Source organism: Azospirillum brasilense (assembly GCF_022023855.1).
GTDB lineage: Bacteria > Pseudomonadota > Alphaproteobacteria > Azospirillales > Azospirillaceae > Azospirillum > Azospirillum brasilense_F.
The window spans coordinates 111,940-566,482 of the sequence record NZ_CP059449.1 but is presented as its reverse complement, the minus strand read 5'-3'; the positions used below and the strand labels follow the sequence as shown (position 1 = coordinate 566,482).

General features: G+C 67.7%; 406 protein-coding genes, 5 tRNA genes, 1 other RNA gene, 11 pseudogenes and 1 riboswitch (2 of these 424 running past the window's edge). Of the genes and pseudogenes, 205 read left to right on the top strand and 218 right to left on the bottom strand.

Annotated features, from left to right (window positions below; translation table 11 throughout):
* Positions 1–974, bottom strand: partial view of a Y-family DNA polymerase gene (locus H1Q64_RS02660; protein ID WP_237904266.1) — the 5' portion only. 658 nt of this gene lie to the left of the window's left edge; only the first 974 of its 1,632 coding nucleotides appear in the window; its start codon is at positions 972–974; the stop codon falls past the left edge of the window.
* Between the two features lie 166 nt (positions 975–1,140).
* Here H1Q64_RS02660 and H1Q64_RS02655 point away from each other — a divergent pair, with 166 nt between their 5' ends.
* The 3 genes from H1Q64_RS02655 (at position 1,141) to H1Q64_RS02645 (ending at position 3,554) form a co-directional block, all read left to right on the top strand.
* Complete coding sequence (locus H1Q64_RS02655; RefSeq protein WP_237904265.1) at positions 1,141–1,674, top strand: hypothetical protein; 534 nt, start codon at positions 1,141–1,143, stop codon at positions 1,672–1,674.
* 105 nt (positions 1,675–1,779) lie between these two features.
* On the top strand, positions 1,780–2,343 hold the full coding sequence (locus H1Q64_RS02650; protein WP_237904264.1) for a HupE/UreJ family protein: 564 nt from the start codon (positions 1,780–1,782) through the stop codon (positions 2,341–2,343).
* Positions 2,344–2,462: 119 nt separating this feature from the next.
* Positions 2,463–3,554, top strand: a complete 1,092-nt coding sequence (locus H1Q64_RS02645; RefSeq protein WP_237904263.1) for a TAXI family TRAP transporter solute-binding subunit — start codon at positions 2,463–2,465, stop codon at positions 3,552–3,554.
* Between the two features lie 16 nt (positions 3,555–3,570).
* Here the strand turns inward: H1Q64_RS02645 and H1Q64_RS02640 are convergent, their stop codons facing one another.
* Complete coding sequence (locus tag H1Q64_RS02640) at positions 3,571–4,233, bottom strand: glutathione S-transferase family protein (RefSeq protein ID WP_237904262.1); 663 nt, start codon at positions 4,231–4,233, stop codon at positions 3,571–3,573.
* Between the two features lie 149 nt (positions 4,234–4,382).
* Between H1Q64_RS02640 and H1Q64_RS02635 the strand changes: the two genes are divergently transcribed.
* The 3 genes from H1Q64_RS02635 to H1Q64_RS02625 all read left to right on the top strand — a co-directional run bounded on the left by H1Q64_RS02635 (position 4,383) and on the right by H1Q64_RS02625 (position 7,564).
* Positions 4,383–5,771 carry a leucyl aminopeptidase family protein gene (locus H1Q64_RS02635; RefSeq protein WP_237904261.1) on the top strand — a complete coding sequence of 463 codons (1,389 nt, stop codon included), beginning with the start codon at positions 4,383–4,385 and terminating at the stop codon, positions 5,769–5,771.
* A 143-nt stretch (positions 5,772–5,914) separates the two neighbouring features.
* Positions 5,915–6,937, top strand: a complete 1,023-nt coding sequence (gene fliG / locus H1Q64_RS02630) for a flagellar motor switch protein FliG (protein WP_014239388.1) — start codon at positions 5,915–5,917, stop codon at positions 6,935–6,937.
* A gap of 186 nt (positions 6,938–7,123) precedes the next feature.
* Positions 7,124–7,564, top strand: a complete 441-nt coding sequence (locus H1Q64_RS02625; protein WP_237904260.1) for a MarR family transcriptional regulator — start codon at positions 7,124–7,126, stop codon at positions 7,562–7,564.
* A gap of 13 nt (positions 7,565–7,577) precedes the next feature.
* Here H1Q64_RS02625 and H1Q64_RS02620 read toward each other — a convergent pair whose 3' ends face one another.
* A complete protein-coding gene (locus H1Q64_RS02620; protein WP_237904259.1) occupies positions 7,578–8,504 on the bottom strand; it encodes a 2-hydroxyacid dehydrogenase in 927 nt (308 codons plus the stop codon).
* Between the two features lie 55 nt (positions 8,505–8,559).
* Between H1Q64_RS02620 and H1Q64_RS02615 the strand changes: the two genes are divergently transcribed.
* The gene (locus H1Q64_RS02615) at positions 8,560–9,186 is read left to right on the top strand and encodes a pseudouridine synthase (protein WP_237904258.1); all 627 of its coding nucleotides are present in this window, start codon (positions 8,560–8,562) and stop codon (positions 9,184–9,186) included.
* Positions 9,187–9,322: 136 nt separating this feature from the next.
* Here H1Q64_RS02615 and H1Q64_RS02610 read toward each other — a convergent pair.
* The 5 genes and pseudogenes from H1Q64_RS02610 to H1Q64_RS02590 all read right to left on the bottom strand — a co-directional run bounded on the left by H1Q64_RS02610 (position 9,323) and on the right by H1Q64_RS02590 (position 17,191).
* Positions 9,323–10,959 (bottom strand): annotated as a pseudogene (locus H1Q64_RS02610) (ABC transporter ATP-binding protein).
* 49 nt (positions 10,960–11,008) lie between these two features.
* Positions 11,009–12,123 (bottom strand): annotated as a pseudogene (locus H1Q64_RS02605) (ABC transporter permease).
* Between the two features lie 161 nt (positions 12,124–12,284).
* Positions 12,285–13,394, bottom strand: a complete 1,110-nt coding sequence (locus tag H1Q64_RS02600; protein ID WP_038526163.1) for a microcin C ABC transporter permease YejB — start codon at positions 13,392–13,394, stop codon at positions 12,285–12,287.
* Between the two features lie 32 nt (positions 13,395–13,426).
* Entirely contained in the window at positions 13,427–15,298 is a 1,872-nt protein-coding gene (locus H1Q64_RS02595) for an extracellular solute-binding protein (RefSeq protein ID WP_237904257.1), read from the bottom strand.
* A gap of 93 nt (positions 15,299–15,391) precedes the next feature.
* Positions 15,392–17,191: an extracellular solute-binding protein gene (locus H1Q64_RS02590; protein ID WP_237904256.1), complete on the bottom strand. Its 1,800-nt coding sequence runs from the start codon at positions 17,189–17,191 to the stop codon at positions 15,392–15,394.
* 217 nt (positions 17,192–17,408) lie between these two features.
* Here H1Q64_RS02590 and aqpZ point away from each other — a divergent pair, with 217 nt between their 5' ends.
* Positions 17,409–18,149: an aquaporin Z gene (aqpZ, locus tag H1Q64_RS02585; protein WP_119510096.1), complete on the top strand. Its 741-nt coding sequence runs from the start codon at positions 17,409–17,411 to the stop codon at positions 18,147–18,149.
* Between the two features lie 266 nt (positions 18,150–18,415).
* On the opposite strand, the gene H1Q64_RS02580 is transcribed toward aqpZ, so the two are convergent.
* Together H1Q64_RS02580 and hisN are read right to left on the bottom strand one after the other, a co-directional pair.
* Entirely contained in the window at positions 18,416–18,943 is a 528-nt protein-coding gene (locus tag H1Q64_RS02580) for a hypothetical protein (RefSeq protein WP_237904255.1), read from the bottom strand.
* Between the two features lie 18 nt (positions 18,944–18,961).
* Positions 18,962–19,744 (bottom strand): histidinol-phosphatase, encoded by a 783-nt coding sequence (gene hisN, locus H1Q64_RS02575; protein WP_237904254.1) that lies wholly within the window; start codon positions 19,742–19,744, stop codon positions 18,962–18,964.
* A gap of 141 nt (positions 19,745–19,885) precedes the next feature.
* On the opposite strand from hisN, the gene nudC reads away from it, so the two are divergent.
* Complete coding sequence (nudC, locus tag H1Q64_RS02570) at positions 19,886–20,815, top strand: NAD(+) diphosphatase (RefSeq protein WP_237904253.1); 930 nt, start codon at positions 19,886–19,888, stop codon at positions 20,813–20,815.
* Positions 20,816–20,942: 127 nt separating this feature from the next.
* Here nudC and H1Q64_RS02565 read toward each other — a convergent pair whose 3' ends face one another.
* Both H1Q64_RS02565 and H1Q64_RS02560 read right to left on the bottom strand, forming a co-directional pair.
* On the bottom strand, positions 20,943–21,827 hold the full coding sequence (locus H1Q64_RS02565; protein WP_200485050.1) for a prephenate dehydratase: 885 nt from the start codon (positions 21,825–21,827) through the stop codon (positions 20,943–20,945).
* A gap of 14 nt (positions 21,828–21,841) precedes the next feature.
* The gene (locus H1Q64_RS02560; RefSeq protein WP_237904901.1) at positions 21,842–22,630 is read right to left on the bottom strand and encodes a 3-deoxy-manno-octulosonate cytidylyltransferase; all 789 of its coding nucleotides are present in this window, start codon (positions 22,628–22,630) and stop codon (positions 21,842–21,844) included.
* A 257-nt stretch (positions 22,631–22,887) separates the two neighbouring features.
* Here H1Q64_RS02560 and H1Q64_RS02555 point away from each other — a divergent pair, with 257 nt between their 5' ends.
* The 5 genes from H1Q64_RS02555 (at position 22,888) to recR (ending at position 26,584) form a co-directional block, all read left to right on the top strand.
* Positions 22,888–23,421, top strand: a complete 534-nt coding sequence (locus tag H1Q64_RS02555; protein WP_419468817.1) for a c-type cytochrome — start codon at positions 22,888–22,890, stop codon at positions 23,419–23,421.
* A 135-nt stretch (positions 23,422–23,556) separates the two neighbouring features.
* Positions 23,557–23,654: signal recognition particle sRNA small type (gene ffs / locus H1Q64_RS02550), an RNA gene on the top strand.
* Positions 23,655–23,753: 99 nt separating this feature from the next.
* Positions 23,754–25,604 (top strand): DNA polymerase III subunit gamma/tau, encoded by a 1,851-nt coding sequence (locus tag H1Q64_RS02545; RefSeq protein ID WP_237904251.1) that lies wholly within the window; start codon positions 23,754–23,756, stop codon positions 25,602–25,604.
* Between the two features lie 3 nt (positions 25,605–25,607).
* A complete protein-coding gene (locus H1Q64_RS02540) occupies positions 25,608–25,931 on the top strand; it encodes a YbaB/EbfC family nucleoid-associated protein (RefSeq protein WP_014239409.1) in 324 nt (107 codons plus the stop codon).
* A gap of 59 nt (positions 25,932–25,990) precedes the next feature.
* Complete coding sequence (gene recR, locus H1Q64_RS02535) at positions 25,991–26,584, top strand: recombination mediator RecR (protein WP_014239410.1); 594 nt, start codon at positions 25,991–25,993, stop codon at positions 26,582–26,584.
* 162 nt (positions 26,585–26,746) lie between these two features.
* Here recR and H1Q64_RS02530 read toward each other — a convergent pair whose 3' ends face one another.
* A complete protein-coding gene (locus H1Q64_RS02530) occupies positions 26,747–27,943 on the bottom strand; it encodes a phosphoglycerate kinase (protein WP_237904250.1) in 1,197 nt (398 codons plus the stop codon).
* A 150-nt stretch (positions 27,944–28,093) separates the two neighbouring features.
* Between H1Q64_RS02530 and H1Q64_RS02525 the strand changes: the two genes are divergently transcribed.
* The 3 genes from H1Q64_RS02525 (at position 28,094) to H1Q64_RS02515 (ending at position 31,526) form a co-directional block, all read left to right on the top strand.
* Positions 28,094–29,188: a class I SAM-dependent methyltransferase gene (locus tag H1Q64_RS02525; RefSeq protein ID WP_237904249.1), complete on the top strand. Its 1,095-nt coding sequence runs from the start codon at positions 28,094–28,096 to the stop codon at positions 29,186–29,188.
* Between the two features lie 95 nt (positions 29,189–29,283).
* The gene (locus H1Q64_RS02520) at positions 29,284–30,891 is read left to right on the top strand and encodes a CYTH and CHAD domain-containing protein (RefSeq protein WP_237904248.1); all 1,608 of its coding nucleotides are present in this window, start codon (positions 29,284–29,286) and stop codon (positions 30,889–30,891) included.
* A gap of 11 nt (positions 30,892–30,902) precedes the next feature.
* On the top strand, positions 30,903–31,526 hold the full coding sequence (locus tag H1Q64_RS02515) for a ParA family protein (RefSeq protein WP_119509532.1): 624 nt from the start codon (positions 30,903–30,905) through the stop codon (positions 31,524–31,526).
* 1 nt (position 31,527) lies between these two features.
* Here H1Q64_RS02515 and H1Q64_RS02510 read toward each other — a convergent pair whose 3' ends face one another.
* Positions 31,528–32,916, bottom strand: a complete 1,389-nt coding sequence (locus H1Q64_RS02510; protein ID WP_237904247.1) for a sensor histidine kinase — start codon at positions 32,914–32,916, stop codon at positions 31,528–31,530.
* A gap of 189 nt (positions 32,917–33,105) precedes the next feature.
* Between H1Q64_RS02510 and H1Q64_RS02505 the strand changes: the two genes are divergently transcribed.
* A complete protein-coding gene (locus H1Q64_RS02505; protein ID WP_237904246.1) occupies positions 33,106–33,642 on the top strand; it encodes a DUF4405 domain-containing protein in 537 nt (178 codons plus the stop codon).
* Positions 33,643–33,651: 9 nt separating this feature from the next.
* On the opposite strand, the gene H1Q64_RS02500 is transcribed toward H1Q64_RS02505, so the two are convergent.
* The 3 genes from H1Q64_RS02500 to H1Q64_RS02490 form a co-directional block, all read right to left on the bottom strand.
* Positions 33,652–34,416 carry a methyltransferase domain-containing protein gene (locus H1Q64_RS02500; protein WP_237904245.1) on the bottom strand — a complete coding sequence of 255 codons (765 nt, stop codon included), beginning with the start codon at positions 34,414–34,416 and terminating at the stop codon, positions 33,652–33,654.
* A gap of 33 nt (positions 34,417–34,449) precedes the next feature.
* Positions 34,450–34,614 (bottom strand): hypothetical protein, encoded by a 165-nt coding sequence (locus tag H1Q64_RS02495; protein ID WP_160174793.1) that lies wholly within the window; start codon positions 34,612–34,614, stop codon positions 34,450–34,452.
* Positions 34,615–34,764: 150 nt separating this feature from the next.
* Positions 34,765–36,234 carry a sensor histidine kinase gene (locus H1Q64_RS02490; RefSeq protein ID WP_237904244.1) on the bottom strand — a complete coding sequence of 490 codons (1,470 nt, stop codon included), beginning with the start codon at positions 36,232–36,234 and terminating at the stop codon, positions 34,765–34,767.
* Between the two features lie 167 nt (positions 36,235–36,401).
* Between H1Q64_RS02490 and rfaE1 the strand changes: the two genes are divergently transcribed.
* Complete coding sequence (gene rfaE1 / locus H1Q64_RS02485; protein ID WP_237904243.1) at positions 36,402–37,847, top strand: D-glycero-beta-D-manno-heptose-7-phosphate kinase; 1,446 nt, start codon at positions 36,402–36,404, stop codon at positions 37,845–37,847.
* A gap of 69 nt (positions 37,848–37,916) precedes the next feature.
* Here rfaE1 and H1Q64_RS02480 read toward each other — a convergent pair whose 3' ends face one another.
* The gene (locus tag H1Q64_RS02480) at positions 37,917–38,075 is read right to left on the bottom strand and encodes an entericidin A/B family lipoprotein (RefSeq protein WP_038526216.1); all 159 of its coding nucleotides are present in this window, start codon (positions 38,073–38,075) and stop codon (positions 37,917–37,919) included.
* Between the two features lie 125 nt (positions 38,076–38,200).
* On the opposite strand from H1Q64_RS02480, the gene H1Q64_RS02475 reads away from it, so the two are divergent.
* The 3 genes from H1Q64_RS02475 to lpdA all read left to right on the top strand — a co-directional run bounded on the left by H1Q64_RS02475 (position 38,201) and on the right by lpdA (position 41,462).
* Positions 38,201–39,082 (top strand): alpha/beta fold hydrolase, encoded by an 882-nt coding sequence (locus H1Q64_RS02475; protein ID WP_237904242.1) that lies wholly within the window; start codon positions 38,201–38,203, stop codon positions 39,080–39,082.
* A gap of 112 nt (positions 39,083–39,194) precedes the next feature.
* Positions 39,195–39,848: a hypothetical protein gene (locus H1Q64_RS02470; RefSeq protein WP_014239426.1), complete on the top strand. Its 654-nt coding sequence runs from the start codon at positions 39,195–39,197 to the stop codon at positions 39,846–39,848.
* A 213-nt stretch (positions 39,849–40,061) separates the two neighbouring features.
* Positions 40,062–41,462: a dihydrolipoyl dehydrogenase gene (gene lpdA / locus H1Q64_RS02465; RefSeq protein ID WP_237904241.1), complete on the top strand. Its 1,401-nt coding sequence runs from the start codon at positions 40,062–40,064 to the stop codon at positions 41,460–41,462.
* Positions 41,463–41,655: 193 nt separating this feature from the next.
* On the opposite strand, the gene H1Q64_RS02460 is transcribed toward lpdA, so the two are convergent.
* The 3 genes from H1Q64_RS02460 to fsa are packed head-to-tail and all read right to left on the bottom strand — an operon-like array spanning position 41,656 to position 44,009.
* Positions 41,656–42,615, bottom strand: coding sequence for a tyrosine recombinase XerC (locus tag H1Q64_RS02460; protein ID WP_237904240.1), 960 nt, complete (start codon positions 42,613–42,615; stop codon positions 41,656–41,658).
* A 13-nt stretch (positions 42,616–42,628) separates the two neighbouring features.
* Complete coding sequence (locus H1Q64_RS02455; protein WP_237904239.1) at positions 42,629–43,342, bottom strand: DUF484 family protein; 714 nt, start codon at positions 43,340–43,342, stop codon at positions 42,629–42,631.
* Positions 43,343–43,352: 10 nt separating this feature from the next.
* Positions 43,353–44,009: a fructose-6-phosphate aldolase gene (gene fsa, locus H1Q64_RS02450; RefSeq protein ID WP_109070486.1), complete on the bottom strand. Its 657-nt coding sequence runs from the start codon at positions 44,007–44,009 to the stop codon at positions 43,353–43,355.
* Positions 44,010–44,097: 88 nt separating this feature from the next.
* Between fsa and H1Q64_RS02445 the strand changes: the two genes are divergently transcribed.
* Both H1Q64_RS02445 and H1Q64_RS02440 read left to right on the top strand, forming a co-directional pair.
* Entirely contained in the window at positions 44,098–46,356 is a 2,259-nt protein-coding gene (locus H1Q64_RS02445; protein ID WP_237904238.1) for a primosomal protein N', read from the top strand.
* 159 nt (positions 46,357–46,515) lie between these two features.
* Positions 46,516–47,019, top strand: a complete 504-nt coding sequence (locus H1Q64_RS02440; protein WP_237904237.1) for a cache domain-containing protein — start codon at positions 46,516–46,518, stop codon at positions 47,017–47,019.
* Between the two features lie 38 nt (positions 47,020–47,057).
* Here H1Q64_RS02440 and H1Q64_RS02435 read toward each other — a convergent pair whose 3' ends face one another.
* Positions 47,058–47,381, bottom strand: coding sequence for a hypothetical protein (locus H1Q64_RS02435; RefSeq protein WP_237904236.1), 324 nt, complete (start codon positions 47,379–47,381; stop codon positions 47,058–47,060).
* 414 nt (positions 47,382–47,795) lie between these two features.
* On the opposite strand from H1Q64_RS02435, the gene H1Q64_RS02430 reads away from it, so the two are divergent.
* From H1Q64_RS02430 to H1Q64_RS02405, 6 genes are all read left to right on the top strand, one after another.
* Positions 47,796–48,365 (top strand): F0F1 ATP synthase subunit delta, encoded by a 570-nt coding sequence (locus H1Q64_RS02430; RefSeq protein ID WP_014239438.1) that lies wholly within the window; start codon positions 47,796–47,798, stop codon positions 48,363–48,365.
* The gene (gene atpA, locus H1Q64_RS02425; RefSeq protein ID WP_035671446.1) at positions 48,365–49,894 is read left to right on the top strand and encodes a F0F1 ATP synthase subunit alpha; all 1,530 of its coding nucleotides are present in this window, start codon (positions 48,365–48,367) and stop codon (positions 49,892–49,894) included. Before H1Q64_RS02430 ends, atpA begins: the two co-directional genes overlap by 1 nt.
* 72 nt (positions 49,895–49,966) lie before the next feature.
* Positions 49,967–50,857, top strand: a complete 891-nt coding sequence (locus tag H1Q64_RS02420) for a F0F1 ATP synthase subunit gamma (protein WP_014239440.1) — start codon at positions 49,967–49,969, stop codon at positions 50,855–50,857.
* A gap of 69 nt (positions 50,858–50,926) precedes the next feature.
* The gene (gene atpD / locus H1Q64_RS02415) at positions 50,927–52,366 is read left to right on the top strand and encodes a F0F1 ATP synthase subunit beta (RefSeq protein ID WP_014239441.1); all 1,440 of its coding nucleotides are present in this window, start codon (positions 50,927–50,929) and stop codon (positions 52,364–52,366) included.
* A gap of 90 nt (positions 52,367–52,456) precedes the next feature.
* Entirely contained in the window at positions 52,457–52,870 is a 414-nt protein-coding gene (locus H1Q64_RS02410; RefSeq protein ID WP_014239442.1) for a F0F1 ATP synthase subunit epsilon, read from the top strand.
* Positions 52,871–53,070: 200 nt separating this feature from the next.
* Positions 53,071–53,889 (top strand): acyl-ACP desaturase, encoded by an 819-nt coding sequence (locus H1Q64_RS02405; RefSeq protein ID WP_119509524.1) that lies wholly within the window; start codon positions 53,071–53,073, stop codon positions 53,887–53,889.
* A gap of 20 nt (positions 53,890–53,909) precedes the next feature.
* Here the strand turns inward: H1Q64_RS02405 and H1Q64_RS02400 are convergent, their stop codons facing one another.
* The 9 genes from H1Q64_RS02400 to H1Q64_RS02360 all read right to left on the bottom strand — a co-directional run bounded on the left by H1Q64_RS02400 (position 53,910) and on the right by H1Q64_RS02360 (position 63,151).
* A complete protein-coding gene (locus H1Q64_RS02400; protein WP_237904235.1) occupies positions 53,910–54,407 on the bottom strand; it encodes an RNA pyrophosphohydrolase in 498 nt (165 codons plus the stop codon).
* A 5-nt stretch (positions 54,408–54,412) separates the two neighbouring features.
* Positions 54,413–55,657, bottom strand: coding sequence for a divergent polysaccharide deacetylase family protein (locus H1Q64_RS02395; RefSeq protein WP_237904234.1), 1,245 nt, complete (start codon positions 55,655–55,657; stop codon positions 54,413–54,415).
* 16 nt (positions 55,658–55,673) lie between these two features.
* A complete protein-coding gene (locus tag H1Q64_RS02390; protein ID WP_237904233.1) occupies positions 55,674–57,086 on the bottom strand; it encodes a S41 family peptidase in 1,413 nt (470 codons plus the stop codon).
* Positions 57,087–58,496 carry a murein hydrolase activator EnvC family protein gene (locus tag H1Q64_RS02385; RefSeq protein ID WP_237904232.1) on the bottom strand — a complete coding sequence of 470 codons (1,410 nt, stop codon included), beginning with the start codon at positions 58,494–58,496 and terminating at the stop codon, positions 57,087–57,089.
* A gap of 13 nt (positions 58,497–58,509) precedes the next feature.
* Entirely contained in the window at positions 58,510–60,075 is a 1,566-nt protein-coding gene (gpmI, locus tag H1Q64_RS02380) for a 2,3-bisphosphoglycerate-independent phosphoglycerate mutase (protein WP_137139225.1), read from the bottom strand.
* A 137-nt stretch (positions 60,076–60,212) separates the two neighbouring features.
* On the bottom strand, positions 60,213–60,671 hold the full coding sequence (gene rlmH / locus H1Q64_RS02375; RefSeq protein WP_014239449.1) for a 23S rRNA (pseudouridine(1915)-N(3))-methyltransferase RlmH: 459 nt from the start codon (positions 60,669–60,671) through the stop codon (positions 60,213–60,215).
* Positions 60,672–60,712: 41 nt separating this feature from the next.
* Positions 60,713–61,093 carry a ribosome silencing factor gene (rsfS, locus tag H1Q64_RS02370; protein WP_051658054.1) on the bottom strand — a complete coding sequence of 127 codons (381 nt, stop codon included), beginning with the start codon at positions 61,091–61,093 and terminating at the stop codon, positions 60,713–60,715.
* Between the two features lie 56 nt (positions 61,094–61,149).
* The gene (locus tag H1Q64_RS02365) at positions 61,150–61,767 is read right to left on the bottom strand and encodes a nicotinate-nucleotide adenylyltransferase (RefSeq protein ID WP_237904231.1); all 618 of its coding nucleotides are present in this window, start codon (positions 61,765–61,767) and stop codon (positions 61,150–61,152) included.
* 103 nt (positions 61,768–61,870) lie between these two features.
* Complete coding sequence (locus H1Q64_RS02360; protein ID WP_237904230.1) at positions 61,871–63,151, bottom strand: glutamate-5-semialdehyde dehydrogenase; 1,281 nt, start codon at positions 63,149–63,151, stop codon at positions 61,871–61,873.
* Positions 63,152–63,332: 181 nt separating this feature from the next.
* Between H1Q64_RS02360 and H1Q64_RS02355 the strand changes: the two genes are divergently transcribed.
* A complete protein-coding gene (locus tag H1Q64_RS02355) occupies positions 63,333–64,184 on the top strand; it encodes a c-type cytochrome (RefSeq protein WP_237904229.1) in 852 nt (283 codons plus the stop codon).
* Between the two features lie 107 nt (positions 64,185–64,291).
* Positions 64,292–65,035, top strand: a complete 744-nt coding sequence (locus H1Q64_RS02350) for a sulfite exporter TauE/SafE family protein (protein ID WP_237904228.1) — start codon at positions 64,292–64,294, stop codon at positions 65,033–65,035.
* A 136-nt stretch (positions 65,036–65,171) separates the two neighbouring features.
* Here H1Q64_RS02350 and H1Q64_RS02345 read toward each other — a convergent pair whose 3' ends face one another.
* From H1Q64_RS02345 to rplU, 5 genes are all read right to left on the bottom strand, one after another.
* Entirely contained in the window at positions 65,172–65,855 is a 684-nt protein-coding gene (locus H1Q64_RS02345; RefSeq protein WP_237904227.1) for an HAD family hydrolase, read from the bottom strand.
* Positions 65,852–67,048 (bottom strand): glutamate 5-kinase, encoded by a 1,197-nt coding sequence (gene proB / locus H1Q64_RS02340; protein ID WP_237904226.1) that lies wholly within the window; start codon positions 67,046–67,048, stop codon positions 65,852–65,854. Before proB ends, H1Q64_RS02345 begins: the two co-directional genes overlap by 4 nt.
* Complete coding sequence (gene obgE / locus H1Q64_RS02335) at positions 66,993–68,219, bottom strand: GTPase ObgE (protein WP_237904225.1); 1,227 nt, start codon at positions 68,217–68,219, stop codon at positions 66,993–66,995. Before obgE ends, proB begins: the two co-directional genes overlap by 56 nt.
* A gap of 146 nt (positions 68,220–68,365) precedes the next feature.
* Positions 68,366–68,644, bottom strand: coding sequence for a 50S ribosomal protein L27 (gene rpmA / locus H1Q64_RS02330; protein WP_237904224.1), 279 nt, complete (start codon positions 68,642–68,644; stop codon positions 68,366–68,368).
* Positions 68,645–68,677: 33 nt separating this feature from the next.
* Positions 68,678–68,995, bottom strand: a complete 318-nt coding sequence (gene rplU / locus H1Q64_RS02325; protein WP_014239459.1) for a 50S ribosomal protein L21 — start codon at positions 68,993–68,995, stop codon at positions 68,678–68,680.
* Between the two features lie 209 nt (positions 68,996–69,204).
* Here rplU and H1Q64_RS02320 point away from each other — a divergent pair.
* The 4 genes from H1Q64_RS02320 to H1Q64_RS02305 all read left to right on the top strand — a co-directional run bounded on the left by H1Q64_RS02320 (position 69,205) and on the right by H1Q64_RS02305 (position 73,611).
* Positions 69,205–69,294 (top strand) — tRNA-Ser (locus H1Q64_RS02320).
* Positions 69,295–69,679: 385 nt separating this feature from the next.
* The gene (locus H1Q64_RS02315) at positions 69,680–70,975 is read left to right on the top strand and encodes a TniQ family protein (RefSeq protein WP_237904223.1); all 1,296 of its coding nucleotides are present in this window, start codon (positions 69,680–69,682) and stop codon (positions 70,973–70,975) included.
* A gap of 57 nt (positions 70,976–71,032) precedes the next feature.
* Positions 71,033–71,686, top strand: a complete 654-nt coding sequence (locus H1Q64_RS02310) for a TnsA endonuclease N-terminal domain-containing protein (RefSeq protein WP_237904222.1) — start codon at positions 71,033–71,035, stop codon at positions 71,684–71,686.
* Positions 71,683–73,611 carry a S8 family serine peptidase gene (locus tag H1Q64_RS02305; protein WP_237904221.1) on the top strand — a complete coding sequence of 643 codons (1,929 nt, stop codon included), beginning with the start codon at positions 71,683–71,685 and terminating at the stop codon, positions 73,609–73,611. Before H1Q64_RS02310 ends, H1Q64_RS02305 begins: the two co-directional genes overlap by 4 nt.
* 106 nt (positions 73,612–73,717) lie before the next feature.
* Here H1Q64_RS02305 and H1Q64_RS02300 read toward each other — a convergent pair whose 3' ends face one another.
* Complete coding sequence (locus tag H1Q64_RS02300; RefSeq protein ID WP_237904220.1) at positions 73,718–73,858, bottom strand: hypothetical protein; 141 nt, start codon at positions 73,856–73,858, stop codon at positions 73,718–73,720.
* A gap of 430 nt (positions 73,859–74,288) precedes the next feature.
* Between H1Q64_RS02300 and H1Q64_RS02295 the strand changes: the two are divergent.
* From H1Q64_RS02295 to H1Q64_RS02280, 4 genes and pseudogenes are all read left to right on the top strand, one after another.
* Positions 74,289–74,675: pseudogene (locus H1Q64_RS02295) on the top strand (cytochrome P450); the annotation flags it as partial.
* Positions 74,676–74,677: 2 nt separating this feature from the next.
* Positions 74,678–75,502 carry a JAB domain-containing protein gene (locus H1Q64_RS02290; protein ID WP_237904218.1) on the top strand — a complete coding sequence of 275 codons (825 nt, stop codon included), beginning with the start codon at positions 74,678–74,680 and terminating at the stop codon, positions 75,500–75,502.
* Between the two features lie 580 nt (positions 75,503–76,082).
* Entirely contained in the window at positions 76,083–76,211 is a 129-nt protein-coding gene (locus H1Q64_RS34075; protein ID WP_419468816.1) for an integrase core domain-containing protein, read from the top strand.
* A complete protein-coding gene (locus tag H1Q64_RS02280; protein WP_237904217.1) occupies positions 76,172–76,441 on the top strand; it encodes a hypothetical protein in 270 nt (89 codons plus the stop codon). The genes H1Q64_RS34075 and H1Q64_RS02280 overlap by 40 nt, the downstream gene beginning before the upstream one ends.
* An 81-nt stretch (positions 76,442–76,522) precedes the next feature.
* Here the strand turns inward: H1Q64_RS02280 and H1Q64_RS02275 are convergent, their stop codons facing one another.
* Positions 76,523–76,945, bottom strand: a complete 423-nt coding sequence (locus tag H1Q64_RS02275; protein ID WP_237904216.1) for a hypothetical protein — start codon at positions 76,943–76,945, stop codon at positions 76,523–76,525.
* Positions 76,946–77,261: 316 nt separating this feature from the next.
* On the opposite strand from H1Q64_RS02275, the gene H1Q64_RS02270 reads away from it, so the two are divergent.
* The 3 genes from H1Q64_RS02270 to H1Q64_RS02260 all read left to right on the top strand — a co-directional run bounded on the left by H1Q64_RS02270 (position 77,262) and on the right by H1Q64_RS02260 (position 83,008).
* On the top strand, positions 77,262–77,729 hold the full coding sequence (locus H1Q64_RS02270) for a hypothetical protein (RefSeq protein ID WP_237904215.1): 468 nt from the start codon (positions 77,262–77,264) through the stop codon (positions 77,727–77,729).
* Between the two features lie 112 nt (positions 77,730–77,841).
* The gene (locus H1Q64_RS02265) at positions 77,842–80,724 is read left to right on the top strand and encodes a hypothetical protein (protein ID WP_237904214.1); all 2,883 of its coding nucleotides are present in this window, start codon (positions 77,842–77,844) and stop codon (positions 80,722–80,724) included.
* On the top strand, positions 80,693–83,008 hold the full coding sequence (locus tag H1Q64_RS02260) for a hypothetical protein (RefSeq protein ID WP_237904213.1): 2,316 nt from the start codon (positions 80,693–80,695) through the stop codon (positions 83,006–83,008). Before H1Q64_RS02265 ends, H1Q64_RS02260 begins: the two co-directional genes overlap by 32 nt.
* Positions 83,009–83,743: 735 nt before the next feature.
* Here H1Q64_RS02260 and H1Q64_RS02255 read toward each other — a convergent pair.
* The 6 genes from H1Q64_RS02255 to H1Q64_RS02230 all read right to left on the bottom strand — a co-directional run bounded on the left by H1Q64_RS02255 (position 83,744) and on the right by H1Q64_RS02230 (position 90,139).
* Entirely contained in the window at positions 83,744–84,586 is an 843-nt protein-coding gene (locus tag H1Q64_RS02255; protein WP_237904212.1) for an alpha/beta hydrolase, read from the bottom strand.
* Positions 84,576–85,277: an ABC transporter ATP-binding protein gene (locus H1Q64_RS02250; RefSeq protein ID WP_237904211.1), complete on the bottom strand. Its 702-nt coding sequence runs from the start codon at positions 85,275–85,277 to the stop codon at positions 84,576–84,578. Before H1Q64_RS02250 ends, H1Q64_RS02255 begins: the two co-directional genes overlap by 11 nt.
* Entirely contained in the window at positions 85,277–86,050 is a 774-nt protein-coding gene (locus tag H1Q64_RS02245; RefSeq protein WP_237904210.1) for an ABC transporter ATP-binding protein, read from the bottom strand. The genes H1Q64_RS02250 and H1Q64_RS02245 overlap by 1 nt, the downstream gene beginning before the upstream one ends.
* Positions 86,047–87,066, bottom strand: a complete 1,020-nt coding sequence (locus tag H1Q64_RS02240) for a branched-chain amino acid ABC transporter permease (RefSeq protein ID WP_237904209.1) — start codon at positions 87,064–87,066, stop codon at positions 86,047–86,049. Before H1Q64_RS02240 ends, H1Q64_RS02245 begins: the two co-directional genes overlap by 4 nt.
* Positions 87,067–87,187: 121 nt before the next feature.
* Entirely contained in the window at positions 87,188–88,561 is a 1,374-nt protein-coding gene (locus H1Q64_RS02235; RefSeq protein ID WP_237904208.1) for a hypothetical protein, read from the bottom strand.
* Between the two features lie 201 nt (positions 88,562–88,762).
* Positions 88,763–90,139, bottom strand: coding sequence for a hypothetical protein (locus H1Q64_RS02230; protein WP_237904207.1), 1,377 nt, complete (start codon positions 90,137–90,139; stop codon positions 88,763–88,765).
* A gap of 253 nt (positions 90,140–90,392) precedes the next feature.
* Between H1Q64_RS02230 and queC the strand changes: the two genes are divergently transcribed.
* A complete protein-coding gene (queC, locus tag H1Q64_RS02225; protein WP_237904206.1) occupies positions 90,393–91,088 on the top strand; it encodes a 7-cyano-7-deazaguanine synthase QueC in 696 nt (231 codons plus the stop codon).
* 162 nt (positions 91,089–91,250) lie between these two features.
* Here queC and H1Q64_RS02220 read toward each other — a convergent pair whose 3' ends face one another.
* From H1Q64_RS02220 to H1Q64_RS02205, 4 genes are all read right to left on the bottom strand, one after another.
* Positions 91,251–92,165 carry a branched-chain amino acid ABC transporter permease gene (locus H1Q64_RS02220; RefSeq protein WP_145625052.1) on the bottom strand — a complete coding sequence of 305 codons (915 nt, stop codon included), beginning with the start codon at positions 92,163–92,165 and terminating at the stop codon, positions 91,251–91,253.
* 22 nt (positions 92,166–92,187) lie between these two features.
* Positions 92,188–93,354: an ABC transporter substrate-binding protein gene (locus H1Q64_RS02215; protein ID WP_237904205.1), complete on the bottom strand. Its 1,167-nt coding sequence runs from the start codon at positions 93,352–93,354 to the stop codon at positions 92,188–92,190.
* Between the two features lie 51 nt (positions 93,355–93,405).
* Positions 93,406–94,044: a hypothetical protein gene (locus tag H1Q64_RS02210; protein WP_237904204.1), complete on the bottom strand. Its 639-nt coding sequence runs from the start codon at positions 94,042–94,044 to the stop codon at positions 93,406–93,408.
* Between the two features lie 116 nt (positions 94,045–94,160).
* Positions 94,161–96,170, bottom strand: coding sequence for a HAMP domain-containing methyl-accepting chemotaxis protein (locus H1Q64_RS02205; RefSeq protein ID WP_237904203.1), 2,010 nt, complete (start codon positions 96,168–96,170; stop codon positions 94,161–94,163).
* A 403-nt stretch (positions 96,171–96,573) separates the two neighbouring features.
* Between H1Q64_RS02205 and H1Q64_RS02200 the strand changes: the two genes are divergently transcribed.
* From H1Q64_RS02200 to H1Q64_RS02190, 3 genes are all read left to right on the top strand, one after another.
* The gene (locus tag H1Q64_RS02200; protein WP_237904202.1) at positions 96,574–97,722 is read left to right on the top strand and encodes a glycosyltransferase family 2 protein; all 1,149 of its coding nucleotides are present in this window, start codon (positions 96,574–96,576) and stop codon (positions 97,720–97,722) included.
* Positions 97,719–99,410 (top strand): glycosyltransferase family 39 protein, encoded by a 1,692-nt coding sequence (locus H1Q64_RS33760; protein WP_269145351.1) that lies wholly within the window; start codon positions 97,719–97,721, stop codon positions 99,408–99,410. Before H1Q64_RS02200 ends, H1Q64_RS33760 begins: the two co-directional genes overlap by 4 nt.
* Positions 99,411–99,575: 165 nt before the next feature.
* Entirely contained in the window at positions 99,576–100,730 is a 1,155-nt protein-coding gene (locus H1Q64_RS02190; protein WP_237904201.1) for a serine hydrolase domain-containing protein, read from the top strand.
* A 26-nt stretch (positions 100,731–100,756) separates the two neighbouring features.
* Here the strand turns inward: H1Q64_RS02190 and H1Q64_RS02185 are convergent, their stop codons facing one another.
* The 3 genes from H1Q64_RS02185 to H1Q64_RS02175 form a co-directional block, all read right to left on the bottom strand.
* Complete coding sequence (locus H1Q64_RS02185; protein WP_237904200.1) at positions 100,757–101,191, bottom strand: nuclear transport factor 2 family protein; 435 nt, start codon at positions 101,189–101,191, stop codon at positions 100,757–100,759.
* 134 nt (positions 101,192–101,325) lie between these two features.
* On the bottom strand, positions 101,326–102,309 hold the full coding sequence (locus H1Q64_RS02180; protein ID WP_237904199.1) for a hypothetical protein: 984 nt from the start codon (positions 102,307–102,309) through the stop codon (positions 101,326–101,328).
* Between the two features lie 127 nt (positions 102,310–102,436).
* On the bottom strand, positions 102,437–104,005 hold the full coding sequence (locus H1Q64_RS02175) for an FAD-dependent oxidoreductase (RefSeq protein ID WP_237904198.1): 1,569 nt from the start codon (positions 104,003–104,005) through the stop codon (positions 102,437–102,439).
* A 144-nt stretch (positions 104,006–104,149) separates the two neighbouring features.
* On the opposite strand from H1Q64_RS02175, the gene H1Q64_RS02170 reads away from it, so the two are divergent.
* Positions 104,150–105,814, top strand: a complete 1,665-nt coding sequence (locus H1Q64_RS02170; RefSeq protein WP_237904197.1) for an NAD+ synthase — start codon at positions 104,150–104,152, stop codon at positions 105,812–105,814.
* A gap of 109 nt (positions 105,815–105,923) precedes the next feature.
* Here the strand turns inward: H1Q64_RS02170 and H1Q64_RS02165 are convergent, their stop codons facing one another.
* The 3 genes from H1Q64_RS02165 to ipdC form a co-directional block, all read right to left on the bottom strand.
* Complete coding sequence (locus H1Q64_RS02165; RefSeq protein WP_237904196.1) at positions 105,924–106,163, bottom strand: hypothetical protein; 240 nt, start codon at positions 106,161–106,163, stop codon at positions 105,924–105,926.
* Between the two features lie 157 nt (positions 106,164–106,320).
* Complete coding sequence (locus H1Q64_RS02160) at positions 106,321–106,890, bottom strand: hypothetical protein (protein ID WP_014239485.1); 570 nt, start codon at positions 106,888–106,890, stop codon at positions 106,321–106,323.
* 202 nt (positions 106,891–107,092) lie between these two features.
* Positions 107,093–108,730 (bottom strand): indolepyruvate/phenylpyruvate decarboxylase, encoded by a 1,638-nt coding sequence (gene ipdC / locus H1Q64_RS02155; protein WP_237904195.1) that lies wholly within the window; start codon positions 108,728–108,730, stop codon positions 107,093–107,095.
* A 275-nt stretch (positions 108,731–109,005) separates the two neighbouring features.
* Here ipdC and gltX point away from each other — a divergent pair, with 275 nt between their 5' ends.
* A complete protein-coding gene (gene gltX / locus H1Q64_RS02150; RefSeq protein ID WP_237904194.1) occupies positions 109,006–110,349 on the top strand; it encodes a glutamate--tRNA ligase in 1,344 nt (447 codons plus the stop codon).
* 34 nt (positions 110,350–110,383) lie between these two features.
* Positions 110,384–111,757: a cysteine--tRNA ligase gene (cysS, locus tag H1Q64_RS02145; protein WP_237904193.1), complete on the top strand. Its 1,374-nt coding sequence runs from the start codon at positions 110,384–110,386 to the stop codon at positions 111,755–111,757.
* A 4-nt stretch (positions 111,758–111,761) separates the two neighbouring features.
* On the opposite strand, the gene H1Q64_RS02140 is transcribed toward cysS, so the two are convergent.
* Positions 111,762–112,958: an acyltransferase family protein gene (locus H1Q64_RS02140; RefSeq protein WP_237904192.1), complete on the bottom strand. Its 1,197-nt coding sequence runs from the start codon at positions 112,956–112,958 to the stop codon at positions 111,762–111,764.
* Positions 112,959–113,271: 313 nt separating this feature from the next.
* Between H1Q64_RS02140 and H1Q64_RS02135 the strand changes: the two genes are divergently transcribed.
* Positions 113,272–113,736, top strand: coding sequence for a preQ0 transporter (locus tag H1Q64_RS02135; protein WP_137102420.1), 465 nt, complete (start codon positions 113,272–113,274; stop codon positions 113,734–113,736).
* Positions 113,737–113,849: 113 nt separating this feature from the next.
* Here the strand turns inward: H1Q64_RS02135 and H1Q64_RS02130 are convergent, their stop codons facing one another.
* Both H1Q64_RS02130 and H1Q64_RS02125 read right to left on the bottom strand, forming a co-directional pair.
* Complete coding sequence (locus H1Q64_RS02130) at positions 113,850–115,706, bottom strand: CHASE domain-containing protein (protein WP_237904191.1); 1,857 nt, start codon at positions 115,704–115,706, stop codon at positions 113,850–113,852.
* 14 nt (positions 115,707–115,720) lie between these two features.
* Positions 115,721–116,134, bottom strand: coding sequence for a response regulator (locus H1Q64_RS02125; RefSeq protein WP_237904190.1), 414 nt, complete (start codon positions 116,132–116,134; stop codon positions 115,721–115,723).
* Positions 116,135–116,461: 327 nt separating this feature from the next.
* On the opposite strand from H1Q64_RS02125, the gene cimA reads away from it, so the two are divergent.
* The 8 genes from cimA (at position 116,462) to H1Q64_RS02085 (ending at position 121,880) form a co-directional block, all read left to right on the top strand.
* Positions 116,462–118,066, top strand: a complete 1,605-nt coding sequence (gene cimA / locus H1Q64_RS02120; RefSeq protein ID WP_237904189.1) for a citramalate synthase — start codon at positions 116,462–116,464, stop codon at positions 118,064–118,066.
* Between the two features lie 16 nt (positions 118,067–118,082).
* A complete protein-coding gene (locus H1Q64_RS02115) occupies positions 118,083–118,853 on the top strand; it encodes an RNA methyltransferase (RefSeq protein WP_237904188.1) in 771 nt (256 codons plus the stop codon).
* Positions 118,854–118,915: 62 nt separating this feature from the next.
* Positions 118,916–119,608: a PAS domain-containing transcriptional regulator gene (locus tag H1Q64_RS02110; RefSeq protein WP_237904900.1), complete on the top strand. Its 693-nt coding sequence runs from the start codon at positions 118,916–118,918 to the stop codon at positions 119,606–119,608.
* A gap of 156 nt (positions 119,609–119,764) precedes the next feature.
* A complete protein-coding gene (locus tag H1Q64_RS02105) occupies positions 119,765–119,977 on the top strand; it encodes a hypothetical protein (protein ID WP_145625007.1) in 213 nt (70 codons plus the stop codon).
* Between the two features lie 154 nt (positions 119,978–120,131).
* A complete protein-coding gene (gene cowN, locus H1Q64_RS02100; RefSeq protein WP_014239500.1) occupies positions 120,132–120,428 on the top strand; it encodes a N(2)-fixation sustaining protein CowN in 297 nt (98 codons plus the stop codon).
* A 169-nt stretch (positions 120,429–120,597) separates the two neighbouring features.
* On the top strand, positions 120,598–121,212 hold the full coding sequence (gene rpsD / locus H1Q64_RS02095) for a 30S ribosomal protein S4 (RefSeq protein WP_014239501.1): 615 nt from the start codon (positions 120,598–120,600) through the stop codon (positions 121,210–121,212).
* A gap of 119 nt (positions 121,213–121,331) precedes the next feature.
* The gene (locus H1Q64_RS02090) at positions 121,332–121,556 is read left to right on the top strand and encodes an AbrB/MazE/SpoVT family DNA-binding domain-containing protein (protein WP_237904187.1); all 225 of its coding nucleotides are present in this window, start codon (positions 121,332–121,334) and stop codon (positions 121,554–121,556) included.
* 120 nt (positions 121,557–121,676) lie between these two features.
* Positions 121,677–121,880, top strand: a complete 204-nt coding sequence (locus tag H1Q64_RS02085; protein ID WP_237904186.1) for a hypothetical protein — start codon at positions 121,677–121,679, stop codon at positions 121,878–121,880.
* Positions 121,881–121,972: 92 nt separating this feature from the next.
* Here H1Q64_RS02085 and H1Q64_RS02080 read toward each other — a convergent pair whose 3' ends face one another.
* Positions 121,973–123,076 carry an alkene reductase gene (locus H1Q64_RS02080; protein ID WP_237904185.1) on the bottom strand — a complete coding sequence of 368 codons (1,104 nt, stop codon included), beginning with the start codon at positions 123,074–123,076 and terminating at the stop codon, positions 121,973–121,975.
* A gap of 206 nt (positions 123,077–123,282) precedes the next feature.
* On the opposite strand from H1Q64_RS02080, the gene H1Q64_RS02075 reads away from it, so the two are divergent.
* Positions 123,283–123,954 (top strand): TetR/AcrR family transcriptional regulator, encoded by a 672-nt coding sequence (locus H1Q64_RS02075; RefSeq protein ID WP_237904184.1) that lies wholly within the window; start codon positions 123,283–123,285, stop codon positions 123,952–123,954.
* Between the two features lie 6 nt (positions 123,955–123,960).
* On the opposite strand, the gene rarD is transcribed toward H1Q64_RS02075, so the two are convergent.
* The 7 genes from rarD to H1Q64_RS02040 all read right to left on the bottom strand — a co-directional run bounded on the left by rarD (position 123,961) and on the right by H1Q64_RS02040 (position 130,524).
* Entirely contained in the window at positions 123,961–124,965 is a 1,005-nt protein-coding gene (gene rarD / locus H1Q64_RS02070) for an EamA family transporter RarD (protein ID WP_237904183.1), read from the bottom strand.
* Positions 124,966–125,065: 100 nt separating this feature from the next.
* Positions 125,066–125,500, bottom strand: coding sequence for a hypothetical protein (locus H1Q64_RS02065; RefSeq protein WP_237904182.1), 435 nt, complete (start codon positions 125,498–125,500; stop codon positions 125,066–125,068).
* A 151-nt stretch (positions 125,501–125,651) separates the two neighbouring features.
* Positions 125,652–125,993, bottom strand: a complete 342-nt coding sequence (gene grxD / locus H1Q64_RS02060) for a Grx4 family monothiol glutaredoxin (protein ID WP_014239508.1) — start codon at positions 125,991–125,993, stop codon at positions 125,652–125,654.
* A gap of 60 nt (positions 125,994–126,053) precedes the next feature.
* Positions 126,054–126,293: a BolA family protein gene (locus H1Q64_RS02055; RefSeq protein WP_035671673.1), complete on the bottom strand. Its 240-nt coding sequence runs from the start codon at positions 126,291–126,293 to the stop codon at positions 126,054–126,056.
* A 317-nt stretch (positions 126,294–126,610) separates the two neighbouring features.
* Complete coding sequence (gene purL / locus H1Q64_RS02050; protein WP_237904899.1) at positions 126,611–128,791, bottom strand: phosphoribosylformylglycinamidine synthase subunit PurL; 2,181 nt, start codon at positions 128,789–128,791, stop codon at positions 126,611–126,613.
* A gap of 32 nt (positions 128,792–128,823) precedes the next feature.
* Positions 128,824–129,528, bottom strand: coding sequence for a phosphoribosylformylglycinamidine synthase subunit PurQ (gene purQ, locus H1Q64_RS02045; RefSeq protein WP_014239512.1), 705 nt, complete (start codon positions 129,526–129,528; stop codon positions 128,824–128,826).
* Between the two features lie 99 nt (positions 129,529–129,627).
* On the bottom strand, positions 129,628–130,524 hold the full coding sequence (locus H1Q64_RS02040; RefSeq protein ID WP_237904181.1) for a LysR substrate-binding domain-containing protein: 897 nt from the start codon (positions 130,522–130,524) through the stop codon (positions 129,628–129,630).
* 116 nt (positions 130,525–130,640) lie between these two features.
* Between H1Q64_RS02040 and H1Q64_RS02035 the strand changes: the two genes are divergently transcribed.
* Positions 130,641–131,816, top strand: coding sequence for an MFS transporter (locus H1Q64_RS02035; protein ID WP_237904180.1), 1,176 nt, complete (start codon positions 130,641–130,643; stop codon positions 131,814–131,816).
* 4 nt (positions 131,817–131,820) lie between these two features.
* On the opposite strand, the gene H1Q64_RS02030 is transcribed toward H1Q64_RS02035, so the two are convergent.
* The 5 genes from H1Q64_RS02030 to H1Q64_RS02010 all read right to left on the bottom strand — a co-directional run bounded on the left by H1Q64_RS02030 (position 131,821) and on the right by H1Q64_RS02010 (position 135,233).
* A complete protein-coding gene (locus H1Q64_RS02030; protein WP_237904179.1) occupies positions 131,821–132,510 on the bottom strand; it encodes an MOSC domain-containing protein in 690 nt (229 codons plus the stop codon).
* On the bottom strand, positions 132,507–133,175 hold the full coding sequence (locus H1Q64_RS02025; protein WP_237904178.1) for a DNA-3-methyladenine glycosylase family protein: 669 nt from the start codon (positions 133,173–133,175) through the stop codon (positions 132,507–132,509). The genes H1Q64_RS02030 and H1Q64_RS02025 overlap by 4 nt, the downstream gene beginning before the upstream one ends.
* Before the next feature lie 92 nt (positions 133,176–133,267).
* Complete coding sequence (gene purS, locus H1Q64_RS02020) at positions 133,268–133,510, bottom strand: phosphoribosylformylglycinamidine synthase subunit PurS (RefSeq protein WP_038529315.1); 243 nt, start codon at positions 133,508–133,510, stop codon at positions 133,268–133,270.
* Between the two features lie 47 nt (positions 133,511–133,557).
* Entirely contained in the window at positions 133,558–134,322 is a 765-nt protein-coding gene (gene purC, locus H1Q64_RS02015) for a phosphoribosylaminoimidazolesuccinocarboxamide synthase (protein ID WP_014239519.1), read from the bottom strand.
* 116 nt (positions 134,323–134,438) lie between these two features.
* Entirely contained in the window at positions 134,439–135,233 is a 795-nt protein-coding gene (locus tag H1Q64_RS02010; protein WP_237904177.1) for an NRDE family protein, read from the bottom strand.
* A 152-nt stretch (positions 135,234–135,385) separates the two neighbouring features.
* Between H1Q64_RS02010 and H1Q64_RS02005 the strand changes: the two genes are divergently transcribed.
* Positions 135,386–135,706 (top strand): DUF1476 domain-containing protein, encoded by a 321-nt coding sequence (locus tag H1Q64_RS02005; RefSeq protein ID WP_014239520.1) that lies wholly within the window; start codon positions 135,386–135,388, stop codon positions 135,704–135,706.
* A 142-nt stretch (positions 135,707–135,848) separates the two neighbouring features.
* Here H1Q64_RS02005 and purB read toward each other — a convergent pair whose 3' ends face one another.
* Entirely contained in the window at positions 135,849–137,144 is a 1,296-nt protein-coding gene (gene purB / locus H1Q64_RS02000) for an adenylosuccinate lyase (RefSeq protein ID WP_035671612.1), read from the bottom strand.
* A gap of 337 nt (positions 137,145–137,481) precedes the next feature.
* Between purB and H1Q64_RS01995 the strand changes: the two genes are divergently transcribed.
* The gene (locus H1Q64_RS01995; RefSeq protein WP_237904176.1) at positions 137,482–140,724 is read left to right on the top strand and encodes a cache domain-containing protein; all 3,243 of its coding nucleotides are present in this window, start codon (positions 137,482–137,484) and stop codon (positions 140,722–140,724) included.
* A 25-nt stretch (positions 140,725–140,749) separates the two neighbouring features.
* Here the strand turns inward: H1Q64_RS01995 and H1Q64_RS01990 are convergent, their stop codons facing one another.
* The 4 genes from H1Q64_RS01990 to sfsA all read right to left on the bottom strand — a co-directional run bounded on the left by H1Q64_RS01990 (position 140,750) and on the right by sfsA (position 143,772).
* The gene (locus H1Q64_RS01990; RefSeq protein WP_237904175.1) at positions 140,750–141,175 is read right to left on the bottom strand and encodes a TerB family tellurite resistance protein; all 426 of its coding nucleotides are present in this window, start codon (positions 141,173–141,175) and stop codon (positions 140,750–140,752) included.
* 84 nt (positions 141,176–141,259) lie between these two features.
* Positions 141,260–142,051: a RadC family protein gene (radC, locus tag H1Q64_RS01985; RefSeq protein WP_237904174.1), complete on the bottom strand. Its 792-nt coding sequence runs from the start codon at positions 142,049–142,051 to the stop codon at positions 141,260–141,262.
* A 72-nt stretch (positions 142,052–142,123) separates the two neighbouring features.
* Complete coding sequence (map, locus tag H1Q64_RS01980) at positions 142,124–142,894, bottom strand: type I methionyl aminopeptidase (protein ID WP_419468828.1); 771 nt, start codon at positions 142,892–142,894, stop codon at positions 142,124–142,126.
* Positions 142,895–143,028: 134 nt separating this feature from the next.
* Positions 143,029–143,772, bottom strand: a complete 744-nt coding sequence (sfsA, locus tag H1Q64_RS01975; RefSeq protein ID WP_237904172.1) for a DNA/RNA nuclease SfsA — start codon at positions 143,770–143,772, stop codon at positions 143,029–143,031.
* Positions 143,773–143,863: 91 nt separating this feature from the next.
* On the opposite strand from sfsA, the gene H1Q64_RS01970 reads away from it, so the two are divergent.
* Positions 143,864–144,640 (top strand): competence/damage-inducible protein A, encoded by a 777-nt coding sequence (locus H1Q64_RS01970; RefSeq protein WP_237904171.1) that lies wholly within the window; start codon positions 143,864–143,866, stop codon positions 144,638–144,640.
* A gap of 100 nt (positions 144,641–144,740) precedes the next feature.
* The gene (locus tag H1Q64_RS01965) at positions 144,741–144,986 is read left to right on the top strand and encodes a hypothetical protein (protein ID WP_145625590.1); all 246 of its coding nucleotides are present in this window, start codon (positions 144,741–144,743) and stop codon (positions 144,984–144,986) included.
* A gap of 37 nt (positions 144,987–145,023) precedes the next feature.
* Here H1Q64_RS01965 and H1Q64_RS01960 read toward each other — a convergent pair whose 3' ends face one another.
* Entirely contained in the window at positions 145,024–145,197 is a 174-nt protein-coding gene (locus tag H1Q64_RS01960; RefSeq protein ID WP_237904170.1) for a hypothetical protein, read from the bottom strand.
* A 181-nt stretch (positions 145,198–145,378) separates the two neighbouring features.
* Here H1Q64_RS01960 and H1Q64_RS01955 point away from each other — a divergent pair.
* The 3 genes from H1Q64_RS01955 to H1Q64_RS01945 all read left to right on the top strand — a co-directional run bounded on the left by H1Q64_RS01955 (position 145,379) and on the right by H1Q64_RS01945 (position 146,760).
* Positions 145,379–145,462: transfer RNA gene (locus tag H1Q64_RS01955), tRNA-Leu, on the top strand.
* Positions 145,463–145,871: 409 nt separating this feature from the next.
* The gene (bfr, locus tag H1Q64_RS01950) at positions 145,872–146,348 is read left to right on the top strand and encodes a bacterioferritin (RefSeq protein WP_035671636.1); all 477 of its coding nucleotides are present in this window, start codon (positions 145,872–145,874) and stop codon (positions 146,346–146,348) included.
* Positions 146,349–146,502: 154 nt separating this feature from the next.
* On the top strand, positions 146,503–146,760 hold the full coding sequence (locus H1Q64_RS01945; protein ID WP_237904169.1) for a hypothetical protein: 258 nt from the start codon (positions 146,503–146,505) through the stop codon (positions 146,758–146,760).
* 99 nt (positions 146,761–146,859) lie between these two features.
* Here the strand turns inward: H1Q64_RS01945 and H1Q64_RS01940 are convergent, their stop codons facing one another.
* From H1Q64_RS01940 to hisS, 3 genes are all read right to left on the bottom strand, one after another.
* The gene (locus H1Q64_RS01940) at positions 146,860–149,886 is read right to left on the bottom strand and encodes a transglycosylase domain-containing protein (RefSeq protein ID WP_237904168.1); all 3,027 of its coding nucleotides are present in this window, start codon (positions 149,884–149,886) and stop codon (positions 146,860–146,862) included.
* Positions 149,887–150,103: 217 nt separating this feature from the next.
* On the bottom strand, positions 150,104–152,032 hold the full coding sequence (locus H1Q64_RS01935) for a tetratricopeptide repeat protein (RefSeq protein ID WP_237904167.1): 1,929 nt from the start codon (positions 152,030–152,032) through the stop codon (positions 150,104–150,106).
* A gap of 25 nt (positions 152,033–152,057) precedes the next feature.
* On the bottom strand, positions 152,058–153,407 hold the full coding sequence (gene hisS, locus H1Q64_RS01930) for a histidine--tRNA ligase (RefSeq protein WP_237904166.1): 1,350 nt from the start codon (positions 153,405–153,407) through the stop codon (positions 152,058–152,060).
* Positions 153,408–153,587: 180 nt separating this feature from the next.
* Between hisS and pyrC the strand changes: the two genes are divergently transcribed.
* Positions 153,588–154,643 (top strand): dihydroorotase, encoded by a 1,056-nt coding sequence (gene pyrC / locus H1Q64_RS01925; protein ID WP_237904165.1) that lies wholly within the window; start codon positions 153,588–153,590, stop codon positions 154,641–154,643.
* Positions 154,644–154,790: 147 nt separating this feature from the next.
* Here pyrC and xseA read toward each other — a convergent pair whose 3' ends face one another.
* The gene (gene xseA / locus H1Q64_RS01920; protein ID WP_237904164.1) at positions 154,791–156,401 is read right to left on the bottom strand and encodes an exodeoxyribonuclease VII large subunit; all 1,611 of its coding nucleotides are present in this window, start codon (positions 156,399–156,401) and stop codon (positions 154,791–154,793) included.
* Between the two features lie 75 nt (positions 156,402–156,476).
* Here xseA and purD point away from each other — a divergent pair, with 75 nt between their 5' ends.
* The 4 genes from purD to H1Q64_RS01900 all read left to right on the top strand — a co-directional run bounded on the left by purD (position 156,477) and on the right by H1Q64_RS01900 (position 161,514).
* Positions 156,477–157,766, top strand: a complete 1,290-nt coding sequence (gene purD, locus H1Q64_RS01915) for a phosphoribosylamine--glycine ligase (protein WP_237904163.1) — start codon at positions 156,477–156,479, stop codon at positions 157,764–157,766.
* A 290-nt stretch (positions 157,767–158,056) separates the two neighbouring features.
* Positions 158,057–159,562, top strand: a complete 1,506-nt coding sequence (locus tag H1Q64_RS01910; protein WP_237904162.1) for a CHASE2 domain-containing protein — start codon at positions 158,057–158,059, stop codon at positions 159,560–159,562.
* Positions 159,563–159,574: 12 nt separating this feature from the next.
* Positions 159,575–159,940: a hypothetical protein gene (locus H1Q64_RS01905; RefSeq protein ID WP_237904161.1), complete on the top strand. Its 366-nt coding sequence runs from the start codon at positions 159,575–159,577 to the stop codon at positions 159,938–159,940.
* Positions 159,931–161,514 carry a M48 family metalloprotease gene (locus H1Q64_RS01900; RefSeq protein WP_237904160.1) on the top strand — a complete coding sequence of 528 codons (1,584 nt, stop codon included), beginning with the start codon at positions 159,931–159,933 and terminating at the stop codon, positions 161,512–161,514. The genes H1Q64_RS01905 and H1Q64_RS01900 overlap by 10 nt, the downstream gene beginning before the upstream one ends.
* 19 nt (positions 161,515–161,533) lie before the next feature.
* Here the strand turns inward: H1Q64_RS01900 and H1Q64_RS01895 are convergent, their stop codons facing one another.
* Entirely contained in the window at positions 161,534–161,974 is a 441-nt protein-coding gene (locus H1Q64_RS01895) for a nucleoside deaminase (protein ID WP_237904898.1), read from the bottom strand.
* Positions 161,975–162,087: 113 nt separating this feature from the next.
* Between H1Q64_RS01895 and H1Q64_RS01890 the strand changes: the two genes are divergently transcribed.
* The 3 genes from H1Q64_RS01890 to rsmD are packed head-to-tail and all read left to right on the top strand — an operon-like array spanning position 162,088 to position 164,128.
* On the top strand, positions 162,088–162,297 hold the full coding sequence (locus H1Q64_RS01890) for a dodecin (protein WP_014239544.1): 210 nt from the start codon (positions 162,088–162,090) through the stop codon (positions 162,295–162,297).
* 60 nt (positions 162,298–162,357) lie between these two features.
* Positions 162,358–163,569 carry a pseudouridine synthase gene (locus H1Q64_RS33955; RefSeq protein ID WP_330874503.1) on the top strand — a complete coding sequence of 404 codons (1,212 nt, stop codon included), beginning with the start codon at positions 162,358–162,360 and terminating at the stop codon, positions 163,567–163,569.
* Positions 163,550–164,128: a 16S rRNA (guanine(966)-N(2))-methyltransferase RsmD gene (gene rsmD, locus H1Q64_RS01880; protein ID WP_237904159.1), complete on the top strand. Its 579-nt coding sequence runs from the start codon at positions 163,550–163,552 to the stop codon at positions 164,126–164,128. Before H1Q64_RS33955 ends, rsmD begins: the two co-directional genes overlap by 20 nt.
* On the opposite strand, the gene H1Q64_RS01875 is transcribed toward rsmD, so the two are convergent.
* A complete protein-coding gene (locus H1Q64_RS01875; RefSeq protein WP_237904158.1) occupies positions 164,119–165,324 on the bottom strand; it encodes a calcium-binding protein in 1,206 nt (401 codons plus the stop codon). The genes rsmD and H1Q64_RS01875 overlap by 10 nt on opposite strands.
* A 214-nt stretch (positions 165,325–165,538) precedes the next feature.
* Here H1Q64_RS01875 and H1Q64_RS01870 point away from each other — a divergent pair, with 214 nt between their 5' ends.
* From H1Q64_RS01870 to H1Q64_RS01860, 3 genes are all read left to right on the top strand, one after another.
* Positions 165,539–167,227, top strand: coding sequence for an alpha-amylase family protein (locus H1Q64_RS01870; RefSeq protein WP_237904157.1), 1,689 nt, complete (start codon positions 165,539–165,541; stop codon positions 167,225–167,227).
* Between the two features lie 63 nt (positions 167,228–167,290).
* Positions 167,291–167,443: riboswitch (FMN riboswitch) on the top strand.
* Positions 167,444–167,681: 238 nt separating this feature from the next.
* Positions 167,682–168,281: a 3,4-dihydroxy-2-butanone-4-phosphate synthase gene (gene ribB, locus H1Q64_RS01865; RefSeq protein ID WP_419468827.1), complete on the top strand. Its 600-nt coding sequence runs from the start codon at positions 167,682–167,684 to the stop codon at positions 168,279–168,281.
* 199 nt (positions 168,282–168,480) lie between these two features.
* Positions 168,481–169,242, top strand: a complete 762-nt coding sequence (locus H1Q64_RS01860; RefSeq protein ID WP_237904155.1) for a substrate-binding periplasmic protein — start codon at positions 168,481–168,483, stop codon at positions 169,240–169,242.
* Between the two features lie 142 nt (positions 169,243–169,384).
* On the opposite strand, the gene H1Q64_RS01855 is transcribed toward H1Q64_RS01860, so the two are convergent.
* Complete coding sequence (locus H1Q64_RS01855; protein ID WP_237904154.1) at positions 169,385–169,792, bottom strand: hypothetical protein; 408 nt, start codon at positions 169,790–169,792, stop codon at positions 169,385–169,387.
* Positions 169,793–169,922: 130 nt separating this feature from the next.
* Positions 169,923–171,815 carry a tetratricopeptide repeat protein gene (locus tag H1Q64_RS01850; RefSeq protein ID WP_237904153.1) on the bottom strand — a complete coding sequence of 631 codons (1,893 nt, stop codon included), beginning with the start codon at positions 171,813–171,815 and terminating at the stop codon, positions 169,923–169,925.
* A 518-nt stretch (positions 171,816–172,333) separates the two neighbouring features.
* Here H1Q64_RS01850 and H1Q64_RS01845 point away from each other — a divergent pair.
* Complete coding sequence (locus H1Q64_RS01845) at positions 172,334–172,585, top strand: hypothetical protein (protein WP_014239554.1); 252 nt, start codon at positions 172,334–172,336, stop codon at positions 172,583–172,585.
* A gap of 116 nt (positions 172,586–172,701) precedes the next feature.
* The gene (ppk2, locus tag H1Q64_RS01840) at positions 172,702–173,532 is read left to right on the top strand and encodes a polyphosphate kinase 2 (RefSeq protein ID WP_237904152.1); all 831 of its coding nucleotides are present in this window, start codon (positions 172,702–172,704) and stop codon (positions 173,530–173,532) included.
* Between the two features lie 33 nt (positions 173,533–173,565).
* Here ppk2 and H1Q64_RS01835 read toward each other — a convergent pair whose 3' ends face one another.
* The 3 genes from H1Q64_RS01835 to H1Q64_RS01825 all read right to left on the bottom strand — a co-directional run bounded on the left by H1Q64_RS01835 (position 173,566) and on the right by H1Q64_RS01825 (position 177,675).
* Positions 173,566–175,002: a hypothetical protein gene (locus tag H1Q64_RS01835; protein ID WP_237904151.1), complete on the bottom strand. Its 1,437-nt coding sequence runs from the start codon at positions 175,000–175,002 to the stop codon at positions 173,566–173,568.
* A 14-nt stretch (positions 175,003–175,016) separates the two neighbouring features.
* Complete coding sequence (locus H1Q64_RS01830) at positions 175,017–176,930, bottom strand: esterase/lipase family protein (RefSeq protein ID WP_237904150.1); 1,914 nt, start codon at positions 176,928–176,930, stop codon at positions 175,017–175,019.
* Between the two features lie 121 nt (positions 176,931–177,051).
* Positions 177,052–177,675: a hypothetical protein gene (locus H1Q64_RS01825; protein WP_237904149.1), complete on the bottom strand. Its 624-nt coding sequence runs from the start codon at positions 177,673–177,675 to the stop codon at positions 177,052–177,054.
* 492 nt (positions 177,676–178,167) lie between these two features.
* Here H1Q64_RS01825 and H1Q64_RS01820 point away from each other — a divergent pair, with 492 nt between their 5' ends.
* Together H1Q64_RS01820 and H1Q64_RS01815 are read left to right on the top strand one after the other, a co-directional pair.
* Positions 178,168–179,031 carry a DUF2092 domain-containing protein gene (locus H1Q64_RS01820; RefSeq protein WP_237904148.1) on the top strand — a complete coding sequence of 288 codons (864 nt, stop codon included), beginning with the start codon at positions 178,168–178,170 and terminating at the stop codon, positions 179,029–179,031.
* Positions 179,032–179,282: 251 nt separating this feature from the next.
* Positions 179,283–179,783 (top strand): hypothetical protein, encoded by a 501-nt coding sequence (locus tag H1Q64_RS01815; protein WP_237904147.1) that lies wholly within the window; start codon positions 179,283–179,285, stop codon positions 179,781–179,783.
* A 59-nt stretch (positions 179,784–179,842) separates the two neighbouring features.
* On the opposite strand, the gene H1Q64_RS01810 is transcribed toward H1Q64_RS01815, so the two are convergent.
* From H1Q64_RS01810 to H1Q64_RS01800, 3 genes are all read right to left on the bottom strand, one after another.
* Complete coding sequence (locus H1Q64_RS01810; protein WP_237904146.1) at positions 179,843–180,718, bottom strand: aminoglycoside adenylyltransferase family protein; 876 nt, start codon at positions 180,716–180,718, stop codon at positions 179,843–179,845.
* Between the two features lie 133 nt (positions 180,719–180,851).
* Entirely contained in the window at positions 180,852–181,136 is a 285-nt protein-coding gene (locus H1Q64_RS01805; RefSeq protein ID WP_237904145.1) for a glycine zipper family protein, read from the bottom strand.
* 86 nt (positions 181,137–181,222) lie between these two features.
* Positions 181,223–181,624 carry a Rap1a/Tai family immunity protein gene (locus H1Q64_RS01800; protein ID WP_237904144.1) on the bottom strand — a complete coding sequence of 134 codons (402 nt, stop codon included), beginning with the start codon at positions 181,622–181,624 and terminating at the stop codon, positions 181,223–181,225.
* A 997-nt stretch (positions 181,625–182,621) separates the two neighbouring features.
* Between H1Q64_RS01800 and H1Q64_RS01795 the strand changes: the two genes are divergently transcribed.
* From H1Q64_RS01795 to H1Q64_RS01760, 8 genes and pseudogenes are all read left to right on the top strand, one after another.
* Positions 182,622–184,844, top strand: coding sequence for a DUF3141 domain-containing protein (locus H1Q64_RS01795; protein WP_237904143.1), 2,223 nt, complete (start codon positions 182,622–182,624; stop codon positions 184,842–184,844).
* Positions 184,845–184,915: 71 nt separating this feature from the next.
* Positions 184,916–185,392 (top strand): hypothetical protein, encoded by a 477-nt coding sequence (locus tag H1Q64_RS01790; RefSeq protein ID WP_237904142.1) that lies wholly within the window; start codon positions 184,916–184,918, stop codon positions 185,390–185,392.
* Between the two features lie 42 nt (positions 185,393–185,434).
* A pseudogene (locus H1Q64_RS01785) lies at positions 185,435–186,364 on the top strand (bifunctional enoyl-CoA hydratase/phosphate acetyltransferase); the annotation flags it as partial.
* Positions 186,365–186,371: 7 nt separating this feature from the next.
* Positions 186,372–187,586, top strand: coding sequence for an acetate/propionate family kinase (locus tag H1Q64_RS01780; RefSeq protein WP_419468815.1), 1,215 nt, complete (start codon positions 186,372–186,374; stop codon positions 187,584–187,586).
* A gap of 27 nt (positions 187,587–187,613) precedes the next feature.
* Positions 187,614–188,711 carry an efflux RND transporter periplasmic adaptor subunit gene (locus H1Q64_RS01775; protein ID WP_237904141.1) on the top strand — a complete coding sequence of 366 codons (1,098 nt, stop codon included), beginning with the start codon at positions 187,614–187,616 and terminating at the stop codon, positions 188,709–188,711.
* A gap of 35 nt (positions 188,712–188,746) precedes the next feature.
* Positions 188,747–189,868, top strand: coding sequence for an efflux RND transporter periplasmic adaptor subunit (locus H1Q64_RS01770; RefSeq protein ID WP_237904140.1), 1,122 nt, complete (start codon positions 188,747–188,749; stop codon positions 189,866–189,868).
* Positions 189,865–192,990, top strand: a complete 3,126-nt coding sequence (locus H1Q64_RS01765; protein ID WP_237904139.1) for an efflux RND transporter permease subunit — start codon at positions 189,865–189,867, stop codon at positions 192,988–192,990. The genes H1Q64_RS01770 and H1Q64_RS01765 overlap by 4 nt, the downstream gene beginning before the upstream one ends.
* A 127-nt stretch (positions 192,991–193,117) precedes the next feature.
* Positions 193,118–194,245: an AI-2E family transporter gene (locus tag H1Q64_RS01760; protein WP_237904138.1), complete on the top strand. Its 1,128-nt coding sequence runs from the start codon at positions 193,118–193,120 to the stop codon at positions 194,243–194,245.
* A gap of 92 nt (positions 194,246–194,337) precedes the next feature.
* Here the strand turns inward: H1Q64_RS01760 and H1Q64_RS01755 are convergent, their stop codons facing one another.
* The 5 genes from H1Q64_RS01755 to H1Q64_RS01735 all read right to left on the bottom strand — a co-directional run bounded on the left by H1Q64_RS01755 (position 194,338) and on the right by H1Q64_RS01735 (position 199,083).
* The gene (locus H1Q64_RS01755) at positions 194,338–195,423 is read right to left on the bottom strand and encodes an Ldh family oxidoreductase (protein ID WP_237904137.1); all 1,086 of its coding nucleotides are present in this window, start codon (positions 195,421–195,423) and stop codon (positions 194,338–194,340) included.
* Positions 195,420–196,163, bottom strand: a complete 744-nt coding sequence (locus tag H1Q64_RS01750; protein WP_237904136.1) for an SDR family oxidoreductase — start codon at positions 196,161–196,163, stop codon at positions 195,420–195,422. The genes H1Q64_RS01755 and H1Q64_RS01750 overlap by 4 nt, the downstream gene beginning before the upstream one ends.
* 115 nt (positions 196,164–196,278) lie before the next feature.
* Positions 196,279–197,559 carry a TRAP transporter large permease gene (locus tag H1Q64_RS01745; protein ID WP_237904135.1) on the bottom strand — a complete coding sequence of 427 codons (1,281 nt, stop codon included), beginning with the start codon at positions 197,557–197,559 and terminating at the stop codon, positions 196,279–196,281.
* Positions 197,560–197,561: 2 nt separating this feature from the next.
* Positions 197,562–198,065, bottom strand: coding sequence for a TRAP transporter small permease (locus H1Q64_RS01740; RefSeq protein WP_237904134.1), 504 nt, complete (start codon positions 198,063–198,065; stop codon positions 197,562–197,564).
* A 28-nt stretch (positions 198,066–198,093) separates the two neighbouring features.
* Entirely contained in the window at positions 198,094–199,083 is a 990-nt protein-coding gene (locus H1Q64_RS01735) for a C4-dicarboxylate TRAP transporter substrate-binding protein (RefSeq protein ID WP_237904133.1), read from the bottom strand.
* Between the two features lie 481 nt (positions 199,084–199,564).
* Here H1Q64_RS01735 and H1Q64_RS01730 point away from each other — a divergent pair, with 481 nt between their 5' ends.
* The 3 genes from H1Q64_RS01730 to mepA (H1Q64_RS01720) all read left to right on the top strand — a co-directional run bounded on the left by H1Q64_RS01730 (position 199,565) and on the right by mepA (H1Q64_RS01720) (position 202,335).
* Complete coding sequence (locus H1Q64_RS01730) at positions 199,565–200,260, top strand: GntR family transcriptional regulator (protein WP_237904132.1); 696 nt, start codon at positions 199,565–199,567, stop codon at positions 200,258–200,260.
* A gap of 174 nt (positions 200,261–200,434) precedes the next feature.
* Positions 200,435–201,283: a sugar phosphate isomerase/epimerase family protein gene (locus tag H1Q64_RS01725; protein WP_237904131.1), complete on the top strand. Its 849-nt coding sequence runs from the start codon at positions 200,435–200,437 to the stop codon at positions 201,281–201,283.
* A gap of 296 nt (positions 201,284–201,579) precedes the next feature.
* Positions 201,580–202,335 carry a penicillin-insensitive murein endopeptidase gene (mepA, locus tag H1Q64_RS01720; protein WP_237904130.1) on the top strand — a complete coding sequence of 252 codons (756 nt, stop codon included), beginning with the start codon at positions 201,580–201,582 and terminating at the stop codon, positions 202,333–202,335.
* A gap of 137 nt (positions 202,336–202,472) precedes the next feature.
* On the opposite strand, the gene H1Q64_RS01715 is transcribed toward mepA (H1Q64_RS01720), so the two are convergent.
* Positions 202,473–204,728: a hybrid sensor histidine kinase/response regulator gene (locus H1Q64_RS01715; RefSeq protein ID WP_237904129.1), complete on the bottom strand. Its 2,256-nt coding sequence runs from the start codon at positions 204,726–204,728 to the stop codon at positions 202,473–202,475.
* Between the two features lie 513 nt (positions 204,729–205,241).
* On the opposite strand from H1Q64_RS01715, the gene H1Q64_RS01710 reads away from it, so the two are divergent.
* From H1Q64_RS01710 to lipA, 7 genes are all read left to right on the top strand, one after another.
* Positions 205,242–207,176 (top strand): sigma-54-dependent Fis family transcriptional regulator, encoded by a 1,935-nt coding sequence (locus tag H1Q64_RS01710; RefSeq protein ID WP_237904128.1) that lies wholly within the window; start codon positions 205,242–205,244, stop codon positions 207,174–207,176.
* A gap of 175 nt (positions 207,177–207,351) precedes the next feature.
* Positions 207,352–208,395 (top strand): ATP-NAD kinase family protein, encoded by a 1,044-nt coding sequence (locus tag H1Q64_RS01705; protein WP_237904127.1) that lies wholly within the window; start codon positions 207,352–207,354, stop codon positions 208,393–208,395.
* Between the two features lie 40 nt (positions 208,396–208,435).
* Complete coding sequence (locus H1Q64_RS01700) at positions 208,436–209,419, top strand: thiamine pyrophosphate-dependent dehydrogenase E1 component subunit alpha (protein WP_330874502.1); 984 nt, start codon at positions 208,436–208,438, stop codon at positions 209,417–209,419.
* A 41-nt stretch (positions 209,420–209,460) separates the two neighbouring features.
* The gene (locus H1Q64_RS01695) at positions 209,461–210,492 is read left to right on the top strand and encodes an alpha-ketoacid dehydrogenase subunit beta (protein WP_174450190.1); all 1,032 of its coding nucleotides are present in this window, start codon (positions 209,461–209,463) and stop codon (positions 210,490–210,492) included.
* 18 nt (positions 210,493–210,510) lie between these two features.
* Complete coding sequence (locus tag H1Q64_RS01690) at positions 210,511–211,644, top strand: acetoin dehydrogenase dihydrolipoyllysine-residue acetyltransferase subunit (RefSeq protein WP_237904126.1); 1,134 nt, start codon at positions 210,511–210,513, stop codon at positions 211,642–211,644.
* Positions 211,645–211,704: 60 nt separating this feature from the next.
* Entirely contained in the window at positions 211,705–212,490 is a 786-nt protein-coding gene (locus tag H1Q64_RS01685; protein ID WP_237904125.1) for an SDR family NAD(P)-dependent oxidoreductase, read from the top strand.
* A gap of 181 nt (positions 212,491–212,671) precedes the next feature.
* Complete coding sequence (gene lipA / locus H1Q64_RS01680) at positions 212,672–213,589, top strand: lipoyl synthase (protein WP_237904124.1); 918 nt, start codon at positions 212,672–212,674, stop codon at positions 213,587–213,589.
* A 175-nt stretch (positions 213,590–213,764) separates the two neighbouring features.
* Here lipA and H1Q64_RS01675 read toward each other — a convergent pair whose 3' ends face one another.
* Positions 213,765–214,526: an SDR family oxidoreductase gene (locus tag H1Q64_RS01675; protein WP_237904123.1), complete on the bottom strand. Its 762-nt coding sequence runs from the start codon at positions 214,524–214,526 to the stop codon at positions 213,765–213,767.
* A 91-nt stretch (positions 214,527–214,617) separates the two neighbouring features.
* Positions 214,618–215,820, bottom strand: coding sequence for an MFS transporter (locus H1Q64_RS01670; RefSeq protein WP_237904122.1), 1,203 nt, complete (start codon positions 215,818–215,820; stop codon positions 214,618–214,620).
* 135 nt (positions 215,821–215,955) lie between these two features.
* Here H1Q64_RS01670 and H1Q64_RS01665 point away from each other — a divergent pair, with 135 nt between their 5' ends.
* Complete coding sequence (locus tag H1Q64_RS01665) at positions 215,956–216,852, top strand: LysR substrate-binding domain-containing protein (RefSeq protein ID WP_237904121.1); 897 nt, start codon at positions 215,956–215,958, stop codon at positions 216,850–216,852.
* A gap of 286 nt (positions 216,853–217,138) precedes the next feature.
* On the opposite strand, the pseudogene H1Q64_RS01660 reads toward H1Q64_RS01665, so the two are convergent.
* Positions 217,139–218,108: pseudogene (locus tag H1Q64_RS01660) on the bottom strand (IS5 family transposase).
* A gap of 242 nt (positions 218,109–218,350) precedes the next feature.
* A complete protein-coding gene (locus tag H1Q64_RS01655) occupies positions 218,351–219,529 on the bottom strand; it encodes a helix-turn-helix transcriptional regulator (RefSeq protein WP_237904120.1) in 1,179 nt (392 codons plus the stop codon).
* Between the two features lie 253 nt (positions 219,530–219,782).
* Here H1Q64_RS01655 and H1Q64_RS01650 point away from each other — a divergent pair, with 253 nt between their 5' ends.
* From H1Q64_RS01650 to H1Q64_RS01620, 7 genes are all read left to right on the top strand, one after another.
* Positions 219,783–221,393, top strand: coding sequence for a peroxidase family protein (locus tag H1Q64_RS01650; protein ID WP_237904119.1), 1,611 nt, complete (start codon positions 219,783–219,785; stop codon positions 221,391–221,393).
* 160 nt (positions 221,394–221,553) lie between these two features.
* Positions 221,554–222,891 (top strand): hypothetical protein, encoded by a 1,338-nt coding sequence (locus tag H1Q64_RS01645; protein WP_237904118.1) that lies wholly within the window; start codon positions 221,554–221,556, stop codon positions 222,889–222,891.
* 995 nt (positions 222,892–223,886) lie between these two features.
* Positions 223,887–225,314, top strand: coding sequence for a hypothetical protein (locus H1Q64_RS01640; protein ID WP_237904117.1), 1,428 nt, complete (start codon positions 223,887–223,889; stop codon positions 225,312–225,314).
* Between the two features lie 250 nt (positions 225,315–225,564).
* Complete coding sequence (locus H1Q64_RS01635; protein ID WP_237904116.1) at positions 225,565–227,235, top strand: hypothetical protein; 1,671 nt, start codon at positions 225,565–225,567, stop codon at positions 227,233–227,235.
* Positions 227,217–228,761 carry a Dyp-type peroxidase gene (locus H1Q64_RS01630; RefSeq protein ID WP_237904115.1) on the top strand — a complete coding sequence of 515 codons (1,545 nt, stop codon included), beginning with the start codon at positions 227,217–227,219 and terminating at the stop codon, positions 228,759–228,761. The genes H1Q64_RS01635 and H1Q64_RS01630 overlap by 19 nt, the downstream gene beginning before the upstream one ends.
* Positions 228,762–228,763: 2 nt before the next feature.
* Positions 228,764–230,002 (top strand): cytochrome P450, encoded by a 1,239-nt coding sequence (locus H1Q64_RS01625; RefSeq protein ID WP_237904114.1) that lies wholly within the window; start codon positions 228,764–228,766, stop codon positions 230,000–230,002.
* A 156-nt stretch (positions 230,003–230,158) separates the two neighbouring features.
* Positions 230,159–230,915 (top strand): IS5 family transposase gene (locus tag H1Q64_RS01620; RefSeq protein ID WP_237904113.1). Its coding sequence is split into 2 segments (ribosomal slippage): positions 230,159–230,659 and positions 230,661–230,915, totalling 756 coding nucleotides; the frame shifts between segments, so codons are not numbered across the junction.
* Between the two features lie 620 nt (positions 230,916–231,535).
* On the opposite strand, the pseudogene mutL reads toward H1Q64_RS01620, so the two are convergent.
* Together mutL and H1Q64_RS01610 are read right to left on the bottom strand one after the other, a co-directional pair.
* A pseudogene (gene mutL, locus H1Q64_RS01615) lies at positions 231,536–233,440 on the bottom strand (DNA mismatch repair endonuclease MutL).
* A gap of 76 nt (positions 233,441–233,516) precedes the next feature.
* Positions 233,517–234,359 carry a hypothetical protein gene (locus tag H1Q64_RS01610; RefSeq protein WP_237904112.1) on the bottom strand — a complete coding sequence of 281 codons (843 nt, stop codon included), beginning with the start codon at positions 234,357–234,359 and terminating at the stop codon, positions 233,517–233,519.
* A gap of 336 nt (positions 234,360–234,695) precedes the next feature.
* On the opposite strand from H1Q64_RS01610, the gene H1Q64_RS01605 reads away from it, so the two are divergent.
* Positions 234,696–235,901 (top strand): hypothetical protein, encoded by a 1,206-nt coding sequence (locus H1Q64_RS01605; RefSeq protein WP_237904111.1) that lies wholly within the window; start codon positions 234,696–234,698, stop codon positions 235,899–235,901.
* A 611-nt stretch (positions 235,902–236,512) separates the two neighbouring features.
* On the opposite strand, the gene H1Q64_RS01600 is transcribed toward H1Q64_RS01605, so the two are convergent.
* Both H1Q64_RS01600 and pgi read right to left on the bottom strand, forming a co-directional pair.
* Entirely contained in the window at positions 236,513–237,316 is an 804-nt protein-coding gene (locus tag H1Q64_RS01600) for a hypothetical protein (RefSeq protein WP_237904110.1), read from the bottom strand.
* 94 nt (positions 237,317–237,410) lie between these two features.
* The gene (gene pgi, locus H1Q64_RS01595) at positions 237,411–239,054 is read right to left on the bottom strand and encodes a glucose-6-phosphate isomerase (RefSeq protein WP_237904109.1); all 1,644 of its coding nucleotides are present in this window, start codon (positions 239,052–239,054) and stop codon (positions 237,411–237,413) included.
* Positions 239,055–239,229: 175 nt separating this feature from the next.
* On the opposite strand from pgi, the gene H1Q64_RS01590 reads away from it, so the two are divergent.
* Positions 239,230–239,397, top strand: coding sequence for a hypothetical protein (locus tag H1Q64_RS01590; protein WP_237904108.1), 168 nt, complete (start codon positions 239,230–239,232; stop codon positions 239,395–239,397).
* Between the two features lie 39 nt (positions 239,398–239,436).
* Here H1Q64_RS01590 and H1Q64_RS01585 read toward each other — a convergent pair whose 3' ends face one another.
* The 9 genes from H1Q64_RS01585 to H1Q64_RS01545 form a co-directional block, all read right to left on the bottom strand.
* On the bottom strand, positions 239,437–240,801 hold the full coding sequence (locus H1Q64_RS01585; RefSeq protein ID WP_237904107.1) for a M16 family metallopeptidase: 1,365 nt from the start codon (positions 240,799–240,801) through the stop codon (positions 239,437–239,439).
* 1 nt (position 240,802) lies between these two features.
* Positions 240,803–242,209, bottom strand: coding sequence for a M16 family metallopeptidase (locus H1Q64_RS01580; protein WP_237904106.1), 1,407 nt, complete (start codon positions 242,207–242,209; stop codon positions 240,803–240,805).
* Between the two features lie 140 nt (positions 242,210–242,349).
* A complete protein-coding gene (locus tag H1Q64_RS01575) occupies positions 242,350–242,961 on the bottom strand; it encodes a DUF3035 domain-containing protein (protein WP_237904895.1) in 612 nt (203 codons plus the stop codon).
* 84 nt (positions 242,962–243,045) lie between these two features.
* A complete protein-coding gene (gene lspA, locus H1Q64_RS01570; RefSeq protein ID WP_145626733.1) occupies positions 243,046–243,549 on the bottom strand; it encodes a signal peptidase II in 504 nt (167 codons plus the stop codon).
* 130 nt (positions 243,550–243,679) lie between these two features.
* A complete protein-coding gene (gene ileS / locus H1Q64_RS01565; protein WP_237904105.1) occupies positions 243,680–246,535 on the bottom strand; it encodes an isoleucine--tRNA ligase in 2,856 nt (951 codons plus the stop codon).
* A 208-nt stretch (positions 246,536–246,743) separates the two neighbouring features.
* A complete protein-coding gene (locus H1Q64_RS01560; RefSeq protein ID WP_137140081.1) occupies positions 246,744–247,439 on the bottom strand; it encodes an orotate phosphoribosyltransferase in 696 nt (231 codons plus the stop codon).
* A gap of 88 nt (positions 247,440–247,527) precedes the next feature.
* On the bottom strand, positions 247,528–247,704 hold the full coding sequence (locus tag H1Q64_RS01555; RefSeq protein ID WP_014239676.1) for a hypothetical protein: 177 nt from the start codon (positions 247,702–247,704) through the stop codon (positions 247,528–247,530).
* Between the two features lie 6 nt (positions 247,705–247,710).
* Entirely contained in the window at positions 247,711–248,673 is a 963-nt protein-coding gene (locus H1Q64_RS01550; RefSeq protein ID WP_237904104.1) for a bifunctional riboflavin kinase/FAD synthetase, read from the bottom strand.
* 179 nt (positions 248,674–248,852) lie between these two features.
* On the bottom strand, positions 248,853–249,302 hold the full coding sequence (locus H1Q64_RS01545; RefSeq protein WP_014239679.1) for a MaoC family dehydratase: 450 nt from the start codon (positions 249,300–249,302) through the stop codon (positions 248,853–248,855).
* Between the two features lie 353 nt (positions 249,303–249,655).
* Here H1Q64_RS01545 and H1Q64_RS01540 point away from each other — a divergent pair, with 353 nt between their 5' ends.
* Entirely contained in the window at positions 249,656–250,477 is an 822-nt protein-coding gene (locus H1Q64_RS01540) for an SDR family NAD(P)-dependent oxidoreductase (RefSeq protein WP_237904103.1), read from the top strand.
* On the opposite strand, the gene H1Q64_RS01535 is transcribed toward H1Q64_RS01540, so the two are convergent.
* The gene (locus H1Q64_RS01535) at positions 250,474–251,094 is read right to left on the bottom strand and encodes a septal ring lytic transglycosylase RlpA family protein (protein ID WP_237904102.1); all 621 of its coding nucleotides are present in this window, start codon (positions 251,092–251,094) and stop codon (positions 250,474–250,476) included. The genes H1Q64_RS01540 and H1Q64_RS01535 overlap by 4 nt on opposite strands.
* Before the next feature lie 141 nt (positions 251,095–251,235).
* On the opposite strand from H1Q64_RS01535, the gene H1Q64_RS01530 reads away from it, so the two are divergent.
* The 3 genes from H1Q64_RS01530 to H1Q64_RS01520 all read left to right on the top strand — a co-directional run bounded on the left by H1Q64_RS01530 (position 251,236) and on the right by H1Q64_RS01520 (position 253,860).
* Entirely contained in the window at positions 251,236–252,177 is a 942-nt protein-coding gene (locus H1Q64_RS01530) for an alpha/beta fold hydrolase (RefSeq protein WP_237904101.1), read from the top strand.
* A gap of 106 nt (positions 252,178–252,283) precedes the next feature.
* Positions 252,284–253,297: a DUF6352 family protein gene (locus H1Q64_RS01525; protein ID WP_237904100.1), complete on the top strand. Its 1,014-nt coding sequence runs from the start codon at positions 252,284–252,286 to the stop codon at positions 253,295–253,297.
* Positions 253,298–253,395: 98 nt separating this feature from the next.
* Entirely contained in the window at positions 253,396–253,860 is a 465-nt protein-coding gene (locus H1Q64_RS01520; RefSeq protein ID WP_237904099.1) for a bacteriohemerythrin, read from the top strand.
* 47 nt (positions 253,861–253,907) lie between these two features.
* Here the strand turns inward: H1Q64_RS01520 and H1Q64_RS01515 are convergent, their stop codons facing one another.
* On the bottom strand, positions 253,908–254,393 hold the full coding sequence (locus tag H1Q64_RS01515; RefSeq protein WP_237904098.1) for a PRC-barrel domain-containing protein: 486 nt from the start codon (positions 254,391–254,393) through the stop codon (positions 253,908–253,910).
* 529 nt (positions 254,394–254,922) lie between these two features.
* Here H1Q64_RS01515 and H1Q64_RS01510 point away from each other — a divergent pair.
* Complete coding sequence (locus H1Q64_RS01510) at positions 254,923–258,642, top strand: vitamin B12-dependent ribonucleotide reductase (protein WP_237904097.1); 3,720 nt, start codon at positions 254,923–254,925, stop codon at positions 258,640–258,642.
* A 112-nt stretch (positions 258,643–258,754) separates the two neighbouring features.
* Here H1Q64_RS01510 and H1Q64_RS01505 read toward each other — a convergent pair whose 3' ends face one another.
* Positions 258,755–259,237, bottom strand: a complete 483-nt coding sequence (locus tag H1Q64_RS01505; RefSeq protein WP_237904096.1) for a bacteriohemerythrin — start codon at positions 259,235–259,237, stop codon at positions 258,755–258,757.
* Between the two features lie 199 nt (positions 259,238–259,436).
* Here H1Q64_RS01505 and H1Q64_RS01500 point away from each other — a divergent pair, with 199 nt between their 5' ends.
* Complete coding sequence (locus H1Q64_RS01500; RefSeq protein WP_237904095.1) at positions 259,437–261,071, top strand: S10 family peptidase; 1,635 nt, start codon at positions 259,437–259,439, stop codon at positions 261,069–261,071.
* An 89-nt stretch (positions 261,072–261,160) separates the two neighbouring features.
* On the opposite strand, the gene H1Q64_RS01495 is transcribed toward H1Q64_RS01500, so the two are convergent.
* Positions 261,161–263,026, bottom strand: coding sequence for a flagellin (locus tag H1Q64_RS01495; protein WP_237904094.1), 1,866 nt, complete (start codon positions 263,024–263,026; stop codon positions 261,161–261,163).
* A 409-nt stretch (positions 263,027–263,435) separates the two neighbouring features.
* On the opposite strand from H1Q64_RS01495, the gene H1Q64_RS01490 reads away from it, so the two are divergent.
* Positions 263,436–263,903 (top strand): RidA family protein, encoded by a 468-nt coding sequence (locus tag H1Q64_RS01490; protein ID WP_237904093.1) that lies wholly within the window; start codon positions 263,436–263,438, stop codon positions 263,901–263,903.
* A gap of 89 nt (positions 263,904–263,992) precedes the next feature.
* Positions 263,993–265,195: a GNAT family N-acetyltransferase gene (locus H1Q64_RS01485; RefSeq protein WP_237904092.1), complete on the top strand. Its 1,203-nt coding sequence runs from the start codon at positions 263,993–263,995 to the stop codon at positions 265,193–265,195.
* 7 nt (positions 265,196–265,202) lie between these two features.
* On the opposite strand, the gene H1Q64_RS01480 is transcribed toward H1Q64_RS01485, so the two are convergent.
* On the bottom strand, positions 265,203–265,679 hold the full coding sequence (locus H1Q64_RS01480; RefSeq protein ID WP_237904091.1) for a nucleoside deaminase: 477 nt from the start codon (positions 265,677–265,679) through the stop codon (positions 265,203–265,205).
* Between the two features lie 180 nt (positions 265,680–265,859).
* Between H1Q64_RS01480 and H1Q64_RS01475 the strand changes: the two genes are divergently transcribed.
* Positions 265,860–267,170 carry a pentapeptide repeat-containing protein gene (locus H1Q64_RS01475; RefSeq protein WP_237904090.1) on the top strand — a complete coding sequence of 437 codons (1,311 nt, stop codon included), beginning with the start codon at positions 265,860–265,862 and terminating at the stop codon, positions 267,168–267,170.
* 3 nt (positions 267,171–267,173) lie between these two features.
* On the opposite strand, the gene H1Q64_RS01470 is transcribed toward H1Q64_RS01475, so the two are convergent.
* Entirely contained in the window at positions 267,174–268,286 is a 1,113-nt protein-coding gene (locus H1Q64_RS01470; RefSeq protein WP_237904089.1) for a CaiB/BaiF CoA transferase family protein, read from the bottom strand.
* 154 nt (positions 268,287–268,440) lie between these two features.
* Between H1Q64_RS01470 and H1Q64_RS01465 the strand changes: the two genes are divergently transcribed.
* Entirely contained in the window at positions 268,441–268,632 is a 192-nt protein-coding gene (locus tag H1Q64_RS01465) for a YegP family protein (protein WP_237904088.1), read from the top strand.
* A gap of 78 nt (positions 268,633–268,710) precedes the next feature.
* Here H1Q64_RS01465 and clpA read toward each other — a convergent pair whose 3' ends face one another.
* The 4 genes from clpA to H1Q64_RS01445 all read right to left on the bottom strand — a co-directional run bounded on the left by clpA (position 268,711) and on the right by H1Q64_RS01445 (position 273,118).
* Positions 268,711–271,026 (bottom strand): ATP-dependent Clp protease ATP-binding subunit ClpA, encoded by a 2,316-nt coding sequence (gene clpA / locus H1Q64_RS01460; protein ID WP_035672029.1) that lies wholly within the window; start codon positions 271,024–271,026, stop codon positions 268,711–268,713.
* 8 nt (positions 271,027–271,034) lie between these two features.
* Positions 271,035–271,361: an ATP-dependent Clp protease adapter ClpS gene (gene clpS / locus H1Q64_RS01455; RefSeq protein ID WP_035672033.1), complete on the bottom strand. Its 327-nt coding sequence runs from the start codon at positions 271,359–271,361 to the stop codon at positions 271,035–271,037.
* A gap of 466 nt (positions 271,362–271,827) precedes the next feature.
* A complete protein-coding gene (locus H1Q64_RS01450; RefSeq protein ID WP_237904087.1) occupies positions 271,828–272,313 on the bottom strand; it encodes a phasin family protein in 486 nt (161 codons plus the stop codon).
* Between the two features lie 268 nt (positions 272,314–272,581).
* Positions 272,582–273,118, bottom strand: coding sequence for a phasin family protein (locus H1Q64_RS01445; protein ID WP_094305950.1), 537 nt, complete (start codon positions 273,116–273,118; stop codon positions 272,582–272,584).
* A 420-nt stretch (positions 273,119–273,538) separates the two neighbouring features.
* Between H1Q64_RS01445 and H1Q64_RS01440 the strand changes: the two genes are divergently transcribed.
* On the top strand, positions 273,539–274,300 hold the full coding sequence (locus tag H1Q64_RS01440) for a peptidase (protein WP_237904086.1): 762 nt from the start codon (positions 273,539–273,541) through the stop codon (positions 274,298–274,300).
* Positions 274,301–274,409: 109 nt separating this feature from the next.
* On the opposite strand, the gene H1Q64_RS01435 is transcribed toward H1Q64_RS01440, so the two are convergent.
* Entirely contained in the window at positions 274,410–275,123 is a 714-nt protein-coding gene (locus H1Q64_RS01435) for a hypothetical protein (protein WP_237904085.1), read from the bottom strand.
* 505 nt (positions 275,124–275,628) lie between these two features.
* Between H1Q64_RS01435 and H1Q64_RS01430 the strand changes: the two genes are divergently transcribed.
* A complete protein-coding gene (locus H1Q64_RS01430) occupies positions 275,629–276,840 on the top strand; it encodes a D-alanyl-D-alanine carboxypeptidase (protein ID WP_237904084.1) in 1,212 nt (403 codons plus the stop codon).
* Between the two features lie 91 nt (positions 276,841–276,931).
* Here the strand turns inward: H1Q64_RS01430 and H1Q64_RS01425 are convergent, their stop codons facing one another.
* Positions 276,932–277,768: a substrate-binding domain-containing protein gene (locus H1Q64_RS01425; RefSeq protein WP_237904083.1), complete on the bottom strand. Its 837-nt coding sequence runs from the start codon at positions 277,766–277,768 to the stop codon at positions 276,932–276,934.
* Between the two features lie 112 nt (positions 277,769–277,880).
* Entirely contained in the window at positions 277,881–278,576 is a 696-nt protein-coding gene (locus H1Q64_RS01420) for an ABC transporter permease (RefSeq protein WP_237904082.1), read from the bottom strand.
* 119 nt (positions 278,577–278,695) lie between these two features.
* Here H1Q64_RS01420 and fdhD point away from each other — a divergent pair, with 119 nt between their 5' ends.
* The 13 genes from fdhD to H1Q64_RS01355 all read left to right on the top strand — a co-directional run bounded on the left by fdhD (position 278,696) and on the right by H1Q64_RS01355 (position 289,758).
* Positions 278,696–279,577, top strand: a complete 882-nt coding sequence (gene fdhD / locus H1Q64_RS01415; protein WP_038529108.1) for a formate dehydrogenase accessory sulfurtransferase FdhD — start codon at positions 278,696–278,698, stop codon at positions 279,575–279,577.
* Positions 279,567–280,193: a molybdenum cofactor guanylyltransferase MobA gene (gene mobA, locus H1Q64_RS01410; RefSeq protein ID WP_237904081.1), complete on the top strand. Its 627-nt coding sequence runs from the start codon at positions 279,567–279,569 to the stop codon at positions 280,191–280,193. The genes fdhD and mobA overlap by 11 nt, the downstream gene beginning before the upstream one ends.
* Positions 280,190–280,684 (top strand): DUF3305 domain-containing protein, encoded by a 495-nt coding sequence (locus H1Q64_RS01405; RefSeq protein ID WP_237904080.1) that lies wholly within the window; start codon positions 280,190–280,192, stop codon positions 280,682–280,684. The genes mobA and H1Q64_RS01405 overlap by 4 nt, the downstream gene beginning before the upstream one ends.
* Positions 280,685–280,825: 141 nt before the next feature.
* Positions 280,826–281,407 (top strand): DUF3306 domain-containing protein, encoded by a 582-nt coding sequence (locus H1Q64_RS01400; protein WP_237904079.1) that lies wholly within the window; start codon positions 280,826–280,828, stop codon positions 281,405–281,407.
* Positions 281,408–281,697: 290 nt separating this feature from the next.
* Positions 281,698–282,309 carry a TorD/DmsD family molecular chaperone gene (locus tag H1Q64_RS01395; protein WP_237904078.1) on the top strand — a complete coding sequence of 204 codons (612 nt, stop codon included), beginning with the start codon at positions 281,698–281,700 and terminating at the stop codon, positions 282,307–282,309.
* A gap of 161 nt (positions 282,310–282,470) precedes the next feature.
* Positions 282,471–282,671 carry a formate dehydrogenase gene (locus H1Q64_RS01390; protein ID WP_094305940.1) on the top strand — a complete coding sequence of 67 codons (201 nt, stop codon included), beginning with the start codon at positions 282,471–282,473 and terminating at the stop codon, positions 282,669–282,671.
* 15 nt (positions 282,672–282,686) lie between these two features.
* Positions 282,687–285,575 carry a formate dehydrogenase subunit alpha gene (locus tag H1Q64_RS01385; protein ID WP_237904077.1) on the top strand — a complete coding sequence of 963 codons (2,889 nt, stop codon included), beginning with the start codon at positions 282,687–282,689 and terminating at the stop codon, positions 285,573–285,575.
* Positions 285,576–285,595: 20 nt separating this feature from the next.
* Positions 285,596–286,192 carry a formate dehydrogenase FDH3 subunit beta gene (fdh3B, locus tag H1Q64_RS01380; RefSeq protein WP_038529096.1) on the top strand — a complete coding sequence of 199 codons (597 nt, stop codon included), beginning with the start codon at positions 285,596–285,598 and terminating at the stop codon, positions 286,190–286,192.
* Complete coding sequence (locus tag H1Q64_RS01375) at positions 286,189–286,383, top strand: hypothetical protein (protein WP_109068631.1); 195 nt, start codon at positions 286,189–286,191, stop codon at positions 286,381–286,383. The genes fdh3B and H1Q64_RS01375 overlap by 4 nt, the downstream gene beginning before the upstream one ends.
* A 46-nt stretch (positions 286,384–286,429) precedes the next feature.
* On the top strand, positions 286,430–287,503 hold the full coding sequence (locus H1Q64_RS01370) for a formate dehydrogenase subunit gamma (RefSeq protein WP_237904076.1): 1,074 nt from the start codon (positions 286,430–286,432) through the stop codon (positions 287,501–287,503).
* An 11-nt stretch (positions 287,504–287,514) separates the two neighbouring features.
* A complete protein-coding gene (locus H1Q64_RS01365) occupies positions 287,515–287,892 on the top strand; it encodes a hypothetical protein (protein WP_237904075.1) in 378 nt (125 codons plus the stop codon).
* Between the two features lie 180 nt (positions 287,893–288,072).
* Positions 288,073–288,981: a WD40 repeat domain-containing protein gene (locus H1Q64_RS01360; RefSeq protein WP_237904074.1), complete on the top strand. Its 909-nt coding sequence runs from the start codon at positions 288,073–288,075 to the stop codon at positions 288,979–288,981.
* 78 nt (positions 288,982–289,059) lie between these two features.
* On the top strand, positions 289,060–289,758 hold the full coding sequence (locus H1Q64_RS01355; protein WP_237904073.1) for a class II aldolase/adducin family protein: 699 nt from the start codon (positions 289,060–289,062) through the stop codon (positions 289,756–289,758).
* A gap of 19 nt (positions 289,759–289,777) precedes the next feature.
* On the opposite strand, the gene H1Q64_RS01350 is transcribed toward H1Q64_RS01355, so the two are convergent.
* The 11 genes from H1Q64_RS01350 to H1Q64_RS01300 form a co-directional block, all read right to left on the bottom strand.
* Entirely contained in the window at positions 289,778–291,850 is a 2,073-nt protein-coding gene (locus H1Q64_RS01350; RefSeq protein WP_237904072.1) for a sensor histidine kinase, read from the bottom strand.
* A 192-nt stretch (positions 291,851–292,042) separates the two neighbouring features.
* Entirely contained in the window at positions 292,043–292,843 is an 801-nt protein-coding gene (locus H1Q64_RS01345) for a DODA-type extradiol aromatic ring-opening family dioxygenase (protein WP_237904071.1), read from the bottom strand.
* Between the two features lie 97 nt (positions 292,844–292,940).
* Positions 292,941–293,420: an ATP synthase subunit B gene (locus H1Q64_RS01340; protein WP_041810942.1), complete on the bottom strand. Its 480-nt coding sequence runs from the start codon at positions 293,418–293,420 to the stop codon at positions 292,941–292,943.
* A complete protein-coding gene (locus H1Q64_RS01335) occupies positions 293,417–294,067 on the bottom strand; it encodes an ATPase (RefSeq protein ID WP_237904070.1) in 651 nt (216 codons plus the stop codon). The genes H1Q64_RS01340 and H1Q64_RS01335 overlap by 4 nt, the downstream gene beginning before the upstream one ends.
* Positions 294,068–294,154: 87 nt before the next feature.
* Positions 294,155–294,379 (bottom strand): ATP synthase subunit C family protein, encoded by a 225-nt coding sequence (locus H1Q64_RS01330; protein ID WP_014239727.1) that lies wholly within the window; start codon positions 294,377–294,379, stop codon positions 294,155–294,157.
* 73 nt (positions 294,380–294,452) lie between these two features.
* On the bottom strand, positions 294,453–295,196 hold the full coding sequence (locus H1Q64_RS01325) for a F0F1 ATP synthase subunit A (protein WP_035672105.1): 744 nt from the start codon (positions 295,194–295,196) through the stop codon (positions 294,453–294,455).
* Positions 295,197–295,208: 12 nt separating this feature from the next.
* A complete protein-coding gene (locus tag H1Q64_RS01320; protein ID WP_014239729.1) occupies positions 295,209–295,571 on the bottom strand; it encodes an AtpZ/AtpI family protein in 363 nt (120 codons plus the stop codon).
* A gap of 176 nt (positions 295,572–295,747) precedes the next feature.
* Positions 295,748–296,350, bottom strand: coding sequence for an SCO family protein (locus H1Q64_RS01315; protein ID WP_119507426.1), 603 nt, complete (start codon positions 296,348–296,350; stop codon positions 295,748–295,750).
* A gap of 72 nt (positions 296,351–296,422) precedes the next feature.
* Positions 296,423–296,683 carry a hypothetical protein gene (locus H1Q64_RS01310; protein ID WP_237904069.1) on the bottom strand — a complete coding sequence of 87 codons (261 nt, stop codon included), beginning with the start codon at positions 296,681–296,683 and terminating at the stop codon, positions 296,423–296,425.
* A 12-nt stretch (positions 296,684–296,695) separates the two neighbouring features.
* Entirely contained in the window at positions 296,696–298,876 is a 2,181-nt protein-coding gene (locus H1Q64_RS01305) for a bacteriohemerythrin (protein WP_237904068.1), read from the bottom strand.
* 252 nt (positions 298,877–299,128) lie between these two features.
* Positions 299,129–299,866: a PhoH family protein gene (locus tag H1Q64_RS01300; RefSeq protein WP_237904067.1), complete on the bottom strand. Its 738-nt coding sequence runs from the start codon at positions 299,864–299,866 to the stop codon at positions 299,129–299,131.
* A gap of 742 nt (positions 299,867–300,608) precedes the next feature.
* Between H1Q64_RS01300 and minC the strand changes: the two genes are divergently transcribed.
* From minC to H1Q64_RS01250, 10 genes and pseudogenes are all read left to right on the top strand, one after another.
* Complete coding sequence (gene minC, locus H1Q64_RS01295) at positions 300,609–301,370, top strand: septum site-determining protein MinC (protein WP_211111781.1); 762 nt, start codon at positions 300,609–300,611, stop codon at positions 301,368–301,370.
* Between the two features lie 141 nt (positions 301,371–301,511).
* On the top strand, positions 301,512–302,327 hold the full coding sequence (minD, locus tag H1Q64_RS01290; protein WP_014239738.1) for a septum site-determining protein MinD: 816 nt from the start codon (positions 301,512–301,514) through the stop codon (positions 302,325–302,327).
* Positions 302,324–302,572, top strand: a pseudogene (gene minE, locus H1Q64_RS33950) (cell division topological specificity factor MinE); the annotation flags it as partial. The gene minD and the pseudogene minE, both read left to right, overlap by 4 nt.
* A gap of 391 nt (positions 302,573–302,963) precedes the next feature.
* On the top strand, positions 302,964–304,355 hold the full coding sequence (locus tag H1Q64_RS01280) for a CRTAC1 family protein (protein ID WP_237904065.1): 1,392 nt from the start codon (positions 302,964–302,966) through the stop codon (positions 304,353–304,355).
* Between the two features lie 234 nt (positions 304,356–304,589).
* Entirely contained in the window at positions 304,590–305,138 is a 549-nt protein-coding gene (locus H1Q64_RS01275) for a PAS domain-containing protein (protein WP_137140121.1), read from the top strand.
* Positions 305,113–306,423, top strand: a complete 1,311-nt coding sequence (locus tag H1Q64_RS01270; RefSeq protein WP_237904064.1) for a methyl-accepting chemotaxis protein — start codon at positions 305,113–305,115, stop codon at positions 306,421–306,423. Before H1Q64_RS01275 ends, H1Q64_RS01270 begins: the two co-directional genes overlap by 26 nt.
* A 431-nt stretch (positions 306,424–306,854) precedes the next feature.
* The gene (locus H1Q64_RS01265) at positions 306,855–307,961 is read left to right on the top strand and encodes a methyl-accepting chemotaxis protein (RefSeq protein WP_237904063.1); all 1,107 of its coding nucleotides are present in this window, start codon (positions 306,855–306,857) and stop codon (positions 307,959–307,961) included.
* Positions 307,962–308,040: 79 nt separating this feature from the next.
* Entirely contained in the window at positions 308,041–309,039 is a 999-nt protein-coding gene (gene dgcA / locus H1Q64_RS01260; RefSeq protein WP_237904062.1) for an N-acetyl-D-Glu racemase DgcA, read from the top strand.
* Positions 309,036–309,416, top strand: a complete 381-nt coding sequence (locus H1Q64_RS01255) for a cupin domain-containing protein (protein WP_237904061.1) — start codon at positions 309,036–309,038, stop codon at positions 309,414–309,416. The genes dgcA and H1Q64_RS01255 overlap by 4 nt, the downstream gene beginning before the upstream one ends.
* A complete protein-coding gene (locus tag H1Q64_RS01250; RefSeq protein WP_237904060.1) occupies positions 309,413–310,615 on the top strand; it encodes an aminotransferase class V-fold PLP-dependent enzyme in 1,203 nt (400 codons plus the stop codon). The genes H1Q64_RS01255 and H1Q64_RS01250 overlap by 4 nt, the downstream gene beginning before the upstream one ends.
* A 3-nt stretch (positions 310,616–310,618) precedes the next feature.
* Here the strand turns inward: H1Q64_RS01250 and H1Q64_RS01245 are convergent, their stop codons facing one another.
* A complete protein-coding gene (locus tag H1Q64_RS01245; RefSeq protein WP_237904059.1) occupies positions 310,619–311,803 on the bottom strand; it encodes a glycosyltransferase in 1,185 nt (394 codons plus the stop codon).
* A gap of 165 nt (positions 311,804–311,968) precedes the next feature.
* On the bottom strand, positions 311,969–312,370 hold the full coding sequence (locus tag H1Q64_RS01240; RefSeq protein ID WP_237904058.1) for a 4a-hydroxytetrahydrobiopterin dehydratase: 402 nt from the start codon (positions 312,368–312,370) through the stop codon (positions 311,969–311,971).
* A gap of 101 nt (positions 312,371–312,471) precedes the next feature.
* Between H1Q64_RS01240 and H1Q64_RS01235 the strand changes: the two genes are divergently transcribed.
* On the top strand, positions 312,472–313,065 hold the full coding sequence (locus tag H1Q64_RS01235) for a uracil-DNA glycosylase (RefSeq protein WP_237904057.1): 594 nt from the start codon (positions 312,472–312,474) through the stop codon (positions 313,063–313,065).
* Between the two features lie 6 nt (positions 313,066–313,071).
* Here the strand turns inward: H1Q64_RS01235 and glk are convergent, their stop codons facing one another.
* The 3 genes from glk to H1Q64_RS01220 form a co-directional block, all read right to left on the bottom strand.
* Positions 313,072–314,076, bottom strand: coding sequence for a glucokinase (gene glk / locus H1Q64_RS01230; protein ID WP_237904056.1), 1,005 nt, complete (start codon positions 314,074–314,076; stop codon positions 313,072–313,074).
* A 10-nt stretch (positions 314,077–314,086) separates the two neighbouring features.
* Entirely contained in the window at positions 314,087–315,484 is a 1,398-nt protein-coding gene (gene otsA, locus H1Q64_RS01225; protein ID WP_237904055.1) for an alpha,alpha-trehalose-phosphate synthase (UDP-forming), read from the bottom strand.
* A gap of 461 nt (positions 315,485–315,945) precedes the next feature.
* The gene (locus H1Q64_RS01220; RefSeq protein ID WP_237904054.1) at positions 315,946–316,824 is read right to left on the bottom strand and encodes an N-formylglutamate amidohydrolase; all 879 of its coding nucleotides are present in this window, start codon (positions 316,822–316,824) and stop codon (positions 315,946–315,948) included.
* A gap of 234 nt (positions 316,825–317,058) precedes the next feature.
* On the opposite strand from H1Q64_RS01220, the gene H1Q64_RS01215 reads away from it, so the two are divergent.
* Positions 317,059–317,133: transfer RNA gene (locus H1Q64_RS01215), tRNA-Val, on the top strand.
* Positions 317,134–317,245: 112 nt separating this feature from the next.
* On the opposite strand, the gene H1Q64_RS01210 is transcribed toward H1Q64_RS01215, so the two are convergent.
* Both H1Q64_RS01210 and H1Q64_RS01205 read right to left on the bottom strand, forming a co-directional pair.
* Entirely contained in the window at positions 317,246–319,153 is a 1,908-nt protein-coding gene (locus tag H1Q64_RS01210; protein WP_237904053.1) for a methyl-accepting chemotaxis protein, read from the bottom strand.
* Between the two features lie 552 nt (positions 319,154–319,705).
* Complete coding sequence (locus H1Q64_RS01205) at positions 319,706–321,877, bottom strand: malate synthase G (protein WP_237904894.1); 2,172 nt, start codon at positions 321,875–321,877, stop codon at positions 319,706–319,708.
* Between the two features lie 240 nt (positions 321,878–322,117).
* Between H1Q64_RS01205 and H1Q64_RS01200 the strand changes: the two genes are divergently transcribed.
* The 8 genes from H1Q64_RS01200 (at position 322,118) to H1Q64_RS01160 (ending at position 332,643) form a co-directional block, all read left to right on the top strand.
* Positions 322,118–324,313: an ATP-dependent RecD-like DNA helicase gene (locus H1Q64_RS01200; RefSeq protein ID WP_237904052.1), complete on the top strand. Its 2,196-nt coding sequence runs from the start codon at positions 322,118–322,120 to the stop codon at positions 324,311–324,313.
* 349 nt (positions 324,314–324,662) lie between these two features.
* Positions 324,663–325,271, top strand: a complete 609-nt coding sequence (locus H1Q64_RS33755; protein ID WP_269145348.1) for a cold-shock protein — start codon at positions 324,663–324,665, stop codon at positions 325,269–325,271.
* Positions 325,272–325,575: 304 nt separating this feature from the next.
* On the top strand, positions 325,576–326,298 hold the full coding sequence (locus H1Q64_RS01185) for a Crp/Fnr family transcriptional regulator (protein ID WP_237904051.1): 723 nt from the start codon (positions 325,576–325,578) through the stop codon (positions 326,296–326,298).
* Positions 326,299–326,469: 171 nt separating this feature from the next.
* Entirely contained in the window at positions 326,470–327,564 is a 1,095-nt protein-coding gene (locus tag H1Q64_RS01180) for a DUF3369 domain-containing protein (RefSeq protein WP_237904050.1), read from the top strand.
* A 223-nt stretch (positions 327,565–327,787) separates the two neighbouring features.
* The gene (locus H1Q64_RS01175; protein ID WP_237904049.1) at positions 327,788–329,080 is read left to right on the top strand and encodes a TniQ family protein; all 1,293 of its coding nucleotides are present in this window, start codon (positions 327,788–327,790) and stop codon (positions 329,078–329,080) included.
* A 61-nt stretch (positions 329,081–329,141) separates the two neighbouring features.
* Entirely contained in the window at positions 329,142–329,783 is a 642-nt protein-coding gene (locus H1Q64_RS01170; RefSeq protein ID WP_237904048.1) for a TnsA endonuclease N-terminal domain-containing protein, read from the top strand.
* 11 nt (positions 329,784–329,794) lie between these two features.
* Positions 329,795–331,735, top strand: coding sequence for a Mu transposase C-terminal domain-containing protein (locus H1Q64_RS01165; RefSeq protein ID WP_237904047.1), 1,941 nt, complete (start codon positions 329,795–329,797; stop codon positions 331,733–331,735).
* Positions 331,729–332,643, top strand: a complete 915-nt coding sequence (locus H1Q64_RS01160; protein WP_237904046.1) for a TniB family NTP-binding protein — start codon at positions 331,729–331,731, stop codon at positions 332,641–332,643. Before H1Q64_RS01165 ends, H1Q64_RS01160 begins: the two co-directional genes overlap by 7 nt.
* Positions 332,644–332,724: 81 nt before the next feature.
* Here the strand turns inward: H1Q64_RS01160 and H1Q64_RS34070 are convergent, their stop codons facing one another.
* On the bottom strand, positions 332,725–332,994 hold the full coding sequence (locus H1Q64_RS34070; RefSeq protein ID WP_269145393.1) for an HNH endonuclease: 270 nt from the start codon (positions 332,992–332,994) through the stop codon (positions 332,725–332,727).
* 387 nt (positions 332,995–333,381) lie between these two features.
* Between H1Q64_RS34070 and H1Q64_RS01155 the strand changes: the two genes are divergently transcribed.
* Together H1Q64_RS01155 and H1Q64_RS01150 are read left to right on the top strand one after the other, a co-directional pair.
* Positions 333,382–335,418, top strand: coding sequence for a hypothetical protein (locus tag H1Q64_RS01155; RefSeq protein ID WP_237904045.1), 2,037 nt, complete (start codon positions 333,382–333,384; stop codon positions 335,416–335,418).
* A complete protein-coding gene (locus H1Q64_RS01150; RefSeq protein WP_237904044.1) occupies positions 335,415–336,116 on the top strand; it encodes a hypothetical protein in 702 nt (233 codons plus the stop codon). The genes H1Q64_RS01155 and H1Q64_RS01150 overlap by 4 nt, the downstream gene beginning before the upstream one ends.
* Positions 336,117–337,164: 1,048 nt before the next feature.
* Here the strand turns inward: H1Q64_RS01150 and H1Q64_RS01145 are convergent.
* From H1Q64_RS01145 to H1Q64_RS01135, 3 genes are read right to left on the bottom strand one after another with little or no spacing between them, the layout of a single operon-like run.
* Complete coding sequence (locus H1Q64_RS01145; protein WP_237904043.1) at positions 337,165–338,721, bottom strand: KAP family P-loop NTPase fold protein; 1,557 nt, start codon at positions 338,719–338,721, stop codon at positions 337,165–337,167.
* 11 nt (positions 338,722–338,732) lie between these two features.
* Positions 338,733–339,473, bottom strand: a complete 741-nt coding sequence (locus H1Q64_RS01140; RefSeq protein WP_237904042.1) for a hypothetical protein — start codon at positions 339,471–339,473, stop codon at positions 338,733–338,735.
* Complete coding sequence (locus H1Q64_RS01135) at positions 339,449–340,051, bottom strand: hypothetical protein (RefSeq protein ID WP_237904041.1); 603 nt, start codon at positions 340,049–340,051, stop codon at positions 339,449–339,451. Before H1Q64_RS01135 ends, H1Q64_RS01140 begins: the two co-directional genes overlap by 25 nt.
* A gap of 36 nt (positions 340,052–340,087) precedes the next feature.
* On the opposite strand from H1Q64_RS01135, the gene H1Q64_RS01130 reads away from it, so the two are divergent.
* Positions 340,088–340,474 (top strand): hypothetical protein, encoded by a 387-nt coding sequence (locus H1Q64_RS01130; protein ID WP_237904040.1) that lies wholly within the window; start codon positions 340,088–340,090, stop codon positions 340,472–340,474.
* A gap of 103 nt (positions 340,475–340,577) precedes the next feature.
* Here H1Q64_RS01130 and H1Q64_RS01125 read toward each other — a convergent pair.
* Positions 340,578–340,721 (bottom strand): annotated as a pseudogene (locus H1Q64_RS01125) (IS110 family transposase); the annotation flags it as partial.
* A gap of 296 nt (positions 340,722–341,017) precedes the next feature.
* Here H1Q64_RS01125 and H1Q64_RS01120 point away from each other — a divergent pair.
* The gene (locus H1Q64_RS01120; RefSeq protein WP_237904039.1) at positions 341,018–343,000 is read left to right on the top strand and encodes a hybrid sensor histidine kinase/response regulator; all 1,983 of its coding nucleotides are present in this window, start codon (positions 341,018–341,020) and stop codon (positions 342,998–343,000) included.
* 200 nt (positions 343,001–343,200) lie between these two features.
* Here H1Q64_RS01120 and H1Q64_RS01115 read toward each other — a convergent pair whose 3' ends face one another.
* The 12 genes from H1Q64_RS01115 to H1Q64_RS01060 all read right to left on the bottom strand — a co-directional run bounded on the left by H1Q64_RS01115 (position 343,201) and on the right by H1Q64_RS01060 (position 355,105).
* Complete coding sequence (locus tag H1Q64_RS01115; protein ID WP_237904038.1) at positions 343,201–345,192, bottom strand: methyl-accepting chemotaxis protein; 1,992 nt, start codon at positions 345,190–345,192, stop codon at positions 343,201–343,203.
* A gap of 230 nt (positions 345,193–345,422) precedes the next feature.
* A complete protein-coding gene (locus H1Q64_RS01110; protein WP_014239762.1) occupies positions 345,423–345,722 on the bottom strand; it encodes a hypothetical protein in 300 nt (99 codons plus the stop codon).
* 210 nt (positions 345,723–345,932) lie between these two features.
* Positions 345,933–346,226, bottom strand: a complete 294-nt coding sequence (locus H1Q64_RS01105; protein WP_094305907.1) for a ferredoxin family protein — start codon at positions 346,224–346,226, stop codon at positions 345,933–345,935.
* Entirely contained in the window at positions 346,223–347,524 is a 1,302-nt protein-coding gene (locus tag H1Q64_RS01100) for an FAD-dependent oxidoreductase (RefSeq protein ID WP_103040309.1), read from the bottom strand. Before H1Q64_RS01100 ends, H1Q64_RS01105 begins: the two co-directional genes overlap by 4 nt.
* A gap of 30 nt (positions 347,525–347,554) precedes the next feature.
* A complete protein-coding gene (locus tag H1Q64_RS01095; protein ID WP_114859154.1) occupies positions 347,555–348,634 on the bottom strand; it encodes an electron transfer flavoprotein subunit alpha/FixB family protein in 1,080 nt (359 codons plus the stop codon).
* A gap of 39 nt (positions 348,635–348,673) precedes the next feature.
* Entirely contained in the window at positions 348,674–349,540 is an 867-nt protein-coding gene (locus H1Q64_RS01090) for an electron transfer flavoprotein subunit beta/FixA family protein (RefSeq protein WP_237904037.1), read from the bottom strand.
* Positions 349,541–349,887: 347 nt separating this feature from the next.
* A complete protein-coding gene (gene nifW / locus H1Q64_RS01085; protein ID WP_035672214.1) occupies positions 349,888–350,211 on the bottom strand; it encodes a nitrogenase-stabilizing/protective protein NifW in 324 nt (107 codons plus the stop codon).
* Between the two features lie 17 nt (positions 350,212–350,228).
* Entirely contained in the window at positions 350,229–351,074 is an 846-nt protein-coding gene (gene cysE, locus H1Q64_RS01080; protein WP_419468826.1) for a serine O-acetyltransferase, read from the bottom strand.
* Positions 351,075–351,135: 61 nt separating this feature from the next.
* Positions 351,136–352,281 (bottom strand): homocitrate synthase, encoded by a 1,146-nt coding sequence (nifV, locus tag H1Q64_RS01075; RefSeq protein WP_237904035.1) that lies wholly within the window; start codon positions 352,279–352,281, stop codon positions 351,136–351,138.
* Between the two features lie 267 nt (positions 352,282–352,548).
* A complete protein-coding gene (gene nifS / locus H1Q64_RS01070; protein ID WP_237904034.1) occupies positions 352,549–353,754 on the bottom strand; it encodes a cysteine desulfurase NifS in 1,206 nt (401 codons plus the stop codon).
* Positions 353,755–353,757: 3 nt separating this feature from the next.
* Positions 353,758–354,675, bottom strand: coding sequence for a Fe-S cluster assembly protein NifU (gene nifU / locus H1Q64_RS01065; RefSeq protein WP_237904033.1), 918 nt, complete (start codon positions 354,673–354,675; stop codon positions 353,758–353,760).
* Between the two features lie 49 nt (positions 354,676–354,724).
* Positions 354,725–355,105: a HesB/IscA family protein gene (locus H1Q64_RS01060; protein WP_237904032.1), complete on the bottom strand. Its 381-nt coding sequence runs from the start codon at positions 355,103–355,105 to the stop codon at positions 354,725–354,727.
* A gap of 281 nt (positions 355,106–355,386) precedes the next feature.
* Between H1Q64_RS01060 and H1Q64_RS01055 the strand changes: the two genes are divergently transcribed.
* Entirely contained in the window at positions 355,387–355,884 is a 498-nt protein-coding gene (locus H1Q64_RS01055; RefSeq protein ID WP_237904031.1) for a hypothetical protein, read from the top strand.
* 34 nt (positions 355,885–355,918) lie between these two features.
* Here the strand turns inward: H1Q64_RS01055 and H1Q64_RS01050 are convergent, their stop codons facing one another.
* The 14 genes from H1Q64_RS01050 to H1Q64_RS00985 all read right to left on the bottom strand — a co-directional run bounded on the left by H1Q64_RS01050 (position 355,919) and on the right by H1Q64_RS00985 (position 370,839).
* Positions 355,919–356,509: a nitrogen fixation protein NifQ gene (locus tag H1Q64_RS01050; protein ID WP_237904030.1), complete on the bottom strand. Its 591-nt coding sequence runs from the start codon at positions 356,507–356,509 to the stop codon at positions 355,919–355,921.
* A gap of 58 nt (positions 356,510–356,567) precedes the next feature.
* Complete coding sequence (gene fdxB, locus H1Q64_RS01045) at positions 356,568–356,861, bottom strand: ferredoxin III, nif-specific (protein ID WP_094305894.1); 294 nt, start codon at positions 356,859–356,861, stop codon at positions 356,568–356,570.
* A gap of 174 nt (positions 356,862–357,035) precedes the next feature.
* Positions 357,036–357,242: a CCE_0567 family metalloprotein gene (locus H1Q64_RS01040; RefSeq protein WP_094305893.1), complete on the bottom strand. Its 207-nt coding sequence runs from the start codon at positions 357,240–357,242 to the stop codon at positions 357,036–357,038.
* 10 nt (positions 357,243–357,252) lie between these two features.
* Complete coding sequence (locus tag H1Q64_RS01035; protein WP_114860858.1) at positions 357,253–357,717, bottom strand: NifX-associated nitrogen fixation protein; 465 nt, start codon at positions 357,715–357,717, stop codon at positions 357,253–357,255.
* Between the two features lie 4 nt (positions 357,718–357,721).
* Complete coding sequence (gene nifX / locus H1Q64_RS01030) at positions 357,722–358,123, bottom strand: nitrogen fixation protein NifX (protein ID WP_035672311.1); 402 nt, start codon at positions 358,121–358,123, stop codon at positions 357,722–357,724.
* Positions 358,124–358,170: 47 nt separating this feature from the next.
* On the bottom strand, positions 358,171–359,571 hold the full coding sequence (nifN, locus tag H1Q64_RS01025; protein WP_237904029.1) for a nitrogenase iron-molybdenum cofactor biosynthesis protein NifN: 1,401 nt from the start codon (positions 359,569–359,571) through the stop codon (positions 358,171–358,173).
* A gap of 5 nt (positions 359,572–359,576) precedes the next feature.
* The gene (gene nifE, locus H1Q64_RS01020) at positions 359,577–360,980 is read right to left on the bottom strand and encodes a nitrogenase iron-molybdenum cofactor biosynthesis protein NifE (protein WP_237904028.1); all 1,404 of its coding nucleotides are present in this window, start codon (positions 360,978–360,980) and stop codon (positions 359,577–359,579) included.
* 189 nt (positions 360,981–361,169) lie between these two features.
* Positions 361,170–362,657 (bottom strand): methyl-accepting chemotaxis protein, encoded by a 1,488-nt coding sequence (locus H1Q64_RS01015; protein ID WP_237904027.1) that lies wholly within the window; start codon positions 362,655–362,657, stop codon positions 361,170–361,172.
* Positions 362,658–362,767: 110 nt separating this feature from the next.
* Complete coding sequence (locus H1Q64_RS01010) at positions 362,768–364,306, bottom strand: NAD(P)/FAD-dependent oxidoreductase (protein WP_237904026.1); 1,539 nt, start codon at positions 364,304–364,306, stop codon at positions 362,768–362,770.
* 138 nt (positions 364,307–364,444) lie between these two features.
* The gene (locus H1Q64_RS01005) at positions 364,445–364,966 is read right to left on the bottom strand and encodes an RrF2 family transcriptional regulator (RefSeq protein ID WP_237904025.1); all 522 of its coding nucleotides are present in this window, start codon (positions 364,964–364,966) and stop codon (positions 364,445–364,447) included.
* Positions 364,967–365,178: 212 nt separating this feature from the next.
* Positions 365,179–366,738 (bottom strand): nitrogenase molybdenum-iron protein subunit beta, encoded by a 1,560-nt coding sequence (nifK, locus tag H1Q64_RS01000; protein WP_014239784.1) that lies wholly within the window; start codon positions 366,736–366,738, stop codon positions 365,179–365,181.
* A 30-nt stretch (positions 366,739–366,768) separates the two neighbouring features.
* A complete protein-coding gene (gene nifD, locus H1Q64_RS00995; RefSeq protein WP_014239785.1) occupies positions 366,769–368,208 on the bottom strand; it encodes a nitrogenase molybdenum-iron protein alpha chain in 1,440 nt (479 codons plus the stop codon).
* A 141-nt stretch (positions 368,209–368,349) separates the two neighbouring features.
* Complete coding sequence (gene nifH / locus H1Q64_RS00990) at positions 368,350–369,231, bottom strand: nitrogenase iron protein (protein WP_014239786.1); 882 nt, start codon at positions 369,229–369,231, stop codon at positions 368,350–368,352.
* 270 nt (positions 369,232–369,501) lie between these two features.
* The gene (locus H1Q64_RS00985) at positions 369,502–370,839 is read right to left on the bottom strand and encodes a hypothetical protein (protein ID WP_237904024.1); all 1,338 of its coding nucleotides are present in this window, start codon (positions 370,837–370,839) and stop codon (positions 369,502–369,504) included.
* Between the two features lie 256 nt (positions 370,840–371,095).
* On the opposite strand from H1Q64_RS00985, the gene H1Q64_RS00980 reads away from it, so the two are divergent.
* The 5 genes from H1Q64_RS00980 (at position 371,096) to H1Q64_RS00960 (ending at position 374,960) form a co-directional block, all read left to right on the top strand.
* Positions 371,096–371,983 (top strand): NAD(+)--dinitrogen-reductase ADP-D-ribosyltransferase, encoded by an 888-nt coding sequence (locus tag H1Q64_RS00980; RefSeq protein WP_114860853.1) that lies wholly within the window; start codon positions 371,096–371,098, stop codon positions 371,981–371,983.
* Between the two features lie 27 nt (positions 371,984–372,010).
* A complete protein-coding gene (gene draG / locus H1Q64_RS00975) occupies positions 372,011–372,904 on the top strand; it encodes an ADP-ribosyl-[dinitrogen reductase] hydrolase (RefSeq protein WP_237904023.1) in 894 nt (297 codons plus the stop codon).
* Positions 372,905–372,912: 8 nt separating this feature from the next.
* Positions 372,913–373,341, top strand: coding sequence for an ArsC/Spx/MgsR family protein (locus H1Q64_RS00970; RefSeq protein ID WP_237904022.1), 429 nt, complete (start codon positions 372,913–372,915; stop codon positions 373,339–373,341).
* A gap of 75 nt (positions 373,342–373,416) precedes the next feature.
* Positions 373,417–374,184 (top strand): class II glutamine amidotransferase, encoded by a 768-nt coding sequence (locus tag H1Q64_RS00965; RefSeq protein ID WP_237904021.1) that lies wholly within the window; start codon positions 373,417–373,419, stop codon positions 374,182–374,184.
* Between the two features lie 149 nt (positions 374,185–374,333).
* Positions 374,334–374,960, top strand: a complete 627-nt coding sequence (locus tag H1Q64_RS00960) for an FMN-dependent NADH-azoreductase (RefSeq protein WP_237904020.1) — start codon at positions 374,334–374,336, stop codon at positions 374,958–374,960.
* A 52-nt stretch (positions 374,961–375,012) separates the two neighbouring features.
* Here the strand turns inward: H1Q64_RS00960 and H1Q64_RS00955 are convergent, their stop codons facing one another.
* The 13 genes from H1Q64_RS00955 to nifA form a co-directional block, all read right to left on the bottom strand.
* Positions 375,013–375,894, bottom strand: coding sequence for an SIR2 family protein (locus H1Q64_RS00955; RefSeq protein ID WP_237904019.1), 882 nt, complete (start codon positions 375,892–375,894; stop codon positions 375,013–375,015).
* Between the two features lie 89 nt (positions 375,895–375,983).
* Positions 375,984–377,174, bottom strand: a complete 1,191-nt coding sequence (locus H1Q64_RS00950; protein WP_237904018.1) for a DegT/DnrJ/EryC1/StrS family aminotransferase — start codon at positions 377,172–377,174, stop codon at positions 375,984–375,986.
* Between the two features lie 14 nt (positions 377,175–377,188).
* Positions 377,189–377,473: a hypothetical protein gene (locus tag H1Q64_RS00945; protein ID WP_237904017.1), complete on the bottom strand. Its 285-nt coding sequence runs from the start codon at positions 377,471–377,473 to the stop codon at positions 377,189–377,191.
* Between the two features lie 5 nt (positions 377,474–377,478).
* The gene (nifT, locus tag H1Q64_RS00940) at positions 377,479–377,688 is read right to left on the bottom strand and encodes a putative nitrogen fixation protein NifT (RefSeq protein WP_035672252.1); all 210 of its coding nucleotides are present in this window, start codon (positions 377,686–377,688) and stop codon (positions 377,479–377,481) included.
* A gap of 38 nt (positions 377,689–377,726) precedes the next feature.
* Positions 377,727–378,878, bottom strand: coding sequence for a cysteine desulfurase family protein (locus H1Q64_RS00935; RefSeq protein WP_237904016.1), 1,152 nt, complete (start codon positions 378,876–378,878; stop codon positions 377,727–377,729).
* 34 nt (positions 378,879–378,912) lie between these two features.
* Positions 378,913–379,224: a nitrogen fixation protein NifZ gene (locus H1Q64_RS00930; RefSeq protein ID WP_237904015.1), complete on the bottom strand. Its 312-nt coding sequence runs from the start codon at positions 379,222–379,224 to the stop codon at positions 378,913–378,915.
* A gap of 23 nt (positions 379,225–379,247) precedes the next feature.
* Positions 379,248–379,544, bottom strand: a complete 297-nt coding sequence (locus H1Q64_RS00925) for a nitrogen fixation protein NifZ (protein WP_237904014.1) — start codon at positions 379,542–379,544, stop codon at positions 379,248–379,250.
* 24 nt (positions 379,545–379,568) lie between these two features.
* Positions 379,569–380,342 (bottom strand): 4Fe4S-binding leucine-rich repeat protein, encoded by a 774-nt coding sequence (locus tag H1Q64_RS00920; protein ID WP_237904013.1) that lies wholly within the window; start codon positions 380,340–380,342, stop codon positions 379,569–379,571.
* A complete protein-coding gene (locus H1Q64_RS00915; protein WP_237904012.1) occupies positions 380,339–380,887 on the bottom strand; it encodes a hypothetical protein in 549 nt (182 codons plus the stop codon). Before H1Q64_RS00915 ends, H1Q64_RS00920 begins: the two co-directional genes overlap by 4 nt.
* A gap of 44 nt (positions 380,888–380,931) precedes the next feature.
* Positions 380,932–381,123, bottom strand: a complete 192-nt coding sequence (locus H1Q64_RS00910; RefSeq protein ID WP_014239802.1) for a 4Fe-4S binding protein — start codon at positions 381,121–381,123, stop codon at positions 380,932–380,934.
* 77 nt (positions 381,124–381,200) lie between these two features.
* Positions 381,201–382,757, bottom strand: coding sequence for a nitrogenase cofactor biosynthesis protein NifB (gene nifB, locus H1Q64_RS00905; RefSeq protein ID WP_237904011.1), 1,557 nt, complete (start codon positions 382,755–382,757; stop codon positions 381,201–381,203).
* A 209-nt stretch (positions 382,758–382,966) separates the two neighbouring features.
* A complete protein-coding gene (locus H1Q64_RS00900; protein ID WP_237904010.1) occupies positions 382,967–383,857 on the bottom strand; it encodes an adenylate/guanylate cyclase domain-containing protein in 891 nt (296 codons plus the stop codon).
* A 122-nt stretch (positions 383,858–383,979) separates the two neighbouring features.
* On the bottom strand, positions 383,980–385,863 hold the full coding sequence (gene nifA / locus H1Q64_RS00895) for a nif-specific transcriptional activator NifA (RefSeq protein WP_237904009.1): 1,884 nt from the start codon (positions 385,861–385,863) through the stop codon (positions 383,980–383,982).
* A 367-nt stretch (positions 385,864–386,230) separates the two neighbouring features.
* On the opposite strand from nifA, the gene H1Q64_RS00890 reads away from it, so the two are divergent.
* From H1Q64_RS00890 to H1Q64_RS00880, 3 genes are read left to right on the top strand one after another with little or no spacing between them, the layout of a single operon-like run.
* On the top strand, positions 386,231–386,881 hold the full coding sequence (locus H1Q64_RS00890; protein ID WP_237904008.1) for a TetR/AcrR family transcriptional regulator: 651 nt from the start codon (positions 386,231–386,233) through the stop codon (positions 386,879–386,881).
* Positions 386,878–387,825 carry an HlyD family secretion protein gene (locus tag H1Q64_RS00885; protein ID WP_237904007.1) on the top strand — a complete coding sequence of 316 codons (948 nt, stop codon included), beginning with the start codon at positions 386,878–386,880 and terminating at the stop codon, positions 387,823–387,825. Before H1Q64_RS00890 ends, H1Q64_RS00885 begins: the two co-directional genes overlap by 4 nt.
* Positions 387,822–388,763 (top strand): ABC transporter ATP-binding protein, encoded by a 942-nt coding sequence (locus tag H1Q64_RS00880; protein WP_237904006.1) that lies wholly within the window; start codon positions 387,822–387,824, stop codon positions 388,761–388,763. The genes H1Q64_RS00885 and H1Q64_RS00880 overlap by 4 nt, the downstream gene beginning before the upstream one ends.
* A 71-nt stretch (positions 388,764–388,834) precedes the next feature.
* Here H1Q64_RS00880 and H1Q64_RS00875 read toward each other — a convergent pair whose 3' ends face one another.
* Complete coding sequence (locus tag H1Q64_RS00875) at positions 388,835–389,203, bottom strand: hypothetical protein (RefSeq protein WP_237904005.1); 369 nt, start codon at positions 389,201–389,203, stop codon at positions 388,835–388,837.
* A 143-nt stretch (positions 389,204–389,346) separates the two neighbouring features.
* On the opposite strand from H1Q64_RS00875, the gene H1Q64_RS00870 reads away from it, so the two are divergent.
* The 8 genes from H1Q64_RS00870 (at position 389,347) to pcsA (ending at position 398,157) form a co-directional block, all read left to right on the top strand.
* The gene (locus tag H1Q64_RS00870; RefSeq protein ID WP_237904004.1) at positions 389,347–390,480 is read left to right on the top strand and encodes an ABC transporter permease; all 1,134 of its coding nucleotides are present in this window, start codon (positions 389,347–389,349) and stop codon (positions 390,478–390,480) included.
* A gap of 198 nt (positions 390,481–390,678) precedes the next feature.
* Complete coding sequence (gene mepA / locus H1Q64_RS00865; RefSeq protein WP_237904003.1) at positions 390,679–391,590, top strand: penicillin-insensitive murein endopeptidase; 912 nt, start codon at positions 390,679–390,681, stop codon at positions 391,588–391,590.
* Between the two features lie 149 nt (positions 391,591–391,739).
* Positions 391,740–392,705 carry an SAM-dependent methyltransferase gene (locus H1Q64_RS00860; RefSeq protein WP_237904002.1) on the top strand — a complete coding sequence of 322 codons (966 nt, stop codon included), beginning with the start codon at positions 391,740–391,742 and terminating at the stop codon, positions 392,703–392,705.
* A 120-nt stretch (positions 392,706–392,825) separates the two neighbouring features.
* A complete protein-coding gene (ykgO, locus tag H1Q64_RS00855; protein ID WP_012973122.1) occupies positions 392,826–392,951 on the top strand; it encodes a type B 50S ribosomal protein L36 in 126 nt (41 codons plus the stop codon).
* Positions 392,952–393,176: 225 nt separating this feature from the next.
* Positions 393,177–394,664: an FAD-linked oxidase C-terminal domain-containing protein gene (locus H1Q64_RS00850; protein ID WP_237904001.1), complete on the top strand. Its 1,488-nt coding sequence runs from the start codon at positions 393,177–393,179 to the stop codon at positions 394,662–394,664.
* Positions 394,665–394,674: 10 nt separating this feature from the next.
* A complete protein-coding gene (glcE, locus tag H1Q64_RS00845) occupies positions 394,675–395,928 on the top strand; it encodes a glycolate oxidase subunit GlcE (RefSeq protein ID WP_237904000.1) in 1,254 nt (417 codons plus the stop codon).
* 7 nt (positions 395,929–395,935) lie between these two features.
* Positions 395,936–397,282: a glycolate oxidase subunit GlcF gene (glcF, locus tag H1Q64_RS00840; RefSeq protein WP_237903999.1), complete on the top strand. Its 1,347-nt coding sequence runs from the start codon at positions 395,936–395,938 to the stop codon at positions 397,280–397,282.
* Between the two features lie 137 nt (positions 397,283–397,419).
* Positions 397,420–398,157: a phosphatidylcholine synthase gene (gene pcsA / locus H1Q64_RS00835; protein WP_237903998.1), complete on the top strand. Its 738-nt coding sequence runs from the start codon at positions 397,420–397,422 to the stop codon at positions 398,155–398,157.
* 6 nt (positions 398,158–398,163) lie between these two features.
* On the opposite strand, the gene H1Q64_RS00830 is transcribed toward pcsA, so the two are convergent.
* The 3 genes from H1Q64_RS00830 to H1Q64_RS00820 form a co-directional block, all read right to left on the bottom strand.
* The gene (locus H1Q64_RS00830; protein WP_237903997.1) at positions 398,164–398,439 is read right to left on the bottom strand and encodes a hypothetical protein; all 276 of its coding nucleotides are present in this window, start codon (positions 398,437–398,439) and stop codon (positions 398,164–398,166) included.
* 86 nt (positions 398,440–398,525) lie between these two features.
* The gene (locus H1Q64_RS00825; protein WP_237903996.1) at positions 398,526–399,203 is read right to left on the bottom strand and encodes a hypothetical protein; all 678 of its coding nucleotides are present in this window, start codon (positions 399,201–399,203) and stop codon (positions 398,526–398,528) included.
* Positions 399,204–399,338: 135 nt separating this feature from the next.
* Complete coding sequence (locus H1Q64_RS00820; RefSeq protein WP_237903995.1) at positions 399,339–401,138, bottom strand: acyl-CoA dehydrogenase; 1,800 nt, start codon at positions 401,136–401,138, stop codon at positions 399,339–399,341.
* Positions 401,139–401,392: 254 nt separating this feature from the next.
* Between H1Q64_RS00820 and H1Q64_RS00815 the strand changes: the two genes are divergently transcribed.
* A complete protein-coding gene (locus H1Q64_RS00815; protein WP_237903994.1) occupies positions 401,393–402,433 on the top strand; it encodes a hypothetical protein in 1,041 nt (346 codons plus the stop codon).
* A 16-nt stretch (positions 402,434–402,449) separates the two neighbouring features.
* Here H1Q64_RS00815 and H1Q64_RS00810 read toward each other — a convergent pair whose 3' ends face one another.
* The 3 genes from H1Q64_RS00810 to H1Q64_RS00800 all read right to left on the bottom strand — a co-directional run bounded on the left by H1Q64_RS00810 (position 402,450) and on the right by H1Q64_RS00800 (position 405,805).
* Positions 402,450–403,115 (bottom strand): hypothetical protein, encoded by a 666-nt coding sequence (locus tag H1Q64_RS00810; RefSeq protein WP_237903993.1) that lies wholly within the window; start codon positions 403,113–403,115, stop codon positions 402,450–402,452.
* Between the two features lie 101 nt (positions 403,116–403,216).
* Positions 403,217–404,656, bottom strand: a complete 1,440-nt coding sequence (locus H1Q64_RS00805) for an FAD-binding oxidoreductase (RefSeq protein WP_237903992.1) — start codon at positions 404,654–404,656, stop codon at positions 403,217–403,219.
* Between the two features lie 177 nt (positions 404,657–404,833).
* Positions 404,834–405,805, bottom strand: coding sequence for an L-threonylcarbamoyladenylate synthase (locus H1Q64_RS00800; protein ID WP_237903991.1), 972 nt, complete (start codon positions 405,803–405,805; stop codon positions 404,834–404,836).
* 111 nt (positions 405,806–405,916) lie between these two features.
* Between H1Q64_RS00800 and parA the strand changes: the two genes are divergently transcribed.
* A complete protein-coding gene (parA, locus tag H1Q64_RS00795; RefSeq protein ID WP_237903990.1) occupies positions 405,917–406,564 on the top strand; it encodes a ParA family partition ATPase in 648 nt (215 codons plus the stop codon).
* Positions 406,565–406,592: 28 nt separating this feature from the next.
* On the top strand, positions 406,593–407,588 hold the full coding sequence (locus H1Q64_RS00790) for a glycosyltransferase family 61 protein (protein ID WP_237903989.1): 996 nt from the start codon (positions 406,593–406,595) through the stop codon (positions 407,586–407,588).
* A 42-nt stretch (positions 407,589–407,630) separates the two neighbouring features.
* Here the strand turns inward: H1Q64_RS00790 and bcp are convergent, their stop codons facing one another.
* Positions 407,631–408,116: a thioredoxin-dependent thiol peroxidase gene (gene bcp, locus H1Q64_RS00785; protein ID WP_237903988.1), complete on the bottom strand. Its 486-nt coding sequence runs from the start codon at positions 408,114–408,116 to the stop codon at positions 407,631–407,633.
* Positions 408,113–411,109, bottom strand: a complete 2,997-nt coding sequence (locus tag H1Q64_RS00780) for a bifunctional [glutamine synthetase] adenylyltransferase/[glutamine synthetase]-adenylyl-L-tyrosine phosphorylase (protein ID WP_237903987.1) — start codon at positions 411,107–411,109, stop codon at positions 408,113–408,115. The genes bcp and H1Q64_RS00780 overlap by 4 nt, the downstream gene beginning before the upstream one ends.
* 117 nt (positions 411,110–411,226) lie before the next feature.
* Here H1Q64_RS00780 and H1Q64_RS00775 point away from each other — a divergent pair, with 117 nt between their 5' ends.
* Positions 411,227–414,859 (top strand): AsmA-like C-terminal domain-containing protein, encoded by a 3,633-nt coding sequence (locus tag H1Q64_RS00775; RefSeq protein WP_237903986.1) that lies wholly within the window; start codon positions 411,227–411,229, stop codon positions 414,857–414,859.
* Positions 414,860–414,907: 48 nt separating this feature from the next.
* Here the strand turns inward: H1Q64_RS00775 and tyrS are convergent, their stop codons facing one another.
* Positions 414,908–416,161 (bottom strand): tyrosine--tRNA ligase, encoded by a 1,254-nt coding sequence (gene tyrS, locus H1Q64_RS00770; protein ID WP_237903985.1) that lies wholly within the window; start codon positions 416,159–416,161, stop codon positions 414,908–414,910.
* Between the two features lie 106 nt (positions 416,162–416,267).
* On the opposite strand from tyrS, the gene H1Q64_RS00765 reads away from it, so the two are divergent.
* Positions 416,268–417,332: an anhydro-N-acetylmuramic acid kinase gene (locus tag H1Q64_RS00765; RefSeq protein ID WP_237903984.1), complete on the top strand. Its 1,065-nt coding sequence runs from the start codon at positions 416,268–416,270 to the stop codon at positions 417,330–417,332.
* Positions 417,333–417,341: 9 nt separating this feature from the next.
* Here H1Q64_RS00765 and H1Q64_RS00760 read toward each other — a convergent pair whose 3' ends face one another.
* Entirely contained in the window at positions 417,342–417,485 is a 144-nt protein-coding gene (locus tag H1Q64_RS00760) for a hypothetical protein (protein ID WP_237903983.1), read from the bottom strand.
* A 5-nt stretch (positions 417,486–417,490) separates the two neighbouring features.
* Positions 417,491–418,153 (bottom strand): alpha/beta hydrolase, encoded by a 663-nt coding sequence (locus tag H1Q64_RS00755; protein ID WP_014239834.1) that lies wholly within the window; start codon positions 418,151–418,153, stop codon positions 417,491–417,493.
* A 265-nt stretch (positions 418,154–418,418) separates the two neighbouring features.
* Between H1Q64_RS00755 and cysE (H1Q64_RS00750) the strand changes: the two genes are divergently transcribed.
* The 7 genes and pseudogenes from cysE (H1Q64_RS00750) (at position 418,419) to H1Q64_RS00720 (ending at position 423,558) form a co-directional block, all read left to right on the top strand.
* Positions 418,419–419,192, top strand: a complete 774-nt coding sequence (cysE, locus tag H1Q64_RS00750) for a serine O-acetyltransferase (protein ID WP_237903982.1) — start codon at positions 418,419–418,421, stop codon at positions 419,190–419,192.
* 77 nt (positions 419,193–419,269) lie between these two features.
* Positions 419,270–419,752, top strand: a complete 483-nt coding sequence (locus H1Q64_RS00745) for an Rrf2 family transcriptional regulator (RefSeq protein ID WP_014239836.1) — start codon at positions 419,270–419,272, stop codon at positions 419,750–419,752.
* A gap of 27 nt (positions 419,753–419,779) precedes the next feature.
* Positions 419,780–420,892 (top strand): cysteine desulfurase family protein, encoded by a 1,113-nt coding sequence (locus tag H1Q64_RS00740; protein ID WP_237903981.1) that lies wholly within the window; start codon positions 419,780–419,782, stop codon positions 420,890–420,892.
* A 144-nt stretch (positions 420,893–421,036) separates the two neighbouring features.
* Positions 421,037–421,702: a molecular chaperone DnaJ gene (locus H1Q64_RS00735; protein ID WP_237903980.1), complete on the top strand. Its 666-nt coding sequence runs from the start codon at positions 421,037–421,039 to the stop codon at positions 421,700–421,702.
* A 45-nt stretch (positions 421,703–421,747) separates the two neighbouring features.
* Positions 421,748–422,078, top strand: a pseudogene (locus H1Q64_RS00730) (ferredoxin family 2Fe-2S iron-sulfur cluster binding protein).
* Between the two features lie 205 nt (positions 422,079–422,283).
* Positions 422,284–423,352: pseudogene (gene mnmA, locus H1Q64_RS00725) on the top strand (tRNA 2-thiouridine(34) synthase MnmA).
* A gap of 131 nt (positions 423,353–423,483) precedes the next feature.
* Positions 423,484–423,558, top strand: a tRNA-Met gene (locus H1Q64_RS00720).
* 72 nt (positions 423,559–423,630) lie between these two features.
* Here H1Q64_RS00720 and H1Q64_RS00715 read toward each other — a convergent pair.
* The 6 genes from H1Q64_RS00715 to H1Q64_RS00690 form a co-directional block, all read right to left on the bottom strand.
* On the bottom strand, positions 423,631–424,968 hold the full coding sequence (locus tag H1Q64_RS00715) for an HlyD family type I secretion periplasmic adaptor subunit (RefSeq protein WP_237903979.1): 1,338 nt from the start codon (positions 424,966–424,968) through the stop codon (positions 423,631–423,633).
* A 14-nt stretch (positions 424,969–424,982) separates the two neighbouring features.
* Positions 424,983–426,728 (bottom strand): type I secretion system permease/ATPase, encoded by a 1,746-nt coding sequence (locus H1Q64_RS00710; protein ID WP_237903978.1) that lies wholly within the window; start codon positions 426,726–426,728, stop codon positions 424,983–424,985.
* Between the two features lie 81 nt (positions 426,729–426,809).
* Positions 426,810–427,439 (bottom strand): calcium-binding protein, encoded by a 630-nt coding sequence (locus H1Q64_RS00705; protein WP_145622308.1) that lies wholly within the window; start codon positions 427,437–427,439, stop codon positions 426,810–426,812.
* Between the two features lie 177 nt (positions 427,440–427,616).
* Positions 427,617–427,973 (bottom strand): Atu4866 domain-containing protein, encoded by a 357-nt coding sequence (locus tag H1Q64_RS00700; RefSeq protein ID WP_237903977.1) that lies wholly within the window; start codon positions 427,971–427,973, stop codon positions 427,617–427,619.
* A complete protein-coding gene (locus H1Q64_RS00695) occupies positions 427,970–428,479 on the bottom strand; it encodes a carboxymuconolactone decarboxylase family protein (protein WP_237903976.1) in 510 nt (169 codons plus the stop codon). Before H1Q64_RS00695 ends, H1Q64_RS00700 begins: the two co-directional genes overlap by 4 nt.
* Before the next feature lie 25 nt (positions 428,480–428,504).
* Entirely contained in the window at positions 428,505–429,236 is a 732-nt protein-coding gene (locus H1Q64_RS00690; RefSeq protein ID WP_237903975.1) for an SDR family oxidoreductase, read from the bottom strand.
* 107 nt (positions 429,237–429,343) lie between these two features.
* Between H1Q64_RS00690 and H1Q64_RS00685 the strand changes: the two genes are divergently transcribed.
* Positions 429,344–430,264 (top strand): LysR family transcriptional regulator, encoded by a 921-nt coding sequence (locus H1Q64_RS00685; RefSeq protein WP_237903974.1) that lies wholly within the window; start codon positions 429,344–429,346, stop codon positions 430,262–430,264.
* Here the strand turns inward: H1Q64_RS00685 and H1Q64_RS00680 are convergent.
* Both H1Q64_RS00680 and H1Q64_RS00675 read right to left on the bottom strand, forming a co-directional pair.
* The gene (locus tag H1Q64_RS00680; protein ID WP_237903973.1) at positions 430,250–431,020 is read right to left on the bottom strand and encodes an SAM-dependent methyltransferase; all 771 of its coding nucleotides are present in this window, start codon (positions 431,018–431,020) and stop codon (positions 430,250–430,252) included. The genes H1Q64_RS00685 and H1Q64_RS00680 overlap by 15 nt on opposite strands.
* Positions 431,021–431,786: 766 nt before the next feature.
* Positions 431,787–433,223: a hybrid sensor histidine kinase/response regulator gene (locus H1Q64_RS00675; protein WP_237903972.1), complete on the bottom strand. Its 1,437-nt coding sequence runs from the start codon at positions 433,221–433,223 to the stop codon at positions 431,787–431,789.
* A 542-nt stretch (positions 433,224–433,765) separates the two neighbouring features.
* Here H1Q64_RS00675 and H1Q64_RS00670 point away from each other — a divergent pair.
* From H1Q64_RS00670 to H1Q64_RS00660, 3 genes are all read left to right on the top strand, one after another.
* Positions 433,766–434,146, top strand: coding sequence for a hypothetical protein (locus tag H1Q64_RS00670; RefSeq protein WP_237903971.1), 381 nt, complete (start codon positions 433,766–433,768; stop codon positions 434,144–434,146).
* Positions 434,147–434,405: 259 nt separating this feature from the next.
* Positions 434,406–434,810, top strand: a complete 405-nt coding sequence (locus H1Q64_RS00665) for a response regulator (protein ID WP_014239878.1) — start codon at positions 434,406–434,408, stop codon at positions 434,808–434,810.
* An 8-nt stretch (positions 434,811–434,818) separates the two neighbouring features.
* A complete protein-coding gene (locus tag H1Q64_RS00660) occupies positions 434,819–435,181 on the top strand; it encodes a hypothetical protein (RefSeq protein WP_237903970.1) in 363 nt (120 codons plus the stop codon).
* A gap of 87 nt (positions 435,182–435,268) precedes the next feature.
* On the opposite strand, the gene H1Q64_RS00655 is transcribed toward H1Q64_RS00660, so the two are convergent.
* From H1Q64_RS00655 to H1Q64_RS00645, 3 genes are all read right to left on the bottom strand, one after another.
* A tRNA-Tyr gene (locus H1Q64_RS00655) sits at positions 435,269–435,354 on the bottom strand.
* 149 nt (positions 435,355–435,503) lie between these two features.
* Positions 435,504–436,148, bottom strand: a complete 645-nt coding sequence (locus tag H1Q64_RS00650) for a nitrogen fixation protein NifQ (protein ID WP_237903969.1) — start codon at positions 436,146–436,148, stop codon at positions 435,504–435,506.
* 119 nt (positions 436,149–436,267) lie between these two features.
* Positions 436,268–436,711, bottom strand: a complete 444-nt coding sequence (locus tag H1Q64_RS00645; protein WP_014239881.1) for a CoxG family protein — start codon at positions 436,709–436,711, stop codon at positions 436,268–436,270.
* 92 nt (positions 436,712–436,803) lie between these two features.
* On the opposite strand from H1Q64_RS00645, the gene H1Q64_RS00640 reads away from it, so the two are divergent.
* Entirely contained in the window at positions 436,804–437,223 is a 420-nt protein-coding gene (locus H1Q64_RS00640; RefSeq protein ID WP_237903968.1) for a secondary thiamine-phosphate synthase enzyme YjbQ, read from the top strand.
* A gap of 19 nt (positions 437,224–437,242) precedes the next feature.
* Here the strand turns inward: H1Q64_RS00640 and H1Q64_RS00635 are convergent.
* Together H1Q64_RS00635 and H1Q64_RS00630 are read right to left on the bottom strand one after the other, a co-directional pair.
* Positions 437,243–437,626, bottom strand: a pseudogene (locus H1Q64_RS00635) (YkvA family protein); the annotation flags it as partial.
* 15 nt (positions 437,627–437,641) lie between these two features.
* On the bottom strand, positions 437,642–438,952 hold the full coding sequence (locus H1Q64_RS00630; RefSeq protein WP_237903967.1) for a lytic murein transglycosylase: 1,311 nt from the start codon (positions 438,950–438,952) through the stop codon (positions 437,642–437,644).
* A 230-nt stretch (positions 438,953–439,182) separates the two neighbouring features.
* Between H1Q64_RS00630 and H1Q64_RS00625 the strand changes: the two genes are divergently transcribed.
* From H1Q64_RS00625 to H1Q64_RS00610, 4 genes are all read left to right on the top strand, one after another.
* Positions 439,183–439,533, top strand: coding sequence for a hypothetical protein (locus tag H1Q64_RS00625; protein ID WP_237903966.1), 351 nt, complete (start codon positions 439,183–439,185; stop codon positions 439,531–439,533).
* A 34-nt stretch (positions 439,534–439,567) separates the two neighbouring features.
* On the top strand, positions 439,568–440,338 hold the full coding sequence (locus tag H1Q64_RS00620) for a DUF72 domain-containing protein (RefSeq protein WP_237903965.1): 771 nt from the start codon (positions 439,568–439,570) through the stop codon (positions 440,336–440,338).
* Positions 440,339–440,382: 44 nt separating this feature from the next.
* Positions 440,383–443,040 carry a DUF2339 domain-containing protein gene (locus H1Q64_RS00615; RefSeq protein ID WP_237903964.1) on the top strand — a complete coding sequence of 886 codons (2,658 nt, stop codon included), beginning with the start codon at positions 440,383–440,385 and terminating at the stop codon, positions 443,038–443,040.
* An 82-nt stretch (positions 443,041–443,122) separates the two neighbouring features.
* Entirely contained in the window at positions 443,123–444,430 is a 1,308-nt protein-coding gene (locus tag H1Q64_RS00610; protein ID WP_237903963.1) for a hydroxyacid-oxoacid transhydrogenase, read from the top strand.
* 52 nt (positions 444,431–444,482) lie between these two features.
* Here H1Q64_RS00610 and H1Q64_RS33750 read toward each other — a convergent pair whose 3' ends face one another.
* Together H1Q64_RS33750 and H1Q64_RS33745 are read right to left on the bottom strand one after the other, a co-directional pair.
* The gene (locus H1Q64_RS33750; RefSeq protein ID WP_269145346.1) at positions 444,483–445,250 is read right to left on the bottom strand and encodes a phage tail protein; all 768 of its coding nucleotides are present in this window, start codon (positions 445,248–445,250) and stop codon (positions 444,483–444,485) included.
* Positions 445,251–445,298: 48 nt separating this feature from the next.
* Positions 445,299–446,066 carry a phage tail protein gene (locus H1Q64_RS33745; RefSeq protein WP_269145345.1) on the bottom strand — a complete coding sequence of 256 codons (768 nt, stop codon included), beginning with the start codon at positions 446,064–446,066 and terminating at the stop codon, positions 445,299–445,301.
* A 336-nt stretch (positions 446,067–446,402) separates the two neighbouring features.
* On the opposite strand from H1Q64_RS33745, the gene H1Q64_RS00580 reads away from it, so the two are divergent.
* Together H1Q64_RS00580 and H1Q64_RS00575 are read left to right on the top strand one after the other, a co-directional pair.
* On the top strand, positions 446,403–447,479 hold the full coding sequence (locus H1Q64_RS00580; RefSeq protein ID WP_237903961.1) for a CgeB family protein: 1,077 nt from the start codon (positions 446,403–446,405) through the stop codon (positions 447,477–447,479).
* Positions 447,480–447,880: 401 nt separating this feature from the next.
* Positions 447,881–448,963 carry a glycosyltransferase gene (locus H1Q64_RS00575; protein WP_237903960.1) on the top strand — a complete coding sequence of 361 codons (1,083 nt, stop codon included), beginning with the start codon at positions 447,881–447,883 and terminating at the stop codon, positions 448,961–448,963.
* A gap of 11 nt (positions 448,964–448,974) precedes the next feature.
* On the opposite strand, the gene H1Q64_RS00570 is transcribed toward H1Q64_RS00575, so the two are convergent.
* Entirely contained in the window at positions 448,975–450,087 is a 1,113-nt protein-coding gene (locus H1Q64_RS00570) for a GNAT family N-acetyltransferase (RefSeq protein ID WP_237903959.1), read from the bottom strand.
* Positions 450,088–450,185: 98 nt separating this feature from the next.
* On the opposite strand from H1Q64_RS00570, the gene H1Q64_RS00565 reads away from it, so the two are divergent.
* Positions 450,186–450,677, top strand: coding sequence for a GNAT family N-acetyltransferase (locus H1Q64_RS00565; protein ID WP_237903958.1), 492 nt, complete (start codon positions 450,186–450,188; stop codon positions 450,675–450,677).
* A 108-nt stretch (positions 450,678–450,785) separates the two neighbouring features.
* On the opposite strand, the gene H1Q64_RS00560 is transcribed toward H1Q64_RS00565, so the two are convergent.
* Positions 450,786–451,001, bottom strand: coding sequence for a hypothetical protein (locus H1Q64_RS00560; protein ID WP_149167433.1), 216 nt, complete (start codon positions 450,999–451,001; stop codon positions 450,786–450,788).
* A gap of 368 nt (positions 451,002–451,369) precedes the next feature.
* Entirely contained in the window at positions 451,370–451,624 is a 255-nt protein-coding gene (locus tag H1Q64_RS00555) for a hypothetical protein (RefSeq protein ID WP_237903957.1), read from the bottom strand.
* A 209-nt stretch (positions 451,625–451,833) separates the two neighbouring features.
* Between H1Q64_RS00555 and fumC the strand changes: the two genes are divergently transcribed.
* The 4 genes from fumC to H1Q64_RS00535 all read left to right on the top strand — a co-directional run.
* Entirely contained in the window at positions 451,834–453,234 is a 1,401-nt protein-coding gene (gene fumC, locus H1Q64_RS00550; RefSeq protein ID WP_237903956.1) for a class II fumarate hydratase, read from the top strand.
* 19 nt (positions 453,235–453,253) lie between these two features.
* Positions 453,254–453,457: a ribbon-helix-helix domain-containing protein gene (locus H1Q64_RS00545; protein WP_014239903.1), complete on the top strand. Its 204-nt coding sequence runs from the start codon at positions 453,254–453,256 to the stop codon at positions 453,455–453,457.
* Positions 453,458–453,559: 102 nt separating this feature from the next.
* Entirely contained in the window at positions 453,560–454,273 is a 714-nt protein-coding gene (locus H1Q64_RS00540; protein WP_237903955.1) for a DUF599 domain-containing protein, read from the top strand.
* 142 nt (positions 454,274–454,415) lie between these two features.
* A protein-coding gene (locus H1Q64_RS00535) for a hypothetical protein (protein ID WP_170295983.1) crosses the window boundary here: on the top strand, positions 454,416–454,543 show its 5' portion. 49 nt of this gene lie beyond the right edge of the window; the window shows 128 of its 177 coding nt (coding positions 1–128); its start codon is at positions 454,416–454,418; its stop codon lies beyond the right edge, outside the window.

The window sequence follows — 454,543 nt, the reverse complement described above, 5'->3', positions numbered from 1 at the left end:
AGCTCCAGCCGCAACCGGCGGGCGCCCTCGCCGGTGTTCTCCAGTCCGGCGCAGAGGGAGGCCAGCAGGCGGCGCAGCGCCTCGGCGATGGCCTCGGCCGTGGTGATCGGCTCGGGCAGGGCGAGGCGGACGCTGTGCGGCGGCACCGGCAGGCGAGGGGACAGCGGCTCGTCCAGCCGTCCATAGGCTTGGTCGAGCCGTCGCAGCAGTTCCGGCCCGAAGCGGCCAGCCAGCGTGGCGCGGGGGAGGGCGTGCAGATCCCCGATCCGCCGCAGCCCCACCGCGGCCAGCCCGTCCACCGTGGCGGCGGGCAGACGCAGCGCGGCGACGGGGAGGGGGGAGAGGAGGGTGTTGGCCCGGTTGCCCCCACCCTCCCGCTTTGCGGGTCCCTCCCTCCCCCGCTGCGCAGGGGAGGGCCTTGAGGCTTGCAGCGGAGTTCCCTCCCCTGCGCAGCGGGGGAGGGTTAGGGTGGGGGCCTCCCTCCCGAACCGCGCCAGCGCCCAGGCCGCCGCGGGCGTGTCCGCCACCGCCAGCCGCGACTCGAAGCCCGCCGCATTCAGCCGAGCGGTCAGGTCGGCGGCCATGACCGCTTCCCCTCCGAACAGATGGGCGCAGCCGGTGATGTCCAGCGCCACGCCGTCGGGACCGTCCGGGGTGGTCCAGGGGGTGTAGCGCGTGCACCAGCCGGCGATCCGCTCCAGCAGGCGGGCGTCCGACTCGGGCTCGGCGTCGAAGACGGCCAGGGCGGGTTCGATGGCGCGGGCGTCGGCCAGACTCATGCCGGGCCACACCCCGGCCGCCGCCGCGGCGCGGTTGACGGCGGCCACGCCCAGCCGCCCGCGCTCGGCCAGGATGGCGGCCAGGGGATGGTCGCGCCGCTCCGGATGGCGGCGGCTGTGGGCGTCGGTGGGCAGCCGCGGCAGCCACAGGGACAGGATGCGCTGCGCCGTCCGTTCGGTCTCCCGTTCCATCATGCCCCCTCCCTTCACCGCTCGTCGCGCCAATCGCTCTATCTCGAACAAAACAAGAACATTCTAGCGGCAAAAGCCGGCGGTTGGGAGTCCCCTTACGGCCTCACCAAGAAGGGGGAGATCGCCGGGAGGGCCTTGTCCCGTCTCCGCGGGACACGACATGGATGGTATGACACCGATCCGTCCCACCGCCGTGTTCCTGCCTGTCGCCGTCGCGCTCGCCGCTCTTGCGCTGGGGGCCTGTGCGACGGAGGTGCACGACGAGATGCCGGGACGGGCCCAGGCGGCCCCGCCGGTGTCCGCGCAGAGCGGTGGGCTGAAGACGCTGCGCCAGATCCAGGCGGAGGAGAACGCCCGCCTGACTCCCGCACCGCGGCCGGAGCCTGCACCCGCCCCGCCGCAAAAGCTCTCCGACGCCTCGCAGGCGCCCGGCCAACCTCCCGACCAGCCGCCGCCGGTGCGCCGCCGCGGCAGCTCGTCCCCGCCGCCGCCGCCCATCGACCAGCCGGCCACCCCCGCCCTGCCGGCGCCGGGCTCCACCCAGGGGCTGACCGACCGCGCCAAGCGCGACCTGATGAGCCCGGAGGTCGACCGGCTGCGCACCGAGGACGCCATGGGCCGGCTCGACCCGCTGCAGCAGCGCGACCTGCTCCGCAAGCAGCAGGACCTCCGCCAGTATGGCCCCGGCCCACTGGGCTACTGACGCCAAACGTCCACAAGCTCCCCGCCCTGGTCACTTGACCCCACCCCGCGCAACGGCCATACCGGCCCGGTGCTGCGCAGAGACGTTGGGGAAAAGGGGTAGGGGATGGTGGCGATCCGGTCGGTTCTTCTGGCGCTCGCATTGATCGGCGCCGGTGCCGCGCCCGCGCTGGCGCGGATGACGGTGACCGGGCCGTTCGGCACCGGCCTGACCGAACCGGTGTGGGTGCTGCAGCATCTGCTGGGCTTCCTCGCCATCGGGCTGTGGAGCGGGCAGAACGGCGGCCCTTCGGTCTGGCAGCTTCCGGTGGCGGCGCTGACCGCGGTGCTGGCCGCCGGGCTGGCCGCGCAGATCGGCATCCGTTTGCCCTACGCCGCGGAAGGGCTGTCGGCGTCGCTGATCCTGATGGGCGGACTGGTCGCCCTCGGGCTGAAGGCTCCGTTGGCCCTGGGTGTGCTGACGGTCGCTGCGGCGGGGGCCTTCCACGGCTATGTGCATATGGGCGGGCCGCTGTTCTGGGCTGGGCTGTCGTCCGGAGTGCTGCTGGTCATCGGCGCCGGGCTGGGCCTGTCGGTGGCGGTGGGGCAGGCGGCGTCGGGCCGAGTCGTGCAAATGTGTGGCGGCGCGGTAGCACTCGCCGGGGTTCTTGATCTGGCGGGCGTCTTTTAAGCCCCCGACGCCTTGAAAAAGCCCGGCTGCGGGTATTCTTGTAAGAGCGTGTCCAACACACGCCGCCGATGGCCCAATGCCGCCGGGACGGCTGGCCAGCAGGAAAGGTGGACCCGCCGGTGCCGCGCGCAGGAGCCAACCCCCGCCTTTCCTCCCAAGGTCTTCCCAGCCGCCGCCATCTCCTGGCCGGTGTCGCGGGGGCCGCTCTGCTCGGCCTGCTGCCGCGGGGTGCCGAGGCGCAGGACATCCGCTATTTCCGGATCGGCACGGGCACCACGTCGGGCACCTATTTCCCGATCGGCGGGCTGATCGCCAACGCCATCTCCAACCCGCCCGGCTCGCGCCCCTGCGACCGCGGGGGAAGCTGCGGCGTGCCGGGTCTGATCGCGGTGGCGCAGGCGACGCTCGGCTCGGTGGAGAACATCGAGCTGCTGCGCTCCGGCGCGGTCGAGGCCGGGATGTCCCAGGCCGACATCGCCTATTGGGCCTACACCGGCTCCGGCATCTTCCACGGCAAGGCGCCCTTCGAGGGGCTGCGCTCCATCGGCATGCTCTACGCGGAAGCGATCCAGCTCGTCGTGCGCGCCGACAGCGACCTGCACGGCGTGGCCGACCTCAAGGGCAAGGCCGTTTCGCTGGGGGAGGAGGGCTCCGGCGTGCTGGTGGAGGCGCGGGCGATCCTCGACGCCTTCGGCGTGAAGGAGGCGGAGCTGCGGCCCCCGGCCTACCTGAAGCCCGGCACGGCGGCGGACCGGCTGGCCAAGAAGGAGCTGGACGCCTTCTTCATGGTCGGCGGCTTCCCGGTGGCGGCGGTCACCGACGTGGCGAATCGCGAGCCGATCCGCCTGATCCCGATCGACGGCGAGATCGCCGACGGGCTGCGCATCCGCCAGCGCTTCTACATGGACCAGACCATTCCCGCCGACACCTACCCCGGCGTGCCGGAGATCCACACGCTGGGGGTAGGGGCGGAGCTGCTGGTCCGCGCCGACCGCGACCCCGCCCTGATCCACGGCGTCACCAAGGCGCTGTGGCACGAGAACACCCGCCGCCTGCTGATCGAGGGCCATCCCAAGGGGCGCAGCTTCGACGCCACCAAAGCGGTCGCCAACGTCTCGGTCCCGCTGCATCCGGGCGCCGAGCGCTACTACCGCGAGGTCGGGCTGATCGGCAACGCCGCCAACGAACCGACCGGCGGGGCGACGCCCTAACGCCCTATTCCGGGTCCTATTGCGGGTCGCGCTCGTCCGCGTAGAGGTCCCAGGGCTCCGCCTTGGCGGCGGCCACCCATTCCGCCATGGCCGGCAGCTCCATCACCGCCCGCGCGTAGTCGCCGCACAGCCCGTCCATCTCCACCCCGTAGGTGAGGAGGCGCGTCACCACCGGCGCGTACATGGCATCGGCAATGGAGAAATCGCCGAACAGGAAGGGGCCGCCCGCCCCGAAGCGGGACCGCGCGTCGCGCCACAGGGCGAAGACGCGGGCGATGTCGGCCTCGCTCTCGGCGTTGCGGCCCACGCCGGGGCGGAAGGCCTTGAGGTCCATGGACATGTGGGTGCGCAGGGCGACAAAGCCCGAATGCATCTCCGTCGCGACCGACCGCGCCACCGCGCGGGCGTGGGCGTCCGCCGGCCAGAGGGTAGCCTCGGGAAAGGTCTCCGCCAGATACTCGCAGATCGCCAGCGAGTCCCAGATCACCCGGTCGCCGTGCCGCAGACAGGGCACCCGGCCGGAGGGCGAATGCTCGGCGATGCGGGCGGCGGTGTCGGGCTGGCGCAACGGGATGACGATCTCCCGGAAGGGCCGGCCGGTCCGCTTCAGCGCCAGCCAGGGCCGCAGGGACCAGGAGGAGAAGGCCTTGTTGCCGATGACCAGGGTCAGGTCGTCCATGGGTGCGCCTCGGTCGCGAAAGGAGGGGGGCGGAGCATGCCTGTCCCGCGACCTTGCGGCAAGCCGGCACGCAATCCCCCTTTTCAGGGGCGCCCCGGCGCGCCATGCTTTCCATCACTGTTTCCGTTTCCTGACGAAGGACGCCCGCCTTGCTCGCTACCCTGCTCGCCACGGCCGGCCCCGGCACCGTGACCATCACCCCGCTGAACAAGGCCGGCCTCGCCACATGGCTGGAAGGCCAGCCGCCCGCCACCGCGGCCTGGGTGAAGGCCGTGAACTTCACGGCGGAAGCCGGTTCCACCGCGTTCCTGCCAGGGGAGGGCGGGGCGGTCGCCCGCGTGCTGGCCGGCGTGTCGGCGCTGGATGACCTGTGGGGCCTCGCCGGGCTGCCCGCTGGCCTGCCGCCGGGGAACTACCAGCTGGACGAGGCGGTGGACGCCGCGCTCGACCGCCGCGCCGCCACCCGTCTGGCGCTGGGCTGGGCGCTCGGCAGCTACCGCTTCGGGCGTTACAAGGCATCGGAGAAGTCCTTCGCCAACCTCGTCTGGCCGAAGCACGCCGACCAGGGCGAGGTGCAGCGCACCGCCACCGCGACCTATTTGCTGCGCGACCTCGTGAACACGCCGGCCAACGACCTCGGCCCGGCGGAGTTGGCCGCTGCCGCCGCCGCGCTGGCGTCGGAGTTCGAGGCGGGGCTGGACGTCATCGTCGGCGACGGGCTGCTCGACCGCGACTATCCGGCCATCCACGCGGTGGGTCGGGCCAGCCCGCGCGCGCCGCGGCTGATCGACCTGCGCTGGGGCAACCCGACGCACCCGAAAGTGACCATCGTCGGCAAGGGCGTCTGCTTCGACAGCGGCGGCCTGGACATCAAACCGTCGTCGGGCATGCTGCTGATGAAGAAGGACATGGGCGGGGCGGCGCACGCGCTGGCGCTGGGCCGCATGGTGATGATGGCGGGGTTGCCGGTGCGGCTGCGCGTTCTGATCCCGGCGGTGGAGAACGTGATCTCCGGCAACGCCTTCAAGCCGATGGACGTGCTGAAGACGCGCAAGGGCTTGAGCGTGGAGGTCGGCAACACCGACGCCGAGGGCCGGCTGATCCTGTGCGACGCGCTGGCCGAGGCGGATTCGGAGAAGCCCGCCCTGCTGATCGACTTCGCCACCCTGACCGGGGCCGCCCGCGTCGCGCTGGGGCCGGACCTGCCGGCGCTGTTCGCCAACGACGACGCCCTCGCCAACGACCTGCTGGCCGCCGGCGAGGAGCAGAGCGACCCGCTGTGGCGCCTGCCGCTGTGGGCGCCCTACCGCAAGGGGCTGGACAGCAAGGTGGCCGACCTCAACAACGTGACCAGCAACGGCATGGCCGGGGCGATCACCGCCGGGCTGTTCCTTCAGGAGTTCGTGTCGAAGGACACGCCCTGGGCGCATCTCGACACCTTCGCCTGGAACAGCGGCGCCCGCCCCGGACGCCCGGAAGGCGGCGAGGCGCTGGGCCTGCGCGCGGCCTATGCCGTCATCGCCAAGCGGTTCGGGTGACAGAGCGGTTCAACAAGCGGCATATGGTTAAAATTGTCACCCCCGCGGGCGTCGCGGGGGTGGCGTGCCGATTCGGAAAGGACTAAAACCTTCGGGTAGGACCGGTGGACTCGGGTGCCGGCCGGGTTTTTGGAGGCGGATACATGGCGCTGAAGGTTCGTGAGGATTATCGCACCCTCACCGGTCCGGAGAAGGCGGCCATCCTGATGCTGGCGCTGGGCGAGGAGCATTCGTCCAAGCTGTTCGCGATGATGGACGACGAGGAGATCAAGGAGCTGTCGCAGGTGATGGCGAACCTTGGCACCGTCTCCGCCAACCTGATCGAGCGCCTGTTCGTCGAATTCGCGGAGCAGATGTCGGCCACCGGCTCGCTGGTCGGCTCCTTCGACTCCACCGAACGCCTGCTGCTGAAGACGCTGCCCAAGGACAAGGTCGACTCCATCATGGAGGAGATCCGCGGTCCCGCCGGCCGCACCATGTGGGACAAGCTGGCCAACGTCAACGAATCGGTCCTGTCCAACTACCTGAAGAACGAATACCCGCAGACCGTGGCGGTGGTTCTGTCGAAGATCCGCCCGGAACACGCCGGCCGCGTGCTGACCCAGTTGCCGGAGAGCTTCGCGATGGAGGTCATCATGCGCATGCTGCGCATGGAGGCCGTGCAGAAGGAGGTTCTGGACGACGTGGAGCGCACGCTGCGCACCGAGTTCATGACCAACCTCGCCCGCACCAGCCGCCGCGACAGCCACGAGATGCTGGCGGAAATCTTCAACGGCCTGGACCGCACGACCGAGCACCGCTTCATGGCCGCCCTGGAGGAACGCAACCGCGACAGCGCCGAGCGCATCAAGTCGCTGATGTTCACCTTCGAGGACCTGTCCAAGCTCGACCCCTCCGGCGTCCAGGCCCTGCTGCGCAGCGTCGACAAGCAGAAGCTCGCCACCGCCCTGAAGGGCGCGTCGGAGACGCTGAAGGACCTGTTCTTCTCCAACATGTCCGAACGCGCGGCGAAGATCCTGCGCGAGGACATGGCCGCCATGGGGCCGGTCCGCGTCCGCGAGGTGGACGAATCCCAGATGTACATGGTCCAGCTCGCCAAGGATCTGGCCGCCCGCGGCGAAATCGTCATCTCCGAAGGCAGCGGCGAGAACGAGTTGATCTACTGAGCGGGCTACCGACGAGGAACCCCCACCCTCCCGCTTCGCGGACTTGCCCGCTCCCGCGACACCCTGACCGATCGATCCGGTTGCGAAACGCTTGCCTGTCCGGGCCGGGTTGGGGGACACTCCTTCGCCGCGCGTTCCGAATGCGGGGGCCTTCGGGGCAAGGGACGCGGCACGCGGGGGGAAAACATGGCACGGAACCTGAAAGCGCTCGGCCTGTGGCGGACGGCTCTGATCGCCAGCGTCCGGCAGGACGGGCCGGACCTGTCGGCGCGGCAGATGGCCATCATGCTCCAGGTTTATCTGACCGATCCGCCGCACACCGTGCGCGGGCTGGCGGCGGCGCTGAACATCTCCAAGCCCGCGGTGACCCGCGCGCTCGACCGGCTGTCGCTGCTCGGCTTCATCAAGCGCAAGCGCGACGTCGAGGACAAGCGCAGCGTGCTCGTCCAGCGCACCGTGAAGGGCAGCGTCTTCCTGTCCGACTTCGCCGAGCTGGTCGTCGCGGCGGGGGCCGTGGCACCGGAGGACATGGCGGTCATCCGTGCCGAGGAGGAGGTGGCCGCCTCCGCCAAAGCGCGGCTGGAGGCGCAGTTGAGCGCCTCTAATCCTGTGGCGGTGCCCGCCTGACCGGCTGCCGTTTTCAGTAGCCCTGGCTGCGGTCCACGAGGTTCGGCAGAGGGCGCCCCTCACGGAAGGCGGTGATCGCCTCGGCCACCACCGCGGCGGAGCGCGACGGGTGAGTGACGGCGGCGACGTGCGGCGTCACATGCACCTTCGGGTGCGTCCAGAAGGGATGGCCGGCGGGCAGCGGCTCCTCCGCGAACACGTCCAGGCTGGCCCCGGCGATGTGCCCGCTCTCCAGCGCCGCCAGCAGATCGTCCTCCACCAGATGGCCGCCGCGCGCGGCGTTGACAACCACCGCCCCCTTGGGCAGGGCGGCGAACAGCTTGCGGTTCAGCAGGCCGCGCGTTTCCGCCGTCAGCGGCAGCAGGCAGACCAGCAGGTTGCACTGCCCGAGCATCGCCGCCAGCCCGTCGGGTCCGGAAAAGCTCTCCACCCCCGGCAGCGTCTTCGGCGTCCGGCTCCAGCCCAGCACGCGGTAGTCCATGCTCAGCAGCGTCTTGGCCGAGGCCATGCCCAGCTCGCCCAGGCCCAGGATGCCGACGTTCACCTCCGACGCCGGGCAGGGGTCCAGCGGCTCCCACCGCCCGGCTTGCTGGAGCGCCTTGTACTCGTCGAGAAGCCGGTGCCAGCGCAGCACCTGGAGCGCCACATAGGCGGCCATGTCCACCGTCAGCCCCTCCGACACCATGCGGACCAGCGGCACCTCGGGCAGGGTCGGATCCAGCAGCAGCGATTCCACCCCGGCGCCCAGCGACACGATCAGCTTCAGGTTCGGCAGGGTGGCGAGCAGCCCGTGCGGCGGCTTCCACACCAGCGCCATCTCGATGTCTGCCGGGTCCCCCATCTCGGGCCACACCCGCACCTCCAGCCCGGGCAGGCGGGCGTCCAGCTCGCTCAGCCAGCGGTCGGAGCGGTCGGTGGTGGAGCAGAAAAGCAGCGTCACGGTGCAAACCCCTGTAATGTTGTCGTTCTTCGTCTCAAACCCGTTCGAGCCAACCGTGCCCCGTCTGATCCTGCTGAACAAGCCCTATGGCGTGCTGCCCCAGTTTACCGATGAGCAGGGGCGTCCGACGCTGGCCGACCATGTGCCGGTGAAGGGAGTCTACGCCGCCGGGCGGCTGGACCGCGACAGCGAGGGGCTGCTGGCGCTGAGCGACGACGGCGCGCTGATCGCCCGCATCGCCTCGCCCAAGCACAAGCTGCCGAAGACCTACTGGGTACAGGTGGAGGGTGTCCCGACCGAGGAGGCGTTGCAGCGCCTGTGCGACGGGGTGACGCTCAACGACGGGCCGACCCTGCCCGCCGAGGCCCGCCGGATGGAGGAGCCGGACGGCCTGTGGCCGCGCGACCCGCCCGTGCGCTTCCGCGCCGCCATCCCGACGAGTTGGATCGCCCTGACCCTGCGGGAGGGGCGGAACCGGCAGGTGCGCCGCATGACCGCCGCGGTCGGCTTCCCGACCCTGCGGCTGATCCGCTGGTCCATCGGCGACTGGACGCTGGACGGTCTGGCGCCCGGCCAATGGCGCGAGGTGACGGTGCCGGGACGGGAACAGCCGAAGGCATCGCCCGGCAACACGAAGGCGAAGCGCCCGCGGAGCCAAGGCAATCGCATTCGACCCTTATAGCCCTCTCCCCTCTGGGGAGAGGGTGGCCCGTAGGGCCGGTGAGGGGGATGGGCGTGGCGGTGCGTCCGGCAAAAGCGCAACCCCCTCACCCTAACCCTCTCCCCAGAGGGGAGAGGGGACATCGAAAGCGATTGCGCTACATCCGCACGGCGTCGGACTTGACGGCTTCCAGGTTCAGCGCGGCGGCGAGCAGAGCGCGGGTGTACTCCTCCCGCGGCTCCTCGAAGATGCGGCGGGTGGGTCCCTGCTCCACCACCTTGCCGTCCTTCATGACGATGACGTGGCTGCTGAGCGCCCGCACCACCCGCAGGTCGTGGCTGATGAAGAGGTAGGCGAGGTTGTTGCGCGCCTGGATATCGCGCAGCAGGTCGACGATCTGCGCCTGCACCGACATGTCGAGCGCGCTGGTCGGCTCGTCCAGGACGACGAATTTCGGCTTCAGCACCAGGGCGCGGGCGATGGCGATGCGCTGGCGTTGGCCGCCGGAGAACTCGTGCGGGTAGCGGTGGCGGCTGGACGGGTCGAGCCCCACCTCCTCCAGCGCCTTCGCCACCATGGCGTCGCGTTCGGCGCCGGAACCGATGCCGTGGATTGTCAGCCCCTCGCCGATGATCTGGCCGACGGACAGGCGGGGTGACAGGCTGCCGTAGGGGTCCTGGAAGACCACCTGCATCTCCCGCCGCAGCCCGCGCAGCTTCTTCGCCTGCCAGCCCTGGATGTCCTTGCCGTCGAAGCGGATCGCCCCCTCGCTGGCGTGCAGGCGCAGCAGGGCGAGGCCGAGCGTCGTCTTGCCGGACCCGGACTCGCCGACCACCCCGACCGTGTGCCCCTGCCGCACGTTGACCGACACGCCATCGACGGCGCGGACGTGGTCGACGGTGCGGCGCAGCAGGCCCTTCTTGATGGGGAACCAGACCTTGAGGTTGTCGGCGGCCATGATCTCCGGCGCGTCGGCGGGCGGGGTCAGCGGGTCGCCCTTCGGCTCCGCGGCCAGGAGCTTGCGCGTGTAAGGGGTGTTGCGGGCGGGCGAAGATGTCGGCCACCTCGGCCTGCTCGACGATCTCGCCCTGGTTCATCACGCAGACCCGGTCGGCCATCTTGCGCACCACGCCCAGATCGTGGGTGATGCAGCAGCGCCATGCCGAAGCGGCGCTGGAGGTCCTTGAGCAGCTCCAGGATCTGCGCCTGGATGGTGACGTCCAGCGCGGTGGTCGGCTCGTCGGCGATCAGCAGGTCGGGCTCGTTGGCGAGCGCCATGGCGATCATCACGCGCTGGCGCTGGCCGCCCGACAGCTCGTGCGGGTAGGCGTTCAGGCGCTTTTCCGGGTTGGGCAGCCCGACCAGCCGCAGCAGCTCCAGCGTGCGCTTGCGCGCGGCGGCGCGGGACAGGCCCTTGTGCAGGAACAGCGTCTCGTTGATCTGCCGCTCGATGCTGTGGAGCGGATTCAGCGAGGTCATCGGCTCCTGGAAGATCATGGCGATGCGGTCGCCGCGCACGTTGCGCAGCACCTTCTCCTCCGCCCCCACCAGCTCAGTACCGCGGAAGCGGATGGAGCCATGCGGGTGGCGGGCCATGGGGTAGGGGAGCAGTTGCAGGATCGACAGGGCGGTGACCGACTTGCCCGACCCGGACTCGCCGACCAGCGCCAGGGTCTCCCCCTTGGCGATGTCGAACGACACGCCCTTCACCGCGTGCATCGCCCCGCCGCCCGAGCGGAACTCGACATGGAGGTTGCGGACCTGGAGGAGATCGTCGGTCCCATTGGTCGTCATGTCGGTCATGGGCGGTTCCGCCTTCTTGGGATGGTGGTCGTGGGGGGCATCATTCCGCAGCCTTCTGCGCCACCGCGCCCGCCTCGTTGGCGGTTCCGGTGGCGGTGGAGAGCTGGCCGATGGTCTTGCGCGGATCGAAGGCGTCGCGCACCGCCTCGCCGATGAAGATCAGCAGGCTCAGCATGATCGCCAGCACGAAGAAGGCGGTCAGCCCCAGCCAGGGCGCCTGGAGGTTTGCCTTGCCCTGGGCCAGCAGTTCGCCCAGCGAGGGGGAGCCGGGGGGCAGGCCGAAGCCCAGGAAGTCGAGCGCCGTCAGGGTGGTGATCGAGCCGTTCAGGATGAAGGGCAGGAAGGTCAGCGTCGCCACCATCGCGTTGGGCAGCACGTGGCGCACCATGATCGTCGCGTCGGTGGCGCCCAACGCGCGGGCGGCGCGCACATAGTCGAAGTTGCGCGCCCGCAGGAACTCCGCCCGCACCACATGGACCAGCGAGGTCCAGGAGAACAGCAGCAGCAGCCCGAGAAGCCACCAGAAGTTCGGCGTCACCACGCTGGACAGGATGATGAGCAGGAACAGGGTGGGCAGGCCCTGCCAGATCTCGATGAAGCGCTGGAACAGCAGGTCGGTGATGCCGCCGAAATAGCCCTGGACCGCCCCCGCCATGATGCCGACGACCGAGGAGAAGGCGGTCAGTACCAGCCCGAACAACACGGAGATGCGGAAGCCGTAGATCAGCCGCGCCGTCACGTCGCGCCCCTGGTCGTCGGTGCCCAGCCAGTTGTCGGCGGACGGCGGGGCCGGGGCGGGGACCGGCAGATTGTAGTTGATGGTGCGGTAGCCGTAGGGGATCAACGGCCAGACGATCCAGCCCTTCTCCTCGATCAGCTGGCGGACATAGGGGTCGCGGTAGTCGGTCTCCGTCTCGAACTCGCCGCCGAAGGTGGTCTCCGGATAGGCGGTGAAGACGGGCCAATAGAGCGCGTTGTCGTATTTGATGAGCAACGGGCGGTCGTTGGCGATGAACTCCGCGCCCAGCGACAGGGTGAACAGCACCAGGAAGATCCAGAAGGACCAGAAGCCCCCCGCCGGTTCGCCCGGAAATTCGCCAGCCGCCGCCGGGTGAGGGGCGTGACGCGGAAGCCGAGGAAACGGTCGCCGGTCATGGGCGGTCCCCCCGACGGGCATTTGCCCTCTCCCCTCTGGGGAGAGGGGAGGGTGAGGGGGTTGCGCGTGGCGGTGCGTACGGCAAATGCGCACCCCCCCTCACCCCAACCCTCTCCCCAGAGGGGAGAGGGAGCATGCGTCGAAAGCGCAAAGCTTCCCATCACACCCTCCGCGCTTCGAAGTCGATGCGGGGATCGACGGCGACATAGGTCACGTCGCCGACGAGGTTCATGATGAGCCCCAGCAGCGTGAAGAAATAGAGCGTGCCGAACATCACCGGATAGTCGCGGTTGATCGCCGCCTCGAAGCCCAGCAGCCCCAGCCCGTCCAGCGAGAAGATCACCTCGATCAGCAACGCGCCGGTGAACAGGATGCCGATGAAGGCGCCGGGGAAGCCGGCGATGACGATCAGCATGGCGTTGCGGAAGATGTGGCCGTAGAGCACCCGCCGCTCCGCCAGCCCCTTGGCGCGGGCGGTGACGACATACTGCTTGTTGATCTCCTCCAGGAAGGAGTTCTTGGTCAGCATGGTCAGCCCGGCGAAGCCGCCGATCACCATCGACAGCACCGGCAGAACCATGTGCCACATGTAGTCGAGGATCTGTTGCCACCAGGGCAGGCTCGCCCAATTGTCCGATACCAGCCCCCTCAGCGGGAACAGGTCGAAATAGCGCCCGCCGGCGAAGACGACGATCAGCAGCACGGCGAACAGGAAGCTGGGGATGGCGTAGCCGACGATGACCACGCCGGAGGTCCAGACGTCGAAGGGCTGGCCGTCGCGCACCGCCTTGGCGATGCCCAGCGGGATCGACACCAGATAGACGATCAGCGTCGTCCAGATGCCCAGCGAGATCGACACCGGCATCTTCTCGATCACCAGATCGACGACGCTGCGGTCGCGGAAGTAGCTCTTGCCGAAGTCGAACATCAGGTAATTCGACATCATGTGGATGAAGCGCTCGTGCAGCGGCTTGTCGAAGCCGAACTCCTTCTCGAGCTGCTTGATGAATTCCGGGTCCAGCCCCTGGGCGCCGCGGTAGCGGCTGCCGGTGTCGCCGCCCTGGGCCTGCTGCGCCGCCGGGCCGCCGGTCTCGCCGCCGCCGGTGCCGCCGATGCGGGCGGTCGCCTCCACCGCGGTGCCCTGGACGCGGGCGATCATTTGCTCGATGGGACCGCCGGGGGCGATCTGCACGATCAGGAAGTTGATGACCATGATCCCGAACAGGGTCGGGATGATCAGCAGCAGACGGCGGATGATGTAGGCCAGCATCGCGCGGGTTCGCCTTTCCTAGTCCAACCGTCTCAGGGAGCCGCGCGGCGGGCCGTATTGGCGAGCTTCGCGTTCTTGTCGGGATCGACCCACCAGGTGTCGGTGAAGGCCAAGCCGTATTTGGGCGCAACCGCCGGATGGGAGAAACGGTTCCAATAGGCGACGCGCCGCACGTCGTCGTGCCATTGCGGGATGACGTACCAGCCCCACAGCAGCACGCGGTCGAGCGCGCGGGTCGCCGTGATCAGGCTCTCGCGGTCGGGGGCCTGGATCACCCGGTCGATCAGCGCGTCCACCACCGGGTCCTTGATGCCGGCCAGATTGCGGCTGCCCGGCTGGTCGGCGCGGGCCGCCTGCCAGTAGTCGCGCTGCTCGTTGCCAGGCGAGGTCGATTGCAGGATGCGCTGGATGACCATGTCGAAATCGTAGCGGTCGATCCGGTTCTGGTACTGGGCGGTGTCCACCACGCGGATGGCCGCCTCGATCCCGGCGCGCTCCAGGTTGCGGACGAAGGGCTGGACGATGCGGTCCATGTCCGGCTGCACCAGCAGGATCTCGAAGCGCATCGGCTTGCCGGTCTTCGCGTTGAGCAGCTTGTTGCCCTTCAACTCCCACCCGGCCTCCTTGAGCAAGGACAGCGCCGTGCGCAGGTTCGGGCGGATGTTGCCGGACCCGTCGGTCTGTGGCGGCTCGAAGGGCTTGGTGAAGACCTCCTCCGGCACCTTGCCGCGGAAGGGCTCCAGCAGTTTCAACTCCTCCGGCGAGGGCAGGCCGGTGGAGGCCAGTTCGGAGTTGGAGAAGAAGCTCTTGGTGCGCTGGAACAACCCGTAGGACAGGTTCGCCCGCGTCCATTCGTAGTCGAACAGGTAATTCAGCGCCTCGCGCACCTTGCGGTCGGCGAAGACCGGGCGGCGGCTGTTGAAGACGAAGGCCTGCATGCCCTGCGGGTCCTGGTGCCTGATCTCCTCGCGGACGATGTGGCCGTCGCGGACCGCGGGCACGTCGTACCCGGTCACCCAGTTCTTCGACGAATGCTCCACCCGGAAATCGATGGCCCCGGCTTTGAAGGCTTCGAACACCACGTCGAGGTCGCGGTAATAGTCGAAGCGGATGCGGTCGAAGTTGTAGCGCCCGCGGTTGACCGGCAGGTCCTTGGCCCACCAGTCCGTCACCCGCTCGAAGACGAGGGAGCGGCCGGGCTGCACCTCGACGATCCGGTAGGGGCCGCTGCCGACGATGGGGTCCAGCGTGGTGCTGGCGAAGTCGCGCACCCCGGAGCCGTTTCCTTCGAACACATGCTTCGGCAGCACCGGCAACTGGCCCATGATGACCGGCAGCTCGGGGTTGCCGCCGTCCCGGAAGGTGAAGGTGACCGCGCGCTCGCCCGTCTTCTCGGCCTTCACCACGTCGGCGTAGTAGGTGCGGTAGAGCGGGTGGCCCTTGTCGCGCAGCGTCTCGAAGCTCCACACCACGTCCTCGGCGGTCACCGGGGCGCCGTCGTGGAAGCGCGCCTGCGGGCGCAGCGTGAAGCGCACCCAGCTCCGGTCCTCGGCGACGGTGATGGTCTCGGCGAGCAGCCCGTAGCGGGTCAGCACCTCGTCCCCGCTCTCCACCGTCAGCGTGTCGAAGGGCAGGCTGGCCCCGGCGGCGGTCGACCCGCGCAAGATGAAGGGGTTCAGGCTGTCGAAGCTGCCGTAAGTCGCCAGCTTGATTTCGCCGCCTTTGGGGGCGTCGGGGTTGACATAGTCGAAGTGCTGGAAATCCGGCCCGTATTTGGGCGTCCCATGGGCCGTGACGGCGTGCCCCGCGGTTTCCGGGCTGGTCTGCGCGCAGGCCGTGGCGAAGGGTTCCGCCAGATACAGGCACATGACCGCGGCCAGGATCGCTTTACCGGTCTTCCTCATGCCCCTCTCGGTCCTTTTTGTTTCCGGTAAGGTAGGGTCTCCCTTGTGGCACAATCAAGGCGGAGCCTCGGCTTTAAGGGGCTAAACAGGCGATCAGGGCTTCACCCACCACGCCTCGGGGAAGCCGCTGTTGCGGAAGCCCAGATCGTATTTCGGCGTCTTCTCCGGGAAGCCGAGCGTCGTCCGGTGGGCGATCCAGTTGTCCGGGTTGTACCAGTGCGGCACCATGTAGAAGCCCCACAGCAGCACACGGTCGAGCGCGCGGGTCGCCGCCTGGACCGACGCCAGATCCTTCGCCGCCAGCGCCTTTTCGATCATCGCGTCGGCCGCCGGTTCCTTGATGCCGGCGTAGTTGGCCGATCCCCGGACGTCCGCGGCGGCGGAGCCGAAATAGCTGCGCAGTTCGGTTCCCGGCGGGGTGAAGAAGTTGAAGTTCGCCACCACCACGTCGAAGTCGAACTCGTCGGTGCGCGCCTGGAACTGGGCGGTATCGACCACCCGCAGGACCGCGTCGATGCCCGCCTTGCGCAGCGCCTCCACATAGGGCTGGATCACGCGGGTCAGCGCGCCGGTGCCGTCGAGGAACTCGATGCTCAGCACCTCGCCGGTCCTGGCGCTGGTCATCCGGCCGTTCTTCAGCTCCCACCCGGCCTCGCGGAACAGGCGCATGGCCTCGCGCAGGTTGTTGCGGTTGTTGCCGCTGCCGTCGGTCTTCGGCGGCTCGAAGGGGGTGGTGAAGACCCGCTCTGGCAATTGGGCGCGGAATGGCTCCAGCAGGGCCAGCTCCTCCGGCGTCGGCGGCCCCTTGGCGCCGAAGTCGGAGTTGGGGAAGTTGGAGGTGGTGCGGAGATACTGACCGTACAGGATGTTCTTCTGAATCCATTCGAAGTCGAACAGATAGCCCAGCGCCTCGCGCACCCGCGGGTCGGCGAACTTGGCGCGGCGGGTGTTCAAGCGGAAGCCCTGGGCGCCCAGCGGCAGGTCGCTCTTCACCTCCACGCGGTTCACCCGGCCGTCCTTTGCCGCGGGGAAGTCGTAGCCGGTGGTCCAGCGCTGCGCCCGATGCTCGGTGCGGAAGTCGTAGGCGCCGGCCTTGAAGGCCTCGAACATCACGTCGTCGTCGCGGTAGTAATCGACCTTGACCGTGTCGAAGTTGTAGAAGCCGCGCGCCGTCGGCAGGTCGCGGCCCCACCAGTCAGCCACCCGCTCGTAGGTGATGGAGCGGCCCGGATCGACGGCCTTGATGCGGTAGGGGCCGCTGCCCAGCACCGGCTCCAACGTCGTCTTGGAGATGTCACGTCCGTTGGCGGTCCACCAGTGCTCGGGCTGGGGGGCGATGCTGGTGGCGAAGTCGATGATCGGCTTCATCTCCCCGGTGGTCTTCAGGGTGATCTTCAGCCGGTGCTCGTCCAGCGCCTCCACCGCGGCGACGCGGTCGAGGAAGGATTTCAGGAAGGGGTTGCCGTGCGCCTGGATGGAGTCCCAGGCGAAGACCACGTCGCCGGCGGTGACCGGCACGCCGTCGTGCCAGCGCGCCTCCCGGCGCAGGTGGAAGACGGCCCAGCCCTTGTCGTCGGGCAATTCCACCGACCCCGCCAGCGACCCGTAGGCCGCGTCCATCTCCCAGCCGGAGCCGACCATCAGCGAATCGGCGATCAGCCCCAGCGTGCGCGGGGTGACGCCGCGCAGGATGATCGGGTTCAGGCTGTCGAAGCTGCCCTGCGCAGCCAGGGTGATCTGTCCGCCCTTGGGGGCCTCCGGGTTGGCGTGCGGGAAATGGGCGAAGCCCGGCTTGAACTCCGGCTCGCCGAACTGCTTCAGGGCGGAGACGGTGACTGTCTGCGCCTGGGTCCCGTTCGCCTGGATTGGCGCCGTCAGCGCAAGGAGAGCCAAGAAAGCGGTCGTCCGGGCGGCAGCGAGAGCTCGGCGCATCGTCGGTCCTGATGTGGTTGGGCCTGAGATGATAAGGCGGATCAGCCCTAGCATGTACGCGCCTTGCGGCGCGTCAAGTCCGCGTACGCAACGGTATCTTACGCCCGTCCGCTGGCGCAGGCCCGTCCGGGGGCGCAAAAAAAAGGCGGAAATGCGGCAAGCCCGACGAGGTGGTGACATGTCGATGTTCCGGCGCACGAGCGCGGAGTTTCTCGGCACCTTCTGGCTGGTTTTCGGTGGCTGCGGCAGCGCCGTGCTGTCCGCCGCCTTCCCGGAGGTCGGGATCGGGCTGACCGGCGTGTCCCTGGCCTTCGGGCTGACGGTGCTGACCATGGCCTATTCGGTCGGCCACATCTCCGGCTGCCACCTGAACCCGGCGGTCACGGTGGGGCTGTGGGCGGGCGGGCGCTTTCCGGCCAAGGACATCCTGCCCTACGTCATCGCGCAGGTGGTCGGCGCCTTCCTGGCGGCGCTGGTGCTGTACGTCATCGCCACCGGCAAGGCCGACTGGTCGCTGGCCGCCAAGGGGCTGGCCGCCAACGGGTACGGGGAGCATTCTCCGGGCGCGTACAACCTCACCTCCGGCCTGTTGATCGAGGTGGTGCTGACCTTCATGTTCCTGATCGTGATCCTGGGCTCCACCGACCGGCGGGCGCCCGCGGGCTTCGCGCCGCTGGCCATCGGTCTGGCGCTGACGCTGATCCATCTCATCAGCATCCCGGTCACCAACACCTCGGTGAACCCGGCGCGCAGCACGGGGCCGGCTCTGGTCGTCGGCGGCTGGGCGCTGCAGCAGCTGTGGGCCTTCTGGGTGGCGCCACTGGTCGGCGGATTGCTCGGCGGGCTGGCCTACCGCGCGCTGGCCGAGGAGATGCCGCCAAAACCGGCCATCACCGGCGAGGCCCGGCCATCTACCTAAGTCCTTTCTGACCCTTTCCCTTCGGGTCCCTCCCGACTCAGCGGACCGTGCCCCTCCGGCGCGGTCCGTTTTTTATGGGAATGTTCGCCCCCACCCGGCCCCATCCGGTGGAAGTCACGGCCTTGTCGCGGGAACTTCGCGGGCGTCAACGGTTATTCTGAGCACCCGTTGACGCACAGGGAGTATATCATGCGGCAGTTCGACCCCGATTCCAACCCGATGACCGACGAGGATTACGGCATCGTCCTTGGCCTGTTCATCGGCATCTACCTGGGGCTGCTGGCCGTCTCGCTGCTGCCCTGACCGGCGCGGGCCTTCTTCCAGTGGTCGGCCATGCGCTCCATGAGCTGACGGTAGCGGCGGTCGGACCGCATCATCCGGCGCACCGCCTTGCCGTTGCGCGGGTCGGCCAGCATCCATTCCTCCGCGGCCATCTGGTGCTCCGGGTGGATGGACAGCATGTAGATCGCCGCCTGCTCCGGCTGCGTCACAGCCTCCTCCTTCAGCCCCTCCAGGATCGCGCCGACATAGAGCGGCAGGACGTTGCGGAAGTCCTCCGGTCCGGTGCCGTCCTGGCTGGAGACGTCGTCTCCAGCGCCCATCAGGGCGCGGCGCTCCTCCGCCGGCAGGGCGAAGAAGGCGTCCAGCCCCAGCAGCAGGTCGCAGACCGTCTTCTTGCGGACCATCCAGTTCGCCCCGCCCGACACCCGGCCGGCCAGCGAGTGCAGGAAGGGGCGCAGCTTCTCCGGCGAGGTCTCGAAGACGGAGCGGGCGGGGGTGGCTATGGTGGCCATGGGCGTGGTCCTCCTGTCTCAGCCGGCCAGGGCGGCCAGCGTCTCGCGGTGGGTGCGGGCGTCGCCCGCGGCGACCACGCGCCCGCTGGAGGTGGCGTCGAGCGGCCGGCCGTCCCAATCGGTCATCAGCCCGCCGGCCCCGGTTACCACCGGCACCAGCGCCGCGAAGTCGTACAGTTTCAGCCCCGATTCGACGACGAGGTCGTAATAGCCCGCCGCCAGCAGGCCGTAGCTGTAGCAGTCGCCGCCATAGACGGACACCTTGGCCGCTTCCGCCACCCGGCGGAAGGCGTCCTGGTCCGCTCCGGGGAACAGGTCGGGCGAGGTGGTCCCCAGGGTCGCCGCGGCCAGCCCCCCGGCGCAGGCGCGCACGTGGGCCGGCTGGCCGTTGAACAGGGTCGGGCGCCCCTCGACGCCCAGCCAGCGGTCCCGGACGATGGGCTGGTCGATGACCCCCAGGACCGGGCGGCCGCGGTGCAGCAGGGCGATCAACGTGCCGAAGATCGGGCGGCCGGTGATGAAGGACTTGGTGCCGTCGATGGGGTCGATCACCCACACCCATTCGGCGTCCAGGTTCTTGGTCCCGAACTCCTCGCCATAGATGCCGTCGTCGGGGCGTTCGGCCTCGATGATGGCGCGGATGGTCCGCTCCGCCTCGCGGTCGGCGATGGTGACGGGGGAGGCGTCGGCCTTGTCGTCGACCGCCACCGGCGTGCGGAAATACTGGCGGATGACCGGGCCGGAGGCGTCGGCCAGACGCTCCGCCAGGGTCACCAGGGGGGTGGGGCAGGGTTCGGTCATGGTCGCTCCGCCGGATCGCGCGTGGTGGGAAGAGGGCGGCATCCTAATCGGGCGTTCCGTCGGCGCAAACCATCAATGAAGGAGGAGGGTTGCGCGGGACGCCGCTTCCCCGTTCCGCGGGCTTGTGGCAGCCTCTTCGCCATGCACGACCGCTCCTCCCCACCCGACCGCCCGAACGCCTACGCTGGCATCCCGCTTGACCGAGCCGCGGTGCGCCGCAAGGACAAGGACTGGCTGAGAGACGCCTGGGCCTCGCCGAACGCGCGCCTGCTGCCCGTGGCGAAATCGCGCAACTTCGTGACCGGCGACGCCGACTCGGCTCGCGCGGTCGCGGTCGCTTGCGGTGGTGACTGGGGGGTGGAGCCGGTGTTCCTCGGCCTGCTCGATGGCGTGCCGCACTTCACCGTGGACCTGACCGGTCTGGAAGCGCCGGAGGAGCATCCGGCCCTGGCCGGGCTCGGCCGCTTCGAGGACCTGCGCGCCGTGGGGCCGGTGATGGAGGCGACGGAGGCCGGGATGTGCGCCTACGCCCGCGGCATCACCTGGTGGAACGCCCGGCACCGCTTCTGCGGAGTCTGCGGCTCCGTCGCGGCGGGTGCCGAGGGCGGGCATGTGCGCGTCTGCACCAACCCGGACTGCGCCACCCACCATTTCCCACGCACCGACCCGGCGGTGATCATGCTGGTCCATGACGGAGCCGGGCGGATGGTGCTGGGCCGCAACTCCCGCTTCCCGCCGGGCATGCATTCGGTGCTTGCCGGCTTCGTCGAGCCGGGCGAAAGCCTGGAGGACAGCGTGAGGCGCGAGGTGCTGGAGGAGGTGGGGCTGGAGGTCACCGACATCCGCTACCACTCGTCCCAGCCCTGGCCCTTCCCGTCCTCGCTGATGCTGGGCTTCAGCGCGCGGGCGGTGACGCTGGACATCCAGACGGACCTGGAGGAGCTGGAGACGGCCCATTGGTTCGACCGCGAGTTTCTGCGGACCTTCACCCCCAGCGAGGAATTCCGTCTCGCCCGCCCCGACAGCATCGCCCGCCGCCTGATCGACGAGTGGATCGCCGAGGGGGAGTGAGGGCGTCGCATCGCGTGCCCCCTCGGTCATTGCCCCCTCCCTAACCCTCCCCCGCTGCGCAGGGGAGGGAAGGGGCCCGCGGCGAAGCCGTAGGAAGGGTGGGAGCAAGCGCCGCTCGCCCCTTTCCTCAATCCTCGCCGATGCGCTGGCTTTCCTGATAGCGGAAGGGGTTGGCGGGGTAGACGCCCAGGATCTTCACCTCGCCGGCGCGGGCGAAGAAGGCCAGCTCCTCCAGCGCCAGACGCAGGGAGCGCTCTTCCGGATGGCCCTCCACGTCGGCGTAGAACTGGGTCTGGGTGAAATGCCCGCCGACCATGTAGCTTTCCAGCTTCGTCATGTTGATGCCGTTGGTGGCGAAGCCGCCCAGCGCCTTGTAGAGGGCCGCCGGCACGCTGCGCACGCGGAAGACGAAGGTGGTGATGATCTTGGCCCCGGTCCCTTCGGTGGGCAGCGGCGGGGTCTTCGGCTCGCGGGACAGGATCAGGAAGCGGGTGGTGTTGTGTTCCGCGTCCTCGATGCCGCCCTTCAGGATGTCCAGGCCGTAGATCTCCGCCGCCAGCGAGGAGGCGATGGCGGCGTGCTGCGGGTCGCCCAGCTTGGCGATCTCGGCGGCGGCGCCCGCGGTGTCGGCGTGGGAGATCGCCGTCAGCCCCAGCTCCCGCGTCATGTTGCGGCACTGGGACAGCGCCTGGATGTGGCTGCGCACCGTCTTCAGCCCGGCCAGCGTCGCGCCCTTCGGGGCGAGGAGCTGGTGGTTCACCCGCTGGAAATGCTCGCCGATGATGTGCAGGCCGCCTTCGGGCAGCAGATGGTGGTTGTCGGCCACGCGCCCGGCGATGGAGTTCTCCACCGGGATCATGGCGAGCGCCGCGCGCCCCTCGCGCACCGCGGCGAAGGCGTCCTCGAACGTGGCGCAGGGCAGCGTCGTCATGTCCGGAAAGACCGTCCGGCAGGACAGGTCCGAATAGGCGCCGGGCAGGCCCTGGAAGGCGATCACGTTCGAGGTCGTCATCGGGAGGTCTTCTTTTAAAGGGAAGTGCGCTTGGCGAGGATCGCGCGGGCGCGCTCCAGGTCGGCGGGAGTATCGACGCCGAGCGGAACCGCGTCAACGACGGCGGCGTCGATGCGCATCCCGAAGGCCAGCGCGCGGAGCTGCTCCAGCCGCTCACGCTGCTCCAGCGCCGAGGGCGGCAGGCGGACGTAGCGCTCCAGCGCGGCGCGGCGGTAGGCGTACAGCCCGATGTGGTGGAACAGCGGCCCGTCGCCCCAGGGCGCGGTGGCGCGGCTGAAATAGAGGGCGCGGCCCCGCCGGGCGCCGGGCGGCAGCTCCAGGATGGCCTTGACCACGTTGGGGTCGGTGCGCTCCTCCTCCCGCGTGATCTCGACCACCAGCGTGGCGATGTCGACCTGCGGGTCGGACAGCGGAGCGAAGGCGGCGCGCACCACGGCGGGCTCGATGGTCGGCAGGTCGCCCTGCACGTTCACCACCGCGTCGTACTTCCCCTCCGGGTCGAGCAGGCTGACCGCCTCGAAGATGCGGTCGGAGCCCGAGGGATGGTCGGGCCGGGTCAGCACGGCGGTGCCGCCCGCCGCCTCCACCGCCGCGGCGATCTCCGGCTCGGCGCAGGCGACCACCACCGGGCCGATCTCCGCCTCCATGGCGCGGCGCCACACTTGCACGATCATCGGCGCGCCGCCGATTTCGGCCAGCGGCTTCCCCGGCAGGCGGGTGGAGGCCATGCGGGCGGGAATCACGACGATTGGATTTGAGGGCGGCGGGTTCGCTGTGCCCTGGATGTCTGCGCCGGCGTTCATGTCGGCGTTCATGATGGAACGGCCCCCTGTCGCTTCGGAAAGGTGGCGCGGGTGAACCATGGATCGCCCTTTGCGTCAAGCGGCGTCACTCCAATATTCAGGTGGCCAACAGTCGGAGAACCGATATTCCTGTGGCAAGGGAGGGGGCCGAAGCGGTGACAAGCCGCCGCGGTCACGCTATCGTGCGGCGGAGAACCAGCCAGCCCTTGGCGACGGACCCGCGGCACGACAAAAAAGGGGACAAAGACGTTATGAGCATGGAGTGGAACAAGATTTTCGGCGCCGTGCTGCTGGCGGGTCTGATCGCCATGCTGGCCGGCTTCGCCGCGGAAGTTCTGGTGCACCCGAAGACGCCTGAGAAACCCGCCTATGTGGTGGCCATGCCGGAGGGCGCCGCTCCGGCCCCCAGCGGTGGCGCCGCCCCGTCCGGCCCGGCCGAGATCGCCCCGCTGCTCGCCAAGGCCGATGCCGCCGCTGGCCAATCCGCGGCCAAGGCCTGCGCCGCCTGCCACAGCTTCGACAAGGGGGGGGCGAACAAGGTCGGCCCGAACCTCTACGGCATCGTCGGCGCCCCGCACGGCCATCTGGACGGCTTCGCCTATTCCGACGCGATCAAGGGCAAGGCCGGCCCCTGGAACTACGACGAGTTGAACCACTTCCTCTACGACCCGAAGGCCTACGCGCCGGGCACCAAGATGACCTTCGCCGGCGTGAAGAAGGACCAGGAGCGGGCGAACATCATCGCCTATCTGCGATCCCTGTCCGACAGCCCGGCGCCGCTGCCGCAGTAACCTGCGGCGGTCCCATCCGGGAAACAGGCAAAAGCCCCGCGTTCCATCGGACGCGGGGCTTTTTCGTTCTCCCTCAAACGGAACGCCGGCAGATTGGCCTTGCATATGATGGTCCTATCGCCGATATAAGGCGCGGGAGGCTGGCGGCGGACGAGTCCCTCGCCAACCCGGTCAGGTCCGGAAGGAAGCAGCCGTAACGAGTTTCGGCTCGGGTCGTTCGTCCAGTCTCCCACCCTTCCCCATAAATTCCTGCAGCGAATTGAAACGGCGACAGCCCCGTGCCGTGACGCTATTCTGCGCTCCGTCGTGAAGCCGATTACCGGGCCAGCCGCGTGACCGATACCACCGTTGCCGATATGTCCTCTTCCGTTTCCGGGACGTCCGGGGGCCTTGCCTACCGGGTGCTGGCGCGGAAATACCGTCCGAAGAGCTTTGCCGAGCTGATCGGGCAGGACGCGCTCGTCCGCACCCTGACCAACGCCATCCATTCGGGCCGCATCGCCCAGGCATTCATGCTGACCGGCGTGCGCGGGGTGGGCAAGACGACCACCGCCCGCATCATCGCCCGCGCGCTGAACTGCACCGGGCCGGACGGCACCGGCGGGCCGACGGTGACGCCCTGCGGCGTCTGCGACAACTGCCGCGCCATCGCCGAGGACCGCCACGTCGACGTGATGGAGATGGACGCCGCCAGCCACACCGGCGTGGACGACATCCGCGAGATCATCGACGGCGTGCGCTACGCCCCCGTCTCGGCGCGCTACAAGCTCTACATCATCGACGAAGTCCACATGCTCTCCAAGAGCGCGTTCAACGCGCTTTTGAAGACGCTGGAGGAACCGCCGGCCCATGTGAAGTTCGTCTTCGCCACCACCGAAATCCGCAAGGTGCCGGTGACGGTGCTCTCGCGCTGCCAGCGCTTCGACCTGCGGCGCGTCGACGCCCAGGTGCTGAAGGAGCATTTCACCCGCATCACAGGGCTGGAAGGGGCGGGAATCGAGCCGGACGCCGCCGCGCTGATCGCGCGCGCCGCCGACGGGTCGGTGCGCGACGGATTGTCGCTGCTCGACCAGGCCATCGCGCTGGCCGTCGGCACGGTGACCGCGCAGCAGGTGCGCGACATGCTGGGGCTGGCCGACCGCAGCAAGGTGATCGACCTGTTCGAGGCCGCCGTCTCGGCCAAGCCGGCGGAGGCGATGGACCTGCTGTCCGACCTGCACCGCGTCGGCGCCGATCCGGTGGTGATCCTCCAGGACCTTCTCGACCTCGTGCACAATCTGACGCGGCTGAAGGTCGTGCCGGACAGCGCCAACGATCCCGGCCTGCCGGAGGCGGAGCGCACCCGCGGCGCCGCCCTGTCGGCAAAGCTCGGCATGCCGGCGCTGACCCGCGCGTGGCAGCTCCTGCTGAAGGGGCTGGGCGAGGTGCAGGCGGCCCCGGTGCCGCAGCAGGCCCTGGAGATGGTCATCGTGCGGCTGTCCTACGCCGCCGATATGCCGACTCCGGGCGATCTGATCCGCCAGTTCCAGAATTTGCAAAATGGCGGCGGGCAGGGTGGCCAGGGTGGCGGTGGCGCCCCGCGTGGCCCCGGTGGCGGGCCGGTGGCGGTTGGCGGCTCCGCCGTGCGCGCCGTTGCCCAGGCCCAGCCGAGCCCGCAGCCGTCTCCCCGGCCCGTGCAGACCGTCGCCGTGGCGGACGAGGAGCGCGTGGCGATGCCCCGCGACTTCCGCACGCTGGTCCAGGTCTTCGCGGAGAAGCGCGAGGGCGCGCTCTACGGCCATCTGACCGGCAGCGTCCATCTGGTGCGCCTGGAGCCGGGGCGGCTGGAGCTGCGCCTGACGACCCTGGCCCCGTCGACCCTGCCAAATCGCGTCGGCCAGCTGTTGACGGAATGGACCGGCCAGCGCTGGGTCGTCATCGTCTCGGACGCGCCGGGCGAGCCGACGCTGATCCAGCAGGAGCAGGCCGCCCAGAGACGCGCGTTGGAGGAGGCGGAGGCGCATCCGGTGGTGCGCGCCGTTCTGGACGCCTTCCCCGGCGCGAAGATCACCGATGTCCGCGACCTCAAGGCGGCGGTCGAGGCCGAGCCCCAGGTTGCGGATGACGGGGAGAATCCCGACCTTATGGTCATGCAGCAGGACGACGGGGTTTATTACCCGCTCGACGATGAAGGAGATTTCTGACCCATGAAGAACCTCGGCCAGATGATGAAGCAGGCCCAGCAGATGCAGGCCAAGATGCAGGAGATGCAGGCCCGCCTGGGCGAGGTCGAGATGACCGGCCAGTCGGGCGCCGGCATGGTCAACGTGACGGTGAACGGCAAGGGCGAGATGAAGAAGATCAAGCTCGACAAGTCGATTGTCGATCCGGAGGACATCGAGGTCCTGGAGGACCTGATCATCGCCGCCTTCAACGACGCCAAGGCCAAGGTGGAGCAGCACGTCGCCAACGAGACCCAGAACCTGATGGGCGGGATGAAGCTGCCGCCGGGCATGAAGCTGCCGTTCTAAGCGTTGAAAGGCCGGGCCGCAGGGTCGGCCCGACCACCCATTGACGAACGAAGCCGTGAATGATCGGACCTGAAATCGAGCGCCTGATCCAGCTCCTGTCCAAGCTGCCGGGGCTGGGGCCGCGGTCGGCGCGGCGGGCGGCGCTGCACCTGATGAAGCGCCGCGACAGCCTGCTGGTGCCGCTGTCCGAATCCATGGCGCTTGCGGCGGAGGCCATCCGCAACTGCTCGGTCTGCGGCAACCTCGACAGTCGCGACCCCTGCTCCGTCTGTTCCGACCACAGCCGCGACCGCTCGACCATCTGCGTGGTGGAGGATGCCGGCGACCTCTGGGCGCTGGAGCGCACGCGCGCCTTCCACGGCACCTACCATGTGCTGGGCGGCACGCTGTCGGCCTTGCAGGGGGTGGGGCCGGACGATTTGAACATCCCGTCCCTGGTGGAGCGCGCGAAGGACCCGGCGGTGACCGAGGTCATCCTGGCGCTTAACGCCACGGTGGATGGGCAGACCACCGCCCATGTGGTGACCGACCGCCTGTCCGGCAGCGGGGTTTCCGTGTCCCGTCTGGCCCACGGCGTGCCGGTGGGCGGGGAACTGGATTACTTGGACGACGGGACGCTGACCGCGGCGTTGAAGGCGCGGCGGCCTTTGTAGGAACGTGTTTGTGAGGGGAGGTCTTGCCCCCTCCCTGCCCCTCCCCCGCTTCGCAGGGGAGGGGATAAAGCTCCCTCCCCTGCGAAGCGGGGGAGGGAAGGGGCCCGCGCAGCGGGAAGGGTGGGGGCCCGCCTCAACCACCCACCCAATTCCCCCAAACTCTTACTTCTTCTTCAGCGCGGCGACGCCCGGCAGCTCCTTGCCTTCCAGCCACTCCAGGAAGGCGCCGCCGGCGGCGGAGATGTAGGTGAACTTCTCGTCCACGCCGGCGTGGGCCAGCGCCGACACGGTGTCGCCGCCGCCCGCCACCGACAGCAGGCCGCCTTCCGACGTGCGCTCGGCGACGAGGCCGGCGACGGCGTTGGTGCCGCCGTCGAAGGGCTGGATCTCGAAGGCGCCCAGCGGGCCGTTCCACACCACCGTCTTCGCACCCTGGAGCTTCAGGCCGAGGAACTCGACCGTCTTCGGGCCGACGTCGAGCGCCATCTCGTCGGCGCCGATGCCGTCCGCCGGGACGGCGCGGTTGGCCGCACCGGCCTTGAACTCCTTGGCGACGATAAAGTCCTTCGGCAGCAGAAGCTCGCAATTGGCGGCCTTGGCGGTCTCCATGATGGCGCGGGCCTGATCGGCCATGTCCTTCTCGCAGAGCGAGGCGCCGACATCCACGCCCTGGGCATAGAGGAAGGTGTTCGCCATGCCGCCGCCCAGCGCCAGCATGTCGACCTTCTTCACGAGGTTGCCGAGCAGGTCCAGCTTGGTGGAGATCTTGGCGCCGCCGACGACGGCGGCCACCGGACGCTCCGGCTTCTCCAGCGCCTTGGTCAGCGCCTCAAGCTCGGCCTGCATCAGGCGGCCCGCGGCGGCCGGCAGATGCTGGGCGACGCCTTCGGTTGAGGCGTGGGCGCGGTGCGCGGCGGAGAAGGCGTCGTTGACGTAGAGGTCGCCGAGTTCGGCGATCCGCTTGGCGAAGGCCGGATCGTTCTTTTCCTCTTCCGCGTGGAAGCGGGTGTTCTCCAGCAGCACGATGGCGCCCGGCTGGACGCCGTCGATGGCGGCCTTGGCCTTCTCGCCGACGCAATCCTCGCCGAAGGCGACGGTCTGGCCGACGGCGGCGCTCAGCGCGTCCAGCACGTTGCGCAGCGAGTTCTTGGCGTCCGGGCCGTTCTTCGGGCGGCCGAAGTGCGACAGAACCACGACCTTCGCACCCTTCTTCGCCAGCTCGGTCAGAGTCGGCGCCAGACGGTCGATGCGGGTCGTGTCGGAGACCTTGCCGTCCTGCATCGGGACGTTGAGGTCGGCACGCACCAGCACCGTCTTGCCGTTCACGTCGAGGTCGTCGATGGTGTTGAACTCGGTCATGGCTGCTGTTTCCCACGGGTTGAACTTTTGCCGGGCAATCCAGCACAGGGGCGCCCGCTTTGCAACGGCCCGCGTGGGCGACCGGTTGCCCCATGCGGCGAATGGACCGGGCTCTGGGCGGGCGGGACCGCCGATCCCATTTCTATCCCCATGAACAGGATCATCCCGCCGTCCTCCGCCCGGCCGGTCCCCCGGCTGGCCCCCCGGCTGGCTTACGCGGCCAGCCAGTCCGCCCGCGTCGCCTGGTTCCTCGGCCAGTACATGATGGCCGCGCGGATCGGCCGGCGGATCACCGGACCGCCGCGGACCACCCCTCCCGGCGGGCGTCCGGTGCCCGGCACCCGCGCGATCCTGGAGGAGCTGCGCGCCCTGCTGGCCCGCGACCTCGCCAACATCGAGGCGGGCTACTACCGCCTGCCGCACGACCTGATGCCCGACCCGCGCCGGCTGCTGGCCGACGCCGCGGCCTTCTTCCGCGACGTGCCGGAGGTGTCGCGCCGCCGCCGCGACCACGCGGCGGTCGAGGTGCGCGCCGACCCGCCGCCCGGCAGCGGGGGGCTGCCCGCCTACTACCGCCAGAACTTCCATTACCAGACCGGCGGCTACCTGACGGAGGACAGCGCCCGCCTCTACGACCATCAGGTGGAGGTGCTGTTCGGCGGCGGCGCCGACGCCATGCGCCGTCAGGTCCTGGTGCCGATCTTCGAGCATTTGAAAACGCGCCGCAGCGCGGATTGCCGCTTGCTCGACGTGGCCGCCGGGACGGGGCGCTTCCTGACCTTCGTGAAGGACAACCACCCGCGCCTGCCGGTGACCGCGCTCGACCTCTCCCCGGCCTATCTGCGCGAGGCGCGGCGCAACCTCGCCCCCTGGGCGCGCAGCAGCGCGTTGGTCCAAGCGGCGGCCGAGGCGGTCCCTCTCGCCACCGGGTCGCAGGACATCGTGACCTGCATCTACCTGTTCCACGAACTGCCGCCGAAGATCCGCGCCCAGGCCGCCGCCGAGATGGCCCGCGTGCTGAAGCCCGGCGGCATCCTTGTCTTCATGGACAGCGTGCAGTACGGCGACAACCCGATGATGGACGGGCTGATCGACCGCTTTCCGCAGTCCTTCCACGAGCCCTTCTACGCCCATTACGCCCGCGACGACCTGCCCTCCCTGTTCGCCGCTGCCGGGCTGCGCCTGCGCGAGACGTCGCTCGCCTACATGTCCAAGCTCCTGGTGTTGGAAAAGACGGACCCCTGATTGCGGGGACTGCAACAAAAGCGTCATGGTTCTGTAACTTGACCGTGGCTGGGGCCTGTGCAAAACGGGGACCCACCGGAAACGACGGGGCACGAATGGTGGTCGAAGCGGAGTCCAACCGGGAAACCGAGCTGAAGCTGGCCGTCAGGGCCGAAGACATGGCGAAGCTCCGGTCCTGCCCGACGGTCGCATCCCGCGCCAAGGGAAAAGCCGGCACCAAGACCCTGGAAAGCACCTATTACGACACCGCCGACCGGCGTCTGGCCGGGCGTCTGGTGACGTTGCGCGTGCGCAAGGTCGGCAACCAGTTCCTCCAGACCGTCAAGGGCGCGCCGGAGCGCGGCGAGCTTGGCCGGGCGGAGTGGGAGCATCCGGTCGCCGGACCGGCCCCCGACCTGTCGGCCATCGAATCGCCGGAGGCGCTGGACCTGCTGGGCTCCATCAGCGCGGCGGAGCTGCAGCCGCTCTTCACCACGTTCGTCCAGCGCACCGTGCGCGTGGTGACGACGGGCGAGGGCGAGACCGCCAGCCGCATCGAGGTCGCCTTCGACAACGGCGAGATCCGCAGCCCCGACGGCGCCTCCATCCCCGTGTCGGAGGTGGAGCTGGAGCTTCTGGAAGGCTCCGCCGCCGCCCTCTACGATCTGGCGCTGGAGCTGGCCCAGGCCGCCCCGCTGCGGCTCGACCCGCGGACCAAGGCGGAGCGCGGCTACGCTCTGGCCGACGGGACGGTGGACAAGGTGGTCAAGGCGGGCAAGCTGGAGCTTGACGCCGACACCACGGTGGAAGGCGCGCTGGCCCGCATCCTGCGCTCCTGCATCGGCCACATGCTGGCGAACGAGGCCGTCACCCTGATCGGCGAGGACGCGGAGGGCGTCCATCAGATGCGCGTGGCGCTGCGCCGCCTGCGCTCGGCGCTCGCCCTGTTCAAGCACTTCATCCCCGCCGGGTCCTACGCCTGGCTGGTCGGCGAGGTGAAGTGGCTGGGTGGCAGCCTCGGCCCGGCGCGCGACTGGGACGTCTTCCTGGCCGAGCTGCTGGAGCCGGTGAAGGAGTCCTTCCACCGCGCCGATGGCCACGGCAAGCCGCTCCAGGAAGACATCGACGCGCTCGCCGCCGCGGCGCGCGCCCGCCGCGACCGCGCCTATGAGGGGGTGCGCGAGGCCATCCGGTCCGAGCGCTACACCACCTTCCTGCTGAAGTTCGGCGCCTGGGTCGAATCGCGCGGCTGGCGCGACCAGCCGGTCAGCGAGCATTCCGCCCGGCTGTTCGACCCGGTGGAGGATCTGGCCGACCATCTGCTGTCGCGCCGTGCCAAGAAGGCCCGCCGCGCCGGCCACGGCTTCGCGAGCCTGTCGGTGACCGAGCGGCACGAGCTGCGCATCGCCCTGAAGAAGCTGCGCTACGCGGCGGAGTTCTTCCGCAGCCTTTACGACGACAAGCCGGCCCGCCGCTACATCCAGGACCTGTCCGCCTTCCAGGACGCGCTGGGCCACCTGAACGACGTGGCGACGGCGACCCGCCTGCTGCACGAGCTGCACGACGACGGCAGCCGCCCCGAGCCGGGCGAGCCGCGCGCCGCCGGCATCGTCATCGGCTGGCACGCCCGCGGCGTGGCGGAGTCCGAACCGGCGCTCCGCGACCTGTGGAAGGAGTTCGCCGACGCGAAAGCCTTCTGGTCAAAGCCCGACCGGGAGGGGTAATCTTCCCGCCCATGCGGACCATCCTCGTCGCCAACATCAAGGGCGGTTGTGGCAAGACCACGATCGCCACCCACCTCGCCGCGGCCTGCGCCGCCGCGGGTCACAGCACGGCGCTGGCCGACGTGGACCGCCAGCGCTCCTCGCTCGGCTGGCTGGCCCGCCGCCCGGCCACGGCCTCCGCCCTGGTGGGGCTGGACTGGGCGAAGGACCTGTCCGACGCGCCGAAGGGCATCCAGCGCCTCGTCATCGACGCGCCGGCCGCTCTGAAGACCAAGCAGATCGAGGATCTGGTGCGGATGGCCGACGTCGTCGTGCTGCCGGTGCTGCCCAGCGCCTTCGACGAGCAGGCGACTCAGCGTTTCCTCGGCAAGCTGGAGGAACTGAAGTCGATCGCCAAGAACCGCAAGTCGGTGGCGGTGGTCGGCAACCGCCTGCGCCCCCGCACCAAGGCGGCGGACCGGCTGGACCAGTTTCTCGGCGGGGTCGGGCACAGCGTGGTGACCCGCCTGCGCGACAGCCAGATCTACGCCGACGCCGCGGCCTCCGGCCTCAGCCTGTTCGACCTGACCGGCAAGCGCGCCGCCGAGCACCGCGCCGACTGGGAACCGCTGCTGGCCTACATCGAGAAGGCGTGAGTCACCCCCGCCCGACCGGAATGGCGACGGCGAAGCGGGTTCCCGGATCGAGGCGTTCGGCGTCCACCGTGGCGTTGATCTGCCGGACGGTGTTGACCAGCAACCGCATGCCGAGGCTCTTCGTCGGCGCCGACAGGTCGAAGCCGGCGGGAAGCCCGACGCCCTGGTCCATCACCTCCAGGATCATTGCATCCTCGCCGTCCCGGCGCAGGGTCACGCGGATCGGCCCTCCGCGGTCGCCGGGATAGGCGTATTTCAGGGCGTTGGTGACCAGTTCGTTGACCACCAGCCCGATGGGGACGGCCTGATCGGTGGGCACGATCACCCGGTCGCCGGTGAAGCTCAGGTCATGGCCCGGCGCGGTTTCCTGTAGCTTCCGGCAGAGGCCGTGCAGGAAGCCGGACAGGTCGATGAAGCTCGCATCATACTGCCGCCACAGATGGTCGTGCACCCCGGCGATGGTCAGGACACGGCTGTAGGCGTCCATCAGGACGTTGCGGGCGTCGTCATTGTCCGACGCGCGGGCCTGCAGCGAGAGCTGCGCCGCCACCAGCGCCAGGCTGTTCTTCACCCGGTGGCTGACCTCCTGGGTCAGCAGCCGCTGGCGCTCCTGCGCCTCGCGCTGCTCGTTGATGTCGGTGCTGGTGCCGAACCAGCGGATGATGGTGCCGGCGGTCTCGTCGCGGATGGGCACGGCGCGGAACAGGTGCCAGCGGTACACGCCGTCGCGGCGGCGCAGCGGCGCGGTGTACTCCCAGGACCGGCCCTCCGCCCGCGCGGCGGTGACGGCCTCCAGCATCAGGTCGGCGTGGTCGGGATGGATGACCGTCCACCAGCCGTCGTTCTGCATCTGCTCCATCGAGGTGCCGGTGAAGTCGAACCAGCGCTGGTTGTACCAGATGCTGTAATCGGCGGGGTCGCGCATCCAGGCGAGCTGCGGGATGGCGTTGGCCATGGTGCGGAAGTTGGTTTCGCTCTCGCGCAGGGCGGCCTCGGCGCGGACGCGGTTGTCGATGTCCGTCGCGGCGCCGATCCAGGCGATCAGACGGCCGTGCAGATGGACGGGGGAAACCCGCCCGATGTGCCAGCGGTGCATCCCGTCGCTCCGCCGCCGCAGCCGGACCTGAACGTCATAGGGCTGGCCCAGGGGAACCGCCCGGCCGCGCACCTCGTCCAGGCGCGGGCGGTCGGCGGGGTGGACGGCCTCCCGCCAGTTCAGCATGCCCTCGGCGCTGCCCTGTCCGGTGTAGTCGCGCCATTCGCGGTTGAAGAACTCGACCGTCCCGTCGGTGCGGGCGATCCACATCTTGCGCGGCGCGCTTTCGATGAAGGCGCGCAGGCGCTCCTCGTTCTCGTCGCGCCACCCTTCCGACTCTTCCTGCGTGCCCATGAACCGGAAGCCCCGATGGTTGCATCGTGATCACGCAGTCATCTGGACCGTGGGGCGGGGCGGTCAAGCGCACGGGCGGCGATGGGCGCCGTTACACTCTGTAACGTTCGGCGGCGGCGCGGGACATCAAGCGGTTACAATCCGGCCTCACTTTGGCCGCATTCCGTTCAACCTGCGAGCCGTCTCCCAATGCCCTCCATGTCCTCCACCATCACCCGCCAGATCGTCACGCCGGTGACCATCGTCCTGTTCGTCGTCTCCACGGTGACGGGAATCATGCTTCTGCTGCACTGGAACGGCAACCTGGTGCGCTTCTCCCACGAATGGCTCAGCGTCGGCTTCTCGGCCATCGGCCTGTGGCATCTGGCGCGCAACTGGACGGCCTTCCTCCAGTACTTCAAACGCAACGTGGCCCTGTCGGCCTTCGTGGTCAGCGTCGCCGGATCGCTGGTCTTCACGGCGATGACCGGAACGCCGGCCTCCACCGGCGGCCCCGGCGCGATGATGCGGGCGGTGGCGAACGCCCCGCTGGCGACGGTGGCGCCGGTCTTCGGTTTGGACCCCGACAAGGCCATCCAGGCGCTCAAGGCCGCCAACATCGAGGCGCAGCCCGGCGAGTCGCTGTCGGCCATCGGCACCCGTGCCGGGATGAACGCGGTGGGCGTGGCGAACATCCTCACCGCCGCCAAGCAGCCCAGGCCAGCTTCAAATGGGCCGGCGTCGTAAGATTTCGCCTCAAACCCGCGCCACGAGGAACAGCCGCTTGAAGGGAAACAGCGTGCGGCCGTCGGGGCGCCGGGGATAAGCGGCGTCGAGCCGGGCGCGGTAGGCCGCCAGGAAGGCGTCCAGCTCCGCGCCCGTCAGCGTGTCCAGGACGGGCAGCAGCGTCGTGCCGCGCGTCCATTGCAGGACCGGATCGTCACCCTCCAGAACCTGGAGATACTCGGTCTCCCAGAGATCCAGGCGCCGGGTGAGCGGGGCGAGCCAGCCGTAATAGATCTCGGGCGCGGGCACCGGGGCGGTGCGCAGGACCGGCGCCAGCCGCTCGGCCCAGGGGCCGTCCGCCGCCGTCTCGTAGAGCAGGCGGTGCGAGGGCGCTTCGAAGTTCCGGGGCATCTGCACGGCCAGCACCCCACCGGGGGCCAGCGCCCGCAGCAGGTCCGGGAACAGCCACTCGTGCCCGTCCAGCCAGTGCAGGGCGGCGTTGGAGATCAGCAGATCGACCGGCCGATCGGGGCGCCAGACCCTCAGGTCGGCCTGGAGCCAGCGCACGCGGGACGGCGTGGTCCGCGCGCGCTCCAGCATGGCGGGGGAATTGTCCACCCCCAGCACCTCGGCCTCCGGCCAGCGTTCGGCCAGCAGGCAGGCGAGCTGCCCGGCCCCGCAGCCGAGATCGACCACCGTCCGCGGTGTCAGGGAGGGCAGGGCCGCCACGAGGTCGTGGGCCGGGCGGCGGCGCCAGGACTCGAACCGTGCGTATTGTTCGGGGTCCCACGGCATGCCCGGCCTCCACCGGTTGAAGGGGGTTGGGGGTTATTCCTGCTCGCGCTGGCGGGCGATCTGCTCGTCCATGTGGTTGTAGTGCTTCGTGACCATCATGAAGATCGTCCCGATGCAGCCGATGGCCAGCAGCCAGCCGCCATAGTAGAACGCCGTGTCCGCCGCGCGCGACGCCGCCAGCAGGCCGATGAACGCCATGAAGCCCAGGATCCCTCCGGTGATCCACTTGCCCGTGCCTTCCAAAGTCCCGTTCCCTTCCTTCGCTGCCGGTCCCGCGCGGGGCGTGCGCCCGGCGGGATGCCGACGGGTTGACCGTGCCGCGAATTCTGGTGGAGCGGGCGCCGGAAATCAATCCGGGATGGGCGAATCCGATGTGGGCATTTCGCCCAACCGGCCGGCACCCTCTAGGACGATCCCCGGGGGAAGCTCCAGCGCGAAGACGGTGCCCGCCGCGGTGCTCTCCACCAGCCGCAGGTCGCCGCCATGGGCGCGCAGCACCTCCCGCGCGATGGCGAGGCCCAGCCCGACGCCACCCGCCCTTGCCGAGCCGGCGAAGGGCTGGAACAGGTTGTCCCGCGCCCGCGGCGGCAGGCCCGGCCCGTCATCGGCCACCAGCAGGAGCAGCCCGCCGCCGGGCCGGGTCTCCACCATCACCGTAACCGCTCCAGCCCCCGCCTGCGCGGCGTTGCGCCCCAGGTTGACCAGCGCGCGGGAGAGCTGGGCGGCGTCCGCGCGGACGGTCAGCCCCTCCGGCACCCGGTTGTTCCAGCGCAGTTCCGCCCGCTCCCCATCCGGGCGCACGACGTCCGGGCGCAGGGCGGCCAGCGCCGCGGCCCCCGCCTCCTCGACCAGCGGGCGCAGCGGCACCTCGGCCCGCGCCAGGGGCAGCAGGCCGTCGCGGGTGTAGGTCATCGTCTGGCCGCACAGCTCCACCGCCCGGTCGATGGAGGCCATCAGCCGCGGCGTGACCCGCCGTACCTCCGGGTCGGCGCTCTCGGCCAGCCGCTCCGACAGCAGGGCGGCGGTGGACAGGATGGCGCGCAGGTCGTGGTTGATCTTGGCGACCGCGGTGCCCAGCGCGGCCAGCCGCTCACGCTGGCGCAGCGCGCTGCGGATGGTGGCCTGCATGTCGGCCAGCTCGCGCTCCGCCACGCCGATCTCGTCGGTGCGGGCGCTGGGCTGGAAGGGCGGCGTGCCGTCGGGGTCGCGGCGGATGGCGACCAGCCCCTCGGTCAGGCGGCGCATCGGCCGCACCAGAAGCCGGGTCAGCGAGACGAAGACCAGAACCGCCGCGATCAGCGAGATCGCCACCGACAGCGCCAGGATGCGGCCCGAGAAGTCGATCATCGCCTGGATCATCGGCCGCTCGTCCATCACCATGTCGACCTGGAAGGCGGGGTCCTTGGGCGACGGCCCGATCACCCGGATCACCCGGTCCCGCCGCTGGGCCAGCGCCATGAAGGCGTCGGCGGTCAGCCGCGGCGCCATGGCGCCGCGCAGGTCGAATACGGCGTCCACCGTCGGCGGCATGGAGCGGGACAGCATGTAGACTCGGCTGTCCGGCCGGATCAGTTCCACCGCGTGGGCGCCGACATGGGCCAGCAGCTCGTTCTGAAGCTCCATCGCCACCATCATGTCCGGCGTCGCCTCCACCGACAGGGCGGCGAGATGGGCGGCCGCCAGCCGCTCCTCCAGATAGGTCAGGCGGTAGCGGGCGATGGACGGCGTGTAGATCAGCACCTCCGCCAGCAGGACGAACAGCACGGTCAGCACCAGCAGCTTGGCCGACAGGCTTCTCGTGACGGGCGGCAGGGGCATGGGCGGCGTCCGGGGGCAACGTCTTGGGGCATGGGATGCCGGAGGATAGGGCAGGATGCCGCCGCAGGCCAGTTGCCGGACCTTATTATCCCCTCTCCCGCTTCGGGAGAGGGGATACGAGCGCTCCGCTCTGGCGCGCCACTCCCAAGATTGGTAGTAGAACCGGCATGAGCGACCTTGCCCGTCACATCGACTCCCTGTCCCGCGCCAGCGTGCTGTGCGTCGGCGACGTCATGCTCGACCGATTCATCTACGGGTCGGTCGACCGCGTGTCCCCCGAAGCGCCGATCCCCGTGCTGCGGATCGAGCGCGAGACGGCCATGCTCGGCGGCGCCGGCAACGTGGCTGCCAACGTCATGGCGCTGGGCGCCGGCTGCCGCTTCGTGTCGGTGGTGGGCGAGGACGCGGCGGGGCTGGAGCTGGTCCGCCTCGTGGCGAAGGAGACGGGCGACGGTGGCGGTCTGGTCGCCGAGCCGGGGCGCCAGACCACGGTCAAGACGCGCTTCATCGGCGGGCGCCAGCAGCTTCTGCGCGCCGACGCCGAGACCATCGCCGCCATTGGGTCGGAGGAGGAGGTGATGGTCGCCGCCCGCACCGGCCTGCTGACGGTGGGCGCGGTGATCCTGTCCGACTACGGCAAGGGCGTGCTGACCGACGCCTTGGTCGCGCAGCTCATCCAGGCGGCGCGGGAAGCCGGGCTGCCGGTCGTGGTCGATCCCAAGGGCGACGATTTCGGGCGCTACCGCGGGGCCAGCGTGATCACGCCCAACCGCAAGGAGCTGATCCAGGCCACCGGCATGCCCGCCGACAGCGACGCCGAGGTCGAGGCCGCCTGCCGCTTCCTGCTGGAGACCTGCGGCATCGACGCGGTGGTCGCCACGCGCAGCGAGCGCGGCATGTCCGTGGTGACGCGCGACGGCGCCACCCATCTGCCGGCCAACGCCCGCGAGGTCTTCGACGTGTCGGGCGCCGGCGACACGGTGGTGGCGACGCTGACCTCCGCCCTGTCGGTGGGGGTGGAGCTGACCGACGCGGCGCGGCTGGCCAATCTGGCCGCCGGGATAGTGGTGGGGAAGGTCGGCACCGCGGTGGTCCGCGCGCCGGAGCTGCTGTCCGCCCTGCACGAGCAGGAATGGCGCAGCGGCGAGGAGAAGGTCGACACGCTGGAGCAGGCCGTAGAGCGCGCGGCGCGCTGGCGCGCCCGCGGCAAGCGGGTGGGCTTCACCAACGGCTGCTTCGACCTGCTGCACCCCGGCCACATCGCGTTGCTGAACCAGGCCAAGGCCGCCTGCGATGTGCTGGTGGTGGGGCTGAACAGCGACGCCTCGGTGAAACGGCTGAAGGGCGAGACGCGCCCGGTGCAGACCGAGACGGCGCGGGCGACGGTGCTCGCCTCGCTGGCCTGCGTCGATCTGGTGGTGGTCTTCGGCGAGGACACGCCGGAAGAGCTGATCCGCGCCCTGCGGCCCGACGTGCTGGTGAAGGGGGCGGACTACACGGTCGCCACGGTGGTCGGCGCCGGATTCGTGCAGAGCTACGGCGGTAAGGTCGTGCTGGCCGACCTCGTGGACGGCCAAAGCACGACCAACACCATCAAGCGCATGCAGCGCTGAATTCGGGACGTTGAAAATCGGGGCGCTGAAACCCCGGAGCCGAAGCTCCGGGGCGTCCGCGTTGCGCGATCACATCTTCTTCTGGACGCTGTCCGACGAGCGCTCCACCGCGCGGCCGCCCGCCTGCACGTCCTGACCCATGCCTTCGACGGTGTTGCAGGCGGCGAGGCTGGTGGTCAGGGCCGCGCCCAGGGCGGCGAAAAGGACGAGCTTCTTCAGGCTACGCATGGCATTTTCCTCTTGAGGTCGAAAACAATCGGCTGAAAAACGCGAGAAACCCGCCAAAGGTTTCCGAAGCCTCGCCGTGCGGAAGGACAGTTCTCCACACTCAAACGGATAGGGGGAGGGCACGCATGTTCGAAGGGTTCACCCGCCACCGCATCGCCACCGATGGCGCCGAGATCCACACGCTGGTCGGGGGCGAGGGGCCGCCGCTCCTTCTGCTTCATGGCTTTCCGCAGTGCCACGCTCTGTGGAACCGGGTCGCGCCACGGCTGGCTGAGCGCTTCACCGTGGTGCTGACCGACCTGCGGGGGTACGGCCAATCGTCGAAGCCGCCGGGCGATTCCGCGCACGAGACCTACTGCAAACGCACCAACGCGCGCGATCAGGTGGCGGTGATGGCCGCGCTCGGTTTCGACCGCTTCCGGCTGGCCGGGCACGACCGCGGCGCGCGGGTGGCCCACCGGCTGGTCCTTGACCATCCCGGCCGGGTCGAACGCGCGGCCTTCCTGGACGTGGTGCCGACGCTGGAGGTCTTCGCCCGCATCGACCAGCGCATGGCGACCGCCTATTACCACTGGTTCTTCCTGATCCAGCCCAACAATCTGGCGGAACGGCTGATCGGGTCGGATCCGGATTTCTACCTGGGGCAGGTGCTCGGCTCCATCGGCAGCAGCGCCGACATCTTCGAGCCGGAGGCGATGGAGGCCTACCGCACCGCCTTCCGCGATCCCGCCACCGTCCACGCCATGTGCGAGGATTACCGCGCCGCCGCGGGCATCGACCTGGAGCACGACCGCGAGGATCGGGCGGCGGGCCGCAAGGTGACGTGCCCGGCTTTGTTCCTGTGGGGCCGCAACAGCGCGGTCGGGCGCCTCTACGACGACCCGCTGGGTATCTGGCGCGGCTACGCCCCGGCCATTGAGGGGCATGTGATGCCCGCCGGCCATTTCATCCCCGAGGAGGCGCCAGAGGAAACGGCGCGGGCATTGCTCGATTTCTTCACGGACTGACCGGGAACCTGGGCGAGCGTGGATTTCCGGTCACGCGAGGCCCTGCGAAACCGTCCCCTTGCAGAAGCCTGGAGCGCAGCTCCGGCGTCCAGTCGCAGCAAGGGACATCGCCATGCGTTGCCAGCAACTCCTGAACACCATCCAAGCCGAATTCAACAACGGGAACATCAATCTTCAACGGGCCGACGTCTTCGCCCAGAATGCCAACATCCGCGGTGGCTGGGAGGTCTGGCTCCAGCTGGAAATCGCGCACGGGTTTCTGAACATTCCCGGCAACTGGACCTGCGAACGGGAGCAGCCCTACCCCTCCACCAACGGCGGAAACCCCTTTCTGTCCTACACCGCGGTTGGCCCGGCCTGGGGGGTGTCGGCCAACCGCCGCGCCGCCGCGCGCGCCGATTTCTACCTGTGCCGCAACGCCGGGATCGCAGATGACGTTTACATCGAGCTGAAATGCATCAACCAGACCCACGCCAATCCGATCAATGACGCCTGGGGCCGTTTCGAGGCCGACATCATCAAGCAGCAGACCCTGCGCCTCGGCAACGCCGGCCTGAACTACGTCTCCATGCTGGCGACCTTCGGCATCTTCCAGCAGGCCGACGTTGGAGGCGGCAACCCGACGCTCGGCTGGTTCTGGGCGGGCGGACGCACCGCCTATGTGTACGACGTGTTCAACAATCAGGTGAACAACCAAGTCACCACCCTGGCGAACGTGGCTCAGGGCGGCGCCCCGCGCCTGTTCCTGGTCGCCGTTTCGGTGTGATGCGGCCCGGACCGGGGAGCGGCCCCCGGTCCCGTTCATCTCGGCATGGGTTCCGGCTGTTCCCATGCCGGTCTTTCAACCCGGCATCCCTCCCCCCGGACGAACTGTCCCGTTGCCAGTTGGCGTGAGCGGCGGCATAAATCGGCGCGCGGCCCTCCCCGCTGGACGGGACGGCTTTTGGCAAACACAAAAATGGCGGAAGGAAAGCCCCCAATGGCTGAAAGCACTTTCGACGTCGTCGTGGTCGGCGGCGGTCCCGGCGGGTATGTCTGCGCAATCCGTGCGGCGCAGCTCGGTTTCAAGGTTGCCTGCGTCGAGAAGCGCAGCGCGCTGGGCGGTACCTGCCTGAACGTCGGCTGCATCCCGTCCAAGGCGCTGCTCGCCGCGTCGGAGAAGTACGAGGAGGCCAAGCACGGCCTCGCCAAGTTCGGCATCAAGGTCGGCGGCGTCGAGTTGGACCTGCCGGGCATGCTGTCCCACAAGGACAAGGTCGTCAAAGAGAACACCGGCGGCATCGAGTTCCTGTTCAAGAAGAACAAGATCGCCTGGCTGAAGGGTGCGGGCCGCATCACCGCTCCGAACACCGTCGAGGTCGAGGGCATCGGCACCGTCACGGCGTCCAAGGCTATCGTCATCGCCACCGGCTCGGAAGTCACCCCGCTGCCGGGCATCGAGATCGACGAGCAGAAGATCGTCTCCTCCACCGGCGCCCTGGAGCTGCCGGAGGTGCCGAAGCGCCTCGTCGTCATCGGCGGCGGCGTGATCGGTCTTGAACTGGGCTCGGTCTGGGGCCGCCTCGGCGCGCAGGTCACCGTGGTCGAGTTCCTGGACCGCATCCTGCCAACCATGGACGGCGAAGTGTCCAAGCAGATGCAGCGCATCCTCGGCAAGCAGGGCATGACCTTCAAGCTCGGCTCCAAGGTCACCGGCGCCAAGGTCACCAACACCGGCGTCACCCTGTCGGTCGAGCCCGCCGCCGGCGGCACCGCCGAGGAGGTCGAGGCCGACGTCGTGCTGGTCGCCATCGGGCGCCGGGCCTTCACCAACGGGCTGGGACTCGACGCCGTGGGCGTGGAGATGGACAACCGCGGCCGCGTGAAGATCGGCAAGCACTTCGAAACCAACGTGCCGGGCATCTACGCCATCGGCGACGTGGTCGAAGGCCCGATGCTGGCCCACAAGGCCGAGGAGGAGGGCGTCGCGCTCGCCGAGCTGCTGGCCGGTCAGGCGGGCCACGTCAACCACGACCTCGTCCCCGGCGTCGTCTACACCTGGCCGGAAGTGGCCGCGGTCGGCAAGACCGAGGAGGAGCTGAAGGCCGCCGGCGTCGCCTTCAAGGCGGGCAAGTTCCCCTTCACCGCCAACGGCCGCGCCCGCGCCAGCGGCACGACCGACGGCTTCGTGAAGATCCTGGCCGACGCGCGCACCGACAAGGTGCTGGGCGTCCACATGGTCGGCCCGAACGTGTCGGAGATGGTGGCCGAGCTGGCCTTGGCCATGGAGTTCAGCGCGTCCGCCGAGGACATCGCCCGCACCTGCCACGCCCACCCGACCCTGTCGGAAGTGACCAAGGAAGCCGCCCTCGCCGTGGACGGCCGCGCCCTGCACATCTAAGGGGCGTTTTCTCTCGTAACCCTCTCCCCTCTGGGGAGAGGGTGGCCCGGAGGGCCGGTGAGGGGGTTGCGCTTATGGGAAGTCCGGCACAAGCGCAACCCCCTCACCCTAACCCTCTCCCCGGAGGGGAGAGGGGACTTCAAGTGCGGTCGCTCTGGCCGGGGAGGGGGCAAAGCACTTCCCTTTTCTGAATCTACGGCGTCCTCTTCGCCCGCGGGTGCGCCGAGCGGTACACCTGCATCAGTTGCTCGCTCTCCACATCCGTGTAGCGCTGCGTCGTCGACAGCGAGGCGTGGCCCAGCAGATCCTGGATCGCCCGCAGGTCTCCGCCGTCCGCCAACAGATGCGTGGCGAAGCTGTGCCGCAGCGCGTGCGGCGTCGCGGTCTCCGGCAACCCCATCAGGCGGCGCAGGTCGCGCATCCGCCGTTGCGCGATGGCCGGGGCGAGCTGCCCGCCGCGCACCCCGACGAACAGCGGCGCGTCCGGCCCTTGGCGGTAGGGGCAGGCGTCCATGTAGGCGCGCACCGCCTCCGTCACCGCCGGCAGCACCGGGACGATCCGTTCCTTGTTGCCCTTGCCTGTGACCCGCAGCGTCTCGCCCAGCGGCGCCTCGCGGCGCGTCAGGTTCAGCGCCTCCGAAATGCGCAGGCCGCAGCCGTAGAGCAGCGTGAACAGCGCCCGGTCGCGCTTGCCGACCCAGGGCTCGTCCGGTTCCTTCTCCGATTCCTCCAGCAGCCGGTCGGCGTCCAGCACGGTCAGCGGCTTCGGCGCCGGGCGCTTGATACGCGGGCCGGAGAAGGTGTTGATCGCCGGGTTGTGCAGGCGGCCGTCGCGGTCCATCCAGCGGAAGAGGTTGCGCACCGACGACAGGGCGCGCGACCGGCTGTTGGAGCCGATCCCCTTCATGGCGAGGTGGGACAGCCAGGAGCGGAAATCGGTGACGGTCAGCGCGGCGAGGTCGTTCATCGACGGCGGCTTGGCCTGATAGCTGGTGATGAACTCCAGGAAGGTCGCGACGTCGCCGATGTAGGCGGTCAGGGTGTGGGGCGAGACGTTGCGCTCGCTCTCCATCCAGCGCCGCCAATGCGCCAGCGTGTCCTGGACGTCGGGCTGGGCGGCGAAACCGAGGACGGGATTCTGTTTTCCGGTCATGCGTTCCGTGGGGTCAGGCCGGCAGTTCGAGCCAGCCGCGGATCACCCGCTCGACCACGCGGGCGAGGAAACCGACCAGTTCGGTGCCCTGGCCGCCGTGGAAGCTGTCCGGCTCGCGGCTGCCGAAGGCCAGCATGCCGTCCGGCGTCTCGCTGGACACCTGGAGGCGGATCAGCACCTCCGACCGGACCAGCCCGGCGCCGGGGCCGTACAGCTCCGGGTCGCCCTGGATGTCGGCGTTCAGCGCCACGTCGGCCTTGCCCAGCCAGCGGTCGACGGTCCCCGGCTCGACCACCCGCACGCCGGAGGTCTGGACGTGCGGGGTGTCCTGGCCGTTCGACTCGACGATCAGGCAGGCGACGTCCAGATCCAGGAGCACCGCCAGATCGGTGGTGATGGTCTGGATGAGCTGCTCGAAGCTTTGGGCGTCGAGGAGGAACAGCACCGCCGCGTGGATGCGGTTCTGGCTGTTCATGTTGGCGCGCGAGGTGCCGATCAGCTCGCGCTGCTGGTCCTTCAGCAGGCGGACCTCGCCGCGCAGGCGCTCGACCATGTAGGCCTGCAGGTCCACCACCCCGCGCCCACGGTCCTGCGACGGCGGGGTCAGGTGGTGGACCAGATCGCCGTGATGGACCAGGAAGTCGGGATGGTCCCGCAGGTAGGCGTGCACCTCCTCGGCGGTCGGCGCGTCCTTCCTCTGGGGGGTGTGTCCCGGCTCCCGGCCCATGCTGCCGTCCTCAGAGGATGGACTGGCCGGTCTTCTGCCAATCGGCGACGAACTGGGCGAGGCCCTTGTCGGTCAGCGGATGGTTGAAGAGCTGCTTCAGCACCGACGGCGGGGCGGTGACGACATGGGCGCCCAGGCGGGCGGAGTCGACGATGTGGATCGGGTTGCGGATCGAGGCGACCAGCACCTCGGTCTTGAAGTAATCGTAATTGCTGTAAATCTCCACGATGTCGGCGATCAGGCCCATGCCGTCCTGCCCGATGTCGTCCAGGCGGCCGACGAAGGGCGACACGAAGCTGGCGCCGGCCTTGGCGGCCAGGATCGCCTGCGCCGGGGAGAAGCACAGCGTGACGTTGACCATCGTCCCTTCGGAGGACAGCGCCTTGCAGACCTTCAGGCCGGCCTGGGTGAGCGGAACCTTGACCGCGACGTTGTCGGCGATCTTGGCAAGCTTCTTTCCTTCCGCCAGCATGGTCTCGAAGTCGGTGGACGCCACCTCGGCGCTGACCGGGCCGCTCACCACATCACAAATTTCGGCCACGAGGTCGAGGAAGCTGCGACCGGACTTGGCGACGAGGGAGGGGTTGGTGGTAACACCGTCCAGCAGGCCGGTGTCGGCCAGATCGCGGATCTCGGCGATGTCGGCGGTGTCAACGAAGAACTTCATGACCTGGAATCCATACTTGCTGAGGAAGACCGTGCCCTGTTTCCCGGGATTCGCTGCCCGGCGTCGCGGCCAGGGGGCACTCTAGCCGATGCGTGAAAATTCCGCCAGATCCGGGGCCAAATCCGGTTCCGGAGATTCAGCGCAGGCCCTTCTGCCGGGCACGGTGCCGGTGGACGCGGACCCGCGCGTCCGCGTGCTGCTGCCGCTGCCGCTGCGCGAGGCCTACGATTACCGTGTGCCCGCCGGGATGACCCTCGTCCCCGGCGATTACGTGGAGGTTCCGCTCGGGCCGCGCCGCGTGCTGGGGGTGGTGTGGGGCGACGGCGCCGGAGTGGTGGCGGCCGCCCGGCTGAAGCCGGTGGTCCGCCGCTTCGACATGCCTCCGATGCCGGAGGTCGAGCGCAAGTTCGTGGAGTGGGTCGCCGCCTACACCATGACGCCGCCGGGCCATGTGCTGCGCATGGCGATCAGCGTGCCGTCGGCGCTGGAGCCGGCGAAGGCCATGCTCGCCTACCTCCGCAAGCCCGATGCGGAGCCGCCGCCCGGCTTCAAGATGACCGACCCGCGGCGCCGCGTCCTGGCCCTGCTGGACGACGGCCCGCCGCGCACCCCGGCGGAACTGGCGGAGGAGGCCGGCTGCGGCGTCACCGTGGTGCGCGGGCTGGCCGAGGCCGGGCTGCTGGAGCCGGTACTGCTGCAGCCGACCAAGCTCGGGCGGCCCGACTGCCACCGTCCCGGCCCCACCCTGTCCGCCGATCAGGAGGCCGCGGCGGCGGACCTGCGCGCCCGCGTGGAGTCCGGCGCCTATTCCACCGTGCTGCTCGACGGGGTGACCGGTTCCGGCAAGACGGAGGTCTATTACGAGGCCATCGCCGCCGCCCTGAAGGCGGGCAAGCAGGCGCTGGTTCTGCTTCCGGAAATCGCCCTGTCGGCGCAGTGGCTGGAGCGCTTTGCCCGCCGCTTCGGCGCGCCGCCGGCGGAATGGCATTCCGAACTGACCGGGGCGCAGCGCCGCGACACCTGGAGGGCTGTGGCCAACGGCGAGGTGCCGGTGGTGGTCGGCGCCCGCTCCGCCCTGTTCCTGCCCTACAAGAACCTCGGCGTCATCATCATCGACGAGGAGCACGACTCCGCCTACAAGCAGGAGGAGGGGTCGATCTACCACGCCCGCGACATGGCCGTCGCGCGGGCACATCTCGGCGGCATCCCCACCGTGCTGGTCTCCGCCACGCCGTCGCTGGAGACCAAGGTCAACGCCGACAGCAACCGCTACGCCCGCATCGAGCTGCCGGGCCGCCACGGCGGCGCCGTGCTGCCCGACGTCGAGCTGGTGGACCTCCGCAAGGACCGCCCTCCCGCCCGCCACTGGCTGGCCCCGTCGCTGAAGAAGGCCATCGAGCAGACGCTGGCGGAGAAGGAGCAGGTGATGCTGTTCCTCAACCGCCGCGGCTACGCCCCGCTGACCCTGTGCCGGGCCTGCGGGCACCGGCTGCAATGCCCCAACTGCACGGCGTGGCTGGTCGAGCACCGGCTGGCCCGCAAGCTCCAGTGCCACCATTGCGGCCTGTCGCAGCCGCTGTCCCCGACCTGCCCGGAATGCGGCGAGGAGGGCACGCTGGCCGCCTGCGGTCCGGGCGTGGAGCGCATCGCTGAGGAGGTGGCGGAGCTGTTCCCCGACGCCCGCGCCGCCATCATGGCGTCCGACACGCTGTTCGGCCCCCGCGCCATCCAGGAGATGGTCCGCCGCATCGCTGACCATGAGCTGGACATCCTGATCGGCACCCAGGTCATGGCGAAGGGCCACCATTTCCCCATGCTGACCCTGGTCGGGGTGGTGGACGCCGATCTGGGGCTGGCCGGTGGCGATTTGCGGGCGGGAGAGCGGACCTACCAGCTCCTTCATCAGGTGGCCGGGCGCGCCGGGCGCGGCGAGCGGCCGGGGCGGGTGATGCTGCAGACCTACATGCCCGAGCATCCGGTGATGCAGGCCCTGGCCGCCGGGGACCGCGACGGCTTCTACCAGCTTGAGGCGGAGATGCGGCTGGAGGCCGGGATGCCGCCCTTCGGACGGCTGGCCGCCCTGATCGTGTCGGGGGAGGACGCGGCGGCGGTGGAGAAGCTGTCCATCGCCCTGGGGCGCGCGGCGCCGCGCAGCGACACCGTCGCCGTGCTGGGTCCGGCCCCGGCGCCGCTCGCCCTGCTGCGCGGGCGTCACCGGCGGCGCCTGCTGCTGAAGGCGCCGCGCACCGTCCAGGTGCAACCCCTGATCGCCCAGTGGTTGGAGCAGGTGGACATTCCACCCAACGTGCGCGTGCAAGTGGACGTGGACCCTTACAGCTTCCTGTAAAGCTGCGGTGCCCGCTAAGAAACGTCGGACTCCTGTAAAGGGGGGCTGCGACCGATTGTCCCTGCGCGCTCCGCAAGGCACCTGTGACGTTTGGTCCGTTGCGGCCGGCGGGTCATGGTATTACCAGAGTATGGAAGTCATCTTTCGCCGAGCGATCTCATGTCCAGGCTGCGCGGTCGTTTCCACCTCCCTACCTTGCTGACGGTTCTCCCGGTTCTCGCCCTGCTGGCGATCATCGCGTTGGCGGCGGGCGTGCCCGCCCAGACACGGGGGACGGAATCGGATGCCAAGGCGCTGCTCGACAAGACCAGCGGCTATCTACGCCAGCACGGCGCGGAGGGCGCGCCGGATGCCTTCGCCCAGCGGGACGGCGCTCTGATCGACCGTGACCTCTACCCGATGCTGATCGACCGCGACGGCGTGATGGTGGCCCATGGCTGGACGCCGTCGCTGAACGGCGCGAACCTCAAGGACCTGAAGGACGTCGACGGAAAGCCCTTCATCCAGGAGGCGCTGGACATCGTGGCGGAGCGGGACTCGGGCGCCGTCAGCTACAAATGGACGGACCCGCTGTCCGGCCAGATCGCGCCGAAGACGATGATCGTGCGCCGCATCGTCCTGGGCGGCGAGCCCTATCTGCTGTCGGTCGGCGTCTATCGCTGACGGCCGAATCGGACTTTTCCGAAGGGTGAAAAAGGCGCTCAGAGCACCGAGACGGAGCGGTCGGTGCGCGGGCGCGGGCGCCAGATCGACAGGCATTCGGAGGCGCTGCCTCCCGACCCGATGCCGTACCAGCCGGAGCGGTCGTTGAAGGACAGGCTGTAGCGTCCGCGCCCGTCGCGCTCGAACCGGAAGACAGGACGGTCCACGCCGGGCAGGAGGACAAGGAGCCGGTCGTGCTCCCGGCCCGTTTCGCGGATGACCCCGGCCCAATGGCCAAGGCGCAGCTTCGGCTCGGCCACCGCCTCGAATTCGTTGAGGTCGGCGGGCGTGAAGCGGGCGCAGGAAAAAGCGACGACGGTCATGATTGGCCTGGGTTTGTCCTGTCAGACGGGCTATGGGGCGACCGTGCGCGTGAATGGTTAAACGGGTGTTAAGTGGCGCGTTAGGTCACAGTCTGGTCCCTGGACCGTCGCGGAACGGGACCCGGAAAAACGGAACGCGAAGGGGGCAGGGCCTGCGGGCGCCGAGGTGATCCGTTGCGGTTGTGAAGTGGTATGCCCATTTCCAGCCGCCGCCGCCAAGAACGGACCCCACGCCGCAGGGGCGCAAAACGCCGCACGCAAGCCGCGTGCAAATTGTCCAGACCCCGTTGCGCAGGGCCTAATCCTGTGATATTGGACCGCTCGCTTTCGCGGGCTGGGCCGCCGCGATATGGGTTTTGCCCTATTTAAGGCCCTGAAAATTCACCGTCTACCGAACTCAATTCGAGGGATCAGGTGGCAATCGAAGGTACAGGCGTTTCCGAACTCGCTACGCGCTACTCCATCGCGCTGTTCGAGCTTGCGGACGAGAACAAAGCGTTGGATCAGGTCGCGAGCGATCTGGTTGCGCTGAAGCAAATCCTGGCTGAGAGCGCCGACCTTCGCCGCCTCGTCCGCAGTCCCGTGATCAGCCGCGCCGACCAAGGCCGGGCGATGGCCGCGGTTCTGGACCGCGCCGAAGTGTCCGATCTGACCAAGCGCTTCATCGGGCTGGTGGCCAAGAACCGCCGCCTGTTCGCGCTGGAAGGCATGATCGAAGGCTATCTCGCCGAACTGGCCCGCCGTCGCGGCGAAGTGACCGCCCAGGTCACCTCCGCCCAGCCGCTGAGCGACGCTCAGCTGGCCGCGGTCACCGACACGCTGAAGGCGTCGATCGGCTCCAAGGTGTTGGTCAACACCTCGGTCGATCCCGCGCTGATCGGGGGCATGATCGTTAAGTTCGGCTCGCGCATGGTCGACACCTCGGTGCGCACGAAGCTGAACAAATTGCAACTCGCCATGAAGGCCTCAGGGGGATCAGTCTGATGGATATCCGCGCCGCAGAAATCTCTGCGATCCTCAAGCAGCAGATCGCGAATTTCGGGACCGAGGCGGACGTCGCCGAGGTCGGTCAGGTCCTCTCCGTGGGTGACGGCGTCGCCCGCGTGCACGGCCTGGACAACGTGCGCGCCGGCGAGATGGTCGAGTTCCCCGGTGGCATCAAGGGCATGGCGCTGAACCTCGAGACCGACAACGTCGGCGTCGTGATCTTCGGCACCGACAGCGAGATCAAGGAAGGCGACACCGTCAAGCGCACGGGCACCATCGTGGACGTGCCGGTCGGCAAGGGTCTGCTGGGCCGCGTCGTGGACGGCCTGGGCAACCCGATCGACGGCAAGGGCCCGCTGGTGGACGTCACCCGCACCCGCGTCGAGGTCAAGGCCCCCGGCATCATCCCGCGCAAGTCGGTGCACGAGCCGATGCAGACCGGCCTGAAGGCCGTCGACAGCCTGGTTCCGATCGGCCGCGGCCAGCGCGAGCTGATCATCGGTGACCGCCAGACCGGCAAGACCGCCGTCGTCATCGACACCTTCCTGAACCAGAAGCCGATCAACCAGGGCGACGACGAGAGCAAGAAGCTCTACTGCATCTACGTCGCCGTCGGTCAGAAGCGCTCCACCGTCGCCCAGATCGTCAAGACGCTGGAAGACGCCGGCGCCCTGGAATACTCCATCGTCGTCGCGGCCACCGCGTCGGAGCCGGCCCCGCTGCAGTTCCTGGCGCCCTACACCGGCTGCACGATGGGCGAGTACTTCCGCGACAACGGCATGCACGCCCTGATCGTGTACGATGACCTGTCCAAGCAGGCCGTCGCCTACCGTCAGATGTCGCTGCTGCTCCGCCGTCCGCCGGGCCGCGAAGCCTACCCGGGCGACGTGTTCTACCTCCACAGCCGCCTGCTCGAGCGCGCCGCCAAGATGGGCGACGCCCACGGCAACGGCTCGCTGACCGCCCTGCCGGTCATCGAGACGCAGGCCGGCGACGTGTCGGCCTACATCCCGACGAACGTGATCTCGATCACCGACGGCCAGATCTTCCTCGAGACGGGCCTGTTCTATAAGGGCATCCGTCCGGCCATCAACGTCGGCCTGTCGGTGTCGCGCGTCGGCTCCGCCGCCCAGATCAAGGCGATGAAGCAGGTCGCGGGCACCATCAAGATGGAGCTGGCCCAGTACCGCGAGATGGCTGCCTTCGCGCAGTTCGCCTCGGATCTCGACGCCGCCACCCAGCGCCTGCTGGCCCGCGGTGCCCGTCTGACCGAGCTGCTGAAGCAGCCGCAGTTCCAGCCGCTGCCGGTCGAAGAGCAGGTCGTGTCGATCTTCTCGGGCGTGAAGGGCTATCTCGACAAGATCAAGGTCGAGGACGTCAACCGCTTCGAGCAGAAGTTCCTCGCCGAGGTCCGCTCCAAGGGGGCCGACATCCTGGCGACGATCCGCAACGAGAAGCAGATCACCTCTGCGACCGAGGAGCGCCTGAAGGCCTTCCTCGACAACTTCTCCAAGGTGTTCGTCTGATCGACGGCGGGGGCGCAGTCCCTGCGCCCCGTCCGTCAACCCGAACGACCCCGAGCGGAATGAAGGGCCGGCATGCCTAACCTCAAGGACCTAAAGAACCGGATCGCCAGCGTCCAATCGACGCGGAAGATCACCTCGGCGATGAAGATGGTCGCCGCCTCCAAGCTCCGCCGTGCGCAGGAGCAGGCGGAAGCCGGTCGTCCCTACGCCGAGCGCATGGGCCGCATGCTGGCCTCTCTCGCGGCCAACGTGCAGGACTCGGGCAACGGCCCGAAGCTGATGACCGGCACCGGTTCCGATCAGGTGCATCTCCTCGTCATCATCAGCTCCGACCGTGGCCTGTGCGGCGCCTTCAACGGCGCCATCGTCCGTGAATCCCGCCGCCAGATCCAGCGCCTCCAGTCGGAAGGCAAGACGGTCAAGCTGCTCACCGTCGGCCGCAAGGCCCGCGACCAGCTGCGTCGCGAGTTCGGCTCGCTGATCGTCGAGACCTACGAGGATGTGGGCCGCCGCAAGCTGTCCTTCGCCGACGCCGATGTCGTCGCGCAGAAGGTTCTGGCGATGTACGACGCGGGCGAGTTCGACGTCTGCTCGGTGATCTTCAACAAGTTCAAGTCGGCGATCTCCCAGATCGTGACCGTCCAGCAGCTCGTTCCCTTCGCCGTCGAGGCGCAGGCGGACGAGGAAGCCGCGGGCGCCGAGGTCAAGGCGATCTACGAGTTCGAGCCCGACGAGGAGCAGATCCTCGCCGAGCTGCTGCCGCGCAACCTGTCGATCCAGGTCTATCGCGCCCTTCTGGAAAGCGCCGCGTCCGAACAGGGCGCCCGCATGACCGCGATGGACAATGCGACGCGCAACGCCGGCGACATGATCAACAAGCTGACGATCACCTACAACCGCACGCGCCAGGCCTACATCACCAAGGAGCTGATCGAAATCATCTCCGGCGCCGAGGCGGTTTAACGGCGCAGCGTTCGCGGTCGATACGACGGCACATCCGACAATTATCGAGTTCCGAGGGAGCTTTACTCCATGGCCACCACCACCCAGGCGACGAACGCCGTCGGCAAGATCACGCAGGTCACGGGCGCCGTTGTCGACGTCCAGTTCGACGGCGAGCTGCCGGCCATTCTGAACGCTCTGCACACCCAGAACGACGGCAAGGTCCTCGTGCTCGAGGTTGCCCAGCACCTCGGCGAGAGCACCGTCCGCGCCATCGCCATGGACAGCACCGACGGCTTGGTCCGCGGCGCCGAAGTGACGGACACCGGTGCCCCGATCGCCGTGCCGGTCGGCCCGGCCACCCTCGGCCGCATCATCAACGTGATCGGCGAGCCGATCGACGAGCGTGGCGACGTCGGCGCCGAGCGCACCCTGCCGATCCACCGTGCGGCCCCGGACTTCGTCGAGCAGTCGACGGACGCCGAAGTGCTGATCACCGGCATCAAGGTCATCGACCTGCTGGCTCCCTACGCCAAGGGCGGCAAGATCGGCCTGTTCGGCGGCGCCGGCGTGGGCAAGACCGTGACCATCATGGAGCTGATCAACAACGTCGCGAAGGCGCACGGCGGCGTGTCCGTGTTCGCGGGCGTGGGCGAGCGCACCCGTGAGGGCAACGACCTCTACCACGAGATGATCGAGTCGGGCGTCATCAAGCTCGACGGCCCGGGCTCCAAGGTGGCCCTGGTGTACGGCCAGATGAACGAGCCGCCGGGTGCCCGCGCCCGCGTCGCCCTGTCCGGTCTGACCCTCGCGGAGTACTTCCGCGACGAGGAAGGCCAGGACGTGCTGTTCTTCGTGGACAACATTTTCCGCTTCACGCAGGCCGGTTCGGAAGTGTCGGCTCTGCTGGGCCGCATCCCGTCGGCGGTGGGTTACCAGCCGACGCTGGCCACCGACATGGGCGCCCTGCAGGAGCGCATCACCTCCACGAAGAAGGGGTCGATCACCTCGGTGCAGGCCATTTACGTGCCCGCCGACGATCTGACCGACCCGGCCCCGGCCACCTCCTTCGCCCACCTGGACGCCACCACGGTGCTGTCGCGTTCGATCGCCGAAATGGCGATCTTCCCGGCGGTAGACCCGCTGGACTCGACCAGCCGCATCCTGGACCCGCGCGTCGTCGGTGAGGAGCACTACACCGTCGCCCGTTCGGTGCAGCGCGTTCTGCAGACCTACAAGTCGCTGCAGGACATCATCGCGATCCTGGGCATGGACGAGCTGTCGGAAGAGGACAAGCTGGTCGTGGCCCGCGCCCGCAAGATCCAGCGCTTCCTGTCGCAGCCGTTCCACGTCGCCGAGGTGTTCACCGGCACCCCGGGCGTGCTCGTCAGCCTCGAAGACACCATCAAGGGCTTCAAGGGCATCGTGAACGGCGACTACGACCACCTGCCGGAAGCGGCCTTCTACATGGTCGGCACCATCGACGAAGCCATCGCCAAGGCGAAGAAGCTGGCCGCCGAAGCCGCCTGATCAGGGTCGGCTGACGTTCGGTAACGAGGCTAACCCTCTCCTCCGCCCGCGCGGGGGAGGGGGTTCTTATGAAGAGGCACCAGGAAACCCATGGCCGATAAAGTCGAATTCGAGCTGGTCTCTCCGGAGAAGCTGCTGACCTCGCAGCCCGTCGACATGGTCGTGGTGCCGGGTTCGGAAGGTGACTTCGGCGTCCTCGCCGGCCACTCGCCGATGATTTCGACCGTCCGTCCGGGCGTGATCGACGTCTACGAGGCCGACCGCGTGGTCGACCGGGTGTTCGTCGCCGGCGGCTTTGCCGAGGTGACCGAGACCCGCTGCACCGTCCTGGCCGAGGAGGCCATCGCGGTCGCCGAGATCGACCGCGCCAAGGTCGAGCAGCAGATCCGCGACCTGGGCGAGGATCTGGAAGACGCCAAGTCCGACGACGAGAAGGCCCGCGTGGAGGCGAAGATCGCCATCGCCCGCGCCAAGCTCGACGCGACCGGCGCGACCACGCACTGACACCGGGCACGGCCCGGCGGCGGCGAACGCCGGCTGGGCCGTTTCCGTTGCATTGCGCCTTCGCAGCCATACATAGTATCCCGCAAGGGATCGAACGCCTCCCGGCCCGTCCGTCGAGGCGTTTTTGTTTTTATGGTCCTGTTCTCCGTCAGAGCGTGGAACAACCGGCCCGGAACGGCGGCCAGCAGCGGGAGTGGAGTGTGGCGTTGCACTGGAAATACGAAGAGCTTCCCTGGGATCAATTGGACCACAGCAAGGTCGATCCCGATCTCGTCCCGCTCATCAAGGCGGCGGCCCTGGTGGAGTTCAACGCCGACGACTACACGGCCTATCTCTGCAATGTCTTCCACGACGATCCCGAGTTCCAGGAGGTCGCCCACGGCTGGGCGGTCGAGGAGGTCCAGCACGGCCGCGCGCTCGGCAAGTGGGCGGAGCTGGTCGATCCGACCTTCAACTTCGACCGGGCCGTCGAGCGCTTCCGCGCCGGCTACAAGGTGCCGATCGACCTCGACGCCTCGGTCCGCGGCTCGCGTACCGGCGAGATGATCGCCCGCTGCATGGTCGAGACCGGCACCAGCAGCTACTACGCGGCCATCGGCGACTCGACGGACGAACCGGTCCTCAAGCTGATCTGCAAGAACATCGCCGCCGACGAGTTGCGCCACTTCAAGCTCTTCTACACCTACACGAAGAAGTATCTGGAGTTGGAGCAGCTCAACAAGTTCCAGCGGCTGAAGGTGGCGCTGTCGCGCATCGGCGAGTCGGAGGACGACGAGCTGGCCTACGCCTACTACGCGGCCAACGCGCCGGAAGGCGAGCCCTACGCGCACAAGACCTACAATCAGGCCTACATGCGTCGCGCCTACGGCCGCTACCGGCCCAAGCACGTCGACCGCGCGGTGGCGATGGTCTTCAAGGCCTGCGGGCTGAAGCCGCACACCCGCTTCTACAGCGTCGCCGCCCGCGGCGCCTGGTGGCTGATCGAAAGCCGTGCCAAGCGGCTGGCCAAGGTCGCCTGAACAGGCCGGACGCGGCGGGGTCAGCCCCGCCGCAGAGCCGCGATCACCGGGGCGAATTCCGCCAGCACCGACTCGTAGACCGGGCGCTTGAAGGGCACGATCAGGCCGGGCAGATCGTCGGCATCGACCCATTTCCAAGCGTCGAACTCCGGGTGCTCGGTGGCGAGGTCAATGTCGGCGTCCACGCCGGTGAAGCGGGCGGCCAGCCAGACCTGCTCCTGCCCGCGCCAGCGGCCCTTCCAGACCTTTCCCAGCAGATGATCGGGCAGGTCGTAGCGCAGCTTCTCCGCCGTCTCCCCGAGAATTTCGGCCTTGTCCGTGCCGATCTCCTCCTTCAGCTCGCGCAGGGCGGCCTCATGCACGCCCTCGCCCTCGTCGATGCCGCCCTGGGGCATCTGCCAAGCGTCCTTGCTGTCGCAGCGCCGGGCCACGAAGACTTGCCCGCGGTCGTTCAGCAGCATCACCCCGACGCAGGGGCGGTAGGGGAGGGACTCGCGGTCGATGGCCTTCTTCGTCATGCGCCTTATTGCTTCTGCATGTTGGCCACGGCGGAGACCGGCACGATGGCGATGCCACGGTCGGCCAGCCCGGTAAGCCACAGGTTGATCCGTTCGATGGTGCTGGGGTAGGGCGCGCCGATGCCCACCGCGGCCCCATTGGCCTTGGCGATGGCCTCCAGCTCGGCGAGCTGGTCGTCGATGGCACCGCGCGACAGGTCGCGGTCGATCACCCGGTCGGCGAAGGCCCGCGGCACGCCCGCCTGACCCGCCAGGGTTCCGGCGACGCTGCGCGGGGTGGCGCGAGCGTCGAGCACCATCAGGCCGCGCGCCTTCATCGCCGCGACGACCGGGTTCACCGCGTCGGGGTTGGCGGTGAATTTGCTGCCCGTGGTGCTGGTGATGCCGACATAGCCGACCGCCTTGCCCAGCGACCATTCCAGCCTCTCCAGGTTGCGCTCGGGCGGCAGCATGCTCAGCAGAGCGTTGGGGCCGGGGTCGTTGCGTGGGTAGTCCTGCGGCTCCATGGGGACGGAGAGCATCACCTCGTGCCCCTTGCCGCGGGCGCGCTCGACCCAGTTGTCCAGCCGCTCGGCGTAGGGGACGAAGGCCAGCGTGATGGTCGGCGGCAGCTTCTGCAGGGCGTTGCCGGTGGTCACGCCGGAAATGCCCATCTCGGCCAGAACGATGGCGATGCGCGGGCGGCGGTCGGCGGCGGGGAAGGGCCGGGCGTAGACCTGCCAGGGCTTGCGCCCGTCCTCGGCGATGCGCGGCAGCGGCCCGTTGCGCGAATCCTCGACCAGGCCGGGGACGGGGGCCGGCGTCAGGGTGACCGGTTCGTTCACGACTACGGCGAGCGGCGGGGGAGCCGCGACGACGGGTGGCGGGGGAGCCGCCGGAGGCGAGGCCGCAGGCGGAGCCGGTTGGACGGGAACCGTCGCCGCGGCGGGCGGTGCTGTCGGCGGCGTCGGGGGCTGTGCGCCCTTCACCGCCACCTCGACGCTGGGAATGGCAGCCTGCCACGCCTCGGTGGTGTGCTCTCCGTTCATCGCCAGCCAGCCGGCCAGCCCGCCCAGCCCGAGGGCCAGCACGGCGTAGGCGCCGAACAGCCTCTTGGCGAGGGGCGACAGCGGACGGCGCTCCTTGCGTGCGCGCGGCGCGTCGTCCGAATCACCGCCGGCCTTCCGGCGCCGGAGGCGGGCCAGCAGGCCGGGTCCGGAACGTTCCCGTTTCGCGGGCTTCAGGCGGCCCAGCAGGGCGGCAGCGTTCACGGACCCGTCACTCCCCTCAGTGCGCGCGGGCCTGGAACAGGGCGACGCCCCGCAGCAGGTCGAGCGCGCGGGCCAGCTGGTAGTCGAAGGGCGGCTGGTTGGGCGCGCCCTCCCCATTCTCCGCGGACGGCGCCGCCGGGGCGTTGCCGTTGGCGGGAGCCGGGGTTGCACCGGGGGCCGCGCCCGGCGCCGCCCCGGGAGCCGGAGCGTTGCTGGCGCCAGGCGCCGGGGCCGGCTGGGTGGTGGCCGGTCGGGGGGCGTCCGGGTTGCGCAGCGCGCCGCGCAGGTCGCTCTCGCGGCGGCGGATCAGACCCTGGTCCGTCTCCTCGACGCGGGCCGGGTGCACCTCGATGTCCGGGGTGATGCCCAACGCCTGGATCGACTTGCCCGACGGCGTGTAGTAGCGCGCCGTGGTCAGGCGCATGGCGCCGTGGCCGGGCAGCGGGATGATCGTCTGGACCGAGCCCTTGCCGAAGGACTGAGTGCCAAGGACGAGCGCCCGCTTGTGGTCCTGCAGCGCGCCGGCGACGATCTCCGACGCGGAAGCCGAACCGCCGTTGATCAGCACCACGACCGGCAGTCCCTTGGCGAGATCGCCGGGCTTGGCGTTGTAGCGCGTGCCTTCCTCCGCCTTGCGGCCGCGGGTGGAGACGATCTCCCCCTTCTCCAAGAAGGTATCGGAGACGGAGACCGCCTGGTCGAGCAGGCCGCCGGGGTTGTTGCGCAGGTCGAGGACGTAGCCCTTCAGCTTGTCACCCAACTGCTGCTGGATCGAGGCGATGGCCTTCTCCAGCCCCTGCTGCGTCTGCTCGTTGAAGCTGGTGACACGGACGTAGCCGATGTCGCCCTCGGTGCGGTAGCGGACCGACTGCACCTTGATGACGGCGCGGGTCAGCGTGACCTCGAACGGCTCGCCGGCCTCGCCGCGGCGCACGGTGACCTTGATGTCGCTGCCAACCGGGCCGCGCATCTTCTCCACCGCCTCGTTCAGCGAGAGGCCCATGACGGCCTCGCCGTTGAGCTGGATGATCAGGTCGCCCGGCTGCAGCCCGGCGCGGAAGGCCGGAGTCTCGTCGATAGGCGACACGACCTTGATCAGGCCGTTCTCCATCGTCACCTCGATGCCCAGCCCGCCGAACTCGCCACGGGTCTGAACCTGCATGTCCTGAAAGCTCTTGCGGTTCAGATAGCTGGAATGCGGGTCGAGCGAGGTGAGCATTCCGTTGATGGCGGATTCGATGAGCTGCTCGTCCGTCGTCGACTCGACATACTCGGCGCGCACGCGCTCGAACACGTCGCCGAACAGGTTGAGCTGGCGGTAGGTCTCGGAACTGTTGCCGGTGCTGTTCACCTGCGCGGTGACGGTGGCGACGCCGGCCCCCAGAAACACCAGGGCCGCGGCGGTGGCGGCACGCTTGACTATCCTCATCTACCCTTGTCCTTTCCCCTCCGGGGCGCCGAAACCGCGCTGTGGATTGATCGGCTGTCCGTGACGTCGAAGCTCGAAGTAAAGATCGGGTGACCCGTCGGCGGGCATCAGGCCGATGGGTTCCCCCGTGGCCACGCGCCGTCCGACGGCCGTGTCGATGCGGCCAAATCCAGCGATGAGACTATGATATCCGTGGCTGTGTTCCACGATCAAGATTTGGCCATAGCCGCGGAACGGCCCGGCGAAGACGATCGTTCCGGCCTGCGGTGACACCACCGTCGAGCCGGCGCGGGCCTGGATGGTGACGCCGCGGCTGGTGGCGCCGTAGCGGTCGGCCTCGCCGTAGCGGACGGTCACCCGGCCGCCCACCGGCAGGCGTTCCCCAGCGGGCGCGCCGGGCGCGGCGCGGGCGGCTTCCGCCTCGGCCCTGGCGCGCTGCTCGCTCGACCGTTGTTCGGCGAGTTTCTGGTCGGCGGCGCGCTGCTCCGCCGCCTTCTGTTCGGCGGCCTTCTGTTCCGCGGCCCGTTGCTCGGCGAGCCGGCGTTCGGCTTCGCGGCGCTCCGCCTCCAGCCGCTCGGCCTCGCGCTTGGCCGCCGCCGCGGCTGCGGCGCGGCGTTCGGCTTCGATGCGGTCCATCAACTGGCGCAGGTCGGCGGCCTGACCCGTCAGCCGGGCGGTGCGCTGGGCGACCTGCTGCCGCTCCTCCTCGGTCTGGCGCGACAGCTCCTCGCGCCGGGCGACGAGCTGGCCGATCTCCTTCTGGCGGTCGATCAGGGTGAGGCGGGCGGCGTAGGTGCGGCTGCGCTGGGCCTGAAGCGCCTCGCGCGTCTCGGCCAGCCGGGTCAGCGCCTGGGCCAGCGCGTCGGCGCGGGCGCGCAGGGCCGGCACCGTGTCGCGCAGCAGCAGGGCGGAGCGCAGCGTGTCCACCGGCCCGTCCGGGCGGGCCAGCGCCGCTTCCGGGGGGATGCGGGCGACGCGCTGCAGGGCGGCGAGCAGGGCGGCGATCTGCTGCCGCTCGCCCTCCAGCTTTTCGGCCTGGTTGCGCTCCTGCGTTTCCAGCGCGGTCAGGGACTCTTCGAGATGAGCGAGTTCGTCCTCCTGCGCCCGTTCCTGGTCGGCCAGACCGACCAGCCGGTCGCGCAGCTCGTCCAGCTCCTTCTGGAGCGTCTGGGACTGGCGGTCGAGCTGCTTTTGCAGGGCCTTGTCGGCCTGGATGTCCTGCTCCACCCGTTTCAGCGTCTGACCGGGAGACTCGGTCTGCGCCGTGGCGGCGGTGGAGACGACGAGAAGGGTGGCGGTCAGCAGGGCCGGCCGCCAGGGAAACGCCCGTCTCCGCCCGGCAGCTTGCGGAACGGAGACGGGGAGGGGGAGCAGAGCAACACCCGCCGGATGATCGCGCCCTGCGCCCATGCCCGGTTCTGCCTTATTCCGCGGCGGCCCGCGCGCTGGCGCGGTCGATCAGGCTCTTGCCGGTCATCTCCGCCGGCTGCGGCAGCTTCATCAGGTCGAGCAGCGTCGGGGCGATGTCGGCCAAACGCCCGCTGCGGATCGCCGACACCCCGGCGGGGCCGTTCACCAGCACCAGCGGAACTTTGTCCAGCGTGTGGGCGGTGTGCGGGCCGTTGGTCTCCGGGTCCTTCATCAGTTCGCAGTTGCCGTGGTCGGCGGTGACCAGCATCACGCCGCCCTGGGCGCGCACCGCGGCCTCCAGCCGGCCCAGGCTGACGTCCACCGCCTCCACCGCCTTGATGGCGGCGGACAGGATGCCGCTGTGGCCGACCATGTCGGGGTTGGCGTAGTTGATGACCACCAGATCGTACTTCCCGCTGTCCACGGCGGCGACGACCTTGTCGGTCACCTCGGCGGCGGACATCTCCGGCTGGAGGTCATAGGTCGCGACCTTCGGCGACGGCACCAGGATGCGGTCCTCGCCCGGATACACGCGCTCCTCGCCTCCGTTGAAGAAGAAGGTGACGTGCGGGTACTTTTCCGTCTCGGCGATGCGCAACTGGGTCAATCCGGCCTCGCTGACCACTTCGCCCAGCACCTTGGTCAAGGATTTCGGCGGAAAGATGGTCGTCATCAGCTTGGCGAGCGTCGACGAGTATTCGACCATGCCGACGGCGGCGGCCAGCTTCGGGACCGAGGCGCGCTCGAACCCGTCGAAGGCCGGGTCGACGAAGGCGGCCAGGATCTCGCGGGCGCGGTCGGCGCGGAAGTTGGCCATCAGGATGGCGTCGCCGTCCTTCATGCCGGTGTAGCCGTCGATGACGGTCGGCAGGATGAACTCGTCGTGGGTGCCGGCGGCGTAGCTCTGCTCGATCGCCTGGATCGGGTCGGCGGCCTTTTCGCCCTGGGCGCTCACCAGCGTGGCGTAGGCCTTGGCGACGCGGTCCCAGCGCTTGTCGCGGTCCATGGCGTAGTAGCGCCCGCTGACCGTGGCGACATTGACGCCGGGCAGGGCGTGGACGTCGGCCATGAACTCGGCCATCTGGTCCTTGGCACTCTGCGGCGGCACGTCGCGGCCATCGGTGAAGGCGTGGATCTCGACCGGGACGCCCTCATGGGCCAGCACGCCGGCCAGCGCCGCGATGTGGTCCTGGTGCGAATGCACGCCGCCCGGCGACAGCAGGCCCAGGATGTGGCAGCGCCCGCCCGACGCCAGCAGCGTCTTGGCGAGGCCGGTCAGCGCGGCGTTGCGCTCCAGCTCGCCCTCGACGATGGCGTGGTCGATCATCACCAGATCCTGGCGGACGACTCGCCCGGCGCCCAGATTCATGTGACCGACCTCGGAGTTGCCCATCTGGCCCTTGGGCAGCCCGACCTCCTCCTCGCTGGCCTCCAGGAAGGCGCGCGGCTCCGACGACCACAGCCGGTCCCAGTTGGGCGTGTTGCCCTGCGCGATGGCGTTGTCCTCGCGCTCCTCGCGGTAGCCCCAGCCATCCAGGATGCACAGCACTACGGGTCGGGGACGATTGGTCTCGGTCATCACGGTCCTCATACGCCTGTCACGGTCGGGTTGCGGGTCTCGGTCGAACGGTCTGACGCCAGTCTTCTTGTGGCCGGGTTCTTATTGCCTTGGGCCGGATCAGAAAATGGCATGCCTGCGCACGCGCACAATGGGAGTCATGCACGGTGATAGGGGTGTCCGGCCAGAATTTGCTGGGCACGGTAGATTTGCTCCGCCAACATGCCTCGCACCAGCATATGCGGCCATGTCATGGCGCCCAAGGCCAAAAGAAAATCGGCGCGCGCCCGCACGGCGTCGCCGTGGCCGTCCGCCCCGCCGATGAGAAAGGCGATGTCGCCCGCGCCCTGGTCCCGCCAGCCGCCGATCTTGGCGGCGAAGGCTTCGCTGGTTATCGTCTTGCCGCGCTCGTCCAGGGCAACGACAATGGCCCCGGCGGGGATCGCGGCCAAAAGCAGCTCCGCCTCCTGCCGCTTCAACTCGTCGGAGGCGAGGCGCTTCTTCACCTCGACCTCGCGCAGAGTCAGCGGCCAGGACAGGCGGCCGGCATACTCGTCATACAGGTCGCGCGCCGGACCGGTCCGTGACCGCCCAACCGCGGCAAGCCACAGACGCATCGGTCCGACTCCCGTTCGTCACCCGTCCTGACTGTCGTCCGTCAGGCGCTCATGCGCTCGGCGGAGGGCCGCGGCGTCTCCAGACCCCACATCTTCTCGATGTTGTAGAAGGTCCGGACTTCCGGGCGGAACAGGTGGATGATGACGTCCCCGGCGTCGACCAGAACCCAGTCGCACTGGTTCAGGCCCTCGACCTCGACGCCGCGCAGGCCGGCCTGCTTCATGCGGTCGGCCAGCTTCATGGCCATTGCGGCGATGTGCCGGGTGTTGCGGCCCGACGCCACGATCATGTAGTCGGCGATGCTGGTCTTGCCGGCAAGGTCAATGACGACGACGTCTTCGGCCTGATCGTCGTCCAGGGACTTCTCGACGAGCGCCTTCAGTTCGTCCGGCTGGGGAACGGGAACGGGCGCGGGCCGCACAACGGGCGCGGCCGGTTCGATGAACGTGTTGATGGTACCTACCTCGCGATACAGGGTCACGACCCGCTGGCGCGTGCCCGGCGGATCGCCGTCGCCGAAGCCGGATGCAGCGGGTTGCGGAGGAAAATCCAGGCCGGTGTTTTCGAACCGGCCAACCCCTTGGCCTTGTGCATGCTCACCCGGCGACGGGCATAGCGCTGAGCGGCTATGCCACCAAGCGCCCCCATAGAATAAGTTGGACGGGCGAGAACTGCAACCGGCACCAGCCGGAAGATTCGCGTCCACTGCCGCCAGCGGGGGATTTGCCGAAGATTGTCCGCCCCCATCAGCCAGACGAAGCGCGTTTTGGGGAAGCGGAGCGTCAGCTTGGCCAGCGTATCGGCGGTGTAGCGGGTGCCAAGCTCCCGCTCGATGGCGGTGACCCGGATGGCCGGATGGCGGGCGGTGCGCCGGGCCTCCTCCAGCCGCTCGGCGAGCGGCGCCATGTCCCGCACCGGCTTCAGCGGGTTCTGCGGGCTGACCAGCCACCACACCTGATCGAGCCCCAGCGCCTTCAGCGCGTACAGGCTGATGTGCCGGTGCCCGGCGTGGGCCGGGTTGAAGGAGCCGCCGAGCAGCCCGATGCGCAGGCCGGCGTGGAGCGGGCCGGCGTAGCGGTGGGGGGACGCCGCCATGCTTGTCCCCTCCCTAACCCTCCCCCGCTTCGCAGGGGAGGGGATTGGCTCCTCCCCCTGCGCAGCGGGGGGAGGCTGGGAGGGGGGCTCGTGGATGGACGTGTTACGGCCGCGTCTGGCCATCGCCGCGCACGACGTACTTGTAGCTGGTCAGCTGCTCCGCACCGACCGGGCCGCGGGCGTGGAACTTGTCGGTGGAGATGCCGATCTCAGCACCCATGCCGAATTCGCCGCCGTCGGCGAACTGGGTGCTGGCGTTCCACAGCACGATGCCGCTGTCGATGCGCTGCAGGAAGCGCTCCGCCGCCGCCGGGTCCTCGGTCACGATGGCGTCGGTGTGGTGGGAGCCGTGGCGGTTGATGTGGTCAATGGCCCCGTCCACACCGTCCACCACGCCGCAGGCGATGATGGCGTCGAGATACTCGGTGTCCCAGTCTTCCGCCGTCACCGCGGTCACGCGCGGGTCGGCGGCCTGGGCGGCGGCGTCGCCGCGGACGGCGCAGCCGGCGTCCAGCAGGTCCTTCACCAGAACCGGCAGCACGGCGTCGGCGATCCTGCGGTCGACCAGCAGGGTTTCGGCGGCGCCGCAGATCGAGGTGCGGCGCATCTTGGCGTTCATCACCACCTTGCGCGCCTTCTCCGGGTCGGCCTCGGCATCGACATAGACGGTGTTGTTGCCGTCGAGATGCTTGATGACCGGGATGCGGCTCTCCTCGGCGATGCGCTGGATCAGCGACTTGCCGCCGCGCGGGACGATCACGTCGATATAGTCGCGCATGGTCAGCATGTGGCCGACCGCCGCCCGGTCCGTGGTCGGGACGAGCTGGATCGCCGCTTCCGGCAGCCCGGCGGCGCGCAGCCCGTCGGCCAGACAGGCGGCAATGGCGCCGGACGAGCGGATGCTCTCCGACCCGCCGCGCAGGATCGCCGCGTTGCCCGACTTCAGGCAGAGGCCGCCGGCATCGGCAGTGACGTTGGGGCGGCTCTCGTAGATGATGCCGATCACCCCCAGCGGCACGCGCACGCGCTGGATGGCCAGCCCGTTGGGGCGGGTCCATTCGGCGATGACGCCGCCGATGGGATCGGGAAAGTCGGCGATGTCCTCCAGCCCCTTGGCCATCGCCTCGATGCGGGCGTCGTTGAGGGCCAAGCGCTCGATCATGGGACCGGCGAGGCCGCGCTCCTTGGCGGCGGCGACATCCGCGTCGTTGGCCGCCTGGATCTCCGCCTTGCGGGCGCGGATCGCGGCGGCCGCCGCCCGCAAGGCCTGATCCTTCGACGGGCTTGGCACGGTCGCCAGCTCCGCCGCGGCGGCGCGGGCGGCGCGGCCGAGGGCGAGCATCTGATCGTGCAAGGCGTCGGTGGTCTCAAGCAGGGCGGACATCGGTCTCACTCCAGTGGCGTTCGCCAATTGAAAAGGGCCGGAACCATAGCCGATCCTGCGTTTCCGCGAAAGCCATGCCGGTTAAGCCGAAAAGCTGAGTGGAATACTCAACATTCAGCCTGGGCCGCGGATTGTTGCGTGGTTAGCGTTCCCTCATGCAACATTGGCGAGGGAGCCTTTCATGAACCGGCTGGTCCGCCGCGGCGTCGCCGTGGCCGTTGGGGTGGTGTGCCTGGGGGGATCGGCCTGGGCGGAAACACCGCTGGAGCGGGGGCGCGCCCTGGTCAACGGCATCGTCGCCTGCGGCAACTGCCACACGCCGCAGGGGCCGAACGGTCCGGTCGCGGGACAGGAACTGGCCGGTGGGACGCCCTTCGTCGAGGAGCCCTTCACCGCCTACGCCTCCAACATCACGCCGGACCCGGAGACGGGGATCGGGCGCTGGACCGACGAACAGCTGATCACGGCGATCCGCGAGGGCAAGCGCCCCGACGGCAGCCTGATCGGCCCGCCGATGCCCTTCGGCTTCTACCGCGGCCTGTCGGACGGCGACCTGCGCGCCATCGTCGCCTATCTGCGCAGTGTGCCGCCGGTGCGGCATTCTGTCCCGAAGTCCGAGTACCGCATGGCGCTGCCCGCCGCCTACGGACCGCCGGTCGGGTCGGTGGCGGAGGTGCCGCGTACGGACCCGGTGACGTACGGCGCGTACATGGCCGGCCCGCTCGGCCACTGCATGGAATGCCACACGCCGATGCTGCCGGACGGGCGGCTCGACACGACCCGCACCGGGGCCGGCGGGCGGAATTTCACCGGGCCGTGGGGCAACGCCGTGTCCCGAAACATCACGCAGGACAAGGAGCATGGGCTGGGCGGCTGGACCGATGCGGAGATCGGCAAGGCCATAACGGAGGGTGTACGTCCCGACGGCAGCCGGCTGAGCCCTCCCATGGGCTATCATTATTACAAGTCCATGAGCGACGGTGAGTTGGGCGCCCTGGTCGCCTATCTCCGTACGCTTCCTCCGACCCGCTAGACCCCACCGGGCGAGTATGAAATACCGCACCGCCGAAAACGCAGTACCGTAAGCTTTGCCGAGAGGGCATAGTCCGCGGGCTTTTCCACCCGCCGGACCGTGTCCCCATGCTGACCCTGCTGCTGATCGTCTCCGCCTTCTTCGCGGGCGTGCTCAACGCCGTGGCCGGTGGCGGCAGCTTCCTGACCTTTCCGGCGCTGATCATGGCCGGCGTGCCACCGCTGAACGCCAACGCGACCAGCACGGTGGCGGTGTCGCCGGGCGCTCTGGCCAGCGCCTACGGCTACCGGCGGGAGTTGGGGCGGATCAAGGAGGTCAGCCTGCCGGCCTTCCTGGGCGTCAGCCTGATCGGCGGGCTGCTGGGCGCGCTGCTCCTGCTGTGGACGCCGCAGCGCGTGTTCGAGGAGATCATCCCCTGGCTGCTGCTGTTCGCGACGGTGCTGTTCGCCTTCGGCCCGAAGGTGTCGGCCTACATCCGCCGCAACTTCAAGGTCGGCCACGGCACGGTGCTGATCGTGCAGTTCTTCATCGCCATCTACGGCGGCTATTTCGGCGGGGGGATCGGCATCCTGATCCTGGCGACGCTGGGCGTCTTCGGCCTGACCGACCTGCACGCGATGAACGGGCTGAAGGCGCTGGTGTCCGGCTGCCTGAACGCGGTCGCGGTGGTGGCCTTCGTCTTCGGCGGTGCCGTCTATTGGAACGAGGCGCTCATTATGATGGTGGCTGCCGTGGCCGGCGGCTACGCCGGGGCCGCCATCGCCCGCCACATCCCGCCGCCGATCCTGCGCAAGTTCGTGATCGTTGTGGGCGTGGCGATGACCGTCTATTTCTTCGTCGTGAAGGGCTGAGGCGCCCTAAAGCGGAACGCATTCCGCTTTGGACCGCGACGGCGGTCCCGGCCGCACATGCGGCCGAAGCCCGGCCGGCAAATGAGGCCATGTGAATCTAAAGCGAATGAAAATTCGCTTTAGGGAGCGGCAGCGGTCAGTCCGCCGCCATGCGCTCCGCAAGGCCGCACAGGCTATCCCAATCCAGCGCCGCCGGGTCCGACACCACATGGTCGGCGGCCTCGAACAGCAGGTCGGCGTGCTGCGGCCAGGCGATGGTCAGCATGCCGGCGGCCTTGGCGGCGCGGGCGCCGGTCGGGCTGTCCTCGATCACCGCGCAGGCCGCGGGCGGCACGCCGAGGCGGGCGGCGGCAGTCAGGTAGGGCTCGGGGTCCGGCTTGCCCTTGCCAACGTCGTCGCGGCTGAGGCCGAACAGGAAATGCGGGCTGCCCATGTGGCGCAGGTTGGCCTCGACCACCCGGCGCCCGCTGTTCGACACGCAGGCCTGCAGCAGCCCCCGCTCAGCGAAGGCGTCGACCAGAGCCAGGGCGCCGACCCGCGCCTCCACCTCGGCGATGCGCTCCAGATAGAGGTCGGTGATGGCGTCCGCCCATTCCCGGAAGGTCAGGGCCATGGGCCGGGCGGCGTGCAGCCGGGCGTACAGCTCGGGGAAGGCGACGCCCAGCGTGGCCGCGTAGTCCGTGTCGGACAGGGCATGGCCGTGCAGCCGGCAAACCGCGATGGTGGCGCGCTGGTGCCAGGGCTCGCTGTCGAGCAGCGTGCCGTCGATGTCCCACAGGATCGCCTGGAGGGGCGGGCGGCCCACGATCGGAACGCTCACCGCACCACCAGATCGTCGCGGTGGATCATCTCGTCGCGGCCCCGGTAGCCGAGGATTTCCTCGATCTCGTGGCTCTTGCGGCCGGCGATGCGGCGGGCATCCTCGGCGGCGTAGGCGGTCAGGCCGCGCGCCACCTCGCGCCCGTCCGGCGCCTTCACCACCACCACGTCGCCGCGCTCGAAGTCGCCCTCGACGGCGCGCACTCCGGCGGGCAGCAGGCTGGCCCCACGGGCGAGCGCCGACAGGGCGCCGGCGTCCACGGTCAGCGCGCCGTGGGCGTTCAGGTTGCCGCCGATCCACGCCTTGCGGGCGGAGGAGGGGGAGGCGGCGGGCAGGAACCACGTGCACAGCGCGCCGCCCTGCTCGGGCCGCTGCTCCAGAGCGGCCAGCGGGTTCATGCGCTTGCCCTTGGCGATGACCATGCGGCAGCCGGCGGCCAGCGCCACGCGCGCCGCGACGATCTTGGTCACCATGCCGCCGGAGCTGTAGCCGGGTGGCGGCTCACCCGCCATGTTCTCGATGTCGGAGGTCAGTTCCTGGACGACCGGGATGTGCCGGGCGTCAGGGTCCTTGCGCGGGTCGGCGGTGTAGAGGCCGTCGATGTCCGACAGCAGGACCAGCGTGTCGGCGCTGATCATCTGGGCGACGCGGGCGGCCAGACGGTCGTTGTCGCCGAAGCGGATCTCGGCGGTGGCGACCGTGTCGTTCTCGTTGATGACGGGGACGGCACCGAGCTTCAGCAGCGTGTCGATGGTGGCGCGGCCGTTGAGGTGGCGGCGGCGCTCCTCGGTGTCTTCCAGCGTCACCAGCACCTGGGCAACGGTCAGGCCGTGGCGGGCCAGCGTCTCCTGATAGGCGGCGGCGAGCCGGATCTGGCCGGTGGCGGCGGCGGCCTGCTTCTCCTCCAGCCGCAGGGCGCGCCCGACGAGGCCGAGATGCTCGCGCCCGCAGGCGACGGCGCCGGAGGTGACGATCACCACCTCCTGGCCGCGCTTGCGGCAGGCGGCCACGTCGTCGGCCAGTGCGTCCAGCCACTCGCGGCGCATCCGGCCGGTGGCGCTGTCGACGAGCAGGGCGGAGCCGATCTTGACGACCAGCCGCCGCGCGTCGAGCAGGGTGGGGAGCAGGGAGGAGGTATCAGCCTTTGGCGTTGTCGTCGCCGTTGCCGCTGTGCTCGGTGTCGTCACCGTCATCGTCGCCTTCATCGTCCCAGTCGTCCCCGGCCGCGCCCTCATCCGGGTCGTCTTCGGGGAGATCGTCGTACTCGCCCGTCTCCTCGTTCCAGCCCGCATACTCGTCGTCCATCTTCTGGCCGACCGGGGGCCGGGGGATGGAGCGCGTGACCGGAGCCTGGATGACGTCGGGCTCCTCTTCCTTGGACTGTTTGATGAGCGTGAGCAAGCGGTAAAGCACCGCCTGGACGCCCTGGCCGGTGGCGCCGGACAGAACCATCACCTCCGCACCCGACGCCGCCTCCAGCGCGGCCTTCTTCTCCGCGACCTCCTCGTCGAGCAGGGCGTCAGCCTTGTTCAGGCCGATGATCTCCAGCTTGTCGGCGAGGTTGCCGCCATAGGCGACCAGCTCGTTGCGGATGGTGGTGTAGGACTGGACCACGTCCTCCGCCGTGCCGTCGATCAGGTGCAGCAGCACGCGGGTGCGCTCCACATGGCCGAGGAAGCGGTCGCCCAGCCCGTGCCCCTCGTGCGCGCCCTCGATCAGGCCGGGGATGTCGGCGATGACGAATTCCTCGTCACCCGCGCGGACGACGCCCAGGTTGGGGGCCAGCGTGGTAAAGGGGTAGTCGGCGATCTTCGGGCGCGCCGCCGTTGTCGCGGCCAGGAAGGTGGACTTGCCGGCGTTGGGCAGGCCGAGCAGGCCGGTGTCGGCGATCAGCTTCAGCCGCAGCCAGACCCAGCGCTCCTCGCCCGGCCAGCCGGGGTGGGACTTGCGCGGGGCGCGGTTGGTCGGGGTCTTGTAATGGGCGTTGCCGAAGCCGCCGTCGCCGCCCTTTAGGATGACGACGCGCTGCCCGGGCTCCGTCAGGTCGAGCAGCACGGTCTCCTGATCCTCGTCCAGGATCTGGGTGCCGACCGGCACGCGCAGGACCACGTCCTCGCCCCTGGCGCCGTTGCGGTTGGCGCCCATGCCGTGGTTGCCGCGCTGCGCCTTGAAATGCTGCTTGTAACGGTAGTCGATCAGCGTGTTGAGGCCGTTCACGACCTCGATCACGACATCGCCGCCACGGCCGCCGTTGCCGCCGTCCGGTCCGCCATACTCGATGAACTTCTCGCGGCGGAAGGCGATGGCGCCGGGGCCGCCGTCGCCGCTTTTCAGATACACCTTGGCTTGATCGAGGAACTTCATCGGGGACCGTGCCGGCCAATCTACCGTTTGCGCACCGTCCTCCAACCGTGGGAAGGGGGCGGTGACCACACCATCAACAAAAGAAAATCGGGGGCCGGTTGCCCGAACCCCCGATTATCCCAATACACCGTACGGGCCGGACGAGATTACTCGGCCGCGACCGCCGGGACCTCCGCCGCCAGGATGGCGACGTAGGTGCGCCCCTGGGCGCTGCGCTTGAAGGCCACGGTGCCGTCCGCCTTGGCGAACAGGGTGTGGTCCTTGCCGATGCCGACGTTCTCACCGGGGTGGAACTTCGTGCCGCGCTGACGGACGATGATGTTGCCGGCGACGACGTTCTCGCCACCGAAACGCTTCACGCCGAGGCGGCGGCCAGCGGAATCGCGGCCGTTGCGCGAGGAGCCGCCTGCTTTTTTATGGGCCATGGGGAGTTACTCCTGTGACTGGTCGGCGGCCGTTCAGGCGGCGCCGTTGATCCCGGTGATGCGCAGGACGGTCAGGTCCTGGCGGTGGCCGTTCTTACGGCGGTAGTTCTGGCGGCGCTTCTTCTTGAAGACGATGATCTTCGGACCGCGATCCTGGGCGACGATCTCGGCGGTCACAGCAGCGCCGGCAACCGTCGGGGTGCCAAGGGTGGTGCTGCCGCCGTCGCTGACCATCAGCACGTCGTTGAGCGTGATGGAAGCGCCGGCCTCGGCCTCGAGCTTCTCAACGCGGATCACGTCGCCATTGGCGACCTTGTACTGCTTGCCGCCGGTGCGGATCACTGCAAACATCGTCGTCACTGCCTATCTCAAAACAAACGGAAGGGCCGCTCGCCCACCGTTTGAGGTGCAAGCCCGTTCGTGAGAGCGGGGATTTAACTGATGGGCCACCGGGAGTCAACAGGCATGGTGGCATTTTCCCGTTCATTTTCCTGCAAACAAGGGCTTGCATCCCCAAAAGCTTTTGGGTAGGTTCCGCGCCACCCCGGAAACGGGGCAGCGGATGGGTGGCAGAGCGGTTGAATGCACCGCACTCGAAATGCGGCATACCCGCGAGGGTATCGGGAGTTCGAATCTCCCCCCATCCGCCACTCTCATTCGAGCGAACGCTCAAACGAATGTCGCTTTCCCCTTTAAGTGACACTTGCCGCTTATACGTGAGAATGCATCACGCATAAGCGAGGCGGTTCCGAACCGTCGATCTCCCCAAAACACAAGCAGTTCCAACGGGTTGACGCGCCTGCTGCGCGCTCAGACAGCATTGCGCGTCCTCCAAAGGCCGGCGTGCGCCCGCGCATGCGGTTTTCGGATCCCTCTCGCCTAAAGGGATCGCCGTCAGAGTGGAGTCCTTAGAGACCTAATCATACGGCGGTGTGCGGCGGGAGGCATGTGGCGATTGCCCGGACGCCTCCAAGACACGCGAGCCGCCGTTCCCGATCATGAGGCCATAAGGCTCAACGGTTCGGGAGGTTTCGGATGCCGCCGATCGCCAAAGACCTCTGGCCGGGACGCCCCGCACTCCTGCAAGGTGAGTCCTTCTCGTCCTGGTTCGCCCGTGTTGCGGCTGGCAATGGGCTCCGGCCGGCGGACCTGTACCGAATTCTCCAACCCGGCGGCGACCGCAATCCGCGCGACCTGGACTGTTACGCCGACTTCCACCTGCTGAGCATGATGGCCGACAAGACCGGGGCCTCGGTGGCGGCGCTGGAGCAATCCACCTTCCGCCGGTGGGCCGGGATAGCGTTCGAGCGGGACGACGGTCTCGGTAGGTTGGACTGGCTCCCGCCGGCCGGGCGGGAAAAGGCGAAGCGATGCTTCGGCCAACAGGTTTGCCCGCTGTGCCTCGCCGAGGACGCCGTGCCGTTTCTGCGCCTCGAATGGCGCCTCGCCTTCCTCACGGTCTGCCCGACGCACAACCGCCTGCTGCTCGACCGCTGTCCCGCGTGCAACGAACCGTTCAGCGTTCTCCGGCAGGACCGGCACGACGGGGTCTGCTGCTGGTCCTGCGGCGCCGACGTCCGGCACTTCGCCAGTGACCCGCCGCCTCTCGATCCCACTCCGGAGCGGGAGGACCTGCTGGAGACTCTTGCCCAGGGCTGGCGGCAGCTGGGTGACTATGGGCCGGTCTACTCCTTTACAATATTGCGCATCCTCGCGTTGGTCGCGCGCCTGATCGCCGGTGGTCAACACGCCTACGCTCTCCGAGCCTGGGTCGGAGCCCGTGAGCCGCGCTTGGCGGTGCCGCCAGAGACGCTGCCGCGTGCTCGCGACGGTGCCTTGCTGACGCCGCGGGCCCGGTGCGTGATCGTCGCGATGGCGCATCACCTGATGGGCGACTGGCCGCACCGTTTCGTCGAGGCCGCACGCGGTGTCGGCATGACGCGCAACCATATCCGGACGAATTTTGCGGAGGCTCTGCCGTTCGCCTTCGTCCATGCCGTTGACTGGCACCTCAAGGAAGCGCTTGCTCCGGCCTCCCGACAAGAACTCTCGTCGGCCAAAGCCGTCCTCGAACGGCGCGGCGTGAAGCCGACCTATCGCAACCTGGTCGATCTTGCCGGCACCAGGCGGAAACCCTTGAACGTCATGGCCGAACCCGCGGCGGAAACCGCGCCGTGGGGAAAGGGGCGCTATTGGAAGCTGGACGGCGTTTCGGCCGAGGTGAAGGAGGCGGCGCGTCTGGCCGCGCACCGCTCGGGAGAAGGTGTCGCAGTCTGGCTGGACCGGCTGGTGCGCAAGGAATTGAATATGCCAGCTATGCGTGTATGCTGATGCAGCGAGAGAAAGTGTCGTTGCGAGTCCTCTAGGGTTGAATCCGGGAGGTGGCGCATGCCGGTCCGCAAGATCGGTCTCTGTTACCGCAGTGTCTCAGGTCGGGTTCCAATGGGATCCGGCCGGGCATCGGTCGCGGTCGAATCTACGTTGGAGCGGGACTTCGCCCTGCTGCAGCGATTTGATCGCGACGTCGTCGGTGTCGAAGAGCAGCCGGTGCGCATCGAATACCGCATCGGCCGGGGAACGAAGCGCCGCTATGTCCCGGATTTCCTGGTCACCTACCGTGGCGCCGGTCGACCGCCGCTGCTCGTGGAGGTGAAATACTCCACCGATCCGCACCTGCTGGCGGGCACCTTGGAAGAGCGCTTCGCCGCAGCCCGCCGATTCGCCGCGGAGCGTGGATGGGTCTTCACGCTGGCGACTGAAAAGGAGATCCGCACTCCACGGCTGGAGAACGCCACGTTTCTGCTGCCCTTTCGCGACCGTCCGGCGGACCCGGCGTTCCGCGACAGGCTGCTCAAGGTGGCAGCGGAGGCGCCGATCACCGTGCAGGAACTGGCCGACTGCGTCGCCGGTAACGCGGCAGATCGCGCGCGGGTGCTGCCCAGCCTGTGGACCCTGATCGCGCACTTTGAACTCGTGGTCGACCTCGACCGGCCGATCACCATGCGAACCATGCTCCGGCATCCCCAGGGAGGAGACGCATGACGGCGCGGTTCAGCTTCAGCTCTGGGGCGGCGGTCAAGCTGCGGGGGCGGTCCTGCACCATCCTGGAAGCGGTCACCGCCTCGTCGGTTCTGATCGAGGACGCCGAGACGAAGGAAACGCAGGTGGTGCCCGTCTCCAAGCTGTCCCATCCGGACGGCGACGCGAAGCCGGAACCGACGCGGGCCTTGGACAGCCTTCCCGAGGACGACCTGGCTGAGGCTAAGCGCCGTTTCGCGATCATCAAGCCGCTGGTCCGATGCGAGCGCCGCAGCCAGGAGGACGTCAAACGGGTGGCTGAGCAGCACGGTGTCGGCCTCTCGACCCTCTACCGCTGGATCAAGACCTACGAAGGCCGGCGGTTGATGTCCGACCTCGCCCCGCGGCGCAAGGGCCGGTCCATGCCCAAGCGGCTCGATACCGCCGTCGAGTCCGTGATCGACAGCGTCATCAAGGACCTCTACCTGTCCAAGCAGAAGGTCACCGGCGAGGAGGTGATCCTGGAGGTGCACCGCCGGTGCCGGGCCGCCAAGCTGGCCAAGCCGGCCGGCAGCACGATCCGCAAGCGCCTGCGGGCCATCAATCCCCGGGAGAAGGTGCTGAAGCGGGAGGGCCGCAAGGCGGCACACGACAAGTTCGGGCGGGTCAAGGGCGAGTTCCCCGGCGCCGACTCGCCGCTCGCCGTCGTGCAGATCGACCACACGTTGCTGGACATCATTGTGCTGGACGAGGAGATGCGCCTGCCGATCGGCCGCCCCTGGCTGACGCTGGCCATCGACGTCTTCAGCCGCATGGTGGTCGGCTATCACCTGTCGCTGGACCATCCCAGCGCCTTCGCGGTGGGGCTGTGCCTCTGCCACGGCATGCTGGACAAGGCGGCGGAGTTGGAACGACTCGGCATCAAGGGCGAGTGGCCGGTGTGGGGCAAGCCGCGCATGATCCACTCCGACATTTCACCCGACGGGCACGATGCAACGGAGCAACTTGCCGAGCTTTTAGTTCTTACAACAAACAATGATAGTAAATTTCGCTTTGCGACACTGGGTGAAACGAGTGCTGCGACAGCAGCTATATCAGGCATAGCCGGCCGTATTATGGCGCGGTATCCAGTCTATTGGCCAGAAACTGTCCGTGGATTGATTGTTCATTCAGCCAATTGGACGTCAGCCATGCGGGCGCGTGTTGCCCATTTGGCAGCTTCCGCACGAGCGGAGTGGCTGCTGGGAATGTATGGTTGGGGTGTGCCTAGTGAGGATGTTGCACATAAAAGTGCGACAGATAGGCTAACCATGGTTGTCCAAGATGAATTGGTGCCATTTAAATTCCAGGATGGCCGAGTTTCGATCAGCGAGCTTAAATACTATGAGCTTCCATGGCCGGTTGATGCTTTGAAGAGTATGGGGGGAACCCAAGTAGAACTTCGAGTAACACTATCTTATTTTGTTGAGCCAGACGTAAGAGCGGCCTCAACAGGAGACCCGAGTCGATATTGCAGTCACCGCTTAGCGTTTGACCTCAAAGGGCCAGATGACGACGACATTGACGTAGTGAGACGTAAGAACAAGGTGCTTGCCGATCTCCGTAAGAGCAAGCCGCCTGGGCGGACCGAGGATGGCTGGGATCTCAAGTCTCATCTTCGGGAAAGGGGCACTATTCATCATGACCGTTGGCGGGGGCGTGCAGAAGATCTAGCACGCCAGGGAGGAATAAAGATCTACCCAAAGTCGGGTTGGTGGGCGGATTATCCTAACGGAGAATATACCGGCATTCCTGTCCGTTACTCTCTGATTATCAGCATTGTTGCTCCCGAGGCGCGTCAGGATATTTATCAGGCAGCTCAAATCCATATGGCCAGTCTAGCTAAGGCCCGGAACAAAGCGCTGGTTGCACTGGCCGGCATGCCGATTAAGGTTGATGTCCGCACATGAGTTGCAATGAGACGCGCGCTTATAGCTTCCTGTATTGAAAATCGGAGAGGAGCCAGACGCTCTCGATTCGGGTGTGTCAGTCGATGCACCATCAGGCGATTTGCGTTCAAGGGAACGTGCTGTCATTTACCAGCTGGCTGAGCTGATGTGGTGGATGGCCCTTCCACCACATCAGCTCAGCCTTCGGCGCGATGCTCTCCGGCTCCAGGTCCGGCATGTAGAGCCGCAGCACGGCGTCCACATGCACCCCGCCGCTCCATGTCCTCGATCACCCCGGAAATCTCGGCCCGCTTGTCGCGCAAGGCGCTTACGACGTGTGGTTCGGCCATTTCGGTACCCTTTCTGCCCAGTCAACCGGCGGAAGGGTACGGGCGGGCGCGTCAGGACGGGAGGTTTAGCGGGTGGCGGTTGCTACATAAGGCCCCAAAAGCTTGGGTTACTTGTCGCGTAAGGCGCTGATAGCGTGTGGGTCAGCCCAATTTGGTACTACCTCTATTCCAATCAACCAAGCGATAGGGTACCGGAAAATACGGTAAATCGGTAAGCATCCGCTGAGTGCCGCAGTCAGGCAGCTTATGTCTGCTCGCGGATTGCCTTCCATTCCCGGGGCAGGAGTTCGCGCAGGCGGGTTTGGGGCATGTCGTTGATGCGCGCCAGCACGTCGTCCTGCCGTCTGGACCATTTCCCGCCAGGCGGTGGCCGACGACGTCGTGCAGGGCATTCCGATCCGCGCGGGCACGGTGGTGATGATGCCGCCGTACGTCGTGCATCGCAGCGCGGCCCACTGGCCCAACCCCGAAGGCTTCGATCCCGAGCGCTTCCGCAATGGTGAGCCGCGGGGCACGTCCAAATTCACCTACTTCCCCTTCGGCGGCGGGCCGCGCCGCTGCCTCGGGGCGCACTTCTCCATGATGGAGATGCAGATCGTCCTGGCCACTTTGCTGCAGCGTTTCCGCTTTTCGCTGATCCCGGGCTCACTGCCGGAAGCCATGGTGACGCTTACCATCCGGCCGCGCGACGGACTATGGATGATCCCTGAGATTGTCCAGCCCCGGCCGGCGTGACGATGCTGGAGGGAACCGATGTGGAGATGGGTGGCGCAGCCACCCATCGTCCCCAGCCCCCGGCGGACGCCCGAGACTCGGTGCCGGGTGTCCAGGGAGGCGATCCCGCCCGGGGTGGCCGAAGTGGCCCCGCGAAGAGCAGCACCCGGTGTCGCCCGTCGACGGCGGAGCAGCCTCAAAGGGTTGGCCTGCAGGCACGCGGCTTCGAGGCGATTCCCGATGGCCAGCTCCTGGCTCATCTGCTGGCCTTGACGACGGAGGGGAAAGAGGCCGACGCAGACCGTCTCGCTGATCGGCTGCTGCATCATTTCGGGAGCTTGACCGATGTGATGGCCGCGTCGACACCGCGCCTGCGGCAGATCGCGCGCCTCGACGAGCGTGGGCTTCTCTCCATGCGACTGGTCTGGGAAGTGGCGGCCCGGCTGGCGTGGCAGGAGACGGTGCATCAGCCGCTGCTCGCCACGACCCCGGCTCTCCTGACTTATTGCCAGATGAGGCTGGCGCGGGAACGGGTCGATCAGGTCCGCGCCTTCTATCTGGACGCGCAGCACCACCTTATCACAGATGAGCGACATCAGGTCGGCACCGCCGGCACGGTCGAAATCTACCCGCGTGAGATCCTCCGTCGGGCACTCGAGCTGGATGCGGCGGCCTTGATCGTCGCGCGTGGGCAGGTTCGGGGAAGCGCGCGCCTATCCGTGGATGATCGGTCTTCGGCCAAGGCGCTTGAGGCTGGGGGACATGCGTTGGGCATCCGTCTTGCTGACTATGTCGTCATTGCGCGCGACGGCCACTGCAGCTACCGCGGCGGACACCAGAGCCGATAACCAGAGCGGTGCAATGGGAAAGCGCTTGGGATATGTGTCGCTTTCGCCTTTAGTTGTTTGATGGCGGAACGTTGTTGTGACCCAGTCTGTTGGGCCATTCAGGACTATAGCTGCTGGATCAAAGGGCGCCTAGCCGCAATACCGTTCAGGTGGATTTGATCTGGATGTAGTCTGGATAATGGCAGGATTTCCGGGCGATGGGCCGGGGTCCTGCCCGGCACCGGGTTGGAAAGTTGCTCATTTTACGTTTGACGGCGCGTGGGGCTCGCCGGTCCCGGCTTTGGTCGGCGGGATGGGCGATGATCTCGTCGAGGACGGAGCGATGCCGGCGCTCCTGGTCTTCAGGGGGAAAGCGCGGCGTCGAACGGGATGTTGCGCCGGATGACACGCACGGCGTCGAGAAAGGACAGAGTGTCCGGGTCGCGGCCGTCCCGGCAACTCGCCTCGTGCATCAGCTTGCGGATGGCGAATCCTCAAAGAGGCCGTCGCCGCCTTTCCCTTCCAGGTCACCTACGTCCTGACCGACCGCGACAGCTGCTTCACCGCCGACGGCTTCGAGGCCGCCTGCCGCGCCCTGAGCGTGCAGCACCGCACGACCAAGCCCTACACGCCGCAAACCAACGGCATGGTCGAACGCTTCAACGGCCGCATCGGACGGGAGGTGCTGGTATGTGCATCGGCACTCACGAAGCCCTGGAGCGCCTGCTGAACGGCTACCGGCTCGCCTACAACGCCCGCCGACAGCGCGTCCTCACCGGCCGCTCCCCCAACGACGTCGTCCGTGAGCGCGTCGCCGACAAACCCGACCTGGCCAACCCGGCCTATCGGCCGCCCAGTCCGTGCGACCTCACGAAAACCAAGCTGGCCGCCCAGCTCACGGTGTATGCCGCCAAGGACGTGTCACCACCGGACACCAATCGAGTTGCGGAATGTGGATGAGGTCTTGCAGGACGACCGGAAGGACTAAGCTGTTCAACAGCGATCAGCTCACCTGCTCACGTGGAGACTGCCAAAGTAGTGTTAGAACGGCAGCATCGGTTCGCTGCCGCCCTGAATGCGGCCATCCAGACGCGCGATGATTGGGCCCATGGCCAGGAACACTGTGGCGGGGTCGTCGACGGCAAATTGCACCCGCCCAGATGACGCCGTCTTCAACGCGGCACCGGCCCCACTGAGCACGAGCACTTGGCTCTTTAGATCCGCGGGCGGTTTTGTTTCCATTTCCAGGGCGATCCGCTCGATTTGAGATCGTATGGGACTTATGGATAAGCCCAACTGCGTAAGTTCCTTCACGACACTCAAGAGGATCAAATGGGAATATCGTAGCTTGGGCCGCTTTCCTACAAGCGCCGGCACGCCCGACAGCACCTTGCGCCAGTGCTTGAACTCCTCCTCCGTGACCTCGGTGAGCTCCCGGGCCTGCTTTCCTGAAAAGGCGGACATGATTTGACACCACAAGGAATGGGGGCTAGGGCTCGCATCTCAGGCGAGGCAGACACAAAGTCTGGTGGATTACCCACTTGCAATCGGGGGCAAACCCCTGCACAATGGATAAATCGTAGCAAGTGAAGCGTGGACATGCAACCAAATGCCTCAAATTGCTGCGGGTTTCCCTGCAAAGCGGCCTTGCGTTACAGCCGGCCAATCGCTAGCTTCCTCGCTTCCTCGGGAGTTTGGGTCCATGATGGCATGCGCTGAGGCTAGGAACCGACAGTCGGGTTCTGTTGTTCTGTCAGGAACTCGAGAGGGATAGGACGCCATGATCCCCCAGCTTCGCAGCCAGCACGCCGTGGACAGCACCCATCCAAAGGTTCTGGTCATTAGCGAGGACCCTTTCAGTTTGGCCGCACTGAGCGACAAGCTGTCCCATAGCCGCAGACAGCCCGTCGACGTCGTACGCCTGAGCGCCCCCGAATATGCCGTGGAGGCCGTTGACCGTCACAAGCCGGACGTGATCGTCACCGACTCCTGGTACGGCCGCCTGGGCCAGGAATGCTGGCGGGTCCTAGACTCGCTGATGCGCCGCCGCCCCAACCTTCAAGTGGTCGTAATAGACGACTTCAACGAAGTGTCTCCCAGCCGCGCACCCACCAACCGCGGCCAGACCAGGATTGCCCGGGATGCGGCACGGCAGGACAACATACTCTTGGATGTCGTCTATGACGTCGCCCGGAGGTCGTCACCTGCCCGGCCACGCCGCCGCTGGATGGCCCAGATTGCCCGCTGACGCGAGTTAGGCTGACACCCAACCGCCCAACTCCTTTTTGGACTTGGCGTGTTGATATTGAACCCGTTCCGCGGGTATTCTCTCGCCGCATCAAAAGCGAGAGGGGCACCGCATGCCTTCGGCCGACAAAAAATGGATCGAACGGCTCAGTGAGCTGTCGAAGGCAGCGCTGCCGCAACAGGAACTTGCGGACCTTTATCCCGAACAGCAGCAGGCTGTGGAACGCGTTGTGCTGGGAGTCCAGGCGCAGGCGGTCCGGCATCACCGTCAGGCTGGGAAGGAAGAAACGAAATTCTACAAGGACGCGAATGGGGACCGCATCAGCCCACGATGGCGTCGGCGCAACGGGCGCCATCAACAGCCCCACAACGTGTTGGTGATTGACGGTGAACGCGGCAGTGGCAAGACGACCACGCTTCTGAAGATCAAGGAAATTCTCAACGCATTGACGCTCCGCGGCTTGCCGAATCAGACGGACCGGGATCCGGGAGTGGTGAAGCTCGGGTTCGAAACGCTTGAGATCGAGACCACCCGCCGCACCGCTCTCGTGCAACCCATCATCATCCCCAGCAGCATGCTCGAGCATGAGATGCCGATGGAGGCCGTTCTGGCCGAAATCGAGGATGAACTCCTGCGCCGACTCGACGCGGAGCATGGCGACAGCCGACGGCAAAAGGAGTTGCAGGCGACCCTGAACGAGCTCAGGGACGAGGTCCATGTCGGCTGGACGTTCGCTCACAGCCAGGGGCAGACGGCTCTCGTCAACGACGCTCTGGACTTCAAGGACTACGCCCGCAACCGGGCTACCTACAACATCTACGCCTACCAGCGCATTGAGGCGTGGCACGGTTTCGTCGACGCTCTGCTCGAAGTGGTCAATTGCGAGTTGCTCGTCCTGGTATTCGACGATACGGACTTGGCTCCGTATGGTGGAGACAGAATTCTCAACGATGTCCGGCAGTACCTTGCGCACCCGCGGGTCGTCACCATTATAGCCGCGGATGTCGGGCGCCTATCCCGTGAGATAGCCCGGCAGCGATTCAGCAAGAACCCAGACCTCATCAAAGCCCTCCGCGTCCTCGATCAGGCCGAGCCCATCGACGCTCGGGCGGGACGCTTATTCAGTCTGTGGAGTGACACAACCGATGTTGTGCTGGCGGAAATCGACAAAACGCTCCCGCCGAGCCGCCGGCACCGCTTGTCGATACCGGACCGCTCCCACCTCGAATCCCTTCCCAAGGAGCGAACCCTAACGGAAATCTTTGTCAGCCAGTTCGTTGCCCATGCGCTGGCTGCCAAGACTCATACCGAGCCGGAGAGGGCTGCCGAAAGCCTACGATTGGCCCTGGAATGGTGGTTTGCCACGTCGGAGCACAGCGCGCTATTCGTGGACTCGGTTCGAGGTTTGGTCAGCTTCCTCGATGGAGTCTTCTACGACCAATACCGCCGCACCGGCGATCTGTTTCCGCGCGCTGACCACAAACCCTTACCAACGCTTCTGCTCGGTTATCACAAGGCACGCGACTTGCGCGCCGCCATGAAGGAAACTGACCACATCGGCGAAGCCATTCTGGCCGAACAAATGGTAAGCGGCTGGCTCGCCGACGATACGAAACAATACATGCCGGGAGGGACGTACTCCCAAAGCGTCTGTGACTATTGGCTCGATGTCCATATTGGCGGCAACCAGTTGGATGCCAGGGGTGTAGAAGCCCTTTCACATTGGATCCCAGCCCATTTTGCCAGGATACTGCCACCGGAGAGGCGGAACGACCTCCCTGAAGCACGATACGGAATCGCTGGATACTACCAGCGGTCATTTCTCCCCTGGTCCTGCCTCTACGTGTTTCAGCTCCGTTACCTCGACAGCCTGATGCTGGAGGTGTCCTCGGAGAGCAAGTACATCTACCACCCAGATCTTAGTAAGCCGTTTGAGGAAATAAACCGCACCGATGTTTTGGCATTCTCAAGGTGGAACACGGTCGAGAAGGCCATTGCACGAGGGAAAGCGCGCGAAACGGTACCTTTCGAATTATTACAAGACGGAATCCGCTACCGGGACGTCACAACGACATTCATGCAGCATGCATGGGTCTTCTCACATGTGAAAGGAGATGGGATATCCACCTGGGACGCGCTGTGCGTCAAGATTGACAGCCAACTTTCTCGCGGCCACGCGGACATTGGCGACATTTGGCGCGATCTCGCTGCCCTCGGTGATATTGCTCTAAGCTTTTCTCAGTTCGCCCGGGACCTGATACGGAACGCAGCGGAAGCTGAAAGGCAGAGGCACTTCCTCGTCGTTATGTGGGTTCTCTCGGCCCACTTGGCCCGTCTAGGAAACGACTTCAAAGCAATTCACTACCCACAAACAACATTGCCGATCGGCATTTCACTGAGCCCCTCTCCCGGCAATCGCTCCCAATGCCGGCTTAAGATGCTGGTTAATCTGGCAGAATCAGTGCAGGATCGCAGTCCCCGCACGTTCATTCTGCACGTCTGGAGCCTAGTCCCAATCGCGCGCGGGTTGTTCTGGATCGGCGACGGGCCGCTCGATGACGACACCGCCGTCTCGGTGTGGACATCCGTTCGTAAGCTGATGATTGCGGCCGCAGACAAGCTGACGCAGTTGCGCGCACCCAGCGAAAAGCCGCCACTTGTTCAGACCATGGCGAACATCAAGGTCCGCGCGTGGGGCAGACCCGAAGGCAAGGATGTTTACCCCACCCAGCCGGAGGATATGCTGCAACCGGAAGACCTGCTGACCTGGAACTTTCCGGACGCAACCTTCCACCTGGACGCCATTGCCGCTGACCTAACCGACACGGCGGAATGGCTCAAAGACCAACTCGCCGAGTTCGAGAGGCTGAAAACCACGATCGCCGCGGATGCGTCGCTCACGGAAAAAGTCGATCTGATTGCCCGTTTCCTCGACATCGGCCGCGTCCCGGCAGGAAAGATCCATGAGCAGCTTGTTGGGGATAAGCCGGCTTGATCTCGCGATCGAGTTGATCCGATGGCGCGCACGGCTCTCGTGGGGAACCGTCGAGCTTCCCGGGCCGTTGGAGATGGCCAGGCACTTCGCCAACCATCTCCTGCACCGCAACCCGGAGCGTCATCAGGAGGTAATCGAGGTTGCTGTCGAGGACTTCTTCGCCAAGCACCGGCGGTTGACCGACTGGTGGAGCGCAGTGCTGACCAGCGGCGACATCGACGTCAAGGTCTATTCCTGCGAGCCGCGGATCGCACGCCCGTCGCTGGCGAACTGGCGGTCGGCAATGGCGCGGTTGGACCATGACGCCTTGGTGACGCTGAACCTGTTGGGGCAGTCTCCCGCCCCCTGCAACATTGACAAGTCCCTGCAGGCGCTTTCCAAGTGGCGAGTGTTTCCCGGCATCTGGGACCCCGACTTGAGCACGATCTGCGCCCGCGGGCTGGCCGACACCCACGTGCACTTCGAGGCGAGCGATCCCGTTCCGGTGCTGTGGGCGAGGCTCATGGCTGAGGACGTCCGACTCGAAGCGGTTCCGCGCTACAATGACGCCAAATTGGAGGAGATCCGGAGCAACGGCGAGCGCCTGTCGAACCGGCTGTGGGAACGGGATCTCATCCAGGATGCCATGACGTTCCGGCGGCGCACACTTCGGCACTGGCGGGAAAGCCTCGACGTTCCCAAGGCATCCCGAACCGCCAGTTCGGCCGAGCATCTGTATCAGGAACGCTGGTTTCTCATGCATTCCTGGCAGCGCCTACTCGCAGGATACAATCGTCTCCACGGGGACGAAAACCAGGATTTCGAGAAGGGCTTCGATCAATACCTCGTCGCGAAGAGCATCTTCCTGTCCGAGCAGCAGCAGTTTCCAGGCTCCGGTGCCGGATTGTCGCGCTTCCGCGAATACCTCGACCGCGCTGAACCCCTGAGCGAGAAACGCGCCGTCAAGGCGCCGCGGGCTCTCCGCCAGAGAATGCGCCGACTGGCCGATCTCGCCCTGGAATGCCCCTCGACCAGACGCCTCGAGTTGAGGATCGCTCCCAAGGATAAAGCCGTCAAATGGTTCCAGTACATGCGGAACTGGAAGCAGGTACGGAACGGTTTGGATGGGCCGTACGACATCGGCTTCGTCGTCCACTTCATCCGCAATCCCAAGGCTCGATCTACTAATCTTGGCCATTTTGGCAGTCTGCGGGCCGACCTGGACCGCAAGACTGCCATCCTCCACCTCTTTCGTCACAAGCACCCAGCTTTGGCGTCCTCGATCGTCGGCTTGGATGTCGCGAACCTCGAACGGGGCTGCGCCCCAGACATCTTCATTCCGTTCCTGCGGCTGCTGCGCGGCGACGTCGGACCGCTTGCGACTCCAGACAGCGCAGAAAGAATCGTTCCGGAGCACTGGAGCCGGCTATCGGACCGTGGCCTGCACGTCCACTCCTTCACGTTGCCCCGCCTCGGTCAGACCTACCATGCCGGAGAGGATTTTTTCCACGTCGTCACAGGCCTCCGACACATTGACCTGCTGGTTACCCATCTGCTGGAGCAGCGTGACCGCATCGGACATGGGCTGGCGCTGGGCCTCGACACGCCGATGTGGCTGGCAAGAAACCACTCGCGCATTCAGATGCCCCAAGGTGTGCTGCTCGACGATCTGGTTTGGCTGCGCAAGACGCTGCTGGTTGCGGGCGCGCTACCTCCCGCGGATCTCGCCGACATCGATCGAGAGATCTGCAAGCTGAGCCAGGCAATCTATGGAAAGGTGATCCCGGTCAGCGTGCTGGAACTCCTTGCCGACGAACGCACGCACTTGCCGCCGCGTCCTACACCCGAGGGGCAGGGAAGCATGGACGACCCGGTCCACCTCTTCGCCCACGAAACGTGGAACCGGGAGGTTCAGAGAAAGCGAGACAGTATAGCCGGCAGCAAATCCATTGCCGTCCTGAACGCACAAGCGCCTCGGATCGCTCATGCCCAAAAGGTGGTCTGTGAGAAAATGTATGAACGGGGAATTTGCCTGGAAATCAACCCAACCAGCAACATGACCACCGGCGCGGTGAAAAACATGCAGGAGCATCCTGCCTTCAACATCCTGAAGATGACCGAAGGACGCGCTCGTATATCCGTAAATACCGATGACCCAGGTGTGTTTGCCACGAGACTGGATCAGGAATTCGCCATCCTGCTCGATACAATCGTAAAGCAGAAAGAAAAGACATTGCCAGAGGCGCTTCTCTTGATCGAGAAGCTACGAGAGTGTGGATACGAAAGCACATTCCTCACCATCTGACTGCACTGCAGCGCGATGGAGATTTCTAGCTACGCTCTCCGCATGAGCGCAATTTACTCGCACAAGTATAATATACTTACATGGGAAAACTTGTTTGCATACGACAATCTAAACTCGGAGTCAAGCACAACATGCGCAAACTTTTCCGCTGAGCCGAATCGCAATTACGATAAATATCAATCGGTTACATACTATTTACGTGCAGACATTTTTGTCGGCCCATACGAGTAGCGCGATGAAGTCGCTTGAGTGTTTGGTGGCGCTGGTATGCACCAACCTCTGCCGGCTTACCGCGTTCCAGGCCCCGAGCAGCCCGGCGGCGCGCCAACCCGGGTGCCGGGATGCGCAGGTCGCCGCCCCGCGGCGCCCAGCAGCGGGCCAGATAGGGACTGTGAGGAATTCCGTGTACGGGCCATAACCGAGGGACCGAAGGAGGCCCTGTATGGCACGACGCAAACAGCCCAGCATCCCGGACCAGCTGCTCGATCAACTGCTCGCCGGGGTCGATCCGAAGAGCGCCTTTGCCAAGCCGCCCTCGGTGGAAGATACAACGAACTCCTCTCACACATAGGCTGATTTCACGGATCGTTCCCACATAATGCCGGCCCGTGCTCCCAAATATAGGTGCCAAATCGAGCCCGTCCCTCTGCCTCACTCCCATCCAAGCCTGAAACCGACAACGAAGAAGCCTTCCCAACCGGGAAGGCTTTTTTCGTTTCAGGCCTGGGGCGTCTCTCAGCTGTCCTTGAGCATCGCCAGCGCCGCCTCGAACAGCAGGCTGCCCGGTTCGGCGAAGCGGTCGACCACGCTGAAATGGTCGGCGCCCGGCTCCACGATCTCCCGCACCGCGTTGCCCTGCGCGGCCCAGGCCAGGGCGTAGTCGGCCTGCTGGCGGTGCATGGCGTCGGTCTCAAGGCCGCCCAGCGCCGGCATCAGCAGCGGGGCCGGGGCGGGAACGGCGTGGATCGGGCTCAGCCGTCGCGCCGAGTCGGGATTGAGCCGCAGCTGCTCGTTCACCTCGAAGCCGAGCATCGGTTCCAGGTCGTAAAGGCCGCTGATCGGGATGCCGCCGGCCACGCGGTCGCGATTCTCCGAGACGAGCTTGGCCGTCAGGTGGCCGCCTGCCGAATGGCCGGACACCACTACCCGCCGGGGAACGCCGCCGAAGCTGGCCGCGTTGGCGATCACCCAGTCCAGCCCGGCCTGGGCGTGGCCGCACAACTCGTCCATCGTCACGTCCGGGCACAGGCCGTAGCCGAGCAGGACGACCGCCACCCCGCGCTCCACATAGGGCGCGGCGATGAAGGAATGCAGGTCCTTCGACAGGGCCCGCCAGTAGCCGCCATGGATGAAGACCAGCACCGGCGCGCCCTCTCCGGCCGGGAAGACGTCGGCGCGCTGGCGCGGGTGCGGGCCGGTGGGAATGTCATAGCGCCCGCCGAGCCGGGCGCGCACCGCCTCGCTCTCCGCCTGCCAGCGGGCGAAATAGGCCGGGTGCTCCGGCACCAGCTTGCGGAAATTGTACTGGCGGTCGATCTCGGCGGCGGTCATGCCGGAAAACAGGGGGTCAGACGCCAAGATAGCGCTCCTTCAACGTGGGGTCGGCGAGCAGGGCGGCGGAACTGCCGGACCACACCAGCCGCCCCTTCTCGATGACGTGATGGCGGTCGGCCAGGGCGGCGAGGGCGTGCACGTTCTTGTCCACCACCAAGATTGCCTGCCCCTCATCCTTCAGGCGGGCGAGGCAGTCCCAGATCTCCTGGCGGACCAGCGGGGCCAGCCCCTCCGTCGCCTCGTCGAGGATCAGCAGCTTGGGGTTGGTCATCAGGGCGCGCCCGACGGCGAGCATCTGCTGCTCCCCGCCCGACAGGTTGCGGGCGAGGTTGCCGGCGCGCTCGGCCAGCCGGGGGAACAGGGCGTGCACGCGCTCCACCGTCCAGGGATCGGACCGCCCGAAGCGGTTGGCGGCGGTGGCGATCAGGTTCTCGCGCACGGTCAGGGTGGGGAAGACCTGCCGCCCCTCCGGCACCAGAGCGATGCCGGCCCGCGCGATGCGGTGCGGCGGGCGGCCGGCGATCTCCGTGCCCTCGAAGGCGATGGAGCCGCCGGTCGGCGCCACGAGGCCCATGATGGCCTTGATGGTCGTCGTCTTGCCCATGCCGTTGCGGCCCATCAGGGTCACCGCCTCGCCGGCGTCGACGGACAGCTCCATGCCGAACAGCGCCTGGCTGGAGCCGTAGGCGGCGGTCAGGTTGGCGACGCGCAGCATCAGGCCACCTCCAGCTCGTCGCCGAGATAGGCCTCGCGCACCGCCGGGTCGTTGCGGATCTGCTCCGGGGTACCGCTAGCGAGGTCCTTGCCGCGCACCAGAACGGTGATGCGGTCGGCCAGCGCGAAGACGGCGTCCATGTCGTGCTCCACCAGCAGGATCGTCACGCCGCCCTTCAGCTCCCGCAGCAGTTCGACCATGCGGGCCGAGTCCTCCGGCCCCATGCCGGCCATCGGCTCGTCGAGCAGCAGCAGCCGCGGCCCGGTCGCCAGAGCCATCGCCAGCTCAAGCTGCCGCTTCTCGCCATGGGCCAGCGCGTCGGCGCGGGTGTCGGCCCGGTCGCCCAGCCCGACCCGTTCCAGCACGGAGCGGGCGGGGTCGGCCAGCCGCCGGTCGCACCCGGCGTCGCGCCAGAAGCGGAAGCTGTGCCCGGCGTGGGCCTGCACCGCCAGCGCCACGTTGTCGAGCGCGGTGAAGCTGGGGAAGATCGAGGTGATCTGGAAGCTGCGCGCCAGCCCGCGCTGCGCCCGCTTGTGCACGGGCAGGCGGGTCACGTCGCGCCCGTCGAACAGGATGGTTCCAGAATCGGGGGTCAGTTCCCCCGACAGCTGGCCGATCAGGGTGGTCTTGCCCGCTCCGTTCGGGCCGATCAGGGCGTGCAGCTCCCCCTCCGCGACGGACAGCGAGAGGCCGTCGGTGGCGGCCAGCCCGCCGAAGCGCTTGACCAGCGAATCGGTGCTCAGAAGGGGGGGGCTCGATAGCGGGCGGCTCATGGGCGCCTCCCCGCGACGACGCCCCACAATCCTTTGCGGGCATACAGCACCAGAAGGATCAGCACCGGCCCCAGCACGATCTTCCAATGCTCGCCCAGCCCGGCGTGGGCAAGGTCCATCAGCTCCGGCACGAACTCCTCCAGCAGCAGGAGGGCGGCGGCACCCAGCACCGGGCCGATCAGCGTGCCGATGCCGCCCAGCACGACCATCACGATCAGGTCGCCCGAGCGGCTCCAATGCAGATACTGCGGCCCGACGAACATGGTGGCGTTGGCGAGCAGCGCCCCGGCCAGCCCGGCCAGCGCCCCGGCGATGACGAAGGCGACGAGCTTGTAGCGGGTGACCGGGTAGCCGAGGGCGGCCATCCGCCGCTCGTTGTCCTTGGCGCCGCGGATCACCCGCCCGAAGCGGGAGTTGACCAGCCGCCAGCCCAGCGCCAAGGCCGCCACCAGAAGCCCGAGCACCACGTAATAGAAGGTGGTGTGGTCGGTGATGTTCAGCGGGGCGGGCAGGGTGGAGCGGCTCCACAGCGCGATGCCGTCGTCCCCGCCATAGGCCTTCAAACCGGTCATCAGATAGAAGAGCATCTGGGCGAAGGCCAGCGTGATCATGATGAAGGGCACGCCGGTGGTACGCAGCGAGATCGCCCCCACCGGCAGCGCCGCCAGCGCCCCGGCCAGCATGGCCAGCGGCCAGACGATCAGCCCGTTCACCGTGCCGGGAAAGCCGAACAGCGTCGATCCGTCCGACTGGTGGGCGAACAGGATGCCCACGGCATAACCGCCGATCCCGACGAAGGCGGCGTGGCCGAAGCTGACCATCCCGCCGAAGCCCAGGATCAGGTCGAGGCTGACCGCCGCCAGGGCGAAGACCAGGATGCGCGTCGCCAGCCGCACGTAGAAGGGCTCCCCCATCCAGTCGGCGACAGTCGGAAGCGCCAGCGCGATGGCCAGCAGGATCAGCAGGGCGATGCGGGGGCGGGAGAGCAGGGCGGTTCGGGGTGCGGTCGGGGGCATGGAGGGCCGGAAAAGAGGGGCGGTCAACCAATCGGTAGGCCCGTCTTTTCGCACAGATGGGCGGGCTTGAACACAAAAGGTCGCGCCGACGGCGGGTGCCCGCCCGCTTAGCCCCGCCTGCTCACCCCCAGGGCGTGTCGTGGTGGCGCCGCCGCCGCGACCGCTGGAGGAGCTGGCGTTCGGTGCAGCGCTTCATGTGCTCCGGCACCTCCGAGTCCTCGCCGATGATGGGGCCGCTCAGATAGGCGGCGCCCGCGGCCTCCGCCGCTTCCAGCTCCACCGGGTTTCGGATGCCGTCCACGTAGGCGAACATGCCGAACTTGCGCGGTCCGGGGCAGAAGGTCTGCACCCGCTCCAGGATGTGCGGCTCGTCCTCCCGCCCGTCCAGCCGCAGTCCGACCCCCTTGACGCCGGCGGTGGCGTAGACCGACAGGTCGCCCGCGTCGTCGTGCAGGATGACCATGGCGGCGCGGGCGAAGGGGCGCAGCATCGCCACGATCTCCGCCAGCCGCCCATAGGGAACGCCGGCCGGCAGCCCGTCCAGCTCGAAGGCCAGGAAGGGCATCAGCACGCGCGGGATCATCCGGCAGGCCTGGATGTATTCACGCCGCCGCCGGCTGGAGGCGAGCGTGCCGAAATGGACGGGGATGGTCTGGGCGTAGCGGAATTTGTTGGCGTACAGCTCGTTGTAGGTGCTGACCGCGAGGCTCAGCGTCTCCATGTCGAGGTCGAAGACGGTCTCCTCGCGCTCCGGGTCGAAGGAGTCCATCAGGTTCAGATAGCGGGCCGTGTCCGCATCGGTGCGGCAGCAGTAGGTCGACACCACCTTGTGCTTCACGTCGAAGACCGGACGGAACAGCACCTTGGGCCGGCTCTGCGGCGTGATGGTGTCCGTCGGCATCTCGGTCCAGTGCGGGTGCCGCGCCTCCGCCGCCGGAATGGCGCCGTCCGCCGCCGCGGGAGAAGCCGGCGCGGCGCCTTCCGGCTTGTGGACGGCGTCCTTGAGCAGGTCGGCCAGCCGCGCGGTGTCCAGGGCGACCCCGCCGCCGACATCGACCACCGCGGTCTTGACGGTGATGCGCCGCGTGTCGGCGTGGCCCAGCAGCGCTTGGTGCAGGCTTTCCATCACCTTGCTGCAGGTCAGTTGCGCCGCCTTCCGGTCGGCCTGGGCGAAGACGATGATGTAGTGGTTCTCGCCATAGCGGAACCAGACGTCGCGCGGCGACAGCACCTTCTTGAGCATGCGCTCGGTGTAGACGTGCACCCGCTCGTTTACGCTTCCCCAGCGGTCGCCCAGCTCATTCCGGATCTCATCGAGGCCGATCAGGTGGACGGACCCCGCGGTGACCGTCTGGCTGTGCGTCAGAATCTGCCGGGCGCGTTCCTTGAAGGACTCGTCGATCGATTGGGTGGAGGACGGAGCCAAGGACGGGATGAGGCCGTCGTCGTGTTTCGGTGGGGCGTTGTCCGGACCGGAGGGATGGTGTGTGACCATGGCCGAGCTTCCCTTTCCGGTTGTGGGGAGCGCGAACCCAAAGGCAGGGCAGCCCTGGAATGGGTGCGAACTTGAATGGATCGACTGCACAAACAGCATGATCCTTTCGCACTTGCTAATGCGTTAACGAAAGCGTGGGGCCGGCCTTTGCAGACGGTCTATGCGAAAAGAAGCGTCCTTTTCCGAACGTGCCTATGCCGGCTAGCGCCGTGCCTTGACTCTGGCCCTCATCAGCATCTGCTTTTCGGTGCAGCGCCGCATGTGTTCGGGAACGTCGGAATCCTTGCCGACCACGGGCCCGCTGACATAGGCCGCCCCGGCTTCGATCGCCGCCTGAAACTGTTCGATGTTGCGGATGCCGTCCAGATAGGCGAACAGACCGTGTTTGCGTGGGATGGGGCAGAAGGCGTTGATCTTGTCGATGCAGCGCTGATCGCCGTCCCGGAAATCCATGGCCAGCCCGACGCCCTTGACGCCGGCGTTGGCGTAAACCGCGATGTCGGGGGTTTCCTCCCTCAGGATAATGATGGTGGCGCGGCCGAAGGGGCGCAGCATGGTGACCATCTCGGCCAGCCGGCCGTTTGGAATGCCTTGCGGCAATCCTTCCAGCTCGAAGGCCAGGAAGGGGATCAGGCAATTGGGGATCATCCGGCAGGACTGGAGATACTCCCGCCGCCGCCGCACCGAGGCGAGGGTCTCGAAATGGACGGGGATGGTCTGGGCGTAACGGAATTTGTTCTTGTACAGCTCATTGTAGGTGCGGACGGCATGGCACAGGGTCTCCATGTCGTAATCGAAGATGGCCTCCTCCTGCAGGACGTCATCCGCGGTGATCTGGTTGATGTGCCGGCAGGTGTGGAGATCCGGCCGGCAGGTGTAGGTGGAGATCACCTTGTTTCGCACATCGTAGACCGGGCGGAACAGCACCTTGGGCCGCGGCGGCGGCTCACCGTTCCCGAGCGCGAAATCCGTCAGAGACAGGCGCTGCCTCTCCTCGAACCGCTTCCCGGGCTGCGGCTTGGCGGACGGTCGTTCCGAAGGGTAGGCCGCGTGGAGCAGCAAGTCGTCCAACCGTGCGCTGCCGACCGCGACGCTGCCGTCGATTTCCACCAGCGCGGTCTTGACGATGATCTGGCTGGTGTCGCTGTGTCCCAGCAAGGCCTGATGAAGGTCTTCGACGATCTTCCCGCAGATCAGCTGGGCCGCCTGTATGTCCGCGTGGGCGAACACGATGATGAATTGGGCCTCGCCGTGCCGGAACCACACGTCGTGAGGAGAGAGCATCTTTTCGAGCAGGCGGGTGGTGTAGATCTGGACCCGCTCCTTTACCCGCTCCCAGCGGTCGCCGAGCTGGGCCCGGATGTCCTCCAGACCGATCAGATGCACCGCTCCGGCAGTGATGACCCGTCCGCTGAACAGGATTTCCTTCGCGCGGTCCCGGAAGGCCGCGTCGTTCAGATGGCAGGAGGATTGGCAATCCGCCGCCTTGGCGGCGCCGGTGCAGTCACAGGTGGGGCCAGTGCAGGGCGATTCCGCGTGTTCGTCCTGGGCGCTGGGCGGCGGTTGGACTGCATTCACGGCGATGTCTCCCCTGCAACCGGCGGAGGTCGCGGTGCCGGTTCTATGCCTGCTTTCTGAAAGTTCGTCGTGTCAACAACAATGCCCTAACGGGAATTTCCGAAGCGTTAACAGCCTGAGGTTTTTTCGATCCGGCCACGGGGATGTTGCGCGGCGTCTGCCGTCGGCGTTGACCCATGGACAAGGATGGGATTATGCCGGGCCGGCCGTGTGGCCATGGGAAAGGCCAGTAGCCATGGAAAAGGATTGAGACATGAACGCGAAGAATGCGGTGGTGCTGGTCAGCGGCGGTCTGGATTCGACGACGGTGCTGGCCATCGCGCGCGAGCAGGGGTACCGGCTGAACGCGCTCAGCTTCCGCTATGGGCAGCGCCACGCGGTGGAGCTGGAAGCGGCCAAGCGCGTCGCCGCGGCCATGGCGGTGGACCGCCACGTCATCGCCGACATCGACTTGCGGGCCTTCGGCGGCTCCGCGCTGACCGACGCCATTGACGTGCCCAAGCACGCCAGCGCGGCCGACCTGGGGACGGGCATCCCGGTGACCTACGTCCCGGCGCGCAACACGGTGTTCCTGTCCTTCGCGCTGGCCTGGGCGGAGACGCTGAATGCGTCGGACATCTTCATCGGCGTGAACGCGCTGGATTATTCCGGCTATCCGGACTGCCGCCCCGAATACATCGCCGCCTTCGAGACCATGGCGAACCTCGCCACCAAGGCGGGGGTGGAGGGGACCAGCCGGTTCAAGATCCACGCCCCGCTGATGACCCTCGACAAGGCGGGCATCATCCGCCGTGGGTTGGAGCTGGGGGTGGATTACGGCCTGACCCACTCCTGCTACGACCCGGCGCCCGACGGCACCGCCTGCGGCTCCTGCGACAGCTGCCTGCTGCGGCTGAAAGGCTTCCAGGAGGCCGGGCTGGTCGATCCGGTGGCCTACGGGCCGCGGTGAGGGTTCGGATTCTCGGCGGGCAACAGGGACTTCACGGATTTCGCGGATTTAGGCATGGATTTCTTTTTGCCTGTGCCCAGCGCGCGCTCGCCGAAACGTCTCGCGCTGCGCACGGATCAGAAAAATCCGTGAAGCCCTTGTTGCCCCCAAGAATCCCGAACCTCAGTGTGCCGGGAACAGACCCTTGGGCTTGATCGCCAGGACCACCGCCATCAGCACGTAGATCGCCATGGAGGCGAGCGCGGCCCCGGCGGCGCTGGCGTTGGCGGCGTCCATCACCAGACGGAAGGCGGCGGGCAGCAGGGCGCGGCCCAGCGTGTCCACCATGCCGACCAGCAGGGCGCCGGCCAGCGCCCCGCGGATCGAGCCGATGCCGCCGATCACGATGACCACGAAGGTCAGGATCAGGATCTGCTCGCCCATGCCGACCTGAACGGCCAGCACCGGCCCGGCCATGGCGCCGGCCAGCCCGGCCAGTCCGCAGCCCAGCGCGAAGACCAGCCCGAACAGCCGCCGGACGTCCACCCCCAGCGCCATCACCATCTCGCGGTTGGTGGCACCGGCGCGGATCAGCATGCCGACCCGCGTGCGGGCGATCAGCAGCCACAGGAACACCGCCACGGCGATGCCCACCGCGAGGATCGCCAGCCGGAAGGCCGGGTATTTCAGCCCGAACAGGTCCACCGTTCCGGCCAGCGCCGCCGGCGGGTTCAGGAAGATGGGGACCGGGCCGAAGACGATCTTCACCAGCTCGTTGAAGAACAGGATCAGCCCGAAGGTCGCCAGCACCTGATCCAGGTGGTCGCGGCGGTAGAGCGTGCGCAGCGCCACCGCCTCCACCACCAGCCCGAGCAGCGCCGTCAGCAGCACCGCCGCCGCCAGCGCCAGCGGGAAGCTGTCCAGCACCGGGACCAGCGCCGCCGTCAGGTAGGCGCCGACCATGTAGAAGGTGCCGTGGGCGAGGTTGATGAGGTCCATGATGCCGAAGACGAGCGTCAGCCCGGCGGCCATCAGGAACAGCATCACGCCGAGCTGAAGCCCGTTCAGCCCCTGTTCGACGAGGAGGAGCGCGTCCATTCTCCGGCGTCCTGCCTGCGCCTCACTTCATCGGGCAGTCTTTGACGTAGGCGTCGGCGTGGTTGGTGAAGACCGTGGCGACGGTCTTGTTGGTCACCGCACCGTCGGCACCCTTGACCACCTCGCGCAGGTAGATGTTGTGGATCGGGTAGTGGTTGGTGTTGAAGGCCACCTCGCCGCGCAGGCTCTGGAGCTTGGCCGAGGCCAGGGCGGCGCGCAGCTTGTCCTTGTCCTTCAGGTTGCCGCCGACCGCCTTCACGGCCGTGTCGATCAGCAGCGCCGTGTCGTAGCCCTGGGCGGCGTACATGGACGGGATGCGCCCGTACTTGGCCTTGAAGTCGGCGACGAACTTCTTGTTGGCGGCGTTGTCGAGGTCGGGGCTCCACTGCGCGGAGTTCTTCACGCCGAGCGCGGACTCGCCGACCGCCGCCAGGATGTCCTGGTCGAAGGAGAAGCCGGGGCCGAACAGCGGCACGGCGCCCTTCAGCCCGGCCTGCTCGTACTGCTTGATGAAGTTGATGCCCATGCCGCCGGGGTAGAAGACGTAGACGGCGGCCGGCGCCGCGGCCTTGAGCTGCGCCAGCTCCGCCGCGTAGTCGAGCTGCCCGACCTGGGTGTAGACCTCGCCCGCGACCTCGCCCTTGTAGTAGCGCTTGAAGCCGGCCAGACCGTCTTTGCCCGCTGGGTAGTTGGGGGCCATCAGATAGACCTTCTTGAAGCCCTCGTCCTGGACGTGCTTGCCCACGGCCTCGTGAATCTGGTCGTTCTGGTAGGCGGCGTTGAAGAAATACGGGTTGCACTGCGCGCCCGCCAGCTGCGACGGGCCGGCGTTCGGGCTGATGAAGAAGGTCTGCCCACCGGCCAGCGTCGGCAGCATGGCCAGTGCGAGGTTCGACCAGACCACGCCGGTCACCACCTGCACGCGGTCGCGCTCGACCATGCGGTTGGCGAGGCCGACGGCGACGTCGGGCTTCTGCTGGTCGTCCGCCTCGATGACCTGGGTGTCCTGCCCGCCCAGCTTGCCGCCCGCATGCTCCACCGCCAGCGCGAAGCCGTCGCGGATGTCGATGCCCAGGCCCGCACCGGGGCCGGACAGGGTGGTGATCATGCCGATCTTCAGCGTGTCCGCCGCCGCCGGGGTGGCGAGCAGGGCCAGCGCGGAGGCCAGCGTAAGCAGGTTGCGGGTCATGACGGTCCAGCCTCCAGGGGATTTATGATTGATTTATGGGCAGTGCAGATTTTAGGCAGCCCGCAGCCGTCCGTCCGCCCAGGCGCGCGCCGTGGACGGGCGGCCTTCGGCGTCGATCAGGCCGCGGGTGAAGAGTTCCTCGACGTGGCGGATGAAGAAGGCGGCGGTGCTCTCCCGCTCCCAGCGCTCCATCCAGTTCTGCTCCAGGAAGGCGAGGATCGCCGGCTGGCCCAGCTCGGCCTCCCACAGCACGCCGAGCAGGGAGGTCTGCTGCTCCTCGTGCATGCATTCCTCGAAGGTCAGCTTCTGCTGGCTGCGCGCCTCCTTGCGCAGCGTCGTCTCCGGCCCCGGCCCCAGGCCGAAGTCGTAGAGCGGACGGCGCTCGGGCGCGGCGACCAGCCAATGGGCGACCTCATGAACGATGACCGTCGATTCCACGTCGGTGCGGATGACTTCGCCGTCCCACATGAAGGAGGCGTTCGGCGGCTCGTCCAGCGTGCCGATGCCGTGGGCGTGAGCCAGCCGCACCGCTTCGGCGCGCTGCTCCGGCGTGTCGACGCCGCCGGGCACCGGCCACGTCGCGGCGATGCGCCGGAAGGCGGCGAGGGGCAGGGGCTTGCCGGCCAGCAGGCGCTCGAAGGTCGCCAGGGCCTCCGGCATCGTCTCGGCCGGGATCGGGGTCAGGATCATGATGGGAAAAGCATTCCGGGGTGCGCAATGACCCTATTTGCCCAACAGGGCCGGCGCGGCGCAAGAAAAACCCCTCCTCCATCGCAATCGGATGGAGGGGGGTGAAGACGAGACCATCAGGCCGCCCGCATGTCGGTCAGGAAGCGGGAGACGAAACCGCGCAGCCCCTCGGCCTCGCCGCTCAGCCCGTCGGCGGCGTCGAGCACCTGGCGGGAGGCGTCGCCGGTGGCTTCCGCCGCCTGGGTCACCCCGGCGATGTTGCCCGAAACTTCCTGCGTGCCGCGGGCGGCCTGCTGGACGTTGCGGCTGATCTCCTGGGTGGCCGCACCCTGCTCTTCGACCGCTGCGGCGATGGTGGTGGAGATGTGGCTGATTTCGCCGATCACGCGGCCGATCTCGGCGATTGCCCCGGCGGCCTCGCGGCTGACCTGCTGGATGCCGGCGATCTGGCCGGAGATGTCCTCCGTCGCCTTGGCGGTCTGGTTGGCGAGGCTCTTGACCTCCGACGCGACGACGGCAAAACCCTTGCCGGCCTCGCCCGCGCGGGCGGCCTCGATGGTGGCGTTCAGCGCCAGCAGGTTGGTCTGGCTGGCGATGTCGTTGATGAGCTGCACCACCTCGCCGATGCGCTGGGCAGCGTCGACCAGCCCGCGCACGGTGGTGTCGGTCCGTTCGGCGGTGCTGACCGCCTGCCCGGCGATGCTGTTGCTTTGGGCGACTTGCCGGCTGATCTCCTGGATCGAACTGGTCAGCTCCTCCGCGGCGGCGGCGACGGTCTCCACGTTGGCGGTGGCCTGGGTCGATGCGGCGGCGACGGCGCTGGCCTGCCGGGTGGTCTGCTCGGCGGTGACCGACATGCCCTGGGCCGTGCTGTTGAGCTGGGTGGCGGCGGAGGAGACGCGGGACAGCACCTCCATCACCATGCGGTCGAACTCGCGGGTCAGGGAGTCGATGCGCTCCGACCGCTCCCGGCGGGTCGCATGCTCGGCGGCCTGCTCGGCGGCCATGCGGTCGGCGTCGATCAGGCTGTGCTTGAAGACCTCGACGGCCTTGGCCATGCCGCCGATCTCATCGCCGCGGCCCAGGCCGGGCACGTCCACCCGGCGGTCGCCGCCGGCCAGACGGGTCATGGTGTCGGTCATCGACACGATGGGCCGCGACAGGCCGCGCCCGATCATCAGGGCGGAGATCAGCCCGAGCAGGACGGCGACCGCGGCGGCGGCGGTGGTCATCGTCCGGGCGCGGTCGATGTTCTCCGTGGCGGTGGTGCCGAGCGCCGCCTGCTGGCGGGCGCTGGCGTCGCGCAGCTGTTCGACCCGCGCGTTGACGGTCGGGCCGAGCGTCTCCAGCACCTGCGAGACCAGCTCGTCCCGCTTGGTGGTGGCGACGACGACCTTCTCGAACTGGGTGGCGAAGACGCGCTGGTAGGCCAGGAAGGACGAGGCGCCGCGACGGCGCTCCAGCTCGGTCAGCTTGGCGAGCATCGCGTTGCCGCGTTCGCGGGCGCTCTGAAGCTCCTTGCGGAAGCTGTCGGCGCTCTCCGTCGAACCGTCGGTCAGGAAGCGGTTGACGGCGTTGCGGGCGGACAGGAAATGGCGGGACGCCATGCCCGCCTGATAGGCGGCCTCGGTGTCGCCGTCCTCGTAGGCGCTGTCCATGACGCCGCTGAGCGCCTTCTCCATCTTGATCCCGAGGTCCAGAAGCTCCGCCGACGCCTCGTTGCGGGTCGCCTGGAACTCCATGATGCGGGTGAAGGCCTCGCGGTATTGGCCCAGTTCGTTGTCCATCTGGGTCACCGTGCGGTTCAGCGTCGGCTCGGTGAACAGGGTCTTGGCCTCGTCGATCCGCCCGTCGAGATCGGCGGCCAGTGAGTCCACCGTGTGGGCGGTCTCCTCGCTGCCGGTCAGCAGGAAGGTCTTGGCCTGGAGCTGGACCTCCAGCATCGTCGCCTGGATGCGTCCAACCTCCGTGGTCTGCCGGGCCAGCGTCTGATAGGTCGCGAAGCCGTCCTTCGCGTCGGTCAGCGCGTAGACTCCGACGCCGCCGATGGCGACCAGGAAGAGGAGAACCCCGGCGTTCGCCGCCGTGATCTTGGTGCCGACCCGCAGATGGTTGAACAGGCTCATGGTCGGGAAAACTCCGGATGAGGCTGAATGGTTTAGATGCAAAACATGGCAGTGTCGGCTTACCAATTCATTAAGTGTGCCAACCGGTTTCCGGTCCCCAAAGACGGGCGGGCGGAGCCGTTCGCGCACCCATGGGGATGTCCTTATCCTTCCGGGTTCTGGCGGTTTCGCAGGGCCTTGGAATATTTGTCGGGACCGTGGCGTTAGCCCACCAGCGACGGACCGTTCCGGCGCCGGTTCCAGCGGCGTGCTGGTCACGGCTTAGGCCGTGGATGGTCACAATAGAGGCGTTTTGCTCATCCACATGTATCGTGCTATATGCCAAAGGGCGAAGCGCCCCGCCGGGGACGCCTGCCTGGACCCCTCCGACCCGGCTCGTGATCATTTGACCCAACGGCCGGCCATGTCCCTGACCGACGCGCCCACGACTGACGCGCCCACTCTGGCGGCTTCCGCCAACCCCGCCCCCAACCCCACCACCGGTGACGTCGCTTCCGCCCCGAAGCCGTCGCGCTCCGCCCGCACGAAGCGGGGGCGCCTGTCGGTGGTGATCCCCTTCTACAACGAAGGTCCCAACATCGCGGCGCTGTTCGAGCGGCTGGTGCCCGTGCTCGACCGGCTGGACGCCGAATGGGAGGTGGTCTGCGTCAACGACGGCAGCCGCGACGACACGCTCGACCGCCTATTCGACGTCCATGACGACGACCCGCGGGTCAAAGTGGTCGACCTGTCGCGCAACTTCGGCAAGGAGCTGGCCCTGTCGGCCGGTCTGCGCCACACCACCGGCGACGCCGTGGTGCCGATGGACGCCGACCTCCAGCACCCGCCGGAGCTGCTGCCGCAGTTCCTCGCCAAATGGCGCGAGGGCTACGACGTCGTCGTCGCCGTGCGCCACGCGCGGGTGGGGCAGAGCCTGAAGCACCGGGTGTTCGCCCGCGCCTTCTACTGGATCTTCGACAACCTGTCGGAGGTCAAGCTGCCGCGCGAGGTCGGCGACTTCCGGCTGATGGACCGCCGGGTGGTCGACGTCATCAACCGCATGCCGGAACGCACGCGCTTCATGAAGGGCATCTTCGCCTGGGTCGGCTTCCGTCAGGCCAGCATCCCCTACCAGCAGGGGGAGCGCGCCGGCGGCGACACCAAATGGGGCTTCCTGAAGCTGCTCAGCCTGTCCTTCGACGGTCTGACCGCCTTCTCCACCTTTCCGCTGCGGGTGTGGAGTCTGGTGGGCATGGCGATCTCCGGCTTCGCCTTCGTCTACATCCTGCTGCGCCTGCTGCGCACCCTGATCTACGGCATCGATGTGCCCGGCTATGAATCGCTGCTGGCCGCGGTGCTGTTCATGGGCGGCATCCAGCTCGTCACGCTGGGGGTCATCGGCGACTATCTGGGCCGCGTGTTCAACGAGGTGAAGGGGCGCCCCCTCTACATCGTCCGTTCCGCGCACGGTTTCGAGGATGAGGCCGCGGTTCCGGCACCCAATCCAGCGGCCAATCCGGGGGCCAATGCAGGCGCTTGGCGCCGGCCCGGAAGCGAGGACCGCCCTTCATGAGCCTGATGCCGCCGCTCGGCTTGAATCCCCTCGGGGCGACGTCCCCGGCGGGCGCCCTGTCGCAACGCCGTGCCGGCGCCCTGTGGGACGACATGGCACGCGCGCTTCTGCTGTGCCTGATCATCCTCGCCGCGCTGACCTTCCAGAATTACGGAATCAGCACCGACGAGGAGGTGCAGCACATCTACGGCAAGAAGCTGCTGTCCTTCTACCTGTCCGGTTTCACCGACCGGTCGGCCTTCCATTTCAAGGACCTGTACCTGTATGGCGGGCTGTTTGATCTGGTGACCGCCCTGGTGGTTCCGATCTCGCCGTTCGAAGAGTACGAGACGCGCCATCTGCTCTGCGCGCTGGTCGGGGTGTTGGGCATCGCCGGCTGCTGGCGCTATGCCCGGCTGCTGGCCGGGCCGCGGGCGGGGTTCCTGGCGGCGGCGCTGCTGGCGCTGTCCGGCGTCTATTACGGCGCCATGTTCAACAACACCAAGGACGTGCCCTTCGCCGCGGGCATGGTGTGGACGCTCTATTTTGCCACCCGCATCATCGGCCAGATGCCGGCGCCGCGCCGCAGCGCCGTGCTGAAGTTCGGGCTGGCATTGGGCCTGACCCTGTCGATCCGGGTGGGCGGGGTGCTGGCCGGCTTCTACCTCGCGGTGGCGCTGGCGCTCTATGTGGTGCTGGTGGCGTGGCAGGGCGGGCTGCGGCCGGCGCTGGGCGTCGTCCGGCGCTCCGTGCCGCCCCTGCTGCCGGCCATTCCGCTGGCCTACGCGGTGATGGCGCTGTTCTGGCCCTGGGCGGTGCAGAAGCCGCTGAATCCGCTGGAGGCGCTGCGCGTCGTCTCGCACTTCCCCATCGACATCCAGACGCTGTTCATGGGGCAGATGGTCAGTTCCGCCGCCCCGCCGGCGCTCTACCTGCCGGTCTATTTGGGGGTGAAGCTGCCGGAGGCGGTTCTGCTGGGCACCCTGGCTGCGGTGGTGCTGGCCACCCTCTGGGTGGTGCGCGGCGGCTGGCGGAGCGTGGAGGGCGCCTTCGGCGCGGTGCGCTGGGTACCGCTGGCGCTGGCGGCCTTCCTGCCGGTGATCCTGTTCATGCTGATGCGCCCGTCCGTCTACAACGGCATCCGCCATTTCCTGTTCGTGGCGCCGCCGATGGCGGTGCTGGCCGGCATCGCCTTCGACCGGCTGTGGAGCGGGGCCGAGGAGTTGGGCAGGCGTACGGGACAGGCGTACGGGGCGGCGGCCATCGCGGTGGCCGTGCTGTACGCGTGGCAGCTCGGCGCCATGCACCCGAACCAGTACGTCTACTACAACCAGTTCACTGGGGGGGTGAAGGGCGCCGAGGGCCGGTTCGAGCTGGATTACTGGGGCAACTCCCAGCACGAGGCTCTGGCCGAGTTGGTCGCGCTGGTGGAGCGCGAGAATGGCGGCAAGGCGCCGCCGCGCCAGTACACCCTCTCGGTCTGCGGCAACACGCTGGCCGTGCGCTTCGAGCTGCCGCCCTGGCTGAAGCTGGTCAACGGCACCGGTCTGGACTGGCGCAAGGCCGATTTCTTCATGGCCTTCACCCAGGTCAAGCAGTGCCCAAGTCTGCTGGGCGGCCAGCCGATCATCGAGGTCGCCGCCGACGACGTGCCGCTGACCATCGTCAAGGACCGCCGCCCGCCGCTGGCGGAAATACCGACCGAGTAGACCGCTTCTTACCGGCCTAACCCGCCCGGCGCGGCCTGCTCCGTTGGCGTGATGTCCGTCCGCGGGCGTACCGCCGGGCGGGACCGCTTCCCACTCTTCCCTCAGCGCGCCCATTCCGCGCGCCGATGACGGAGGGTGGGGATGCGGGGGCCGGTGCTCGGTGTCGTGTCGTTTCTTACGCTCACCGTCTGGGCGACGGCCCCGGCCCCGGCGGATGGAGTGGCCCCGGACCGTCTGCGGGAGGCGGTGACCGCGCTGGCCGACCGGCGGCTTGCCGAGGCGGGGGCGGGCAGCATCGTCGTTGGGGTGATTCGCGACGGGCGCAGCCTCGTCGTCGGGCGCGGCGACAGCGGGCGGCCCGACGGCGGCCCGCCGGACGGGCGCACCCTGTTCCAGATCGCCTCGCTGACCAAGCCCTTCACCGGCACCATCCTGGCCGAGCTGATCCGCGCCGGGCGCGTCGCCCCGACCGACCCGCTGGCCCGCCATCTGCCCAAGCCGGTCCACGCCCCGGACTTCGACGGCACGCCGATCCGCCTGCTCGACCTCGCCACCCACACGGCCGGGCTGCCCAACGTGCCGGAGACACCGCGCTTCTCGTGGAGCCGGCTGGAGGACCCGCGCAACCCCTACAAGCCGCTGACGCGGGAAGAGGTGGGGGCGTGGCTGTCCGGCTTCAGCCTGACGGTGCCTCCGGGCACGCGCTTCCGCTACTCCAACGTCGGCATGGCGGTGCTGGGCGAGGCGCTGTCCACCGCCTCCGGCATTCCCTACGAGACCCTATTGAAACGGGTGGTCACCGACCGTTTCGGCATGACCGACACCACCCTGACGCCCACGGCCGGGCAGCGCGCCCGCAAGGCGGTGGGCCACGCCCGCGGGCAGGTGGTCCCCGATTGGGAGGCGCCGGCCATGCAGCCCTCCTTCGGCCTCTACTCCACCGCCGACGACCTGCTGCGCTGGCTGCGCGCCAACATGGGCGACTGCACCGGCCTGGGAAAGGCCGCCTGCGACGAGGAGACCGCGGGGACGCTGGCGCTCGCCCAGTCGGTGCAGGTGGACGGGCGGGCGCTGCGCGACCCGGGGGCGCTGGGGCAGGGGGCGATGGCGCTGGGCTGGTTCGTCGCCTGGGCGGCGGATGGCACGCCGATCCTCTGGCATTCCGGTTCCACCGGCGGCTTCAACGCCTACATCGCCTTCTCACGCGCCCATCGCTGGGCCGCGGTGGCACTGACCAACAGCGACCCCGAGCGGATCACCGCCGACCGGGTGGTGGGCGATCTGATCTGGCAGTTGGAGAGGGCGGCGGAGCGACGCTGAGCGCGCGAGGGGGAAGAGGGCCGCCGTCAGTGCAGCAGGCCGCCGGGCGGCAGGCGGTCGGGAGGCGTCAGGATTTGCGAGGCGGGTTCGGCGATCGGTCCGGCCTGATGGTGGGCCAGCCGCCACTCGCCGTCCTCGCGCGCGAACAGGTTGGTCGCCGCCAGCACCGCGTCTCCCACGATCTCCTCGCAGAGGACGACGGCGGTGTCGCCGTACAGGCTGACGCGTTCGTTGCGTGCCTGCACCGCTGGGCCGCGGGGGGAACGCAGAACGTCCTGCCAACTCGACACCACCGCCTCCCGGCCGAACAGGATGGTCCAGCCGGGATGGATGCAGGACACGGGCAGGCGGGAGGCCCACAGCCGGTCCATGGCGGGGAAGTCACGCCCGGTGAAGGCTTGGTAGAAAGCCCGGTTCGCGGCCAGAACGGCGTTGCGGTCGGTCGTGGGGCGGTCGGTCATGGGGAAGCGAATCTCCGAAACAGCGAAAGCCGCTTCTATACAGGGAGCCGGCTCGACGGCAAGCGCCGGCCCCCGTTATCACAGATCGCACCCCTTTTGCGGGCGTCCCTTCCGGGAAAACAGCCCGCCCCTCCTCACGCCTTGATGTCCACCTTCTGGGACGCTTCCGCTGCGGCGGCGCCCTTGGCGGCGCTGCTGCCGTCGGTCAGGCCGGGGATGGGCTGCGACAGGTCGAGGTTCAGGTGCATCACGCCATCGGCGCTCTTGGTCGGGGTCAGGGCGCCGAGGCCGTTCATCCCGCCCTTCGCGGCCATGCCGTTCAGTTTTTCCAGGACGCCCTTGATCTCGTCATCGCTGAAGCCGTTGGCTCGGACGATCATGCCGGTGGCTTTGCCGGACACCTTGGTCGTGGCGGCGGAGAACATGGCGCTGCCCGAGCCGTCCGCGTTCAGCGTGGCCGCCAGCCCGCGGTCCTCGCGGGTGAAGTCCAGGGTGGACTTGGCGAAGGAGATGCGGACCGACTTGTCGCCATCCTGGATGGTCAGCTCCATGCCGCGGGACTCGATGGACCACTGCGACCGGGCCTCCTCCATGCTCATGCCCATCTGGCTGAAATCCATGGACTTCAGCTTGTCCTTCATGGCGCTGCCGAAATCGCCGACGGCGCCCTTCACGTCGTCGTCCGACATGCCCAGCCCGCCGAGCAGGCTGCCGAGATCGCCGGCCATGTTGTCGATGGCCTTCTCGAACAGGCCGGAGAGGCCCTTGGACTGCTCCAGCGCCTTCTGCATGATCTGCTCGGCCTGCTTGGCCCGGTCGGCCATCGCCTGGGAGCCGGTCTTGCCGCCGGCGGCCGCGTCGCCCGCCGCTCCGGCGTCGGCACCCGCCGCGGCAGGCTTCTTGCCCGACAGGTTGTCGAGCAGGTTTTCCATCGACTGACTGATCGTGTAGGCCGGGCTGGCGCTTTTCGCGGGAGTCGCGGCGTCGGCGGTGGTGGTCGCGGCGGCGGCCTTGGCGCCGTCCGCGGCCTTGCTCTCGGTTGCCTTCTTGGCGTTGTTCGCCTGTTGCAGGACCGTGCTGGTCGTCCCTGTCGGTCCGGACATTTCCGAGTAATACATCGCCGCCTCCCGCGCGTGATCGTTTCGCCGTAAGGGTATGATCGTACCGGAGTCCTTTACCACAGGTTAATTCGTCGCAGGGCTCCTGCAACGCCCGGTCGAAACTCTTCGATTTCGAAGGGTTTTATCAGTTTTTGCTTGCGGAGTCCTCCACGGGCGCGAGGGGCTGGGTGGCCGGACCGTTCAGAACCGTCCCGTCCACGGCGAAGCGGGAGCCGTGGCAGGGGCAGTCCCAGCTCCGCTCGCCGGGGTTCCAGCGCACCACGCATTTCAGATGGGGGCAGATGGCGGAGCGGCGGTGCAGCGTCCCCGATTCGTCGCGGAAAACAGCGACGGGCCAGACCCCCGATTTCAGGACCGCGCCCTGGCCGGGCTCGATGCGGTCCTCCCCCTCCAACTCCGGCCCCTGGACGTAGGGCAGGAAGTGGCGGGCCACGTCCAGGTTCTCCCGCAGATAGGTGCCGAGCTTGTTGGTCATCTTGCGGCCGGGATCGTACAGCGCGGCCCACGGGCTGCCGCTGCCGTGGATCAGCTCGCACAGGACCAGCCCGGCGATGGTGCCGTGGGTCATGCCCATGCCGCTGTCGCCGGTCGCGACGAAGACCCGCCCGCCATAGGCCGGGTCGGGGCCGATGAAGGCCAGCCCGTCGAAGGGCTCCATCACCTGCCCGGACCAGCGGTGCTCGACCGCCCCGGCCTGGGGGAAATGCGCGCGCGTCCAGGCCTCCAGCGCGGCCCAGCGCTCGGCCATGTCGCGGGCCTCGCCGGTCTTGTGGTCCTCGCCGCCGACGATCAGCCGGTCGTGGTCCGCCTCCGGCTGGAGCCGCACATAATGATAGGTGTCGAGCGTGTCCCAATAGAGGGCGTCGGGCACGCTGCCCTTCGGCACCCGGACGGAGATCGCGTAGGTGCGGTAGGGCGCCTGCTTGGAATGGATGGCGAAGCGGTCGCTGATCGGGGAGTTGGTGGCGACGACCACCGCGGCGGCCTCGACCATCGCGTGGTCCGGCCCGGCCTCGACGCGCACGCGCTCCCCGTCCTGCCGGATCGTGGAGACATGCGCCCCGCTGGCCAGCGCGCCGCCGCGCGCCAGAAAGGCGCGGGTCAGCCCGGCCAGATAATCCAGCGCGTGGATGCGTGCCTGCCGGGGGAAGTGCAGGCAGGGGCCGGGATGTTGGATCGGCGGGGCGTCCAGCCGCTCGACATCGTCCAGCCCGGCGCGGCGGGCGGCGTCGCGCTCGCGGTCCAGCCCGGCGGGATCCTGCCCCGGCGCCAGCATCAGATAGCCGTCGATCCGGGCGAAGCCGCAGTCGATGCCCTCCTCGCGGGCGATCCGCTCGATGGTGTCGATGGCGGCGCCGTGGCTGTCCGCGGCCATGCGCGCGCCGGACTCGCTGTGCAACCGTTCGATCTCGGTGAAGCGGTCGTCGATGACGTTGGAGAGATGCGCCGTGGTGCGCCCGGTCTCGCCGCCGCCCGGCGGTCCATCGTCCAGCAGCAGAACCGACTTGCCGGAGCGCTGGAGCAGATAGGCGGTGGTCACCCCGGCGATGCCTGCCCCGACGACGATCACATCAGGGCGCAGGGCGCCCAGCGCCGCGGCGGTCGGAGCGACCGTCCCGGCGGGCATCGCCGCCCCGCCGCGGTCCTTCCAGACGGAGGTCGTGGCACCGGAGCCCTGCCCGGACTTTTGCATGACCGGTCATCCTTCTGTTGGAATCCTGTTCTTGGCAACACAGCGTGCGATGGGGCGGTTCCGCTGCGGCCGTGCGCCGCTTCCGCCCCCGGCCTCCGGCTGTTACGGTGTCGCCGATCCGCCGCTTCACCGGACGACGCCGCCATGACCGACCACTTCTCCATCGCGCTGGCCCAGATCAACCCGACCGTCGGCGCCATCGCCGCCAACATCGATCGCATCCGCGACGCGCGGGCGGAGGCCGCCGCGCGCGGCGCCGACCTTGTGGTCTGCCCGGAGCTGGCGGTGACCGGCTACCCGCCGGAGGATCTGGTGCTGAAGCCCTTCTTCCTGGACGTGGTGGAGCAGGCGGTGCGTGAACTCGCCGCCGAGACGGCGGATGGTGGCCCGGCCCTGCTGGTCGGCGCGCCCTGGCGCGACGGCGACAAACGCCACAACGCCGCCCTGTTGCTCGACGGCGGAACGGTCGCGGCGACCCGCTTCAAGGTGGACCTGCCAAACTATGGCGTCTTCGACGAGAAGCGCGTCTTCGTCCCCGGTCCGCTGCCCGGCCCGATCAACGTCCGCGGCGTGCGGCTGGGTGTTCCGATCTGCGAGGACATGTGGTCCACCGACGTGATCGAGACGCTGGCGGAAAGCGGGGCGGAGATCCTGGTGGTCCCCAACGGCAGCCCGTTCGAGCTGGACAAGCACGACCAGCGCGTGCAGCTTGCCGTGCGGCGGGTCACCGAGTCGGGCCTGCCGCTGCTCTACGTGAATCAGGTGGGCGGACAGGACGAGCTGGTCTTCGACGGTGCCAGCTTCGCGCTGGGCGCCGATTGCCGGCTGGTCGCGCAGGCCCCCGCTTTCACCGAGCATCTGCTGATCACCCGTTGGGAGCGCGGCGAGGACGATGTCTGGAGTTGCGCCGACACGGAGTGCGTCGCCCCGCCGGAGGGTCTGGAGTCGATCTACGCGGCGCTGGTGCTGGCCTTGCGCGACTATGTGACCAAGAACCGCTTTCCCGGCGTCGTCCTGGGCCTGTCGGGCGGCATCGATTCGGCGCTGTCGGCGGCCATCGCGGTGGACGCCCTGGGCGCCGAGCGGGTGCACGGCGTGATGATGCCGTCGCCCCACACCGCGCAGGACAGCCTGGACGACGCCGCGGAAACGGCGGAGTTGCTGGGCTGCAAGCTGGACACCGTTCCCATCGTCCCGGCGATGGATGCGTTCGAGCGGATGCTCCTGCCGGCCTTCGCGGGGCGCGATCCGGACGCCACGGAGGAGAACATCCAGGCGCGCTCCCGCGGCGTCACGCTGATGGCGCTGTCCAACAAGTTCGGCCCCATGGTGCTGTCCACCGGCAACAAGTCGGAGATGTCGGTCGGCTACGCCACGCTCTACGGCGACATGTGCGGCGGCTACGCCGTGCTGAAGGACGTCTACAAGACGACGGTCTACGCGCTGGCGCGCTGGCGCAACGCGCATCAGACGGAGGGCGCGCTCGGCCCAGCGGGGCGCGTCGTTCCGGAGCGGGTGCTGATCAAGGCCCCGACCGCGGAGCTGAAGCCCGGCCAGACTGACCAGGACACGCTGCCGCCCTACGATGCGCTGGACGACATTCTGCGCTGTCTGGTGGAGAAGGATCTGGGCGTGGCGGAGATCGTCGCCCGCGGGCACGCGCCGGAGGTGGTGGACATGGTCTGGCGCATGCTGCATCTGGCCGAATACAAGCGCCGCCAAGCGCCTCCCGGCCCGAAGATCACACCGCGGCTGTTCAACCGCGAGCGGCGCTATCCGATCACCAACGGGTTCGGGAGCATTGCGTGAGGTGTTGAGGGAGTAAAGCGCATTGCCCCCTCCCTAACCCTCCCCCGCTTCGCAGGGGAGGGAAGGGGCCCATGCGCAGCATGGGAAGGGTGGGGGCAAGACCCGCAGTTCACCCGCGCGTCAGGCGGATGATCGTCACCATCATGCCGACCGCGTACAGTTCGGCCAGCGGAACGATCCAGGACGGGTGGAAAATGATCGACAGTGGCATGATCAGCAGAAGGATCAGCGCTGGAAACACGAAGTAAGGCGAATTGCAGTAAGCCGGCAGGCCATGCACCAAGCCCGAGACATCACGCGAATCTTCGCCAATCAAACGATCCGCATCACCAACAGTTTGGTCCACCATTCTCTAGCACCCACTGTATTTATGGTCTTTTTGTTCTCCATCTCTTTGGGACGGAGCGGCGTCCCTATAACACAGTTTGCCGCGGTGCGGGCACGACTTCGCGCCGTCTTGCCGGATGGCGAAAACGGCGCGGGAAGTCCTTAATTTTGTTGTGGCTTTATGCGGCTTCGGTCAACGCTAGATGCGGGCGGCGGACCATCGACTGGATGGTGAAGGGCGCGCGCACGCCGCCGCTGAACAGCTCGGCGCATTCCAGGGCCTTCAGCACCCGCTCCTCCGCCGGCAGGCCGACCGTGGAGGCGAGCGAGCCCAGCGCGTAGTCAGATCCGCAGCCGATGGCGTGATAGCCGCGCACCGCCTCGCCCACCTGATAGTCGGACTGGATGGAGAAGAGGCGTCCTTCGTACCCGACCATGAAGGTGCCGCCGGTCTCCACGTCGTTGGAGCGGTGGGCGTAGCCGCCGTCCTTCAGGCAGCCGCGCACGGCGTCCACGAAATCGACGACCATGTAGCGGAAGACGTCGGCCTCGGGGTCGCGGTGCGGCGGCTCCAGCCGGTAATGCAGAAGCTGGCCCATGCGGAAGCTGCTGGTGAAGCCGATCAGCAGGTCGGCGTTGCGGAACACCTTGGTGTCCGCGCGCACGGTGATGTCCAGGCCGTTCACGCCCGCGCTGTCACCGCCCATCCACACACGATCGCCGTCCACCAAGCCAACAATGCAGGTCATCGCCGTCCTCGTCCCTGAATCAATTCCGCCCGAAAGCAGGGACAGGGTGGGCTTTTATGGTTAACGAATTGTTGCGCCGCGGCGGTGCCGAAGGGGGTATTTCGCTTCGGCACCTCGCTCCAGCGCAAGCGCGACAACGGCTTAGCGGGCCAGCCCGATCGTTGGGTGGCTGGCCGCCAGCCTGCGGACGCGGCGCCCGCGCCTACTCCCTGGGCGCGGCGTGCAGTCGCTTCTGCCCCTGGACGAATCGGGCCAGCGTGTCGGACAGCACGCCGCGGGGGATCATCGCCTCGATCAGCTGGAAGCGCCCGCGCGTGGCGAAGGCCTTGTCCAGCGCCGCCTTCAGTTCCGCCCGCGTGCGCACGCGGACGCCGTCGCCGCCCATGCCCGCCGCCATGTCGGCGAACCGCCAGTCGTCCAGGTCATTGAAGGCGGATTCGGGCTGGAAGGTGCGCAGCATCTCCCAACTGGCGTTGTTGAACAGGATCACGATGGGGTCGATGCCAAGCCGTCGGCAGTTGCCAAGCTCCCACCCGGTCATCTGGAAGGCGCCGTCGCCGACCACGGTCAGGATGCGCTTGCCGCCCGACACGCACTGCGCCCCGATGCCCGCCGGCACGCCGAAGCCCATGCCCGCGTAGTAGCCAGGCGCCATCAGCCCGGCGTCGATCATGTCCATGGCGGTGAACAGGCAGTCGCCCATGTCCGCGGCGATCAGCAGCGGCTCCTGCCCGGCGCGGACGCGGTCGTTGACAGCGCGGGCGATGTCCATCGGGGCGATCGGCTCGCCGTCCGCCTGAAGACCGGTCGGGTAGGCGTGGGGTTCCTTGCCACGGGTCGTGCGGTCGGACGGCGGCAGCCGCTCCAGCAGCGCGTCCACCAGCCCGCCCAGCGGGATGTCGGCGTAGGTGTGATAGCCCAGCGTCACCGCCCGGTCGAAGGCGTGGATGGTCTTGCGCAGGTCGATCTTGCGCTGGGACACCGCGAAGTTGGTGTCGCTGAGGATGGCGCCGAGCAGGAACAGACCGTCCGACTCCTCGACCAGCCGGGTGATCTCCGCGTCGCCGGCGACGCCGATGTAGGTGCCGAGCGGCGGGGTTGGTGCGTCGGCCAGCAGGCCGCGTCCCATGAAGGTGGTCACCACCGGCACGCCCAGCCGCTGCGCCAGTTCCGCCACCTTGGCCTCCAGCCCGTAGCGGCGGACCTCGACGCAGACCATCAGCACCGGCGACGTGGCCGCGCGCATGGCCGCCAGCACCTCGTCCGCGCAGGCGGCGAGCGCGTCGCGGTCCACCGGCCAGGCGGGGTCGTCGCCCACCGGCTCGACCTCGGCGTTGACCATGTTGCGGGGGATTTCCAGATAGACCGGGCGCGACAGGGCGCGGGCGGCTCCCAGCACGCGGGCGATCTCCGCCGGGGCCTTGGCCGGGTCGTCCAGCCGGGCCTGGGCGACGGTGATCTCCTTGAACACCTGGAACTGCGTGTCCAGCGTGCGGCCCTGGTGGTGCAGCAGCAGGCCGGCGTTGCCCTCCGTCGTGCCCGGCGCGCCGGAGATGACGACGACCGGCGACTTCTCGGCGTAGGCGCCGGCCACCGCGTTCACCATGTTGAAGGCGCCCGCCCCGTAGGTGACCGCCGCCACCCCCAGCGTCGCGCTGTAGCGCGCCGCCGCGTCCGCCGCGAAGCCGACCGCTGGCTCGTGGCTCAGCGTGTGGAGCGGCAGGATCTGCGTTTCCTCCGCCACCTTGAAGAAGGGCAGGGCGAAATCGCCCGGAATCCCGAACATGGCCTGTGCGCCGCGATCCTTCAGCGCGCGCAGCAGGGCTTCGGCCAGCTTCATGGCCGCTCTCCCGTTCCAATTGGTTTTGCGGGTCGAAAACCCGCACAGGGGGACAGCATCGCCTCCGCCACCGCTCCGCGCAAGAATTGTTTCATTCGAAACAATCCGTTTGCGCCGGAAATTGTGGAGGAGTGGGACAAGGATTTGTCGCCAAAGGCGATAGGCCCTGGGGCGTCCCCCTTGGCGCCTCCCTTGGCGTCCGATGGGCGTCTTTCGGACCGGCGCGCGGCGTGCTACGACTGCCGCCCTGTTCCCGACTTTCGAATGATGCCCGCATGTCCGTCGCCGTCCGCTTCGCCCCCAGCCCGACCGGTCTCCTCCATGTCGGCAATGTGCGCCTCGCGCTGGTCAACTGGCTGTTCGCGCGCAAGGCGGGCGGCAATTTCCTGCTGCGCCTCGACGACACCGACGAGGAGCGCTCCAAGCCGGAATATGCGGAGGGGATCGAGCGGGACCTGACCTGGCTCGGTCTGACCTGGGACCGTTTCGCGCGGGAAAGCGACCGCTATGGCCGCTATGACGAGGTGGCCGCGGCGCTGAAGGCCAGCGGGCGGCTCTACCCCTGCTACGAGACGCCGGAGGAACTGAACCTCAAGCGCGCCAGCCTCGTGTCGCAAGGCCGTCCGCCGATCTACGACCGCGCGGCGCTCCGCCTGGGCGACGCCGACCGCGCCCGCCTCGAATCGGAGGGGCGCAAGCCGCACTGGCGCTTCAAGCTGGAGCACACGCCGGTCGAATGGACCGACCTCGTGCGCGGGCCGGTGCATTTCGAGGGGACCGCTCTCAGCGATCCCGTGCTGATCCGCGAGGACGGGCGCCCGCTCTACACGCTGACCAGCGTGGTGGACGACGCCGACCTCGCCATCACCCACGTCATCCGGGGCGAGGATCACGTCGCCAACACGGCGGTGCAGATCCAGATCTTCGAAGCGGTTGGTGGAGCGGTCCCGGTCTTCGCCCATCTGCCGCTGCTGACCGACGCGGCGGGACAGGGCCTGTCCAAACGGCTGGGCAGCTTGTCGGTGGCCAGCTTGCGCGAGGAGGAGGGGATCGAGCCGATGGCGCTGGCCAGCCTGCTCGCCAAGCTCGGCACCTCCGACGCCATCGAGCCGCGGCTGACGCTGGACGAGCTGGTGGCCGAGTTCGACATCGCCAAGGTGTCCCGCGCCACCCCGAAGTTCGACCCGGAGGAGCTGCTGCGGCTGAACGCCCGCATCCTCCACCTGCTGCCCTTCGAGCGGGTGTCCGGGGAACTGGCCGCGCTCGGCCTGGCGGAGGCCGACGCCGCCTTCTGGGAGGCGGTGCGCCCCAACCTGTCGCGCGTCGCCGAGGCCCGCGACTGGTGGGCGGTGACTTACGCGCCGGTCGCCCCGGTGGCGGACGATCCCGCCTTCCTGGCCGAGGCGGCGGCCCTGCTGCCGGAGGAGCCGTGGGACCTCTCCACCTGGGGCACCTGGACGGGTGCGGTGAAGGCGAAGACGGGCCGGAAGGGCAAGGATTTGTTCCTCCCCCTGCGCCGCGCCCTCACCGGGCGGGACCATGGACCGGAATTGAAGAACCTGCTACCCCTGATCGGCCGAACCCGCGCGCAAAAACGCCTCGCGGGAGAGACCGCGTAAGATCTCGAAGACCCCATACAGGAGACATGGCGCCGTGCCGCTGGACCTCTACAACACGCTGACCCGCCGCAAGGAACGCTTCGAGCCGATGAGTCCGGACCGGGTGGGCATGTATGTGTGTGGACCCACGGTCTACGACACCGCGCACATCGGCAACGCCCGCCCGGTGGTGGTGTTCGACCTGCTGTTCCGGCTGTTGCAACGGCTGTACCCGGCGGTGACCTACGTCCGCAACATCACCGACGTGGACGACAAAATCATCGACCGCTCGCGCGACAGCGGGGAGCCGATCGAGGCGCTGACCAAGCGCACCGCGGACCTCTACCACGCCGACATGGACGCGCTGAACGCGCTGCGCCCGACCATCGAGCCGCGCGCCACGCACCACATCTCGCACATGGTCGCGCTGATCGGGCTGCTGATCGAGCGGGGCCACGCCTACGCCGCGGAAGGGCACGTGCTGTTCTCCGTGCCGTCGATGGCGGAATACGGGCAGCTCTCCCGCCGCTCGCTGGACGAGATGATCGCCGGCGCCCGCGTCGAGGTCGCCCCCTACAAGCGCGACTCCTCCGACTTCGTGCTGTGGAAGCCGAGCGCCGCCGACCAGCCCGGTTGGGACAGCCCGTGGGGCCGCGGCCGGCCCGGCTGGCACATCGAATGCTCGGCCATGGCCAAGGAGCATCTAGGCGTCACCTTCGACATCCACGGCGGCGGGCTGGACCTGATCTTCCCGCACCATGAGAACGAGATCGCCCAGAGTCGCTGCGCCCACGGCGGCGAGCCGCTGGCCCGTTACTGGGTCCACAACGGCTTCGTGACCGTCGAGGGCGAGAAGATGTCCAAGTCGCTGGGCAACTTCTTCACCGTGCACGATCTGCTGGACGAATTCCCCGGCGAGGCCATCCGCCTGACGCTGCTGAGCGCGCACTACCGCCAGCCGCTGGACTTCACCCGCGAGGGGCTGAAGCAGTCCAAGGCGACGCTCGACCGCTGGTATCAGGCGCTGCGCGGCGAGCCCGCCCCGGCGGACGCCGAACTGCCGTTCGACGTGTTGGCCGCGCTGGAGGACGATCTCAACAGCCCGCTCGCCATCTCCCACCTGCATGAGCTTGCTTCGGCGGTGAACAAGGCGACGGGAGAGGCGGGAAAGGCCGCCGCCAAGGGCGCGCTGCGCGCCGCCGGGGAGGCGCTGGGCCTGCTCCAGCAGGATCCGGAGGCATGGTTCCGCTGGGCGCCGAAGGGGGCCGCTGCCCTCTCGGACGCCGACATCCAGCAGCGCATCGACGACCGACTGGCCGCCCGCAAGGCCAAGAACTACGCGGAGGCCGACCGCATCCGCAAGGAGCTGGCCGACCTCGGCATCGTCCTGGAGGACGGCCCGCAAGGCACGACCTGGAAGCGGGCGTAACGCTCTAACCGGTCCGGCGCGCCATCGCCTCGCGGCTGCGCGCCGGACCGCTTTGCTTTTTCGCTTCCCCCAGCGGGACGCCGTTCATCAGGAAGCGTAGCGCCGGCGAGCGGCGCACCAGCCCGTGATGGACCGCCAGCGGCACGAACAGGCCGACCGTGGTGATCGCGGCGAACTCCAGCAGCGGCGGCGCGGTGACGGCCAGCAGGGCGAAGCCGGCGGCCATGACCACCAGATGGTGCAGCAGGTAGATCGTGTAGGAGGCCTGCGACAGCGCACGCACCCGGCGGCTCTCCGCCGAGAAGAAGGACTGCGTCAGGCCGAGGACGAAGCGGAAGGCCGACCAGGCGGCGACGGCGCGCAACGCCTCGTCGAGAAAGCGCACCGGCATGGGCTTTTCCACGCCGACCATGCCGATGTGGATGGTGAAGCAGACCAGATAGGTCAGCGCCACCCCCCAACTCGCCTTGGCGTAGCGCGCGGCGCCGCCCGGCCAATGGGCGATCAGCACCCCGACCGCGAAGAAGCCCGCCGAGGTGACGATGCTCACCGCCGTGGAGTTGGTCGGCACCAGCGGCATCACCAGCCGGTCGGAGATGTTGTCGAAGCCCAGCACCCCCATCATGACGAGGCTGAGCAGGAGCGGTGGCAGCCAGTCCGGCGGATCGGCCAGCCAGCGGGCCAGCCCCGGCGCGCGCTCCGCCATCCGCCGGTGCAGCGCAACCAGCAGCGGGTAGGTGAGGCAGAGCGCCAGCACGCTGATGAACAGCTCGACCAGGAACCACAGGTGATAGACGAGCCCGCCGCTCCAGAAGGCCGCGGGGATGGTCTGGGTGAGGAACTCCCCCGCGGCCAGGCCGGGGTCGACCGCGCGGCTTTCCATCCACAACTGCGCGACGTTCAACGTCGCCGCCATGGCGACGAGCGGCACCAGCAGCCGCGAGGCGCGCGAGGTCAGCACCGCCCGCGGTCCGTGCCGGCGCAGGCTGTGGGTGATCAGCAGGCCGGAGATCAGGAAGAAGGCGGGCATGCGGAAGCTGTGGATGAAATCCGCGAACAGCCCGATCCAGGCGATGCCGTCGGGCGAGTTCATCACCCAGTCGTAGCCCGGCGTGTAGATCAGCGCCGCGTGGTAGGGCACGCCGAGGATCATCAGCAGGCTGCGCGCCGCGTCCAGCGCGTGATCCCGTGTGCCGCCCATTCCAATTGATACGCCCGCCGCCGTCATCGCCCTCACCTTTCGGGGTCTCTTTCGTCTCGCCTCTCCGAACGAACGCGCCGGGGCATCGTCCGGACGCGCTAGGAACGGCGGCGCATTCGGGGAACCAAGGTGGGGGTAAGCCGTTCTTGGCGGTTGCGCTCCGTCCGCACCGGCGCGCCGCGGGTTCACGACGCAAGGGTTCACGGCGATGGCCTGAACCTGTTACAAGACCGCTGCGGAGCGCTCGCATTCACGCGGGTGGCGCCGTCGTTCGCGCCCGTATTTCCGCGGGTGGCTTTTGGAGGATTCCGTCATGCTCTGGCTCGCCGCCTACATTGGCAGCGTACTCGCCATCAACTACGCCTTCAGCCTGGCGCCGCATCTGGATCTGGTGTGGTCCTGCTGGGCCGGGTTGATCTTCATCCTGCGCGACATGGTCCAGGTCCGTTACGGCCACTGGTCGCTGGCCGCCATGCTGGCCGCCACGCTGCTGTCCTTCCTGCTGGCCGACCCCTTCGTCGCGACGGCCAGCGTCACCGCCTTCGCGGTGTCGGAGCTGATCGATTGGGGCGTCTTCACCGTCACCCGCCGCCCGCTGCGCGACCGGCTGTGGATCAGCGCCGCCCTGTCGGTGCCGGTGGACACGGCGCTGTTCTTCGGCATGCTCGGCATCTGGGATCCGACGGTCTGGGCGGCCAGCCTGGCGTCCAAGCTGGCCGGCGTGTCGGCGGTGTGGATGCTGATGCGCGCCCGGTCGGCCCGGCCGGCGACGGCGTGATCCGGTCCCGGATTTGGCAATCGCCGACTCGGTGATCACCGGTTCCGGCGCGGCTGTTCCCAACCGTGCCGGGACTACGTGGCGTCGGTGATTGCCAAAAGGACCGGAGGCTGTCAGGCCACGGACGTCAAGGTCTCGGTGGTCTGGTGGGGGCCGGGCGCCTCGTCGGGAATCTCGACCAGGAAGATGGCGCCGCGTCCCGGGCGCGACAGCACCCGCACCCGGTAGCCGAGCAGCCGGCTGAGCCGCGCCACGGTGGCGAGGCCGAGGCCGAGGCCCTTGCGCCGGTCGCGCTCCGGATTGCCGATCTGGTAGAAGTCCTCGAAAATCAGATGCAACCGGTCCTGCGGGATGCCGGGGCCGGTGTCCTGCACCTTGATGGCGGTGAATCCGCGCGCCTGTCGGCAGGTTACCCGGATGGTGCCGCTGGGCGTGTATTTCAGCGCGTTGCTCAGCAGGTTGCGGACGATCCGCTCCAGCATCGCCGGGTCGGTCGTCACGCGGGCGCCGCCGCAGGTGACGCGGAAGCCCAACCCCTTGCCGGCGGCCTCCAGCCGGCCTTCCTCGCAGATGCGCTCCAAGAAGACGGGCAGGTCCAGCTCGGACAGCTGAGGGCTGATCACGCCGGTTTCCAGCGTGGCGATGTCCATCAGCGAGTTCAGCAGGCGCTGCGTCGCCTCGAACCCGTCGCGGGCGGCGTCCACCAGCTTGCGCAGCCGGGGGCTGTCCGCCTGTTCGCCGATCATGTGCAGATAAATGCCCAGCGTCTGGAGCGGCTGGCGCAGGTCGTGGCTGGCGGCGGCGAGGAAGCGCGACTTGGCGGCGTTGGCCTGCTCCGCCTCGGCCCGCGCCAGCGCCAGCGCGTCGTAGCTGCGGCGCAGCTCTGCCATGCGGTCGCGGTCCTGGAGCACGGAGTTGACGGTGGCGACCAGAAGCAGGGTGATGATCAGGCCGGCGAACAGAACCGCCCGCGGCGTGGCGCTGGCGACGCTTTCCTCGAAGGCGTGGGTGCCGGACAGGACGAGCGTCCAGGGACGGCCGAACACCTCGACGTAGAGAACCTCCTGAAAAGCGGCGTCCTGGGCGATCGCGGAATCGAACATCAGGGAGTCCGACGTGGCCTCCGTCCCGTCATGGACACGGATGTCCAGCAGTTGGGACGCGCCCTGGCCCATGATGCTGCGCATCAGGTCGTGCGCGCGGAAGGGGCTGTAGACGAAGCCCAGCAGCGCCTCGCGCCGGTCGTTGGCGGTGGTCAGCGGCAGGGCCTGGTCGTAGACGGGCACATAGATGAGGAAGCCGGGCTGCACGTCCTCCTCGGTTTCCTGGACCAGCCGCAGCCGGGCGGTTGCCGCGGCGGTGCCGGTGCTCCGGGCGCGCTCCATGGCGGCTTGGCGGGTTGGCTCGGCGTGCATGTCGAAGCCGAAGGCCCGCAGGTTGCGGCTGGCGAAGGGCTCGATGTAGATGATGGGGAAATATTCGGGCCGCTCCCCCTCCGGCGTCACGCGGTAGCTGTAGAAGCCGGCGGCGTGCAGCGACGCCTCGTGCTGCTCCCGGTCGAGAGCCTTCACGCGCTTGGCGTAGCCGATGCCTTGGATGCCGGGATAGCGGTCCTCCACATGCAGGCCGGTGACGTAGGCCCGCCATTCCGTGCGGCTGACCTGCCCGCCGCCGGCGTCCACCATCGCTACGGCGCCCTGGAGCATCTGTTCATAGGTGTCGAGCCGCGCCGTGACGTCGCCCGCCAGGTCGCGGGCGAGCGCGCGGAAACGCGCCTCGGCCAGCCGGTGGTTCTGCTCGGCCAGCAGCCACCAAGCGAGGCCGGTCAGCAGCAGCCCCAGCCCGAAGACCACCCAGCTTTCCCAGGAACGGAAGAGCCGTCCGTCGGGAACGGCGGTGCGCTTGCGCTTCGGCTCGTTGTGCCTTGGCTTGGATGGCGCGGCGGGCGCCGGTGGTAACGGAAGGTCCATGCCGGTCCGGCCCGTCATGCCGTGCCGGCGGGCTGCTCCCGCAGCACCTTGGTCAGAACCGCCTGGAGATGGGGTGGCAGCACCGGTTTCTGCAGGACGGTCAACCCGCGGGCGCGGGCGTCGCGCAGCCCTTCGGTGGAGGTGTCGCCGGTGATGATGACGCCGGGCACCTCGGCCCCGGCCTCCGCCCGGATGCGGTCGATGGCCTGGACGCCGGTGCGCCCTTCGCGCAGGCGGTAGTCGGCCAGGATAGCGTGCGGCGTTTCCCCGGCGAGGGACAGGCGGTCGACGGCTTCGCCCTCGCTTTCGGCGGTGACGACCCGGTACCCCCACATCTCCAGCAGGAGGTTGAGGGCCTGCAGAACCGTCCGCTCGTCGTCGATCACCATGACGAGCTTGTCCTGGTCGTCGTCACCCGCGGGAGTCACTGTGTCCAATCCATCCGTTCACAAGGGCCGGTGATCATACAGACCAACAGGCGTCCGGCCAGAAAAGAGTACCGCACCCGTGAGATGGGCGCCATGCAGAGGGGCGGCTGTGTAGCACAGACGATGGTTTGTTCGGTCAGTACATTTGTCCTATTACCTCCATTGCGCGCCTATGTCCGGCGCGGCAAAGCCCCGCATTCCTGGCAGGTTCGATCAAAAGCATTGAGCTGGCGAAGCGCATCGTCCATTCTTCCGGCCCTCCGGACAGTCCCCTCCGGACAGTCCTATGACCTTCCTTCGGGCGACCAATATCTTCGGGCGGCGGCAATGACGGGCGAACGCATCCATCTGTACGACACGACGCTGCGCGACGGGGCGCAGACCCAGGACGTGGATTTCTCCGTCGCCGACAAGATCGCCATCGCCCGCGACCTCGACCGGCTGGGAATCGACTATGTGGAAGGCGGCTGGCCCGGCGCCAACCCGACCGACGACCAGTTCTTCGCCGAGGCGCCGGACCTCGCCCGCTCGACCTTCACCGCCTTCGGCATGACCCGCCGTCCCGGCCGCAGCACCGCGAACGACCCGCAGCTCGCCGCCCTGATCCAGTCGAAGGCGCGCGCCGTCTGCATCGTCGGCAAGACCTGGGATTTCCACGTCGACGTGGCGCTGGCCATCCCGCGCGATGAGAACATCGCGCTGATCGCCGACAGCATCGCCGCGCTGAACGCCGCCAAGGGGGAGGCGCTGTTCGACGCCGAGCATTTCTTCGACGGCTACAAGCGCAACCCGGCCTACGCCGCGTCCTGCATCAAGGCCGCCTACGAGGCCGGGGCGCGCTGGGTCGTGCTGTGCGACACCAACGGCGGCACGCTGCCCCATGAGATCGACGAGATCGTCCGCCAAGTGATCCAGGAGCACGGCATCCCCGGCGACCGGCTGGGCATCCACTGCCACAACGACACCGAGAACGCCGTCGCCAACTCGTTGGCCGCGGTGCGGGCCGGGGTGCGGATGGTGCAGGGGACGATCAACGGGCTGGGCGAGCGCTGCGGCAACGCCAACCTCGTGTCGCTGATCCCGTCGCTGATGCTGAAGATGGGCTACGACGTCGGCATCCGGCCCGCCGACCTGCCGCTGCTGACCGAGATCAGCCGCAAGTTCGACGAGCGGCTGAACCGCGCGCCGAACCGCCACGCCCCCTACGTCGGCGCCAGCGCCTTCGCCCACAAGGGCGGGCTGCACGTCTCCGCCGTGGAGAAGGACCCGTCCTCCTACGAGCATGTCGAGCCGGAGGCGGTCGGCAACCGCCGTCAGATCGTCATGTCGGACCAGGCGGGCCGCGCCAACGTCATCGCGCGGCTGCGCGAGATGGGCATGGCCGTGGACCCGAAGGACGAGCGGCTGAACCGCCTGCTCGACCTCGTGAAGCAGCGCGACACCGAGGGCTACGCCTACGACACCGCCGAGGCCAGCTTCGAGCTGCTGGTCCGCCGCGAGCTGGGCGAGGTGCCGGACTATTTCACCCTGAAGCGCTTCCACGTCACCGACGAGCGCCGCTACAACGCCAAGGGCGAGCTGGTGGTCGAGTCCGAAGCCGTCGTCCGCGTGAAGATCGGCGGCAAGGAGTATCACGAGGTGGCGTCGGGCAACGGCCCGGTGAACGCGCTGGACACCGCGATGCGCAAGGCGCTGGAGCCTCTGTACCCGCTGCTCGGCGGGGTGAAGCTGTCCGACTACCGCGTGCGCATCCTGGCGGCCAAGGACGGCACCGGCGCCATGCCGCGCGTGCTGATCCGCTCGCGCAACGGCGACGGGCAGGAATGGTCGACGCTGGGCGTCTCCACCAACATCATCGAGGCGTCGATGGAGGCGCTGGTGGACAGTTACACATTCAAGCTGTTTAAAGGCGGCGCAACACCGCGAAGCTGAGACCAAAGTTCAGATCATGACCTCCGGCAAAGACCCCAACCGGCCCTCCGTCCTGGGCGGCCCGACCATCATCCTCGTGCAGCCCCAGCTCGGCGAGAACATCGGCGCCTGCGCGCGGGCCATGCTCAATTGCGGCCTGACCGAGCTGCGTCTGGTGAAGCCGCGCGACGGCTGGCCGAACGAGAAGGCGGTGGCTGCGGCGTCGGGCGCCGATCCGGTGCTGGACGGGGCGAAACTCTACGACACGACGGCGGAGGCCGTGGCCGACCTGAACGTGGTCTTCGCCACCACCGTCCGCACCCGCGGGATGATCCAGGAGTTCGTCACCCCGCGCGTCGCGGCGACGGAGCTGCGCGCCCATGTCGACTCCGGGCACAAGACCGGCGTGCTGTTCGGGCCGGAGCGCACCGGTCTGGTCAACGACGACCTGACGCTGGCTTCAACGCTGATCACCGTTCCGCTGAACCCCGCCTTCTCCTCGCTCAATCTGGCGCAGGCGGTCCTGCTGATCGGCTACGAATGGTTCCAGACCGGCGAGACCCCGCCGGACCGCGTGCTGCACACCGGCCAGACCCGCCCGGCGACCAAGGCGGAGCTGCTGAACTTCTTCGAGCATCTGGAAGGCGACCTCGACCGCACCGGCTTCTTCACCTCGCCGGAGAAGCGCCCCTCCATGGTCCGCACGCTGCGCAACGCCCTGGAGCGGATGCAGATGACCGAGCAGGAGGTCCGCACCTTCCACGGCGTCGTCGCGGCGCTGACCGGACGGCGCAAGGGCGAACCGTAACCCTCTTCCCTTCCGGGGCTAATCGCTGCCTATACTGCCCCATGGAATACACCTTGCAGCATATGGACGTTGGCCTCGTCCTGCTCGACGGCGACCGGCGCGTGGTGTCGGTCAACGCCTCCGTGGCGCGGATGCTGGGGCGCGACCGTCCGCTGCTGGGAGCCAGCCTGCACGACCTGCACCCGCCGGGCAGCCGCGCCAAGGTGGAACTGCTGCTGGCCGCGGCGCACGACCCGGACTCCCCGGCGGCGGCCAGCTCCATGATGGTTGCCTTGCCGGGGCGGACCATCGTGGTGAAGGCGACAGCCCTGCCGCCGGGCGGCGGGGCCGCGCTGGCCCTGATGCTGTTCGAGGTGAACGGGAAGGCGCTTCCCGAGCCGGCTCCGCCGCCGCCCGTGGACGCGGCGCCCGAACCGGTCACGCCGCTGGTGAAGCTGCCGATCACGACGCGCCAGGGCGTGGTTCTGATCGATCCCGCCGACGCGGTCTATGTGCAGGCCGACGGCCATTACACGCGGGTCCACACGGCGGACGGCGCCTTCTTCTGTTCGCTCTCGCTGTCGGAGCTGGAGGCGCGGCTCGACGGGCGGCAGTTCGTGCGGGCGCACCGCCGCTATCTGGTCAACCTGCGCCACGCCCAGGCCATCGACCGCAGCGACGGGCGGGCCGCCTTCGTCATGGCCGCCCCCGGCTCCCCCCGCGTGCCGGTCAGCCGCGGCCGGATCGAGCAGTTGAAGAAACTGTTGGCTCTCTAGCCTTTCCCCTTACGCGCATCAGGGTTGTTTACGCCTGCCTGTGACTTCCGGTGGCGGTTGATCCGCCTCAATCGTCCGGTGCCGCCGCAGGCGTAGAACAAAGCCATGGCCGGCGCCCGCATCGGGTGGGCGCCAGGATGACGAGGAGATACGGCCATGGCTTTCCTGGACGACGACCACGCCTATGTGGACCAGCTCGTGGTGGAGTATTACGGCGACCGCCTGACCGGGCTCGCGCCGGAGCGTCTCGCCGCTCTGCACGCCCTGTTCGGCGAGGTGATGTGGCACGAGGGGATCGAGGCGCTGACCCCGCAGCGGCTGAACACGCTGCTGGATTTCACCGAGGAAGAGCTGTCGCACGCGGCCTGAATGGGCAGCCTGAATGGTAAGAGCGCGAACCGTTCGCGCAGGACACCCGCCGTTCACGCTGTCCGCCCGCCATTCGTGCAGCGGGTCTTGTTCCCAGACCCGCCATCCGCGATGAGAGAGGTCAATACAAGCCTCTTCCGCAGGAAACACGACCGTGGACGCAACCGACACTCCCGACCGCTACGTCTCCTTCAAGGGCATCGACTGCGAGGGCAACTCCCGCCGCATCATCGAGCGCCTGTACATGCACATCGATGATCCGGCCAAGACCAACGCCTTCTGGGAACGCTTCCGGGCGAAGCTGGCCGTGGCCGACGATCCGTTGAAGCGTCAGGCGGACGGGTTGTGCCTGCTCTGCGCCAACGTCTATTACATCTCCGACCTGTTCGAAGAGTATGAGGACGAGGAGGGTCTGGCCATGCTGCGCCAGCTCGAGGACGAGTGCTGCTGACGCTTCGTGGTTCGACACGACTCATGGTTTGACAAGGCGCGCGCCGAATCCGTATAGTGCGCGCCTTCACTCCTGGGAAAGCGGGCGTGCCTCTTGTTTGCGCCCCGTCCGCGGCCTGTTCCGTGGAACTACCGGGACAAAACCAACTCGTGTTCCATCGAGGACCAAAATGGCTAAGCGTCAACAGTCCAAGTACAAGATCGACCGCCGCCTCGGCGTAAACCTCTGGGGCCGTGGCAAGTCGCCGATCAACAAGCGTGAGTATGGCCCCGGCCAGCACGGCCAGCGCCGCAAGAAGCCGTCCGACTACGGCCTGCAGCTCATGGCGAAGCAGAAGCTGAAGGGCTACTACGGCAACATCGGCGAGAAGCAGTTCCGCCGCATCTACGCCGAGGCCGTGCGCCGCAAGGGCGACACCGGCGAGAACCTGGTGGGCCTGCTGGAGCGCCGCCTGGACGCGGTGGTCTACCGCATGAAGTTCGCGCCGACCCCGTTCGCCGCGCGCCAGATCATCAACCACGGCCACATCCTGGTCAACGGCCGCCGCCTGAACATCCCGTCGGCCCAGATCAAGGAAGGCGACACCATCGAGGTGCGCGCCAAGTCCAAGCAGATGGCCCTCATCCTCGAGGCCACCGCCTCGGGTGAGCGCGATACCCCGGACTACCTGGAAGTCGACACGGGCGCCCTGAAGGGCCGCTTCGTCCGCGTCCCGCTGCTGGCCGACATTCCGTACCCGGTCCAGATGGAACCGAACCTGGTCGTCGAGTTCTACTCGCGCTGACCGTTCGGCCCAGCCGACATGCGAAAGGCCGCGCCTCCGGGCGCGGCCTTTTTCGTTTGGGATGGGCGGTTGTGGCCGCCGGTGCTACTGTCGTGAAGCACTGGGCGATGGAGACGGCAATGCACATCTCGCGGCTGGCCGCCGACAACAGGGCGTTCATTTCCCAGGACGTCCGCGACGCCTTGGGCTTGAAGGAAGGCGACCCGATCCTGTTTTCCGTGAAGGACGGGCAGGCGGTGATCCGCAAGGCGCCCATCGTGGATACCGCTTATCTGAAAGGGCTGGAAGGCGGTCTGTCGGAATGGGCCTTGCCCGAGGACGACGAGGCGTTTGATGATCTTTGACCGCTGGTCCGTGGTGGTCCTTCCCTTTCCCTTCACGGACCTCGGTACAGCCAAGCGGCGGCCCGCGCTGGTTCTCTCATCGGCGGACTTTCAGCAGGCTCATGGCACATCCCGTGCGGCATGGTCACGAGCGCTGCGCACAGCGCGTGGCCTTCGGATGTTGAACTGACCGCTTATGCCGAGGCTGGTCTGAAGAAATCCTGCAAGTTCCGCTGCAAGCTTTTTACGCTTCAGGATGATCTGGTGTTCTATGGACTCGGCATGCTGGCTGAGGCCGATCGGCTGGCCGTGACCGCGGTGACCTCTGGACTTCTGCCGCGATAGAGCTGCCGGCTTTCATAGAAAAAAGCCGGAACCCTTGCGGGTCCCGGCCTTGAGGTGCGGGGATCGGGGGCAATCCCCGCGGGGGAGAGGGATCAGGCGTCGGCCGTTTCCAGCGCCGGATAGTCGGTGTAGCCGCGGGCGTCGCCGCCGTAGTAGCTGGCCTTGTCCGGCGCGTTCAGGGCCGCGTTGCGGCGGAAGCGCTCCGGCAGGTCCGGGTTGGCGATGAAGGGCTCGCCGAAGCTCACCGCGTCCGCCGCGCCGGCGGCGATGGCCGCCTCGGCCTGCTCCTTGCTGTAGCCGCCGTTGATGATGAAGGGACCCTTGAAGATCCGGCGCAGCTCCGCCGCGAGGTGCGGGGCGCCTCCCGGCGGGGCCATGTGGTGGCCCGGCTGGCCTTCGATGACGTGCAGGAAGGCGAGGCCGAAGGGGTTCAGCGCCTCGGTGACGTGGGTATAGAGCGCCCGCGGGTCGCTGTCCGCCATGTCGTTGAAGGTGCCGGTCGGCGACAGCCGGACGCCGACCCGGCCGGGGCCGACGGCGGTGGTCACCGCGTCCACGATCTCCAGCAGGAAGCGCGCCCGGTTCTCCACGCCGCCGCCGTAGCGGTCGGTGCGCTTGTTGCTGCGGTCGCGCAGGAACTGGTCGATCAGATAACCGTTGGCGCCGTGGATCTCCACCCCGTCCAGACCGGCGTCGAACACCGCGCGCTTGGCGGCGTCGGCGAAGGCCTTGACCAAACCGGGAATCTCGTCGGTCTCCAGGGCGCGCGGGGTGGGGAAGGGCAGCAGACCCTTGCTGGTGTAGGACTCGCCGGCGGCGGCGATCGCCGAAGGGGCGACCGGCAGGGCGCCGTTCGGCTGGAACTCCGTGTGGGAGATGCGGCCGACGTGCCAGAGCTGCGCGGCGATCAGCCCGCCCTTGGCGTGGACCTCCTCCGCGATGCGGCGCCAGGCGAGCGTCTGCGCGTCGGTGTGGAGGCCCGGCGTGCTGGGATAGCCCTGGGCGGTGGCCGAAACCTGCGTCGCCTCGGTGATGATGAGGCCGGCGGAGGCGCGCTGGCCGTAATACTCGACCATCAGCGGTGTGGGGACGTTGCCCTCGCCCGCGCGGCTGCGGGTCATCGGCGCCATGATGACGCGGTTCGGCAGCTCCATGGAGCCAAGACGCAGCGGCGTGAACAGATCGGCGGTGGTCATGATGCGGTTGCCCTCTCGATTCAAAAATCGGGTCCCACGTTGGGGCGTCCCAAAGTGGGGTCCGGGGTTCCGCGGGTTGGGCGGCGCCCGGTATGTATGTGGGTACATACTTGCCAGCGCCATCCGGGCTTGTCAAGTATGTGCGTGCATACCTATTATCATTTCAGCCGCCGCACGGATCGGTGGCCAGTGAGAGGGCCTGTATCGTGGACAAGACCGACACCCCGGCCACCGCCCCGGCTGTTGACGACGGCTGTTGCGCCGCCGGGGCCGACGCGCCCGCGCGCAAGCGCGACCGCGAGGCGACCAAGGGCGTCCTGCTGGACGCGGCCAAGATGGTGTTCGCCGAGCGCGGCTTCGACGCCGCGACCACGCGCGACATCGCTGGCCGTGCTGGCGTGAACGAGCAGCTGATCCAGCGCTATTTCTCGGGCAAGGCCGGCCTGCTGCTGGCCGTCGTGGAACGCTACGGGCGCGAGGAGGGGAGCGGCTGCGCCATGCCGCCGCCCGGCGACGATCTGGAGGAGGATCTGGCGGCGTTTCTGCTGCACCAGCTCCGCCACGCCTGGAAGTGCCGCGACTTCACGCGGGTGATGCTGGCGCGCGCGCTGGTCGATCCGGACATCGCGAACGAGATGGCGCGCACCCTGTCGGAAAGCCGCATCCCCTGCCTGCTCAGCCGGCTGGAGATCTTCCGCGAGCGCGGGGCGATCGCGGCGGACGCCGACCTCGCCCACGTCGCGGCGGGCATCGCCACACTCAGCTTCGGGCTGGGCTTCCTCGATCAGGTGGTGTTCGGGCGCTGCCCGGACCGTGTCAACGAGGTGGTGCGGACGCTCGCCCACACCATGGCCCACGGCCTCGCGCCGCGGGCCTGAGTCACCTCAATCGGCGCGGCAGGCGGCGGCGCGGGCCTGCTCCGCCCGGTTTTGCTCGGCCCGGTTCTGTTCAGCGCGGGCCTCGGCGCGGGCGGCCCGGTGGGTGAACAGCGCGTCCGCCGAATAGAGCGCCAGGGCCACCCAGATGCAGCCGAAGGCCAGCAGGTGCGAGGAGGTGAAGGCCTCCCCATAGACCGCGACACCCAGCAGAAGCTGCCCGGTCGGGCTGATGTATTGCAGGATGCCGATGGTCGAGAGCTTCAGCCGGGCGGCGCCGACCATGAACAGCACCAGCGGGATGGCGGTCACCGGGCCGGTCAGGATGATCAGCAGGTCGGTGCCCAGCCCGTGCGCGCCGAAACTCCCCAGGCCCTGGGCGTTCAGCCACAGCAGATAGGCAATGGCCGGCGGAACCAGCAGCACCGTTTCCACCAGCAGCCCGATCAGCGGGTCGATGGCCGCCTTCTTGCGCACCAGCGCGTAAACGCCGAAGGTCAAGGCCAGCGACAGCGCCACCCAGGGAACCTCCCCGTAGGACAGGACGAGGCTCAGGACGCCCGCCGCCGCGATCAGCACGGCGACGCCCTGCCGCTTCGACAGCCGCTCCTGAAGGAAGGCGATGCCCAGCAGGACGTTGATGATCGGGTTGATGTAATAGCCGAGACTCGATTGGACCATATGGCCGTTGTTCACGGCCCAGATAAAGATGGTCCAGTTGCTGCCGATCAGCGCGGTCGTCACCAGGAAGATGCCCAGGCGCCGCCAGCTCCCCACCCCGCGCAGGATGCCGGACAGGCCGCGCATCGGTACCAGCCACAGCCCGACCAGCACCACCGTCCACAGCACCCGGTGCGCGACGACCTCCACCGCTCCGACGTTGCCGAGCTGCTTGAAGAAGACCGGCGCCAGCCCACCCCAGATCAGGAAGGCGGTCAGGGCGGCGGCGAAGCCCAGGGTAGCGGGGTTGCGCCCGTCGGCCTGCGGCGAGGAGGGGGAGGGAGTCTGGGCCATGGCTCCCCTTTACCATGGCCAAGAAATGGGCGATAGGAACGCCCCCTCATGCCCGCACTGCGCGCCGGGAATGCCGCATTTCCCGCAGGGGTTTTCCCGCTCAGCCCCCTCCGCCGCCTGTGGTGCCGCCTCCGCTTCCGCTGCCGGTGGGCGCTCCGTTCCGGGGCATCGCGCCGGACGACCCCGACGAGCCCCGGCCGATCGGGACGTTGGTGCCGACGCCCTCATTGCGGACCAGCGCGCGGGCCTCGCGCAGCCGGTCCACGCAGCCGTCCGGATCGCCCTTGCCGGCGGCGGACCGCGCCTCGCCCAGCAGGCCGCGCAGCCGGTCCTTCTGCTCACCGGTCAGGGCGGTGTGGTTGCGCCCGCCGGCCACCACCTTGTCGCCCAGAAACAGGTCGGAGAAGCGGGACACCTCGTCCCGGCAGGCGGTCAGCCGCTCCTGCTTGGGCACCGTTCCTTCCTGGCCCTGCGCCAGAGCGGGAAGAGCCATCAGAGCCAGCAGCGCCGCTGCTGGAAACACGTGCCTGTCCATGACCGGGCCTCCTTATCCGTGTCTTCTCCGTGCCGACACCTCCGCGGAATCGTCGATGGGAAAACAGAGGTGGGCGGGGGCCTGTTCCGTCAAAGGAAAAGGGCCCCGCGGTGGCGGAGCCCTTTGTCACACGCCTGCGGCGGATGGCCGATCAGGCGTTGGCGCCCGTCGCGACGCCCTTGTCGGCCAGCAGCGACTGCAACTCGCCCGACTCGTACATCTCGCGCACGATGTCGCAGCCGCCGACCAGCTCGCCCTTGACGTAGAGCTGCGGGAAGGTCGGCCAGTTCGAGTAGTCCTTCAGCCCCTGGCGCAGGCCCGGGTCCTCCAGGATGTTGATGCCCTTGAACTTCACGCCGACGGTGCTGAGCACCTGGACGACGGCGGCGGAGAAGCCGCACTGCGGGAAGACGGGCGTGCCCTTCATGTACAGCACGACATCGTTGCCCTTGATGTCCTGCTCGATGCGATCCTTGACGTTCTGGTCAACCATGTCTCTCGGCCTTCTTACGATGTCATCGTGACTTGCGGGGTGTCTTGCGGGGATGCCGTCCTACACGCCTTCCGGCACGGCGGTGGTCAGGGCCAGGGCGTGCAGCTCCCCGCCCATCCTGCCCTGGAGGGCGGCGTAGACCATCTGGTGCTGCTGCACGCGCGACTTGCCCTTGAAGGCGGCGGAGGTGACCAGCGCGGCGTAATGGTCGCCGTCGCCGCGCAGGTCGGCGATCTCCACCGTCGCGTCCGGGATGCCTTCCCTGATGAGCTTCTCGATCACCGCGGCTTCCATCGCCATGGCCGTCATCCTGTTCCGTCAAACCCTGCCCATGCGGGCGCTGCCCGTATAATTAGGCGGACCGGCCGGGTTTGTCACCGGAGAAGCGACGACATTCCGCGGTGCGAAGGGTTTGGTGGTGTTGAAGCTCTTGCCCCCACCCTAACCCTCCCCCGCTTCGCAGGGGAGGGGACTGAAACTCCCTCTCCTGCGAAGCGGGGGAGGGAAGGGGCCCGCGGCGAAGCCGTGGGAAGGGTGGGGGCAACACCGACACCCCAAAACGAAAAGGCCGGGCATCAGCCCGGCCTTCCGTTCTTCGAACCCTCAACCGCGTCCGATCACTCGGCGGCGGCCATGTAGCCGGGCAGCCAGGCCTCATTGGCCTTCTTCAGGCGGGCGATGGTGATCGCCTCGCCGCCGCGGCCGGTCAGGGCCGTGCCGTTGGTCTTGCCGAGCACGCTCACCGGCACGCCGGCCGCCTTGGCCTTCTCCTGCACCGCGGCGGCCTTGTCGGCGCGGACGGCCAGGACGTAGCGGCCCTGGTCCTCGCCGAACAGGGTGCCGGCGTCGGCGCCGTCGAGGCCCGACAGGTTGGCGCCGATGCCGCCGGCCATGGCCATCTCGGCCACGGTGACCAGCAGGCCGCCGTCCTGGATGTCGTGGCTCGACACCACCAGACCCTCGGCGATCAGGCCGCGGACGAACTCGCCGTTGCGGCGCTCCACCGCCAGATCGACCGGCGGCGGCGGGCCCTCCTCGCGGCCCAGGATCTCCCGCAGATAGAGCGATTGGCCGAGATGGCCGGTGCCCTCGCCGACGAGCAGGATGGTGTCGCCCTCGTTCCAGAAGGCGATGCCGACGGCGATCATGGCGTCCGGCAGCAGGCCGACGGCGCCGATGGCCGGGGTCGGCAGGATCGCCTCGCCGTTGGTCTCGTTGTAGAGCGACACGTTACCCGACACGACTGGGAAATCCAGCGCGCGGCAGGCGTCGGCCATACCCTGGATGGCGCCGACGAACTGGCCCATGATCCGCGGCTTCTCGGGGTTGCCGAAGTTCATGTTGTCGGTGACGGCCAGAGGCAGGGCGCCGACGGCGGACAGGTTGCGGTAGGCCTCGGCCACCGCCTGGGCGCCGCCGCGCACCGGGTCGGCGAGGCAGTAGCGCGGGGTGCAGTCGGTGGTGACCGCGATGCCCTTGCTCTGGCCGGGCAGCCGCACCACGCCCGCGTCGGCCTGACCGGACATGAAGCGGGTGTCGCCGTTCACGAGGCTGTCATACTGCTCCCAGATCCAGCGCTTGGACGCCTGATCGGGGCAGGACATGATCTTTTCCAGGATGTCGCCCAGCGACTTGTCCGCCGGCAGGGCGCGCACGGCGTCCTCCAGCTCCGCGGCGGCCGGGGTCGGCTCCCACGGGCGGTCGTAGAGCGGCGAGGCGTTGGACACCGGGGCGATCGGCATGTCGCACCAGGTCTGGCCGTGCATCTTGATGACCAGCTTGCCGTTGTCGGTCAGCGTGCCGATCACGGCGAAGTCCAGCTCCCACTTGTCGAAGATCGCCTTGGCGACCTCCTCGCGGCCGGGCTTCAGGATGATCAGCATGCGCTCCTGGCTTTCGGAGAGCATGATCTCGTAGGGGGTCATCCCTTCCTCGCGCATCGGCACGTCGTCGAGCACCAGCTCGATGCCGAGTCCGCCCTTGCCGGCCATCTCGACCGAAGAGGAGGTGAGACCGGCCGCACCCATGTCCTGGATGGCGACGATGGCGTCCGTCTCCATCAGTTCCAGGCAGGCCTCGATCAGCAGCTTTTCGGTGAAGGGGTCGCCGACCTGCACGGTCGGACGCTTCTCCTCCGAATCCTCGCTGAACTCGGCCGACGCCATGGTGGCGCCGTGGATGCCGTCGCGGCCCGTCTTGGAGCCGACATAGACTACCGGGTTGCCGACGCCCGCGGCGGCCGAATAGAAGATCCGGTCGGCCTTGGCCACGCCCACGGTCATCGCGTTGACCAGGATGTTGCCGTTGTAGGCCGGGTGGAAGTTGGTTTCGCCGCCGACCGTCGGCACGCCGACGCAGTTGCCGTAATGGGCGATGCCGGCCACCACGCCCGACACCAGATGGCGGGTCTTGGGATGCTCGGGCGCGCCGAAGCGCAGCGCGTTCATGTTCGCGATGGGCCGGGCGCCCATGGTGAACACGTCGCGCAGGATGCCGCCCACGCCCGTCGCCGCGCCCTGGAAGGGCTCGATGTAGGACGGGTGGTTGTGGCTCTCCATCTTGAAGATGATGGCGTCGCCGTCGCCGGCATCGACCACGCCGGCGTTCTCGCCGGGGCCGCAGATGACCTGCGGGCCGGTGGTCGGCAGCGTCATCAGCCACTTCTTCGACGACTTGTAGGAGCAATGCTCCGACCACATCACCGAGATGATGCCCAACTCCGTGTAGGTCGGCTGGCGTCCCAGGATCTCCAGGGCGTTGTTGTATTCCCCTTCGGACAGGCCGAACTCGCGGGCCATCTCCAGGGAGACTGCGGGCTGCTGCGCGGTGGTCACGACAGGGCCTCCACCAGACCATCGAACATGGGCTTGCCGTCGGTGTTGCCATGGAAGGCGGACACCGCGTCCTCGGGGTGCGGCATCAGGCCGAGCACGGTGCGCTTGGCGTTGAAGATGCCGGCGATGTTGTCCAGCGAACCGTTCGGGTTCCAGTCGTTCCGGTTCCAGCGCGGAGCGGCGTCGCCCTCGTCACTGACGTAGCGGAAGGCCACCTGGCCCTCGCCGTCCAGCCGCTTCACCGTCTCGGCGTCGGTCCAGTAGTTGCCGTCGCCGTGCGCCACCGGGTAGCGGACGATCTGGCCCTTGCGGTACTTGGCCGTGAAGGGGCTGTCCGTATTCTCCACCCGCAGATGCACCGTGCGGCAGATGAACTTCAGCTTGGCGTTGCGCATCAGCGCGCCGGGCAGCAGTCCCGCCTCGGTGATGATCTGGAAGCCGTTGCAGATGCCGAGCACCCGCACGCCCTGATCGGCCCGCGCCTTGACCTCGCGCATGATCGGCGAGTGCGCCGCCATGGCGCCGGAGCGCAGATAGTCGCCATAGGAGAAGCCGCCCGGCACGAGGATGAGATCGACCTTGGGCAGTTCGGTGTCGCGGTGCCAGACCAGATGCGGCTTGGTTCCGCTGGCGGCCTCCAGCGCGGCGACGGCGTCGCGTTCGCGGTTGGAGCCGGGGAAAACGATGACGGCGGCCTTCATGGGGCTTGGAAAATCCGGCGTCGTGGGGGGAACGGTTCGAGGCCGGACACTAAAGGCCCCGCCCCGCCAAAGCAAGGGCAAGGACCCCGCCATTCTCCCTTATCGGCCCTGCGTTGACGCGGCGGCGGCCTGTTCGCGCAGCCAATCGGGGAAGGCCGGCGCCTCGGTGTGGCCGCGCTGGCGGCTTTCCAGCAGGTAATAATGGCCGGACACCACACCCTCGGCCCCCAGCGGGGCGGTCAGCCGCCCGGTCTCCAGCGGGCGCTCCACGAACAGCCGCGGCACGATGGCGACGCCCAGCCCGTCCTCCGCCGCCTGGATGGCGAAGTAGGTGTGGTCGACCTCCATCCGGCTGCGGAAGGCGTCCAGCTCCAGCCCGTGGGCCGTGCTCCAGGCTGGCAGCAGGTCGGCGCGGGCGCGGATGGTGATGACCGTCCGGCGGGTCAGGTCGGCGGGGCTGCGCAGCGTTTCCAGCCCCGGCAGGGACGGGCTGCACACCGGCACGCATCGCTCGCGCATCAGGGGCAGCGGCTTCAGCCCGGCGAAATGGGCGGGGTCGCGGCGGATGGCGTAGTCGAAGGGACGGCCGATGTCGATCGGGCCGGGGGCGGTGGACAGCGACACCGCCAGTTCGGGGAAACGCTGCTGGAACAGGGGCAGGCGCGGCAGCAGCCAGTGCATGGCGAAGGTCGGGATGCAGTCCACCCGCAGCGTCCGCCGCCCGTCGCCGTCGAGCAGCGTGTCGGTCGCCTGCTGGATCTCGGTGAACAGGTCGGCGATGCGGGTGAAGTAGCGCGCCCCGGCCTCGGTCAGCCGGACCTGCCGCTGGCTGCGGTCGAACAGCGGGACGCCGAGGAAGAGCTCCAGGCTGCGGATCTGGCGGCTGACCGCGCCGGGGGTGACGTTCAGCTCCTCCGCGGCGAGGCGGAAGCTGGAATGGCGGGCGGCGGCGACGAAGGCGCGCAGGGCGTTCAGCGGCGGGAAGCGGGAGGACATCCGTTGAGTTTTTCTCACCGGTCGGCGGAAGACAAGTCGTTTGTCGGTGCCCGGGCGGCTGGCTAGGGTGCCTGCCGCTTTCCGTCCTCCCCTGGCCCGTCGTCCCCTGGTCCGTCATGTCGCACATCACCCGCCGGCTGGTCTGGTTCCTCGGCGTCTCGCAGCTGCTGTGCTGGGGGATTTCCTATTACCTGATCGCCATCTTCGGGAATCCCATGGCCGCCGACCTGGGCCTGAGCCTGCCGGTGGCCTTCGGCGGCTTCACGGCGGCTCTGCTGGTCATGGGGATGGTGTCGGGCAGCGTCGGGCGGGCCATCGACCGCTGGGGCGGGCGCCCGGTGATGGTCGTCGGCTCGCTGCTAACGGCGGCGGGGTGCCTGGGGCTGGCATCCTCGACGGGGTTGGTGAGCTACTACGCCTCCTGGCTGGTGCTGGGGCTGGCGATGCGGGCGAGCCTGTACGAGGCAGCCTTTGCCGCCCTGGCCCGGCTGGGCGGCCCGCTGGCGCGGGTGCCGATCTCACAGATCACGCTGCTGGGCGGGCTGGCCTCCACCGTGCTGTGGCCGGTGGGGCAGGCGATGGCCGACGCCTGGGGCTGGCGCGGCGCGCTGGTCGCCTACGCCGTCATTGCGCTTCTGACCATCCCGCTGCACGCGGCCATTCCGTCCGACCGCTATGTGCGCCCGCCGGTGCCGGCCGGGACGGAGCCTGCCGGACCCGCGGACCCGCGGCGGCGGCGCTGGGTGGCACCTGTGTTCTACATGGTCATGACCACCGCGGTCGGCGTGCTGACCTCGGCGATGTCGGCGCACATGATCGGCATCCTGGTCGGGCTGGGGGCGGCGCCCGCGGCGGCGGTGTGGATTTCCACGGTGCGCGGCGTCGGCCAGTCCTCGGCCCGGCTGTGCGAGGTGCTGTCGGGGTCCCGCCTGCATCCCACCGCCCTGGCGCTGCTCGCCTGCGGCCTGCTGCTGCCCGGCTTCCTGATCGGTTTGTGGAGCGGCGCGGTGCTGGCCGCCGGCGTCGCCTTCTCCCTGCTTTTCGGGGCGGGAGCCGGGCTGGCGACGATCGTGCGCGGCACGCTGCCGCTGGTGCTGTTCGACCCGCAGAGCTACGGCCGGACGGTCGGGCGGCTGCTGGTGCCGAGCTTCTACGCCGCCGCGCTGGCGCCGATGGGCTACGCGGTCATCATCGAGCGGGCCGGGGAAACGGCGGCGCTTCTGCTCTCCGCCGTCCTGGCGCTGGTGGCGGTGGGCGCGGCGGGGGTGCTGTGGGCGACCGCCCGCCGCTGAGGGATCAGTCGCCGCCGTTCAGGCGCTTGCTCCAGTCCTCGACGCCCTGCGTCAGCCGGCGTTCGGCCAGCGTCCGCCACGTCTGGGCCAGCACGGGCAGGGCGGCCATCTCGGCCAGGGCGTCACGATTCTGCGTGTCCACATAGAGAACGTGGAGCAGCCGGGCGAGCGTCCATTGCGGGTAGGGCCGCTCGACCAGCGTCAGCCGGTCGCCGGGGCCGATCTGGCCGGGTTCCGGCACGCGATAGTACCAGCCGGTGCGCCCGGTGGTCTGGACGCGCTTGGCCATGTCGGGCACGGCGAAGCGGTGGTTCAGCTTCCAGCAGGGTTGGCGGGCCTGGGCGACCTCAAGCAGGGCGGTGCCGGCGCGGAAGCGGTCGCCGACGCAGACGTCGGCCTCGGTCAGGCCCAGCGTGGCAATGTTCTCGCCGAAGGCACCGGGCTGGCCGAGCAGCGGCACTTCTGCGCCCAGCTCGTCCCGCCACGCCGGGTGGTGGTCCAGCGGGTAATGGTGGATAGCCTTGTCCGTTCCGCCATGGACGCGGCGGTCGGCCTGCTCATCGTCCAGGAAGCCTTCGGGGCCGACCGCGCGCGGGCCGTCCACCGGGGACTTGGCGATGGCGCTGCTCCGCCCCGGCGGGCCGAAGGGGGCGGCCTTGCCGACGAGGACGGCGGTGATGGTGGTCTCGGTCACGGTGTCGTCTTTCCTTTAGGCGTCTTCTTGTCTTTGGCCGATTTCGGTTTGGCCGGCTTGAGGGCTCTGGCCTGCTCCTGCAGGGCCACGTAATGGTGCCAGACGAGCTGCGCGGCGAGGCTGCGGTGCGGGCGCCAGGGCTCGGCGACGGCGATCAGCTGCGCCTGGGTTGGCTTCTCCGTCCAGCCCTTCAGCCGTTGCACCCCCAGCTGGATGGCCAGATCGCCGACCGGCCAGATGTCCGGCCGCCCGAGCGCCATCATCAGGTAGATCTCGGCGGTCCAGCGCCCGATGCCCTTCAGCGCGATCAGGGCGGCGATGGCCTCCTCGTCGTCCATCCGGTGAATGGCGTCGAAGTCGAGCCGTCCGTCCGCAACGGTCTGAGCCAACCCGCGGGCGTAGCCGATCTTCTGGCGCGACAGGCCGCAGGCCCGCAGATCCTCGTCCGGCAGGGCCAGGATGGCGTCGGGCGTCACCACCCCGACCATGGCCTGGAGTTTGGCCCACAGCGCTGCGGCGACCGTGGTGGACAGCTGCTGCTCGATGATCAGGCAGAGCAGGCCGGAAAAGCCGTCCGGGCGGCGGAAGTCGCGCACCGTCGGGCCGCCGACGCGCAGGGACTCGGCGAAGATGGGATCGAGCGCGGAGAGATGGTCGATGGACATGGTCGAACGAAAATGGGGGATGCGCAGCGGTTGCGCATCCCCCATTTTCCGACAGGCAGGATTGAGCGGGGACGGCCTCAGGCCATCAACTCTCAGGCCACCAGCTCGATCGCGTAGTCTTCGATCACCGTGTTGGCCAGCAGCTTGGTGCACATGGCCTCGACCTCCTTGCGGGCGGCGGCCTCGTCGGTGCTCTTGAGCTGAAGCTCGATGACCTTGCCGGCGCGGACGTCCTCGACGCCGTCGAAGCCCAGCGTGTGCAGCGCGTGCGCGATGGCCTTGCCCTGGGGGTCGAGAACGCCGCGCTTGAGGGTGACGTGAACCTTCGCCTTCATCGGATGTCCGCTCGCTTGATGATGCTGATGGGTAAGGGGAAAACTGATTACTGAACGGTCTTGGGGCCCTTGACGTCCACCGGGCCGCCTTCGGGCAGGATGCCGAGGCGCCGGGCGACCTCCTGGTAGGCCTCCTCGACCTGACCGAGGTCCTGGCGGAAGCGGTCCTTGTCAAGCTTCTCGTTGGTCTTGATGTCCCACAGGCGGCAGTTGTCGGGGCTGATCTCGTCGGCCAGGACGATGCGCATCTCCTCGTTCTCCCACAGACGGCCGAACTCCAGCTTGAAGTCCACCAGCCGCAGGCCGATGCCGAGGAAGAGACCCGACAGGTAGTCGTTCACGCGGAGCGACAGCGCCACCATGTCGTCGAGGTCCTGCGGAGCCGCCCAGCCGAAGGCCGTGATGTGCTCCTCGGTGACCATGGGATTGTTCAGCTCGTCGGACTTGTAATAATATTCGATGATCGAGCGCGGCAGCGGGGTCCCCTCGGGGATGCCGAAGCGCTTGGACAGCGAGCCGGCGGCGGTGTTGCGCACGACCAGCTCGATGGGGATGATCTCGACCTCGCGAACCAGCTGCTCGCGCATGTTCAGGCGGCGCACGAAGTGCGTCGGCACGCCGATTTCCGACAAACGGCTCATCAGGTATTCGGAGATGCGGTTGTTCAGCACCCCCTTGCCGGTGATGATGCCCTTCTTCTGGTTGTTGAAGGCGGTCGCGTCGTCCTTGAAGTACTGCACCAGCGTGCCCGGCTCCGGACCTTCGAACAGGACCTTCGCCTTGCCTTCGTAGATGCGCCGACGTCGTGTCATGAGAGATCGTCCAAAAACGTGTAGCCTGGACCGGCGGGTGACCGGTCCAGGGGATATGCACGAGTGATATAGCAAGCTGGCCCAGGGAACACAATGCGCGGGGTCCGCGGCGGCTCCTACCCCAACGGGACGGGCCCCAACGAGACAGGCTGCCACGGCGCCTCGTGAGGGCGGCCGGCAGCGAAGTGCCAGACCGGGTCGAGGTCCGGGCGCTCCACGGCGGGCAGGGCGATCAGCGCGCTCGACACCGTGCCGAATCCGCTGGGCAGCAGGAAGTTCATCGCTCCGCGCTCGCCCCGCCCGCCGTCGTCCCAGATGCGGCTCGCCAGCAGCTCCGGCCAGCCGCCCCACCGGTCGCCGGCTTCGCCCCGCTCCGGGTCGGGCGGTGCCGCGTGCTGGAAGAGGGGGAGATACTGGGCCTGCCGCGGGTCCTCCGCCACGTCATCCAGGTCGCTGGCGGTGACCATGTGCACGCCCTCGGGGATCTCGACCACCTCCGGGCGGTTGCGCGGGGAGGGGCCGCGGTGGACGAGCAGCCGGGCGTCGCGGTTGTCGGCGATCAGCAGGTTGAAGGGGCGATAGGCCCGCGTGTCGAGCTGCGCCATGGCCTCCGCCGCCTCCGCCGCGTCGGCGAAATCCAGCGCGTCCAGCACCAGCTCCCCGCGCGAGCGCTTGCCGGCCTCCGGCCCCAGCGTGCCCATGCGGTTCAGCACGGCGGCCACGACGCCCTCGTCGTTCATGCCCAGCCAGGAGCCGCCGGCCAGCTCGTCCAGCCCGGCGACGACGTTGGGGCGGTCGGGCCAATGGCGCGCCGGGGCCTTCCAGGGCCGTCCGGCCATCTCGTCGCGGTTGGCGCCCAGGATCAGGGGCCATGTTGCGTCCGGTCGTCGCAGGAGGATCACGCTGCACATGGGGAATCTTGCCTTCCGCTTCCCTCTTGGGTATGTCGCCGCACGCCGGATTCGCCGATTGGCCGGTGGGTGGGGGCGATGACGACGCCCGATCCACCGGCTATATAGTCTTGTATCTGGGAGCGCAAAACCAATCCAAGGAGCCGGGTCCCATGACGACCTTCGACGAGCGCGAGAGAGCCTTCGAGAACAAGTTCCAGCACGACCAGGATCTGCTCTTCAGGATTCGCGCGCGCCGCGACCGGCTGGCGGGACTCTGGGCCGCGAGCCTGCTGGGCCTGACCGGGGGCGAGGCCGACGCCTATGTCCGCCAGATCATCGACGCCGACATCGCGGCCACCGGTCCGCACGACGTGCGTGACCGTCTGGCCGCCGACCTGCACGCCAGGGGCGTTGATATCTCCGACCACCGCGTGGAGAAGGAGCTGGCTCGTCTGCTGGACGTCGCGCGCGTGCAGGTGCACGCGGAGTAAGGGTCTTGCCCCCTCCCTGACCCTCCCCCGCTCTCGCAGGGGAGGGGATAAAAACTCCCTCGCTTGCCGAAGGCGGGGGAGGGAAGGGGCCCGCGAAGCGGGAGGGATGGGGGCTCCGAGGATCAGCGAAGCCCCCAACCGATCACTCTCCGAACACGCGCTTGAACACCATGTCGACGTTCTTCGTGTGGTAGGTCATGTCGAACATCGGGGCCAGCGTCTCGCGGGAGATGTGCTTCGCGACGTCGGCGTCCGACGACAGCAGGTCGAGGAAGTTGCCGCCCTTCTCCCACACCTGCATGGCGTTGCGCTGCACCGCCTTGTAGCTGTCCTCGCGGCTCATCCCGGCCTGGGTCAGGGCCAGCAGGACGCGCTGCGAGAAGACCAGGCCGCCCAGGTCGTCCAGGTTCTTCTGCATGCGCTCCGGATAGACCACCAGCTTGTCCATCATGCCGGTCAGGCGGGCCAGAGCGAAGTCCAGCGTCACCGTGGCGTCGGGGCCGAACATGCGCTCGACCGAGCTGTGGGAGATGTCGCGCTCGTGCCACAGGGCGACGTTCTCCAGCGCCGGGACGACGGCGGCGCGGACGATGCGCGCCAGACCGGTCAGGTTCTCCGACAGCACCGGGTTGCGCTTGTGCGGCATCGCCGAGGAGCCCTTCTGGCCCGGATGGAAATACTCCTCCGCCTCGCGCACCTCGGTGCGCTGCAGGTGGCGGATCTCCACGGCCAGATTCTCGATCGACGAGGCGATGACGCCCAGAACCGAGAAGTAGAAGGCGTGACGGTCGCGCGGGATGACCTGGGTGGACACCGGCTCCGGCGTCAGCCCCATCTTGGCGGCGACGTGCTGCTCCACCCGCGGGTCGATGTTGGCGAAGGTGCCGACGGCGCCGGAGATGGCGCAGGTGGCGATGTCGGCGCGCGCCTGGACCAGACGCTCCCGCCCGCGGGCGAAGGCGGCGTAATGGCCGGCCAGCTTCAGGCCGAAGGTCGTCGGCTCGGCATGGATGCCGTGGCTGCGCCCGATGGTGACGGTGTCCTTGTGCTCATAGGCACGGCGCTTCAGAACGGCCAGCAGTTTGTCCATGTCGTCGAGTAGCAGGTCGGCGGCCTGGGTCATCTGCACGGCGAGGCAGGTGTCCAGCACGTCCGACGAGGTCATGCCCTGGTGGACGAAGCGCGCCTCCGGCCCGACATGTTCGGCGAGGTTGGTCAGGAAGGCGATGACGTCGTGGCGGGTCTCCCGCTCGATCTCGTCGATGCGGTCGATCTCCCACTTGCCGCGCTCCCACACGGCGGCGGCGGCCTCCTTCGGGATGACCCCCAGCTCCGCCTGCGCGTCGCAGGCGTGCGCCTCGATCTCGAACCAGATGCGGAACCGGTTCTCCGGCTCCCAGATGCGGGCCATTTCGGGGCGGGTGTAGCGGGGGATCATCGGACTCTCCGGGGGTGGCGGACCTGAACGCTTCGGCGGCGGGCGGGGGGTGCATTGGGCCATTGCAATGGCGGAAACCGCCCCCTATTGCCCGCGCGCGGGACCATAACCGCGCTGGACGGCGCTGCAAAGCCCCTTCGCAGCCCGTTCGGACGCGGGGTGCGCGTCATAAGGTTTCCAAGGACAGAGCCGTCTTCCCGGAAAAATCGCAAAGACTGGCAATTGGTCGCGCCGGTTTCTTCACCTTGAACTTGCCGAGTCCCGGCCACGCGCACTAATGATGTGTCATATGCGCCGTGGACGGGCAACGCCGGGCGTGGTTCCAGGAGGGCTTTCGTTGTCCGATCCGATCGCCGAGTTGATGCGCGAGCCGTCCCGGACTTCGGACGAAAGGCGCCTTTACCGTCTGCAGTTCCTGGCGTCCCTGTTTCTGGTCGCGGCGGTGGTGGTGGGCTTGGGCGCCTACTTCATCTGGCAGCACCGGCTGGATTTCGAAGCCGACCTGAAGCAGACCGAAGCCCGCTACCTGGAAGTGCAGCGCCAGACCCTGCAGGAGGAGCTGGAGAACGCGCGGTCCTACCTCGCCTACATGCGGTCGCGCACCGAACCGCTGCTGCGCGCCGAACTGCGCGCCAAGGTGGACGAAGCCTACGGCATCGCCTGGACCATCTACGAGCGCGAGAAGGAGTATCTGCCCGAGGAGTCGATCCGGCAGTCGATCAAGGAGACGCTGCGGCCGCTGCGCTTCTTTGGCGGGCGCGGCTACTACTTCATCGACGATATGCAGGGCACCTGCGTGCTGCTGCCCACCGACCCGCAGCGGGAGGGCAGCTCGCTGATCGACAACCGCGACGACCAGGGGCGCCCAATCATGCGCAACCTGATCCGCGCCGTGGACGATCCGGAGATGCAGGGCTTCACCCGCTACCGCTGGTACGCGCCGGGCAACCCGCACAGCATGTCCGACAAGTTCGCCTACGTCCGCCGGTTCGAGCCGTTCAACTGGCTGATCGGCACCGGCGACTATGTCGGAGCGGTGGAGGAGAAGCTTCAGCGCGAGACGCTGGAGCGGCTGCGCGCCCGGCGCTTCGGGGATTCGGGCTTCATCGCGGTGCTGAGCGAGGATGGCGAGGTGCTGCTCTCCCCGACCTCCCCGGCGGCGGAGGGCAAGAACGCCCGCGACCTGCCCTGGGAGACCGAGCGGGATCTGGTCACCCGCCTGCTGGAGGCCGGCCGGCAGGGCGGCGGGGAGCTGCGCTTCGACTGGGTGCATCCGGTCACCGGGCGCCCGGCGCCGAAACTGTCCTACGCCACGGCGCCGGACGTCTGGGGGTGGGTGCTGGTTGCCGGCTTCTACACCGATGACATCGACTCCGTGCTGGCGCAGCGGCGGGCGGAGATCAGCGCGGGCATGAAGAAGCGCATCCTGACCACGCTGGCGGTGCTGGCGCTGGCGCTGGGCGCCTCGGCCTGGGTGTCCTGGCTGGTCACCGGCTGGGTCCGCCGCATCGTCCGCGGCTACCAGTCCAACATGCGGGAGAGCGACAGCATGCTGCGCGAGCGGGCGCGGCAGCTCTACCTCGCCAACTTCTTCGTGGACCATGTGTCCGAGATCGTCGTGCTGGCGGATGCGGAGCTGCGCATCGCCTACGTCAACCCCTTCGGCTGCGCCGCGCTGGGCGCCCCGCTCGCCGGGCTGGCCGGTGGCCACGCCGACCTGCTGGAGCGTTTCCGCGACGGGGCGTCCGAGGCGTCGGCCCATTACGAGACGCTCTACCGCACCCGCGACGGGCGCGCGCTGGAGCTGGAGGTGACGGCCAGCCGCGTCACCTACGACGGCGACGCCTACTACTGCGCCATCGCCCGCGACATCTCGGAGCGCAAGCGCGCGGAGTGGGAGCTGCGGCTGTCCGCCAAGGTGTTCGACAACGCCGCCGAAGGCATGGTCGTCACCAACGAGAAGAACCGCATCGTCGCGGTCAACGACGCCTTCTGCCGCATCACCGGCTACAGCCGCGAGGAAGTGATCGGCGGCGATCCGGCCATGCTCGCCTCGGGCCGTCAGGACGGCGCCTTCTACGCCGAGATGTGGGTGAAGCTGAAGGAGGAGGGCCACTGGTCCGGCGAGATCTGGAACAAGCGCAAGTCCGGCGAGGTCTATCCGGAGTGGCTCAGCATCCAGATGGTGCGCAACGAGGCGGGGGAGGCCGTCAACTACATCGCCGCCTTCTCCGACATCACCGAGAAGCGCGCCCAGGAGGAGCGCATCCGGCATCTGGCGCAGTACGACTTCCTGACCGACCTGCCCAACCGCTTCCTGCTGCGCGACCGGCTGGAACGCGCCATGCTCGCCGCCGACCGGCACGGCACGAAGGTGGGGCTGCTGTTCGTCGATCTCGACCGCTTCAAGACCATCAACGACAGCCTGGGGCACGGCGTCGGCGACCGGCTGCTGCGCGCGGTGGGGGCGCGGCTGCTGGAGACGGTGCGGGCCAGCGACACCGTCAGCCGCCAGGGCGGCGACGAGTTCGTCATCCTCGTCAATGACCTGGACGGTCCCGACGCGGCCTGCTCGGTGGCCCGCAAGGTGCTGCGGGCGATGACCGAATCCTTCCCGGTGGACGGGCACGAGTTGCAGATCTCCCCGTCCATCGGCATCGCGCTCTACCCCGACGACGCGACGACCATCGACGCGCTTCTGAAATGCGCGGACATGGCGATGTACGCCGCCAAGGAGGCGGGGCGCGCCAACCACCAGTTCTTCACGCCGGAGCTGAACAAGCGGGCGTCGGAGCGGATGTGGTTGGAAAGCAACCTGCGTCACGCCCTGGCCGACAACGAGCTGGAGCTGCATTTCCAGCCGCAGTTCGCGGTGGACGGCCGCCGCCTCGTCGGGGCGGAGGGGCTGCTGCGCTGGCGCCGCCGCGACGGCACGATGATCCCGCCCGGCCAGTTCATTCCGGTGGCCGAGGATACCGGCCTGATCCAGCCGATCGGCGACTGGGTGCTGGGCGAGGCCTGCCGCCGCGCCGCCGACCTGCTCGCCCGCGGCCATCCGCTTCTCATCGCCATCAATCTATCGGCGGTACAGCTTCGCCGTCCCGGTCTGGCCGACCGCGTGGCCTTCTGGCTGGACGCCTACAAGGTGCCGGCCCGCTGCCTGGAGCTGGAGGTGACGGAAAGCGTCCTGATGGACGAGTCCGACATGGTGACAGGCACCTTCGCCCGGCTGCGCGAGATGGGGGTGGCGTTGGCCATCGACGATTTCGGCACCGGCTATTCCAGCCTCAGCTACCTGAAGCGCTTCCGCGTCGACAAGCTGAAGATCGACCGCTCGTTCGTGACCAGCCTGACCGATGGCTCCGACGGTGGGGCCATCGCCGAGGCGATCATCGGCATGGCGCGCTCGCTGCGCATGCAGACCTTGGCCGAGGGGGTGGAGACGGAGGAGCAGTTCGGCGGCCTCGCCCGGCTGGGCTGCGACCAGATCCAGGGCTATCTGCTGGGCCGCCCCATGCCCTACGACGATTTCGTGGCCTTCATCGCCCGTCACGCCGCCACTCCAGAGGCGGTCGGCTGACGGGCGATGCGCCGCGAAGGCGGTCCTACGCCCCCAGCACGCTGCGGTCGTTCTTGGCGACCAGCGCCTGGAAGTAGGGGCCGAGCTTGGCATCGTCGAGACCGAAGGCCTGCTGGAAGCGCGCGATCAGGTCACGCTCGCCCTGTTCGGCCTCGCCGTCGGCCATGGCGCTGTCGAGCATGTTCAGCAGGATGCACAGCCGCTGCTGCTCGTTCAGGTTCGGCGTGGCGGCGGCCAGGAAGGCGTCGGGCGGGGTGCTGCGCGCGTATTTGAAGCAGCGGTCCAGCTCCTCCCGCGTGGCGCTGCGGCCCATCACGGACAGCAGGTGACCGACCTCCTCCGGGTCCATTTCCCCGTCCGAACCCATGCAGTAGATCAGCGAGACGACCAACGCCCGGCGAGGGGTGAGATCCAGCGGCGCCGATCCCTTGAACATGTCGAAAAGGCCCATGGTGCTACCTCTATGGTGACGAACGCCGCACATATGGGGGCGCCGATCCAGGCGACAAGATGGGACTGCGGGACAGGGTTGCGGCTACATCAACCCTTGGGCTTTGAAGCTGACATGTTTGCCCTTGCCGACGATGATGTGGTCGTGGACCGCGATGCCCAGACTGTGGGCGGCGCGCAGGATCTCCTTCGTCATCTCGATGTCGGCGCGGCTGGGGGTGGGGTCGCCGGAGGGGTGGTTGTGCACCAGGATGATGGCGCTGGCCGACAGCTCCAGCGCGCGCCGCACCACCTCGCGCGGGTAGACCGGGGTGTGGTCGACCGTGCCGGTCTGCTGCACCTCGTCGGCGATCAGCTTGTTCTTGCGGTCGAGGAAGAGCAGGCGGAACTGCTCCATCGGCTGGTGGGCCATGGCGGCGGTGCAGTAGTCCAGCAGCGACTGCCAGTTGGCCAGCACGGGCCGGTCCATCACCCGCTGCCGCATTCCGCGCAGCGCCGCCGCCCCGACCGCCCGCAGCGTCGCGACGGCCTTGTCGGAGGCCAGCGAGACCTCCCCCACGCAGTAGCCGCGCAGGCGGGGCGGTGGGGCGTTGACGACGCTCCAGATGTCGCCGAAATCGCGGATCAGCGCCTTGGCCAGAGGCTTCACGTCGCGGCGCGGGTTCACCGCGAACAGAATCATCTCCAGCAGCTCGTAATCCTGGAGCGCGTCCGGCCCGCCGTCGAGGAAGCGGGTGTAGAGACGCTGGCGGTGGCCCTTGTGATGGGCCTCGTGATGGGCCTCCTCCACGGAGACGTGAGGGGGCGGCTCCAGCCCGGGAAGCCCTTGGGCCTCCTCCGCATCCCCCGACCGCTTCGCGCTCTTCCGTCCCGCCATCCCGACGCCACCATACGAATGTGTGCGTCGGGACTATACCTCTTCCGCGCGAAAATCACAGCCGCGGGAATGTCATACGGCGGCGGTCGCTTCCTCGGCCGGGACGGCGTAGGGGGGCTTGTGGAAGCCGGCGGGGGACAGGGTGAAGATCTCGCAGCCGTCCTTGGTCACGCCGATGGAATGCTCGAACTGGGCGGACAGCGACTTGTCCTTGGTCACCGCGGTCCAGCCGTCGCCGAGGATCTTCACGTCGTAGCGGCCGGCGTTGATCATCGGCTCGATGGTGAAGATCATGCCCTCGCGCAGGACGGCGCCGGTGCCGGGGTTGCCGAAATGCAGGACCGACGGCGGCTCGTGGAAGACGCGGCCCAGCCCGTGGCCGCAGAAGTCGCGGACCACCGAATAGCGGTGGCCCTCCGCGAAGGTCTGGATGGCGTGGCCGACGTCGCCCAGCGTGGCGCCCGGCTTCACCTGGGCAATGCCGATCATCAGCGCGTCGTAGGTGACGTCCACCAGCTTCTTCGCCTTCACGCCGACGTCGCCGCACAGATACATGCGGCTGCTGTCGCCGTACCAGCCGTCCAGGATCGGGGTGACATCGATGTTCAGGATGTCGCCGTTCTGCAGCCGCTTGTCGCCGGGAATGCCGTGGCAGACGACATGGTTGACGGAGATGCAGTTGGCCTTCGGAAAGCCGCGGTAGCCGAGCGGGGCCGGGACGCCGCCATGGTCGCGGATGTGCTGTTCCAGCAGCCGGTCCAGCTCGCCGGTGGTGACGCCCGGCTGGACGTAGGGCGTGATGAAATCGAGCGTGGCCGCGGCCAGCCGTCCGGCCTTGCGCATGCCCTCGAAATCCTCCGGCCCATGAATCCGGATGCGATGGGAATCGAGGTCGTCGTGGTCCAAGAGAATCGTCCCCTACAGATCAGGTCCCAAGAAAACGCGCCGGCAGTCCCGGCGGTGAACAGAAAGCGCGGTCAATCCGTGCGGATCGGCCCAAGCAGGATCGGCAAAGGCCGCTCCAGCGTGATCGACTCCGGGGTGATCCTACAGGACCAGCACACGGCTTCCACCCCCGATTCGAGCGCGAGGCGCAATCCGGCGGCGTAGGCGGGGTCGATGTCGGCGGCGACTCGGAAGTAAGCGCAGTCGGCGCGCTGCACAAGGTAGACCATGACCGCCCGCGCGCCCTGGCGGACCATCTCGGCCATCTCCACCAGATGCTTGGCCCCGCGGGCGGTCACGCAGTCCGGGAACTCCGCGGCCTGCCCGTCGCCCCGCGTGGGGCGGCGCAGATGCACATTCTTGACCTCGACATAGGCGGGCGGGCGGACCTCGTCCTCCAGCAGGATGTCGATGCGGGAATTGCGCCCGTACTTCACCTCGCGGCGCAGCCGGGCGTAGCCGGCCAGCTCCGGGATGGTGCCGGCGGCGATGGCGGCGGCGACCAGCCCGTTGGGATGCGACGTGTTGACGCCGACGAGGCAGGGGGCGTCCGGATCGTCCAGCGCCTCGACCAGCTCCAGCGTATGGGCGAGCTTGCGCTTGGGGTTGTCCGAGCGTGACAGCCAGACGGCGGAGCCGGGGGCGTCCACTCCGATCATGCTGCCCGAGTTCGGAACATGGGCGGTGACCAGGGCGCCGTCGAGCTCCACGTCGGCGAGAAACCGCTTGTAGCGGCGGACGAGGCGGCCTTGCAGGAGGGGGGTGGGGAAGCGCATCTTGGGCCCCAGGTTAAAGCGCACCCCCGCCATCCGGCAAGCCCGCCGGTCCCGCCATCCCCGCCTCAACCGAGAACGGAGCCGACTCCGCATGTCCACGTCCCCTGCCTCGCCGAACCCGACCGCCGCCGTCCTCGTCATCGGCAACGAGATCCTGTCGGGCCGCACCAAGGACGCCAACCTGCCGCACATCGCGGAAAAGCTGGCCGGCATCGGCGTCCGTCTGCGCGAGGCGCGCGTCGTCCCTGACGTGGAGGAGGAGATCATCGCGGCTCTGGACGCCCTGCGCGGCCGCTACGGCTACGTCTTCACCACGGGCGGCATCGGGCCGACCCACGACGACATCACCTCGGCCTGCGTCGCCAAGGCCTTCGGCGTGCCATTGGAGCGCAACGCCGAGGCCGTGGTCCGGCTGGAGCGCCATTACGGCGACCCGTCGAAGCTGAACGAGGCGCGGCTGCGCATGGCCAACATCCCGGCGGGGGCGTCGTTGATCGACAACCCGATCAGCGCCGCGCCGGGCTTCCGCATCGGCAACGTTTTCGTCATGGCCGGCGTGCCCAACATCATGCAGGCGATGCTCGACGGCGTGCTGCCGCAGCTGGAGGGCGGGCCGGACCTGCACGCCCGCACGGTGGCCTGCGAACTGGCCGAGGGGCAGATCGCCGCGGACCTCGGCGGCCTGCAGGATCGCTACGCCGACCTGGAGATCGGCAGCTATCCCTATTTCCGCAACGGCTTCTTCGGCGTCAGCCTCGTGCTGCGCGGCACCGACGAGACCCGCGTGGTGGCGGCCACGGAGGAGTTGGCGGGCATCGTCCTGCGCTTGGGCGGTACGCCGAACGTCACAGTGGGGACCAAAGGCTAGAGAGACCCCTACGACGCCAAGCCGTCCTTGGTCATATTGTCGCCGCTGTGGGTAATTCTATGTTGAGGGTTATGAAGTGACGGTCATGAAAAGTCGTGCCATGAAACCCTTCGAAAAAGCGGCGATCCTGTTCTTGCTGAAACATCTGGCATCCGGCGTGGCCGGGGCTGTTGTTCTGGCAACGGGGCTTTTGGTTCTTGACGTCGCCAATCTGGCGACTCTGATGGGAAACAGCGATCATGGCATTATTGCCGCGATCATGCTGTATGCCAGCCTCATCCTCACCTTCGGCAGCGTGGCGATGGGCATCGGTATCATGACCCTGAACGAGGACACGCGGCCCTGACCGGCGCTGGGCGACGGCGGCCCGGACCCGGAGCCGATCAGAACGGCCCGAAGCTGTCGTATGCCCAGACCAGCACCACGATGGCGGCGACCCAGATCGCTGCGTAGGGCAGCCAAGTGTTGCGGTTGCGCCGCAGGGCCGCCGGGACGACCAGCACGGCGACCATCAGCACGCTCACCACAGCCAACCAGTTGATCGATTCCAAACTCATCTCCCTTGAACGCCAGGGTTGCGGGGATTTTTGCGTGTCCGACGCTTTAAACGCGCTCAATCCTTGACCAAACGCCCGCGGATTGTCTAAGTCAATCCAGCGGAACGGTGGGCTGCATACAATGATATGCAACTCCGGCGGGCGGGGGCAACCCGTTCTCCGAGCCGGTCCGCGACGGTGCGCGGGCGTGGCGGAATCGGTAGACGCAAAGGACTTAAAATCCTTCGCCAACGGCATGCGGGTTCGAGTCCCGCCGCCCGCACCACAAATCCAACGATGACGATGTTCGGGATCTCGCGCCCAAGGGCGCGGGTCCAACCGGTGGCAGACTGGTGGCTGGCCCGCGTCAGGTTCCCGTGAGCCTTGCTGTTCTTCATGGGCATTGTAGAGGCGGCATTCGGAACTTAAAAATTACAAGAAAATGTGAATCGTGGTTGCGGAAAGGCGAAATATAACGGTCAGCAGGCTTCATCAGTTTTTGTGACTTCAAGTGCATCGCCCTGCCTCTCTGAAGTCATTTTTGATATTCACTCGCAATTGCGATGGCTGGTTTGTTGCGGTGCGGAGAATTTATTTGGTCGACTGCCGTCCAGCCGGTTGCCAAGGCTCCACAAATGGGGCATGGTCATTCCAGAAACGTCGCTAATCGACAAACGAACCGCAGGAGGCAGGACGTGAAGGGCGATCCGCAGGTCATCACCCATTTGAACAAGATCCTGACCAACGAGTTGACGGCGATCAACCAGTACTTCCTGCATGCCCGCATGCTGAAGAACTGGGGCCTGAAGCGCATTGCGCACAAGATCTACGAAGAATCCATCGACGAGATGAAGCACGCCGACAAGATGATCGAGCGCATCCTGTTCCTGGAAGGTCTCCCCAACCTTCAGGATCTGGGCAAGCTGATGATCGGTGAGGACGTGCCGGAAATGCTCGGCAACGATCTGAAGGTGGAACACAAAGCCCGCACCGATCTGATCGACGCCATCACCCTGTGCGAGCAGGTTCGTGACTATGAGACCCGCGCGCAGCTCACCGAACTGCTCGATGATACCGAAGAACACATCGACTGGATCGAGACGCAGCTCGATCTGATCCAGCGCGTGGGCATCGTCGCCTACCAGCAGGAGCAGATTTACGGCGAGAGCTGATCAGCTCGAAGCCGCTCGGGACCGGTCGGAGGGGGCGTGGCTGCAGGCTGCGCCCCCTTTTGCGCAGGGCCGTGGCGCCGGTCCGGCAACGCCTTGTTAACCATGTTCTCGTAGCTTGCTGGTTTCCGCTTCTGTTTGTACGGGAACCGCCATCATGCTCCCAAACACGTCCTTGCAGGTTGATGATCTGACACCGGAGGAGACCGCCACCGTCGCGCACGCCTATCTGGCGGCGCTGGATGAGAGCGATCTGGATCAGGGCGATCATGAAAGCGCCTTCGACCGGGCGCTGGAGACGCTGCGCGGTTGCCGTCCCAGCCTGCCGCTGAACGTCGCCGCGGCGGAGCTGGAATTGCTGCTGGCCTCCCTCCCGGCTGCCGTTTCCACCGCGCAGGAGCACGCCCTGGCGTAAGGCGCGCCCGGCCGTCTGCTCCCCGGTTCATCAAAAAGGCCCGCTCCGGCTTCCCGGGGCGGGCCTTTTCAGTTCCGGGTGTGGGCCTAGGCCCGCCGGTCACAGCCCCGTCTGCGGCTTGCCGGTGTCGGCCGTCTTGGTCACGCCGGGGTCGATGAGGGGCTGCAGCGCCGGGGCGATGCTCTTCAGCAGTTGGGCGGGCAGGGCGCTGGTGAAGCGGTAGTTGTCGGCCTCCGGCCCGTGGACGAAGGCGGTCATGGTGCCGAAGAAGCGGTCGCCGATGTAGAAGGCGAAGGTCGCCGTCCGGTTCACCGCCCGCGACTCGATCAGGTGTCCGCCGGGGCCGTAGCGGTCCAACCGGTGATCGCCCGTGCCGGTCTTGCCGCCGATCGGGATGACCGCCCCCGCCGAGTCCTTGAAGGAGCCCCAGACGCGCTTGGCCGTGCCGTTCTGCGCCACGTCCATTAGCGCCTTGCGCAGGGTGGCCGCGACCTCCGCCTTCATCACGCGCTGGCCGCGCAACTCGCCCAGGCCGACGACGGCCTCGTAGGGCGTGCCGGCGGCGAAATGCAGCTTGCGCACGCGCACGGTCGGTTGGCGCACCCCGTCGTTCTGGATGATGCCGACCAGCTCGGCCAGGGCCGCCGGGCGGTCGGCGGAGCTGCCGATGGCGGTGGCGAAGGACGGGACGAGCGTTTCGAAGGGGTAGCCCAGCTTGCGCCACTGCTCGGTGATGCGCTGGAACGCCTCCTCCTCCAGCCCGATGCGGATGCGGGTGTTCTGGGCCGACTGGCCCTTCTTGAACAGCCAGCGGTAGCTTTCCTGGCGCTCCTGCACGCTGGCCTCCAGCACCTCCTGCCGCTTGGCGTCGGGGCGCTTCTGCAGGTAGGAGACCAGCCACAGCTCCAGCGGATGGACGCGCGCCAGATAGCCGAGGTCGTTCAGCGGGAACTTGTCCGGCCCGTACTTGCCGTAGAGCGACGCGATGTCCCCGTCGTCCAGCTTGGCGTCGGGCAGGCGGGCGCGCAGGAAGGCGCCGAACTCCTTCACTCCGGCCTGCGGGCGCACGGTGCGGAAGATCACCGACAGGCGGTGCGGCATCGGCCGCGACCGGGCGGCTAGCATGTTCAGCATCGCGTCCGGCGTGTGCTTCCGGTAGCTGTTGTAGAAGCGGTTCAGGAAGTCGCTGCCTTCCTTGTCGGCGAAGCGGGCGAGATAGGCTTGGCGGGCGGGGTGGTCGGGGTTGTGCAGGATGTCGGCGCTGTCGTCGCCGCCTTCGGACAGATAGAACTGCACGACGTCGCGCATCATGCGGATGAAGGGCAGGTTGACCGAATTGCGCAGCGACTCGGTCACGCTCAGGATGCTGCCATTATCCCGCGGGTTGAAGTTCACGAAGCTGTGCAGCCCGCCGCCGGTGAAGAAGGCCTCGCCGGGGTTCGCCGAATAGCGGCGCTCCATGGCGGCGTCGAGCATGGCGCTCAATCCGCGGTTGCCGGAGGTCGACAGCCAGTTGGCGGCCCAGCGCGTCAGGTTGTCGGACGCCTCCTCCTCCACGTCGGCGAGGAAGTCCTTGGGCAGATGGGCGTAGCGGGTGTGCAGCTCCGCCACGATCTCCAGATAGGTTGCCAGCGTGCGCAGCTTCGCCGTGGAGCCGAGGTCGAGCTTGGCGCCCTCGTTGATGTCCAGCGGCTGGTCGAGGTTGTCGGCCTGGACGCGCAGGTAGTTGGCGTCCGGCCCGCGCTCGTACAGCGTGACCGAGTAGATGATCTTGGACAGGTCGCTGCCCTTGGTGTCGAGCAGCCGTTCGCCGGTCAGCCCCATCTGCGCGGCGAAGGCCGGGTCGCCCAGCTTCGCCAGCACCTCGACCACCCGCTGCTGCGCCGGGGCGTCGAGCGTCGATTCGGCGGTCAGGTCGATTCGGTCGAGCTGGTAGAGGCTGGACACGCCGAGCATGGAGAGAAGCCGGGCGCGGATGGCGTTGGGGGCCTTCTGCTCCACGAAATTGGCGGTCTGGGCCTGCGGCGGGTCCTCGCGGAACTTCAGCGTCAGGCCGAGGGCGGCGTCGCGCAGCGTGGTGTCGATCACGCCCGCGCCGTGCAGAACGCGCAGATGGCTGTCGGCCAGCCGCTCCAGCGCCGGACGGTCCTGGATCAGGTAATAGGAGGGGCGGCGCTGGGCGAGCAGAAGGCTCAGCACCTGCTTGTAGGCCAGCGCCTTCAGCTGCAGGGCGCGGGCGTCGGCGGGCTCCTCCGACAGCACCTTCTCGGCGATGGCGAGGTCGGTGCCGAACCAAGCCCACAGCCCGTCGCCCAGCCCGTTCACCTCGCCGAAGCCGGGACGCCCGGTCAGCGGTGTGGAGTTCAGATAGTCGATCAGGATGCGGCGGCGGTGGGCGCCGGTGTCCTCGCCGTCCAGATAGGCGCGGGTGCTGGCCGAGATCATCTGGCGCAGCTTCTCCGTGGCACCGTTGGTCTGGCCATCGGGAGAGTGACGGTACTTCTCGATCTGCGTCGCCAGGGTCGAGCCGCCGGGAGAGCGCTGGCCGGGCTTGACCCACTGCACCGGCAGCATCGCCACGGCGCCGGCGAAGCGGTCCCACTCCACGGCGGGGTTGCGGCGCGGCTCGTCGGTGTTCAGCAGCTCGCGGTTCTCGATGAACAGAAGCGTGGCGGCGACCAGCGGCGGCACGTCCTCGAACTTGGCGAAGACCCGCTCCGGGTAGCGGGCGGAGAACAGCGCGGTGCCGTTGCGGTCCAGCAGGGTCAGGCCGGCGCGCGTCTTCTCGTGGTAGATCGGGAAGCCGCCGGCGGCCATGAACTGGTCGAGCGTCGGCGACAGATGCGCCTGCATCTCCACCGCGTACATATCCGAGGTCAGCGAGCGCAGATAGCCGGGCAGCCCGACATAGCCCATCCGCTCGTTGTAGGGACCCTGGGTGGGGTGGCGCGCGGCGGGGTTAGGCCCCTCGCTCAGCGTGTAGGTCATGTCCTTGGCGTAGCCGGCGAGCAGGCGGGCCTGCAACCGCGACGTGCGCATTTCCTCCTGCGCCAGAAGGGCGCCGCCGCCCAGCGTCGCCGCCAGCGTCACACCCCAGATCGCGCGTCGCACCCACAACCGTGTCATGTCCGGCTCCAGCCATGACCGCGGGGGACGCCCGCGAATTGGTTAAAATGCTCGGCAAACTGGCCGAACGATATGGCCGGAATGTAGAGGCGCCTTGGTTAACAACCGGTGTAATCCCTCGCCCTTCGAGTGTGCGAGTCCGCCCCGAAATCGGTGTAACTCAAAATCGTAGCGGACCGTTGCTTCGGTGCCACGAATGCACGCAACCGTTGTGTGGTTAAGTGGCGCGACCGTGCGCCGCCACGAAATCCGTTAACGCCGCGCGCAGGCGGGCGACCACGCCGGACCAGTCGCCGGAACGGTCCTGGCCGAACACGCGCATGGTCGGGTACCAGGGGTTGGCCTCCCGGTTGCCCAGCCAGCGCCAGCAGGCATCGGCGCGCGACAGCGTCCAGGTCGGCCGTCCCAGCCCGCCCGCGAGGTGGCAGACGGAGGTGTCCACCGTGATGACGAGGTCCAGCGTCTTGGCCAGCGCCGCCGTGTCGGCGAAGTCGCGGACGCCGCCCATGGGGTCCTCGATGTCCATGCTCGCCGGAGCCTCGGCCAGCTGCGCCGCGCCCGGCCCCATCTGCAGGCTGACGAAGCGCACCCCCGGCACATCGGCCAGGGGGGCCAGGGCGGCGAGCGGCAGGCTGCGCCGCCGGTCGATCGGGCTCGCCACCCCGCGCACCGTGCGCGGCGACCCCGCCCAGACCAGCCCGACGCGCGGACGCCCATTCTCCACCGGAAGGCGCTCGCGCCACACGGCGACGTCGGCGGGATCGGCGCGCAGATAGGGTACCGCGGCCGGGATGCTGTCCAGATCGGTCCCGAAGGCGCGGGGCAGGCTCATCATCGGGATGTGCAGGTCGAAGGCGGGAAGCTCCCCGCCCCAGGCGATGGCGGCGGACACGCCGTCCACCCGCTCCATCAGCCGGACCAAGGCGGGGGAGCAGCCAACGACCACCCGCGCGCCCCGCCCGGCCAGCAGCGGCGCGTAACGGATGAACTGCAAGGTGTCACCGAGTCCCTGTTCGGCGTAGAGCAGGATGGTCCGACCCGCCACATCCTCTGCTCCCGTCCATTGCGGCTGGGGGAAGCTGCGGTGCACGGGGTCGAGTTGCCGGGTTTCCCACCGCCACTCGAACTCCTCCCACCCCTCGCGCATTTGCCCGGAGGCGAGCAGGGCGACGGCGAGCGCCAGATGGGCCTCGGCGTCGGCGGGAGCGAGCCGGATGGCCTCCCGCCCGGCGGCGACGGCCTCGTCGCGGCGGCCCTCGTGCAGCAGCAGGGACAGGCGGTTGCGGTGGAAGGACGCGCGGTCCGGGGCGATGCGCGCCGCGCGCCCGCACTGGCGCAGCGCCTCCGCGACACGGACGGTCTGCTCCAGCAGCGGCACCATGTTGCCGTAGGCGTCGGCGTTGCCGGGGTCCAGGACCACCGCCCGGCGCCCGGCCCGTTCCGCCTCGTCGAAACGACCCAGCGTGACCAGGAGATGGACGAGGTTGGTCTGCGCCTCGGCCAGGGTAGGGTCGAGCCGCAGCGCCGCGTCCAGCGCCTCCACGGCGCCCTCCGGGTCGCCCGTCTGGGCCAGCGCGGCGCCAAGCATGCGGTGCGCCTCGGCGCGCTGCGAGGCGAGGTTACGCGCCTTGCGGAAGGCGTCGGTGGCGCTTGCCCAGTCGGCGACGGCGTAGAGCAGCAGGCCGGCCCGCTCGAACGCCTCGGCCAGCGGCTCGCTGTCGGTGGCGGCGCTGGCCGTCAGGGCGCGGGTCAGGGCGCGGTGGGCGGCGGCACCGTCGCCGGACTCGATCAGGGCGCCGCCCAGGGCGAACCAGTCACCGGCGCCGTCGGGTTGCAGGGCAAGGACGCTGCGGAAGACGGCGGCGGCCTGCGCCGCTCCGTCCGGCGTGCCCAGCGCCATCAGCGCCTTGCCGAGATTGCCGTGAATGTCGGCGGCGAGCGGCAGGAGGGTCGCCGCCTTGCCGATCATCGCCACCCCGTCCGCCACCGCGCCGGTCTGGGCCGCCAGAAGCCCGGCGAAATGCAGGGCGTGGGGGTTGTCCGGGTCCACCTCCAGAATGCGGCCGTAGAGCAGCCGCGCCTCCTCCAGCCGCCCGGACAGATGATGGTCGAGCGCGAGGTTCAGGGCTTCGGCGACGCTGGCCATGGGCGGGGCCTTCTGTGGTGGGGAGCTATGCCCCCAGCAGTTCCTTCGCCTTGGCGGCGAGATCGGCCAGCGGGACTTCGACCTGCTCGCCCTTCACCAGATGCTTCAGCGTCGCCGTGCCGCGGGCCTTCTCGTCGGAGCCCATCAGGACGACCAGCGGAATGCCCGCCTTGTCGGCGTATTTCATCTGCTTGGCGAGCTTGCCGCCGTCGAGCTGGATTTCCGTGTTGATGCCCGCCGCCCGCAACGCCGTCGCCAGACCGTAATAGTCGGCGGACAGGGACGGATCCATCTGCGTCACCAGGACCTGGGCGGTCGCGCCGCCGTCCTTGATGATGCCGGCTTCCATCAGCTGGTAGAACAGCCGCGTCGCGCCGATCGAGATGCCCACACCCGGCAGCTTCGACTTGGTGTAGTGGCTGGCGAGGTTGTCGTAGCGCCCGCCGGAGCACACGCTGCCGATGCCCGGATGATCGTTCAGGAAGGTCTCGTAGACCGTGCCGGTGTAGTAATCCAGCCCGCGCGCGATGGCGAGGTTGATGCGCACCACGCCGTCCGGCACCTGGAGGGCCTTCAGCCCCTCGATGACGGTGGTCAGCTCCGAGACACCCTGGCGGAAGGTCTCGTTGTCGATGCCCAGCGCGCCCAGCGCGGCGAGCGTCTCTTCGTTCGTGCCCTTGGCGTCGATCAGGGACAGGATCTTTTCCGCGGCGTCGGCGGTCATGCCGAGGCCGGTCAGGCTGTCGCGCACCTTGTCGCGGCCGATCTTGTCCAGCTTGTCGATCTCGCGCAGGACCAAGACGCGCTTCTCCGCGTCGTCCACGCCCAGCCCGTCGAGGAGGCCGAGCAGGACCTTGCGGTTGTTCACGTTGATGGTGAAGCCGCCGAAGTCCAGTTCCTTGAAGACGTGGTAGATGACCGCCGGGATCTCCGCGTCGTAATGGGCGGACAGGCTGTCCTTGCCGATCACGTCGATGTCGCACTGGTAGAATTCGCGGAAGCGCCCGCGCTGCGCCCGTTCCCCGCGGTAGACGCGCTGGATCTGGTAGCGGCGGAAGGGGAAGGCGAGGTCGCGCTCATGCTCCGCCACATAGCGGGCGAGCGGCACCGTCAGGTCGAAGCGCAGCGCGATGTCCGGCTTGTTCCCCTGCTGAATGGCGCCGGTGGACTGCACGAAATAGACCTGCTTCTCGGTCTCGCCGCCGGACTTGGTCAGCAGGGTGTCCACCGTCTCGAACACCGGGGTTTCCACCGGCACGAAGCCGAACCGCTCGTAGCCGCGGCGGATGGTGTCGAGCAGACGTTGGAAGGCCACCTGCTGGCGCGGCAGCAGCTCCATCGTTCCGGGCGGGGTGCGGGGGGTAATGAGGCTCATCGGCGCGGGTCCGGCTTCGAATGTCCCTAGGGATTCGGCTAGGGTTCTAGCGGCTTTCGCCGGTCCCGTCACCAGCGCAGTGGCCGGATAGCGCCCCGATACCGCCCCGATACCGTTGAGCGGGGGGCCGTAAGGGTCTAGAACTCCGGCCAGTCCCCTTCTCCCGCGCCCGGAGCCGCCATGCCCACCGACCGTCTCGTCCTCCGCCGTCCCGACGACTGGCATGTGCACCTGCGCGACGGCGCCATGCTGAAGGCGGTGCTGCCCTTCACCGCCCACCAGTTCGGCCGCGCCATCATCATGCCGAACCTGAAGCCGCCGGTGACCCGCACGGCCGACGCCGTGGCCTACCGGGAGCGCATCCTGGCGGCTCTGCCGGCGGGCCACGCCTTCACGCCGCTGATGACGGCCTATCTGACCGACGGCACCGACGCCGACGATCTGGCCCAGGGCTTCGAGGACGGGGTGTTCGCCGCCGCCAAGCTCTACCCGGCCAACGCCACCACCAACAGCGCCCACGGCGTGACCGACCTCGGCAAGATCGCCCCGGTGCTGGAGCGCATGGCGGAGATCGGCATGCCGCTGCTGATCCATGGCGAGGTGACCGACTCCCATGTCGACATCTTCGACCGCGAGGCGGTGTTCCTGGAGCGCGTCCTCGGCCCGCTGCTGGAGCGCTACGCGGCGCTGCGCGTGGTGCTGGAGCACGCGACCACCGCGGAGGCCGTGGCCTTCGTGCGCGAGCACGCCGCCTCGGGCCGGGTGGGGGCGACGATCACGGCGCACCACCTGCTGATCAACCGCAGCCACCTGTTCGCCGGCGGCATCCGCCCGCACCTCTACTGCCTGCCCATCGCCAAGCGCGAGACGCACCGGGTGGCGCTGGTCGAGGCCGCGACCTCGGGCGAGGGGCCGTTCTTCCTGGGCACCGACACCGCCCCGCACACGGTGACCGCGAAGGAGAGCGCCTGCGGCTGCGCCGGCTGCTTCACCGCCGCCAACGCCATGGAACTCTACGCCGAAGCCTTCGAGGAGGCGGGCGCTCTGGACAAGCTGGAGGCCTTCGCCAGCCTGAACGGCCCGCGCTTCTACGGCCTGCCGGCCAACGAGGACAAGGTGGTGCTGGAGCGCACGCCGTCCACGGCGCCGGACATCGTGCTGACCGCCGACGGCGAGGCCGTGCTGCCCTTCCGCAGCGGCGAGACGACGCGCTGGACCTTGGCCGGCGCGGCTTGAGGGGCTGCGGCGCGGGCGTTGCTGCTGCGGTTGCCCCCACCCCGGCCCTCCCCCGCTGCGCAGGGGAGGGTGCCTTCTGCGAAGCGGCGGCAGTCCCCTCCCCTGCGATAGCGGGGGAGGGTTAGGGTGGGGGCAGGGTCACCCTCCTCAGAAAAGACTCCCCTGAACCGGTGGGCGCTGCGGCTTCTTTGGCTCGGGCTTGGCCTTGGCGGCCTTGGGCTTCGGCTCCGGCGCGGTGGGCGGTGCATCCACCCGCGGCCCGCCGTCCACCGTCGCGGCGGCTTGGCCATCGGCGAAGACCAGCGACACCGCCAGACCCGGCGTGGCCTGGGCGGCCCTGGTCAGCGGCTTGCCGTCGCCGGACTGCACCAGGGCGAAGCCGCGCTCCAGGACGCCCTTGTAGGAATAGCTTTCCAGAAGCTGCCCCACCGCCGCCAGCTTGGCCGCGCGTTCCTCCACCGCCTTGCCGTAGCTGCGGTCCAGACGCGGCGTCAGGTCGGACAGCCGCCGGCTGCCGTCGCCGAACTTCACGCGGATCGGGCCGAGCGTCAGTCGCCCGGCCACCCGTTCATACTGGCCGCGCGCGGCGACAACGGCGTGGCGCAGCGCGCCGTCGAGCGCGCGGGACTCCGACGCCAGCCGCTGCCCGGCCTCGGCCAGCTTCTCGCGCGGGTGGCGCAACGCGGCGCCCAGCTCGTTCAGCCGGGTGCGGCGGCGGTCGAGCAGGGCGGCGGCGGCCAGCGCCAGCCGCTCCGCCCGGTCGTCCAGCCGCTGGGCGTGGCTTTCCAGCAGGGCGCGCGGGTCGCCGAGCCCACGGGCCAGCCCCTCCACCCGTGTCCGCCGTTCGGCCAGCAGGCGGGTGGCGGCGCCGACCATGCGCCGCTCGTCGTCCAGCACCTGGGCGAGCAGCTCCGCCCGCACCGGCACCGCCATCTCCGCCGCCGCCGTGGGGGTGGGGGCGCGGCGGTCGGACGCGAAGTCGATCAGGGTGGTGTCGGTCTCGTGCCCCACCGCCGAGATCAGCGGGATGCGGCTGGCCGCCGCCGCGCGGACGACGTTCTCCTCGTTGAAGGCCATCAGGTCCTCCAGCGAGCCGCCGCCGCGCGCCACGATCAGCAGATCCGGGCGCGGCACCGGGCCGCCGGGCGGGATGCGGTTGAAGCCCTCGATCGCCGCGGTGACCTCCGCCGCCGCCCGCTCCCCCTGCACGGCGACCGGCCAGAGCAGGACCCGGCGCGGGAAGCGGTCGTGCAGCCGGTGCAGGATGTCGCGGATGACCGCCCCGGTGGGCGAGGTGACGACGCCGATCACGTCGGGCAGGAAGGGAATGGGCTTCTTGCGCCCGGCGTCGAACAGCCCCTCCGCCGCGAGGCGCTTCTTGCGCTCCTCCAGCATCTTCAGCAGGGCGCCCTCGCCGGCCAGCTCCATCGACTCGATGATGAGCTGGTATTGCGAGCGGCCGGGGTAGGTCGTCATGCGCCCGGTGACGATGACCTCCAGCCCCTCCGCCGGCTGGACGGCCAGCTTCGACGCGGTGCCGCGCCAGCACACCGCCTCGATCACCGCCGTGTCGTCCTTCAGGCGGAGGTAGCAGTGGCCGGAACTGTGGCGCTTGGGCTGGGAGATCTCGCCGCGTACGCGGACGAAGCCGAACTCCTCCTCGATGCTGCGCTTCAGGCGCCGGGCGAGGTCGCCCACCGAGAATTCCGGCAGGTTCGAGCCGGGGCGCGGCTCGGGGGCGATCAGCGGAGAGGTCATATCAAGGTCTTGAGTCATGGCGGCACCATGATACAAGGCGCGGTGTCGGCAACAAGCGTGGAAGGACGAGGTGCCATGAAAGTCCTGGTGGTCGGGTCGGGTGGGCGCGAGCATGCGCTGTGCTGGGCCATTCAGAACTCGCCGCTGTGCGACACGCTCTACTGCGCGCCGGGCAACGCTGGCATCGCGGACGTGGCCGAATGCGTCGCCATCGGCGCGGAGGATGTGGACGCCCTGGTCCGCTTCGCCCAGGAAAAGGCCATCGACTTCGTGGTCGTCGGCCCGGAGGGGCCGCTGGTGCTCGGCCTCGTCGACAAGCTGACCGCCCTCGGCATCAAGGCTTTCGGCCCCAGCGCCGCGGCGGCGGAGCTTGAGGGATCCAAGGGCTTCATGAAGGACATTTTGGCCAAGTACGGCGTGCCGACCGCCGCCTATGGCCGCTTCAGGGACGTCGAGGCCGCCAAGGACTTCGTCCGCAAGAACGGCGCCCCCATCGTGGTCAAGGCCGACGGGCTGGCCGCCGGCAAGGGCGTGACCGTCGCCCGCACCCAGGAGGAGGCCTTCGCCGCCATCGACGAGGCTCTGGTCGAGGGCCGCTTCGGCGCCGCCGGGGCTGAGGTGGTGGTCGAGGAGTTCCTGGACGGCGAGGAGGTCAGCTTCTTCGCGCTGTGCGACGGCGAATCGGCGCTGCCGCTGGCCTCGGCCCAGGACCACAAGGCGGTGGGCGACGGCGACACCGGCCCGAACACCGGCGGCATGGGCGCCTATTCCCCGGCCCCGGCACTGACTCCGGACCTCCAAGCCCGCGTGATGCGCGAGATCGTCGAGCCGACCGTCAAGGGCATGGCGGCGGAGGGACGTCCCTTCAAGGGCGTGCTGTTCGCCGGCCTGATGATCGGCAAGGACGCCGCCGGCAACCCGGTGCCGAAGACGCTGGAGTTCAACGTCCGCTTCGGCGACCCGGAATGTCAGACACTGATGATGCGCCTGAAGTCCGACGCGCTGGCCGCCTTGATCGCGGCGGCGGACGGCCAGTTGAAGAACATCGACCTGCGCTGGCACGACGAGACGGCGCTGTGCGTCGTCATGGCGGCGAACGGCTATCCCGGCGACTACGTGAAGAACACGGAGATCAAGGGTTTCGCCGCCGCCAACGCGGTGGAGGGCGTGACCGTCTTCCACGCCGGCACGAAGCTGGCGGACGGTGGGCGGGTGCTGTCCACCGGCGGGCGCGTTCTGGGCGTGACCGCCAAGGCGCCGACCGTGGCCGAGGCGCAGAAGCGCGCGTATCAGGGTGTCGACGCTCTGGATTGGCCGGACGGCTTCTGCCGCCGCGACATCGGCTGGCGGGCGGTGGCGCGCTGACCGCGCAAATCTGACGAAGTCCGAGCGCGGAGGGGCGGCGACGCTCCTCCGTCTTTGCGCGTGCGCTCGTTCCGCCTCCCCGTCGCGGTTGGGAGCGGGCGGTGAGCAGCCTATGCCTCGCGCGTGTCCGCTGGTGGATTGCATTCCAAGATATGCATGACGAGCAAAAACTAATTCAAAATTAATATTGTTCTTCGCCGTCATCTCGATAAAATTGCAAAGACTCCAGCTTTGCTTCCCTTGCGGATGAGGCTGGCCGGCCATTTTGTTGAGGACTCAGAGTCGCTGTCATGCCGGCTCCTGATGCGAAGAATCGTTTGCCGGCCGTGGCCGATATTTGGCAACGCCTCGTCGCTCGCCTGCCCACGCACTGCGCCGGGTGGCGACGGCTGGGCGATCGATTGCTCAAGCTCTCGCTCGTACCGCTTCTGGTCGTTCTGGCGGCCGTCCTCAACCCGTTGGATATCAACGGTTCCAGCGGTCGGACATCGCTGGATGCCTATCGGCGGCTTGCCGCCAGCTTCTATCCCGACAAGGGTCAGAAAAAAATCGCCGTCGTCCAGATCGACGACCAAACGCTTGCCGCCAGCGGCGAGTCTTATCCGCCGTCGTTCGATTTCTACGCGCGCCTGATCGAAGAGATCAAGAAAGCCGGCGCCGAAAGCATCCTTCTGGATCTGATGATCATCGACAGGAACAGGGTTGGAGATCCGGATGGCCTGGGCCGTCTTGTCAAGGAGATGGATGATTTTCCCGTCTTCATGACGGTGGCGCGAAGCAGCCAGCAGGATGAGTCGGGATGCGCCACGGCCGGACGGCAGAACCTCCAGGAACTGCGCGATGCGGTGAGGCTGGAGGTCCATCCTCTTATCCGCGACGGCGCGTCCCATGTCGACTTGTTTGCTGAAAATTACTGCGGTTCGCCGCGACTGTCGGCGGCGCTGGCGGCCTACATTGAGCATTGCGGGCAAGACGCCGCGTGCAAAGGCGGCAAGAACGACCCCATGGCCAACCAGGACGCCTTCAGGAACATAGCCCTGACCATCGAATGGGGGCGCGTCCGGCCGGCCGGGGCGGAGGCCATGCACCCCGACCATCGGCAGCTTGCGGCGGGCTGTCCCGACGGGTCTGTTGCGGATGTGCTCGGCAATGTGATCCGAACCCTGACGCCGTTCGAGAGCGGTGCGCTGTCCACCGCGCCGGCGGGGTGCGCCTACCATCCGGTGATCCGGGCGGAGTGGCTGACGGCGCCGGAATCGGCGAAGGACGTCAACCTTGAGGCCGTGTCGGCCATACTGGCCGGCCGGATCGTCGTGGTGGGGGCCATGTTCTCCGGAGTCCAGGATGTCGGCCCCTCCCCGGTGTACGGCATCGTTCCGGGGATGTTTCTGCACGCCATGGCGATCGACAACCTGATCGTTCGCGGCGCCGGATTCATGAAGGAGTGGAGCAAGCTCGGGCTTGGCGATCTTGACCTGTCGGTGCTGGTGGAACTGATCGCCATGGCGGCCTTCGCTTTCGCGGCCCGTAGGATCGGCAATCTGATCGCCCCTCGGACGTTGCTGTCCGCCGTGCTGTGGACCCTGCTGCTCATGGGGGCCGGTTCGCTTCTCGGCCTCGTTCTCTCGGCCTGCCTTGTGTGGTTGCACGACTTGGAGCCGGCCAACTGGATTGGCGTTGCCGTCGCGGGCGCTGCGATCGCCGGCCCGGCCCGCATTGTGCTTGCCAAGCGATTCCAAGAGCTTCGCCTGCTGGAAGCGCAGGAAAAATCCCAAAATGGCAAAACCCCGAATTGAAGGAGGAATGGCGTGATCAGGATCTCCGCTGTGGCCTTGCTTGCTCTGTGCTCATTCGCGGCGTCAGCGATGGCGCAAGATAAGGTGAAGATTGAAAAGATCATGTCCGGACCGGGGGGCAAGGTCGCCGTCTTCGATGAAAAGGGCGGCAAGAGGGGGGAGTTGCCCAAGGAAGCCTTCCCATCGGTTCCCTTCGATGCGGCCGATTACAACCGCAACACCCGCTACGTGAAGGTGAACGCGGGCGGACAGGAGGTGTGGCTCAGCCCGTTCCAGGTGCAGGTGTCGGCCAAGGCCCAGGTGCTCACCGAATGCCAGACGGCCCAGCGGGTCAGTGGAACGACCTATTCGTCGCGAGGCGCCTCCGAATGCAAGTGAACACCGCCTTGCGCCGCCCGCTCGTTCCCGTTCTGCTCGGCCTGACCTTGCTCGCCGGTGGATGCAAGTCGCTCGACACGCTGACCACGGAACTCAGCGGCAAGCGAACCTATGAATCCGTTCCCGCGCGGTTCGTCGAGGTCGCGGAGCAGCGGCGTCTTCCGGACGCCGGGGGCGGCTCCATGGCGGCTCTCGCCGCATCGCTGCAGAAGCCGTCGGGAGCGTCGGCGCGGTCGCTCGACGGCCGTGACCCGCTTCCGCCGGGCACGCGTGAGCTGGCGGGAGCGGAACCGCTGCAGCGTTACGCGAACCAGGTCCTGGCACGTCTCCTCAAGGCGTGGCCCCACGCCAAGCCGTCCGTCACCATCGTCGTGACCAACAACCCCGCCTATGTGGCGGAGGCCGTTCCGGCGAACACCATCCTGATCTCGCAGGGGGTGTTCGTGAACTCCGAGAATGAGGACGAACTCGCCTTCATCCTGGCTCACGAGGTGTCACACCTTCTGCTCAATCACATGGACGCCGACCGCGAGCACGCTGCTCAGAAAACGGTCGAGGACACGGGGATGGGGGCGCTGCTGTCCGCGGCTCCCCGCTCCAATCCGGAGATGGCCAGGAACGCGACGCTGATCTACACATCCTATCGCGCCTTCCAGGACATCGTGGCGCACCCGTCCTGGGCTCGCCAGCAGGAAGACGAGGCCGATCTCCTTGGTTTCGATCTTCTGGAGAAGGCCGGTTACAACACCAACGTCTTCCAGGTCGTGATGGAGCGTTTCGCCGACGATGCGCGCAAGCAGAGCGCCAAGGCCGAGGAGGAGCGCAAGAATCTTGAGGACCAGATCAATGCCCTGATGGCGTCGGGGCAGTACAGCGCGGGCATCAACGCCGCCTTCAAGGAGCTGTCGGCCGGCCCGGCCAAGATCCTGGGGGAGATCGGCAAGCAACTGCGGGTGGGTCACAATTCCGCGGAACAGCGGTTTGCGGATCTGAGCGATTATGCGGTCCGCGAGCAACTGTTCGAGAGCGCGGCCCGCGACAAGAACACGGTGGGTTACGAGAAAGCCGTGTTCCAGGGTTCGGCTCTGAAGGCGCTGTCGCGCAGCGTCCTGGTGCAGCGTGCGGACAGCCTGATCGCGAAGGAGCGTCTCACCGAGGCGGAGGCCGCCTTGAAGGAGGTCGCCAAGGGAGGCTTCGAGTCCGATCCCTATCTGCGGATGACCTACTATCGGCTCCATACGAAGCAGAACCGTCCGGATCTCGCGGTGAAGGACCTCGAAATCGCCGTCAAAAGCGCGTCTGCCCCGCTGGAGGCGTTCGACCTGCTGATCGCCGAGCACCGGGCCGCCGGCCGTGCGTCCCAGGCGCTGGCCGCCCTCGACGCCAAGGAACGGCGTTTCGGCGGGGGCGAGCGGGGCTATCCGCTCCGCATCCGGCTGCTGGTCGAGGCCGGACGTATGCCGGAGGCCGGGGCGGTGGTGGAGCGCTGCCGCGCGATGCGGGGCCCGCTGGTCCGCGAGTGCGAGGACGCATGGAGTCAGGCGGCGGTGGCCAGCCTGTCCCGGCCGGAGTGACGAAACGCCGCCCCGGTACTCAACCGGGGCGGCGATCTCTGAAGAACGCCCGCAGCATCGCCCCCGCCCGCGTCTCGTCGATGCCGCCGTAGACGTCCGGGGCGTGGTGGCAGGTCGGCTGGTGGTAGAAACGGGGGCCGTGCTCCACCCCGCCGCCCTTGGGGTCGTAGGCGCCGAAGTAGATCCGGCGCAGCCGGGCGAAGCTGATTGCAGCGGCGCACAGCGCGCAGGGTTCCAGCGTCACATACAGGTCCAGCCCCGGCAGGCGCGGCTCGCCCAGAGCGGCGCAGGCGGCGCGGATCGCCAGCACCTCGGCGTGGGCGGTGGGGTCGTTCAGCTCCTCGGTCCGGTTGCCGGCGCGAGCCAGCACGGCGCCGGTCGCCGGATCGACCACGACCGCACCCACCGGCACCTCCCCGCGGGATGCGGCGGCTTCGGCCTCGTCGAAGGCGATGTCCATGGGGGAGGGGGGGCGGCTCATGCGGGGCACCCTGCCCGGCGCTCCCTGTTTTCGTCAAGCCGCGGAACGCCCTCCGGCGTTGTTAAGCATCGGACGGAACAGGGAGGACATCCATGAGCAACCATGTCTACAAGAAGGTGGAAATCGTCGGCACCGCCGAGACCACCATCGACGACGCCATCCGCAACGGCATCGAGCGGGCGTCCAAGACGCTGAAGAACGTCGACTGGTTCGAGGTGGGCGAGATCCGCGGCCACGTCAGCGGTGGAAAGGTCGCCCACTTCCAGGTGGTGATGAAGGTCGGCTTCCGCCTCGAAGAATAACGCCGGGGACCCCGTGCCGTGGGTTGCGGGCGGGGCTTGCAAGCCCTATGGTCCGTGCCCATGGACACCCCCGATTTCGAACATTCCAAAGCCATGCCCGGCGCCGCCGATGCGGACGCGGGCGAGCCCGATGCCGGCGAGCGCATCGCCAAGCGGCTGGCGCGCGCGGGCCTGTGCTCGCGCCGCGACGCCGAGCGCTGGATCACCGACGGCCGCGTGGCCGTCAACGGCACGACCCTGGATAGCCCGGCCTGCGTCGTGCGGTCCGGCGACGTCGTGCAGGTGGACGGCAAGGTCATCCCCGAGCCGGAGCCGGCGCGGCTGTGGCGCTATTACAAGCCGTCCGGGCTGGTCACCACCGCCCGCGACGAGAAGGGACGCACCACCGTCTTCGAACGGCTGCCGTCGGACATGCCGCGCGTCATCTCGGTCGGTCGGCTCGACCTGACGACCGAAGGGCTGCTGCTGCTGACCAACGACGGCGAGCTGGCCCGCTTCCTGGAACTGCCGGCCACCGGCTGGACCCGCCGCTACCGCGTGCGCGTCTTCGGCGAGGTGAACGAGGTGAAGCTGGCCGAGCTGGCGAAGGGACCGACCATCGAGGGGGTGAAGTACGGTCCCATCGAAGCCGTTCTGGACCGCATCCAGGGCCGCAACGCCTGGCTGACCGTCAGCCTGAAGGAAGGCAAGAACCGCGAGATCCGCAAGGTGATGGAGGCGCTGGACCTCCAGGTGAACCGGCTGATCCGCGTCGCCTACGGCCCCTTCCAGCTCGGCAAGCTGGAGGAGAGCGCCGTCGAGGAGGTGCCGAAGCGCGTCGTGCGCGAGCAGGTGTCCCGATTCTTCACCGGCGCCGATCCGGCGGAGGATGGCAAGGCCAAGGGTGCCGGTAAGTCCTCTGCCGCCAAGACTGCCAAGACTGAGAGTGCCGGCGTCGAAGGCGCCAAGGGCCGTTCCGCCGCTCCGGCGAAGGCATCCAAGCCGCGCGACGCCAAGGCCGGCTGGGCCAAGGCGGAGCCGAAGGCCGCGTCCGACCGGCGGGGCCCGGCCAAGCCGGCCTCGGGCGGCTACGCGTCCGCCAAGCCCGCCTCCGCCAAGCCCGCTTCCAACAAACCGGACGGCAAGCCGGCGGGCAAGCCCGGCACGCTGACGCTGAAGGGCGGAAAGCCCGGCGGCGGGAAGCCGGGGCCGAAGCCGCGCGGCGGCGGTGGCGCGTCTTCCGAGGGCGGTGGCCGGGGGCCGGAGCGGACCCGTGCGGATCGTCGGCGGTAAGCACCGCGGGCGGCGGCTGGCCGCCCCGGGGGGGAGCGACACGCGGCCGACCACCGACCGCACCCGTGAATCCCTGTTCAACATCCTGTCCCACGCCGACTGGGGGCCGGACGGCGCCGACCTGCTGGAGGGCGCCGTCGTCGTGGACGCCTTCTGCGGAACCGGCGCCCTGGGGCTGGAGTCGCTGTCCCGCGGGGCCGCCCACGCCAGCTTCCTCGACCTGGGCCGCGCCGCCTTGGAGGCCGTGCGGGCCAACGTCGCGGCGTTGGGGGAGGGGGCGAACGCCGCGGTCCTGCGCGCCGACGCCACCCGCCCGCCGCCTCCGCCAAGCCGCTCCTGCACGCTGGGCTTCCTCGACCCGCCCTACGGCCAGGATCTGGCGCCGCGGGCGCTGGCCGGGCTGGCGAAGGCCGGCTGGCTGGCCCCCGGTGCCATCCTGGTGGTCGAGGTCGCCGGGCGCGATCCGCTGCCCCTGCCGCCCGGCTTCGCGGAGCTGGACGAGCGCCGTTACGGCGACACCCGTGTCCAGTTCCTGCGTTACGGGCTGCCTCAGCCGTAGGTGAAGAAGGCCGAGGTGAGCTGGTTCGGAGCGATGCCGGCCAGGGTCAACCGGTCGCCGCCGCCGAAGTCGAGCAGGGCGCTGCCGCTGCCGTCCGATCCCAGCCGGTAGGTCATGTTGGAGGCGATCTGGATGCGGTCGTTCTGCGTGCGGCTGAAATCGGCGATGCGGTCCTGACCGCCGCCGCGCGTGAAGACGAACAGGTCCGCCCCCGAGCCGCCCCACAGCGTGTCGTTGCCGGCATCGCCCCACAGCGTGTCGTTCCCCTCGTCCCCCATCAGCAGGTCGGCGCCCGAGCCGCCATGGAGCGCGTCGTTGCCGGCCTGTCCGCGCAGCGTGTCGTTTCCGGCGTCGCCCCACAGAAGGTCGTTGCCGGCACCTCCGAACAGCTGGTCGTTGCCGCTGAGCCCGCTCAGCGTGTCGTTGCCCGCTCCGCCATAGAGGCTGTCGGCCCATGTGTTGCCGGTCAGCGTCAGGTTCTTCGGGATCTCGACGATCTGGAAAGTCTTGCCGGTGAACTGCTCGGCGTAATAGTCGATGGAGTTCATGTAATTGGGACGCAGCGTCGGGGTCAGGTCCGACATGATGGTGCCGGTGGCGGCGAAGTTGCCGTAGGTGGCTCCGCCCGCATACTCGTCGAAGGCGCCGATCATGTGCCCGAACTCATGGGCCGCCAGCTCGTCCTGGTAATCGGGACCCCAGTCGGTCTGGGTGCACCAGTTCAGCATGTCGCAGCGCCCGTAGCTGTTGCTGACGTTCACGTTGTAATGCTGGTTCCCGGCCGACACGAACTGCACGTCGAAGCGGATGGCATAGCTGCTGGTGCCGTCCGACAGGCTGTACTTGTCGCCCCAGATCCCTTCGATCCCCTGCTCCCAGACCTGCTTCAGCGCGCCGGCGTCGTCGCCGGTCAGATGGATGCGGGTTTGCACGGTGAAGGCCGTGCCATCGAAGGCGAGGTCGTACTTCACGTCCCAGCCGAAGCCGCCGTCCGCCCGCGTTTCCGCGTAGTTGATGGTCACCGGGGCGAAGCTGGTGGGAACCGGCGCCGCGGGAGCCGCCGCCAGGGCACCGGCGTTGTTCCCGTAGGCGTAGCTGACGGCCTGCGTCGTGGTGGTCTGGCCGGTGCCGCCCTGATTGGCGATGTTCTGGGCGGTGCCGTTCTGGGCGGCGGTCTGGCGCATGGCACGCTTCATGGCACGATTCCCCTGGTTCTGTGCGTCTTGGGGGACATCATGCGGGCAAGATAGAAGGCTTTCTTGTGACCTTAACTATACATTAACCTTTTTCCTAAGGGCGTAGGACACCCCCTTACGGTTGGCGCGGCGGGGTGGCGGGACCTCGGCCGGTCGGCCCTGTTAGGGCCTAGGACGAGCGGCGGCGGGCGCCGCGTCCAAGGCGGGGCGGGCCATGATCAAGGATCTCTGGTACAAGAACGCGGTCATCTACAACCTGTCGGTCGGCAGCTTCATGGACGCCAACGGCGACGGCGTCGGCGATTTCCAGGGCTTGCAGCGCCGGCTGGACTATCTGCAGGGGCTGGGCGTGACCTGCGTCTGGCTGGGGCCGTTCCAGCCGTCGCCGATGCGGGACCACGGCTATGACGTTTCCGATTACTACAACGTCGATCCGCGCTACGGCACGCTGGGCGACTTCGTGGAGTTCAGCCACGCCTGCAAACAGCGCGGCATCCGCGTCATCATCGATCTCGTGGTCAATCACACCTCGGACCAGCATCCCTGGTTCCAGGCGGCGCGCAAGGACCCGGAGTCCCCCTACCGGGACTGGTACGTGTGGTCGGACAAGAAGCCGGCCGACGCCGACCAGGGCGTCGTCTTTCCCGGCGTGCAGAAGACGACCTGGAGCTGGGACAAGGAGGCCCGCGCCTACTACTTCCACCGCTTCTACGAGTTCCAGCCGGACCTGAACACCACCAACCCGGAGGTGCAGGCCGAACTGCTGAAGGTGATGGGCTTCTGGATCGAGCTGGGCGTGTCGGGCTTCCGCATGGACGCCGTGCCCTTCGTCATCGCGACCAAGGGGCCGGAGGTGAAGAAGCCCAAGCAGCAGTTCGACATGCTCCGCACCTTCCGGGAGTTCGTGCAGTGGCGGTGCGGCGACGCCGTGCTGCTCGCGGAGGCCAACGTGCTGCCGGACATCGACCAGGAGTATTTCGGCGACGACGGCGACCGCATGCACATGGTCTTCAATTTCCAGGTCAACCAGACCCTGTTCTACGCGCTGGCGACGGCGGACACGCGGCCGCTGGCCAAGGCCCTGGACGTCACCCGGGTGCCGCGCCCCAGCACCAACCAGTGGGGCCTGTTCCTGCGCAACCACGACGAGTTGGACCTCGGTCGCCTGACCGAGGCGCAGCGCAAGCGCGTCTTCGACGCGTTCGGGCCGGACAAGGACATGCAACTCTACGACCGCGGCATCCGGCGCCGGCTGGCCCCGATGCTGCGCGGCGACCGGCGCTGGCTGGAGCTGGCCTACAGCCTGCTGTTCACGCTGCCCGGCACGCCTGTGCTGCGCTACGGCGACGAGATCGGCATGGGCGACGACCTGTCCCTGCCGGAGCGCGAGTGCGCCCGCACCCCCATGCAGTGGTCGGACGAGCCGCAAGGCGGCTTCACCAAGGCGGACGACCCCGTCCACCCGGTCATCAGCGGTGGCGCCTACGGCTATGAGCGGATCAACGCCGCCCACCAACGCCGCGAGCCGTCGGCCCTGCTGAACTGGACCGAGCGCATCATCCGCATGCGCAAGGAATGCCCGGAAATCGGCTGGGGCGACTATCAGGTGCTGCCCTCCGGGTCGAACGCGGTGCTGGCGATCCGCTACGACTGGCGCAACAACTCCGTGCTCGTCGTCCACAACCTCGACGACCGTCCCCACGAGGTCGCGTTGGCCGTCGATGGCACGGGGGAATCGCCGCGGCTGGTCAATCTGCTGGCCGAGGACCACAACGACCCCGAGGAGGACGGGCGGCATCGCCTGGTGCTGGAGCCCTACGGCTACCGCTGGTACCGGCTGGGCGGGCTGGACTACCTGCTGCGCCGGACCGAGGGGCCGGTCGGCGGGGCGAAGCGGTCTTGACTTTGCCCGGCCCGCTGGGGGACGCTGGCGGGGCCGTCCCCATCCAGGGGCGGCGCAACAGACGCTTGTTCTCAGGGCAGGGTGAAAATCCCGACCGGCGGTAGCCCCTCGCAAGAGGGGGAGCCCGCGAGCGCTCCCGGCCGTCAGGCCGGGAGGTCAGCAGATCCGGTTCAAGGCCGGAGCCGACGGTGACAGTCCGGATGGAAGAGGACGAGCCGGTCATCGACCGTGGTCCGCCCGCTGCGCATGGCGTGGGGCGCGGCCCGCGTGCGCTGGCCTGCGACGGCGGTCCGCGCGGGGCATCCCGTGCGCCGCCGGATGTCTCTTTGCGCCCTGATTCAGGCTCGCCCCAACCGGAGTGAGAACCATGAATCAGACCTTTGTCGGCAAACCGCTTTCCACCGCGTCCGCCACCGGCTTTCTCGACCGCTTCGGCACCGCCGAGGAGCGGGTGATGCGCGCCGTGGAGGCCATCCGCAAGGGCGGCGGGGTCGTCGTCGTGGATGACGAGGACCGCGAGAACGAAGGCGACGTGATCTACGCCGCCGAAACCATCACCGCCGAACAGATGGCCCTGCTGATCCGCGAAGGGTCGGGGATCGTCTGCCTGATCCTGACCGACGCCGACGCGCGCCGCCTCGACCTGCCACCCATGGTCGGCAGCAACACCGCGCGCTTCGGCACCGCCTTCACCGTCTCCATCGAGGCGCGGGAAGGCGTGTCCACGGGCGTGTCGGCGGCCGACCGGGTGACCACCATCCGCACCGCCATCGCCGACGGCTGCCGGCCGGAGGACCTCGCCCGGCCGGGCCACGTCTTCCCGATCCGCGCGCACGCCGACGGGCTGGTGGCGCGGCGCGGCCATACCGAGGCGACCATCGAGCTGACCACCCTAGCCGGGCGCCGTCCAGCGGGGGTGCTGTGCGAGGTGATGAACCCCGACGGCACCATGGCCCGCCTGCCCGAACTGGTGGCTTTCGCCGAGCGCCACGGCATGCCGGTGGTGAGCATCGAGGATCTGGTCGGGGCGATGCGCTTGCGCGCCGCCGCCTGACCGGCCTCGGTTGAGTGAGTGGGACCGGTTCCCCCGTTTGCGGACGGAGCCGGTCCCCTCCGCACCCGGCAGGAAGCCTTGAGCGCCGTCTCCGATGCGATATCACACCCGCCCGCTCTTTTCCCGTTGAGGACGACCGGATTGCCCTGTACGCGGTGCCCGGCGACAGGCGATGTCCGGATGTGAGCGGAGAGGGTTGATGAGGACGACGGTGCGCGTGTGTTTGGCGACTGTGGCGCGATTGCTCGTCGCCGCCTTGGTTCTGGCCCTGCTTATGGCCGTGGTTCCGGCGCGCGCGGAGAACTGGACGGTTGCCTCCGAGGACTATTTCCCGCCGTACAATTTCACCGAGCGCGGCAAGCGCACGGGAATGGACACGGAGATCGTCGATGCCATGCTGAAGGACATCGGCGTCTACCCGGTTCACCGCCCCATGGCTTGGCCGGAGGTGGTGCGTGCGCACGATGAGAACGAGGTGGACGTCGCCTTCCAGTTCTTCACGTCACCGCGCCGTCTGGAGCGTGGTCATCTGGTCGGACCCTATCGCGTCGGTGCGACCGTGCTCATGGTCCGCAGCAATTCGGAGATCACCTACACGCGGATCGACGACCTGCAGGGGTTGCGGATCGGCGTCGTCGAGGGCTTCGAGTACACCCCCGAGTTCGACAGATCGTCCCTGTTCGAAAAGGTCCGCAGCAGCAGCAACGTCGTGTCCTTCCGGCGCCTGCTTCTCGGCCGCGTCGATGCCATCGCAGGCGATTTGCAGGTGCTCAAGTACCTTGCCGAGAGCGAGGGCCGGGCAAGTGCGGTCAAGATCCTGCCCAAACCTTTGGCCATGGTGCCGCGTTACATATCCGTCCCCAAACTGCGGGCGGAGAAGGCCGAGCGGTTGCAGGCGGCCTACGAGAAGCTCAAGCGGAACGGCACCATCGACGCCATCGTCCGCGCCTGGGAGCGGTAGGACGTGACCGGCGCCGCTCGATACCGGCAATCCCAGTTCGGCAACTGACGACGGCGCGGCTGATGACGGCGCAACCGGCCTCCATGGCGCTCAATGCCTGGAATTCCCGCCGGCTGTTTCCACTCACGGACAGTCTCGTCACTCATTGGCTCCGGACACGACTCAGCAGCGCGGCGAATTCCTGCCGGTCCAGCAGTTCGTCGTGATTGGTGTCCGCCTGTTTGAAAGCCGCATCGACGATGTCAAGAAACTCAAGGGTGTCTATCTTGCCGTCGGCTCCGGCGATGCTCGTGAAGACATCGGCGGGTAGAAATGTTTCGTCGGTGGTCAGAACGAGATCCTTGTTGCGGTCAAGAATATAGAACACCAACATTTGGTTGTTCTTGAATTCCATCATGGAGACACGGCCGTCCTCATCGTCGTCGAGAAGTTCGAAGATCCGGGCGTCGCGTGCATGTTCCATGGACGCCGTCGCCGCGGTTGCCGCAATGTGCGGGGGGACCGCCAGCGCCATTATCAATGTGAATGCCATTCGAACCTTCACGGCCATGGCCGCCCCCCCCTTCAGACCGGGATGCTCTGCTTCGTCCTGGTATGGGACCGCAAGCCGGCGCCGTTTCAGAGGCAGCGTACGGTCGCTTTCAGGAATGCTACGGTAACACCGCGTCGCATTACGGCACTCAAAGCCTCTCGCCGTCGGCCATCTGCGGCGGTGGAATGGCAAGTCCGGCCTTGCGCAAGCCGTCGACGATCCGGGCGATGATGTCCGGGTGGATGTTGCGGCGTTCGAATTCGGAAATCGCCTTGATCGGGAAGTTCGGGTCGAGCCGCAGGATCTCGGAGACCGCCTTCGTCGCCTCGGCCCGGTTTCCGGTCTGGCCGTGTATCATCGCCAGCGCGACGTGACCGAGAATGACCTCGCGCCCCAGATTGGCCCGCCGCATCTCGTCGAGCGCATCGTCGTAGCGACCATTCACATAATGATAGGTGGCGATCACGATGCGGTACCAGCTCGGCTGCGCCGGGTTGCGCGTGAAGGCCTCGCGGATCAGCGGAATTCCGCGCTCCCACTCGCCGGTCAAGCTGTAGCAGCGCCCAAGGTCGGCGAGGATCGCGCTGTCGTTCGGGTTGAGCGCGAGCGCCTGCTCGTACGCGGCGATGCTTCGCTGCGGCTCGCGGCGCAGCCACCAGGCAAGCCCGAGCGCCTGATGGGACAACGCGCTGTCCGGAGCCAGCGCCACCGCGCGCTCGGCCAACCGCAGCCCGTCATCGATCGGGTTGGGCCGGGCCGGACTGGGGTTGAAGCCGAGCCGGGCTTCGTCGATGGTGATCATGGCGAGCGCCGCCCAGGCCTCCGGATAGCCGGGGTCGCTCCTGGTCGTCCGTTCGAGGCAATCCCGCACCTCGGCATGGAGGGCGACGCTGAGCTGGCGCCAATACTGGCGGGTGCGCAGAAGGCAGGCGTAGGACGACAGATCCTGCGGCGCGTGCTGTTCGTTCAACCGCGCCTCCGCGCGCTCGATCACGCCGTCCGATTGCGCCAGGGTGCGGGTGACCTGAACGGCGATGTCATGGCGCAGGTCCAGCAGCCTGGTCGGCGTGACCGCGCGACGGAAGCTGTCCGACCACAGGTAGCGATGGTCCTTGGCCGCGATCAGCGTGGCCGTCACTTGGATGTAGTCACCGGTTTGAGCGACGCTGCCCTTCAGCAGATAGTCGACACGGGTGGTCGGCACGGCCTCGCGCAGCGCCGGCGCCGAAGGGTAGCGGAAGCTGGTGTCGGCGCCGAAGACCAGAAAATCGTCGAAGCGGACAAGCGCCGCGACGAGGTCCTCGGTGATGCCGTCGGCGACGAGGTCGAGTGTCGGATCGCCGGAGCCGTTGGTGAACGGCAGGACCAGCAGGGCCGGACCGCGCGCCGCGCGTTGTGGCGCGGCCGGCGCCGTTGCGCGCTCCAGGGCGCTCCTCGACGGGTCGGGAGCAACGCCGCGCCACCCGGCGAAGAGTTCCAGACCGGCCAGGGCCAGAAGCAAGAGGGCCAGACTCATGACTGTGGCCGCGGCGGCCAGCCAGCGGAACGGACGGTCGATGCGGCGTCCGAGGATCAGCGACGCGCGGGGCAGGGTCAGCCTCGCACGGGTTGGCACGGATGCCGGACCGGAGGCTTCGTCCGGAAGGTCGGCCCCGGCCGTGACCGGCACCAGGGAGAACTGGGGGACGTAGCCGCCCTTGGGAATGGCGATGCGCAGGGGGTCGGTGGCGCCTTCGGTCAGATAATAATGCTCCAGGGCGCGCCGAAGGCGGCCGGCCTGGATGCGGACCACCGGGTCGAGCAGCGGGTCGAAGCTGGCGTCGCGGTCGAACACGTCCATGGCGATGGTGTAGGCCTTGATGCGGTTGGCGCGCCCGGCCAGAGCCTCCTGCACGATGAATTGCAGAAAGCGGCGGCCACGGGCGGACCCGCGCAGGCTGCGGCTGGCCAGCACGCGCGCCAACGCCGCATCGATGAGCGGTGCCGTGATGGCGGAGGCTGGTAAATCAGTGGCCTGCGGTTCGTCGGAGGCGTGAAGCACGAGCGCCCTCCTTCCGTTAAGTCCATCCGGCAGCCGTGCCCTTAGGACAAGGGGTTGCTACACCATGCGGTCCATGCCGGGACGGTCCACATTAGCCAAGCGCTGGGGCCGGGCACTGGAAGCTGTAGACGTCATGATCACGAGACGCACGACACAACATCGAGAAAATTCGTTCGAATGCACAGCAAGTTTCCACGCATGAGCGGCGGGTACGATCATTGCAGAAACCCATGCCGGACAAGGGCAGTGCGCAGTTTATTCCTAAGAAATGGAGACTGGAACACTCACTGACGGTATAGCCGCTTCACGCCCACGCCCTGGCTTCATTACTTCCTTCGGAATGGTAGTCCTTACCTTTTTCGTGACGCGCACAAAGCCGCTCTTTTTGCCTGTTACGGTATCAAAGCCAACCGTTTCACCCTTCAAGGCGGCGGACGATCCGGTGCAGGTTGGTCAAGAGCAAAGTCCGGAACAAGGCAGGCACCCCGGCGCTCTTCCAGAACCGGGGAGACTCGCCCATGTCGGACAAGCTGCGGCACGTCGTGGAGCGGTTCCCGGATTTGGAGGAGATGATCAAACAACACAGCGCTGACAACCGGTTCTTTCGCAGTCTCTGCGAAGACTACGGAGAGGCCGTCGAGATTTTGCGGGGTTGGGAGGCGTCGAACAGCGGGCGACGCTCGAAACGCACCGCCGCGTGCCGCGCTCTTATCGCGGATCTTGAGCAGGAAATTCTGCTCGAACTCCAGAGCCGGATCGATGGTGTATGACCATCGGCCTGGCTGCCGCCAAGTCTGTTCGACGTTTTCTGTTCGCCGTTTTTGCCAATGAACCGCCAGTCCCGTCACGGATCACACCCAACACCCGTCCGCGAGGATGATGAAGCATGGCAAAGAAACTGAAGACCGCCCATCGCGTGGAGTGCGCGCAACCAAAGCTCAAGCGGCGGGATTATGAAAGCGCGCTTGCGGAACTTCATGTCGAACTGGTGAAGCTGCAACAATGGGTTGTTCACAAAGGTATGAAGGTCTGCATCGTCTTCGAGGGGCGTGACACCGCCGGCAAGGGCGGAACCATCAAGGCCATCACCGAGCGTGTGAGCCCACGCGTGTTCCGCGTTGTCGCCTTGCCCACGCCGACCGAACGTGAAAAGTCGCAAATGTACATTCAGCGCTACATCCCGCACCTGCCCGCCGCCGGGGAAGTCATCATCTTCGACCGGAGCTGGTACAACCGCGCCGGAGTCGAGCGGGTGATGGGCTTCTGCACCGAGGAGCAGGCGAAGCGGTTTCTCGACGCCGTCCCGAGCGTGGAGAAGGCCATCATCGAGTCCGGGGTGGTTCTGCTGAAATACTGGCTCGAAGTCAGCCCGAAAGAGCAGACGCGCCGCCTTGAAGCACGGATCAACGATGGGCGGAAGGTCTGGAAGCTGTCGCCAATGGATTTGAAATCCTACGGCCACTGGTACGACTATTCGCGTGCCCGCGACGACATGTTCGCGGAGACCGACACCTCCTGGGCGCCGTGGTTCGTCGCGCGGTCGGACGACAAGAGGCGCGCGCGCCTGAACATCATCCGCCACATGCTCGACCACATCCCCTACGAAGAGCTGCCCAGGGAAACCGTGAAGCTGCCCAAGCGCCAGGACCCGGACGGCTACGAGAACCCCAACTACCCCTTGAAGGTCATTCCGGAGCTGCAGTGGCCCACGGAGTGAGGCCGAACGGTCACTTTTGGTCAGCGCCTTGGGTCAGCGCCGCCGCCGAACGAGCCACAGGCGAACCGACCACAGGCCGGCGGCGAGAAGTCCGGCCACTACGGCAAGAAGGGCGACGTCGCCGACACCCGGCCGTGAGAGGCGACCACTCTCCCACGCCGTGCGGACCTTCTCCAAATCCTCCCTCAGCGAGGGGAGGGGGAGCGCGGCGAGGTCGTCCACGGGGAGGGAGCCCAGAATGCGTCGCGGGTCCGCCACCCCCCGCCACCGGCTGTCCAACGGCAGGCTCTCGGCAAGCCGGCCGATCTCACCCTCGTCCGTGAAGAATTGCGGATCGAGCGTCAGCGGGAATAGGGTCGTCTCGCCCCGCATGCGCAGCTCGATCATCGCGTTCACGTCGTTGCAGACGCCCAGCGCGTAGTAGCCGCCGAACGGCAACTCCGGATGGCGCCGCTTGATCGTGTCGTAGGCGCGCACAATGACGCCGGCGAGGCGGATCACCTCCATCGCCTCCTCCCCACGGTAGTGGTGCGCCACCCTGCCCATGACCCAGGCCTGATCGCGAGTCACGCTCGGGCGGAACACGGCCTGGCCGTCGATTCCGAAATAGAAGGACAGATCCGCGTTGACCACCGGGCCGCGGACGACGAGTTCGTGCTGGGAATGGCTGACCGGAACCAGAAGGTTGCGGTCCGTCCCGGGGACCGGCAGTCGGGTGTCGATCCAGAACGGCGTCAGGACGTCGCGGCCCTGATAGATCAGGTCGCCGAAATTGGCGAAATACCGTGAATCGCGAACCTCCACGTCATGGCCGCTCCGCGCCAACGCTTCCACCAAGGCGCGGGGCGTGTCCAGCGATTGGCCGTCAAGGACGGCCCGGTGGCGTCGCCCGCCATCCGGCGCGTTCAGGGAAAGGCGGTTGAGCAGTTCGGCCAGACGCAGGCCATCGGCGTAGCGTTCGGCCAGCGCGGGATCGACGCGATCGCCGGCTTCGAGCCCAAAACCCAGAGGGCGCAGATAGGCATCCAGCGCCGGAGGGGTGCCCGCGGCGGGAATGCCCAGCCCCTCGTCGATCGTCGCCTCGGCCGCCGTCTCAACCGCCTTCTCGGCCGGCGCGGGCTCCGGTGGGAGGTCATCGTCGCTGGGACGGTCCAGCATCGCCCCAGCAAGTCGCACGGACCGGCCCATTCCCTGTACGGTCAGCCCGGGAAACCGGTCCAGCCCCTCGAAATCCTTGCCGAGAATCATCTCGCGCAGCCGCTTGATCTCATCCGGCCCCAGAATGCCGCCCGCCTTCGGATTGCGCCCCAGGCGCCGGTACAGGGCTTCCACGAAATCCGGATTCCGGGCCAGCTCGGACATGACTTGCGAGACGGGCAGCCATGGCGCCTCGTCCGCCCGCAGAGACGCGGAGCACAGCAGGATACCGGACAGAATGAGAGCGGAAACGGCGCTCGCCAGACCCGCCATAATGGGAGCCGCCATCATCGGGTCCGGCTCGCGACGCGTGGGGCGCTGGCGCCCGGCGGCCCGCACGCGTTGCGTTTCGTGCAGGACTCATCCCAATGGAGGAGAAGGATGCGGCGCACCTCCTCGATGGTGCGCGGATCGGACTGCGTCGAGTGCCCGGAACGCACGACATACTCGGATTCGACCCCGGCGATATGGGCGCTTTTGTATTCCACGACGCCATCGTCGCCGGTTTCGACGGGTCCGTCGCCGCGCACCGCGATGATCGAGTGCGCCTTGACCCCCTCGGCGATGGGTATGTGCGCCAGGGTCTGGACCAGCAGGCTGCCGGGGGTCATGGCGTGGACGCTGCCAAACCCTGTTTGCCCGGCAAGCGTGGTGCTGGCGCTGTCCAACTGGCCGATCTCCGAGGTCACTCTCAGGATGCGCCCCGGCAATCGCACCAGGCTCGCGACGAATTGGCTGATCCGGTTGCCGGCGACATAGCTGCCGCCGTGCGGCGTGGCGATGAAGACAAGGCGCTTGACCGACGGAACGGGCTTCACGAACAGAGCGCGTGTCAGCAGATCGCGCGTTTCCCGGTCGAGCGGAAGCTGGTCGGGCGGCTTGCGGAATGCCGCGTTCCATAGCTGTGCGCCGGTGTTCACCGCCGCCATCTTGGTCAGCAGCCCCCCCTGGCTGTGTCCGATGACGACCATCTCGTGCAGTGCCGGTTCCCGCCCGGACGGGTCCAGGGTGGACACCGCCTCCTGCAGCGCGTCACGCAGCAACAGGGCGGAATAGGGAACGGGATTGCCGGTCTCGTAGCTGAAGAACCAGAACTGGAAGTGGTCGCGGATGCGCGGGTCGCTCTTCAGATCGTTCAGCATCTCGGCCCAGCGCACCGGGCTCGATGCCGTCCCGTGGACGAAGACGACGGGTATGCGGCCGGACCGGTATGGTTCCAGCGCGACGAGGCGGGACGGCATCTTGTCCAGCAGGCCGCCGCGCAGGAAGCCGCCGAACTCGAATTCCCAGACCGGCATGCCGTCCAGCATGTAGGCCAGCGTGGCGGTGTGCTCGACCTCCAGCGGCACCGGTTGGCGGTCGATCAGCACCGCTTCGGTTTCCGACGCGGGATAGAGTTCGAGTTGCGCGCGCACCTGCCCGCCCATGATCTGGCGCCGGGGATCGGGGATGCGCAGCAGCGCGGTCACGGGCGTCTTGACGCGCGGGGCGACCTGGAAGCCCTTCGCCAGGGTGCCCTGCGTGGTCCCCGCCGCCAAGGGAGCGCCGATGCCGGGTTGGCGATAACGGGCGTCGAGGCCGTGAACCTGCAGCTCGGCGACCGGAAAGAAGCCGGTCAGCTGGCGCCCGCCCCACGCCAGTTCCCGAGGATCGAAGGCCACGTCCAACTCACCGAACGGCAGCGGGTGGTGGGCCTCCCGAATGGCGATGCCGGTTCGGTCCTCCGTCGCCAGCCCGGAGGTCAGGCCACGGTTGTACAGGTCGGTGGCCAGCCGGAAACGGGGATCGTAGGGGCTGGGCGGCTGGTCCAGTCCTCCCGGAAAGAGAAACGCGTAGGCGTAGAGGGCGGACGCCAGATAATAGGGCGGCCCTCCCCGCTCCTCGGCGTGCAGGAACGACATCTCGGCCAAGGTGAAGATCTCGTCGGCGCCGCCATGCCCCTGAGTGACCAGCGCGCGGAGATCGGCCATGGCCTTCTCCGGCTGCGTCAGAAAGCGGTCCGTCAGGGACCACCGGCGCAGCACATTGTGGCTCGGATCGCTGAGCGCGTGCGCCGACAGGACGTTGTGCGTGAGTTGCTGATGGACGGTGCCGTGGTCCACGCGCTCGACGCTGACCGCCGTCGCGCAGCCCCCGGCAAGAAGCGTCCAGGCCAACAGGAGCACGGCGACCAAGCCCCCCGGAAGGGGCGGGCGCCTCATCCCGCGGGCTTCTGCGCCGCCCGTCGCCACCGGCCGGGCATCCTGGCTTGCGTGCACTCCCATGCCCTCCGCCCGTGCTCTTGGCTCCCGGCCCTTCGACTGCGTTCGCGAGGATCGCCGTTCAGAACCAACTCTTGCGCGCCGGCTCGATCGACACCGCGAGGGCTTCGCTGACGACGGCGGTGATCGTGTCGCCGACCTTCAGCGAGGGAAGCTTCGCCTGACGGGCGGGGTCCGTCACGTTGACGGTGTAGACCTCGCCGCCGTTGGGATTGACGAGATCGATGCTGTTCGCGCCAAGGTCGATGCCGACGACCAGCCCGCTGAGCCGTGTCACCTGCACCCCGATGCCGCCCGGCGCCTCGACCGAGCGCGCGACCGTCTGCTGGATCTCGTCCTCGGGCACGGGCGCACCGGGTTGGGACACCATGAAGGCCACGGAGCGGTAGAACTGCGCGTCGACGGTGTCTCCCACCTTCAGCATCTCCAATCGCACCGCCGGCCCGGCCATGACGGTGACCGGCGTGCCCGACCGTCCGGCCAGCGTGACCTTCCGCTTGGACGCATCGATGGCCGTGATTTTCGCGTGGAGCGTGACGGCGGCACTTTCCGGAATGACGTTCGTCAGAACGGGCCTGTCCTGCGCCGACGCCGGGTGCGGAACGGTGCCCGGCACCAAGAGTACGCCGCAGAGGATGCCCACTGCGGTGGCGGTGACCGTTGGCAAGGTTGCACGACGCTTCATGCTGTCCTCCTGTTTTGCCCGGCATGCTCCGGCGCCGTCTTCTGAGCGCGAAGTTGAAGGGCGGATCTGGGGCTGTCCGGTGTGGTGCGTTGTTGTCCACAGCCAAGTCCTGTAGCCCGAGACGCCGGCTCTGACGAGTATTCTACAGTAGCCTGGACTTCGCTGATCCCTGCCGTCGGCCCGACTGTTCAGGACACGCCCAGCCCGTTGACGAGCGTAAGCATCGGACGGCTTCCGCGGTCTCGGTTACCGTAATGGATGTTACGGTAGCGTACTTGGCGCAATCACCGTGTTCCGCCCAACAGGGCCTCGACCGGCTCCGGGCGCACCGGCAACCTACCGGCAATTTGGGGCAGCGTTACCGTAGCGGCCCGCATCGACCGTGGTTGCTACTTTCAATGGCTCCGCTCCACGCGGCTCAATGACTCCAGGCCTTTCATCAATGCCGCCGGCGCGGCGTCCGGGGCAGGAGGCGGGGCAGGAGGGATATCGATGAACGGACCCAGGTGGCTGATACGGTCGGCGCTGTGCCCGGTGCTCTGCGTTTTCGCCCTGGTCGGTTTCGCCCTGGTCGGGCCGGCCTTCGGGGCCGAGGCGCCACCGTCCGACAGTCCGCCGCAAGCGGTCGAGCAGGACGAGCCGGAAGATTCGGCAATCGACGACGAGGCGATGACCGTCCTGACGCGCATGGCCGACACGCTCGCCCAGACCCAGCGCTTCACCGTGACCATCCGGGCCAGCTACGACGTGGTTCAGGACACGGGGGAGAAGATCACGTTCAGCGAGAGGCGCGCCCTCACCCTGAACCGTCCCGACGGGCTGCGGGTCGAAGCGCAGGAAAGCGATGGGAAGCGGTCGCTGGTGACGTTCGACGGCAAGGCGATCTCCGTGTTCAACGCGGACGAGAACGTCTATGCCCAGATCGAACGGGCCGGCACAATCGACGACGCCGTACGCTATCTGGTTCAGGATCTTCGGGTGCGGCTGCCGCTGGCGCTGCTGCTGGTCAGCACGCTGCCGGACGAGCTGGAGCAACGCCTTCAGACGCTCGACTATGTGGAGCGGGACATGCTCACGGCGGTGCCGACCGATCACCTGGCGGGGCGCACCGAGGATGTCGACTTCCAGATATGGATCGCCACCGAAGGCCCGCCTCTGCCGGAGCGCGTGACCATCACCTACAAGGGTGACGAGGGCGAACCGCAATATCGGGCCGAATTCTCCGACTGGAACCTCAACCCGGACCTCCAGCCGGCGCAACTCGCCTTCCATCCTCCGGACGGCGCGGAACGCATTCCGGTCATGATCCGTGTCCGCCGCAACGCGGCCGGCAGTTCGGAAGGAGCGCCGAAATGAACACGCCAACTTCACGAATTGCCATTTCCATCGCCGCATCCCTGCTGCTGGTGGCCGGATCGGTCGCGGATGCCTATGCCCGCGGCGGCGGAGGAGGTCGCGGCGGCGGTGGCCGAGCGGGCGGAGGGGGGTATTCCCGGTCTGGTCCGGCGGCGGGTGGCGGCTTTTCCGCTCAACGTTCCTCGGCGGGACGATCCACGGCGGGAGTGGGGGCTCGTCAGGCCGGCGCCACCCAGCGGTCGAGCGACCGGATGGCCTCCGCACAGACGGCGTCCCGGCAGTCCGGCGCTACGGAGCGTTCCGCGCAGCGCGCCGAGACGAAGCAGACGCGCACGGAAGCCCGGGCCGACACGCGCACTTCGGGCCAGCAGGAGCGGACCGAGCGGCAGGGCCAGCGCCAGCAGGGCCAGACCGAACGCACGGAAGCCCGCCAGCAAGGCCAGACCGAACGCACGGAATCGCGGGCCTACGCGGCGCAGAACATCGCCAACGACTGGGATGGTCATCATTATGACGACGATGATGACGATTGGGGCTGGGCCCTTGCGGGTGCTGCGGTGGGAGCGACCGCCGGCTACATCGCCGGTGCCGCCACGGCGGCTCCCAACTACGTGACGGTGCTTCCCTGCACGCCCACCGTCGTGCCGTACGGCGGCGTCAGCTATTATGGCTGCGGTGGAACCTGGTACAACCGCAGCTATGTGGACGGAAGCGTCACCTACGTCACCGTCACTGCGCCGCCCGGTTACTGACCGCTGTGAGGGTTGTCATGGCGCGTCCGCTTCCGCCCTGCCAGCCCGCCGATCCGTCGTCACCCCGGTGGTGTGCCAGCCGTCAGGGTCCGGATGCGTGCGATGACGTGGTCGACATGCGGTCGCACCCCCGGCGCGAGATCGCTCCAATCCTCCCGCTCCCCGCCGAGATAGGCCGCCCGGGCGTGCGCCAGAACGCGCCGGTGCTCCTCGGGCAGACGCGCGAGCGCCCAATCGGCGGCCTGATCCTTCGGGAGGATTTCGCCGGTCGTGAGCGTCGTCCAAATTCGCGCCAGGGTCAGCAGCCCGTTTCGTCTGTCGTCCCCCTCTTCGATGCCCGGAATCAGGATCGGCACCATGTCCATCATGGCCCGGACGAGATCCGCGCGCGGCACCGGGTCGAGGACAGAGTCGACGGGCGGGCCGAAGAGCGGCAGGGCTCCGCGGCGGGCCGTCTCGATCAGGACGGCGACGTCGGGATCCCGGCACGGCCATTCGGGCATGCCGCCCCGCTCGAACTCGGCGCGCATCCATTCGCCATACTGAAGCTCAAGACAGCCGGGGTGGCGCCATGGGATCAGGGCCGGGCGGGCGAGGATGGTGAGTTCGATGGGGCGGCCCGGCCCGCCGACGGCGGTGCTTCCCGAGATCGGCAGAAGCTGACGGATGATCGCGACGCGCTCATTGTTTGACAGCGATCGCTCAGTGACGACGAGGATGTCGAGATCGCTGTTCGGGCGCAGGCCGCCCGCGACCGCCGATCCGTAGAGATACGCGGCTGAGGCGGCGCCGCCGAGAACGTCGCGAACAACCGCCGCAGCGGCAATGGTCTGCTCGCAGGATCGTGGTTCATGCGCCAGGAACGGTATCATCGCCATCAGAATGCCAGCCACGTCGCAGCATGACAATGTCACGGCATGACAGAGGCTGGCCAAGCTTCGCGATTGTCCTTTACGCGGTCGTTGGCGATGCCCGTGACGAGGACGCGCCTGCCATCCAGTGGGATCGGCGGCATGGCGAGAACGTCCCCGTCAGCGCATGACCACCTCAGCGCATGACCGCCGCGGGTCACTGGGTGCCGCTTTGCTGGGTGGACCCCTGCTGGACGCCGCGCTGGTAGGCCGAGGCCTCGGTCCGCTTGTGATAGTCGTAGAGCAGACCGCCGGCCAGACCGGCACCGGCGCCGATGGCCGCACCCATGCCGGCGTTGCCGGCGATGGCGCCGATCAGCGCTCCGCCGGCAGCACCTCCGGTCGTGCCGGTGAGCGCGCGCTGCTGGGTCGGTGACATGTCGGCGCACGCTGCAAGGGGAAGCGCGACGACGGCGACGCGGAGGATTTGTGTGGGTTTCATGGTCTTTCCCATCCTGGTTGGCCCATCCTGGTTGGCCTTTGATCGAAGGCCGTGGACCGCGGCGGAGGAAGCGGATACCGGCGTGATCAGGCGCGGCAGGGGTAGCGCTGTGACAGGAAGCGGAACAGCCCATCCACCGGCGGCGTGTCCATCAGCTTGGGATTCTGTTTTGCCCAGGTGACGAAAGCGGAAACGGCGTCGTTGCGCGATGGCGGTGGCGTCGGCGCGCACACCAGCTGGCGCTTGCCTTCGGCGGCCGTTGCAACCTGATGGTATTGATAGGCGCCGACGGCGAAACCGTGGCAGAAATGGAGCGCCGCGATGCCGGTCGGGTCGTTTGGCGTGGCTTCGCACAGCCGCACAAGGTCGCCCGTGGTGCGGACCTGAAAATTGGTTTCCGTGGGGGCCGGCCCCATCTGCGCGTTCGCGGCGGTGATCACCGTCGCCGTCAGGGCAACGGCCAGAGCGACCTTGGTTCGGTGTTTCATGGTTTGCTCCCAGCGCTTTTTGTGGGCGGCTTTTTGTAAGCGGATTTTCAGGGACAGGAGACGCTTCCCCGACGAACCGGCCGGCCCGATGCGAAATCGATGGACTGCCGATCGGATGGACGGGGTGCACAGGTCGGGGGCGAGAATTTAACTCGCAAGACACTGTGCTTTGGAAGGTAGCATTCCTCCAAGCCAAAGCGCAGTCATGCTACGGTAACGCCCACCGTATCGGTCATGTGAAGAGGGTCATCCTCTGTTCATTATGCCAATGAACGAGCAGAATTTACCCCCTTGCAGGGAGCCTTCTTTCTTAATAAAAGAAAAATTCTATAAAACTGTTAAACAAAAATGCACAAAGACCCACTGGGTTGGGTTTGCCAAAATCCGAATCTCATTCATGAAAAATTCAAAGCCCGAATCCCTGCCGGAAGACGGTGCCGCCGCACTGTGTCGGGAATGAACCACCAAGGGAAAGCAGCCTGATACGGTAACAGCGCCAACAGTTGCATGCTTCAACGCGGCGGATGATGCGGTGCAGTATTTCCCGTGTCTTAAAGCCAGCGTCGAAGCCAGCGCCTTGGCCCCTCACGTTCTCATCACGGGTCGGTATCCGCAGCGCCGGCGTCGCAACGCCTTCGCGGATGCGAAGAAGCCGGTCGGCACAGCGAACGCACAGCCGGCGCAGGCCGGCGCAGGAGCGTACAGCCAAAGAGGACATGTGATGAAAAATCGGCGGGTGCGTCCCCTGACGGAACAGCAGCCTCTGGCGAGCTGGTTTTCCGCCTGGACCGCGGCATTTCCCTTTCTCGGCCCCTTCGTCGAACCCGCAGAAAACGGGACCGCAGCAAAATCAACAGGGGCGAAACAGGCTGGGGCAAAGCCGGTCGAAGAGACGGCGGCCGGGAAAGGCGCGGATGGTTGGCAGACGTCCGCTTTCCCCAACCCCTTCAATCTTCCCAACCCGTTTCAGGACGCTTTCGACTATGGCGTCGATGCCATGCAGCGCTGGGTCCTGTTCCTGGATGTCCTGCGGCGCCGCGGCGACCAGTTCATGGACCACGCCGAGAAAGGAAAGCCGCCCGTCCTGTCCTTCCCGTACGAGATCGTGATGGAAGGGCGGAAGCTGAAGCGGCCGTGCAATTACATGCTGCTTCGCATTCTGCCGGACCCCGCCGTCGGCACGGACCCGGCCAAGCGCCCGTTCGTGATCGTCGATCCGCGCGCCGGTCATGGGCCCGGGATCGGCGGCTTCAAGCCGGACAGCCAGATCGGCACCGCTCTGCGCGCCGGCCACCCCTGCTACTTCATCGGTTTCCATCCTGAACCAGAGCCGGGCCAGACCCTCGCCGACGTGGGTGAAGCCGAGGCCTTCTTCATCGAGCATGTCGGAAAACTGCACGACAATGCGGGCGGCAAGCCGTGCGTCATCGGCAATTGCCAAGCCGGCTGGGCGGTGATGGCGCTGAGCGCGGTCCGGCCCGACCTGATGGGACCGATCATCATCGCGGGCTCCCCGCTGTCCTATTGGGCCGGCGTGAAGGGGCGGAACCCGATGCGCTACCTCGGCGGGCTCTATGGCGGCGCCTGGCTCGCCGCCCTGGCCAGCGATCTCGGCAACGGCCGCTTCGACGGGGCGCATCTGGTCGGCAACTTCGAGAAGCTGGACCCGGCCAACACCTATTGGAAGAAGGCGTACAACCTGTACGCCCATATCGACACGGAAGCGGACCGGTACCTTGAATTCGAAAAGTGGTGGAGCGGCTTCTTCCTGATGAACGGGGAGGAGATCGAGGCCATCACCGACGAGCTGTTCGTCGGCAACAAGATGACCAGCGGCGGCATCGTCCGGAACGGGCGCCGGCTGGATTTGCGCAACATCCGCTCGCCCATCCTGGTCTTCGCGTCCTTCGGCGACAACATCACGCCGCCGCAACAAGCGCTGGGCTGGGTCCTCGACCTCTACAGCGACGTCGAAGACATCCGGGCCCACGAGCAGACCATCGTCTACAACCTCCATCACGACATCGGGCACCTGGGCATCTTCGTGTCCGGCCGCGTCGCCCGCAAGGAAACGTCGGAGTTCGTCGAGAACATCGACTTCATTGACCTGCTGCCACCCGGTCTCTACGAGATGATCCTCCAGCCGAAGGACCCGAACGTCCCCGGCGCCGATCTGGTCGCGGGCGATTACGTGACGCGGTTCGAGCCGCGCACGCTCGACGACATCCGCGGGCTTGGCGGCAACACGCCGGAGGACGACCGGCGCTTCGCCGCGGTGGCTCGCATCTCGGACATCAACAAGGGCCTGTACGCCACCTTCGCCCGGCCCTCCATCCAGGCGACCGTCAACGAGCCCTTCGCCGAATGGCTGCGGATGATGAACCCGGCGCGCAGCCAGTATTACCTGTTCTCGCACCTCAACCCCTTCATGGCGCCGGTCGGCCCCATGGCCGACTGGGTGCGCGAGCACCGCCGCCCGGTGAGCCCGGACAACCCGTACCTGAGCGCGCAGAACCGCGTCTCGGACGAGATCGTGCAGGGGCTTGACCGCTGGCGGGACGCGCGCGACGGCGCCGTCGAGCGCCTGTTCATGGGCCTCTACAACGCACCGCTCCTTCAGGCTCTGGTCGGGCTGGCCGCGCCGGGCGAGGACGCGCGGCCGCCGCACGTCCGCGACGAGGCGTTCGAAGCACTGGTCGAGAAGCGGATGGCCGAGATCATGGCCCGCGTCGAGGAAGGCGGTGTGCGGGAGGCGCTGTTCCGCGTCCTGATCCACGCGCGGCGCGGCGAAGGCGCCCTCGACGAGCGCGCCTTCCAGATGCTGCGGAAAATCCGCGAGGAGCATCCCGGCACCCAGCACCTGACCGTTGACGCCGTTCGCGCGGTCTTCCGCGAACAGGTCTTCCTGATGCTGATGGACGAAGCCGCGGCGATGAGCGCGCTGCCCAAGCTTCTGTCCGGCGAGAAGGAGCGCAAGGAGGTGATGGCGCTGGCGGAGCGTGTTCTGGAGGCATCCGGACCGCTGACCCCAGACCAGCGCGCCCGCCTGCGGCAGGTGGACGCCCTTCTGCACAACAAGGAGGAGCGCATCGAGGCCGGGCGCGAACCACCCCTGCGCGTGCTGCCCGGGGCCGGCGGAGCATCGCTGGCCAAGGCCGCCTCCGACATCAGCCGGGCGGACGCGCAACGCGGGGTGATGGGCACCGCGAAGGCCAAGTGAACCCGGTGCCGCCACACGACGCCGCATGAGGCTGACAAAAGACAACTCACAAGAAACAAGGGGAACGCGTCATGAGCAACATGGACCAGACCAGAGCGACCGCGGCCGTCCCCGACATCGGTGACGACCTGATCTCGCCCGACGAACTCCGGAAGCTCGGCGAGGAGCACGAGATGGCGCTGCTCCAGGAAGCCCTGGAGCGGGAAAAGAAGCACATGAAGGAACAGGACACCGTCCGCGAAGCCTTCATGAACCAGCATGTCCGCCCCGACGCCAAGGAGCGGTTCACGCGCGCGGTGCGCGATGCCGCGTCGCGCGGCGTGAAGGAAATCCAGGTGGCGCGCTTCCCGAGCAGCTACTGCACCGACGGCGGCCGGGCGATCAACAATTTCGAGCCGGACTGGCCGGATTCCCTGACCGGCTATGCCCGCGAAGCCTACGAGGTCTTCGACAAGAATCTGAGGGCCAAGGGCTACAAGCTGCGGGCGCAGATCCTGGACTATCCCGGCGGCATGCCGGGGGACGTCGGGCTGTACCTGCGCTGGTGAGGAGGGCGCGTCATGGCCGGCAGCCAGTCACCGCCCGCACATCGGCACGAAAAGTACGAACGGCTGGTCGCCGCCTGCCGCGAGATTCCCCCCGTTCCTACGGCGGTGGCGCACCCCTGCGACGCCTCATCCCTGGGCGGTGCCGTCGATGCGGCCCGCCAGGGCTTCATCACTCCGATCCTGATCGGTCCGGCCGCGCGCATCCGGGCCGTGGCGGACGAGTCCGGGCTCGACATCGCCCCGTACGAGATCGTGGACGTGCCGCACAGCCACGCCGCCGCCGCCATGGCGGTGGAGCTGGTGCGCCAGGGGCGCGCGCAGCTCCTCATGAAGGGAAGCCTGCACACGGACGAGTTGCTGCGCGAGGTCGCCAGGAAGGACAGCGGGCTGCGGACGGAGCGGCGCATCAGCCACGTTTTCATCATGGACGTGCCGACCTACGCCAAGCCGCTGTTCATCACCGATGCCGCGGTGAACATCGCGCCGACCCTTGAGGACAAGCGCGACATCATCCAGAACGCCATCGATCTGGCGCGGGCTCTGGGGAATTCCCAGCCGAAGGTGGCGATCCTGTCGGCGGTCGAGACCATCAACCCGAAGATCCCCTCCACCGTCGAGGCCGGCGCTTTGTGCAAGATGGCCGACCGGGGGCAGATCACCGGCGGTCTGCTGGACGGGCCGCTGGCGCTCGACAACGCGATCAGTCCGGAAGCGGTGAGGATCAAGGGCATCGCCTCCCCGGTCGCCGGGCAGGCCGACATTCTCGTGGTGCCGGATCTGGAGGCGGGCAACATGCTTGCCAAGAACCTGACCTTCCTGGCGAACGCTGATGCCGCCGGCATCGTGCTGGGCGCGCGGGTGCCCATCGTGCTGACCAGCCGGGCCGACAGCGTCATGACGCGTATGGCCTCCTGCGCCGTGGCGGCGCTGTACGCGCACCGGCAGCGGGTCGAGCAGCCGGTGAAGGGGTGAGGTCGCCATGACCGAAACGACCATGACCGAGACGGGCATGACCGAAACGATCCTGGTCATCAACGCCGGTTCCTCCAGCATCAAGTTCCAGCTGTTCGATGCGGCGGACGGGACGCTGCCGGTGAGCCTGCGCGGCCAGATCGAGGGGATCGGCACGACGCCCCGGCTGGTCCTCCAGGAAAGCAGCCAGGACGGAAGTGTTCCCTTGCCGGCGGAGTCCGGTGGCGGGGTTCCCGGCGCGCTGGCCTTTCTCGGCGCGTGGCTGCGGGAGCGGCTGGGCGGCGCCATGCCGGTGGCGGTCGGGCATCGGGTGGTTCACGGTGGACCGGCCTACGACACCCATGTGGCGGTGGACGACGCAGTGATCGGGACGCTGGAACGCTACATCCCGCTCGCCCCGCTCCACCAGCCGAACAATCTGGCGCCGATCCGGGCGATCCGGAAGCTCTTGCCGGACGTGCTTCAGGTGGCCTGCTTCGACACGGCCTTTCACCGGCACCATTCCGAACCGGCCGACCGCTACGCCATTCCGGACGCCCTCTACCGGGAAGGTCTGCGGCGCTACGGCTTCCATGGCCTGAGCTACGAATACATCGCCGGGCGCCTGCCGGACCTCGCCCCCCAGATCGCCGGCGGGCGCGTCGTCGTCGCGCATCTTGGCAGCGGGGCCAGCATGTGCGCCATCCGGGACGGGCGCAGCGTGGACAGCACCATGGGCTTCACCGCGCTGGACGGGCTGCCGATGGGCACGCGGCCGGGGCAACTCGACCCCGGCGTGGTCCTGTACCTGATGGACAAGGGCATGGACGCCCGCGCCATCGAACGGCTGCTGTACCACGACTGCGGCCTGAAGGGGCTGTCCGGCATCAGCAACGACGTCCGCGACCTGCTGGCCAGCACCGACCCGCGTGCCAGACTCGCGCTGGACTGCTTCGTCTACCGGGCGAGCCTCGCCATCGGGGCGCTGGCCGCCGCCATGGGGGGCATCGACGGGCTGGTGTTCACGGCCGGCATCGGCGAACGGGCGCCAGCCATCCGCAAGGCCATCGCGGAGCGGGCACGCTGGCTCGGCTTCGACCTCGACGAGGCGGCCAACGCCGCGAACGCGCTGTGCATCACGACGCCGGACAGCCGGGTCAAGGGCTGGGTCATCCCGACCGACGAGGAACGGATGATCGCGCTCCACACCCGCGACATCCTCCGCCGCCACCGCTCCGCGTAACACGGCCCCGAGAAGGAGAGAGGCACCATGTCCTGGTTATCCGGCTTTGGGTCATCCAGATCGGCGATCGTCGCCGGCCTCCTGCTTCTCGGCTGCGAGCAGCCGGCACCGCCACCGGCCGAGGCGACGCTGATCCGCGCGTTGCCGGTGCAGGTGAGCCAGTTCGACCGCACCGCCGCGCTGACCGGTGAGATCCAAGCCCGCCACGAGAGCAACCTCGGCTTCCGCGTCGGCGGCAAGGTGGTCGAGCGGCTGGTGGATGTGGGGCAGACGGTCACGTCCGGCCAACTGCTGGCACGGCTGGACAACCAGGACCAGACCAACGCCGTGAGGTCAGCCGAATCCGACGTGGCGGCGGCGCAGGCCGCGGTCGAGCAGAGCCGGACGCAGGAGGAGCGCCAGCGCTCCCTGCTCGCCAACGGCTTCACCACCCGGGTCCAGTACGACAACGCCCAGAAGCGCTACCAGCAGGCGCAGGCCGAACTGAACTCCGCCGAGGCACAGTTGGGTTCGGCCCGCGACACGCTGTCCTACACCGAACTGCGGGCCGACCGCGACGGGGTCATCACGGCGAAGATGGCGGAGCCCGGCCAGGTGGTCGCCGTCGGCCAAACGGTGTTGCGGCTGGCCGATCCGGGAGAACGGGAAGCGGTCTTCCAGGTGCCGGGCGCCAGCATCCGGCTGGAAGGACGGGAGGGCCTGCCGACGGTCGAGGTGCGGCTCGTCAACGATGCGAAGACGGTCACCGAGGGAACGATCCGCGAGGTGTCTCCGGGGGTCGACCCGGTGACCCGGACCTACACCGTGAAGGTTTCCCTGCCCAACGCCCCCGACGCCTTCCTGCTCGGCTCCTCCGTCGTCGGGCGGGCCAAGCTGCCGGCGCGGCCGGTGGTCAATCTGCCGTCCTCGGCCCTGTTCCAGACGGAGAATGGGGAACCGGCGGTCTGGGTCGTGGCGCGGCCGGCCGACACGGTGAGCCTGCGCCCCGTCGCCGTCCTGCAATACGACACGGGCACGGTCACCGTCTCCAGCGGCCTCAGCGATGGCGATCTGGTGGTGGTCGGCGGCGTCCAGAAGCTGCGGCCGGACCAGAAGGTCACCATCAAGCAGGGGAGCGGCGCATGACCCGCATCGCGCGACCAACCATGCGGCCCCCAAGCATGCGGCAGCCAACCACGAACCCGCTTCTCATCGCGCTGCTGGCCCTGGCCCTGGTCCCGGTGCTGGCGGCCTGTCAGCCGCAGGGCGGCCATCACGCCGACGCGGCGCCGGTGATCCGCCCGGTGCGGACCATCACGGTGGAGCTGGTGACCTTCCGGATGGGCGGCTCCGCCACCGGAACCATCGAGGCGCGGGCCGACGCCGACCTTGGCTTCCGCATCGCCGGAAAGCTGGTCGAGCGCAAGGCCGATGTCGGCAGTCTGGTCAAGGCCGGCGACGTGCTGGCGCGGCTGGACGACCAGGACCAGCGCAACGCGCTTCGGACCGCCGAGGCGAACCTCGCCTCCGCGCAGGCCGATCAGGTGCAGGCGCGCAACGAGGAGTCCCGCAAGCGGGAACTGCTGGCCAACGGCAACGCCCCCCAGGCGCAGTACGACGCGGCGCTGCTGGCGATGCGCACCGCCGACGCCAAGGTCGTCGCCACGCAGGCGGCGCTGCAATCGGCCCGCGACCGGGTCGGCTACACGGAGCTGCGGGCGGACCGGGACGGCGTGGTGACCACCATCGGGGCCGAGCCCGGACAGGTGGTCGAAGCCGGCCAGATGGTGGTGCGCGTCGCCCAGCCGGAGGAACGCGAAGCCGTCTTCAACGTCGCCGAGACCGGCATCCGGGCGGCGCCGAAGGACCCGGTGATCGAGGTCTCGCTGGCCGGCGCACCGGACATCGCGGCGGTGGGCCGCGTCCGCGAGATCTCGCCCCAGGCCGATCCCGTCACTCGGACCCACACCGTCCGGATCGCGCTGGACAATCCGCCCGACGCCCTGCGCCTCGGCGCGACCGTCGTCGGCCGCCTGAAGCAGCCGCCCGCCCCGGTGGTCGAGTTGCCGGGAACGGCGCTGTTTGAGGAGGCGGGGCGGAACTTTGTCTGGCTCGTCGACCCGAAGGCCCAGACCGTCCGGCGCCAGCCGGTCGCGATCCGGCCCAGGGATGGTGATGGCCCGGTCATCGTCACCGAGGGACTGACCCGCGGCGACGTCGTGGTCACCGCCGGCGTGCACAGCCTGAGCGAAGGCCAGAGAGTCCGGTTCAACCAGAAAATCGAAACGGCGGCGGCACCATGACCGGCTTCAATCTCTCCGAGTGGGCTCTGCGCCACCGCTCCTTCGTCTGGTACCTGATCATCTCGCTGACGCTGGCCGGCGGCATGGCCTACATGCGCCTCGGTCGCGAGGAGGACCCGGCCTTCACGATCAAGACCATGGTGGTCCAGGCCAACTGGCCCGGCGCCACCATCGAGGACACCATGAAGCTGGTGACCGACCCGATCGAGAAGAAGCTGGAGGAGATCCCCTATCTCGACTACGTCAAGAGCTACACCAAGCCCGGCATCTCGGTCGTCTACGTCAATTTGAAGGACTACACGCCGGCCGAGGCGGTGCCCGACCTGTGGTATCAGGTCCGCAAGAAGATCGCCGACATGAAAGCCACCCTGCCGCAGGGCGTGCAGGGGCCGGCCTTCAACGACGAGTTCGGCGACACCTTCGGCACGGTCTTCGCCTTCACCGCCGACGGCTTCAGCTACCGCGAGTTGAAGGACTACGCGGAGACCGCGCGGGCCGATCTGATGCGCGTGCCGGACGTCGGCAAGATCCAGTTCGTCGGCGTCCAGAACGAGCGGATCTACCTCGACTTCTCGACGCGCAAGCTGGCCGCGATGGGGATCGACCGCGAGGAGGTCATCGCCGAGCTTCAGGCGCAGAACGCCGTGGCCCCGGCCGGCGTGGTGCAGGCGGGCGACGAGAAGATCTCGGTGCGGGTCAGCGGCGCCTTCACGTCGGAGGACAGCCTGCGCGCCATCAGCCTGCGGGCCAACGACAAGTTCTACCGGCTGGCCGATCTGGCGGACATCCGGCGCGGCTACGCCGACCCGCCGTCGCCGCTGTTCCGCTACAACGGAGAGCCGGCCATCGGGATGATCATCTCCATGGCGGCCGGCGGCAACGTGCTGACGTTCGGCGAGGGCATCCGCGAGCGGATGCGGCAGGTCGAGGCGAACCTGCCGGTGGGCATCGGCGTCCACCTCGTCGCCAACCAGTCGGTGGTGGTGGAGGAATCGGTCGCCGGCTTCACCAAGGCGCTGAAGGAGGCCGTCGTCATCGTCCTGGTGGTCAGCTTCATCAGCCTGGGCCTGCGCGCCGGGCTGGTGGTGGCGACCTCCATCCCGCTGGTGCTGGGCATGACCTTCATCGGCATGGAGTTCTTCGACATCACGCTCCAGCGCATCTCGCTGGGCGCGCTGATCATCGCGCTCGGCCTGCTGGTGGACGACGCCATGATCACCGTGGAGATGATGATCACCAAGCTGGAGGAGGGCTTCAGCCTGGATAAGGCGGCGACCTTCGCCTACACCTCCACGGCCTTTCCCATGCTGACCGGCACGCTGATCACCGTGGCCGGCTTCATCCCCATCGGCTTCGCCCAGGGCGGTGCGGCGGAATACTGCTTCACGCTGTTCGCCGTGGTGGCGATGGCGCTGCTGTTCTCCTGGATCGTGGCGGTCCTGTTCGCGCCCCTCATCGGGGTGAACGTGCTGCCCAAGACCATGAAATCGAAGCATGGCGGCGAACCGGGACGCCTGATGCGGATGTTCCGGGGCAGCCTGCGCCTGGCCATGCGGGCGCGCTATCTGGTGATCGTCGCCACGCTGCTGCTGTTCGGCCTGTCGGTCTTCGGCCTGCGCTTCGTCCAGCAGCAGTTCTTCCCCGCCTCCGACCGCCCGGAACTCCTGGTCAATCTGACCCTGCCGCAGACGGCCTCGATCCGGGCGACCGAGGAGGTGGTGGACCGCTTCGAGAAGGTGCTGGCGGCCGACCCCGACGTCGAGCGGTGGAGCTTCTACATCGGCCAGGGCGCCGTGCGCTTCTACCTGCCGCTCGACGTGCAGCTGGCCAACGATTACTTCGCGCAGGCCGTGGTGGTGACCAAGGGCTACAAGGTCCGCGAGGCCGTCCGCGCCCGGCTGGAGAAGGTGCTGAACGAGAACTTCTCCGATCTGAACACACGGGTCAGCCCGCTGGAGATGGGGCCGCCGGTTGGCTGGCCGATCCAGTACCGCGTCTCTGGACCCGACGTGGGCGAGGTGCGGGCCATCGCCGCCCGGATGGCCGACACCATCGGCACCAATCCCTACACGCTGCTGGTCAACTACGACTGGAACGAGCCGTCGAAGGTGGTGCGGGTCGATGTGGACCAGGACAAGGCCCGCCTGCTGGGGATCAGCTCCAAGTCGCTCAACCAGGCGCTGAACGCCACGGTGTCGGGTGCCGCCTTCACGCAGGTGCGCGACGACATCTACCTGATCGACGTGGTTGCCCAGGCGACCAACGCGGAGCGCAGCTCCATCGAGACGCTGCGCAACCTCCAGATCGCCATTCCGGACGGACGCACCGTGCCGCTGGGCGAGGTCGCGACCATGCGCTACGACCTGGAGCAGCCGGTGGTCTGGCGGCGGACGCGCCTGCCGACCATCACCGTCCAGGCCGATCTGGTCCCCCCGCTGCAGGCCGCGACGGTGGTGCAGCAACTGGCCCCGGCGGTGGACGAGCTGCGGCGCAGCCTGCCGCCCGGCTACACCATCGAAGCGGGCGGCACGGTGGAGAACAGCGCCAAGGGCATGGCCTCGATCACCGCCGTCTTCCCGATCATGGTCTTCGTCATGCTGACCATCCTCATGATCCAGCTGCAAAGCTTCCAGAAGCTGTTCCTGGTCATCAGCGTGGCGCCGCTCGGCCTGATCGGCGTCGTCGCGGCGCTGCTGCCGACCGGCACGCCGCTGGGCTTCGTCGCCATTCTGGGCGTGGTCGCGCTGATCGGCATGATCGTCCGCAACTCGGTCATCATGATTGCCCAGATCGACGAGCATCTGGAGGCCGGGGAGCATCCCTGGGACGCCGTCATCAACGCCACCATGCACCGGGTGCGGCCGATCCTGCTGACGGCGGCGGCGGCCAGCCTGGGCATGATCCCCATCGCGCCGGAGGTGTTCTGGGGTCCCATGGCCTACGCGATCATCGGCGGCCTGATCGTGGCGACCCTGCTGACGCTGCTCTTCCTGCCGGCACTCTACGTCGCCTGGTTCCGGATCCGGGAACCGGCGGCGGAGGAGCGCGCCAAGCCGAGGTACGACGGCGCCATGCACCCGCCGGGTGCGGCGCCCACCAAGGGGGTGACGAGCGGCGTGTGACCACCCGCCGATCCTGCCGCCATGTCCGGCTCGATATCATGCGTGTGCGGCAGTCGAATTCCCACCCGATGAATTTCCGCAAGACTGGCGTTGCTCGGACCATTGCGCGCTGAAAGGGACAGAAGCCATGGCGGACTTCATTCACGACCGGTTCATGCCGCACGCCGACGCCTCGGAGGTCCCGGAGCGGCACGAGATGAGCTACGTCCGCAAGGCGCTCGTCCTGTCCATGATGCTGGTCCTGCTGATCGGCTGCTTCGTCGTGTTGCGCCCCTTCATCGCGGCGATCCTGTGGGCCGTCATCCTGTCCTTCAGCACCTGGCCGCTGCATCGGCGCATCGAGCGCGCGCTCGGCGGCCGCACGACGCTGGCGGCGGCGATCATGACGCTGACGATCATGGCGGTTCTCGTCGTGCCTCTCGTCGCGCTTGGAATGAAGCTGTCGGAGAGTGTTTTCCAGGTCTTCGAGACGCTTCACGCGGCCATGGACCGGGGGGTTCCACCCTTGCCGGACTGGCTGGTCGGCATTCCGATCTTCGGGGACCAGCTGCGGGAGGCCTGGAGTGTGCTGGCGAGCGGCGAGTCCAATCTGCGCACGACGCTCCAACCCTATCTCGGCCAGATCCGCGACGGGGTGCTGGCGAGCGGCGGGCATCTTCTCTCAGGGACGTCACTGATCGCGCTGAGCGTTCTGATCGCCTTCTTCCTCTATCGGGACGGTCGCACCGCCGTGCGCCGGCTGCGCAGCATCGTGGGGCGGATCGCCGGCGACCGCGCGCGGCAATCCCTCGACGTCGCCGCCGAGACGATCAACGGGGTTGTCCATGGCGTGCTCGGCACCGCGCTGGTTCAGGCCATCGCCGCCACCGTGGGCTATTGGATCGTGGGGCTCCCCGGCGCCCTGCTCCTCGGCTTCGTCACCTTCTTCCTGACGCTGGTGCCGATGGGGCCGGCGCTGATCTGGTTGCCCGCCGCGATCTGGCTGGCCAGCCAGGGCAGCACCGGCATGGCGATCTTCCTGGTGGCCTGGGTCGGCCTGCTGGTCGGCAGCCTCGACAACATCCTGCGCCCGATCCTGATCGGTCGAAGCAGCGATCTTCCCTTCATCATCATTTTCCTGGGCATCGTCGGCGGTCTCATCGCTTTCGGCCTGATCGGCATCTTTCTCGGCCCGACGCTGCTCGCCGTGGCGTATGGCCTCATTCGGGAATGGAGCGGAGGAAACGAGCCGGGCGACGCTTCCTCCGTGCCTTGATCGGGGTCCGGTGGACGCTGTGCCCGGCGACCAACCACGACACCGTCAGCCCCGGATCGCCTCCGGCGCCACCTTCTCCATTCCACCCGGCCTTATGCGGGTGAGGCCGCCGGGGCCGGAGCGGGAATGCCATAGGCATGGGCGAGTTGGTTGAAGCTATCGACGGTCGTCTGGTCGATGGGAATGCCAAGCGTCCTGCGACGCTCCGCCTCGGCCCATTCGCGGTCGCCGGGCGCCATGACCATTCGGCCCGGTACGGCCTGGGACCCGCGCAGGGCGGCCAGATAGCGCGCCATGTTGTCCTGGAAGCTCTCCTGCGGCAGGAAGGCCTCCGGACGGATCGCCATCACGAAGGCGCCCATGCCGCGCGGCGTGCTCAGGTCCGGTCCGGGCATCGGCAGGATCTCGAAGCTCAGCCTCATGCCGGTCAGGACGGCGCTCAGGATTTCCACGAATCCCGCCAACCCGGCCCCCTTGAAGCCGAACTCGCCGCCCAGCGGCGCCAGCATCTCGGCCCGTTCGGGGTCGGTGGTGTTGCGCCCCTCGGGGTCCGACGCGGTGGCTTCGGGAAGCGCGAGCCCGAGGCTGCGGTAGAGCTGGACGCGGTTGTAGGGGATGGCGCTGGTGGCCATGTCGAACAGCCACGGATCGCCGTCCTTCACCGGAACGGCGATGGCGATCGGGTTGGTGCCGTGGAAGCGTTCGGCGCCGTCGTGCAGCCGCATGAAGCTGTCGGAGTTGCAGACGGCCATGCCGATGCAGCCCGCTTCCGCCGCGGCGAGCGCGAAGGCGCCGGCCGGACCGAAATGGGAGTTGTTGCGTATGGCGACCGCCCCGATGCCGAACCGGCCGGCCAGCTCGACCGCCTTCTCCTGCGCGCGGTAGGCACCAAGCGCGCCGTGGGCGTTGCCGGCGTCCAGCGTGGCGACGGCGCCGAATTCCGACAGGATGCGCGGGGCGGGGCGCGGGTTCACCCGTCCCTGGGTCATGGTGGCCACATAGTGCCCGAGCAGCCGCACACCGTGGCTGTCGACCCCCAGCCGGGAGCCGTGCATCATCGCGCGGGTGGCCGCGTCCGCCGTCGCCTCGTCCGCTCCCGCGGCCAGGAACACCGCGCGGCAGAAGGAGTCCAGGGCATCCGCGCCATAGCGGGCGGTCGGGTGAGCCGGTCCGGTCACAGCGTCTGCCCCCCGTCGGCGACGAGCAGGCTGCCCGTCATGAAGCCGGACTCGTCACTGGCCAGATACACCGCGGCGGCGGCCATCTCCTCGACGGTGCCCAGGCGGCCCATCGGCTGGCGCGCGATGAACTGCGCCCGCATGCCCTCCGGGTCGGCGCTCGACTGGATGCGTTCCTCCAGCGACGGCGAGTGGGTGGTGCCGGGGCACAGCGCGTTGCAGCGGACGCCGGCGCCGATGAAGTCGCGGGCCACGGCCTTGGTCAGGCCGATCACCGCCGCCTTGCTGGTCCCGTAGGCGGTGCGGTTGGCGACGCCGGTCAGGCTCGACGCCACCGAGGCGACGTTCACGATGGAGCCCCGGCGCCGTTCGATCATGCCGGGAAGCGCCGCCCGGATGGTGTGGAACATCGAGGTGACGTTCTGGTCCAGGCTGCGCGCCCAATCCTCGTCGCTGCAGTCCAGGATGGTGCCGTTGTGCACCCAGCCAGCGTTGTTGACGAGGATGTCGAGCGGCCCGGCCTCGGTGACGACGCGCCGCACCGCCGCTGGATCGGTCACGTTGAGAGCGACCGGGGTGATTTTGGAATCGATGCGGGGCAGATCCTCCATCTTGGCCAGCGTGCGGCTGGCCGCGACGACGCTGGCCCCCTCCCGGGTGAAGGCGAGCGCGATGGCCCGTCCCATGCCCTGTCCCGCGCCGGTCACCAGCGCCCGTTTTCCGTCTAGTCTGCCGGTCATCGTGTTTGGAACTCCACCAGTCGGCGCCGCAGCGGGCGCCGGGTTGGACGCAGGGATTCGATGTGCCCAGGGGCCGGGAGCGCGTCGTCTCCGCCGCCCTCCCGGCGTGCCGCCATCATCCGAAGAGCAGGTTCGGGATCAGGAGGATGACCTCGGGCACGAAGATCAGAAGCAGGGTCGTCAGCCCGATGGCGATCATCAGGGGCAGGGACTCCCGCACATAGGCGCCCACCGACACCCTCAGGATCGAGCAGACGGTGAACATTGCCGCCCCGACCGGAGGCGTGAAGTTGCCGATGGTCGCCGCAACGATGAAGACGATGCCGAAATGCACCGGATCGCCGCCCATCGCCCGCACCGCGGGCAGGAAGATCGGGGTCATCATGATGATGATCACCGTCGCGTCGATGAACAGGCCCGCCACCAGGACCAGGAGGACGATCAGCACCATCACCAGTTGGACGTTGTCGGTGAGGCTGGTCAGGGACGAGGCGATGACTTCCGGGATGCGCTCGAAGACGATGCCGTAGCTGAAGATCGCCGACAGGCTGATCAGGAACATCGCGGAGCCGACGTCGGCGAGACTGACCTCCAGCGCCTCGACGAAACTCTTCGCCTTGAGCCGGCGGTAGATGGCGAAGCCGATGAACAGCGCGTACAGCACCGCGAAGGCGCCGATCTCCGAGGGCGTGAAGATGCCCATGCGCAATCCGACGAGCAGGATGACCGGGAACAGCAGAGCCCAGACACCGCCCCTCACGGCGCTGCCGACCTCCGACAGGGACGCCCGTTTCGCCCGCTCGGGAGGGTATCCGCGCTTGTTGGAGGTGTACCAGACGGCGATGCTCATGGCGATGCCGAGCAGAAGCGCCGGGGCGAAGCCCGCCGCGAACATCCGCCCGATCGACACCTGGCCGATGGTCCCGTACAGGATCATGCCGATGCCCGGCGGGATCAGCGGGGTGAGAAGCGAGGTGAAGGAGATCACGCCGGCGGTGAAGCCGCGCGACATGCCCCTTTTCGTCATCTCCTCGCCGAGGATGCGCGACTGCATCGCCGCGTCCGCGATGGCCGATCCCGACACGCCGCCCATCAGCGCCGACAGGACGATCGAAATCTGGGCGAGGCCGCCCTTGAAGTGTCCGGTGGCCACCGACGCCAGATTCAGCAGGCTTTCGGTGATGCCCGACCGGTTCATGTAGTTGCCCGCCATGATGAACAGGGGAACGGCGAGCAGGGCGAAATTCTGGGTCTGGGACACCGTCACCTGGAGCGGGATGGTGAAGGGCAGCTCCGGGTGCTGCAGGAAGAACAGCACCCCCGAGATGCCGATCGCGAAGGCGACCGGCATGCCGATGAGAAGGAAGACCGCGAAGGCCAGAACGACGAGCAGCATGGTCAGGCGGTCTCCCCGCTGGCGGCAGCGGCGCACGGAACGCCGTCGGACCGCATCAGGGCCCGTATCTTGAGAATCGTGGTGATGAGCATGAGGGCCGCCCCGACGGCGATGCTGGAGGTGACCCAGGAATAGCTGACGCCGGGAATGCCGTTGAAGGTCCGGGACCGGCTGGTCCAGGCGAGCAGGATGCCGCCGTAGACGGCGTAGCAGAGGAACAGCGCGATCGCCGCGTAGTTCACGAACAGCAGGGTCCGCTGGTACCGCTCGGACAGCTTCGCGGTCACCAGATCGAGGGACATCAGCATGTCCTTGCGCCAGGCGATGTCGGCGCACAGGAACACCGCCCAGGCGAAGAAGCAGGTCGCCAGATCGATGGTCCAGTTGAGCGGGTGCTGCATCATCCGCGCCACGCCGCCCAGCAGAAGCAACCCCACCATCAGCATCAGGAACAAGCCGGCGAGGATCGCCTCCAGCTTCAGGACATAGTCGTAGAGAGTCTTCATAAGACAGGCCTCGCCGGCTTCGGATGACTTAGCGCCCAAGTTCCTTGTAGACGGCCGCACGCACCTCGGTGAGGCCGAGCTTCTGGTACGCGGCGTCACCGGCCTTGCGGAAGGCCTCCAGATCGACGTTGTCGGTCACCTTCATGCCGCCCTTGACCAGCGCGGCCTTCTCACCTTCGGCGGCGTCGGCGAGCACCTTCGACACCTTCTGGCCGGCGGCGCTGCATTCCTCGACCAGCGCGGTCTGGTAGTCGGCGGGCAGCTTCTTGAACCAGGCGGCGCTTACGACCTCGAAGTTGATCAGCAGGATGTGACCGGTCTCGCTGACGTTCCGGACGACCTCCTGGAGATTGCCCGGACGGATGTTGGCGTAGGTCAGTTCCGCACCGTCGACGGCCCGCTGCTGAAGGCCGGGGTAGATGTCGCCGAAGCTCATCGCCGTCGGGGCCGCGCCGATGGCGCGCACCGATTCCTGCCAGATCGGGGCGGGCGGGGTGCGGATTCGCAGCCCGGACAAGTCGCCCGGATTGCGCACCGGCTTGTTGGCGAAGACATGGCGCTTGCCCTGCACGAAGTCGAAGCAGACGACCTGGAGGCCGTGCTTGTCCGCCAGCTCCGTCTTCCACTTCTTGACGATGTCGAGCTTCGACAGCGCAAAGGCCTCGTCGAGCGTCTCGACGAAGTACGGGCCGTTCAGGACCGCGATCTCGCGGACGTAGTTGCCGAGGCGCGCCGCGTCGGTGTTCTGGCCGATGTTGGCGCCCTGGCGGATCTGCTCGATGATGTCCTCTTCGTTGCCGAGCTGGGCGCTGTGGAAGACCTCGATCTTCAGGCCGCCGTTGGTCCGCTCCTCGACGCGCTTGGCCCATTCCTGGAACGCCGAATGATAGGCTTCGACCGGGCTGTGGACATGGTTCATGCGCAGGATGTGCTTCTGCGTCTGGGCCTGGGCCAATCCCATGCCCGCGATCAGCGTCAGTGCGGTGGCTCCGAGAAGAGCGCCAAGGCGCTTGGACATGTTGGTCACTTCCTACTCCCTAGAATTTCTTATGAGTTCGGATAAAAAGAGCGCTCGTTGCTTTGAACGTGGAGCCTCGAACTGCCCTTGTTTCGTTCGTTTACTGACCGCCCACGGGAAACGGAGAGGCCATGCATGGACGGCGAACGGCTCGGCCAGTGCAACGTTCGGTTATCTTGCACACTTGTATCCAAGGATGCAAGGTGCTACGGATCATCCATAAGGCGTTTTGATTGGTGTCCAATCGAACGCGCGGACGGGTGGGATTCCGCCGGGCAAGGGCGGCGTAGCGGATGGGAGGTGCAACCAGTAATGTCAAAGTGTTCGCCCGGCTGTATCAGTCATCGGTCCGGTTCCACCCGCGTTCCGGACTGTGTTCAGCAGCGCTGCGACCTTGCGTGGGTTCGTCCGCTCCGGCGATAATCGCGATTGTGGGCTCGGAAAGGGCGATGTCCGCTTGCACGGCGGCTGGGGGAACACGGTGAAGAACGAACGGCTGGTGTTGGAGCGCAACACGCTGGACAGCGTGATCTACAGGGAACTGCGGAAGAGGATCATTTCGCTGTCGTTCCAGCCCGGCTCGATGATCTACGAAAATGCCGTCGCCGACGAATACGGCGTCAGCCGGACACCGGTGCGTCAGGCCTTTTCCCGGCTGGCGAACGAAGGGCTGCTGAGCATCCTGCCGCAGCGCGGGGCGCAGGTGTCCCACCTGTCCGTGGCCAAGGTGAAGGAGGCCCAGTTCATCCGGGAGGCGCTGGAGGTGTCGGCATTCGGGGAGGTGGCGCGCATCTGGAACAAGACCGCCGATCACAGCGTGGCGCAAAGCAAGGCGCTGTCGCTGATCGAGCAGCAGAGACAGGTCGTGCGGGAGAAGGACTATGTCGGTTTCACCGAACTGGACGTGGCCTTCCACGACACCGTCATCGGGGTTTTGGGAAACGCCATGCTGCTGGAGATGCTGAGCGACGTGAGGACGCATCTGACACGGGTGCGCTTCCTTGAGCTTCAGGAGGCCCATCATGAGGACGATGCGATCGCCGACCACGTCAAGCTGATGCGCTCGATCATGGCGAACGACGTCGCGGGAACCCAGTCGCTCCTGCTGGCCCATTTGAAGATGATCGAGGCGATGCGCGACGACATCCTCAAGCGTCACGACATTCTCTTCGAATAGACCCCGTCCGGGACCCCACCGAGGGGCCTCACCGCCGGACGGTTGATCCGGGCATCGCTGACGGACACAGACCCAGGCCGGTTGGACCGCCGGCGGGGAAGGGGGCCGCTTGCCCTTTGCGAACCGTCGGCAAGACAACGACCCCGCACGCGGGCGCAATCAGGAGGAAACGAGATGAACAGACGGTCGATCCACAGCTACACCTGGATCCCGAAATGGTCCACCAAGGACGGCGCCTACGCGGCCGAGCGCGCCGCGGCCTTCGGCTATGGCCAGCTCGTCGTGCCGATCCGCGACCATGACAGCATCGAACCGGCGGCCATCGCCGCGCTCTGCGAGCGGGCGGGGGTGCGCCCCGTGGCGACCTCGCCGCTTCAGGTCGACAACGACATTTCGAGCACCGACCCGGAGGTGCACCGCCGCGGGGTCGAGCGGCATTGCGCGGCGCTCGCCCTGGCGCGCGACATGGGCGCGGATCGCATGGGCGGCATCCTCTACAGCGCCTTCGGGAAGGCGTCGAGGGTGCCGAGCGACGCCAACTTCCAGGCGGCGGCGGACGGGTTGCGGATCGTCGCCGAACGGGCCGCGTCCTACGGGATGCTGCTGGCGCTCGAAGTGGTCAACCGGTACGAGAGCAACCTGATCAACACGGCGGAGCAGGCTGTCCGGATGGTCAAGCTGATCGGCGCCGACAACGTCCGCATCCATCTCGATACCTTCCACATGAACATTGAGGAGAACGACCTGCTGGGCGCGCTTGAGCTGGCGATGCCCCATCTCGGCTATTTCGAGATCGACCAGAACCATCGTGGCCGCCTGACGGAGGGGTCCATCGACTTCGCCCCGATGCTGCGCCGCTTGAAGGCGGCCAACTATCAGGGACTGATCGGCGTCGAAGCCTTCTCCTCCGCCGTGTCGCACCCGGACATCACCGCGGGCGTCGCGTCCTGGCGCAACCTGTTCGACCATGGCGACGACGTGGCGCGCGACGGGCAACTGCTGCTCGATCAACACGGCCTCTGACGACACCCGCCGCTGCCGGCGCACCCCCCGTCCAACGGTTCGCGGGTGTGCGCCGGGCGGCTTTGGTGATGAGACCCCGACCTCCCACGCAATGCACGCCCAGACCACAAGCCCCATGCTAATGTCGGGTCGGCTCAAAGATGAGAGGTTTCAGGCCGGTCATGGTTCGACGATGGTCTTTCGCTGCGCTGACTATCCTTTGCGGGGTTTGGTTCACCGGTGACGCGACGGCGGCCGATGCGGCCCCCCGATCGTCGTCCCCGGTTTCCGGCGCCGTGCCGATGGACCTAAGCACGGTGGCCTTGCAGCCGCCGATGCCGTCCCTCTCGGCACAGCCGATCGGCAGCTACGCCAACGGCTGCATTCGCGGCGCGCAGACGCTGCCTCCCGAGGGCCTCGGCTATCAGGCGGTCAACCTGTCGCGGAACCGGAATCACGGCCACCCCGATACCATCGCGTTCGTTCAGGACCTTGCCCGCCAGGCGCAGGCCGAGCGGCTCGGGCGGCTGGCCATCGGCGACATCTCCAAGCTTTATGGCGGCCGCATGGAAAGCGGACACGCCAGTCACCAGATCGGTCTCGACGTCGACGTGTGGTTCGATCTCGACCAGCCGCCGCTCGCGCGTGACGCGCGGGAGCGGAAGGACTTCCCGACCATGGTGAACCGGCAGACGCAGCGCGTTCTGCCGGAGCGCTTCGGTCCGCGTCAGGCCCGCCTTCTGCAACTGGCGGCGACGAGCCCGAAGGTCGCGCGGGTGTTTGTGAACCCGGCGATCAAGCTGGCGCTGTGCCAGAGCGAGCAGGGCAACCGCTCCTGGCTGAACGCCGTGCGCCCGTGGGGTGGGCACGACTCGCACTTCCACGTGCGGATGAACTGCCCGGCCGGATCGACGGCCTGCGTCCCGCAAGCCCCCATTCCGCCGGGCGACGGCTGCGGCCAGGAGCTTCTGAGTTGGTTCGAGCCGCCGAAGGAAGCGCCGGTGCCCCGGCCACCCAAAGCCATCCCCGAGCCACCGGCTGCCTGTCTGGAGGTGCTGGCGGGGGGGTATTGAGCCTCTGCCGACAACCGGCTATTCCGCCAACATGTCAGCAACACCCTGGAGCGCTGGTTCAAAAGGCATATCGCGTCCGGGAAGGCATCCTGTGCACACCTCCCGCGCCCGCTTGTTTCACGTTCGAGCGGCTCTGGCTACCCCGCCAGCAGCTTGGCCACCGCCATGGCGAGCTGCTGTTGCGTGTACGGCTTGGCGAGCCGCGGCACATCGATGATGGCCCCGTCGGGAAGATCCGCGTAGCCGGTCACCAGCAGCACCGGCAGATCGGGGCGGATCCTGTGCGCCTCGCACGCGAGTTCAGCTCCCGTCATATCGGGCATCGCGTAGTCGGTCACGAGCAAGTCGATGTCCTGGTTCCCTCTCAGCACATCGAGCGCCAGCGGGCCGGCGTTCGCCTCAAGGACGGTGTGGCCGAGATCGGTGAGCATGTCGACGGTGCTCATGGCGATCAACGCGTCGTCATCGACAACGAGGATCGTGGCCGGGGCTGCTTCCACGACCGGTTCCACAGCAGGGTCCACAGCGGGGTCCACAGCGGGGTCCATGGTCGGCTCCGCGGCTTCGGCCGGCGTGGCGGCCACCGGCAGCCACAGCTCCGCGAGGGTCCCCCGACCGGGCGCGCTGGACAGCCGAAACGCCCCGCCGGACTGCACCGCCAACCCGTGCACCATCGAAAGACCGAGCCCCGTGCCCTTGCCCACGCCCTTGGTCGAGAAGAACGGCTCGACGGCCCGCGCGAGCGTGTCCGCGTCCATGCCCATGCCGGTGTCCTGAACGCTCAGGCGCAGAAAGGGGCCGGATGCGCGCCCGCCCGCTGCGGTTCCGGCTGCTTCGGTGACGTCGAAGGTGAGCGTGCCGCCCTCCGGCATGGCATCGCGGGCGTTGACCGCCAGATTGAGGATCGCCAGTTCGAGTTGGTTGGGATCGACCAGGGCCGGCGGCAGTGCGGCGGGCACCTTCAGGCGAACCACGATGCGCGGGCCTACCGAGCGTTCCAGCAAATTCCTCATGTCGTCCAGAAGGGCACCCAAGGCAACCGGCTGCGTCTGCAGATCCTGGCGTCGGGCGAAGGCGAGAAGCCGCTGGGTCAGCGTCGCCCCGCGCTGCGCGCCCTGCATGGCGCCGCTGATCAGCCGTTTGGCCTTGGGGTCGGTGGCCAAGTGCTTGCGCAGCAGATCGAGGTTGCCGAGCACCGCCATCAGCAGGTTGTTGAAGTCGTGGGCGACACCGCCGGTCAACTGGCCCACCGCCTCCATCTTCTGCGCCTGATGAAGCTGCTCCTCGGCGTTGTGAAGCGCCGCCCTGGCCGCCTCCTCGGCGGTGATGTCGCGGCCGACGCCGTGCAGGTGGCAACCGTCCGGATCGGGCGAGAGGACCCAGGCGATCCAGCGCCAGGAGCCGTCCGCCGCCAGGATCCGGCACTTGAGCCGCATGGGGCGGCGGCGGTCGCGAAGCTCGTCCAGCGCCGCCCGCACCAGCCCAATGTCTTCCGGGTGAATGATCTCGCTGTAAGGACGCGCGAGCAACGCCGCATGCTCATGGCCCAGCAGGCGCGACCAGGACGGGCTGATCCGCAGCAGGCGGCCGTCGTAATCGGCATAGACGAGGAGGTCCTCGCTGAGCTCCCACAGGTGGTCACGCTCGCGGGTGCGCTCGGCGATCCGCTCTTCCAGGGTGGCATTGAACCGCTTCAGCGCGTCTTCGATCCGCTTGCGCTCGGTGACGTCCTTGAACACGATGGCGACACGCCGGTCGTCGGCATCGCCCACCTTGAAGACGCAAAAGTCGAACCAGGCGCGCAACGGCTTCGCGCACAACTCCGCACGGGTGGCCTTGCCGGCGCGCGCGGCGCGGCCGAAGACCTCGTACCAGTGGGGCTCGAAGGACGGATCGATCTCCCGAAGCCGCCGCCCGACGACATCCTGCCTCATCAAGCGGGTCGCGGAGGGATTCGCCTCAAGAAACCGGATGTCGACCGGCCGGTCGGCTTCGTCAAAGAGGACATCGCCGAGCAGAAAGCCCTCGTCCATCGCCTCGAACAGCAGGCGGTATTTGGTCTCGCTCGCGCGGATGGCCGCGGTCCTCTCGACGATCTTCTTCTCAAGCTCTTCGTTGGCTTGGGCAAGGGCGGCGTTGGTGACCTCCAACTCCTCCAAGGCGACCTGCAACTCCTCGGCTGTGCTGGCGTCCCGGAAATGCCGGTCGCGCACCGTCGTCTCGACCTGACTCAACAGCATCCGGGAGATCGCCTCGCGTTGCTCGGCTTCCGCCCGCAAACGGGCCACCTCGCGATCGCGGTCGATCAGAAGCGCCTGGAGACGGTCGCTCTCCCGGGCCATGCGCATGGCCTCATCGCGGGCATCCTCGGCCGCGGTGAGCGCCTGTTCCAACTCGTCATCATACCGGGCGGGCGGCCGGGTGGACGCCCGTGTGCTCCCCTGTGCGCTTCCCCCGACGTGCGGATCTCGACTCATGTTCCTGGCCCCCGATCCGAACGCTTAGGCTGCCTTATGGCCGATGAGTCCCAAGAATGAAGGGTCCGAAGGCAGGCCGGTGCGTCGGCACGTTGTTGTCCCGCATGGTTCCTGGCTTCAACAGTCGATCGCTGCGGCTTTCACCATGGCTTTTGGTCAGCGGGACGCCGCCGGAGCGTTGCGGCGCGCAACCAAGTCGCCGTCACTGGTCGAAGAGCGGTGCGGCGCCGCATCCTTCACCTCCAAAACGGAGGCTTGCACGAAAGCTGCCGGAACCTGAACAGGACCAGCCGAGGGGCTCACTTCCGGGCCGCGGCACAAGTGCCTGCAATACTATTGCACAAATTGCCTGTGTGACGACGCGCTTGATATATTGCTCCGATCTGGCTGACCAGATCAGAGCGATTGCGCTCCAGGGAGGATACGCTGATGGAGAACGCCAAAGCGGCGCACATCAACGAATTGGTCCGCGTCTCGGAAGGGATCGCGTCGAAGCGCGACGCCATCATCACCGCATCCTGGCGCCGGTGCGTGGCCGACCACAAGCTGGATCCGACCGTCCGGCGCGAGGCCTACATTCTGCCGCACGAGCGCCTGTGCCTGCACCGCGACGCGATGGACGAGTTCCTGCGCATGGCCCGCTTCGGGCTGGAGGCGCTGTATCATCAGGTGGCCGGCATGGGCTACGCCCTGCTGCTGACCGACAGCAACGGCGTCACCGTCGATTTCATCGGAGACCGGGCGTCGGACAACGACCTGCGCCGGACCGGCCTCTATCTCGGCGCGGACTGGAACGAGGGCCGGGCCGGTACCTGCGCGGTCGGCACCTGCATCGCCACGGGCGAGGCGTTGACCGTCCACCAGACGGACCATTTCGACGCGACCCACATTCCCCTCACCTGCACGGCGGCTCCGGTGTTCCACAGCGGCGGCGGGCTTGCGGCGGTGCTGGACATCTCCGCGCTCCGTTCGCCGGAGCCCAAGATCAGCCAGTATCTGGCCCTCCAACTGGTCAAGGCTTACACGCACAAGATCGAAAACGCCAACCTCTACAACAATTTCCGCCGGGAGTGGGTGGTCAAGCTCTCCGCCTCCCAGGAGTTCGCGGAGGTCGATCCGGACTTCGTGATCGCGCTGGATGGCGCCGGGCGGATCATCGGCTTCAATCACCGTGCGTGTCGACTGCTGGCCGGCGAAGGGGAGGACCGGGAGCATCTCATCGGGCGGTCCTTCTCCGACCTGTTCGACTGCCAGGTGGACGATCTGGTGCGGTTCGTGCGCTCTTTGCCCACCGACCAGCGCACCCTCCGCCTGCGGCGCAGTGGGACACCCCTGTTCGCGCAGGCGATGCCGCCACCGGCCATCGCTGTCCCGCGCCCACGCAAAGAAGACGAGGGAAGCCTGCCCAAGCCGCTCCAGGCGATGTGCGGCGGCGATCCGGCGCTGAAAGCGGTGCTGACGCGCGCGGCGAAGCTGGTGAACACGCGGATGAGCCTGCTGATCCATGGCGAGACCGGCACCGGCAAGGAACACCTCGCCAAGGCCCTGCACCGGTCGAGCGTGCGCGCGGCCAAGCCCTTCATCGCCGTGAACTGCGCCGCGCTGCCGGAGGCGCTGATCGAAAGCGAGTTGTTCGGCCATGAGCCCGGCTCCTTCACCGGGGCCACGTCGCGGGGCAGGAAGGGGCTGATCCTGGAGGCGGACGGCGGCACGCTGTTCCTGGACGAGATCGGCGACATGCCGCTGTCGTCGCAGACACGCCTGCTGCGCGTCCTGGCGGAGCGGGAGGTCACCCCCATCGGCCGCACCAAGGCGGTGTCGGTGGACGTGCGCGTCATTGCCGCCACCCACCGCGATCTTGTCGAACTGATCAAGGCCGGGACGTTCCGCGACGACCTGTATTTCCGTCTCAACGGCGCGGTGTTCACCGTGCCGCCGCTGCGCCAGCGCGGCGACCTCGACTGGCTGATCGACCGGCTGCTGGCCGAGCGGACGGAACGGGACGGCATCGGCTACACCATCGCCGCTCCGGCGCTGGCGGCCCTGCGCGCCCACGGCTGGCCCGGCAACGTGCGCGAGCTGGTGAACGCGCTCGACTACGCCTGCGCCGTCTGCACCGACGGGCTGATCGAACTGATGGACATTCCCGACCCCGTGCAGCGCAGCGGCGTGTTCGAGGCGTGGCCGGCCAGCGCTCCGACGCCCGCCCCGGACAGCGACGACCCCGCCGTCCGCCTGCGCGAGGTGTTGCGCCGCCTGCACTGGAACGTGTCGGCGGCGGCGCGGGACATGGGCGTGGACCGCTCGACCATCCACCGCCAGATGCGCCGTTTCGGCATCGTCCCGCCGCACCGGCTGGATTGAGGCATGCCACACCTGTTGCAACGCCCCTGCAACAGGTCATGCAACAGGTGAGGCGATCGCAACACCGCCACTCGTCGCGCAAACCGTTGCGGAACCACGATAGTCAGCTATACGCACATTTGGCACGGCTCTTGCCCCAGACCCCTTCAAAACATCGAAGCGAAGGGGAGGACGCGTGGCACCGGTCATCGGCATCATTGCCAATCCAGTATCCGCACGCGACATCCGCCGGGTCGTCGCGAACGCGGCGAACCTCCAGATCACGGATCGCGCCAACATCGTCCTGCGGGTGCTGGCCGCGCTGCGCGCCTGCGGGGTCACCGATGTCCTGATGATGCCGGAGCATGGCGGCATCGGGCGCCATGTGGCGCGCGGGCTGTCACGGGCGGCGGCGCACGGCGAGGCCCCCTATCCCACCATTCACCCGCTGCCCATGCCGGTCACCGGCACCGTCGCCGACACCCATCGGGCGGCGGACGCGATGCGCCGGGCGGGAGTCGCCGCCATCGTCGTGCTGGGCGGCGACGGCACGCACCGCGCCGTGGTGGCGCACTGCGGGGCAGTGCCCGTGGCCGGCATCTCCACCGGCACCAACAACGCCTTTCCCGAACACCGCGAACCGACCATCACCGGGCTGGCGACCGGCCTGGCCGTGACCGGGCAGGTGCCCGCGGAGATCGCCTTCGCGGCGAACAAGCGCATCGACGTGTCGCTCAACGGCCGGGTGGAGGAGATCGCGCTGGTCGATGTCGCTCTGGTGACCGAGCGCTACGTCGGGGCCCGCGCCCTGTGGAAGCCGGAAAGCTTCCGCGAGCTGTTCGTCACCTTCGCCGACCCGGAGGTCATCGGCATGTCGGCCATCGCCGGCCTGCTGGAGCCCGTGACGCGGGAGGAGAGCGGCGGGCTGATGGTGCGTCTCGGCACACCGGCGTCCGGCGTAACGGTGCTGCGCGCACCCATCGCGCCTGGGCTGATGGCCTCGGTCGGCGTCGCTGATTGGCGCCGCATGCCGGCCGGCGTGCCCTTCGTGCCGGAGGTGAAGGCCGGCTCCATCGCGCTCGACGGCGAGCGGGAAATCGCATTCTCGGCGCAAGACCGCGTGTCCCTGACGCTTCGGGACGACGCCTTCCGCACCGTGAACGTGGGCGGCTGCATGCAGCACGCCGCCCAACACAGGCTGCTGACCGGTGCCCCGGCGCCGGTCACGGCCGAGCCTTGAAAAACCTGCCTTCGAAAAACCTGACAGGGGAGAAACGTCAGTGACCAACAATCCTTATCCACTCGACAAAGCGGACCTGCTGCAAGCCTACCGGACCATGCGGACCATCCGCGAGTTCGAGGAGCGTCTGCACATCGACTTCGCCAAGGGCGACATTCCGGGCTTCGTGCACCTCTACGCCGGTGAGGAGGCCTGCGCCACCGGCATCATGATGCACCTGAACGACATCGACCGCATCGCCTCGACCCATCGCGGCCACGGTCATTGCATCGCCAAGGGAGTCGATGTCCATGAGATGATGGCGGAGATCTACGGCCGTTCCACCGGCGCCTGCCGGGGCAAGGGCGGGTCGATGCACATCGCCGACCTGTCGAAGGGCATGATGGGCGCCAACGGCATCCTGGGCGCCGGCGCGCCGCTGATCTGCGGGGCGGCGCTGGCCGCCAAGTTCCGGGGCGACGGCGGGGTCGGCATCACCTTCGTCGGCGACGGCGCGTCGAACCAGGGCACCTTCCTGGAGAGCATGAACCTCGCGGCGGTGTGGAACCTGCCGGTCATCTTCGTGGTGGAGAACAACGGCTACGCCGAATCCACTGCCATGGAATGGGCGGTCTCATGCGACAGCTACATCGACCGCGCCACCGGCTTCGGCCTGCCCGGCGTGACGGTGGACGGCACCGATTTCTTCGCGGTGCACGAGGCGGCCGGCGAAATCATCCGGCGCGCCCGCGAAGGCGGCGGCCCGGCGCTGCTGGAGTGCAACATGGTCCGCTTCTACGGCCATTTCGAAGGCGACGCCCAGACTTACCGCGCCAAGGGCGAGGTGGAGAGCCTGCGCGCCAACCGCGATTGCATCAAGCTGCTCGCCCAGCGCCTGACCGAGACCGGCACCGTCGCCCCCGCCGAGCTGGAAGCCATCGACCGCGAGGTGAACGCGCTGATCGAGGACGCCGTGCGCTGCGCCAAGGCGGCCCCGCTGCCCGTCGCCGCCGACCTGCTGAAAGACGTCTACGTCGCCTACTGAGCGGCCCACGCCAAAAAACGGCATTCACCGGAGGAAACACCATGTCCCGCAAAATCAGCATGAAGACGGCGATCAACGAGGCGTTGGACCTCGAAATGCGCCGCGACCCGACCGTCATCCTCATGGGCGAGGACATCGTCGGGGGCACCGGCGCGCCCGGCGAGGACGACGCCTGGGGCGGCGTGCTGGGCGTCACCAAGGGCCTGTTCGCCAAGCACGGCGACCGCCTGCTGGACACGCCCCTGTCGGAGTCCGCCTACATCGGTGCGGCCATCGGCGCCGCCGCCTGCGGCATGCGCCCGGTCGCGGAATTGATGTTCATGGACTTTATGGGCGTCTGCTTCGACCAGATCTTCAACCAGGCGGCCAAGTTCCGCTACATGTTCGGGGGCAAGGCGGAAACGCCGGTGGTGATCCGCGGCATGGTCGGCGCGGGCTTCCGCGCGGCGGCCCAGCATTCGCAGATGCTCACCCCGCTGTTCACCCACATTCCCGGGCTGAAGGTCGTCTGCCCGTCGAACGCCTATGACGCCAAGGGCCTGCTGATCCAGTCGATCCGCGACAACGACCCGGTCATCTTCTGCGAGCACAAGAACCTCTACGGTCATGAGACCGAGGTGCCGGCGGAGTCCTACGCCATCCCCTTCGGCGAGGCGAACGTGCTCCGCGACGGCGATCACGTCACCATCGTCAGCTACGGCCTGACCGTCCACCGCGCCATGGAGGCGGCGGACACGCTCGCCAGGGACAAGGTGGAGGCGGAGGTCATCGACCTGCGCACCCTGTCGCCCATCGACTGGGACACCATCATCGACAGCGTGGAGCGCACCGGCCGGCTGGTCGTGGTGGACGAGGCGCACCCGCGCTGCAACCTCGCCACCGACATTTCGGCCTTCGTGGCGCAGAACGCCTTCGGCGCGCTGAAGTCCGGCATCCAGATGGTGACGCCGCCGCACACGCCGGTGCCCTTCTCGCCCTCGCTGGAGGACCTCTACATCCCCAGCGCCGAGGCCGTCGCCGCCGCCGTCCGCCGCACGATGGCCCCCTCGCCCCGCAGCACCCTCGCCGCCTGATCCCGGAGCCGCTTTTTCATGACCACTCTCAACGAGCGCATCAAGCCCATCGTCATGCCCAAGTGGGGCCTGTCCATGTCGGAGGGCAAGGTCACCGGCTGGCTGAAGCAGCCGGGGGCCACCGTCAACCTGGGTGACGACCTTCTGGAGGTCGAGACCGACAAGATCACCAACGTGGTCGAGGCCGGCGAGACCGGCGTCCTGCGCCGGGTGCTGGGCGAGCCCGGCACCGTCTACCCGGTGAAGGCGCTGATCGCCGTGCTGGCCGAACCCGACGTGCCGGACAGCGACATCGATGCCTTCATCGCCGGCTACGCCGTCCCCGCCGCCGACGGCGAGGAGGACGGGGCGGATGCCGGTCCGCGCTACGAGTTCGCCGAGACGGCGGCGGGCACCATCCGCTACGCCAAGCGCGGTGACGGCCCGACGACCGTGCTGCTGGTCCATGGCTTCGGCGGCGACCTCGACAACTGGCTGTTCACCATCGACGCCCTGGCGGAGGGCGCCACGGTCTACGCGCTGGATCTGCCGGGGCACGGCCAGTCCGCCAAGACGCTGCCCGACCCGACGCTGTCCGGCCTGTCGAAGGCGGTGCGGGACTTCATGGACGCGGTGGGCATCGGGGCCGCGCATCTGGTCGGCCATTCCATGGGCGGTGCGGTGTCCATGCGCACGGTGCTCGACGCGCCGGAGCGGGTGGCGTCGCTGTCGCTGATCTGCTCGGCCGGCCTGGGGCGGGAGATCAACCAGGACTACATCACGGGCTTCATCGGCGCGACCTCGCGCCGCGACCTGAAGCCGGTGCTGGAGACCCTGTTCGCCGACACCGGACTCGTCAGCCGCCAGATGACCGACGACCTGCTGAAGTACAAGCGGCTGGACGGCGTGGACGGTGCGCTTCGGGCCATCGCGTCCTCGATGTTCGGGAACGGCGAGCAGACGGCCGTTCTCGGTGCGGAGGTCGGGGCCGCGAAGGTGCCGACGCTGGTCGTGTGGGGCGCGGAGGATCGCGTCATCCCCGCCGGCCACGCCACGGCGCTGGGCTCCGCCGCGCGGGTCGAGGTGGTCCCGAACGCCGGTCACATGGTGCAGATGGAGGCGGCCGGGAAGGTGAACACCCTCATCAAGGACCATGTCACGAAAAACGCCTGACCTTTCCACCCATCCGGCCGGCTTGCGGTTCTCCCCCAGGCCGGCCCTTGGAGACGCACCATGCCCAACCTCAAGGACAAGAGCATCATCGTCACCGGTGCCGGCCGCGGGATCGGCGCCACCATGGCCCGCGCGCTCGCGGCCGACGGCGCGCGGCTGATCGTCGCCGATCGCACGGAGGAGGATGCGCGGACGGTGGCGGAGTCCATCCGCGCGAAGGGTGGCGACGCCGTCGCGGTTACGGTCGACGTCCGCGACCGCGCCGCGGTCCGCCGCATGATCGACACGGCCGTCGCCTCCTTCGGACGCCTCGACGTCATCTTCAATAACGCGGGCGTCGCTCAGACCAAGCCCTTCCTCGACATCACGGAGGAGGACTGGCGTTTCGTCACCGACGTCAACGCGTTGGGTGTGCTGATCGGCATGCAGGAGGCGATCAAGACCTTCCGCGCGCAAGGCGGGGGTGGGAAGATCATCAACACCGCCTCCATCGCCGGCAAGCAAGGGTACGAACCGCTCGCCCATTACTCGGCCAGTAAGTTCGCGGTGGTTGCCTTGACCCAGGCGGCCGCGCGGGCCTTCGGCAAGGAGAAGATCACCGCCAACGCGATCTGCCCCGGCGTCGTCGCGACGGAGATGTGGAAGATCATCGACAAGGGCTTCCGCGACACCGGCCTGACGACGGCCGAGGACGAGGCGTTCAACCATTTCGCGGCCGGTGCCGTGCTGGGCCGTCCTTCGACGGCGGAGGATCTGGTGGGGGTGGCCCGCTTCCTCGCCTCGTCCGATTCCGACTTCATGACCGGCCAATCCCTGCTGGTCGACGGCGGAATGGTCTTCACCTGACCGCAACCCGGCGATTTCGAGCCGACGCGCACCGTTCAACGGCAAAATTGGCAACGACATAATTGGAGGAAACGAACATGATCGTCTCGCGCGGGTTCGAAGAACTGGTCCACAGCAAGGACCGGAATGAGGAGATCATCGTGCAGCCGGCGGCCCCGGCCGTCGCGGCGGAGTAACGGCCATGCCCGCGTCACCCACTGCGTTTGTTCATCAGGCCGAGAAGCCGGCTTGGCTTCGAGCCCGCGCGCCGTCGACCGGTGCCAATGAGGACACCCGTGCCCTCGTCCGCCGACATGCCCTGCACACGGTCTGCGAGGAGGCCGCCTGTCCCAACATCGGCGAATGCTGGAGCAAGCGGCACGCGACGGTGATGATCCTGGGCAGCGTGTGCACGCGGGCCTGCGCCTTCTGCAACGTGGCGACCGGACGGCCCGACGCGCTCGATCCGCGAGAACCGGACCGCTTGGCCGAGGCGGTTCTGGAACTCGGCCTGCGCCATGTGGTCATCACCTCGGTGGACCGCGACGACCTGCCGGACGGCGGTGCCCGGCAGTTCGTGCGATGCATCGAACGGGTCCGCGCCGTCTCGCCCACGACGACGATCGAGATCCTGACCCCCGACTTCCGCAACAAGACGGGAGCCATAGAGACCGTCGCCGATGCCCGGCCGGACGTCTTCAACCACAACCTGGAAACCGTGCCGCGCCTGTACGCGACGGTGCGGCCGGGGGCGCGCTACTATCACTCGTTGCGCCTTCTCGATCAGGCAAAGAACCGGCACCCGGAGATCTTCACCAAATCCGGCATCATGCTGGGCCTCGGCGAGGAGCGCGCCGAGGTGCTTCAGGTCATGGACGACCTGCGGGTGGCGGGCGTCGATTTCCTGACCATCGGCCAGTATCTGCGGCCTACGCCGCGCCACCACCCGGTGGCGCGCTACGCCCCGCCGGAGGAATTCGCCGAATACGAACGGGTGGCGCGGGCCAAGGGTTTCCGGATGGTTTCGGCAAGCCCGCTGACCCGCTCCTCCTACCACGCCGAACAGGACTTCGCGGCGTTGGTGCGAAGCGCAGGGCAGCCGATCCCAACAGGGCGGTGATGAACACGGGATCGCTGCGCAGGGTATCGCTGTCGTCGGCATCGGCGTACCCGGCAGCGATCAGCAGGGCGCGGGTCCTCTTGCAACGCGCCGGACGCTCGCACACGCCAAGACGCTGATATGATCCGGGTTGGCACGGTTCGTCGAGGGGAGGATCCGACGCCGATCCCGTTGCTCACTTGCCGCCGGTGACATCGAGGAACGTGCCGGTGATGAAGGAAGCCTCGGCGCTTGCCAGCCATAGGATCGCCCGCGCGACCTCCTCAGGCTGACCGCCTCGTCCCATGGGGATCGAGTCCTTGACTCGATCCACCCGTCCCGGCTCTCCGCCGCTCGCATGCATGTCCGTGTAGATGTGGCCGGGGCGGATGCAATTCACACGGATGCCGTCCCGCGCGACCTCCTTGGCGAAGCCGGTCGTGAAGGTTTCGAGAGCCCCCTTCGAGGCGGCGTAGTCGACATATTCGTTTGGACTGCCGAGCCGGGCCGATGCCGATGAGATGTTGATCACAACGCCGCCCCGCCCGTTGTGTCGATACGACATGCGCTTTGCTGCCTGCTGTGCGCAGAGGATCGGGCCAATCGCATTCACCGTGAAGATGCGCTGCATCCGCTCGAAGTCGAGATCCTCGGTCCGGGAGTGCCGCGCAAGCACCGCGGCGTTGTTGACCAGGACGTCGATCCGGCCGAACTCCCGGTCGATCGCGGCGAACAGCTGGGCGACCTGCGCCGGGTCCGCACTGTCGGCGCGCACGGGCAAAGCCCGGCGCCCCAGAGCTTCCACATCCGCCACCACCGCACGAGCGGCGGACTCGTTGGCGACGAAGCTGATCGCGACATCGTAGCCCTGGGCGGCGGCAAGCCGTGCGGTCGCCGCACCCATGCCACGCCCTCCACCCGTTATCAGAATCAGCGGCGCCTGGGGGATGGTGTTCATTGGAAGAACCTTCATGCGGTGGCGTGAAATTCATGCGGATCCGGGAGCGGCGGAATACAGATGGCTCATTGCCGGCCTTGGCCAATCCACCTCAACTCCGGTGCCGGGAAAAGCCGGCCTGCCCGTACGGTCCCGCGGTGGAACTGCTCAGATGGGGCCTCAGCGTCAGGACAAGCGGAACGATCAGGGCGGCGGTCGCCGCCGAGGCCATCACGCCAATCGTCTGGGTGCTGTGATCGGCAATCGCGCCGTAGAGGATCGGTGCAACGCCTCCGGAACCGATCACACTCGTGTAAAAAACCGCGAAGGCCCGGCCCGTGTCGCCGTCGGAAAGCTCTGGCACGGTGCCGTAGAGCACCGAAGAGGTGCCGTTGAGCACGATGCCGAGCAGCGGCAGCAGGATGAGCGTTGGCGTCAACGGCGTGAACAGCGTCGCCGTGATCAGCAAGGCTGTTGCGGCTTCGGTCACCATGACGCTGCCGACGACACCCAGCCGCTCCCCAAGCCGGCTGCACGTCGCCTTTCCGAACGCTCCGCCGATGAACAGCAGGGCGAGTGCGATTCCGACCGTCGCCGAATCCCCGCCCTGTCCATGGATGAGGAAGGGCAAAAACAGCAGATAGCCCATGCGGGTCGCCGTATCGAGCGCGCCGATCGCCGTCAGAATGCCGAAGCCGCCGCGGCCTTGACCGGAAGCCGCCCCTGTCTTGGCGGTCCTGGGGAGGGGGGACGCCGGCGTCAGCGGCACCAGGGCAACCGACAGGACGATTCCAAGCACCGCCATCAGCCCCAGCACCGACTGCCAAGCGAAGATTGGCAACAGCACCGCGCCGAGCGCCGGCAACGCGGCTTTTCCGAGATCGCCCGAAAAGTTGTAGATGCCGAGTGGATGTCGCGATGCCGAGCCATAACTGGCGGTGATGAGCATCGAGCCACATGGATGCTGAATGCTCGATCCGATGCCGGCTACCACGAGGCCGACGCAAAGACCCACAAAGCCGAACGGCAATGCCATGATCAGCAAGCCCGTCGATGCGAGGATGGTCGACAGGATCAATGCCGCTCGCGGTGACAAGCTGCGGAGAACTCGGTCGGCCGGGATTTGCAGGCCTCCCATCGTTCCGGAATAGAGCGCGCGGACGACGGCAAGCGCTGCATAGGAAAGGCTGAACTGCGCCTGCCATACCGGCAGGAAAACATAGAGAGCGTCGGTATATCCGTCGTGCAGCGCGTGGGCGAGGCACGCCCCCACCAGACTTCTCTTTCGTTGATTCCCGCAATGTCTCGATTTCATCGTTGATGGATTTCTCGCAGACACAACAGGCATTGCTCGGCGGGCCTCATCTCAACAGCATGGTATACGTGTGAGGTTTCATCGACTAGCATGCATTGTGTCACGGATACCGTTCATTTTTCTCACGGATCGCACATGCGCCGCCTTCCCCCCTTGAATGCCTTGCGCATTTTCGAGGTCGCGGCTCGGACCGGCAGCTATGCCGAAGCCGGAGCCGAACTCGGCCTCACCCATGGCGCGGTAAGCCGCCAGATCGCTGCGCTTGAAAGCTGGCTCGGGCAGAGGCTTTTCATGAAGGATGGGCGCCGCATGGTCGCGACGCCGATGGCGAGAATCTTCGCCGCCGAGGTCGGCCTTTCCTTCGATCGCCTGGCCGTCGCGGCGGAAGCGTGCGGCCGGCCCAACGCGCGCCGCATCTTGCGTGTCAGCGCCCCGACCAGCTTCGCGATGCGCTGGCTGATCCCGCGCCTCAACCGGTACCACGCCGACCATCCGCAGGTCGAAGTCGCGGTTACGACGGTTTCGACCGTGCTTGAGGAATTGCGCGGTGGGGTCGACGTGGCGATCCGGCGCGGCGTTGCTCGGGACGATGCGTGGCCTCACCATCGCGTCGTCCCGGTGCTGGATGATGTGGATACGCTGATCATGAGCCCGGTGCTGTTCGCGCAACGGCCGATCCTGAAGCCCGCCGACATTGAGGAGCATACGCTGCTTGCAAGCGAAACCCGTGCCGGCGATTGGGCGAACTGGCTCGAGGCGGCAGGGCTCGAACACCTTGCCGGGCACCCCCGCCAGATATTTGATCACTTTTTCGTGACCCGACAGGCGGTAGAAGATGGGCTTGGCATTGGGATCGGTCCGTTGCCAATGCTCGAGATCGACGTTGCCAACGGAAGGCTGATGACGCCGCTGCCGGAGATCCGGGTTCCGAGGACGGGGTATGTCGCGCTTATTCCACGTCAGGCCGCTGCCGGAAAGCTGGTTGCCGGCTTCGTCGACTGGCTTGCCGGAGAAGCGCGAGGATCACAGTGACGAACCGGGCAGAACCTCAGTCCTCTCGGCCATGGTGGGCGTAGGTGGTGTCCGACAAATCTATGTCAGGCCACAGATAGACTGACCCGATTAACCTGCTGAAAAGGCTGAGTTCACCTGAATTGTCATGCCCCGGTTTCCACAGGTGGACTGACCTGATTCCGGCACTTCCACAACAAGACCGACCCGACTCAGATCCTCGCTTTATGCGCCAACGCCTTAGGGTCCGGACGACTTTGGTGCAGAACTTAGCCTGCGGACGGATTTCGCCTAGAGGCGATGGAGATCAGGCGACCCTCCGGGAGGTTGGCATGCCGAGGTTGGTCATGCGATTGATGACGGCGCAGGCAGCCTTGGCTTCGGCTTTTTGTGCGGACAGAGTGCGGGCGCGCAGGCTGCGTCCGATCAAAACCTTGTACCGAAGCATCGCCACCTCGACAAACGATCTCCTGCCGTATTGGACGGCTCGCTGCCAGCCCAGCCGACCACGCTCCTTGATTGTCTGGATGTGGCGGTCGCGCCGGGTGGGCGCGCTCTTGGCGGTGTCGCTCACCTCGGCGGTCGCGCGCGGCGGGATGATCACCTCGGCGTCCGGCGCACGCTCGGCGACAGCACGATAGACGGGCTCGCCGTCGTAGGCGCCGTCCGCCAGGACCGCGCTGATCGGGCCCGTGACTTGGTCGAGCAATGGACCGACCAGCGAGGCGTCTCCCTCCTCGTTGCCCGTCAACGCCGAGGCGAGGATCTCGCCGGTGGCGGGATCGACGGCCAGGTGCAGCTTGCGCCAGCATCGGCGCGCTGTGCCGCCGTGCTTTTTCAGGTGCCACTCGCCCCGGCCGAACACCTTCAGCCCGGTGGAATCGATGACCACGGTGACCGGCCCGTTCGTCCTGGCCAGCGCCGACGCGACGGCCAGATCGGTGCTGCGCCGGGAAAACGTCGTATGATCGGGAACCGGCAGGTTCAGGCCGAGCAGGCGCATGAGCGAGCCCAGCATACCCTCGGTCTGGCGCCACGGCCGATCGAACGCCAGCCGCAGCATCAGCCCGGCCTCGATCGCCAAGTCCGAGTATCGGGGAGGCCAGCCCCCCCCGCCCCGTGACGGGCGTCGTCCACGCGGCGATCACCTCTGGCGTCACCCAGATCGTCAGGTCTTCCCGCCGGCGCAGTGCCGCATCGTAGGCTGCCCGGTTCTCCACACGGTACCGGGCCTTCGGGATCTTGTGGCGGCTCGGCTCGTTGGCCTTGTGGGGCATCGGGGTCTCGGATTCAGCCGGCCGCTTCTATACCCGCTCGCCCTCCCGAACGCCACAAGCTCGGCCTTTTTGCACCAACGTCGCTTCCCAGGAGAAATTATCTGCGACGATCTGAATGAACCGAGGGTGGTGGGCATGGAAGGCCGCATCACGCGGGTTGCGTTGCAACGTTCGACAGTGAGCGTGGAGAGGCGGCCGTAGCATCGTCATGCCACGGATCGGCGCAGGTTCGGCGGCAAAGCCTACCCGGTATGAGCATCGGCCTCGTCGCCATGCAGCGCGGGCCTGCCGCGGATCTCCCCCTCGCCGATCCTGGTTACGAGCGTTGCCAGTTCGCTTTGTCTGTTGATGCCGAGCTTGCAGAAAATCTTCTTCAGGGCGGTGCGCACGTTTCCCTCGGAGATACGCAACTCCTCGGCCGCGGCGACCGGCGAACACCCCGAGCCGACGATCGCAGCTAGGCGCGCCTCGGCGGCGGACAGGCCGAGCCCCCGCAGGATGGGGACGGACGTGCGCCGACTTCCGGGCTTCAAGACGACGAGCGTGGCGATGACGCAGTCTTCCCCCTCCATCCGCTTCAGAAGCCCTCCCTGAACAAAGAGAGCGCCGCCCCCGGAACGCCGTCGCAGCAGCACTTGGCTGGTCTCGTGGGCTTGGGCCGTCCGCGCTGTGCTCAGGAGGGTTGCGGCCATGGCCGCCATTCGCTCGCCATCACCCGGCCAATCGCAGAGGACCCTGCCGTCCCGACCGAGATGCAGGCCATCCCTCTCCGCGAGGATGTCGGAAGCCATGCCGTTGCACAGCAGGAGGTGCATCCGGCGGTCGATCGCGATGCAAGCGGTGCCGCACGCCGCGAGCGTGCCTTCCAGTAGCGTCCTTCTCCGGCGCTCTAGCAGCCGGTCCGTCTTCATGCGGAAAGCCCTCTGGATGTGCGGCAGCAGCAGCAGGATGTTCGCTCGATCCTCCTCGTTGAATGAATCGCACTCAGCGCTTCTGTAAAAATTCAGGAACGCCGGGCCGCTTCCGGACCAACCCTCTTCCAGGTTCACGCCGAGGAGGCGGCACTGCCGCGAGGGCTTCAGGAAATCGTTGAACCATTCCGACCTCCTGAATTCCGGCTCGTCCACCAGTTCCTCCCCAACCACGACCGTGCCCGGCCGGTCGAGGTTTCGGGCCTTCGAGCCGCGGTACCAGAGATCATGGTCCTTGTAGTGGTCGCGGTACGCCTTGAGCGACCACTCATCCATGCCGATCCGGACATCCATTGCGGTCGCGTCGTCGGTACCCTTTGGTGTGAACAACAGAGCGCTGTCAGCACGCAGCAGCCGTTGCAGTTGCCTGACGAACTCATCCCAAGAAACGACGTCATCCACGGTAGAGTAAGCCAAGTCAATGGCATGGGATAGAAGGCCGCTGTCCATGCATACCCCCGTATTCAGCGTGAGTTATGCGAAGTGATAATAACTGTGATGAAAAACAATCTACCGGCCTGACAAATATTTGTCCATATCCTCCCATTTGGGAGGCGCAAGGAACAGAATCTGAGGATAACGTCTGAGTAACTCGCCAATGGCAAGATCTTAGGCTGTTTTGCTTATGGCGATCAGACGAGCATCGCGCCTCGACGAATGGCGATGCCCTTTCACTTTGGGACATCTACGAAAGGGTTGCGGCATGGGCAAGAGCGACGAGGGATTTCATGGCCACGCGGTTCGGGAAAGGAACGTACCCCCGACCGGCGTGACCTTCCGGGCCGGACGCTTCGGCCGGATGTTTCCGGAACTGGCGGTGCCGCTTGCGCCGCCGGACGAGCAACTGGTTGAACTCGGCCTGTCCATGGTCGACGGCGGCACCGCTCCGGGAGCCGGGGACAACGCGCACATCCCCGCGGGCTTCACCTACCTCGGACAGTTCATTGACCACGACGTCACGCTGGACACCACGACCTTGATGGAGACGGTCCAGGACCCCTCCTCGGTCGAGAACTTCCGTACGCCGCGGCTCGACCTCGACAGCGTCTACGGACTGGGTCCGCGCGTTCATCCATCGCTCTACGACCGCCACAGCCCCGGGTCCGCGAAGCTGCTGGTCGGTCTGACGGACGTGGGCGGCGGCGACCCCAAAGTCAGATCCGGTCTCCAGCACGACCTGCCGCGCAACGCCCAGGGGCTCGCGATCATCGGCGACGAGCGGAACGACGAAAACTTGCTCGTCGCGCAGACCCATGTTGCCTTCCTCCGCTTCCACAACGCCATGGTGGATCGCCTCGAGGGGACCGTCGGGAAGGACGATCTCTTCGCCGCCGCCCGGCGCGCTGTCGTCGAACTGTACCAAGCAATGGTCATCCGCGACTTCCTGGCAAGAATCTGCGACGTGAACGACCTCGCGGCGGCGATCGAGCGGAGGAGGTTTTTCCGGTTCGAGACCTTCGGAAGGTTCGCCCAGCCGTACATTCCCGTCGAGTTCTCCGTGGCCGCCTATCGCTTTGGACACACCATGGTGCGCCAGGACTACAGCCACAATCGGGTTTTCCGTCCCGAGACCTTCGGGTCCTCGCTGGACGTCTTCTTCCGCTTCACCGGAAAGTCGGGCGTGATCGGCATGCCGGGCGAGGCGGTCGCGCTGCCGAGCGACTGGGTGATCGACTGGCGGCGGTACGTCGATTTCCGAACCACCGACAAGAGTGACGGCTTCAGGCTCAATTTGACGCGGACAATCGACCCTTACCTGTCGCCGGCGCTGCACCGGCTCAAAGGGAAACCGGGCGAGGTCGGGCAAGGCGACGCGAGCGCCGACCGGAGCCTTGCCGTGATGAACCTGCGGCGTGGAGTCAAGATGATGCTGCCTGCGGCGCAGGACGTCGTCCGCTTCACGGGGGTGGAACCGCTCGCGGCCGACGAGATTGCATCGTCCGGCGACGATGGCGCCGTCGCCGCCAAGCTCGGCCTGCACCTGCGGACGCCGCTCTGGTACTACGTCCTGAAGGAGGCTCAGATCCGGCAGGGAGGGCGGCGTCTTGGGCCGCTCGGCAGCCTGATCGTCGCCGAGACCTTCATAGGCATGATGCAGGGTGATCCGCAGAGCATCCTGAGCCGCGATCCAACGTGGCGCTTCGGCGAGCCGATCACGGGACTTGCCCTCGAGGGCGCCGACCGGAGGTTCGGCTTCGCCGACTTGATCCGGATCGCGAGCGGTGTTCCCGACGGAACCGACGAGGAGACCATGAAGCCACTGCTCAGCCCCGTCGACGACCCGGCCAACCTGTCGCAGGCGCCAACTGTGTGAGAGGTCGCTGCCGGGCAGGCGTGACCGACGCTTGCCCCGGTCGCGCGCCGGCTTCTCCGCGCATCCACCGCTCAGGCCGCTGCCCATCCCGGCACGGTCTGGCGGACCATCCGCGGGGACGACACGAGTGGGATGGCCGAATGAGATGGAGCCATCCGGAATGGGCGAGGTGGCCATGGACGGTTCAGAAATGCCTCCGCAGGACCGCGGCGGACCCGACAATGCATCGATGTTGGCCGAGGAGGATGTCCTCCTGGAGGAAATCGAGAAGGCCCGGCTGGACGCCGTGCTGCTCCTCAACTTCGTTTCCGAGCGCAAGGAACCAAGCTATCAGGAGGGACCAGGCGCGCGAAACGGATGCGCGAGTTGGACGACCGAAGAACTCCTGGCGATCCTGCGGAGGACACCCGCGGAGATCCACGCGAGGCCCAAGGACTGGGCCGTCCTCCTTGCGGCCATCGACCAGCTTGCCGACATCGCCCGTCCTGCCACGGTGGAATCGATCCGGTTCACCCGTGCCTATGTCGATGGGGGCGGAGACGTCCGCGACGACGCTCCCGGCAGACTCTCCCGGACAAGGCGCGCCAAGTGGCTGAAACGGATGTACATCGTCTTGTGCGCCCTTGGGCTGCTTGCGGTGTTCGGCGCGATGCTCCTGCTGCACCACGTCTTCACGGGTCGGCTGATCCTTCAGCGGCTGACCGAACTCGCCTCGGCACAGACCACCATACACTTGCTCACCGCCCAGGCATTCCCGGAAGTCGGTTCCAAGCCTCCGGAAGGCAACAGTGAGAGGCCGTCATGCGGCAGCAAGTCTCCAGGCCTGTCCGCGATGCAGAATGGCGTATGCGACCGCGCGACCGACCTCGCGCGGAAAAGGCAACTTACGTACTTGCAGCTTGAGGTCTGGAACCGGACCGCGGATCGGTTCTTTCTCATCCCAAATCTCGTTTTCAGGCCGTCGATCGACCGGATCATGAGCGACGAGGCCGCGCTGCTGTACCGAAACCTCGATCCGAGCCCGCCCGGCGGCGACGCAACGCAGGAGCTGCAAAAGCTCGTGAGGCGGTTGACGTCGGATTGGGATCGGACGGAACTCCGAACCGAGGCGATGCTCGCGGGCATGTCGAACTACGGCATACCGACGTTGCTTGGTTTTATCGGCGCGGTGATCTTTGTCTTCCGCCGCTTGGCGACCCACCTGGAAGAGTGGACCCTCGACAGCCGGGAGAGAATCCTCGTCTGGCTGCGACCGATGCTCGGCCTCATCTTCGGCGGCTTGGCGAGCCTCATTTTCGAGCCCGGGAGCAGCGATATCGGCGATCTCAAGCTCTCCCTGGGTCTCCTGGCCTTCGTTGGGGGGTATTCGGTCCAATACATCTTCGACCTGCTCGATGGGTTTGTCATGCGAGCCACGAAGGCGGATGCTGGCAGGGCCGCGCCGTCCCTGATCGCTCCCTCGCAACCGTCCGGGAGGAGCGAGCCCGACACGCATTAACCGTCCGGATGAGACACGTCCTCGGTGGCATACGCCGTAGGGATTTGAGGGTTTCACTGAATTTGTCCGTGGCGGGGCCATCCCAGCCGGCGCCGCGCGGGATGCGCTTTCAAGCTGCGGCGGGGGCTGCGCCGGATGGCCGTTCAGGTAACGACGTCCAGGTAATGGCTGAGCATCGTCAACAGCCGTCGGGCCAGCCGGGTAGGGGGGCACCGTCCATTCTGCGGGCGTCAGCACCGGGAAGAGTCTTTTTTAAACCTGGTTGGCACGCTGCCGATCATCGCCTGAGAGATTGCTTCGGAGTTCGAAATAAGGCCAATGCTCAGGTCATGCCGTCGATCATTGGGTAATTGAAAAGAAGCCTCGCATGGGTTCAGTCATTTTTGAGCTTGGAGCCTTTTTGCAATTGGCATACGGTAGTATGCAGGTTCGGAATTTCTTTAGGATATACTCCGTTAAGCGAATTGCTGGCGATATATTATCAAATGCAAGATTGGCTTACGGAACAATTGGCGGCTGGTATATTATTTTTATTCCAATTCAGCAAGTGTGGACTTAGTAGAATCTGCAAAACTTCGGCAATTCCTGCGGCATTCTCATTTAAAAGGCTGAAGATAGAACTTGATTTATGCGTATATATTTTTATCAATCAGGTTTGTCTTGATTGTTAAAGATAAAAGCTGCTTCTATTCTTGAATAGATCATCAAAATGAATTGCCGTGCATAGGACAATCCGCTCTGGCGCTTGGCGGGTTGGAAAGAAATCCCGCTGTTCTGCCTCTCTAGGCGCGCTTGCTCCGCGCAGCATAAGAGGCTGCTCCAGAGCTTCGTACAAAAACCTGGAAACCTTCAAAGTGACGTGTGGGGGAGGGGGCATGAAAGGCAGAAGAATGCTTTCGAACGTCTCTACTATAGGTCTGTGCGTTGGAGGACTTATAGGCTGCGGCACGCCAACGCTGCCCGAGTTGGACATTGAGGAGCAATGGACCAATGCAATGGCGCGCCAGTCCATGTTCGCGTTCTTTCCGCTCGACGAGGACGTCATGGTCGGAGACGTTTTCCTGAACACACGGGGAGCGCCGACGTCGCGCGATGACGGCAACTTCGATCTCGTACGGATTGCCCGGACTCCCAAGATCGAGGTGGCGCGGGGACTCTGCGACAGCCAGAAGGAAAGGCTATTCATAGCCTTCGCCGAACCGCGCAGCGTGGCGACGGAGAACCGGGAGGCCAAGGCCACCGTTTCCGAGAAGACGGTTGATGCCAAGAAGACGACGGTCATTGCATCACCGGCGTCCAGCCCCTGCACGATGATCATGGCGGCTTGGCAAGACAATCGACCGTTCCCTTCATCGATCCGTCTCGCCGACGCCACGGACAGCACCAGCGATTTTCGTCTGGGTCATGCAAGCATTCCGAAACTCACCGCGGCCCGGCTTACAGAGGCGCAGGTCGGCGCATCCGGCCTGCTTGGCAACTTCGGCGCAAATCTGGGATTCGCCAGCGGCAGCAACGTGGCGCTGACGATCGAGCTGAAGGATCTCCAGCAACTTCAACTTGAGCTCCCTATCGCGATGGACATGCTGCGTCGGTTGGTCGTTGCCGATACGGCCGTGCGTCCCGGTGCGGTCGTGCGCATCATGGCGCGACGCTGGCCCGAGGGGACGAAGCACCTGTGCCGGGGAGATTTCGCGAAGATCCGCGACGGAATGTCGGTCGCGATCGCCACACGCGTTCTCTACGCCGGCAAAGTCGAGTACCAATTCTCCCGAAGCGCCGAGATGGCGCTCCGTCTCGCGATCCATGCGACAAGCGTCTTGGAAGGCCAGCCGCAGGCTCCCACTGTGCCGAGCCTGCCGACCGGCAAAACCGAAGCACTGGCTGCGGCGGAAACCAGCGAAGCAGCCCGTGTCCGCGCCTCGGTCAATGCCTTGCTCGCGAGCGTGACGGGCGGGGAAACCGGCAAGGCGGCGGGCGGCCACACGACGCTCGCCATCGGTTCACTGGGTGGAACCTCCCTGTCGTCCCAGTTCCCGCGGCCCCTGGCTGTCGGAGCCGGTACGAGCCTCGTTTTTCCGGCCGAGAACGCGTTGCTGCCGCAGGACGCCAGGGATGTCGCGGATGTCATGGACTTCTGCAACGACCTTCTCGAACTGTCGGCACCTCGGGAACTCGCACAGAATGTCGCTGAGACGTTGTCCGATGCGAAAAGGTGCTTAGAAAAGCAGGCGCAGATTGGTGCTGGGGACCCGCGAAAGGGTCTGCGCCAGCGCATGTGCGATTTCCTGGTCGTACGGGAAGCGGCCGTGCAGGAGCAGAACCAGAAAGCGGCCAGCGGATCGCGCAAGGCTGTGCCCGCGCCCCCAATTCCCGGATTTGTGCCGATCGATCGTGTGCTGACCGGCCGCGCCGGGCAGAGCTGATGCGACATCGGCAACCCGAGGGCAAGACGGGAGGATGGCCAGCGATGCAGACAGCGCCATGCGTTCGGATCAAGCTGTGCCGCGGTGCGCATCGGCGGCCGTGGGGAGCCGGGTCAAGGACGCAATCCCGCTGCCACGCCAGGACCTCCATCTCCGGGAGCCGCTCCCCAACCCGGTGCCGGGGCACGGTTCGCCACGCGGCGAAATGGTAAGGGCTTCGCGGCACCACCGACATTCGAGGCGCAGACACATGCAGTCAGTGCTTTCCACCGTCTTCGAGGTCCAGCCCGACAGCAAGGACATGCTCGTCGCCCGCATCGTCCAACTGCGGCAGGACGAAGAGAGCCTTGTCGGGCCGCAGGGAGAGAAATACGGGCGGCTGAAGGTCCGGGTCCCCTTGCTGCACTTCATGGCGCTCAGCGTGTTCGAAGACGATCGTTACGATCCGATCCTCGTCATCGAAACGAACTTCGATGGACCGCCCGGCCCGTTCTGGGCTCAGCTCGAGGCGGCCGTCGGCGAGGATCTCCGCGCGATCCTGCGCTTCTGCGAAAGGCCCTCCGGCCCGACCGGGGCGTTGTTCGACCGCGTCGTCGCGGCGGACTCGCGCCAGCCGATCGCGCCGCTGCTGGAGGGCCACAGCTTCCAGCCCCTGATCGTCCACCTCGGAAACCGTGGCCTCGACCGTGACCGCATCCTGCGGGAGGCCGATCTCTTCCATGCCGCGCGGACGATCCTGGCGGACGCCGACAGAACCGCCCCCAATCCGTACCGCTCCGCAACCAGCGCAACGGCGATCCACGCCGACCTTCGTGGCGCGCTCCTGGCGTCGTTCCCCTGGCTCGACGAGCCGGCGCCCGCCCGCATTCCGGCCCACGAGAACCGGAGCGACTGGCTGCGGCTCGGCGGCTTCCTCGCCCTCCTGCTTCTCGCCCTGTCGCTTCCCGGGGTGCTGCTCGGCCTCATGCTCCGCCCGTGGTGGGTGGCGGTTCTCCTGTCCCTCGTCGCGGCTGCGGCGTTCGCGGCGTCGATCCGGGATCTCGGCGACCTGCTCCGCTTTTTCGGCACGTCGGACGGCGCGGCGCCGGCCGATGCGCGCCCACGCCCGACGGCTGGCTCGCGCCTCGTCACCGCTCTCAAGGGCTCGGCCGGTGTCGTGGCCGTGATCGGGGTCTATCTCGCCATTCCGTCAGCCGCCGCCGCAGCGGTGGTGGCGCCGCTGACCGGCGCCGGATTCGGCGACATCTTCCGCGCGTCGGCCCAGGTCCTCGGCGCCGGTTTGGCGAGCGTGCCCGCCAGTGCGCTCGCGATCCTGTGGTGGCTGCGCCGGTTGGAAGCGCGCGACGCGTCGCATGACCATCCCCGCCTCGACGAGGGGAAACTGCGGGCGATGATGGAGCGCGAGGATCACATCGCCCAGAACCACATGGGGAGCCTTGTCCTCGTCAAGCCCGGGGTGCTGCGTGCGGTGCTGCTGCGCGTCGGCCTGCGCGGACTTGGGCTCGTGCTGCGCGTGACCGAGTGGGCGCGGCGTGGGTATCTGGGCAGCATGCGGACCATTCATTTCGCGCACTGGGCGCTCATCGACAACGGCGGTCGGCTGATGTTCTTCAGCAACTTCGACGGCAGTTGGGAGAGCTATCTCGACGATTTCATCGAGAAGGCGCATTCCGGTCTCACACTGGCGTGGGGCAACGCCACGGGTTTCCCGCCCGCGCGCTTCCTGCTGCTGGATGGGGCGACCCAAGGCCGGAAGTTCAAGGCCTGGGCCCGCCATTCCATGACGGTGAGCCTGTTCTGGTACAGCGCCTACAAGGACTACACCGTGGACCAGATCGAACGCCACGCGCGCGTTGCCGACGGGTTGCGCCGGCGTTCCCTGACCAAAGAGGAGGGCACCCTATGGGCTCGGGACCTGTAGCGCCGGCCGCCGGGGTGGCGGCGGGCCGGGAGTGCGACGTCGACCGCGATGCCATTTCCACGCACGGCTGGGGGCTTGCAACGGACGCGTGGGCCGAGGTCCAGGGTCTGGTCTACAGCGGATACGGTACCTTGCCCTGGGCTCGGGCCCTGTTCCTGGACCTGACGCACGCGCAGTCCGGCTGGCTCACGTCGCTGCGCGCCGTGGCACCGATCACCGACGGGCGTCCGATCGTCGAGCCGAAGGTCTGTGTCGACAAGGCGGCGGCCATCGCCTTTACCAGCACCGGCCTGGCGGCGATGGGCCTCGGCGAGGATGCGCTCAGGACCTTTTCGCTGCCCTTCCGGGAAGGCATGCACCAGCAGAACCGCCGCCGCCGATTGGGCGACGACGGGCCGACCGTCGTCGACGGCGGGCCGCAGTGGAGCGGAAACACCCCCACGTCGCTGGAGACGCCGGCCACCGTCCATGCCCTGCTCCTCGTCTACCACCGCAGCGAAGCGGACCTCGACCGATACGCGGAGGAGGCCCGCGGAACGCTTCTGGCCCAAAAGGTCGCGATCGTCCGCGAGATCAAACTGGACATAAAACCCGACCAGTGCGGGAAGGTGCGCGAGCATTTCGGCTTCGCCGACGGCGTCTCCCAGCCGCTGCCATACCTCGACAACGGGCGCGACGGGCCGCCCGGCCACGATCCCTGGAACGAGATCCCCCTCGGGGAGATCCTGATCGGCTACAGGAACGCCCATGCGGAGATCGCGCCGGGTCCACAGGTTCCGGCAACGGACAGCGCGGCCCGCTGGGAACTCCTGGATCCCGGAAACGCACCCGAGGGATTCCGCGATCTCGGCCTGAACGGCACCTATATGGTCGTGCGCGAACTCCGGCAGGATGTCGGCCGCTTCTGGACCTCGCTGGACAATCAGGCCGCCATCCTGCGACGGCAGGGCGGCGACGCTGGTCAGGTCACGGCGGAGTGGCTGGCGGAGCGCATCGTCGGGCGGGACCGGGACGGCCGCCTCCTGTGCCCCGTTGGAACCTCGGTGGCGGAGGGCGACAACCGCTTCGGGTTCCGTTCCCGGGACCCGCACGGGTTCGGGTGCCCCCTCGGCTCCCACGTCCGGCGCGCCAATCCGCGGGACGGGCTGGCCCCGGACGAAGACTCCGCTGAGACGCTTCGGGCGGCGGCGAACAACCACCGCATCATGCGCCGCGGCCGCAAGTTCGGCAGGGTGATCGCGGACCCGCGCCACGACGATGGGGAGGAACGCGGCCTCCTCTTCATCTGCCTCAACACGGACATCGCCCGGCAGTTCGAGTTCGTTCAGCAGACGTGGCTCCTCAACCCGAATTTTGCCACGCTCTATCAGGAAAGGGACCCGCTGGTCGGTCCCAACGGCCCGCTGACGATCCCCCAGGACCCGTTGCGGAGGATCGTGGACGTGGAAACCTACATCGAGCTGGTGGGCGGGGAGTATTTCTTCCTTCCCGGCATCCGGGCACTGGCCTATCTGGAAAGCCTGTGATCATGCGGGTCGAAGGCGTCGGACCCAGGGGGCGGCCCGGCGGGCTGAAAGGCGCGCTCGCCGGTTGGATGATGCGAAGCCTTCCGGCGGTGTTCCGGGTCCTGCGCGCCGTATCGCCGGTTCTGCGCATTGGCGATACGGTCGTGGTGACCCGCTACGATGACGTGCGCGAGGTGTTCCTGAACGACGACGCCTTCGCGGTTCCCTACGCGAGGAAGCTCGACGTCATCATGGGCGGGCAGCCGTTCTTTCTGGGGATGCGCGACACGTCCGACTACCGCCGCGACACGGCGGCGATGAGGACGGTTGTCCGCTCCGACGACCTTCCCGCGCTCGCTGCGGAGGCTGGGCGTCTCGCCGCCGAGGCGGTGCGGGCGGGCGGCGGCCGCATTGAAGTGGTGAACGACCTCGTCCGCGAAGTCACCTTCGCCGTCCTGGGCCGGTACTTCGGTGTGTCCGACCCGCCGGACGGCGATCTGAGGATCTGGGCGTCCCGGCTCTTCGAATTCCAGTTTGCCGACCCCGGCGACGACCCGGATCTGCGCGCCGAGGTCGACGCGATCGCACCGGCCCTGCGCGCCCACATCCAAGGGCTGATCGAAGCCCGCCGCGCCTCCGGCGCGTTCGGGGACGACGTTCTCGGGCGCTGCCTGGACCGCCAGAGCCGCGGCGATCCGGGCTTCTCCGACGGCCAGATCCGTGCCGCCCTGACCGGCTTCGTGGTGGGTGGACCGCCGCAGCCACCGATGGTCGTGCCCCAAGCCCTCGAGCAGTTGCTGCGCCGGCCAGCCGAGTTGGAGGGCGCACGGAAGGCAGCGCTGGCTGGTGACGACGCGCTGCTTCTCGGATACGTACTGGAGGCCATGCGCTTTGACCCGCTCGCCCCGACACTGCCGCGGGTTGCGGTGAGGGACGAGCTCATCGCGGCCGGCAGCCGCCGGGCCACCAACGTGCGCGAAGGGGCGACTCTGCTCGTTGCCTTCAGCTCGGCGATGATGGACGAACGGCGCGTGCCCGATCCCAGGCGGTTCAACCCACGTCGCTTGGCCCATGAGTACATGCATTTCGGGCATGGTCTCCACACCTGCTTCGGCTTGCAGATCAACCACGCGATCCTGCCCATGATGCTCAAGCCACTTCTGGAGCGGCGCGGGCTGCGGCGAGCCCCCGGACCGGACGGCCATCTGCGCAAGCGCGGCGCCTTCGCCGAGCGTCTGGAGGTGGTGTACGACCCGGAGTAGGTGTCAGGCCGACTCGAACAGCGTGAGGAAGGAACACCGAACGCAACGCCCAAAAAAGCGCTACGGATTTCCAGCCTATATTTTCTATTTACCTAGCACTACTTTGGCAGCTCTAGGGCGCTGTTAGCGCTTGATGTCTGTGCCCATCTGTTCGGGATGGGAGTTGAGTACGGAAACGAGGTTCTGAGGGACGCGGAATGGGCGATTCTGCATCCGCTGATCGAAGCCTGCCGCCCGCGCGGCAAGACACCACCCCAGCATCTGCGCCGCACCGTTACGGCGATCCTCTGGCGGCATACGAACGGAGCCAAGTGGCGCGCCATCCCGTCGGAGTTGGGGCCGTGGTGGATGGCGGCGCAGACCTTCATCCGCTGGGCGCGGCTGGGCGTGTGGGAGCGCTTGCTCGATCTGGCCCAGCAGCGCGGCGTCGCGCTCGGCATGACCGTCCTGGACGGCACGAATATCCGAGCGCACGCGAAGGCGGCGGGCGCGTCGAAAAAAGGGGATCTGGAGCACAGCGGGGGCACAAAAGCCTGCGTGATCGTGGATGGCGGTGGGCCGGCGCTCGGCTTCGCCCTGGCGCCTGGCCAAGCCCGTGAACTGCCGCTCGCCCCCGTTCTGCTGGCGATCCTGCCGGAGGTTCCCGGCTGGGTGGTGGGGGGGCCGTGGCTACGCTTCGGACGCCTTCCGTCAGCGGATCTGGGAGCCCGGCGCACGACCGGCGATCCCGCACAAAAAGACCGATGCGCCGGTCGCCTGTCCGGCGTGGATCTACAACAACCGCAACCTCGTCGAGCGCTTTTGGGCCAGGATCAAGGAGTGGCGGGCAATTGCCACCCGCTACGAGAAAACTGCCAACTTCTTCACGGGCGTCCTTTGCCTCGCCGCCGCCCTCGATTGGATCAAGCGCTAACAGGCCCTAGATCCGTTGAATATTCAGGATTTTCCCCACGGTAATGGGTCGGCCTCGCCAACAATTTCTTCCAAAGACTCAATTGAATATTATTAACTCAAAATGATCAACTGTTGTTGATGGTGTTGGCAAATAATTTCTAATCAAAGCGTTGAGTTGCTTTCTCATTCATTGGTCCATTGACAGCGCTGAAGCACGAAGAATTTTGCTTTAGAGTTAACTCGAGATTGGCGAGCGGATTCGTGTGTGAATCTTGCTTCTGCACTGGGCAGTGCGGTTGCTCACAGGGAGGGGCTCAATCACGCATGACGGTCTGTTGCCGCCGCTCGATTTGGTTGGCGCTTCCCCGTCATCCCAGCCAGCAAGCTGACCGTTGCAGATAAATTCCTTTGCCTATCGGCCCGTTGGCGGGGCACTCGCCGATCATTCTCATGACGGCTTGCTCCCTTCGTCGCGCCGCCCGTTTCATAGCGCGATCTGCGGCGAGAGGAGGCCGGTCAGCGCCCATCCAATGAGTGCTGGCGCGACGCCGAAGCGAGCCGTCTCCGGGTCAGTCTTATTGTGGTTTCAGAGTCAATTCGTGTGTGGTTCAGGGTCAGTCTATCTGTGGTCCGACAAATCTAGCGGCGCCCGAACAGCCGCTCAATGTCGGACAGCTTCAGCTCCACATAGGTCGGGCGGCCGTGGTTGCATTGGCCGCTGTGGGGGGTGGCCTCCATCTGGCGGAGCAGGGCGTTCATCTCCTCGACGCTGAGCGACCGTCCGGCGCGGACGGAGCCGTGACAGGCCATGGTGCCGCACACATGCTCCAGCCGTTCCTTCAACGACAGCGCATCGCCCAGCTCCGCCAACTCTTCGGCGAGGTCGCGGACGAGGCTCTTCACGTCGCTCTGGCCCAGCAGCGCGGGCACTTCGCGCACCAGGACGCAGCCGGGGCCGAAACCCTCAACCGCAAGGCCCAGCTCGGCCAGTTCCGCGGCGCGGCCCAGCAGGCGGTTGGCGGATGGTTCGTCCAACTCCACCAGTTCTGGGATCAGAAGGGCCTGCCGCTTCACGCCGCCCTCCAAGAGGGCGGTTTTCATCCTTTCATAGACCAGCCGCTCATGGGCGGCGTGCTGGTCGACGATGACGATGCCCTCGCTGGTCTGGGCGACGATGTAGGTGTTGTGGACCTGGGCGCGGGCCGCGCCCAGCGGGTGGCTGTCCAGCGGCGGAGCAGCGGCGGCGGCCTGCGCCGAGTAGTCCGGCGGGCGCGCGGCGGGCGCGGCTTGCCAGCCGGCGAGGCGGCCCTGCAAGGGAGGGAGCGGCGCCTGATGGGGCGCCTGGAAGGCGGTCGCCCGGTCGGCCAGCCCGCGCGGAACGACGGAGCCGTAGCTGCCGCCCCAGGACTGCGCCGGCTGGTGCCCCGGGCTGCGGTAGGGCAGGGGGGAAGGCAATGGAATGGCTCCGTCCGCGTCCATCTCGCTGCTCTCCGGGCGCAGCGCACCCAGAGTCGCCAACCCCACGGTGGTCGAGGCGCGATGCCCGGCCTCGGCCAGCGCGTGTTTGAGCGCGCCGACGATCAGCCCGCGCACCAGGCCCTGGTCGCGGAACCGCACCTCCGCCTTGGCGGGATGGACGTTCACATCCACCTCCTGCGGGTCGAGGTCAAGGAACAACGCCAGCATGGGGTGGCGGTCGCGCGGCAGGAAATCGGCGTAGGCCGCCCGCACCGCGCCGACCATCAGCTTGTCCCGCACCGGGCGGCCGTTGACGAACAGATGCTGGTGGCGGGCGGTGGGGCGGTGCAGGGTGGGCAGGCCGATCCAGCCGGCGAGCGTCACCCCCTCGCGCGCCGCCTGCACGGGCACGGCGTTGTCCTGGAAATCGCGGCCCATCAGGGCGCCCAACCGGGTCAGCCGGGCGTCGAGCAGGTCGCCCTGCGCCGGCCGACAGGCGCAGCGTCGAGCGGTTGTCGCCGTCCAGCGTGAAGGCCACGCCGGGATGGGCCATCGCCAGCCGTTCGATGCAGTCGCCGATGTGGTCGAACTCGGTCCGGGCGGCCTTCAGGAACTTCAGCCGGGCGGGCACGGCGGCGAACAGGTCGCGCACCTCGACGCGGGTGCCCTGGGCCAGCGCGGCGGGGGCTGCGGCGCGCCCTTCAGGCCGGCGTCCACGGTCAACGCCCAGGCGCTGTCGGCGCCGCGCGGGCGGCTGGTCAGGGTCAGGCGGCTGACCGCACCGATGGAGGGCAGCGCCTCCCCGCGGAAGCCCAAGGAGCGGATGTCGAGCAGGTCGTCGGACGGCAGCTTGGAGGTGGCGTGCCGCTCCACGGCGAGCGCCAGATCGTCCGGCCCCATGCCGCAGCCGTCGTCAGTGATGGTGATAAGCGACTTGCCGCCATCACGCACCACCACGTCGATGCGGGTGGCCCCGGCGTCGATGGCGTTCTCCACCAGTTCCTTGACGGCGGCGGCGGGCCGCTCGATCACCTCGCCGGCGGCGATGCGGTTGACGAGCGTGTCGGGCAACATGCGGATCGGCATCCGCCAAATATAGTAGGCTCACGCCAGGAATGCCACCATGAGCGGGGGCGTGCGCGGCGAACCGGCGCGGCGGCCCTCAGTCCCCGGCGAACAGCCCCTTCAACCCTTTCAGCAGGTTCGTGGCCATGTCGGTGGCGACGTCGTCCATGCCGACCGAGCGGACGGAGGCGAGGACCCGGGCGTTCGATTCCCCATCTCGGTCGGTCACCGCCCACAGGCTGGCGCCCTGGTCCGGCCGGGTGTCGGTGAGGCGTCCCAGCGTTCCCTCCTTGATGGCGCCGAGCAGCGGGCCGCTGTGGTCGCTCCCGTCCTTCAGCGCGATCATGCGCAGCGGATCGTCCGTCTTGGCGGACCAGCCGGCGAGGCCGAGCCGGTCGAAGACGACCTGCATCTCCTTGCCGCTGTTGGGCATGCCGACGCCGATCACGCCGGACTCGGCGTCGGCGTCCTCTGCGAACGGGTCCTTTACCCCGGCGGCGCGCAGCGCGTCCGGCATCTCGGGTTTGCTGAGGCCGTTCTTCGCCGCCAGCTTGTCCAGCAGGCCATGCGCAGCGCCACCCAGGAAAATGGGCTGGTCCTCGGGCAGGTTGAGCGTCTGGCGCAGCATGCCCATCGCCTCTCGCATGTAGTCGGCCTGCTTGAGGTCGTAGTCGCGGCGGGCGAGCATGGTTTCCATGCGCGCCGCCACCGGGTCCTTCACCGCCGCCTCGTCGGCCTTTGGCACCGTGAAGGAGATGGCCCCGGCCTTCATGGCCCGGACCGCGTCGGGAGACAGGCTGACCATGTCCACCGTGCCGTTGCGGCCGATCGTGGGCGCGGCGGTTCCCGACGTGGCGGCATCGGGTCCCTTTGCCGGAGCCGGCTTGGCGTTGGCGCCGAAAGCGGCGGGCGTGCTGCTGGTGACGTCGGTGATGGACATGCGCGCTTCCCCCGCTTTTCGATGGTGCGGCCTTCGGGATGCATCCCGAGGTGGTGAGCGATGATGCCGGGGGCGGGGTCGGTTGTCCATGCGGCGGAAGCGTCCGGTCGGATGGCGCGTGTCGGCGCCCGCTTCTTTTCTTGGGGGCAATAAACTGAAGGACGAATCGTCATCGTGGTCCGTGAAAATATAAGCCATCAAGCATTCTTGGTCTCATCCTCCTTTTTTCCTAGGAAGATATAATAATACAAATGCGTGCGTATTGACGAGATGTTTGAATATTCATTTGATCTGAGGAAATGTGCTGCTCCATCCGATTTCTTGTGGGAGCAGCACATGTCCGATACCCCTATCACCTACGCCGCGCCAGTCGATATTCCGGTGGTCCGCCAGCCCTTCAACCTGCCGGGCTACAGCAACTCTCTCAACGTCACCATCGGCACGCCGAGTGGCCTGCTGCACGAGGTGCAGGTCGACACCGGTTCGACCGGCATCGTCATCCCCGCAACTTTGCTGATGGTCGACGGCGACACGTCGAAGGGGCTGGCCGCGGGCGTTGTGTCGCTCGGGCCGGCGCAGATCACCTATCACCCGTCGGGCAACACGCTGGCCGGTTGCCTCTATCTCGTGCCCAGCCTGGCGCTCGGCGCGTCGCTGAACGACTCGAAGCAGGTCGTTTCCGTCTGCGAGGCCGGGCCGCTGGTGGTCTTCGGCGCGCAATATGCCGGCAACACCGGCACGCCCGGCGTCCAGAACCCGGTCGATCCGGGCATGGGCATGATGGGCGTCGGCTTCGGCCGCCCGGCGCTGAGCTACACCGCGAACGCCGGTCAATCTGATCCGGTGGTCTACACGCTGAGCAACCCGTTCCTCTCGGCGTCGGTGGACGGCCAGCCGCTCTACCCGTCCTATCTGCTGTCCTCGGCGGGGAGCGGGGCGAGCGGCTACATAGCGCTGGGCGTCACGACCGCCGAGTTCACGGCCGCCCCCTTCAACGGCCAGACCGTTGCGCTGACCTCGGCCAAGCCGCCGGTCACGCCGAACGTCACCAACGACTGCAACTGCGCCCCGGCGTCGGGAACCTCCTGGCCGGCGGCGCCGGCCCAGCCCTATTGGCTGACCGGCCCGGCGATCATCACCGTCAGCACGATCAACGACGCGCTGCCGCTGAGCGCCACGCTGCTGCTCGACAGCGGGGTCACCGGGGCGATGATGAGCGTTCCGCAGGTGAAGAACTGGGCAGCCAATCTCGGCGGAGCGGAAATCACCATCGCCGTGCCGAACGGGTCCAGCCCCGACGCGGAGCCGGTGATGACCTACAGCTTCTCCATGTCCAGCGCGGCCCCGGTCAAGGGCATCTTCGCCATAAACACCGCGCTGTCCACAGCGGCGGCTCCGGCGTCGCTGGAACCGGTCGTGCCGGACGCCGACATCGCCTTCGTCAACACGGGCATCAACCTGCTGCTGGCCCACAATTACTTCTTCGACGCGCAACTCGGCCAGTTCGGCTTCGCCACCGCCGCGCCGGTCACGCTGCCGTAAGCGGCGGCCGTTCTTGCGTAGGGACCGCCCCGCCGTCCCGTACCGCCATGGCGGGGCGGGAAGGGCGGGGTGGTTCCAGGCACGGGGCGGTCACGCCGGGCCGGTCTTGTCGGCGGGGTGGCCGTCCTCCTGCGTTTCCGGTTTGCTGGGGGTGGCGGGGCAACTGGCGCGGGACGGGCCGGTGACGACGTCGAAATCGAAATCGGACATGATGTGACCTCCGGTTGGTAAGGGAGGCCGCCGTGACCGTCAGGAGGATTTTGCGTGCACCGCGTGCTGAAAACACAAAAGCCGCCTCGGGTCGGGCGGCTTTGGGTGCATCGTGGGTGTGCGATACCTAGGCCGCCGGTGTGTACCAGCGGTACCAAAATCGCCCCAGAAGGGCGGGAGAGGTGAGGCGCACGGGGTTCATGGCTCGCACCCTACGCCGGATCGCCGCGCTGCACAAGGGCTTCCTGCGGGGGCGTCGGCCGGCTTCCCGGTCATGGCCACGTCAGACAACCGCCTCGGCGATAAGCGATTGCACTAAATTGGCGGACCGGATGGAGCGGCGCCCGGATGGACGCCGCATTGTCCATCCAACCTGATCTCATCCGCCCGGCTGCGCCGACTCAGCCGCCGTTCCTCCGCATGATCTCCGCCCTATGCGACGCCTGTTCCTGTGCCATGTCAGCCACATCGTCTTCGCCCATGCCGCGGGCGGCGTCTGTGAGGCTGGACAGGGAGACGCCGGCGTCCTTCAGCTTGTTGCTTGCCGCTTCCTCTTCGCCGCTGCGGATGAAAAAAGGGTCACCCAACTTCATGTAATAGGGCGAGATGAGCCGGGTCTGGCGTAAATGGGCGGTCGCCCGGCTGTTGCCATGGGGTTCCGCGTTGGGTAGCCCGGTGCCCGCGCCGGGCTCCACTGCGGAAAGGGCGCGCAGGATCTCGCCATAGTCGTCGGAGCCGCCTTGGCCGTTCTTGTCCAATTCTCCCAGCCGCGCGACCAGTTCCTTGCGCCGGGCCAGCGTGTCGTCGGTTGCCTTCAGCATCTCATCCGCCGTGACGGTGTTGGCGCGGGCGAAGAGGCCGCGATTCTGGGATTCGAACATCCGGCCTCCGTTCATGAAGGCCGTGGACCGAGCCATTTTCAGGCTGCCCATCAGCGCGTTGTTCACGTCGTCGCCGGTGACCTTGCCGCTGTCCACGAGGCCGCTGAGCAGGGTGCGCTCGTTCTGCTTCAGCTTGTTGAACAGATCCAGCGAAGGCCCCTTCAGGCTCGCCGCCAGGGGGCTCAGGGACAGCGTGTCCTTGGCGCCTGTGGTGGTGGCGGTCGTTGCCGCCCCAGGAGAGCTGATTGCGGCGCCTTGGGCCGCCGACATGGTCTTCGTCGTGGCGACGGCCGGGGCGCCAGCCAAAGGGGATAAAGCGTCCATCAGAGCATCCCTCACGGTCGAGCAATCCCGTGACGATGATTTTACGGTTGTTTTTCCCCTTCGGCAATAAAACCGCAAGGCGACCCTTCGCCGCTCAGCGGTGCTTGCGGTACCAGCCGATCAGCCCGTTGGTCGAGCTGTCGTGCCCCAACGCGGCGGTCGGGCCGTTCTGGAGTTCGGGCAGGATCTTGCCGGCCAGTTGCTTGCCCAGTTCCACGCCCCACTGGTCGAAGCTGTTGATGGCCCACACGATGCCCTGGACGAACACCTTGTGTTCGTACAGCGCGATCAGGGCGCCCAGCGTGTGCGGGTCCAGCTTCTTGAACAGAATGCTGTTGGACGGCTTGTTGCCCTCGAACACGCGGTGGGGGACCAGCGGCTCGATGGCGTCGGCCGGCTTGCCGGACTTGGTCATCTCGGCGCGCACCTCGTCGGCGGTCTTGCCGCGCATCAGGGCTTCCGGCTGGGCGAAGAAGTTCGACAGCAGGATGCGGTGATGGTCGCCGATGGGGTTGTGGGTTTCCGCCGGGGCGAGGAAGTCGGCGGGCACCAGCTCCGTCCCCTGGTGGATGAGTTGGTAGAAGGCGTGCTGGCCGTTGGTGCCCGGCTCGCCGAAGACCACCGGGCCGGTGGCGTAATCCACCCGTGCGCCCTGCCGGTCCACCGTCTTGCCGTTGCTCTCCATGTCCAACTGCTGGAGATAGGCCGGGAAGCGGTGAAGATACTGGTCGTAGGGCAGCACGGCGTGGGACTTGGCGCCCCAGAAATTGACGTACCAGACGCCGAGCATCGCCATCAGCACCGGCATGTTGCGCTCCAGCGGCGCGGTACGGAAATGCTCGTCCATATCGTGGGCGCCGGCCAGCAGCTCGGTGAAGCGGTCCATGCCGATGCCGAGCGCGATGGACAGCCCGATCGCCGACCACAGCGAATAGCGCCCGCCGACCCAATCCCAGAAGCCGAACATGTTGGCCGGGTCGATGCCGAACTTGCGCACCTCCGCCTCGTTGGTGGAGACGGCGACGAAATGCTTGGCGACATGGGCGGGGTCGCCGGCGCTCTCCAGGAACCAGCGCCGCGCGGTGTGGGCGTTGGTCAGCGTCTCCTGGGTGGTGAAGGTCTTGGACGCGATGACGAACAGCGTCGTCTCCGGGTCCAGCCATTCCAGCGTCTCGCTGATGTGGGTGCCATCCACGTTGGAGACGAAATGCACGCCGATCTGCGGGTGCAGGTAGGGGGTCAGCGCCTCCGTCACCATCACCGGGCCGAGGTCGGACCCGCCGATGCCGATGTTGACGATGTCGGTGATCGGGTGGCCGGTGTAGCCGGTCCAGGCGCCGTCGCGGACCTGCCGGACGAAGCGCTCCATGCGGTGCAGGACGGCGTTCACCTCCGGCATCACGTCCTGGCCGTCCACCACGACCGGGCGGTTGGAGCGGTTGCGCAGCGCGGTATGCAGGACGGCGCGGTCCTCGGTGATGTTGATCCGCTCCCCGGCGAACATGCGGTCGCGCCAGCCTTCCACGTCCTGCTGGCGGGCGAGGTCGAGCAGAAGGGTGCGAGTCTCCTCGGTGATGCGATTCTTCGAATAATCGAACAGCAGGCCGCAGGCTTCCAGGGAGAAGCGGTTGAAGCGGTCGGCGTCGGCGGCGAACAGGTCGCGCATATGGAGGGTCGAAACGTCCTGGCGATGACGGGCCAGGGCTTCCCAGGCGGGCGAACGGGTGAGCGCTGACATCGGGATTTTGCCTCCTTCTCGCGTGCGCGGAGCCTAGCACCGATCGGTGCGCGCCGGGTACGCGCCAAAGCGGCGCATCCAACGTGCACAAAGGTCTAGGGTGAGCGGACTATGCGGGGCGGACGATGAAACCGGCAACCGCCGCCTTGTGTTCTTTTCGGGACAGGAGGTGACCATGAGCGATCCGAACAAGCCCGAGCAAAATCCGCCGGTTCCGGCCGAGGAGGAGCGCCGCGAGGACGAGCGGCCCGATCAGGTGGGGATCATCCCTGGCAAGGTGCCGGGCCGCCCCATCGATCCCGGCGATCCGCGCTTTCCAGGAAGCCAGCCGGATCTGGCGTAAGAAGGGGCGCCGCGGTGGGGGGCCACCGCGGCGACTTTCTCAGCTCCCCCCGTCGATGGTCCGCGTCGCCGTCACGCCCTCCGGACGGCCGACCAGCACGGTCAGCAGCCGGTTGGGGTCGAGCAGCCGCTTCGCCACGCGCTGCACGTCGGCCTGGGTGACGCCATTGATGAAGGCGTCGCGGCGGTCGAGATAGTCGATGCCCAACTGGTCGCGCTTGACCTGGAGCAGGATGCCTGCGATCGCCTGCGTGCTGCCGAGCTGCAGCGGGAAGCTGCCGGTGAGGTAGGTCTTGGCGTCGGCCAGTTCCTCCTCCGTCACGCCCTCGTCGGCCATGCGCTTCCACTCCTGGCGCATGATGTCCAACGCCTGCCCGGCCTTGGCGTTCACCGTGTTGCCGCCGGCCATGACCAGCGCGGAATGGTCCATCGGGATCAGGTAGCTGTAGACGCCGTAGCTGAGGCCGCGCTTCTCCCGAACCTCCTCCATCAGGCGGGAGCCGAAGCCGCCGCCGCCCAGGACGTAGTTCATCACGGTCGCCGCGTACCAGTCGGGATCGGCGCGCTTGAGCCCGGTCTGGCCCATCAGCATGACGGTCTGCGCGGTCGGCCGGGTGGCGACCAGCGTCTCGCCCAGCCCCTTCGGCTCGACGTCGGGGATGGCGGCGTTCGCGGAGGTGGCGGGTAGGCCGCCGAACACATGGTCGAGCGCGCGGCCCAGATCCTCCGGGCTGATGTCGCCCGCCGCGGCGACGACCAGCCGGTCGCGCCCGAAGCCGTTCTTCACGAAGCCGCGCAGATCGTCCGGGGTGATCGTCGGCAGCGACTCCAGCGTGCCGCGGATCTCGTCGCCGTAGGGGTGGCCGGGGTAGGCGGTGGAATAGAACAGCCGCCGTCCGACGTAGTTGGGATCGGCCTGATCGCGGCGCAGGCTGGACAGCACGGCGGCGCGCATGCGCTCCACCGCCTCCGCGTCGAAGCGCGGCTCGGCCAGCGACAGGCGGGTCAGCTCGAACGCCTCGTCGCGGCGGTCGCTCAGCGTGCGCAGGCTGCCGCCGAAGCCGTCGCGCCCGGCGTCGTAGCCCAGCGCGATGGCGTTGTCCTGAAGCCGCGCGGCGAAGGACTGGCTGTCATAGGGACCGGCGCCCTCGTCCAGCGTGCGGGCGGCGAGGTTGGCGAGGCCCTCCTTGCCCTTGGGGTCGGACGCGCCGGCCCCTTCGAAGGCCCATTCCAGGGCGATGATGGGGACCTTGTGGTCCTCGACCAGCCACGCCTCGATCCCGCCGGGGCTGACCACCCGCTTGATCTCGATGGCGGCTGCCGGAGTGGTGATGACAAAGGCGAAAAGGAAAAGACAGGCGCCGAAGATGCGCTTGGACACGAGGCGCTTGGATAGGACGATCATCTCAGCTTCCCTTGTCCTGGAGCGGCAGCAGAAGGCCGGTGACGTGGTTGGTCTGGCCCAGAACGGCGCGGGCGGCGGCGTTGACCTGATCGGCGGTCACCGCGTCGATGCGCACCGGCCAGTTCTCCACGTCGTCGATGCTCTGGCCGGTGGCGATGGCGGCGCCCAGCGTCTGGGCCGGGCCGGTCAGGCTGTCGCGGGCGTAGGCGGCCTCGGCCAGCATGCGCTTCTTGGCGGTGGCCACCTCCTCCTCCGTCACGCCCTTTTCGACGAGCGTCCGGATGTCGGCTTCCAGCGCCGCTTCCAGCTTCTCCATGGTGACGCCGGAAGCCGGCGAGGCGCCCGCCGCCAGCGAGGTCATGTCCCAGGACGACGGGCTGTAGCCCAGCCAGGCCGAGGTGGCGATGCGCTGCTCGACGACGAGGCTGCGGTAGAGGCGGGAGGTCGGGCCGCCACTCATGATCTCCGACAGCACCTGGAGCGGGTAGGCGTAACCCTCCTTGTCGGTGCGGTAGGAGGGGGCGAGCCAGTTGCGGCGGATTGAGGGCTGGCGCACCTCGTCGTCACGCAGGATCACCCGGCGGGCGGCGCTGATCGGCGGCTCCTGCACGCGGACGCGCTCGGGCACCGGGCGGGCGGCGACGCTGCCGTAGTATTTTTCGGCAAGCGGCTTCAACTCTTCCGCCGTCACGTCGCCGGACACCACCAGCACGGCGTTGTTGGGCGCGTACCAGCTCTTGTAAAAGGACTCCGCCTCCTCCCGCGTCAGTGTGGCCATTTCCTGCGGCCAGCCGATGATCGGGGTGCCGTAGGGGTGGTGGACGTAGAGGGTGGCGTTGATCTGCTCGCCGATGCGGTCGGCGGGCTCGTTCTCGATGCGCTGGCGGCGCTCCTCGATGATGACGTCCCGCTCCGGGTAGACCAGCTGATCGGTGAGGCGGAGGTTCGACATGCGGTCGGCCTCCATCTTCATCACCAGCTCCAGCCGGTCGCGCGCCACGTTCTGGAAATAAGCCGTGTAGTCCCAGGAGGTGAAGGCATTGTCGCGCCCGCCGTTCTTGGCGACGATGCGGGAGAAGGCGCCGGGCGGAACCTCCTCCGTCCCCTTGAACATCAGATGTTCCAGGAAATGGGCGATGCCCGACACGCCGCGCGGCTCGTCCGCCGCGCCCACCTTGTACCAGACCATGTGTGTGACCACCGGCACGCGCTGGTTGGTCACCAGCACGACCTGCATGCCGTTGGACAGGGTGAAGGTCTCCGGGAAGAAGACGCCCTTCTCGGCGGCGAAGGCGGGGGTGGCGGCGGGGGTGGCGCCGGCCAGGGCGAACGCCAGGACGCCCGCGGCGGCAAGCCGACGCCAGGGCCGTTTCCAGGGTGGCGGGGCGGTGGGGCCGTTGGGGAGCATGGGCCTCTCGTTGGGAGCGAAGGGACGGGAATGCAAAAGGGGGCGTCCCCGTCTGGGAACGCCCCCCTAGATACTGGTGCGGCGAAGCGCCCGGAACAATGCCCCGAGTTGGCGCCCTGAATTGGGACCCTGAAAGCGGCTTAGAACAGCCCTTCCAACGGCGCCCGGCGCTTGCGTTCGATGGTCGGGACGGTGCCGTCGTTCAGCGCCTTGCCGGTGGCCTGGGCCTCGCGCAGGCGCTGGTTTTCCTTCTTCGGATCGACGACCTCGTAGGGCTGCTCCTGCGTCTGCCAGAACAGCAGGGAGTCGATCCAGCTCTTGTCGGCGACGACGAGCTGGGTCGTCTCCTGGTCGACCTTGTTGCGGATCCCCGGCTCGATGCCGCTCTTGGCGCCGGCCTGGGCGATCAGGGCCGACTCGCCGGCGGTACCGGCAGCCGTCCGGCCGCCCGCGGCGGTGGCGCGCGAGGAGCCGCCGAAGACTGAGGCGGCGGCCACCGCGGCCGACGTGGCGTCCTGCGGGCGCGCCGCGCCGGGGCGCGGCTCCGGCAGGCGGGCGAGGCTCGGCGGCATGGTCAGCGGCGCGCGGGACACGACCGTGAACTCGTCCGGGCTCGTGCGGTCGAGGCCGATGGAGCGGCGGACGTCGGTGCATCCGGTGAGCGCCAGCGCGACGAGCGCCAAGCCCAGCAGCGGACCCCGCCCCAGGGAACGGGTGGAGCGCCGCGCGATGGAGGAGGCGAAGGAAAGCATGGTCACGTTCGAGTCCCGTCGTCTAGTCGTCAGGCCGCTTGTCGTCGGGCCGCGTCCCTTATAGCGGCTCCGTCGCGTGAACTATTACGACTTTTCGCGGCCCGCGAACAGCCCATCCAGCACGAGAAGCGCCACGCCGACGCTGATTCCGCTGTCTGCCACGTTGAAGGCCCAGAAATGCCACCCCCCGATGTGGAAATCGAGGAAATCGGCGACGGCCCCGTAGAGGAAGCGGTCGATCACGTTGCCGATGGCCCCGCCGATGACCATCCCCAGCGCCAGCGCGAGGTAGCGCCGGTCGGCCTGGCGCAGCCAGAGCAGCAGCGCCACGACGATGGCGAAGGCCACCGCGGCCAGCACGTAGGGCATCCAGGCGTGGGAGCTGCCGAAGGTGCCGAAGCTGACCCCGGTGTTCCAGGCCAGCACGAGATTGAAGAAAGGCGTGACCTCGACGACCCGTGGATAGGGCTGCATGACCACGTCGAGGATCCACCATTTGGTGAGCTGGTCGAGGACCACCACCAGCGCGGCGACGGACAGGCCGAAGACCGTGTAGCTGCGGCTGCCGGACGTGGAGAGGCTGCTCATTCTGGACTCCGGAGAGTTGTCGTGCGGTGCCCCCACCCCGGCCCTCCCCCGCTGGGCGGGGGAGGGAGAATGGGGCGTCCCTTGTCCCCTCCCCCGCCCAGCGGGGGAGGGTTAGGGTGGGGGCACCCGGTTAGAACGCCGGGTCCGCGTCCACGGCTTCGGCGCAACGGAGGCACAGCGTCGGGTGTGCGGCGTTCGTGCCGACCTCCGGAAGGATCTTCCAGCAGCGCTCGCACTTGCCCCCTTCGGCGAGTCCGGGCACCACCGCGATGCCGGCCACGTCGGGCAGGACGAACGCGCCCTCAGGCGCCGTGCCCTCCGCCACGGTGATCTGCGAGGTGATGCAGATCTCGGCGAAGTCCACGCCGTCGAGCAATGCCTTGGTCGCCGCGTCCACGAAGACGGTCGGGTTGGCCTGCAGGGACGAGCCGATCTTCTTGTTGGCCCGCTCCAGCTCCAGCGCCCCGGTGACGGTGCGGCGGACGGTGCGGATGGACTCCCACTTGGCGGCGAGATCGTCGTTGCGCCACTCCGCCGGGATGGCCGGGAAGACACGCAGATGGACGCTCTCCTCGCTCCAGCCCTCGGTGCCGGTCAGTCCCTCGGGCCGGGCCAGCCACGCCTCCTCCGCGGTGAAGCAGAGGATCGGGGCCAGCCACGCGGTCAGGGTGGAGAGCAGATGCTCCATCACCGTGCGGACCGCACGGCGGCGCACCGAGCCCGGCGCGTCGCAGTAGAGGCTGTCCTTGCGGACGTCGAAGTAGAAGGCCGACAGCTCCACAGCGCAGAAATTGTGGATCGCCACCGACAGGTCGTGGAAGTCGTAGGCCTCGATCTTGGCGCGGATCAGCGCGTCCAACTCCGACAGGCGGTGCAGGACCCAGCGCTCCAGCTCCGGCATCTCCGCGACGGCGATGCGCTCGGCCGGGGTGTAGTCGGCCAGCGCGCCGAGGATGTAGCGCAGCGTGTTGCGCAGGCGGCGGTAGTGGTCGGCCTGATACTTGATGATCTCCGGCCCGATGCGCTGGTCCTCGGTGTAGTCGGTGCTGACCACCCAGAGGCGCAGGATGTCGGCGCCGTACTTGTCGCAGACCTCCTGCGGGGCGACCACGTTGCCCAGCGACTTGGACATCTTGCGGCCCTGCTCGTCGAGCGTGAAGCCGTGCGTCAGCACCGCGTCATAGGGCGCCCGGCCGCGCGTGCCGCAGCTTTCCAGCAGGGAGGAGTGGAACCAGCCGCGGTGCTGGTCGGAGCCCTCAAGATAGAGGGAGGCCGGCCACTTCAGCTCCGGCCGCTGCTCCAGCACGAAGGCGTGGGTCGAGCCGGACTCGAACCACACGTCGACGATGTCCTTGACCTGCTCGTAATCGTCGGCGCGGTAGGCGTTGCCGAGGAAGTCCTGCGCCGGGCGGGCGAACCACGCGTCGCTGCCTTCCTTCTCGAAGATGTCGGCGATGCGGTTGAACACCTCGGCGTCGCGCAGGATCGCGCCGTTGTCCTTGCGGACGAACAGGGCGATCGGCACGCCCCAGGCGCGCTGGCGGCTGATGCACCAGTCCGGGCGCTGTTCGATCATCGCGCGGATGCGGTTCTCACCCTGAGCCGGGAACCACGTCGTGTCGGAGATCGCCTGCAGCGCGGTCTTGCGCAGGTCGTTCGTCTCCATGGAGATGAACCACTGCGGCGTGGTGCGGAAGATCAGCGGGGCCTTCGAGCGCCAGCTGTGCGGGTAGCTGTGCTTGACGCGGCCCTTGGCGAGCAGCGCCCCGACCTCCTGGAAGGCCTTCAGAACGGCGCCGTTGGCCTCGCCCGGCTTGCCTTCGGCGGTGTAGACGCGCAGTCCGGCGAACAGCGGGACGTGGTCGTAGTAGCGGCCGTCCTCGCCGACCGTCTGCGGCACCTCGATGCCGTTGGCCTGACCGAGATGGAAGTCGTCTTCGCCGTGACCCGGCGCGATGTGGACGAAGCCGGTGCCGGCGTCGGTCGTCACGAAGTCGCCGGCCAGCAGCGGCACCTTGAAGTCGTAGCCGCTGCGGGTCAGCGGGTGGTGGCAGTAGCCGCCGGCCAGACGCGAGCCGGGGAAGCGGTGCAGCAGCCGCGCGTCCTTGATCTTGGTTTCCTTGAAGACGCTCTCGGCCAGCGCGGTGGCGACGACCAGCCGCTCACCGACCTCGGCGAGGCTGCCCTCCTCGACCGCCAGCACCTTGTAGGTCGCGTATTCGATCTCGTCGCCGAAGGCGATGGCGCGGTTGCCCGGCAGGGTCCAGGGCGTGGTCGTCCAGATGACGATGTTGGCGTCGTCGACCTCCGGCGCCGGCGAGCCCCAGATGGCGAAGCGCGCGAAGACGGTGGTCGAGGTGTGGTCGTGGTACTCGATCTCCGCCTCAGCCAGCGCGGTCTTCTCCACCACCGACCACATGACCGGCTTGGCGCCCTTGTAGAGGCCGCCGTTCATGGCGAACTTGTGGATCTCGCGGACGATCTGCGCCTCGGCGGGCAGAGTCATGGTCAGGTACGGGTCGGCCCAGTTGCCCTCGACGCCCAGGCGGCGGAACTCGCCGGCCTGGATGTCCACCCACTTCTGGGCGAACTGGCGGCACTCGGCGCGGAACTGGTTGAGCGGAACCTCGTCCTTGTCCTTGCCCTCGGCGCGGTACTTCTCCTCGATCTTCCACTCGATGGGCAGGCCGTGGCAGTCCCAGCCGGGGACGTAGTTGGAGTCGAAGCCCTGCATCTGGCGCGAGCGGACGATGACGTCCTTCAGCACCTTGTTGACGGCGTGGCCGATGTGGATGTTGCCGTTGGCGTAGGGCGGGCCGTCGTGCAGGACGAACTTCTCGCGGCCCTTGGCCGTCTCGCGCAGCCGCTGGAAGAGGCCCATGTCCTCCCAGCGCTTCAGCAGCTCCGGCTCCTTGGTGGGCAGGCCGCCGCGCATGGGGAAGTCGGTGCGGGGCAGGAAGACGGTGGACTTGTAGTCGCGGGTCATGTCGGGGATATCCTGAACCTGAAGCAGAACCGTCGGGCGGCAGCGGTCAGGCCCCCGACGCACGCACAAACGAGGCGGTCCCGGCCCCCCTCAGGAGGCCGGGTTGGTAATTCGCGCCATACGCGCCATGACCCACGCCGGATGCAGCATCGCGCGGGATATTAGCGGTGTGGGCGGTGCGGTCAAGGCGCGGCGCCTCCGGGCGGCGTCAGTCGAAGCTGGCTTTGCCGCCGTGGGCGGCGGACCAGGTGACCGGGTCGTTCAGGAACTTCTCGACTTCCGACAGGGTGTTCTCGTCGAAGTACCGGTTCTCGCGGGCGACCTTCAACACGTCCCACCAGGTGCACAGCTCGTGCAGGCGGACGCCGATGCGGTCCATGTTGGTCTTGGACTGCGGGAAGATGCCGTAATGGAAGATCACGAAGCTGTCGGTCACGGTGGCGCCGCCGTTGCGCAGCGCCGTGACGAAGTTCTCCTTGCTCTTGCCGTCGGTCGCGAGGTCCTCGACCAGGATGACCCGCTGCCCCTCGGTCAGCACGCCCTCGATCTGGGCGTTTCGCCCGAAGCCCTTCGGCTTCTTGCGGACATACTGCATGGGCAGTTCCAGCCGCTCGGCGATCCAGGCGGCGAAGGGGATGCCCGCCGTCTCGCCGCCGGCCACCGCGTCGATGCTCTCATAGCCGATCTCGCGCTCGATGGTCTGGACGGCGAAGTCCATCAGAGCCTTGCGGGCGCGCGGGAAGGACACGATGCGCCGGCAGTCGGTGTAGACCGGGCTCGCCCAGCCGGAGGTGAAGATGAAGGGCGTCTCGGCGTTGAAATGCAGCGCCTTGATTTCCAGCAGGATCTTCGCGGCGGTGGCGGCAATTGTGGCCCGGTCGGGCAGGGCGGCGGCGGTGGTCATGGCCTAACGGCTCCCAGGGAGGCTCAAACTGCCCCGTGTGTAGCCCCCCGGCGTGCGAATCGCAATGGGGCGGGCTGGCCCTGCGCCGTCACTTCCCCGGCAGGGCCAGCGCGATGCAGCGGGTCAGCACCGGGTTGCCGGTCATCTCGCGGTAGGCCTGGACGATGGCGGGCTCGGCGGCCTTGCACTGCTCCATCGTCTGGAACTCGATGGTGGTCGGGCCGCCCTGGTTCAGGATGAACAGCAGCAGGATCACGCGGTCCATCGTCGCTCAGCCCTCCGCTCCGCCGGCCGGCTCCTTGGCCAGCACGGCGCGGGCGGCGGCGGCGTCCTGGACGATCTGGTCCTTCAACTCGTTGAAGCTGCCGAACTTGCGCTCCGGCCGCAGGAACTCAATGAGCTGCACGCGCAGATGCTGGCCGTAGAGGTCGCCGTCGAAGTCGAGGATGTGGGTCTCCAGCCGCTCCACCGTTCCGCCCACGGTCGGGCGGCGGCCCAGGTTGGCGACGCCGTTGCGCCAGACCGTGCCCGCCCCCTGGTCCACGCCGGTGCGCACCGCGTAGACGCCGAAGGCGGGGCGCAGATAGTCGGCAAGCTCCACATTAGCGGTGGGGAAGCCGATGGTGCGGCCCTTGTGGTCGCCATGCTCCACGCGCCCCTCGATCTCCCAGGGGGAGCCGAGCAGCCGGGCCGCCTCGCGCGGGTTGCCGGCGACCAGCGCGTCGCGCACGCGGGTGGAGGAATAGACGCCGTCCGCGTCGTCGGCCACCGGCCCGACCTCGGTCATGCCGAAGCCGTGGGCCGCGCCGGCCTGCCGCAGCAGGGCGGGGTCGCCGCCGCGGCCATGGCCGAACAGGAAGTCGTAGCCGCAGACGACGTGCCGCACGCCCAGCCCGGCCACCAGATCCTCCTGGATGAAGGCGTCGGCGGTCTTGTGCAGGAAGCTCTCGTCGAAATGGCAGACGAACAGCAGGTCCACCCCCAGAGCCTCGATGTGGCGGGCCTTGACGCGGAAGGGCGACAGGCGGAAGGGGGCGTCGTCCGGACGGAAGACCGAGCGGGGGTGCGGCTCGAAGGTCATCACCGCCGAGGGCGCGCCGAGATCGCGGGCGATCCGCTGGGCGGTGGCGATCACCGCCTGATGGCCGCGGTGCACCCCGTCGAAGTTGCCCAGGGCGACGACGGCCCCGCGGGCGTCCTCCGGCAGGTCGGCGGTGTGTCGGAACAATCGCATGCGTCACGCCCTGATGGTCTGTGGGCCGCGGACGGCCCCCGGAAACGATGGCGGCCCGCCGGGGCGGGCCATGCCATGGGCGTCTTATATAGACCGGAGCCGGCGCGTGGTCTACGCACCGGCGACCGGCAAGTTATTTCGCTTGTTGAAGGCTTGCCCGCCCTAAGGGCTTGACGGGATCACCCGCGCGACGGGACCATCAGCAGGGCTTCGCCCTCGATCACCACCGTCTCGCCGACGGTGCAGACCGTGCGGACGACGGCGCGGCGCTTCTCCGGGATGATCTCGGTGACGGTGGCGCGGGCGGTCACCGTGTCGCCGGCGCGGACCGGCGCCTTGAAGCGCACGGTCTGGCTCATGTAGATGGCGCCCGGACCGGGCAGCTTGGTGCCGAGAACGGCGGAAATGAAGCTGACGCTCAGCATGCCGTGGGCGATGCGGCCCTGGAACATGGTCCCGCTGGCGTATTCCTGGTTCAGGTGGACCGGGTTGGTGTCGCCGGAGATGCCGGCGAACAACACGATGTCCGCCTCGGTAACCGTCTTCGCGAAGGACGCCGTCATTCCGACGGTCAAATCCTCGATGCAGTGGCCCTCGTTGTCCTTCAGGACTTGGCGAACATCATCCATACCGCGGTTCCTTTTCATCAAGCACCGGCAGAGCGGTGCGACAACACGTATGGTGCAATGCGATATATGCACTGCAACCACGTGATGGCAACACGACTCGCCTGAAAAAGTGAAAAAACCGCTAACCTCTTTCGAAAGAGGAGGCAGTCGAGGCGTCCTGCCTATTTCCTTTGGTCCGGCGATTTCAGTCCCGTGACAGTAAAAGTCCGGAGCGGCTCCAGTTAATATGTACACTGACAATTCGGCCTGCTGCACCGCAGAATGCGGGGCGACTCGGGGGGCGATGGCTTGACTTCGCGCCGCCGCGGCCAACCGTCACCTCTCATCCCCCGAACCGCGATGGAATCCGACCCATGCCCCACCGCTTCGCGCTGGTCACCGGCGGCACCTCCGGCATCGGCGCCGGCTTCGCCCGTGCCCTGTCCCCCGACACCGGCCTGCTGCTGGCCGCCCGCAACGCCGAGGCCCTGACCACCGCAAAGACGGAGCTGGAGGCCACCGGACGCCGGGTGGAGGTGCTGGCCTCCGACCTGACCACCGACGAGGGACGGAACGCCCTGATCCAGAAGGCGGAGACGCTGGAGATCGACCTGCTCATCAACAACGCCGGGTCCGGCGCCTTCGGGCCGGTGCTCGACAACGCGCCGGAGGCGGAGCGGACGACGGTGGAGCTGAACGTGGTGGCGACCACGGTGCTGACCCGCGCACTGCTGCCCGGCATGATCGAGCGGGCGGCCCGCGACGGGCGGCGGGCGGGGCTGATCCTGCTGTCGAGCACGGCGGCCTTCCAGCCGATCCCGTTCCTCGGGACCTACTGCGCCAGCAAGAGCTTCATCCTGGCCTATGGCGAGGCGCTGGCGACGGAGCTGAAGCGCAAGCCGGTGGATGTGCTGGTCCTGTGCCCCGGCGCCACCCGCACCGCCTTCGGCAAGCGCGCCGGCTTCGCCCTGAACGCCCTGCCGGGGGCCGCCGATCCGCTGGACGTGGCGCGGGAGGGGTTGCAGGCGCTGGGGCGCCGCACGGTGCATGTGCACGGCTTCGGCACCCGCAACATGCTGCGCCCCTTCCTGTGGTCACGCCACGCGGCGTCGGACGGGCTGGGGGCGCTGCTGGCCGCCTTCGACCGCAGCCAGCGCTCGCGCAGGACCGCCCGTCCGCCGCGAGAGATAGATTAGCGGTCGGACCCCGACCCGCTTTGCTGATCGGCGCGCGACGAACCGGACCGGGCGGCGCCGGTCCCCTTCTTCTCGGACGAAGGCTGTTCGGCGACCTGAGTCTTGTCGGCCTTCTCGGCCTTGGCCTCGACCTTCTCCTTCACGGACTCGGTCGGCTGTTCGGACGGCTTGGCCTCGACGCGCACCGGGGCCACGCCGTCCTCGATCATGTCGAGCTGTTTGGCGGCCTTTTTCGACAGGTCGATGACCCGTCCGTCCACATAGGGGCCGCGGTCGTTGACGATGACGTTGACGCTCTTGCCGTTGTCCTGGTTGGTCACGGTGACCTTGCTGCCCAGCGGCAGCTCGCGCGAGGCGGCGGTCGGCTTGTTCTGGTCGAAGCGCTCGCCGCTGGCCGTCTTCTTGCCGTGGAACGAGCCGCCATAGAAAGACGCCTCGCCCTCATGGACGATCACCGGTTCGCCCTCGTCCGTGCGTTCCACGGCGATCGGGGGCACCGACGCGTCCTTGGGGCTTTGTGATTTGGATGAGGGCTGGGCCTGGGCGGCCATGGGGGACAGAGGCAAGGACAGGGACAAGGCGCAGAGCGCCATGGACAGTGTACGCGCCATGTGCATTCGAATGTACCTCCCATTGGACCTGGACAACATCCGTGGGAGGTCGGGGGTTCCACTGGACCACCTGCACCGCCGCCGTGGGCTGGACCCGCCCGGTCCGATGATGGTTCAATCATCCCCTCAAAGATGGAGAGCGCAGGAATGGCCGTGAGCGTGGCGGATCTGGGTGTGGAGCCACGGTTCGGCTGGGTGACGATGGGGGATGGGACGCGGCTGCGCACCGCCCATTGGACGGCCACCAAAGTCCCGCCGCGCGGCACCGCGCTGCTGCTGACCGGCCGGGCGGAGTTCATCGAGAAATACGCCGAGACGGTGGGGGAGCTGCTTGCCCGCGGCTTCGAGGTCTTCGCCTTCGACTGGCGCAACCAGGGCCTGTCCGACCGACCCCTGCCCAACCCTCAGATCCATCACCTGGACAGCTTCGACACGCTGGCCGGCGATCTTGACGAGGTGGTGGAGCAGCTGGTGAGGCCGCGGCAGCGCGGGCCGCTGCTGCTGGTCGCCCACAGCATGGGCGGGCTGGTCGCCCTGATGGCCCTGCTCCGCAACCCGGCCCTGTGCGACGCGGCGGTGCTGACGGCGCCGATGTTCGACATCTTCACCGGCCCGGTGCCGCGCCGCATGGCGGTCTGGCTGGCCGAACGCCTGTGCGCCCGCGGACGGGGCGCCGAATACGCCTTCGGCCAGCACGACTACGACCCGGTGGAGGGGCTGTTCACCCCGGTCAACCCGATCACCTCCGACCCCCGCCGCTACGCCACCTACCACGACGCCTTCCGCGACCGGCCCGAACTGCGGGTGGGCGGGGTCAGCTTCGGCTGGGTGCGGGCGGCCCTCCGCGCAGCCGACCACATCCGCTTCACCGCGCCGCTGGAGCGGGTGACGACCCCCATCCTGCTGCTGAGCGCCCCGGCCGACGCCATCGTCCGCTCGGAGTCGCACCGGCTGGCCGCCGCCCGGCTGGGCAACGCCGTTCTGAAGGAGCATCCCGACGCCAAGCACGAGCTGCTGATGGAGCGCGACGACATCCGCGACCGGGTGTGGGCCGACATCGACGAGTTCCTGGCCGCCACACTTCTGTAAACTGGGCATCTGTGGGCCGGGCTGTGCTAGGTCCTTGGCGACGGCGGCCACGCGCCCACATGAGGGACGCTTTGCGACCGCTTCTCTGCTCAAGGGTCTGCCTTCCATGTCCGATTTCTGGAAAGAGTCCGGTTTCCATCTGCTGACGCGCGACGCCGACGGCTGGCTGGCGGTCACGCCGGACTTCCTGCGCGCCTATCTGATGCGGCCGGAGATGCGCCCGCCCGAGGACGCCTGCGAGACCGAGCACACGCTGTTCGCCGGCCTGCTCGACGATCCCGCCCGCCCCGTGCCGCCGGGCATGGTGGAGGCGTTGGCCGACGCGGACGCGCGGGAGAACTGGGCGGTCTGGCTGGGCTTCCGCGACCGGCTGCTGGCCGCCGGCACGGTGGAGGGCTGCTACCTCCGCCTGTTCCGCGAGGGCGCGCGGGGCGTGCCGGGGCTGTTCATCGACCAGATGGCCCATGTGATCCTGCGCAACCTCCTGGACGGCACGCCGTCGGGCCTGCGGGCGCGGGCGGGCGAGCTGTTCTTCCGGCCCCAGACCGTGTCGGTGGACGACGGGCGCGTCCGACTGGCCGACAGCGAGACGGTGGAGATGCTGGCCGCGACCGGCGGCTTCGGCAGCCTGGGCCGGCTGGTGGTGGAGGCCGGGACCGCCCCGCGCTCCGTCGATCTCGACATCCTCGACGAGACCAACCACCCCCGCTATTGGGAGCGCGATTCGCGGCACGACACCGTGCTGGACGTGACCTTCGCCGCGGCCGGTCTGGACGCGCTGTGCCGCGTCCTGGAGGGCTGGGTGGCCCATTTCCTGGGGGTGGCGGTGTCGATCCAGCCGGTGCAGCGGATCAGCGACGAGCGCTGGGTCTGGCATGTCGGGCTGGACGGCGAGGCCACGGCGATCCTCAACGACCTCTACAACGGGGCCGAGGTGGGGGAGGACCGGCTGGCCCGCATCCTGTCGCTGTTCCGGCTGGAGTTCGCCGATCCGGCGGCCATGCGCGCCGACATCGCCGGGCGGCCCGTCTATCTCGCCCTGGCGATGACCGCCGACCGCAAGCTGCGCCTCAAGCCGCAGAATCTGCTGGTCAACCTGCCCCTGGCGCAGATGAACTGACCGGCAATCCTATAACCATACTGTAAGTGTGACTATCTGTCGCCCCGGCTGCGGGTGGGCGGCGGCTTATAAGGATGTTTCCTGAAGGGGGAAACGTCATGCAATTAAACACAACGCAGCCGAAGACGATGAAGCCGAACCTTGCCGACCCGCGCTGGCAGACGATGGCGTGGCAGGACGGCTTCGGCGTCGGGAACGCGGTGATCGACGCCGACCACAAGCGCCTGTTCGAGCTGTTCAACGAGTTCGTCACCGCGGTGAACGAGTTTCGCGCCGACAGCGAGATCCAGGATGTGCTGAGGGACCTGCTCGACTACACCGACACGCATTTCGATCGGGAAGAGACGCTGATGCGCGAGCACGGCTATCCTGACTACACCGCCCACAAGGCGCTGCACGACAGCTTCGTCCGCCAGCTGCACGACGTGAACAGCGCGCTGGACGCGGGTGGGGAGAAGGGCGCCTTCGTGCTGGGCTTCCTCGCCAAATGGCTGTCCGGCCACATCCTGGGCGTGGACACCAAGCTGGGCGCCTACCTGCGCGAGCGCGGGGTGGAGGCGTAAAGGGCAAAACCCCTCTCCCAGGGCGGGAGAGGGGCGTTCCCTGATCCTTACTGCTTGTTCGACTCGCCGCTGCCTTTCGGGCCGCGGTTCAGCGAGGTCATGCTGTCGCTGTACTGGAACTCCGGCATGTCGCGCACGCTCGCCTGGGTGACGTCGCGCAGCGTGATCGGGCCGTTGCCCGGAAGCACGTCGGCCAGCGCGATGTCCGCGGCGATCTCCTTGCCGCCGATGCCCAGGAAGCCGCCGCTCTGGATCACCAGGAGCTGCGCGTTGCCGTCCGGGCCGAGGATCACGTCGGACACCTTGCCGACCTTTTCGCCGTCCGCTCCGATCACCGTGCGGCTCATCAGATGCTCGACGCTGGCGCTGCCCGAGGGGCCGGCCGGCCGTGCGCTCTGCCCCTGGTCCATGATGACCGAATTCGGGGCCTGGGAACTCGGGGCCTGGGTGGAGCCGCCGGTGCCGGTCTGGGCCGCGGCGGCGCCGGTCATCAGCGCCAGGGCGGACAGGGTCGCGATCACCGTCTTGTGCATGGAAGGTCTCCTCGTTGCACGAAACCGACCCTTCCAACACCGGGAGAGCGGGAAAGGTCACGGGGGACCGCCTGTGACATCCTGTGGCGACTCGGGATGCCGTCCTGGGACCTCGCCACGGGACCGGTCCAGCGGGCAAAAGTGGGTTGGCGGGTATGGGGGGCGGAGAAGGGCGTACCGCCGATTCGTCCCCCGGGAATCCTGCGGTCGGAGGGGGCCGGCGACCCCGCGAAAGTGACGGATTCCTTACAGGAATCGGGTGCCGGAGGCTTTCGGCGCGGGACTAGATGTGGGGGTGGGTCGATTTTTCTCGGGAACCCGCGGCGGCTTGGCCCGTTGACCGGAAGCGCCATATCTAGGAGGTAGCCCCGCGTCAAGCACACAATATCTTGGGCCGGGTCTTGCTTGGCCCAAAGCTTGAGGCTAGGATGCGCACCAACATACAGGGTGTTGCGTTCGTCAGCCAGCGCGAGCTGCGCCGCACGGAGCGCGACACCTTTGTTCGCCAGCCAGAGGGAGCACGAGTCACATGCGGGTCCAGCGTCGTTTCACGAAAGAGGGTCAGGATGCTTACGCCGCTCTCGGCTTCCGCCGCACGACGAGCGAGATCCGCAACCCTGACGGCTCTGTGGTCTTCCAGCAGACGGACATCGAGGTTCCCGAGAATTACAGCCAAGTCGCCAGCGACATCCTGGCCCAGAAGTACTTCCGCAAGGCCGGCGTTCCGGTCGCCCTGAAGGCGGTCGAGGAGAACACCGTCCCGTCCTGGCTGTGGCGCAAGACCGCCGACGAGGCGGCGCTGGCCGCCCTGCCGAAGGAGAAGCGCTATTCCGGCGAGAAGTCGGCCAAGCAGGTCTTCGACCGTCTGGCCGGCACCTGGACCTACTGGGGCTGGAAGGGCGGCTATTTCGACACCGAGGCCGACGCGCGCGCCTTCTTCGACGAGATGCGCTTCATGCTGGCCGCCCAGATGGCGGCCCCGAACAGCCCGCAGTGGTTCAACACCGGCCTGCACTGGGCCTACGGCATCGACGGCCCGAGCCAGGGCCACTTCTACGTCGATTTCAAGACCGGCCTGCTGACCTCGTCCGCCTCGGCCTACGAGCACCCGCAGCCGCACGCCTGCTTCATCCAGTCCGTGGCCGACGATCTGGTGAACGAGGGCGGCATCATGGACCTGTGGGTCCGCGAGGCGCGCCTGTTCAAGTACGGCTCCGGCACCGGTTCCAACTTCTCCCGCCTGCGCGGCGAGGGTGAGAAGCTGGCCGGCGGCGGCAAGTCGTCGGGCCTGATGAGCTTCCTGAAGATCGGCGACCGCGCGGCGGGCGCCATCAAGTCGGGCGGCACCACCCGCCGTGCGGCCAAGATGGTCACGGTGGACATGGACCACCCGGACATCGAGGCCTACATCGACTGGAAGGTGACCGAGGAGCAGAAGGTCGCCGCTCTCGTCACCGGCTCCAAGATCTGCCGCGAGCACCTGACCGCCATCATGGCCGCCGCCCAGGATGGCCAGGACCCGAAGGTCAACAAGGAGCTGAAGAAGGCCATCGTCGCCGCCCGCAAGGCGCAGGTGCCGGAGAACTACGTCCAGCGCGTGATCCAGTTCGCCGGCCAGGGCTTCACCAGCATCGAGTTCAAGACCTACAACACCGATTGGGACTCGGACGCCTACCTGACGGTGGCCGGCCAGAACTCCAACAACTCGGTGCGCATCTCCGACGACTTCATCCAGGCCGTCCTGAACGACGACGAGTGGAAGCTGATCCGCCGCACCGACGGCACGGTCCACCGCACGCTGCGCGCCCGCGACCTGTGGGACAAGGTCGGCTACGCCGCCTGGGCCTGCGCCGATCCGGGCGTGCAGTTCGACACCACGATCAACGACTGGCACACCTGCCCGGCCTCGGGGCGCATCAACGCCTCGAACCCGTGCTCGGAGTACATGTTCCTCGACGACACGGCCTGCAACCTCGCCTCGCTGAACCTGATGTCGTTCCGTCTGAAGGACGGTTCCTTCGACGTCGAGGCGTTCGAGCACGCCTGCCGCCTGTGGACCATGGTGCTGGAAGTCTCCGTGCTGATGGCGCAGTTCCCGTCCAAGGAGATCGCCCAGCTTTCCTACGAGTTCCGCACGCTGGGCCTGGGCTTCGCCAACCTCGGCGGCCTGCTGATGTCCTCCGGCCTGCCCTACGACTCGGCGGAAGGCCGCGCCTACTGCGCCGCCATCTCGGCGGTGATGACCGGCGTCGCCTACGCCACCTCCGCCGAGATGGCGCAGGAGCTGGGTGCCTTCCCGGCCTATGAGCAGAACCGCGACCACATGCTGCGGGTCATCCGCAACCACCGCCGCGCCGCCTGCGGCGAGATGGAGGGCTACGAGGGCCTGTCGGTCAAGCCGGTGCCCTTCGTCGCCGACGAGTGCCCGGAGCAGGAACTGGCGATGGCCGCCGTCCGCGCCTGGGACATGGCGCTGGAGCTGGGTGAGCAGCACGGCTTCCGCAACGCCCAGGCCACGGTGGTCGCCCCGACCGGCACCATCGGTCTGGTCATGGATTGCGACACCACGGGCATCGAGCCGGACTTCGCGCTGGTGAAGTTCAAGAAGCTGGCCGGCGGCGGCTACTTCAAGATCGTTAACCGTCTGGTGCCGGAGGCCCTGCGCACGCTGGGCTACACCGCCGACGAGATCGCCGCGATCGAGCGCTACGCGGTCGGCCACGGCACGCTGAAGGGCGCGCCGGGCGTCAACCACGAGACTCTGGCGGCCAAGGGCTTCCCGGCCGAGGTGCTGGAGAAGCTGGAGGGCAACCTCGCCACCGCCTTTGACATCAAGTTCGCTTTCAACCGCTGGACGGTTGGCGCCGACGTCATCGTCGACACGCTGGGCATCCCCGCCGAGCAGATGGACGCGCCGGGCTTCGACCTGCTGACCGCTCTCGGCTTCACCAAGGCCGAGCTCGAGGCGGCGAACACCTTCTGCTGCGGTGCCATGACGCTGGAAGGCGCGCCCTTCCTGAAGGACGAGCATCTGCCGGTGTTCGACTGCGCCAACCCCTGCGGCCGCATCGGCAAGCGCTTCCTGTCCTGGGAATCGCACATCACCATGATGGCCGCCTCGCAGCCCTTCATCTCCGGCGCCATCTCCAAGACCATCAACATGCCGAACACGGCGACGGTCGAGGAGTGCAAGGACGCCTACCTGCTGTCCTGGCGCCTGGGCATCAAGGCCAACGCGCTGTACCGCGACGGCTCCAAGCTGAGCCAGCCGCTCTCCGCCGCCCTGCTGGACGACGAGGAGGACGCGGTCGAGGAGATCGTCGAGGCGGCCAACGCGGCCCGCACCCAGATGGTGTCCGAGCGCATCGTCGAGAAGGTCGTCGAGCGCATCATCGAGCGCAAGCGCACCGAGCGCGAGCGCCTGCCGCACCGCCGCAAGGGCTACACCCAGAAGGCGACCGTCGGCGGTCACAAGATCTACCTGCGCACCGGCGAGTATGAGGACGGCCGCATCGGCGAGATCTTCATCGACATGCACAAGGAGGGCGCCGCCTTCCGCTCGCTGATGAACAACTTCGCCATCGCGGTGTCGATCGGCCTGCAGTACGGCGTACCGCTGGAAGAGTTCGTGGAGGCCTTCACCTTCACCCGCTTCGAGCCGTCGGGCATGGTGACCGGCAACGACACCATCAAGATGGCGACCTCGGTCATCGACTACATCTTCCGCGAGATCGCCATCTCCTACCTGGGCCGCACCGATCTGGCGCACGCCACGCCGGAGGATCTGGTGCCCTTCACGGTCGGCAGCGGCGACAAGCAGGGCGACCTGCCGGAGACCGGCGCGGTCCAGCCGTCGGACATCGTCCGCAAGGTCGCGTCGACCGGCTACGTCCGCAACAACCTGCGCGTCCTGAACGGCGGGCAGACCCAGCGGGTCTCTGCGGCGGCGGCCCTGGCCGCCACCGGCACCGCGGTCCAGGCCACGGCCTCCGCCGCCCACGCGGCGGTGGCCTCCAGCCCGGCGGTCGGTGCCGCGGTGGTCCATGCCGGCGGCACGGCCCCGGTCGGCGGCACCACCGGGACGGCCTACGGCGGCAGCAACAGCGACCAGCGCTACGACCGCATCCGCGAGGCTCGCGCCCGCGGCTACGAGGGGGATCAGTGCGGGGAGTGCGGCAACATGACGCTTGTCCGCAACGGCACCTGCCTGAAGTGCGACACCTGCGGCTCCACCACGGGCTGCAGCTGAGGCCAGCCGGTTCCATCCCCGGCATGGCGTGGAAAAGGGGAGGTCCTCGGACCTCCCCTTTTTTCATGAGGCCTTTTTATGCGGGCTCCGGTGAGGGCGCGCTCCGGCGGGTTCAGACCGGGATGTTGGGGAAGACGCGTCCGGACAGCTGGGCGTCGGCCAACTCCGCCGGGACGGCGTCGCGCTCCTTCAGCCAGCGGGCGAACTGACGGTCGGCTGAGTTGATGTGCAGCATCAGCCATTGCGGCAGGAAGGTCGCCAGATACTCGGCGATGTTCTCCTCCGGCACGTTGCCGGTGGTGAAGGCGTGCAACTGCTCCCAGGCCAGGGAATGCTGGACCAGATGGTCGGCCAGGAAAGGATAGCCGGCCTCCTCCATCACCTTCTGCTCGCTCGCGAAGTGAATCTCCGTATAGACCACCGCATCGGCCAGCGTCCGGTAGACCTCCTCGCGGGAGCGGCCTTCGGCGACGGCGACATGGAACGCCTGGACCAGTTCGATCCAATGCTTGTGCTGCTCGTCGATATGCTCGACGCCCAACGCAAGATCGTCGCTCCAGACGAGATCCTGAAAATTCTCGGCGGGCATGTCCATGATCGCGATGACTCGGCTTAAGGTGGTGGAAGCCTGGGCATCATAAACACGGTCGTATGTGCATCAATGGTTTGAATTGAGATAAATTGTCGCGGTTTCGATGGTGATCCGGGACGCGCGACGAAGGTCCGTGTCCTTGCCGGACACCGGGTAAGGGTCAATATGCGGGGCTGTGACGACACAGCCGACGGGATGCGCCATGCGACGTGCCATGAACCGCCGCCTCCGCCTTCTGCCATTGCTCGCCGCGCTGGCGCTGCCGCCGCTCCATGTCGCGGGTGCTCAGGACGCGGCGCCCCAGAACACTCCGGCCCAGAACACTCCGGCCCAGAACACTCCGGCCCGGAACGAACAGAACCAGGGCGCCCCGAAGCCGGCGGACCGCGCCGGCGGGTTCGACGCCCAGCGCAGCGAGACCAGGCACCAGTTGCCCTTGCCATCCGGACCGCTCGCCTACACGGCGGTGGCGGAGTTCCTTCCCCTGCGCGACGGTCCGCGCGAGGAGGCGGCGGCCCGTGTCTTCACCGTCACCTATACGCTGGATGGGGGCACGCTGGACGGGACGCCGCGCGGCCAGCGGCCGGTCGCCTTCGTGTTCAACGGCGGGCCGGGGGCGTCCTCGGCCTATCTGCATCTGGGGGCTTTGGGGCCGAAAGTGGTCGGCTTCAACGACGACGGGTCGCTGACCCGGCCACCGGCCCCGTTGCTGAACAATCCGGACAGCTGGCTGGCCTTCACCGATCTGGTCTTCGTCGATCCGGTCGGCACCGGCTACAGCCGCGGCATCCGGCGTGACGGTGGAAAGGAGGAGGGCGCGCGGCGGGACGAGGACCCCGGCAAGCGCTTCTGGTCGGTCGATGCCGACAGCCGGGCCATGGCCGAGATCGTCCGGCTCTGGCTGACCCGCAACGGCCGCTGGGAGTCGCCGAAATTCCTGGTGGGGGAAAGCTACGGCGGCTTCCGCATCGCCAAGATGGCCAACCGGCTGATCGACGATACCGGCATCGCGGTCAACGGGCTGATCATGGTGTCGCCGGTCGTGGATTTCGCCACCATCCGCGGCGGCGGCGGGCTTCTGGTGCCGGCGCTGCGGCTGCCCGCCTACGCCGCTTCGGCCGCCGCCAACGGTCTGGTTGCCGGCACCCCGGAGCAGGCGGCGGCGGCGGCCGAGCGCTACGCCTTCACCGGATACCTCACCGGGCTGGCCGGGCTGGACTACCGCCGGCCCGGCGCGGCACGGGACTTCTTCGCCGAGGTGGCGCGGACCACCGGCCTGCCGGAGGAACTGGTGACCCGCTTCCGCGGCGAGATCCCCACCGATGTCTTTGCCCGCGAGCTGCTGCGCGGGCGCGGGCGGGTTGCCAGCGTCTATGACGGCACCTTCACCGCCGCGGATCCCGACCCGTCGGCGGCGCGGCTTTCCTTCGATCCCTTCCTGAAGGGCACGGTACCGACCTACACCACCGCCTTCGCCGCCTACGCCCACGAATGGCTGGGCGTGCGGACGGAGGTGCCGTTCGAGCTGCTCAGCGACCGGGTGAACCGGGGCTGGGAATGGCCGCGCTCCGGCCAGCCCAGCGCGGTGGACGACCTCCAGGCCGCCCTGACCCTGCAACCCGCGCTGCGGGTGCTGATCGCCCATGGGAGGACGGACCTCATCACCCCCTACATGGCGTCACGCTGGGTGGCGTCGCGCCTGGAACTGCCGGACGGGCAGGCCGACCGGGTCGCCGTGACGGTCTATGAGGGGGGGCACATGATGTACACCCGCGCGCCGGAGCGGGCGAAGCTGGCCGCCGACGCGCGGGCCCTGATCGAGGCCGCCCTGCGGTAAGGCGGCCAAAAGGAAACAGGCGCCCCGGTTGGGGCGCCTGCTGCGCAATGCCTTGCCTCGGCCTGTGGTCGCCGGCTGGACCTTGCCGGTTAGAACAAGCGCAGGATCGACTGCTGCGACTGGTTGGCCAGCGAGAGGGCGATGGTGCCGAGCTGCTGACGGGTCTGCAGCATCAGCAGGCTGGCGCCTTCCTCGTTCTGGTCGGCCAGCGTCAGCTTGTTGGCGCCTTCGACCAGCACGTCGCTGAACTCCTTGGTGAAGGTTTCGCGGGTCGTGATGATGTTCAGGTTGGTCGACAGCGTCTGCGAGGCCGACCGCAGGTTCTGCTTCGCGTAGTCGATGCTGGCGACCGCCTTGTCGATGTCGGCGCGGTCGGTCCAGTCGTTCTGCGCGTAGTCGATGCGCAGGCCCTGGCCGCTGGTGCTCAGGTTCTGCGATTTCACCGTGATCGCGTTGGTGTTGCGCTCGTTGAGCTGCACCGTCAGATCGTTGGAGGTGTTGGCGTCGGTTACCTGCACCGAGACCAGGTTGGCCGCGGAGTTGGCCGCCGCCGCCTGCTTGATGCTCTTCTGATCGACGTTGAAGCGCACCGTGCCGGTGTCGAACGCGAAGGCGTTCTCGCCGTCCGACAGCTTGCCTTCGCCGCGCTTGGACATGCCGTCGCGGGTCACCGTGGCACCGCTCAGGTTGCTGACCTGGATCTGGATGTCGACCTTCTTCTCGATCGTCGAGATGCCGTTGCCGGCGTTGGCGGCCTGCTCCAGCAGCTTGCGGTCGACCGTGAAGGACACGATGGTGCCCGACGCGAAGCTCTCGGAGATGCGCTTGGTCAGGGCGTTCTCGGCGGTGGCCTTGACCGTCATCTCGCGGGCGGCGTTGGTCGTCGTCGCGCCGGACAGCGTGATCGTGCCCGTCGTGCCGACCGTGACGGTCTGGACGTCCTTGCCGCTGAGACGGCCGTTGGCGCCCAGCGCACTGTTGATCGACGCCTTGAGCTGGTTGGCGATGTTGTTGCGCGCGGTCTGACCGATCGCCACGTCGCCGGCGGTGGCGGTGTAGGTGAAGGTCTGGTCTTCGACGGTGATGGTGAAGCTGTCGCCGGCTTCGATCGTGCCGCCCAGCGTCACATTGGTAACCTGCGCGGTACCCGTCGACGCCGTCCTCGTCGTGTTGGCAGCCATCGTCTGGCTGTTGTCGAAGTAGGTGATCGTGCGCGACTCGTTGCCGTCCGTGATGATGAACGACCGCTCGCGGCCCGAGGCGCCGCGGACCTCGATCTGCACGTCGGAGAAGCTGCCGAGCGAGGTGGTCATCGTGCCGGACAGCTTCAGGCCGACCAGGCCGTGGGCCATTTCGGCGCTGTTGATCTCGCCGGCCGCGCCCTCGATGGAGCCGTCGCCCTTGACGCGCACCGTGTAGGTGTCGGTCGACACCACGTTGGTGACGCGGGCGTTCTCGATGCCCTGGATGGTGTTGACGGCACGGCGCGACTCGCTGGTGGAGTCCAGCCGCAGGCCATTGCCGGCCAGCAGGTTCTTGCCGGCATAGCCGCTGTCGCCGGCCAGCTTGTCGATCTGCTCCTTCAGCGCGTTGAACTGGGCGGACAGTGTCTTGCGGGTGGCGACGGAGCCGGCGTCGGTGCCGAGCGCGGAATAGGCGGCGGTGGTCAGGCCGCGCGCCTGCTCGATCATGCTTTCGATCGCGGTCACGCCCTTGTCGGCGGCCTTGATGGTGCTGATCGACTGACCCATGGCGTCCTTCAACGACGACAGGTCACCGGCGCGCTGGGTCAGGCTCTTCGCTGCGAAGAACGAAGTCGGGCCGTCGAGCGCCGAATTGATCTTGTTGCCGGTCGAGAGGATGTTCTGCTTGACACCGATCTTTTCGTTCACGCCCTGCAGTTGCAGCAGATTCGTGCGCATTGACGCGGTGAGAGTGACGTCGTTGATGGCCATGGTTCCAAGTCTCCTTCTGAGGCTCGCCCCGCGGCTGGTGCTTGAAACCGAAGCGAGGCAACGTGCATTTGCGCGGTCCTCCCCTATCAAGACCCGTGCCAGTTCCCAAAAATCCCGATAACTTGCTGTCCTGAAAAGACATTTATGGAGCGTGCGCGACGATCCGGTTTTGGTTGGCCGGACGGCCCTTCCTAGGGCGGCGGAAAGTTTTGCCGGGCAGAAAGGGATTTGCGCCTTGGGCCCCGGGACAAAACTTCCCAGTTGGGGGTCGGTCGGACCGTGTGCGAAGGGTTGCCGGTAAGCCCTTGGTGACGGCGGCGGAGGGGGCTATCGTCGGGCTGTCGCGCCCATCGGGGCGCCACCCATCGCGGCGTTCTCGGCGCCCGCAACGAAGACGGAGGGATGAAGCATGGCCGGACGCATCGAGGCGCGGCTGAAGGAGTTGGGGATCGAGCTGCCGCAGGCGGCGGCCCCGGTGGCGGCCTATGTGCCCTACACCCAGTCGGGCAACACGCTCTACGTGTCGGGGCAGGTCACCGTATGGAACGGCGAACGCCGCTTCATCGGCAAGCTGGGCCAGGACTTCACGGTGGAGCAGGGCCAGCAGGCGGCGCGCCTGTGCGCCCTGAACATCATCGCCCAGGCGAAGGCGGCCTGCGGCGGCGATCTCGACCGGGTGGTGCGTGTGCTGCGTCTGGGCGGCTTCGTCAACGGCACCCCGGATTTCCACGACCAGCCGCTGGTCATCAACGGCGCGTCGGAGCTGATGATGCAGGTGTTCGGCGACGCCGGGAAGCACGCCCGCGCCGCGGTCGGCGCCCCGTCGCTGCCCGGCAACGTGGCGGTCGAGGTGGACGCCGTCCTCGAACTGACCTGATCCAGGGGGCCGACCGGGGGAGGGGCCAGCCTCTTGCCGCGGCGCGGAAAAGCGCCCACCTCCCTCGGCGTACCCGTGAAGGAGAGAGCATGCCCGACGGCAAGGACACCGGCCCCGGCGCCGGGGAGGCCATCACCGTCAAGGTTCTGACCGGCATCGGTCTGGCCGATCCCCAGGAATGGGACGCCTGCGCCGGGCCGGACAACCCGTTTCTCAGCCACGCCTTCCTGCTGGCGCTGGAGGAATCGGGGTCGGTCATCGGCCGCACCGGCTGGCAGCCCAGCCACCTCGCCGCCCTCGACGGGGCGGGGCGGATCATGGGGGCAGTGCCGCTCTATCTGAAGAACCATTCCTACGGCGAGTATGTCTTCGACCATGCCTGGGCGCACGCCTATGAGCGGGCCGGCGGGCAATATTACCCGAAGCTGCAGTGCGCCGTGCCCTTCACCCCGGTGCCGGGGCCGCGCCTGCTCGTCCGGCCCGGCGCCTCGACCCAGGGGATGGACGCCGTCGCCGGCGCCCTGATCCAGGGGATGGAGGAGGTGGCGCGGCGCTACGGCGTCTCCTCCGTCCACGTCACCTTTCCGGAGGAGGGCGACTGGCGCCGCCTCGGCGAGGCCGGCTGGCTGCTCCGCGAAGGCGTGCAGTATCATTGGGAAAACCGTGGCTACGCCAGCTTCGACGATTTCCTGGGAACCTTGAACAGCCGCAAGCGCAAGGCCATCCGCAAGGAGCGGCGCGAGGTGGCGGAGAGCAGCGTCCGGCTGCACAGCCTGACCGGCGCCGACCTGAAGCCGGAGCATTGGGACGCCTTCCACCGCTTCTATCTGGAGACCGCCGACCGCAAATGGGGCGGCGGCTATCTGAACCGCGCCTTCTTCCGGTTGCTGGGCGAGACCATGGCCGACCGGGTCATGCTGGTGATGTGCGAGGACAACGGGGAGTGGGTGGCCGGCGCCCTGAATCTGATCGGGGCCGACGCCCTCTATGGCCGCAACTGGGGCTCCGACGGCAGCTACCGCTTCCTGCATTTCGAGGCGTGCTATTACCGTGCGCTGGACTTCGCCATCGAGCGCGGCCTCGGCCGGGTCGAGGCGGGCGCCCAGGGGGAGCACAAGATCCAGCGCGGCTATCTGCCGGTGCCGACCTACAGCGCCCACTGGGTGGCCGACCCCGGCTTCCACCGCGCCATCGCCGATTACCTGCGCCGAGAGCGGCCCGGCGTGGCGGCGGAGCGCGAGGCGCTGATGGAACTGTCACCCTACCGCCAGGATGACGTGTCGGAGCAATAGGACCGGATCAGTAGGGAACGCGATCGGGCCGGGCGGCCCATTCGTCGAAGACGGCGCGCGCCTCGTCGGCCAGCAAACGCTGCATGGGGATCGCCCGCTGTTCCAGCGGCAGGGCGATTTCCGTGTAGAGGAAGGCGTCGTCGAAACCGATGGACGCCGCGTCGTCGCGCGCGTTGGCGTAGACGATGCGTTCGATCCGCGCCCAGTAGATCGCCGACAGGCACATCGGGCAGGGCTCGCAGCTCGTGTAGACGGTCGCCCCGGCGAGACTGAAGCTGCCGATGTCGCGGCAGGCGTTGCGGATCGCGACGACCTCGGCGTGCGCCGTCGGGTCGTTGCTGGAGGTCACGCAGTTCCACCCCTCGCCGATGATCCGGCCGTCCCGCGCGATAACCGCGCCGAAGGGGCCGCCGGCGTTGCCCTGCATGTGTGTGCGGCTGAGCGCGATGGCGCGGCGCAGGCACTCCGTGTCGAAACTCGTCATGCTTCCTCTCTCCCAAACCCTAACCGCGTTTTCGTTCAATGGTTTAGAGACTGTCCTATGACCCCGGCCCGGCATGCGCCCCCGGCATTGCAGGGGTGGCGGACGATTGGGGATTTCCCCTTTACTGCCCATGCGCAAAGCGTAGTGTGGGCGGGACCAGCCGACCGACGGACCCGCCCGATGACCGACCGCACCATGGAATTCCTGAAGCAGGTGCGGGACCATCTATTCTATCTCAAACTGAAGCCGGGCGGTGTGCGCCTTCAGGCGAAGGGCGTCGATCTGTCGAGGCTCCGGCTGAAGGGCTTCAACCTGCAAACGGCCATCCTCACCCAGGGCAACTTCTCCGATGCCCAGCTTGAGGAGGTCAGCTTCGCCATGTCCGACCTGTTCGGGGCAAATTTCAGCCGGGCGAAGCTGGTGGGCTCCTCCTTCGCGCGGGCGGACCTGCGTGGGACGAACTTCCTGAAGGCCGACCTGACCCGCACCGACTTCGAGGGAGCCGATCTGCGCCCCGGCCAGATCATGGTCCACCGCGCCGGGCGCGAGGATGAGGAGGAGCGGCGGCCCGCCAACCTGACGGACGCGCGGATGGACGGCGTCAATTTCAAGGGCGCCGACCTCAGCCACGCCGAACTGGCCAACGCCTCGACGGCGGGCGGCGACTTCAGCAACGCCAACCTGTTCGCCGCCAATCTGGCCGGGGCCGACCTGACCGAGGCGAACTTCAGCGGGGCCAAGATGAAGCGCGCCGTGCTGAACGGCGCCAACCTGACCCGCGCCATCCTGCGCAACGCCGACCTGCGCGAGGCGACCCTGCGCAACGTCGACCTCACCGTGGCGGACACGCAAGGCGCCAACCTCAGCGGTGCCGTCTACATGAGGAACGCCGACGCTCTGCCGATGCCGGTGCGCAGCGTGCTGGACGCCCACATCCTGTGGATCAACAGCGGCGGCGGGGCCGGGCTGCGGGCGGACTTCACCGGGATGGACCTGCGCGGGTTGGACCTCACCGCCTGCGACCTGTCGGGCGGGGTGTTCCGCGACGCCAACCTGGACGAGGCCCGGCTGTCCAACGCCTCGCTCTCGCTGGCCGATTTCGGCGGGGCCAGCCTGCGCCGGGCGCGGCTGGACCAAGCGGTGCTGACCGGGGCGAACCTGAGCGGGGCCGATCTGACCGGGGTGGATCTCCACGGCGCCGATCTCGGCATGGTGGACCTGCGCAACCCGGACGGCACCCCGACCGGGCGGAACTGGCCCGCCAACCTGACGAACGCCACGCTGGCCGCTGCCGACCTGCGCGGCGCCCGGCTTACGGGGGCGAAGCTGGCCGGTGCCAGTTTCGAGATGGCCAACCTCGCCTCCGCCGACCTGCGCGGTTGCGACGACGCGGCGGCGAACCTGTCGAAGGCCAGCCTGATGGGTGCCCGCCGCGGCCCGCTGGACGCGCGGCCGCTGCGCGACGGCGGCGGGCCCCTCATCGCACTGTAGGCTTTACGTCCAGGCAGCGAGCACCGCGGCGGCGGTGGACTCGCGCAAAGGGGTACGCTCGGGCGGAGCGCCGCCATCGACGCGCAGGCCCATCAGGGTCTCCACCAGCGGCTCCGGCCCCGGTGTGACGCGGACTTGGCCGCGGGCGGCGATGTGCGGGTGCTCCGGCATCTCCGCCAGCGTTGGCAGTGCCTCGAAGCAGCAGTCCACGGGGTCGAGCAGCGCCTTCCAGTCGGCGAGGCTGCGGCTGGCGAACAGGGCGTCCACCTCCGCGATCAGGGCGGTCTGGGGCAACGGGTCGCCTTGCCGGGCGATCCAGTCGGGGCGTCCCACCGCCTCGCAGAAGCCTTGCCAGAACTTGGCCTCCAGCGCCGACAGGGTGGCAAAGCGGCCGTCGGCGGTGCGATAGATGCGGTAGCAGGCGGCTCCGCCCGACAGCAGCGCCTCGCCGCGGGCCGGGACCTCGCCGCGGGCGTCGGCGGTCAGGTTGAAGCCCTGCCAGCCCAGCACCGTCTCCATGATCGACAGGTCGAGGAAGCAACCCTCGCCGCTGCGCTGGCGCCCGAACAGGGCGGCGACCACCGCCAGCGCGGCCTGCTGGGCCGACGCGAAGTCGGCGACCGGCGGGTGGCTGATCGAGGGGCGGTCCGGCGTGCCCGAGGAATCCAGGCCGCCGCCGACCGCCATGTAATTCAGGTCATGGCCGGCCCGCCGGGCGTAGGGGCCGCTGCTGCCCCAGCCGGACAGGCTGGCGTGGACCAACCGCGGGTTCAGCGCGCGCAGCCGGGCGTGGCCGACCCCAAGCTTGTCCAGCACGCCGGGGCGGTAGCTTTCCACCAGGGCATCGGCCCCGGCGATCAGCGTCTCGAAGGCGGTGCGGTCGCCCTCGTCCTTCAGGTTCAGGCGGATGATGGTCTTGCCGGCGTTCAGCAGCTTGTAGGCGGCGGTCGTGCCGTCGGCGTCGGTGGGACCCATCTGGCGCAGCGGGTCGCCGTTCGGCGCCTCCACCTTCACCACCTCGGCGCCGAGGTCGGCCAGCATCTGGGCGGCGTAGGGCCCCGGCAGATACTGGCCGAGATCGATGACGCGCAGTCCGCTCAGGAAGGGCAGGGGCATGGTGCGTTTCCTCATTCTTCGTTTCGGCGTGCTTTGTTTTGGGGGTGCCGCCTGGGAGGAGTGTCCGTGATGCGGCATCGGGAATGCAACCATCTGCCCTTCACATTTGTGCCGCCTCCACCGTCCGTATCAGACCAACGGCGAGGAGGAAAACATGTCCACGGGCAAGGCTCCCAAGTACAGGGTCTACAAGGATCACCGCAACGAATGGCGCTGGACCTTCCACGCTGCCAACGGCGAGACCATCGCCGTCAGCAGCGAGGGCTACACGGCCGAGCGCGACTGCCTGCACGGCATTGCCCTGATGAAGAGTTCCAACGACGCGGTCGTTCTGGTCGAGGAGTGATCGCTCGGCGATCCAGAAGCCGGGCAAAAAGAAAGGGGGCCTTGCGGCCCCCTTTTTCGCGTCCCGTGCGAACCGGCGTCATTCCGCCAGTTCGTGCACGACCTCGTCCTCGTCCTCGTCGCCGGAGCGCCGCTTGCGCGACCCCTCGGTGTAGTCGAAGGCGGGCTTGTCGTCCTTCACGGTGACCTTGACCAAGCCGCCCTTGGCGAGCTTGCCGAACAGCAGCTCCTCCGCCAGCGGCTTCTTCAAGTGCTCCTGGATCACGCGGCCCAGCGGACGCGCGCCGTAGAGCGGGTCGTAGCCCTTCTTGCCCAGCCACTCGCGGGCCTGATCGTCGAGCTCGATCGTGACGCCGCGGTCCTCGAGCTGCGCTTCCATCTGCATGATGAACTTGTCCACCACGCGGTTGATGACCTCCTGGGTCAGCGGCGCGAAGGGGATGATCGCATCCAGACGGTTGCGGAACTCCGGCGTGAACAGCTTCTCCACCGCTTCCATGTCCTCGCCGACCCGACGCTCGCGCTCGAAGCCGATGGCCGGCTTGGCCATGTCCGAGGCGCCCGCGTTGGAGGTCATGATGAGGATGACGTTGCGGAAGTCCACCGTCTTGCCGTTGTGGTCGGTCAGCTTGCCATGATCCATGATCTGCAACAGGATGTTGAACAGATCCGGATGCGCCTTCTCGATTTCATCGAGCAGCAGCACGCAATGCGGATGCTGGTCGATGGCGTCGGTCAGCAGGCCGCCCTGGTCGAACCCGACATAGCCCGGAGGGGCGCCGATCAGGCGGGAGACGGTGTGCCGCTCCATGTACTCCGACATGTCGAAGCGGGTCAGCTCGATACCCAGCGTGAGGGAGAGCTGGCGGGCCACCTCGGTCTTGCCGACACCGGTCGGGCCGGTGAACAGGTAGTTGCCGATCGGCTTCTCCGGTTCGCGCAGGCCGGCACGGGCCAGCTTGATGGCGGAGACCAGCGCGTCGATGGCCTTGTTCTGGCCGAAGACCATGGTCTTCAGGTCGCGCTCCAGGTTGAGGAGCGTCTCCTTGTCGTCGCGGCTGACCGACTTCGGCGGGATGCGGGCGATCTTGGCGACCACCGCCTCCACGTCCTTGACGGAGATCTTCTTCTTCCGCTTGTTCTCCGGCAGCAGCATCTGCGCGGCGCCGACCTCGTCGATGATGTCGATGGCCTTGTCCGGCAGCTTGCGGTCGCCGATGTACTTCGCGGACAGCTCCACCGCCGAGCGGATCGCGTCGTTGGTGTAGCTCACCCGGTGATGCTTTTCGTAATAGGTCTTGATCCCCTGGAGGATCTTGATCGCATCCTCGACCGTCGGCTCGTTGACGTCGATCTTCTGGAAGCGCCGGACGAGCGCCCGGTCCTTCTCGAAATAGTTCCGGTATTCCTTGTAGGTCGTCGAACCGATGCAACGCAGCGAGCCGGAGGCGAGGGCCGGCTTCAGCAGGTTCGAGGCGTCCATCGCACCGCCCGAGGTCGCACCGGCGCCGATGACCGTGTGGATCTCGTCGATGAAGAGGACGGCACCTTCCGTGGCCTCCAGTTCGGAGACGACGGCCTTGAGGCGCTCTTCGAAGTCGCCGCGGTACCGCGTACCGGCGAGCAGGGAGCCCATGTCGAGCGCGAAGATGGTGGCGCCCTTCAGCACCTCCGGAACCTCGCCATGGACGATGCGGCGGGCCAGCCCCTCGGCGATGGCGGTCTTGCCGACACCGGGGTCACCGACATACAGCGGGTTGTTCTTCGACCGCCGGCACAGGATCTGGATGGTCCGTTCGACCTCCTGCTCCCGTCCGATCAGCGGATCGATCTTCCCGCTGGCCGCCTTCTTGTTCAGGTTGACGCAATAAGCCTCTAGGGCTTCGCTGCCTTTCTTCACGACCTTCTCCGCCGCCGCGTCCTCGTCGGCTCCGGTAACGCGCTTCGCTTCCGAGCGGCCCGGGGCCTTCGCGATTCCGTGAGAGATGTAGTTCACCGCGTCGAAACGGGTCATCTCCTGCTCCTGCAGGAAATAGACCGCGTGGCTTTCGCGTTCAGAGAACAGGGCGACGAGCACATTTGCTCCCGTCACCTCTTCACGTCCCGACGACTGGACGTGGATGGCCGCGCGTTGCAGCACCCGCTGGAAGCCAGCCGTCGGCTTCGCATCATCGGGCCTGTTCGTGATCAGGTTCGCAAGCTCGTTGTCGAGGTAATCCGAGAGTTCGGCGCGCAGGCGGTCCAGATCGACCCCACAAGCGCGCAAGACGGCCATTGCATCGGCATCCTCGGTCAATGCGAGCAGCAAGTGTTCGAGCGTCGCGTATTCGTGCCTGCGCTCGTTCGCATGGGCCAGGGCTCGGTGCAGCGTCTGTTCCAAGTTACGCGACAGCATCTGTGGCCTTAATCCTTTTCTAGCGTACATTGCAGCGGGTGCTGGTTCTGGCGCGCAAAGTCCATCACCTGCGTGACTTTCGTCTCCGCCACTTCGTAGGTGAACACGCCGCACAAGCCCACACCCCGCCGGTGCACATGCAGCATGATCCGTGTCGCCTCCTCGCGCGACTTCGCAAAGAAGCGCTCCAAGACATGAACGACGAATTCCATAGGTGTGTAGTCGTCGTTCAACATCAAGACCTTATACATCGAGGGCTTTTTAGTCTTAGGCTTGGTTTTGATGACCACGCCCGTAGTGGTGCCCTCGTCGCCGTGTTTGTCGTTTTCGGCCATGGTCTCAACAGGTCAGCATCGCGATGTACGTCGCATGAATGATATGAGAACTCCGGGCGCGGTGGGAAGGGGCCGTTTTCGGTGAGTCCCCATTTGGGAGAGGCCCATTCGGAACGAAACCTGCCCGGCTACCCCGGAATTGGTGGAAAGCATCCGCTTTGCGGCAGAACTGCCGCACCGGCGTGCCAAAAATAGCACGGCCGGCGCCCGATGCCGGCATCCTGTAGATGCCCATCGCCCGAAAACAAACAAGCCCGGCGGTCTGCACCGCCGGGCTTTCCCGGAACTTCACAATGCCGTGAGGCGGCAGGATTTAAAGCGGTACCGCCTTGCGCCGTCCACGCCCCCGGACGGTTGCGTCCCGGGGGCGATGGAGGGGGGAGCCGCCCCGGCCTCGCGACCGGGTCTGTGGAATTGCTGACTCCGGGTCATTTTGTCTCAGGCTGACGTCTGGGGCCGGCCTGAATCAGGCGGCCTTCGCCGCGACCGGCTTGGACAGCGTCTCGACCGTGACCTGGAGGCGGTCGTTGATCGGCGCGAAGGCGTCCTTGGCGGTCTTCAGCGACAGCTCCTGCAGCTTGGCGCTCTCCTTGACGAAGGTCTCGAAGCTCGCCTTGGCGAAGCTGCTCTGCAGCTCGACCAGCTCCTGGATGGTCTTGACGGCCAGCAGGGCTTTGCCGGTGGCGGCGCTCTTCTCCAGCGAGGACTGGGTGAAGGAGGCGACCTGCTTGCCGGCTTCCTCGGCGCCCTTGGCGACGATGGTGCCCGACTTCACGACGGCGTCGACGTTGCCCTTGGTCAGAGCGGTCAGCTCGTCGAAGCCCTTCAGGATCTGCGCCGAGGCCTTCTCGAACTGCTCCTGCTGGGACTTGACCAGGCCGTCCACGTTCAGCTTGGCGGCGGACACGGCGTCTTCGAAGGTCTTGGTGGCGGCGGCGAACTTGTCGGTCATGGAACGGCTCCTCGAATTTCATCGGGTTGACCCGCGCCGGACCCACCTATTGGCGACCGCGCGGATGATCCGACCAACGACCCCGTGGCTTCGGGCGTCGGGTCGATGCTGCAATGCAGCATGACTAAACTTAAGGCAGGGAAAAGCGCCTGTCAACGGGATTTTGTGCGGTGCACAAAAACTTTGGCGCGTCCCGGCCAGCTCCTTCACGCGCGAAGCCCGGTCGTCGGAGAACGGCCGGGCTTCGTGGTTCTGGCGTGTCGCCGCGTCAGGCGGCGATCGGCTTGGACAGGGTGCTGACGGTGACCGAGACGCGGTCCTTCAGCGGGGTCAGGGCCGCGGTGGCGACGCGGGTGCCGATGCCCTGGAGGCGGGAGGATTCCGCGACGAAGGCGTCGAAGCTGGCCTTCACATACTCGCTCTGGAGATCGACGACCTCCTTCAGAGACTTGGCGGTCAGCAGGGCCTTGCCGGTGGTGACCGACTTGTCGAAGGAGGCCTGGGCGTAGGCGGTCACCTCGCGGGTCAGCTCCTCGGCGCCCTGGGTGGCGATGCTGCCGCTCTGGATCAGCGCTTCCACGTTGGCCTTGTTCAAGGCCTGAAGCTCGGCGGAGATCTTCAGGAGCTGGGCGGACAGCTTCTCGACCTGCTCCTTGGTGGCGGAAGCGGTCTGCTCGAACGTCTTCGCGGCCTGCTCCTGGCCAGCCTTGACGAAGCCCTCGACCTGCTCCTTGGCCTGGGCGGCGGCGCTCTCGAACGCCTGGGTGGGGGCGGGGGCCGGCTTGGCCTTCGTCACGGTCGTCATGCCTTGCGTTCCTTCCTTCGTCGAAGCCCGGCGCGCATCAACCCGGGCCGGCGGACTGTCCGCCTGCGGGGCGCAGACCGGCTGCGTTGGGGAGACCCGGACGGCTCCGGGCCCGAAAATGCTGCAGTGCAGCAATGGCTAAACTATGGGCAGATGTCCGTGGAGTCAACAAAGAATCTTGTGCGTCGCACAATATATCAGTTGAGCCCGATCCCTTTGCTTGATCGGTACGGCGAATGCTCCACCGTTCCGCCTCATGGGAAAACCGATCCACTTCGGCTCGACTGGGCGGAGCCTTTACGAAAGCTTTACCGCCGATCCTGCCCAATCCTACCCTGCCCGCCGAAGGGATGCGCTTCGGCCAAAGGTCAGACCAACCGCGGCGGAACGTCGCAGCTATCAGTTCGGGAACGTTCTTTCATGACCTATTGCCTCGGCATCAAGACCCGCGACGGCCTGATCGGCCTGTCCGACGGGCGCATCACCAGCGGCTCGCAGCTGTCGTCCGCGCGCAAGGTGACCATGGTGGGCAGCGGCGGCGACCGCTTCTTCATCCTGAATTCCGGCCTGCGCAGCGTGCGTGACAAGACGCTGGCCTACCTGCGCCGCGACATGTCCCGGCGCCGCGGCGAGACCTACCCGACCATGCTGGACGCGCTGTCGGCCTTCACGGCCTGCCTGCGCCAAGTGGCGGCGGAGGACAAGGAGTCGCTGGAGGCGTCCAAGCTGGCCTTCAACCTGCACGCCATCATCGGCGGCCAGCTCGCCGAGGACCGCGAGCCCTACATGTTCCTGGTCTATCCAGAGGGCAACTGGATCGAGGTGGACGAGCGCACGCCCTACCTGTCGATCGGCGCCACGGCCTACGGCAAGCCGATCCTGGACCGCGCGCTGTCCTACAGCACGGACATGCAGACGGCGCTGAAGATCGCCTACCTGTCTTTCGACAGCACGCGCTTCTCGTCGAACGACGTCGGCTTCCCCATCGACATGGTGACCTTTAACGCCCAGGAGCGGCTGTGGCGCCAGTCGAACTTCGACTACGACGATCTGGTCGAGCAGCGCCTGTGGTGGAACCGGAACATCACCGAGTTGGCCCGGCGCATGCCGGATGGACCGTGGGTGGACACGCTGCTGTCCGCCGGCGCGCGGGCGGATGTCGCTGAAGAGGAAGTGGTCTGAACCTTTGCCCCCACCCTCCCCCTCCCCCGCTTCACAGGGGAGGGGACTGATCTCCCTCTCCCGCGAGTGCGGGGGAGGGCCGGGGAGGGAGCAATGTCCGCCCCGCCCGCTACTTCCCGGCGAACAGCCACGTTCCGAAGGGCGCGGTTGGGCCGACCAGTCCGTCGCGGCCCACCTGGACCTCGAACACCACGCCCGCGCTGTCCACCTGCCCGCCGGTCGGCAGGGTGCGCGGCGCGTCCTGCGGGCGCGGCAGGGCGGGGTAGGGCACGCCGGTGCCCTGCGCACTGCCGTCCAGATCCTTCAATGGCCCGTCGAAACGGATGTCGGAGAAGCGGTCGGACGGGTAGGGGTAGGCGTTGAAGAACCAGCTTCCCCGCCGGCAGCCGTTGATCAGCCAATAGACTCCGTTCGACGGCAGGCGCACCCCGCTCGGCGCCGGTTCGAAGGCGCCGCTCTCGTAGAGGCGCAGGACAAACAGGGCGAACTGGCGCGGTGACAGCTGGGCCTTGGCGACCGGGCCGCGGGCCACCGCCGCCGGGTCGTCCAGATCGATGCGGGCGAGGTCGGTGGCCTCCAGCACGCGCGCTTCGACCATCGCGCCGCCGGTGCCGCGGTCGCCGACGATGTCGTAGGTCCGCACATGCTTCTGGTAGTCGGCGTTGAAGACCAGCCGGTAGCGGTCGGTCTCCCCCTTGGTGCAGGCGGCGCGCAGATCGTCGCCGTTGAGGTAGCTGACCCAGGTGAGCTTGCGCGCCACCGGGTTATCGGTCGGCCCGACCGAGGCGCAGCCGGCGAGCAGTCCAGCCACAGCCACCGTCATTCCCGTTACCCTGGCAAATCTCCCTCTTCGTCCGTCCCGTGGGGCAGCGCGCGGAGTCGTCGGGCGTCGCACGGGCGGGCGGGTCATGAGGTGCCTCGCGTCCAGTCGGGAAGGGAAATGGTCCTGCGCTTCCGGGAAGATGGATCGGCGGTCGCGCTCCTTCAACGCGGTTCGCCCCGTACGGGTCCGCGCCTCATCCAATTTCGTCACAGCGCCGCCGAAGAAATCGAAGCGGCAAATTAACGAATTGTCGCTAGACACTGTTTTGCATGGAATTTACCATTGCGCCAAACAGCAAGTATTAGCCTTTGGCGGGGGCATCATGAACGTAACGGGCCAGACCGTTCGAAGCCTGCTTTTGGCGTTCGCTTGGCGCGGGCGCGAAACGGAGGGGGAACAGGCCGCAGAACGTTTGGCGAATGGACGTTCGACTCTGAGAAGTGCCTTCGGCATTACCCCTTTCGTTCGAGGGCTGTGCGGCCGGGGGCTGTGCGGCGCCCTGGCGGTGCTGGCGGTGACCATCCTGGCGCCGCTGCCGGCGCTGGCCGCGAAATACGCGGCGATCGTCGTCGACGCGCGCACGGGTGAGGTGCTCCACGAGGAGAACGCCGACACGCTGACCTACCCGGCGTCGCTGACCAAGATGATGACGCTCTACCTCACTTTCGACGCGCTGGATTCTGGGCGGCTGCGGCTGGACCAGGCGCTGCCGGTGTCGGCCTGGGCGGAGGCGCAGTCCCCGACCAAGCTGGGGCTGCGCGCCGGCAAGACGCTGCGGGTGGAGCAGGCGATCCTCGGGCTGGTCACCAAGTCGGCCAACGACGCCTCGGTCGTGCTGGCGGAGGCGCTGGGCGGCAGCGAGGCCAAGTTCGCCGAGATGATGACCCGCAAGGCCCGCGAGTTGGGCATGCGCAACACCGTCTTCCGCAACTCCAACGGCCTGCCGAACATGGAGCAGCTGACCACGGCGCGCGACTTCTCCATCCTGTCGCGGGCGATGCTGTCGGACCACTCCCGCTACTACCCCTATTTCAGCCGCCGCGCCTTCGTCTATGGCGGGCGTAGCCTGAACAACCACAACCGGCTGATGTCGCGCTACGAGGGCATGGACGGCATCAAGACCGGCTACACGGTGGCCAGCGGCTTCAACCTCGCGGCGTCGGCGGTGCGCGACGGGCGCCGGCTGGTCGCCGTAGTGCTGGGCGGCAAGTCCGCGGCCTCGCGCGACGCCCGCATGGAGGCGATCCTCGATAAGGCGTTCGACAAGCCGAGTCGCGGGTCGGAGGCGCCGGTCGTCGCCCGCGCCGGCGACGAGGACGCGCCGCGCGTCACCGCCAAGGGCAAGCCGCTGGCCAAGCCGGAGACCATCGCGCAGCTCGCCTCCACCGTCTCCACCCCCGCGGCGGTCCGCCCGCCGGCCCGCGCCCGTGACGAGGACGCCGACACGGCGAAGGCGGACGGGTCGAAGTGGGGCGTGCAGATCGGTGCCTTCTCCACGCGGGAGGCAAGCAACCGGGCGCTGACCCAGGCGACCAAGCAGGCGCCCTTCCTGCTGCGCGCCGCCAAGCCGGCCGTGACGCCGGTGAAGGCGAACGGCTCCACCGTCTACCGCGCCCGCATGGTCGGGCTGGACGAGCGAACCGCCCGCAAGGTCTGCTCGGAGCTGACCCGCAGCGGCCACCGCTGCGTCCCGGTGTCGCCGAACGAGAAGCTGTAGGCCGGCTCTTTCCGCCCGCCCTTTTTTGCCAAACGAAAAAGGCGCAGCCGCGGGGCTGCGCCTTTTTTCGTGCCCGCGGAGCGGGGGCCGGTCAGACGCCCGGCTCGTTGGCGTTCGGGAAGAACAGCGAATTGCCGTTGATCTTGTAATCCGCGATGGCCTGCTGGCCCTCGGCGGAGACCAGCCAGTTCACGAAGGCCTGCCCGTCGGCGGCCTTGACGTGGCTGAACTTGGCCGGGTTCACCAGCATGACGCCATATTGGTTGAACAGGCGCTTGTCGCCCTCCACCAGGATGTCGAGGTCGCCGCGGTTCTTGAAGCTGAGCCAAGTGGCGCGGTCGGTCATGGCGTAGCCGCTCACCGCGGCGGCGGTGTTCAGCGTGGCGCCCATGCCCTGGCCGATGGCGCGGTACCAGCCGTCACCCGTCGTGGGATCAACGCCGGCGGTCTTCCACAGCGCCTGCTCCGACTTATGGGTGCCGCTGTCATCGCCGCGCGACACGAAGGGGGCCTTGGCCGCGGCGATGCTCTTCAGCGCGGCGGACACGTCCTTGCTGCCGCCGACCTTGGCCGGGTCGGCCTTCGGCCCGACGATCACGAAGTCGTTGTACATGACCGGCTTGCGCTCGGTGCTGAAGCCCTCGGCGACGAACTTGTCCTCCGACGGCTTGTGGTGGACGAACAGCACGTCGGCGTCGCCGCGCTTGGCGATGTCGATGGCTTGGCCGGTGCCCTTGGCGACCACGCGGACCTCGATCCCGGTCTTCTCGGTGAATTTCGGCAGGATCGACTTGAACAGCCCAGAATCCTCAGTCGAGGTGGTGGAGGCCACGGTGATGAAGCGGTCGGCGGCGGTGGACGGCTGAACGGAGCCGAGCAGCAGAGCCGCCGCGGCGACGCATCCCAGCACGAAAGAACGGCGCAGCATCGGACTATCCCTCTCCAGGTTCTTGCCCGCCTTGGTTGCGGGCTGTGGCGGCGACTATGGGAAAGTTCGAATGGCTTTGCAAATTTTCCAGAACCGGTGTGCGGACGGCCGCTCAGGCCCGCCGCGTCTCCCGCACCATGGCGGCGGCGAGGTTCACCGACAGCGACAGGATCATCAGGATGACGCCGAGGCCGAGGGCCAGCGGCAGGTCGCCCTTGCTGGTCTCCAGCGCGATGGAGGTGGTCATGACGCGGGTCACCCGGTCGATGTTGCCGCCGACGATCATCACCGCCCCGACCTCCGCCGAGGCCCGCCCAAAGCCGGCCAGCACGATGGTCAGCAGGCTCCAGCGTGCCTCCGACAGCAGGGTGCACAGGGTGGTCAGCGGCCCGGTCCCCATCACCCGCAGCAGGTCGCCATACTCCATCAGCAGATCCTCGACGATCTGGCGGGTCAGGGCGGCGACGATGGGCACGATCAGCACGGTCTGGGCCACGATCATCGCGGTCGGGGTGAACAGCAGCCCCAGCACCCCCAGCGGGCCGGAGCGCGACAGGATCAGGTAGACGATCAGCCCGACCACCACCGGGGGCAGCCCCATCGCCGTGTTCAGGAACAGCGTCACCGCGCGCCGTCCCGGAAAGCGGAAGGCGGCCACGGCGGCGCCCAGCGGCAGGCCGATCAGGGCCGACATCAGGACGGCGGTCAGGCTGACGCGCAGCGACAGGGCCACGATCCCCACCAGGGCGGGGTCGAAATCGGCGATCAGGTGGAAGGCGGTGACGAAGGCCAGACCGAATTCATGCATAGGGGTACTCGTGCATACCAAGCGCTCGCGCGTCAAACCGGGGCCGTATCGCTTCCGTCTTGCGGGAGCCGATCATCCGCCGCTTGCCCCGGCGCGCAATCTTCCCCACTCTTCCGGTCATGGACCTCTCGGAATTCACCATAAGGCCGGACCCGGCGAATCCCAAGCTGACGGAGCGCGTTTCCGGGCTGGATCAGGACGGGCGCCCGGTGGAGGCGTCGGTCACCGTGGAACGGCCGCTGACGCTGTACCTGAACGGGCAGGAGATCGTCACCATGATGACGATCGCCGACTACCCCGATTATCTGGCGGTGGGCTACCTGCTCAACCAGAACATGCTGAAGCGCGACGACCGGATCACCGGCATCGACTACGACGAGGAGATCGATACCGTCGTCGTCCGCACCGAGCGCGCCACGAATTACGAGCAGAAGCTCAAGAAGAAGACGCTGACCTCCGGTTGCGCCCAGGGCACCGCCTTCGGCGACGTGATGGAGACCTTCGAGTCGGTGCGGCTGAACCCCGACGCGCGGCTGAAGACCTCATGGATCTACGCCCTGTCAAAGAAGATCAACCTGACCCCCAGCCTGTATCTGGAGGCCGGCGCCATCCACGGCTGCGTGCTCTGCCAGGACGACCGTCCCCTCGTCTACATGGAGGACGTCGGGCGGCACAACGCGGTGGACAAGGTGGCGGGTTACATGCACCTGCACGGCGTGCCGGCTCATGACAAGATTTTCTACACGACCGGGCGCCTGACCTCGGAGATGGTCATCAAGACGGTGCAGATGGGCATCCCGATCCTGATCTCCCGCTCCGGCTTCACCGCCTGGGGAGTGGAGCTGGGACGGCAGGCCAACCTGACCATGGTCGGGCGGGCCAAGGGCAAGCGCTTCCTCGCCCTGGCCGGTACCGACCGGCTGGACTTCGACGCCGACCCGGCCGCGGTCGGGGACGAGGGCGGGCGCCACCAGCGCAAGGGGAGCCGCGATGACGACTGAGGGCATTGCCGGCGTGCTGCTGGCCGGCGGCCTGTCGCGGCGCATGGGCGGCGGTGACAAGAGCCTGCGCACGCTCGGCGGGCGCAGCATTCTGGAGCGCATCGTCGCTACCGTGCGCCCGCAGGTCGGGCCGCTGGTGCTCAACGCCAACGGCGACCCGGCGCGCTTCGCCGCCTTTGGCCTGCCGGTGGCCGCGGACGTGGTGGAGGGCTTCGCCGGGCCGCTGGCCGGGGTGCTGACCGGGATGGAATGGGCGCGGGACAACGCGCCGGACTGCCGATGGCTGGCCAGCTTCGCCACCGACGCGCCCTTCATCCCCGGCGATCTGGTCACCCGTCTGGTGGCGGCGGTGGAGCGCGAGGGCGCCGACCTCGCCTGCGCCCGCTCCGACGGGCAGGAGCATCCGGTCTTCGGGCTGTGGCGGGTGGACCTCGCCGACGACCTCCGCCGCGCCATGGTGGAGGAGGACATGCGCAAGGTGGACGCCTGGACCGCCCGCCACCGCTTGGCCATTGCCGACTTCGCCACCGATCCGGTAGACCCCTTCTTCAACACCAACCGTCCCGACGATCTCGCGGAGGCGGAACGGCTGATGGCGGCGGGACTGGTCCGATGAGTGAAGCGCTAAACAGAACCGAGACGATGGCCCTGGGCATCGTCCTGGAGCGCCGCAAGGGTGCCAGCCTCTGGGCGGACTGGGCGTGGCGTCCGGTCTCGGTGATCCCCGGCGCTCCGCCGGTCGACGGTCCCTGGCGGCTGCTGCGCGAGGGGGAGGGCTGGGCGCATTACCACGCCGCGACCCTGCCGCTGGAACTGTTCCGCAGCGACACCGAAGGCTACAAGCTCAACCTGTCGCAGGAGCCGCCGCGCCTCTGGGTCGTGCTGCGCCCGGACGAGACGGGCGAGCCGGGGGGCGTCGTGCCTTTCGTCGTCACCGCCTCCGCTCACGAATGCGAAGCCTATCAGGTCAGCGGAGTGGAGATGGTGGAGACGGTGCCGATGCCGCCGGAGGTCACGGCGCTGGTCCGCGACTTCACCGAGCAGCACCATGTGGATGTCCCCTTCGTGAAGCGCGAGCGCAAGCGGCACTTCCCGAAGCAGGCGTGATGAATTCTTGATGGGGCGCCGGTCCCACGCCCCCTTCCCGGCCTCCCCCCGGCGACGCAGGGGGAGGAGCTGATGCCCTCCCCTGCGGAGCGGGGGAGGGTTAGGGTGGGGCAAGGTCTGGCAATCCCCGAGACGCACAGCATGACCGACGAATCGTTCCTCTCCCGCTGGTCCCGCCTGAAGCGGCAGCCCGTCGCCCCAGCCCCGGAGCCGGTGGAACCGCCGCCCGCCGAGGAACCGCCCGCACAACTCCCGGTGGATGCGGCGCCCGACCCGACCGAGACCGCGCCACCCGCCGCGCCGGACGCCGATGACCCGCTGAAGGACCTTCCTCCCGTGGAGGAACTGACGCTGGAGTCCGACTTCACCCCCTTCCTGCGGGCGGAAGTCCCGGACGACCTGCACCGGCAGGCGCTGCGCAAGTTGTGGACCTCCGATCCGGTCTTTGCCAACGACGACGGGTTGAAGGACTACGCCGACGACTACGCTAGCCTGTTCACCGGCTCCTCGCCGGTGAAGACGCTCTACCGCGTCGGCAAGGGCTTCCTCGACGCCGCGGAGGAGGCGGCCGAGAAGGCGGAGCAAGGAGCCGGCGGGACGGCCGCGGACGGCGACACCGATGAAGACGGGAAAGAAACAGTGGCGCTTCCCGAAGGTTCGGAGCCCGAGCAGGTCCCCTCTGCTTCGCAAGAACCCGACATCGATATGACAAAAAGAGCATAGCGACAGTCCAGCCCAAGTCGCGGTAAGCACACTTCTGAGTCAACCTTTGTTGACAAACACCGCGAATCTGCCCTTTAATAGCCTCATCCTGAACGTTAAGCCCCTGATATGGCGAGGCTTTTCGCAGGTGCAATATGAGGTTGTCGGTCCAGGGCGTCTCGGGCGCCGGCCCTTGACGCCGTGAGCCTGCAACGGGCGAGCCAATGCGCCGCCGTTGTCGCGACGGGTGGGGCCGGGTGCCGGAGTTTTGCCGATCTGGTCCTTTTGTCGTGTCGGGAGGGATGAACGCCGTGTCCGTGACCGGTGAACACGATCCGTCGGCCCTGCCGCCGGAGGAGATGCAGCGGGCGCAGCTCTACGCCCTGCTGGCGCATCTGCTTGCCCGCCCGCCCGGCGGGGAGTTCCTGGCCGCTCTGTCGGCGCTGGATGGCGACGCGAGCCCGCTGGGGCAGGCGCTGAGCGGTCTGGCCGAGGCAGCCCGCGGCACGGACGCCGCCGCGGTGGAGGAGGAATTCAACACCCTCTTCATCGGCGTCGGCGGCGGCATCCTGTCCCCATACGGGTCCTACTATCTCACGGGCTTCCTTCACGAAAAGCCGCTGGCCGAGCTGCGCGGCGACATGGCGCTGCTGGGCATCGCCCGTGCCGACGAGGTGAAGGAACCCGAAGATCACATTGCCGCCCTGGCCGAGATGATGGCGGGTCTGATCACTGGGGCCTTCGACGCCCCGGCCGATCTGGAGGCGCAGCGCCGCTTCTTCGACCGTCACATCGGCTCCTGGGCCGGCAGGTTCTTCACCGATCTGGAATCCACGCCGTCCGCCGCCTTCTACCGCGCGGTGGGCACGCTGGGGCACCGGTATCTGGAGGTCGAGGGGAAAGCCTTCGACATGGCGGCGTGACGGGGCGGTATGACCGCACACCGGCACCGTCGCCGAACAGAAAAAGACAACGAGACCGGTCCACGACAAGGCCGGTCCGGAAACGCTGAAAACAAGGCTCGGAAACCGGGCGGCACATCGGTCTTCAGTCTCGGGGAAGCCGCGAAGAATAGGGTGAAGCTATGACGGACAAGAAGGAAAAGACCACGCTGGCGCGGCGCGACCTGTTCCGCGCGGCTGGATTGGGCGTCGGCGCGCTGGGCGCCGCCGCCGTGGGCGCCGTGACGGGTGCGGAGCCGGTGCAGGCCGCCGAGCCTGCCCCCGCCCAGGGCTACCGCGAGACCGACCATGTTCGGACGGTCTACGAACTGAGCCGCTTCTAAGAAGGACCGCCGCACATGCTGACAAAGAAGAAGGCGGCTGCTTCCGGCGGCCGTTCGCTGGCGAAGATGGTTTCCGGCCTGACCGGTAACACCGTCGACCGTCGTTCGTTCCTCCGCACCTCGGGCATCGCCGCCGGTGGCGCCGCCATCGCCGCCACGATGCCCTTCGGCATGGTGAAGAAGGCCGAGGCGGTGACCGCCACCCCCGCCGCGGGCGCGCCGGTCAAGCTGGTCAAGAACGTCTGCACCCACTGTTCGGTCGGCTGCACGGTCACCGCCGAGGTGCAGAACGGCGTGTGGATCGGCCAGGAGCCGAGCTTCGACAGCCCGATCAACCTGGGCGCCCATTGCGCCAAGGGTGCGGCGGTGCGCGAGCACGCTCACGGCGACCGCCGCCTGCGCTACCCGATGAAGATGGTGGACGGCAAGTGGACCCGGATCTCCTGGGACCAGGCCATCCAGGAGGTCGGCGACAAGCTGCTGGCGATCCGCGAGAAGTCCGGCCCGGATTCGGTCTTCTGGCTCGGCTCGGCCAAGCACAGCAACGAGCAGGCCTATCTGATCCGCAAGTTCGCCGCCTTCTGGGGAACGAACAACGTCGACCATCAGGCCCGCATCTGTCATTCCACCACCGTCGCCGGCGTGGCGAACGTGTGGGGTTACGGCGCCATGACGAACTCGTACAACGACATCCAGAAGTCGCGCGCGATGTTCTTCATCGGCTCCAACGCCGCGGAGGCCCACCCGGTCTCCATGCTCCACATCCTGAAGGGCAAGGAGCAGAACAACGCGCCGCTGATCGTCGCCGATCCGCGCTTCACCCGCACCGCGGCCAAGGCCGACGAGTACATCCGCTTCCGCCCCGGCACCGACGTCGGCCTGATCTGGGGCATCCTCTGGCACATCTTCGAGAATGGCTGGGAGGACAAGGAGTACATCGCCAAGCGCGTCTACGGCATGGACGAGATCCGCGCCGAGGTCGCCAAGTGGACTCCGGAAGAGGTCGAGAAGGTCACCGGCGTTCCGGGCTCGCAGCTGAAGCGCGTCGCCCGCACGCTGGCCTCCAACCGTCCGGGCACGCTCGTCTGGTGCATGGGCGGCACGCAGCACCACATCGGCAACAACAACACCCGCGCCTACTGCGTGCTCCAGCTCGCCCTGGGCAACGTCGGCGTGACGGGCGGCGGCACCAACATCTTCCGCGGCCACGACAACGTGCAGGGCGCCACCGACTTCGGCGTCACCTCGGACTCGCTGCCTGGCTACTACGGTCTGGCGGAGGGCGCGTGGCGCCACTGGGCGCGCGTCTGGGACGTCTCCTATGACGAGGTCCTGGCCCGCTTCAAGGACAAGAAGCTGATGGAGGCCACCGGCATCCCGGTGTCCCGCTGGTTCGACGGCGTCCTGGAAGCCAAGGAGAACATGGACCAGCCCGAGAGCATCAAGGGCATGGTCTTCTGGGGTCACGCGCCGAACAGCCAGGTCCGCCTTCCGGACATGAAGAAGGCGATGGAGAAGCTGGAGCTGCTGGTCGTCGTCGATCCGTTCCCGACGATGACCGCCGTCCTGTCCGACCGCAAGGACAACTTCTACCTGCTGCCCGCCGCCACCCAGTTCGAGACCGTCGGGTCGCGCACCGCGTCCAACCGCTCGGTCCAGTGGTGCGACAAGATCATGGAGCCGCTCTTCGAGGCGAAGACGGACCATGAGATCATGTACCTGTTCGCCAAGAAGTTCGGCTTCGCCGAGCCGATGTTCAAGAACATCAAGCTCCACGGCAACGAGCCGGACATCGAGGACACGACGCGGGAATGGAACCGCGGCATGTGGTCGGTCGGCTACACCGGCCAGTCGCCGGAGCGGCTGAAGCTGCACATGCAGCATCAGGCGACCTTCGACAAGACCACGCTGCGCGCCAACGGCGGCCCGTGCGACGGCGACTATTACGGCCTGCCGTGGCCCTGCTGGGGCACGCCGGAGATGAAGCATCCGGGCACCGCCAACCTCTACGACACCTCCCTGCCGGTCGCCGAGGGCGGCGGCGCCTTCCGCGCGCGCTTCGGCGTCGAGCGCAACGGCGTGACGCTGCTCGCCGAGGGCTCCTACCCGGTCGGGTCGGAGATCAAGGACGGCTACCCGGAAGTCACCTACGCCATGCTGGACAAGCTGGGCTGGACCGGGGAGCTGACCGAGGCCGAGATGGCCGTCATCAAGAAGATCGGCGGCGAGAAGATCGGTGCCGTGTCCTGGACCACCGACCTGTCGGGCGGCATCCAGCGCGTGGCGATCAAGCACGGCCTGAACCCGCCGGGCAACGCCAAGGCCCGCTGCGTCGCCTGGAACTTCCCGGACCCGGTGCCCGTGCACCGCGAGCCGCTCTACACGCCGCGCCGCGATCTGGTCGCCGAGTACCCGACCTACAAGGACACCAAGTCCTGGCGCCTGCCGACGCTCTACAAGTCCATCCAGGACCGCGACGTGTCGAAGGAGTACCCGATCATCCTCACCTCCGGCCGTCTGGTCGAGTATGAGGGCGGCGGCGACGAGACCCGGTCGAACCCCTGGCTGGCCGAGCTGCAGCAGGACATGTTCGTCGAGATCAACCCGTTCGATGCCAACAACGCCGGCATCAAGGACGGCCAGATGGTCTGGGTCGAGGGTGCGGAAAAGGGCAAGGTGAAGGTCAAGGCCATGCTGACCGAGCGTGTCGGCCGTGGCGTCGCCTTCATGCCCTTCCACTTCGGCGGCCATTACCAGGGCCAGGATCTGCGCTCCAAGTACCCGCAGGGCGCCGACCCGGTCGTGCTGGGCGAGGCGGCGAACACCGCCACGACCTACGGCTACGACTCGGTCACGCAGATGCAGGAAACCAAGACCACCCTCTGCCGTATCTCGGCGGCCTGAGACGCTAGGAGTTCATCACCATGGCCCGCATGAAATTCCTCTGCGACGCGGACCGCTGCATCGAATGCAACGCCTGCGTCACCGCTTGCAAGAACGAGCACGAGGTGCCCTGGGGCATCAACCGCCGCCGCGTCGTCACCATCAACGACGGCAAGCCGGGTGAGCGGTCGATCTCGGTCGCCTGCATGCATTGCTCCGACGCGCCCTGCAAGGCCGTCTGCCCGGTCGACTGCTTCTACCAGACCGAGCAGGGCGTGGTTCTGCACAACAAGGACCTGTGCATCGGCTGCGGCTACTGCTTCTACGCCTGCCCGTTCGGCGCCCCGCAGTACCCGCAGGCCGGCAACTTCGGCACCCGCGGCAAGATGGACAAGTGCACCTTCTGCGCCGGCGGCCCGGAGGCCGACAACACGGACGCGGAGTACAGGAAGTACGGCCGCAACCGTCTGGCCGAAGGCAAGCTGCCGCTCTGTGCCGAGATGTGCTCGACCAAGGCCCTCCTGGCCGGCGACGGCGACAAGGTGTCGGACATCTACCGCGAGCGCGTGGTCGCCCGCGGCTTCGGGTCCGGCGCCTGGGGCTGGGGCACCGCCTATCAGATGAAGGCGGGGTCGTGACCGTGATCCGCCGCACCGTCTGTGCGATGGCGCTCCTTCTCGTCACCCCGCTTCTGGCGGGGTGCAACGAGGAGGAGCAGGCGCGCCCGATCCATCTGGAGAAGGGCGTCTACCGCGGCGCCGCGGACAGTCCTTTGTCCGCGGATCAGGTCCAGGCGCTCCAGCAGCGCTCGGCCGGCCAGCGTTTCTGAGAGGGCGTTTCCGATGGACGCTGTTCTCAAGGGAAGGGCTGACGCAATGACGTCGAATCATTCCAAGGTCGTGCTGGCCAAGGGCTGGCTCCAGTCGCCGTTCCAGATCGTGCTTCTGGGCGTCGCCATGCTGGCGCTGACCCTGGTCATGGCCAACGTCTCCTCTGCTTCGGCGGCGGAAGCGTTCCCGCCGGTCGCCAGCCAGCCGGCGGACGGCAACTCCAAGACCGACATGTGGCGCGGCATCCGCTCCGGCGAGCAGGGCTATGTCTCCATCCCCAACAAGAGCGCCGGCGTGCTGGTGCAGTCGGAAGGCGAGGCGTGGCGCTCGGTCCGCAACGGTCCGCTGTCCACCTACGGCGGCTGGGTGCTGGGAGGCATGATCGGGCTGCTCGTCCTGTTCTTCCTGGTGCGCGGGCGCATCCGGATCGACGGCAAGAAGACCGGCCGGACCATCCAGCGCTTCAACGCCTTCGAGCGGGGCGTGCACTGGCTGACCGCCGGCAGCTTCGTCATCCTGGCCTTCACCGGGTTGAACGTGCTGTACGGGCGCTACACCGTCCTGCCGCTGCTGGGTCCGGAGGTGTTCGCCACGATGACCCAGTACGGCAAGTTCGCCCACAACTACCTGGGCTTCGCCTTCATGCTGGGCATCCTCCTCATCTTCGTGATGTGGGTGAAGCACAACATCCCGGAGCGCAACGACATCACCTGGGCGCTGAAGGCCGGCGGCCTGTTCAGCAAGGGCGTGCATCCGGCGGCGAAGAAGTTCAACGCCGGCCAGAAGGTGATCTTCTGGGCGACGGTGCTGGGCGGTGCGGCGCTGGGCTTCACGGGCGTGCAACTGCTGTGGCCCTTCTCCTTCGCCTCGCTGGCCGACCTGCAGCTTTACCAGCTGATCCACGCGGCGGTGGCGGTGGTGCTGACCGCGGTCATCATCGCCCACATCTACATCGGCTCGGTCGGTATGGAAGGCGCCTTCGACGCGATGGGCTCCGGCGACGTCGAACTCCAGTGGGCGCGCGAGCACCATTCGCTGTGGGTTCAGGAGGTCACCGGCGAGACCCCCGGCCGTCACGGGGGCCATCACCAGGGCCGCCACCGCGCGCCCGCCGAGTGAGGATCCTATCCATGCGTTCCTTCCTGATCGGCCTGCTGCTGGCCGGGGCGCTCGCCGCTCCGGCCGCCGCCCAGACCTCTCCGGCGGCCAAGCCGGCGGAGGAGGTGAAGCGGATCGTCGAGCAGACCTACAATGTGCAGGTCCTGCGCGTGACCGAGGCGGCGCTGGAGGACGGCACCGCCGTCTACAAGGTCGCCGCCATGATGCCGGGCACCGCCGGCAACGCCGCCTTCATGGTCAACACCCTGACCGTCGATGCGGCGACCGGTCTCGCGCTTCCGCCCTTCCGCCACCACGCGGCGGGCTACAGCCTGCCCCAGGGCGGCAGCTACGAGCCGAACCGGACCTCCAACAACCCCGCGGTCGCCCGCGGGCACACTTGGCGCTGAAGACAACCGGCGCTGATACCTGTTACCCCCTGACCGGTGGCTGCAAGGCTGCCGGTCTTTTCCTTTTCGGGAGGCGGTTCGGGCATGGGCAGAGGGTGTCATCCGGGGAACCCGCCGAGCCACACCCGCCGCCGGCTTCTCGCGCTGGCTGCGACCGCGCCTGTCCTGACCGCACCCCTGTTGTCCCGTGCCGCGGACCTGATCGGCCATGGCGCCATGGTCAACGCCGTCGCCATGTCGCCCGACGGCACCCGCGTCCTGACGGGAAGCTGGGACTATTCGGCCATCCTCTGGGACCTCGCCTCCGGCTCCCAAATCGCCTCCTTTCACGAGCACGCCGCCGGCGTCACCGCCGTGGCCTTCCTGCCGGACGGCAAGCAGGCCCTGACCGGCAGCCGCGACGCCGCCATCATCCTCTGGGACCTGGAAAAGGGACGGTCGCTGCGCCGTTTCGAGGGGCACACCGGCACCGTCGCCGGTCTGGCGGTGACGCCGGATGGCCGCAGTTTCGCCTCCGCGGGCTGGGACTTCGTCATCCGCGTCTGGGATCCGGGAAGCGGCGCCGCGCTGCGGGTGCTGGAGGGGCATGGCGCCAACGTGAACGCCGTGGCTTACACCCCCGACGGCGGGCGGTTGGTCTCCGCCGGCTACGACTTCCAGATCCGCGTCTGGGACGCCGCGACCGGTCGGGAGAAGGCGGTGCTGGAAGGGCATGAGGGCAGCGTCAACGGTCTGGCCCTGTCTCCCGACGGGCGGCTGGCCGCCACGGCGTCCAGTGACGAGACGGTGCGGCTGTGGGACCTGGAGGCCGGCACGCTCCTGCGCACGCTTTACGGGCACACCGGCTTCATCACCTCGGTCGCCGTCTCGCCCGATGGCAAGACCCTGCTGTCCGGCGGGGGCGGCGACCGGCGCGTCCGGCTGTGGGAGATCGCCACCGGGCGGCAACTCGCCTCCTTCCGTGGCCATGAGAAGCCGGTCCTGGCGGTCGCCTTCACCCCGGACGGGCAGGGCGCCCTGTCCGCCGGCTACGACGCGGTGGTCCGCCATTGGGACCTGATGAGCAAGGCGGACGCCGACCGTCCCTGACCCCGACCGTCCTTGACAGGATGGGCGCGCCCATGGCCCGTTCGCCTACCGTCCGTTCCACAAGCGAGACCGCCGCCCATGACCAGCCTGTCCCACCCGGCGCAGCGCCGCGCCATCATCGACTCCTGCCTCGCCATGAACGGGGCGGGCATCAACCAGGGCTCGTCGGGCAACCTGTCGGTGCGGGTGGAGGGCGGCTTCCTGATCACGCCGAGCAGCCTGCCTTATGACGAGACGGCGCCCGAGGACATTGTCGAGATGGGCTTCGACGGGACCTATGTGGGCCGGCGGCGGCCATCGTCGGAATGGCGCTTCCATCGCGACATCCTGAAGGCGCGGCCCGACGTGGATGTGGTGCTGCACGCCCATTCGACCTTCGCGACGGCGCTGGCCGTCCATGGCCGGGGCATTCCCAGCTTCCATTACATGGTGGCTCTGGCCGGCGGCGATTCGATCCGCTGCGCGCCCTACGCCACCTTCGGCACGCAGGAACTGTCCAACCACGCGGTGGCGGCGCTGGAGGGGCGGCTGGCCTGCCTTCTGGCAAACCACGGCATGATCGTGCTGGGCAAGACGCTGAAAGGCGCTCTCGCCCTGGCGGTGGAGGTGGAGACGCTGGCCCGCCAGTATCTCCACGCCCATCTGCTGGGCGAGCCGGTCATCCTGCCGCCCGAAGAGATCGCGCGCGTCGCCGAGAAGATGCGTCGCATGAAGTACGGCCTGCCGCCCGACGAGGGGGCCGCGCCGGAGGACACCGCCCGCCCGCGCGAGGCCTGACGGCCAACGGCTCCCGGCTTCAGGAGGCCAGCTGGGCGACGGGGCGCAGGGGGGCGACGGTGACCAGAGGGCGCTTGGCAGCCCCGGCGGTGCCGACCTGGAGCGGGCGTTCCTCCGCCGGGGGCTGGTAGTAGGCGGGCAGGGCCACCGTGACGCGGGTGCCATGCCCGGGCTCGCTCGCCACCTCGATGTCGCCGCCGAGCATGGCGGCGTAATGGCCGACCAGGGTCAGGCCGAGCCCGGCGCCGCGTCGTCTGGTGCCGCTGCCGCCTTGGACGAAGGGCTGGAACAGCCGGGCGGTCTGGCTGGTGGCGAAGCCGCTGCCGCTGTCGGTCACGGTGAAGCGCAGCCAGGGTTCGCCGTCTCGCTCGATCCGTTCGGCGGCCAGCAGGACGGCGCCGCCCTGGGTGAACTTGCAGGCGTTGTCCAGCAGGTTGAGAAGCGCCTGCCGGACCTTGCCGAAATCCGAATACATCTGGCCGAGCGCTGCGGCTTCCGCCTGGAGCGTCACCTCGTTGCCGTTGAGGTCGGCGGCGGGCAGCGTGCGCTCCCGCGCCTCGATCAGCAGGCGGTGCACGTCGAAATCCTGAAGCACGACGTCCATGTTGCCGGCCTCGATCCGGGCATAGTCGAGGATCGCATCGACCAGGGTCAGCATCTGCTCGCCGGTCCACTGGATCTGCTCGATGTCGGTTGCCAGTTCCCCGGCGCCCAGGCGGTGCAGCTCGCCCATCAGCGACTGGCTGGAGGCGACGATCTCGTTGAGCGGGGCGTGAAGCTCCTGCCCGATGTTGACCAGGAAATGGGTCTTCGCCTCGTTGGCAGCGTCGGCGCGCTCCTTGTCGCGCAGCAGCTGGCCGTGCCGGTCGGCGGCCTCCTGGCGCTGGCGCTCCATCTCCGCGGTGTTGTCGCGCAGGACGCGGACGGCGCGGGCCATGGCGGACACCTCGTCCGCCCCCTCATCCGGCGGCAGGGCGATGTCGGTCCGCCCGGCGGCAAGGGAGGTCACGGCGGCGGCCATGCCGGACACCGGGCGGGCGACCCGGCGGTTGACGAACCAGACCATCGCCAGCCCGGCCAGCGTCACCGCCAGCGCCGCCCACAGGGCGATGCGCACCGTGCGCCAGGACTGGTCGGCCAGACCGCCACGCAGCTCCGCCGCCACGGCGTCGTTGCGCTGGCGGATTTCCGCCGCCTGGGCGGCGACGGCGGCGGCATTGGGCGTCAGCCGCTCGGCGCGCAGCCCATCCTCGTCGGCCAGGGAGGCCTCGATGCTGTCCAGCACGCCGTCGATGCCGGCCAGCGCCGCCTCAACCTCGTCAATGGTCTGGCGGGTGCCGGGGACCCAGAGATAGCGGTTCATCTCCGCCAGCTTGGCGCGGGCGTTGCCCAGCTCGGCGCGCATGCGCAGCGAGTCGCGGTCGTCGCGCCGCGCCACGTAACGGCCGAGATGGTCCTGCATCATCAGGATGGCGACGGTCGCGTCGCCGGCCAGCGCCGCCGAATCGACGCCGCCCGCGTCCTTCAATCGGCCCAGCCCGGCGCGGATCTGGGAAATCTGCGGCTCCAGCACCGACTCGGTCAGCCGGGCGCGCTCGCCGCGCAAGGCGACCAGCGCCTCGAAGCCGCTCCAATAGGCGTCCAGCGCCGTGCGCGCGCCCTCCACCGAGCGGCGGTCGGCCTCGCCGTCCACCATGCCGGCCAGGGCGATCAGCCGCTCCAGCAGGCCGTCGCGGCGCAGCCCGGCGTCGAGCAGGCTTTGCTGGTCGCCCTCGGCCAGATGGTCGCGGACGGACACCTCCAGGTCGCGCAGCCCGATGTCCAGGTCGGCGGCCGTCTGGGAGGCGTCGGCGTAGCCGGAGAAGGTGCCGACCTCGCGGCTGACCCCGTAGAGCGAGGCCATGCCGATCAGCGCCAGCAGAAGAACCAGAGCCAGGACCACGCCGAAGCCCAGCCCGACGCGCGCGGCGAGCGTCAGCTCGTCCAGGCGGCGCAGGAAACCGAGCCCCGGAAGGGAGCGCGCGAGGCGGGCCGGGGCACCGGGGGGGGAGGGGGCGTCGCCGGACCGGGGCAGGGTTCCGTTCCGCGTCACGCCACGTCCCGTACGCGCTGTCGTTGGTAAGCCACGAGATCCGGCCGAAGGTTGCGGGCGGGAAAAGCCCGACGTTGTCAGAAACCCCTCCGTGTGCACGGACGGGTGGCGCGGATTGTAGCTTGGCGCGGCAACGGCGCAAACAGACAAGTGCGTCGGGTTCAGCCCCCTTTAAACATCCCCGGTACTGCCTCAGATCGTGCCATGGAAGGCGTAGGCTTGCATGCCGATGCTGCCATGCTCGAACCCGGCGTGAAGCCGCTCCGTCCGCACCGCGCTGCCGGCGGCGCCGAAGGCCACGGGCAGGGGCAGGAAATGCTCGTCGGTGGGATGCGCCGCCTTGGCCTGCGGGCAGAGCGTCTTCCAGCCGGCCAGCGACGCCTCGTCGCCCGCCGCCAGCACCCCGTCGAGCCAGCCGGCGAAGTCCTCCGCCCAGTCGGCCACGTCGCTTTGGCCGAAGCGGAAATCGCCGAGATTGTGGACGGCGCCGCCGCTGCCGAGGATCAGCACGCCCTCTTTCCGCAGGGGCGCCAGGGCGCGGCCCAGCGCGATGTGGTCGGCGGCGGTGGCGCCGGGCTGCACGGAGAGCTGGGCGACCGGGATGTCGGCCTCCGGGTACATCAGCATCAGCGGCACCCAGGCACCGTGGTCGAGCCCCTGGCCGGGGTCCACCGCGGCGCCGGTCAGCGCCCGCACGCGGTCGGCCAGCGCCGGGGCGCCGGGGGCGGCGTAGCGCATCGCGTAGAGGGCGCGGGGGAAGCCGTAAAAATCATGGATGGTGTCCGGCTGCGTGGCGCCGCTGATCGCCGGGCTGCTGGTCGTCCAGTGCGCCGACACCGCGATCACCGCGCTCGGGCGGCCCAGCCGCTTACCCAGGCCAGCCAGGAAATGGCGGCCCGGCGAATCCTCGATGATCAGGGTGGGAGCGCCGTGGGAAACGAAGACGCTGGGGAAGGGGGAGGGCAGGGCGGTGGCCGGCTGGGTCGTGGTCATGGAATGGGCTCCGGGTTGCCGGACCATTCGACCAAAGAAAAACCCCGGCGCCTAGGCCGGGGTTTTTCGAAAGACCGTTGCCGGTGGAGCAACGATCTCAGTGCAGGTGCTTCGGCAGCTCGGCGATCGACTGGTCGATCAGCTTGTCCGCCTGGGCCGGCTGGATGCCGGTTTCCAGGATGCGGCGGCTGGCGTCCATGGCGATGTCGACGGTCAGGTTGCGGACCTCGGCCAGCGCCCCGGCTTCCGCCTGGGCGATGCGGTCCATGGCCTGGGCCTCGCGGCGCTTCAGCGACGCTTCGAGGTCGGCACCGGCCTGCGAGCGGAGGCGGTCGGCCTCCTCGCGGGCGTGGGCGATGATGGCCTCGGCCTCCTTCAGCGCGTCGCGCTGACGGCGCTGGTAGTTGGCGAGCAGCGCCTGGGCGTCTTCACGCAGGCGCTGGGCCTCGTCCAGCTCCGCCCGGATCTTCTCGGCGCGGGCGTCGAGAAGGCCGGTGATCGCGCCGGCCGCCTTCTTCCACACCAGGGCGGCGAAGATGATGAAGGCGATGGCGACCCACATTTCGGGCGTGTTCATGACCGGCGCTCCTCGATCACGGCGGCGACCGCCGCATCGGCCTGGGCCGCGTCGACGTTCAGCCCGGCCAGACGGCCGGCGACGTCACGGGCGATGTCGGCGGAGATGGAGCGGACGTTGGCGATCGCCTGCTCCTTGGCCGCGGCGATGTTCGCCTCGGCGCTGCGCAGACGCTCGGCGTTCTCGGCGTTCAACTGGGCCTGGCGGGCGTGGTTGTTCGCGTCGATCTCGGCGGCCACCTGGGCGATCAGGGCCTGGGCTTCGGAACGGGCCCCGGCGAGGGACTGATCGACCTGGGCCATGGCGGCCTCGGCCTCTTCCTTGAGCGAAGCGGCCTTGCTCAGGTCGCGCGAAATGCGCTCCTGGCGCTCCTCCAGAACCTCGGCCACGCGCGGCAGCGCTTTCTTGGACAGGAGGTAGTAGAGGGTGATGAAGGTCAGCGCCAGCCAGAAGATCTGGGTGGGGAAGGTGGCGGGATTGAGCTGCGGCAGGCCGCCGGCGGCGTGCTCGCCGCCATGGGCGGCTTCCGGCGCGTGCTCCGCCGCCGCCGCCAGGACGTTACCGGCAAGCACGGTCAGAGTGGCGAGCGAGGCGCCCGCAGCACCCGACCAGCGGACCAGCCGTCGCTTGGCCAACAGGTTCGGCATGGATCGGTCCCCCTAGGCAAGAATGCGGCGCCGAAACTTCGAGAGCCCGGCGCCGCGTCAGAGCGAAATTGAAAGTTCGCTCTGGCCTTAGGCGAACAGGATCAGGAAGGCGATCAGCAGGGCGAACAGCGCGACGGCTTCCGTCAGCGCGAAGCCCAGAATGCCGATCGGGAAGACCTTCGGCTGGACGGCCGGGTTGCGGGCGATCGAACCGATCAGGGTCGAGAAGATGTTGCCGATACCCAGGCCGACGCCGGCGAGGGCGATAACGGCCAGACCGGCACCGACGTACTTGGCGGCTTCAGCTTCCATGGTACTCATTCCTCTAGGTAAGGGTGAACTGTGGTGGAAAAGGTAACGAGGTGATCCGGGTCGGCGCTGGTGCTCAGTGCAGTTCCAGCGCGTCGCGGATGTAGAGGCAGGTCAGGATCGAGAAGACGTAGGCTTGCAGGAACGCGACCAGGAACTCGAAGCCGGTCAGCGCGATGTTGATGGCCAGCGGGACGAGGCCGGCGAGGAAGCCGACGGCGCCCAGGCCGCTGATCATCATAACCGTGAAACCCGCGAACACCTTCAGCATGGTGTGACCGGCCATCATGTTGGCGAACAGTCGGATCGACAGGCTGACGGGGCGCATCAGGTAGGAGATCACCTCGATCGGGATGAGGATCGGGGCGAGCGCCAGCGGCGCGCCGTGCGGCATGAAGAAGCTGAAGAAATGCAGGCCGTGCTTCATCAGGGCCAGGACGGTCACGAACACGAACACCGTCGCCGCCAGCGTGAAGGTCACGATGATGTGGCTGGTGAAGGTGAAGGTGAACGGGATCATGCCGACGAGGTTACCGAACAGCACGAACATGAAGATCGCGAAGACGAACGGGAAGTATGGGCGGGCGTCGTGCCCGGCGTTGTCCCGAACCATGTTCGCGACGAATTCGTAGAAGATCTCGGCCAGGGACTGCAGGCGGCCCGGAACCAGGGCGCGGCCAGACATGCCGAAGACGAGCAGCGCGTAAATCAGCGCGACCGCCACGACCATGAAGAAGGCCGAGTTCGTGAAGGACACGTCATACCCGGCGATCACGATCTGGAGGATCGGGTTGATCTGGAACTGGTGCAGCGGATCCAAGGTCGTCCTCGCTCAGTGTGCGTCGCCGTTGGGGCGCTCGTTGTCATCCTCACGGGCCCGGCGGTAGCCGGGGGCTAATCCGAGCCCGGTGATGGCCCGGTAGACATTCAGAATTCCGGCCGCCGCGCCGAGGAAGAACATGACGATCAATCCCCAGGGCGCCGTTCCGAGCCAGCGGTCGAGCAGAAGCCCGCCACCGACGCCAACGATCATGGCAGCGACCAGCTCGGTCCCGATTCGAAAGGCGATGCCGAGAGGACTCTGCGGCAGCCGGTGATATTTCCCCGGACCGCTCTGCGATTCCTTCCCTTCACGCGCCTTCTTCAGTCGGGCGTCAAGCTCTGCCAGAGACGGCGGGGGCTTTTCGTCGCTCATGTCGCTTCGTTGTCCCCGTTGTCTCGCAGCCACGCGAAAGCGGCGAGACCATACGGACAGGGCACAACCCTGTCAAGTCGCAAAACCCTTAATACAAGTGCTTGAAAACCCAACAAAACCGCGCCGAAACCTTGGTATTACCGGGTCAAGGGGCGCGGCTCCGCTCATGTTTTCCGTCAGCCGGCAATGCGGGTGCCCAGATCCTGGGCCACGCGGTCGGCGGTGGTGCCCGCCGGATAGACCCCGAGGAAGCGCCCGTCGGGGCCCATCAGGTAAAGAAAACTGGAGTGATCCATCAAATAATCCTCCGGTTTTCCGCCCTCCTGCGGCGCCTTGGCGTAATAGACCCGGTAGGCCTTGGCCGCCGCCTTGACCTGCTCCGGCGTGCCGGTCAGCCCGACCAGATTGGGGTGGAACAGCCCGACATAGTCCTTCAGATGCGCCACCGTGTCGCGCTCCGGGTCGACCGAGATGAACATCGGCTGCACCTTGTCCGCCTGCACGCCCAGCAGATCCATGGCGCGGGCCATCGTGCCCAGCTCCGTCGGGCAGACGTCGGGGCAATAGGTGTAGCCGAAGTAGATCAGCAGGTACTTGCCGCGATAGTCAGCGTCGGTAACCGTCTTCCCGTCCTGGTCGGTCAGGGTGAAGGGGCCGCCGATGGGCACGCTGCTCTGCACCGTGCTGGAGGCGTTGTCGACCTGCCACCAAGCGATGCCGGCAGCGATCACGAGCCCCACGACGGAGGCGGCGGCGATGCGGATGAGTCGGGCTTTCATGACCGACTGGAATGGGGCGGCGCACGGTCCAGGTCAAGAGGACAATCTGCCCAAGGCGGGAGCTTCGCGCGCTCACCAGAGGCGCCGCGCGGCCCAGCGTAGCGCCAGCGCCGCCGGCGCGATGGTCAGGACGATCAGGGCGAGCGCGGTGCCGCTCACCGTGCCGGTCGTGGCGTAGACCGCGACGGTGGCGATGCCGCCCGGCAGCAGGGCGAGGAGCAGCCAGGTCAGGCGGGGCTTCCAGACGACGAAGCTGATGAGAGCCCAGGCCAGCAGCGCGGCGGTCAGCTTTGGAAGGGCGACGATGAACAGGTCGCTCAGAAACTCCGCCATGCCGGACGCTCCTCACGCGGCCTTGCGCGCGGGTGCGTCCGGCCGGGCCAGATGGTTGCCGATGCGCTTGTCGAAGCGTTGGATGTGGCCGGTCAGCCAGTCGCGGAACAGCGCCAGCAGATCGTCGCCGACCCGCGCCTCCCCGGCCGCGAAGCGCTGCTTCAGTTCGGCCACGCGCTTGCGCAGGGCGTCGTGTTGCGCCTTGTGCTGCACGAAGTCGGGATAGCCCGAGCTCTGCATCACCCGCTCCTCCTCCTCGAAATGCAGGACCGTATAGGCGACGAGCTGGTCGATGGCCGCCCCGATGGCCTGCGGCACTTCGCCGCCCCGGATGCGCCGCGCCGCCCGGTTGATCAGCGCGACCAGGATCATGTGGTCGTTGTCGATGTCCTCCTGGCCGACGGCCAGCGTGTCGTTCCAGGGCATGAAGACCTCCTCGCCGGCGGGGGCGAAGAGGGTGGCCAACTCCGCGCTGTTGATCGCCTCCACATTGACCAGGAAGGCGTCGACCAGAGCGCGCAGGGACCCGGCCTGCTGCGCCAGGCTCTCCGCGGCGTCGAGCAGGCTGTTGGCGGCCTTCTCCGTCTCCAGAGCGGAGGCCGAAACCTCGTCGATGCTGGTGGAAACCTGCCGCGTGCCCTGGGCCGCCTCCCCGGCGCTGCGGGCGATCTCGCCGGTCGCCGCACCCTGCTGCTGGACCGCGGCGGCGATGGAGGTGCCGATCTCGTCGCTGCGGGCGATGATCCCGGCGATCTCGCGGATGGCGGTGACGGCACCGTGGGACGCCTGCTGCACCTCGCTGATCTGGGCGGCGATCTCCTCCGTCGCCTTGGCGGTCTGGCCGGCGAGGTTCTTCACTTCGCCCGCCACCACGGCGAAACCCTTGCCCATCTCGCCGGCCCGCGCCGCCTCGATGGTGGCGTTGAGCGCCAGCAGGTTGGTCTGGCTGGCGATGCTGGTGATGAGGTCGGCGACCTCGTTGATCTTCTGCGCGGCGTGGCCCAGCCCGTCGATGCGGTCGCTGGCTTGGCGGGAGGCGGTCACCGCCTCCATCGAGATGTGCGAGGAGGTGGCGACTTGGGTGCCGATCTCCGCGATGGCGCTGCTCAGCTCCTCGGCGGCGGCGGCGACGGTCTGCACGTTCACCGACGCCTGCTGCGACGCCCCGGCGACCGACGCCGCCTCGCGCATGTTGCGGTCGGCGGTGTCGGACAGGGAGCGCGCCGTGTTCTCCAGCGCCTGCACCGCCTGCCCGACCGTACCGACCATGGCGCTGACCGTGGCGTCGAACCGCTCGGTCAGCCGTTCCAGGGCGCGGGCGCGCTGCCCGGTCACGCGGTGCTCCACCTGCTGGCGCTCCCAGTGGCGCTGCAGGTCGATCTGGTTGCTGCGGAAGATGTCCAGGGTGCGGGCCATGACGCCGATCTCGTCGCCGCGCTGCGTACCGGACACCGTCACCGCCGTGTCGCCGCCGGCCAGCGTCTGCATCACTCCGGTCATGGCGTGCAGCGGGCGGACGATGGCCCGGCTGACCAGCAGGGCGATGCCCGTCGCCGCGAGGGCGATCAGCAGCCCCAGCCCGCCGAGGAACAGGGCGGCCTCGCGGAAGGCGGCGGCCACGTCGTCCACATAGATGCCCGAACCGATCAGCCAGCCCCAGGGTTCGAACCCGCGCACATAGGAGATCTTCGGCACCGGCTCCGCCTGGCCCGGCTTCGGCCACAGGTAATCGACGAAGCCGCCCTCCGCCGCGACGCCGACGCGGGTCATCTCGACGAACAGCAGCTTGCCGTTCGGATCGGCGGTGCGCGACTGGTCCTGCCCGTCCATCTCCGGGCGGATGGGGTGCATGATCATGCGCTGTGCGCGGTCGATGACGAAGAAATACTCCGAACCGGCGTAGCGCAGCCGGCGCAGCGCGTCCTTGGCCGCCGCCTGGGCGGCGTCGCGGGTCAGCGTGCCCTTGCGCTCCATCGCCTCGTAATGGGCGACGAGGCTGTGCGCGACCTCCACCACGCTGCGGGTCTTGTCCTGGCGGTCCTTCATCATCTCGGCGCGCAGGCCGAACAGGCTGACGGCGGCGATCAGCGCGAGGCCGACGGCCGCGACGCCCAGGATGACGGAGATCTTACCCTTGATGCTGATGCGCTCGAACACCTGACGTTCCTCCGGAATCTTCCTTATGTCCGGCATATCGGCGCCGGTCCCGGACGGAGCGGTGACCATCCGGAAATTCTGCTAAATTTTTTGTTACTTTTGCTCCGGGGGCCTGATCGTCGTCAAGGCGGATCAACCCAGGGTGAGAAAACGTCGCGGGCCGCTGTCCAGAAGTTTGGAAGAGAAAGTTTGCGGTGCCGTGAAAAAGAAAGGGGAGGCCCGAAGGCCTCCCGCAGTTGCGTACCGGAAGGGTGGTTGCGCGTCGACGCCGTTCGTTTGCCGACGGCTTCAGAGCACGGTCAGCATGCTGGCGACCAGAGGGTGGCGGACGATGTCGGTGTCGCTCAGCCGGACGACGGCGATGCCCTCCACCGCCTCCAGCCGGCGCGCGATGTCGGCCAGACCTGACAGGTTGTCGAGCAGGTCCGTCTGGTCGGGGTCGCCGGTCAGGATCATGGTGGAATGCCAACCCAGTCGGGTCAGCAGCATCTTGACCTGGGCGTAGGTGCAGTTCTGCGCCTCGTCGATCACCACGAAGGCGTTGTTCAGGGTGCGACCGCGCATGAAGCCGACCGGCGCGATCTCGATGGTGCCGTCGGCCATCAGGGCGCGCAGGCGCTTGGCGCCCAACCGCTCGCTCAGCGCGTCGTAGAGCGGGCGCAGGAAGGGGGCCATCTTCTCGTGCATGTCGCCCGGCAGATAGCCGATGCTCTCACCCGCCTCGATGGCCGGGCGGGACAGCACGATGCGGTCGACCTTGCCTTCCTCCAGCGCCTCCACCGCGGAGGAGATCGCCAGATAGGTTTTGCCGGTGCCGGCGGGGCCGAGCGCCACAACGAGGTTATGGTCCTTGATTGCCTCCATCAGCCTCTTCTGGTTGGGGCTCTGGGGCTTGACCTTGCGGAGATAGCTCTGGTCGCGGCGGTCGGCGCCGCCCACGGGGTCCCAGCCGGCGGCGGGGAACAGCGGGTGGACCGTCGACTCGGACGCTGAAACGGCACTGCCTTTGGTCTGGCGTCTGGCCATATCGCTCTCCTAACGTCACGTTGGTGGGCGGCGGCTCCGGGCACAAAAAAACCTCCCGCAAGGGGGAGGTCGTCGATGTTGCTGTGCAACAGGGTGGCCGGAGTCTGGCTTGCCGGTGCGAGGCGTGCGTCCCGTCGGCTGCGCCCGTCATGGGGTGCCGGCGACATTCGGACGCTCGGGAACGAAGCAGGATGCAAGCGGAACCTCTTCGTCAGAATAGGAACCTCACATCACAAACATAGGGCGCGCGGTGGGGAACGTCAGGCGAAATTGCGGGCATCGCAAAAGATTCACACAAGATGTTGTGGGTGAGCCGCAGGTGGAGGCGCGGCGGCGACGGACTACCGCCAGAGGCGGAGGGAACCCGCCATCGCCGCGACCAGGATGGTGTATTGAAGTCTCACAAACCATCTTTGCGGGCGCTGTGGCGAGGGAAAGATGCCGCAGCGCGAAAAGGGCATATCCCTGCAAAACCCTTTGCCCGGCGAATCCAGTTCCATTACCATACTTTGTAGTGAGACCTTCCGCTGACGCAACACATGGACCTCCAGCCCGGACGGGGACCCCCTGTTCCGGCCCATGGCGCGTGTGTCCGGTGGTTGTCACTCCATCGGCGCCGGGAAAGGCTTGAACGGATGGGGTCCGCGCCGCTAGAACCCGGGTGGTTGACCCTTCCGCCCTGGTGCCTGGCCGATGGCCCCAGACATGCGGACGACACGGATTCGGCAGGAACACAAGCAGGATGGCAGCGGTGAGCAGCGCCAGGCAGGGTGCCGATCGGGACGGTCCGTTCCAGTTGCGGGGCAATTCCTTCACCATGATGGTGCTGAAGGTGAATGATCCGGCGTCGCCGGACTTCTTCACCCAACTCGCCGTTAAGGTGCGGCAGGCGCCCAACTTTTTCCGGAACGCCCCTGTCGTTCTCGACTTCGAGGAGTTGACGGAGGACACCCCGCGTTTCGACATCGCCGCCCTGGTGACCAACCTGCGCGCGCTGTACCTGCTGCCGGTCGGCTTCCGGGGCGGTCCGCGCCCCGTCCATGAGGGGGCGCTCGCCGCCGGGCTGACCCCGATGCCCGCCGGGCGCGCCGCCAAGCTGGAGTCCGCGGCGCCCCCCGCCGCCGACCCGCAGGCCGGCGCCGCCCCGATCCCGGCTCCGCCGCCCGAGCCGATCTACCGTCCCGCGCTGCTGGTGACCGAGCCGGTGCGCTCCGGCCAGCAGATCTACGCCGAGAAGACGGATCTGGTCATCACCGCCCCGGTGTCCCCCGGCGCGGAGGTGGTGGCCGACGGCAACATCCACGTCTACGGCGCGCTGCGCGGCCGGGCGTTGGCCGGCGTGTCCGGCGACACCAACGCGCGAATCTTCTGTCACAGCCTGGAGGCCGAGGTCGTCTCGGTGGCCGGACTGTACCGCGTCAGCGAGGATTTCGGGAACGACGTGCTGAAGAAGCCGGTGCAGATCTTCCTGCGCGACGGCTACCTTCACATGGAGCCCCAGTGATGACGCTTTTGAGCGCTTTCTGTCGAACGGCCCTCTGTGCGAGGACGGTGTCACGCAAAGCGTGCCCGGCACAGGCCCCGATCTGCGTAACCCGGTAACCGGACCTTGGCGGCAACATTTAGGAACGTGGGAGAAGCTCCGTTGGGCAAGATCATCGTCATGACTTCCGGCAAGGGCGGCGTCGGCAAGACGACCTCCTCCGCCGCTTTCGCGACCGGACTCGCCTTGCGCGGCTTCAAGACGGTCGTCATCGATTTCGACGTCGGGCTGCGCAACCTCGACCTCATCATGGGCTGCGAGCGGCGCGTGGTGTTCGACTTCATCAACGTCATCAACGGTGAAGCGAAGCTGAGCCAGGCGCTGATCAAGGACAAGCGCATCGACAACCTGTCGATCCTGCCGACCTCGCAGACCCGCGACAAGGACGCCCTGACCCGCGAAGGTGTGGAGAAGGTTCTGAACGAACTCTCCAAGGACTTCGACTACATCGTCTGCGACAGCCCGGCGGGCATCGAGCGGGGCGCGCTGATGGCGCTGTACTTCGCCGACCACGCGGTGATCGTGACCAACCCGGAAGTCTCCTCGGTGCGCGACAGCGACCGCATCCTCGGCGTGCTGGCCTCCCGCTCGCGCCGGGCGGAGCAGGGGCTGGAGCCGGTGACCCAGCAGCTTCTCCTCACCCGCTACGACCCGGAGCGGGTGGAGCGCGGCGAGATGCTGAAGGTCGACGACGTGCTGGAAATCCTGGCGATCCCGCTGCTCGGCGTGATCCCGGAGAGCCAAGCCGTGCTGCGCGCCTCCAACGTCGGCATGCCGGTCATCCTCGACGAGGCGTCCAACGCCGGCCAAGCCTATCTGGACTCGGTCTCCCGCTTCCTGGGCGAGGACGTCGAGCACCGCTTCGTCACGCCCCAGAAGAAGGGCCTGTTCAGCCGCCTCCTCCGGAGGTCCGCATGAGCATCTTCAGCTTTTTCCGCTCCGCCCCGCGCGCGTCGGCGGTCCAGGCCAAGGAGCGGCTCCAGATCGTCATGGCGCATGAGCGCGCCGGGCGGACCGGGCCGGACTATCTGCCGATGCTCCAGCAGGAGCTTCTGGCGGTCATCGCCAAGTACATCGACATCGACCAGAACAAGGTCGAGGTGAAGCTGGACCGCGGCGGCGACTGCTCGACGCTGGAGCTGAACATCGAGCTGCCGGCCCGCGAGGCGGCCGCCAAGGCGCTGAAGGAAAGCGCCAAGCTGGCGGTGGCCGGGAATCGTCCGGTCGCGTCCAAGGACGGCGACGAGTCCGATGCGGTCAAGCTGGCCGCCGGCGGCTCCCTGACCAACGGCGGCGTCAAGAAGCGCCGCTGAGCGTCCCGTGCGCCCGGTGAACCGATCCCGCCGCAGCCGGCCCGCTGCGGCGGGATTTTTCATGCCCTTCGGGAGGCCTGCCACGCGGTCATAGGCCGCAGTTCCCTTGCGGGCTGGACTTCCGTGCGGGTTTACCTCCGCCGTTCGAAGAGGTATCAACGGATTAGAGCCCGTCAGGGACCGGCCCTCGCGGGCCAAACCCTCCCCGGGCCGTGTCGCGGCAGTGAGGGAGTGGCGGCCGATGTTCTTCGAATGCTCGCGGCTGATCGACGGCAACCAGCCGCGCCTGTCCAACGGCATCACCGTGACCGACGTCGACGGTGACGGGGCATTCGAACTGGTGGTCACGGGCTACGCCACCAACAACCTCATCCTCAAATGGGACGGCTCCCGGCTGGTTGACATCGCCGGGCCGCTGCTGGCCGACGCCTCGGGCTGCGCGGTCGCCATCGCCGCCGCCGACGTGGACGGCGACGGGCGGGAGGAGCTGTATGTCCTGAACTCCGACCGGGCGAGCGGGCCGAAGGAGATGGGCGACCGCCTGTTCGCCTGCTTCGGCAAGCACTGGCTCGACCTGCTGGCCCAGCCGGAGAACGCCGGCATGGCCAACCGTGTCGCCGGGCGATCGGTGATCGCCATGGACCGGCATGGCCATGGCCGCTACGGCTTCGTCGTGGCGGCGGACGGCGGCCCCTTCCGCCTGTTCGAGCTGAGCCGGCGCGGGCGGCTGGAGGACGCGGCGGAGGACGCGGGCATCGACCTGATCGGCGCCGGGCGCGGGCTGCTCGCCCTGCCGTTCCTGTCCGACCGCGTCGATTTGTTCGCCTGCAACGAGGGCGGGCCGAACTTCCTGTTCCGTAACCTGGGCGACGGCACCTACGAGGAGATCGCCGAGGAGCGGGGGGTCGCCGATTCGCGCTTTGCGGGGCGGGCGGTGGCCGCGGTGGACGGGCCGGGCTACGGCGGGTTCGGCCTGCTGGTCGGCGCCTGGGAGGGACCGCAGCGCCTGTTCGTCCAGCGCTCCGGCGGCGGCTTCGTGGACGAGGCCGATCCCGAAATGTCCTTTCCGGGCCGGGTGTCCAGCGTGATCGCCGCTGATTTCGACAACGACGGCTATGAGGAGCTGTTCTTCAACCTGCACGGCGAGCCCAACCGCCTGTTCGGCTGGCGCGATGAGCGCTGGCAGGCCATCGAAATCGGCGACGCGCTGGAGCCCAAGGGTTTGGGGACCGGGGCCGCTGTGGCCGACATCGACGGCGACGGACGGCTGGAACTGCTGGTCGCTCATGGGAATGGGGTTGGCGGCGGGCATGGCGGCGGATCGCCGCAGCCCCTGTCGCTGTACCGCACGGCGGCGAACCACAACGGGTGGCTGCGCGTGCTGCCGCTGACACCCTACGGCGCGCCGGCCCGCGGCGCCGTGGTCACCTGCATGGCCAACGGGCGGCGGCAGCGGCGCTCCGTCTGCGCGGGCTCGGGCTATCTCTGCCAGATGGAGCCGGTGGCCCATTTCGGGCTGGGCAGCGCCCGAGCGGTGGAGCGGCTGGAGGTGCACTGGCCGGACGGCATGACGGCCATCGTCGAGAACCCGCCGATCGGCCGGCTGCTGACCGTTCCCTATCCGCCGGAGTGAGCCGACGGCACATTGTTGCGTCCGGTCAACGGTTGAGCGATGTCGAGCGGACGGTTGAGCTGAATCATATTTCCGTCCGGCAACAAATTTAATCTTTTGTATAACCTGCATGGTCTTTATTTTGCGGCGTCCGCCAGTGCCCGATGGGAACGCGCGGATGGGGAGATGTACGCCCTGTAACCGACCGCGAACCAATAAGGGGGCGCCGGGCTCTCGGCCCGCGACCGCAGGCACATGGCACACAGCGCTGTTCTCAGTCCCGGCCCCCGCGACCGGACGCTGACCGGGGTCGAGCGGTTCTTCGACGCCGATGAGGTCATCGTTTCCAAGACCGACCTGAAGGGCCGGATCACCTACGCCAACCGGGTGTTCCAGCGTGTGGCCGGCTACAGCGAGGCGGAGCTGATGGGTGCGCCGCACTCCATCGTCCGCCATCCGGACATGCCGCGTTGCGTGTTCAAGCTGCTGTGGGACACGCTGGAGGCGGGGCAGGAAATCTTCGCCTACGTCGTGAACCGGGCGCGCAACGGCGACCATTACTGGGTCTTCGCCCACGTCACCCCCAGCTACGACGTCAATGGCCGGCTCGTCGGCTACCACTCGTCGCGCCGTGTGCCGGACCGCGGCGCGATCGACAAGGTCGTGCCGCTCTACCGCACGCTTCTGGACATCGAAAACCGCCACGAAGACCGCAAGCAGGGCATGAACGAGGCCTTTGCCACCGTTGTCGGGCTGCTGACGGAGAAGGGGATCGGGTATGACGAATTCGTCTTCTCTCTCTAAGGCGTTCGGGCTCGGGGCGGTCGCCGCGTTGCTCGTCGCAGCGCTGTTGGTGACCGACTCGCTGGACGTCGGCGGCGCGCCGCTGCGCATCGGGATCGGGGCTGCGGCGCTGGCCGCGCTGGTCGGTGTCATGCTGTGCATGGTGCGCGCCCGCGTCGCGGTGGGGCAGGCGGTGGCCGTCTGTCAGGCGGTGTCGCGCGGCGATTTCGAGGCGCGGGTCGTCAATGTGCGGGAGAAGGGCGACCTCGGCGAGCTGATGCACGCCCTGAACGACTCGATCGACCGCACCGACGCCTTCATCCGCGAGGCCACCGCCTCGATGAGCTACGTGTCGGCCAACAAGTATTTCCGGCGGATCGTGCTGAAGGGCATGCAGGGCAACTTCCTGCACGCGTCGCGCACCATCAACACCGCCACCGACGCCATCGCCGTCAAGGTGAAGGGCTTCGCCGGGGTGACCGACCGCTTCGAAACGCAGATCCGCGCGGTCTGCGAACAGGTGTCCGGCACCGCCCATCAGCTGGAGATGTCGGCCCGCACCATGGAGACCGACGCCCAGACCGCCACCGGCAAGGCATCCTCGGTCGCCGCCGCCGCGTCGCAGACCGGCTCGTCGGTCGGCAGCGTCGCCGTGGCGACGGAGGAGCTGTCGGCGTCGATCCGGGAGATCGCCCGACAGGTGGAGGAGGTCGCCAAGGTCGCCGCCAACGCGGCGGGCGAGGCCGAGCGCTCCAACGCGCTGATCGCCGAGCTGTCGGGGGCCGCCAAGACGGTGGGCGAGGTGGTCACTCTGATCAACGACATCGCCAGCCAGACCAATCTGCTGGCGCTCAACGCCACCATCGAGGCCGCCCGTGCGGGTGAGGCGGGCAAGGGCTTCGCCGTGGTGGCGCAGGAGGTCAAGCGGCTGGCCGACCAGACAGCCAAGGCCACCGGCGACATCGCCGGGCAGATCGCCGGCATCCAGTCCTCCACGGACGTGGCGGTCGCCTCCATCGTCGGCATCGGCCACACCATCCAGGACATCAACCAGATCGCCGGCGGCATCGCCGCGGGCATCGGGCAGCAGGGCTCGGCGATCCGCTCGATCGTCAGCAACATGGATCAGGCCGCCGCCGGCACCCGCGCCGTCACCGAGGACATCCAGGACGTCACCACCGCCGCCGAGCGCACCAGCGGCACCGCCCACGAGGTCTTCGCCGCGTCGGAGCGGATGAGCGTCCAGGCCGACCGGCTGACCCGCGAAGTGCAGCTTTTCTTGGACGAGATGCACAAGGTCGCCTGACGCGATTTTGTGCAATCCTGGCTGTTTTGCCTAAAAAATTGCGCTTGCTCAAAAGTCGGGCATTGATTAGCAGGCCGTCATTTGCTTGCATGCTAAGCAGCGTCGGAGCGGCGGGCAGGGGGTGTGCGACCTTTTGCCTCATTTTTTAGGAGAAACCGTTTCTTTTGTTGCGGCGCACGCGATGCGTCGGGTGTGGCGCAGCGAAGACGGTGCCGCGTGTGATTGTTCGGACTCCAATATGATGCCGAATTCATCACAATTTCGAAACTGACATCTCAAGAACGTTGAAGCCGAACCCGGAGCGCCGCCCGCAAACACAGGCGTTCCGCGGCTTTGCGCGTCCCGATGGTTCCGAAAGGGCATTTGGCACAGCGTTTGATGGTTGGACGTCTAAAAAAGATATCCCACCCAAACTCACAGAGGTGTTCGGGATGAGTGTGGCCGGAAACGAACTGTTCGAGCTTTCCCGAGGCGTCCTGGACGTCGCCTCGCGGAAGGTGTCTTTGATCGAAGACATCACCCGCCGCACCAAGATGCTGGCGATGAACGCCCTGATCGAGGCGTCGCGGGCCGGCGACGCCGGGCGCGGGTTCGCGGTTGTCGCGAACGAGGTTTCCGAGATTTCCAAGCAGGTGAACACCATCACCAAGGAGCTGCGGTCGGAGATCGTCTCGCGCGTCGATCACCTGACCACCACAGGCAGCGCCATGGTGCAGGAGATGCACGGGCGGCGTCTGGCCGACCTGTCGCTGAACATGATCGAGATCATCGACCGGAACCTGTACGAGCGGTCCTGCGACGTGCGCTGGTGGGCGACCGACAGCGCGGTGGTGGACTGCGCCGCCGACCCGACCGAGGTGAACCGCCAGCACGCCTCCCACCGGCTGGGGGTGATCCTGGAATCCTACACCGTCTATCTCGACCTGTGGATCGCCGACCTGAAGGGGGAGGTGATCGCCACCGGCCGTCCCGGCCGCTACCCCGGCGCCCAGGGCGCCCGCGTGGGGGACGAGGGGTGGTTCCGCCAAGCGCTGGCCACGCGCAACGGCGGCGAGTTCACGGTGGGCGACGTGGCGCGCAACGGCCGTCTGGAGGACCGGGTGGTCGCCACCTACGCCACCGCGATCCGGCGCGGCGGCGAGGCGGACGGCGACCCGATCGGTGTGCTGGGCATCTTCTTCGATTGGGAACCGCAGGCCGCCGCCGTCGTCCAGGGCGTCCGGCTTGAGGACGAGGAACGCTCGCGCTCGCGCTGCCTTCTGCTGGACGCACGGCACCGGGTGATCGCCTCGTCCGACGGGCGCGGTATCCTCAGCGAGACCGTCCAACTCCGCCGCAGCGGTGAGAGCATGGGCCATTACGCCGACGGGGCCGGACGCACCTACGGCTACGCGCTGACGCCGGGCTACGAGACCTACAAGGGGCTGGGCTGGTACGGAGTGATCGTGCAGGACCCCGATCCACGCCAGCAACAGGCGCCTGCAACCTCTGGTGTGCACGGGCGTGCGGGAATGAACGGGGCCGGGCTTCACGGGTAAGGCTGGCATTCCCACCCTGCTCTGGTCATCGCGGCGGGTTTGCTTACACTTCGAGTCCGCCGCGTTGCTGGAGAGTTTCATGTCGTCCACTGCCCGCCGTCTTTACGTCCGCCGCGATACCTTCCCCATCGCGGGGACCTTCCGCATATCGCGCGGCGCCAAGACCGAGGCCGAGGTCGTGGTCGCCGAGGTGGTCGAATCCTGCAAGCGGGGGCGTGGGGAGTGCGTGCCCTACGCCCGCTACGGGGAGTCGCTGGACGAGACGGTCAAGACGCTGGAGTCCCTGGCCGGGGCGGTGGCGGACGGGCTGGACCGCGAGCGGCTGCGCACCCTCCTGCCGCCGGGGGCGGCGCGCAACGCGCTGGACTGCGCGCTGTGGGACCTGGAGGCCAAACAGGCGGGTAAACCGGCCTGGCGGCTCGCCGGCTTGCCCGACGCGCCGAAGAAGCTGACCACCTGCTACACGCTGAGCGTGGATGAGCCCGCCGTGATGGCCGCCTCCGCCAAGGCGCGGGCGGCGGACCATCCGCTGCTGAAGATGAAGCTGACCGGGGAGGGCGATCTCGACCGCGTGCGCGCGGTGCGCGAGGCCGCCCTGACCACCCGCCTGATCGTCGACGCCAACGAGGCATGGACGCTGGAGATGCTCCGCCGCTTCGCCCCGGTGCTTGCCGATCTCGGGGTGGAGTTGATCGAGCAGCCGCTTCCCGCCGGCGAGGACGAGGCGTTGCGCGGCATCGACTGCCCGGTGCCGCTGGGCGCCGACGAATCCTGCCACGGGCTGGACTCGCTCGACCGGCTGAAGGGCATCTACCGGGTGGTGAACATCAAGCTGGACAAGACCGGTGGCCTGACCGAGGCACTGCTGCTGAAGCAGGCGGCGCAGGAGGCCGGCTTCGACATCATGGTCGGCTGCATGGTCGCCACCTCGCTCGCCATGGCGCCGGCCGTCCTGCTGGCCCAAGGCGCGCGCTACGTCGATCTCGACGGGCCGCTGCTGCTGGCCGAGGACCGAACGCCGGCCCTGCATTACGACGGCGGCACGCTGTGCCCGCCCGCCCCCGAACTGTGGGGATGAACGTCCCGGCTGGCAATCTGCTGGCGGCCCTGCCGTCCGGTTCCTTACCGGATGAGCTTTTCACGACATTGACGGAAACGGCATCGTCCGGGACGGTGCGCATCGAGCGCATCCTGTCTACGGGTCAGGCATCGCCGGACGGCTTCTGGTACGATCAGGGCTGGGACGAGTTCGTGCTCGTCGTCCAGGGCGGCGCCCGCTTGCAGATCGAGGGTGAGGCGGAACGCGCGCTCGGCCCCGGCGACTGGGTGATGATTCCTGCCCGGCGGCGGCATCGCGTAGCCTGGACCGATCCGGCTGCCCCCACCGTCTGGCTGGCGGTGCACATCGGCGAGAAGCAGCCACCGGAAACACCGGGGCAGGGGGAGGACCAATGACCATCGACATCGCGCGCGCCCGCGCGGAGACGCCGGGAACTCGGCACGTCGTCCACTTCAACAACGCCGGGGCCGCCCTGCCGCCGCAGCCGGTATTGGACGCCGTGACCGCGCATCTGGCGCTGGAGGCCACCATCGGCGGCTACGAGGCGGCCGAGCACGCCAACGGCCGGCTGGAGGGCGTCTACGACTCCGTGGCCCGCCTGCTCGTCTGCTCGCGGGAGGAGGTGGCCCTGGCGGAGAACGCGACGGCGGCCTGGGGCATGGCCTTCAACGCGCTGGCCGCCCTGCCGGGGGAGGGCTTCCGGCCCGGCGACCGCATCCTGACGGCGCGCGCCGAATACGCCGCCAACCTGATCCCCTTCCTGCAAGCCTCCCGGCGCACCGGCGTCGTGGTCGAGGTGGTCCCGAGCGACGAGACCGGACAGACCTCCGTCGCGGCGCTGGAGGCGATGATCGGGGAGCCGGGAAAGGGGCCGGTTCGGCTGATCGCCATCACCCACATCCCGACCAACGGCGGCTTGGTCAACCCGGCGGCCGCCATCGGGCGCGTCGCCCGGCGGCATGGCATTCCCTATCTGCTCGACGCCTGCCAGACGGTCGGCCAGATGCCGGTGGACGTCGAAGACCTGGGCTGCGACTTCCTGTCGGCGACCGGGCGCAAGTTCCTGCGCGCGCCGCGGGGCACCGGCTTCCTCTATGTCCGCAAGGACTGGCTCGATCGCATCGAGCCGTACACGCTCGACCACAGCGGCGGCGCGCTGGCCGGGCCGGACCGCTACACCATGCGCCCCGACGCCCGCCGTTTCGAGCTGTGGGAGAGCAACATCGCCGCCCGGCTCGGGCTGGGGGTGGCGGTCGACTACGCGCTGTCCTGGGGGCTGGAGGCGATCCGCGACCGCGCTTTCGCGTTGGCGGATAGGCTGCGGCACGGTCTGGACGCGCTTCCCGGAGTGACGGTGCGCGATCTCGGGGCGGAGCGCTGCGCCATCGTCACCTTCACGGTGGACAGCCGTGAACCGCGGGCCACCAAGGCGGCTCTGCGCGGGCAGGGGATCAACCTGTCGGTGTCCTCCGCACCCTCGACCCCCTTCGACATGGAGGCCCGCGGGCTGACCGAGGTCGTCCGCGCCTCTCCCCATTATTACAACGACGAGGCGGAGGTGGAGCGGCTTCTGGCGGCGGTGAAGGCGCTGTAGGCGCTACAGCACCGACTCCACGACCTCCGCCACCCCGTCCGCGTAGCGGTCCCAGGTCAGCCCGGCCAGGAAGGCGGCGCCCGCCCGCCCGATGGCCGCGGCGCGGGCGCGGTCGGCCCACAACCCTTCCAGCGCCGCGACGATCTCGTCCACGTCGCTCTCGCCCCACCCCTCGGTGCCGAAGGAAGCCTGGACGGTGCCCTGCCAGATCAGCGGGACGCAGCGGTCCGCCCCGATCAGGTCGAGATGCCCGGTGTTGGCCGACAGGATGGCAGGGATGCCGCAGGCCATGCATTCCATGGCGACGAGGTTGGTCCCGCCCTCGCCGCGGTTAGGAAACAGGCCGACGTCGACCTCGCGCAGGATGCGGGCCATGTCGGCGTTGGGCACCGGGCCGAGGTCCATCACCTGATCGGCGCGCAACCCGTTGGCGACCGCCCAGCCCGCCCCGTCGAACTGCCCGTCCTCGTGGAAGCACACCGGCGCCACGGCGGGGTTGGCCTCCAGCGAGCGGGCGCTTTTCGGCCAAGGGTTGTGCCAGGCGGTCAGCAGCAGCGCCTCCGGATGGCGCTCGGCGAAGGCGCGGAAGCCGAGCAGGGCGAGGTCCTGCCCCTTGCGGAACTCCGGCTTGCCGCCGGAGAAGACCACGAAGCGGTCCTTGAACCAGCCGATCTTGGGCGCCGGGTGGAAGTGCGTGGGATCGACGCCTTGCAGCACCGTCCGCACCGGCCCGATGCCGGCGCCGGTCAGCACCCGCTCGACGAAGCTCGACCCGGCGACGATGGCCGCGCATTGCTCCGCCCGCGCCCGGCCCTCCGCGTCGATGGCGCTGTCTTCCAGATAGCAGACACCGACGGTGGGCTGGCCTTGCAGGGTCACGCCCTCCACCGACCGGCTGCCGACGAGGTTGTTGCCGAGCCCGCGCAGCACCGGCACCGACACCTTGACCTCCTGCCCCGCATGGGGCGCGATCTGGTGGCAGAGCGCCTCGGACTCGCGGACGAAGCCGCTCATGCGCCGCCATTCCAGCGGGGACAGCGCGATGTCCTCCAGCCGCAGCGGCAGCGAGCAGACCGGCACCAGCCGTCCGCTGCGCGTCCAGCTTAGCGCCAGTTGCAGCCCGTTGACGCCCCAGCCGCTGTAGCTGGACAGTCCCCATTGGATGACGGCGGGATGGGCGGTCGGCATGGGGCGTGCTCCGGGTTGGCTTTCCCTCGCCCCTCCGGGGAGAGGGTGGCCCGGAGGGCCGGGTGAGGCGGATGCGCTTTGCGGGAAGTCCGGCACAGGCGCAACCCCCTCACCCTAACCCTCTCCCCGGAGGGGAGAGGGGAAAAAGTTGAGGAAAGGGCAAAATCACCCGCGGCGCGCGGTTGGGGAGACGTCGCCCATGGACTCCGACACCGGGGCGTAAGGTTCGTCCATCAACCCTTCGACCTTGGCGGCCATGATGAAGTCGTTCTCATGCAGGCCCTTGATCTTGTGCGTCCAGAAGGTGACCATGCAATGGCCCCAGCCATAGAGGATCTCGGCGTGGTGGCCTTCCACTTCGCACAGATCGCCGACGCGCATCGCGAAGTGCTGCGCCTCGCGGAAGTTGGAGAATCGGTAGTCGCGCTCCAGCCGGTCGGGGTCCGGCCTGATCGACCAGCCGGGCACCTGCACCAGATAATTTTCCGCCATCGCGCGATCCATCGGGGGGATGCCGCCGCGGCAGGGTTCGCAGCTCTTTCCCGCCAGCTCCTGTTGTGTCGCCATCTCGTGCCCTCCAGTGTTGTTGGTTCGGACTCCTCGTTTCGAACAATGCTGGGGCCGAAGCCTCGCGGCGGCAAGCCTCACGATCAGCAATGGACGCGCGCATGACGGACCTGCCCTTCGCCGACTACCAGCAGCCCACCAAGACCGCCGCCGGGCCGCGCCTCGCCATCGTGGGGGAAGCGCCGGGGGCGGAGGAGGCCCGGCGGGGCGTTCCCTTCGTCGGGCGCAGCGGGCAGCTCCTCGACGAGACGCTGAAGGCGGCCGGGTTGGAGCGGGCGGAATGCCTCGTCGCCAACGTCTTCCGCTACCAGCCGCCGGGCAACAAGGTGGGACATTTCTTCGCCTCCCGCACCCGCGCGAAGAAGGAGGGGCGGGCGCTGGATGAGCGCTGGGGGCCGTTCGGCACCTCCGACTGGGTGCTGGCGGACTTCTCCGGCGAGATCGAGCATCTGCAGCGGACGCTGGAGGGCTTCGTCCCCCGCGTCATTGTCGCGCTGGGCCGCACGCCGCTGTGGGCGCTGACCGGGCTGAACGGGATCATGCAGCTGCGCGGCACGGTCCAGCCCTGCCGCCTCGTGCCGGGGGCGGAGGTGGTGGCGACCTTCCACCCCAGCTACATCCTGCGCGGCCAGCTCGCCGAACAACCGACCTTCCTGGCCGACATCACGCTGGCCGCCTCGCGCTTGGCCGAATAAGGGGCGTCAGGCCCGCTCGGCGGCCTCCGCCAGACCGAGGAAGGCGGGAAGCTCATGGGTGATGACGTAGGTCGGGATGGGGGCCAGGAAGTCGCGCATCCGGCCCTTCTCCATGAAGCGCTTGCGGAAGCGGGAGTGGGTGAACAGGGTGCCCAGCTTCGGCACGATGCCGCCCGCGATGTAGATGCCGCCCCGTGCCCCCAGCGTCAGCGCGAGGTTGCCCGCCACGGTGCCGAGCATCGCGCAGAACATCTCCACCGCCTCCACGCAATGCGGGTTGGTGTTGGCCGTCGCCGCATCCGACACCTGGGCCGGGGTGAAGGGTTCCGGCTCCTGGTGGTCGAGGACGCACAGCGCCTGATAGAGGTTGACCAGCCCCGGCCCGGACAGCACCCGCTCCGCCGACACATGGTCGAAGCTCTTGCGGAGCTGGGCCAAAACGGCGCTCTCGCGATCGCTGACCGGCGCCATGGTGACGTGGCCGCCCTCCGCGGCCAGCGCGGTCCATCCCTCGGCACCGGGCACCAGCCCCGACACGCCCAGCCCGCTGCCCGGCCCGATCACCCCGACGACGCGGCCCGGTACCGGCGCTCCCTCGCCCACCTGACGGACGTCGGCGGCGGTGAGGCGGGGCACCGACAGGGCGACGGCGGTGAAGTCGTTGATGACGGCCAGCCGCTCCAGCCCCAGCTTGCCGCGCACCTCGGCCGTGGAGAAGGACCAACCGCGGTTGGTCATCAGCACCGCGTCGCCGGTCACCGGTCCGGCGATGGCGAAGGCGCCGCGGCTGGGCCGGGCGTCGTGCGCCACGCCGCCCAGATAGGCGAGAGCCGCCGCCTCCAGCGACGGGAAGTCGGCGCAGCGCAGCACGCGCGACCCGTGGATGCCCGTGCCGTCGATCAGGCCGAAGCGGGCGTTGGTGGCGCCGATGTCGGCGACCAGGGTGACGGGGCCGGAAACGGCGTTGCGGCCTGTGGTGCTTTGGCCTGGGGTGGTGTGGTCTGTGGTCATGCGATCAGTTTCACCCGTACGGCGCGCGCGTCAAGGCATCGACGTAGCTTTCCCGCCACCAGCCGATGTCGTGGCTGCGCAGGGTGCGCATCATCGCCGCGTGGCGTTCCTTGCGCTCGGGCAGGGACATGGTCAGGGCGCGCTGAAGGGCGTCGGCCACCGCCTCGATGTCGAAAGGGTTGACGATCAGCGCCGAATCGAGTTCCCGCGCCGCGCCGGCGAAAGTGGACAGCACCAGGACGCCGGGGTCGTCGGCGTCCTGGCAGGCGACATACTCCTTGGCGACGAGATTCATGCCGTCGCGCAGCGGAGTCACCAGCCCGACATGGGCGGTGCGGTAGAAGCCGGCCAGCACGCGCCGCCCGAAGCTCTTGTTCAGGTAACGGATCGGCACCCAGTCGAACTCGGCAAAGCGTCCGTTGATGCGGCCCGACAGCTCCGACAGCTCGCGCTTGATGGCGATGTACTCGGGCACATCCTCCCGGCTCGGCGGCGCCACCTGGAGGAAGGAGACGCGGTTGCAATGCTCCGGATAGGCCGCCAGGAGCTGTTCGAAGGCCTGGAAGCGTTGCGGCAAGCCCTTCGAATAGTCCAACCGGTCCACCCCGATGATCAGCCGCCGCCCGACGAGGCTCTCCTTCAGCCGCTGGGTGTGTCGGGAGCGGGCGGCGGTCTCGGCGATGCCCACCAGATTTTCGGTGTCGATGCTGATGGGGAAGGCGCGGGCCAGCAGCGTGCGGCCGAAGGCGTGGATCAGCATGCCGCCCTCGGGGCCGCGGTCCTCCACCTCGCCGTCCAGCTCCTGCCGGATGTAGTCGGCGAAGCTGCGCAGGTCGACCTGGGTGTGGAAGCCGACGAGGTCGTAGGCGCACAGCTCCCGGATCAGCTCCCGGTGGTTGGGTAAGGCCACCAGGATCTCCGGGGCCGGGAAGGGCGTGTGCAGGAAGAAGCCCATGCGCTGGGTGCAGCCGCGCTGGCGCAATTCCTCGCCGAAAGGGATCAGGTGGTAGTCATGGACCCACACCATGTCGTCGGGGCGCAGCAGCGGGACGAGCTTCTCCGCGAAATAGCCGTTGACCCGCTTGTAGCCTTCGCGCGTGCGGCGGCTGACCTCGATCAGGCCGACGCGGTAGTGGAACAGCGGCCACAGGGTCTGGTTGGCGAAGCCGTTGTAGTATTCCTCGAAGTCGCGGCGGCTGAGGTCCAGCGTCGCGTAGGTCAGGCGCCCGACGTCGGTGCGCCGGGGTTCGCTCTGCGATTCCTCCTCGACCACCGTGCCGCTCCAGCCGAACCAGATGCCTCCGGTCTTCTTCAGCGCGGCCAGCACGGCCACGGCGAGGCCCCCGGCGGCCTGCTTGCCTTCGTCGATGGGGGCAACGCGGTTGGATACGACGACCAGTCTGCTCACGTGGGTGGTTCTCCGGTGCCGGACGGCTGCTTGAAAAGGCGGCCGAATCGCGTGTGGCGGGGCAGACCCCGGGACGCGCAGGGACAAAACGACCGTGTGGGGGGTTGGTTCCCTATCGGTCGAATGGGTTATGCCGAAGGACCGGGGTGGGTTGGCGGGCGCGCCGCCAGCCCCAAATTGTGCGGGAGCAGGGCCGGGATTCTGTGTGCAATGCAGCATAAGCGGCTGTTTGCACCGCGCCTCAACTGTGTCTTAACCTTGGTTAAGTCATTGAATGACATGAAAAAAGATTTTCCCTCTTGATCCCCGGGCGGGGCTTCATCATATTGTGCAGTGCGGCATCGATCGTGTCTGCGACGCGGGCGGTGCCGTAACGCACTTCTTGGGCGTTTCCTCCCTAGACTCGGGCCGGGGCCTTTGCCCCGGCCTTTTTTTGTGCGCGGCCCGGCGCGATGGGCTGGTCAGCGCGGGGCAAGGGGGGTGGGTGGCAGGTGGGCGATGTTGTCCACCATCTCATGCATGTGCCGGGTCAGGACGGTCAGGAAGGGCAGACGCGACAGCGTGGCCTCGTCCATGTAGAGGTCGCGGCTGATTTCGATCTGGAGCACATGGATACCCTGGCGCGGGCGTCCGTAATGGCGGGTGGTGTAGCCGCCGGCGTAGGGCGCGTTGCGGCTGACCGTGTAACCCAGACCGCGCAGGAACCGCTCCGCCGTCTCGGTGACCGCAGGGGCGCAGGAATTGCCGAAACAGTCCCCCAGCACGATGTCGCTGCGCCGGTTGTCGCGGTCGCCCAGCCCGGGGGAAGGCATGGAATGGCAGTCGATCAGCACCGCGTGGCCGAAGCGGGCGCGGGTGTCCTCGATCAGACGGCGCAGTGCGGTGTGGTAGGGGGTGTAGCATTGTTCCACCCGCCGCACCGCTTCGGAAAAGCGCAGCTTGCCGCGGTAGATGTCCTCGCCGTTGGCGACCACCCGCGCAATGGTGCCCAGCCCCGCGGCCACGCGCGGCGAGCGCGTGTTCACATAGGGCGGCAGGGGGTCGGCGAACATCTCCGGGTCCAACTCGTAGGCTTCGCGGTTGACGTCCAGGAAGGCGCGGGGGAACAGCGCGCGGATCAGCGGTATGCCCAACGCCGGAGCGCCCGCGAAGATCTCGTCGACGAAGCAGTCCTCCGACTTGCGCAGCGCGCGCGGGTCGAGCCGCGCCGCTGCCAGGAACTCGGCCGGATAGCGGTTGCCGCTGTGCGGCGAGGCCAGCACCAGCGGCTTGGTCTGTTCGTCCGGGGCCAGAAGTTCGAAGGCCGGCTCCGGTGTGGCGGCGTCGACGGAAGCATCCATGGCACTGTGATGTAGTGGACCCGGACGGCTCTGTCACGCACCGTCCCGCTCACGCCCCAACAGATGTGAGGCGCCTGCCGTCCCGTCGGCGGAAAAAATGGCCGCGTTCGTCATCGGGCCGCAAAAAAGTGAAATCGAGGCTTGCCAGACCTCCGGGATGATGGTACACCCCACGCCCACGCCGGACGGGACGCAAGACGGATGCCGAACCCCGAACCGACCGGCGACACGGATGGGCGCGTAGCTCAGCGGGAGAGCACTACGTTGACATCGTAGGGGTCACAGGTTCAATCCCTGTCGCGCCCACCATCCTCGAAGGCCGGAACCCAGACGGGTTTCCGGCCTTCGCCATATCTGGGCTTTGCCATCCGGCCGGTGTCGGCCCTCGCCCCGATTGGCAAGGGCCTTGCGGCGTCGTGCGTCAGGCCGCGCTGCGGTTCGCCGCCGTGCCGCGCACCAGGGCTTCCAGATCGCGGTCCAACGCCGGCTGGTCGGCCTCCGGCACGCAGAACTTCACGTGCAGTTGCCCCGGCTCGCAGGCGTTTACTGTGAAGGGCACGGGGCGGGACAGGCCGGGCGCACGCAGGGTGCCGGGGGTGCCCACGGTCATCATCGGCGCATCCATGATCATCGCGCCGCCGGACGAGAGATTGGCGATCCGCGCCTTGCTGCCCGTGCCGGCACCGGCACCGTCAATGGTGCAGGGCAGGTCGATCGGGAAGCGCGTGTTGCGACGGCGGTCGACGTCGCTGGTCGCGGTGCGGACCACGCGCACCAGGATGCTCTGCAGGTCGTCGATGCTCCGCGCCACGTCCCCGGCGACGGCGCGCATGCCGCCGGCCCGCTCGCCGGTCTGGTTGGCCTCCTCGGACACCAGCGCGATGCGGCTGGACACCTCTTGCGCGGCGTGGCTGGTCTCGTTGACCGTGCGGGCAATCTCCTGGGTGGCGGCGTCCTGCTCCTCGACCGCGGCGGCGATAGAGGAGGAGATGTCGGAGACCTGGTCGATGGTCGCGGCAACCTCGCCCACCCGGTCCACGGCCTGCTTGGTGACCGACTGGACATCGGTGATCAGCGTGGCGATCTCCTCGGTGGAGCGGGCGGTCTGGTTGGCCAGGTTCTTGACCTCCTGCGCCACGACCGCGAAGCCCTTTCCGGCATCCCCGGCGCGGGCCGCCTCGATGGTGGCGTTCAGCGCCAGCAGATTCGTCCGGCTGGCGATGTCGCCGATCAGGCGGGCAACCGCGCCGATGCGCTCTACCGCCTCCCACAGATGGCCGATGATCGCGCTGGCGGAACCGGCCTTCTCCACGGCTTGTCCGGTCACCGATGCCGATGCGGTCACCTGTCGGCCGATCTCCCGGATGGAGGCGGACAGTTCGTTGGCTGCGGCGGCGACGGTCTGGGCATTGGCCAGGGCTTGGCTCGCCGCGGCGGCGACGGTCTGGGAATTGTCGCTGACCATTCCGGCGGAGGTGGCCATCGCCTCAGCGTTGTCGGCCATCTGTCCGGCGTGCCGGGCGACCTGCTCCACGGCGGCGCGGGTTTCGCGCTCCACCGTGTCGGCCATGGCGGCCAGGGACTGACGCCGTTCCTCCTCGCCTGCGGTGCGGGCGCGCTCCTGTTCGGCGCGCAGGCGTTCGTTCTCCAGGCCGGCTTCGCGGAAGACGCGCACGGCATCGGCCATCTGGCCGATCTCGTCGCCGCGCCCCTCGAATCCGACCTCCGTCCGCAAGTCGCCGGCGGCCATGCCGGTCATGGTCAGCCGCATCCGGTCAATCGGCCCGACCACGGCCTGGCGCAGGAAGACGACGGAGGCGGCGATCAGAAGGAGCGTGACCGTGGCCGTCGTGATCAGCAGGGTCTTCAGCGTGGCGGTGGAGGATTCGATGTTGGTGACCGCCGCGTCGAGGCCGTTCAGCCGATCCCCGCGCACCTCCTCCATGGTGGAGAGGAGCCGCTCCATCTCCTTGTCCATGCCTTCGGCCACCGCGTCGAATTGCCCCATCATGGCGTTCCCCGCCGACGGGCCGCCGTCGACGTAGGCGCGGGACATGCGCTGGCCCAGCTCATAGAAGGGCGGGAAGGCGGCCTGGGTGGCGGCGATGCTCCGCACCATCTCCGTCAGCCCCAGCGCGCGCGCGATGGCATGGGCGGTCTCGGCGTGCTGGGCGAAGGCCTTCGCGTGCTCGTCCGCCTTCGCCGGCCCGTCGTCCAGCCCATCCAGCCCGCGCGTCGCAGACACGTCGGTCAACCACTGCTGCACCTGAGCCACGTCGTAACGGATGTTGGCGATCAGCTCGCTCAGCGGCACCACTTTGCGGCTCACCTCGTTCGCGGTCTGGCGGACGTGGAGCAGGTGACGCTCCTGACGCGATGTTTCGGTCCCGACAGAGAATGTTGCGACCGCCATGACGATAAAAACAAACACCGAGACCAGCGTTGTCTTTCGTTTGATGGTCATGGCGTGCAAGAAATTCATGACAATGCTCCATTCCATATATTGCTGCTGCGGACTTGCTGCCGTCAGATGTTCCGGCCGGACAATTCATCCAATCGAGCCTGGAATCAAGTTTCCCGTTGTTCCTATTACGGATTAATGGCGGGAGTTTGCCTTATGAAAAAGGGTTTGTTTCCTGTATGCAAAGGGTCCGTACGATGATCAGACGTTCGTTTGCGGGAATTTGTTCGGAAGAACGTTGTGAGCGGACGGCGGTTTTGTTTGCAATCAAATATCTTTGTTTTGTTTCCTTCGGCGCGTGATTGTGTGTCCTGGTTCTGGTCATTTTGTTGCGGGGTCGCAAAGAAAAAGGCCCTCCCCCGCGAACGGGGAAGGGCCTCCGGAAAAGCGCCTGCGGTGCGTGCCGGGTGGCGCGTCGGCTTAGCCGGCGGCTTTCGCCTTGGCCTCAATGCGGCGGCGGTGCAGCACCGGCTCGGTGTAGCCGTTCGGCTGCTCACGGCCCTTGAAGACGAGGTCGCAGGCGGCCTGGAAGGCGACGCTGCCGTCGAAGTCGGCGGCCATCGGGCGGTAGAGCGGATCGCCGGCGTTCTGCTTGTCCACCACGGCGGCCATGCGCTTCATCGTCTCCATGACCTGCGCCTCGGTGGTGATGCCGTGGAGCAGCCAGTTGGCGATGTGCTGGCTGGAGATGCGCAGCGTGGCGCGGTCCTCCATCAGCCCGACATTGTTGATGTCCGGCACCTTGGAGCAGCCCACGCCCTGGTCGATCCAGCGCACGACGTAGCCGAGGATGCCCTGGGCGTTGTTGTCCAGCTCCTGCTGGATCTCCTCCTCCGACCAGTTGGGGCGGTCGGCCAGCGGGATGGTCAGGATGGCGTCCAGGCTGGCGCGCTCGCGGCGGGCGAGTTCCTCCTGGCGGGCGGCGACGTTGACCTGATGGTAGTGCAGGGCGTGCAGCGTGGCCGCGGTCGGCGAGGGCACCCAGGCGGTGTTGGCGCCGGCCTGCGGGTGGGCGACCTTGGCGGCCAGCATGTCGGCCATGCGGTCGGGCATCGCCCACATGCCCTTGCCGATCTGGGCGTGGCCCTTCAGCCCGCAGAGCAGGCCAGTGTCCACGTTCCAGTCCTCATAGGCCTTGATCCAGGCGGACGACTTCATGTCGTTCTTGCGGATCATCGGGCCGGCTTCCATGGCAGTGTGCATCTCGTCGCCGGTGCGGTCGAGGAAGCCGGTGTTGATGAACACCACGCGCGCCGCGGCGGCGCGGATGCACTCCTTGAGGTTCACCGTGGTGCGGCGCTCCTCGTCCATGATGCCCATCTTCAGCGTGTTGCGTGCGATGCCCAGCGCGTCCTCGACGCGGGCGAACAGCTCGTCCGCGAAGGCGACCTCCTCCGGTCCGTGCATCTTCGGCTTCACGATGTAGACGGAGCCGGCGCGGCTGTTGAGGCGGGCGCCCTTGACGTCGTGCAGCGCGATCAGCGAGGTGATCATGCCGTCGAGGATGCCTTCCGGCGCCTCGCTGTCGTCGTTGAGCAGGACCGCGCTGTTGGTCATCAGGTGACCGACGTTGCGGATCAGCATCAGGCTGCGGCCCGGCAGGGTGATCGTCTCGCCGTTGCGGCTGGTGTAGCTGCGGTCGGGGTTCAGCCGGCGCTCCACCGTGCCGCTGCCCTTGGGGAAGCTGGCGGTCAGGGTCCCGGTCATCAGGCCCAGCCAGTTGCGGTAGGCCAGCACCTTGTCCTCGGCATCCACGGCGGCGACGGAATCCTCGCAGTCCTGGATGGTGGTCAGGGCGGATTCGAGCACGAGGTCGGCGACCCCGGCCGCGTCGGTCTTGCCGATCGGGTGGCTGCGGTCGATGCGGATTTCCATGTGCAGGCCGTTGTCGGCCAGCAGGATGGCGGTCGGGGCGGACGGCGCGCCGTCGTAGCCGACCAGACGTTCCGGCTCGGCCAGACCCGTGTTGCGGCCGTCCTTCAGCGCGACGACGAGGCGGCCGTTGTCCACCGTGTAGCCGGCGGCGTCGGCGTGCGACCCGTCGGACAGCGGCGCGGCGCGGTCCAGCACGTCGCGGGCGAAGGCGATGACCTTCTCGCCGCGCTTCGGGTTGTAGCCGGCGGTGCGCTCCGCCCCGTCCGTGTCGGGGATGGCGTCGGTGCCGTAGAGCGCGTCGTACAGGCTGCCCCAGCGGGCGTTGGCGGCGTTCAGCGCGTAGCGGGCGTTCATCACCGGCACGACGAGCTGCGGGCCGGCGGTGGTGGAGATCTCCGGATCGACGTTCTCGGTCGTCACGGCGAAGTCCGGGCCTTCCGGCAGGAGATAGCCGATTTCCTTGAGGAACGCGGTGTAGGCCGCGCGGTCCAGCGGCTGGCCGCGGCGGCTGCGGTACCACTCGTCGATCTGGGCCTGTAGCGCGTCCCGCTTGGCCAGCAGCGCGCGGTTGCGCGGGGCCAGATCGTGGAGGATCGTGTCAAGGCCCGACCAGAATTGCTCCGGCGTCACGCCGGTGCCTGGCAGGGCTTCGTTCTCGATGAAGCGGTGAAGCTCCGTGGCAACTTGCAAGCCGCCAACCTGAATGCGTTCCGTCACCATTGCTGCTCTTTCCTTCCGAAGTCGTAGACACCGCGGTTTTTCGGTTTGTCGTTCTTTGGCTGACGTTTTTTCACCGCAAGCCCACGCGCGGCGCCATTCATCCGGTGCGGTCCGCGGTGCGGGCTTCGGGCGACAAAGTACACATTCGCGGGGCCGCGGTCTTCCTCCGAATTGCCGCGCTGCGGCGGTTGCGCGGGGAACTCCCCCAAAGGCCCGCCAGCACCTATGTTGGGTGGCATGAGCATATCCGGCGATGCCTCCACCGCGGCGGGAGCCCCGCGGGAACCGCTGTCGGGGCTGGTGGAGCGGGTGACCTTCCACAGCCCGGAGACGGGATTCTGCGTGCTGCGGCTGAAGGTGCGCGGGCAGCGCGACCTCGTCACGCTGGTCGGCCACGCCGCCACCATCGGCGCCGGGGAATTCGTGCAGGCCAGCGGGGCCTGGGTGAACGACCGCAACCACGGGCTCCAGTTCAAGGCCGACTTCCTGCGCGCCACTCCGCCGACCACGGTGGAAGGGATCGAGAAGTATCTCGGCTCCGGTCTGATCCGCGGCATCGGGCCGGTCTACGCGAAGAAGATGGTCAAGGCCTTCGGCGAGGCGGTGTTCGACGTGATCGAGCAGGAGCCGGACCGGCTGCGGCAGGTCACCGGCATCGGGCCGAAGCGGGCGCAGCGCATCATCGCCGGCTGGGCCGACCAGAAGGTGATCCGCGAGATCATGATCTTCCTGCACAGCCACGGGGTCGGCACCTCGCGCGCCGTGCGCATCTTCAAGACCTACGGGCCGGACGCCATCCGGCTGATCACCGAGAACCCGTACCGGCTGGCCCGCGACATCCGCGGCATCGGCTTCAAGACGGCGGACGCGGTGGCCGCCAAACTGGGAATCGAGAAGACCGCGATGATCCGGGCGCGGGCCGGCATCGGCTACGCGCTGGCCGAGGCGACCGACCAGGGTCATTGCGGCGTGCCGGTGGCCGAGCTGATTCCATTGGCCGTGAAGCTGCTGGAGATCGACGCCTCCATCCTGGAGACCGCGGTGGAACTGGAGCGGCAGGACGGCGCGGTGGTCGCCGACAGCCTGGGCGGGGAGCCCTGCCTGTTCCTGGCCAGCCTCTACCGGGCGGAGCAGACCATCGCCGAGCGGCTGCGCCGGCTGGCCGGCGGCCCCGTGCCCTGGCCGGAGATCGACGCGGAGAAGGCGATTCCCTGGGTGGAGGCGAAGGCCGGGATCACTCTGGCCGAGGGGCAGCGCGAGGCGCTGCGCCAGGCGACGACGTCGAAGCTGCTGGTCATCACCGGCGGGCCGGGGGTCGGCAAGACGACGCTGGTGAACAGCATCCTGACCGTGCTGAAGGCCAAGGGCGTCTCGATCGCGCTGGCCGCCCCGACGGGGCGCGCCGCCAAGCGGCTGAGCGAGAGCACCGGCCTGGAGGCGCGGACCATCCACCGCCTGCTGGAGACCGATCCGCAGGCCGGCGGCTTCAAGCGCGACGAGACCAACCCGCTGGACTGCGACCTGCTGGTGGTGGACGAGACCAGCATGGTCGACGTGCCGCTGATGAACGCCCTGCTGCGCGCCGTGCCGGGGCGGGCCGCCCTCCTGCTCGTCGGCGACGTGGACCAACTGCCCTCGGTCGGGCCGGGGCAGGTGCTGGGCGACGTGATCGGCTCCGGTGCGGTGCCGGTGGTCCGGCTGACCGAGATCTTCCGGCAGGCGGCGACCAGCCGCATCATCGTCAACGCCCACCGCATCAACGCCGGGCAGATGCCGGAGATGCCGAAGGCCGGGGAGGACAGCGACTTCTACTTCGTCGAGGCGGCGACTCCGGAGGCCGGGGTGGCGAAGCTGATCGAGATGGTGCGCGACCGCATTCCCCGCCGATTCGGCGCCGACCCGGTGCGCGACGTGCAGATCCTCTGCCCGATGAACCGCGGCGGCCTCGGCGCGCGGTCGCTGAACATCGAATTGCAGAGGGTGCTGAACCCACCGGGCGAGTCCCGAGTCGAGCGATTCGGCTGGACCTTCGGGCCCGGCGACAAGGTCATGCAGGTCGAGAACAACTATGACAAGGAGGTCTACAACGGCGACCTCGGCATCGTATCCGCCGTTGACGCCGAAGAAGGCGTGCTGACCGCCACCTTCGACGGCCGTCCGGTGACCTATGATTTCGGAGAATTGGACGAGATCGTCCTCGCCTACGCGACGACGATTCACAAGAGCCAGGGCTCCGAATACCCGGTGGTCGTCATTCCGGTGGTGACCCAGCATTATACGATGCTCCACCGCAACCTGATTTATACCGGCGTGACACGGGGCAAGCGGCTCGTGGTCATGCTCGGCCAGCGCCGCGCACTCGCTATGGCGGTGCGTGGGACGCAGGGGCGGCGGCGCTGGACGAAACTGGGGGAATGGCTGGCGCCTCTATGACCCTTGGCGAAGACAACCATGTCGGGATTTTGTCACAGACGTATGCGCGCGGCGTTTGCGGTGCCTGCCCCGGTATGCGGCGCGTCCTCTTACGAAAAGTGTGGAGGATGTCCTAAGTTGTTCAATTGGCGAAAGAAACTCTACTCTCCCCAGGGCCGGAGCGGGGGAGGACGCCCGGAGGTCACCGTGGGCAGCGCCGGGCGTCTTCGGGACCGGCACCCCTTCCGAACGGGCGGATTTCCCCTGGCCGAATGTCGCAGGAAAGGGCGTCTGGCCTTTGGCGTGCTTGACGGACGGCTCGTACCCTGTGACAAAGATAATTCGGCATCCTTTATGAGCTTGAAGACACATGTTCGACCGCCCGCCCCGCCAGGGCTACCGCGCTCCCGAGATCACCAAGGCCAACGTTACCGCCACTGTGAAGTGGTTCAACCCCACCAAGGGGTTCGGCTTCGTGTCCCCCGAGGACGGTTCGCCCGACGCCTTCCTGCACGTCTCCGCGGTTCAGGCCGCCGGCTATGACGCGCTCGACGAAGGCGCTACCATCGTTTGCGACCTTGCCCGCGGCCCGAAGGGCCCGCAGGTTGCTTCCATTCAATCCGTGGACACGTCCACCGCGTCCCGCGCTCCGGCCCGTCCGGCCCGCACGGGAGCCGGCGGCGGCTTTGGCGGCGGCGGCTATGACCGTGGCGGCTACGGCGGCGGCGGCGGTTACGACCGCGGCGGCTGGGGCAACGACGCCGGCGGCGGCGAAGAGGTCGACGGCACCGTCAAGTGGTTCAACGCCGACAAGGGCTTCGGCTTCATCACGCCGAGCACCGGTGGCAAGGACGTCTTCGTCCATGTGAACGTTCTGCGTCGCTCCGGCATGCAGTCGCTCCAGGAAGGCGATCAGGTGCGCGTGACCGTCCGCCAGGGCCAGAAGGGTCCTGAGGCCGGCAAGGTCGAGTACCGCTAAACCGTCTTCAGCCTCTCTGAAGATCGGCCGGGGCGCCTCCGCAAGGGGGCGCCCCGGTTCGTTTCCGGGATTCCGATGCCAAGGTCAAAGGCATCCGCACCGTTGCGATGAATCCCCATCTTGCCCAAACCTTGTGCATGCTGCGACAGTGCCTGGGTGGTTCGGACCTGGCGGGTCCTGGACCGTGGCGGTGTCCGGGGGCTTGCTGGCGGCGCGGAACGATCATCGCCGGTGTGGCGGAAGGTCCTGCCGACCGGGTGCCCGTACCGGGACTGTGGGAGAGGGTGAAGAGGTGAGGGAAGGCATGAGGAACGATCCGCCGGGCTTCCGGCCCCAGGACGCCGCAACGCTGCGGTCCAACGCGCTGTTCGGGCGCCTGCCCGACCGCTCTCTGGAACTTCTCGTCAGCACCGCGCAGGTGCGCACGGTGCCGCGGGGCACCACCCTGTTCGTTCAGGACGAGGGCGCCGACCGCTTCTTCGCGCTGCTCGACGGCTGGGTGAAGCTCTACCGCCTGACCCGCGACGGGGCGGAGGCGGTGGTGACCATCGTCGCCCCCGGCGAGACCTTCGCCGAAGCCGCCATGTTCGCCAGCGGCAAGTTTCCGGTCTGCGCGGAGGCGGTGGCTGACTCGCGCGTCATGACCCTGACGGCGGAGGGCTTCGCCCGCTGCCTGCGCGAGGACGACCAGATCGCCTTCGCCATGCTGGGGTCGCTGTCGGTGCGGCTGCGCCATCTCGTCCAGCAGATCGAGCAGTTGCAGGTCCAGCCGACCGCCCAGCGGGTCGGCAGCTTCCTGCTGCGCTTCTGTCCGGAGGGCGGCGGCGCCACCAGCTTCGCGCTGCCCTTCGACAAGGCGCTGATCGCTCGGCGCCTCGGCATGCAGCCGGAAACCTTCTCCCGCGCGCTGGCGAAGCTGCGCGGCGTTGGGGTGGAGACACAGGGCGGGACGGTGTCCGTCGCCGACCTGGACGCGTTGCGCCGCTTCTGCAACGCCGATGCCGCGGGTGGCGACCACGGCGGCTGACGGGACGGGCGGCTGAAGGGACGGGCGGGGCAGGGCGCAGTCTGGGGTTGTCATTGCCCGCGGTGCCTTGCCGATGAAGGGTTGCGGCGGGTCGCAGGAGCATGTTCACGCGCGGCGGCCCTGTGATATCCTCCCGCGACCGGAAGCTGCCGGCGGTGCGGAGGGAGTTCGATGAGCGACGAGTTTCTTTTCGCCGACGACGAGCCGGGTATCGAGGCCGACACGGCGAGGGAAACGGCGCCGGAGCCCGTCGATCCATGGATCATCCTGATCGTCGACGACGATCCCGCGATCCACGCGACCACCAAGATGGTCCTGCGCGGCTTCACCTTCGAAGGCCGCCCGGCGCAGTTCCTGTCCGCCGGCACCGCGGCGGAGGCGCGCAGCCTGCTGGAGCAGAACCCGGCCATCGCCGTGGTGCTTCTGGACGTCGTCATGGAATCGGACGACGCCGGCCTGCGGCTGGTGCGCATGATCCGCAACGAGCTGAACAACCGGCGGGTGCGCATCATCCTGCGCACCGGCCAGCCGGGGCAGGCGCCGGAACGCGACGTCATCCTGAACTACGACATCAACGACTACAAATCGAAGACGGAACTGACGGCGCAGAAGCTGTTCACCTCGGTCGTCGCCGCGCTGCGCGGCTATCAGGACATCACCGCCATCGAGGAGCACCGCCAGGGGCTGGAGCGCATCCTGGACGCCTCCTCCGCCCTGCTCGACAAGCGGACCATGGCGGAGTTCGTCCGCGGCGCGGTGTCGAAGATCACCGAGATCTGCCCGCCCTGCGAAGGGATCGCCCTGTGCAGCCGCTGGACGGAGGAGGAAACCGGTGGTGCCGCGCGCGACCCGCTGGTCCTGGGGGCCGGCGGCATCCATGCGGCGGCGGAGGGCAAGCCGGTGCGCGCCGCCCTGCCGGCGGAGGCGGCGGAGGCGGTGACCCAGGCGCTGACCGACGGGCGCAACCGCTATGAGCGGGAGCGCAGCCTGCTGGTCTTCCGCTCCACCTCGCGGCACCACGACACGGTGTTCCACATCAGCCACCGGCGCCCCCTGACGGAGGACGAGCGGCGGCTGCTGGAGGTATTCTGCTCCAAGGTCGCGGTCGGCTTCGACAACGTGCATCTGTACGAGGAGCTGTCCGCGCTGAACCGCAATGTCAGTTCCCCCTATAGATGCGAGTTAACAGCTATAGGTGAGAAGTTGACAGCTTTAGATGCGAGCTGCGCTCGCTCGGTAAAGCAAAATACGTCACGACGACAATAGCTTAGCGCCTTGCGGCCGAACATCGTCCCGAATGTCCTTTCGCCGGCCACTTCGGAGACGCTTGCCGGATACTCGCATCTATTGATGTTACCGCGCGCACTCTGCGCCGCCCCGACCGGGGCTCGTTCCATCGCGCATTCCGATTGACCTCCTGCTCCGTGGCAAAGACCCGCGCCGTCGAATACCGATGTTGGGCATCGACGGACGACGGAGGCGGCCGGACATGGTGTGGACGACGAGCGGTTTGTGGCCTTGGCGCCCGGCGCTGTTGCCGGACGAGACCTTCTCCTCCTGGTTTGCCCGGCTCGCCGCCGGCAATGGCCTGTACCCGGCCGAGCTTTACCGGCTGGTCAAGCCCGGCGCCCATCCGCGCCCACGCGACCTCGACCGCTACGTGGAGCCAGACCTCCAGGTCACCTTGGCCGAGCGCACCGGGGTCGATCCGGAGGCGTTGCGGCAGGCCACCTTCATCCGCTGGGCGGGCCTCGTCTTCGAGGAAGATGACGGCCGCAACAAGTTGGCTTGGCTGCCACTGGCCGGCACCGAGGATTCCAAGCGGTCCTTCGGCCAGCAGGTCTGCCCGGCTTGCCTGAGTGAGGACACCGTCCCCTATCTTCGGCTCTCCTGGCGTCTCGGTTTCGTGACGGCCTGCCCCCGGCACCGCAAGCTCCTGATCGACCGCTGTACCGGCTGCGGCGAGCCGGTGCAGATCCTGCGCACCATCCCCGACAAGGGCGTCCGCTGCTGGAAATGCGGTACCGATTTCGCACGAGCGCCTCAGGACGCTTTGCCCGATGCCTCGGAACTGGAGCGCCAGCAACAGCTCCTCGACATCACCGCGACCGGCTGGACGAGCCTTGGCGCATACGGACCTGTCTACTCCTTCGTCTACTTCCGGGTGCTCATGCTGGTGTTCCGGCTGCTCGCCACCGGCCGCCACGCCGACCCGCTGCGAACCTGGATCGCAGCCCGGCGTGGTGACTCTCCGCCAAACGTGCCCCGGATCAAGCAGGTAGAACTACTGAACACGCGGTGCCGGCACGAGCTGCTCAACATGACGGCCGAACTGCTGGCGGACTGGCCGAATCGGTTCGTCGACGCCTGTCGGGGTGTCGGTGTCACCAACCGTCATCTGATCAAGGGAGACCGGCATTATCCCTTCGCCTTCGCCCACGCTGTGGAATGGAACCTGAGCGAGACCGTGCGCGCGGTCACCGAGGACGAGATGCGCGCCGGAATGGCCTATCTGCGGGGGAATGAGCAACAACCGACATTCCGCGCGCTGGTCGACCTTTTTGGCGTCAAGCCGACGGCGCACCGCTCGCTAGCCGAGCCCGCATCGGTCCGCACGCCTTACGGCCAGGGCCGATACTGGAAGCTGGACGGGGTATCGAGCGACATACGGCTCGCGGCACGCGAGGCGGCCAACCGTTCCGGCGAGAGTGTCGCTGCCTGGGTCGAAAAGGCTCTGCGGAGCGCACTTGAATCACCACACGGAAATACAACCGGCGCTTGACCGACGGCCGAAGCCGTGATTCATATCAGAATATTCCATATGGTTAATGGAGCGCGGTCCAATGCCTGTCCGCTCTATACCCCTGAGCCACAGCAGCGTCACCGGGCGTCTGGCGTCCCGACCGAATCAGCCGGCCCTTGCCTTCGAATCGTCGCTGGAGCGTGATTTCGCTATCCTCCATCTCTTCGACCCGACGGTCGAGAGCGTCGAGGAACAGCCGGTGCGCATCGACTACACGGCGCCGAGCGGTCGCAATACTCACTACACCCCCGATTTCCTGGTGCTCTACCGGCCAGGTGGTCCATCGGCCCGCCTCGTTGAAGTGAAGTACCAAGCCGAACTTGACCGCAAGGCTCTGCGCTACGCTGCGCGTTTCGAGGCTGCCCGTCAGTATGCCGCCGCTCGGGGATGGGCCTTCGAGGTGGTGACGGAGACGGCGATCCGGACGCCGCGGCTGGAGAATGCTCGCTTCCTCCTGCAGTACCGGCATCGGCCTGCCGATCCCGGCCGATGCCGGCGACTGCTGGACGCGCTGAACGCGATCACGACGACGGCGGCTGGTGATCTGCTCCGGTCGGCATTCACGACGTTGAGCGAGCAGCAACTGGGCCTGCCATGTCTCTGGCATCTGGTCGCAACGGGCAGGATCACCGCGGACCTCGATTGTCCGCTCACCATGAACACCGTGCTGCAGACGGCGTAAGGGGGGTGCGCATGGCCGCCAAGCTCAGTTACCGCCCGAAGTCGAAGGTGCTCCACCGCGACCGCGTCTGGACCATCGTGCGGGCTGTCACGCCGACCTCGGTGCTGATCGAGGACACCACCGGCGAGACCGATGTCGTCAGTGTGACCGACCTCCAATCGCCGGAACCGAAGGAGGTCGAGGCAGCACGGCGGTCTTCACCAAGGCCCAAGGATGAGCAGAGCCTTGCCGAAGCCAAAAGACGGATGGAGATTATCAAACCCCTGCTCGACGTGCCCGAAGGCCGTACGGAGGCCGTTGAAGCCGCCGCAAAGTCCGCCGGTATCAGCACGGCCACCCTCTTCCGCTGGATCAAGCTCTACCGTGACGGCGGTCAGCTCTCCTACCTCGCACCGCTGCGTCGTGGCCGGGCAATGCCGTCCAGACTCGACGCGAAGGTGGAGACGATCATTCAAAGCGTGATCGACGAGTATTACCTGACCCGTCAGCAGCGCAGTGGGACGAAGGCGATTGAGGAGGTGGAGCGCCGCTGCCGCGCCGCCGGTCTCAAACCGCCGCACGCCAACTCGATCCGAAAGCGGCTCCGTGCAGTCCATCCACGTGATGCCCTAGCCAAGCGTCGCGGACGCAAGGAAGCGCGTGACAAGCACGGAGAGGTGAAAGGCGAGTTCCCAGAGGGACGCTGGCCACTCGACGTTGTCCAGATCGACCACACCCTCCTGGACCTGATCCTGGTGGACGAGGAGTTTCGGCAGCCCATTGGCCGGCCCTGGCTGACCCTGGCGATCGACGTCTTCAGCCGCATGGTTGTCGGCTATCACATCTCGTTGGACGCTCCGAGCGCATTCGGCGTCGGCTTGTGCCTGTGCCACGCCTTCCTGCCCAAGGAAGCGGAACTCGACCGGCTCGGTATCAAGGGCGAATGGCCGGTCTGGGGTATCATGACGAAGATCCACGCCGACAACGGAAAGGACTTCCGAAGCGCCACGCTGAAGCGGTCATGCGAAGAGTACGGTATCGACATCCAGTGGCGGCCGGTGCGCACCCCGCATTTCGGCGGTCATATCGAGCGGCTGATGGGCACTGTGGCGAAGGAAATCCACGCCCTGCCCGGCACCACCTTCGCGAACCCGAAGCAGCGCGGCGAGTACGACTCGGACGCCCGGTCAATTATGACCCTGCCGGAAATCCGGCGGTGGCTGGTACAGTTCATCGTCGGCGTCTACCACAAGCGCGAGCACCGCGGCATCGGCATGCCGCCGATCGAAAGGTGGCGCGAGGGGATCCTCGGCAACGGGAGGCAAAAGGGAACCGGCTTGCCGGAGCCAGTATCCGATCCGCGACGCCTGCGGATCGACTTCCTGCCCTTTGAAGAGCGGACCGTCCAGCGCGACGGCATCGTCTGGGACAAGGTGGCCTACTACGGCGACGTGATCCGTCCGTGGATCAACGTCTCTCTCGGCCGGCAGAAGCGCAAGTTCGTGGTGCGGCGCGACCCCACCGACATCAGTCGCGTCTACGTGCTCGACTCCGACCAGAACGAGTACTTCGAAGTGCCCTACCGCGACCTGACCAAGCCGTCGATCTCGATCTGGGAATATCGGGCGGCCGAAAAGTTCCTGAGCGACCGCGGCATCAAGGGCGCCAATGAGGACGAGATCTTCGAAGCTCGCCAGGAAATGCTGCGGATTGAGGAGGAAGCCCAGAAGGAAACCAAGCGCAAGCGGCGGAACCGTGAACGCAAGAAGCACCATGCCGAAATCGCGCTGCCTCCCGCGCCCTCTCCCGATCCACCCTCAGACGACCGTCGTAACGACGGCCACCTCTCGCTTGTCGTGGACAACACGGCTTCGGCCGTGAAGCCCGACCGGGGCAAACCGCGGGGCAGCGATTCGGATTTCGACTTTGATTTCGATGAGCACGACGTGAAAACAGGGGTGGAAGAATGGTAAGCGTCCCACAGCCTCACCCCAACGGCGCTGTCTCAGTGCCTCCTCCGGATGATCCCAGCTGGGAACTGCATGAGCGTCTACGCTCTATCCGGAAAGTCCGGTGGATCGACTACCCAGTGGCGACAGCGGCGGTCGAGCGATTGACCAAGCTGATCGACGGTCCCCAGACCCACCGGCCGCCGTGCTGCCTGATCTACAGCGACACCAACAACGGCAAGACGACTGTTTGCCTAAAATTTGCCCGCGACATAAACGGAACGGCCGAAAGCGATGCCGGCGAATGTGCAGAGGTCCCTGTGCTGATGGTCCAGGCCCCCGCACATCCCGACATCGGCGGCCTCTACGACGCATTCCTGCGCCGTCTGAATGCCCCATACCTTGCCACTGCGCGCGCCGACCGGAAATACGACCAAGTACTGCGCCTGCTGCCACAGGTCGGCGTGCGCATGATCGTGATTGACGAGATTCACCACATCCTTGCCGGCAAGGTCGATCAGCGCAGCATTTTCCTGAACTCGGTGAAGGCCCTGAGCAACGAGTTGCGCATTCCCATCGTAGCCGTCGGCACTCAGGACGCCCTGCGCACCTTCCAGACGGACCAGCAGCTCGGCAACCGATTCGAGCCCTTCCATATCCCAAGATGGACCATTGGCAAGGACTACGCTCTTTTCCTGGCCCGCCTGTGCGAGGCCATGGGATTGCAGCAGGAAAGTAACTTCCACTCTCGACAGCTTGTGAGCCGCTTTCATACCATGAGCGAAGGTCTAACGGGCGAAACTTGGAAGCTAATGACCGCAGCAGCAGAGACTGCGATCACAAGTGGAAAAGAAGCTATTGACACGGAACTGATGGAACACTTGCCATGGATCGCTCCAAGCGAAAGAAGGAAGACGTGGAAACCACTATAGCTGCACACGTGCGTTCCGAAATCACTACGAGTTTATTTCTACATAAGCATCGATATGATCATATTATACCAGAAATATTTCTCAAAAAGCGTCATCCTTACCCAGTTCATCAAAAATAATATTCGCCCCCTTTTTAAAATTACATCTATAACATAATGGCCTAACATTATTAATATTGTTGCTCCCACCTAACATTAGCGGGATTATGTGATCTTTTGTCCATTTATGCCTGTATCTAGCGTTTGGACGTGGTGGTATTTCAGTCCAAAGTATGTTGCAGCCGGGGCACGCAGGATATAAGGCAATCTTTTTGCTCCACTCTGCTGCGGTATGCGAGCCACCATTTTTCATGGCGCGCAATCGATACTGTAAAGCACGAAACTGACGGCAGCTCCTACAATAACGTTTTGAGCGGGCACCACTGCTTGGCGTCCAATATCCAAAGTTACTTCCGCCACATTTACGGCATTTCGAGCCCGTTACTTGGCTACCCATGTTGCTCAACCCATTTTCTAGCAAATTATTTCTTTTTCATTCATTGCGCATTACAGGACTATATCCAAATTCTACAATTTGGATCGGCCAAGGGCCGCTTCACCCAATGAACTGGCTCTAAGATTCCTCCAGATTTGCATGATTCGGACAGAAGTGCTACGCATATCCGATATGGAGAGTGGGACCCACTACATACAACCATATGCGACCCGACAGTGGGCAGCGAACAGAAGGACCGCAAGATTGGCACGCATCAAATTTCCGATTCTTCGTCACATTGCGGTCCATGGATACGACCTATACCCCGGAGTGCGTGCAAACGCGGGGTTCGAAAAGCATTTCCAATACGGCGTCAACGTGGCTGTTGGTATTAACGGTGTCGGCAAAACGACCCTACTAAACATGGTAATGCGCTCTTTGCTCGGTCCTTGGGACCCGAGCAAAGCCGAAGCAGACGAACCAGGGCGAAAGCAGTCTGGGCTCACATTTCGCTCGAAGTTCCCCTTCTTCGCCCAGCGCGTCACTGATGGAGCCGAAGAGGCGGAAATTGCAGCAACATTCCAGTTCGGTACCGATGAGGTGACCATCTGTCGGCGTTTAAAGAACCTTAGACCCAAGTGGTACACTCTCAACGGTTTTCGCGTTGATCAGCCGAGTGAGGAAGAAATATTTGGCCACCTATGCAAGCTTTCAGGGGTTTCGGAATCCATCGCTTATGATGAGCAGCGGCATTACGAGTTTGACTTCCTAGTCCGTAACCTAATATTCTTCCTTGAGGGTAAGGTTTCTCTCGTTTGGCGCCCTGCAGGGCAATTTGTAGCTCTGCGAATTCTTTTTGTTGATGAAGAATTATCGCAAAAAATTGCTAAGTCCAGGAACGATTTGCTGGCACTTGACAGCGCCTATAGGAATTTTCGTTGGCAAGCAGGGTCCGCCGAAAAGCGCTTACATGAAGAGCTAAAGAAAGAAGCAACGCCAGCATTGGTCAAGCGCCGCGAGCTTGTAGTCCGCGAGATTAAGGACGCGGAGGATTCCTTTGAGATTACAAAGCATGAATTGATTGAAATTGAAAAGCTAATCGAGCAGTCTGGACCAGCGCTGCTACTGCAGCGACACAATGTCATGAAAGCCTCAGAGCGTGCGACACGTGCTGAGGCAGATCATTATCATGCAGCCTTCCACTCAATCCGATCGCCGGCAGACGTGTACATTGAAGCAATCCTCGCGGAAGAGGGGTGCAAGGTATGCGGGACGGGCACTCCAAAAGTAAGGGAGCGTGCGGCGGCCCTGCTTGAAGCTCATCAATGTCCGGTGTGCGAGTCGCACATCGATATGCCGGTTGAAGCCGAAGGGCTCGTAGCAAGGCGGCTTGAGGAATTGTTGGGTGCCCAAAAAGCGCTTCAGGCCTGTCAGTTGCAGCTTCGGGAGATGGAAGAGAAACATCGTCAATTAACTGCATCGTACGACGAACTAGTGATGGCTTGCGGCCGTTTGACTGAGGTTATCAGGGCCAAGCGGGCGGAACTCATCCAAATCGAGGCAACATTCCCGGACCAAGAGCAGATGTCCGAACTCCAGAAGGAACGGGATTTCTTCGAAGCAAGAATCAAAGGTTATAAGGCAGAACTCGAAAAGACGGCTCGTTTCCACGAAGAACTGGTAATCTCTGCATCAGCTCGCATCGATGAGGTGAGGGGGCAACTGATACAAGCATTCCAACACTACGCTAACGAATTCCTTATTGAAGAATGTCAGCTGGTGTTTGACATGCGCCGAGGCAGGGTCGCCCAGGAAGACCCAGAGATTGAATGGCCGACTTTCAGAGTGCAGATGACGTCAGGCGATCAAGGCCCTCCCATGCTTCGGGACGGCGACGAGCAGGTCTCAGAGTCTCAGCGCGAGTTCATCGAACTCGCCTTCAGAATGGCGTTACTTGAAGTTGCCAGCACTGATCAACCCTCGATGCTGGTGGTCGAGACGCCAGAGGCTAGCCTAGACGCACCATTCGTCGAACGAGCTGGCGCGCTAATCCGGGAGTTTCTCGGAAAACACGAACAAAACGTTTTACTTGCCTCCTGCAATCTGAATGGCGAACGCATGATTCCCGCCCTTTTGGGGACGGATAACCTTGAACACCCCAGCCCACTAACTCGAGTTGATCGACTCCGACATATTTTGAGGTTGACCGATATTGCTCGGTTGCCCCGCGCCTACGCCAAATTCAAAGACCATTACGATGCCGTGTTTGAAGAAGCACTCGAGGGTGCGGGCTACCCATGATGCCGAACTACTTTTCCCTCGAAGCATCACAACCAGAAACCCTTGCAAAGCTCAGCTACGGTGGCGGCTTTGAGAGACTTTCAACTTGGTTGCTATTTATGCTTTCTGGAGCGCGTAGAACTGGGCTGGCACCGTTGGACGCCAATCGGCTTCATCTACTACTATTTTACGGCGCCGTGCTTACACCCGTATACGGATTGGAGCAGCCCGTTCCACTCATCGTCAAAGTTGACGATGCCCCATATTACCCTGAAGCTCAGGAAGCTGTGGAGCGACTGGTTGTTTCTGGCATGGTAATAAATCTTGGGCGTCGCCGCATCGGGAGGAACAACACTGGGCACAAGCGTCTCGAAAATGACAGGTATGATTTAGCTTCACCCGGGCTCGCGCTTGTGGAGCTTCTCCGGCGACCACCTGCCAGTGAGCGTCTTTACAGCTTCGCCCATGATCTTTGCAAAGGTTTTTCGGAAATCGGCGAGATGAGCGCCGAAGACGTGGCTGCAGAAGACGCCCTATTACGGGACGATAGCCTACAAAACAAATCCAGTGCTTGGATCAAGCGGACTGGGACAAACCGCGTTTTGGAAGCCGCTAGATGGATAGCCGATTACGAGGAGGCGGGGGGCCGCCCCAATAAACGAGAGGAAGTAGCGCTTTATTTCCTCTACCTACAGGAATTGCGACGGAGGGCCGCCTGATGCCATTTCGGAACGAAGAGGTACGGCAGTCCGTACGGTCAAGGCTACAACTCCGGCACGAGAACCCGGCTTCTGAATTGGAGTTCCTTGAGAACTGCATGCGTAAAGTGGCTGATTGGCGGTTGGGGTCTGCTTCTCCCCAGGGCCCGTTTATGTTAGTCCAGGATGAGCAAGGGCCAGACGCGGCGGGCAGCGCTGCCCCGCAGTTAGTCAATCTGACTATGGCCGCTCCACCATCCCCAGGGGACGTATTCTTCTGTGATGACCGCCTAAAAAATTGCCAACGATACCCGGGGCTCATGACAGATCCCTCCCGGGCGTGGGACGCAGCGACGACTGTCCAGAAGAACACCAAAGCTTACGTCCTATTCGACCAGGCGCAGGATCGGGTCGTTATCATGTCGCCCCTATTCCCAGGAGAACTAGTGTTCCACCTTGCCGGATCGCAGTCTGGGGCATGGAGCCTCGAAGCGCTAGAAAGTAGGATTGGCGCTTTCGCTGACCTACACCTATTTGGGCAGCCCCTTAGCGGATTCATATATTCAGGTAACAAGCTGCAGGAAGGCGGTAGGGAACTTTGCCGCAATGCACTACTTCTCTATCTGTGCGCTACCTTAAGGGCGCCCGGTGTCTACTATCGTGCTATCGAAGGGAGGATCGTTGCGATACGGGGGCCTATAGGTGGGGGGAGGCCTGTTGCGGCGACTTGGGCGATCGGCACGAGGATCTGTCGGTCTTGGCAATGGTCTAAAGATCATGCTGCGAGATACGTCAACTCGGCTGCCCGGAGAATGGCTGCGGCGAACATTCCTTGGGCCCAGGTGGCATTTATCACAGCATGCGAGAATGCAGATGACGTGGCCGACCCGACGAATAGGGTAACGCTGCGCCATGTGGCATAGGATTACCTTTACCCAGGAGTCTCCTCCTGCCGGAGTTCTCGGTCGGGCTGGAGGAGATTCCTGGATGAACGCTTCAAAATGCAGGGAACGTGAGACAGATAAAGACTTCCCGCTGAATTTTGGCAAGAAGTCGCCTGTTTGGGTCACTATACATGGTGACGTGAAGAACTTCCAACCTCGGCAAGGGGAGGAACAGCGACGACCTCAGATAGTGCCGCGAAAATACGGTGGAAAACAGCGATCATTTCAGGATCGCGGCAATGGTGGAGACTTCGGCCTTCAAACGCGCCGGCGTTAATAAATTCGTCAGCGCCTTCCCTAAAAGACATTGGGCCAGCTTTAAGGTTTTCTGGTCTAGCGAGTTGTCCAAATCGTGTCATGAATGCCGACAGAGAGAGGATTTTCCACTGGTCTGCCGGGCTTTTGCCATCGTAAATCTCCCACAGCCGATAAGCAGCAATAGCATGATTGGTAGCAACGACACGCTCCCGCAAGTTCTCGGGCAATAACTTATTAAAAGCCATGCGCATATTATTATCGATTTCCAGGGACATCTGCATCGTGCTCTTCCTACTCCGACACACCCAACTTAGGAGACGAGCGGCCGAAAAAAGCAACATGAACATAAGTGGGATTAGCGCGAGCTGTGGCGCAGGCCCAAAGCCGCTGTATGCCCATGCTAATGCCCATGCCATACAGGTCGCTATCGCCGCGGCATCTAACAAAGGCCATCGCCCAGATGCTAAATAAGCGCGAGCACCATCAGTTATCTTTGGCTGCTTCCATTCCATCTTAGGCGGTGGCAAGTTTAGGGAGAGCGTAAACGTTTTCTGCAGATGCTCCGCTGCACGCTTCGTGGCAAGTACGGATTCCTCTTGACCCTCCCTAAGAGCTTCGGCAAGTCTGTCGCGAACCACTTTATAATCAAAAGCGATAACGAAGCAGAAATATTTAGCCATGGGATGCGTAGAAATTTGGCTAATGGCATTGACCATTTCTAGCACCCTCGCCGGCGCACACCGATCTAAATCTTCGAGCATGATCACGAACCGCCCCCGATTTGGCAACGAGGACGCATAGATGTCAATTTCCTCTGCAAAGTGTGAAAGCGCTCCAGCGCGCTCCGCTGCGGGAGCAGAGATCACGTTGCCAAGGGCATTGGCAAGCGGCCTCGCAGATCTCGCTATCAAAGCAAAGGCCGTACTGACAACGACAGGGAGTGTAAGCTTTGCGATATCCCCGGAGAAAACCTGAGATATATCACCTAGCTTTTCAGGACGCGTGGCCCAAATAGCGATGCCAAGCAACGGCGGGAACAAAATAGCGAAAAGCACAGGAAAACTAATGCGCTTTGCGCGTGCCCAAACAACACTGGCCCACGATCCCGCCCAATCAGCACGAATTGACATCGCTATGCGGAATAGTATTGCAGACAGAAGTTGGTCGGCGCCTTGGGTATACCACGCACTTACCCAGACGATCCGGTATTTCCGTCTATTTTCGAGCGAGGCCGCGAGCATACTTAATACCGAAGATTTTCCTTCGCCAAACCGACCGTTTACGCCAAGCACCACTGGACCGTCAGGATCGGCCGCATCAATGACGTCGGCAAGAGCGGCGGCGAACTCGGCACGGCCATAAGCATCGCCAGCGGTCCCGCCGATAGATCCCGCGCTTCGAAGCCTTAAGTTACCGATGGTCACAGGCTCCTCCTTCAACGCGCTACTTCAAAAACTAGAAGGTCTTCAGCCAGCTTGTGCTGCCCGCCCTGTTGTGCACTAAGGCGCATCGCGCGAAGTGATTGCTGAGCGCGAAGTTGAAGGCCAAGATTCTTACCCAAATCCACCAGAATCTCTGGTATGTCAATCGTAAGGCCTGCGTAGCTGCTACCTCCGACTACGATGGCAACGCCTCCACCAGGGATAACGCGAGACGCTAACCCCTCCAACAACTCCTCCATGTCGGCACAATACGAGACAATCATATCTGGAATATTCCGGTTCCAGAGTGCCTCACGGCGAGCAGAAAGCGCTTCATAGGCATCATCGAGGATGGCCGACGATGCCTGAGGCTTACGACCGGTCCTATGCACCTGGACGTGCGAATGAATTGTCGAGCCTCGAAGGACTGTATTGTCGTGTTTCGCAGACAGATAACCTAACATCCATAGTTCCAGATTGTAGATGTCAGTATAGTCGAAGCTGTTTGGGTAGGGTGGCGAGAACAAGGCGCAGTCTATAGGCTCAAGATCGTGGACGCGTTGTCTTGCGTCACCTTCTAAAAGCCGAACCTTCCCCGTGCGACGTGAGCCAAAACGTGCAATATCACTAGCAGCATCCAAGCAAGCCTTTTTGAATCTGCTCTCGACTTCATACGCAGTTACACGCCGCCCTTTCCAGCCACTCCGATAGCGACGGCCTTTTCCGTTTATCACGACGTTGCTGACGCCAACCAACACTGATCCAAGAAGGACCCGGAATAAAGGCGTATGGGCCGGCGCCGCTTGCATCTCAATGATTTGTAGAATGAAAGCACACGTCCTGCGACATCTCTGTTAAAAACCCACCTATCCGCCACTCCAGGCTCCACCAGAGTAGCCGGACCGCCAGCAATTCTATTGAAATCTGGCGTCGGAGGCGGGGCATTTAGCACCTTAGCAATGTCTGCATAAAGAGCATCGAGTTGATAATCGGCGTTTTTTGCTCTAATAAGATCGGCAAGGAATGGATTAACCTCGATTGTTTGACATTCCATATTCATCATTGAGCATGTGAGAGAAGTTGTGCCACTGCCACCGCAGGGATCAGCTACACGTTTTACCTCTCTTGGCATTGCCTTTAAGGCTTGAATGACCAACTTCGGAGAGAATGCTTCTTTAAAGTGAAACCACCTCTGGAAGGGCAGCTCCGCGGAACCAACGTTCGACGATAACACTGCGCTGCCATGCCCACTAAGCCAGGAGTTCAAGCGAACAGCCCTTAACGGCGCCAGCGGATCGCCGGCGAGTGGTAAGTCCTCCAGAATCAGATCCACCATTGCCTCCTTATTTCGAATGTGTATTCTCCGAATATGCCACGGCCAAGCGAAGAAGACAAGCTGTCCGAGATCGAGCTATCACGCTTACGCGAGATGGTTGATCGCGGTCGCCAAGTGTATGGAAGCAGTAGAAATTTTGCGCTCGCGGCGGGTGTAAGCCCATCCGCCGTTAGCCAAGCGATGCATGGTCGCTTAGTTGCGAAAGCTCGACACTCCTTGCGAATTTTGAATTTCGAATTTCGCGATGACGCTACAGAGGCCGGGGTCGAACCCAATATGGTTAATCGGCAAACAGCTGGCGTGCTTGATGAAGAGCTGATGGTGGCAATTTCGGCAGTAACTGGTGACACCCACAGAGGTCGCCGGGATCTGCTGAAAATGTTGCGGGCTGCAGCCGATCTAAAGAACACCAAGAAATGAGCTTGATGTAGGCATAGTATCGTCCGCGTCTTTTTCGTTTAGTCTCAGCAATTATTATCGAAATACTTCCCATGGGGCCATAGCATCGAATCAGCTATGACGATAGAAAGCCTCGCGGGTGCTGGCGGGACTTGCCCAACACCTGCAACGCCGTCGCCCGAGCCCGGATCAAGTCGCGCATCGCCTCGTGGGCCCCGTCGGGTACCCACACGGCCGTCAGCTCGCCGGCCCGGTGCAACTTGGCGAGCATAAGTACATATCCGCGTCACTCACCGGATGCATACAGTTCGCCTGGATCGGCAACGCCACCGGCGTTCGCTGTTCCCCGTCGTGGATAGCGAGTCGAAACACGGATTGTCAGCCTTGGGAAGCCTCTGCCGTGAGTCAGCGCCACCATAGGACGAAATCACTTATAGCTGTCACGTTGCTTGTCCCTCGCAAATAAAGATGTGCCGTATTGTCATCTAATGCCATGTAACGGCCGTTAAAGGTTTACGCTGCTCGCATCAACAGCTGGAAACGACACGCAACCTGGAAAACCAGGTGGCCGACCGCACCCGCGAGCTGGTGGCCGCGACCGAGGCGGCGGAGGCGGCAAGGGCGGAGGCGGAGGCGGCCAATCAGGCCAAGTCGCTGTTCCTGGCGACGATGAGCCACGAGATCCGCACCCCGATGAACGGCGTCCAGGGCATGCTGGAGCTTCTGGAATACACGCCGCTGACCCCCGAGCAGCAGGAACTGGTCTCCGTCGTGCGCGATTCGGCGGGAGCGCTGCTGACCATCATCAACGATATCCTGGACTTCTCGAAGATCGAGGCTGGGCGGCTGGATCTGGAGCGCGCCCCGGTGTCGCTGTCTTCGGTGGTGGAGGGGGTGGCCGAGACACTGGCCCCGGCGGCGCGGCAGAAGGACCTGACGCTGGTCACCTACGTCGATCCCGACCTGCCGCCGCTGATCATGGGCGATTCGGTGCGCATCCGGCAGGTGCTGTTCAACATCGCCGGCAATGCCGTGAAGTTCACCCCCTCCGGCTCGGTCCGCATCCGCGCCGAGCTGGCGCGGTTCGAGGACGGGCGGGCGACCATCCGGATCACCGTGACCGACACCGGCATCGGCATCGCCACGGAAGCGCAGGCCCAGCTGTTCCGCCCCTTCACCCAGGCGGAAGCCTCGACCACCCGGCGCTTCGGCGGCACCGGGCTGGGTCTGTCGATCTGCCGTCGTCTCGCCGAGCTGATGGGCGGCGAAGTCGGAATGACGAGCGAGCCCGGCCGCGGTTCCACCTTCTGGTTCACCTTCACCGCCGATCTTGCCGCGGACGGCGACGCCGCGGGCGTCGCGGCTCCGCCGCTGGCCGGGCTGTCGGTGCTGCTCCTGGCCGCCGATGCGGAAGAACGGCGCTTCCTCGCCCGCTACCTGAACACCGACGGTGCCGTGCTGCTGGACGCGCCGGACGCGGCGGCGGGGATGCGGGCCCTGCCGCCCGGCACGTCCTGCGACGTCGTGCTCACCACTTCGGAAGCGGATTTGCAGGCGCTGGACACCGCAGCGCTTGGGCTGGCGCGCGGGCGGGTGCTGCTGGGCGGGCGTGGCTCCCTGATCGACGCGGTCGGTCTGGCCCGCCCGGTGCGCCGCGGCCATCTGGTGCGCGCCGTGCTGGCCGCCGCGGGCCGCGGGCCGGCGGTCGAGGCCGAGGTGGGGCATCCCGGCCCGGCCGGAGCGTCCCTGGCGGGAGATGGAGCGGCGACCCCGCCGCGCATCCTGGTGGCCGAGGACCATCCGACCAACCGACAGGTCATCCAGCGGCAACTCGCCCTGCTCGGCCATACGGCGGACATGGCGGAGGACGGCGTGCAGGCGCTGGCCCTGTGGCGCGCCGGCGATTACGCGCTGCTGCTGACCGACTGCCAAATGCCGGAGATGGACGGCTTCGAGCTGACCCGCCTGATCCGTTCCGAGGAGGCGACGAAAGGACGCCCGCGCCTGCCCATCATCGCGGTCACCGCCAACGCCATGGCCGGCGAGGCCCAGCGCTGCCTGTCCGCGGGGATGGACGACGCCGTGTCGAAGCCGGTGGAGATCGGCCAGCTGCGCCGCCTGCTGGACCGCCACTTGCCGTCCATGCCTGCGTCCGAACCGGCGCCGGTTCCCTCGGCATCCGTCGCGACGCCGGACTCCCGCCCCGACGCGCCGCCCATCGACGTGGGCGTTCTGGCGACGCTGTTCGATGGGGACATGGAGTTCGTCGGGCAGTTGCTGCAGGAGTTCATCGTCTCCAACAGCGCCAGCCGCGACCGTCTGGTCGCCGCCCACGCGGCGGAGGATTGGGACGGCGTGCGTCAGGCCGCCCACAAGCTGGCGGGGTCCTCCCGCACGGTCGGCGCGCGCGATCTGGCCGCGGCGAGCGACGCCATCGAGCTGGCCTGCGTGGACCGGCGGCTGGACGGCATCGGCGGGCTGGTCGCCCGCGCCGACCATGAACTTGGCCGTGCCGCCGCCTACATTCATGGGATGGCGCCGGCTTAAAGCGAACTTCCGTTCGCTTTAGACTCATATCGCCTCATTCGCCGGCTCTCGGCGGATGCCGATGGCATCCGCCTGCCGCCAGCGGGAACGATGTTCCCGCGAGAGGCGGGCTCCGGTCGCATGTGCGACCGGGACCGCCGCCGCGGTCCAAAGCGGATTGCAATCCGCTCTAGCGAGCCGGCGCCATCTCCATCAGTCGATCAGGCGGCCATCGGCCGCAGGGCACGGTCACGGACCAGCGCGCTGAAGCGCTGTTCGAATCCGGCCTTCGCCTCGTCCGGCAGCACGAAACGGACGTGGCAGCTCTGGGCCTCGACCGTCACGACGGTGAAGGGCAGGGGCATGCCGAAGCCGTCGATGTGCAGCGTGCCGCGCGTGCCGTTCGTGGCGCCGTCCCAGACCTGCAGCGCAGCACCGCTGGAGGACAGGTTGTGCAGGCGGCAGATCCGGTTGCCGGCGGGGGTGTCGGCGCGGGCGGGCAGTTCCACCGCATAGCGGGCCTCGCGGCGGCGGTCCACCTCGCTCATCGAGGTGCGGACGACACGGACCAGGATGCCGCGCAGCTCGTCGATGCTCCCCGAGACGTCGTCGGCGACGGTGCGCACGTCGGACGCGCGGTCGCCGGTGGCCTGCGCCTCGCTGGAGACCTCGGCGATGCGGCGGGAGACCTCGCGCGCGGCATCGGCGGTCTGGTTGACGTTCCGGCTGATCTCCTGGGTCGCGGCAGCCTGTTCCTCCATCGCGGCGGCGATGGCGGCGGCCACCTGATCCACCTCGGTGATGCTGTCGGTGATGGTGGAGACGGCGGCCACGGCCCCGCCGGTCGCGGCCTGGATCTCGCCGATCTGGGTGGCGATGTCCTCCGTCGCCTGCGCGGTCTGGTTCGCCAGATTCTTCACCTCGCTGGCCACCACGGCGAAGCCCTTGCCGGCTTCCCCGGCCCGTGCCGCTTCGATGGTGGCGTTCAGCGCCAGAAGGTTGGTCTGGCTGGCGATCGTCTGAATGAGCTGGGCGACGTCCCCGATCTTCTGCACGGCGTTGGACAGCGACTGGATGGTGCCGCGCGCCAGATCGCCCTTCTCCACGGCGATTCGGGTGATGCTGCTGGCCTGCGCCACTTGGGTGCCGATCTCGCGGATCGAGGCGGCCAGTTCCTCCGAGGCGGCGGCGACGGTCTGGGCGTTGCGCAGGGCCTGCTCCGCGGCGGCGGCCACGGACTGGCTGTTCGCCCCGACGGCGTCCGCCGACCGGGCCATGGCCGCGGCGTTGCCTTCCATCTGCCCGGTGCGCTCGGCCACCCGGTCCACGGCGTTGCGGGTTTCGCGCTCCACCGTCTGGGCCATGTTCTCCAGCGCGTCGCGCTTGGCGATCTCGGCCTGTTCGCGCTGGCGCTCCTGCTCCTGGCGCATGCGCTGGTTCTCCAGCCCGTTTGCCTTGAAAACCTCCACCGCGCGGGCCATCGCGCCGATCTCGTCGTGCCCGCCGCTTTCCGGCACCGGTTCGGCATAGTCCCCATCGGCGATACGCCGCATAGCCGCGGTCAGGCGCCCGACCGGGCCGACGACGCGGCGGACCACCACCATCACGCCCAGCAGCACCATGGCGATGCCGACGGCCAGCAGCGTCCAGGCGGTCATGCTGGCCATGTCGTAGGTCTTCTGGGCCGCCTCGTAATTCTCGCCGGCGACGCGCACCTGGAGGTCGATCAGCAGGCCGATGCGGTCGGTGACGGGGTCGATGGTCTGGTACAGCTCCTTCCGGACAAAGCCGTCCAGCGCCCGGCCGTCCTTGTCCGACAGGATGCCGATCAGCCGCTCGATCAGGATGTCGGCCTTGGCCATATCCGGCTTGATCTGATCGACGAGGGCCTGTTCCTCGGCGTTGAGCGTGTTGGCCAGATAGGCGGACCAGTGCGACCGGATGTCCTCCTTCGCCTTGCGGGTCGACGCCAGGCTTTCGTCCCAGGTGAAGTTGCCGTTGCGGGCCTTGTGCGAGGCGTCGACGATGAAGACGGCGTAGGCGTCCGAGATGATCTTCAGGTTGCGCAGCGGCAGCACGCGCTCGTCATGCACCGACCGCAGGTCGGCGTTCGCCATGTTGAGTGCGCGCAGCCCGACGACATCGCTGACGGCGAGCAGAAGGCCGAGAAGATTCAGGACCACAAGAAGAAGGATTTTGATGGAGAGGCGCATTGCAAACTTCCCGCGGATTTCGACAGGCACCCGCTTTTTTCCATCGTCGTGCGACGGTGCGGGTTTCGGAGGCGTCAGGCGTGGACGGAACGAAAAAATCGCCGTCCGCGGGATGGGCGCGAACGGCGATTCCTTGCTTCTGCTCTGCACAGCGGGCCGGGCGATCCGGGGCCTGTCCGAACAGCCGGTGGATGTTTACGGGCGGTGCCCCGTGTCCAACCCCTCGGGCGTCAATGGACCTTGACCTCGTTCCCATGATCGCGGCGGTAGATGTGCACATGGTAGGCGGCCATCGGATTGCCCCGGACATACTCCAGCAGACGGCGTTCCATGTCCGGCGTGGCGTTGCGGATCAGCATCTGCCAAGCCGGCTCCATCGTGGCGCGCTGGGTCTCGTTGTGCGGCAGCATGATGAAGCCTGCCCATTCTGGCCGGAAGTCGGCGAGATAGCTTTCGGCATAATGCCGCATCATGGATGCGTCGTTGACGTTGACCGACTTCATGTTCTCGAAGCAGACACGAAGCTGCATGTTCCGTCTCCCTCGTTCCGCGGGTCTCGATACAACGGATATGTGCAGCCTTCGTCCCTTCTGCACCCGCCGGGCGGGCTGAAAATTCGGATGGGAGCAACGAAGAAAACCCCTCCCCGCGGAGCGGGAAGGGGTTTCAGTCATGGCGGATAGGAGAGGGAGACGACCGGCGGACCAGCGGCGAAGGCCGTAGGACCGCCGGTGCGTTCCTCAACCAAACTTATAACTGATGCCGTAGCCGCCCCGCGGGTAGTCCCACTGAATATTTTCCTTGTCCTGGCAGACCACGCGGCAGGTGCCGCATTCCAGGCAGCCGTCGGTGGCCAGCGTCACGCTGCCCGTCTCGTTCTTCGTGTAGCAGGCCGCCGGGCAGCAGACGGTGCAGGCTTGGGACTCGCAGGACTTGCAGACCGCGTCGTTGCGGATCTGGATGTGCGGCCGGCTCTCGTCCACGATGTAGCGGTTCTGGTACAGCTTCTCTTCGATCTTGACCACGATGCTCATCGCACGGCCCTCACCAGCTTGATTGCGTCGCCGACCAGACCCATGATCGAGCGCTTCTTGACGAAGGACTTCATGATCTCCTTCTCCTTCGTCCTCTTGTCCACGCTGTCCACGGTGAACCAGCTGTGGGCGGCGGCGGTCAGCGTGTCGGGATAGGCGCCGAAGAACTGCTTGTTCTCGTGCATGATGCCCGGCAGGTTCCGGTACTTCTTCAGGTCCTTCATGATGAAGCTGTCGTCCAGCTTCTTCTTGTAGGCGGCGAGGTTGGCGGCGTTGAAGGGCTTGCCGGCCTGCTTCAGCTCGATCACCGTCTCCGCCGCCATGCGGCCCGACGCCATGGCGAGGTTGGAGCCCTCGCGGTGGGCGGCGTTGTTGAAGTGGGCGGCGTCGCCGACCACCATCCAGCCGTCGCCGTAGAGCTGCGGAACTGCCTTGTAGCCGCCCTCGGGGATCATGTGGGCGGCGTATTCCTTCATCTCCGCCCCTTCGATCAGCGGCTTGATGACGGGGTGGTTCTTCAGGTCCTCCAGCATCTTGTAGGGCGGGATGGCGCCTTCCTTGAAGTCGGAGATCAGGCAGCCGATGCCGATCGTCAGCGATTCCTTGTTGGTGTAGAGGAACGCCGTGCCGACCATGCCCTTGGTCACCTTGCCCATGATCTCGATGACCACGCCCTCTTCGTCCTTCAGGCCGAAGCGCTGCTGGATCAGTTCGGGATCGATGAACAGGATTTCCTTGACGGCCAGCGCGACGTTCTGCGGCGCCAGCTCCTGCTGGAAGCCGGTGCGGCGGGCGAGCAGGGCGTTCACGCCGTCGGCCATGATGACCACGTCGGCGTGGATCTCGCCGCCCTCGCGGTCGGTGCGCACGCCGATCACCTTGCCGGAGGCGTCGCGGATCAGCTCCGTCACCGTGGTCTCGCAGATCTGCAGGCCGCCGGCCTCGCGAATCTTCTCGGAGAACCACTTGTCGATGTTGGCGCGGATGATCGTGTAGCGGTTCGGCTTGTCGCTGTTGAAGGCGTCCGACCGGTAGTTGGTGCCGATGTAGTTGTCGTCGCCGAGCAGCCAGACGCGCTGTTCGATGATGTGGCGCTCGGTCGGGCAATCCTCGCGGAAGTCCGGGATGATCTTTTCCAGCTCGGCGGCGTACATGATGCCGCCCTGGACGTTCTTGGCGCCGGGATACTCCCCGCGCTCGAGCTGAAGAACGTTGAGGCCCTGCTTGGCCAGCGTGTAGGCCGCCGCGTTGCCGGACGGGCCGGCACCGATGACGATGGCGTCGAACTTTTCGACCATGGTCCTGTTGGCTCCTGTTCGTCCGGTAGTTCAGCCGGCCAGCCGGTTGACCGAGAGGCGCTTGCCGAAAGCGTCGGTCAGGGCCGGCAGGATGGTCAGCGCGTCGCCGACCAGCCCGAGATGGGCGAAGTCGAAGATCGGCGCGTTGGGATCGGTGTTGATGGCCAGGATCAGGTCGGACTTTTCCATGCCGACCCGGTGCTGGATGGCGCCGGAGATGCCGGCGGCGATGTAGAGCTTCGGGCGCACCGTCTTGCCGGTCTGCCCGACCTGCCGGTCGAAGCCGGTCCAGCCGGCCTGGACCAGCGGACGGGTCACCCCGACCTCGCCGCCCAGAACCTTGGCGAGGTCGAAGACCAGCTTCAGGTTCTCCGGCTTGCCCAGCCCCTTGCCCGCCGCGACGATGATGTCGGCGAAGGCGAGCTGCGCCTCGTTCTGCTCGCGGTCGGCGATGAAGCTCAGCACCTTGGTGATGACGTCGTCCTCGCGCAGCGCCGGGAACACCTCGACCACGCGGCCGGTGCGGCTGTCGTCGCGGTCGGGCATCGACATCACGCGCGGGCGCACCGTGGCCATCTGCGGGCGGTAGGCCAGCGTCTGGATGGTGCAGAGCAGCGTGCCGCCGAAGGTCGGGCGGGTGGCCGCCAGCGACCGGTTGTCCATGTAGATGTCCAACTCGGTGCAGTCGGCGGTCAGGCCGGTGGCGAGCGTGGTGGCGATGGCGCCGGCGAGGTCGCGGCCCAGCGTGGTGGCGCCCAGCAGCACGATCTCCGGCTTGTAGGTGTTGACCACGTCGGTCATCACCCGCGTGTAGGGATCGGTGCGGTAGTCGGCCAGGACCGGGTCGGTCACCTTGTAGACGACGTCGGCGCCGTAGGTGAAGGCGTCGCCGCAGATGGCGTTCAGCTCCGGGCTGTCGGCGCCCAGCACCACGGCCCCCACCTCGACCCCCAGCTTGTCGGCGAGCTTGCGGGCCTCGCCCACCAGCTCCCACGACACGGAATGGACGGAGCCGCGCTCCTGCTCCACGATCACCCAGATGCCCTTGTATTCCTTCAGGTGCTCGGGCAGTTGGAACTTGCGTCCCTGCGGCTTGCTTGGTTCGCTCATCGGGATGTCTCCGGCGGAGGATTCGTCAGGAACGGCGCGTCACAGCCCGGCGGCGGCGCGGGCGAGCAGCTCGTCGGCGAGTTTCGGCTGGGTGCCAAAGATGGCTTCGACCGCGGCGGCGGCCTGGGCCTCGGCGGTGGGGGTCTCGGCGCCGGGGGATTCAACCTCGACCATCGTCGCCTTCTGGGCGCGCGGTTTCGGCACGAAGACCTTCGACACGACGGTGGGCGAGCCCTTCAGCCCGACCTTCATCTCTTCGGCGCCGGTGGTGTCCTTGTTCCAGGTCTTCAGGCCGTAGCGGGCGGCGCGGAACATGTCGTCCATCTTGCCGAAGCGGATGGTGTTCGTGCCTTCCAGCATCGTGATCATGCAGGGCAGGGCGGTCTTCAGCACCTGCACGCCGCCTTCGGAGCGGCGGTGCACGACGATCTCCCTGGCGCCCTGATCGATCGATTCGATCTTCGTGATGTAGGTGAGCTGCTGGAAGCCCAGCCGCGTGGCGATGCCCGGACCGACCTGCGCGGTGTCGCCGTCGACCGTCTGCTTGCCGCAGAAGACCAGATCGACCGTCTCCTCCTCCGACAGCTTCCGGATCGCCGAGGTCAGGGCGTAGGAGGTCGCCAGCGTGTCCGACCCGGCGAACTTGCGGTCGGTCAGCAGCACCGCGTCGTCGGCGCCCAGCGACAGCGCCTTGCGCAGCGAGGTTTCGGCCATCGGCGGCCCCATGGTCAGGACGGTGACGCGGGCGCCGACCTTGTCCTTGATCCGCAGCGCCTCCTCCAGCGAGAAGAGGTCGAAGGGGTTGATGATGGCCGGGACGCCCTGACGCATGATCGTGTTCGTCACGGGGTGGATGCGGATCTGGGCGCTGTCGGGCACCTGTTTGATACAGACAACGATGTGCATCCCAATCTCCTTGACATTCCGCCGCCTGTCGCGCGGCGTGGCTATGGCCCTACCAGCAAGCGGCGTGCCAGATTTGCGCAAGTGCGGTAAAGAATTGAATTTATTGAATTTTATGGCTGTTGAGAGATTGTCGCAAAAACGACAAAGAACGGACGTGTCGGCTTCTCAACAGGGGGGTTCCGTTCCGGCCGGACCGATTCCCCAACCCGCTCCGGCCTCTGTCGCCTACCGGACAAACCCGACAACGGCCGCGCAAGGCGCGGAGGATGGCCGAAAAGCACGACGGCCCGCGGACGCTCGCCGGGGGCGGGTCCGCAGGCCGTCTTGGAAACGAACGATGAAACGGATCAGGTCGGCAGCAGGGCGTCCAGCGGCACGAAGCGGTCGGCCATCTTGCGCGCCTCCTCCTGATGGACCTTGAAGGTCTTCTCGGCGATGGCGTTGGACGCCACGAAGTCCTGGTAGGCGCGCTCCAGATGGGCGCTGTAGCGGGCGGCCATGCCCTCGTCGTCCAGCCCCTCCATGCCGGTGTCGGCCGACAGATAGTCGTGGAAGCGCTGCAGGATGTGCAGGCGGTTCACGTTCACCACGCGCTGCTCGTAGGTGACGCCGAGGAAGCGCAGGAAGTCCTCCGCGGTCTCCAGATCCTCCAGATCGTCTTTGAAGCTCATGGCGGGGTCCTTTCCGTTCAGATGACGTAATGATCGGCGCGCGCGCCGAAGTCGGGAGAGCGCTTGTCGTGGTGATCGTGATTACGATCGCCGCAGGCGTCCTGGTCGCACAGGTTGCCGCAGCTCCGGCAGACAATCCTGTCGAGCGGCAAATCGTCCAGCCGGATGGCGCTCAATGGCGGGACGGGGTGGGGCGGGGCGGGGCGCGTGGCCTCCTCCGCCGCGTGGGCTTCCAGCCGGGCCTCGATGCGGTTGATGTGGTCGATCAGGCAGGCGATGGCCTTGCCGACCGGGTCGGGCATCAGGTGGTGGTCGAGGTCGATGCCGTGGGCGGCCAGCCGCCGCTGGGTGTCCGGGCGGACGACGCGGCCGGGGATGCCGACCACCGTCATGCCCTCCGGCACGTCCTTGGTCACCACGGAGTTGGCGCCGACGCGGCAGTGGGCGCCAACGGTGATCGGCCCCAGGATCTTGGCCCCGGACCCGACCAGCACGCCGTCGCCGAGCGTCGGGTGCCGCTTTCCCTTGGTCCAGGAGGTGCCGCCCAGCGTCACGCCGTGGTAGAGCGTCACGTCGTCGCCGACCTCCGCCGTTTCGCCGATGACGACTCCGGCCCCGTGGTCGATGAAGAAGCGGCGGCCGATGGTGGCGCCGGGGTGGATGTCGATGTTCGTCAGGGCGCGGGCCAGATAGGACAGGAAGCGCGCCGGCCAGCGCAAACCCCGCCGCCACACGGCGTTGGACAGCCGGTGAACCACCAGCGCGTGGATGCCGGGGTAGCAGGTCAGCACGTCGAAGACGTTGCGCGCCGCCGGGTCGCGGTCGAAGACGCAGGCGACATCCTCGCGCAGCAGCAGCCACAGGCTGGTGTCCTTCATGGCGAGGTCCGGGTGGGCGTCGATCGCGGCCATGGAGTCCTCCGGATCACGAGGAGACGACGCTCCAGCGGGTGGCGTCGTCGTGGAAGGCGCGCAGCTCCTCCGCCGTAGGGGCGCGCTTGGCGCGGGTGGCGAGGGCGCGGACCCGCGGCAGCACCGCCTGGGCGATGGCGTCGTCGCAGGCGATGCCGAGCTGGCCGTAGGCCATCTTCACCCCGGCCGTGCCGGAATGCTTGCCCAGCACGATGCGGTGCTCGCGCCCCACCTCGGCGGGGTCGAAATTCTGGTAGGTGGCACGGTCGCGCAGCAGCCCGTCGACATGGATGCCGGCCTCGTGCGTGAAGACGGCGTCGCCGACAATCGACTTGTTGACCGCCACCGGCCGGTTGGAGGCGCGCTCCACGAGGTCGGAGATTGCCCCCAGCACGCGGGTGTCCACCCCGCAGTCCTGCCCGTAGAGCACCTTCAGCGACACCACCACCTCCTCCAGCGGGGCATTGCCGGCGCGCTCGCCCAGCCCGTTGACGGTGGTGTTGACGTGGGTCGCCCCGCCCAGCACGGCGGCCAGCGAGTTGGCGTTGGCGAGGCCGAGATCGTCATGGGAATGGATCTCAATCTCCAGGTCGGTGGCCCGGCGCAGCCGCTCGATGCAGGCGCGCGTCTGGAAGGGGTCGAGCACGCCCAGCGTGTCGGCGAAGCGGAAGCGGCGGGCGCCGGCCTCCTGCGCCACGGTGGCGGCGGCGATCAGGAAATCCATGTCGGCGCGCGAGGAGTCCTCGCCGCCCAGGCTGACCTCCAGCCCGTGGTCGCGGGCCGTCTTGACCTTGCGTTCGATCTCCGCCAAGGCCCAGGCGCGGCTGCGCTTCAGCTTTTTGGTGATGTGGATGTCGGAGACGGGCATCGACAGGTTGACGAAGCCGACCTTGCAGTCCAGCGCCGCCTTCAGGTCGGTGTCGTGCATGCGGCACCACACCATCAGCCGGGCCTTCAGCCCCAGCGCGGCCACGGCGCGGATGCCCTCGCGCTCCTCCGGCCCCATGGCTGGGATGCCGATCTCCAGCTCCGGCACGCCGGCCTCGTCGAGCGCGCGGGCGATGGCGATCTTCTCGTCGAGCGTGAAGGCGACCCCCGCCGTCTGCTCCCCGTCGCGCAGCGTCGTGTCGTTGATGATGGTGGAACCGGCCATCGGCATTCGGTCACATCCTCAATTGGGGCTCAGCTCGGGTAGGTCTTGCCCCCTCCCTAACCCTCCCCCGCTTCGCAGGGGAGGGGATCAAGGCCCTCCCCTGCGAAGCGGGGGAGGGAGGGGACCCACGCAGTGGGGAGGGTGGGGGCAACGGAGCCAAGGTTTGTGTCGCAGACCGGGCCGGGAAACCGCGTCCCGGCGGGTGTCGTCGGGCGGGTTGCCGGGGCGCGGGCCCGGCCCGGCCTGCGATCTCGGTGTTACGAGTAAATATTTCTACGAATAAACCGGTGCGAACTCCTTCGGCGCGCCCGCCTGCGACCAGTAGGGCGACAGCGAGCGCAGCTTCGCGATGATGCCGGGGACCACCGCGATCACCCGGTCGATCTCCTCCTCGGTCGTCTCGCGCGACAGGGAGAAGCGGGTGGCGCCGTGGGCGGCGGTGTAGGGTACGCCCATCGCCCGCATCACGTGGCTCGGCTCCAGCGACCCGGAGGTGCAGGCCGACCCCGACGAGGCGGCGATGCCGGCTTCGTTCAGCAGCAGGAGGATCGCCTCGCCCTCAATGTACTCGAAGGCGACATTGCAGGTGTTGGGCAGGCGGTTGGCCGGGTTGCCGGTGACGAAGCAGTTGGGAACGGCGGCCAGGATGGCCTGCTCCAGCTTGTCGCGCAGCGACTTCACCCGCGTGTTCTCGTCGGTCATGTGCATGAGCGCGAGCTGTGCGGCCGCCCCCAGCCCGACGATGCCCGGCGCGTTCTCCGTGCCGGCGCGGCGCGAGCGCTCCTGGTGGCCACCGCGCAGCATTGGGCGGAAGCGCAGGCCGCGCTTGACGTAGAGCGCGCCGATGCCCTTGGGCGCGTGCAGCTTGTGGCCGGACAGCGACAGCATGTCCACCGCGCTGGTGGCGAGCGTCATCGGGATCTTGCCGACCGCCTGCACGGCGTCGGTGTGGAACACAGCGCCAACGGCCTTGGCGAGCTGGGCCAGCTCCTCGATCGGGAAGATCGTCCCGGTCTCGTTGTTCGCCCACATGATCGAGACGATGGCGACGTCCGGCCCCAGCGCCGCCTTGTAGGCGTCGAGGTCGAGGTTGCCTCGGTTGTCCACGCCGATGCGGTGGACGGTGTAGCCGCGCTTCTTCTCCAGATAGTCGCACAGCGCCAGCACGGCGGGATGCTCGACCACGCTGGTGACGATGCTCTTCTTCTTCGGATAGGCCTCCAGCGTGGACAGGATGGCGGTGTTGTCGCTCTCCGTGCCGCCGGAGGTGAAGACGATCTCGCTGTCATGGGCGGCGCCGAGCAGCGCCTGCACCTGCTTGCGCGCCCATTCGATCTTGCCGCCCACCGCGGCGCCGAAGCCGTGCATAGAGGAAGGGTTGCCGAACTGCTCGGTGAACAGCGGCAGCATCTCCGCCAGCACGTCCGGATCGACGCGGGTGGTGGCGTTGTTGTCGAGGTAGATTCCCTGTGCGGTCATGGCTCAGGCCCCCACCGGCAGGAGGGAGGCGGGCTTGACGCGGACAAACTCGCCCAGCGCCTCGACCAGCTTGGCCTGCACGCCCATCATGGTGCCGGCGGACTGCGAACAGCCGGAGCAGGCGCCGGTCAGCCGGACGTAGATGTCCTTGCCGTCGATGTCCACCAGCTCCACGTCGCCGCCGTCGCGCTGGATCTGCGGGCGCAGCTCCTCGATGGCGAACATGATTTTCTGCATGCGCTGCACGTTGGTCAGCTTCGCCGGGGCGGCCTCGGCCTTCGGGGCTAGCGGCTTGATGGCGTCCAGCCCGACCGTGCCGGGGGCGTGGGGCTTGGGCGGGGCCAGCGCGCCGGTCTTGGCGAGCACGGCCTCCAGCACCTCCTCGATCTTCTCGTGGCAGGTCTGGCAGGAGCCGCCGGCCTTGGTGTAGTGGGTGACCTCCTCCAGCGTGGTCAGGCTGTTGACGGTCACCGCGCGCTCGATCATCGCCGCGTCGATGCCGAAGCACTTGCAGACCAGCTCGCCTTCCTCGTGGTCGTCGACCCACTCCTCGCCCTTGAAGTTGGCGATGGCGGCGCGGAGCGCCTCGGCGCCCATGACCGAACAGTGCATCTTCTCCGGCGGCAGGCCGCCCAGATACTCGGCGATGTCGCGGTTGGTGACGGCCAGCGCCTCGTCCACCGTCTTGCCGATGATCATCTCCGTCAGCGCCGACGAGGACGCGATGGCCGAGCCGCAGCCGAAGGTCTGGAACTTCGCGTCCTCGATGACCTGGTTGTCGGGGTTGACCTTCATCATCAGCTTCAGGGCATCGCCGCAGGTGATCGACCCGACCTCGCCCACGGCGTTCGCCTCATCCAGCGCGCCGGCGTTCTTCGGGTTGAAGAAGTGTTCCTTGACCTTGTCGGTGTAGTTCCACATGACGCCTTGCCTTTCCCGACGTTATCGGGTGGGGGGAGAGTGTTCGGGGTTAGTGGGCGGTGCCGCAGCCGCCGGCCGACGGCGTGGAGGAGCAGCTGCCTCCCGGACCCGCCGAGAAGGACTTGCCGCAGCCGCAGCTGCCCGTCGCGTTCGGGTTGTCGAACTTGAAGCCCGCGCCCTCGACCCCTTCGACGAAGTCGACCACCACGCCGGTCAGGAAGGGCTGGCTGGTCGGGTCGACGAAGATCGTCACCAGGCCGAAGGTCAGCACGGCGTCTTCGTCGCCCGCCGTGGCCTCCAGCCCCATCTGGTACTTCATGCCGGCGCAGCCGCCGTCGGCCACCGCGATGCGCAGGCCGGCCGCGGCGCCGCCGGACTTCGCCAGCACGCGTTCCAGGGTGTTCACCGCCGCATCCGTCAGGGTCACCATGTCTGCCGCCTCCAAATGCTCCGTCGGGCATGCCGACCGTTCCTGGTCATAGGATCAGCAAGCGGCGTGCCAAATTTTAAGTCATTGATTTTGATGGATTGTCAGGTCGGGGGGCTGGTGTTTTCCCGACAATTGTCGGGTCGGGACCATGTCGGCTTTGCGACATCCTGCGACGAAAGGACGCATAATTTTATTAGGGGCTTTTGTGAAGCCCGCATGCGGTCCATACAGAATTGTCGGTCGGGCGCACGGTTTCGCGAAACAACGGAAGGGGACGGGCGATGGAGCGTCCGGTCGAACTGCGGATGTCCAACGGGCGCATGGCCTTCGGCGAGGTGCCCGAGCACATCGACGAGAAGCTGCAGGAGGCGGTGAAGGCCCGCCCCGACGCCGCGGCCTGCGAGGCCCTGCTGTGGGAGGCCCACCGGATGGGGCCGCGCGTCCTGCCGGTCTTCTACGCGCTCTACAAATTCTACTTCAACCGCAAGCGCTTCGCGGACGCGGAGCGGGTGGCGACGATCGGGCTGGACGCGGCGGCGCGCGAGGGCGGCTATGCCGGCGACTGGCGGAGCCTGCGCGCGGACAGCACCGATTGGGCGAAGGAAGGGCCGCCGCGCTTCACCCTCTTCACCCTGAAGGCGCTGGGCTTCATCAGCCTGCGCAGCGGGCGGGTGGAGGAGGCGAGGGCGATCCTCACCAAGCTGGCGGAGATCGACCCGCAGGATCAGGTGGGCTATGGCGTCATCGCCGCGCTCGCGAAGGGCCTGGGGGAGGAATGACTTGGGAAGAGGGGTGATTGACGGTTTGGCTCCGTCAGTCACCCGACCCGAAGCACACGGCCTCCGCGCCGCAATCGCGGCAGACCGGGGCGCCGCAGGGGATCAGCCCGTCCCGCGCGCAGAGGAAGCGGTAGAGAAAAGCCTTCCAGCGGGTGCCGGTGGCGTTCAGCAGGGCCAGCGAGTCGAAATGGCGCTCCATCAGCGCCGCGAGGTGGCTCGGGCCGGCCAGCCCGAGATCCCGCCACAGCTCGCCCTCGTCCAGCATGGCCCGTGCCACGATGGCGGCGAGCCATTCCTCCTCCTCGATGCCCAGCGAGCGGTGGGCGAGCAGGAGGGCGGCGATGTCGTCCGCCTCGCTCCGGAGAAGCGGCGGCAAGGGGGTGGGCGAGCTGTCGGGAACCGGCAAGCCGGCCGCGAAGGCGCCGGGGAAATAGCGGTCGAGAAGCTGGCCGAGCGCCCGGTCGTCGAGACCCAACGCGCCCGGACCCGCCGACCAGCGGCGGGACAGGATGCAGGCGAACAGATGCGCGTCGAAGACGTTGCAGCGTCCCTGGCGGTCGGTCAGCCAACGGTACAGCCGCGTGGTGTCGCCCACCCCCGGCGGGGCGGCGTGCAGGATGCCCATGGCGTCCTCCTCCGGGTGCGGGCGGCCGTCAGGCCGTCTCAGACCAACTCGGCGGCCGTCAGGCCGCCTGGGGCAAGTGGGTGATGCAGTTCTTGGAGCAGACCTTGCCGCAGCTCTCGCAGCCGATGCAGTTGCCGGCGTTCTTGACGCTCATGACCTTCTTCTCGGCCTCGTCGTCGAAGGCGTCGACGATGTCGCCGTCCTCGGTGATGCCGATCAGCTCCAGCACGTCGCGGCCGCAGACCTTGAAGCAGCGGCCGCAGCCGATGCACATCTTTTGGTCGACGCTTTCCACGAATTTCGGCGTCCAGGCGGCGCCGCCGCGGGTGGTGCCGGTCACGAACTCAGCCATCGTCTGCTCCTCAATCGGGCTTGGTGTGGGGGTTGTTTGATGGGGGGTGCGCGGCGCTGCCGTTGCCCCCTCCCTAAACCCTCCCCCGCTTCGCAGGGGAGGGGACTGCCGCCGCTTTGCGAACATCTCCCTCCCCTGCGAAGCGGGGGAGGGCCGGGGAGGGGGCAAGGCCGCTCAGGCGGACGCCTTCTCCAGCGCCTTCAGCTCGGCGCGCTTCTCGGTCAGGGTCTTGTAGGCGTCGTAGGTCTCCTGGGCGACCTGGAGGATCGACTGCCAGTTCTGCGGCAGCTCCTCCGACAGGTCGTGCAGGTCCATCTTCTTCTGGGTCGCGCGGGCGTTGAGCTTCTTGACCTCGTCCTTCAGGGCGTCGATGTCGGACATGGTGGAATCCTCACAGATCGGCGACGTCGGGATATTTGCGGATCAGCGCCACGGCCTCCTCGACGATCTTGGCGCCGTCGGCGGCCAGCTTCTCCAGCGACGGGAAGCCGAAGCGGTGGACGTCGCGCAGATGCTTCGACACCACGACCAGCCGGCCGGTGGTCAGCACCATGCGGCCGAAGCCCTCGTGGCTCATCTTCATGATGGGTGAGGCGATGTGGCCGGTCTGCTTCTCGACCGTGATGCCGACGGCCTTGTAGAACAGCTCCAGCCGCCACAGCGTGTCGGGGTCCGGGTCGCCCATGATCGGAATGGCGGCGCGGGCCTCCTTGTCGAGGATGAAGGGGGCGAGGATCGTCTCGTCGCTCTTGCCTTCCCAGGCGCCATAGCTGTCTTCGGCGCGGAACAGCATGACCAGGGTCTTCAGGAAGGCCTCGGCGAGATCGCTCCCGGCGGCCACGGTGGTGTCGGTCATGCTCTCAATCCTCCTCGTCGAAGGCCAGCTCCTGCGGCTGGCCGGCGTTCAGGGCCTTGCGCAGCCAGGGCGGCGGGTTGCCGTTGATGGTTTCGACCAGACGGTCGAGCAGCGCGGTGATGGTCTCCGTGGCCTCCACCTTCACGGGGTGGATCTTCTTCGCCACCACGCGGGCGGCGGCGGAGGCGCCGATGGCCGACAGGTAGACGATGGCGCAGTCGGCCAGCGCGTCGAGCTTCGGGATCAGCTTGTCCTCGTTGCCGTCCTCGAACATCGAACCGCCGAACTGGCAGGTCTCGACCATCGTGTAGCCGGCCTTGTCCACCTCGTAGACCACGATGTTCTTGGCCCACCCGAAATGCGCATCGACGTGCTGCATGTCCTGGGTGCAGAAAGCGACCTTCATGGAACCTCCTTTGCGGGGCCGGCCCTCCTCGGCCTGGCCCACCACACTCAGCCGGCGCTGCATCCGCATGATCCGCTCCCGCAGTGCTGGCCGTGTTCATGCCCGTCCCCATGACGATGACCGTGAGCATGGCCGTGCTCGTCGTGGTCCATCTCGCGGGACAGGAACAGGTTGCCGATCTCGAACAGAAGCTCGCGCGTGCCGCGGTAGCCGACATGGACCTTCAGCCCGGCGCCCAGCCGGTCGAACATGGGAAGCCCCATGCGGTGCAGCGGCACGCCGATCCGTGCGGCCCCCTGCCGCCCGTGCGAGTTCGACACGATCAGGTCGGCGTCGCGGGCCAGCGTCTCCACGTCGGAATGGTCGCCGACCATCACCGTCGCGGCCTTCAGCTTCTCCAGGACGGCGGTCTGGGTGGGGGAGACGGCGGCGATCACCTCCGCCCCCATGTCCGCCAGGAAGCTGGTGACGGCGTAGAGCAGGTCCGGTTCCAGCGCCACGGCGATCCGCTTGCGGCTGTAGAAGAAATGCCCGTCCAGCATGCCGTCGACCAGCGTCTCGCGCTGGCGGCGCAGCTTCGCCGGAACCGGGCGGCCCGACAGCTCCGACAGGGTGCGGACGAGGCGGTCCGACGCCTCCAGCCCGGTCAGCCGGTCGAAGAAGAGGCTGCGCACGTCGGTCTTCAGCTCCAGCGCCGCGGCGGCGACGCGCATATGCTCGCCGATCACCAGCGTGGCCTCCGACGCGCCCATGGCGGCAATCTGCTCCACCGTCACGCCGCCCAGCGAGGTCGCCGTGAAGTCGTCCGGCTGGCGGCCCGACATGGACAGCGACAGGTCGGGCAGGAAGATCGGCGACAGGCCGAAGCTCTCGATGATGTCGCGCAGTTCCTCCACGTCGCCCGGCGACAGGTGGCAGCCGGCCAGCACATTGATCTGGCCCTTCACCGTCTTGTCGGACGGCTGGACCACCTCCTCGACGATGCCGGTCACCGCGGCGGAGAAGCCGTCCTCAAAGCCGCCGGAGAAATCCGGGGTGTTGGCGAAGACCAGCTTCAGGCCGGCCAGGGCGGGGTTGCGCTGGCGGAACAGCGAATACTGCCCGGCCATGTCCTCGCCCTTGGTCTCGGTCACGCCGGTGGTGGCGACGCCGATCAGGGCGGGCGCGTTGCGCTCGTGGATGGTGCGGACGGCCTGCTCCAGATTCTCGTAGCCGCCGAGGATGGTGGAGACCTGGTCCATCGCCGTGGTCTGGAGCGGGATGGCCTCGCGGAAATGGCGGACCAGCAGGACCAGCCCGAAGGCGGTGCAGCCCTGGCTGCCGTGGAACAGCGGCATGCAGCGGTCCACGCCGAGGAAGGCGAGCGCCGCGCCCAGCGGCTGGCTCATCTTCAGCGGGTTGGTGGAGGCCGCCTTGGCGGAGTGGGGGAAGCGCTGGATGTTGCCCATGGCGGTTACGCTCCCACCGGCTTGGCATCCGGTCTGGCATCCCAGGGAGCGGCCAGACGCACTTGCCGCCAGATCGGGTTGGACAGGGTCTTGTCGATTTCCTCACACAGGTTGACGATGCCGTCATAGCCCGCGTAGGGGGTGTGGCGTTCCTGGTTCAGGTCGAGCCACGGCACCTTGGCCTTCAGCGCGATGAACTGCGACCGGCCGCCGGACATCATGATGTCGGCCTCGCTGTCGCGCAGCATCCGGTAGATGTCGCGGGGCTTCAGGTCGTCCCACTGGTGGAACTCCTCCCCCTTCATCTTCTTGATGCGCTCCTTGTCCTCCTTGGTGGACTTCTTGGTGGAGGTGCCGACGATGGTCAGCCCGGCGCCTTCCAGCGCGGTGACCATCGACCAGCTCTTCACGCCGCCGGTGAACAGCAGGACGCGCTTGCCGTCGAAGCGCGGTTTGTAAGGCTCCAGGCGCCGCCAGACGCGGCTTTCCTCGCGGGCGATGACACCCTCGGTGCGGTCGATGATGGCCTTGTCGGCGCCGCGCTCCACCAGCATGCGGGCCATGGTGCGCAGCGTGTCCGACATGTCCGACACGCCGTAGAAGGAGCCTTCGAAATAGGGGATGCCCCAGCGCTCCTGCATCTTGCGCCCGACATTCACCAGCGCCTGCGAGCAGACCACCATGGTCAGCCGCGCCCGGTGGGCCTGCGCCACCTCGTTGTAGCGCCCGTCGCCGGAGATGCAGGACAGGATGCGGATGCCGATCTCGTCGAGCAGCGGCTTCACCAGCCACAGCTCACCGGCCAGATTGTATTCGCCGACGATGCAGATGTCGGTCGGGGTCGTGACCTCCGGCTCCACGGTGCCGATGACGTGGTCGAGCAGAGTCTCGCCGGCCAGCTTGTTGCCCAGGTTCTTCGACCCGACGAAGCCCGGCGCCATCACCGGGATCACCGGTTTGCCCAGCTTCTTTGCTGCGAACTTGCAGACCGCCTCGATGTCATCGCCGATCATGGCGGGAACGCAGGTCTGGTAGACGAAGACCGCCGGCGGATCGTACTGCTGCACGATCTCCTTGATCGCCTTGTAGAGCTTCTTCTCGCCGCCGTGGATGATGTCGAGTTCCGACATGTCCGTGGTGAAGCCGGTGCGGTAGAGCTGCGAGCCCGACGATTTGGTGCCGCGATTGTCCCAGGAATTGCCGAGGCAGGCGATCGGCCCGTGCACAAGGTGGGCGGCGTCAGCGATCGGCTGGAGCGCGATCATCGCGCCGTCATAGGCGCAGCCTCCGGCGGCGGCTCCCGGCTTCAGAGCCTTGGAGCAACCCTTCTTCCGCTCCTTCTCCGACTTGGCTTGGTTGGTGGAGCAACCCGGCTCGTTGAAGACGTCCTGGAGCTTTTCCTGGAGCATGACCTTCTCCCGCCATTGGCCGACATCGGCGCCTGTGGATCAGTCATATGCAGGAGGTGTGCCAGACGGCGAATTGTTTATATTCAATAATTTAGTGTGAGTGGCCTCGTGTGCGATACCCGACAATCGCGGACTTTGTCGGGTATCGCACAGCCCGGGGCGATGGCCGGCCGCGCATGGCGCGTGCCTTCAACGGGCCAGCACCTTGGCGGCTTCCTTGGTCTCCGAGACCGCCGAGGCGATCTGGGTGATCGCGGAGTTGATGGCGCCGATGTTGTGGTCGACGGCGCTGACCGAGGCCGACGCGTTCTGCATGTTGGTGGACATGTCGCCGGTCACCGCGCTCTGCTCCTCCACCGCCCCGGCGGAGACGGTGACGAATTCCATCAGGTTGCTGGTGGCCTGACGGATGTTGCCCAGCGACGCGACCACGTCGGACGAGACGGCCTGCATGCCTTCGATCTCCTTGGAGATCTGGGCGGTCGCGTTGGCCGACTGGTTGGCAAGATTCTTGACCTCGTTGGCGACGACCGCGAAGCCACGCCCGGCCTCGCCAGCCCGCGCCGCCTCGATGGTGGCGTTGAGCGCCAGCAGGTTGATCTGGCTGGCGATCGAGCTGATCAGATCGACGATGCCGCCCATCGCCTTGGCGACCTCCGTCAGCCGCGCCGCCGCCCGGTCGGCGTTCCCCGTCTCGTCCATCGCCGTGCTCGCCGCCTGACGGGAGCGGATCATGCTGTCGGCGATCTCCCGGGCCGACGCGGCGAGTTCCTCGGCGCTGGCGGCGACGGTCTGGACGGTGCCCTGGGTCGCGCCCGACCGCCGGGCGGCGTCCTCGGCCTGCCGGCCGGCGGCGGAGAGCGCGGTATCGATCTCGGTGAAGTTATTGTCGATCAGGGACTTCAACTGGTCCAGAAGTTCGACCTGCTGGGTGATGTCGGTGGCGAACTTGACGATCTTGGACAGCCGGTTGCTGGTGTCGAACACCGGGTTGTAGGAAGCCTGAATCCACACCACGCGGCCGCCCTTGCCGATCCGCTTGTACTGGGCGGCCTGGAAACGGCCCTGCCGCAGGCTCTCCCAGAAGGCCCGGTAGTCCGCGCTACCGTGCTCCGCCGGATCGACGAAGGTGCTGTGATGGCGCCCTTCGATCTCTCGCAGCGTGTAGCCGAGCAGGGACAGGAAATTCTCGTTGGCGGTGATGACGGTGCCGTCGGGGGTGAATTCAATCACCGCCTGGGACTTGGAGATGGCCTCCGCCTTGCCGCGCAGATCAATGTGTTCCAGATGGCGTTCGGTGACGTCGGTGCAGACCTTGACCACCTTGTGGGTAACGCCCTGGCGGTTCTTGATCGGGTTGTAGGAGGCTTCGATCCAGACTTCCCGCCCGCCCTTGCCGATGCGTTTGTAGAGGGAGGACTGGAACTCACCGCGACGCAGACACTCCCAGAAATTCTTGTAATCCAGGCTGTCATGAAGGTTCGGGTCGACGAATATCCGGTGATGCTTCCCTTTGATCTCCTCAAGGCTGTATCCCATGCATCGGAGAAATTGATCATTTGCCGACAATATGTTGCCAAATGTGTCAAATGTGATCACGCCATTAGATTTATCTAATGCACTAGTTATTTCCGTCGCTTCCGTGTCGGCCGACCTTAGAAAGGTTTTAAAGGGCATGTTGATTGTCCTTATGGCGCAAAAAGGGAATGCTGGATTTGAGGTTATCGGCAATTTATATAAAAACAATTAATTGGCATTTATGCTGCGCTGTAGAGTGCCGTGTCGTTTCAGAAGTGACTGTATTCGTTAAGATGCGCCTTTTCCCGACAGGTAATCGGACACAATTTTTTGTTGATGTTGTGGATATTTTCTCGGTGGTGCGCGCTCTTGGCTTGAAGATCAAGGCGGTTGCGTTGCTCAACCGTTAAGGGACGCGACTTCCTGCGCGCTGGTGGAGACGGTCCGATATTCCGATCGTTTCTCCATGGAAAGCTGTGAAGGGGGACGGGGGTGGAGAGTTGTCTGGCCCTCGATGCGTGGCCATTCCACCGGAAGTAATGCACGTGCGGAGCTGCGTTCCTGCGATGGCGGGGAGCGCGGCTCCGCAGGGCCATCGTCAGGGAACGATCACATAGTCGGGGTTGGCGACGGCGAAGACCGCTTCGCGGTCCGGCTGGGGCGGGTAGATCCATTTGGTGTTGATCTCGCGCTTCACCGCCTTGCCCTCGTCGCGGGTCAGCCGGACCTGCCGGTCCCAGCCTTCGGTGAAGAGCGCCCCCCCACGGGCCGAGGTCGAGGCAGGTCACGTATTTGGGTTGGCTGTAGGGGTGGGTGGGCAGGCCGACCAGTTCCGCCGCGGCGTTGTGGCCGGCGACGCGGCCCAGGCTCAAGGCGTGCTGGCAGGACATCGCGGCGACGTTGCCAAGGTCGTCGGTGGCGGCCCGCGCCACGTCCCCGGTGACGAAGATCCCGTCGTTGCCGACCGCCCGCAGGAACGGATCGGCGGGAACGCGGCCGAACCGGTCATGCCCGTCGCTGATCTGCGCGGCCAGCGGGTTGGCGCGGGCGCCGGCCGTCCAGACGACGGTGGCGGCGGCGATGCGCTCGCCGGTGGCGGTGGTCACGCCGTCGGCGTCGATGGCGGCGACCGCCGTGCCGGCGACGATCTCCACGCCGCATTCGGCCAGCGCCTGCTCGATGACGGGGCGCGGCACCGGGCCGAGGTCGGGGCCGATGGCCGGCGCCTGTTCAACCACCACGACGCGGACCTTGGCGTCCGCGCCCAGGATGGCGCGCAGCCGGTCCGGCATCTCCGCCGCCGTCTCGATGCCGGTGAAGCCGCCGCCGGCCACCACCACGGTGTTGCGCGCCGCCGTCTCCGGCTGGGCGGCCAGGGCCTTCAGATGGGCATCGAGGGCGTGTGCGCTGTCGAGTTGGTCGACGTTGAAGGCGTGCTCGGCGAGGCCGGGAATGGGCGGGGTGAACAGGCGGCTGCCGGCGGCCAGCACGAAGCGGTTGTAGGGCAGGGTGAACCGGGCGCCGTCGGTGCCAGCGACGTCCACCGCGCGGCGGCCGGCGTGGATCGTTGTCACGACGCCGGGAACGTGACGGACGCCCACCGCTTCGAACAGCGCGGCGAGGTCCGGCGCCATGCCTTCCAGCACCGCTTCGTAGAGGCGGGGGCGGATGTGGAGCTGAGGGGCCGGCGAGACGACGGTGATCGCGACGTCGCCGTCGCGGCCGGCCAGCGCCACGGCGCGGGCGGCGGACAGGGCGGCCCACAATCCGGCGAAACCGGAACCGGCGATGACGATTTGTTGGGTCATTACTCTGTGTCCCTCTGAAAGCCGGACAGGAGGGAGCGTTCTGGCGCGCGGCAGCCATCCCGTCCGTCCGGCGGAGGTCCGGGAGGTGTTTCAGGGCATCGGGTGAGGCGTGGTGGTCGGGCCGGCTACGGTGGCCAGCTACGGTGTATGCCGTGTCCGTGATGCGGCGCGGGTGCCGAGGCGCGCGTCGATCCAGGTCTGGACGTCGCCTTGGAACTCCGGCGGGGCCTTGCGCCCGAAGGTCTCGCCGACGCTGGCCAGCGTCTCCTTGGCCAGCGTGTCGCGCATCGCCTTCTCGGCCTTCAGCATCACGGCGTGGATTGCGCAGACGCCGGAGGTCGCCCAATCCGGCGGTCTGTCGTCGAAGATCGCGCAGCGGCCGCGGATCTCCTGGCACTCGAACAGCGGCTTCTCGCCCTCGATGGCGTCGACGATGACGAGGAAGTTGATGTCTTCCCGCGCCTTGGCGAGGCGGTAACCGCCGCGCACCCCTTCGCTGGCCGTGACGATCCCCGCCTTCTCCAGCTTCGGAAAGATCTTGGCGAGGAAAGAGGGGGAGATTCCCTGCAACTCCGCCAGATCCCGGCTGCTCAACGGCGTGTCGCCGGCGGCGACCAGCCAGTGGATGCCGTACTCGACGCTTGCGGTGAGTTGTGCCATGGCGCGGCCCGTCCAACGGTCTCGACAACACAGACCATATCAGTCCGCGTTATCGGGCGCAAGCCGAAAAACGCGGATAAAAGTTGTCTGCGTTTAAGGGCGGGCCGCTGGGCCGGAAAAGGAAAAGCCGGAGCCCACCTCGTGGGTGGACTCCGGCTCTCCGGGGAAGCGGCCGGGCGGGGGGATGGAGACCCCGCGCCGGCCGGGGGAGGTCAGCGCACCAGATCGAACGAGTAGTCGGTCTCGCCGACGATGTTCGTGTTGGCGTCCATATCCTCGAAGATCCGATCCAGGATGCGCACCAGCACGTTCAGAGCGCCCTGGTAGCCCCAGGTCGGGTAACGGTGATGGTGGTGGCGGTCGAAGATCGGGTAGGTCAGGCGGATGAGCGGGATCTTGGTGTCGCGCTCCAGATACTTGCCGTAGCTGTTGCCGATGATGTAGTCGACCTTGTCGGTGAACAGCAGCGAGCGCAGGTGCCAGAGGTCCTTGCCGCCGTAGGCCTTGCCGGACTTGCCGAACGGCGAGGCGTCGAGCACCTTCTGAACCTGCTTCTCCCACTTCTTCGAGCCGGAAGTGGACAGGATGTGCACCGGCTCGGCGCCCAGCTCCATCAGGAACTTCGACATGCCCAGGCAGAAGTCCGGGTCGCCGTACACGGCGAAGCGCTTGCCGTGCAGGTGGGTGTGGCTGTCGGCGATGGCGTCGACGAGACGGCCGCGCTCCAGCTTCAGCTCCGCCGGGACCGGCTTGCCGGACAGCTCGGCCAGCTTCAGCAGAAGCTCGTCGGTGCCGGTGACGCCCATCGGGTAGTTGTACTTGGCGACCTGCTGGCCCTTCTCCTTGATGAACTGCAGGGACTGCGGGGTGCAGTATTCCTGCATGGAGATGGTGGCCTTGGCGTGCACGGCCTCCTTCGTGGCCTCCAGCGGGGTGCCGCCGTCATACATGCGGTACTCGCCGTCGGCCGGGGTGTCGAAGTTGTCCGACACGTCCGACAGGATCGTCAGGTCGATGCCGAACAGGCCGGCGATGCGCTTCAGCTCGCGGTTGTTGCCGACCGCGAAGCCGTCAAAGCCCGGGATCAGGTTGATCTTCTCGTTCTTCGGGGTGTCGAAGTTCTCCGACGTGCCCCAGAAGTGGGTCAGAACGCCCTTGATCATGTTGTCGTAGCCAACGATGTGGCTGCCGACGAAGGCCGGGGTGTGGGCGAAGGGAACCGGGAAATCCGCCGGGACGCTTTCCTTGTTCTTCGCGTTGTTGATGAAGCCGGAGAGGTCGTCGCCGATGACTTCGGCCATGCAGGTGGTCAGCACGGCGATCATCTTCGGCTTGTACAGCGCGTAGGCGTTGGCCAGGCCGTCGATCATGTTGTTCAGGCCGCCGAACACCGCCGCGTCTTCCGTCATCGACGAGGAGACCGCGGAGTTCGGCTCCTTGAAGTGGCGGGTGAGGTGCGTGCGGTAGTAGGCGACACAGCCCTGCGAACCATGGACGAAGGGCAGGGTGCCCTCGAAGCCCTGGGCCGCGAACATCGCGCCAATCGGCTGGCAGGCTTTCGTCGGGTTGATGACGACCGCCTCACGGGCGAAGTTCTTTTCCTTGTACTCTTCCGTCTTGGTCCACGCGGAAACCCGGGCGACCTCTTCGTCGGAGTGGCCGTACTCGAACTCCGTCTTCTTGCGCTCGAACAGCTCCTTGTATTCGGGCTGACGGAAGAGCGTGAAGTGGTCGATGACCTTGTCGGCGCTCTGGGAAACGGGGTGGGACATGCTCATTACTCCTATCTTCCAGAGGCCGCTTTAGAACGGAGCCTTCATGATGCCCCAGACGGGGTTGTTGATGGCCAGATCCATGTCGCGGGCGAAGATCGCGAAGCCGTCGTAGCCGTGATACGGACCCGAGTAATCCCAGGAGTGCATCTGGCGGAAGGGCAGGCCCATCTTCTGGAAGACGTACTTTTCCTTGATGCCCGAGGCGACGAGGTCCGGACGCATCACCTCGACGAACTTCTCCAGTTCGAAGGCGGTGACGTCGTCGTAGATCAGCGTGCCTTCCTTCACGTAGTGCTGGGTGCGCTGATAGTCGTCGTTGTGGGCGAACTCGTAACCCGTGCCGACGATCTCCATGCCCAGGTCATGGTAGGCGTCGACCACGTGGCGCGGACGCAGGCCGCCGACGTAGATCATCACCTTCTTGCCTTCGAGGCGCGGCTTGAACTTGGCGATGACGGCGTCGACCATCGGCTGGTACTTGGCGATGACCTTCTCCGCGTTCTCCTTGATGGTGTCATCGAAGAGAGCGGCGATCTTGCGCAGGGACTCGGCGATCTGCGACGGGCCGAAGAAGTTGTACTCCATCCACGGAATACCGAACTTCTCTTCCATGTGGCGCGCGATGTAGTTCATCGAGCGGTAGCAGTGGATGAGGTTCACCTTCGCCTTCGGCGTGTTCTCCAGCTCGGCGAGCGTGCCGTCACCCGACCACTGGGCGATCACGCGCAGGCCGATCTCCTCCAGCAGGATGCGGCTGGCCCAGGCGTCACCACCGATGTTGTAGTCACCGATGATGGTGACGTCGTACGGGGTGGAGACGAAGCCTTCCTTCGGCTCGGTCTTCTCGAAGATCCAGTCGCGGATGACGTCGTTGGCGATGTGGTGGCCCAGCGACTGGGAGACGCCGCGGAAGCCTTCGCAACGGACCGGAACGACCGGCTTGCCCAGCTCCTCGGACTTGGCGCGGGCGACCGCCTCGATGTCGTCGCCGATCAGGCCGATCGGGCACTCGGACTGGATGGAGATGCCGTTGACGAGCGGGAACAGCTCGTTGATCTCCTCGATCACCTTGTGCAGCTTCTTGTCGCCGCCGAAGACGATGTCCTTCTCCTGGAAGTCGGAGGTGAAGTGCATCGTGCCCCAGCTGTCCACGCCGGTGTCGCCGACATAGTAGTTGCGGCGGCCGGACCAGGAGTAGTAGCCGCAGCCGACCGGGCCGTGGGAGATGTGGATCATGTCCTTGATCGGACCCCACACCACGCCCTTGGAACCGGCGTAGGCGCAACCACGGATGGTCATCACACCGGGGATCGACTTGATGTTCGACTTGACGCCGCAGTCCTTGGCCTCGGCCTCCAGCACGTTCAGGTGCTTGGCGCGGCGCTTGCGGGACTTCTCGGGATACGCTTCGAGAACCTTGTCGACGAGACCCTTGACGTCGACGCCTTCGTTCACGGACAGGCTCATGGTGCCAGTCTCCTGCATGCTCTCATTGTCCGCGCCACTTCAGCGCGGGACCGAGCCCCCTCTCTCCCACCCCGCGCACAAAGGCGGGGTGGGCTGGGGAGGGGGCCAGTTCAGACCTGTGTCCCGTCAGGGATCCAGGTGTCAGGCCTTGGCGGCTTCCTTGGCCTGGAGCTCGGCGAGCTGCTGCTCCTCCGACTTCATGATGCCGAAGTCCATCAGCATCTCTTCCAGCTCTTCCATCGTGATCGGGGTCGGGATGGTGCCCTTGCCCTTGTTCGCGTGGACCTTGTTGGCGAGCTGGCGGTATTCCTGGGCCTGCTGGCTGTCCGGCGCGTACTCGATCACGGTCATGCGGCGCAGCTCGGCGTGCTGCACGATGTTGTCGCGCGGCACGAAGTGGATGAGCTGGGTGCCGAGGCGGGCGGCCAGGGCCGAGGCGAGGTCGATTTCCTTGTCGGTCTGGCGCTCGTTGCAGATCAGGCCGCCGAGGCGCACGCCGCCGCTGTGGGCGTACTTCAGGATGCCCTTGGCGATGTTGTTGGCGGCGTAGAGCGCCATCATCTCACCGGACATCACGATGTAGATTTCCTGGGCCTTGTTCTCGCGGATCGGCATGGCGAAGCCGCCGCACACCACGTCGCCCAGCACGTCGTAGGAGACGTAGTCGACGTCGTCGTAGGCGCCGTTCTCTTCCAGGAAGTTGATCGAGGTGATCACGCCGCGGCCGGCGCAGCCGACCCCCGGCTCCGGACCGCCGGACTCGACGCACTTGATGCCCTTGTAACCGATCTTGAGAACGTCCTCGAGCTCCAGATCCTCGACCGAGCCGGCTTCGGCGGCGAGGTGCAGCACGGTGTCCTGCGCCTTGGCGTGCAGGATCAGGCGGGTCGAGTCGGCCTTCGGATCGCAGCCGACGATCAGGATCTTCTGATCCAGCTCGACCAGCGCGGCCAGGGTGTTCTGGGAGGTGGTGGACTTGCCGATACCGCCCTTACCGTAGAACGCAATCTGGCGCAAAGACATGGGAGGTTACTCCTTTGCTTGGGTCTACAGGGTGTCTTCAATTCCGGGGCGGCCTGCCCGGCGGCCGCTTCGACCCCTTCTCTGCATCCCTCGTGCCAGTTTGCGGAAAATTTTTAAGTCATTGAAAATGAACAAAAAATTAGATTGCGGACGAGCGCGGTCCGCTTTGTCGGGCCTGTGACATACCCGACAAAGCCCGACATTTTGTCGGGTCTCTCGCAATGAAAAGGATGAGATGGGTGGATGTCGCCTGAACGGCGCCTTCGCGGCTCAGGTGGCGGCGTGGTTCAGCGCGTCGCGGGCGACGACGAGGCGCAGGGCCAGCGCCTCCAACTCGTCGCCGTCCTGGCCCATGTCATAGAGAAGCTGGGCCAGCGACTGGCCGCGGGCGAGCAGACGGCGCGCCTTGGCCGGGTCGGCGGGGCGGGCCAGCAGGATGCCGACGAGACGCTCCCCGGCGATGCCGGCCAGCGCGCGGCTGCGTTCGGCCAGACGGCGCTCCAGCGTGTCGAGCACCGCCGGACGTCCGGCATGGTCGAGATCCGTGCAGAACTGGTGCAGGGAACGGAGCTGGCGCAGCAGCGCCTCGAACAGCAGCTCGTCGAGGTCGCCGCCGTTGGCCGCCTTTCCGACAAGATCGAACAGTGTGTCGGAAAGCCGCCACGCCGCCGACAGGCAGTCGTTCATCGCCTTGCGGTCGGCGGGCTCGACGAAGGCGTTGGCCTCCTCGCGGTGCTCTTCCTGGTCGTCGAGGTTCCGCATCGCGACGACGAGCAGCCCGTCCACCGAGGCCAGCGTGGCGAGGCTGGCGTGCAGCGCCTTGATGCCGCGGTCGGCGCCGAAGCCGTCCATGGCCTCCGCCGCCCGGCGCAGGGCGTGGCGGGTGAGACGGCGCGACTGATAGACGACGTCGCGCAGCGCGACGGTGGCGCCCAGCGTCTCCAGCATCAGCCGCCGCGCCTCGAAGCGCAGCAGGGCGTGGGCGAGGCTGTCCATGGCGCCGGCGGTGGCGCCCCCCGCGACGCCGGCCGGATCGTCTTCCGCGGTTGCGACGGGCGCTTCGCCGCGGACCAGCCGGTCGGCGTCGGCGCGGGCGTCCGCCTCGATGGCCGACACCACCGACAGCACCGCGCCGCGCCCGGCGCCGCGCAGCAGGGCGACCAGGGCGCGCAGGGCGGTGGCCACCTCCAGCGCGCCGGGCAGCCCATCCTCGGCGGTGCCCTTGTTGTGGACGACGCGGTCGATCAGATGGTCGCGCAGGCGGGGCAGCAGGACGTCCAGGATGATCGGCGCGGTGGGGCGCAGCAGCGCCTCCAGCAGGCGACCCTGCGGTTGGCCGAGCATGGCGGCCAGCGGGTTGACCGGTTTCGGCACCAGACGCGGGCGGTGGGGCTCCAGCAGGGCCAGCACCTCATCGCCGCGCAGCGGGGTGATGGTGCCGCGCAGCAGCCGGGTGAGCGTCACGGCGTCGCGGGCTTCCCTGGCGCCGCGCAGCGGAACCGGCGCCCGTCCCGAGCGCATCGGCATCTTTTCCGAGACGACGGAAGGAAGAAGAACGCGCGGGGGCTGTGCCGCCCGGTTGCGCGTCTCCTGTTCCTTACGCTTCATCGGCCACATGGCCTTGCCTCGTCTTGCGGTGCACTGAATCCTGTCCGAAGAACTATGGTGTCGTCTCATCATCCGTTCAAACGGATATTTTTAAGATATTTGGAGTAAGCCAAAAGTTGTTTCGGCTGTTTAATTGAATTGTTTTCGAATTCGAAATGTATTGCGGGCTGCGCGACGTCGCCCTGCGGTGACGCGGACCCTTGGCGGACGCGCCGGTTCGCGGTATCCATGAAAGAATTGTGGATTTGAGAGTGCGATGGCGGACGGTTCGGCGAGCGGTGGGTTGCGGGATGCGCGGGGGCGGCTGATCGATCCGGATTCGCCGCTGGCGCTGAAGGCGCATCGCACCAACTTGCTGAACGTGACGGCGGAAGCGCTGTGCGCGGAGTCCTTCAACGACGAGCCGCGGCGCCTGCGCATCGGCGGCACGCGCAGCGAACACGCCGTGCTGTTCGAGGCGCTCGACGAGAGCCCGAACAGCCTGATCGCCGCCGACATCTTCCAGCACTACATGGCCTTCACCTTCGGGCTGAACCCGGACTTTTCCGGCGCCGAGGGCACGGACGGACGGCGGCGCTACCGCGCCAGCTACCTGCGCCTGCTGAAGGGGTGGCTGTTCGACAGCAACAACGCCGAGGGGGCTGTGCTGAAAGGCTGGGTGGAGAGCCGCTTCGGTCTGCTGCCCACCTATCACAAGGAGCCGATCCTGCGCTTCGCCTCCGACGCGTGGCGGACCTACGGCGAGGAGAAGGTCGCCACCCGCTTCCACAACAACAACATCAACCTGCAGCTCGACCTGCTGTACGAATATTGCCAGTGGTGGATGCGCCGCGGCTGGCCGGACGCGCCGATGCCGTCCCGCGCCAGCCACATCCGGCTCTACCGCGGCGTCAACGATTTCGAGGAGCACCACATCGTCGCGCGCCCCGACAAGCGCACGGCGGTCCTGCGCCTCAACAACCTCAGCTCCTTTTCCATCGAGCGCGACATCGCCGGCCAGTTCGGGGACTACATCCTCGAAACCTGGGTGCCGCTCACCAAGGTGGTCTTCTTCCGCGACATCCTGCCCCGTTACCCCTTCAAGGGAGAGGGCGAGTATCTGGTCGTCGGCGGGGACTACAGGGTGGGGGTGTCGCTTCTCTGACAACCGATCACGGGACAGATCCGGCCCATGACTGACCATTCCATCCGCTCACGCGCGCTGGGCGCCTATCTCGGGCTGGCCTGCGGCGACGCGCTGGGCGCCACCGTCGAGTTTCTGACAAAGGGCGAGATTGCCCACCAATACGGCGTGCACAAGCACATCAAGGGCGGCGGCTGGCTGAAGCTGCCCGCCGGGCAGGTGACCGACGACACCGAGATGTCGATCCATCTCGGCCGCGCCATCCTGGCCGCCCCGGAGTGGGACGCCCGCCGCGCGGCGGAGGAGTTCGCCGTCTGGCTGAAGGGCGTTCCCGTCGATGTCGGGGACACGACACGGCGCGGCATCCGCCGCTTCATCATGCACGGCACCCTGTCGGAGCCGGAGAGCGAGTATCACGCCGGCAACGGGGCGGCGATGCGCAACCTGCCGGTCGCCCTGGCGACGCTGGGCGACGACGCGGCCTTCGAGCGCTGGACGGTGGAACAGGCGCACATCACCCATTGCAACGCGATGTCCGACGCGGCGACCCTGACGCTCGGCCACATGGTGCGCCGTCTGGTGCTGGGCGGCAGCGTGCGCGACGTGCGCGACGAATCGAACAAGCTCATCGCGAAGCACCGTCCGTTCAAATTCCAGCCCTACCGGGGCCTGGCCACCGCCTACATCGTCGATACGATGCAGACGGTCATGCATTATTATTTCCAGACCGACTCCGTGGAATCCTGCGTCGTCGAGACCGTCAACCAGGGCGGGGACGCCGACACCACCGGCGCCATCGCCGGCATGCTGGCCGGCGCCACCTACGGGGTGGAGACCATCCCGCCGCGCTGGCTGCGCAAGCTCGACCGCAAAGTCTACGACGAAATCTGCGCCCAGGTGGACGGGCTGCTCGCCCGCTCCCCGGCGCTCAAGCAGGGGTGACCGCGACCATGGCCGACGTGATCTTCTTCGAAAAGCCCGGCTGCGCCGGCAACAACCGCCAGAAGGCCCTGCTGGCGGAGGCCGGGCACACCGTCCACGCCCGCGACCTGCTGTCCGAGCCCTGGACGGCGGACCGCCTGCGCCCCTTCTTCGGCGACCGCCCGGTGGCCGAGTGGTTCAACCGCGCCGCCCCGGCGGTGAAGAGCGGGGAGGTCGATCCGGACGCGTTGGACGAGGCCGCGGCCCTGGCGCTGATGCTGAAAACGCCGCTGCTGATCCGCCGTCCGCTGATGCAGGTGGGCGACCGCTGTGATTGCGGATTCGAGGCGGAGCGGGTGGACGCCTGGATCGGGCTGGCCGCCGGAGCGCCCGAGGGCAAGTTGGAAGGCTGCGCCCGCGCCGGGATGCCGCCCTGCCCACCACCCGCAAAGGGGTGACGGGACAACCCGGACTGTCGTAGGTTTGCCCCCGTCCTGTTTGAAACCCGACATTTCAGCGATGGGGGCCGATCCATGTGCGAACTCCTGGGCATGAGCGCCAACGTGCCCACGGACATCTGCTTCAGCTTTCGCGGCCTGATGCGCCGCGGCGGGCAGACCGGTCCGCACCGCGACGGCTGGGGAATCGCCTTTTACGAAGGGAAGGGCTGCCGCACCTTCCACGACCCGGCGCCGAGCTGCGAGTCGGAGATCGCGCGGCTGGTCAGCAGCTATTCGATCAAGTCCTGCGTGGTGATCTCCCACATCCGCCGCGCCAACCGCGGCCGGGTGTCGCTGGAGAACACCCACCCCTTCACGCGGGAGCTGTGGGGCCGCGTCTGGACCTTCGCCCACAACGGCCAGCTCAAGGGCATCAAGGAACGGACGCTGACCTTCTACGAACCAGTCGGGACGACGGACAGCGAGCACGCCTTCTGCTGGCTGCTCGACCAGATCCGCATGCAGTATCCGGAGCCGCCCAAGAGCAGCGGCGCCCTGATGCGGTTGATCCGCGACCTCGCCACCGACCTCGGCACGCTGGGCGTCTTCAACATGCTGCTCAGCGACGGGCGGTACCTGTGGTGCCATTGCGCGACCAACCTCGCCTGGCTCACCCGCAAGGCTCCCTTCGGCCCGGCGACGCTGATCGACGAGGACATGAGCGTCGATTTCGCCAAGGAGACGACGCCCGACGACGTGGTGACGGTGGTCGCCACCCGCCCCCTGACCCGTGACGAGAATTGGACCGTCATGAAGAGCGGCGAGATGGTCGTGTTCAAGGGCGGCAATCGGGTGCGCTGACCGAGGATTGTTCCAATCCATGCAACGAAGATTGGCGAAATCGGGGCTCAATCGATTGGCGTAAGCGGGCTTATGGTCACTCCCGAGACAAACCGAAGCGGTGACGGTGCCGGACTGGCGCCCCGCTTCCCGGACAGGAAGACGTGACCATGAAGATCCTTCGCATCGACTCCAGCCCGCTGGGCGACGCCTCCGTTTCGCGCCAGCTCACCGCCTCGATCGTCGCGGCGCTGCGCCAAGCGACGCCGGACGCCGAGGTGTCCGTCCGCGACCTGACCGTCGCTCCGCCGGATCACCTGACCGGCGAGCTGATGCAGGTTGTGAAGTTCCGCAACCTGGAGGGCCTGACCGCCCGCCAGCAGGAGGAGCTGGCCCTGACCGACGCGCTGGTCGATGAGTTCCTGGCCGCCGACGTCGTGGTGATCGGCGCCCCGATGTACAACTTCACGGTCCCGACCCAGCTCAAGGCCTGGATCGACCGCATCGCCCAGGCCGGCCGCACCTTCCGCTACACCGAGACCGGCCCGGTCGGTCTGGCCGGCGGCAAGAAGGTCTACATCGCCTCGACGCGCGGCGGCGTCTACTCGACCAACGCCGCGATGAGCGCGCTGGACCATCAGGAGGCCTTCCTGCGCACGGTGCTGGGCTTCCTGGGCGTCACCGACGTGACGGTGATCCGCGCCGAGGGCGTCGGCATGGGTCCGGACGCCCGCGCCAAGGCGCTGGCCGCTGCCCAGCAGGAGATCGACGCCCTGGCGGTTCCGGTCGCGGCGTAAAGGAACAAGCGACACAAGAATGTCCCCTCTCCCCTCTGGGGAGAGGAGTGTTTTACGTCCCCATTGCGCCGCTGATCCGCCGGACGGCCTCGTCCAGAGGCAGGTCGAGGCGGGTGATGTTCTGCAGCTCCAGGAAGCGCGCCTCGTTCTTCGACAGTTCGCCTTCGATCACCGCCCAGTGCTTGTCCGACGAGCGCTTGGCGATCTGGCGGGCGAAGGTGCGCTGAATTTCCTGATCGAAGCGGCAGCCGAGATAGAGGAAGCTCCGGCCCGCCCGGCGCTCCTGCACGACGGCGGGGATCGGCGTCTGGATGTCGATCTCCGTGAGGATCTCGACAAAGTCGCTGTCGGAAATCAGGTAGTTCCCCGCCGGGGCGGCACTGCCCGACGGCTTGTAGAGCAGGGTCTCCCAGCCCGACGCCGCGCCGGCTTCAACCTCCACGCCGCCGGGCGCGTAGTATTTCACCCATTCGCCGACGCCCTGCGGGTGGGACAGGCCCTGTATCTGGCCCCAACTCCGCCCCGTGTCGGCGGTCAGCAGGCTTTCCAGCGTGTTGTCGTACCAGACATCGACTATCATCGGCGGTGCGGGCAGGGTGGCCAGCCACGCGTGAACCGGCGTGGCCGGGACCTCGCGCTTGAAGATCTCGTTCAGGATGCCGTCCAGCGTCTTGCGGTGGCGGCGCGATTCGATGAATTGGGCGACCGCGGTCAGCTGGCTGCGGATGCGGCCCGGTGCGGCGACCTTGGCGTTCAGCCGCTGCGCCAGTTCCAGCGAGGTGCGCGGGATCGGGCAGTCAGCCTCCGGCAGCAGCGCGAAGGCGCCCGGCCCGAGATAGGGCACCACGCCCCGTGCCTTCAGCGCCGCGGCGATCTCCGCGATGATGGTGTCGGTGTCGGTGTCCGTGCTGTCGATGACGGCGGTGTCGGTCATGCTTAACCCCGTTCGGCTGGCGTTTGCCCCCTCCCTGACCCTCCCCCGCTGGGCGAGGGAGGGGAAAAGCGCTGGGAAGGGGTCGCGTTTCACAAATAGATCGCCGCGCCCGCCCCTGTGTTGACGGTGGCGTCCTTCAGCGTGTCCACGATGAACTGCACCTCGTCGGCGGTGACCTTGTGGTGCAGCGGCAGGGCCAGCACGCGGTCCACCGTTTTCTGGCAGACCGGGCAGTCGGCCCGGCTGGCGCCGCGCTCCTGGTAATATTGCTGGGTGTAGAGCGCCTGCCCGTAGTCGGACGCCTCGACGTCGTGGGTGGACAAATCCTCCAGAACCGCCTTGCGCCCCGACGCGGTGAAGCGGGTGCCGAGATGCACGGCGTAGACCATCGGGTGCACGTCGTCGGCGCCCGGCCCCTTGTAGGGCGGCTTGATGCCCTCGAAACTGGCCATGGCCGCTTCGTAGTGGGCGACCACCTCCCGGCGCTTCGCCAGGATCTCCGGCAGGCGCTTCAGCTGGACGAGGCCCAGCGCGGCGGTCAGGTTGCTCATGCCCGCCTGGAAGGGGATGGTGCGTGTGATGACTACCGTGTTGCGGTGCTCCATCTCGCGGCGGCGCAGGTAGCGGAGCTGATGGGCGAGGTTGCGGTCGTCGGTGACGATCATCCCGCCTTCGCCGGTCACCAGCACGCCGGGTTCGGAAAAGTCGAAGACCGCGCAGTCGCCGAAGCTGCCGACCAGTTTCCCCTTGTAGGAGGACCCGATCGCCTCGGTCGAATCCTCGATCAGGATCAGGCCCTTGTCGGTGGCGAGCGCGCGCAGCTCGTCCCAGTGGGCGGGGTGGCCGTTGACGTTGCCGGCGAGGATGGCCTTGGTGCGCGGCGTGATCTGCGCCTCGGCCTTGGCCGGGTTGATGGTGTGCTGCCAGTAGTCGATGTCGACGAAGACCGGCTCCGCCCCGGCCAGCGCGATGGCGTGCTGCACCTGATGCCAGCCGAAGGGGGAGCAGAGCACCTCGTCCCCCGGCCCGATGCCGTAGGCCTTGAGCACCATCAGCGTGGCGATGGTGCCGCTGGACACCGCGACCGCGTGGGCGCGGCCGAGCCAGGCGGCGAAGGCCTGCTCAAACCCCTCCGTCATCCGCCCGTCGCCGAGGCTGCCGGAGGTGAGGATGCGGCTGATGACCGCCACCTCCGCTTCCGAAATGTCCGGGTCAATCAGCGGGATGTAGTCGCCAAGCTCCGCGTCGTCTTCGGCTGAGTTGTCCGGGGGCATCGTCATTCCGCGATCCTTCTTCAGTCGTCCTCGTCCCGTTGCGCGATCACCACGCCGGTGGCCGTCTCCGGCTTGTTGGTGATGAGCCAGCAATGGTTGGTGCCGTCCACGAGGTAGAGGTTGAAGCCGGGCTCCTCCCGGAAGGCGTCCTCCGCCATCACCGCGGCGTGCGCCCCGGTGACGTTGGACAGGTCCGGGTGCGCCTCGCGCACGGCACGGACCACGGCGTCGAGCCGGGTGCCGTCCGCGAAGAGGCTGCCGGCCAGGGCGGCGATGGCGTCGATCCGTTCCGGGGACAGGGCCATGGCCGTCACTCCGCGCCGCGCTTCTTGGCTTCGACGGTGATGGGCAGGCGGGTGTCCGCCGGCATCTCCGGCAGGTCGAGCGTCCAGCCGTTGGCGACCTTGACCCAGCCGCCCCACAGGCCCGGCTTCTCCATCTCGGTGATGGGCTCCTCCAGGTCCTTCTTGGCGACGTAGATCGTGTACTGCTCACCGGCCTTGCGCACCATCACCTTCATGTCACTCTCCAGTCGTCGTGTTTTTAACTGTCGTTTGGTCAGGCCGCGATCCGCGCGTAGAGCGCGGGAAACTCGTTCAGGACCGATTCCACCTCTTCCGCCGTGCTGTAGCGGCTGAGGGAGAAGCGCAGGCTGGCCGCGGCCTCCGCCGGGCTCAGGCCCATGGCGGTCAGGACGTGGCTCGGCTCGTTGCCGCCGGACGCGCAGGCCGCCCCCATCGAGACGGCGATGCCGGCGCGGTCGAGCCGCATCAGCAGCTCCTCCGCGTCCAGCGGGCGGCCCTGCGGGTCGGCGAAGCGGATGTTGCTGGTGTTGGACAGGCGGGCCGCCCCCTCGCCGTTGATCCGGCTGCCCGGCCAGGCGGCGAGCACGCCGCGCTCCAGCCGGTCGCGCAGGATCGCCATGGCGCCGGCCTCAGCCACCGTGGCGGCGGCGCGGCCGGCGGCGGCGCCGAAGCCGACGATGGCCGGCACATTCTCGGTCCCGCCGCGGCGGTGGCGCTCCTGATGGCCGTGGATCAGCGGGGCGAAGGGGACGCCCTTGCGGATGTAGAGGGCGCCGATGCCCTTCGGGCCGTGCATCTTGTGGGCGGACAAGGTCAGCAGGTCGGCGTTCACCGCGTCGACCTTGATGGACAGCCGGCCGGCGGCCTGCACCGCGTCGGTGTGGAACAGGGCGCCGCGCGCCTGGGCGATGTCGGCGGCGGCGCCGACCGGCTGGATCGCCCCGGTCTCGTTGTTGGCCCACATCACGGAGACCAGAGCCGTGTCGGGCGTCACCGCGTCGCGCAGGTCGGAGAGCGCGATGGTGCCGGTGCCGTCCACCGGCAGGATGGTGATCCGCCAGCCCTGCCGTTCCAGATCCCCCGCCAGCATCAGGGTCGACGGATGCTCGATCGCCGTGGTGACGAGGTGGCGGCGTTCCGGACGCTCCGCCGCGACGGCGCGCAGCGTGCCGAGCAGGGCCGTGTGGTTGGCCTCCGTCGCGCTGGCGGTGAAGAGGATGTCCGCCGCCTTCGCGCCGACCAGCGCCGCCACCTGGGCGCGCGCCTCGCCCACCGCCCGCTTGGCCGCCATGCCGGCTGCGTGCGGGCTGGAGGGGTTGCCGAACTCTCCGAACAGGTGCGGCAGCATCGCCTCCCGCACCTCGGGCGCCAGCGGGGTCGTTGCGTTGTTGTCGAGATAGATCATGGGTCCATCGCAGGCCGTGGCACGGAGGGGGCGGTCAGTCCATCACGCCGGGGACGCCGCGGCGGCGGCCGTCGGCGGGGGCGATCTCCTCCTCCAGGCAGCCGACGACGACGCCGGCCGGGAACTCCACCAGATAGACGGGGATCTGCGTGCCCTCCGCGTGGCCGATGCGCACGATGGTGCCGGGCGTGCCCTTGGGAGCCAGAAGGGCGCCGTCCTCGGCGTTGGGGTGACTGCCGTCGTTGTGGAGGTCCACCGCGGCAATGACCGCCAGACCCCAGTCGTAGAGCGGTTCGCGGGGCGGGATGAAGCCGGGCTTCTTCGCTTCGGTGATGGCGTCGCTCATCGCGTGCTCCTCAGGCGGGAAGGTCATTGCGGGTCGTTGCAGCGGGCGTCGACCAGTTCGAGTTCCTTGGCGCGCATGCCGACGATGATGCGCTTCTCGTAAAAATCGATCCCGTAGATGTAATACATCTGCAGATAGGTGCCGATCGACTTCACATAGCCGATGTCCCCGGTGCGGATCAGGAAGTCGCCCATCGGGCGTCCGGGATAGGTGCCGTCGTTGCGCACGTCGCGAAGCGCGCGGACCTTCTGGCCCTCCTCGAAGGCGGGGCGTTCTTCCAGTTCGATCGTCTCGTTCGGATCGCGGGCGCGCTCGCGCATTCGGTGCTCCTTGGTGCGGGGGCGTCAGTCGGGGATCAGGTCGCCGGTGGCGGGCAGTCCGGCGCGGCGCTTCTGCGCCACGGTGCGGACGTCATCCACCGGGTCCTCGGTCAGCGGGGCGAGGTCTTCGGGCGGCAGGCGGCTGGCGACGACGAAGCGCACGCACCAGTCCGCGTCGCGGATCAGCGCGGCCAGCTTTTCCGGCGGCAGGCGTCGGGCGACGACCATGCGCACGCGGGCGCTGTCGTCCCAGGCCATGCTCATCAGCCATTCCAGACCGATGCGGTTGGCGACCTCCAGCCGGATTTCCGGGTCCTCGTCGTGCATCATCGCCGGCAGCATGCCCTCGGGCACGCGGCGGGCGACGCGCAGGCGCACGGAGTAATCGGGGTCGCGCATCAGCGGCGAGAGGTCGGCGTCCTCCAGTCGGGAGGCGACGGCGATGCGCACCTCGCGGTCGGGGTCGCCGCGCATCTTCAGCAGCAGGCGGCGGGGCAGGCGGCGGGCGACGGCGGCGCGCACCGTCTCGTCCGGATCGTCCATCAGCCGCGGCACGATGAAGATCGGCGCGAAGCGGGCGGCGTTGGCGCGGACCTCGAAATAGGGATGGTCGAGATGCTCGCCGGCCAGATCGTCGTTCCATTGGAAGAAGCGCTGGATGCGCTTGGCGTAGCGGTCGTGCACGCAGGCGCGCAGCGGTTCGCAGCGCCCCTCGGCCAGACGGTCGCGGAAGGCGCAGCCGTCGCAATCGACGGGGTTGCCCAGCCAGTCCAGCGCCTTGTCGATGTCGTCGCTCATGCATCGTCCTCCGGGCCGGCTTCGTCTTGGCCGGCTTCATGGCGGTCCGCGGCGGCGAGCAGGCGGGTGGTTCCGAAGCGGTCCTTCGGGTCCAGGTCCCGGACCTTGTGCAGGGCCTCGCGCCCTTCGGCCAGACGGCCCAGGCGCAGATGCAGGTAGCCGACCGCGGTCAGGGCGAACAGGAACAGGCGCGGGGCCGGCTCCAGACCCGCGAAGTCCGCGTGATCATTGCCGACCATGCGCCAGTCGGTGTGGTTCAGGCCGATGGCCGCCATGGCGTGGCCGAGCATCCGCTCGCCGTAGAGCAGGGCGGTGTCCAGGTTGGCCTTGTAGAAGTGGAACTTGTAATGGCCAAGATCGACCAGCCGGTGCCCCGGCGCCAATTCGGCGGCGCGGGCGAGGTGGCGCTCCGCCGCCTCGGCGTCGGCGTGGCTGGCGGCGGCGAGATGCAGGAACCGCTCCGCCTCGGGGGGCAGGTCGCCGCCGTAGTAACGGCGGTTGAGCCAGCCTTCATCCACCTCGTCCAGCATGGCGGTGCGCTCCATGGACACCCTCTCCCGTGATGGGACGGGAGAGGGGTTTCGGGCGATCAGGCCGGGACGCAGCAGTCGGCCGGGCAGACCGAGGCGCATTGCGGGCTGGAGAACTGGCCCTTGCACTCGGTGCACAGGTCCGCGTTGATGGCGTAGGCGCCCTTCTTGAAGCTGATGGCGTTGTTCGGGCACTCGGCCTCGCAGGCGCCGCAGGCGGTGCAGTCGGAAGCCTTGATCTTGTAAGCCATGACACTCTCCTTGCAGATGGGGCGGCTGTTGCGGTGGGCCGCCGGGTAAGTCCGTAGGGTGATCGGGTGTTCGGACGTCAGGCGCGAAGGGCGGTGAAGGCGCCGGTGCGGATCACCGCGTCCTGCCCCTCGCGGGCGTTGATCGCACCTTGGCCGAGGCGCTCCGCATAGTCCTTGAAGTAGGTCAATGCCGACTCCTCGATGTATTCGAAGGCAAAGCGGTCAACCGGCTCGATGCCCGCGTCCTTAAGGTTCTGCGACGGGCAGCCGCCGATCTTGGCGACGAAGACCGCGGTGCAGTCGTTGATCGCCGACAGCACGCCGCCGAGCGCGTCCTCGTCGCCCGATCCGCCTTCGCAATACTGGTCGACGCGGCGGTGGCCGACGAACTTGGCGCCCTTCGGGCCAACCTCGTAGATCTGGAATTCCTTGGCGTGGCCGAAATGCTCGTTGATGCGCTCGCCGCCCTTGGTGGCGACGGCGATCAGGATCGGCTGCACCTCGGTGCCGACCGTCTCGGCGACGTCGGCCTGTGCTGCGGCCTTGGCGGCGTGGCGACCGGCGCGCTCGCCCTCGACATGCTCGCGGTAGGTGCGGGCGGCCTCCTGGTCGTACTCCACCTCGCCCATCGCCTCGATCTGGTCGATGGTGAATTCGGAGCCGCGGTCCTCGCCGAGCAGGCCGACCGCGTCGGCGCGGCACTGGCGGCAGTGGCGCATCAGCTTGGCCCCGCCTTCGCATTGGTCCTGCAGGACCTTCAGCTCCTGCGCGGTCGGGCCGCGCTGGCCGGTCAGGCCGAAATGCGTGCCGTGCGCCGGGTCGGAGATCAGCGGCATGATGTTGTGCAGGAAGGCGCCGCGCGACTTCACCGCCTTGTTCACGTCCATCAGGTGCTCGTCGTTGATCCCGGGGATCATGACGGAGTTCACCTTCACCAGGATGCCGCGCGACGTCAGCATCTCCAGGCCGAGCATCTGGCGCTCGTGCAGGATCTTGGCGGCGTCCAGGCCGGTCCAGCGCTTGTGGTCGTGGAAGATCCAGGGATAGATGTGCTGCCCGACCTCGGGATCGACCATGTTGATTGTGATCGTGACGTGGTCGATGTTGTAGTTCGCGATGGTGTCCACATGGTCGGGCAGGGCCAGACCGTTGGTGGACAGGCACAGCTTGAGGTCCGGCGCCTTCTTCGCCAGCATTTCGAAGGTCTTGAAGGTGTTCTTGCCGCCCGCCGCCAAGCTGTCGCCGGGGCCGGCGATGCCGATGACGGAGAGCTGCGGGATCTCCTTGGCGACAGCCAGAATCTTGCGGAGCGCCTGATCGGGGGTCAGCTTCTCGGAGACCACGCCCGGCCGGCTCTCGTTGGAGCAGTCGTATTTGCGGTTGCAGTAGTTGCACTGGATGTTGCAGGCCGGCGCCACGGCGACGTGCATGCGGGCGAAATAGTGATGCGCCTCCTCGGAGTAGCAGGGATGGTTCTTCACCTTCTCCCACACCTCCGGCGCCATATCGGCGGGGCCGTCCGACGACCCGCAGGAGGACGACGCGCAGCCGGAAGCGGCGGCGGGCGGCGCCTCGGCGGGGGATTTCAGCTCACCCACGCCCAGGATGCTGTCGAGCGAAATAACGTTGGCCATCGTCCACTCCCTTCCCAGCCGCGCCGTCGGCGCCCTTGGTCGGGTCATTAAAAGCAAGTTCGGGGCCAACCGGGTGAAGTGTGGAGTTTCAGTGGGTTAAGCGGTATTGTCTGGCCTGTGGGACATGTCGGCAATCCGACAAAGGCGGACAAAGCCCAACAATGGCCGACAAACACGCCGCCTGTCGGGGACCCGACATGGGGGCGTCGTCACGCGCTTCCCACTTGGAAGGTCAGGACATGGTCCTCCCCGGGCCGCAGCGGTTCTCCCCCGAACCCGATCAGCCCGCTGCCGGTCAGTTTCGTCGAATCGCGGCGCAGCAGCAGGGAGGGGGACTCCCCTGCGCGGATGAAGGTGCCGTTGGTCGAATGGTCGGTCAGCAGGAAGCTGCCACGGCTGAAGTCGATCACCGCGTGCTGGCGCGAGGTGCGGCGGGAGGGGATGCGCAGGCCGCAGCCCTCGTCACGCCCGACCGTGACGCGCGGCAGCAGGGGAGTCAGCGTCACCTCGGCGTCGCGCCCGAACAGGCGGAGGGACGGCAGGCCGCGCCCATTGCCGGGAACCGATGTGGTCAAGGCGACGGTGGCGTTGTCCTCGGCCTCCGCCGGGGCGTTGCCGTCGCGGATCTGGTGGACGCGGACAGGGGCCGCCTTTCCCTTCACCGCGACGCTGTTCAGAAGGCGGGTCCGCTTGTGCAGCGGCGGGGAGAGGCGGTCGACCAGATCGTCGGTCGCCAGGATCTCGCCGGGGCGGGCGATGGATTCCAGGCGGGCGGCGACGTTGCAGGCGTCGCCGTAGAGGTCGCCGGGGCCGGCGATCACCGGGCCGAAATGCAGCCCGGCGCGCAGGCGAAGCCCGAAATCCGCCTGCCGCTCCATCATGGCGAGCGCGGCGCGGGTGGCGCCGTCGCTCATGGGGAAGCAGGCGAGAAGCCCGTCGCCCAGGCTTTTCACCACCGTGCCGTCGTTCTCCCTGACGATCCGGCGCAGGTCTTCCAGCACCCGCTGGGTCAGCGCCGCCGCCTTACGGTCGCCTGCCAGTTCGTAGAGCAGCGTGCTGTCGGCGATGTCCACGAAGAGGAGCGCAAGGGGCTTTTCCATGAATCTGCGGCAACCGGGGAGAGTGCCGGGAGGTTAACACACACCCGGTCACCTGTCCCGGTTGTGCAACCGCATGCCCCTCGTTCCTCTGGGGAGAAAGGCGCCGGGCGGCTCGGCACTCCTCAGAAGCGCTTGATCTCGATGTTGTACTTGCGCAGGGCGTAGCTCACCTGACGGGTGGTCATGCCGAGAAGGCGGGCGGCCTTGGCCTGCACCCAGCCGGTGCGCTCCATCGCCCAGAGCAGGCGGTCGCGCAGCGATCCCGACTCCGGCTCGTCCAGCGGCACCTCGGCGGCGAGGGGCGGAGCGGCATTGGCCGTCGACGTAGGCGCGGGAGCCGCGGCGGCGGGCACGCTCGGCTCGGGCAGGGGCAGCGGGATCAGGGGGACCGGAACCACTGGCTGGGCGGCGCCGCAGACCGGCGACGGGCCGGCGGAACAGCCCGACGCGCAGGCCGGCCACGCGCCGCCGCCGGCACCGGCCGGTTCCGGCATCGGGGCGGGCATGGCCGGGGTCTTCGGCGCGTTGGCCGGCGCCGGAACGCCGGGGCGCCCCGGAGGCACGCGGTTGACGGACCCTGGCCCCATGGACGGGGCGAGCCCGCCGACCGAAGCGCCCAGCGTGCGGTACTGGAAGAGGACCGAAGAGTTGCAGAGATTGAGGCTGCAGGACAGCGACTCGGTGCGGATGATGCCGTCGCGCGACTGGGTGGCCGCGCGCTCGATACAGTTCTCCAGTTCGCGCACGTTGCCGGGCCAGGTGCAGCGGTTCAGCACCTCCAGCGCCTCATCCTCCATGACGAGGGCCATACCGTTGTCCTTGGCGAACTTCGCCACGAAATGGCGGGCCAGCGGGCCGATGTCCTGGCGCCGTTCGCGCAGCGGCGGCAGATGGATCGTCACCACGTTGATGCGGAAATACAGGTCGGCGCGGAACTTGCCGTGGCCGACCGCCTCCTCCAGGTTCAGGTTGGTGGCGCAGATCAGCCGGACGTCGGTCTTGATGGTCTTGGACCCGCCGACCCGCTCGAACTCCTGCTCCTGCAGCACGCGCAGCAGCTTGGCCTGGAAGTTGGGCGAGATGTCGCCGATCTCGTCGAGGAACAGCGTGCCGCCCGACGCCAGCTCGAACCGGCCCTTGTGGTCCTTCTGCGCGCCGGTGAAGGCGCCCTTCTCATGGCCGAACAGCTCCGATTCCAGGAGCGATTCGGGCAGGGCGGCGCAGTTCACGCGGATGAAGGGGGCATCCTTGCGCGGCGACATGTTGTGGATGGCCCGAGCGATCAGCTCCTTGCCGGTGCCGCTCTCGCCGCGGATCAGCACGGTGGACTTGAAGGGCGCCACCCGGTGGACCTGGGCCATCACCTCCAGCATGTTGGGGCTGGTGCAGACCACGTCGTTGATTGGGGCGGCGATGGGGCGCAGCTCCTTCTGCATGCGGAAGGTTTCCCGCATCATGAAGCGGCGCTCCTCGGCCACGGTGCGGTGCAGCCGCACGGTCTGGCCGATCAGGTTGGCGACCATGGTCAGGAAGCGCACGTCGCTGCCGAAATGGCCCTGCGGCCCTTCGTCGGAAATGCGGTCGATGGTCAGCACGCCGACGACCACCCCCGCAGCCTTGATCGGCACGCCGACCAGCGAGGCCACCTGCTCGTCCAGGTCCTCGCGCCCGCCGGTGCGGTTGAGGAACAGCGGCTCCTCCGCCAGATTGGGGACGACGGCGGGCATGCCGGTCTTCAGGATGCGACCGGTGATGCCTTCCCCGTCGCGGAATTCGATTTGCGCCGCGGCCTCGTTCGACAGGCCGTTCGCGGCGACCAGCCGCAGCACATTGTCCTCGCCGACCAGATAGACGCGCCCGCGGTGCATCTGCAGCTGGTAGGCCAGCGCGCGAAGCACCTCGCGCAACGTCTGCTGGAGGTCGAGAGAAGAACCGAGGATCTTGCTGACCTCATAGATGGTCAGCAGTTCCAGGTTCGACGTGGACTGGCGCATTGCACCCGGCATGATCGACACCCCCTGCTCAACCGGGACTCCGGACGCCGCGCACCAGCGCGCTCGTCGAATTGATCCCGGCACGGCGCCTTGAACCGTTCCTCCCGGGGTGGGGTGTGCGCTCGTTGCTGATCGGCGCCTTTGACCACCGGTGCGCCCGCCGCGCGTGCTTCCGTGACAAGCCGTTCGCGCTGCGGACTGTCGAAAGTTTCGGAAACTCTCGGTCGAAAGGCAAGCCCTTTTGCATATCAGTTGCTGCGACGCACAATGACTTATGGCTGCGGCAGAACGGCGCAACCCTTGAGAAAACTGGAGTTTCCACCGGCAAACAGCTAATAACTGACTGGTCAGTAATATTTTCTCCACCCTGGAGAACGGCATGCCGGAGGATGATCCCGCCGCTCCGCGCTGGCGCCGACGCAAGCAGGCGCGCCCCCGGGAGATCGTCGACGCGGCCCTGACCGTCTTCGGCGAGCGCGGCTTCGCGGCGGCCCGGCTGGAGGACGTCGCGGCGCAGGCCGGGGTCAGCAAGGGCACGCTCTACCTCTACTTCCCGAACAAGGAGGAGCTGTTCAAGGCGGTGGTCCGCGAGGCCATCCTGCCCAACCTGGACATGGCCGAGCGTCTCCTGGCCGGGGCGCAGGGGCCGAGCTTCGCCGTTCTGGAAACGCTGCTGACCCTCTTCGCGACGCGCATCCTGAAATCCCGCGCCGGCGCCATCCCCAAGCTGATCATCGCCGAGGCCGGCAATTTTCCCGATCTCGCCCGCTTCTATTACGACGAGGTGATCCGCCGCGCCTTCGCCCTGCTGGCGGCGGTTCTGGAGCGCGGCATGGCGCGCGGGGAGTTCCGCCCGGTGGATGTCGAGTCGACCGTCCGGCTGATCGTGGCGCCGATGCTGATGAGCGCGCTGTGGCGCTCCTCCTTCGAGGCGCTGGAGGGCCGCCCGCCAGACGTGGCGGCTCTGCTGGCCGCCCATCTCGACGCGCTGCGCCGGACGCTCGCCCCGGAGGGAGGGCCGCCGTCATGAGCTGGATCGCCGAAACGCTGGCGGCGGCCTTGTCCGTCCTCGGGCTGGGTGGCGGGGACGCCGTGCCGCTGGCCCACGGCTACGCCGAGGGCGAGTATCTGCGCATCGCCGCCCCGGTGGCCGGGACGCTCGACACGCTGGCGGTGACGCGCGGCGGGCGGGTGGAGGCGGGCGCCCCCCTCTTCGCGCTCGACCGCACCAGCGCGCGGGCGGAGCGCGAGCGGCTGGCCGCTGCGCTGGCGCAGGCGCGGTCGCAGCTTGCCGACCTGCGGACCGGCCGGCGCCCCGACGAGCTGGCGGTGGTCGCCGCCCAGCGCGCGCAGGCCGAAGCGGCGCTGCGCTATTCCGAAGCGGAGCTGACACGGCAGCAGACCCTGGTGGCGCGCAAGGTCAGTTCCGACGACCGGCTGGACGCCGCCCGCGCCAGCCGCGACGGCGACCGTGCGCGATTGGAGGAGCTGACCGCGCAACTGGCCGTCTCCAACCTGCCGGCCCGCCCCGACCAGATCCGCGCCGCCGAGGACGCCGTCGCCCAAGCCGAGGCGGCGCTGGCCCAGGCGGACAAGCGGCTCGCTGAGCTGGCTCCGCTGGCGCCTGAGGCGGCGCTGGTCGAGGACACCCTGTTCAACCCCGGCGAATGGGTGCCGGCGGGCGCCCCGGTGGTGTCGCTTCTGCCGCCGGGGAAGCGGAAGCTGGTGCTCTTCGTCCCGGAACCGCTGATGGCCCGCGTCCGTCCCGGTGACCGGGTGGCGGTGCGCTGCGACGGTTGCCCGCCCGGCCTGTCGGCGCGCGTGACCTATGTGGCCCCGCGGGTGGAATACACCCCGCCGGTGATCTACAGCGTCGGCAGCCGCGAGAAGCTGGTCTTCCGCGTGGAAGCGCGGCTGGAGGACGGTGCGACGCTCAACCCCGGTCTGCCGGTGGATGTGGAACTGCCGCCATGACCGGAGACGCTGCCATCGACGTGCGCGGTCTGGTCAAGCGCTTCGGCGCCAAGACGGTGGTGGATGGCTTCTCCATCCGGGTGGCGCGCGGGCAGATCTACGGCTTCCTGGGGCCGAACGGGTCGGGCAAGACGACGACCATCCGCATGCTCTGCGGGCTGCTGACCCCCGACGCCGGGGAGGGGACCTGCCTCGGGCTCGACATCCGCCGCCAGAGCGCCGCCATCAAGCGGCAGGTCGGCTATATGACCCAGAAGTTCAGCTTCTGGGAGGATCTGAGCATCGCCGAGAATTTGGATTTCGTCGCCCGCATGTATGGACTGCCGGACCGGCGGCGGAAGGTCGCCGCGGCGCTGGAGCGGCTGGGGCTGGGCAACCGGCGGGAGCAGCTGGCGGGGGCGTTGTCGGGTGGCTGGAAGCAGCGTTTGGCGCTGGCCGCCTGCATCCTGCACGAGCCGAAGCTGCTTCTCCTCGACGAGCCGACCGCTGGGGTCGATCCCAAGGCGCGGCGGGAGTTCTGGGACGAGATCCACCGGCTGGCCGACGACGGGCTGACCGTGCTGGTCAGCACCCATTACATGGACGAGGCGGAGCGCTGCCACGCTATCGCCTACCTCGCCTACGGCCGGTTGATGACCCAGGGCAGCGTGGAGGAGGTGATCGCCAACTCGGGTCTGGTCACCTACGAGGTCGGCGCGCGGGGGGCGGGCGGGGCGGACCTCGGGCGCGTCGCGGCGGCGCTGCGCGACCGTCCGGGTGTCGAGATGGTCGCCGCCTTCGGCGCCCGTCTGCACGTCAGTGGCGGTGATGGTGCGGAGCTTGAGGAGGCGTTGCGTCCCTGGGCCGCCGACTCGGGCCTGCTGGTGCGGCGGACGGAGCCAACGCTGGAGGACGTGTTCATCCATCTGATGAACCGCAGCACGGACAATTTCGCATGACCGCGCCGCCGGCGGGCAAAGTCAGGCCGTCCCCACAGCCTTGCGAAAGACGGTGCGGGGACGGCGCGCGGTCATTCGATCGACGCGGAGGTCACTCCTGTGTTCTTGTTCCAACGCAGCGTCAGCTTGGAGATCTTGCAGAGATTCAGATTCTGCCAGACCGCCGACTCACCGTCGTCGTAGATGACCTTCATGTCCCACTTGCAGGTCTTCTCGGCCTTGCCGAAGCTCAGTTCGAACTCCTCGCCGTCGTCGAGGACGTCACGGCCGAGGATGTCTTCGTCCCACTTCTCGTTGGCGGACTCGCTGACGTAGATGTGCTTCAGCGCGTAGCCCGTCTCGTTCGCGATGGTGAAGTCCTGTTGCCCGGCCAGGGCGGCGCCATGAAACAGGAACAGGGCGGCGACGGCGGCGGCGCCCTTGGCAAGAATAGATGTCATGGTATGTTTCCCGCATACGAGTTAATCCATTTGGACGGTGCTTCAAGCAATTTCGATATGTCAATGGGGGTCAAGTTGCCCGCTGCGACATTGAAGTAAAAGTTGTGTTTCTATTTTGAAATGCACGGCTGGGGAGGGGCGTCATGGCGCGGTTTTCCTTCGCGCGTTTCGTCGCTGTGATGGTGAAGGAGTTCATCCAGATGCGGCGCGACCGGCTGACCTTCGCCATGATGGTGGGGGTGCCGGTGCTCCAGCTCGTGCTGTTCGGCTTCGCCATCAACTCCGATCCCAAGAGCCTGCCGACCGCCGTCCACGCTGCCGACTCCAGCCCCTTCGCGCGCACGCTGGTGTCGGCCATGGTGAATTCCGGCTATTTCGACGTGACCCGCGGCGCCGGCAGCCCGGCGGAGCTGGACCGTCTGCTGGCGGAAGGGCGGGTGCAGTTCGCCGTCACCATTCCCGCCGGCTTCGCCCGCGACCTGCAGCGGGGCGAGCGGCCCGTGCTGCTGGTCGAGGCCGACGCGACTGACCCGGCGGCGACCAGCAACGCGCTGTCCGCCCTGTCCACCCTCGCGCGGCAGGCGCTGGACCCCGATCTGACCGGGCCGCTGGCCCATCTGCGCTCCACGCCCGACCCGGTCGAGCTGCGGGTCCACCGCCGCTACAACCCGGAGGGCATCACCCAGTACAACGTGGTGCCCGGCCTGATGGGCGTCGTCCTGACCATGACCATGGTGATGATGACCGCGCTGGCCGTCACCCGCGAGCGTGAGCGCGGGACGATGGAGAATCTGCTGGCGATGCCGGTCCGCCCGTTCGAGGTGATGCTTGGCAAGATCGTGCCCTTCATCCTGGTCGGCTACATCCAGGTCGTCATCATCGTCCTGGCCGCCCGGCTTCTCTTCGGCGTGCCCATTGTCGGCAGTCTGGCCTTGCTGTCCGCCGTGCTGGTGCTGTTCATCGCCGCCAATCTGGCAGTGGGCTTCACCTTCTCCACCGTGGCGAAGAACCAGCTCCAGGCGATGCAGATGTCCTTCTTCTTCTTTCTGCCGTCGATGCTGCTGTCCGGCTTCATGTTTCCCTTCCGCGGCATGCCCGGCTGGGCGCAGGCGGTGGGGGAGATTCTGCCGCTGACCCATTTCCTGCGCATCGTCCGCGGCATCCTCCTGAAAGGCAACGGTCCGGCGGAAATCGCCGGGGAGGTGGCGGCGCTGCTGCTCTTCCTGGCGGTGGTCACGGTGGTCGCGCTGAAACGTTATCGACAGACCTTGGACTGAGCAGTAAACGGGGGCTGGGCAGGGGGCCGGGCGTGGCCCTTCATCCTTGTCGTCAAGTCGAAACCGGTTGTGACATGAGCGTGAGCCTCACGTTTCGTTAAGAAACATTGGCTCTAATCTTTCCCAATTGGCGGTCCTTGGGGGAAGATGATGGGGCGCTTGGCGATTGGCCCGACGATCGGGATTCTTGCGGCGGCCTTGGTCGCAGCCGGCTTGATCGCCGCCGCTCTCGCCGGACCGGCCGAGGCCGGATCACCCAAGAAGAAGAAGCCAGCACCGCCGGTTCCCAATTCCATCGCCTGGAGTCAGGTGAGCGGTCCCGCCCTGGGACCGGCCCAGTCCATCGGCGGCTACGCCGCGGGCTGCATCACGGGGGCGCAGGCCCTGCCGGGGGAGGGCACCGGCTATCAGGTGATCCGCATGTCCCGCCAACGCTATTACGGCCATCCGGAACTGATCGACTATCTGAAGGGCTTTGGGCGGAAGGTCGCGGCGGCCGGGCTGGGGACAGCGCTGATCGGCGACATGGGGCAGGCGCGCGGCGGACCGATGAGCTTCGGCCACGCCAGCCACCAGATCGGGCTCGACGCCGACGTCTGGCTGCGGCTCGACCATCCGCCGATGGGGCGCAACGCGCGGGAAAGTCTGGCCGAGATCAAGTACGTCGATTACGGGCGCGTCCGCGTCACCGAGGACTGGTCGGAGCGGCAGGCCCAACTCGTCCGCATCGCCGCCAGCGACCCGCGGGTCACGCGGATCTTCGTGAATCCGGCGATCAAGCTCGCCATGTGCCGCCATCCCTGGCCGGACCGCGCCTTCCTGCGCAAGCTGCGGCCCTGGCACGGCCATGACGGGCACATGCACATCCGGCTGGGCTGCCCGGCGGGAAGCCCGCAGTGCGAGGACCAGCGCGACATTCCCGACGGCGACGGCTGCGGCGACGAGGTCGCGTCCTGGCTCGGCTCCGTCTATCCGGTGGTGGAGAGGCACAACGGCAAGCCGCAGCCGCGCTACGTCAACATGCCGCCCGCCTGCACGCCGGTGCTGCGCGCCGCCGGAACGCGGGTCGCCGCCATGGACGATCCGCGCGCGGAGAAGGCGTTACGGTAATGTGACGCAGGATTTTGCGCTTGCACGGGCGGAGCGCCCGGATACTGTGAAAGTCGGAATGAATTCGTTCGCGCGGCGGAAACGCTATATCCGCCGCGCGAACGAACCGGTCGTCCGGCGGTCCAGGCAACGGGGCAGGCGCGAAGGCGATGAGCGATAACAGCGGACACGATCACGCGGGCGCTCCCCGCATCACGCTCAAGACCCGCCTTCACGCCTGGTGGGAGGGGTACGACCTCTCCGCCCTGAAGGGCAGGGGCGGCGAGGAGGACGGCAAATCGCAGGCTGGCGCCGCTCCGGCCCAACCCGCCACCCGTGGGCACGGTCCCGGCGTGAACCGCTGGGGCAAACCGCTGTGGAGCGCCACGCGGATCGAGGTGGCGGAGAAGCTGTGGGGTGAGGGCTTCAACACGCCGGGCGGCCACGACCACATCCCCTATCTGGTGAAGCCGCTGGGACTCAATCCGGCGATGAGCGTGCTGGACCTGTCCGCCGGACTGGGCGGCACCAGCCGCACCATGGCGAGCAAGTACGGCTGCTGGGTCACCGGGCTGGAGGCCGCGGAGATCCTGGCAAAGGAGGGGATGATCCGCTCCTTCAAGGAGGGGCTGGAGAAGAAGGCCCCGATCGAAACCTACGACCCGGAGAATTTCAGCTATCCCAAGCGCGTGGACGCCATCGTCTACAAGGAGGGGATGTTCTCCGTCCGCGGCAAGGACCAGCTGTTCGATGGGATGGAACTGGCGCTGAAGCCGCGCGGCCATCTGCTGATGACCGATTATGTGATCGAGCCGGCGCTGGCCGGGGCTAAGGCCGTCCAGATCTGGTGCGACAAGGAACCGATGCAGCCGCATCTTTGGTCCAAGGACCAGATGGCCGCCGCCTTCGCCCAGCGGAACCTGGACCTGCGAATCGCCGAGGACATCACCGACACCCACCGCGGCCTGATCGTGAGCGCCATCCAGGGGTTGGTCGAGCATCTGGAGCGCCATCATCTGGATCACGAGACCAAGCTCGCCGTGATGGACGAGGTCGAACTGTGGGTCCGCCGCGTGTCCGCCATCGAGGCGGGCATGAAGGTGTGCCGTTTCTACGCGCTGAAACCGGCGGAGTAGCGTCGAAACGGCCGCGTCCGGCGGGAAACGCAACCGCGACGGGGGCCGTTGACAGCGGGGGTGCGCCGCACTATGGTGCGCGCCTTCGATCGAGCCGCCGACCGACCAGGATGAAGAACTATGAAGATCGTTAACTCTCTCAAGTCGATGAAGACGCGCCACAAGGCCTGCCGCGTGATCCGCCGCAAGGGCCGCGTCTACGTCATCAACAAGCAGAACCCGCGCTTCAAGGCCCGCCAGGGCTGAGACCGGCGGCCGGGTCCGCCCGGCCGACAAGCACAGGGTTTCTCGCAAGAGCCGCGCCTTTCGGGCGCGGCTCTTGCGTTTTTGGGGTTTTGGCCATTTGGGATTCGGGCCGGACCTTTGGCCGATCCCTCACCGGCTTGTGTCCTTCCCGCCGGCAATGATACCACTGGTTACGGAATGCATCCGGAGCCAACCGGTGCGAATCATGGGGGAGGACGGCCGGCCATGCGGATGCCCGCGCCCGACGACGGCGTCATCGCGCGCCGCCGAGAGATCATCGCAGCGCTGCGGGCCATCGTGCCCGGCGAGGGGGTGATCGCCGATGAAAGCGAACTGCGCGCCTATGAATGCGACGGGCTGACCGCCTACCGTCAGCTTCCCATGGTCGTGGTGCTGCCCAGCACGGTGGAGCAGGTGAGCCGGGTGCTCAGGACCTGCAAGGAAATGGGGGTGAAGGTGGTGCCGCGCGGCGCCGGCACCTCCCTGTCGGGCGGGGCGCTGCCGCTGGCCGACGGCGTGCTGCTGGGAATGGGCAAGTTCAACCGCATCCTCGACATCGACTTCGCCAACCGCTGCGTGGTAACCCAGCCCGGGGTGACCAACCTCGGCATCTCCAACGCGGTGGCGCATGAGGGCTTCTATTACGCGCCCGACCCCTCCAGCCAGATCGCCTGCACCATCGGCGGCAACATCGCCGAGAATTCCGGCGGGGTGCATTGCCTGAAATACGGGCTGACCACCAACAACGTGCTGGGGCTGGAGATGGTGCTGATGGACGGCACCGTCCTACGGCTGGGCGGTAAGCATCTCGACGCCGGCGGCTACGATCTGATGGGCGTCGTCACCGGCTCCGAAGGGCTGCTGGGGGTGGTGACCGAGGTCACGGTGCGCATCCTCAAGAAGCCGGCCACCGCCCGCGCCGTTCTGATCGGCTTCCCGACCAGCGAGCAGGGCGGCGATTGCGTGGCCTCCATCATCGCCGCGGGCATCATCCCCGGCGGCATGGAGATGATGGACAAGCCGGCCATCCACGCGGCGGAGGATTTCGTCCACGCCGGCTATCCGCTGGACGTCGAGGCCCTGTTGATCGTCGAACTGGACGGCCCGGCGGCGGAGGTCGACCACCTGATTGATCGGGTGGCGGAGATCGCGCGGTCCAAGGGCTGCTGCTACTCCCGAGTCTCGACCTCGGAGGAAGAGCGGCTGTCCTTCTGGGCCGGGCGCAAGGCGGCCTTCCCGGCGGTGGGGCGCATCAGCCCCGACTACTACTGCATGGACGGCACCATCCCGCGCAAGGCGCTGCCCCTGGTGCTGCACCGCATGCAGGAGATGTCCGACCGCTACGCGCTGCGGGTCGCCAACGTCTTCCACGCGGGCGACGGCAACCTGCACCCGCTGATCCTCTACGACGCCAACAAGCCGGGCGAGCTGGAGCGGGCGGAGGCCTTCGGCAACGACATCCTGCGCCTGTGCGTGGAAGTCGGCGGCGTGCTGACCGGCGAGCATGGCGTGGGGGTGGAGAAGCGCGACCTGATGACCGACCAGTTCGACGAGGTCGATCTCGACCAGCAGCAGCGCATCAAATGCGCCTTCGACCCCGACGGGCTGCTGAACCCCGGCAAGGTCTTCCCCAAGCTGCACCGCTGCGCCGAGCTGGGCCGCGTGCACATCCACAAGGGGGAGCTGCGCTTCCCCGACATCCCCCGCTTTTGAGGCCATCCGCATGACCGTGACCACCGTCAAGCCCGACTCGGCGGTCCAGGCCGCCGACGCGGTGCGCTGGGCCTTATCGGAAGGGACGCCGCTGGACGTCGCCGGTTCGGGGTCCAAGCGCGGCCTCGGGCGTCCGATCCAGACCGCCTACACCCTCGACCTGTCCGGCCTGTCCGGGGTCGTCGCCTACGAGGCGGAGGAGCTGGTGCTGACCGCCAGGGCCGGCACGCCGATGGCCGAGATCCTGCCGATGCTGGCGGAGCGGCGGCAGCAGCTTGCCTTCGAGCCGCAGGACCTCGGGCCGCTGTTCGGACGGCCGGAGGGGCAGGGGACGCTGGGCGGGGTGGTCGCCAGCGGGCTGGCCGGGCCAAGGCGCATCAGCGCCGGCTCCGCCCGCGACCACACGCTGGGCATCGAGGGGGTGAACGGGCGCGGCGACCTCTACAAGGGCGGCGGCAAGGTGGTGAAGAACGTCACCGGCTACGATGTGCCCAAGCTGATGGCCGGCTCCTTCGGGACGCTGACCGTCCTGACCGAGCTGACGGTGAAGGTGCTGCCGGCGCCGGAGGACGTCCGGACGCTGCTGCTGACCGGACGCGAGGACGCCGGGGCCGTGGCGGCCCTGACCGCGGCGCTGCAGAGCCCCTACGATGTGTCCGGCGCCGCCCATCTGCCGGCCGCGGTGGCGGCGCGCTCGCAGGTGCGGGCGATCGCCGGGGCGGGCGGGGCGGTCACGCTGGTGCGGGTGGAAGGCTTCGGCCCGTCCGTCACCGCCCGTGTCGCCGCGCTGAAGGACGAGCTTGGCGCCGACGCCGTGCTCGACCTGGACGAGTCGCGGGCGGTGTGGAAGGAAGTCAGGGACGTGGCGTATTTTGGGCCCACTCCCTCCCCTGCGTCAGCGGGGGAGGGCCGGGGTGGGGGCGACGACTCCCGCCACGTCTGGAAAATCTCCGTCCAGCCCTCCGAAGGGCCGCGCGTGGCGGAGTCGATCCGCTGGGCGCTCGACGCGGAGCTGTATTTCGACTGGGGCGGCGGTCTGATCTGGGCGGCGGTGGCGCCGACGCCCGACGCCGCCTCCGCGATCCGCGGCGCGCTGGGCACCGCCGGCCACGCGACTCTGGTGCGCGCGCCCGAGGACGTGCGGATCATGGCGGAGGTGTTCCACCCGCTGCCCGACCCGGTGATGGCGCTGAGCCGCCGGGTGAAGGAAAGCTTCGATCCCTGCGGCATCCTGAATCCCGGCCGCATGTACGCGGGAGTGTAAGGCATCCATGCAGACCAACTTCACGCTCACCCAGCTCGCCAACGCCGATTACCGGGATTCCGAGGCGATTCTGCGCAAGTGCGTCCATTGCGGCTTCTGCACGGCGACCTGTCCGACCTACGTCCTGCTGGGCGACGAGTTGGACAGCCCGCGCGGTCGCATCTACCAGATCAAGGACATGCTGGAGAAGGGCGGGCCACCCACCGAGCATCAGGTGAAGCACGTCGACCGCTGCCTCTCCTGCCTGTCCTGCATGACGACTTGCCCATCGGGCGTCAACTACATGCATCTGGTCGATCACGCCCGCGCCCATATCGAGGCGACCCACGCCCGCCCGCCCGCCGACCGCGCCATCCGCGCCCTGCTGGCGCGCGTGCTGCCGAACCCGCGGCTGTTCCGGCTGGCCCTGATCGCCGCTTGGTTCGGCAAGCCCTTCGCCGGGCTGCTGCCGGGACGGCTGGGCGCGCTGCTGGCGCTGGCCCCGAAATCGGTGCCGGGGCCGAGCCACAGCGACCGTCCGGGCAGCCACCCGGCGGTCGGCCCGTGCCGCAAGCGCGCCGCCCTGCTGGTCGGCTGCGCCCAGCAGGTGTTGGCCCCGCAGATCAACGAGGCGACCATCCGCCTGCTGAACCGCCAGGGGGTCGAGGTGGTGGTGGCCAAGGGGGCCGACTGTTGCGGCGCCCTGACCCATCACATGGGCAAGACGGACCTCAGCGATGCCGCCGCGAAGAAGACCATCGACGCCTGGATCGCCGAGATGGACGGGGAGGGGCTGGACGCCATCATCGTCAACACCTCGGGCTGCGGAACCACGGTGAAGGACTACGCCTACCAGTTCCGCGAGGACGCGGAATACGCGCCGAAGGCGCTGCGCGTGGCGGCCATCGCCCGCGACGTGACGGAGTTCCTGGCGGAGATCGGTCTGTCCGCCCCGGTGATCGAGACGGGGCAGGCCATCGCCTACCACTCCGCCTGTTCCATGCAGCACGGCCAGCGCATCAAGGACCCGCCGCAGAATCTGCTGCGCGGCGCCGGTTTCGAGGTGAAGGAGATCCCGGAGGCGCATCTCTGCTGCGGTTCCGCCGGCACTTACAACATGCTTCAGCCGGAGATCGCCGTTCAGTTGCGCGACCGCAAGGTCCGCAACATCGAGAGCACGAAGGCCGCCGCCATCGCCGCCGGCAATCTCGGCTGTATCACCCAGATCGCCACCGGGACCGGGCTGCCCATCGTCCACACGGTCGAGTTGTTGGATTGGGCGACCGGCGGCCCGAAGCCCGACGCGCTGAGGGACAGCCCGGCCTTTGCCGGTCCCGTCCAGGCGCCGGGTGCTGCGGTGCGCGCCGCTGAGTAGGTCGACCATATCCCCTCTCCCCAGAGGGGAGAGGGCTATTCGGACGCATGAGACCTCCTTGCAGGGGACGCACCGACCCGCTTGGACTTTTCGCGCCGTATGGCTAGGTTGGCGCCAACGGGACGATGAGGCGCTCAGTGGACAGCGGGTTCAAGGACGACAGCGACGGCGGTTATGGGATCGGGCGGCGGCTGTCGGCCTGGGGGGTGCACGCCTTCACGGGCAGCGGCGTCGTGCTTGGGCTGCTGGCCCTGCTTGCCGCCGTCAACGGCGAGGCCAAGGCGTGCCTCGGCTGGCTGGGGCTGGCTCTGGTCGTCGACGGGGTGGACGGCACGCTGGCCCGCCGCGCCTCGGTGAAGGAGGTGCTGCCGGGCATCGACGGGTCGGCGCTGGACCTCGTGATCGATTATCTGACCTACGTCGTCGTTCCGGCGGTCTTCATGTACCGCTTCGGCCTGCTGCCGGACGGGCTGGGCGTCGCGCTGGCCGCCTTCATCATGATGACGTCGCTCTACTGCTTCTCGAACACCGGGATGAAGAGCGGCGACAACTACTTCGTCGGCTTTCCGGCGATCTGGAACGTGGTCGCGCTCTATTTGTGGATTCTGGCGCTCGACCCGTGGATCAACACCTCGGTGGTGCTGGTTCTCGGCCTGCTGACCTTCACGACGGTCAAGTTCCTGCATCCCTTCCGGGTGCGCCGCTGGATGCGCCTGAATCTTCTGGTCAGCGGCGCGTGGCTGGCCTCCAGCGCGGCGCTGGTGGTCCTGTATCCGGACCGTCCCGACGCCGTCTGGTACGTCTGGCTGGCCAGCAGCGCCTATTACGCGGCGATCTGCGCGTGGCGGACGCTGCGCGGGCCGGCCGAGGCGTAAAACGCCTCAGGGCTTCTCGGGGGCGGTCTCCCGGTTGACGTCGTCCTTGGCGTCGCGGGCTTTCTGCTGGATGGCCGCCCCGGCGTCCTGCATCATGCGGCCGGCCTCGGCGCCGATGCCCTTGGCGGCCTCGCCCACGCGCTCGGCGGTCTGGTCCACCGCGCGCCCGATCTCCTGGCCGGTCTTCTCCGCCGACTGCTGGTCGTCGCAGGCGGCCAGCAGCGGCAGGGCGAGGAGCGGAAGAGCAAGGACGGCGGTGCGAATCCCGTTACGACGAGCCATGGACTGGTCTCCACAGTTGATTCATGGAGGCGTAACGGTTCACGGGGGCGTTTTGTGCCCGCCCTCCATCAAAAGGGGAGTGTTCCTCAAAAGCGGTAGGAGGCGGTGATGGCGACCACCGGCCAGAAGCGCGCGGCGCGGATCGAATCCTCGACGTCGCGGCGCTGGTCCTCCAGCACGGCGGCGATGGCCGGCGTGGTCGCCACGCCGGGGGCGGTCAGGCTGACGCGCGGGCTGCCCTGGAACAGCACGCCGAGATCCACGCCGACGCTGAAGTTCGGGCTGAAGACCGTGCCGTTGTAGCCGACCCCGACATAGGGGGCGAAGCGGTCGAACTTGGCCTCGCCGTCGAGCTGGCCGGCCTGCTGCGGCGTGACCACCACCCCGCCGAAGCTGCGCGGGCCGGACAGGGTGCCGGTCAGGTCGGCCTTGTTGTAGTTGATCCGCGCGCCGCCGCTGATGCGGAAGCCGGTACCGGCGACGGGATAGACGTCCAGCACCGCCCCGAAGCTGCGCAGCTTCACATCCAGGTCGTAATCGACGCCGGAAATGCCGCGGTCGGTGCTGAAGGTGAACATGTTGCCGCCCAGGCGCAGCCCGAACATCGGATTCACCCGATAGCCGGCCTCCAGCCCCAGACCCAGCGTGCTGGCCTGCGCGCCGACATGGAAGGGGGAGTCGACCGGACCATCCATGGTCTGGGCGGTGGCGGCGGAGGCTCCGGCAACAGCGAGGGCGAAGGCGAGAAGGGCGGCGGTGCGCATGCGGCGTTTCCCCTTGAGACGTCTCGATCGAACGGGGAACGCGGACCAACCGCAAAGGTTGCGGCCGGCGTGGGGCGCCGGCCGCGTTTCAGCTGACTGTGACCAAACCGCCACGATGGTGGGGCATGAGCTTGCTCAGAACTGTTCCTCGCTCAGCGCCATGACCGTGCGGTGGGCGGTCAGGATCGGCAGCAGCAAGCCCGGCCCCTGGGCCAGGATCTGCTCGGCGTAGAAGCGGGCGGTGACCAGCTTGGCCTCCAGGAAGGGGGCGTTGGCGCCGGGCTGGCGCAGCCCGTCCAGCGCCTTGGCGGCGGAGCGGGCGAGCATCCAGCCGCCGGCCACCGTGCCCCACAGCTTCAGATAGTTCACGGCCCCCGCCGCCGCGGCGCGCAGGTCGCCGTCGGCCTGCGTCTTCACCACCCAGGCCACCGCCTGCTCCAGCGCGTCCAGGCCGGCGGACAGGTTGGTCCGGATCGCCTCCATGTCATCGCCGGGGATGCTCTCCAGCTCCGCCACCGTGGCGCGCATCTCCGCGATGAAGGTCCGGGCCGACTCGCCGCCGTCGCGGCCGGTCTTGCGGAAGGTCAGGTCGTTGGCGTGGATGCCGTTGGTGCCTTCGTAGATCGGGGTGATGCGGGCGTCGCGGTAATGCTGGGCGGCCCCCGTCTCCTCGATGAAGCCCATGCCACCGTGGATCTGCACACCGGTGGAGGCAACGTCGCAGCCGATGTCGGTGCTCCACGCCTTCACGATGGGAGTCAGGATGTCGACGCGGGCGGTGGCAGCGGCGCGGGCCGCGGAGTCCTCGTGGTGGCGGGAGACGTCGAGCTGGGTGCCGGCGTAGAGCGCCAGCGCGCGGGCGGCCTCCGTCTTGGCGCGCATGTCCAGCAGCATCCGGCGCACGTCCGGGTGGCGGATGATGGCGACGCCGGAGCCCTTCGGGTCGGCCAGATCCTTGCTCTGCACGCGGCCCTTGGCGTAATCGCGGGCCTGCTGGTAGGCGCGCTCGGCGATCGCCACGCCCTGGATGCCGACGCCGAGGCGGGCGTTGTTCATCATGGTGAACATGTATTCGATGCCGCGGTTCTCCTGACCGACCAGGAAGCCGATGGCGCCGCCGTCGTCGCCGAAGGCCATCACGGCGGTGGGGCTGGCCATGATGCCCAGCTTGTGCTCCAGGCTGGCGCAGCGCAGGTCGTTGCGCGCGCCCGGCGTGCCGTCCGCGTTCGGCAGGAACTTCGGCACGATGAACAGGCTGATGCCCTTGATGCCCGGAGGCGCGTCGTGCAGGCGGGCCAGCACGAGATGGACGATGTTGTCCGTCAGGTCATGTTCGCCGTAGGTGATGAAGATCTTCTGGCCGGTGATGCGGTAGGTCCCGTCCTCCGCCCGCACCGCGCGGGTGCGCACGGCGGCGAGGTCGGAGCCCGCCTGCGGCTCCGTCAGGTTCATGGTGCCGTTCCACTCGCCGGCGATCATCTTCGGCAGGTAGAGCGCCTTCTGCTCCGCGCTGGCGTGCTCGGTGAGCAGATCGACGGCGCCCTGAGTCAGCAGCGGGCACAGGCCGAAGGACAGGTTGGCCGCCTGCCACATCTCGTTCACCGCGAAGGCCACGGTCCATGGCAGTCCCTGCCCGCCATAGTCCGGCTCGAAGGGAAGGCTGTTCCAGCCGCTTTCGATGAACTGGCTGTAGGCGTCCTTCCAGCCGGTCGGCGTGCGGACCACGCCGTTCTCCAGCACCGAGCCTTCCTTGTCGCCGACCCGGTTCAGCGGGGCGAGCACGCCGGAGGCGAACTTGCCGGCTTCCTCCAGCACGGCGTCGACCAGATCGGGGGCCGCCGAATCACAGTTCGGAAGCGCGGCGACCGTTTCGAGGCCGACCACCTCGTTGAGGACAAAGCGGAGGTCATCGACCGGAGCGGTGTAGGGAATCATGGATGGAGCGGCCTCCCGTGACCCGATTGTGCGTGCCCGATTGCGCGTGCCCGATGGTCCGTGAACGCGTCTTGGGCGGTTTACGTGCGCGTCACCATACCGTACCGAATGGTGCATGGCGAGCCTCGCCGTCGGGCATGAATATTGGCATCTGGGTTGCGGTGCGAACAGCGCGCCTGCGACGCAGGAGAGGGCACCGGACTTGGCATCGCGGTTGCAGGAGTGGGGCAGCACCGCTCACAGGGGTTCCTCCCATGACCATCGCCTCCGCCCTTGCCCGTCAGGCCGAATCCGCCGTCCAGGCCGCGAAGACCAGCCGCGGGCCGGAAACTGTCGAGGCAGCGGTCCGCAACGCCAGCGCCAAGACCGGGGTCGATTTTTCCTACCTCATGGAAAAAGCTGCCGTGGAGAGCGGGTACCGGACGGACGTGAAGTCCTCCTCCTCCTCGGCGACCGGGCTCTATCAATTCATCGACAGCACGTGGCTGGCGACGATGCGCGACCATGGGGCGGACCACGGCTACGCCAAATACGCCAACGCGATCCAGACGCGCGGCGACGGGCGCCCCTACGTCACCGATCCCGACCTGAAACGCGAGATCCTCGACCTGCGCAAGGACCCCAACGCCTCGGCCCTGATGGCCGCGGAATACACCCGCGACAACAAGGAGTATCTGGAGGACACGGTCAAAGGGAAGGTCGGCTCCACCGAACTCTACATGGCGCATTTCCTCGGGGCAGGCGGGGCCTCGAAGTTCCTGAACGCCATGCAGGACAACCCAAACCGCGCCGCCAAGGAGCTGTTCCCCGACGCCGCCTCGGCCAACAAGGCGGTGTTCTTCGACAAGGACACCGGCCGGGCCAAGTCGCTGAAGGACATCTACGACCGCTTCGCGACGAAGTTCGCGGAGACGCCCAACGCCGATTTCGCCCCGGCCCAGACCGCCATCGACCGGGTGCGCCGGCAGGACATGCCGGACGGCTTCACCACCCAGGTGCCCAGCATGCCGCAGAAGGCGCTGAACGGCACGCCGCTGTCGATCTACCATGTGCTGGCGCTGAACGCCCTGGAGACGCCGGACGAGGTGGACAGCATCTCCGGCAGGCCCGCCCGCGGCCGCCGTCCGGACGGCGAGGACAAGGACAACCGCCGCATGCGCGACCAGCCGGTCCGCACGGATCAGAACGAGCACACGGGGCTGGGCCTCGGGCTGGGCCTGTCCAAGGTGGTCGGGCAGGGGATCGCAGCTGGGACTGTGGCGACGGACACGACGGCGACCGCGACGGCGGCCTGAGCGGCTGAACGCCGGTCTACACGCCATTGAGACGATTGCGGGCCTCCGCCGCGATGGCTGCGAAGACCCGGCGGTCGCCGGGCAGCAGCGCGTCGGCGGTCAGCCGGCGGTGCGGCTCGAACCGCAACCCCGCCCGGTGCGCCGCCGCGGCGCTTCCCCAGAAGGCCGGCGGCCGATGGCTCAGGCCCGCCGCATGGCGCGGTTCGCGCAGCCATACCTCCCGCAGCACGTTGGTCAGGTCGAAATCGATCAGGACCCGCCGCCCGCCGGGGCCGGTCAGGCGAATCCAGGCGTGGAACGGGAAGGCTTCCGCCTCCTGCCGCCGTTGCGCCGGATCGGGGGGGCGGACGTCGGCGGGCGTCGCCGGGTAGCCGAGCCAGCGCCCCCGGCCATGGGCCTCGGACTTGCGGAACGCCACGCGGCCCAACGCAACCTCGGTCCGCCCGTGGCCCAGGGCCTCCAGCAGCATCGCCCCGGCGAAGGCGTAATACTGGCAGCCGCCCAGCCGGTGAGTGTGGACCAGGTCCCGGTGCAGCGGGTGGGCGGTCACCGCCCCATGTACGGCCTGCCGGATGCGCTCCCGCTCTGGCGGCAGGGCGCATGTGGTGGACGTGCCGTGGACAGGCGCCGCCTCGGCCTCGCCCAGCATCAGGCGCATCCACGCCGACATCGCGAGAAGCATCGCCGCCTCCGTTCCGCGGTTACCGACCGACTCCTACGAACAGGCCGGAACCGCGAAAGGTCGCACGGGGCGGGGAGGGAACCTCTTTCGGATGGTCCCCTTTACGGCAGCATCTTGCCGGGGTTCAGCAAGCCCTTGGGGTCGAGCGCCGCCTTCATGGCGCGCAGCAGGTCGAACTCGACCGGGCTCTTGATGACCGGCATCTCGTCCTTCTTGAAGCGGCCCACACCGTGCTCGGCGGAGATGGAACCGTCCAGGTCGAAGATGACCTCGTTTACGACGTGGCAGATCTCGTCCCAGCGGGCGAGATAGGTGGCGGTGTCGGCGCCCTCCGGCTGGCTGAGGTTGAAGTGGATGTTGCCATCGCCGACATGGCCGAAGGGGGTCGGGCGGATGCCGGGGCAGGCCGCGGCCACGGCGGCCTCGGCGCGCTCGATGAACTCGGCGACGCGCGACACCGGGACCGACACGTCGTTTTTGATCGAGCCGCCCTCGAACTTCTGCGCCTCGACGATGGCCTCGCGGATGAACCAGAGCTGGTTGGCCTGGGTTTCCGACTGGGCGATGGTGGCGTCGGTGGCAAGCTCCGCCTCGAAGGCCTCGCCCAGCGCCGCCTCGACCGTCTCGCGGAAGGCGTCGGACTGGGTGCCGGCGGTCAGCTCGGTCAGCACGTACCAGGGCGACGGCTCCGACAGCGGGTCGATGGTGCCGGCGACGTGCTTGAGCGCGAACTCCAGGCAGCGGCGCGACATCAGCTCGAAGGCGGCGACGGCGTCGCCTGAGGCCTCGCGCAGGCGGGCCAGCAGTTCGATGGCGGCGGTGGGGCTGGGCACGGCGATGAAGGCCGTCTCCGCTTGGCGCGGGCGCGGGTAGAGCTTGAGCACCGCGGCGGTGACGATGCCCAGCGTGCCTTCCGCCCCGATGAACAGGTGCTTCAGGTCGTAACCGGTGTTGTTCTTGCGCAAGGACCGAAGGCCGTTCCAGACGCGCCCGTCGGCCAGCACGACCTCGAGACCCAGCACGAGGTCGCGCATGTTGCCGTAGCGCAGCACGTTGATGCCGCCGGCGTTGGTCGAGATCAGCCCGCCGATCTGGCAGGTGCCCTCCGCCCCCAGGCTCATCGGCAGCAGGCGGTCCTTGTCCTTCGCGGCCTCCTGTGCGGTCTTCAGCACGACGCCGGCCTCCGCCGTCATGGTGTAGTTCAGCGTGTCGATGCCGCGGATTTTGTTCATCCGCGACAGGCTGATGACGATCTCGCGCCCTTCCTCATAGGGGATGGAGCCGCCGACGAGGCTGGTGTTGCCGCCCTGCGGGACGACCGGGATGCCGGCCTCCGCGCAGATTTTCACCACCGCCGCGACCTCTTCGGTGCTGGCCGGGCGGACCACCGCCGGGCTGTTGCCCTTGAAGCGCCCGCGCCATTCCGACAGGTAGGGGGCCATGTCCTCCGGCGCGGTGAGAAGGCCGTTAGGGCCGACGATGGCGCGGATCTGGTCGAGGGCGGCGGTGAGGCTGACGGCGGCAGGGCTGGCGGAGGTCATGGGCGGACGGTCCGGGGGCTGGAGAGAGCATCGCCCCCACCCCGACCGTCCCCCGCTGTCGCAGGGGAGGGGGCTTTCTGTCCCTCCCCTGCGACAGCGGGGGGAGGAAGGGACCCGCGAAGCGGGAGGGTGGGGGCTCGTTGCGAGACTCTTATCGCCTCGCCGTCCGTTTTTCCACTACCCCCGCGGCGCGGCGGCCCGCCGCAGCCGGTCGTTGATGGCGACACCCAGCCCCTCGTCCGGGATCGGCATCACCGCGATGGCGCGTGCACCCTCCTGGTCGAGCGCACGGAGATGGGCGAACAGGTTCGCCGCCGCCTCGTTCAGGTCGCCCTGGAGGCTCAGGTTCAGCCGGGCCTTGCCGCCGCGGATGAAGCGGTCGGGGCCGAAGGTCAGGAACGCCTCGTCGTCCTCGGCGCTCGTGGCGTTCAGCCGCACCGGGGCGTTGGGGGCGTAGTGGCTTTCCAACTGGCCGGGCGACTTCGGGGCGTCCGCGTTGCCGGCGGAAACCTGGATGGGGCCGATCAGCCGCTCGATCTCCTCGCGCAGCACCGCGCCGGGGCGCAGCAGCACGGGCGTGTCGCCGGTCAGGTCGAGCACGGTGGATTCCACCCCGACCTGGCACTTGCCGCCGGCCACCACCATGCTGATCCGGTCGCCCAGGCTCTCGATGACGTGGTGGGGGGCGGTCGGGCTGACCGCGCCGGAGCGGTTGGCGCTGGGTGCGGCGATCGGCTTGCCGGCGGCCTTCAGCAGGGCCTGCGCCACCGGGTGTGCGGGCACGCGCACCGCCACGCTGTCCAGCCCGGCGGACACCAGCAGCGACAGCCCGGCCTCGGCCCGGCGGGGCAGGACCAGGGTCAGCGGGCCGGGCCAGAACTGATGGGCCAGCTCCACCGCGCGCTCGTCGAGCACGGCGATGGCCTCGGCCGCCTCCAGGTCTGGCACATGGGCGATCAGCGGGTTGAACTGCGGGCGGCCCTTGGCGGCGAAGATCGCGGCCACGGCCCGGTCGTCGGTGGCATCGCCGCCGAGGCCGTAGACGGTCTCGGTCGGGAAGGCGACCAGTTCGCCGCTGCGCAGGGCCTCGCCGGCGCGGGCGAGGCCGGCGGGCGTGGCGGGGATGATGTCGGGATGCTTGTCGGTCACGGGACGATTTGTAAAGCGTCGGAGGATGAAGTCAATTCGCGCGGTTGCGCCGGCTCTGTCCAAGCCTTATGACGGGTGTGCGCGATAAACAACCAAATGATGGGTGTGGGCATGACGGGCAAGGTCTTCACCGTGGCTCAGCAGAAGGGTGGGGCCGGGAAGACCACGCTGGTCGCCCACCTCGCCATTGCCTGGATGCAGCTTGGGCGGTCGGTCGCCACGGTGGACATCGACCCGCAGGGCAGCCTGACCCGCTGGCACGCGGTGCGGGCGGAGGCCACGGGCGGGGAGCCCGGCTTCACCCATGTCCAGATCACCGGCTGGCGCACCCAGACCGAGGTGGAGAAGCTGGCCCGCGACCACGACATCGTGCTGATCGACAGCCCGCCCCACGCCCAGACAGAGGCGCGCATCGCCGTGCGCGCCGCCAGCCTCGTCATTGCCCCGGTGCAGCCCAGCCCGATGGACCTGTGGGCGGTGCAGCCTACCCTGGACCTCGCCGCGCAGGAGAAGCGCCGGCTGCTGCTGGTGCTGAACCGCGTGCCGCCGCGCGCCCGCATCGCCGACGAACTGATCGCGCGGGTGCGCGAGCTGGTCAATCCGCCGGCCGTTGACATCGCGGAGTCGCAGATCGGCAACCGCACCGCCTACGCCGGGACCCTGCTGTCCGGCCTGTCGGTGACCGAGGCGGCGCGCAAGACGCAGGCGGCGGCGGAGATGCAGGCGCTGGCCGAGGAGATCCTGTCCCGCGCCGGATAAGTCCGGGACGATTGCACGGAGGGGTCGTATGGACGGCACGATTCAGAGCGTTGATCTTGTCGAACATCTAACGGCCAATCCGCATCGTGGCCGCCTTCTGCGCGGCAGCGACGATAGCCCGGTCGGCGCCGTCTTCAACCGCTGTGTTCTGAACAACCACCTCATGTTTCCGGTGACGCCGGATCTGCGTTGCTTTCGGCGGGATTTCGGCATCTTCCGGGATGCGGTCTATGGGATGGTGGGACAGGCGCCGTCCGCGGTTTTCCTACAGGCTCTCGATCAGCCCGAACCGCCCGGCAGATATCTGGGGATGGGCGGCAGCGACAACTATTACCATTGGTGCCTGGATTTCCTGCCGCGGCTGGTGTTCGGTATGCTCTCCCCGGACGGGGCGGAGCGGCGGGTCATCATGAACGGGCCGCCCAACCCGTGGCAGGCAGCCTCGCTGCGCCTTTTCATGACCGGGCTGAAGCTCGACGTGCTGGACCTCCACATCAGCCGGAGCGATTGGAGCAGCTATCCCGATTGCCTCGTGCCGCTCCCGTTGCGGTCGCAGGCGGTGGCGATCTGGAGCGTGGTCCTGAACCACGCCCGTGACGTCCTGCCGACGCCATCCGGTGCGAAGCGGTTGTTCGTCCTGCGGAGGAATACCACCAAGCGCTTCGCCGTGAATCAGGACGAGGTGGCGGAGGCGCTGGAGCCGTTGGGCTTCCTTGCCGTCGATCCGGGAAGCCTCACGTTTGAGGAGCAGGTCGCCTTGTTCAGCGGTGCGGAGCTGGTCGTCGGCTGCCACGGGGCGGCCTTGACCAACATTCTGTTCGCTCCGGCCGGCGCGACCCTGATCGAACTTCGTGGCCGCGTTCTGCAACCCTTCTTCGGAAATCTCGCCGCCCAGCGGGGGATGCGTTATCTCGATCTCGCCTGTCCGGAACGGCCCGACAGCCATCATGATATCATCGAGCGGGACTACGTCGTTCCGCTCGACGCGCTGCGCGAATGCCTTGCCGGGGTCGGCGTCCGCTGAAGCGGCGGGGGATGATGTTCCCCCCACCGCATCGCGAAACGACTACAGCGCCTGCAACGCCTTCAGCACCGCCGCCACATGGCCGGTGACCTTCACCTTGCGCCAGACGTTGCGGACGATGCCGTCCTTGTCGATCAGGAAGGTCGCTCGCTCCAGCCCCATGTACTTGCGGCCGTACATGCTCTTCTCGACCCAGACGCCGTAGGCTTCGGCGACGCCCGTCTCCTTGTCGGAGGCCAGCGTGAAGGGCAGCTCGTACTTCGCCTTGAACTTGTCGTGGCTGGCCACGCTGTCCTTGGACACGCCGATGATGACGGCGTCGAGCCCGCTGAAGTCCGGAAGCTGGTCGCGGAAGCCGCAAGCCTCCGACGTGCAGCCGGAGGTGTCGTCCTTCGGGTAGAAGTACAGGATCACCGGCTTGCCCCGCAGGGCGGACAGCGTAACGCTGCCGCCGCCGTCGGTCGGCATGGTGAAGTCCGGGGCCGTGGTGCCGACCTCGATCGGGGCGGCGTTGGTGGCTTCGCTCATGGGAGTTTGGCTTCTTCGTTGGTCTCTGGGGGAGGCAGCCTTGACGCCGGCTCCTCGACCAGCGCCACGAAATGGCGATGGGCGCGAGCGGCGATGTCCCGGATTCTGCTGTCGAGCGCGGCGAAGTCAACCGCCGGCTCCTCCTCCGGGAAGGCGGCGCGGGACAGCCCTTCCCGCAGGGTGGGCGACACCTGCCGCGGATCGAGCACGCCGTCGGTGGTCAGGCGCAGGAAGCCTTGCACGCGGCGCCACAGCTTCAGCGTCGCCACCAGCTCCTCGGCCACCTCCGGCGCCAGCAGCCCGGCCGCGGCGGCGTTGAGCAGGGCGCGGCTGGTGGCGATGGACAGGATGTCCGGATGCGCGTGCCCGTGGCGGAGCTGGAGATACTGGGCCGTGAACTCGATGTCGATCAGGCCGCCGCGGGCGTATTTGACGTTCCACGGGTTGGTGGTGCCGAACTCCTTGTCGATGCGGCGGCGCATGTCGGCGACGTCCCGCAGCACCTTGGCCGGATCGCGCGGGCCGGTCAGCACGCCGCGGATCGCCGACTCGACCTTGCGGGCCAGCGCCGGATCGCCGCCGATGACGCGGGCGCGGGTCAGGGCCATGTGCTCCCACGTCCAGGCGTCCTTGGCCTGATAGGCGGTGAAGGCGTCCAGCGCGGTGGCGAGCGGCCCGGCGTTGCCCGACGGGCGCAGCCGCATGTCCACCTCGTACAGCCGCCCGTCGGCCATCGGGGCGGTGATGGCGTTGGTCAGGCGCTGCGTCAGCTTGATGTAATACTCGTTGGGGGCCAGCGGCTTGCCCCCGTCCGACTGGCGCGTGCCCGACGGCACCTCGTAGACGACGATCAGGTCGATGTCGGAGGTGATGGTGAGCTGCCGGCTGCCCAGCTTGCCCATCGCCACCACCACCCAGGCGCCGCCGGGGATGCGGCCGTGGCGGGCTGCGAACTCCTCCTCGACGCGGGCGGCCAGTTCCGGCACCACCACGTCGGCCAGATCGGCGAGGAAGGGGCCGCAGCGGTCGCCGTCGGTGATGCCGCGCAGGATGTGCGCCCCGGCGCGGAAGCGCTGGTCGTTGGTCCAACGCCGCGACAGGGTCAGCACGTCCTCGAAGTTGTGCGCCCCGGCGATGAAGCGCTGGTACTCCGGCGTCAGCCCCGCCGCGTCGGGCAGCGGGTCGAAGAAGTCGGGCGACAGCACGGCGTCGAGCAGCGACGGGTTGCGCGACAGCGTCTCGGCCAGTTGCGGCGCCGTGCCCATGATCTCCGCGACCAGGGCGAGCAGCCAGGGATTGGCGATGAACAGCGAGAACAGCCCGACCCCCGCCGGCAGCCGCTCCAAAAAGCTGTCGAACTTGACCAGCGCGTCGTCCGGGGCGGGCGTTTTGGCCAGCTCGTTCAGCATGGCCGGCACCAGCTCGGTCAGCAGTTCCCGCGCGCGGCCCGAGCGGGTGGAGCGGTAGCGCCCGCGGTGCCAAGTGGAGACCACGGCGATGACCCGGCTGGGGTCGCGGTAGCCCATGCCGGCCAGCGTCTTCACCGTGCCAGGGTCGTCGTCGGTTCCGGTGAAGACGAGGTTGCCTGGACCGGACAGCGACGGCGCCTCCTCGAACAGCTCGGCGTAGCGGTCCTCCACCCGGCCGAGCTGGGCCAGCAGGTCGGCGCGGAAATCCTCGATCTGATCGTAGCCGAGGAAGGTCGCGAGATGGGCCACCCCCTCGTCGTCCGCCGGGATCTGGTGGGTCTGGCGGTCGTCGGTCATCTGAATGCGGTGCTCGACCCGGCGCAGGAAGCGGTAGGCCTCCTCCAGCTCCTCCACCGCCGCCTCCGGCACGCGGCCGACCGCGCACAGTGCCTTGTTCGCCAGCAGGGTGGGGGCGATGCGCACGCGGATGTCGCGCCCGCCGAAAATGAGCTGCTGGGTCTGGGCGAAGAACTCGATCTCGCGGATTCCGCCACGGCCGACCTTGATGTCGTGGCCGTTCACCGTCACTTCACGATGGCCCTTGTGGGCGTTGATCTGACGCTTGATGGAATGGATGTCCTGGATGGCCGCGAAGTCGAGGTGGCGCCGCCACACGAACGGTTCGAGGAAACGCAGAAAATGCGCCCCCGCTTCCGGATCGCCGGCGATGGGACGGGCCTTGATCATGGCCGCGCGCTCCCAGTTCTGCCCGACGCTGCCGTAATAAATTTCGGCCGCCGAGACGGACACCGCGAGCGGCGTGGCCCCGGGATCGGGGCGCAGTCGCAGATCTGTACGGAAGACGTAGCCGTCCTTGGTCCGTTCATCCATAATGCGGACAAGATCGCGCGCGATACGAATGAACGTGCGGGCGAGGTTGTCCGGCTGGGGCGTTTGAACGACGGCGTCGTCGTACAGGACGATCAGGTCGATATCGCTGGAATAGTTGAGCTCGCGCGCACCAAGTTTGCCCATGCCAAGCACGATCAGGCCCGACCCGACCCATGGCCGCTGCGGTTCCGGCAGCGTCAGCGTGCCCGCCTCCGCGGCGCGGCGCAGCAGGTGGTTTGCCGCCATCCGCACCGACGTCTCGGCGATGTCGGACAGCGCGCCGGTGACGGCCTCCAGCTCCCACGCGCCAGTGATGTCGGCGATGGCGATCAGCAGCGCCGCCCGCCGCTTGGCGATGCGCAGGGCGGTCATCAGCCGGTCGATGTTGCGCTCCTCCGCGCAGTCCGCTTCCAGCCGGCGCAGCAGCGTCGCGAAGGCGGCATCGTACCCCTGCGTCACCATCTCGCGGACGAAGGGCAGCTCGCGCGTCAGGATCTGGCCGAGATACGGGCTGTTGCCGCACACCGCGTCGATCAGCGCCCGGCCCTCGGTCGAATCGGCGTACGCCTCGGCCCAGGCGCGCAAGGCGGCGCCACCGGTGTTGTCCGTGGCGTTCGCCGCCTCGGCGCGCCAGCGCTCCAGGCCGCGTCCGGCAAGGGCGGTGTCGAAGGGTTTCGGCAGCGTGGTGGTCATGGTCGCGGCTATCCCTGCACAAGAACTGAGCAGGAGGGTGCGCGGTCCGGCCCTTCCGGTCAACCGTGACAATCCGCGCCGTGACAATCTGCGGGCGTCGCCGCCGGGACACCGTCCTTGATCCGGCGAACCGTGAAGCTTCTCGCCTGGACCACCGCGGGCGTGGTGGTGGTCGTCGGCGCGGCCGGCGGGCTGTTCGCTTGGCGGCTGGCCCAGGGGCCGGTTGCGCTCGACCCACTGACCCCCTATGTGGAGCGGGCGCTGAGCGACCCGCAGGGCCGCTACCGGGTCGATGTCGGCCAGCTCGTCCTGTCCTGGGTGGACGAGGAGGAGAGCGACGGGCTGACCCGGCTGGACCTGCGGGCCATCGACGTGCACGCGGTCAACGCCGAGGGCGACGAGCTTGCGGCGGTGCCGGAACTGGGCGTCGGCTTCTCCGTGCGCGCGCTGTTCCAAGGCAAGCTGTCGCCGACCCGGCTCGACCTCGTGCGGCCGCGCCTCCAGGTGGTGCGCCGGGCCGATGGCAGCCTGGATTTCGACGTGCGCTCGATCCCGTCTCCCGGCGAGCCGGAGAAGGACGAGCCGGAGGGCGGCCCCGACTTCGCGGGGGAGATCGTCTCCACCCTGATGCAGCCTCCGGACATCGCCCGCCCGCTGGGCCTGCTGCGGCGGTTGTCCATCATCGGCGCCGACCTGACGGTGACGAACCGCATGCTGGGCCTGTCCTGGCACGCCAACCGCGCCGACATCGTGCTGACCCGCGACGGGACCGAGATCGTCGGCGGGGCGCAGCTGCTGCTCGACCTGGACGGGCGGACGGCGGCGGTGGAGGCATCGGGCGTTCATCGCATGGCCGACGCGGAAACCGCACTGTCCACCCGCTTCGACGGCTTGCAGCCGGCGGCGCTGGCCAAGATCGGCCCGCTGCTGGCGCCGCTGTCGGCGGTGACCGTGCCGCTGGGCGGGCGCATCGACGCGACTCTGGATTCTCGGTTCGAGCCGGTGCGCTTCAGCTTCGACCTGCAGGGCGGTGCCGGAGAGGTCAGCCTGCCCGCGCTGCGGCCCGACCCCTACCGCATTGACCGGGTGCGGCTGCGCGGCGGGCTGGACGTGCCGGGCCGGCGGGCGGAGCTGGAGCGGCTGGACCTTGCGCTCGACGGGATGGCGATGGCCGGGCGGGGTGACCTGCGGGAGCGGGGCGGGCAGCGCAGCGGCACCCTGCGGCTCGACCTGATGGCGGATGGCAAGCGGGCCTCGCTCGACCTCGACGGCACGCAGGTTCCCGACAAGGGCGCGTCGGTCGCCGCACGGCTCGACGGGCTGGTGCCCGCCACGCTGGCCGGGCTCGCCCCGGCGCTGGCACCGCTCGCCGCGGCGCAGCTTCCCCTGTCCGGCACGGCCAGCGTCGAGCTGGATCCCGACGCGCAGCCGCGCAGCGGGCGGGTGGAGTTGAAGGCCGGCGCCGGGCGCGTTGTTCGACCGGACCTGTTCCCGGAGCCGCTGCCCATCGCCTCCGCCGCCCTGACGGTGGCCGGCGACCGCTCCTCGGGCAAACTGGATGTGGAGCAGCTGGCCATCGATCTCGGTGGGCCGACCGTGGAGGGGACGGCGCAGGCGACCATCGCCCAACTCGGCACGCCGGACGCCCGCCTGTCGGTGGAGGCCGCCGTGACGGCCAAGCGGGTGCCGGCGGATGAGCTGCCCCGGCTGTGGCCGCTGGGGGTGGGGAAGAACCCACGGGAATGGGTGACCCAAAACCTGTCGCACGGCGTCGTGCCGGAGGCGACGGCGACCGTCCGGGCCAGCGGGCCGCTGTCCGACCTCGCGGCGCTCGACGTGACGCATTTCCAGGCCGGCATCAAGGCCGAGGACATGACGGTGGATTATTTCCACCCGTTGCCCAAGGTCACCGGGTTGGGGGCAGAGGTATCCACGGATGGCAAGACCTTCACCATCCACACCAAGGGCGGCCGCATCGACGACGTCCAGCTCGGTGAGGGCACCATCGTCATCGGCGGTCTGGACACCGGCAAGGAGACCATGGACATCCGTGTCCCGGTCCGTGGGCCGGTGCGCACCATCCTGACCGTTCTGGACAGCCCGCCGCTGGGCTATCCCAGCCGCCTCGACCTCGATCCCAAGCGCACCCAGGGGCAGGCCGACGCGCAGCTTCACTTCCAGTTTCCGCTGCTGGTCGACCTGAAGGTCGAGCAGTTGAACCTGGACGTCGTGGCAAAGCTGCGCGGCGTCGGGGTGGAGAAGGTGGCCGCCGGGCTGACCGCGACCGAGGGCGACCTGACGCTGGCGCTCGACATGAACGCCATGACGGTGAAGGGCAACACCAAGCTGGACGGCATCCCCGTCACCATCGACTGGAAGGAGCAGTTCACCTCCACCGCCAAGGGGCCGCGCACCCGCATCGCCGTGAAAGGCGATGTGGACGCCCAGGACCTGCGCAGCCACGGCATCGACCTAGCCGAGCATGTGGAAGGGCCGCTTGGGGCGGATGTGCTGTTCACCGTGGACCAGCGCCGCCGCTTCGGCCTGACCGCCGGGCTTAACCTGGAAAAGACCCACCTGCGCATCGACGAGCTGGGCTGGGAGAAGAAGCCCGGTGTGCCGGGCACCGGCAAGCTGGCGCTGGAGTTCCAGAAGGACCGGGTGACCCGCATCACCGGCCTGTCGGTCGATGCCGGGGGGCTGCGCGCCCAGGCGGTCGTCGATCTCGCGCCGCAGACCATGGCGGTCACCAAGGTGGCGGTCAGCCAGATGTCCGTCGGCCAGACCGACCTGAAGGCCGACGTGACGGTGCATGACGGCGGCAAGAGCGGCTACTCCGGGACAATCACGGGCCAGAGCCTGGACGCCCGGGTCCTGGCCGGCAAGGCCGACCCGCCCGGCGGCAAGAAGCAGGGGCCGAGCGACGAGAAGCCGCTGCCGCTCGACTTCGACCTGAAGCTGAACCGCGTCGTCTTCGGGGACGGCCGCCATCTGTCCGACGTGGCCGGACGGATCAGGCGCGACCGCCTGTCCTGGACGGCGCTCGACGTGACGGCGAAGGCGGGGCGCGACGGGGCGGTGTCCCTGCGCTATCTGCCGGGCGCCCAGGGATTCTATGACGTGGCCATCTCGGCCAGCGACGCCGGTGCGACCTTCCGCGCGCTTGACATCAACGATCGGGTGCAAGGCGGTGTTTTGGCGATCACCGGCCGCACGGTGGAGCCGCGGGCCGACGCCGCCATCGAAGGCCGGATGGAGCTGACCGACTACGCGCTGGTCGATGCGCCGGTCCTGGCCCGCATCCTGAACTCCATTTCCCCCTCCGGCTTCGCCGAGCTGATGGGCGGCGGCAAGGGCATCCGCTTCGGGCGGGCGGTCAGCGACTACCGCAAGGACGGGCGCCTGCTGACCGTCAAGGACCTGCGCACCTCCGGCTCCGCGCTCGGCCTGACCCTGTCGGGGGAGGTGGACATCGAGACGGACACCGCCAACCTGCGCGGCACCATCGTGCCCATCTACGGGCTGAACCGTCTGATCGGCCAGATTCCGCTGCTGGGCGACGCGCTGAGCGGCGGCGAGGGGCAGGGCATCTTCAGCGCCACTTGGCACGTCCGTGGTCCGCTGGCCGACCCGGACGTGACGGTGAACCCGCTCGCCATGCTGGCGCCGGGCTTCCTGCGCAACCTGTTCTTCCTGGGCGAGGGGGGCGACGGCAAGGAAGCGCCGTCGCCGGGGACTTTCGTGAAGTAGGGGGGTGATTTTCCCTCTCCCGTCCCGGGAGAGGGATTCAGCGGTGCCTCACACCGCCTTGACCAGCGCGTGACGCTTCTTGCCGGCGCTCAGCTTGATGACGCCGTCGGCGTTCAGATCGGCGGCGGTGGCCTTGGCGGCCTCGTCGGGGATGGCGGCGTCGTTCATCTTGGCGCCGGCGCCCTTGATGAGGCGGCGGGCCTCGCCCTTCGACGCGGCCAGCCCGGCGGAGACCAGCAGGTCCACCACCGCGACGCCGGCCTCAAGCTCGGCGCGGGGCACGTCGATGGTCGGCAGGCCCTCGGCGGCGGCGCCCTGCTCGAAGGTGCGGCGGGCGGTTTCGGCGGCCTCCAGGGCGGCCTCCTCGCCATGGGCGAGCTTGGTCACCTCGTGGGCGAGGATCTTCTTGGCCTCGTTGATGCCGGCGCCCTCCAGGGACTCCAGCCGCGCCACCTCGTCCAGCGGCAGCTCGGTGTAGAGGCGCAGGAAGCGGCCGACGTCGGCGTCTTCGGTGTTGCGCCAGTACTGCCAGAAATCATAGGCGCTGAGCTTGTCGGCGGTCAGCCACACCGCGCCCGCGGCGGTCTTGCCCATCTTGGCGCCCGACGCGGTGGTCAGCAGCGGGGTGGTCAGGCCGAACAGCTCCGCCCCGTCGGTGCGGCGGCCCAGCTCGACGCCGTTGATGATGTTGCCCCACTGGTCCGACCCGCCCATCTGGAGCATGCACTTCTCGCGCCGGAACAGCTCCACGAAATCATAGGCCTGGAGAATCATGTAGTTGAATTCCAGGAAGGTCAGCGGCTGCTCGCGGTCCAGCCGCAGCTTGACCGATTCGAAGGTCATCATGCGGTTGATCGTGAAGTGCCGGCCGATGTCGCGGAGCAGCGGGATGTACTTCAGCTCGTCCAGCCAGTCGGCGTTGTTGACCATCACCGCGTCCGTGGCGCCGTCGCCAAAGGACAGGTAGCGCCCGAAGATGCGCTTGATGCCCGCCATGTTGGCGTTGATGGCCTCGTCGGTGAGGAGCTGGCGCGCCTCGTCCTTGCCGGAGGGATCGCCGATCTTGGTCGTCCCGCCGCCCATCAGGACGATCGGCTTGTGGCCGGTCTTCTGCAGCCAGCGCAGCATCATGATCGGCAGCAGGCTGCCCACATGCAGGCTGTCCGCCGTGCAGTCGAAGCCGATGTAGGCGATGATCGGCCCCTTCGCCGCGCGCTCGTCGAGCCCGGCGAGGTCGGTGCACTGGTGGATGAAGCCGCGTTCCTGCAGCGTGCGGAGGAAATCCGATGTCAGCGTCGTCATGGCCGCGATCCGGCTGTCGTGGTAGGGTCCAGGGTCGCGTCTGTTAGCATGGAACGCGCGGCCCCACAATTCTCGGGGCTGACTCGGCATGGGATTGGGGTAAGGAATGCAGACGGTCGTCGGGCTGATGAGCGGCACCTCCATGGACGGGATCGACGCGGCGCTGGTCCGCACCGACGGCGAGCGCCGGGTGGAGCCGCTGGCCTTCGTCACCATCCCCTACGAGGACGGCTTCCGCGCCGAGCTGCGCTCCTGCCTTGGCGGCAAGGGGCCGGTGGAGGCGGTCGAGCAGGTCCTGACCGACGCCCACGCCGACGCCGTGCGCCGCCTGCTGGCCGAGGCCGGGACGGAGGCGGCCGCGGTGGACCTGATCGGCTTCCACGGCCAGACGATTTTCCACGACCCGGCGCAGCGCCGCACTTGGCAGATCGGCGACGGCGCGCGGCTGGCGCGGGCGACCGGCATCGCCGTGGTCAACGACTTCCGCACGGCGGACGTAGCGGCGGGCGGGCAGGGCGCCCCGCTGGTGCCGCTGTTCCACCGCGCGCTGGCCGACGCCCTGCCGCGGCCTCTGGCCGTGCTGAACATCGGTGGCGTCGCCAACGTCACCTGGATCGGGGAGAGCGCCGAAGCGGTCATCGCCTGCGACACCGGGCCGGGCAACGCGCTGGTCGATGACTGGGTCCTGTCCGGCCAGGGCACCCGCTACGATGCCGGCGGGGCGCTGGCGGCGCGGGGCAACGTGGACGAGGCCGTGTTGGCGGCGCTGCTTGCCCATTCCTATTTCGAGCAGCCGGCGCCGAAGTCGCTGGACCGCGACGCCTTCGACCCGGCGCCCGTCCGTGGCTTGTCCTTGGAGGATGGAGCGGCGACCCTGACCGCCTTTACCGCCGCGTCGGTCGCCCGCATCGTCCCGCATCTGCCGGAGGCGCCGGTGCGTTGGCTGGTCTGCGGCGGCGGGCGGCACAACGCGACGCTGATGGGCATGCTGGCCGACCGGCTGGGTGTGCCGGTCGATCCGGTGGAGACGGTGGGCTGGAACGGCGACGCGCTGGAGGCCGAAGCCTTCGCCTATCTGGCGGTGCGCAGCCGCAAGGGCCTGCCGCTCAGCCTGCCGGCCACGACCGGCGTGCCCCGGCCGATGACCGGCGGGCGCTTCCACCCGGTGTGACGCCGGAGGTTACGGGCGCGGGCGGCTGTTGTCGGTGCAGTTGTCGGCGTGCTTGCACCAGTTCCCGAAGGTGCTGGCGATTTGGGCGTTGCTGCAGCCGGACAGCAGAAGCACAGCGATACCGGTAACGAGGGCAAAACGACGGAGCTTCATCGCGCTCATTCCGCCACGGCGGCGACGGGGTTGCCCATCGCGCGGTCCAGATAGTCGTCCACCTGAACCGCCAGATCGTCGCTGCGGTTGGCGAAGAAATGGTTGGCGCCCGGCACGACGCGGTGGTCGATGCGGATGTCCTTCTGGTGCGACAGCTTGGTCACCAGCTTGTTCACCGCCGCCCCTGGAACCAGCTCGTCCTTGTCGCCGTGGATGATCAGGCCGGAGGACGGGCAGGGCGCCAGGAAGGAGAAGTCGAACAGATTGGCCGGCGGGGAGACGGACACGAAGCCGTCGATCTCCGGGCGGCGCATCAGAAGCTGCATGCCGATCCACGCCCCGAAGGAGACCCCGGCGATCCAGCAGACCGGGGCGTTGGGGTTGTGGGTCTGCAGCCAGTCGAGCGCCGCCGCCGCGTCGGCCAGTTCGCCCTCGCCCTTGTCGTAGGTGCCCTGGCTGCGGCCAACCCCGCGGAAATTGAAGCGCAGGGCGGAGTAGCCGCGCTTCGTGAAGGACTGGAACAGGGTGAAGACCACCTTGTTGTTCATGGTCCCGTTGTGATGCGGGTGCGGATGCAGCAGCAAGGCCATCGGCGCGTTGGGGATCGTGCCGTGTGTGTAGCGCCCTTCCAGACGTCCGGCCGGACCGTTGATCATCACTTCAGGCATGGGAACGGCGATCCTGACGCGAATATAAGGTGATCCGGACCACCGGCGGAGCGGTGAGCGGACGCCACGGCAAGCGGACGTGGTTGCCCATGGACAAGCATGGATTTTTCGCACACAATTCTTGACCGTTTTGCTTGGTCATCATATATGCGTCGATGCGTCCTTCCAGGGCAACCCGCGCGACCGGCGAGGCACGGGTCGAGGGCTCTTGCGAAAGATCACCTCTTCCAGCAAGAGGGCGGACTATACCACGGCGGGTGTTCCGGTGTTCAAGCATCTTCGCGAAGAGATCGACGGTATCATGGCCCGCGACCCGGCCGCGCGGTCACGGGCCGAGGTCGCGTTGTGTTATCCGGGCTTCCACGCCATCGTCATGCACCGCGTCGCCCGTTATTGCTGGGATCGCCGCTGGCATCTGATGGCGCGCGCCGTCTCGCAGATCGCCCGCGCGCTGACCGGGATCGAGATCCATCCGGGGGCGACCATCGGGCGCCGCTTCTTCATCGACCACGGCATGGGCGTCGTCATCGGCGAGACCGCCGAGATCGGCGACGACGTGATGCTCTATCATGGGGTTACGCTGGGCGGCACCTCGCTGAACCAGGGCAAGCGCCATCCCACGCTGGAAAGCGGCGTGATCGTCGGCGCGGGGGCCAAGGTGCTGGGGGCCATCACCATTGGGCGCGGCGCCCGCGTCGGCGCCAACGCCGTCGTGGTGGCGGATGTGGCGCCGGGCATCGCGGTGGTCGGCATCCCGGCCAAGGCGGTGGTGACGCGCGACCGTGTCGAGACGCAGAAGTTCATGCCCTATGGCACGCCTTGCGGTGACATCCCCGATCCGGTGGCGCGCGCGTTGAACGGCCTGCTCGATCAGGTGTCGACCCTGCGCCGGCGCGTCGAGGAACTGGAATCGGAGCGCGGCGACGCGCATAATTCATCCGTATACGAAACATCGGGCGTTCCCAACGGAAGCGCCCGGCCCGACAATGGGGTGCGCGAGCCGGTGTCCGTGGACAGCGGTCCGGCGGCGTCCTGTTGAACCAAACACAAACACGAGGCTTGGCGTCGATCCGCTGAACGGTCGGGCCGGGGTGAAGGAAGGGTAAGGAGGGTAAAATGAGACTCAGCACCAAGGGACGCTATGCCGTCATGGCTATGGTCGATCTTGCTGCCACCAGCCAGGGGAGCCCCGTCGCCCTTGCCGACATCGCCGACCGGCAGGAGATTTCGCTCTCCTATCTGGAGCAGCTGTTCGCCAAGCTTCGCAAGGGCGGTCTGGTGAAGAGCGTGCGCGGCCCCGGCGGCGGTTATCTGCTGGCCCATCCGGCGGACGCGACCCGCGTGTCCGACATCATCCTGGCGGTGGACGAGCCGATCCGCACGACCCGCTGCGCCAACGGGACGCCGCAGGGCTGCCGGACCAACCGCTCGCGCTGCCTGACCCACGACCTGTGGGAGGAGCTGGGCAACCAGATCCACATGTATCTCAGCTCGGTCACCGTGGCCGACGTGGTGGAGCGGCGGATCATCGGCACCAGCAGCCTGACCATCCGCGGACCGCAGCCGGCGGACGAGGGTGCTGCGGTCGCGGCGGAGTAAGGGAGCGCCCTCCGGCCCTTTGTCCCGATGACCCGCGTCTATCTTGACCACAACGCCTCGGCGCCTCTGAAGCCGGCGGTGAAGTCGGCGATGATCCAAGCCATGGATCTCGCCGGCAACCCGTCGTCGGTGCACGGCTTCGGCCGCACGGTCCGTCGCGCGGTGGAGGAGGCGCGCGCCCAGGTCGCCGCCCTGGCCGGGGTGCGGCCCGCCCAGGTCTTCTTCACCGGCAGCGGGACGGAAGCCAACAATCTGGCGCTGCGCGGCTTTCCCGGCCGGCCGGTCGTGACCTCCGCCATTGAGCATGACTCGGTGCTGGAGGCGGTGCCCGGCGCCGCCCGAATCCCGGTGGATCGCCACGGCGTCGCCGACCTCGCCGCGCTCGACCACCTGCTCGCCGAGGTGAACGGCCCGGCGCTGGTCTCCCTGATGCTCGCCAACAACGAGACCGGCGTGATCCAGCCGGTGGCCGAGGCGGCGCGGATCGCCCGCGCCCATGGCGCGCTGCTCCACTGCGACGCCGTTCAGGCCGCCGGGCGGTTGCCTCTCGACCTCGCGATGCTTGGTGCCGACCTGCTGACCCTGTCGGCCCACAAGATTGGCGGCCCCGCCGGTGTGGGCGCGCTGATCCTCGCCGACGGGCTGGAGCCGGAGGCGCTGATCCGCGGCGGCGGGCAGGAGAAGCGCCGCCGCGCCGGCACCGAGAACGTCGTCGGTATCGTCGGCTTCGGCGCCGCCGCCCGCCTCGCACGGGAGGAGCTTCCCAACGGCGCCCGCCTGACCGCCCTGCGCGACGCGCTGGAGGCGTCGGCGCTCGCCGCCGTTCCGGCTGCGCGGGTGATGGGGGTCGGCGCGGCGCGGGTCGGCAACACCAGCAACCTGCTGCTGCCCGGCGTGGCGGGGGAGACGCAGGTGATGGCGCTGGACCTCGCCGGGGTGGCGGTCAGCGCCGGTTCGGCCTGCTCCAGCGGCAAGGTGAAGCCGTCCCACGTCCTGGCCGCCATGGGCGAAAGCACCGGGGACGCCGCCTGCGCCATCCGGGTCAGCCTGGGCTGGGACAGCGACGGCGCGGCGGTGGAGCGTTTCGCTGCCGCCTACGCCGCGATGGCGGCAAGGCTGGCCCGTGCCCCTGCGGCGTAATCGCCTCTCCATGACCTCCACCTCCCGCCGTGGGCCGTGTAAGGTTGCGCGGCGCCCCGCTTCTGGGTATCACCCGGCCGAAGGGACGGCGGCGACCCGCCGCCTTCACGGCCGACCTGTGCAGCGCTTCAACGGACGGCAAGCATGACGACATCCGATTCCGGCCCGCCGCGCTTTCCCATGGGAGAGTCCCCCAAGGGCATCGCCGGGACCATCGACGGCGATCTGGAGCCGTGCTGGCTGTGCGGCCGTTCGGTCGCGGCGCGCGCGATGTTCTGCCATTCCTGCGGGGCGGTGCAGGTGCCGCGCCCACTCGACCATTTCACCCGGCTGGGTCTGGAGCGCCGCTTCGACATCGAGCCGGAGGCGCTGGCCCGCCAGCACACCGGCTTCTCCCGTGCTATGGACCCCGAGCGCTTCGCGGCGCGCGGCGCGCGGCAGCAGGCCAACGCCCGCGCCCAGGCTGACGCGCTGGGCGAAGCCTATGAGACGCTGCGCGACCCGGTGCGCCGCGCCCGCTATCTGCTGGACCAACTGAACGCCCCCACCGCCGTCCTCTCCGTCGAGGAGGACGAGGAGGTGGCGGCGCTCGCCGACCGGCTGGACGGCACCCCGGACGTCACCGCCGTGGACCGGCTGGCCCAGGACATCGGTCAGCGCGTGGAAAGTTGCATCAAGTATCTTGCCATTGCCTTCCGCAACGGGCAGACCGACAACGCCGCGCGCATCCTCGCGCGGCTGGAGCGGTTGGAAGCGCTGGCGGCCGAATCCCGGACGCGACGCTCCGGCCTTGCCCCGAAGACACCCTAACCATCGCCACCGCATACCGACGCCTTTGTTCAGGAGAGCACCCCAATGCCCAAGATGACCTTCATCGAGCCGAACGGCACCCGCCACGAGGTGGACGCCCCGCTCGGCCTGTCCGTGCTCGAGGTCGCGCACAAGCACGGCCTGGACCTGGAAGGCGCCTGCGAGGGCTCGCTGGCCTGCTCGACCTGCCACGTCATCGTGGAGCCGGAGTGGTTCGACGTGCTGAACGAGGCTTCGGAGGACGAGGAGGACATGCTCGACCTCGCCTTCGGCCCTGACCAAAACCTCGCGCCTGGGCTGCCAGATCATCATCAGCGAGGAACTGGACGGTCTGGCCGTGCGCCTTCCCGGCGGCACCAACAACGCCATGCGCTGACCTGCCGCCGCGGCGCCTTCCGGGGCCGCCGCGGTCTGCACCCGGCACCGGGAAACCGGCGCGCCGTCCCCTTCGCGGGGCTGGGGCGCCCCGGTTCTCCGGTGGTGAATTTTTTGGGAACTAGCCCATATAGGGCGCCATGATCTCCTACGCCAACTCCCTCGGCATCGCCAAGCGTCCCCAGGACACCCGCGTGGTCGTCGCCATGTCCGGCGGCGTCGATTCCTCCGTCACCGCCGCCGTTTCTGCGGGAAGAGGGCTACGACGTGGTCGGCATCACGCTCCAGCTCTACGACCACGGCATCGCCCTGCAGAAGCCGGGCGCCTGCTGCGCCGGGCAGGACATCTACGACGCCCGCCAAGTGGCTGACCGCATCGGCATCCCGCACTATGTGCTGGATTACGAGGGTAAGTTCTCCCAGGACGTGATCGACGACTTCGCCGACACCTATCTGCGCGGCGAGACGCCGATCCCCTGCGTGCGCTGCAACCAGCGGGTCAAGTTCCGCGACCTGCTGAACACCGCCCGCGACCTCGGCGCCGACGCTCTGGCAACCGGCCATTACGTGCGCCGCGTCCAGGGGGGAGCGGGAGCGGAGCTGCACCGCGCCATCGATCCCGGACGCGACCAGAGCTACTTCCTGTTCGCCACGACGCGCGAGCAGCTGGAGTTCCTGCGCTTCCCGCTGGGCGGCCTGACCAAGCCGGAGACCCGCGCCCTGGCCGAGCGCCACGGGCTGGAGGTGGCGGCCAAGCCGGACAGCCAGGACATCTGCTTTGTCCCCAACGGCTCCTACGCCGACGTGGTGGCGAAGCTGCGCCCCGGCTCGGTCGAGCCCGGCGACATCGTGCATGTCGACGGGCGCGTCCTGGGTCGTCACCGCGGCGTGGTTCACTACACGGTGGGCCAGCGCAAGGGATTGGGCATCGGCGGCATCCGGGGCGAGGAAGAGCCGCTGTTCGTAGTGCGCCTGGAGCCCGGCCAGCGCCGCGTCGTCGTCGGCCCGCGCCGCGAGCTGGCGCGCAGCGTGGTGACGATCCGTGAGGTCAACTGGCTCGGCCCCGCCCTGGCCCCCGGCGAGGGGCTGGAGGTCGAGGTGAAGCTCCGCTCCGCCCAGCCGCCCGCCCCGGCGGTGTGGCGGCTGGGTGCGGACGGCACCGCGCAGGCCGAACTGCACGAGCCGCAATACGGTGTGGCACCCGGCCAAGCCTGCGTCGTCTACCAGGGCGACCGGGTGCTGGGCGGCGGCTGGATCGCCGGCACGGGAGCCTGACGAAAACTTCGCAAAAAGTGAAATTTCAGCGTTGACACCCCGGCCCCCCTGGAATACATAAGCGGCCCCGGCACGAACCGCGGCGGCCAACACCGAAACGGACCGCGCCGGGAGATGATGGTAAGCACGATGGCAGCGTAGCTCAGTGGTAGAGCAGGGGAATCATAATCCCTTGGTCGGGGGTTCAAATCCCTCCGCTGCTACCATCACGAAAGCCCGTCAAGTCTTCGACTTGGCGGGCTTTTTCTTTGGCCGACGTGGGGTAGGCGCGCTTCCCCTCAATCCTCCGTCAGCGCGTGGGCCATGGCGTCCTGCAACGGCGCCAGCACATAGTCGATGGCCCGTCGCTGACCCGTCGCGATCAGCACGTCGGCGGGCATGCCCGGATGCAGGGCCGCCGGGCCGAGGCGCTCCAGCGCGCCGGGCAGGGGGCGGATGCGGGCCACGAAGTAGGGGGCATGGGTCGTCGGGTCGGTCAGGCGGTCGGCGGAGACGTCGACAACGGTGGCGTCGATCGAGGGCATGCGGCGGGGCTTGAAGGCGCTGAGGCGGACCTGCGCGGTCTGGCCGGCCTTCACCACGTCGATGTCCAGCGGGTCGATGCGCGCCTCGATGGTCGGCGGGCCGCTGTCCGGAACGATGTCCATCAGCGGCTCGCCCGGCTTGACCACGCCGCCCACGGTGAAGACGGCCAGCCCGACCACGCGGCCGGGGACGGGGGCGCGGATCTCCGTGCGCTCCACCGCGTCGCGGGCGGCCTTCAGGCGGGCGGCGGTCTGGTCCAGGGCGTTCTGCGCCTCCTCCATCTCCGCGGCGATATCGGAGCGGCGGGCCGTTTCCTTGGCATGGAGCTGGGTGTCGGCGACCGTCACCGCCTGCTCGGCCAGCAGGGCGCGGGCGCGGGACTGATCGCGGGTGCCGGCCAGGTCGGCCATGGCCCGCTTCAACGATAGAACCCGCAGCTTGCGCTCCAGCCCCTTGTTGAAGAGGTCGAGCACGCCGGCCAACTCCTCCTCGATGAAGACGATCTGCTCCGCCGCCGCGCGCTCCTGGGCGCGGTGGGCGGTTACCTCGCGCTCGGCCTGGAGGCGCTGTTCGCGCAGCACGGCCATGTCGCCGTCATGGCGGGTCCAGCGCGCGGCAAACAGCTGCTGCTGCACGGCCAGGGCGCGCCGGGCGGCGGCGCTCCCATCCACCAGTTCCGCCGGGACGGAGAAGGCGCGCTGGCCGGCGTATTCGGCGCGCAAGCGGGCCATGCGGACCAGGGCGGCAGCCTGTTCGTTGGACAGTTCCTCCAGGGTGGCGCGGCTCTGCGTCCCTTCCAGGCGGAGCAGGGTCTGGCCGGCGGCCACCGTATCGCCGTCGCGCACCGCCAGTTCGGCGACGATGCCGCCTTCCAAATGCTGGATGGTCTTGCGGTTGCCGTCCACCACCACCGTACCCGGCGCGTGGGCGGCGCTGTCCAGCGGGGCCAGGAAGCCCCAGCCGAGCCCGGCGCCCAGCGCCAGGGCAATCACCGCGCAGCCCGCCCGCACCGCTCCGCCGATGGATGGCTCGGCGCGGCGCGGTTCCGCCGGAATGGCGCTTCGGCCCAGCAGCGTTTCGGTCGTGGTCATCGTGAACTCTCCAATCAGGGGGTGGCGGCAGCGGCGACCGGCTGCGGGGTGGCGGTACCCAGCCGCCGGACCATCTCGGCCCGCGTCGCGGTCTGGTCGATCATGCCGTCGCGCAGCACGACGATGCGGTCCACCGCGTCGAGGACGCAGCGGCGGTGGGCGATCACCACCACCGCGGCGCCGCCGGCCTTGGCCTCGGCGATGGCGCGCAGCAGCGCCGCCTCGCCGGCCTGGTCCAGGTTCGCGTTGGGCTCGTCGAGAACGAGCAGGCGGGGATCGCCGTAGAGGGCGCGGGCGAGCGCGATGCGCTGCCTCTGCCCGCCGGAGAGCCGGGCGCCGCCTTCGCCGATCGCCGTTTGGTAGCCGTCGGGGAGGCGGCCGATCATCTCGTGCACGCCGGCCCGCCGCGCAGCCGCGGTGACCAGCACAGGGTCGGGCTCGCCCAGCCGGGCGATGGCGTCCTCCACGGTGTCGCCGAGCAGGCCGACGCCCTGCGGCAGATAGCCGACATGCCGCCCGCAGTCGTCGCGGTGCCAGCGCCACACATTGTGGCCGTCGAGATAGACGCCGCCCTGGGTCGGCTCCAGCACGCCGACCAGCAGCCGGGCCAGCGTGGACTTGCCCGCCGCCGAGGGGCCGACGATGCCCACCGCCTCGCCCGGCTCCACCGAGAAGGACAGGCCGCGCAGCGTCGGGCGCTCCGAGCCCGGGGGGACGTAGGTCACGCGGTCCAGCAGCAGGGAGCCGCTGGGGCGGGGCAGGGGAGCGCCCGGCGTGGGAGCCGCGTCCGCCGTGAACAGGACGCGCAGGCGGCGCAGGCTCTCGCGGGCCGAGGACCAGTTGCGCCAGGAGTCGATCAGCTGCTCGAAGGGCGCCAGCGCGCGGCCCATCAGGATGGAGGCGGCCAGCATGCTGCCCGGCGACACCTGCCGGTCCAGCACCAGCATCGTTCCGGCGGCGAGGATCGCCACCTGGGAGGTCATCCGACAAACCTTGGCGAGCGAGGCGACGGCCTGTGCCCGTCCCGCGGTCCGGTTGACCAGCCGCAGATGGTCGTCCTCAACCGCCTGCCAGCGGCGGCGCAGGTTGCCCATCATGCCCATGGCGGCGACGGCCTCCACGCCGTGCGATGCCGCTTCGACCTCGGCGCCGTGGCGGCACAGGGCGCGGTTGGCCTCCGCCGCACCCGGCATGGTCAGCATCCGGCCGAGCAGGCTCACCCCGACCAGACAGAGGATGCTTCCACCGCAGACGAGGCCGTAGAGCGGGTGGATCAGCGTCAGGAAAAGCAGGAAGACGAGGCTGAGCGCGGCGTCGAGCGGTGCCGTGAGGCTCGGCCCGGACAGGAACTGGCGCAGTTCGTTTAGGTCGCGCAGCGCCTGGGCCGGGCGGCTGGCGCCGCCGCGCAGCAGGCCGCCCATAGACGCCTCCAGCGCGTCCATGGTCAGGCTGCGCGCCGCCAGATGCCCCATGGCCTGGGTCAGCCGCCCGCGGATCGCCTCGACCAGCCCGAACACGGCAAAGCAGCCCAGCGCCAGCAGCGACAGGGCCACCAAAGTCTCCACGCTGCGGCTGCCCAGCACGCGGTCGTAGACCTGCATCGTGTAGAGCGGCATCGCCAGCTGGATGAGGGCGAGAAAGACGCTGAACCCGCCGGCGGCGGCGAGGCCGGTGGCGATGCGCCGGCGGATCGCGTGCAAGGCCGGCGGGTGGTCGGATGGGCCGGCGGATGGGCTGCGGCGGGATTCCCGTGCGGCCATGGGAAGGGCGCTCCTGTCGTCCGGAGAAGGGAAAGGGGCGCGCCGGGAAGGACGGCGCGCCCGGGACCTCGGTCAGGCGGATCAGTAGAAGGAGATGTCGCCCATCGGGTTGTCGCCCTTCACGATCAGGTCGTGATAGCCGGTGTCGTTCGCCGCGTTCCACGTGACGACGTAATTGCCGTCCTTCTGCCAGATGCTGTATTGGCCGTCGGCGGGCGCGCTGGTCGAGCCGGCGTAGCTGTAGCTGCCCTTCAGCCAGATCTGGTCCTCGTCCTTGAAGTCGGTGATGGTGTCGGCGTTGCCGGCGTAGATGTCGCCGCTGTCCTTCGTCTCGAAGAAGAACCAGTCGGCCCCGGCCCCGCCGGTCATCTGGTCCTTGCCCATGCCGCCATAGAGGTCGTCGAAGGTGTCGCCGCCGCTCAGCGTGTCGTTGCCCTCGCCGCCGTAGAGCTTGTCGTAGCCGCTCTCGCCGTAGAGCTGGTCGTTGCCGCTGCCGCCATAGAGCGTGTCGGTGCCGTAATAGCCCATCAGCAGGTCGTTGCCCGACTCGCCGTAGAGCACGTCGTTGCCGTTCCAGCCGTCCAGCGTGTCGTTGCCGGACCAGCCGAGAATGGTGTCATTGCCGTCGTAACCCTGCACGTAGTCATTGCTGACGCCGTACTTGATCATGTCGAGATAGTCGGCGTTGTTGGTGCCGTAAACGTTTGCCATTGATGCGTTTCCTTCGGATCAGGGGATTGTGCCGTGCAGGGGGAGGTGCTTCATTCGGCTTTCTTCTTGCCGGTTCGCTTTGAAGACCTCGCCCTTGCACAGCCATTCTTCCCGGATCGGGCATCCGGCACTGTTGTCCACCTCACAGTTTTGAACAGGAGAGAAAATGCGCTGCGGTCAGCGTCGCCGGTACAGGATCATCCCGCCATGGTGCAGCACCCCGTCGATGAAGTCGCCGTCGGCGGTGAAGCCGGTGTCGTCCCAATAGTCGATGTGGTCGCCGGTAACCCGATAGCGGCCCTGGTACGCCTTCTCCCGGTTGCCCCGCGCCTCGACGTAGCGGTTGTTGGGGAGAAGCTCGTGGCGGACGCGGCCGTCCTCCGTCACCCACAGGCCGACATAGGGGTGATCCGCTTGCTGCACTTCAGGCCGGTCGGCGGTCTGGGCCAGCGCCTTGCGGTCGGGCAGGGCCTCGGCGCCGGAGGCGAGCAGGGCGGCGGTTAGGGTGGCGGTTCGGGCGAATGCACGTTTCATGGCGTGCCTCCTTCCGACGGGCGGCGCTCGGCGAACAGCTCCGACAGGGTGCGTGCGGCGGAGATCGCGCGGGGGAAGCCCGCGGGGACCGTCACCATGTAGACGATCTCCTTCAACTCGTCCTCGGAGACGCCGGCGTTGAGCGCGTAGCCGGCGTGGATCTTCATGAAGGCCGTCTCGCCGATGGCGGCGAAGGCGGCGACGGCAGCCAGCTGGCGGGTCCGCGTGTCCAGTCCCGGCCGGGACCAGACGTCGCCCAGCGCGTAGGCCTCGGTGGCCTCCGCCAGAAAGGGGAACTCCTCGCGCATCCGCTCCAGTGTGGGTTGGGGCTGGCCGTTGTTCAGGCTGCGGATCACCTCGCCGCCGCGCTTGGCGCGCTCCTCCGTGGTCAGGGCGCTGGCCAGGGCGGGGGCGGGCATCGCCGGAACCGCGGCGAGCAGCCCCGCCGCAACGAGGGTGCGCAGGCGCGCGGGCGGACGGCCGAGGGTGTCGGTGCCGTGGGTCATGCTGACTTCCTTCGCTTTGGCTGGCTCAATGGCTGGCCGTGGGACGGACCACGATCTCGTTGGTGTCCACGTCGTCCGGCTGCTCGATGGCGTGCAGGATGGCCCGCCCGATGGCGTCCGGCTTGATGGAGACGGCGCGGTAGCTCCGCATCAGCTCCTCGGCCTCCGGGTCGGTGATGGTGTGGGCCAGCTCCGATTCCACGACACCGGGGCAGACGCAGGTGACGCGCAGCCGCTCGTTCTCCTGGCGCAGCCCGTCGGAAATGGCCCGCACCGCGTATTTCGTCGCGCAGTAGACGGCGGCGGTCGGCGACACGGCGAGCGCCCCGATGGAGGCGATGTTGATGATCTGGCCGAAGCCCTGGCCGTTCATGACCGGCAGCACCGCGGCGATGCCGTAAAGGACGCCGCGGATGTTCACGTCGATCATGCGGTCCCATTCCTCGACCTTCAGCGAGGCGATGGGGGACAGCGGCATGACCCCGGCGTTGTTGACCAGCACGTCGATGCGCCCGAACCGCTCCTGCGCGAAGGCGGCGAAGGCCGCCATGTCCGCGCGGCTCGTCACGTCCAGCGCGCGGACCTCGGCGGTCCCGCCCCCGGTCCGGATGTCGGCGGCCAGGGCCTCCAGCCGGTCCGTCCGGCGGGCGCCGAGCACCAGCTTCGCCCCGGCGGCGCCGAGGACGCGGGCGGTGCCTTCGCCGATGCCGCTGGAGGCGCCGGTGATGAGAATCGTCTTGTCGGTGATCGCGGTCATATCGTGCTCCCTTCCGTCGATCGTTGCGGTGACGGAGAAAAGCTATGATCAACCGTTCGATAGTTCGAGTTGCCAATCGTGAACAGGCTGGTTAGGTTCTCTAACCAATGAGCGATCCTTTCGAAGGCATGGCGGCGTTTCTGGCGGTGGCCGAGACGCTCAATTTCCGTCGGGCGTCCGAGCGCCTGGGCGTCACCCGCTCCGCCGTCAGCCAGGCGGTCCGCCGGCTGGAGGACCGTATCGGCGTGCCGCTTCTTCAAAGGACGACGCGCAGCGTCCGGCTGACCGACGCGGGCGCGCATCTGCTGGCCGCGACGCGCCCGGCGCTGGCGGAGATCGGCACGGCGCTGGAGGTCATCGCCTCGGCGCATGGGGCGCCCGGCGGCATGCTGCGGCTGGCCGTCTCGTCCATCGCGGAAAGCATTCTGGAGGGCGAGGCACTGGCCGGCTTCCTGGCCGCCTACCCATCGGTCGGCATCGACATCCTGGTGACCGACGAGGAGTTCGACATCGTCGCGGCGGGTTTCGATGCGGGTGTCCGGCTGGGCGAGGCCATCGAGCAGGACATGATCGCGGTCCCGGTCTCCGCCCCGCAGCGGCAGCTGGTGGTAGCCTCACCGGCCTATCTGGCGCTGGCCGGCCGCCCCGTTCACCCGCGCGATCTTCTCGCCCACCGTTGCATCGGCTGGCGTCCGGCGCCGGACGTGGCGCCCTACCGCTGGGAGTTCACCGAGGACGGCCGCGACTTCGATATCGCGGTGAACCCGAGGGTCGCGACCAACGACATGGGGATGATGGTCCGGCTGGCCCTGGCCGGCGCCGGGATCACCTGCGGCATGGAGGAGACCTTCCGGCCCCATCTGGAACGCGGCGCGCTGGTGGCCGTCCTGGAGGCGTTCTGCCCGCCCTTTGCCGGCTTCCATCTCTACTACCCCAGCCGCCGGACGGTGCCGCCGCGGCTGCGCGTCCTCATCGATCATCTGCGGGCGCGGAACGGTGTGTCGCCGAGAGCGTCACGTCTGGGGTGAGTCGAGGCGTTGCCGCGGCATCAGCGCGAAAACGCCCCAGCCCAGATAATCCCGCGTGTGGGTGGCGTAGCGCACCGGTTCCGAAGTCAGTTTGGCTCGAACGTCCTCCGCGAGGTCGTCGCCGGGATTGGCGTCCAGCCAGCGGCGCATGGTCAGCCATTTGGCCGCCTCGTAGCGGTCCCAGCCGTCCTGGTCGGCCAGAACCATCTCGACGACGTCGCAGCCAAGGCGGCCGAAGGACGCGAGAAGCTCAGGGAGCGTGAGGAAGTCGGCGATGGCGTTGGCGAGGCACCCCTTGGCAATCTCTTCCGTCGGCGGCATCCGCCTCCAGTAGGGCTCGCCGACGAGGATGATCCCTCCGGCGCGCAGGCTCCGCGTCAGAAGCCCGACCGTGCCGGCGACACCACCGGCAATCCAGGTGGCACCGACACAGGCGGCCACATCGACTTTCTCGTCGGAAACGTATCCGGCGGCATCGCCATGGATGAACGTGACACGATCGGCGACCCCGAGTTCGACGGCACGGAGCTTCGCTTGCTCGGTGAACAACCGGCTCATGTCGATGCCAGTGCCGACGATGCCATGATCGCGTGCCCAGCTGCACAGCATCTCCCCCGAACCGCTGCCGAGATCAAGCACCCGGGCTCCCGATTCCAGACGTAGCGCGGCGCCGAGCGCGGCGAGCTTTTCCGGTGTGATCGGGTTGTGAATGCGGTGAGCGCTTTCACTGATGTTGAATATTCGAGGAATGTCCACTTTGGGAGACGTCCTTGAACGGATGCTGGGAGTGGGCGGACTCGCCTTGGCACGAAGGCGGCGGTCCGGCGAGCGAGAGTGGTGGAGTGATGGCTGCGCGGAATTGCAGGATAACCTGCGGGGCGCGTCTCAACAAGTTCTCACCAGGGTTGTGTCAAGCTCCGCGCTTGAACGGGCCTGCGTTTCCGGAGACCGCCCCCACAGCTTGCGGCTCGCGTCCCAACGTATGGCTACCTGGAAACGGAAACGGCGGGTACCGGAACCCTGAGGCCCCAGCGCCCGCCTTCTTTTCTGGAATGCGCTCCGGCCCCGCCGCCTCAGCCGAACCATTATTAGAATTCATGATCGCCCCTGTGTTTAAAATTGCAATATATTACAATGTACGGCGTATTAATGCATTGCAAATTATTAAAATCGTGGAAGTTGTGACGCGAAACAGTCGTGGTTTTATTATCATGTTCTGTGCGTAAAAGAACATAACGCTAGAAAAAGTAGCGAAGTGGGAAATTTGTCAGCAAGCACTGCGCCCTGTTTGCTACTGATCGCATTTCGCCGAGGTGCATCGGTGATAGGGGAGGCGGCCAATCATCCACGGTCAGATTTCCTTCCTTCTGCGCACGGAGGCACCAAGCCATTTGCTGCATTTGCCGAGAGGATCTGGGAAATCCTCGTGATGAATGGACACGTCCCAAGGGGGCGCCTGTTTCCGTTCCAGGGCTACGGTTGTCGGCAGGAGTTGCGGATCCGCTCCCGCAGCTCCCGACAGTCACGGGTCCATGACGTCGCCCAGCGTGGCGGCGAGGTCGCCGGGCTCCACCGGCTTGTGCAGCAGGCGGCAACCGATGGAGCGCGCCTCGCGCAGCCGCTCCGGCGCCGTGTCGCCGGTGATGATGACCACCGGCACATCCCAGCGGCTCCGTACAAGCTCGGCCACCTTGCGGCCGGTCTGGCCGCCGGGCAGGCGATGGTCGGCCAGCACCACATTGGGGCGGTTGCGCATCCGGGGCAGGCGGGCAGCCAACTCCTCCGCCGAGCCGACGGCCGTCACCTGGACGCCCCAGCGTTTCAGCAGCATGGTCATGGCATGGCGTACCCGCTCGTCGTCCTCCACCAGCAGCACCCGCCGGCCCTTCATCCGGTCCGTTGGCGATGCCGTCACCGCCGCGCTGGTGGCGGCGACGGCCATGGCGCGCGCGGCAGCGGTCAGGCGGCGGTCGGGTTGGGGGGGGAGGGCGGCGCGCGGAACGGTCACCATGAAGACCGTGCCCCGACCGACCTGCGACCGCAGGTCCAGCGTCAGGCCGAGCAGCCGCGCCATGCGGGCCACCAGCGGCAGGCCGAGGCCGAAGCCCTTGGCCGCGCTGCGCTCCGGGTTGTCGAGCTGGTGGAACTCCTCGAAGATGGCGTCGCGGGCGTCGGGGGGAATGCCCCGTCCGTCGTCCCACACCTGAAATTCCAGCGCATCGGGGCGACGTCGGCAGCCCAGAAGAACACGTCGTCCGTTTCCCCCCCCGTGACGGATGGCGTTGGACAGCAGATGGGTCAGTATCCGTTCCAGCAACCGCGGGTCGGTCCGCACCGCCACGCCGCAGGGGTGGACGTGCAAGCTCGTCCCCTCGGTCGTTGCGCTCTCCCGGAACTCCTGGGCCAGACGGCGCATCAGCGCGTCGGGTCTGAATTCCGTGACCACGACGTCCACCGCGCCGGCTTCCAGCCGGGCAAGGTCCAGAAGGCCGCTCAGCATACCGCTCAGGCTGTCGATGGAGGCCTGGAGCAGATCCGCCGCCTCTCTGGCCGAGGGGTTGGAGCCGACGGCGCCACGCAGAATGTGGGCATAGAGCGCCGCCGCCTGGATCGGCTGGCGCAGGTCGTGGCTTGCGGCGGTCAGAAAGCGCGCCTTGGCCCGGTCGGCGCGCTCCGCCGTCTCATGGGCACGGCGCAGTTCCTCCTCCCGAGCGGTGCGGCGGTCTTCGGCGCGGTGAAGCCGGTCGCGGAGCCGCCCCATCTCGCGGCGCTGCTCGACTAGTTCGGCGGCCAGACGCGCGCTTTCCTCGACCAGACGGCTGGCGTCGCGCTGCAGACGATCCGCGGTCCGGACCCCCTCGGCAAGGTTGCGGTTCAGCGCTTCCAGGCTGTCCCGCAACGCCTTGCCGGTGGTTGATCCACCCCTGTCCGGTTCATCCGAGTCCGCATGTTTCGGCATATATGTCTCCACGATGGCCCCCGCTCACCGCCGCACAACAACTTCCGGCTCTTGAATCCGCATGCTTCAGGTGACAACAGCGCAGAACAGGAATTGTTTTCGCGGACATGACGATTCGCGCGCGTGCAAGGGTCCCAATCATCGCTTCTAGGCTGTCGGTTGCGGAGCAGCGACACGCTGTGCCCAAAAGGGCGGCGGATTGTCGCATATACGACATGTCCTGGTTGCGCGGGGAGCTCAGCCTGCGGCACCGGAACGGTCGCTGCGCTGTTGAATCCCGTGGCGCCGTTCCGGCGCCGATACGGACGCCACAGGCTGACCAGATGGAGTTTCAAAGCGATGCAGGAACCCGGCGATGGGAAGGGGCGGCCCTGCGTCGCAGCCGCCCTTCGCTGGCACACCGATTGCTTTGTAAGCAAACGGATGCAGGTTTCCATCATACGGGATGTTTCTTGACCTTGTTCGCTTGGCGAACGATCTAACGTCCCTGGCGCCTGCGCGGCCCGTGGCTGGTGCATTTGGAGGCAGGTTTGATCAACCCTATGATTACGGCCACCGCCGGCTGGTCCGAGGCGGTGGAGGAGCGGGCGCAGCGCTTGCTCCGCTATCAGGTCGGGACCGAAGGGCCGGACGGTGCCCCGGTGACCGTGCAGACCATGTTCGAGCGCTGCGGCTTCACGCCGGTCGCCAGCGCCCGTTTCCTGATGTGCATCCCGCCGTTGACGGCGATGCACGAGCTGACCAAGACCGTCACGCGCTTCCGCATCGACGGCGAGGTTTGCCCGGACCCGACGGGCATGGCGAAAGCGGCCTTGTCCTTTGCCGGGCGCGCGGTGGCGGTGCATGAACTGCACCCAGAGCGCCGGTTCGTCGCCGGCGTCATTTCCTCCCTCCTGGGGTTGCAGGGTCCCAGCCGGCGGTAGGGTCGGGCGATCGCCGGAGGTGCCTTCGATTCATGCGGATAACCAAGGGCCGTGCGGTTCCGCGCGGCCCTTTGCCGTTCCATGCCGCCGGAAATCCGCCATTCTTTAAAAGTTGTAACCGTCCTTTGGTTGCTCGTTCAGCGGAGTCGCATTATCAGTGTTCGGCTGTACGACCATGGGCTGGGTCCACCGGTTCTTGGCCAGTTCTTTGACCAGCTCCCTGGCCAGTTCCCGGGCTCGGGCGAAGGAGGGTGCCGCGATGGACAGGAAGCCGGTCGATTACGGGCAGTACAGCATTCTGGTCATCGAAGATCAGCCCTTCGTGCGCCGGACCATCATGCAGATCCTCTCGCAGATCGGCTTCCGCTCGATCGCCGAGGCCGACAACGGGGAGACCGGCATGCGGGAATGCATCCGCGCCACCCCGGACGTGATCGTCTGCGACATCGACATGAAGCCGGTGTCCGGCCTCCAGTTCCTGGCTGAGCTGCGGGCCAGCGCGGAGGTGCGGAACCGCCGCACGCCGGTGGTCTTCCTGACCAACCACACGGAATCCGAAATCGTGAAGAAGGCCATGTCCCTGGGTGTCAACGGCTTCGTCGTGAAGCCGCCGTCCTTCGGTGCCCTGAAGGAGCGGGTGGACCGTCTGCTGGCCGGCAAGTGAGGAAGAGGATGGGGGGCGTGGTGCGGCGTGCGGTGCTGTGCGGTCTGGCGGTGCTGCCGCTGGCCGCCTGTTCAGGAGAGCCGGGCGAGTCTGACATGCGCAAGCTGGTGGAAACGCACACCCGGCGGGCACTGGACGGCCAGGGGCAGGGCGGCTTCCGCGGTTTCGAGGGCTTCCGCAAGCAGGGCTGCGTCGATACCAAATACCGGAACGGCGCCCCGAAGCCGGACGACAAGCAGTATGATTGCTATTACGCGGCGACCTTTGCGCCGCAGCCGGGTGTGCCGGCGATGACCGTGAACGGAAAAGGCCGCTTCACCCGCACCGACAAGGGCCTGACCTTCGAGGATCTGGGAGCGCAGCCACGTTGATATGGCGCGCTGATGCGGCAACAGTTCAGCGTTGTCTGGAAAAGGAAACGGCCGGCCATGACCCTGTCATGAACCGGCCGCGTCAGATGGTGGAAGGGGCTGGATTTGAACCAGCGTACGCTTACGCGGGCAGATTTACAGTCTGCTGCCTTTAACCACTCGGCCACCCTTCCGCTGATGCTTGACGCGACCATCGGAGACCTGCCGTTCATCGGGCCTTGCTTGGCCTTCCGTCCGGCGGGTGGCGTTATCTAACGGGTGACGGCGCTCCGGTCAAGCGGCTTTCTTCACCGGCAACGCATCTTTGTTCAGGCACCTTCGTTCAGGCCCCCTCGCCACGGGCCACGCGGGCCAGGGTGCTCAGCGGGTCGCCGTCCTCCGCGCTGAAGCAGGCGCTGAAGTCGTCGCACACCTCGCAGTTCGGGGATTTGCAGAGCATCAGCCCCTCGCGCTCGCACAGTTGGCGGTAGAAGAATTTCTTCCATTTCATGTCGCCGCTGTTCAGCGCGACCAGCGACGGGAAATGGCGGCGGAACATGGCGTTCAGCTCCCGCCGGTTGGCGAAGCCCATGTCCTGCCAAAGGTGATTCGGCCCCAGCGTGCGGCGGGCGACGATGGCGGCCAGCCATTCCTCCTCGACGGTCCCGGCGGCGCGGTGGTCGAGCAGGAAGGCTCGCAGATCCTCCTCCTCGATGGCGTCCTCGCCGCTGCCGTCAGGCAGGGTGGGGAGGAGATGGGCGAAGCCCGTCGCATGCCGTCGGATCACTTCGGCCAGCGCGCCGCGGGGCAGTCCCAGGGACGCTGTGACGCCGCCGGGATGCTGCGCGGCCAGGCCGACGATGCGGGTAAACAGCAGCCGGTCGAGGGCTGGGCCATCCGGAAGGCTGTCCAGTGCATCGGCGGGTGGATGGATGGAGAGGGCCAGGGCCGGATCAGCGATATGGGCAATCACGGTGTCGGCAATCATGTTCGGCGAACTCCCGCATCGGGGGGTTGTTCGGTCATGACCATGATGGTGGATCAAATTCCCGCAACTGCGAAGTGGTTTTTTGCGGGTGCGTTGTCGAGGCTTCCCCGGCATCCGCGTCAGCCGTTCAGGACCTCGGCCGTGAAGCGCTCGAAAAAGCCGTCGATGACGCGGTCGGCCTTGGCCTTGACCAGCTTGACCGCCAGACGGCCGACGGCCCCGCCCAGCGCCGCCGCGAGTGTGAAGGACAAGTGGGTGTGGCCGTCCACCTCCTCCAGCGTGATGCGGGCCTCGCCCTTGACCGCCCCGGCAAGACCGCCCTTGCCTTCGGCGTAGAGAATGTAGAAGCGCGGCGCGTCCTCCGGCGCTACCCGGACGTTGCCGGCAAAGCGCGCGTTCAGCGGCCCGACCGTGGCGCGAACGCGCGCGGTGTATTCGGTGGGCGACAGCCGGTCCATCTCCTCCAGCACCGGGATGCAGCGTTGCAGCACGGCGGGATCGCAGAGCGCGGTGAAGACCCGCTCGCGCGCCGCCGGAATCCGGTACTGGCCGTTCAGTTCCATGAATCACCTGTTGTTGGTCGGGAACGCCAAGCGATTTGGTGTATGGATGACCCGCTTCCAAGACGCGCAATCGAGCACGGAGGGCGACAAACATGCGGCAGGCCGTCACAACGCTGACCACCCAAACCCACGGCCAGGGGCTGGTCGAGGTGACCGAGCCGGTGGCCCGCTGGGTCGCCACCCAGGGCATGGAGACCGGTCTGCTGACGGTCTTCTGCCGGCACACCTCGGCCTCGCTGGTGATCCAGGAGAACGCCGACCCGAGCGTGCGCGGCGACCTGGAGCGCTTCTTCAAGCGGCTGGTGCCGGAAGGCCCCGCGCTTTACGACCACATTCTGGAAGGGCCGGACGACATGCCCGCCCACATCCGCAGCGCGCTGACCACGGTGCAGCTGTCCATCCCCGTGCTGGAGGGGCGGATGGCGCTGGGCACCTGGCAGGGGATCTATCTGTTCGAGCACCGCCGCCGGCCCCACGAGCGGACCCTGGCGCTGCATCTGCTGGGCGAATGAGGGGACGGCGTCCGCGCCTCTACCCCAGCCAGCCCTCGACATAGGGTTCGAGCCACCAGAACAGGGCGACGGCGGCGACCAACCAGATCCCGACCATCAGAGCGGCGGCGGTGTAGCTGACCGGCCGGTCGGCCAGCCGGGCGGCGGTGGCGCGGTGTTCCTCCAGCACCGCCGCCGGGATCAGACGGATGACCAGCAGGATGCCGAGCGGAACGATCAGCAGGTCGTCCAGGTAGCCCAGAACCGGCACGAAGTCGGGGATCAGGTCGATGGGGCTGAGCGCGTAGGCCGCCACCGCGGCGGCGGCCACGCGGGCGTACCAGGGCGTCCGCGGGTCGCGCGCCGCCAGGTAGAGCGCGATCACGTCGCGCTTGATCCGCCGCGCCCAGCCCTTCGCCGCCGCCAGCATCGCGGCCTGTCAGCCCGCCGCCGGGACGGGAGCGGCGGACTGGCGCAGCCGTTCCAGCAGGGACTTGGTGGCGAAGCCGTCGGGCACGGCGCCGATCGATTGCTGGAAGCGGCGCACGGCGTTGCGGGTGTTGGCGCCGACGATGCCGTCCGCCGTCCCCGGCTCCATGCCCAGCGAGGCCAGCCGCTCCTGAAGCTCGATCCGTTCGTCGCGGCTCAGCGCCGGTTCGTGGCGCGGCCAGCTTCCCTGGACGCCGGAACGACCCGCCAGACGGTCGGACAGCAGCGCCACCGCCAGCGCGTAGCTGGTGGAGGGGTTGTACTTCATGATCGCCCGGAAATTCTCCCGGACCAGGAAGGCCGGACCCTGCGCCCCGGCGAGCATCAGGACGGCGGCCCGCTCCTCCTCGCCGCCGCTCAGATCGCCGCCGTTGACCGGCCGCACGCCGAGGCGGCGCCATTCGGAGACCGGTTTGGTGATGTTGTATTCGGCCTGCTCGTAGGGGAAGCCGGCGGGCAGGGTGACTTCCTCGCCCCAGCGCTCCCCGGTGCGCCAGCCGTTGGCCTGCACGAACTTCGCGGTGGAGGCGAAGACGTCGGGCAGGCTGCCCCAGATGTCGCGCCGCCCGTCGCCGTCCTCGTCGGTGGCGTGCTTCAGGAAGATGGTCGGCATGAACTGAGTCTGGCCCATGGCGCCGGCCCAGGAACCGCTCATCCGCTCCGGCGGGATGTCGCCGCTGTCGAGGATGCGCAGGGCGGCCAGCAGCTCCGTCCGGAAGTAGCTGGCGCGGCGGCCCTCATAGGCCAGCGTGGTCAGCGCGTCGACGACGGAGAAGCCGCCGGTGAAGTTGCCGAAGTCGGTCTCCACGCCCCAGAAGGCCACCAGGATCTCCGCCGGGACGCCGGAGCGCTGGCTGATGCGGCGCAGCAGCGCGCCGTTGTCCTGGATGCGCTGGCGCCCGGCCTGGACGCGGCGGTCGTTGACCGCGCTGTCCAGATACTGCCAGGGCTGGCGGTTGAACTCCGGCTGGGAGGAATCCAGCTCGACCACCCGGTCCGACAGCTTCACGTTGGCGAAGGCGCGGTCGAAGGTCTGGGCGCGGATGCCCTGGCCGAGCGCCTCGGCGCGCAGGGACTTCAGCCAGTCGGCAAAGCTGACGGCGGGCTGGACCGGGGCCACGCTGGCCGGGGCGGCGGCGGACGCCTTCGCGATTCCGGACGTGGTGGTGGCCGACACGGGCGGGGCGCCCGTCGTCTGGCAGCCGGCCAGGATCGTGGTGGCGAGCAGGAGGCGGACGGGAAGGGACAGCAGGGGGCGCATGCGCTCTCGTGACCATCAGGGAAAAGCTGAGCCGGAGCCTAGGACGGACGGCCCTTTCACTCAACGGACAAGTTCAGGGGACACAGCTCGAATAACCGTTCAAGCAGCCTGGGCTTAACCGTGAACAAAACTTGAACAAACGGGCTGAAATCCCCATATCTAGGGCATTCCGAAACCAGAGACGAGACGTTCGCGGCCCGCCCCCCGGCGCGCCGCCGAGAGGGTTCGCCATGCCGTATTTTCCGACCATCGAACTCACCCCGCAGGTGTCCCTGCTGCTGGCGCGGGGGGCTCTGCGCCTGAATCCCGGCCAGTGGGTGCGGGGTCCGAAGGGGCATGGCCGCTACCTGCGCACCGACCCGCGGACCGGCACCACCTATGTGAGCTGGCTGCGCCCCGGCGATGATTGGGAAACCGCGTCGCAGCGCTTCAGCCGGGCCTGCCAGAAGGGCTTCATCGGGCGCTACCGCGGCGGCTACGAGGCGGAGAAGGCGCGCCGGGAGATGGCCCGCCTGATCGCCGGCGCCGACCGCACGGAAGGCTTCCCTTTGCGGGACGAGCGGCAGCCGACGCTGTTCTAAGGCGGGAACGCACGCGCCCAGGGAGAGCAGAGGCTTGGCCGAAGGGACCATCAACGCCATCCGCATCGGCTGCGCCGGCTGGAGCATCCCGAAGCCTTCCGCCCCGGCCTTCCCGGCGGAGGGCACGCATCTGGAGCGCTACGCCCGCGTCTTCCCGATGGTGGAGGTCAACAGCCGCTTCTACCGCCCGCACAAGCCGGAGACCTGGGAGCGCTGGGCGGCCTCGGCGCCGCCGGACTTCCGCTTCGCGGTCAAGCTGCCGCGCGCGATCACGCACGAGCAGCGGCTCAAGGACTGCGCCGCCGCGCTGGAGCATTACCTGTACGAGGTCGGGCATCTCGGCGACCGGCTGGGGCCGCTGCTGGTGCAGTTGCCGCCGACGCTGCGCTTCCAGCCGGCGGTGGCCAGACCCTTCTTCGCGGCCCTGCGCGAGCGGTTCGCCGGCCTCGTCGTCTGCGAACCGCGCCACCCGAGCTGGTTCGCGGCGGAGCCGGACCGGCTGCTGGTCGAGCACGCCGTGGCCCGCGCCGCCGCCGACCCGGCCCCGGTGCCCGCCGCGGCGGAGCCGGCGGGCTGGGACGGCTTCCGTTACTGGCGGCTGCACGGCTCGCCGGTGATGTACCGCAGCGCCTACCCGCTGGACGTGCTGGCCCGGCTGGCCCGGCGCTTCCGGGACGAGGCGCGGGAGCGGCCGGTCTGGTGCGTCTTCGACAACACGGCGGACTTTCACGCGGTTGACGATGCGCTGACGCTGATGAGCCGTTTGGGTGCCTCCACAGGTCAGAGAGACAAGCCCGGCGCCTGACCGCTATCGTTGCGCGAACGCAAGCGCAGCCGGGGCGGTCGGGCATGGACGTCATTCTTCTGGTGCTGATCGGGGCCATCGTCGCCCACCGGTTCAACCGCCGGCTGACGGCGCAGGAGCGCGAGATCGCCCGGCTGCGGCAGGCGCTGGAGCGGGTGCAGGGGCCGGTGACGGTCAACGCCGCGCCGGTCGACGTTCCCGCCGCGGGCGCCGCCGTCATGGCGGAGGCTCCGCCGGAGCCGCCGCCGATCCAACCGCCGCCGATCCACCCGCTCCCGGAGCCGACTCAACCCCCGCTGTCCGTGTGGAGCCGGCTGGAGGACGCTCTGGCCGGGCGCTGGCTGATCTGGCTGGGCGGGGCCACGGTCGCGCTGGCGGCGGCCTTCTTCATCAAGATGTCGATCGAGCAGGGCTGGCTCGGCCCCGGCGTGCGCGTCACGCTCGGCCTGCTCTCCGCCGCGGCGCTGATGATCGGCGGCGAATGGCTGCGGCAGCGCGGCGGAGGGGCGGAGCCGGGTGGCCGCGATCCGGTGCCCCCGGCCCTGACCGCGGCCGGGCTGTTCACCGGCTTCGCCAGCGTCTATGGCGGCTATGTGCTTTACGACCTGTTCGCCCCGTCGCTGGCCTTCGCGCTGCTTGGCGGGCTGGCGGCGCTGGGCATGGCGCTGTCGCTGCTCCAAGGGCCGTACATCGCGGCGCTGGGGCTGCTCGGCGGCTTCGCGACGCCGCTGCTGGTCTCGTCCATCGGGGGATCGGCGTGGGGGCTGTTCGCCTATCTGCTGGCCCTGTCGGGCGCCGGCATGACGGTGGTGCTGTGGCGCGGCTGGCGCTGGCTGGGGCTGGGCACGCTGATCGGGGCGGCGGGCTGGGTGCCGGTCTGGTACATCGGCGGCTGGAACGCCGGCGATGCCCTGCCGGTGGGGATCTATCTGCTGCTGACCGCCGGGCTGTTCCTGATGCCGGCCCTGCTGGCCGGGCCGGTCGAGGCGATGCCGCGCACCACCCTGTTCGACCTGCTGCGTTGGAGGGGGCGCCCGCGCGCTGACCGTCTGGCCGTCGCGGCGGTGGCGGTGCTGGGGCTGCTGATGGCGATGCTCGTCACCGTGGACGGCCACCGCAGCGGGTCGCTGGTGATGCTCGCCCTGTTCGGGCTGCTCTGCGTCGCGGCGGGGCGGCGGATCGAGCGGATCGCCGGCGTTGCATGGATCGGCGCGCTGGCGGTTCTGCTGGCCTTCGCCGGCTGGACGGCGCCGCGCTGGCCCCTGCCGCCGCCCGACGTCACCGCGGATGGGCATCCCATCGTGCCTCCTCCCGGTTCCGGGTTGCCGCTTCAGTCCGGACGGTTCCTGTGGGCGGTGGGCGGCTTTGCCATGCTGTACGGGATGTGCGGCTTCATCGCCTTGTGGCGGTCGACGCGGGCGGCGCTGTGGTCGTCGCTGGCGGCCTGGATGCCGGTGGTGCTTCTGGCGCTCGCCTATTGGCGGCTGGACCCGCCGCAGGCCGACACGCTGTGGCCGGTGGCGAGCCTCGCGCTGGCGGCGCTGCTGGTCGCCGGAACCGGCCCGCTGGCCCGCCACCGCCACCAGCCGGGCGTCAGTCTTGGGCTCGCCGCCTTCGCCGCCGGGGCCGCCGGGGCGCTCAGCCTCGGCGCCGTCATGATGCTGCGCGAGGCGTGGCTGACCGTGGCGCTAGCGGCACAGGTGCCGGTGCTGGCGTGGCTGGAGCGGCGGATGGGGCTGCGCTCGCTGCGCGCGGTGATCCTGCTGGTGGCGGGCGCCGTGCTGGTCCGGCTGGCGCTGAACCCGTCCGTGCTGGAGTATGGGGAGGACGGGCTCGGCTGGATCGTCTACGGCTACGGCCTGCCGGCGGCGGGCTTCTTCCTGGCCGCCCATTGGCTGCGCTCCGCCCCGGACGGCAGGGGCGATGACGGGGTGGTCGCGCTGCTGGAGGCCGGCGGGCTGGCCTTCGTCACGCTGCTGCTGTCCCTCGGCATCCAGGCGCTGACCCGCGGCACGCTGGACGAGCCGCCCGACACGCTGCGCGAGGTGGCGCTGCACACGCTGGTCTGGCTGGCGCTGGCCCTGCTGCTGGCGACGGGGCGGCGCTGGCGGACGCGGCCCGTGGCGGTGTGGGGACGGCGCATCCTGGCCGGGCTGGCGGCGCTCCAGGCGGCGGCGCTGCATCTGGTCGTGCTGAACCCGCTGTGGAGCGACGAGGCGGTTGGCGCGTGGCCGGTGGCGAACACGCTGCTGCTCGCCTATGGGCTTCCGGCCCTGCTCGGGCTGCTGTTCCTGTGGGTGGAGCCGTTGACGGCCCGCCTGCGTCCGTGGGTCGCGCTGCTGCCTCTGGTGCTGCTCGGGACGAATCTGGCGCTGGAGATCCGCCACGCCTTCCAAGGACCGGTGCTCTCCGGCCCGGAGCTGCCGGACGCCGAATGGTACGGCTATTCCGTCGGTTTCCTGGTGGCGGCGGTGCTGATGCTGGTGGCCGCCCTGCGGTACCGGCTGGGCTGGCTGCGCCACGCCGCGATGGCGCTGATCCTGGCGGTGGTCGCCAAGGTCTTCCTCAGCGACATGGCCGAGCTGGGCGGGCTGTACCGCGTCGCCTCCTTCCTCGGGCTCGGGCTGAGCCTGATCGGCGTCGGCTATCTCTACCGCCGGCTCCAGGGCACCGCGCCGCAGGGCGGGCAAACAATCGCCTGAGCGAACGGTCGGGTTGACAGGCGGCCTCCCTCGCGCTCCGATGATGGCAACGAACGCAGAAAAGCCAGGGAGGCCCGAAGTCATGACCAGCCCCATCGCCCATCCCATCCTGCCGAACGGTGACAGCGGCTTCACGGTGGAGGCCGCGTCGATGAAGTTCGGCCGCGGCATGCTGGCGGAGGCGGGGAGCGACGCCAAGGCCATGGGGATGCGCCGGGTGGCCCTGTTCACCGACCCCCATGTGGCGGAGATCGCCCCCTTCGCGGCAGCGCTGGAGTCGCTGAAGGCGGCCGGGCTGGACGTTGCGGTTTACGACCGCTGCGCGGTGGAGCCGACCAGCGCGTCCTTCCTGGAGGCGGCGGACTTCGCCCGCGACGGCCGGTTCGACGGCTATGTCTCGGTCGGCGGCGGGTCGGTGATCGACACGGCCAAGGCGGCCAACCTCTACGCCACCCACCCGGCGGACTTCCTCGCCTACGTCAACAAGCCGCTGGGCGAGGGGCGCCCGGTGCCGGGTCCGGTCAAGCCGCACATCGCCTGCCCGACGACCTGCGGCACTGGCAGCGAGACGACCGGCGTCGCTATCTTCGACCACGTGGAGATGCGGGTGAAGACGGGCATCTCTTCCCGCTATCTGCGGCCGAATCTGGCGCTGGTCGACCCGGCGACCATCGACAGCCTGCCGCCGGGCGTCATCGCCTCCACCGGCTTCGACGTGCTGACCCACGCCATCGAGAGCCACACCGCGCGGTCCTACCGCTCCCGCCCGAAGCCCGACGCGGCCAACCCGCGCCCGCCCTACCAGGGCGCCAACCCCTGGTCGGACATCGGCAGCCTCCAGGCGATCCGGCTCGGCGGGCAGTATCTGGAGCGCGCCGTCAACGACCCGGCGGACGAGGAGGCGCGTGACGCCCTGATGTTCGCGGCGACTCTGGCCGGTCTGGCCTTCGGGAACGCGGGCGTTCACATCCCGCACGCCATGTCCTACTCCGTCGCCGGAATGAACCACCGCTTCACGGCGCGTGGTTACGAGAAGGCAAACCCGATGGTGCCGCACGGCATTTCGGTGGTGCTGAACGCGCCGGCCGCCTTCCGCTTCACAGGTTCCGCCGAGCCCGAGCGCCATCTGCGCGCCGCGGAAGCGCTGGGGGCGGAGGTCCGCGACGTGTCCCCGGCGGACGGCGGCGCCGTGTTGGCCGCCCGGCTGATCGCCATGATGCGGGCGACCCATCTGCCCAACGGCCTGTCGGCGCTCGGCTATGGCGCGGCGGACATCCCGGATCTGGTGCGCGGCGCGATGGCGCAGCAACGGCTGCTGACCATTGCGCCCCGCCCGGTGACGGAGGAGGACCTGCGCGGGCTCTACGCCGACGCCATGGTCTATTGGTGAGCGCAACCGGTGGGCGGCCCCTTCCTGTGGGAAGAGGTCGCCCACACCGGTGCTACGGACGGTTCGGGTACAGGCCGACGGTGGCGATGCAGACGGTCTGCCCGATCGCCGGGGACTGGGTGGAGACCTTCTGGGTGGCGCCGGCCGACGCGGGGGCGACCGCCACGGTCCCACCGGTGATGCCGGTGTTGGGAACCGTGATGGAACCGCTGGCCGTGCCGGCGACCTTGGCGCCCGTGCCCGGGCCGCTGGTGTTGTACGGTCCCTTCAGGGTGACGCCGGCACCGCCGTCGTCGATCGAGGTGTCGCCGAGATAGACGGTGCCCGAGGTCGGGGCCGACACCGGGGTGCCGCCGTTGGTGATGGGAACGCTGACGGTGCCGGTGAAGGGAACGGTGGTCGAGCCGCCCGACCCGCCGCCGGTGCCGGTGAAGGTGGCGGTGTGGGTGTGCGGCTGCAGCGGGACCTGCGCCGCCGACAGCAGAAGCTCCTGCTGGCCGACCTTGGCGCCGATGGCGATGTTCGCCAGGCCGGGGCCGGTGCCGGACCCGATGGCGGCGCGGCCGCGCAGGTCGGGGATGCCGAAGAGATCCGCGTTGTTGCCGCCGTAGCGGTAGCCGATTAGGGCGAACAACGCCTGGTTCTCGCGGACCGCCAGCGTGCGGCCGTCGGCCACCACATAGCCCTGCGGGCACCAGTCGAACGAGTAGGTGCAGATGGTGCCGATGTAGGGCTCCACATTGCAGGCGGCGGCGGGGGTGCTGAACAGAGCCAAGCCGCCGGTCATCGCAAAGGCGGCGGAGAGGAGAAACTTGCGCATGGTGGGTCCTCGGCGTTGGGAGGGTTCGGATTCCGGGTCCGCGATCCGTTACGGACGGTTCGGGTAGAGGCCGTTGGCGACGATGCAGACGGTCTGTCCGATCGCCGGGGACTGGGTGGAGACCTTCTGGGTGGCGCCGGCCGACGCGGGGGCGACCGCCACGGTCCCACCGGTGATGCCGGTGTTGGGAACCGTGATGGAGCCGCTGGCCGTGCCGGCGACCTTGGCGCCCGTGCCCGGGCCGCTGGTGTTGTACGGTCCCTTCAGGGTCATGCCGGCGCCGCCGTCGTCGATCGAGGTGTCGCCGAGATAGACGGTGCCCGAGGTCGGGGCCGACACCGGGGTGCCGCCGTTGGTGATGGGAACGCTGACGGTGCCGGTGAAGGGAACGGTGGTCGAGCCGCCCGACCCGCCGCCGGTGCCGGTGAAGGTGGCGGTGTGGGTGTGCGGCTGCAGCGGGACCTGCGCCGCCGACAGCAGAAGCTCCTGCTGGCCGACCTTGGCGCCGATGGGGATGTTTATCAGGCCGGGGCCGGTCCCGGTGCCGATGGGCGCGCGGCCGCGCAGGTCGGGGATGCCGAAGGTTGTCGCTTTGTCGCCGCCGTAGGTAAAGCCGACCAGGGCGAACAGCGCCTGATACTGATTGATCGCCAGCGTCCGGCCATCGGCAGGGACGTAATTGCGGGGACACCAGTCGAACGCGAAGGTGCAGACGGTGCCGATGTACGCCTCGTCGTTGCAGGCGGCGGCGGGGGTGCTGAACAGAGCCGTCCCGCTTGCCATCGCAAGCGCGGCGGTGAAAAGAGCCTTGCGCATGATGTGTCCTTCGCGTTGGGATTGTTTTTTGAACTTTGACGACCGGTTGTCACACAAGTGAATGATTTTATTTTTTCACGAACTTACTATCTCATATCCCGCTTAGGTGGTTAAACGACATTTTTATACAAATTTGTTCATCATTGGGTCGTTTTTGCAATCGACACGCAAAGCTTGCAGCGCCGGCGGGGGAACCGGCCTGCCGGCCGCGACGGCGGACCCCTTGGGCACCCCCTCCGCGCGGTTCCGGCGGCCGGAACACGATCGGACGGGGCACGTTGTTCCGGAAGGGCCATCGGGATGGAGGCCCGGGGGCGGAGGCATGGCGCCAACATCATGAAAATCATCATCTTCGGACAATCCATCAGCTCCTCGTGGGGCAACGGGCACGCCACCCTGTGGCGGGGGCTGGTCAAGGCCCTGGCGCGGCGCGGCAACCGCGTCGTCTTCCTGGAGCGCGACACGCCTGAACGGGCGGAGCACCGCGACCTGTGGGACATCCCCGGCGGGGAGCTTCTGCTCTACGACCGCTGGGAGAATGTGGCGGAGGTGGCGCGGCGTCACGCCGACGAGGCGGACGTCGCGATGGTGACCTCCGGTTGTGTGGACGGGGCGGTGGCCTCCCACCTCGTGCTGGGATCGAAGGCGCAGCGCACGGTCTATTACGACCTCGACACGCACATCACCCTGTCCCGCTCCGAAACGGGGGAGCGGCCCGCTTATCTGCCGCCGGAAGGGCTGGGCGGATTCGACACCGTGCTGAGCAGCACCGGCGGGCAGGCGCTGGAGGCGCTGAAGACGCAATTGGGCGCACGGTTCGTGGCGCCGCTCTACGCCTGGGTCGACCCGGACCTGCACCGTCCCGCTGATCCGGTGCGGCGCTATCTCGGCGACCTCTGCCACCTCGGCGCCTGGGTCGAGGACCGGCGGGCGGCGCTGGAAGCGCTGTTCATTGAGCCGGCCCGGCGGCTGGGACGGCGGCGCTTCGTCCTGGCCGGCGGCGGCTATCCGGACGACGCGTCCTGGGGGGGCAACATCCAGCGCGTCCGGCATCTGCCTCCGGCGGAGCACGCGGCCTTCTTCTGCTCCTCCACCCTGACGCTGAACGTGACGCGCCGGTCCCTGAAGGCGATGGGCTGGTGCCCGTCCGTCCGGCTGTTCGAGGCGGCGGCCTGCGGCGTTCCGGTGATCTCCGACGAATGGGAGGGGATCGGCGCCTTCTTCGAGCCGGGGCGCGACATCCTGGTCGCGCGGGAGACCGACGACGTGACCACGGCGTTGATGCTGCCGCGCGGCCATCTTTCCACGCTGGCCCAGCGCGCGCGGTCGCGCGTTCTGGAGGAACACACGGCGGAACGGCGCGTGCGGGAGCTGCGCTCCATTCTCGACATCAAGGGGGGCGGCGATGATTGATCCGACGTTCCCCGGTTGTCCGGCTTGCCTCTCTTGGAAGTAAGCCTCCCTGGGCGCTCTGGCCGTCCGGTCGGGTTCCCGGTTCCGAGGTCGGCAACCCGGTGCAGGACGGCTATCCCTTTCGCGAGTCGATCCACTTCCAATACCCCGGTTACCGGAAGCCCTTTTTCGTAGAAAACAAAGAGGGGGCTATCGCGGCAGGACTGTCCCGATTCCGGCTGTTCTCCGGGCCGCCAAGATGTCGGAGAGAAAGAAGGGCGTGCGTCAGACAATAAGTTCCAATGAATAACACCACAGGGACATGGGATGAACGAAGCGGTGAAGCGTAGGAACAGCCCGGCAGGAGAACGTCACCCGAGCGTCGGCGCCCCTTCAGGCCTTCCTTTCCTGGAGGCGCTGCGATGGCATTGACCATTCTCACCGTGGCGTCGCCCTTTGCCCCGATCGGCGCCGATCCGGAAAACGAAGGCACGGCGGAGCAGGTGGCCGGCGCCATCGACGCCGCCCTGGTCCGCGCCGGGCACCGCTCGATCGTCATCGCGCCGGAGGATTCGGCAGTGGCCGGGACGCACATCCCGCTGGCGCGCGTCCATGGCGGGGCGCATGGGCAGGCGCCGGACGAGCGGGCGCAGGCGGCCGTTCTGAGGCGCGTCGCCACCGTGGTCGCCGGAGCGGTGGCGGACCACGCACCCGACCTCGTCCACCTCCATGTCCGGGACTTCGAAGCCCTGCTGCCGCCGCAGGATGTGCCGGTCCTGGCGACGCTCTACGAGCCGCTGGACCGCTACCGGCCGGAGGCCCTGGCGTCGCGGCGGGCGAAGCTGCACCTCCAGCCGGTGTCCGCCGCGCAGGTGCGCGGAGCCTCGCCGGGGCTGACGTTCCTGCCGCCGCTGGAGATCGGGGTGGCGGTGGACCGCCTGCACATCCGGGTGCCGAAGCGTCGCTTCGCCGTCTGCCTGGGCGACATCGAGCCGGAGATGGGCTTCCACATCGCGCTGGACGCGGCGCGGCAGATCGACATGCAGCTTCTTCTCTGCGGCGGCCTGTCCCGCGGCGCGGAGGAGCAGCGCTACCTTCAGGAGGAGATCCGGCCCCGGCTGGACCCCAAGCGCCGCTTCCTCGGGCGGATCGGCTTCGGGCGCAAGCGCTGGATGCTGGGGGCGGCGCGCTGCCTGCTGGCGCCCAGCCTGATGTCGGAGCCGACCCCCGTCGCGGCGCTGGAGGCGCTGGCCTGCGGCACCCCGGTGGTGGCCTTCCCCACCGGAGCCCTGGCCGACCTCGTGGAACCGGGCGTCACCGGCTTCCTGGTCAAGGACGCCGAGGAGATGGCCCGCGCCATCGAGGACTGCGAGGGCTTGGACCCCGACGCCTGCCGCGCCGTCGCCCGCGCCCGCTACTCGCTGGACGGCATGACGGAACGTTATCTGGCGCGCTTCGAGGAGCTGGTCGCGGGAGGGAAGGCGGCAGTGGCGGGGGTGGCGTAGCGCCCCTTCCTTTACGACTTGGCTCCATAGAGCTTTGCCATCGACAGCTGGTCGGCCAGCCGCCCGTCGATCAGGCTGTGGCGGCGGGCAACCGCCTCCTCCTCGAAGCCGTGCTTGGCGTAGAAACGCCGGGCGCGGCTGTTGTGGCCGAACACCCAGAGCGACAGCCGGTGCAGCCGCCGCGCCCGCACCCAGAGGTCCGCCGCGGCGATCAGGCGCTCGCCGACGCCCAGCGCCCAGAAGTCCCGGCGCACCGCCAGCCCCAGACTGGCCTCGTGCGCGGTGCGGGCGTAGGCGCCGATCCACAGCGACAGCGACCCGGCGATGGTCCCGTCCGCGATCGCCAGCAGGGTGGCCGTCCGGTCGCCGATCCTCTGTTCGGCGAGGAAGCGCCGGGCCGCCGCGATGTCCGGCAGGGATTCGGCGGCGCTGCGCATCAGGAAGTGGGTTTCGCTCCGCACCGCGTGGTCGTAGGCGAGGTAGGCGGCGGCGTCCGCGGGCAGGGCGGGGCGGATCTCCAGCCGTCCGATCCGCGCTTGGCGTGGCGCCCCGATGGTCGGGTCGGGGGCCGGAGCGGGCCATTCGGGAATTCCGTCCGCCCCGATGGCTTTGCCCATCAGCCGCTCGCTGCGCCACGCGCCGTTGACGCGCAGGACGTCGCGCATCAGCCCCTCATCGAGAAAGCCGAGCCGTTCGTAAAGGGACAGGGCGCGGCTGTTGCTCTCGGCCACGGTGAGTTCCAGCCGGTGCGCGCCGGTGCGTCGCGCCCAGGTTTCGGCCGCGCCGAACAGCGCGGTGGCGACGCCGCGCCCGTTCCAGTCGCGCCGCACCCCGACCGCCAGGGTCACCGCGCCGCGGTTGCGGCGGAACCGCCCGCCATAAGCGCTGAGGTAGCCGATGAGGTTTGGGGAATGGCTCCCGGCAGTCTCGGCTACGAAGATGGTGGAGTTGCCGGACGCCTGGAAGGCGGCGAGGTCGCGCGCCCAGAAGGGCCGTTCGCCGGGCTCGCGCAGCAGGAAATCGCTTTCCGCGTCGATCCGCGCGACCAGGGCCAGCAGGGCGTGGCGCTCGCCGGGCCGGGCTTCGCGGATGGAAAACCCGCCGATGGTCTGGATGTCCCGCATGGCGCGCAGCCTAGGCCCGCTCAGGACCGATGGCAAAGCGGTTGTTGCCGTGTGGCCGGCGCGGCTATCGTCGCGTCATCGTGAGATCTGGAGTTGCCATGCCCACCGTGACCGTCCGTCCGGCCGTCGAAGCCGATTGCCCGACCATCCTCCGCTTCGTCCGGGAACTCGCCGTGTTCGAAAATGAACCTCACGCTGTGAAGGCGAGCGAGGCGGACTTCCGGCGCGACGGCTGGGGCCAGCGTCCGGTCTTCGAGGCGCTGATCGCCGAACTGGACAGAGAGCCCGTCGGCTTCGCGCTGTGCTTCCGCAATTATTCCACCTGGGAAGGGCAGGCCGGTCTGTTCGTGGAGGATCTCTACGTCACCCCGGAAGCGCGGCGCTATGGCGTGGGCCGCAAGCTGCTGGCGACGGTGGCGAAACTGGCGGACGAGCGGGGCTGCCGCCGTGTCGACCTGAATGTGCTGCACTGGAACCCGGCGCGCGATTTCTATCTGCGCATCGGCTTCAAACAGATGGAGGAGTGGCTTCCCTACCGTCTTACCGGCACTGCGATCGCGGCACTGGCCGCGCAGGCGGATGAGGCTTGAGGGAGCAAACGCGCTGTTCTGTTCCGGTGGGCTGATGGTCGGGGCTTGTCGATGGCCCCGACCTCATCGCCACCACGCTGAACTAACGCCTTGGTCCTGCGGGGACCCTCAGGCGGCCTTGACCGGCATCGCGGCGTTCAGCAGGTCCAGGTAGCCGGACCGCTCCTCGCGCAGGGTGGACAGCAGGTCAGCAAGGCTTTCGCGGACGAAGGGGTCGTTCTGGCCGTCGATCCGGTTCAGCGCCAGCTGGATGAACTCATCGACCAGGGCGATGTGAACGCGAGAGGACGAGGTAATCTGTTCGGTGGTGGTGGCGATCAGCATTTTAAAACTCCGTTTTGTCTTGTGTGTTCGTGATGTCTCTATTTGGCCATGTCCCGGTTAACGACTTACTAACGGGGGCTCTGCGGGGCTGGTGTCTTGAGGGGTAATCCCGCGACCGACAAATATAGGGGGATTTTACCCATAAGTATTACCACTTTTCTTTAAGCAAGCGGGCGCATTTCTGAGGCTGTGAGACTTTTCAAGGACTTCCGTCGAAGGTCGTAGCGACCGGACCGGCATAGGCGGGAGGGAAGCGGAGCCTTAACGGCGGCGTCCGCAAGCCTTAAGCCGCCACGGCGAGGCGTTAACAGGCCGCCTCGCCGGGTGGAGTACATCCTTTGCGGGGCCCGTGCGCCGGGCGTAGCTCCTTACGCGGCGCGCGGCAGCCGGCCCGCGGCGTGGTCAATGCGGTCGGCGCGGTCCAGCGCCTGGGCGACCAGATCGTCGAACAGGTCGTTGACCAAGGCCGACAGGCGCACGGGCGCGCCGCCAAGCTGCGGTCCTTCCATCAGCAGGGAGCCTTCCTCGCCGGGCCCCACCACGCGCCAGCCCTTCGCCGTCATCTCGGCGACGCGGGTTTTGGCGATGAAGGCGCGGACATGGTCCATGGCGAAGTCGCTCATTCGAATCTCCCAGGGCTGGAGAAGGCAGCGGGATGGGGGCGGCAGGGCCGGTCACGCCGAAACGGTAACGCAGGAAACGGAACACAACAAGAACAAATTCGGCGGACCCTTGCCCAAAGGGGATTCCGCGTTGATTCCCCTTGCCCGGCCGGCGATTCGGGAAAAAATGCGCTGACCGGAACGATGTTCGAACCGACGAGGACATGACCATGACCGGCAAGACCGGGATGCGCACCGAGACCGACAGCTTCGGACCGATCGAGGTTGCCGCCGACCGTTACTGGGGCGCCCAGACGCAGCGCTCGCTGCGCAACTTCCGCATCGGCGGGGAGCGCATGCCGCCGGCGCTGGTGCGCGCGCTTGGCATCCAGAAGAAGGCGTCGGCGCTCGCCAACATGGCGCTGGAGGTGCTCGACCCCCGGCTGGGCCGTGCCATCGTCGAGGCGGCGGAGGAGGTGATCGACGGCACGCTCGCCGATCATTTCCCGCTGGTGGTCTGGCAGACCGGCTCCGGCACCCAGTCCAACATGAACGCGAACGAGGTCATCTCCAACCGCGCCATCGAGGCGCTGGGCGGCGAGATGGGGTCGAAGAAGCCGGTCCACCCCAACGACCACGTCAACATGGGGCAGTCGTCCAACGACAGCTTCCCCACCGCCATGCACATCGCCGCGGCCGAGCAGATCCACCACGAGCTTCTGCCGGCGCTGGAGCACCTGCACGCGGCGCTGGCGGCGAAGGCGGCGGAGTTCGCCGACATCGTGAAGATCGGGCGCACCCACCTCCAGGACGCCACGCCGCTGACCCTGGGGCAGGAGTTCTCCGGCTACGCCGCCCAGATCGCCTACGGGATCGAGCGGGTGAAGGCGTCTCTGCCGCAGCTCTACCGGCTGGCCCAGGGCGGCACGGCGGTGGGCACCGGGCTGAACGCCAAGACCGGCTTCGCCGAAGCCTTCGCCGAGGAGGTGGCCTCCATAACCGGGCTGCCCTTCGTCACAGCCGAGAACAAGTTCGAGGCGCTGGCCACCCACGACGCGCTGGTGGACGCGCACGGCAGCCTGAACACGCTGGCGGTGTCGCTGATGAAGATCGCCAACGACATCCGCCTGCTCGGCTCCGGCCCGCGCTGCGGCATCGGGGAGATCGCCCTACCGGAGAACGAGCCCGGCTCCTCCATCATGCCCGGCAAGGTGAACCCCACCCAGTCGGAGGCAATGACTATGGTCTGCGCCCAGGTGATGGGCAACCAGACCACCGTCAGCATCGCCGGCGCCACCGGCCATTTCGAGCTGAACGTCTTCAAGCCGGTGATCGCCTACAACGTCCTCCAGTCGATCCGGCTGCTCGCCGACGCCTGCAACAGCTTCACCGACAACGCCGTCGTCGGCATCGAGGCGAACCGCGAGCGCATCGGCCAGCTGCTGAACGAGAGCCTGATGCTGGTCACCGCGCTGAACCCGCACATCGGCTACGACAACGCGGCGAAGATCGCCAAGAAGGCCCACAAGGAGGGAACGACCCTGAAACAGGCCGGCGTGGCGCTGGGCCTGCTGACCGAGGAGCAGTTCGATCAGTGGGTCAAGCCGGAAACCATGGTGAAGCCCCGGTGACCGGGGCCATGCGCCGTCCATGAAGAAGCGCTCCGTCCTCATCGCTGGGCACCCGACCAGCGTCTCCCTGGAAGAGGAATTCTGGGAGGCGCTGAAGGGGCTCGCACAGGCGCGGGGGATGTCGGTCAACGCGCTGATCGAGGAGATCGATTCGACCCGCAGCGGCAACCTGTCGAGCGCGATCCGGGTCCATGTGCTGAACGCGGTGCAGGGGCGGGGGTAGGGGGTCCTGCCCCCGCCGGGAGCGCCCCTGGACAGGCGGCGGGGGGACGGCTACACCCTTGCGCCGGACCGACCCCTTCCCCTCGCGCCAGAGTGTCCGCCCGTGACGCCCGACATCACCCTCCTCGACACTATCGCCATCCTGTGGTTCCTCGCCTGCTGGGCGGGCTTCACGCTGATCCAGGACCACATGCTGGGCGGACGCATGGTCGTCAACCAGCATCTGAAGAAGGTGCGCCGCCATTGGATGGAGCGGATGCTGGAGCGCGACAACCGCATCATGGATTCGCAGCTCGTCGGCCACACGATGCAGAGCTGCACCTTCTTCGCCAGCACGAACATGCTGGTGCTGGCCGGTCTGGTCGGCGCCTTCGGCGCGGTGGAGAACGCCCACAAGCTGGTCGGCACGCTGTCCTTCACGGTGCAGACCACGCGCGAGTTCTTCGAGCTGAAGATGCTGCTGCTCGTGGCGATCTTCACCTTCGGCTTCTTCAAATTCACCTGGGCGCTGCGCCAGTACAATTATTGCTGTGCCCTGATCGGCTCCGCCCCGCTGCCCCCGGTGCCGGCGGAAGAGAAGACGGCCATGGCGGACAGCATCGCCGCCGCCATGACGCTGGCTGTCAAGGCGCTGAACGGTGGCATGCGCGCCTATTACTTCGCCATGGCGGCGCTGGCCTGGATGCTCGGCCCCTGGTTCTTCATGGTGTCCACCGCGGCGGTCATCGTCGTCCTGACCCGTCGGCAGGGCTTCTCCGCGACGGAAAAGGTCATCCGCGTACAGGTGGATGCGCTGGAGAAACGCGAGCGGCGATGATGCACGTTTTTGGCGATAAATATGTTAAAATGTTCTAAATCTGCGACGTTATGGCCAATACGCTGCAGCGCAAATTGATGCTTTTGTCATAGCCGCCTGATGGACGCGTGCGTTGCAGCACGCCATGTTGAGGGGATCGGCCATGGACATCGACACAGCGGTATCGGTCTTGAATTCGCTGGACGAGGCGGAACGGCTTCTGGCGGAAGTCCGACTGCATCCGGGGGCCTGCGGTGCCGCCAAGGAGTTCATGGACCGCAACCGCGAGCT

Coding starts and splice junctions, on each gene's coding strand:
- H1Q64_RS02655 (WP_237904265.1), top strand. CDS start 1,141: ATGACACCGATCCGTCCCACCGCCGTGTTCCTGCCTGTCGCCGTCGCG.
- H1Q64_RS02650 (WP_237904264.1), top strand. CDS start 1,780: ATGGTGGCGATCCGGTCGGTTCTTCTGGCGCTCGCATTGATCGGCGCC.
- H1Q64_RS02640 (WP_237904262.1), bottom strand. CDS start 4,233: ATGGACGACCTGACCCTGGTCATCGGCAACAAGGCCTTCTCCTCCTGG.
- fliG (WP_014239388.1), top strand. CDS start 5,915: ATGGCGCTGAAGGTTCGTGAGGATTATCGCACCCTCACCGGTCCGGAG.
- H1Q64_RS02625 (WP_237904260.1), top strand. CDS start 7,124: ATGGCACGGAACCTGAAAGCGCTCGGCCTGTGGCGGACGGCTCTGATC.
- H1Q64_RS02600 (WP_038526163.1), bottom strand. CDS start 13,394: ATGCTGGCCTACATCATCCGCCGTCTGCTGCTGATCATCCCGACCCTG.
- H1Q64_RS02595 (WP_237904257.1), bottom strand. CDS start 15,298: ATGAGGAAGACCGGTAAAGCGATCCTGGCCGCGGTCATGTGCCTGTAT.
- aqpZ (WP_119510096.1), top strand. CDS start 17,409: ATGTCGATGTTCCGGCGCACGAGCGCGGAGTTTCTCGGCACCTTCTGG.
- H1Q64_RS02580 (WP_237904255.1), bottom strand. CDS start 18,943: ATGGCCACCATAGCCACCCCCGCCCGCTCCGTCTTCGAGACCTCGCCG.
- hisN (WP_237904254.1), bottom strand. CDS start 19,744: ATGACCGAACCCTGCCCCACCCCCCTGGTGACCCTGGCGGAGCGTCTG.
- nudC (WP_237904253.1), top strand. CDS start 19,886: ATGCACGACCGCTCCTCCCCACCCGACCGCCCGAACGCCTACGCTGGC.
- H1Q64_RS02565 (WP_200485050.1), bottom strand. CDS start 21,827: ATGACGACCTCGAACGTGATCGCCTTCCAGGGCCTGCCCGGCGCCTAT.
- H1Q64_RS02560 (WP_237904901.1), bottom strand. CDS start 22,630: ATGAACGCCGGCGCAGACATCCAGGGCACAGCGAACCCGCCGCCCTCA.
- H1Q64_RS02555 (WP_419468817.1), top strand. CDS start 22,888: ATGGAGTGGAACAAGATTTTCGGCGCCGTGCTGCTGGCGGGTCTGATC.
- H1Q64_RS02540 (WP_014239409.1), top strand. CDS start 25,608: ATGAAGAACCTCGGCCAGATGATGAAGCAGGCCCAGCAGATGCAGGCC.
- recR (WP_014239410.1), top strand. CDS start 25,991: ATGATCGGACCTGAAATCGAGCGCCTGATCCAGCTCCTGTCCAAGCTG.
- H1Q64_RS02530 (WP_237904250.1), bottom strand. CDS start 27,943: ATGACCGAGTTCAACACCATCGACGACCTCGACGTGAACGGCAAGACG.
- H1Q64_RS02525 (WP_237904249.1), top strand. CDS start 28,094: ATGAACAGGATCATCCCGCCGTCCTCCGCCCGGCCGGTCCCCCGGCTG.
- H1Q64_RS02520 (WP_237904248.1), top strand. CDS start 29,284: ATGGTGGTCGAAGCGGAGTCCAACCGGGAAACCGAGCTGAAGCTGGCC.
- H1Q64_RS02515 (WP_119509532.1), top strand. CDS start 30,903: ATGCGGACCATCCTCGTCGCCAACATCAAGGGCGGTTGTGGCAAGACC.
- H1Q64_RS02510 (WP_237904247.1), bottom strand. CDS start 32,916: ATGGGCACGCAGGAAGAGTCGGAAGGGTGGCGCGACGAGAACGAGGAG.
- H1Q64_RS02505 (WP_237904246.1), top strand. CDS start 33,106: ATGCCCTCCATGTCCTCCACCATCACCCGCCAGATCGTCACGCCGGTG.
- H1Q64_RS02500 (WP_237904245.1), bottom strand. CDS start 34,416: ATGCCGTGGGACCCCGAACAATACGCACGGTTCGAGTCCTGGCGCCGC.
- H1Q64_RS02495 (WP_160174793.1), bottom strand. CDS start 34,614: ATGGCGTTCATCGGCCTGCTGGCGGCGTCGCGCGCGGCGGACACGGCG.
- H1Q64_RS02490 (WP_237904244.1), bottom strand. CDS start 36,234: ATGCCCCTGCCGCCCGTCACGAGAAGCCTGTCGGCCAAGCTGCTGGTG.
- rfaE1 (WP_237904243.1), top strand. CDS start 36,402: ATGAGCGACCTTGCCCGTCACATCGACTCCCTGTCCCGCGCCAGCGTG.
- H1Q64_RS02480 (WP_038526216.1), bottom strand. CDS start 38,075: ATGCGTAGCCTGAAGAAGCTCGTCCTTTTCGCCGCCCTGGGCGCGGCC.
- H1Q64_RS02475 (WP_237904242.1), top strand. CDS start 38,201: ATGTTCGAAGGGTTCACCCGCCACCGCATCGCCACCGATGGCGCCGAG.
- H1Q64_RS02470 (WP_014239426.1), top strand. CDS start 39,195: ATGCGTTGCCAGCAACTCCTGAACACCATCCAAGCCGAATTCAACAAC.
- lpdA (WP_237904241.1), top strand. CDS start 40,062: ATGGCTGAAAGCACTTTCGACGTCGTCGTGGTCGGCGGCGGTCCCGGC.
- H1Q64_RS02460 (WP_237904240.1), bottom strand. CDS start 42,615: ATGACCGGAAAACAGAATCCCGTCCTCGGTTTCGCCGCCCAGCCCGAC.
- H1Q64_RS02455 (WP_237904239.1), bottom strand. CDS start 43,342: ATGGGCCGGGAGCCGGGACACACCCCCCAGAGGAAGGACGCGCCGACC.
- fsa (WP_109070486.1), bottom strand. CDS start 44,009: ATGAAGTTCTTCGTTGACACCGCCGACATCGCCGAGATCCGCGATCTG.
- H1Q64_RS02445 (WP_237904238.1), top strand. CDS start 44,098: ATGCGTGAAAATTCCGCCAGATCCGGGGCCAAATCCGGTTCCGGAGAT.
- H1Q64_RS02440 (WP_237904237.1), top strand. CDS start 46,516: ATGTCCAGGCTGCGCGGTCGTTTCCACCTCCCTACCTTGCTGACGGTT.
- H1Q64_RS02435 (WP_237904236.1), bottom strand. CDS start 47,381: ATGACCGTCGTCGCTTTTTCCTGCGCCCGCTTCACGCCCGCCGACCTC.
- atpA (WP_035671446.1), top strand. CDS start 48,365: ATGGATATCCGCGCCGCAGAAATCTCTGCGATCCTCAAGCAGCAGATC.
- H1Q64_RS02420 (WP_014239440.1), top strand. CDS start 49,967: ATGCCTAACCTCAAGGACCTAAAGAACCGGATCGCCAGCGTCCAATCG.
- atpD (WP_014239441.1), top strand. CDS start 50,927: ATGGCCACCACCACCCAGGCGACGAACGCCGTCGGCAAGATCACGCAG.
- H1Q64_RS02410 (WP_014239442.1), top strand. CDS start 52,457: ATGGCCGATAAAGTCGAATTCGAGCTGGTCTCTCCGGAGAAGCTGCTG.
- H1Q64_RS02400 (WP_237904235.1), bottom strand. CDS start 54,407: ATGACGAAGAAGGCCATCGACCGCGAGTCCCTCCCCTACCGCCCCTGC.
- H1Q64_RS02390 (WP_237904233.1), bottom strand. CDS start 57,086: ATGAGGATAGTCAAGCGTGCCGCCACCGCCGCGGCCCTGGTGTTTCTG.
- H1Q64_RS02385 (WP_237904232.1), bottom strand. CDS start 58,496: ATGGGCGCAGGGCGCGATCATCCGGCGGGTGTTGCTCTGCTCCCCCTC.
- gpmI (WP_137139225.1), bottom strand. CDS start 60,075: ATGACCGAGACCAATCGTCCCCGACCCGTAGTGCTGTGCATCCTGGAT.
- rlmH (WP_014239449.1), bottom strand. CDS start 60,671: ATGCGTCTGTGGCTTGCCGCGGTTGGGCGGTCACGGACCGGTCCGGCG.
- H1Q64_RS02365 (WP_237904231.1), bottom strand. CDS start 61,767: ATGGCGGCGTCCCCCCACCGCTACGCCGGCCCGCTCCACGCCGGCCTG.
- H1Q64_RS02360 (WP_237904230.1), bottom strand. CDS start 63,151: ATGTCCGCCCTGCTTGAGACCACCGACGCCTTGCACGATCAGATGCTC.
- H1Q64_RS02355 (WP_237904229.1), top strand. CDS start 63,333: ATGAACCGGCTGGTCCGCCGCGGCGTCGCCGTGGCCGTTGGGGTGGTG.
- H1Q64_RS02350 (WP_237904228.1), top strand. CDS start 64,292: ATGCTGACCCTGCTGCTGATCGTCTCCGCCTTCTTCGCGGGCGTGCTC.
- proB (WP_237904226.1), bottom strand. CDS start 67,048: ATGACGGTGACGACACCGAGCACAGCGGCAACGGCGACGACAACGCCA.
- obgE (WP_237904225.1), bottom strand. CDS start 68,219: ATGAAGTTCCTCGATCAAGCCAAGGTGTATCTGAAAAGCGGCGACGGC.
- rpmA (WP_237904224.1), bottom strand. CDS start 68,644: ATGGCCCATAAAAAAGCAGGCGGCTCCTCGCGCAACGGCCGCGATTCC.
- rplU (WP_014239459.1), bottom strand. CDS start 68,995: ATGTTTGCAGTGATCCGCACCGGCGGCAAGCAGTACAAGGTCGCCAAT.
- H1Q64_RS02315 (WP_237904223.1), top strand. CDS start 69,680: ATGCCGCCGATCGCCAAAGACCTCTGGCCGGGACGCCCCGCACTCCTG.
- H1Q64_RS02310 (WP_237904222.1), top strand. CDS start 71,033: ATGCCGGTCCGCAAGATCGGTCTCTGTTACCGCAGTGTCTCAGGTCGG.
- H1Q64_RS02305 (WP_237904221.1), top strand. CDS start 71,683: ATGACGGCGCGGTTCAGCTTCAGCTCTGGGGCGGCGGTCAAGCTGCGG.
- H1Q64_RS02290 (WP_237904218.1), top strand. CDS start 74,678: ATGCTGGAGGGAACCGATGTGGAGATGGGTGGCGCAGCCACCCATCGT.
- H1Q64_RS02280 (WP_237904217.1), top strand. CDS start 76,172: ATGTGCATCGGCACTCACGAAGCCCTGGAGCGCCTGCTGAACGGCTAC.
- H1Q64_RS02275 (WP_237904216.1), bottom strand. CDS start 76,945: ATGTCCGCCTTTTCAGGAAAGCAGGCCCGGGAGCTCACCGAGGTCACG.
- H1Q64_RS02270 (WP_237904215.1), top strand. CDS start 77,262: ATGATCCCCCAGCTTCGCAGCCAGCACGCCGTGGACAGCACCCATCCA.
- H1Q64_RS02265 (WP_237904214.1), top strand. CDS start 77,842: ATGCCTTCGGCCGACAAAAAATGGATCGAACGGCTCAGTGAGCTGTCG.
- H1Q64_RS02260 (WP_237904213.1), top strand. CDS start 80,693: ATGAGCAGCTTGTTGGGGATAAGCCGGCTTGATCTCGCGATCGAGTTG.
- H1Q64_RS02250 (WP_237904211.1), bottom strand. CDS start 85,277: ATGCTGCGCGTCGCCAACCTGACCGCCGCCTACGGCTCCAGCCAGGCG.
- H1Q64_RS02245 (WP_237904210.1), bottom strand. CDS start 86,050: ATGAGCCGCCCGCTATCGAGCCCCCCCCTTCTGAGCACCGATTCGCTG.
- H1Q64_RS02240 (WP_237904209.1), bottom strand. CDS start 87,066: ATGCCCCCGACCGCACCCCGAACCGCCCTGCTCTCCCGCCCCCGCATC.
- H1Q64_RS02235 (WP_237904208.1), bottom strand. CDS start 88,561: ATGGTCACACACCATCCCTCCGGTCCGGACAACGCCCCACCGAAACAC.
- queC (WP_237904206.1), top strand. CDS start 90,393: ATGAACGCGAAGAATGCGGTGGTGCTGGTCAGCGGCGGTCTGGATTCG.
- H1Q64_RS02220 (WP_145625052.1), bottom strand. CDS start 92,165: ATGGACGCGCTCCTCCTCGTCGAACAGGGGCTGAACGGGCTTCAGCTC.
- H1Q64_RS02215 (WP_237904205.1), bottom strand. CDS start 93,354: ATGACCCGCAACCTGCTTACGCTGGCCTCCGCGCTGGCCCTGCTCGCC.
- H1Q64_RS02210 (WP_237904204.1), bottom strand. CDS start 94,044: ATGATCCTGACCCCGATCCCGGCCGAGACGATGCCGGAGGCCCTGGCG.
- H1Q64_RS02205 (WP_237904203.1), bottom strand. CDS start 96,170: ATGAGCCTGTTCAACCATCTGCGGGTCGGCACCAAGATCACGGCGGCG.
- H1Q64_RS02200 (WP_237904202.1), top strand. CDS start 96,574: ATGTCCCTGACCGACGCGCCCACGACTGACGCGCCCACTCTGGCGGCT.
- H1Q64_RS33760 (WP_269145351.1), top strand. CDS start 97,719: ATGAGCCTGATGCCGCCGCTCGGCTTGAATCCCCTCGGGGCGACGTCC.
- H1Q64_RS02185 (WP_237904200.1), bottom strand. CDS start 101,191: ATGACCGACCGCCCCACGACCGACCGCAACGCCGTTCTGGCCGCGAAC.
- H1Q64_RS02180 (WP_237904199.1), bottom strand. CDS start 102,309: ATGTATTACTCGGAAATGTCCGGACCGACAGGGACGACCAGCACGGTC.
- H1Q64_RS02175 (WP_237904198.1), bottom strand. CDS start 104,005: ATGCAAAAGTCCGGGCAGGGCTCCGGTGCCACGACCTCCGTCTGGAAG.
- H1Q64_RS02170 (WP_237904197.1), top strand. CDS start 104,150: ATGACCGACCACTTCTCCATCGCGCTGGCCCAGATCAACCCGACCGTC.
- H1Q64_RS02165 (WP_237904196.1), bottom strand. CDS start 106,163: ATGGTGGACCAAACTGTTGGTGATGCGGATCGTTTGATTGGCGAAGAT.
- H1Q64_RS02160 (WP_014239485.1), bottom strand. CDS start 106,890: ATGACCTGCATTGTTGGCTTGGTGGACGGCGATCGTGTGTGGATGGGC.
- ipdC (WP_237904195.1), bottom strand. CDS start 108,730: ATGAAGCTGGCCGAAGCCCTGCTGCGCGCGCTGAAGGATCGCGGCGCA.
- gltX (WP_237904194.1), top strand. CDS start 109,006: ATGTCCGTCGCCGTCCGCTTCGCCCCCAGCCCGACCGGTCTCCTCCAT.
- H1Q64_RS02140 (WP_237904192.1), bottom strand. CDS start 112,958: ATGGGCGGCACACGGGATCACGCGCTGGACGCGGCGCGCAGCCTGCTG.
- H1Q64_RS02135 (WP_137102420.1), top strand. CDS start 113,272: ATGCTCTGGCTCGCCGCCTACATTGGCAGCGTACTCGCCATCAACTAC.
- H1Q64_RS02130 (WP_237904191.1), bottom strand. CDS start 115,706: ATGGACCTTCCGTTACCACCGGCGCCCGCCGCGCCATCCAAGCCAAGG.
- cimA (WP_237904189.1), top strand. CDS start 116,462: ATGACGGGCGAACGCATCCATCTGTACGACACGACGCTGCGCGACGGG.
- H1Q64_RS02115 (WP_237904188.1), top strand. CDS start 118,083: ATGACCTCCGGCAAAGACCCCAACCGGCCCTCCGTCCTGGGCGGCCCG.
- H1Q64_RS02110 (WP_237904900.1), top strand. CDS start 118,916: ATGGACGTTGGCCTCGTCCTGCTCGACGGCGACCGGCGCGTGGTGTCG.
- H1Q64_RS02105 (WP_145625007.1), top strand. CDS start 119,765: ATGGCTTTCCTGGACGACGACCACGCCTATGTGGACCAGCTCGTGGTG.
- rpsD (WP_014239501.1), top strand. CDS start 120,598: ATGGCTAAGCGTCAACAGTCCAAGTACAAGATCGACCGCCGCCTCGGC.
- H1Q64_RS02090 (WP_237904187.1), top strand. CDS start 121,332: ATGCACATCTCGCGGCTGGCCGCCGACAACAGGGCGTTCATTTCCCAG.
- H1Q64_RS02085 (WP_237904186.1), top strand. CDS start 121,677: ATGGTCACGAGCGCTGCGCACAGCGCGTGGCCTTCGGATGTTGAACTG.
- H1Q64_RS02080 (WP_237904185.1), bottom strand. CDS start 123,076: ATGACCACCGCCGATCTGTTCACGCCGCTGCGTCTTGGCTCCATGGAG.
- rarD (WP_237904183.1), bottom strand. CDS start 124,965: ATGGCCCAGACTCCCTCCCCCTCCTCGCCGCAGGCCGACGGGCGCAAC.
- H1Q64_RS02065 (WP_237904182.1), bottom strand. CDS start 125,500: ATGGACAGGCACGTGTTTCCAGCAGCGGCGCTGCTGGCTCTGATGGCT.
- grxD (WP_014239508.1), bottom strand. CDS start 125,993: ATGGTTGACCAGAACGTCAAGGATCGCATCGAGCAGGACATCAAGGGC.
- H1Q64_RS02055 (WP_035671673.1), bottom strand. CDS start 126,293: ATGGCGATGGAAGCCGCGGTGATCGAGAAGCTCATCAGGGAAGGCATC.
- purL (WP_237904899.1), bottom strand. CDS start 128,791: ATGGCCCGCGAGTTCGGCCTGTCCGAAGGGGAATACAACAACGCCCTG.
- purQ (WP_014239512.1), bottom strand. CDS start 129,528: ATGAAGGCCGCCGTCATCGTTTTCCCCGGCTCCAACCGCGAACGCGAC.
- H1Q64_RS02040 (WP_237904181.1), bottom strand. CDS start 130,524: ATGTCCTCCCGCTTCCCGCCGCTGAACGCCCTGCGCGCCTTCGTCGCC.
- H1Q64_RS02035 (WP_237904180.1), top strand. CDS start 130,641: ATGTCGCACATCACCCGCCGGCTGGTCTGGTTCCTCGGCGTCTCGCAG.
- H1Q64_RS02025 (WP_237904178.1), bottom strand. CDS start 133,175: ATGTCCATCGACCATCTCTCCGCGCTCGATCCCATCTTCGCCGAGTCC.
- purS (WP_038529315.1), bottom strand. CDS start 133,510: ATGAAGGCGAAGGTTCACGTCACCCTCAAGCGCGGCGTTCTCGACCCC.
- purC (WP_014239519.1), bottom strand. CDS start 134,322: ATGACACGACGTCGGCGCATCTACGAAGGCAAGGCGAAGGTCCTGTTC.
- H1Q64_RS02010 (WP_237904177.1), bottom strand. CDS start 135,233: ATGTGCAGCGTGATCCTCCTGCGACGACCGGACGCAACATGGCCCCTG.
- H1Q64_RS02005 (WP_014239520.1), top strand. CDS start 135,386: ATGACGACCTTCGACGAGCGCGAGAGAGCCTTCGAGAACAAGTTCCAG.
- purB (WP_035671612.1), bottom strand. CDS start 137,144: ATGATCCCCCGCTACACCCGCCCCGAAATGGCCCGCATCTGGGAGCCG.
- H1Q64_RS01990 (WP_237904175.1), bottom strand. CDS start 141,175: ATGGGCCTTTTCGACATGTTCAAGGGATCGGCGCCGCTGGATCTCACC.
- radC (WP_237904174.1), bottom strand. CDS start 142,051: ATGGCGGGACGGAAGAGCGCGAAGCGGTCGGGGGATGCGGAGGAGGCC.
- map (WP_419468828.1), bottom strand. CDS start 142,894: ATGCGCAAGGCCGGACGGCTGGCCGCGGCCACGCTCGATTTCATCACG.
- sfsA (WP_237904172.1), bottom strand. CDS start 143,772: ATGCGCTTCCCCACCCCCCTCCTGCAAGGCCGCCTCGTCCGCCGCTAC.
- H1Q64_RS01970 (WP_237904171.1), top strand. CDS start 143,864: ATGTCCACGTCCCCTGCCTCGCCGAACCCGACCGCCGCCGTCCTCGTC.
- H1Q64_RS01965 (WP_145625590.1), top strand. CDS start 144,741: ATGAAACCCTTCGAAAAAGCGGCGATCCTGTTCTTGCTGAAACATCTG.
- H1Q64_RS01960 (WP_237904170.1), bottom strand. CDS start 145,197: ATGAGTTTGGAATCGATCAACTGGTTGGCTGTGGTGAGCGTGCTGATG.
- H1Q64_RS01945 (WP_237904169.1), top strand. CDS start 146,503: ATGCTCCCAAACACGTCCTTGCAGGTTGATGATCTGACACCGGAGGAG.
- H1Q64_RS01940 (WP_237904168.1), bottom strand. CDS start 149,886: ATGACACGGTTGTGGGTGCGACGCGCGATCTGGGGTGTGACGCTGGCG.
- H1Q64_RS01935 (WP_237904167.1), bottom strand. CDS start 152,032: ATGGCCAGCGTCGCCGAAGCCCTGAACCTCGCGCTCGACCATCATCTG.
- hisS (WP_237904166.1), bottom strand. CDS start 153,407: ATGAGCCTCATTACCCCCCGCACCCCGCCCGGAACGATGGAGCTGCTG.
- pyrC (WP_237904165.1), top strand. CDS start 153,588: ATGCCCACCGACCGTCTCGTCCTCCGCCGTCCCGACGACTGGCATGTG.
- xseA (WP_237904164.1), bottom strand. CDS start 156,401: ATGACCTCTCCGCTGATCGCCCCCGAGCCGCGCCCCGGCTCGAACCTG.
- purD (WP_237904163.1), top strand. CDS start 156,477: ATGAAAGTCCTGGTGGTCGGGTCGGGTGGGCGCGAGCATGCGCTGTGC.
- H1Q64_RS01910 (WP_237904162.1), top strand. CDS start 158,057: ATGCCGGCTCCTGATGCGAAGAATCGTTTGCCGGCCGTGGCCGATATT.
- H1Q64_RS01900 (WP_237904160.1), top strand. CDS start 159,931: ATGCAAGTGAACACCGCCTTGCGCCGCCCGCTCGTTCCCGTTCTGCTC.
- H1Q64_RS01895 (WP_237904898.1), bottom strand. CDS start 161,974: ATGGACATCGCCTTCGACGAGGCCGAAGCCGCCGCATCCCGCGGGGAG.
- H1Q64_RS01890 (WP_014239544.1), top strand. CDS start 162,088: ATGAGCAACCATGTCTACAAGAAGGTGGAAATCGTCGGCACCGCCGAG.
- H1Q64_RS33955 (WP_330874503.1), top strand. CDS start 162,358: ATGGACACCCCCGATTTCGAACATTCCAAAGCCATGCCCGGCGCCGCC.
- H1Q64_RS01875 (WP_237904158.1), bottom strand. CDS start 165,324: ATGAAGCGTGCCATGCGCCAGACCGCCGCCCAGAACGGCACCGCCCAG.
- H1Q64_RS01870 (WP_237904157.1), top strand. CDS start 165,539: ATGATCAAGGATCTCTGGTACAAGAACGCGGTCATCTACAACCTGTCG.
- ribB (WP_419468827.1), top strand. CDS start 167,682: ATGCGCGCCGTGGAGGCCATCCGCAAGGGCGGCGGGGTCGTCGTCGTG.
- H1Q64_RS01860 (WP_237904155.1), top strand. CDS start 168,481: ATGAGGACGACGGTGCGCGTGTGTTTGGCGACTGTGGCGCGATTGCTC.
- H1Q64_RS01855 (WP_237904154.1), bottom strand. CDS start 169,792: ATGGCCGTGAAGGTTCGAATGGCATTCACATTGATAATGGCGCTGGCG.
- H1Q64_RS01845 (WP_014239554.1), top strand. CDS start 172,334: ATGTCGGACAAGCTGCGGCACGTCGTGGAGCGGTTCCCGGATTTGGAG.
- ppk2 (WP_237904152.1), top strand. CDS start 172,702: ATGGCAAAGAAACTGAAGACCGCCCATCGCGTGGAGTGCGCGCAACCA.
- H1Q64_RS01835 (WP_237904151.1), bottom strand. CDS start 175,002: ATGGCGGGTCTGGCGAGCGCCGTTTCCGCTCTCATTCTGTCCGGTATC.
- H1Q64_RS01830 (WP_237904150.1), bottom strand. CDS start 176,930: ATGAGGCGCCCGCCCCTTCCGGGGGGCTTGGTCGCCGTGCTCCTGTTG.
- H1Q64_RS01825 (WP_237904149.1), bottom strand. CDS start 177,675: ATGAAGCGTCGTGCAACCTTGCCAACGGTCACCGCCACCGCAGTGGGC.
- H1Q64_RS01820 (WP_237904148.1), top strand. CDS start 178,168: ATGAACGGACCCAGGTGGCTGATACGGTCGGCGCTGTGCCCGGTGCTC.
- H1Q64_RS01815 (WP_237904147.1), top strand. CDS start 179,283: ATGGCCTCCGCACAGACGGCGTCCCGGCAGTCCGGCGCTACGGAGCGT.
- H1Q64_RS01805 (WP_237904145.1), bottom strand. CDS start 181,136: ATGAAACCCACACAAATCCTCCGCGTCGCCGTCGTCGCGCTTCCCCTT.
- H1Q64_RS01800 (WP_237904144.1), bottom strand. CDS start 181,624: ATGAAACACCGAACCAAGGTCGCTCTGGCCGTTGCCCTGACGGCGACG.
- H1Q64_RS01795 (WP_237904143.1), top strand. CDS start 182,622: ATGCAGCGCTGGGTCCTGTTCCTGGATGTCCTGCGGCGCCGCGGCGAC.
- H1Q64_RS01790 (WP_237904142.1), top strand. CDS start 184,916: ATGAGCAACATGGACCAGACCAGAGCGACCGCGGCCGTCCCCGACATC.
- H1Q64_RS01780 (WP_419468815.1), top strand. CDS start 186,372: ATGACCGAAACGACCATGACCGAGACGGGCATGACCGAAACGATCCTG.
- H1Q64_RS01775 (WP_237904141.1), top strand. CDS start 187,614: ATGTCCTGGTTATCCGGCTTTGGGTCATCCAGATCGGCGATCGTCGCC.
- H1Q64_RS01770 (WP_237904140.1), top strand. CDS start 188,747: ATGCGGCAGCCAACCACGAACCCGCTTCTCATCGCGCTGCTGGCCCTG.
- H1Q64_RS01765 (WP_237904139.1), top strand. CDS start 189,865: ATGACCGGCTTCAATCTCTCCGAGTGGGCTCTGCGCCACCGCTCCTTC.
- H1Q64_RS01760 (WP_237904138.1), top strand. CDS start 193,118: ATGGCGGACTTCATTCACGACCGGTTCATGCCGCACGCCGACGCCTCG.
- H1Q64_RS01750 (WP_237904136.1), bottom strand. CDS start 196,163: ATGACCGGCAGACTAGACGGAAAACGGGCGCTGGTGACCGGCGCGGGA.
- H1Q64_RS01745 (WP_237904135.1), bottom strand. CDS start 197,559: ATGCTGCTCGTCGTTCTGGCCTTCGCGGTCTTCCTTCTCATCGGCATG.
- H1Q64_RS01740 (WP_237904134.1), bottom strand. CDS start 198,065: ATGAAGACTCTCTACGACTATGTCCTGAAGCTGGAGGCGATCCTCGCC.
- H1Q64_RS01735 (WP_237904133.1), bottom strand. CDS start 199,083: ATGTCCAAGCGCCTTGGCGCTCTTCTCGGAGCCACCGCACTGACGCTG.
- H1Q64_RS01725 (WP_237904131.1), top strand. CDS start 200,435: ATGAACAGACGGTCGATCCACAGCTACACCTGGATCCCGAAATGGTCC.
- H1Q64_RS01710 (WP_237904128.1), top strand. CDS start 205,242: ATGGAGAACGCCAAAGCGGCGCACATCAACGAATTGGTCCGCGTCTCG.
- H1Q64_RS01695 (WP_174450190.1), top strand. CDS start 209,461: ATGTCCCGCAAAATCAGCATGAAGACGGCGATCAACGAGGCGTTGGAC.
- H1Q64_RS01690 (WP_237904126.1), top strand. CDS start 210,511: ATGACCACTCTCAACGAGCGCATCAAGCCCATCGTCATGCCCAAGTGG.
- H1Q64_RS01685 (WP_237904125.1), top strand. CDS start 211,705: ATGCCCAACCTCAAGGACAAGAGCATCATCGTCACCGGTGCCGGCCGC.
- lipA (WP_237904124.1), top strand. CDS start 212,672: ATGCCCGCGTCACCCACTGCGTTTGTTCATCAGGCCGAGAAGCCGGCT.
- H1Q64_RS01675 (WP_237904123.1), bottom strand. CDS start 214,526: ATGAACACCATCCCCCAGGCGCCGCTGATTCTGATAACGGGTGGAGGG.
- H1Q64_RS01670 (WP_237904122.1), bottom strand. CDS start 215,820: ATGAAATCGAGACATTGCGGGAATCAACGAAAGAGAAGTCTGGTGGGG.
- H1Q64_RS01665 (WP_237904121.1), top strand. CDS start 215,956: ATGCGCCGCCTTCCCCCCTTGAATGCCTTGCGCATTTTCGAGGTCGCG.
- H1Q64_RS01655 (WP_237904120.1), bottom strand. CDS start 219,529: ATGGACAGCGGCCTTCTATCCCATGCCATTGACTTGGCTTACTCTACC.
- H1Q64_RS01650 (WP_237904119.1), top strand. CDS start 219,783: ATGGGCAAGAGCGACGAGGGATTTCATGGCCACGCGGTTCGGGAAAGG.
- H1Q64_RS01645 (WP_237904118.1), top strand. CDS start 221,554: ATGGGCGAGGTGGCCATGGACGGTTCAGAAATGCCTCCGCAGGACCGC.
- H1Q64_RS01640 (WP_237904117.1), top strand. CDS start 223,887: ATGGCGCGCCAGTCCATGTTCGCGTTCTTTCCGCTCGACGAGGACGTC.
- H1Q64_RS01635 (WP_237904116.1), top strand. CDS start 225,565: ATGCAGTCAGTGCTTTCCACCGTCTTCGAGGTCCAGCCCGACAGCAAG.
- H1Q64_RS01630 (WP_237904115.1), top strand. CDS start 227,217: ATGGGCTCGGGACCTGTAGCGCCGGCCGCCGGGGTGGCGGCGGGCCGG.
- H1Q64_RS01625 (WP_237904114.1), top strand. CDS start 228,764: ATGCGGGTCGAAGGCGTCGGACCCAGGGGGCGGCCCGGCGGGCTGAAA.
- H1Q64_RS01610 (WP_237904112.1), bottom strand. CDS start 234,359: ATGTCCATCACCGACGTCACCAGCAGCACGCCCGCCGCTTTCGGCGCC.
- H1Q64_RS01605 (WP_237904111.1), top strand. CDS start 234,696: ATGTCCGATACCCCTATCACCTACGCCGCGCCAGTCGATATTCCGGTG.
- H1Q64_RS01600 (WP_237904110.1), bottom strand. CDS start 237,316: ATGGACGCTTTATCCCCTTTGGCTGGCGCCCCGGCCGTCGCCACGACG.
- pgi (WP_237904109.1), bottom strand. CDS start 239,054: ATGTCAGCGCTCACCCGTTCGCCCGCCTGGGAAGCCCTGGCCCGTCAT.
- H1Q64_RS01590 (WP_237904108.1), top strand. CDS start 239,230: ATGAGCGATCCGAACAAGCCCGAGCAAAATCCGCCGGTTCCGGCCGAG.
- H1Q64_RS01585 (WP_237904107.1), bottom strand. CDS start 240,801: ATGATCGTCCTATCCAAGCGCCTCGTGTCCAAGCGCATCTTCGGCGCC.
- H1Q64_RS01580 (WP_237904106.1), bottom strand. CDS start 242,209: ATGCTCCCCAACGGCCCCACCGCCCCGCCACCCTGGAAACGGCCCTGG.
- H1Q64_RS01575 (WP_237904895.1), bottom strand. CDS start 242,961: ATGCTTTCCTTCGCCTCCTCCATCGCGCGGCGCTCCACCCGTTCCCTG.
- lspA (WP_145626733.1), bottom strand. CDS start 243,549: ATGAGCAGCCTCTCCACGTCCGGCAGCCGCAGCTACACGGTCTTCGGC.
- ileS (WP_237904105.1), bottom strand. CDS start 246,535: ATGACCCGCGACTACAAGTCCACCGTCTTCCTGCCCCGCACCGACTTC.
- H1Q64_RS01560 (WP_137140081.1), bottom strand. CDS start 247,439: ATGACCACCGCCGCCGCCCTGCCCGACCGGGCCACAATTGCCGCCACC.
- H1Q64_RS01555 (WP_014239676.1), bottom strand. CDS start 247,704: ATGGACCGCGTGATCCTGCTGCTGTTCATCCTGAACCAGGGCGGCCCG.
- H1Q64_RS01550 (WP_237904104.1), bottom strand. CDS start 248,673: ATGCGATTGTTCCGACACACCGCCGACCTGCCGGAGGACGCCCGCGGG.
- H1Q64_RS01545 (WP_014239679.1), bottom strand. CDS start 249,302: ATGGATGATGTTCGCCAAGTCCTGAAGGACAACGAGGGCCACTGCATC.
- H1Q64_RS01540 (WP_237904103.1), top strand. CDS start 249,656: ATGCCCCACCGCTTCGCGCTGGTCACCGGCGGCACCTCCGGCATCGGC.
- H1Q64_RS01535 (WP_237904102.1), bottom strand. CDS start 251,094: ATGCACATGGCGCGTACACTGTCCATGGCGCTCTGCGCCTTGTCCCTG.
- H1Q64_RS01530 (WP_237904101.1), top strand. CDS start 251,236: ATGGCCGTGAGCGTGGCGGATCTGGGTGTGGAGCCACGGTTCGGCTGG.
- H1Q64_RS01525 (WP_237904100.1), top strand. CDS start 252,284: ATGTCCGATTTCTGGAAAGAGTCCGGTTTCCATCTGCTGACGCGCGAC.
- H1Q64_RS01520 (WP_237904099.1), top strand. CDS start 253,396: ATGCAATTAAACACAACGCAGCCGAAGACGATGAAGCCGAACCTTGCC.
- H1Q64_RS01515 (WP_237904098.1), bottom strand. CDS start 254,393: ATGCACAAGACGGTGATCGCGACCCTGTCCGCCCTGGCGCTGATGACC.
- H1Q64_RS01510 (WP_237904097.1), top strand. CDS start 254,923: ATGCGGGTCCAGCGTCGTTTCACGAAAGAGGGTCAGGATGCTTACGCC.
- H1Q64_RS01505 (WP_237904096.1), bottom strand. CDS start 259,237: ATGGACATGCCCGCCGAGAATTTTCAGGATCTCGTCTGGAGCGACGAT.
- H1Q64_RS01500 (WP_237904095.1), top strand. CDS start 259,437: ATGCGACGTGCCATGAACCGCCGCCTCCGCCTTCTGCCATTGCTCGCC.
- H1Q64_RS01495 (WP_237904094.1), bottom strand. CDS start 263,026: ATGGCCATCAACGACGTCACTCTCACCGCGTCAATGCGCACGAATCTG.
- H1Q64_RS01490 (WP_237904093.1), top strand. CDS start 263,436: ATGGCCGGACGCATCGAGGCGCGGCTGAAGGAGTTGGGGATCGAGCTG.
- H1Q64_RS01485 (WP_237904092.1), top strand. CDS start 263,993: ATGCCCGACGGCAAGGACACCGGCCCCGGCGCCGGGGAGGCCATCACC.
- H1Q64_RS01480 (WP_237904091.1), bottom strand. CDS start 265,679: ATGACGAGTTTCGACACGGAGTGCCTGCGCCGCGCCATCGCGCTCAGC.
- H1Q64_RS01475 (WP_237904090.1), top strand. CDS start 265,860: ATGACCGACCGCACCATGGAATTCCTGAAGCAGGTGCGGGACCATCTA.
- H1Q64_RS01470 (WP_237904089.1), bottom strand. CDS start 268,286: ATGCCCCTGCCCTTCCTGAGCGGACTGCGCGTCATCGATCTCGGCCAG.
- H1Q64_RS01465 (WP_237904088.1), top strand. CDS start 268,441: ATGTCCACGGGCAAGGCTCCCAAGTACAGGGTCTACAAGGATCACCGC.
- clpA (WP_035672029.1), bottom strand. CDS start 271,026: ATGCTGTCGCGTAACTTGGAACAGACGCTGCACCGAGCCCTGGCCCAT.
- clpS (WP_035672033.1), bottom strand. CDS start 271,361: ATGGCCGAAAACGACAAACACGGCGACGAGGGCACCACTACGGGCGTG.
- H1Q64_RS01450 (WP_237904087.1), bottom strand. CDS start 272,313: ATGACCGACAAGTTCGCCGCCGCCACCAAGACCTTCGAAGACGCCGTG.
- H1Q64_RS01445 (WP_094305950.1), bottom strand. CDS start 273,118: ATGACGACCGTGACGAAGGCCAAGCCGGCCCCCGCCCCCACCCAGGCG.
- H1Q64_RS01440 (WP_237904086.1), top strand. CDS start 273,539: ATGACCTATTGCCTCGGCATCAAGACCCGCGACGGCCTGATCGGCCTG.
- H1Q64_RS01435 (WP_237904085.1), bottom strand. CDS start 275,123: ATGACGGTGGCTGTGGCTGGACTGCTCGCCGGCTGCGCCTCGGTCGGG.
- H1Q64_RS01425 (WP_237904083.1), bottom strand. CDS start 277,768: ATGCTGCGCCGTTCTTTCGTGCTGGGATGCGTCGCCGCGGCGGCTCTG.
- H1Q64_RS01420 (WP_237904082.1), bottom strand. CDS start 278,576: ATGCATGAATTCGGTCTGGCCTTCGTCACCGCCTTCCACCTGATCGCC.
- fdhD (WP_038529108.1), top strand. CDS start 278,696: ATGGACCTCTCGGAATTCACCATAAGGCCGGACCCGGCGAATCCCAAG.
- mobA (WP_237904081.1), top strand. CDS start 279,567: ATGACGACTGAGGGCATTGCCGGCGTGCTGCTGGCCGGCGGCCTGTCG.
- H1Q64_RS01405 (WP_237904080.1), top strand. CDS start 280,190: ATGAGTGAAGCGCTAAACAGAACCGAGACGATGGCCCTGGGCATCGTC.
- H1Q64_RS01400 (WP_237904079.1), top strand. CDS start 280,826: ATGACCGACGAATCGTTCCTCTCCCGCTGGTCCCGCCTGAAGCGGCAG.
- H1Q64_RS01390 (WP_094305940.1), top strand. CDS start 282,471: ATGACGGACAAGAAGGAAAAGACCACGCTGGCGCGGCGCGACCTGTTC.
- H1Q64_RS01385 (WP_237904077.1), top strand. CDS start 282,687: ATGCTGACAAAGAAGAAGGCGGCTGCTTCCGGCGGCCGTTCGCTGGCG.
- fdh3B (WP_038529096.1), top strand. CDS start 285,596: ATGGCCCGCATGAAATTCCTCTGCGACGCGGACCGCTGCATCGAATGC.
- H1Q64_RS01370 (WP_237904076.1), top strand. CDS start 286,430: ATGACGTCGAATCATTCCAAGGTCGTGCTGGCCAAGGGCTGGCTCCAG.
- H1Q64_RS01365 (WP_237904075.1), top strand. CDS start 287,515: ATGCGTTCCTTCCTGATCGGCCTGCTGCTGGCCGGGGCGCTCGCCGCT.
- H1Q64_RS01355 (WP_237904073.1), top strand. CDS start 289,060: ATGACCAGCCTGTCCCACCCGGCGCAGCGCCGCGCCATCATCGACTCC.
- H1Q64_RS01345 (WP_237904071.1), bottom strand. CDS start 292,843: ATGACCACGACCCAGCCGGCCACCGCCCTGCCCTCCCCCTTCCCCAGC.
- H1Q64_RS01340 (WP_041810942.1), bottom strand. CDS start 293,420: ATGAACACGCCCGAAATGTGGGTCGCCATCGCCTTCATCATCTTCGCC.
- H1Q64_RS01335 (WP_237904070.1), bottom strand. CDS start 294,067: ATGCCGAACCTGTTGGCCAAGCGACGGCTGGTCCGCTGGTCGGGTGCT.
- H1Q64_RS01330 (WP_014239727.1), bottom strand. CDS start 294,379: ATGGAAGCTGAAGCCGCCAAGTACGTCGGTGCCGGTCTGGCCGTTATC.
- H1Q64_RS01320 (WP_014239729.1), bottom strand. CDS start 295,571: ATGAGCGACGAAAAGCCCCCGCCGTCTCTGGCAGAGCTTGACGCCCGA.
- H1Q64_RS01315 (WP_119507426.1), bottom strand. CDS start 296,350: ATGAAAGCCCGACTCATCCGCATCGCCGCCGCCTCCGTCGTGGGGCTC.
- H1Q64_RS01310 (WP_237904069.1), bottom strand. CDS start 296,683: ATGGCGGAGTTTCTGAGCGACCTGTTCATCGTCGCCCTTCCAAAGCTG.
- H1Q64_RS01305 (WP_237904068.1), bottom strand. CDS start 298,876: ATGCCGGACATAAGGAAGATTCCGGAGGAACGTCAGGTGTTCGAGCGC.
- H1Q64_RS01300 (WP_237904067.1), bottom strand. CDS start 299,866: ATGGCCAGACGCCAGACCAAAGGCAGTGCCGTTTCAGCGTCCGAGTCG.
- minC (WP_211111781.1), top strand. CDS start 300,609: ATGGCAGCGGTGAGCAGCGCCAGGCAGGGTGCCGATCGGGACGGTCCG.
- H1Q64_RS01280 (WP_237904065.1), top strand. CDS start 302,964: ATGTTCTTCGAATGCTCGCGGCTGATCGACGGCAACCAGCCGCGCCTG.
- H1Q64_RS01275 (WP_137140121.1), top strand. CDS start 304,590: ATGGCACACAGCGCTGTTCTCAGTCCCGGCCCCCGCGACCGGACGCTG.
- H1Q64_RS01270 (WP_237904064.1), top strand. CDS start 305,113: ATGACGAATTCGTCTTCTCTCTCTAAGGCGTTCGGGCTCGGGGCGGTC.
- H1Q64_RS01265 (WP_237904063.1), top strand. CDS start 306,855: ATGAGTGTGGCCGGAAACGAACTGTTCGAGCTTTCCCGAGGCGTCCTG.
- dgcA (WP_237904062.1), top strand. CDS start 308,041: ATGTCGTCCACTGCCCGCCGTCTTTACGTCCGCCGCGATACCTTCCCC.
- H1Q64_RS01255 (WP_237904061.1), top strand. CDS start 309,036: ATGAACGTCCCGGCTGGCAATCTGCTGGCGGCCCTGCCGTCCGGTTCC.
- H1Q64_RS01250 (WP_237904060.1), top strand. CDS start 309,413: ATGACCATCGACATCGCGCGCGCCCGCGCGGAGACGCCGGGAACTCGG.
- H1Q64_RS01245 (WP_237904059.1), bottom strand. CDS start 311,803: ATGCCGACCGCCCATCCCGCCGTCATCCAATGGGGACTGTCCAGCTAC.
- H1Q64_RS01240 (WP_237904058.1), bottom strand. CDS start 312,370: ATGGCGACACAACAGGAGCTGGCGGGAAAGAGCTGCGAACCCTGCCGC.
- H1Q64_RS01235 (WP_237904057.1), top strand. CDS start 312,472: ATGACGGACCTGCCCTTCGCCGACTACCAGCAGCCCACCAAGACCGCC.
- glk (WP_237904056.1), bottom strand. CDS start 314,076: ATGACCACAGACCACACCACCCCAGGCCAAAGCACCACAGGCCGCAAC.
- H1Q64_RS01220 (WP_237904054.1), bottom strand. CDS start 316,824: ATGGATGCTTCCGTCGACGCCGCCACACCGGAGCCGGCCTTCGAACTT.
- H1Q64_RS01200 (WP_237904052.1), top strand. CDS start 322,118: ATGAGCATATCCGGCGATGCCTCCACCGCGGCGGGAGCCCCGCGGGAA.
- H1Q64_RS33755 (WP_269145348.1), top strand. CDS start 324,663: ATGTTCGACCGCCCGCCCCGCCAGGGCTACCGCGCTCCCGAGATCACC.
- H1Q64_RS01185 (WP_237904051.1), top strand. CDS start 325,576: ATGAGGAACGATCCGCCGGGCTTCCGGCCCCAGGACGCCGCAACGCTG.
- H1Q64_RS01180 (WP_237904050.1), top strand. CDS start 326,470: ATGAGCGACGAGTTTCTTTTCGCCGACGACGAGCCGGGTATCGAGGCC.
- H1Q64_RS01175 (WP_237904049.1), top strand. CDS start 327,788: ATGGTGTGGACGACGAGCGGTTTGTGGCCTTGGCGCCCGGCGCTGTTG.
- H1Q64_RS01170 (WP_237904048.1), top strand. CDS start 329,142: ATGCCTGTCCGCTCTATACCCCTGAGCCACAGCAGCGTCACCGGGCGT.
- H1Q64_RS01165 (WP_237904047.1), top strand. CDS start 329,795: ATGGCCGCCAAGCTCAGTTACCGCCCGAAGTCGAAGGTGCTCCACCGC.
- H1Q64_RS01160 (WP_237904046.1), top strand. CDS start 331,729: ATGGTAAGCGTCCCACAGCCTCACCCCAACGGCGCTGTCTCAGTGCCT.
- H1Q64_RS34070 (WP_269145393.1), bottom strand. CDS start 332,994: ATGAAAAATGGTGGCTCGCATACCGCAGCAGAGTGGAGCAAAAAGATT.
- H1Q64_RS01150 (WP_237904044.1), top strand. CDS start 335,415: ATGATGCCGAACTACTTTTCCCTCGAAGCATCACAACCAGAAACCCTT.
- H1Q64_RS01130 (WP_237904040.1), top strand. CDS start 340,088: ATGCCACGGCCAAGCGAAGAAGACAAGCTGTCCGAGATCGAGCTATCA.
- H1Q64_RS01115 (WP_237904038.1), bottom strand. CDS start 345,192: ATGCGCCTCTCCATCAAAATCCTTCTTCTTGTGGTCCTGAATCTTCTC.
- H1Q64_RS01110 (WP_014239762.1), bottom strand. CDS start 345,722: ATGCAGCTTCGTGTCTGCTTCGAGAACATGAAGTCGGTCAACGTCAAC.
- H1Q64_RS01105 (WP_094305907.1), bottom strand. CDS start 346,226: ATGAGCATCGTGGTCAAGATCGAAGAGAAGCTGTACCAGAACCGCTAC.
- H1Q64_RS01100 (WP_103040309.1), bottom strand. CDS start 347,524: ATGGTCGAAAAGTTCGACGCCATCGTCATCGGTGCCGGCCCGTCCGGC.
- H1Q64_RS01095 (WP_114859154.1), bottom strand. CDS start 348,634: ATGAGCGAACCAAGCAAGCCGCAGGGACGCAAGTTCCAACTGCCCGAG.
- H1Q64_RS01090 (WP_237904037.1), bottom strand. CDS start 349,540: ATGCACATCGTTGTCTGTATCAAACAGGTGCCCGACAGCGCCCAGATC.
- nifW (WP_035672214.1), bottom strand. CDS start 350,211: ATGAGCTTCAAAGACGATCTGGAGGATCTGGAGACCGCGGAGGACTTC.
- nifV (WP_237904035.1), bottom strand. CDS start 352,281: ATGCCGATGGCCGGTTCCACCATCATCAACGACACGACGCTGCGCGAC.
- nifS (WP_237904034.1), bottom strand. CDS start 353,754: ATGACCGCACAGGGAATCTACCTCGACAACAACGCCACCACCCGCGTC.
- nifU (WP_237904033.1), bottom strand. CDS start 354,675: ATGTGGAACTACACCGACAAGGTCAAGGAACACTTCTTCAACCCGAAG.
- H1Q64_RS01060 (WP_237904032.1), bottom strand. CDS start 355,105: ATGGTGACCCTGACGGATGCGGCGGTGAACACCCTGGAACGCGTGCTG.
- H1Q64_RS01055 (WP_237904031.1), top strand. CDS start 355,387: ATGGAGCGTCCGGTCGAACTGCGGATGTCCAACGGGCGCATGGCCTTC.
- H1Q64_RS01050 (WP_237904030.1), bottom strand. CDS start 356,509: ATGGGCATCCTGCACGCCGCCCCGCCGGGGGTGGGCGACACCACGCGG.
- fdxB (WP_094305894.1), bottom strand. CDS start 356,861: ATGGCTGAGTTCGTGACCGGCACCACCCGCGGCGGCGCCGCCTGGACG.
- H1Q64_RS01040 (WP_094305893.1), bottom strand. CDS start 357,242: ATGTCCGACATCGACGCCCTGAAGGACGAGGTCAAGAAGCTCAACGCC.
- H1Q64_RS01035 (WP_114860858.1), bottom strand. CDS start 357,717: ATGACCGACACCACCGTGGCCGCCGGGAGCGATCTCGCCGAGGCCTTC.
- nifX (WP_035672311.1), bottom strand. CDS start 358,123: ATGAAGGTCGCTTTCTGCACCCAGGACATGCAGCACGTCGATGCGCAT.
- nifN (WP_237904029.1), bottom strand. CDS start 359,571: ATGGGCAACATCCAGCGCTTCCCCCACTCCGCCAAGGCGGCCTCCACC.
- nifE (WP_237904028.1), bottom strand. CDS start 360,980: ATGCTCCAGGAAAAGCTCCAGGACGTCTTCAACGAGCCGGGTTGCTCC.
- H1Q64_RS01015 (WP_237904027.1), bottom strand. CDS start 362,657: ATGCCCTTTAAAACCTTTCTAAGGTCGGCCGACACGGAAGCGACGGAA.
- H1Q64_RS01010 (WP_237904026.1), bottom strand. CDS start 364,306: ATGACCCAACAAATCGTCATCGCCGGTTCCGGTTTCGCCGGATTGTGG.
- H1Q64_RS01005 (WP_237904025.1), bottom strand. CDS start 364,966: ATGGCACAACTCACCGCAAGCGTCGAGTACGGCATCCACTGGCTGGTC.
- nifK (WP_014239784.1), bottom strand. CDS start 366,738: ATGTCCCACCCCGTTTCCCAGAGCGCCGACAAGGTCATCGACCACTTC.
- nifD (WP_014239785.1), bottom strand. CDS start 368,208: ATGAGCCTGTCCGTGAACGAAGGCGTCGACGTCAAGGGTCTCGTCGAC.
- nifH (WP_014239786.1), bottom strand. CDS start 369,231: ATGTCTTTGCGCCAGATTGCGTTCTACGGTAAGGGCGGTATCGGCAAG.
- H1Q64_RS00985 (WP_237904024.1), bottom strand. CDS start 370,839: ATGAAGCGTAAGGAACAGGAGACGCGCAACCGGGCGGCACAGCCCCCG.
- H1Q64_RS00980 (WP_114860853.1), top strand. CDS start 371,096: ATGGCGGACGGTTCGGCGAGCGGTGGGTTGCGGGATGCGCGGGGGCGG.
- draG (WP_237904023.1), top strand. CDS start 372,011: ATGACTGACCATTCCATCCGCTCACGCGCGCTGGGCGCCTATCTCGGG.
- H1Q64_RS00970 (WP_237904022.1), top strand. CDS start 372,913: ATGGCCGACGTGATCTTCTTCGAAAAGCCCGGCTGCGCCGGCAACAAC.
- H1Q64_RS00965 (WP_237904021.1), top strand. CDS start 373,417: ATGTGCGAACTCCTGGGCATGAGCGCCAACGTGCCCACGGACATCTGC.
- H1Q64_RS00960 (WP_237904020.1), top strand. CDS start 374,334: ATGAAGATCCTTCGCATCGACTCCAGCCCGCTGGGCGACGCCTCCGTT.
- H1Q64_RS00955 (WP_237904019.1), bottom strand. CDS start 375,894: ATGACCGACACCGCCGTCATCGACAGCACGGACACCGACACCGACACC.
- H1Q64_RS00950 (WP_237904018.1), bottom strand. CDS start 377,174: ATGACGATGCCCCCGGACAACTCAGCCGAAGACGACGCGGAGCTTGGC.
- H1Q64_RS00945 (WP_237904017.1), bottom strand. CDS start 377,473: ATGGCCCTGTCCCCGGAACGGATCGACGCCATCGCCGCCCTGGCCGGC.
- nifT (WP_035672252.1), bottom strand. CDS start 377,688: ATGAAGGTGATGGTGCGCAAGGCCGGTGAGCAGTACACGATCTACGTC.
- H1Q64_RS00935 (WP_237904016.1), bottom strand. CDS start 378,878: ATGATCTATCTCGACAACAACGCAACGACCCCGCTGGCGCCCGAGGTG.
- H1Q64_RS00930 (WP_237904015.1), bottom strand. CDS start 379,224: ATGAGCGACGCCATCACCGAAGCGAAGAAGCCCGGCTTCATCCCGCCC.
- H1Q64_RS00925 (WP_237904014.1), bottom strand. CDS start 379,544: ATGCGCGAGCGCGCCCGCGATCCGAACGAGACGATCGAACTGGAAGAA.
- H1Q64_RS00920 (WP_237904013.1), bottom strand. CDS start 380,342: ATGAGCGACGACATCGACAAGGCGCTGGACTGGCTGGGCAACCCCGTC.
- H1Q64_RS00915 (WP_237904012.1), bottom strand. CDS start 380,887: ATGGAGCGCACCGCCATGCTGGACGAGGTGGATGAAGGCTGGCTCAAC.
- H1Q64_RS00910 (WP_014239802.1), bottom strand. CDS start 381,123: ATGGCTTACAAGATCAAGGCTTCCGACTGCACCGCCTGCGGCGCCTGC.
- nifB (WP_237904011.1), bottom strand. CDS start 382,757: ATGGCCAACGTTATTTCGCTCGACAGCATCCTGGGCGTGGGTGAGCTG.
- H1Q64_RS00900 (WP_237904010.1), bottom strand. CDS start 383,857: ATGGAAAAGCCCCTTGCGCTCCTCTTCGTGGACATCGCCGACAGCACG.
- nifA (WP_237904009.1), bottom strand. CDS start 385,863: ATGCCGGGTGCAATGCGCCAGTCCACGTCGAACCTGGAACTGCTGACC.
- H1Q64_RS00890 (WP_237904008.1), top strand. CDS start 386,231: ATGCCGGAGGATGATCCCGCCGCTCCGCGCTGGCGCCGACGCAAGCAG.
- H1Q64_RS00885 (WP_237904007.1), top strand. CDS start 386,878: ATGAGCTGGATCGCCGAAACGCTGGCGGCGGCCTTGTCCGTCCTCGGG.
- H1Q64_RS00880 (WP_237904006.1), top strand. CDS start 387,822: ATGACCGGAGACGCTGCCATCGACGTGCGCGGTCTGGTCAAGCGCTTC.
- H1Q64_RS00875 (WP_237904005.1), bottom strand. CDS start 389,203: ATGACATCTATTCTTGCCAAGGGCGCCGCCGCCGTCGCCGCCCTGTTC.
- H1Q64_RS00870 (WP_237904004.1), top strand. CDS start 389,347: ATGGCGCGGTTTTCCTTCGCGCGTTTCGTCGCTGTGATGGTGAAGGAG.
- H1Q64_RS00860 (WP_237904002.1), top strand. CDS start 391,740: ATGAGCGATAACAGCGGACACGATCACGCGGGCGCTCCCCGCATCACG.
- ykgO (WP_012973122.1), top strand. CDS start 392,826: ATGAAGATCGTTAACTCTCTCAAGTCGATGAAGACGCGCCACAAGGCC.
- H1Q64_RS00850 (WP_237904001.1), top strand. CDS start 393,177: ATGCGGATGCCCGCGCCCGACGACGGCGTCATCGCGCGCCGCCGAGAG.
- glcE (WP_237904000.1), top strand. CDS start 394,675: ATGACCGTGACCACCGTCAAGCCCGACTCGGCGGTCCAGGCCGCCGAC.
- glcF (WP_237903999.1), top strand. CDS start 395,936: ATGCAGACCAACTTCACGCTCACCCAGCTCGCCAACGCCGATTACCGG.
- H1Q64_RS00830 (WP_237903997.1), bottom strand. CDS start 398,439: ATGGCTCGTCGTAACGGGATTCGCACCGCCGTCCTTGCTCTTCCGCTC.
- H1Q64_RS00825 (WP_237903996.1), bottom strand. CDS start 399,203: ATGCGCACCGCCGCCCTTCTCGCCTTCGCCCTCGCTGTTGCCGGAGCC.
- H1Q64_RS00820 (WP_237903995.1), bottom strand. CDS start 401,138: ATGATTCCCTACACCGCTCCGGTCGATGACCTCCGCTTTGTCCTCAAC.
- H1Q64_RS00815 (WP_237903994.1), top strand. CDS start 401,393: ATGACCATCGCCTCCGCCCTTGCCCGTCAGGCCGAATCCGCCGTCCAG.
- H1Q64_RS00810 (WP_237903993.1), bottom strand. CDS start 403,115: ATGCTTCTCGCGATGTCGGCGTGGATGCGCCTGATGCTGGGCGAGGCC.
- H1Q64_RS00805 (WP_237903992.1), bottom strand. CDS start 404,656: ATGACCTCCGCCAGCCCTGCCGCCGTCAGCCTCACCGCCGCCCTCGAC.
- parA (WP_237903990.1), top strand. CDS start 405,917: ATGACGGGCAAGGTCTTCACCGTGGCTCAGCAGAAGGGTGGGGCCGGG.
- H1Q64_RS00790 (WP_237903989.1), top strand. CDS start 406,593: ATGGACGGCACGATTCAGAGCGTTGATCTTGTCGAACATCTAACGGCC.
- bcp (WP_237903988.1), bottom strand. CDS start 408,116: ATGAGCGAAGCCACCAACGCCGCCCCGATCGAGGTCGGCACCACGGCC.
- H1Q64_RS00780 (WP_237903987.1), bottom strand. CDS start 411,109: ATGACCACCACGCTGCCGAAACCCTTCGACACCGCCCTTGCCGGACGC.
- tyrS (WP_237903985.1), bottom strand. CDS start 416,161: ATGACGACGCTGACATCGGATTTCCTCCGCACGCTGCAGGAACGCGGC.
- H1Q64_RS00765 (WP_237903984.1), top strand. CDS start 416,268: ATGCAGACGGTCGTCGGGCTGATGAGCGGCACCTCCATGGACGGGATC.
- H1Q64_RS00760 (WP_237903983.1), bottom strand. CDS start 417,485: ATGAAGCTCCGTCGTTTTGCCCTCGTTACCGGTATCGCTGTGCTTCTG.
- H1Q64_RS00755 (WP_014239834.1), bottom strand. CDS start 418,153: ATGCCTGAAGTGATGATCAACGGTCCGGCCGGACGTCTGGAAGGGCGC.
- H1Q64_RS00745 (WP_014239836.1), top strand. CDS start 419,270: ATGAGACTCAGCACCAAGGGACGCTATGCCGTCATGGCTATGGTCGAT.
- H1Q64_RS00740 (WP_237903981.1), top strand. CDS start 419,780: ATGACCCGCGTCTATCTTGACCACAACGCCTCGGCGCCTCTGAAGCCG.
- H1Q64_RS00735 (WP_237903980.1), top strand. CDS start 421,037: ATGACGACATCCGATTCCGGCCCGCCGCGCTTTCCCATGGGAGAGTCC.
- H1Q64_RS00715 (WP_237903979.1), bottom strand. CDS start 424,968: ATGACCACGACCGAAACGCTGCTGGGCCGAAGCGCCATTCCGGCGGAA.
- H1Q64_RS00710 (WP_237903978.1), bottom strand. CDS start 426,728: ATGGCCGCACGGGAATCCCGCCGCAGCCCATCCGCCGGCCCATCCGAC.
- H1Q64_RS00705 (WP_145622308.1), bottom strand. CDS start 427,439: ATGGCAAACGTTTACGGCACCAACAACGCCGACTATCTCGACATGATC.
- H1Q64_RS00700 (WP_237903977.1), bottom strand. CDS start 427,973: ATGAAACGTGCATTCGCCCGAACCGCCACCCTAACCGCCGCCCTGCTC.
- H1Q64_RS00695 (WP_237903976.1), bottom strand. CDS start 428,479: ATGACCCACGGCACCGACACCCTCGGCCGTCCGCCCGCGCGCCTGCGC.
- H1Q64_RS00690 (WP_237903975.1), bottom strand. CDS start 429,236: ATGACCGCGATCACCGACAAGACGATTCTCATCACCGGCGCCTCCAGC.
- H1Q64_RS00685 (WP_237903974.1), top strand. CDS start 429,344: ATGAGCGATCCTTTCGAAGGCATGGCGGCGTTTCTGGCGGTGGCCGAG.
- H1Q64_RS00675 (WP_237903972.1), bottom strand. CDS start 433,223: ATGCCGAAACATGCGGACTCGGATGAACCGGACAGGGGTGGATCAACC.
- H1Q64_RS00670 (WP_237903971.1), top strand. CDS start 433,766: ATGATTACGGCCACCGCCGGCTGGTCCGAGGCGGTGGAGGAGCGGGCG.
- H1Q64_RS00665 (WP_014239878.1), top strand. CDS start 434,406: ATGGACAGGAAGCCGGTCGATTACGGGCAGTACAGCATTCTGGTCATC.
- H1Q64_RS00660 (WP_237903970.1), top strand. CDS start 434,819: ATGGGGGGCGTGGTGCGGCGTGCGGTGCTGTGCGGTCTGGCGGTGCTG.
- H1Q64_RS00650 (WP_237903969.1), bottom strand. CDS start 436,148: ATGATTGCCGACACCGTGATTGCCCATATCGCTGATCCGGCCCTGGCC.
- H1Q64_RS00645 (WP_014239881.1), bottom strand. CDS start 436,711: ATGGAACTGAACGGCCAGTACCGGATTCCGGCGGCGCGCGAGCGGGTC.
- H1Q64_RS00640 (WP_237903968.1), top strand. CDS start 436,804: ATGCGGCAGGCCGTCACAACGCTGACCACCCAAACCCACGGCCAGGGG.
- H1Q64_RS00630 (WP_237903967.1), bottom strand. CDS start 438,952: ATGCGCCCCCTGCTGTCCCTTCCCGTCCGCCTCCTGCTCGCCACCACG.
- H1Q64_RS00625 (WP_237903966.1), top strand. CDS start 439,183: ATGCCGTATTTTCCGACCATCGAACTCACCCCGCAGGTGTCCCTGCTG.
- H1Q64_RS00615 (WP_237903964.1), top strand. CDS start 440,383: ATGGACGTCATTCTTCTGGTGCTGATCGGGGCCATCGTCGCCCACCGG.
- H1Q64_RS00610 (WP_237903963.1), top strand. CDS start 443,123: ATGACCAGCCCCATCGCCCATCCCATCCTGCCGAACGGTGACAGCGGC.
- H1Q64_RS33750 (WP_269145346.1), bottom strand. CDS start 445,250: ATGCGCAAGTTTCTCCTCTCCGCCGCCTTTGCGATGACCGGCGGCTTG.
- H1Q64_RS33745 (WP_269145345.1), bottom strand. CDS start 446,066: ATGCGCAAGGCTCTTTTCACCGCCGCGCTTGCGATGGCAAGCGGGACG.
- H1Q64_RS00580 (WP_237903961.1), top strand. CDS start 446,403: ATGAAAATCATCATCTTCGGACAATCCATCAGCTCCTCGTGGGGCAAC.
- H1Q64_RS00575 (WP_237903960.1), top strand. CDS start 447,881: ATGGCATTGACCATTCTCACCGTGGCGTCGCCCTTTGCCCCGATCGGC.
- H1Q64_RS00570 (WP_237903959.1), bottom strand. CDS start 450,087: ATGCGGGACATCCAGACCATCGGCGGGTTTTCCATCCGCGAAGCCCGG.
- H1Q64_RS00565 (WP_237903958.1), top strand. CDS start 450,186: ATGCCCACCGTGACCGTCCGTCCGGCCGTCGAAGCCGATTGCCCGACC.
- H1Q64_RS00560 (WP_149167433.1), bottom strand. CDS start 451,001: ATGCTGATCGCCACCACCACCGAACAGATTACCTCGTCCTCTCGCGTT.
- H1Q64_RS00555 (WP_237903957.1), bottom strand. CDS start 451,624: ATGAGCGACTTCGCCATGGACCATGTCCGCGCCTTCATCGCCAAAACC.
- fumC (WP_237903956.1), top strand. CDS start 451,834: ATGACCGGCAAGACCGGGATGCGCACCGAGACCGACAGCTTCGGACCG.
- H1Q64_RS00545 (WP_014239903.1), top strand. CDS start 453,254: ATGAAGAAGCGCTCCGTCCTCATCGCTGGGCACCCGACCAGCGTCTCC.